The sequence below is a fragment of the Halorubellus litoreus genome, from assembly GCF_037081675.1.
Classification (GTDB): domain Archaea; phylum Halobacteriota; class Halobacteria; order Halobacteriales; family Natrialbaceae; genus Halorubellus; species Halorubellus litoreus.
On record NZ_JAZAQL010000002.1, the window covers coordinates 451,890 to 897,915 of the forward strand.

The window sequence follows — 446,026 nt, forward strand, 5'->3', positions numbered from 1 at the left end:
CGCCGACACCGCCAGCTCCGCGACGCTCTCACGGTCCTCGCCGACCGCGCACGACCTCGACGCCGACGACGTCGACCGCCTCCAGCGCGAACTCAGAGACCGCCTCCAATCGCACCTCGACGGCGACCACGACCCCGCAAGCCCCGACGACGACGCAGGAGGCGACGGCGACGACAACCGCGGTACCGACGGCCATGGCGGCCACGGCGGACCGACGCCGACGTCCGACTGACCCCTCGCTCGCGCACGAGCACCACGACACGCTCCCTGACGCGAACGACACGCTCCCTGACGCGAACGACACGCTCCTCGACGCGACCGAACCGACGGCAGAAGAGACGCCGCGACCGAGGCAGAAGGGACGCCGCGACCGAGTCAGACGCGCTTGCCGAGCGTCTCGACCTGTTCGAGCGACCGGTTCTTCACCGACTCGCCGGACTTCGCGTCGAACAGGTGCACGGCCTCCTCCGGGATGTGGGCCGTCACCGGCTGCCCGGCCTCGACCTGCTGCATCCCGCCGACCGTGACGACGAACGTCTCGTCGTCCTCGTCGGGCTCCCCGCCCGTGTCGAACGTGAGGTAGACGTTGTTCTCGTCACCCATCGGCTCGACGACGTCCACGACCGTCTCGAAGTCGTGCTCGCCAGTCGCGCCGTCGGTCGACAACGTCACGTCCTCCGGGCGGATACCCAACTCGAGGGTCGTGCGGTCACCGATCTCCTGGAGCGTCTCGTCGCTCACCGGGTACGTGAAGTCCGCCGCCCGGAGCTGGTTGCCCTGGACCTCCACGTCGAAGAAGTTCATCGACGGGTCGCCGATGAACCCCGCGACGAACTCGTTCGCCGGCTCGTGATAGCACTCCAGGGGCGTCCCCGCCTGCTGGAGGCGGCCGTCGTCGAGCACCGCGATGCGGTCGCTCATCGTCATCGCCTCCGTCTGGTCGTGGGTCACGTACACCGTCGTCACGCCGAGGTCCTCCTGGATGCGCTGGAGCTCCGTCCGCATCTTCGACCGGAGCTTCGCGTCCAGGTTCGACAACGGCTCGTCCATCAGGAACACCGCCGGGTCGCGGACGATCGCGCGACCGAGCGCGACGCGCTGCTGCTGGCCGCCCGAGAGCTCGCGGGGCTTCCGACCGAGTAACTCCTCGATACCCATCATCTCCGCCGCCGACGACACGCGCTCGTCGATCTCGTCGTCGCCCATCGACGTGGACTCCTCCAGCCCGAACGCCATGTTCTCCCGCACCGTCATGTGCGGGTAGAGCGCGTACGACTGGAACACCATCGCGATGTCGCGCTCCTTGGGCTCCTTGTCGTTCATGACCTCACCACCCAGCCGGATCTCGCCGTCCGTGATGGTCTCGAGGCCAGCGATCATCCGCAGGGTCGTGGACTTCCCACACCCCGACGGACCGACGAGCACGAGGAACTCACCGTCGCGGATGTCGACCGACACGTCGTCGACCGCCACGATGTGATTCCCGTCGTCCTCGACGAACACCTTGCTAACGTTATCGAGCGTCAGTTCTGCCATACGTAATCACTCCTGTCGTTCAGCGCCGCATCGTCCCGCCGCGATACCGGCGACGGTCGGGTCACGTCGCGATCCCCTCCGCGAACTGCTCGCCGAAGAAGATGTACACGAGTAGCGTCGGGAGCGCCGTCAGGAACGCCCCGGCCATCTTCAGACCGATACCGACGCTACTCAGGTTGTTCCCGAGCTGTGCGAGCACGACCGTCACCATCGCACCGTCGCCGCTCCCGACGAGGACGAGCGCGAACAGGACGTCGTTCCAGATCTGCGTGAACTGGTAGATGAGCACCACCGCGAACATCGGCCCCGACAGCGGCAGGATGAGGCGACGATAGATGCGCGCGATGCTCGCCCCGTCCAGTCGCGCCGCCTCGATCATCTCGTCGTTCAGATCGAGGTAGAACGTCCGGAACAGGAGCGTGCAGATCGGGAGCCCGTACGCGACGTGCGTGATGACGAGCTCCAGAACGTTGAAGTGGTACTGCTCGACGCCCGGCGTCAACAGCCAGACGGGTTCGAACCACGTCTCCAGCGGGACGATACTCCCCCAGAACTTCGACACCGGGATGAGAACCGCCTGATAGGGGATGAAGATCCCCGCGATGAACAACGCCAGGATACCGACCTGGCCCTTCCAGTCGACGTTCGTCAACCCGTACGCCGCCATGCTCCCCATGAGCGCCGACAGTATCGTCGCCGGAATCGTCAGGAGGAACGAGTTCACGAACCCGTGCCCGAGCGCGTCGAACGCTCGCGCGTACTTCTCGGTCGTGAACTGCTCGACCGGCGGCAGGAACGGCGCGCTCGAGAACGGGTCCGCCTTCAACGACGTCATCAACCCGGTCTCTATCGGGAGGAGGTAGAACGCAACCAGCCCCCCGAGGACCGCGTACAGTGCCACTCGTTCGGTGTCCACGCCGACGTCGGTCTCCTCCGGCGTGACTGTCTCGGTACTCATAGTTGACCACTCCGGTACTGGTAGGTGAGGTACGGCGCGACGACGCCGAGCGCGAGCACGAACAGCATGATACCGATCGCTGCCGCGTACGCGAAGTTCCCGTTACTGAACGCCTCGCGCATCATCAGCGTCGCGAGGATGTCCGTGCCCTTGTACGGCAGGTACGTGCCGCGGAGCGCGTACAGGAAGTCGAACGCCTTCAGCGCGAACACCATCAGGACGACCGTCGCCGAGATGGTCGACCCCTTCAATTGCGGGACGATCACGCGCCAGTACATCTTCACGGTGCTCGCACCGTCGACGCGAGCGGCCTCGTAGTGCTCGGTCGGTATCGCGCGTAACCCGGCGAGGTAGACGACCATCGTGTACCCGCTGAACTGCCAGATAAGCGCGAAGATGACCGCCGGCAACGCGAGTTCGGGGTTCGAGAACCACCGGACCTTGTCGACGAACGGCAAGACCTCCAGGAAGAGGTTCACGACGCCGTTATCGAAGTTGTACATCCACAGCCAGAACTGCGCGGTCACGACGAACGACAGGCTCATCGGGAGCAGGTATATCGTCCGGAACGTGTTCTCGAAGCGGATGTTGCGGTCGACGAGGATGGCGACGACGAGGCCGAGCACGAGCGACACGAGCGTGAACGCGACGAGGAGCACGAACGTGTTCACGGTCGCGTTCACGAACGAATCGCTCGCGAACGCCTGGACGTACATCTCGAAGTCCAGGTCCGAGTAATCCGGCGACCCGAGCCCGACCGGGTCCGTCAGCGACAGCGCAAAGTTCCAGATGATGGCGCCGTACACGAACAACGCCATCAGCAGGAACGCCGGCAGCCAGAACGGCATCGACTCCCGGAACTGCTGGTTCGCCAGGTTCCGCTTGAGCGCGGCTATCGGGCCGCTCCCCTGGGTATCGACGGGCTCACCGCCGTCCGCGCGGACCTCGTCCTCGGAGCCATCCGAGCGACCTACGAGGCGTTTCGCGTGTCTTGCTATATCACGCATAAATGAGGGCGTCGGTGTGCCGCCTTAGTTCCCGACGGCACTCATGAACGCCGTCGCGGTGGCGTCCACGGTGTCGGAGGTGTGATCGAACTTGTCGCTGAGTGCCGTCGAGAGCGCGCTGAGCTGTGCCTTCGGGACGGCGAGGCCGTGCGCGAGCGACGGCGGCTGGCTGTCGGAGTTCGTGAACTCCTCGAACTGCTGGGTCTGGAACGCCGGGAACTCGTCCATCGAGACGTCGCTCCGCGGCGGAATCGAGCCCTTCTGCTTGTTGAAGCGCTTCTGGGCGTCCTTCGACGCGCAGTACTTGAGCCAGTTCTTCGTGCTCTCCGGCGACGGGTTGTTCGTCGGGTACACCCACGAGTCCATGTTGAGCTGGTAGACGCCTTCCGTACCGGGGTACGGTACGTGACCCCAGCCGCTCTCGAACTCGAAGTCGCTCCCCTGGAACATGCCGGCGAGCCAGTCGCCCTGGTGCATGAACGCCGCGTTCCCCTTCTGCACCATCGTCCCGGCCTCCTGGAAGCTGATGGAGGAGGCGTCGTCGGGCATGTACTCGGCGTACGAGGCGAGGGTCTCCAGGGACTTCGCGACCTGGGACTTCTTACCGTTCCCGTTGATGAACTTGTCGTACGCGCTCGAGCCGTGCTGGCCGATGAAGACGGTCGCGAACAGCTGGAGGCTCGTCCACGGCCCCTTCAGCGAGTGCGCGTAGCCGACGGCGTCGGTCTCGGACTCGACGGTCTCGAGGGCGTCGACGAGCGCGTTCGGGCTGTCGATGGAGGCGGGGTCGACGCCAGCGCTCTCCACGACCGACTTGTTGTAGAACAGGTTGTTGATGCGGTGGATGTTCGTCGGCACCGCGACGAACGTCCCGTCGACCTTCGCGGCGTCCATCGGACCCTTGAGGTACGCGTCGCGGACCTCGTCGGTCCAGACGGAGTCGCCGATGTCGCCGAACGCGTCGGCGTCCGTGAACTGCTGGAGGTTCGCGCCGGGCCAGTCGGCCCACGAGCTCGGCGGGTCGTCGTTCTTCACGCGCTGCTGGACCTTCGTGTTCAGCGACGTGTTCGCGGAGCCGCCGATCGCCTGCACGTTGAGTTCCGCGTCGGGGTACTCCTGCTCGAAGCCTTCGCGCATCGAATCGAACGCGGCCTTTCCGTCGCCGCCACTCCAACCGTGGAGGAGTTCGACGGTGGAGGTCCCACCGGTGAGGCTGCTGAGGCAGCCCGAGAGTCCGGTGAGGCCCGCTGCGCCGGCTGCGCCGGTCGTCTTGAGAACGGTACGTCTGGAGACGTCTGCTGTTGAGTCGTGTTCTGTCATGCCACCACGCGTCTCTGTGAGAGACTCACCCATGCATAATTCCGCCCGTCACTTAAGGTTTCCCCAAATTTATTCGCTACCGAGTGAATAACCAAGGTCGGTGGCGTGGAATCCGCGACCACGCCGAACCCGGTACACACCCAACGAACGCTCCACCACACAAAAACCACCACACACCAGCACGCGCTGCCGGTTCGAATCGCCACCCGACGCCAGCCAGCACCCGCGTGAGAACCCGACACAGTCGGCCCGCGTTCCGTGGGGCTTAAGTATAGGACCGGAGTAGCAGGGAGTGCAATCGATGCAGGGGCGTCGGCCCCGAGTCCGAGAGGGCGACGATAGACAGCATGTCGTGGTAGCCTAGCCTGGCCCAAGGCGCAGGGTTGCTAACTCTGTGGCGTAAGCCTCCGGGGTTCAAATCCCCGCCACGACGTCGGATTCCACACCACACCAGGCTGGTCGTGGAACTTCAACCGAGAGTGCATCAGCACTCCATACACGCAACACATGAGCGAAGAACAACCACAGGGCGACACCGAGGACGACGAGGACCTTCGCTACTTCGTCCGAATCGGCCAGACAGACCTCGACGGGACGAAGTCCGTCGAGCGGTCGCTCATCGAGATGAACGGTATCGGGCGACGTACGGCGAGAATCATCGCCCACGAGGCCGAGGTCGACCGGACGGCCACCTTCGGCCGACTGGACGACGACGACATCGACGCCGTCGTCGAAACCGTCGAGAACTACGCCGACGAGGTCCCGGACTGGCTCAACAACCGCCAGAAGGCCTTCTACTCCGGCGAGACCACCCACGAGGTCGGGAACGACCTCAACATGTCCCGCCGTCACGACATCAACCGCCTCAAGATGATCGAGGCGTACCGTGGCATCCGCCACAAGCGCGGACAGAAGGTCCGCGGCCAGCGGACGAAGTCCACCGGCCGCACCGAGGGTACCATCGGCGTCAACGTCGAAGAGATCCGCGAAGAACAGGCCGAAGAAGAAGCAGCGGGTGAGGAATAATGGCAACCGGGAACAACACCAAGGGCTACGAGACGCCGAACCACCCGTTCCAGGGCGAGCGTATCGCCGAGGAACACGGTCTCGTCGACACGTACGGCCTGAAGAACAAAGAAGAGCTCTGGCGAGTCCAGTCCCAGCTCCGCTCGTTCCGCCGCGAGGCCCGAGACCTGCTCGGGTCCGTGCAGATGGACGAGGGCGCCGAGGACGAGGACGAGGAGTTCCTCGCTCGACTCAAGCGCATCGGCGTGCTCGACGACGGCGACGAACTCGACGACGTCCTGAGCCTCGAGATAAACGACCTCCTCGAGCGCCGACTCCAGACCGTCGCGTACCGGAAGGGTCTCGCGAACACGACCCAGCAGGCGCGACAGTTCATCGTGCACGGGCACGTCACCGTGAACGGCGCTCGCGTCACGCGACCGTCGTACACGGTCACCGTGAACGAGGAGGACGCCATCGAGTTCGACGAGAACAGCGAGCTCGCGGACGAACTCCACCCCGAGCGCGCGGAGGGTCAGTAACATGGCAGAGCAAGAAGACGACAAGTGGGGCATCGCCCACGTACACGCATCGTACAACAACACCGTGATGACCGTGACGGACCTCACGGGCGCCGAGACCATCGCGAAGTCCTCTGGCGGGACTGCTGTCAAGCAGAACCGCGACGAGGCGTCGCCGTACGCGGCGATGCAGATGGTCGAGAGCCTCGCCGACGAGATCCGTGCGGCCGGCATCGAGGGCCTCCACGTCCGCGTTCGCGGACCTGGCGGGAACCTCCAGAAGTCCCCGGGGCCGGGTGCGCAGGCAGCGATCCGCGCACTCGCTCGCGAAGACTTCGAGATCGGTCGCATCGAGGACGTCACACCCATCCCGCACGACGGCTCCCGAGCCCCCAAGGGCAAGGGCGGATTCTAACAAGCATGGACGAGGAATACGACGTCGAGTTCATCGAACGCGAGGAACGGTCCGCGAAGTTCCTCGTACGTGGCGTCACCCCGGCGTTCGCCAACGGTATCCGTCGCGCGATGATCGCCGACGTGCCGACGCTGGCGATCGACGAGGTGCGCTTCATCGAGAACTCGTCGGTGATGTTCGACGAGCAGATCGCGCTGCGGCTCGGACTCGTTCCGCTGTCGACGCCGCCGAACGAGTTCGACGAGGACGACGTCGTGACGCTCTCGCTTGACGTCTCGGGGCCCGCGACCGCGTACTCCGGCGACATCGTGTCGTCGGACGAGATGGTCCAGCCGGCCGAGGAGAACGTCCCGATCATCGACCTCAAGGACGGGCAGCGGCTCGAACTGGAGGCCGACGCAGTGCTCAGCACTGGGAAGGACCACGCGAAGCATCAGGGCGGCGTTGCTGTGGGGTACCGGAACCTCCAGCGCGTCGAGACCGTGGGCGACCGTGGCGAGTTCGAGGACGTCGACCCCGAGATCTACCGTGGCGTCATCCAGGAGGGTGACGAGCTGGTCGACACCGCGGAGTTCGACCACGACCTCACGAATCGGTATCCCGATCAGGAGGTCGCGGTGGAGGACGTCGAGCACGCGTTCGTCTTCAGCGTGGAGACGGACGGGTCGATGTCCGTCGAGGAGCTGTTCACGCGCGCCGTCGAGTCGCTCGACGCGCGCGCCGCAGAACTCGAAGACGCAGTATCGCTATAACGTAACTATGACCCCTTCCAATCACACCCTGACGGCTGGACGAACGCTCGGTCGACCGTCGACCGACGCCGGGAGTGACGACGCCGACCGTGGCGCCGTCCCCCGTTCGTCCGCCGTAATCGAAAGTGGTTTGAAGGGGGGCACGGAACAAACAGGTGCCTACGAGGGCACGCGCAGGGATAGCCAAGTCAGGCCAACGGCGCAGCGTTCAGGGCGCTGTCCTGTAGAGGTCCGCAGGTTCAAATCCTGCTCCCTGCATCCGTTCTTCTCACATTCAGGAGGAAAGTCATGAGTAAGACGAATCCGAGGCTCAGCAGTCTCATCGCCGAGCTGAAGTCGGTGTCTCGTACAGATGACGCCGACGTTTGGAGCGACGTCGCCGACCGCCTCGAGAAGCCCCGCCGCACGCACGCGGAGGTCAATCTCGGGCGAATCGAGCGGTACGCGCAGGAAGACGAGACGGTCGTCGTCCCCGGGAAGGTCCTGGGGAGCGGCGCCCTGCAGAAGTCGGTCACCGTCGCGGCGGTCGACTTCTCGTCGTCTGCCGAGACGAAGATCGAGCAGGTAGGCGAGACGCTCCAACTGGAACAGGCTATCGAACAGAACCCCGAAGGAAGCAACGTACGGGTGATTCGATGAATACGTCCGAGTTCGACGCGGACGTCGTCGTCGACGCCCGTAACTGCATTCTGGGTCGCGTCGCGTCGCAGGTCGCGGAACGGTCGCTGGACGGCGAGTCCATCGCGGTCGTGAACGCGGAGGATGCCGTCATCACCGGTAACGAGGACGACATCATGTCGACGTACCGCAAGCGCGCGGAGATCGGGTCGGACCAGGGTCCGGCGACGATCAAGCGACCGGATCGCATCTTCAAGCGATCCATCCGTGGGATGCTCCCCCACAAGTCCGACCGTGGCCGTGAGGCGTTCTCGAACGTCCGCGTCTACGTCGGGAATCCGTTCGACGACGACGACGGCGAGGTCCTCGACGGGACGTCGCTCGATCGGTTGTCGAACATCAAGTTCCTCCAGCTGTCGGAGGTCTCAGAGCAACTGGGTGCTAACGTCACATGGTAACGAACACGTCCGGGAAGAAGAAGACCGCTATCGCGCGGGCGACCGTCTCCGACGGGGAGGGTCGCGTCCGAATCAACAGCAAGCCCGTCGAGCTGGTGGAGCCGGAGATGGCTCGCCTGAAGATGCTGGAGCCGTTCCGCATCGTCGACGGCGTGCGTGACGACGTCGACGTCGACGTCTCCGTGCAGGGTGGCGGGTTCGCCGGACAGGCGGACGCCGTCCGCACGGCGATCGCGCGCGGTATCGTCCAGCACAGTGGCGACGCGGAGCTTCGCGATGCGTATCGCGAGTTCGACCGGTCGCTGCTCGTGAACGACGTGCGCCAGTCCGAACCCAAGAAGTGGGGCGGACCGGGTGCGCGTGCGCGCTACCAGAAGTCCTACCGCTAAGGTGATCCAGTCATGATGGTACCAGTCCGGTGTTTCACGTGCGGTAACGTCGTGGGTGAGCACTGGGAGGAGTTCAAGGCGCGGTCTCGCGAGGGCGACGAGGACCCCGAGATGGTTCTCGACGAGCTCGGCATCGACCGGTACTGCTGCCGGCGGATGCTCGTGAGTCACAAGGACCTCGTGGACATCGTCTCCCCTTACCAGTGATGCCCGGGAAACAGCGCTACAATCGGTACGAGAAGGCCCGTATCCTGGGTGCGCGAGCGCTCCAGGTGTCGTACGGGGCGCCCGTGCTGATCGAGACGGACCAGACGGAGCCCATCCTCATCGCGGCCGAGGAGTACGACGCAGGGGCACTGCCCTTTACGGTGCGTCGGGGTCGAGGTGACGAGTAGATGACGCGCATCACGGACGTCCGACTGCGGCGCGTGCTCGATTCGCGCGGGAACGCGACCGTGGAAGCTGACGTGTTGACGGAGAGTGGCGGTTTCGGTCGTGCGGCGGCGCCCAGCGGGGCGTCGACGGGCGAGTACGAGGCGATCGAGTTGCCGCCGTCGGAGGCGATCGCGAAGGCTCGCGAGCTCGCTGTCCCTCGACTCGAGGGTGGCGTGTACGCGGGGAATCAGCGTGACGTCGACGCGGCGTTGCACGCGGCCGACGGTACTGACGATTTCGGTGTCATCGGTGCGAACAGTGCGGTCGCGATCTCGATGGCGGCTGCGAAGGCGGGTGCCGACGTGCTCGGCGCGCCGCTGTTCCAGCATCTCGGTGGGGCGTTCCGTGGTGGGTCGTTCCCGACGCCGCTCGGGAACGTCGTCGGTGGTGGCGAGCACGCGGCCGATGCGACGCACATCCAGGAGTTCCTCGCTGCGCCGGTCGGGGCGCCGAGTGTCGCGGATGCGGTGTTCGCGAACGCGGCGGTTCACGCCGAGGTTGCGGATCTCTTGGACGAGCGCGACGTCGCTTGCGGGAAGGGCGACGAGGGCGCGTGGGCGCCGAGTATCGACGACGCGGAGGCGTTCGAGATAGTCGACGAGGCGACGAGTACGGTCGCTGACGAGTTCGGGTTCGAGATCGGGTTCGGGCTCGACGTTGCCGGTGCGGAGTTGTACGACGCTGACGAGGACGCCTACGTGTACGGTGACGAGACGCGCTCCACCGAGGAGCAGGTCGAGTACATCGCTGGGCTCGTCGACGAGTACGATCTCGTGTACGTCGAGGACCCGCTCGACGAGGACGCGTACGACGCGTTCGCGGAGCTCACGGACCGCGTCGGTGACCGTACGCTCGTGTGCGGCGACGACCTGTTCGTGACGAACACCGAGCGGCTGGCCGAGGGTATCGACGCCGGAGCTGGGAACAGTATCCTCGTGAAACCGAATCAGATCGGGACGTTGTCGGACGCGTTCGACGCGATCGAACTTGCGGTCCGGCACGGGTACGACCCGGTCGTCTCTCATCGGAGTGGTGAGACGGAGGATACGACCATCGCACACCTCGCCGTGGCGACTGACGCGCCGTTCATCAAGACGGGCGCGGTCGGTGGCGAGCGAACCGCGAAGCTGAACGAACTCATCCGAATCGCAGACGACGCATTATGACAGCACAAGACGACGAAGGGCTCGATGCCGCCGAAGAGGAGATCGAGGCGGAGCCCGCGGAGGGCGCCGGTCCGGCGGCCGAAGCGGACGACGTCGAGCCCGTGACTGACGAAGAGAGCGCCGAGGCCGAGGAGGCCGAGGCCGAGACAGACGCGGGCCCTGCGCTCGACGACGACGTCATGGGTGACGAGGAGGCCGACCTCCTCATCCCCGTCGAGGATTACCTCGGCGCTGGCGTCCACATCGGGACCCAGCAGAAGACGAAGGACATGGAGCGGTTCATTCACCGCGTCCGCACGGACGGCCTGTACGTCCTGGACGTGGCGAAGACCGACTCCCGCATCCGTACGGCTGCGGACTTCCTGGCGAACTACGCGCCCGAGCAGATCCTCGTGACGAGTTCGCGCCAGTACGGCCGGTTCCCCGCGGAGAAGTTCGCGGAGGCCGTCGGCGCTCGCGCTCGCACGGGCCGGTTCATTCCGGGGACGCTCACGAACCCGAAGTACGACGGCTACATCGAGCCGGACGTGCTCGTCGTGACCGACCCGATCGGTGACGCGCAGGCGGTGAAGGAGGCTATCACCGTCGGTATCCCCGTCATCGCGATGTGTGACTCGAACAACCAGACCAGTAACGTCGACCTCGTCGTGCCGACGAACAACAAGGGTCGGAAGGCCCTGAGCGTGGTCTACTGGCTGCTCGCGAACGAGACGCTCGACCGCCGTGGGGCGGAGCCGGCGTACTCGCTCGACGACTTCGAGTCCGGTATCTGAACCGCTCGGGATTTCGTTTCTCGCGTTCGTTGATCTGGTAGCGGTGCTGCCGGCGAACGGTCGTTCTGTCTGGCGTTTGGCCGTGAGTGGTCGGTGTGATGCGGGCTGGTTGGTTGCGAGCCGTCGGCGTGTGGTGTGGTGGCCGGCCGTGCTGTCGCTGGGTGGTGTGGTGGTCGAGAGAGGAGATGTAGGGAGGGTGGTTCGTCAGTTGTCGTCGTCGAACGTCGCGTCGAGGTCGGTGTCGGCCTGCTGGTCGTGATTCTCGGTCGGTTCGGTGTCTGCGTCGGTGATCTCGTCGAGTGCGGCGTCGGGGTCGTCGGGCATCGGGTCGGCGGTGTCGTCGGTGAGCGCGCTCGGTTGTCCCTCGGGGAGTTCCGCGTGGTCGTCGGGCGCGTCGTCGGTGCTGGCGTCGGTCGTGAACCGGTCGAGGGCGTCGCTGAGCGTGCTTGCGTTCGTCGCCAGGTTGCTCGCGCTCCGGGAGACCTCGGTGAGTGCGGTGGTCTGTTCCTCGGCGGCGGCGGCGACGTTCTCGGATTCCGCGGTGGTCTCCTCCGAGATGGTGGCGGCGTCGTCGACCATCGCGACGACCTCCTGCGTGCTCGCGGCTTGCTGTTCGGTGGCGGCCGATATCTCTTGGACGCCCGTGTTCGTCTCCTGGGCGTAGTCCGCGATCTCGTCGAGTGCGGCGACGGCGTTCTCGATGCTGCCGGCGTTCTCCTCGACGCGTTCGCTCGTCCGCTGGACCTCCTGGGCGGTGCGCTCGGTCTGGTCCTGGATGCGTTCGAGGCGGCTCTCGATGTCCTCGGCGGCGTCCTTCGCTTCGCTCGCGAGGTCCTTGACTTCCTGTGCGACGACAGCGAACCCTTCGCCGCCGGCGTCGCCGGCTGCGCCGCCGCGACTGGCTTCGATGTTCGCGTTCAGCGCGAGCATGTTCGTCTCCTTCGCGATGTCGCCGATGAATTCGATGAGTTCGTCGATCTCGCTCATCTCGCTCTCGAGGTCCTCGATGGCGTCGACGGCGTCGGTCGAGTCCGCCTGGAGTTCTCGCATCCCTTCGATGGCGGTCTCCGCTGCTTCCCGGCCTTCGCGGCCGGTCTCGGCGGTGCGTTCGGCGAGGTCGGCGACCTCGTTCGAGGACGCCGCGATCTCTTCGGTCGTCGTCGACAGTTGCTCCATCTCGCCGCTGACGGACTGCAGGCTCTCGTTCTGGCGTTCCGCGCCATCGGAGATCTCCTGGATGGATTCCGTGACTTGTTCGCTCGCCGAACGCACCTCCTCGCTGGAGGCGGTGACCTCTTCGCTGGCGGTCGCGACCTCGCTCGCGAACGCCTTCACCTCCGCGGTCGTCGCCTCGATCTCGGCGACCATCTCGTTGAACTCGACGGCGATGGATTCCATCGCGGCGCTCTCGGAGTCGGCGTTCATCCGCTCGGTGAGGTCGCCGTCGGCGCACGCCTGCATCACGGTGGCGTACTCGTCGGCCTTCCGTTCGAGGTGCGCGGTGAGCGCTTCCGCGTCGGCGCGTGCCTCCTCGGCGTCGGCGCGCGCTTCCTGCGCTTCCCGGATCTGGGTTCGGAGCGAGTTCCGCATGCTGTCGAACCCGTCGTAGAGCCGGCCGTACTCGTCGATGCGGCCGTGCGTGAGTGAGACGCTGAGGTCGCCTTCCTCCATCGCGGCGGCCTTGTCGCGGAGGTGCTGGAGGGGGCGCGTGGTCTGACGGACGATGATGGTGCCGACGACGAGCAGTGAGACGAGCGCGGCGGCGACGAGCGCGCCGACGTTCGTCGCGACGGTGTCGCGGACGGCGAACGCGGACGCTTCGGGCTGGGAGCTGACGACGATCCAGTCCGTGCTCGGGACTGGTGCGTACGCCTGGACGGTGTCGCCGCGGACGCGGAACGCGGGCTGGCCGGCGACGGCGTCCTGGAAGCCGCTGCGGACGACCGCGGTCTCGTCGCCGACGACGGGTTCGCGGTCGGTGGTGAGGACGTTCGTGGTCTGGTCGCCGGGTGCGCGGAGGTCGGTGACGAAGTCCTCGAAGCTCCCGACGACGACGACGGCGAGGTCTTCGTTCCCGGGGACGGGGCTCGCGTACGCCATGACGGCCTGGTTGTCGAACGCGGGGAGGTACGCGCGTTCGGTCGCCCAGACGGTGTCGCTGGACCGGAAGTCGCCGGATTCGAGGGCGGTCCACTCGCCGTCTGCTGCGTCGAGTCCCTGGTTCCGGAGGGACGTGGAGGTCGTGGTGACGAGTTCGCTGTCGGCGACGTTCACGACGTGGACGTTCACGATGACGGAGCGACCACCGGTGTTGTACCGCGACTTCTCGGTTTTGGCGTAGTCGAGGATGGCGTCGGTGCTTGCGGTGTCGTTCCGGAGGACGTCGCTGTCGGAGATGGCCGACGTGCTCGCGCGCCGGTCGGCGCTCCATTCGTTGATGGCGTCGGCGTGCATCGTCGCGGTCGCCTTGAGGTTCTCTTCGGTCTGGGTCTGGACGCGTTGTTCGGTCTGGTAGTAACTGAATGCGCCGGCTCCTGCGACGACCGCGAGGACGACGAGCAGGAGGACGAACAGCTTCAGTCCGAATCGTCTGCGGAGGAAGTTCGGTGCGATGCGTGCGCGCAGGCTCGGTCCGGTCGATGCGTCGTCTTGGTCCTCGTCCCCACTTGACATACGTTCTTGGTCTATAGTCCGATACCGTCCATAAACCCTTGGGCTGTAAAGGGACGGTTTATTGTCGTTTCGCGGTTCGGGACGACACTTTCGCGTCTTGCAGGAGACGTATAGGTGACTACGAATCGGGATGTCGTCGAAGCTGTTGGGTCGTGTCGGATGTTCGCGCGGTGAGTGTTTCGAGGTTGCTCGGTGAGTGTCGCGGGGTTGCTCGGTGAGTGTCGCGGGGTTGCTCGGTGAGTGTCGCGGGGTTGCTCGGTGAGTGCTCGTCGCGTGGGGAACTGGCAACACTCTTTTTCCCGGGTGCGAATTGTCGGGTATGGTAACTGCGAGTGCACCCGGGAAGGTCTATCTCTTCGGGGAGCACGCCGTCGTCTACGGGGAACCTGCGGTGCCGTGCGCTATCGAGCGTCGGGCGACCGTGACCGTCGACCGTCGGGACGACGCACGGCTCCGCGTCGAGTCCGCGGACCTCCACATCTCCGGGTTCACCGTCGAGTACGACGCCGTTGGCGGGACAGCACCGGACGTGGACGCGCCGACGCCGCTCCTCGAAGCGGCGACGGGGTACGTCGACGCGGCTATCGAGCAGGCGCGGGACGCGGCCGACGCACCGGATGCGGGCTTCGACGTGCACGTCGAGAGCGAGATCCCGCTCGGCGGAGGACTCGGGTCGTCCGCGGCGGTGGTGGTGGCGACCATCGCCGCGGCGACGGCGGCGCTCGGCGTCGACGTCGAGGACCGCGAGATAGCGGAGCGCGCGTATCGCGCGGAGAGCGCGGTCCAGGACGGCGAGGCGTCGCGCGCCGACACGTTCTGCTCGACGATGGGTGGCGCAGTCCGGGTCGCTGGCGACGACTGCCGGACGCTCGGGAACCCCGACCTGCCGTTCGTCGTCGGCTACGACGGCGGGGCGGGCGACACAGGGGAACTCGTCGCCGGCGTGCGCGCGCTCCGCGACGAGTACGACTTCGCGGCGGACACGGTCTCAGCTATCGGTGACGTGGTCCGTCGCGGCGAGACGCTCATCGCGGACGCCGCCGACGACCCGACCGAGGAGACGCTCGAAGAGCTCGGCGCGTTGATGAACTTCAACCACGGCCTGCTGGAGGCGCTCGGCGTGTCCTCGCGGTCGCTCGACGAGATGGTGTGGGCGGCCCGCGAGGCGGGGGCGGCGGGCGCGAAGCTCACGGGCGCCGGCGGCGGCGGGTGCATCGTCGCGCTCGACGCCGGCGAGGGGACGGAGACCGCGCTCGACCTGACGCCGACGTGCGAGGACGTCTTCCGCGCGGAACTCGCGACCGAGGGGGTGCGCGTCGAATGATCGTCCTCAAACTCGGCGGGAGCGTCGTCACGGAGAAGGACCGCGAGGAGACCGTCGACGGCGCGGCGCTCGAGGAGGCCGCCGCAGCCATCGCGGCCGCCCGCGACGGCGGCGTCGACGACGTGGTGGTCGTCCACGGCGGCGGATCGTTCGGGCACCCTCACGCCGAGGAGTGGGGTGCGAGCACGACCGAGGGCGTCCGGGACGTCGACGGCGTCACCGCCATCCACGGCGCGATGACGACCCTGAACAAGTTCGTGCTCCGCGCGCTCCACGACGCGGACGTCCCCGCCGTCCCCGTCCACCCGCTCTCCGCGGCGCACCGCGACCGCGACGGCGCGCTCACCCTCCCCAGCGAGCAGGTCGCGACGCTCCTCGACGAGGGATTCGTGCCCGTCCTCCACGGCGACCTCGTCGCACACGCGGGCGAGGGCGCGACCGTCCTCAGCGGCGACGAGATCGTCACCAGCCTCGCCGACTCCATGGACGCCGCCCGCGTCGGCGTCTGCTCGACGGTCCCCGGCGTCCTCGACGCCGACGACGCCGTCGTCCCCGAGATACGGAGCTTCGACGACGTCGAGAACGTCCTCGGCGGGAGTTCGGCGACCGACGTCTCCGGCGGCATGGCCGGGAAGGTCCGCGAACTCCTCGCGCTCGGCGCCCCCGCGAGCATCTTCGACCTCGACGCCCTCCCCGCGTTCCTCGCCGGCGACGAACCCGGAACGACCGTCCACGGCGACCGCTAGCGGATCGACGAGGCGTCGACGGGACGCGACTGGTGGTCGTCGCCGGTCGCGCCAACGTGCCTTACCATGGGATTGATACGGGTTGGCGTCTCCGTACCGGGTATGCAATCGGACGACCTCGCGTCGCGCGTCGAGGACGCACTCGCTGTCGACACCGCTGCGTTCGAGGCGCAGGTGCGGGAGGACGCGTCGGTCATCAAGGAGGAGCTTCGCGAGGGGACGTTCGACAACCCGCAGGCGATCGTCGGGTTCGAGTACGAGTTCTACGCGGTGAACGACGAGACCACGGCGTTGATGCGGGTACCGCGGCGGTTGCTGGAGTTCATCGGGTTCGAGAAGGAGCTCGGGTTGCACAACGCGGAGATGTCGACGAGCCCGCAGCCGTTCAACGAGCACGGGCTCCGCGCGCAGGAGTCGGAGGTGCTCGCGCGCCTCCAGACCGCCCAGGAGTGCGCGAGCGCGGAGGGGATGCGGCTCGTGAGCGACGGGATGTGGACGATTCCGCCGGAGGGCGAGACGGCGACGGGCTACCTGACCGATAGCGTCGAGGACCGCGGCGTCAGGGTCGCGACGAACATGAGCGACAGCGCGCGCTATCACGCGATGGCGAACGCCGACGAGGGCGCGAACCAGGCGGGGATGCGCCTGGACGCGCCCCACGTCGACCTGGCGGCGGACACCGTGATGCCCGAGAGCCTCATCACGAGCATCCAACCGCACTATCAGGTGCCTCACGCCGCGGACCTCCCGGAGTACTTCCAGTACGCGCTCCGTATCGCGGGCCCGTTGCTCGCGCTCGGCGTGAACTCGCCGTTCTTCCCGCCGGACTGCTACGACGACGACGTCGACGCGGCGACCATCCTCGACGACGCCTGGATGGGTCACCGCATCGGCGTGTTCGAGACGGTGCTGAACGCGGAGACCGACACCACGGGGAAGGTCCGGTTCCCGCGGGACGTCGAGTCGGTCGAGCAGGCGGTCGACCGCATCGCCGAGGACGACACGTTCGTCCCGATGCCCGTCGAGTCCTCGAACCGCTTCGACGACAAGTTCGCGGCGTTCCGCATGAAGCACGGGACGTACTGGCGGTGGGTGCGTCCGGTGTTCGGCGGGCCGACGCGATCCTCGGCGAACGCGCGCATCGAGTTCCGCCCCATCGCGGGCCAGCCGACGGTCCGGGACGGTATCGCATTCCAGGCGGTGTTCGCGGGCCTCATGGAGGCGCTCCCGAAGGTCGAGCACCCGGTCCTGGACCTGGACTGGTCGGTGGCGCGAGACAACTTCTACGGCGCGATGCGCGACGGCCTCGCCGCGGACACGGTCTGGATAACGAACGACGGCCAGCACACGCGGGACCTCGCGCGCACCTACGAGGACCTGCTCGCGCACGCAGAGGAGGGCCTCCAGATGCGTGGGCTGGACGAGGACGAGGCGGCGCGGTACACGCACCCGCTGAAGGCGCGCGTACGCCGGCGGATGACGCCGGCGCGCTGGAAGCACGAACGGGTCGCCGCGGCCGTGGACGACGGCGCGTCGTTCGCGGACGCGGTCGAGGACGCCCAGCGGTCGTACGTCGACGCCCAGCGGGAGACGTTGCTGTCGGCGAGCTTCGCGGAGTGGCTCCAGGGCGGCCGCCAGTGACCGGCGGCGTCCCGGGCGCGTGTCCGCGGCGGGTATCGAGCGGTGAGTGGGCCGGAACGGTTTAGACGAGCGGCCGGGAACGACCTGGCATGGTGACGTTTCTCTCCGGTGGCACCGGCACGCCGAAGTTGCTGGACGGGGCCGCGGGCGCGTTCTCGCCGGACGAGACGACGGTCGTCGCGAACACTGGCGACGACGTCGAGCTCGGTGGGCTCATCGTGTGTCCGGACGTGGACACGCTCATCTTCCAGGGCGGGGGCGTTCTCGACCGCGAGCGCTGGTGGGGTATCCGTGGGGATACGACGCGAACGCACGACGCGCTCATGGACGTGGCGAAGGCCGCGGACCTCGACACGGGCCCGCAGTTCCTCCCGAAGGAACGACAGACGGAGGGCCGCGAGCTGGCGCGCTGGCGGCGGTTCTCGGGCGTTGCGGAGTTCATGGAGATCGGCGACCGCGACCGTGCGGTGCACGTGACGCGAACGAGCTTGCTCGACTCGGGCCACTCGCTCGCGGAGGTCACGGACCGGCTCGCGCGCGGGTTCGGGCTGGAACTCGACCTGCTCCCGATGACGAACGACCCGGTGGCGAGCCTCATCCATACGCCCGATGGCGTGATGCACTTCCAGGAGTTCTGGGTGGGTCGAGGCGGCGAACCGACGGTCGAGAACGTCGAGTTCCGCGGGTCGTCGAACGCGGAACCGGCGCCAGGGGTGCTGGACGCGCTCGACGACGTGGTCGTCATCGGGCCGTCGAACCCGGTGACGAGCATCGGCCCGATGCTCTCCGTCCCGGGCATCGGCGCGGCGCTCCAGGACGCGACGGTCGTCGCGGTGTCGCCGTTCCTCGGCGACGAGGCGTTCAGCGGCCCGGTCGCACAACTCATGGACGCCGTCGGCGGCGAACCGAGCACGCAGGGGTTGGCGAGCGCGTACCCGTTCGCGGACGCGTTCGTCGTCGACGAGAACGACGACGCGAACTTCGACGTGCCGACCGAACGGACGGACGTCCGTATCGACGACCGCGATGACGCAAAGCGCGTCGTCCAGGCGGTGACGCGCGCCATCGACGCGGCAGAATAGATATTTGGATTTTACGTATGGTAGATTATTCCTGTCGACTTTTCAGAATAAAATAGGTGGTCCCCCAGAACAGAAAGCGAGTAGAAATCGGCACCGGCTTCTGCTTCGATGAAATCATCGACGCCACCGCTTTGAGTGTCCAATTTATAGATTCGGTTTCTTTTAGTGGGAATGAAAACTGCGCCGGGAGTACCAACGCCCGAAGACATCGGCTGGCCAGGTAATTCCGATTCCCATTTTCTCTCGCCAGAGTCACCTGCATGGCAATAGACCTGATTGTCAGTGCAAACCACGATTCCTTGGTCGGTTAGAGTTGGTGATAAAGTAGTATCGCCACCCAACGGTATCGTCCAGTTTGTCGATCCATCGGTTAACGAGAAAGAGCCCAGCTGTGACCCAGAACTGATGAAAATCGAGCCATCGTGAATCATGGGGCTCGAAAGTGACGTTCTACTCCCCATAATCGAACTACGTTTCCATGTCAGGCTCCCATCCTCGGTATCGATTGCTATGAGGCCGCCATATTGGGTCGCAAACACGAGTGTGTTTCCAGACGCAGCAGGTCCACCAACAAATTCTCTGTCGCTCTCGAATTCCCAGTCCAACGTGTGCGATTCTGTCGACAGAGCGTAAATCTGACTGTCAGCACTACCGAGGAGCCGCTCACCATGGTGAATTCCTCGATCAAGCCAGCCATAACCCAGATCGATGCTATCAGTTATCTCGCCCGAACCCGTATCGAGAACTGTAATTGTGGCATTGTATCCGAGCGTGTACAATGAGTTCTCGTCTACGATGGGTTGGTACGGGTATTCGTTATCTACCGTCTGGGTCCATTTTTGAGTACCACTGGGCCATTCCAGCGCTATGAACGTGGGTTTAAGTTCTTCTTCACTGTGGCTGGTCGGGAGAGTTGGAACCGAAATGTAGAGCGTGGACCCGTCATGCACGGGAGCGAGCAGGTTACCGTCCACTTCGAAGAGCGAGCTGGGTTGAGTGCCGATTGAAGGACAGGGATAGTAGCTTGTACGTGCTGAGTTTCGGTGATGTTGTCGCCACGGTGTGGGACGACACGTCGCTTGTGTAGTTGTGGTCGTCGTTTGGGTAGTTGTTCTCTCTTCGGTGGTGACTGTCGTGGTGGAGGAGTCTGTGGTTTGTGGTAATCGGTCCGTGCATCCTGCGGAGATCGTGGAGGACAGGAGGGCGGCAAGGTACTGTCTACGCCGCACAATCACCGTTGGATATTCTGAATAAAAAGGTTTTGTGGAATCATAGCCAAACTAGATGTATGTGCCTAAGGTGCCATCAGAAGGCACGACCAATAATGACAATTTGATTATTATTTTGCCACGTGACTGGCATCTTTTCCAAACGGCCACTCTCTCTGCACTCTACTCACATCCCAAGGTGGATCGAACGGGTGATTCATCGAGACGACGTCCGTGAACAGATTAGCTGGCGAACCAGTGGAACCGACGCAGTGGAGTGACTGGGCGCGCTAGCGGGCGTATGGACGCTCCGTTCGACCCGCCGCTCGCGCTCGCGAGCCTCTCGGGTGATGCCGACGCCGAGTGGGCGAGAGCGGGCGCGCAGTACGCTGGGGCGGCGTTCCTCGGCGGTATCGCGCTCGACGAGCCCTCGCGCGCAGCGGCGCGGGACCTCGTGGCGCGCGACCGGAACGAGTTCCTCCCCGACGACCCGTTCGCGTGGATCGACGACCAGCTCGATGCGCTCGCCGACGTCGACCTCCGGGCGGGCGTGAACGTCCGCGCGACGTCGCCAGCGCCGGTGCGCGAGGCGGCCGCGGTCTGTGCGAGTCACGACGCAGTCGTCGAGGTGAATGCGCACTGTCGCCAGGACGAACTCTGCGCGGTCGGCTGCGGGGAGACGCTCCTCGCCGACACCGCACGGCTCCGCGAGTACGTCGCCGCAGCCGCGGAGACCGGTGCGACCGTCTCCGTCAAGGTCCGCGCCGGCGTCGACGGCGTCGACCTCGCGGCGACCGCACGCGCCGTCGCGGACGCCGGCGCGACCGTCCTGCACGTCGACGCGATGGACAGCGAGCACGCCATCGCGGGCGTCGTCGACGCGGCACCGTCGCTGTTCGTCGTCGCGAACAACGAGGTCAGGGACGAGGCGAGCGTCCGCGAGTACCTCGCCTACGGCGCGGACGCCGTCAGCGTCGGCCGCCCGAGCACCGACCCGGTCGCCCTCGAACGCGTCAGCGACGCGCTCGACGCAGCCCACGCGTCGACGACGTAACCGGTCGGTCACGCTGGCGCACAGACCGAGCCCGCGGTCACGCCGACTCGACGCCCCGGACTCGACCCGCGGTCAGGCCGACTCGACGCCCCGGACCTCGAACCGTGCACCGCCGAGGTCGGAGTCCTCGCGGACGTCGACCGTCCAGTCGTGCGCGTCCGCGATGTCCGAGACGATGGCGAGTCCGAGCCCCGTTCCGTTTCCGTCAGTGGTCACGCCCGGCTGGAACAGCGACGCCTCGACCGCCTCGTCGAGTCCGGCCCCGTCGTCGGCGACGTAGAACCCGTCGTCGTCGCGTAGTCCGGCCACGACGACGCGCTCGCCGCCGTGCTCGACCGCGTTCCGCACGAGGTTCTCGACGAGCCGCACGAACGACCCCTCGTTCGCCTCGACGACCGCGTCGTAGTCGACGGTCACCTCCACGTCCTCCGTATCGACCGTCTCCACCGCCAAGTCAACGACCGACGCGCTCGAAACGGGCGCGGTCTCGACGTCGCTCCCGCCCCTGGCGAGCGCGAGCACGTCGTCGACGATGCGCTCCATGCGGTCGTGCGCCGTCCGTATCGTGTCCAGGTGCTCGCGGCCGTCCGCGTCGACGTGCTCGGCGAGCACCTCGACGGTCCCCGACGCGAGACTCAGCGGGTTCCGGAGGTCGTGACTGAGGACGCTCGCGAACTCCTCCAAGCGCTCGTTCTTCGCCTCCAGCGCCTCGCGGTGCTCGACGCGGTCCGTCACGTCGAACGCCACGCCGACCACCTGGCTCACGTCGCCGTCCTCGAGGACGGGTTCGTAGCGCGTCTCGAACGTCACGTCGCCGACGGTGATCGTCGACTCGGCGGACGACCCGGCGAGCGCGCTCTCGTAGTTCTCGAGGACCGCCTCGTGCTCGCCGTAGACGTCGTAGATGGACTCGCCGACGAGCTCACCCGGCTCGATACCCAGGCCGTCCAGGCCCGCGCCGACCGACCGCGTGAACACGCCGTCCGCGTCGACGGTGAACGCCACGACCGGGAAGTGCTGCACGATGGTCTCCAACTGCTCTTTGCGTTCGCGGACGCGCTTCTCGCGAGTCACGCGCTCCGTGATCTCCTGGCCGAACCCGACGCCGAACTGGCGGCCGTCGGCGTCCTCGTAGCTCGCGACGTGCATCTCGTAGGGTATCCGTTCGCCGTCGGCGGTCAACAGCTCGCCGTCGTACCGCACGGACCCGCCGTCGCGGACGGTCCGGACGTCCTCCTCGACGCGGTCGTGGTACTCCGGCGGGACGAACTTCCCCGGCGATGCGCCCGCGAGCGCGTCGGCGTCGTACCCCGTGACCGCCTCCATGCTGTCGTTCCACTCGACGAGTCCGTCGTCGACCTGGAACACGAAGAACACGCCGTCGAGCGCCTCCAGGAGCGACCGCGTGAAGCCATCCCGTCGGACGACCTCGTGGTGCTCGGTCGCGGTGCGTTCCGCGGTGACGTCGTCGATGACGACCTGTGCGGCCGGTCGGCCCTCGTACTCCACGGGCGCGGACGTCACGACGCCGTACTTCGAGTCGTCGTTCTCGGTGAGGAACCGCGTCTCGACCGCGTTCGGGGTTTCGCGCTCCTCGAGGACGGCGCGGACGCGTTCGGCGGCGCGGTCGCGGTCGGCGGGATGGACGAGCGCCGCCGCGGACTCCCCGAGGAGGTCCGTCTCGTCGTCCGCCGCGAAGAACTCGACGCAGGCGTCGTTCGCGTACCGAACCCGGAGCGCGTCGTCGACGATCCCGATGGGGACCGGCGCGGTGTCGCACACGCGCTGGAAGCGCGCTGCGGTTCGTTCGACCTCGCGTTCCGCACGCATCGCGTCGACGGCGTTCCGGACGCGGTTCGCGAGCACCTCGAACCGGTCGCTCCCCCCACCCTTCGGGACGTAGTCGGTCGCACCGGCGGCGATAGCGTCGCTCGCAACCGTCTCGGAGCCTTCCCCAGTGAACAGCACGAACGGGAGTTCCGGATGGGTCTCTCGGACGCGTTCGAGGAACTCGAGGCCGTCCATCGCTGGCATCTGGTAGTCGCTGACGATGCAGTCCACGTGCGCGTCGTCGAGGACGTCGAGTCCGGCGGGCGCGCCGACGGCGGTGGTGACCTCGAAGTCGTCGTCGACCCGCTCGAGGGACGTCGCGGTGAGGTCGAGCAGTTGCTCGTCGTCGTCGACGTGGAGGACCCGTACCGCGTCGGTCGTCGCGTCTCGCCACCCAGCCATCTCCCTAGACGAAATCGAGGCGGCGAGTAAACGCTTGGGGGGAACCCAGTGAGGTCCTGCATGGACGCACAAGCCCCTGGGGTGGGGGTGCGTCGGCAGGTGGTGCCGGCATCCGCCGGAGTTTTTCGCGGGGCACGCGAACGGTCTCTCGTGCATTCGACAGCGGCGAACGCCGAACTCGCGCTCCTCGTCGAGGTCGCGGGCACGCCCAAGCCCGGGAACGTCGACCGCGAGCGCGACCTCGCGGACCTCCGGTTCGAGCAGTTCCTCGCCGGTGCCGTCGGCGCGCGCCCCGGACTGGACGCGTGCTGCGACCCGAACTTCGGGCTCGGCGACGGGTTCGAGCGCGCGGTGGCGGGGATGAGCGACCGCGCCGAGACGAACACGCAGTTCGGCGCGCTCCTCGTGCTCGCGCCGCTCGTGCGGACCGCAGCGACCGGCGAGCTCTCCCGGGACCGCGTCCGCGACGTCGTCGCGGCGACGACGGTCGCCGACGCCGCCGCGTTCTACCGGGCGTTCGACCACGTCGACGTCTTCGTCGGCGACCCGCCCGCGGACGCCCCCGAACTGGACGTCCGCCGCGGGAGCGACGCCGTCCCGGCCGTCGAGGACCGCGGGCTCACGCTCGCCGACCTCATGCGCGACAGCGCGGACCGCGACGGCGTCGCCGCCGAGTGGACGACCGGGTTCGAGCGGACGTTCGCGGCCGCCGACCGCATCGCCGCCGCGGACGGCTCCCTCGGCGAGCGCGCCGCCGACGCCTTCCTCGCCCTCCTCGCCGCCGAACCCGACACGCTCGTCGCCGAGAAACACGGCGACGACGTCGCCCGCGAGGTCACCGACCGCGCCGCCGAACTCCGCGAGGACGCCGCTCCCTGCGCGCCGGACCGGGACGCGGTCACCGCGTTCGCCGAGGACCTCGTCGCCCGCGGCGTCAACCCCGGGACGACCGCCGACCTCACCGCCGGCGCGCTGTTCGTCGCGCTCGAACGCTACGGGGTGACGCCGTGACCGACACCGAACGGAACTTGGAGTCCGACCCCTGGCCGACGCGCTTGCGGGGCGTCACCGAGACGGTGGTGGCGACGCTCGGCCCGAACGACCGCTGGAATCAGGCCGCGCTCGGCGTGCACGCCGACGGCCCGGCGTCGACCCGCGACGACGACGGTCGACTGCACGCAGTCACCGCGTTCACGTACGGGAACACGCGAACGCGCCGGAACCTCCACGGCCGCGGCGGGGGCGTCGTCCAGTTCACGACCGACGCCGTCGACTTCACGAACGCGGCGCTCGACGTCTTCGAGACCGACGACCCAGTGCTCGAGTCGGCGGACGCGTGGGTGCGCGTCGACGCGACGCAGGTCGACGCGCGCGACGAGGACGGGACGCGCATCGAGACGTGGCGCCTCGACCCCGTCGAGTCGGCGGTGCGGCGACGCGTCGTCCCGGTCGTCAACCGCGGGCACGCCGCGGTCGTCGACGCGACCGTCGCCGCCTCGCGCCTCGGCGTCCCCGGGTTCGACGACGACGCGCTCCGCGAGCGATTGGAGCGCGCCGTCGACGTCGTCGCGACCTGCGGCGGCGCGCGCGAACGCGAAGCCATCCGCCGCTGCGCCGCCCTCACCGACGACTGGACGCCCACAGGCGACCTCCCAGAGGACTGACCGGGGCGGTCGAGCCGGTCGCGGCGCACCCGGGGCACCCGCCGTGGCGAATCCGCACGACGCCCGGAGAACGAACCCTTTTTGGGGGCGAACGGGGAACGAATCGGTATGGCCATCAAACCCGACTACGTCAAGAAGACGGGTACCATCCTCCTCGAGCAGTACCCGAAGGCGTTCACGACCGACTTCGAGACGAACAAGGACAGCGTCGCGAAGCTCACGAACATCGAATCCAAGGGCGTCCGCAACCGCGTCGCGGGCTACGTCACGCGCAAGAAGAACACCGCCGCGGCCGAAGCGTAACGCGCCGTTTCTCTCGAGTTCCCCGCGACCGATAGCGACAGCGCCGCGAAACGTCGACCGGTACGCGTCGATTCCGGTCGCGGTCGACGCCCCCGAGGCCTGCCGCGGGCGACACGCTTACGCGACGAGGGGCGCTCGCGTGCCGCATGGACGAACGACAACTCGGTTCGACGGGCGAGTCGGTGACAGCGGTCGGCCTCGGCACGTGGCAGATAGGCGGCGCGTGGGGTGACGTCCCAGAAGAGCAGGGACGTGACGTCGTCCGCGCCGCGCTCGACGCGGGCGTGACGTTCCTCGACACCGCCGACGTCTACGGCGACGGGCGGAGCGAGTCCCTCATCGCGGACGTCCTCGCCGAGCACGACGCCGATCCGTTCGTCGCGACGAAGGCCGGGCGACGCCTCGACCCGCACGTCGCCGACGACTACGACCTCGCGCACCTCCGCGAGTTCGTCGACCGGTCGCGCGAGAACCTCGCTGTGGAGACGCTCGACCTCCTCCAGTTGCACTGTCCGCCCACGCACGTCTACTACCGACCCGAGACGTTCGACGCGCTGGAGACGCTCGTCGACGAGGACCGCATCGCGCACTACGGCGTCAGCGTCGAACGCGTCGAAGAAGGGCTGAAAGCGATCGAGTATCCGGGCGTCGAGTCCGTCCAGATCATCTTCAATCCGTTCCGGCAGCGGCCAGCAGAACACTTCCTCGACCGTGCCGCCGACGAGAACGTCGGCGTCATCGTGCGCGTGCCCTACGCCTCGGGCCTCCTCACGGGCGCGCTCTCCGCGGACGACGAGTTCCCCGAGAACGACCACCGGAACTTCAACCGCGACGGCGAGGCGTTCGACGTCGGCGAGACGTTCGCCGGCGTCCCCTTCGAGACCGGACTGGAGGCCGTCGACGAACTCCAATCCCGCGCCGGCGTCGAGGACCTCGCGAGCTTCACGCTCCGGTGGATACTCGACCACGACGCCGTCACGACCGTCATCCCGGGCACGACGACGCCCGCGCACGTCCGGTCGAACGTCGCCGCCGCCGACCGCGCCGCGCCGACCGCCGAGGAGCGCGCCGCCGTCGACGCCGTCTACGACGAGTACGTCCGCGAGCACGTCCACCACCGCTGGTAGCGCGACCGACCGCGGTCGACCCACAACTGGGGGTCAGCGCGCGCCGACGTTCTCCTGGCTCTCGAAGCTGTCCGGGTCCGGTTCGATGTTCGCGTACTGGACCGCTTGCCGGCCGAGCGTCCGCACGCGCTCCGCGAGGCCGTCGTCGACGAACGCGCCGTCCTCGAACGCGTCGTAGGCCTTCGGTATCGCGGCCTGATGCGGGATGACCCACGCGTCGAGCGCGCGGCAGACGGACCGCAGGTGCTCGAGCGCGGTCACGGGGAACCCGCCGCCGGCCACCGCCAGGAGACCGACGGTCTTGTCCTCGAACTCGTCGAACCCGCAGTAGTCGAGCGCGGTCTTCAGCGGCGACGAGTACGACCCGTGGTACATCGGCGTCCCCAGGAGGATGGCGTCCGCGGACGCGACCGTCTCTCGCAACTCGTCGGCGTCCCCGGCGTCGTCCGCGTCCGCGTCGAACACCTGGAGGTCGAGTGCGCGGAGGTCGACGAGCTCCGTGCTCGCGCCCGCCTCACTCGCCGCATCCAGCGCGACCTCGAGCGCGGTCCGCGTGTGACTCGCGTCCCTGAGACTCCCGCATAGCGCGACGACGTGCACGTTCTCAGCCATGGAACGACCGTCGACGGCCGACCTGAAAAACCCACTGTCGACGCCGGGTCGTGGCCGTCGCCGCACCCGGCGACGACGACCCTACAGCGGCATCTCGTCCGCGCGCTCGAAGTAGTCGTCGACGAGCGCGTCACCCCACGAGAGCGCGCTCTCCGTGTCGTTCTTCACGAGCGCCGCCATCCCCGTCCCGTCGTAGACGCCCATCGCCAGCACCCGCGACCCGTCCTCCCGCTGGAGGACGCTCACGCCCACCATCGGGAGCGACTCGATGCGATGCACCGCCACGCGGCCCGTCTCGACCGCCCGCTGGATGGGCTCGCGGTGCGTCGTCGTCAGCTCCGCGAGCGCGTCGTCGCTGAACGCGAACTCGGCGGTCATCCCCGCGTCGACGACGCGACGCTCGAACACGTCGACGTACGCGCCGTACGCCGTCGGCGAGAACCCGCGCGCGTGCTCGGCGTCCTCGACGATGTCGAGGAACGCCCGCACCGGGCGGTCGGGTGCCGACGACGCCGCGCGAATCACGGTCGCGTCCTCGAGCACGTCCGGGTGCGCGAACTCGCGAGACGGCAGCTTCGCGACGACGTCCCGCGCGTCACACATCGCGTCCAGTCGCGACGCGAACCGCTCGTAGAGGTCGACCGCAACCTCGCCGCACGTCGTCAACTCGTAGCCGCCCTCACCGCGCTCGACGAGCGCCTGCGTCCCCAACTGGCGTATCGTGCGGTCCACCGTCGACCGAGCCACGTCCAGCTCCCTCGCCAGCTCGGGCTTGCGGCACGCGCTATCGTCGAGCGCTTCGAGCACCTCGCGCCGGCGAGTGAGCGTCCGCACGAGCTCGTCGCGCTCACCCGGATTCATACCCAGCATGTTCGTCGGCGCGTTCTTACGCCTTACGGCAGTTCACTCGAACCGTCGCTCGGGGTGGAAGACGTAGCTGTGGCGCGCGTCGCTGTCGTAGAGGAGCGCGTCGTCTGGCAACCCGAGGAGGGTCGCGACGAGGTAGACGTCGCCCGCGGCGCCGGCAGTGTTGAACAGCAGGCCGACGAACGCCACGAACGCGACGGTCGAGTCCGGAACGAAGAGCGCCGCGAGGAGGACGGCGTCGACGACGACGAGCGGTGCGATGCCGACGACGAGGTTGTGGTCTCGACGCTGGAACTGGTGGAACGCGGCGGCGTAGAACGCGCCCATCCCGACGAGCACGCCGTAGGAGACGTCGTACCCGAGGAGCCGATACGCGAGCCCGTGCACGAACTCGTGGAGGACGGTGACGCCCACGACGCCGAACGCGAGCGCGAGCGCGAGGACGCTCACGTTCGTCGTGAACGTCACGCTGTCCGCGGTCTCCTCGACCGCGAACGCGGTCGCGAGCGCGTCGGGCCCCTGCGCGACGTAGAGCACCCACCCGAACGCGAGCAGCGACAGAACCGTCAGCGTCCCCACGAGCACGACGAGCACGACGGTCGGGTACCGGAACTCGACGGGGTCGGCGTACCCGACCGGCGTCGCCGGGAGCACGGTCGCGTCAGGGTCGTGCTCGCTCGCCACCTCGTCGGGGACGCGGTCGCGCGGGCCGTCACGACCGTCCTCGACGTCGGCCATACGCTGACAGATACGGGCCGCGTACTAATGCGTCCTGCACGGGTTACACGCGCGCTCGCTCGTGCCGCATCGATGCGGTGCCGCCGAGGCCCGGAAGCGACATCCATTCGTCGAGCTCTGGGCGTGCTCTCGACCGGGACCCGGCGAGCAGTACGTTAATCTCGACTCGCGATGAACGTTCCCTCATGCCCGAACGCGTGCTCGTCGCCTTCGACGGTTCTCCACTCTCCGAACGAGCGCTCACGTACGCGATCGAGACGTTCCCGGGTGCATCGCTCACCACGATATACGTCATCAGTCCCTTCGACGCCGTCCTTGACGTGGAGGCTGGCGGCCTCCCGGTCGCCGAAGACTGGTACGACGACGCGACGGACCGAGCGGCCAGCATCCACTCGCGAGCCAGGGACGTCGCCGCCCCTCACGACGTCGACCTCGACACCGTCACGGAGGTCGGAAAGCCGGCGCGAACGATCCTCGAGTACGCCAGAGAGCACGACGTCGACCAGATCGTCATGGGGAGTCACGGCCGTTCGGGACTCGACCGGACGCTCCTGGGGAGCGTCGCCGAGACGATTACGCGTCGCGCACGGTTCCCGGTGACGGTCGTCGGATGAGCCGCTCGAATCAACGCCGTACCGATCCGCCAGGCTCGGACCGCGACGTGACCGACCCGGACTCGCCCGCCCCAGCGACGTGCACCGTCCGGATAGCGCGACGCGGCGGTCGTGGCGAAGCCGGTGCACGAGCACTCGAACGCCACCTCCGGGAGACCAGCGGCGTCCACGACGTCGACGTGTCGTTCCGAACGGGGAGCGTTCGGATAACGTACGACGAGCAGGTCACCTCCGAGCGCGACCTCCGGGCCGCGGTCCGCGACCGGAACGTCTCCGTCGACGACGACGCCGAGTCGACGGGCGACGAAGCGACCTCGCGGTCGGAACTCAGGCGCGAGGGCGCGTTCGTCGCGCTGACGTTCGCCGGGATGGTGACGGGGCTGGCGACCGGCTGGCTCGGCGGCCCACAACTGCTCGCCTGGGCGGGCTACGGCGTTGCGTACGTCTTCGGTGGCTGGTACGGACTGGTGGGCGCCATCGAGACGCTCCGTCATCGCGCGGTCGACATCGACCTCCTGATGATCGTCGCGGCCCTGGGCGCGCTCTCGATCGGCGCCCCGTTCGAGGGCGCGATGCTCCTCTTCCTGTTCTCGCTCTCGAACACGCTCCAGCACTACGCCATCGGTCGGTCGCGTCGAGCGATCCGGTCGCTCGTCGAGATGCGACCGGAGCAAGCGCAGGTGCTGCGCGACGGCGAGGAGGTCACCGTCCCGATAGACGAGGTCGCCGTCGGCGACGTGTTCGTCGTCCGGCCCGGCGACAGGATTCCGCTCGACGGCGTCGTCGCGGACGGCGAGGGCTCCGTGGACCAGGCGTCGCTCACCGGCGAGTCCGTGCCCGTCCCGAAGGCGCCCGGCGACGAGGTGTTCGGTGGCACGATGAACGAGAGTGGGAGCCTCGAGATCGAGGTGACGCGGCAGGCACACGAGTCGGCCATCAGTCGCCTCATCACGATGGTCGAGCGCGCGCAGAGCGAGAAGGCGCCGACGCAGCGCCTCATCGACCGCCTCGAACAACCGTACGTCCTCGGCGTGTTCGCGCTCACGACCGCGGCCATCGCCGTACCGATGGCGCTCGGAGGCGAGTTCGCGGCGACGTTCTACCGGGCGATGACGCTCATGGTCGCCGCGTCGCCGTGCGCGGTCGTCATCTCGACGCCCGCGGCGGTACTGTCCGCGATCGCGTCCGGCGGCCGCCAGGGCGTCCTGTTCAAGGGCGGGGAGCACGTCGAGACCGCGGCTCGCATCGACGCGGTCGCGTTCGACAAGACCGGGACGCTCACGCGCGGGGACACGACGCTGACGGACGTCGTCGTCCGCGAGAACGGCGTCGACGACCCGCCGACGGAAGACGAGGTGCTCTCGGTCGCGGCCGCGGTCCAGGCGCGCTCCGAGCACCATCTCGCTCGAGCGACCGTCGCGGCCGCGGACGACCGGTCGCTCGCGGTCCCCGACGCTCAGCGGTTCCAGTCCGCCGCCGGGAAGGGCGTCAGTGCCGAGGTCGACGGGGAGACCATCCACATCGGGAACCGGAGCTACGTCGAGACCGTCCTCGATGACGCGACGATCGGCGGCGTCGAAGCGGGCTTCGAGCGGCTTCGCGAGATGGAGGCCGCGGGGAAGACGGCCGTGCTCGTCGTCCGAGAGCGAGACGGCGACCACCGCGTCGTCGGGTGGCTCGCGTTCACGGACGCGGTGCGTCCCGACGCCGCCCAGATGATAGCGGACCTCCGGTCGCTCGGCGTGGAGCACATCGTCATGCTCACCGGCGACAACGAGCGCGTCGCCCAGCGCATCGCCGACGAGGTCGGTATCGACGAGGTCCAGGCGGCGCTCCTGCCCGAGGAGAAGGTCGAGACCATCGAGACGCTCGTCGAGCGACACGAGAACGTCGCGATGGTCGGCGACGGCGTCAACGACGCACCGGCGCTCGCCACCGCCACCCTCGGCATCGCGATGGGCGGTGCCGGGACCGACGTCGCGCTCGACACCGCCGACGTCGTCCTGATGGGCGACGAACTCGACAAGATACCGTACGTGCTCGGTCTGGGCCGGAAGACGCGCCGGACGCTCACCGTCAACCTCGCGATCGCCTTCGGCGCGATCGGCGTGATGGTCGGCGCGATCCTCCTCCAGGGAATCCCGCTCCCGCTCGCGGTCATCGGGCACGAAGGGTCGACCGTCCTGGTGTCGCTGAACGGCCTTCGGCTGCTCGGCTTTCGAGGATGACGCGCTCGCTCGGGAGGAATTCGCGTCAGCGCGAGTGTCGTTCGACGAAGCCGTCGTCCTCCACTTCCGCGATGCGGAGACGCGCCAGCGCGTCAGCGACTGGTCAGTAGACGACGGCAACTGAGACCGAGACAGAAGGCACTGCCGCGCATCTAGCCGGACACGATGGTAGCGAACACGTTCCGGACGCTCGCCGACTTCGGCTCCCGGTCCCTCCTCACGCACGCGTTCATGGCTGGGGCGTTCGTCGGCGCGCTCGCGTCCGCTCTCGTCCTCGACGGCCAGCTCCAGGTCGTCTCGTTCGTCGCGTTCGTCAACTTCACCGCCGGCGTCTGGGTGTGTCAAGCGATCCATTCGCTCGGGAACTCGTACACGGACGACGACTACCAGGGCGTCCTCCGGACCATCCTCGACCATGGCAACTGAAGACCGAACCGTCACTCGCGACGACCGCCTCCCAGTCGGCCGGTTCGGGCGCATCCTCGTCCTGGTCGCGTTCGTCAGCGCGAGCTTCATCGTCGCGGCGAACGCCGTCCTCTCTGGGACACTCCTCGCCATCGCCGTCGTCGTCGTCGGCTCCATCGCGATGGTCACCGCGATGGTCGGGTTCCTGATATCAGTCGCCAGCTACGTCGACGAGTGACGGACGGCCGGAGCGCGCTCGTGCTCCCCCCGTGCGGTGCTTGCCGAGGACGGGTGCGTCCGGACTACTGGCGCTCCCCGCAGATGTCAGCGCACGCGTTCAACACGTCGATTCGACGCGAGCGGGGTTCGCTACTTCCGGAGTCGCGCGGTCGCGTCCACGCCCGAACCGTCTAGGTCGACGAGGCCGTCGTCGTCGAGGTCCGCGAGGAGCCCCCGCAGCCACTCGCGGCCGTACTCGCCGTCGGGCGCGTAGTCCACGCGAATCCGCGGGCCGAGTTCGTCGAGCGCGAGCTCGCCGTGCTCGCCGAGGACGTTCACGACGCGCCCGCGGAACTGGCGGCGCGACCCCTCGAAGCTCGGCTGCGTCGGCACGTCCGGCGCCGTGAAGTCTCCGGATTCGTAGGCGTGACACCACCGCCGCCACGGACACCCCGCCTCGTCGCACGACGGCGTCTTCTCGCACGCGACCCCGCCGAGCTCCATGATGGCGTTGTTCCACACGCGGGACTCGCCCGCCGGCATGAGGTCGCCCGCCGCCGCCTCGAACGCGTCGTCGTCGTCCGGCACGTCGAACGCCCGATACAGGACGCGTTTGACGTTCGTGTCCACGACCGCGTCACCCTGGTTGAACGCGAAGCTCGCCACCGCGTTCGCCGTGTACGGCCCGACCCCCATCAGCTCCTGGAGGCCTTCCGGTGTCTCCGGGAACTCGCCGTCGTGCTCGCTCACGACCTGATTCGCGGCCTCGTGGAGGTACTTCGCGCGATTGTTGTACCCCAGCGAGTGATTCGTCCAGAACCCGACGACGTCCCCGCGGTCCGCGCTCGCGAGCGCCTCGACGTCCGGCCACTCCTCGAGGAAGTCCTCCCAGGCGTCGACGACCCGGTCGAGCTGGGTCTGCTGACTCATCACCTCCGACACGAGTATCTCGTAGGCGTCCTCCGTCCGCCGCCAGGGATAGTCGCGGTGGTCGCGCTCGTACCACTCCACGAGCGCGTCCTGCACCGCCTCGACGTCCGCGGGGAGCGACCACGACTCCGCCGCGTCGCCCTCGTCGTCACCTGCACTCATTTATCCCGACTCGGGAACCGACCGACAAGGGACTGCCGGTCTCGGACACACGAACCGCGCTCCGCACCGGCGCGCGACGCGGTCGCCGACGCCCGGCGTGAGTGGAGCGAAAGGCGTAGGCGTCCACGGCCCGCACCTGACAGCATGAGTCTCGACGACCTCGCCGACGACGTCCAGCAGACCGCAGACGACCTGGAGACCGCGACCTTCCACCTCGACGCCGAGGCGCGCACGGAACTCGCGATGCTCGCGGCCGCGATGGACAACGACGACCCGAGCGTCCTCATCGAGCGCGCCATCCACGCGCTCTTCCAGCAGACCGTCGACGCCGGAAAGCTCGACTTCCACCTGCGCGCGAACTACGACGTCACGTACGACGAGTACCTCTCCGGGATGACCTACGACGAGATGACCGGCGGGTCGACGTACCCGACCGACGACGGCGACCGCCGCTACCAGTTCTAGTCGACCCGACGACGGCGACCGCCGCTACCAGTTCTGAGCGACACGACGACTCCCCTGCTTCTCGAGTGCGTTCCCGACCGGGGGCGCCTACATGTGTTCCTCTTCGAGCACCCATCCGATGGCGCGCTTGTAGTACGTGAACATCTGTTTGACGCCTTCGTGATTCATGTCCTCGTCCTCGAGTTGCTCGGTGAGGAACTCGTACTGCTCGCGGATCTCGTCTTCGTCTCGCATACGCCCGGGTTACGGTCGCGGGGACAAAAGTCCAACCACGCGACCGCGACGCTTTTGCGGGCGCCGCCGGTAGGGCGAGTCGAATGGAGTTCGCAGCGTTCGCAGACCGGGCTCGCGCCATCGAGGAGACCGACGGGGACCTTGCGGTGGTCGCGGCGGTCGCCGACCTGTTCGCGGCCGCGGACGACGACCTGGAGACGCTCGCGCGGTTCGTGCAAGGTCGCGCGTTCCCGGCGTGGGACGACCGGAAGCTCGACGTCGGCCCGTCGCTGTGTCACGAGGCGCTCGCACGTGCTGCGGGGCCGAACGTCACCGCGGACGACGTCGAGGACCGGCTCGCGGACGTCGGCGAAATCGGTGCGGTCGCCGCGAGCCTCGACCTCGACGGCCAGCAGGGCTTGAGCGCGTTCGGCGCGGGCGGCGGCGACGACCTCTCCGTCGCGGACGTCCACGAGGCGTTCGTCGCCATCGCCACGGCGAGCGGGAGCGGGTCCGCGGGCGCGAAAGCGGACCACCTCTTCGGGCTGTTCAACCGCGCCAGCTCGGCGGAAGCGCGGTACATCGCGCGGCTCGTGCTCGGCGAGATGCGTATCGGCGTCGGCGACGGCACCGTCCGCGACGCCATCGCCGCCGCGTTCCTCGCTGACGACGAGAGCGTGGAGAAGAACGAGGAGGAGGACGACGGTGAGGACGACGACGGCGCGCAGTTGACGCTCTCTGAGCTCGGCGAGGACGCGGATGCCGTCGAGGACGACGAGACCGAGGCGTTCGAGCGTCCGCCCGAGGACGCGGTGACGGCGGTCGAGCGCGCGCTCCAGGTGTCGAACGACGCGGGACGGGTGGCGGCGGTAGCGCGTGACGCGGGCCGCGACGGGCTCGGGAACGTCCACCTCGAGGTCGGGCGTCCCGTGGGTGCGATGCTCGCGCAGGCGGGAGCCATCACGGACGCGGTCGAGGCGTGGGACGCGGTCGCCGTGGAGACGAAGTACGACGGCGCTCGCGTCCAGGTGCATCACGACCCCGGCGGTGAGACGCGGCTGTTCTCGCGGAACATGGAGGACGTCACGGACGCGCTCCCCGAGATAGTCGAGTTCGTCGCGGACCGCGTCGACGTCCCGGTCATCCTGGACGGCGAGGCGCTCGCGGTCGACGACGACGGCGACCCGCTCCCGTTCCAGCGCGTCCTCGAACGATTCCGACGGAAGCACGACGTCGCTCGCGCCCGCGAATCCGTCGCGATGGAGTTGCGTGCGTTCGACTGCCTGCATCACGACGGCGAGGACCTCCTCGACGCGCCGCTGTCCGAGCGACAGGCGAGACTCGAGACGGTGCTCTCGGAGGGCGTCTCCGAGTCGTTCGTGACGACCGACGCCGACGAGATCGGCGAGTTCGAGGTCGAGGTGCTCGACGAGGGGCACGAGGGGATCATGCTGAAGGACCCGGAGTCGACGTACTCCGCGGGGAAACGCGGCCAGGAGTGGCTGAAGCGCAAGCCCGACGTGGAGACGCTCGACGTCGTCGTCACCGGCGCGGAGTGGGGGGAGGGCCGGCGCGCGAACGTCTTCGGGACGTTCGAGGTCGGCGTGCACGTCGCCGAGCGCGATACCGCGGCCGAGGACGGGAGCGAGTACGCGACCGTCGGGAAGGTCGCCACGGGAATCACGGACGCGGAACTCGACGCGCTCACCGAGCGGTTGCGCGAGCACGTCGCGACCGAGGACGGCCAGACCGTCCGGTTCGAGCCCGCGGTCGTGTTCGAGGTCGGCTACGAGGAGATACAGACGTCGCCGACCTACGACTCGGGGTACGCGCTCCGTTTCCCGCGGTACGTCGCCGTCCGCGAGGACAAATCGCCCGACGACGCCGATTCCTTGGAGCGCGTCGAGCGCCTCGCGAGCGAGTGACCGGCCGCGGGTCGCGAGGGCGACCGCCGCCAGTGTCAGCGTGTGCCAACACGCCCCGAACGGCCACAATCGTAATGTGGCCAGCTATCGGGTTCTCTATCCAGAGAGGAATGATTCCGGGGGAGACACTCGACGAACGCGACCGGGGGGTCGCGGCCGTCGGCGACGGGAGTAGTCCGCATCGTGCAGCCGCGAACCGACTGGCGCGAGCGTTCGACGCGCACCTCGACCGCGAGGACCTCGCGGACTGCTCGCGCGTCGTCGTCCACGAGACCGAGAGTGCGCGCTACGAGTACGTCGACGGCGTCCACTACGTCACGGGCGTCGACGACGGCGTCCGCGAGCGCATCGAGCGGTTCGTCGACGCGCGCGACCTGGAGGTCGTGATGGACGGCCACGTCGGGTTCGCGTTCAAGCACTCGCGACCCGATGGGGCCGCTGACGCGCACGTCGCGGGCGCCGTCGTCGAACTCGCGTTCGAGGTCGCGTTCACGGACCTCGACGACGTCGTCGAGGTCGTCGACGGCGCGACCGAGATCTCGTGGACGGAACTCGACGCCCGCGCCGCCTGAGGCGACGGGGCTTTCGAACAGCGTTTCTCGGCGTCGACCGCGTCCGTCAGTCCTATCCACGGCACTCGAGTACGGTCACGCATGACCGTCACGCACGACGACCTGACAGTGGAGTGGCTCGGGTACGCGACGCTCCGGGTCGCGGACGCCGACGAGGACACCGTCGTCTACTTCGACCCCGGCCGGTACGGCGTCCTCACCGGCGAGTGGGAGCCCGATACGCCCGGCGTCGCGCACCCACCAGCGAGGGACTACCGGCCGGAGGACGCGGACGTCGTGTGCGTCACGCACGACCACCACTACGACCCCGACGGTATCCGCCGAGTCGCCGGCGAGGACGCGACGCTCGTCGTCTTCGATGGCGTGAACACGCACCACATCGACCGCGTCGACGACCGCCCCGTCGACCTCGACGTCGACGTCAAGTGGGTCGACGCCGAAGCGGACTTCGCGGTCGGCGACGCCATCCTCCGCACCGTCGCCGCGTACAACACACCTGATGGCCACGTCGACGCCAACGGCGACCCCTACCACCCCGAAGGACGCGGCTGCGGGTTCCTCCTGACGCTCGACGACACGACCGTCTGCTGGCCGGGCGACAGCGACGTCCTCGACGGCCACGCCGAACTGGACGTCGACGTCTTCTGCCCGCCAATCGGCGGGAGCTTCACCATGGACCGCCACGAAGCCGCCGCCCTCGCCGAAGCCATGAATCCCGAGGTCGTCGTCCCCATCCACTACAACACGTTCGCCGCACTCGAGACCGACTCCGGCGCGTTCGCCGACGACCTCGAAGACCGCGGCGTCACGGTGGCACTCGACGAAGCGTAATCGACTGGAGGAGCGTGCGGCCGCACTGAAGCGGGCCTAGCCCGATAGTCGACGCTGGACTTTTCGGTCCATCCGAGCGAGTCCGCTTCTCGATTCGCACCGCGTTCCTACGACCTCCGTCACGAAACTCGTAAGAGAACTCCGTCTCTCGGTGCCGGCATGCCGACCCAAAACGGTCCCCCGAGCGGGTTCCCGACGCCGTCTGCAGGACAGGTACAGGTCCTGCTACTCGGGACCATCCACATGGAGACGAGTCGAATCGACGACGTCCTCGACGACCCTCGGCAGCGACAGTTCGAGGCGCTCGCCGACACGCTCACCGCCTGGAACCCGGACGGCGTGGCCGTCGAGCGAAGCTACGACACCCGCGAGCACGTCGATCGCGTGTACGACGAGTACCGCCGCGGCGACCGCGCGTACGACGCCGAGGAGCACATCGAGCCAGCGCGCAAGTACGTCGACGACCCGACCGCCACCTGCCGGAACGAGACCGTCCAGGTCGGGTTCCGACTCGCGGACCGCCTCGACCACGAGCACGTCCACTGCGTCGACGACCTGATGCCGATGGACGCCCACGTGGACGAGGAACTCGACGACGACTCGTTCGCGTCCCTGGTCGAACGAGGTGCTGCGACGCTCCCCGACTCGCTCGTTCCCGAGCGCGCGGACTGGCTCCCCGAGTGGGAGGCGAGGACCGTCGAGTCCTTCCTCCGCTGGTTCAATCAGCCGGAACGACTGCTCACGGGCGACGAGAACCACTACCTCGCCGCGTTCGGTGGCTTCGAGGAACGATACGGGGGGGCGAAGCTCCTGACGGGGTTGTACGAACGCAACCTCCGGATGGCAGAGAATATCTGGCGGGCCGCTACGGACGACGACCTCGACCGCGTTCTCCTCGTGGTCGGGCAAGCACACGTCCACCTGCTCCGGCACATGCTCGGAACGATGCCAGGGACGTGCCCCGTGAGTCCAGTGTCCGTGCTCGAAGCGTGACGAGGTGCCGCTCTCCATCGGACCCTCGGATGGCAGTGTTGGGGCGTTATCAGTTCTCCTCGTATGAGACGAGGGTGAGCGACATCTCGAGGGTGCCGTCTTCGCCGTAGTACGCGGCGTAGGGTGCGAGGCCGAGGTCGGGCGAGAAGCACGCTTCGTGGAACACCGAGTCGTTGATCTTCATCTCGCTCGTCCAGCAGTCGACGCCGGCGATGGTGTCGGTGCCGGTGACGGCGAAGCTCGCGGAGCCCTGCGGGGTGGAGTACGACCACTTCGTGCCCGTGGAGAGGTCGCGGCCCTCGTACCAGACGGCGGGCTGGGACATCGTCGTCACGAGGACGATGCCGCCGGGGTTCGTGAAGAACTGCTGGGCGACGGTGTCCTTCGTGCCGGTGGCGGTCGTCTCGTAGCGCTCGTCGCCCATCTCGTAGATGAGGGTGACGGTGTACTCGCCGTCGTCGACGGATTCGACGTCCCAGACGATGGTGCCCTCGCCGTCGTCCTCCATGAACACGTCGTACTCGTAGCGAGCGGGCGTGTCGAACGCGAACGGCTCCCATTCCCCGGAGACCGCGTCACCGCCGTCTGAGCTATCCGGTGCGTCGCCGTCGCTCGAATCGCCGCCATCGCCACCGTCTCCCGCGCCGTCACCGGACCCGCCGTCATCGGCGCCGTCGCCACTGCTCCCGTCGGATTCGGGGGCGCCACCGCCGCCGCTGAGGCAGCCTGCGGTGAGGACGAGCAGTGCGACGACGAGGACGAACCTGGCCTTCATGCCAGCTAGACGACGCCAGAAAAGATAATACTACGTATGTGTTGGCTTGGCGTCAGATGACGCCCATCTCGTCGAGGCGCTCCGGGAGATACGTCTCCGTCACGAAGTCCAGCCCGCGCGCCGCCAAGGCCTGCTGCTCCGCCTTCTTCCCGATGTCGAGCTGGAGCTCGATCTGCTCGGTCCAGAACTCGTCCTGGAACCGCGGGTCCTCCAGCTCGCTCTCCAGCGCGTTCACGTCCGAATCACCGAGCGGGTCCGTCGGCAGGTCGTACTCGACGATGTCCTCCGGACGGATACCCACGAACTGCGCCTCCGGCGTCGCCAGGTACTCCGAGAGGTGCGCGGACTTGATAGAGCCATAGGACACCGACCCGAAGATGCGGTACGACCACGGGTCGCCGTCAGTGAACACCATCACCGGCAGCCCGAGTTCGTCGTGCAGGCGCTTCGTGATGCGCCGCGTCGCCCGCGCCGGCTGCCCTTTGAGGTGCACGACCATGCAGTTGTACTCCGTATCGAACCCGTTCTCCACGAGTCGGTCGCGCATCCCACCGGTCTCCACGCACATCACGAAGTCGATGTCGTGGTCGAGGAACTCGATCGTGTCCGGGTTGTTCGGGATCTGGTAGCCGCCCTCGCCGACGTCCTTCTGGCAGTGGATGACGCGCTCGCCGCGACGCGTCTGCTCGCGCAACTCCAGCGGCCCGATGAGCGTCGCCCCGGACTCCTCGGGACGCATGTGGAAGTCCTCCCGCTTCACGTCGCTCACGATCTCGAGGTCCTCCACGAGCTTGTTCGACTCGTCCTGCCCGTTGAACTGCGCCTCCTCGTTGTCCCACGACTCAGAGAGGTAGTACAGTTCACGCAGCGTCGACGAGCGGTCCTCCTCGAGCTGGCGCGCGAGGAACTCGATCGTGTACGCCGCCTTCAGGAGCTTGCGGGCACCACGCACCGAGTTCGCCGACCGCGTCGACGTCCGGTCGCCGTACACCCACACGTGCTTGTCCTCGTCGAAGACGATGTTGCTCTTCGTCCGCGTCGGCAACGTCATCTCCGGGATGTCGCCGCGCTCGAACTGGTCGTAGAACTCCGCCGCCAGGTCCACGAGCTTCTGTCGGGCCTCCGCGTTCGAATCCTGTGTATCGCTCATTGTCAGTCACTCACCGTCAGCTTCGGGCCCTCGACCTCAGAGACCGACAGGTCCAGGGTCGCGTCCGTCTCGACCGTGTACGTCAGGCGGGCCTCCTCGCCCGCCGGGACGTCCGGCGTCCACTTCACGAACCACTCGCCGTCCATCTCGACGACGTTCGCACCGTCGCTCACGTCACGCGGCTCGCGGTCGACGATGTCCGTCACGTCCGGCGACTCCGACCGGTCGGAGTGATTCTCGACCACCACCGTCACCGTCTGCTCGCCGTCGCCCTCGCTCACCTCGCGCTCAACGAGGACGTTGTTCATGATGCGCGCCAAAGCGTCACCGATGTCCGGGTCCGGTCGCCCCGTCACGTCCGCGACCTTCTTCGCCATCACCGGAAGGATGTCCGCGAGGACGTTCTGCTTCTTCTGGCGCTTCCGCATCGACTGCTGCTTCTTGAGATAGGACTTCAGTTCGCGGGCGGCCTCGCGGACCGCGAGCTCGATCTCGTCCTCGATGGCCTCGACGCTCGCGACCGCGTCCTTCGACTCGCTCGTGAACGGCACGTTCGTCGACGCGACGTGCACCATGATCACGACCGGGCCGTTCGGGATGCCGCTCCCGCCGGGCTGGTCGAGGTTGTAGTTCCGCCACCCGATGCCCTTGATCGTTTGCGTGATGGCGCACCCGCCGCGCTTGTAGACGAGCGGCACGCGGTTCGCGAACCGCAGGAGGTCCGCCTGCCCTTCGGCTTCGATGTCGCCACCGTACGCGATGCCGGCCTCCGCGATGAACGGGTCGCCAGCGTGCACGTCCGCGTCGCGCGACGACGACGCGTAGAACTCCGCGTCGTACTCCTTCCGCAGCCCCGCTTCGACCTTGTCCGCGCCGATGGGCGACAGGCACGACGTCGGCGGTGCGATGATGTCCGTCTCCCGCATCCCGTGCACGAGTCGACTGACGGCGTCGCGGTCGCCGACGAGGTCGCTCACGAGCGGTGCGTCGTCCGGCACCGTCCGCATCACGCGCCAGAACGCAGTCGTGACGTTCTCGCGAGCGGTGTCGCCGAACGTCGCGTCCTCACGCTCCTCGGTCATGTCCGCGGACCGGTCGACGAACTCGCGGACCGCGTCGCGCGTGAACCGCCCGCGCCACGCGTCCGCGTCCTCCGGGTCCGGCACGAACTTCTCTGCGAGGCGCTCGGCGAACGCCCGCACCGTCTCGTCGTCCTTGCGCTTCGACGTCGCCTCGTCCGCCAGCGCGTACGCGTCGGCGATGAGGTGCTCGCTCGCGGACTGGTCGGGTTCGTTCGCGTCGAAGCCGGTGATGGCGCGCCACGCCGCGTCCACAGCGTTCTCGCGCACCGTCTCGCCGAAGTTCTTCCCGTACTCGTCCTCGACCGCTTCGGCCTCCTCGTCGACGAACCGTCGGACGTGCTGGTGCGCGACGCGGTCCATCTCCTGCACGCGGTCGGCGACCGCGTCCGCGAACGCCGCCGTCGCGTCCGCGCCCTTGTTCGACACCGCCGACGACACCGCGCGAGCGACGTCGCCGTCCTCGTGACTCGCCGGCGGCGTCCACGCCATCTCCCGCCCGAAGTGCCGGTCGCGGAACGCGTCGATGACCTTGTCCGCGGTCTTCTTCCCGACGCGCGTGAACTCCGTCTGCAGGAACCCCGACACCGTCTGGGAGTTCGTCGCGTCCAGCATCTTCAGGACGTTCCCCAACTCGACGCCGTGGGGATGCGGCTTGATCTCCTCGGTCTCCTCCGGGAGCTCGTCCGTCGCCCGCTCGAACTTGAAGTGCTCCTGGGGCTCCTTCAGCTCCAGGCGAGCGTGCGGGTTCACGACCGCCGTGTGCTTCACGTAGTCGTGGAGCTGCTGGCGAGCGCGCATGTTCCCCTCCATCTCCAGTTCGATACGCGTCCCGTGCGGGCGGTCCCACGACGTCTCGGACTCGTCGCGGATCTCCGGCTCGTTCGTGTCCGTGTCGATGACGAGCTCGAAGTACTGGGCGGTGTCGCTGCCCTGCGTGCGACTCGTCACCTTCGCCGGCTTCCCCGACGTCAACTGCGAATAGAGGACGGCCGCGGAGATACCGATACCCTGCTGGCCGCGAGACTGTTCGCGAGCGTGGAAGCGGCTCCCGTACAGGAGTTTCCCGAAGATCTTCGGTATCTGCTCCTTCGTGATACCGGGGCCGTTGTCCTCGACGACGAGCTTGTAGTAGTCACCGGCCTCCTCGATCTCGACGTAGATGTCGGGGAGGTGCCCGGCTTCCTCGGTCGCGTCGAGCGCGTTGTCCACCGCCTCCTTGACGGCTGTGACGAGCGCTCGGGCGCCCGAGTTGAACCCGAGCATCTGCTTGTTCTTCTCGAAGAACTCGGCGATGGAGATGGCGCGCTGGTTCTCAGCCAGCTCGGCGGCCATCCCCTCGTCCTCGCCGAGTGTCGACTGGAACGAGGTCATTCTGTACGGCCTCATACCTCCCGCGGGATTAAAAGCCGTTCCCTACCCGAGTGAAAGTGAAACGCCGGACGGCAGCGGGCCGAGCGCGGACGCGACGAGTGACTCGCCGCCGGGGGGTGAGGCCCCCAGCCTCGCGTCTGGCGTCGGGCCGTCGTCGTTCGCCCGACGGACTCCGCACGTAATCGTCCCATTCCTGACTGGTTTCCAGGTGGTCGATTCGGCCGCTGGCGACCCCCGAACGCGACCCAGAATCGCCAACGGAGGGCACCATTACGAATCGACTCCCTGCGCACGCTTTTCGGGGCGGTTCACGCGCGTGGGCGAGCGCGCACACGGTACCTTTATCAGTAGGTATCGTCTATGCCTGACCAGGTATTACATGTCCGAAGAAAGTGACTACAGCGCCGGACAGATCCAGGTCCTCGAGGGCCTGGAGGCCGTCCGCAAGCGTCCGGCGATGTACATCGGTTCTACAGATTCTCGGGGGCTACACCACCTGGTGTACGAGGTGGTGGACAACTCCATCGACGAGGCCCTCGCCGGTTACTGCGACTCCATCGACGTGACCATCCACGAGGACGGGTCCGTGACCGTCAGCGACGACGGCCGCGGCATCCCCGTGGACACGCACGCCGAGTACGACCGGCCGGCGCTGGAGGTCATCATGACCGTCCTCCACGCGGGCGGGAAGTTCGACAACAAGTCCTACCAGGTCTCCGGTGGCCTGCACGGCGTCGGCGTGAGCGTCGTGAACGCGCTCGCACAGCGTCTCGAGGTCGAGGTGAAACGCGAGGGCGCGGTCTGGCGCCACGCGTTCGAGCGCGGTGAACCGCAGGGCGACATGGAGCGCGTCCGCGACATGGAGCCGGGCGAGGAGAACGGGACGAGCATCCAGTTCTGGCCCGACACGGACATCTTCGACGAGACCGAGTACAAGTTCTCCACGCTCGCGAACCGCCTGCGCGAGCTCGCGTTCCTGAACTCGGGCGTCGCCATCACGCTCGACGACGAACGCAGCGACAAGTACCAGTCCTTCGAGTACGAGGGCGGCATCCGCGAGTTCGTCGAGTACCTCAACGAGACGAAGACCCCCTTGCACGAGGACGTCATCTACTTCGACGACGAGGAGGCCGTCGACGACGGCGTCATCCAGGTCGAGGTCGCGATGCAGGCGACCGACGAACTCCAGGGCTCGATCCACGCGTTCGCGAACAACATCAACACGCGCGAGGGCGGGACGCACCTGACGGGGTTCAAGACGGCGCTGACGCGGGTCGTGAACGACTACGCGACCGACCAGGGGATGCTGAAGGACCTCGACGAGAACCTCAAGGGCGAGGACATCCGCGAGGGCCTGACTGCCGTGATCTCGATCAAGCACCCGGACCCGCAGTTCGAGGGGCAGACGAAGACCAAGTTAGGTAACGGCGAGGTTCGCGGCGTCGTCGAATCGGCGATGCACGAGAACCTCGACACGTACTTCGAGGAGCATCCCGACAGCGCGAAGCAGATCGTCCGGAAGGCCGTGGAGGCGGCGAAGGCGCGGAAGGCCGCGAAGAAGGCCGAGGAGCTCACGCGCCGGAAGAGCGCGCTCGATTCGACGAGTCTCCCCGGGAAGCTCGCGGACTGCCAGACGAAGGACCCGAAGGAAGCCGAGTTGTTCATCGTGGAGGGCGACTCCGCGGGCGGGAGCGCGAAGCAGGGCCGGAACCCCGAGTTCCAGGCCATCCTCCCACTGGGTGGGAAGATCCTGAACGTCGAGAAGCACCGGCTGGATCGCGTGCTCGAGAACGAGGAGATCAGGAACATGATCACGGCGCTCGGGACGGGCGTCGGCGACGAGTTCGACGCGGACGACGTGCGTTACGAGAAGATCATCTTCATGTGCGACGCCGACGTCGACGGCGCGCACATCCGGACGCTGCTCCTGACGCTGTTCTATCGCTACATGCGGCCGCTCGTCGAAGCGGGCTACGTGTACGCGGCGCAGCCGCCGCTGTACCGCATCCGGTACAACGGGAACACGTACGACGTGATGACCGAAGCGGAGCGCGAGCAGGTCGTCGAGGAGAAGTGTAACGGGAACCCGACGCAGGTCCAGCGGTTCAAGGGCCTCGGCGAGATGAACCCCAAGCAGCTCTGGGAGACGACGATGAACCCCGAGAACCGCGTGCTGAAGCAGATCACGATCGAGGACGCGGCGGCGGCGGACAAGATGTTCTCGGTGCTGATGGGTGACGCGGTCGGGCCGCGCAAGCAGTTCATCAAGGACCACGCGACCGAGGCGGAGTGGGTGGACATATGAGTTCCGAACCAGCAGACGACCCCGACATCGGTGCGGACCGCGTGAAGCACGTCCGCATCGAGGACGAGATGGAGCAGAGCTACATCGACTACGCGATGAGCGTCATCGCGGGCCGCGCGCTCCCGGACGTCCGCGACGGCCTGAAGCCCGTTCACAGGCGCATCCTGTACGCGATGCACGAGATGGGCGTCTCCAGCCGCTCCTCGCACCGGAAGAGTTCGAGCATCGTCGGGGAGACGATGGGTGACTATCACCCCCACGGCGACCAGGCGATCTACGACACCCTGGTGGGGATGGCCCAGGACTTCTCGATGCGGTATCCGCTCGTCGACGGTCAGGGGAACTTCGGGTCGATGGACGGCGACCCGGCGGCGGCGATGCGGTACACGGAGGCGCGGATGGCGCCGATCAGCGAGGAGCTCCTCGAGGACATCGAGAAGGACACCGTGGACTTCTCGTCGAACTACGACGACCGCCTGACGGAGCCGAGCGTGCTGCCGTCGGCGTACCCGAACCTCCTCGTGAACGGGAGTACGGGTATCGCGGTCGGGATGTCGACGAAGATCCCACCCCATAATCTCGGTGAGGTCATCGACGCGACGATCGAGCTCATCGAGAACCCCGACGCGGACGTGTCGGACCTCGTGGAGCACGTGAAGGGCCCGGACTTCCCGACGGGTGCGAACATCGTCGGGAAGAACGCGGTCCGGAAGGCGTACGCGACCGGCCGCGGCCGTCTTCGCGTTCGCGCGGAGTACGAGGTCGAGGAGTGGCAGAACGGCCGGGAGCGCATCATCGTCACCGAGCTGCCGTTCCAGGAGAACAAGGCGCGGATGGTCGAGCGCATCGCGAACGACGTCAACGACGGGAAGCTCGAGGGCATCACGGACCTCCGCGACGAGTCCGACCGGAACGGCGTCCGGGTCGTCATCGAACTGAAGCGCGGCGCGAACGCGGACGTCGTCGAGAACAAGCTCCTCGAGCATCACCTCGAGAAGACGTTCGGCGTCATCAACCTCGCGCTCGTCGACGGCCAACCGCAGGTATTGACGCTCAAGGAGACGCTCGAGCACTACGTCGAGCACCGCAAGGAGGTCGTGACGCGGCGCTCGCAGTTCGAGCTCGACGAGGCCGAGGACCGCGCGCACATCCTCGAAGGCCGCCTGAAGGCCCTGGAGAACGTGGACGACGTCGTCGACCGCATCCAGGACAGCGAGGACCGCGACAGCGCGAAGGCGAACCTCCGGGAGGCCTACGACTTCAGTGAAGCGCAGGCCGAGCACATCGTCCGGATGCAGCTCGGGTCGCTCACGTCGATGGAGCGCGCCGAGATCGAGGACGAGTACGAGGGCGTGATGGAGACCATCGAGTACCTCGAATCCGTCCTGGGGAGCGAGGAGAAGCTCCTCGAGGTCATCACCGACGAGCTCCGCGAGGTAAAGGACGAGTACGACGACGACCGGCGGACGAGCTTCGTCGAGGACACCGGGACGGTCACGCACGAGGACCTCATCCCGGAGGAGGAGGTCGTCGTGGTCGTCACGGAGGACGACTACGTCAAGCGGATGCCCGTCGACCAGTTCGACGCGCAGAACCGCGGCGGGAAGGGCATCATCGGCGCGGACGTCAAGGAGGGCGACCGCGTGTCGAAGGTGTTCCGGGCGAACACGCACGATTACGTGCTCGCGTTCACCAACCACGGTCAGGTCTACCGCCTCAAGACCTACGAGATTCCGGAGGTCTCCCGCACCGCACGTGGGAAGTCCGCGGTGAACCTCCTGAAGCTCGACGACGGCGAGGAGATCACCGCCGTCGTGACGACGGACGAGTTCGAGGACGACGAGTGCGTGACGATGGTCACGCGGAACGGGTACTGCAAGCGCACGACGGGCGAGGACTTCTCGAACATCCTCTCGACGGGTATCATCGCCGCGGACCTCGACGAGGACGACGCGCTCGTCGACGTGGAGGTCACGGACGGGTCGAAGGACCTCGTCATCGCGACCGAGGGCGGGATGACGATCCGGTTCGACGAGCAGGAGGTGCGGACGATGGGTCGGAACGCCCGCGGCGTGCGCGGCATCGACCTCGAGGACGACGACAAGGTCGCGGGCCTGGTCGCGACCGACCACGAGGACGACAAGAGCCTCCTGACCGTCACGGAGAACGGGTACGGGAAGCGCACGCGACTCGCGAACTACCGCCAGCAGGGCCGGTACGGGAAGGGCCTCATCGACATCAAGACGAACGACCGGAACGGTCGCGTGACGAGCGTGAAGGCGGTCGAAGACGACGACGACCTGGTCGTGATGAGCGACCAGGGCCAGATCATGATAACGCACGCGAGCGACGTGAGCCTCGTCGGTCGGAACACGATGGGCGTCACCATCATGGACCTCGACGACGGCGACAACGTCGCGAGCGTCGACGTCCTCCCGGCCGCGACCGGTGCGGCCGACGCCGTGGACGCTGCAGACGACTGACCGACCGGGAGTCCTCCCGGTGTCTTTTCGTGAACGCCTCGAGTAGGCAGCGGCATGGACGTACCCGAGCACCTCGGGCATCACGAGGCCGCGGAGGCCCTGCCGCTCGTGACGGAGTCGGCGGTGGTGACGGAGGTGGCGGCGATGGACGAGAACCGAACCGAAGCCGTCGAGGACGCGCTCGCGGCGCTGTTCGAGCGCAACGGCGTCGGCGACTGGTATCGGGACGCGACGCGCGACGACGACGAGGGCCTGCAGGGGTCGGACGTGGACTGGGACGGCGTCGAGGAGCGGGCCGCCGACGCCGGGTTCGCTGACGCGGATCTGGACGCGCTCGGGGACCTCGTCGCGCGCCACGAGCGCCCGTACCCGTCGCTGCTTCGGGTTCGCGTGCGCGTCGACGACGACGTCGAGTTCTCGTTCGCGCCCGGCCAGTACGCGACCGTGACGTTCGACGGGCACCCGCGGCCGTACTCCATCGCGAGCTCGCCGACCGCCGACGAACTCGAGTTCTGCATCCGCAGGGTCCCCGGCGGGACGCTCACGAGCGACGTCTTCCAGTACCTCGAGGTCGGCGATACTGTCACGGTTCGGGGCCCGAACGGCGAGATGGTACTCGACGACCCGAGCGAGCGCGACGTCGCGTTCCTCGCCACCGGCACGGGCGTCGCGCCGTTCAAGTCGATGGTGGACTACCTCTACGAGACCGGGCGGCACGTCGTCGACGGGCACGAGCGCGACGTCTGGCTGTTCCTCGGCGCCGCCTACGAGGACGACCTCGCGTACCGCGACGCGTTCCGCGCGCTCGACCGCGAGCACGACGGCTTCCACTTCGTGCCGACGCTCACGCGCGAACGCCACCTCGGCGAGTGGCGTGGCGAGACCGAGTACGTCCAGCGCGTCCTCCTCAAGTACGTCGCCGACGACGCCGTGGACGCGAGCGCGCTCCCCGACGGCCTGCGCGAGTACGCGACCGGGGAACCCGCGCTCGACGTCGACGCGCGTATCGACCCCGAGAACGTCGACGTGTACGCCTGTGGCGTCACCGCGATGGTCGAGCAACTCGTCGACGCGACGCGCGCAATCGGCGTCCCCGACGACCGAACGCAGTTCGAGGGGTTCGGGTAGCGCCAGCGCGACTCCGCCGGTGCGTCAGGCGCTTTCGTGTCACCCGAGTAGGGCTCCGGAGAGGACGTAAAGCGGTATCGCCGAGAACAGCGCGCCGAAGAGGAGCGACCCGACCCCGAGCTTGAGGTGCCGCCACTCGGCCTCGCCTTCGCCGGCGTCCGCGACGACGAACGGCGCGCCGAACAGGCTCCCGAATCGACCGCCGTCGTTCGCGTCCACGACCGTCGGCGACTCGCCGTCGACGGCCGTCGTCGGCTCCGCGCGTCCCGCCGCGTACGCGCTCTCGCCGGGGTCGAGGCGGCGCTCGGTGAACCGATGCCGGTCGCCGCCGATGGAGATGCCCGCGACGTCGAACGACGCGGTGTCGTGGTCGAGGTCGTCCTCCCGTGCGAGGAACGCCCGGACGCGCGCCGGCGGCTGCTCGTCGTTCCCGACGACGATCCGGTAGTCGCGGTCCACGGACAGGCCGGCTTCGGTCGGTTTCACGCCGACGGTCCCGGTCTCGTCGGTGACGAGGAACGGGACGGTCCGCGTTCCACTGGCTTTCGTCTGCCAGTTCGACCCGTCGTCGTCGGCGTGGTAGCGCTCCACCTCGAACTCGTAGGCGAGGCACTCCTCGCCGGAGAACGGCGCCTCGAGCGTCCGCGGCCCCGGCGCGGCCTCGCCCTCGACCTCGACGAGTCCGGAGCCGACGGCGTGCGCGTCCGTCGGCGTCATCGACTTCAACTGGACGTACGTCCGGAGGTTCGCGACGCCGTACGCGGCGACGCCGAGGCCGACGAGGAGGAACATGCTCAGGAACGCCAGCGGCAGCAGGTTCCCGCCCCCGAGCTGAACGAGCGGTGCGAACATACCACTACACTCACACGTCCCGTGGAAATATGTTGGGGCGGACCGACGACCGCCGACGCCAGCGCCCCCGTCGGGAACCACCACTACCGGTCGAATCCCGTCACTCCCGGCCGAGGATGCGCTTCCCGAGCGCGCTCGCGGCGAGCTCCGTCGCGAGGTGCGCGGTCTCGTTGTGCTCGTCGAGGATGGGGTTCACCTCGACGGCCTCCATCGACCGCAGCGAGTCGTGCTCGCGGTCGTGCTCCGCGACGATCTCCATCGCGCGATGCGCCTCGCGGTACGTGACGCCGCCGCGGACGGGCGTCCCGACGCCCGGCGCCTCGTTCGGGTCGAGCCAGTCCAGGTCGAGGCTGACGTGGACGCCATCGACGCCGTCGCTCGCGATCGCCATCGCGCGCTCGGTGATCTCGTCGATGCCGTGCTCGTCGATGTCGCTCATCGTGAACGCCGTCCCCGCCGAATCGCGGACGTCCGCAGCCTCCTGGTCGTCGACGCTCCGCAATCCGACCCAGACGACGTTCTCCGGGTTCAGGCGCGGGGCGGTCGCCCAGTCCACGCCCGCGAAGTCGCGGTGCCCGAGCGCCGCCGCGAGCGGCATCCCGTGGACGTTCCCGCTCGGGGACGTCGACGGCGCGTTCAGGTCCGCGTGCGCGTCGAACCACACCGTCCCGATGTCGGCGTCAGCCGCCGCACCGCGCAGCGACCCGATGGCGACGGAGTGGTCGCCGCCGACGACCAGCGGCGTCGCACCGCCCGCGATGGTCGCCTCGACCTCCTCGGCGAGCTCGTGACTCACGGCCTCGATCTCCTCGACGAACTTCGCGTTCCCCTCCTCTGGCACGCGCTTGTCCGCGTCCTGGGTCTCCGCCGGCGGCGCGGTCACGTCGCCGACGTCGGTACAGGACACGCCGGCGTCCTCCAGTTGGTCGGCCAGCCCAGCGTACCGGATCGCGGACGGCCCCATGTCCACGCCCCGTCGGTTCGCGCCGTAGTCCGTCGGTGCTCCGATGATACGCGCCTGCTTCGTCATGTCCAGCCGTACTCGCGGTCCCCGTATCAAACCCCTCGTTCCGCCCGGCCGACCAGCTAGGACTCGGGCTCCGACTCGAAGCCCGCGGGTGACGAAAACGCGCGTTTGACGTACCGAGCGTTTTTACCCACTCTCCGTGGTACGTGGCGGCATGACGACGGCAGGTCGCTACGAGGGGTGGGCGTACGCGCCGCTTCGGTTCGCGGTCTGGGTGCTCGCCGCCATCTACCTCGGACGCATCGGCTACGACAACACGCTCTACGACCTCGAACAGCTCACGGCGCTCCACGTCGTCGTGCGAACGCTCTCCATCGCGATCACGCTCGCGTTCGTCTACTGGAACGTGTTCATCGTCCCCGCGCAACTCCGCGGCATCATCTGGGCGACCGTCGCGCTCCTCGCCGGCGCCGTCCTCGTCTGGAAGTCCGTCATCGAGACCGGCGTCGAGTACCACGACGCCCGCGACCCCCTCAAGCGCCGAGCAGCACGCGACCAGGACGCCGACCCGCTCGACCTCGGCGGCCGCGTCGCCGGGAGACGACTCGGCGACACCACGGACGACGACTGACACGGTGGCCCCACGCCGTACGACAGGTCGACGACGCCACGACTAGCCAGTACGGCAGGTCGACGACCCCACCACTAGCCAGTACGGCACGTGTTTTTAGGGTCCGGGCGCGAACGCTCCCGTAGATGCCGCGCACGCACCAGTACGGCGGGTGGGAGTACGCACCGCTCCGACTCGCGGTGTGGATACTCGCCGCCGTCTACCTCGGTCGCGTCCACTACAACAACACGCTCTGGGACCTCAGACAGCTCTCCGCGGTCGAGTTCGCCGCCAAGACCCTCGCCATCGCGGTCGTCCTCGCGTTCGCGTACTGGAACGTCGCGCTCGCCGACCCCGACATGATGGCGATGATCTGGGGTGTCTCCTTGTTCTTCGCCGCGAAGGTCCTCCTCGTCGCCGGCGTCATCAGACTCGGCGGCGCGCTCGCGGACTACGAGGAACGAAAGGAACGACGCCGGTTCGAAGCCGCGACCGTCTCCAACGCCGACGACGATTGAGCGTCACGCGACGCCCACACCGAGACCTTCCGCGGTCAGTTCTCGAGATACGGCTCGCACACTAGCTCCATGCCCTCGCGGAACGACACCTCGGGCTCCCAGCCGGTCGCCTCGTGCATCTTCGAGTAGTCCGCCATCGTGTGCTGGACGAACACGCTCTCGTCGATGGGGTTCTCGACGTGCTCGGGTTCGACGTCCGCGCCGAGGACGTCGTTCAGCGCGTCGACGACCTCGTTCGCGGTGTACTGCTCGCCCGTCCCGAGGTTGTAGATGCCCGTGAGTTCGTGGTCGGCCGCCAGCTCGCAGCCACGGACGATGTCGGAGACGTGCGTGAGGTCACGCGAGTGCGTGCCGTCACCGTAGATGACGGGGGACTCGCCGTTCGCGATGTCGTCCGCGAACTGCGCGACGATGTTCGCGAACTCGCCCTTGTGCGCCTCCGCGCCCCGGTAGCCCTGGTACACCGAGAAGAACCGCATGCCGGCGCAGGACATCCCGTGGTAGTTCGAGAAGTACTCGGCGTACCGCTCGCGAGCGAGCTTCGACGCCTCGTAGCCCGTGTTCGCTTCGACGGCCATCGTCTCCGGGGACGGCTCCGTCCGGTTCCCGTAGATGGACGACGTCGTCGCGTACACGACCGTGTCACAGCCCGCCTGCCGGCACTGCTCGACCGTGTTCGCGAACCCCTCGACGTTCACGCGCAGCCCGCGGATGAGGTTCTCGCGGGAGTCCTCGTGCATCTTCAGCGACGACAACGCCGCGAGGTGGAAGCAGACGTCGACGTCCTCGACCGGGAGGTCGTCGTCGAGCACGCTCCGCTCGACGTACTCGACGTCGTCGTCGAGGTTCTCCGGCGTCCCGAGGTAGCCGTCGTCGAGCGCGACGACGTCGTTGTCCGCCGCGAGGTGATTCGCGAGGTTCGATCCGATGAAGCCTCCGCCGCCCGTCACGAGGACTCGTTTGTCTTGCATACCGGGAACCCCATTACGAACGGACAAATCATTGTCGTTCCGCGTGCACCGACGTGGGCCGCAAGCCGGCGTCGGGGTCCCCACGGTTTTAAGGCCGGACGTGACCTACGCGACGCTATGTCGTCGATCGAACTCACCCCGAGTCAGAAGAACATCCTGCAGGCGCTCATCAACCTGCACAGAGAGAAAGAAGACGCCATCAAGGGCGAGGACATCGCCACGCAGGTCGACCGGAACGCGGGCACCATCCGCAATCAGATGCAGTCCCTGAAAGCACTCCAGCTCGTCGAGGGCGTCCCCGGCCCCAAGGGCGGGTACAAGCCGACCGCGGCCGCCTACGAGGCCCTCGAGATCCAGCAGATGGACGAACCCGCGACGGTCCCGCTCACGCACGAAGGCGAGTCCATCGAGGACGTCATCGTCGACGAGATCGACCTGTCGTCGGTCCACCACCCCGAGCTGTGTCGCGCCGAGATCCACCTCCAGGGGTCGGTCCGGGACATCCACGAAGGCGACGCGGTGACGGTCGGCCCGACGCCGCTCTCGAAGCTCGTCATCGAGGGGACCGTCGACGGGAAGGACGACACGAACAACATCATCATCCTCCGCATCGACAACATGGTCGCGCCCGCGGAGGACCCCGAGCACTGACCGAGCCGTCGCTCGGCCGCGACGACACGAACCGCCCATAATCGGGGTGACAACGTATCGCACGACGACTCGCGTTTCAACACCTTTGTACCGGAGGGTTACTGACGAGACGATATGGCTACGAACGTCACCGTGCTCGGCGCCGGCTACGCAGGCGCTGGCGCGGTCAAGGAACTCCAGAAACGCGCCGGCTCCGACGTCTCCATCACGTGGGTCGCTGACGTCGACTATCACCTCGTTCTGCACGAGTCCCACCGTATCATCCGGGAGCCGTCGGTCGCGGAGAAGATCAAGATTCCCGTGCGCGAGATCGCCGACCACAGCACGGAGTTCGTTCGCGGCGAGGTCGTCGGCCTCGACGAGGACGCGCGCGAGGTCGAACTCGACGACGGTGACGTCATCGAGTACGACTACTGTCTCGTCGCACTCGGCAGCCAGACGGCGTTCTTCGGTATCGAGGGCCTCGAAGAGCACTCGCTCACGCTGAAGTCCGCGGACGACGCGCTCGCCATCCACGACGCCGTCAGCGACGCCGCGGCGGACGCGACGCGGAGCGACCCGGCGGACGTCATCGTCGGCGGCGCCGGGCTCTCGGGCATCCAGACCGCGGCGGAGATCGCGAAGTTCCGCGACGAGAAGCGCGCACCCATCGACATCCACCTCGTCGAAGGGCTGGACTCGATCTTCCCCGGGAACGACCCCGAGGTCCAGGGCGCACTGAAGAAGCGCCTCGAGGCACTCGACATCAACATCCTCACGGGCGAGTTCATCGGCGAGGTCGACGAGGAGACGGTCTACATCGGCGAGGACGCCGAGATGGAGTACGACGTCCTCCTCTGGACCGGTGGCATCACGGGCCGCGACGCGCTCGACGAGACCGACGTCGACAAGGAACACAACCGGTTCCAGACCGGACAGGACTTCCAGACGACCGACGACCGCGTGTTCGCCGTCGGCGACTCCGCGCTCATCGAGCAGCCCGGCGACGACCCGGCACCGCCGACCGCGCAGGCCGCGTGGGGCGCCGCCGACGTCGCCGCCGAGAACGTCGTTCGCGCCATCGAAGGCCGCCGCTTGACGTCGTGGGTGCACGAGGACAAGGGGACCGTCATCAGCGTCGGCGACAAGGCCGTCGCGCACGACGTCAAGGCGTTCGGCGTGAGCGCGCCGGTGACGACGTTCGGTGGCTTCCCCGCGAAGAACCTGAAGAAGGCGATCGCTGCACGCTGGATCGCGGACGTCGCCGGCTACGGCCGCGCCGCCTCCGCCTGGAGCATGCTCTAACGGACAGTCGAACGACGCTTCTTTCGCTTCTCTCTCGGACCGAGCGTTCAAGTACGGAGCCGCGGCCACGGTCGGCGTGCACTAGCCGTTCGCGACGCGAGGGCCGAGGCCGGAGCGCGACGACCCCTCGCGGCGACTCCCACGAGTAGAATCCGTCGACGACCACGATACTGTCGACGACCGTCGCCTGTTCGCCAAAAGACCCGCACTCGAATGGCGGTCAGTCGACCCGCACTCGAATGGCTGTCAGTCGACCCGCACTCGAATGGCTGTCAGTCGACCCGCACTCGAATGGCCGTCAGTCGAGCGAGAGGCCGGGATGCCAGTGGTCGACGCCCGCCTCGGCCTTCGCTTCGTCCATCTTCCGGAGGAGCTTCACCGCGAGACTCGCGGTCTCCGCGGCGCGCGACTCGCCTTCCGTCCGGAACTCGCCGGTGACGCGGTTCGCGTACACCGAGCAGACCGCGCCTGCCCGGAGCCCGTACACGTTCGCGAGCGTGAGGATGGCGGCGGCCTCCATCTCGATGTTCTTCACGTTCGCGTCCTGGAGCTCCTCGACGAGCGAGTCCGCGCCCGCGGCCTCGAACCCCTCGAACCCCGGGCGGCCCTGGCCCGCGTAGAAGCTGTCCGCGCTCATCGTGAGCCCCGTATGGTAGTCGTAGTCGAGGCGTTCGGCGGCGGCGACGAGCGCCGCGACGACCTCGTGGTCCGCGACCGCCGGGTAGTCCTCGCGGACGTACTCGTCGCTCGTCCCCTCCTGGCGGACCGCGCCCGTCGTGATGACGAGGTCGCCGACGTCCATCTCCGGCTGGATAGCGCCACACGACCCGACGCGGATGTACGTCTCCACGCCGACGCGAGCGAGCTCCTCGACCGCGATAGCGGCGCTCGGCGACCCGATACCCGTCGACGTCACCGAAATCTCGGCGCCGTCGTAGTGCCCGGTTGCGGTCCGGTACTCGCGGTGGTACGCTCGCTCCTCGTGGTCGTCCCAGAGCGCGGTGATCTTGTCGACGCGCTCGGGGTTCCCCGGGAGGAGGACGGCGTCGCTCACGTCCTCCGGGCCGACCTCGACGTGGTACTGTACGTCCGCGTTCGGGTCCTCGCTGTCGCCAGTCATACCCTGCTCGTAGCGCGAGCCAGCGTAAAAGGCTACTGCGTCGGGCTGACCGGGACGTCGCCGTCTCCGGCGGCTTTCGAGGCAGCCACGGTTCGTCGGCGACTACTTGCCGAGGGTCTCCGGTCCGATGGTCTCCGGGAGCAGGTCGCCGAGGCGGTGCTCGCGGATGCCGTCCTCGCCGGCGTCACAGAGCACGCGGAAGTCCTCGTCGCAGAACTCGGCGAGCGTCTGCCGGCACATCCCGCACGGCGTCACCGCGTCGCGGTTCCCCGAGGACACCGCGACCACCGCGAACTCGCGGTGGCCGTCCTTGAGCGCTTCCGCGACGGCGACCTCCTCGGCGTGCAGACTGTTCGAGTAGTTCGCGTTCTCCAGGTTGCAGCCGACGTACACCTCGCCGTCGGCGGTCTCCAGTGCCGCGCCGACGCGGTACTCCGAGTACGGTACGTACGCCTCCGACTGAACGTCCCTGGCGGCTTCAATGAGTTCCTCGTCGTCCATGTCTCCATGGATTCCGTCCACGGGCAAGTAACCCATCGGTGTCCTGTGGCCGATTGGTGTCACGTTACCGCGGCCGACCCGTCGAAGTCGCTGGGTTTTCTGGCCGCGAAAACACCGACCGGGATTTAGGGGGTTCCTGGTACGAGTGTGGTGTATGCGCGAGAACTGGTATCGGCAAGTGCTGTTCGCCAGTATGGGGTTGTGGATCGGTGGCGTTGGCGTGCTCGCAGGTGGCGTCGGCGCGGTCAGCCTCGCGCTCGGCCCGTGGTGGGCGGGTGCCGCCATCGGACTCGGGTCCGGTGTCCTCGGCGGGTACCTCGGTGCCCGAGCGGCGTATCACCCCTCGCTCCACGAGCGGTTCCACGGACCGGTCGGGCTCGTCCTCTTCGCTGGGGTCCCGATAGCACTGCTCGTGGCCGTCCTCGCCGTCCTCGTTCTCGGGTCGACGCCGAGCGAGGGCGTGACGGCGGCGTTACTCGGGGGTGCCATCGTTGCGACCGTCGGCGGGTTCGTCGCGCTCCTCGCGAACCTCCCGCTGTGGAAGGCGAGGGTGCAGGAATCGTCGACGGTGTACGCGTCGTGGTCGGCGCGACAGCCGCCGACGCAGCGTCGGCGCACGAAGTACATGACAGGTGGATTCGCGGTGGTCGCGGTCGCCGCTGGTGCGGTCGCGTTCGTCGTCGGCGTCGAGTTCGAGACGATGTGGTGGACGGTGTTCGCGCCACTGACCGCGGTGCTCGCGAGCGTCGACAGCGAGCGAACCGTCGAGGTCAGGGACGCCGGTGTGCTCGTGGACTCGTCGCTGGTCGCGTGGGCGGATTTCGAGAGCTTCGAACTCACCGACGAGGCGCTCGTCCTCCATCGCGCGAGCCGCTACGTGGACCGCGCGCAGCGCTTCGACCGCGAGGACGTCGGCGACCTGGACGAGGCCGTCCGAGCGCTCGACCGGTTCCTCGACCGACGCGAGTCATGACGGGGGTCGACGAGTCGCGGCGCGAGCGCGTCGTCGGCGGACTCCTCGTTGCCTTCGCGGTCTGCGTGACCGCACCGCTCCCGGCGGTCGTCGGCGCGCCGCGGGATGGAACCGCACTCACCGCGGGTGTGGGCGTGGCGGTCGGCGTCGGGCTCGTCGTCGCCGCCGCCGTCCGACAGAGCGACGCACTCCTCGCGGCGCTCGCGGCACCGCGGTACCTCCTCATCCCCGGCGGGACGGTCGTCGCGTGGACTCTCAGGGCGTTCCTGCAGACGCCGCCCCTTCGAGCGACCGCGCTGGCGCCGTACGCGGTCGCGTTCGCGGGGTGCGCGCTCGGCGTGGCCGCGTGGGTGCTCGCCCGCGACGTCCACGACCGGCGGCGTCGCGAGACCGCCACGACCGCGGTGTCGTTCGAGGCACCGCTCGCGCCGCGCTCGCGGCGAGCGATGCGTCTCGGCGGCGTAGCCACCGTCTTCGGTGGTGCCGTCGCCGCCGTCGGCCTGAGCGTCGGCGACGACCCGACGTTCGCGTTCACGTACCTCCCGCTCTCGGCGACCGGCGTCGTGTTCTTCGCGCTCTCGCGGACCGACCGCGAGGTCCACGTCGCCGACGAGGCCCTGTTCGTGAACCGGAGTCGTCGCTCGTGGACTGACTTCGAGTCGGTGCGCGTCGAGGACGACGTGCTCGTCGTCGACGGCCGAGGCAGATGGACGGGGACGCTCCGGTTCGACGCGACCGAGATCGAAGACATCGACGGCGTCGTCGCCGCCATCCGCGAACGCGTCGACGCGTCCGGAACGCCACGAAACGGAGTCGGTGCTCAGTCGTCGCCCGATTCGTAGTGGTCGCCTGCGGCGTCGGGGATGCGGGTCTTCCCGACGAGTGCGAGGACGACGATGACGGCGACGAACGGCACCATCTGGACGAGCGACGGGGCGATGTTCAGTTCGCTGATCTGCTGGACGCGGAACTGGAGTGCGTTCAGGCCCGCGAACAGGAACGACGAGGCGAACGCGCCGATGGGGTTGTAGTTCCCCATGAGGTACGCGGTGATGCCGATCCAGCCGCGGCCGGAGACCATCGTCTGGCCGCTCCCGATGAACTGCCCGACCTGCCCGAGTGCGAGGCCGGCGCCGCCGACGCCCGAGAAGACGCCGGAGAGGAGGACGCTCGCGTACCGGACGCGAGTGACGTTCACGCCGGCGGTGTCGAGCGCTTTCGGGTTCTCGCCGCTCGCGCGCACCCACCGACCGAACGCGGTGCGGTTGAGGACGTACCACGACACGGGCACTGCGAGCAGCATCAGGTACACGGTCGGGTTCGAGTCGAACACGGCCGGCCCGAGGACGGGGATGTCGACGAGACCGGGGACGACCCAGTTGTTCAGGGTCGGCACTGCGGGAGAGTTCACGGAGTCCCAGACGATCTGGCTCGCGAACGGCGCGAACCCGAGTGCGACCAGCCAGACCGCGAGGCCGGCGATGATCTGGTCGGCCTCGTAGCGGATGGTGACGACCGCGAACAGGAGCGCGAGTAGCGTGCTCGCGAGCACGGCCGCGCCGAATCCGGCCCACGCGGCGGTCGACGGCTCGACCGACCCCTGGAGCGCCCACGCGACCGCGATGCTCGTGAACGCGGACGCGATGAGCAGTCCCTCGAGCCCGATGTTGATGACGCCGGACTTCTCCGCGAAGATACCGCCGAGTGCGGCGAACGCGATGGGGACCGACAGCCGGAGTGCGGCCGACAGCAGGCTCGTGTCGAGTTGGTCGACGAGCGCGACCACCCAGTCGACCGGGAACACGAACGCGAACACGACCAGCGCGAGCACGGTGACCGCTGCGCCGGCGGCACCCGCGACGTACACGTTCCGGTCAACCATCGTCCTCACCTCCGTCGGTCGCGACTGTTCTGTCGGCGTCGGGGCCGTACGGCGTGTAGCGGGCGAGCATCCGGAAGAACTCCGGCATCGCCACGAAGAGGATGACGAGCCCGCGGAGGACGCCGACGAGTTGCTTCGGGACGCCGAGACTGAAGTCGATGGAGAGACTCCCGGCCTTCATCACGCCGAACAACAGTGCCGCGGGGATGACTCCGAGCGGGTTGTTCCCGGCGAGGATGGAGACCGTGATGCCGTCGAACCCGAGCGCGGGCACGCCGGTCCGGTAGCGCGCCATCACCATCATGACGTAGACGGCGCCGCCGACGCCGGCGAGCGCGCCCGACAGCGTCATGCTGGAGACGACGAGGCGCTTCGGGTCGACGCCCGCGTAGTCCGCGGCCGCGGCCTGCAGGCCGCTCGTCCGGACGTCGTACCCGAACGCGGTGTTCGCGAGGACGTAGAACGTCCCGGCGACGAGCGCGAGGCCGAGCAGGAGGGCGATGATCGAGAACTGCGCGCCCTCGAAGAACGGCACGATGGGTTTCAGGCGGGCGGCCTCCGGGATGGCGACCGTCTGCACGCTCCCGCTCTCCGGGTCCTGATAGTACGTCGAGATGAGGAAGAACGCGAGATTTGTCGCGACGAAGTTCAGCATGATGGTCGTGATGACCTCGTTCGCCTCCGCGTACGCCTTGAGCGCGCCTGGGATGGCGGCGTAGAGGCCGCCGAAGACGGCGCCGACGAGCAGCGCGAACGGCACGAGGACGAGCGTCCCGAGAACGCCACCGGGTGCGAGCGGCGCGACGAAGACGAGCGCGAGCGCCGTCGCGAGCCCGCCGAGCACGAGCTGGCCCTGCGAGCCGATGTTGAACAGGCCCGCGCGGAACGCCACCGCGACAGACAGCCCCGTGAACAGCAGGAGCACGGTCTCCTTCATCACGAGCGCGACGTTGAACCCGCCGATGAACGGGTCGACGAACAGGAAGTAGTAGACGAGGAACGGGTTGTAGCACGACCCGAGGAACCCGCCGCTCGGACAGTCGACGACGAGCCCCGACAGGTAGACGAGGACGCTCCCGACGAGCACGCTCGCGAGGAACGCGGCGACGCTGATGAACACGCGCTCCTTCGCGCTCGCCGTGACGATCTTCGACGCCGCGGACTCCGACCACGACGGGATGTCGCCGTCGTCGACCTCGGTCGTCGTCGAGTCGGTCGTCTTCTCGCTGCCCGCGTCCGACTGGTCGTCGGTCATGCGTCGTCACCTCGCGCAGGCGCCGCGTCGACCGTGTCGACGCTCTCGCCACCCATGAGCAGCCCGAGCTCTTCCTCGGTCGTCGACTCGGGGTCGACGACGTCGACGAACTCGCCGTCGTGCACGACCGCGAGTCGGTCCGAGAGCGACTGGACCTCGTCGAGCTTCGAGGACACGAGGAGGATCGCCTTCCCGCGAGCGCGGAGGTCGAGCAGTTGCTCGTGGATGAACTCCACGCTCCCGATGTCGACGCCGCGCGTCGGATGCGAGGCGACGACGACCTCGGGATCCTGACTGAACTCGCGCCCGACGATGAACTTCTGCTGGTTCCCACCGGAGAGGCTCTTCGCGCTCGCACTCGGGTCCGGTGGTCGGACGTCGTACTCCTCGATGACGTCCGTGACGTGCCCGTACGTGCCCTCCCAGTCGATGCGACCGTTCGGCGCGAACGCCGGGTCGTGTTGCTTGCCCAGCAAGCCGTTCTCGACGAGGTCGTAGTCCATCACGAGCCCGCGCTCCTGGCGGTCCTCGGGGACGTACGCCATCCCGCGAGCGATGCGACTCCGTCGGGACGCGTGCGTGATGTCCTCGCCGTCGAACGCCACCGACCCCGCGGCTGGGGTTCTGAGTCCCGTGACGGCTTCGACGAGCTCCGACTGTCCGTTCCCGTCCACGCCAGCGATACCGAACACCTCGCCCTCGCGGACGTCGAAACTCACGCCGTCGACCGCGACGACGTCGCGCTCGTCACGCACCGTCAACTCGGACACCGCCAGCGCGGGCGACCCGGTCGACACCGACGGCTTGTCGACGTCGAGCAGGACTTCGCGACCGACCATCAGCTCCGCGAGCTCCTCGCGGTTCGTCGCGTTCGCGTCCACCGTCCCGACGTTCACGCCGTCCCGGAGGACGGTGATGTCGTCGGCCGCGTTCATCGCCTCGTCGAGCTTGTGCGAGATGAAGATGATCGTCTTCCCCTGCGACGTCAACTCCTCGAACACCGCGAACAGCTCCTCGACCTCCTGGGGCGTGAGGACCGCCGTCGGTTCGTCGAGGATGAGGACGTCCGCGCCACGGTACAGCGCCTTCAGTATCTCCACGCGCTGCTGCTCGCCGACGCTGATGTCCTCGATTGCCGCATCAGGGTCCACGTCGAACCCGTACTTCTCCGCGAGGTCGACGACCGCCTTCCGCGAGGCCAAGCGGTCGACCGCGAGCCCACCCCACTTCCGGGGTTCGTTCCCGAGGACGACGTTCTCCGTCACCGTCATCGGGTCGACGAGCATGAAGTGCTGGTGTATCATGCCGACGCCCGCGTCGATCGCGTCCCGCGGCGAATCGAAGTCCATCGCCTCGCCGTTCAATCGCACGACGCCCTCCGTCGGCTCGTAGAGCCCGTAGAGGACGTTCATCAGCGTGGTCTTCCCGGCGCCGTTCTCGCCGAGGAGCGCGTGCACCGAGCCCTCCTCGACGCGGAGGTCGACGTCGTCGTTCGCGACCACGCCCGGGAAGCGCTTCGTGATACTGTCGAGGTGGACCGCGAGCGAGCTCACGGCCGCCCACCTCCCGGGACCGCGCGCCCGTCACTACCCGGCCTGCCCGTCGTCGTGGATTCGGTCATGAAGAAATCGGTGAGAGCTAACCGCTCAGGCGTTTTCGGGGTCGGTCGGCACCGAGATGTCGCCGTTGACGATACCGGACTTGGACTCCTCGAGTGCGCTCTTGACCTCGCTCGGAATCTCCGAGCCGAGCGTCTGCCCGAGCACGGCTTCGACGCCGCCTTTCTCGAGACCGAGTGCACTCACTTCCCCGCCCGCGTGCTCGTCGTTCACGACGTTCTCGACGCTCGTGAGGACCGCGGTGTCGACGTGCTTGACCATGCTCGCGAGGATGACGTCCTTGTACTCCTTCGCGGACTTGGACTGGTCGGAGTCGACGCCGATCGCGTACCGGCCGCGTTCCTGCGCCGCGCCGAAGACGCCCGTGCCGGTCCCACCCGCGGCGTGGTAGACGACGTCCGCGCCGTTGTCGTACATCGAGAGCGCGATCTCCTTGCCCTTCGCGGGGTCGCTCCACGAGCCGGCGTACGCCGAGCGGACCTCGACGTCGCCCGCGTGCTTCGCACCCGCGATGAATCCGGCCTCGAACTTCTTGATGAGCGAGTTCTCCTTCCCGCCGACGAACCCGACCGTCGCCGCGTCCGTGTTCGTCGACGCGTCGGTCATCCCGTCACCGCTCGTCGAGAAGTCGCGCTGCGTGAGCAGGCCCGCGAGGTGCCCGACCTGGAACGACCCGAGCTGCTCCTTGAACACGTAGCTCGCGACGTTGTCCTTCTCGACGACGGAGTCGACGATCATGAACTGCTGGTCGGAGTACTGCTCGGCGTTCTCCGTGAGCGCTTCGGCCTGCGCGAACCCGATGGTGCAGATGAGGTCGTAGTTCGGGTTGTTCGAGTCGGCGAACTTCTTCTGGAGCGTCGGGAACTCGCTGTTCCCCGAGGGCTCGGCGCCCTGATAGTTGATGTCGTACTCTTCGATGGCCTGGTCGATGCCCTGCTTGGCCATGTCGTTGAACGCCTTGTCGCCGAGCCCGCCGAGGGCGTAGACGACGCCGACGTTCGTGCCACTACTTCCGGAGCCGCCGAGACTGGAGAGACAGCCAGCGGTTGTCGCAGCACCGATGCCAGCCGCACTCGCCAGGAACTTCCGCCTGTTCGAAGGCATTACGTCCAATTCATGCAGGATGCCGAATTAAACCCGTCGGAACGCAAGTCAATGGTTGCAACCCCTAACTATATATCCAACATGGCCGTAAGAACTTAATCCAATATGGATTAGAGCGTAAGTATATTAGGTTTCTGCGGTCTCGACCGCAGATTCGACGACTGCGCGTGCGCGTTCGACGAGTGCGTCGACGTCGTCGGCCTCCGCGTAGATGCGGACGTACGGCTCGGTCCCACTCGGCCGGACGAGCACCCACGACGCGTCCGGGCGGTCGACGCGAACGCCGTAGTCCGTGTCGACGTCGCCCTCTGGGAACGTCTCCGGGAGCGCGTCCGCGAGCGTTTCCATCGCAGCCTCCTTCGCTTCGTCGGGACAGGACACGCTGACCTTCCGGTACGGACGCTCCGTGATCGGGGCGCGAAGCGCATCCAGTCCACCCTCGGTGGCGACGAGCGCCGACAACACGCCCGCGCTCGTCACGCCGTCTATCCATCCACCGAACGCGGTGTGCACGTGCTTCCAGGGTTCCGCCGCGAACGCCACCTCGGTGTCCGAACCCCCAGCCTGACGTTCGCGAGCGATGCCCTCGTGGAGCGCGCCCAGTCGAACGCGCTCGGTGCGGCCACCCGCTGCCTCGACGCGCTCGTCGATCCGGCCGGACGCGTTCGGCGTCGTCACGACCACCGGGTCCGCGGCGTCGCTCGCCCGGACGTAATGCTCGGCGAGCATCGCCAGCACCGTATCCTCGTGTACCACGTCGCCCTCGGGCGTCAACACGACGATGCGGTCCGCGTCCCCGTCGTGCGCGAGCCCCAGGTCGACCTCGGACTCCGCGAGGAACGCGGAGAACTCCGTGAGCGTCTCCGGCGTCGGCTTCGACGGTCGCGCCGGGAAGTGCCCGTCGACGTTCGCGTTCGTCGCCCGGACGTCCGCACCCAGCGCCTCCAGGACCTGCGGCGTCCCGACGCTCGCCATCCCCGTCCCGCAATCCACGGCGACAGTCAACCCGTCCAGGGGCTCGGTCGCACCAGCAGCGACGGACTCCCGAACGAACTCGACCACCGCCTCCCGGTACGCTTCGAGGACGCTGCCCTCGCGTCCCGACCCGAACGCGTCCCAGTCGGCGAGCGCGGGGCCGTCCGCGACGCGCTCCTCGACGCGTTCCTCGGCCGCCCGGTCGTACTCCTCGCCGTCGACGAACAGCTTGATGCCGTTGTCCTCGGGCGGATTGTGACTCGCCGTCACCATCACGCCACGACGTCCCTGCGAGGCGAACGCGAGCGCCGGCGTCGGCACCTGCCCGACGCGTTCGACGTCCGCCCCCGCGCTCTCCAGGCCCGCCTCGATGGCGGCGGCGAGCGCCTCGCCGGTCTCCCGGCCGTCGCGACCGACGACGAACTCCGCGCCGTCGACCCCTGCTGCCTGCCCAACTCGCAGCGCCAGCTCAGGCGTGACCCGTGTCGCCACCGGGCCGCGGATACCAGCCGTCCCGAACAGTGTCATACCACTCGATTCCCGTCGCCAGCACTTAGATGATGGCATACGCACGTCGGACGACTCCCGTGGGTTTATACAGACGTACGCGCAAATCACCATCAATGCAACCGGCCGTGGGAGCGAGTTCGGGGGTCGTATGTACGCGGTAGCGGACGCGCTCCCGGTCTCCGAGGTTCGACCGGGCACGAACCTCCTCGTCATGGGGCCGCCGATGACCGGGAAGTACGACCTCCTCTGCGAGGTGCTCGCAGACGGACTCGAACAGGGGAACGCGGGACTGGTCGTCACCACCCAGCACAGCGCGGATCGACTCCGCGAGGACATCGGCAACCGCCTCCCCGAGGACGCCGACCCGCAGCTCGGTATCGTCGACTGCGTCTCCCAGGAACGCGGGATGGGCCAGGAGGAGCATCCGCTCACGCGGTACGTCTCCTCGCCCGGCGACTTCACGGGCATCGGGATGGCGTCCTCGAAGCTCCTCGAGCAGTTCGCGAACCAGGGCTACCAGACCCGGGTCGCGCTCGACTCCATCAGCCAGCTCCTGATGTACGCGGACGTCAAGACCGTGTTCCGGTTCCTCCACATCCTCACGGGCCGCATCAGTGCAGCGGACGCGCTCGGGTTCGGGACGCTCGACGCGGACGCGCACGACGACCAGACCGTCAACACCATCCGCCAGCTGTTCGACGGCCTCGTGGAGACGCGGACCGGCGAGCACGGCCGGGAACGCCGCGTGCTCGGCCTCCCGGACTCGCCGAGCGACTGGGAAGAGTTCTGACGGCGACCGCAGCCGCCCGGCGAACCTGTCTGCGCCGGTCGACCGGGATTCGGGGAATCGATTCGCTTTAGACGATGGCTCGGCGAATGCGAGGCATGCCTGTGGTCGCTACCGCGATCGACCGCATCGCCGTCGAACGGGCTCGTGGTTCGACGCGGCGATGCTGTCGCACCCCGCCCACCGTCGTCGACGAGACCGCCGGGGTCGTGAGCGTGCGCGACGGCGACCGCGCGTCGCGTGATGCGACGTGATTCGACGACTCCTCCGGCGCGTCCGCGCTGACGTGACCGCCGTTCACGACGCGGACCCGGCGGCGAAGTCGCAACTCGAGGTCCTCCTCTGTTACCCCGGCCTGCACGCTGTCTGGGCGCACGCCGTCACGAACGCGGTCTGGCGAGCGGGCTTCCGGCTGTCCGCACGCGCGCTCTCCCAGCTCGTCCGGTTCCTCACGGGCGTCGAGATCCATCCCGCGGCAACGGTCGGGCGACAGGTCGTCGTCGACCACGGGATGGGCGTCGTCGTCGGCGAGACCGCCGAAATCGGCGACCGCGTCCACATGTACCACGGCGTGACGCTCGGCGGGAACTCGCCCGACCCCGTCAAACGACACCCGACCGTCGAGGACGACGTCACCATCGGCGCGAACGCCACCATCCTCGGCGACGTCACCGTCGGCGAACGCGCGCGCGTCGGCGCCGGCGCCGTCGTCACCGACGACGTCCCACCCGGCGCAACGGTCGTCGGCGTTCCCGCCAAGCGCGTCGACGCTACTGACTCCTCGGATCACGACGGTACTGACTCCCGGGATAACGACGGTACCGGGAGCGAGGACGCGGGGAGCGACGACGAGACGACTCCCGACGACCGCGCCCCTGCCGACGACGACTGACCGAGTCGCAGCGAACGCCGTCGTGTACTGACCGACTCGCACCGCACGTCGTCTCGAACGCGCCGCTGACAGGGCCTCGATAGTCGAAGCGAAAAGGGTTCGTGGCTGCAGTCAGTCGTCGAGCAGGTGGCGTGCGATGATCTTCTTCTGTATCTCGCTGGTGCCCTCGTAGATGGTGAGGATCTTCGCGTCGCGGTAGAGGCGTTCGACCGGGAAGTCCGTCGTGTACCCGTAGCCGCCGTGGATCTGGACGGCCTCGTTCGCGACCTCGATGGCGTTCTCGCTCGAGAAGAGCTTCGCTTGGGACGCCGCCATCGCCGTCTCCTGGGGGTCGCCGCTCGCCTTCTTGCGCGCGGCGTCGTACGTGAGGAGGCGGCCGGCCTGGACCTTCGTCTGCATGTCCGCGAGCTTGTGGCGGATGGTCTGGATGTCGCTGATGGGTTGGTCGAACTGCTCGCGCTCCTGGCTGTACTCGAGCGCGGCGTCGAGTGCGGACTGGGCGAGCCCGACGGATTGCGCGCCGATGGCGATGCGGCCGCCCGTCAGGATGGAGAACGCGGCCGACAGTCCGCGACCCTCCTCGGTGAGCTGGTACTCCGCGGGGATGCGCGCGCCGTCGAACTCGAGGCTCGTCGTGTCGCTCGCCCGGAGCCCGAGTTTGTCCTCCTTCTTCCCGACGCTCACGCCGTCGACGTCCTTCGGGACGAGGAACTGCGTGACGCTCCCGGGGTCGTCGCGGTCGGTCTTCGCGAACAGGATGACGACGTCGCTGCGCTTCCCGTTCGTGATCCATTGCTTCGTGCCGTCGATGACGAACTCGTCACCGTCCCTGCGGGCGACCGTCGACATCTCCGCCGGATTCGAGCCCGCCTGCGGTTCGCTGAGCGCGAACGCGCCCACCGGACGGCCGGTCGCCATGTCCGGGAGCCACTCGTCCTTGACGTCCTCGCTCCCGAACTCCGCGATACACGACGTCGCGAGCCCGTGCACGGAGAGCGCGGTCGCGACCGACAGCATCCCGTACGCCAGCTCCTCGTTGATGAGCGCGTACGTCACCGGGTCAGCGTCGTACCCACCGTACTCCTCGGGGACGGTGAGGCCCGTGAGGTCCATGTCCGCGAGGTCGTCCCAGACGTCCTCCGGGAACGACTGCTCGGCGTCGCACTCCGCGGCGACCGGCCGGAGCTCCTCGACGGCGAACTCGCGGACGACGTCCCGCACCGCCTCCTGCTCGCTCGTGAAATCCATACGCTTCCTACGGACGGTCCCCGAAAAAATTGCCCGGTTCCGACGAGCGCGAGTCGGTCGCACGACCCGGTCGAGTCACTCGTCCCGGAACCACTCCACGACCCCCTCGGGGTCGACCGACAGGCCACCGCCCTGCGCGAACCGCGGACTCCCACCGCCGCCGCCACCGAACTCCTCGGTGACGCGTTCGACGACCCCACCCGCGTTCGACGACGCCGACTCGCTCGCGGCCGCGACGACGAACGTACTCCCGGCACGTCCGACGAGCACCACGACCGCCGCACGGTCGCCCGCCGCCTCGCGAACCATCGGCTCCACGTCGTTCGCGTCCACGCCCTCGACGGTCCCGACGAGCCACCGCTCGTCGTCGCGCTCCACGACCGGGAACTGCGAGAGTCGGGATTCGAGCAAGCGCCGTTGCGCCGCCGTGGCTTCCTCGCGGAGCGACGCCACCTCGTCCTGGAGCCGCGCGACCGCCTCGGGCACCTCGCCGGGGCCGACGTCGAGCGCACGGCCCGCCGCGAGCAACGCCGCCTTCTCGCTCCCGCGGCGCTCGATACCGCGCGGCCCGACCGCGAACTCGACCCTGGTCATCCCCTCGCCGGGATTCGACCGGCCGAGGACCGTGATGGGCCCTATCTCGCGCGTGTTCCGGACGTGCGTCCCCCCGCACGCCGCGACGTCGAACGGACGCCCTGACGGTTCGCCGGCCGCCGCCTCCGCCCCGCCGACCGTGACGACGCGCACCTCCGCGTCCTCGCCGAACACGCCCTCTTCGGTCTTCTCGTTGAACACGATACCGTCGCGTTCGCGCGCCGCGTCGGCCGACAGCGTCTCCCACGTCACGTCCCGGGACTCCCAGACCGCCTGGTTCGCGCGTCGCTCCAACGTCACCAGGACGTCGTCGTCGACGTCCGTCGACGTCTCGAAGTCAACGCGAACCCGGTCCGCGTCGCTCGAATCGACTCCCTCACTCCCGTCGACGCTCCCACGCCAGCCGACCGCCTCCGCGCTCGACCGGTCCGCGGCCGCCCGGATGTCGAACCCACCGTACCCGAGGTCCGCCATGCACGTCCGCGCCGCCCCGTACAGGACGTGACTCGCGGTGTGCGCTCGCATACAGTACATCCGTCGCTGCCAGTCCACGCGACACAGCACCGACCGACCGGCGTCGAACGCAGGCGATTCGTCGAGCGAATGCACGACCACCCCCTCGTCGTCGACCTGGACGTCCACGACGCGACTGTCACCGATACGCCCGCGGTCCGCCGGCTGCCCGCCGCTCTCCGCGTAAAAGTACGTCTCCTCGAGTACCACGTCTCGTCCGTCGACGCGCTCGACCGTCGCCTCGAAACTCGTCGTGTACGGTTGCGCAGCAGCACGCTGTACGGTCATCACCGATAACAGACTCCCGGCGCCAGCAAAAGCACTTCGCCGGCACCCCCCGATGGTCGCGCCTACTGCTCGGAGATCTCGACGTCGAGGTAGTCCTCGATGGCGGCGATGAGGCCACCGCCGATACCGGCCTGGGTCGCGCGACCCTGCTCGATGGCGATGATGTCCGCCTCCGTCGCACCGAGCTCCTCGGCGAACTCCTCGCGCTGGAGGCCGCGTTCCTGGCGCGCCTCCGTCACGGTCTTCCCGTAGTCGTTGTGGAGGTACGGCAACTGGTCGTCGTCGTAGTTCGTGCCCTCCTCCTCCCAGTGTCCGGAGTCACCGTCCCAGACGTCGTTGGCTTTCGCGGCGTTCTGGACCGCGCGACGCTTCCGGTCGCGGTCACCACCGCCACCACTGCCGCCAGCGCCGCTACTGGAGCCGTCGTTCGAGGATCGCTTCGTCTCGGTGTCGTCGTGGGGGGCACAGGACGCGCACACGTTCAGTCGCGCGCCAGCGACGTTCGCCATGCTGAGGTTCTCGCTCGCCGCGCCGCAGAGCTCGCACGTGTCGCCGTCGCCGCCACCCGACGAACCACCCGTCGAGTACTTCGCCATACCTCTCTCTTCCACACCACACCATTTCAACCCCGCGCTTCGCGCGACCACCGTCACGCCGCGAGCGCGCCCCGTGCACCGTCGCGTTGCCCTTCCGGCGGCGAGCCCGCCGGCGGCGTGCGAACCCCAGTCACTGCCGGTGGAAAAGAAAGGGCTTTTATTGGTCCCCCGGGAACGAAGGAGTGCAGCAAGATACCGCGAGCGTGGGTAGCCAAGCCAGGCCAACGGCGCAGCGTTGAGGGCGCTGTCCTGTAGAGGTCCGCCGGTTCAAATCCGGTCCCACGCATCGCACCACGCGGCCACAACCGGCCGCACCTCGAATGCGATGCGGGTGCTCTCCCTCGTGGACAGCACCCACGCACATTCCTTTCCGACGCAACGCTCGACCAGCGAAGCGTCGACGGTTCGTGTAGTCGTCGGAGGTCCGAGGAGTGCTGCGTGCCGTCGTCCGATGTCCGCGTCGGTCCCGACGGTCAGCGATCGGTCGGGCGGAGGTGATGGGCGGCGAGTGCGGTCGTCCCGACGCCGACGACGACGACGAACGCAGGGTAGCGCCCCATGGGTGGGAGGAACGTCCCGAGCGGCGTGTACGCGAGGAAGTGCAGGGCGACGTAGCCGGGGTCGGCGCCGAACGGGAGCCATCTGGCGAGGGGGGCGACGGGGAGTTCGTGAACGGCGGTGAACGCGACGGTGAGTACGGCGAACGCTGCGAGGATGCGGGCGTAGCGTGCGTGGTCGGCGGTGCCGTCGAGCAGGCGCTTCGCCATCACGCCGTACGCGCCGATGAATGGTGCGTAGAGGAGGTCGCCGTAGAGGTTACCGAACAGGTCCGCGCCGCCGGCGTACCCGAGGACCTGCGTGAGAAACCAGAGCGTCTGCAGGATTCCGTACGCACCGGCGGCGGTCGCGAGGGCGAGGAACGTCCCGACGCGCGTGGGGGCGCCGTCGGTCCTGGTCGTCGACCCGGTCGTGGTGGCGCTGCCGTCTCGTCCCGTCGACGTCGCAGGTTCGCGCCCGTCGATCTCGGCGCCGTCGCCGCTCGTAGCGGTCGTCGTCCCGCTGCAGTCGTCGCAGTACGTCGCGAAGCCCTCGACCGGGCCGCCGCAGTCCGCGCACTCGCCCATACGAATCAGTTGGATGATTGGTTGAAAAAAGCATCGCTGCTGCTGTATGATGCGTCGATGCGTCCGTGTGGCCGGTTACGCGTGCGTCGCGCCGTCAGGCCAATGCGTCTCGCTGGAGTGCGGTGCCGGCCCCGAAGGAGACGGCGGCGCCGACGACGCCGACCGCGAGCATCTGCCACTCCGTCCAGAGCACTGTCGGCGCGAGGTGGAACGCGAGGACGTTCAGGACGACGTACGCGGGGTCCATGACGGTTGGAAGCCACCTGACCACTGGGTTCGGGAGGGCCGTGACGAGCGTTCCGAATCCGACGCTCGCGACGGCGAGCACGCGCAGGACGCGGCCGTAGCGTGCACGGTCGGCCGTCCCGTCGAACAGGCGCTTCGCCATGATTGCGAACGACACGAGCAGCGTGACGTTCACGGCCTGCACCGCGATGAACCCCAGGGTGTCCGGCGACCACCCGACTGCGACCGCCTGCGGGAGGTACAGGAGGGTCTGTACCGTCTGGAAGCCGCCGAGGAGCGCGCCCGCCGCGAGCAGGACGGCGACGGCACGCGACGTCGGCGACGACACGCGGTCGTCGACCGATGCGGTGCTCGTCGCCGTCGCAGCGTCGTCGTCTCGGTTCGCGCAGTCGTCGCAGTACGTGGTCGCACCGCGAACCGACGCGCCACAGGCGACGCACTCGTCCATATCGATGCCTCGGGATGCCGTCCGCAAAAACTCTCTGTCGGCGACTCTCGACCGCGGGTGGACTGGCGCCGCCGACGACGAACGCGACGGTCCGGAGCCCCTTCGTCGCGAGTGCGCCGTGTAAACGTCCGTATCCGACCCACGCGAGCGCCGCGCGGGCCGCCGCGCCGACGCGGGCCGCTGGCGTGACGGGAGACGGCAAGCCGTAAGCCGACGGAGTCCTCAGACCCGGGTATGGAACGGCGTGTTCGTCGGAACCTCCGCGAGGTCACTGCGGTCCTCTCGCTCGTGTCGCTCGCGCTCGTGTTCGCCGCGGCCCGGCAGGCCATCCCCGGCTCGGTCCTGCCGGGCGCACCAGCGTGGCTGCTTTCCGCGATTCCGCACGTGAACGCGGGCATCAGTCTCGCCGCCATCGCGTGCATCGTCCTCGGCGTCCGCGAGGCGCGCGCGAAGCGCTTCGAGACCCACCGCAAGTACATGCTCGCCGCGTTCGGGTTGTTCGTCGCGTTCCTCGCGCTCTACCTCTGGAAGGTCGCGCTCAAGGGACCCCAATCGTTCCCGGGAACGGGCGTCGTCGAGCTCGCGTACCTCGGCGTGCTCGCGGTCCACATGATACTCGCCATCGTCTGCATCCCGCTACTGTACTACGTGCTCCTGCTCGCGTGGACGCATCCCGTGAGCGAACTCCCGGAGACGAGCCACAAGCGCGTCGCGAAGGTGGCGGCGCCGCTCTGGCTCGTCTCGTTCGTCCTCGGGAACGTCGTCTACGTCCTCCTCTACCTCGTCCCCGCCGGCTTCTACGGGTGAGCGCGGGTTCGCTGGCGGTTGCGGCGGTTCGCTGGCGGTTGCGGCGGTTCGCTGGCGACCGCGAGCGACCGGGTCACTCCCGTTGTGCTCGCCAGTCGTCGGCGGTCGTCGCGTAGACGTGCGAGTCGACGAACTCGCCGTCGACGAACGCCCCCTCCGGGATGGTGCCGACCCGGTCGAGACCGATGGACTGGAGGAGTGCGTTCGACGCCTCGTTCGTCTCGTAGGCCTCCGCACGCACCGAGTGCATGCGCTTCTCGTCGAACAGGTACTCGATGAACGTCGCCGTCGCGTCCGACCCGTAGCCTTCGCCGTGGGCGTCCGCGGCGATCCACGCGGAGAGGATGGCGTGGCCGTTCCGATCCGCGATCCAGACCGTGCTCACGACGCCGACCGGGTCGCCGTCGGCGACGACGAGGAGCGTGATGCCGTCGCCGCCGTTCACCTCCTCCTCGATCCACTCCTCGTGATGCTGTCGTCCCCGCGGGTCCGCCACGCCGAGTGACTGCCGGACCGCCGGGTCGTTGACGGCCTCGGTGAGGAACGCGGCGTCCTCGCTCTCGACCGTACACAACTCTACCACGTCGCCTTCGAGAAAGGTCGCACCGGGCATACCGGAACCGACCCGACCGCTCGATATAAATCGCCGACAAGGTGCGCTAGCACGCCTCACCCGACGAGTCGGCGCGCTCGCCAGTCGCCGACGGTGACGCTCAGTGCGCTCGCCAGTCGCCGACGGTGACCGCGTACACGAGCGTGTCGTGGTATTCGCCGTCGACGAACACCCACTCCGGGAGACAGCCGACCTCGCGGAATCCGACGCGTTCGAGCGTCCGCCGGGACGCGTCGTTGAACGCGAACGCGGTCGCCTGGAGCGTGTGCAACCGCTGGTGGTCGAACAGGTACCGCATCAAGGTCCGGGTCGCGTCCGGCCCGTAGCCGTTCCCCTGCTCGTCGCTCGCGATCCAGCACCCGAGCGTCGCGTGGCCGTTCGAGCGGTTCACCTCGAATGCCGTGACCGACCCGACCGGTCGCCCGTCGCCGGCGACGAGGAACTGGAGGACGTCCTCGCCCGACGTCACCTCCTCGTACCACTCCTCGCTCTCCGGTTCGTGGACGGGTCCGTGGACGCCGAGTGACACCCAGACCCCGGGGTCGTTCACGCCCTCGTGGAGGAACTCGAGCGCGTCCTCGTCGAGCGTCCGCAGTTCGACGACGTCACCCCGGAGGAAGACCGGTGAACTCATGCGAGGAGTACGTCGACCGAGGAGATAATCTAGCACGACGCCGCCGAGCACCGGCCGACAGCGACTCTGCGGGCGCGCCGGTCAGTCGTCGGCCGGTGCGTCCGCGCCCTCGATGACGGGACGGGCGACGTCGCGGTCCGTGGTCTCGCCCTCGATGTCGTAGGGGTACTCGCCGGTGACGCACCCCAGGCAGAGGTCGGCGCGGGAGGCGTCGAGCGCGTCACAGACCGCGTCGATGGAGAGATAGGACAGTGAATCCGCTTCGATTGCCTCGCGGATGTCCTCCGTGCTCTGGCCGGCGGCGATGAGCTCGTCGCGCGTCGCCATGTCGATGCCCATGTAGCACGGCGCGACGATCGGTGGTGCGCCGATGCGCATGTGGACCTCCTCCGCGCCGCAGTCCTTCAGGAGCTCCACGAGCTGCGTGGACGTCGTCCCGCGGACGATGGAGTCGTCGATGATGGTGACGGTCTTCCCCTCCACCGTCGACTTGATGGGGTTGAGCTTCAGGCGGACGGCGCGCTCGCGCTCGTCCTGCGTCGGCATGATGAACGTCCGGCCGACGTACCGGTTCTTCATCAGGCCCTCCGCGAACTCCGTCTCGGCGCCGTCCTCGCTCGCCGCCTCCGCGTACCCCGACGCGAACGCACGCCCCGAGTCGGGTACCGGCATCACGACGTCGGTCTCGATACCGGACTCGTGCCAGAGGTTCCGGCCGAGCTGCCGGCGGACCTCGTACACGAGGGAGTCGTCGATGACGCTGTCGGGGCGCGCGAAGTACACGTGCTCGAAGAAGCAGTGCGCGCTGTTTTCCTGGTCGACGAGCTGGTAGGAGTCGAAGTCGCTCCCGTCCTCGTGGAGCACCACGAGCTCGCCGGGTTGGACGTCGCGGACGAGTTCGCCGTCGAGCGTGTCGATGGCCGCCGACTCGGACGCGAGGATGTAGCCGTCGTCGAGTTCGCCGATGCACAGCGGTCGGTTCCCTTCGGGGTCGCGGACGCCGAGGACGGTGTCGTCGTGCATGATGGTCAGCGAGTACGACCCGTGGATGCGTCCCATCGTGCGCTTGACGGCGCGCACGAGGTCCTCCTCGAGGAGGTTCCGCGCGAGGTCGTGCGCGATGACCTCGGTGTCGCCGTCGCTCGTGAACGCGTGCCCGAGCCCGGCGAGTTCGTCCCGAATCTCGTCGGCGTTCACGAGGTTCCCGTTGTGCGACAGGGCGAGCGATCCGCTCTTGAACGACACGGTGAACGGCTGCGCGCAGGACTTGTCGACGCTCCCCGCGGTCGGATACCGGACGTGCCCGATGCCGGCCGCGCCCGTGAGCGACTCGACGTCGTCCTGGGTGAACGCGTCCCCGACGAGCCCCATCTCGACGTGGTCGTGCTGCTGGAACCCGTCGTGCGTGACGATGCCCGCGGACTCTTGGCCGCGATGCTGGAGCGCGTACAGCGAGTAGTAGAGCGGTCGTGCGGCCGCCCGGTCGTCGAGCGCGACGCCCACGACGCCGCACTTCTCGGTCGGCCCGTCGGAATCGGGGGTGGCTCCCCGCCCGTCTGTCATGAGAGACAGTCGGGCGTCACCCACCAAAAAAGGACGTGATTGTGGTCTAAACCGCTCCCCACCACCGAGAAGTATGCACGGTCGTGCGTATTCCGGTTGGTCGCTGGATGCGTCCGTCGCACGCCACCGGAGCACCCCCAGGTCACGGCGTCGCCACTCGACGGACGTTGACGCTCGAACGGCAGCGAGACCGGCTCCCGGAGTCGGGAGTTCCGTCGCCACGAGACGTGAACGGTCGCGGGCGCTATCGCTACGAGAACTGAACGGTCGAGAGACCGGAAACCCGGTCGAGAAGGGTCGTCGTTATTCGCCAGCCTTCGACTGCCACTCGTAGTCCCGTCGCTTCGCGGACTTCCCGAACCCACACGACGAGCACTCCTTCTTCTTGGTGTGGTAGGACTTCTCGCCGCAGCGGCGGCACTTCGTGTGCGTCTTCGTGTTCTTCTTGCCTTGAGAGGGGGTTCCTGCGCCAGTCATGGAGTTATCGAGACGACGTTGTCGCCACGGATAATCGTTGTGTTGTCGTCCGACTCGATGACCAGGTTCATGTGCTGGTCGTACCCCGTCAGGGTGCCCTCGTACGTCTCGCCGTCCTTCAGTCGCACCGAGACCGTCTTCCCGACGGAAGCGTCGAGCACGTCGAGGGGCCGTCCACTGTCGTCGTCCATACACCATCGGGGTCGTAGCGGTTCCTTAAACGTACCGGGTCGGCGCCGTCAAGAGGCCTGCACTCACCGTGGTCGGGCGCGGTCAGACGTCGACCGCGAAGCTCTCGCGGTCCTCGACGGTCGCCGCGAACGCCGCGAGCAGGTCCGCGACGCCCTCCACGTCGGTCGTGTCCACGACCTCGACGGGCGTGTGCATGTACCGGTTCGGGACGCTCACGTTCAGCGACGGCACGCCGCCGCTGGAGACGTAGAACTCGTCGGTGTCCGTCCCGGTGAAGCTCCCGGCGGCCTGCAGCTGGACGTCGATGTCGGCGTCCGCGGCGGCCTTCCGCGCGAGCTGGGAGACCACCGGGTGGTTCGCGCTGCCGCGGCCGACCACGGGGCCGTCGCCGAGCGCGACGTCGCCCGTCTTCTCCGTCGGCGACTTCGGGTAGTCGCCCGCGTGCGTGACGTCCACGACGAGCGCCGCGTCGACGTCCAGGCGGTCGGTCACCATCATCGCACCCTTCTTCCCGAGTTCCTCCTGCACGGTACTGACGGCGTACACGGTGACGTCGACGTCCGCTTCGGCCGCACGACGAAGTCCCTCGATGGCGGTGTACGTCCCGACGCGGTTGTCCATCCCGCGCGCCGCGACCTTGTCCCCGACGAGGTCCTCGACGGTCGACGAGAACGTGATCGGGTCGCCGACCTCGACGAGTTCCGCCGCCTCCTCGCGGTCCTCGGCACCGACGTCGACGACCTGCTCCGATATCTCGTCGTACTCGTCCTTCGACGGGTCGCGGAGGTGGATGGCGACCTGCCCGACCACGCCCGGGACGACCCCGTCGCTCCCGTGAACCGTGACGTGCTGGCCCTTCGAGACCGTGCGGTCGCTCCCGCCGATGCGACCGAGGTGCACGAACCCGTCGTCGTCGATGCGACGGACGATGAACCCGATCTCGTCGCCGTGCCCGGCGAACGCTATCGTCGGGCCGTCGGCGTCCTCGTTGTACGCCGCGATGGCGTTCCCGTACGCGTCCGTTCGCACGTCGTCGGCGTACTGCTTCGCGTACTCCACCCACACGCGCTGGCCGCGCGTCTCGTACCCCGACGGACTCGGCGTCTCCAGCAGTTCCGTGAGGAACTCCCAGCGTTCGCTATCCATGCCAGACGGGTTCGTGGGCGGGGACTTAAGACTCGGGAATCCGCGGGCCGGCTTGCCGGCACCGCTCGTCGCCCGCACCCAGATTCCGCACCGACCTCTCAACTTGCAACCAGCACGTCGACCCCGAGGCATGAGCACGTCGGAACCGATAAGTGACGACTCCGCGAAGTATAGCCCATGGCAGACAAGAAGTTCACCATCTTCGAGCTCCACTTCGACGGTGACCTGAAACTCGGCCCGACGTTCGGCGCGGACCCGAGCCCGGACGTCGAGGCGACCGACGGCGGCACTTCGGTGCCCGACGACGACGCCACCGACGCAGCTGCGACGCCCGCGGTCGACGTCGACCCCGAGGCCGAAGACGCGGAGGGCGGGAGCAAGGCACCGGTGAAGGGCGCCATCCTCGGCGTGCTCGCGCTCGTCCTGCTCGCCGTCGCGGCGCGCGTCCTCATGGGCGGGGACGACGACGTTGACGACGTCGAGATGGTCGACCTCGACGACGTCGACGCGGTCGAGGACTGAGCGAGCACGCCATCCCCGAGAGACTGAAAGCGTTTACGTCTCCACGCCTTACGGCTTCGGCATGAACCTGTTTCGGAGCGTTCAGGCGGTCGCGTCCGCGTCCGGCGAGGGCGCTATCGACTGGACGGCCGTCGCCGACGCGGCGAAGGCAGCGACCGACCCCGGCGACGTCGCGCTCACCGACGCACAGCGAACGGGGTACGCGACCGACGTCCGCGACGCCCGCGACCGCGTGCGGAGGGTCGCGAGCATCGACTTCGACGTCCCAGACACCATCGAGATACAGCACCGCCACCACTGGGTGGACGCGAACGTCGACACGTTCCGGCGCGTCCTCGCACCGCTCGAGGCCGAGGGGATGACGGCGTTCCCCGGCGTCGCCCGCACCGTCAACACGGGGACGATGGCGGTGATGCTGACGTTCCTCGCGAAGAACGTCCTCGGCCAGTACGACCCGCTCCTGCTCGCGGGCGACGACGACCCCGACCACGCGCTGTACTTCGTGCACCCGAACATCGAGCGCGTCGCCGACAGCCTCGACGTCGACACGCCGCGATTCCGCCGCTGGATCGCGTTCCACGAGGTCACGCACGCCGCGGAGTTCGGCGCCGCCCCGTGGCTCTCGGGGTACCTCGAGGACCGCGTCGAGTCCGGCCTCCAGGACCTCTCCGCGGGCGGCATCTCCTCGCAGGAGTTCCAGGAGATGAACGCCGCGATGACCGTCGTCGAGGGGTACGCGGAGCTCCTGATGGATCACGCGTTCGACGACGAGTACGCGGATCTCCGCCGGAAGGTCGACGAACGCCGCGGCGGCCGCGGGCCGCTCGCGCAACTCGCGCGCCGGCTGCTCGGCCTCGGCCTGAAACGCCAGCAGTACGAGCGCGGGAAGGCGTTCTTCGAGCACGTCACGGACGCACGCGGTCTCGACGCCGCCGGCCGCGTCTGGGACGGTCCCGAGAACCTGCCGACCGACGACGAGATCGACGACCCGGACGCGTGGCTCTCGCGACTCGGGCTCTGAGCGAAGGCACGTCGTCGAAGCGGTCGCAGTAAGTGGAAGCGGTCGCGGTCAGTTGAATCGGTCGCGTTTCTCGTAGCCGTCGTCGCTCCCGCGGTCGTTCCGGGAGGAGCCGTCGCGGTACGCCCAGACCATGTAGTACCAGAGCGCGAGGCCGAGTGCGCCCCCGCCGAGCGCGCCCCCGGCGACGACGAGTGCGCCGGCGTCCGCGTAGAGTGCGACGAGTGCGCCCGACCCGCCGACGAGCAGGACGACGAACGCCTGGAGGCGACTCATGCCGGCGACGCGGTCGGACTCCGTGAGCGATGGCCCAACCATCAGACTGCGGTCGGGGCGCTCACGTGCAGTTCCAGGAACAGCCACTCGTCGTCGTGCTCGACGAGCGTCCCGCTCCAGCGCGTCTCGAACTCGTGGCGGGCCGCCGCGTCTTCGTCCCGGGTCGCCGCCCCGCCGTCGTTCCGGGCGGCCGCCCGGTCGTCGTCCGCCGGCGTTCGCGTCCACGCGAGCGAGACGTCGTCGTGGAACGACGCCCAGTCCTCGCGCTCGACGACCGACGGCCCATCGCTTCCCACCGTCCAGTCCGTCGTCGTCCGCGTCTGCTCGCGTAACGCCTCCGCGACCGCGTCGTACCCGTCGTACGTCGTCGAGATAGCGGCCTTCCACGTGTCGGGGGACTCGCGGAAGTACGGGTAGAGCGGTTCGCCGCGACGCAACGCCTCGTAGTAGTCCAGAACAGCGTCCTCGGCGCTCATAGCCGACTCCAGGACTGGTATCGGTATCAAACCCTCGCTTCCGGGAGGCCACGAGGCGACCGCGTCCCGGGCGCGAGCCCCGGCCGACCCCTACATGAAGCCCTTGTCGACCTCGTCGGTCTCCACGAGCTCGTCGAGCTCCTTGTTGAGGACGTCTTCGGCTTCCTCGAACGTCGACGCGAGCTCGTCAAGGCCGTCCGGGCGGTCGTACTGGTCGTACTCCATCGGGCCGAACGCCGGCGAATCGAGCGTCTCCATGACGTCGTCGAAGAAGTCGCCGGGGGTCGTCGGCGCGTCCGCGTGCGCTTTCACGACCTCCTCCAACTCGGTCGCCTTCTCCTTCGCTTCGTCCTCGTCGATGTCCTCGCTGTGTCCCTGGACGGCGAACCGACCCGAGCCCTCCGTCGGGAGGAACTCGCCGATCTCGTCGTCGAGGTTCCGGGCGACCTGCGACCCGACGCCCTTCACCTCGAAGGGGTTCTTCGCGTACGTCTTCAACTGGTACATCCCGCTGTCGGGATGCCCGAGGTAGAGGTCCTCCCCGAGGCCGTTCGCGCGGTCACCGGCGACCGCACGCCAGCCGTCCGGGTCCACGTTCGACTCAACCACGTCCTCGACGATGTCATCCCAGTCGCGAACCCGCATACGCCGCCGTAGTGCTCGCGGCGGCAAGATTGTGTCGGTCCGGCCGGTTCCGGAACCGGCGGTGCTGTCGGTCGCGGGTCCATTCAGTCCAGTCCTTCCCGTGCCAGCGCGGCCCCGATGGCGATACCCATCCCCATCCCGATAGCCAGTCCGAGCGCGATGTCGTCCATCGCCACGCCGATGGCCGTCCCGACCCCTGCACCGAGAGCGATACCGACGGCGAATCCGCGTGGGTCAAGTTCCTCGTCGTCTTCCACCTGGTCACTCATCTACAAGGCAGGTTCACGCCGCGCTGACGTAAATCGTCGGACGGACGAGAGACGCGGCCGTCGTGGCAGGACGATTCCCCTCCGCCGGTGCGAGGTCCGTCGGCGAGGTCACTCGCGTCACGCGCACGCGATGGTCGCCCACCCGTAGTCCGGGGGGTCCTCGCCGCCGTCGGCGGCCGAGCGTTCGACGCGCGTCGCGGTGACGTGGTACCACGCGGCGTAGTAGAGGTCGGCGAGGACGGTCGTCTCCGAGTCACCGGCGCGTTCGGCGGACTCGCTCGCGTCGAGACTCACCTCGACGGACGCGTACGCGCCGTCGTCTGCCGGCTGGGATTCTGCGGTCGCGTAGTCGACGCCTTGAACGTTCCAGCCGTCGGCCTCGGCGCGGTCGCGCGCGTACGCCTCCTCGACGAACTCGGCGAGGTCGCGGGCCGCAGCCTCGGTCGGGTCCCCGGGGACTTCGACGTCGACCAGACCGAGCGAATCGTCGACGGTACAGGTTGCCGTCGTGGTGTCCGCGCTGGTCGACGCTGGGGTAGATGACTCGGTGTCGGTCGGTTGGGCGGAATCGAGCGTGCCGACGCACCCGGCGGTCGCGGTGGTCGTCGCAGCGAGCGTGGCGAGGAGGGCGCGCCGTTGCATACCCTGCGGATTCACCCCCCCAGTACAAGTGTCTTCTCCCGCGCACATCCGTGGAACCGACATCCCTAACCGGGTCGCTCGCGTCGCGTTCGAGTGTGACTGACGCGGACCGCGACGCGATCGAGGGGACCATCACGGCGGTCGGCGACGCCAAGGAGGTGTCGACGCAGTACGGCAAGTCCGACCTCGCGGAGCTGACGGTGGAGACCGCGACGGGCGAGGAGCAGGTGACGTGCTGGGGGAAGTGGACGGAGACGACCGAAGTGGCCGAGCCCGGGATGCGCGTGCGGGTGACGAACCCCGAGGAGCGCGAGTACCAGGGGGAGACGCAGTACTCGACCACTGGCGACTCGTACGTCGTCCTGGAGCCGCAGTTCCTCGTGGACGTGACCGACGTCCGCGAGTACGTGCAGTGCCCGCGGATGTACTACCTGAACAAGCTCTCGAGTGCGCCCCTGAAGTACCCGGTCATCAAGGGGACGATCGTGCACGAGGTGTTCGGCGACCTCCTCCGTGGCGTGGACTTCGACGACGCCGTCGACGACCGCGTCGAGGAGGCCGGGCTCGACCTCGGGCTGCTCGGGATGGACGCCGACGAGGTCCGCGAGGAGGTCGCGGAGAACGCGCGCGCCATCGACGCGTGGCTCTCGCAGGGGAAGCTCTCGGGCGACGACGAGTGGCGCTCGGAGATGACCTTGATATCGGAGACGTTCGGCATCAAGGGGCGCGCGGACGCGGTCCGGAACGGGATGCCGGTCGAACTGAAGACGGGGAAGAACCTGAAGCGCGACCCGCGGTTCGAGGACAAGATACAGGCCGCGTCGTACGCGCTCCTCCTCCGCGAGCGCGGCGTGGAGGTGGATACGGCGACGCTGCTGTACACGAAGAACGCGGCGCTCGACCGGTCGGAGTTCTCCGGGGACTTCTCGCCGGCGAAGGAGTTCTCGGTCGGCGACGGCCTCATGAAGTACGTCGTCCGAGCCAGGAACGCGATCGCGGCGTTCGAGTACGACGTCTCGGTGCCGACGGGCTACGAGGCCGACGCGGTGTGCGAGTACTGCTTCGAACAGGACACGTGCCGAGTCGTCGCGGGTCGGCTCGACCAGGAGTCGAAGGCGGGGCAGATCGGGCGCAAACTCCCCGAGGACGAACTCGAATACTACGAGGAGACCTACAGGGCCATCGAGGAGGAGCGCGTGGAGACGCACAAGGAGTACGCGAAGCTCTGGGAGCAGACGCCAGCCGAGCGCGCGGACGACGACCGCGCGCTCGTCGACCTCGCGTTCGAGCGCAAACGCGAGCGCGCCGACGGCCGCTGGGAACTGCGCGCGCGCCGCACCTCGCCGGCGGTGTCGAAGCTCCGCGAGGACGACCTCGTGCTCGCGAGCGACGGCGACCCCGTCCAGGGCGACGCCGAACTCGCGTACATCGAGCGACTCGACGACGACGAGGTCGTCGTCTCCGCCGCCGAGCCCGTCGAGGTGTGTCGACTCGACGTCTATCCGAGCGAGCTGTCGGTCGCGCGGATGCAGGTCGCGCTCCACGACGCGCTCTTGAAGGGCGACCCCGACCGGAAGGACGTCCTGTTCGGTCGCAGGGAGCCCGAGTTCGACGCCGAGCGGGCGCTCGACCCCGAGCGCGACCCCGGCGAGAGCGGCGAGTCGATGACCGAGGCCGAGCCGGAGACGTTCGTGGACAACAACGCGGCGCAGGACGAGGCGGTGCGGAAGGCCGTCACGGCGGAGGACGTCGCCCTCGTCCATGGGCCGCCCGGAACGGGGAAGACGTACACCATCGGGCAGGCGGTGCGGGCGATGGTCGCCCGCGGCGAGCGCGTCTTGCTGTCGGCGTTCACGAACCGCGCGGTCGACAACGCGCTCGAAGCGCTCGAAGAACAGGGGTTCACCGACTTCGTGCGCGTTGGCACCGAGTCCGGTATCCGCGACGACATGCTCGACTACCGCCTCGAGACGCGCGGCGACCCCGACGAGTGCGCGGCGCGCCTCCAGGACGCGCAGGTCGTCGCGGCGACGACCGCGACCTGCGGCTCCCGGGTGATGCGCGAGCAGTCCTTCGACGCGGCGCTCGTCGACGAGGCCGGCCAGCTCACGGAGCCGGACGCACTCGCGGCGGTGAACCTCGCGGAGCGGTTCGTGCTCGTCGGCGACCACCAACAGCTCCCGCCCGTCGTCCGAGCGGAGAACGAACTCCAGGAGTCGCTGTTCCAGCGGCTCGTGGAACGCTACCCGGACGCGGGCGTGATGCTCGACAAGCAGTACCGGATGAGTCAACGCATCCAGGCGTTCGCGTCCGCGGAGTTCTACGACGGCGAACTCCGGCCGGCGACGGGCGAGATCGCCGGCCAGCATCCCCGCCAGCTCGTCGACCTCGACGACCTCCCCGAGGAACTCCGTGACGGCGTGACGTTCCTCGACGTCCCGGGTGACGGGGGCCGGAACACGGACGCGGTCGAGGCGGACCGCGTCGCCGACGTCGTCTCGTCGTACCTCGCGGCGGGCGTGGCCCCCGGGGACGTGGGCGTCATCGCGCCGTTCAGGGCGCAGGTCGCGGAGATAACGCGACGCGTCCCCGAATCCGTGACGGTGGACACCGTCGACCGCTTCCAGGGCTCCTCGAAGGAGGTCATCGTGGTCTCGTTCGTCGCCTCCGGTGACCTGGAATCGCCGATATTCGAGGACTACCGGCGCGTGAACGTGGCGTTGACGCGAGCGAAGCGCGCGCTCGTCCTCGTCGGTGACGCGGACGCGCTCCGCACGGACCCGGTGTACGGTCGGATGGTCGACTGGGCGGGACCAGACTGACCGCTCGACGCCCGCGACGGGGTCGTCCGGCTCGTCGGGACTCGAGACGTCGGGTACGGGTGGTCGGAAACGGGACCCCGCGGCCCAGTCGCTCCTTATTTTCGGGACGCATCCCGAATCTGTGCGGTCCTTTTATCACCGTGTCGCGAGAAACCACTACTATGGCAAGTGATAACGCGACACACGAGGAGCCGGCGATCGAGGACGGCGCCGCGGAGGACGCGTTCTCGACGCCCGAAGCGAACGAACTCGAGCGCGCGGCCGGTGGCATCGCCGGCGGCATCGTCGGCACGATGCTCATGACTGGCGTGCTCTTCATCGTGAACGCCACCCTCACGCCCGGCATCGACGTGTTCGGGACGCTCGCGGAGCTCGCCGGCGTCGGGGACGCGCCCGCGGTCGGGCTCGCGCTGTTCTTCGGCGCCGGCATGTTCGCGTGGCCGCTCCTGTTCGTCACCCTCGGCGCGTACCTCCCCGGTGCCACCCGCCCCCAGCAGGGCATCGTGTTCGCCGCCGTCCTCTGGACGGGGTTCATCACCGCGTTCTACACGCGGTACGCCGGGTTCGACCTCCTCGTCTTCGTCGTGTTCTCCATCGTCACCCACCTCGCGTACGGCTGGGTGCTCGGGTTCGTCTCCGCGCGCCTCACCGGCCAGTACGAAGCGCCCGAACTCGCGGTCTGACCCGGGCCCGCCGCGCTTTTCTCCGCTCGCCGCGACCGTGACCGCATGGACCTGCCACTCGGCGACGGCACCGTCTCGGTATCGTTCGACGCCGTCGACGCGACCGTCGCGCGCGCCCCGGGTGCGGACGCCGTGGACGTCCCGGCCGCGACCCAGAACGCGCTCGCCGACCCGCACGGGCCGCGACTCCGCGACCGCGCGAGCGCCGACGACGACGTCGCTACCGTCGTCACCGACGGCACGCGCGCCGTCCCCACCGACGTCCTCCTCGACGGCCTGCTCGCGGAACTGGACGCTACCGGCGTCGCACGCGACCAGGTGACGGTCGTCGTCGGCCTCGGCCTCCACCGCCCGATGACCGACGCCGAACTCGACGAGATGCTCGGCGAGCACGCCGACCTCGCAACCAACCACGACCCCGAGAACGTCGTCGCGGTCGGCGAGGTCGACGGCGTCCCCATCGAACTGAACCGCACGGTCGCCGACGCGGACCTCGTCGCCGCGACCGGGGTCGTCGAACCCCACCAGTACGCCGGGTTCTCCGGGGGCGCGAAGACGGTCGTCGTCGGCGCCGGCAGCGACTCACAGATCGGGTACACGCACGGCCCCGACCTCCTCGGCCGCGACGGCGTCCGCCTCGGGCGCGTCGACGGCAATCCCTTCCGCGAGTTCCTCGACAGCGCTGGCGACCTCGCCGGCCCGGACTTCTGCGTGAACGTCACGAAAGGTCCACAGGGCGTCCTCGGCGTCGCCGCCGGCGACCCACGCGCGGTCGTCCGCGACCTCGCCGCGACCGCACGCGACGCGCTCTCCGTGCCCATCCCGGACGACGAATCGTACGACGCCGTGGTCGCGGGCGTCGGTGCCCCGAAGGACGCGAACCTCTACCAGGCCAGCAGGGCGGCGACGTACGTCGCGCTCGGCGACCGCAACCCGCTCGCCGACCCCAGGACAGACGCGGCCGACGACGAGAACGACCGCGGTTCCGACGCCGGACGCGGCCGCATCGTCGTCCCAGCCGAACTCCCGGAGGGCGCTGGCGACGGCACCGGCGAGCAGCGGTTCTTCGACTGGCTCTCGAACGCCACCGACGCGGACGCGCTCTACCGCGAGATGAGGGCGGGCTACGAGCCGGGCGCGCAGCGCGCGTTCGTCGTCGCGCGCGTCCTCCGCGACCACGCCGTCCACGTCACGAATAGCCAGCACCCCGACGTCGTCGACGACTGCCTCATGCACGCCGCCGACAGCGTCGAGGACGCACTCGAATCGGAGAGCGACGTGCTCGTCGTCCCCGACGCGCTGAACACGCTCCTCGTCCGCGACCGCTGAAGCGCAGGGCACGCTACGGGACGTACGTGTCGAGCACCTCCCAGTTGGTCGGGTTCCTGACCGTCTCGTCCTCCTGCCAGCGAACCTCCACGACGGTCGCGTCCGCGGGCACCGTCGCCGTCACGGCGTCGCCCGCGGTCACCGTCTCGTACGCGTCGGCGAACTGCGCGTCGAGCGCCACGTCGTCCCCCTCGACCTCCGCGAGGAGGCGAACGCGCGCCGCCGGGAACGACTCGCCGCCGTCGTGGACGGTCGTCAACGCCCGCGTCCCCTCGTCGTACGAGAAGTCGAACGAAGCGCGCGGCGCCGGCCACCCGTACGCGAGGAAGTCGAGGCGCTTCGTCGGCGTCGACCCCGTGACGATGGCTGCATCGCCGTGCCGACCGGTCTCCAGGTCCTCGTACGTCTGGAACGCCGCACGCTCCCGACAGGTCCGGAGGAACGCGTCCGGGTCCGGCGACGACGGGAACAGCGCGATGGCCCGAAGGTCCGTCGTCCGCTCGCCGACCGCGAACGCCTCCGCGCTCCCGACCACCTCTGGGAGGTACGCGAACCGCGTCGAGAACCGCGCCACCGTCGGGTCGTTGCTCAACTCGGCGACCAGGGCGATGCGCTCGGCGGCCGTCGTCTCGGTCGCCATCGCCGACGGGCGCTCCGAGAGCAGTCGGACGGCTCGGCGCTCCAGTCGGTCGCGTGACTCCCTGACGGTCGACTCCCCGACACCGCTCGCGTGCATCGACAACAGGACGTCGTCGGCGACCACCTGGAGGACGTCGTCGCCGCGAACGCGGCTCCGATACCCGTTCGCGTCCATCGGCTCGAACGTCTCCCAGACGTCGTCGGCTCGCAGTGCCGCGCCCTCGTCGCGGAGGCGCGCGACTGCGTACCGGTCGGCTCTGACGGTCACGACGACGTCGCGGACGACCGACGGGTCGAGCAGCGGGACCGACGACACCCATTCTCGGAGGGTCGGGAACCGGTCGACGTGCTCGCTGAGCGACGCGAGGTCCACGTAGCGCGCGTGCTGGAGCTCCAGGTCCGGCGTCACACCGGCCGCCTGCAGCCAGTCGTCGGTCACGACGCGAGCCGCGAACGACGGCGGGTCGACCGCCCCCCAGTCGAGGACGCCGTTCGTACAGCCGGCGAGTGCCGACGTCGACGCGACCGCCCCGGCGGCGTGGAGGGCTCGGCGACGCGAGAGCTGTCGCATGCGAGACGCCCGTCTCGCCGGCGACAAGTGTCTTGGGCCGCCGAGCGCGCATCGGCGAAACACTTTAACGTGCCAGAGTTGACACGATTCCCATGGCGTACTCCCGCACGAAACCACCGTGGCACTCGCTCGGGTCGGCACTGGCGTGGACCTTCGGCGGCCTCATCTTCGTCTGGCTCGGTCTCGTCGAGGGGTCGTCCGCCGGAACGTACGCGTTCGGCATCGGACTCCTCATGCTCGCACTCGGGAGCATCTCCCTCGTCGGATTGTACGGGACGGACCTCGTCGTCGAATGCAGGGACCTGAAGGAGCGCGCTTTCGGCGAGCGACGCTCCAAGTACGAGCCCTGAGGCGACCACGAGTCAGTAGTCCTGCCACCGATAGCGACGACCGCCCGTCTCACCCGCCAGCCGTCGGTTCCGCCGCCTCGTCGTCGCCCTCTATCTCGTCGACGACGCGCCGGTGGAACTCCTGGAGGACCGCGGACTCGTCCTCGGCGAGCACGACGTCGCTCGCCATCAACGTCGCCAACCCGAACGCGCGCGGCGACGGCGACTCCACGCGCGTCCGCGACACCTCGACGTCACCCTGCTGGACGTCGCGCGCGAACGCCACGATGCCGTCCACGTGCAACTTGTCCTCGAGGATCTCGCGGTACGTCTCCTCGACGACCGCGAACGACTCCAGGTCCTCCGCGAACGACAACAGCATCTCGCTCGCGACCTGCTGTTGCTTCGCGGACTTCTCGTAGCCCTTGTACCGCTTCAGTATCATCAGCGCTCGCGTCGCATCGATCCGGAAGTACCGCTGGAGGAGGTCCGTCCCCTGGACCGCCTCCCGGAGCGTCGACCTGACCGCGTCGGGGTCGAGGTCCTCGACGATGCCGACCACGTCCACCTTCCGGTTCAGCGGGAGCTTCAGCGTGAACCCGTCGTCCGCCACCGCGACCGTGACGTTCGCGTTCGCCTCCTGCGCGATTCGGTACGCCAGGAGCCTGGAGAGCCCGTCGTTGAACCGCCGGCCGTAGTTCGAGTGCACGTAGTAGTGGCGTTCGTACGCGTCCCGGTCACGGGCCTCCTCGATAGCGAGCCGACTCGGCGTGCTCACGCTCTCCGCGCCCGCGTACCGCACCTGCTCGTCGTACATCCGACTGAGTGCGCGCACCGCGTGCTCGTCTATCGGCATCTCGCGCAACCAGTGCCGGACCGCGGGCGTCCCGCCGCGCTCGTACTTCTCGAGGAGCGTCTCCTGGAACGCGAGCACCTCGCAGCCGAGGTCGTACGCGAGCGGCAGGCGCTCGCTGAACCACGACGGCACCGTTGGGGAGGCAGTCGTTCGATCCACGTACACCTTCGACCCGCGCCGGTACTTGTACTCGAAGTTCGACCCGCCGAGCACGAACACGTCACCCGGCTCCAGCGTGTCGAGGTAGGACTCGTCGAGCTGGCCCACCCACTCGTCGCCGCTGCGCGTGAAGACGTCGCACGCGAACGAGTCCGGGATCGTCCCGACGTTCGTCATGTAGATGACCCGCGCCAGCCGCCCGCGCTTCCCCATCAGGACCTCCCCCGGCTCGTACTCGTCGTAGTGATACTCGCCACCGGGTTCGTCGTTCCCGTCGCGCCACACCTTCGCGTACACGTTCTTGTCCTCCAGGCCCTCGTAGTCCGCCGTGAGGTACCGCACGAGCTGTTCCCAGTCGTCGTCGCCGTAGTGCCGGTAGGGGTACGCGCTCCGGAGGATTCGCTTCACGTCGGCCTCCGGCCGTATCTCCGCGATCGCCATCCCGTAGACGTGCTGGGCGGCGACGTCCTGGCAGCGCTCCGGGACGTTCACCGAGTCCACGAACCCCTCGGTCGCCTTCTTCACCATCACCGCGCACTCGACGAGCTCGTCGCGGTCGAGCGCCACCACGCGGCCCGTGACGGTCTCACCGACCCTGTGCCCGGCGCGACCGACGCGCTGGAGCATCGCCGCGACCGACTTCGGACTCCCGACCTGGACCACGAGGTCGACGTGCGGCATGTCGATACCGAGCTCCAGGCTCGTCGACGACGTCACGACGTCCAACTCGCCGTCCTTCAACTTCCGCTCGACGTCCTGGCGGACGTCCTTCGAGAGGCTGCCGTGGTGGCACGCCGAGTTCGCCTCGTCGTACGCGTCGTACCTGTCGCGGAGGTTGTGAAGGACGCGTTCGGCGCCCGAGCGCGTGTTCGTGAACACGAGCGTGTTCGTCGCCCCCTGCACGTGCTCGTGGAGCGAGTCGTAGAACTCGCCGGTGACGACGTCCCGCGGCGTGTGCACGAGGTCGTCGGTCGGACACTCCAGTTGGAGGTCGAACTCGCGAGCGAACCGCGCGTCCACGATCTCGTAGTCGCGGGGCTCGCGCTCGCCCGTCATCGCACTCCCCGACCCGGTCGCTGACTCGCCGTCCTCGTCGCTGTCGTCATCGTGCCCGTCCATGGGCTCGTACCCGACGAGGAACTTCGCCATCTGACTCAGGGGCTCGATGGTCGCCGAGCACCCGATGCGCGTCGGCGACCCGTTCGCGAGCGCCTCCAGTCGCTCCAGACTCACCGAGAGATGCGTCCCGCGCTTGCTCTCGGCGAGCGAGTGGATCTCGTCGACGACGACGTACTCCACCGTCCGCAGCTTCTCGCGGAACTTCGGCGAGTTCAGGAGTATCGCGAGCGTCTCCGGCGTCGTGTTCAAGATGTGAGGCGTCTCCCGCAGCATCTTCTGGCGGTCCGCGTCGCTCGTGTCCCCGTGCCGTATCGCGTGCCGTATCTCGCCGACGTCCTCCCCGCGGTCCTCGGCGATGTCCGTGATGCCCTCCAGTGGCTCCGTCAGGTTCCGGTGGATGTCGTTCGCGAGCGACTTCAGCGGCGACACGTACAGGCAGTACACCGAGTTATCCAGGCCGTCCTCGTGCTCGCGTTCGCGCTCGAACAGCGCGTCGATGATGGCCGTGAACGACGCGAGCGTCTTCCCGCTCCCCGTCGGCGCGCACACCAGCGCGTTCTCGCCCTCGGAGACGAGCGGAATCGCCTCCTTCTGTGGGGGCGTGAAGAACCCGCCATTCTCCGGGACGAACTCGCCGAACTGCTCGACCCACCACTGCCGGACCGACGGCGACAGCGACTCAAGGACGTCCGCGTCGTCCACGTCGCTCGCGTCGACGTCGACGCCGGCCTCGGACTCCAGCAGGTCGAACGCGTCCATTGATGCGGGGGTCGGGGCCACACGTACAAGAACGTGATGACGACGGCGGCGCTGGGCTGCGAGCGACGGTTGCGCACCCGAGCTGGTTCGACGCCGACGCCACGGCTGCGGCGAACTGACGGGGTCAGTACCGCGAGAACAGGTCGAACTCGCTCGTCGGCACCGACGCCTCGAGGACGACTCGCCCGTCGCCGGCGCTGACGGCGACGTCGTCGTAGGGCTCGTAGTCGCGATAGGCGAACCGGCGCTCCTTGAACGTGTCCGGGTCGAGGTCGTCGCCGAGCCCGACCGCCCGATGCTCGGTCCGGTCCGCACCGACCGTGAACCCCTCGCCGACCGCCTTCAGTCCGATCTCGAGGTTGGTGCGGCGCGGCCAGAGTCGCGCGATGGTCTGCTCGCCGAGCGCGTCCACCAGCCGGTCCGCGCGCGAGAGCGCCGTGGTGCTCGTCTCGAGCGCGGCCTCCTCGCTGGCGGCGAGCATCTCGGCGTGGGCGGCGACGTCCTCGACCGGCGACGACTCGTCGCCACCGTACCGGTCCACGTTCGCGGCGACGCCGTCGCCGACGACCGTCACGCCGTTCTCGTCCGCGTGCCCGTAGAACCCCTCGACGCCGTCGACTGGCGCGTACGCGTCGCTCTCCGAGGCGGCGTCGGCCAACTCGTCCGCGTCCGCGAACGTGCTGACCCTCACGCTGCCGGGCATGAGGGTGAACGTCTGCCGGTGGATGGGGACGTCGAGCCCGGGGATGCGAAGCCCCGCGGCGTCGCGGATCCACTCCGGGAGGTCGCCCTCGAGGTCCCTGAACGCCGCGTGATTCCACGTCCGCACGGTTTTGAGCCGGTACCCGTCGGGGGCTGCCGCCGACGCGTCGACGTCGAACCAGCCGGGGTGTGCGACGGTCGACCGGTACTCGCCGCCGCCGCCGTCGCCGCCGCTCCCCGAACCGATCCCGCCGATGCTGGCGCACCCCGCGGTCGCGGTGGTCGCCATCGCTGCACCGAGCGCTGCCGTCGAACGCAGGACGTCGCGCCGCGTCGTCTCTTCCATACGAGAGGTTCGAACACGAACGCATAAATACTTGTTTTTCTGATAGTATCGATGTGCCGGTCCGACGCGTCCATCGCATGCCATCCCGACCCACCCCAGGACTGGATTGAACATGCTTATAAGGTGGGCCCAGCAACTCACCAGGTACACCCTACGCGGGGTTGATGATGCTCCTAGCCCCACAGGACGAGGGCCGTCCCGCACCCAGCCGGTCGGCCCAAGCGGACACCCGGTCCGCGAACGGCAGGGGAGCGCGAGCCCACGCGTAGACAAGGTGAACAACCATGCCAGTTTACGTCAACAAAGAAGTCCCAGCCGACCTCCAAGACGACGCCCTCGAGGCGCTCGAGGTCGCACGAGACACAGGTAGCGTAAAGAAAGGAACGAACGAGACGACCAAGGCCGTCGAGCGAGGGAACGCCTCCATCGTGTACGTGGCCGAGGACGTCCAGCCCGAGGAGATCGTCATGCACCTCCCCGAGCTCGCCGACGAGAAGGGTATCCCGGTCGTGTTCGTGGAGACCCAGGACGACGTCGGGCACGCCGCCGGCCTCGAGGTCGGCAGCGCTGCCGCAGCCGTCGTCGACGCCGGCGACGCCTCGGATCAGGTCGACGACATCGCCTCGAAGCTCGAGGACCTCTGATAGGCCATGAGCGCAGAAGAAACAGAGAGCGGCTCCACGCCCGCGGAAGTTATCGAGATCGTCGGCAAGACCGGCATGCACGGTGAAGCCATGCAGGTCAAGTGCCGCATCCGCGAAGGCGAGAATCAGGGTCGCATCATCACGCGAAACTGCCTCGGTCCGGTCCGCGAGGGCGACGTTCTCCAGTTGCGAGAGACCGCCCGCGAGGCCGACTCCATCGGAGGCCAATAATGCCCCAGACTCGAGCCTGTGACTACTGTGGGGACGACATCGAGCCCGGTACCGGGACGATGTTCGTTCGCACGGACGGTACGACGATTCACTACTGTAGCGCGAAGTGCGAGAAGAACGCCGACCTCGGCCGCGAACCCCGCGACCTGGAGTGGACGGACGAGGGTCGCGCGAACAAAGAGGTGTCCGAGGAATGACCGACCGCGAGCGGACGTTCGTGATGGTCAAGCCCGACGCGTTCGCGCGCGGGCTCGTCGGCACCGTCATCTCGCGTCTCGAGGACCGCGGCCTGAAGCTCGTCGGCATGAAGGTCGAGGTGCTCGACGAGGAGACGGCCCACGAGCACTACGCCGAGCACACGGACAAGCCGTTCTTCGACGACCTCGTCGACTTCATCACGTCGGGTCCGGTCGTCCCGATGGTGTGGGAGGGCGAGGACGCGACGCGGCAGGTCCGACAGATGATCGGTGCGACGGACCCGCTCGAAGCGGACGCGGGCACCATCCGCGGTGACTACGCGCTCGACCTCGGTCGGAACGTCGTGCACGCGGCGGACCACGAGGACGAGGGCGCGAACGAGCGCGAGATCTCGATCCACTTCGACGACGACGACCTCGTGTCCTACGAGGGACACGACGAGACCTGGCTGTACGAGTAACCAGCCGGTTCGCGCGCTTCTCACTCGATTCCACGACCCGATAGCGACGGGTGTGGTCGCTGTCTCTGCGAGTTGATTCGGTAGGGACGGGTGTGGTGGCGGTCGCGCGTTCGGTGTCAGTCGTCTGCGGGGGCGTCGACGCGCGTGCCGATGCGGCGGTCGAGGAAGTCCTCGAGGAGGCGGAACATCCGGAGTTTCTGGTCCTGGTCGCTGGAGGCGTGGCCTTCCTCGCCGAGTTCCTCGTACTCGTAGTCGCCGTCCTCGCCCGCGTCGTAGCCGGCGTCGTCGAGGGCGTCCCGGAAGATGCGTGCCTGGGAGACGGGGACGCGGCGGTCGTTGACGCCGTGGACGAGGAACATCGGGGCGTCGACGTTCTCGACGTACTCGACCGGGGAGCGTTCGCGGTAGAGGGCGGGGTTGTCCTCGGGCGTGCCGAGGTACTTCTCCATGAGTTCGGTCTTGAAGTGCGGCATCGTGTTCTCGTACATGTCCTCGAGGTCGGTGAGTCCGATCCAGGCGACGCTGGCGTCGTAGAGGTCGGGGTACTGGACGGCCTGCCAGTACGCGCTGTAGCCGCCGTAGCTCCCGCCGAAGACGACGACGTGGTCGTCGTCGAGCCAGTCGCGTTCGTCGAGGACGTGCTCGGCGGCGGTCGCGACGTCGCCCTGTTCGGCGCCGCCCCAGTCGTCGATGAGTTCCTCGACGAACTCGCGGCCGCGGCCCGTGCTCCCGCGGTAATTCACCTTCAGTACCGAGAAGCCCATCGACGCCAGGACTTGCGTGTAGAGGTCGAACGATTTGGTGTCGCGATGTCGGGGGCCGCCGTGGGGGTTGACGATGAGCGGCGACGGGCGTTCGCCGGAGTCGTAGAGGAGCGCGCCGATGTCGAAGGTCTCGTAGGGGTCGTGGGGGACCGCCTCCTGGGTGGTTTCGGGGATGCCGTCGGATTCGACGGTGAGGTACTCGGCGTCCGCGAAGTCGTCGGGCTCGAACGGGCCGTACTCTGGTTCGACGAGCGTCTCCGTCTCGCCGCTGTCGAGGTCGTACGCGAGCAGTTCCGACCGCGTCGTCGGAGTGGTGTGCGTGACGGTCACGCGGTCCGCGGCGATGCTGGCGTCGCCCGCCATCCCGAAGCCGGCGACGCCGTCGGGGAGGTCGAACTCCTCGCTCTCGCCGGTGTCGACGTCGTAGACGACCGGCATCGTGACGGCGTCGCGGTCGCGAGTCGCGACGATGCGCTCGCCGTCCTCCGTGAAGAACTGGCCGCTTTCCTCGAACTCGCCGCTACCGTACCACGTCACGTCGTCGGTGTCGAGGTCGTAGACGCCGACGCGGGCGAGGTCAGGGGTGTTGTCGGTGACGAGCAGTCGGTCGCCGTCCGGCCCCCAGTCGACGGGTGAGGCTTCCGCGCCGACGTCGCCGATCTCGAGGTTCCGGGCGTTCGATCCGTCGACGTCGTCGTCGGCCCCTGGCCGACTGCCCGTGGCGCTCTGCGCCACGCTGGCGACGTAGACGTCCTTGTTGTCGTAGTCGTCGGTCTCGTTCGTCGAGTACGCGATGCGGTCGCCGTCGGGGGAGAGCTCCGACCCCCAGACGGCGCGGTCGTAGTCGGTGAGCTTCGTGGTCTCGCCGCTCGCGAGGTCGTGCCGGTAGACGTTCATCTGGCCGTCGCGGGAGGACCCGACGAGGAGGGTCTCGCCGTCGTCGCCGATGTCGTGGAGCATCACCTGGCCGTCCATCTCGACGACGGGTTCCACGTCGCCGTCGCGCGTGATGCGGTGGACGTCGTTCTGTTCGTCGCCGTTCTCGTCGAGGTGGAAGTAGATGCTGTCGCCGTCGGCGGCCCACTCGACGAACCAGCGGGCGTTCCGCGGGACCTCGCCGTCGCTCCACTGCTCGCGGTCGCCGGTCTCCAGGTCGAGGACGTGGAGTTCGTTCCGGCCGGTGTCGTCGTAGTAGAACGCGACCTCGGTCCCGTCCGGGGAGACCGTCGGGTGCGCGAGCGTCGGCAGGCTGGCGAGTGCTTCGAGGACGTCCGTGTCTGCTGGCGCCTCCATGCGACAGTCGTGTCGTGTCACCCACATAAGGACTTGCAGAAGAATTCTTCAGTCCCACCGTCCTCGAGCGGTCGCCTCGAACGGGTGGCTTGCTCGGGAACGCCCTCGCCGGGGTGTGAAACTATTTGTGCGTGGCCTGTTCACGTCCACGTCATGGTTTCGGAGACGACGCGTCGCGCGCTGCTGTCCGCCGTGTTGGGCGCCGGCGTCGGAGGGATGGCGCTGACCGACGCACGCGAGTTCCTCGCGGACTTCGCACCGCTGTCCGGGTCGACGTGGGACGCCGACGGTCGCGAGGTCGACCGCGAGGTCGACTCGCCGTACGGGCCGGCGACGGTCCGCTACGACGACCACGGCGTCCCGCACGTGACCGCGAGCGACGAACGCGCGGCGTACTACGCGGTCGGGTACGTGCAGGCGAGCGACCGCCTCTTCGAGATGGACCTCCTCCGGCGCGTGATGCGCGGCGAGCTCTCGGCCGTGTTCGGCGACGTCGCCATCGACTCCGACCGGTTCAACCGCCAGATGGACTTCGCGCGCGCCGCCGAGGTGACGTGGGACGCCGCGAAGGACGGTCCTGCGGCACCTGCGAGCGAGGCGTTCGTCGACGGCGTGAACGCGTACCGCGAGGACGCCGGCCGCCCCGTCGAGTTCGAGCTCCTCGATTACGACGCGGACCCGTGGACGCCCGTGGACTCCATCCTCGCCCAGAAACAGATCTCGTGGGGGCTCACGGGGAGCTTCGCGACGCTCCGCCGTGCCGCGGTCGCGGACGCCTTCGACCGCGAGACCGCGGAGACGCTCTACCCGCTCCCCGACGCCGACAACCACGACGCGCCCATCCTCCGGCCGGGCGACCGCGAACCGAACCCGCCCGGCGGCGAGACCGCCGCCGCGAGCGCGGCGACTCGGGCCGCCACGGGCGCCGGGTCGGGCGACCCCGTCGACCCCGGCCTCGTCTCCTGGTTGGAGGCCTTCGAGTCCGAGGACGGCGTCGGCTCGAACTCGTGGGTCGTCTCGGGCGACTACACCGACTCGGGCGACCCCGTGGTCGCGAACGACCCGCACCTCGACCTGCGCGTCCCGCCGGTCTGGTACGAGCAGCACGTCGTCGTCGACGGCGAGCGCGACGTCCGCGGCGTCACGTTCCCCGGCGTGCCGTTCACGATAATCGGGCGGAACGACACGGGCGCGTGGGGGTTCACGAACGCCGGATACGACGTCATCGACTTCTACACGTACGACACCCGGAACGACGGGCGCGAGTACCGGTACGGCGACGAGTGGCGCGAGTTCGAGACGCGCGAGGAGACCATCCCGGTCGCCGACGGCGAGGACGAGACGGTCGAAGTGGCGAAGAGCGTCCACGGCGCGGTGCTCTCCCGCGGCAGCGGCGGCGATTCGCTGCCGGGAACGAGCGGGCGCGTCGGCGTCCAGTGGACGGGGCTGTCCGCGGCGCGCACCATCGAGTCCATCTACGACGTCGGGCGCTCGGAGGGCGTCGACGACGTGCTCGACGCGCTCCGGAAGTTCGACGAGCCGACGCAGAACTTCGTGTACGCCGACCGCGACGGCCGGACGCTCTACTACACGACCGGACGGGTCCCCATCCGTCGCACGGACGGTGACCCCGTTCCCGCGACCCGGCCGTTCGACGGCTCCGCAATGGAGGGCGAGTGGCGGGGGTTCGAGCCGTACGGCGAGACGGACTGGGCGAACGCGGACACCATCCCCTTCGAGGCGATGCCCCACAGCGTCGACCCGGGGTATCTCGCGACCGCGAACCAGCGCGTCACCGACGACCCGCCGGCGCACCTCTCGGAGGGGTATTCCTCGCCGTTCCGCGGCGCGCGCATCTACGAGCGCCTCGACGAACGCGCCGCGAGCGACGAGCCGATGACGGCGGAATTCCTCCGGGACGTCCAGTTGGACGCGGTCGACCGGCGCGTCGACCACCTGCGACCGCTCCTGGAGGACGCACGCGGCGACGTCTCCGGCGACGCGCGCGAGGAGCTCGACGCGATGCTGGCGTGGGACGGCGAGATGACCACCGACAGACGCGAACCGCTCGTGTTCGCGTTCTGGGCGCGCGAACTCGGCGAGCGCGCGTTCGCGGGCCGGTTCGAGAACGCCGACCTGGACGTCGGGACGCCCAACGACTGGGTGCTCGGGCGGCTCCCCGCGGACAGCGAGTGGTTCGTGCCCGAGGGCGCGAGCGACCCGGACCGCGGCGCGGTCGCGGCGGCCGCACTCCAGGACGCGCTCGACGCCATCGACGACGAGGGCTACGAGACGTACGGCGACTACAACCGCACCGCGCTCACGCATCCCTTCGAGCGCGAGTTCCTGAACTATCCCGCGTACCCGACCGACGGGTCGCCGACCGCAGTGAACAACTTCCGGCGGGAATCGATGGTCGGCTCCTCGTGGCGCCAGGTCGTCCCCGTCGGCGACGACGCACCCCCAGCGGAAGCGGTCCTCCCGGGCGGGAACGACGGCGACCCGCTGTCCGCGCACTACGCGGACCAGCTCGACGACTGGGCCGCCGGGCGGTTCCGCGAGTTCGGGCTGGACGCGCCCAGCGGCGTGGACGTGCGGTTCACTGCGGACGACGACGCTGGGAACAGCGTCGACGCCGGAGGTGACGACGCATGACGGACCTCGCGACGGAACTCGGCGCGACGCTGTCGAACCCGCGCCGCGTCGGCCTGACCGCGCTCGCCGTGGTGGTCGGCGTCGCGCTCGCGAGCGTCCACTGGCTCGGCCTCGTCGCCGGCGGCGCACTCGTTGCGCTCCCGCAGCGCTCGCTCCCGCGCGGCCTCCTCGCCGGCTTCCTCTTCGGTGGCGTCGTGCTCTCCGTGTTCCTCGTCGACCTCGCCGCCGCCGGCGCCGCCGGCGGCTTCCTTCGGTTCGGCCTGCTGCGGGACGTCGCCGTCGCGATGAGTCTCGGCCTCCCGACGTTCGGCGCGTTGGCGAGAGGACTGCGGTGAACGACGGTTGCAGTGCCGCCGAACTCGGCGCGCTCGCCCGCGGCCTGCGCTGACCGTCGACTCAGGCCGTCAGCGAAAAACCTATCAGAAACTATCGCGTTTCGGCGAGCATGATCGAGCGACGGGTGCGGGACGTCCGACGCGACGGACTCGTCATCGCTGTCGGACTCGTCGCGCTCGCGGCGGTCGTGGCGCTGGTACCCGCCGACGCTCCCGCACTCCATGTCCGCGCCCTCCGCGAGTTCCTGATCGGGATCACGCTCGGAACCACGCTCTCCGGCGTCTTCCGCGCGAAGCCCCGTCCGGCCGTCAGGTCGACGCTCGCACTGGGCGTCGGGTTCGCGCTCGCCGTCGTGGTCGACCTGGTCTGACCGGTGACGCCGCACGACCCCGCAGGCGCGAGACGCACTCCCATACTGGGGGAAGACACTTGCGCGACCCGTGCGCCAGCGACGGTATGACAGAGGACTATCGCGCGACGAACCGCGCGAACTGGGACGAGCGCGTCGCGGTCCATCCGGAGACCGACTACTACGACGTGGAAGGATTCCTCGCGGGTGACTCCAGTCTCTACCCGATGGAGCGCGAAGAGCTCGCGGACGTCGTCGACGCCGACACCACCCTCCTGCACCCGATGTGTCACTTCGGGCTGGACACGCTCTCGTGGGCCAGGGAGTGCCAGTCGGTCGTCGGCGTCGACTTCTCGCCCGCCGCCGTCGAGAAGGCGCGCGACCTCGCCGACCAGGCCGGCATCGAGAACGCCGAGTTCGTCGAAGGCGACGTCCTGGAACTCGCCCTCGACCGCGAGTTCGACGTCGTCTTCACGACGTTCGGCGTCCTCGGCTGGCTCGACGACGTCGACGCGCTCGCCGAAACCGTCGCCGCTCACCTCGCGCCAGGCGGCACGTACTACCTCGCGGACATCCACCCGTTCACCGAACCGTTCCACGACGTCGACGCCGACGGCTGCCAGTTCGGCGACTGGGGGTTCTCGTACTTCCACGACGACCCCATCCGCATCGACGCAGACGGCTCCTACGCCGACCCCGAGGAGTCGTTCGAGCACACCGAGACCGTCCAGTTCGTCCACACCATGGGCGACGTCGTCACCGCACTCTGCGACGCCGGCCTCGAAATCGAGTTCCTGCACGACCACGCGTGGGCGGACTTCCCGATGTACGACGGGATGGACCGCGACGACGACGGCCGCTGGTGGCTCCCCGACGACGTCCCCGTCGAGTTACCACTCACGTTCTCGCTGCGCGCGGAAAAACCAGCGTAGTCGACTCCGTTCGCGACGTCAGTCGTCCGCCTTCGCGGGCGCGGCGTCGACCGTGATCTCGCCGGCGTCGAGGTCGGCTTCGACCTCGCGGGCGGCGGTGACGAGGTTCGCCATCTTCTCGTACGCGACCTCGCGCGGCAGGAGCTTCAGCCCGCAGTCGGGGGACACGACGAGCTGCTCGGGCGGCACGACCTCCAGGCCTTTGCGGATGTTCGCCTTGATCTCCTCGACGGTCTCGACCTCCGCGACGTGCGCGTCCACGACGCCCAGTGCGAGGTCGGCGGTGAACGCCGGGTCCTTGAAGACGTCGAGCTGGTCGTAGTCGCCGTTACACAGCTCGAGGTCGAACTCGTCGACGGGGTACTCGAGGACCTCCGGGTAGATGCGCGAGTAGTCGCCGTAGCAGACGTGGAGGCCGACGCGGACGTCCTCCGGGATGTCCGCGACGATGTGCTCGAGGCACTCGCCGACGATGGCGTGGTCGTCCGGGGTCGTCGCGAGCGCCGGCTCGTCGATCTGGATGTAGCGCGCGCCGGCGTCGACGAGCTTCTGGATCTCCTCGTTCACGAGGTCCGCGAGGTCCACCGCGAGACTCTCGAGGTCGTCGTACGCCTCGTTGAAGCTCCAGTTCGCGAGCGTGTACGGGCCCGTGATGGGGACCTTCACCGGGCGGTCGGCGACGTCGGCGGTGAACTCGTACTCGTCGACGAGCCACGTCTCGTCGTACTCGACCTCCGAGACGACGCTCGGCTTGTCGAAGTAGTTGTGGCCCCAGACCTTCACCGGGCCGTTGAACTCGTAGCCGTCGATGCGGTGCGCGAAGAACTCCACCATCTCGTTACGCCGCATCTCGCCGTCGACGACGACGTCCAGGCCGGCGCGTTCGTGCTCCTTCGTGATGAGGCGGCTCGCGTCGTCCTTCGCTTCCTCCCAGGCGTCCTCGTCGAAGTCCGGGAGCTCCTCGGCGTGCTCGCCCTGGTGCTCGCGGGGTTTCGTGGTATCGCCGCCCTGGTAGAGTTCGCGAGCGCGGTCGAGCCACTTCGGCTTCGGGTAGCTCCCGACGACCGTCGTCAGGAGGAAGTGCTCGTTCTCGTGTCCGACCGGCCGGAACTGGTCCTTGCTGTTCGGAGCATCGTCGCTGGAATCGGTCGCGTCCGTCATGCTTCCACCTCCGCGAGCGAGACCGCTTCACCGAGCACGTCGAGCTTCGCCTCGTACTTCGCGTACGGCAGGTAGAACAGCTCGGTGTTCGTCGTCACGTACGTGGTGTCGAAGTCGGCGCTCACCGCTTGTTCGTGCACCCAGTCGACGCGGTCGCGGACGACCTCGGGGTCCTCGACGAGCGTGTTCTGGCCGTCGACGAGGCCGAGCGAGACGTCGTCGGTGGTGCCGTACTCGTTGATGTTGTAGAGGTTGTCCTCGTGGTTCGCGACGAAGTCGTACCCGATGGCGTCGACGTCGGCGTCCAGCAGGTGCGCGTGCGTCTTCTCGTCGAGTGCGCCCCAGTACGGCTGGACGACGACGGCCGCGTCGACGGCGTCCGCGACGGTCGTCACGGCCGATGCGAGGTCGTCCGCGACGTCGTCGTCGGGTGCGTTCTCGACGAGCGACGGTTCGAGGAGGTAGAGGGTCTCCACGTCCGGGAACGCGTCGGCTTCGCCGGCGAGGAACTCGCTGATGGCGGCGAGGAACTCGCGGTCGTCCTCGTAGTACTCGTCGGTCGCGAGGTCCGCGAGCGAGTACGGGCCCGGCAGGACTGCCTGTACGGGCTCGTCGGTGAGGGCGGCGGTCGCGTCGAGTTCGTCGGCGACGTCCCCGGAGAAGTCGAGTTCCTCGCTGACGACGGGCTCGCGGTAGAAGTTGTTGTTGTCGTAGTACCGGACGATGCCGCGGGTCTCGACGTCGTCGTGGACGGTGAGGGGGTGCGCGAGCATGTCGTCCCAGCGGAGCTGCCCGTCGACGACGCGGTCGAGGCCGGCGTCGACCTGCGCGTCGACGACCTCGCCGCGGGCGGTGGCGTAGGCGTCGCGGACGGCGTCGGCCTCGTCGCCGTCGACGAGGTCTTCCTTCTGGTGGCCTTTGAGGTCGGAGAGGTCGGATTTCGCCCAGTCCGGGAGCGGGAACAGCCCGGGTGTGGTGGCGACGAGTTCTGTCATGCGTGGTACCGCGTAGGAAATGCGGCTGTTTAATATTTACTGTACGGACAAATGAGCCACAGTAATCACGTTGCGTGTGGACGCGCCACGCACCCGACCTACGCCGGCAGGAGCTTCAGGACCGACAGCGTCTCGAACGGATACGACTCCTCGCGCATCGCCACCGCAGAGAACCCACACTCGCCCGCGAGTTCGACGACCTCGTCGACCCCGGTCAGACTGCTCACGAGCATCAACGCGTACCCGTCGGGGGCGAGCACGCGCGCCACCGACTCCACGAACGGGTCGACGACCGCGCGCCCGTCCTCCCCGCCCGTCAGCGCCGTCTCCATCCAGTCGTCCCGGGCCGCCGCCGCGTCCTCCGGCAGGTACGGCGGATTGAACAGCACGACGTCGAACGCGCCGTCCCGGAACGGCGCGACGAGGTCCGCACGCACCGCCTCGACGCCGCGCTCGCGAGCCTGCCGGGTCGCGTGCGGATTCAGGTCCGACGCCACCACGTCCGCACCCGTCTCCGTCGCGACCTGCTCGGCCACCCACCCCGACCCCGTCCCGACCTCCAGCACGCGGTCGCCCGACCCGACCTCGTCCTCGGCGACCGAAGCCAGCAACGCCGAATCCTCCGCCGGCTGATATACCTCCGTCTCCACGCCACGACGCTCCGCGAGGTCCATCATGACGACCCCTCCGCGTCGTCGGCCCCGTCGCGTTCGTCGGAGCCGCCGTCGGGCGCGTCGCGGTCGTCCGCGTCGTCTCCGTCATCGCCGAGGGACACGCGCCCCTTCGTGAACGTCATCCCGAGGTCGTCCCCGCCGATACCGAACCCGCTCTCGCGCTCGCTCGCCCCGGACCCGTCGGGCGTCGGCACGTCCTCGTCGGCCGGCTCCACGACCGCGTCCGGCTCCGGGTCCGCATCCACGCCGCCGTTCTCCACCGGCACCGACTCCGACGTCTCCGCGTGCCGGAACCCGCCCGTCTCCGCGCGCCCGGACAGCTCGCGCTGCGGGAACGGGATCTTCACGCCCGCCTCGTCGAACGCCGCCTTCACGGACTCGACGACCGCCGTCCGCGCCCGCCACTTCCGGCGCGCGCTCGGCTTGTCGATCCAGAACCGACACCCGAGCACGATCGCCGAATCACCGAACTCCTTGACGACCACCTGCGGCGTCGGCACCGACAGTATCGCGTCCAGGTCGTCCATCGCCTCTCCGGCAAGTTCCGTCGCCGTCGGCACGTCCGCGTCGTAGTCCACGCCAACCTCCACCTCGATGCGGAGTCGCCCCTTCCGCGAGCGATTCACGACCTCCTGGCCGCTCACGATGTCGTTCGGGATCATCACGTACTCGCCGTCGAACGTCTGCACGCGCGTGTTCACGATACTGATGTCCGTCACGATCCCCTCGTTGTCGCCGATCTCCACCCAGTCCCCGATCTCGAACGGCCGCGCGAACATCAACACGAACCCCGCCAGGACCGCGCCGAGCGTCTGGCGCGCCGCCATCCCGACCACGATACCCGCGAACCCCGCGCCGACGAGCACGCCCGTCAGGTTCACGTTCCAGAGGCCGAGGACGACCGATATCGCCGTCACCCAGAGAATTATCTGGAGGACGCGGTACGTGATCTCGACCTCGTGCTGGTCGAACGCCTGCCGGTTACTCACCCAGCCGTCGACCAGTCGACGCCCCGCCCGCGACAGCAGGTGGGTGACGAGGAGGATGACGACCGTCGCCGCCAGGTTCGGGCCGTTGATGAACTCCAGGCCGCGCGTCGCTCGCACAACGTCGTCCGCGAGCTGCCACACGCCCATCGACACGCCGATGGCCGTGACGAACGTCGTCCCGACGACGACGACCGTCACCACGTCCGCCGTGACGTCACTCAACCGCTCGCGGAGCCACGTCTGGACCTGCGTCGTCACCCAACCGATACCGGTGAGGACGCCGAGCGCGAGCCCAGTCACGAGCGTCCGCGTCAGCGCCGTGTCGAACACGCGCGACAGCTCGTTCAGCGACCGCGCGACCTCCATCGCGGTCGACGCGTCGGACTGTATCATTCCGCATCACGGCCGACGTCGGCCGCGAGCGCGGCGAGCGCAGCCAGCCGCTCGGGCGACACCTTCCCCGGCCGCATCCCCATCAGGTCCTCGTCGGCCGCGTCCACGACCGCCGACCCGTCGTCGAGCCCCGAGATGTGGACGGTGTTCCGGACCGCGTTCCGCATCGTCTTCCGGCGTTGCGTGAACACTGCCTTCACGAAGTCCAGGAAGAACTCCTCGTCGTCGACCTCGTACGCCGGGTCGCGTGGCGTCGCGCGAATGACCGCGCTCTCGACCGCCGGCTGCGGACTGAACGCCTCCTTCGGGACCGGCTCGACGATCTCCACGTCCGCGTAGTGCTGGGCCGAGACGGACAGCCGCCCGTAGTCGTCCGTTCCCGCGTCCGCGACCATCCGCTCCGCGAACTCCAACTGGAACATCAACACGAGCGGCTTCTTCAGGGGAAGCAGCCGGAACGCGATCTGGCTGGACACGCTATAGGGGAGGTTCGCGACGCACGCCGAGAACTCGGGGAGATCGACCTCCAACGCGTCGCCCTCGACAACGTCCAGGTCGCCCGCCGCGATCTCCTCCGCGAACTCCTCGCGGAGGAACGCCGCGAGCTCCGGGTCGCGCTCCACCGCCGTCACGTGCTCCGCTTCGGCGAGGAGTCGCGCGGTCAACGCACCGTTCCCAGCACCGATCTCGAGCACGTGCTCGCGGACGCCCTCGCCCTCGGGCAGGTACGACGGCAGCCGGTCGAGCACGCGGTCGTCAACGAGGAAGTGCTGGTCGTGGTTCGGGTCGCCACGCACGCCAGCACGAGACAGCAAGCCCTCAGGGTCTCTCATCGATTGCACTCGGCTAGTACGCGAGGCAGGGTAAACCCAGCGGGATGACTCTCGGGGCGACCGACCCCGGAGACGACTCACGCGACGCGACGCAGGCGCCCTCGCCGCGTCAGGCGTCCTCGTCGCGACCGACGAACGTCTTGTACTTCAGGTCGTCCTCGCGGACCTCCTCGAGGATGCGTTCGACGAGCACGCCCACGGGGTCGTGCAGGCCCTTCACGCGCTCCTCGAGGTCCTCGAAGCTCTCGAAGGGCTTGCGCTTGCGTTCGTCGAGGATCGTGTTCCGGAGCTTCTTCCCGATACCCGGCAGGAGGTTCAGCTGGTGGAGCCGGAGCGTGATCGGTTGCGCGTCGTTGTAGAACGCCACGAACCGGTCCTCCTTGGCCTCGACGAGCTCCTCGACGATGTACTCGAGCTCGGACTGCGCGCTCCCGGAGATGTCCTCGTACTCTACGGGATACACGCCGCGGATCTCGTCACCGGGCGGTTCGACGACGAGCTCGTCGTCCATCCCGACCTCCGGCGTCTCCTCGAAGACGACCTCCTTCAGCGTGAAGTCACGGACGTCGAGCGCGTACGCCATCGGCCGAGAGCCGTGCCGACCGTCCGAACGCCCGTTCGGGAAGATGTCGAGGACGACTGCGACCCGCTCTTCGGCGGTTGAATCACTCATGATAGTAGCAGTTACGACGACGACGTATTTAAAAGATGGCGGCAGGGACTCAGACGTACTTCGCGAGAACGTTCAGGATCTCGTCAAGTTCGTCGCCGTCGAGCGTGTACCGCTCCTTCGCGAACACCGACCGCAGCTCCGTGCGGTCCTCCGGCAGGAGGTTCGCGATCTTGTACGCCGTCGCCTCGTCGACCTTCTCCAGCTCCTGGAGCTCCTCGACGAGCTCGACCGACTCCTCGGGGTCGAGCACCGTGAACCGATTCACGTGCTCGATGGCGCGCGCGAGCTCGTAGCGCATCTCGCGGTCCTCGTCGAGCGCGCGGTCGGCCTCCACCTCGTCGAGCAGTTCCTTCGTCTCCGCGAACGTCAGGAACTCCTCGTCGAGCTTCTCCTTGAATATCGTCATCCTACTGCTGGGCCTTCAGGTGCGCGGCCGCGGCGATGACCGTCTTCTCTTTGCCACCGTCGTTGATGAGGACCTTGAACGCGGCGCCTTGCTTGCCCTCGACCTCGCCCGTGAGGCCGTTGAAACGCGGGTGGAAGCGACCGTCGGCGACCGACGGGTCGATCTTCAGGTGGACCTTCTGGCCCGTCTCGAACTCCTGGATCGCGCGCTGGGGCGGGGACGTGCCGCGCTCTCGGGGGTGGTTCTTCAGCTTGTTCCGGGTCTTCTTGCGGGGTCCGTGCGAGTTCGGCATAGTCGTACACCCCAGTTCCGCCGTCGTCGTTATAAAACGCACGTTCCTCGCCCGCTGGGCGCCCGCGGTCCGTTGCGCACGTGACCTCCGAACGACGCCGGTGACCGCATTGTCACCCAACCCGCTGTCTTTTTACCCTCCGAGCGAGAAGGGCAGGATACCACAACGCCCGCGGGTAAGTGCTTCGCTCGGAGTCGGGCTCGCCGCCGGCCGGTTTCGCGGCCGTAGACGAGTGAAGCATAGCGGGTTGCACGCCGACGTGCTGCAAGACGCCGGGGCCCCTGCAATCGGACAACCGCGGGTATTTGCATACACGGAGCCGTCCTCGGGGGCGGCCGACAGCGCTCGCCGCCGCGGCGGACTTTCAGTGCGTTAGCTATGGAAATCGAAATCGCCACAATCGGCGGCTACGAGGAAGTTGGCCGCCAGATGACCGCAGTACGAGCCGGGAACGACGTCGTCATCTTCGACATGGGCCTGAACCTGTCGAAGGTCCTCATCCACGACAACGTCGAGACCGAGAAGATGCACAGTCTCGACCTCATCGACATGGGTGCCATCCCGGACGACCGCATCATGTCCGAGATCGAAGGTGACGTGCAGGCGATCGTCCCGACGCACGGCCACCTCGACCACATCGGCGCCATCAGCAAGCTCGCGCACCGCTACAACGCGCCGATTGTCGCGACGCCGTTCACGAACGCGCTCGTCAAACAGCAGATCGAGGGCGAGCAGAAGTTCGGCGTCGAGAACGACCTCGTTGAGATGGAGGCGGGTGAGACGATGAGTATCGGCGATAGCGGGCAGGTCGAGCTCGAGTTCGTGAACGTCACGCACTCCATCATCGACGCCATCAACCCCGTGCTGCACACGCCGGAAGGCGCTATCGTGTACGGCCTGGACAAGCGGATGGACCACACGCCGGTCATCGGCGACCCCATCGACATGAAGCGCTTCCGCGAGATCGGTCGCGAGGGCGTGCTGTGTTACATCGAGGACTGTACGAACGCGAACAAGAAGGGCCGGAACCCGAGCGAGGCGACCGCGCGCCGTCACCTCAAGGACGTCATGTACTCCATCGAGGACTACGACGGCGGTATCGTCGCGACGACGTTCTCCTCCCACATCGCTCGCGTCAAGAGCCTCGTCGAGTTCGCGAAGGACATCGGGCGTCAGCCCGTCCTCCTCGGTCGCTCCATGGAGAAGTACTCGGGGACCGCGGAGCGCCTCGGGTTCGTCGACTTCCCGGACGACGTCGGGATGTTCGGGCACCGCAAGAGCGTGGACCGGACGTTCAAGCGAGTGATGAACGAGGGGAAGGGCGACTACCTCCCCATCGTCACGGGCCATCAGGGCGAGCCGCGCGCGATGCTGACGCGGATGGCTCGCGGCGAGACGCCGTACGAGCTGGACGACGGTGACAAGGTCATCTTCAGTGCGCGAGTCATCCCGGAGCCGACGAACGAAGGCCAGCGCTATCAGGCCGAGCAGCTCCTGGGGATGCAGGGCGCGCGCATCTACGACGACATCCACGTCTCCGGCCACCTGAACCAGGAGGGTCACTACGCGATGCTGCAGGCACTCCAGCCCCAGCACGTCATCCCGGCGCACCAGGACATGAGCGGGTTCTCGGGGTACGTGAACCTCGCAGAGAATCAGGGGTACAAGGTCGGTCGTGACCTGCACGTTACGCGGAACGGGAACCTCATCCAGCTCGTGGAATGATGACAGACCCGAGTACGCGGGAGGAAGCGGTGCTATCGGCGGTGGAAGCGCGCCGAGAGCACGTGAACGCCGCCATCCCGGAGGAGCTTCCGGTGAAGCGGCCGGAGCGACTCTACGAGGCGTCGCGGTACCTGCTGGACGCGGGCGGGAAGCGGTTGCGGCCGACGGTCCTGCTCGCGGTCGGTGAGGCGCTCACGGACGTCGACGGCCTGAGCGAGGACGTCGATTATCGAGCGTTCGAGGACCTGACCGGGGAGCCGGTGGACTTGATGGCGGCGGCGGTGAGCGTGGAGGTCATCCAGTCGTTCACGCTCATCCACGACGACATCATGGACGACGACGAGCTCCGTCGTGGGGTGCCGGCGGTCCACGAGAAGTTCGGGCTCGACACCGCGATCCTCGCTGGCGACACGCTGTACTCGAAGGCGTTCGAGATCCTCCTCGAGACGGGTGCGCCCGCGGAACGGTCGGTGGATGCGCTCCACATGCTCGCGTCGACGTGCACGAAGATCTGCGAGGGCCAGAGTCTCGACGTCGCGTTCGAGCAGCGCGGTGACGTGGTGCCCGAGGAGTACATGGAGATGATCGAGCACAAGACGGCGGTCCTCTACGCGGCGTCGGCGGCGATGGCGGGTATCGTCCTCGGCGCGGACGAGGAGACCGTCGACGCGCTGTACGGGTACGGGCTCGACGTCGGGCGCGCGTTCCAGATCCAGGACGACGTCCTGGACCTGACGGTTCCGAGCGAGAAGCTCGGGAAGCAGCGCGGCTCTGACCTCGTGGAGAACAAGCAGACGCTCATCACGGTGCACGCGCGCCGACACGGCGTGGACGTGGATTCGCTCGTCGAGACCGACGACGTCGAGGCGGTGACGGAGGCGGAGATCGACGACGCGGTCGAGCGCCTGCACGAGGCCGGGAGCATCGAGTACGCGAACCAGACGGCGCGCGACCTCGTCGAGCAGGGGAAGGACCGCCTGCAGCGCCTGCCGGAGAACGACGCGCGGCGGTTGCTGGAGGACCTCGCGGACTACCTCATCGAGCGCGAGTACTGACCCGCTCGACTGCATGCCGACTCCGTTTCGCGTTCTCGCGGAGCGACCCCGGGCTCGGTTTCGCGTTCCGTTTCGAGCCGTGAGTCGAGCGTCGATTCTCTCGGCGGTGCTTTTTGTATCGACGTGGTAGCTGGGGGTATGCCAGGGGACGAGACGACCACGGGTGACGGACGACCGGACGGGGACGCTGCCGAGAGCGGCGACGTCGACGCGGCCGACGGCGAGGGCGGCGGGTTCGACGTGTCTCGCCGGAAGGTACTGGTCGGCGGCGTCGGGTTGTTCGTCGGTGCGGGCGTCGGCGCGAGCGCGACGTTCGCGACGACCGGCTCGGACCAGATACGGAAGCGGACGCCGAACAGCGACGGGAAGGGGACGCTCGGTGAACTCCGGTGGATCCTCGAGGAGAAGCACGCGCTCTCGGTGACGAGCATGGTCCGGGACGACGACACGGTGCGGTTGGCGTACGAGTCGTCGGCGTCGTCGCGCGGCGAGTCGCGCCGCGAGATCGGCGCCGTCATCTCCGCGTACGGCCTCATCGTCGCGAACGACGGGCCGACGGCGAAGCTCTCCGCGGACATCGCTCGCGCGTTCGAGGAGCAGGCGACGAGCTATCACGTGCAGGCGACGTGGGTGAAGAAGTGGCGGTCGGGCGACCTCTCGGACGCGGGCGTCGCACAGCGCGTGTTCAACACGCGTCGGTTCCCCGAGGGCGTGGGCTCGAACTGACGCTGGCTCGAATCGGGTCGGCGGACCGGTGACGCGCGCTGGCCGGTCGGGCGCGCGGTCGGCGGCGGGACATCGGGGCGGTTTTTACGCGGCCGGGAGTACGTCGCGGTAATGGACGAGGCACTTCGAGCGCGCGTGGAGGAGGCTGCAGAGACGGCCGCGTTGTTCAACGCGGTCAAGCACGAGAGCGACGCGGCGGTCGGTGCGGTGATGGGGCCGTTGATGGGTGAGAACCCCGAGTTCCGCGAGCACTCGGACGAGGTCCCTGGCGTCGTCGGTGGCGTCGTCGGGCGCGTGAACGACATGAGTCACGAGGAGCGCGCCGAGCGCTTGCAGGAGCTCGCGCCCGAGCGCTACGAGGAGCTGATGGCCGAGGACGAGAGCGAGGACGCGCCGCTCCCGGACCTGCCGAACGTCGAGGAGTACGACGAGGTCCGGATGCGGTGTGCGCCGAACCCGAACGGTCCCTGGCACCTCGGGAGCGCGCGGATGCCTGCGGTCATCGGGACGTACAAGGAGATGTACGACGGGTGGATGCTGGTGCGGTTCGACGACACGGACCCGGAGACCAAGCGCCCGGACCTGTCGGCGTACGACGAGATCCTCGAGGCGGTCGAGTACCTCGGGTTCGAACCGGACGAGGTCCTGAAGGCGAGCGACCGCGTGGAGACGTACTACGAGCACGCTCGCGACCTCATCGACGCCGGTGGCGCGTACACGTGCTCGTGTAGCGGCGAGGACTTCTCGGAGTTGAAGAACGCGGGCGAGGCGTGCCCGCATCGCGACAAGGACGCGGAGACGACGCGCGAGGAGTTCGCGGCGATGGTCGATGGCGAGTACAGCGCGGGCGAGATGACGCTGCGCGTGAAGACCGACATCGACCACAAGAACCCGGCGCTCCGGGACTGGGTGGCGTTCCGGATGGTGGACACGCCGCATCCGCGCGAGGAAGCAGCGGAGTACCGGTGCTGGCCGATGCTTGACTTCCAGAGCGGCGTCGACGACCACCTCACGGGGGTCACGCACATCGTTCGCGGTATCGACCTCCAGGATTCGGCGAAGCGCCAGCGGTTCCTCTACGAGTACTTCGACTGGGAGTACCCGGAGGTCGTGCACTGGGGGCACGTCCAGATCGACGCGTACGACGTGAAGATGAGTACGAGCACGATCAAGGAGCTCGTCGCCGAGGGCGAACTCGACGGGTGGGACGACCCGCGTGCGCCGACGGTCGCGAGCGTTCGCCGCCGCGGCATCCGCGGGGAGGCGCTCGTGGACGCGATGCTGGAACTCGGGATGTCCACGAGCGACGTGGACCTCGCGATGTCGAGCGTGTACGCGAAGAACCGCGAGTACGTCGACGAGACGGCGACGCGGCGGTTCCTCGTCCGCGACCCCGTGGAGGTCCCCATCGAGGGCGACGGGCCGGGGAGCGCGCACCCGCCCCTGCACCCGGACTTCGAGGACCGCGGCGACCGCGACATCCCCGTCGGCGACGCGCTCGTCCTCGAACCGGGTGACGTCCCGGACGCCGGCGACCGCGTCTGGCTGAAGGGCCTCGGTTGCGTCGAGTCCACCGGCGACGCGCTCGCGTTCACGGACGACGACCTGTCGGTCGTCACCGACGGCGACGTCGACGTCGTGCACTGGGCGCCCGCCGACGGCGTCTCGGTCCGCATGCGGACGATGGACGGCGACGAGCACGGCATCGCGGAACCCGGGGTGGTCGACCACGACGTCGACGACGTCGTCCAGTTCGAGCGCGTCGGCTACGCAAGAGTCGACGACCTGGACTTCGAGGGCGACGCGGACGTGCAGACGTACTTCGCGCACCCCTGACGACTACCGGTACTGGTTCTTTCAGGCGTGCTTCGTGACGCTCGCGGGGTCGAGGAAGCGGAGCGCGCCGTCGGTCGCCGGGTCGAGTCGCCAGTCGTCGCCGTCGCGCGCGAGCGCGCCGACGACGGCGACCTGTCGGTCGACGGGGACGACGGTGACGCGGTACGTGCGGTGGGTGCGACCGGGGAGGATTCCGCCGGAGAGGACGCGAGCGGCGCGCGACCGGTCGGTGTCGAGCGCGCTCAGGACGTCGGCGGTCGACGCGGGGACGTCGTCGGCGTCGTGGAGGACGCGCCGGTGCGTGCTGCGCGCGTCGTCGACGACCGGTGAATGTGGTGTCGGCGGGTCGACGTGGACGGTCTCGCCGTCGACGTCGAGGTGGAACGGGGCGACCGCGCGGACGGTCGTGACGTGCCCGAACGGACTGGCGACGCGGACGGCGAACGCGACCGCGTCGACGTCCACGAACGGGGCGTCGAGCGGACTTTCGGTCGTGGGCGTGCCGACGACGGCGACCGGAGCGGCCGTGGTTTCGTCGGTCGCGGGTCCGTCGGTCGTCGTGGTACCGTCGGCGGTCGACGCGAGTTCCGCTGTCGTCGAGACGGGGCGCGTCGGCTGGACGGTCGGCGGGGAGCGGTCGCCGAGCGCGAACACGCCGACGAGGACGAGGGCGACGGTGGCGACGGCGGCGAGCGCGAGCGCGTTCCCGGCGAGGAACTCGACGAACGTCGTCATCTCGCGCCCTCGATGCCGTCGGTGGTCGTCCAGCACGGGGCCTCGGTACGGTCGATAGTCGTCATACGAGGAGTGCGAGCGCGAACGTCGCGAGCATCCCGAACGCGAGCACGACCTGCACGACGACGCTCCCGAGCGCGCCGAGCGTCGAGTAGACCGCAGCGCGGGTCGCGTGCTCGGCGTTCTCGCGGTACGCTTCGACGAGGAAGACGGTGCCGGCGAGGCCGACGATGAGGCCGACCGGGCCGACGGCGAAGAACGCGACGAACCCGACGACCCCGCCGAGGATGCTCGCCGTCCACGACGCGCCGCCGTACTTCGCGGCGAGCGTGCCGGCGAGCCAGTCCGCGACGACCGCGACCACGCCGACGAGGACGAGCGCGGCGAGCACGACGGTGCTGACGCCGGTGCCGCCGCCGAACGCGTACGCGAGGACGCCAGCGAGACTCACGAGCGGACCCGGGACCGACGGGATGGCGCTCCCGACCACGCCGAGCGCGAGGAGGGCGAGCGCGACGACCGTCAGGACGTCCAGACCGAGGAGCATGCGTGCTGGTAGCGCGAGCGCGCCGAAGAACGTTCCGGTGGCTGTCGTGCTTCCGGTGGCTGTCGTGCTTCCGGTGGCTGTCCTGCCCCGGCGGCCGCTCGGCGTTCTCAGTCCGCGAAGCGCTCGCGTTCGCGGCGGGCGTCCGCGTCGCCGTACGCGTCGACGAGCGGCTGGACGGCGTCGCCGAGCGCTCGCATGCAGGCGCCCGGCGAGACGTAGTCGAGCGAGTCGGCGACTGCGGGCCACGGTCGCGCCTGGAGGACGCGTTCGACGAGCAGGCGCTCCTCGCGGGCGTCGAGCGCGCCGGCGCTGTCGTCGGGGTCGACGAGGTGCTTCACGGCGAGGTCGCGGAACGGCCCGGGTGCGACGTCGAACAATCCGGGGCCGTATGACGCGCCGACGACCGTCCGCCACGCCGCCGCCGAGAGGTCGACGTCGACGTCGGCGTCGCACGCCCGCAGCGTCGCCCGGACGACGTCGGGGTCGCAGTCCGCGAGCGCGTCCGACAGCACGCCCGGGACGCGCTCGGCGAACCACTCTGCGTGCCGGTCGTGGAGCGCACGGCCCGCGTCGCTCGTCGGGTCGAGGACGATCGCGGAGTACTCGCCGCTCGCGTCGTTCCGCGTCGTCGACAGGTGGACGCTCCCGTAGCCGTTCTCGCGCCAGAAGTCGACGAGTTCGGGCGTGGCACCGAACCCGGAGCCGAGCCAGTCGACGTCGTCGCCGACCTCCGCGCGGATTTCCGCGAGGAGGTGCGAGGCGAGGCCGCCCCTGCGGACGGCGTGATGGGTGGCGATGCGGACGACGCGGTACCCGACGGTCTCGGCGGCGCGTTCGTCCCGCAGTTGGCTCGTGAGGACGTCCGGGAGCATGTTCCCCTTCACGCGACCGCCTTCGTACATGCTGGCGCGACGGTCAGCGGACAGGTCGCCTTCGCGGGCGAGGAGCGCGACGCACGCGACGTGGCCGTCGTGGATGAGCGCTCGCACGGAGAGGTTCGGCGCGTCCAGCAAGCGCGCGAGGTCGTCGGGCTCGGTCCGGTAGTGCGCGAGCACGAGCGACCCGAAGACCTCCCGGAGCAGGTGCTCGTCCGCGAGGAGCGCGTCGGCGTCGAGCTCGCGGTACGCGACCGACGCCGGGGTCGCGTCGGCGACGAGCGAGTCCACGGGCGGTCGGGCGTCGAGCAGGAGCGCGCGGAACGCCCACACCTCCACGGGGTCGCCCGCCGCGTACCGGATGGGCGTCACGAGCTTCGACTCGACGACGGCGTGCGCGCCGTCGTCGAGGCGGCCGCGGAACCGGACGTCGAACCCGCGGCCCGTGCCCTCGTAGCCGTGGACGGTCGTCGCGTACGCCACGCGGTCCGCGTCGAGCGTCGCTTCCAACCGGCGGACCGGTATCGTCGCCGCCTCGTCCACGACGAGCACGTCCCCGTCGGTCGGGTCGTCGACGACGTCCGCGAGGGACGCGAACCGGACGCGTCCGCCCGCATCGGCATCCGTGGACACGCCGGGGTCGGCGGCTCGCAGGTCGTACTCGCCCGCGTGCTCACCGGCGGCGTCGAGCGCGTCGAGGAGTTCGCGAGCGCGCTCGAAGACCTCGCGGCTCCCGCGGCGCTCGCTCGCGGTCACCACCACGTCGTCGCCACGTGCCGCGAGCGCGCCCGCGGCGAGGCCAGCGGCGCTGGACTTCCCGCGCCCCCGGTCGGCCGACACCACGACCGCCGAGTCGTCGTCGAGCAACGCCTCCAGGGCCCCGACCGCCTCCGCCTGGTCGGCGGTCCGGCACGCCTCGTACGCCGCCGCCGGGTATCGCGGGTCCGCTGGCGCCGACGGCTCGGGCGTCGGCTTCGCTGGCGGCGGATTCGTTCGCCCGTCGGAGACGAGACGGCCGCCGTCGCTGTCTCCCTGTTCAGTCGGGTCGTCGACGTCGACGACGCTCACGCCCCGGTGCGCTCGCGCGAGCGCGACCAGCCGCCGCCTGAAGTGCCCGGTGACCTCGTCGAGCGAGAACGGCGGGACCGCCATGCCCTCGTCGAACCCGTCGCGGACGTCCGGCCAGGCGTCCACGTCCGGCGCGAGGACGACGAGGAGGCCGCCGCCGTCGACGACGCCGACGACGCGCCCGAGCGCGTTCGGCCGGCACTCCGCGTGACAGTCGAGGACGACTACCTCGCGCGTACTTCCCAGCAGTTCGCCGGCGCGACGCACTCCGACGTGCTCGCCCGCGAGGAAGTCCTCCGGGCCGACGACCGTCGTCTCGCTCACGCCCACCGACAGCGCGTCCACCGCGTCGTGCGCTCGCTCCCGCGTCGCCGCAGGGCCGCCGGCGAGTACGAGCACGCGACGCTCGTTCGCCCGCTGGGCCTCCGCGTGCAGCGCCCTCGCGTACTCGCCCACCTCGACGTGCGAGCCCGCGCCGTCCGCTCCGTCCGTCCCGTCCGCGTTCATACTCGGACGGTCGACGCGCCGGCAGAAACAGGTGTCCATTCCCGAGTCCGGGTGACGAGACGCCTGCATGGCAGCTCCGCCCGAACGAATAAGTAACGGGTTGACATAATCGGGACGATGCACTCCTCGGGTAACACCTTCGCGAACGCGGTCGTCGGCGCGGTCGTCGCACTCGTCCTCGTCGTCGTCCCGTTCTCGCCGGCGGTCGGCGGCGGGGCCGCCGGCTACCTCCAGCGCGGGCGAGTCCGCGACGGCGCGACCGCCGGCACCGTCACCGGCCTCATCGTCGCGTTCCCCCTGTTCGTCGGCGTCGCACTCCTGGCACCAGTGTTCGTGTTCGCACCCGCCGGCGTCCCCTCCATCCCGATGAATCCCGTCGCGTTCGTGGTGCTCGCACTGACCGCGACGGTCGCGTACGCGATCGGGAGCGCCGCGGTCGGCGGCGCCGTCGGCGCGTACCTCGCCGCGGTCCGACACCACGACGCGGACGCGTCGACGACGACGGCATCGACCATGGACGAACTCGAATCGCAGTCGGGGACCGAATCGGGACGCGACCCAGCCCCGAGCGAGGACTGAGCCGCACGGGCGCCGACGCCCCAGCACGGGCCCGGCATCCACCGATGAGTGCGTTCCGTCGAGGACCCGCAATCCATCGGTGACCACGTTCCGTCGCGGTAACCGTTCCTTTTCTCGCCGCGGGACGATCCAGACGCACGCAGCGACAGGCGTTCGTCGACCGAACGCGCCAGCGAGCCCGCACGGAGTAATCCTCGCCGTCACTGCACGCGAGCGTGCTTACTCGCGAGATACGTTGGCATAACAAAGGAACGGAGGCCCGATACCTCAGCGTATGTCCCGAGTACACCCTGCCGGCGACGCGATGGTCGGCCGCTGGGTCGTCCTGGCGGTCGTCGCGGTCGTGTTCGTCGGTGCCGCGGCCGCGACCGTCACCCCGCTCGTCGCGGACGCCCCCACCTCGAACGCGAAGACGCCGCACGCGCCAGGGGGCGTCGACGCGAGCGCGGTCCCGGGCGACGAATCCTTCTCCGGCGAGCGCTCGCTCGCGACGGCGAACGCGACGTTCCGCGGCGCTGGCGCGAACGACTCGTTCGGCGCCGCGGTCGCGTACGTCGGCGACCTAAACGACGACGGCCACGCCGACGTCGCGGTCGGCGCCCCCCGGAACGACACCGCGGGCACCGACGCCGGCGCGGTCTACGTGTTCTTCGGCCCGGTCGAGGACGGCGACGTGAACGCGACCGACGCGGACGTCGTCCTGCACGGCGAAGCGCCCGCGAGCCGCGCTGGCGCGGCGCTCGCGAGCGCGGACGTCGACGCCGACCGCGTCCCCGAACTCGTCGTCGGCGCGCCGAACGACGACGCCGCCTCCCGGAACGCCGGCGCGGTGTACGTCCTCGACGAGACCGACCTGGCGGCGAACGTCTCGCTCGGCACGGCCACGTGGACGCTCCGCGGGGTCGCACGCGGCGACCGCGCCGGCTACGCGGTCGCGGGCGTCGGGAACCGGAGCGACGACGCCCCCGACCGCGTCGTCGTCGGCGCACCGGGGAACGACGCGGCCGGCGAAGACGCGGGGACGGCGTACGTGCTCGAGACGCCGCCCGCGGGCACGGCCTCGCTCGCGGCGGCGAACGCGTCGCTCCGCGGCGAGGCACCCGGCGACAACGCGGGCTGGTCGGTCGCGTCCGCTGGCGACTTCGACGGTGACGACGACGCCGACGTCGTCGTCGGCGCGCCCCGGACCAACGCGACCGGGCCGGCGTCCGGCGCGGCGTACGTCCTGACGAACCGGTCGCTCGCCGGCGAGTCCTCGCTCGCGGACGCGGCGGTGACGCTCGCTGGCGCGAAGCAACGCGACCTCGCGGGCTGGGCGGTCGCGGGCGCTGGCGACGTGAACGGCGACGGCGTCGACGACGTCCTGGTCGGCGCACCGTTCAACGACACGAACGGGAACCAGGCCGGCGTCGCGTACGTCGTCACCGGGAGCGACGACCGCGACGGGACCGTGCCGCTGAACGCGTCCGCGCTCGCCGCGTACGGCGAAGGCACCGGCGACCGTGCTGGCTGGGCGGTCTCCGCCGCCGGGTCGGGCGACGTGACGTGCGACGGCTACGCGGACGTGCTCGTCGGCGCGCCGCTTTACGACTCGACTGTCGACGGCGTCACGCTGAACGACTCCGGTGCGGCGTACCTCCTCGCGGGTGCTGCCGACCTCGCCGACGAACGCGAGCTCGCTGACGCGGACGCGACGTTCCGCGGCGTCTCCGCGGGCGACCGCGCCGGATGGAGCGTCGCGGACGTCGGCGTAGTCACCGAAAACGACACCGAAGACGTCGTCGTCGGCGCGCCGGACGCCGACACCACGGCCGTCGACGCTGGCGGCGCGTACCTCCTCGACAGCAGTTGCGTCCCCGCCAGCGAACGCCCACCGGAGACGACGACCGAGCCCACGACCACGGAACCGACGACGACCGAGCCCACGACCACGGAACCGACGACGACCGAGCCCACGACCACGGAACCGACGACGACGAAGACGACGGAGCGGGTGACGGCACGCGTCGTGTTCAACGGCTGCGGGAACGCGGTCGTGTACGCGTCCGGCGTCGACTACCCACTCAAGGTCACGGTCCAGGTGTACAATCCCGGGAACGGCCCGAACGCGGGGTACCGGGTGTACTCGGACACCCTCCGGGACTCGGGCGACAGCGTCGCCGGCCAGGGCGGGAAACTCGTCGCGATCGCCGTCCAGCACGTCGGCGCGTTCAAGAATCCGACCTTCGAGGTGACCGGACGATCCGCACGCTGTCCAGGCGGCCAGAAGCCCGGAGAACCGATCGACGAGTTCCCCTGGCGCGACGGCCAGCAGGATGAGTACGATGACGATACCGAGGACCAGGAGGACGATGGGGAGGAAGACGACGACGAGAGGGACGATGACGACGACAAGAGGGACGATGACGACGACGAGAGGGACGATGACGACGACGAGAGGGACGATGACGACGACGAGAGGGACGATGACGACGACGATGACGACGACGATGACGACGACGACGATGCTGAGGAGGATGACGACGACGACGACGATGAGGACGATGACGACGACGACGACGCGGTCTATCCGGTCCGGTGACGGCTCCAGGTGCGGTCGTCGTCAGTCGGCGTGCTCGGCGTACGCGTAGTCCGCGTCGGTCGCTTCGAGAATCTCGCCGTCGAGCCTGAGCTGCCAGCCCTCGACGACCGTCGGGTCCTGGAGTGCGTTCGTCATCGTCGTGCGGACGTCGAGGAGTTCGACGCCGTACATGTCGTTCGGGAGTCCCTGGAAGTACTGGAGCGCGGTCCGGAACAGTGATCGAAGACCGTCGTCGTCCTCGAAGTCGACGTGCTTGTACGTCCCGGCGGCGACCTGCACCATCCCGTGCAGGAACATCGACTCCCGGGACCCGCGGCCGTAGTTATACCACTCGTCCTCGAAACAGTCGTGTGATTCGTGGTACGCACCCGCGTTGAACAGTGCGACGCCGTGCTCGAGCGCGCGCCGGAGCGTCGCGTGCTCCCAGCGCTCCGCGTCGGCGTCCCACCCCGTCGGGTCGCCGCGAGCGGGCGGGCCGACCGACGGGTCGTTCGTGTGCTCGTCCATACGCCTGCTCACGCACTCGGCGCGGAAGAACAATCGGGTCCGACCGAGTCCACGCGCTCTCGGCCGCGGCTGCTGAGGCGGGAAACCACAGGACGCAAATACCGGGGGGAACAAGCAGTGACCGCGTGCGAGGGTAGCCAAGCTAGGAAACGGCGGCGGACTCAAGATCCGCTCCTGTAGAGGTCCAAGGGTTCAAATCCCTTCCCTCGCATCGCGCTCGCTCCCGCTTGAGGGGCGTGCGAGATGCGGAAGGCGCTCTGGGAGCGTTCTTCCCTCGCAAAACTCTCACTCGAAATCGACGAGCGACAGCGCTGTCGTTCCCGGAACCGACGGCCGGCGCCGCCCTCGGTGTCAGGCGCGCTCGACGTCGACGGCTTCGCCGACTATCTGCCAGCCGTCGGCGGTCTCGCGGGCGACGAGGAGGGTGTCGTCGTCGTCGCCGTCGACGATGCGGTACGTGGTGCCGTCGTCGGTCTCGCCTTCGGCTTCGAGTTCCTCCTGGAAGAACTCGGCGTGACCCATGGCGAGGTCGATGGTGGTGTCGTCCGCGAACGTGAGCGTGACCGGGTCGGGTGCGACGTTGTACAGTCGTTTCGCGAGCGTGTTCATGGACGATGGTGGCGTGCGCGCCGACAAAGCCGCGTCGGTCCGTCGACTCCTGGCGTTCGCAGGCGGGGCGGTCCGTCGACTCTGGGCGTTCGCAGGCGGGGCGGTCCGTCGACTCTGGGCGTTCGCAGGCGGGGCGGTCCGTCGACTCCTGGCGTTCGCAGGCGGCCAGTCCGGCGAGTCCGTTCGCTCGCGGAGCGATCCGTGCGGGGGGAATCGGAGGGCATTTTTGTACGGCTCTCGCCAGTGGAGGCATGACCGAGGACGCTCGCGTTCGTGCGGACGTCGCGCTGGCTGCGGCCCGTGCAGGGGCGGCCGTCGCGGAGTCGCGCTTCCGGACGGGTATCGACGTGGAGACGAAGGACGGGAAGACGGACGTGGTGACGCAGGCGGACCGCGACGCGCAGACGGCGGTCGTGGACGCGATCCGCGACGAGTTCGACGCGGACGCCATCGTCGGCGAGGAGGACGACGAACTGAAGTCGGTGCCGGAGGAGGGGCCGGCGTGGGTCGTCGACCCGATCGACGGGACGAACAACTACGTCTCCGGGATGCGGTTCTGGGCGACGAGCGTCGCGGCGGTCGTCGACGGCGAGCCGGTGGCGGCGGCGACGGTCGCGCCCGCGCTCGGCGACACGTACGTCGTCGGCCCCGAGGGTGCGCGACGGAACGGCGACGCGATCGCGGTGAGCGAGGAGGCGGACCCGGAGCGACTCGTCGCGGTGCCGACGATCTGGTGGGACTTCGACCGTCGGGACGAGTACGCCGCCGCGTGTACGGCCGCCGTCGAGCGGTTCGGTGACGTCCGCCGGTTCGGGTGCGCGCAGCTCGCGCTCGCGAGCGTCGCCGAGGGCGCCGTCGGCGGCACGTACACGAACGTCGCGGCGAACCCGTGGGATACCATCGCCGGCGTGCAGCTCGTCCGCGAAGCTGGCGGGCGCGTCACGGACGTCTACGGGGACCGCTGGCGGCACGATTCCCGGGGTCTGGTGGCGTCGAACGGCGCGGTCCACGAGGACGTGCTGGCTGCCGCACAGGCCGCCGAGGCCGTTCGCAGCGACGAGGACGCTGCCTGACCACCCGAGCACAGCCGCTCCGTCGATTCGTCGGCGGACGCGATTCGGAGCCGTCGAATCCCCGTCAATCACTTGTATCCGGGCGACGAACCGTCGATACTCATGGACCTCGACGACACTGACCGGGAGATCCTCCGCATCCTCCAGGAGGACGCACGCACACCGTTCTCGGAGGTCGCGAGACGCATCGACATGTCGAGCGCGACCGTTCACGACCGCGTCAACCGCATGCAGGAGGCGGGCGTCATCGAAGGGTATCACGCGAAGGTCGACCCGCGAGAGGTCGGGTTCGGTATCTCCGCTATCGTCGGCCTCCGCGTCGAGCAAGGCCGAGAGAAGGACACGCTCGACCGACTGAGCGCGGTCGAGGGCGTCCAGGAGATTCACCTGACGACCGGCGAGTGGGACGTGATGGCTCGCGTGTACGCCGAGGACGCGGACGCGCTCCGGGAACTGATGTTCGAGGAGGTCGCGCAGATGGACGGGTTCGCGCGCTCGCAGACGATGGTCGTCCTCGGTACCGAGCACGAGACCGAGGAACTGCCCGTGTAGGCTACCTCCGGTCTGACGGGGACGACGGGAAAGACCGGAAGGGTAAAACGCGGGCCGTCCGCTGGTATCCAACATGACGAGTGACGACCCCGGACACGGGGGCGACGAGTCGGGCGCGGACGACCGGTCCCGCGACGACGCGACCGTGGACGACGGGGTGAGCGTCGACGAACTCGAGCACGAGCAGGCGACCGAGTTCGATGCGGACGCCGACCCCGACCCCGCCGAGAGCGGCCTCCTCGACCGACTTGGGGTGTCGTTGTTCCAGGCGTGGCTGGCGGCGGTCGCCGGCATGTTCGTCGTGTTCGGCCTCGGATCGATCGCGTTCACGCGAACGGTCTACGCGAACTTCGTCTGGCATTACTTCTGGGGGCCGGTGTACGCTGACGCGCAGGGCTGGCGGTACGTCGCGTGGGCGGACGGCGAGCAAGTGCAGGTGTCGAGCGCGGACGTCGCGGCGAACATGGGGCCGGTCGCGGAACCCGGGTACACGGTGTACTCGGAGGTCGGGTACGCGGTCATCCTCCTCGTGATGCTCGTCGGCGTGGCCTTGCTCCTGCGGCGTCTGGAGCTGACGCGCTACCGGGCGTTGTTCTACGCGCTGTTCCCGTTCGTTCCGCTCGGTGGTGCGCTCCGCGTGCTCGAGGATGCGAACAACGTGCTGCCGGCGGAGGCGAGCGCGTTCGCGCTCGATTACCCGCTGAACACGCTGTTCATCAGTCCGATCATCTACTTCACGATGTTCTTCCTGACGCTCGCGACGCTCCTGCTCGCACTCTGGATCCACCGGCAGGGGTACACGAGCACGTTCGAGTACCCGCTCGCGGCGATGGGGACGACGCTGCTCGTGCTCACGGTCGGCGCGGTCGCCGCGCTGGCGTTCACGACGGACCTGACTTCGCCGCCGCGTCTCCGGTTCTATCCGATAATCACCGCGTTGACGCTCCTGTTCGCGACGCTCTCGACCGCGGGCGTCTGGGGGCTCATCCGTACGTTCGCGCCGCAGATCAACGAGGGCACGGGCTACATGGGCGCGGTCATCATCTGGGGGCAGGCGGTCGACGGCGTGTCGAACGTCATCGGCCTGGACTGGTACGACGAGCTCGTGCCGGTCGCGACCGCTGACCTCCAACCGAAGCATCCCGTGAACAAGTTCGTGCAGGACTTCACGGGGCAGGTCCTTCCGGAGTCGATAACGGCGATAACGGGCGACGCGTGGACGTTCCTCCTCGTGAAGCTCGTCGCTGCCGTGTTCGTCGTGTGGGTGTTCGACGACCAGATATTCGAGGAGAGCCCGCGGTTCACGTTCATGCTCCTGCTCGCCATCCTCGCGGTCGGCCTCGGCCCGGGGACGCGGGACATGCTCCGCGCAACGTTCCTGGTTTGAACTGGCCGCACGAGCATCCGGCGACCGCGAGGTCGCCGGTTCGGCGGTGCTGGTGGGGTACTGGCTGTTTGAGTAACTGACCGCAGGAGCATCCGGCGACCGCCAGGTCGCCGGTTCGGCGGTTTCGAGGTTGTTGGTTCTGGCGGGTCTGTGGGTCAGCTGGCTTCGTTCCCGATGACTTCGAGTGCTTCGGCGGGGTAGTATCGGCTGCCGCAGTGCTCGCAGGTGGCGACGGGGACGGGGCCTGGGGCGTCGACGCCGAGGTCGTCGGGGGCGACGGTGTCGCGTGCGAGCGGGCCGTCGCAGGTGGCGCAGGGGAGGTCGTATTCGGTCGTCATGCTCGTACCTCTGTCTGTGGGTGGGCTTCCATCCGAGAGAACACCGTGGTAATAGTTAGCGAGCCCCTGGGCTTAAATCTAGCCCTGGCTAGACGAGTCTGACGTGCGGCAGCGGGCAGCGACGAGTGGGCCGATGGCTGCGAGCCGGTCTGAGGACGGCGGCGAGTCCCTCAGGGATAGGGGTGGTGGCGTCGGTCGAGGCGGGGTTCGAACCCGAGCGCCTCGGGGACCGAGTGCGCGCGCTCGCCGAACACCGGGTCGTCGGTGAACAGCGGTTGCGCGCCGGGGACGACGACGCGCACGGCCTCGAACCCGAGCGCGTCGACGTCCCGCGTCGTCAGGCGCGCCGCGTACGGCGTCAGGTCCGCGTCCGTGACGGCGTCGACGAGCGCGTCCACGCGGTCGGTACCCGTCGGTGCGTCGTTCGGGCCGACGCTCGACGCGGGAACGGGGCCGTCGGCGTCGAGGAACGCCGTGGCGGCGCGCGGGAAGTCCGCGAACGCGCCGATGGCGCCGTCCTCCGCGCTCGCCTGCGAACGCCCCATCGACCGGAGCTCCATCCAGTTCTGGAGCGCCTCCGCGAGCGCGTCGGTCGCCGCCTCCTCCGGGTCGAGTGCGGCGTCGGACCCCACTGCAAATCGTGGCCAGTCGCCGTCCTCGCGATGCATCGCGACCGCGACCACGGGCACGTCGACGTCCTGCGTGACGAGCAGCGCCGTCACCGAGAGGTCCTCGCTGCGCGCGCGCTTCTCCAGGGTCCGATACTCTTCGGCGTCCACGCGCAACTCGAGCGGCGTGAACGACGAGTACCACGCGAGCATCGTCGCGTCCCGCTCGACGACCTCCGACAACCCGGACGCGAGCGCGTCCGCGCCCGACGACCCGAGCCCGAGCCCGGTCGTGATCGGGTCCACGTACCGTCGTTCCGGCGGCGGGAACTGCACGAGCTCCGCCGCGAGGTACGTCTCCTCGCCCGAGGCGAGGTCGACGCCCGGCACCCACCGGATGGGCTCCTCTGGGTCGACCGCGGGCGCGTCCGCGCCGCGCACCACCGCCTCGGCGGTCACGCCTCCCTCGACGACTCCCGGTGGCGCGGTCTCGAAGTCGCTCGCGTCGTAGACGCCGGCGCAGTACCGCTCCAGGCCCTCGCCGAGCGCCTTCATGAACGCCGCGTTCCAGTCCGCGTCCACGCCCGCGCTCTGCGGGGCGGCGCGTCCGGCGGCGAACGCGGTCGTGTCGCAGGTCCGCGCGAGGTAGTACGGGGCCGGATACGACTCGGCCTCGCCGACCTCCGCGACGAGGCCGACGCGGTCGTCAAGGCCGCGTTCCGCCGCGGCGAGCGCCTCGTCGAGGGTCACGTCGCGGTGAGCGGAGCGCACCCGTCGGTCGCGGGCGTCGTCGTCGCAGCCACACCCCGGAACGGGAAGGAACTCGCGCTCGCCGCCGGGAACTTCGCGGACGCCACCGACGAACGTCGACCCCTCGCCGGCCGCGAGCGCAGCGGCCTCGTTCCCCGCGAGCGCACCCGCGAGACGCTCCCTGCGAGCAGCAAGACCCGACTCGTCGACCGACCCTTCGTCCGACGCTCGGTTCGACGCGACCCGCGACCCCAGACACTCGAAGCATCCCGTCTCGGGCCCGAACCCAGAGATCGCGGCGTCGACGTCAGTGAGCGCGTGCCCGCCGAGGCCACCGCGCTCGACCGCGAGCCACGTCGACCCGCCGGCGAGCGCCGCGTCGTTCGCCGTCCCGAACGCGCTCGCGGCGACGTCCGCGACCACCACCCCGAGGTCCGCGTCCCCGACGTCGCCCGGATCGCCGTGCTCGACGTCGCACTCGACGTCCGCGAGCGCCGCCGCGACCGCCTCCACCGCCGGGCCTTCCCCCGCGAGAACTACGTGCATGGCTACGACGTCACGCGAGGACGGGAAAAAGCCGACGAGTCGACGCGCGAACCAGCCCGAACCGCGCGCGGGGACGGACCGTCGTCGTCAGGAGGCGTTACTCGAGTCCGTGGTCGCGAGCGGCGCGTCGCGGCCGGCGGCGTCCACGGCGTCGAGGAAGATGTCCGCACCGAGTTCGATCTCGCGTTCGGTGACGTCGAGCGGCGGGAGCAGGCGGAGGCTCTTGTACCCGCAGCCGAGCGTGAGGAGGCCGCGACCGAGCGCTTGCTTGACGACCTCCTCGCGGCGGTCCTTGGAGTCGAACTCGACCGCGAACATGAGTGCACGACCGCGGACGTCCGTGATGCAGTCGGGGTCCGCGTCGTGGATTATCTCGCGGAGCTGGCGGCCGCGCTCGCGAGCGTTCTCGAGCAGGTCGTACTCGTGGATGGCGTCGAGCGTCGCGACGCCCTGTGCGGCGGAGATGATGTCGCCCGCGCCCCACGTCGAGGAGAGCCGGCCTTTCTCCTCGGGGAAGATCTCCGAGCGCGAGACGGTCGCGCCGACGCGCAGGCCCTTCGCGCTCGTGACGACGTCCGGCTCCAGGTCGACGTGGTCGATACCCCACATCTCGCCGGTGCGACCGAGTCCCGCCTGAATCTCGTCGCTGATGACGCGGATGCCGTGCTCGTGCTTGATCTCCTTGATGTCCGCGATGAACTCCTCGTTCGGGACGCGATAGCCGCCTTCGCCCTGCACGGGTTCGAGGATGATGTACGCGACCTCGTCGGGGTGGACGTTCCCCTGCGCGTGATGGAGTTTGTCAGCGAGCAGGTTCCCGCCGGGGCCGTTCGTCTTCCAGCCACACTGGCACTCGCCCTTGCAGGAACAGTACGGGACGCTCATGATGCCCGGTACCTCGGGGTAGCCCTTGCGGTGCACGGTCTTCGAGCGGTTCAGGCTGAGTGCGCCGAGCGTCCGCCCGTGGAACGCGCCCTCGAAGCAGACGCCGCGATGGGCGTCTCGGTCCTGGTACGAGATCTTGATGGCGTTCTCGACGGCTTCGGCGCCCGAGTTCGACAGGAACACCGTGTCCATGTCGTAGTGACTGAGCGCGCCCGTGATGCGGTCCATGAGCTGGGTCGGCGTCGCCAGGTCGGGGTCCTCGGGCGGCCAGCCGGCGCTCGCGTAGAAGTCCTGGCCAGCGATCTTCGAGGGGTCGATGAGGTCCATCCCCTCCAGCTTCTCCATGATCTTCGGGTTGTTGTACCCGAGGGGTGCGGCCGCGACGTGACTCGTGAAGTCCATGAGGACGTTCCCGTCGACGTCGACGCAGAACGGCCCCTCCGAGTCCTCGGTGACGTCCCACACGAAGTCGTAGACGTACGTGCTCGGCGCGGAGAATCCCTGATGGTAGTCAGCCCACCGTTTCGCCTTCTCGCCCGGCATCGAATCGACGCTGGGCGTGGCCGTCTCTCGGTCCATACTCCGAGTATGGAAAAGAACGGTTTAAAACGTCCGTTACGGTTCGCGCGAACCTTGCCGACCATGGTCACCACGTGGTCGGCGACCGACAGTGCCAGAACCCGCAGCCTCGAGGGCGGTCAGACGAGGACGAGGACGGCCGCCAGGCCGGCGGCGACGAGCAGGCCCGTGGAGTACGTCGCGACCTTCCGTGCGAACTCGCGGTTCGGCCCCACCCACGTGAGCGCGCCCTTCACGACGATGGACGACGCCGTCGAGAGGAGGACGGCGAGCACCGCGGTCTCCGCGTCGACGGTCCCCGCGCGGAACAGGAGGACCGCGGACGTCGTCGCACCCGCCGAGGAGACGAGGCCGGTGAGGACGGCGGTGAGGACGAACGCCGTGGACCCGACCTGCTCCTGGGCGATCGCGCCGACGACGAGCACGACGAGGAACACGGCGCCGAATCCGAGGACGTACCGGAGGCTGAACGGGGACTCCAGGTCCATCTCGACGCTCTCCCCCCAGTCCGCGGTGAGGGCGGCGACGACGAACGACCCGACGACGACGACGAGTAGCGGGATGACGGCGTCGACGAGCAGGCCGGCGGAGAGCGTGAACACGACGGCGATGACGAGGTTGCGCGTCGCCATCGCGGCGTTCGCGAGGAGGATTGCGGCGACCGCGTACGCGGTGGCGTCCGGTTCGTCGCGGACGTGGTCGAGCATCGTGCCGACGACCGCCGTCGAGGACGCCAGGCCGCCGAAGAACCCGGTGACTGCGATGCCGCGTCCGCCGTAGGTCTGGACGACGGCGTAGTTCACGATGCCGATGCCGGCGACGGTGACGACCATCAACCAGACGACTCGCGGTTCGATGGCGAGGCTCTCGATGCCGATGGCGGGCAGCGTGAACGTGACGGCATCCGTGGGCAGGAGCGGGTACACGACGAACGCGAGGATGGCGAACTCGGTCGCGGAGCGGACCTCCTGCCGGGAGAGGCTGTCGGCGAACGCGTGGAGTTCGCGCTTCAGGACGAGCAGGAGCGACGAGATGACGGCGACGGTGACGCCTTCGAGGACGAACCCGGTCGCGACCATCGCGCCGACGCCGTACGCGACGAGCATCGAGACGGACGTCGTCAGCGACAGCCCGTCGCGCTCCTCGTCGACGAGTCCGCGGACGGCGAGCAGGACGCCCTGGGCGATGACGAGGACGCCGCCGACGAGGACGAGTGACCCGCCGCCAGCCAGTTCGTCCGCGAGGAGCGTGAACACCGCGCCGAGCAGGGAGATGAGCGAGAACGTCCGCACGCCCGCGGACTTCTGGGACCATTCGCGTTCCAGGCCGAGGAACAGCCCGAGCGCTGCGGCCAGCGCGAGCTGGACGACCGGACTGGAGAGCGGCGCCTCCACGAGCTGCAACGCGAACCCAAGCACTCTATAGACTATATAGCGAAGCCGTTTAAGGGTTCCCTTCTGGACGACCAGGGACGCGACCGTCGCACGACGACGAACCCCCCGAAGACGCGTCAACGACTCCACACGATAGGTTTTTTACACCCGGGCAGTGCTGTAGATGGTATGTTCGGTGGGTTCGATATCAGTCGCTCCCGCGCACCCTGGGTGCTCGCGGGCATCCTCCTCGCGGGCACCGTCGCGTTCGTGCTCTACTCGTTCATCGGCACGTTCGTCTTCGGCCTCTTCATGTACTACGCCACGCGCCCCGTCTACCGGCGGCTCAAACGACGAGTCCGCCCACCCAGCCTCGCCGCCGCCATCGCCATCGTCACCCTCGCACTCCCGTTCGTCCTCCTCGTCGCCTACACCGTCGCCATCGGCCTCCAGGAACTCAACGCGTTCACCGGCCAGCTCCGTGCCGGCAACGCCACCCTCGGCGGCTACGAATCCGTCCTCCAGCCGTACTTCAACGTCTCCACCATCGCCGAGAACCCCGCGAGCCTCGTCGAGGACTCCACCGGCCGCCAGATCCTCCAGGAGCTCCTCACCGAGAGCCAGCAGTACCTCTTCTTCATCGGGAACGCACTCCTCCACCTGTTCGTCATGGGCGCCCTCGCGTTCTACCTCCTCCGGGACGGCAGCCGGCTCTCGGGGTGGGTGAAAGGGAACTTCGGCGACGACCGCGGCGTCATGGACGCGTACTTCCGCGCCGTCGACAAGGACTTCTCCTCGATCTTCTTCGGGAACATCCTCAACGCCTTCATCACCGGCGTCATCGGCACGCTCTCCTACAGCCTCCTCAACATCTACGCACCCGGTGACCTCATCATTCCCTACGCCGCTCTCGTCGGACTCCTCTGCGGGGCCGCGAGCCTCATCCCCGTCGTCGGCATGAAACTCGTCTACTTCCCCGTCACCGCGTTCCTGTTCGTCCGCGCGTACATGGCGGACGCGACCGGCGTCCTCTGGTTCCCCATCCTCTTCTTCGGCGTCTCGTTCCTCATCGTCGACGTCATCCCCGACCTCGTCCTCCGACCGTACGTCTCCGGTCGCAACCTCCACGTCGGCACCGTCATGTTCGCGTACATCCTCGGCCCGCTCCTGTTCGGCTGGTACGGGCTCTTCCTCGGCCCCGTGCTCCTCGTCCTCACCGTCCACTTCGCGCGGCTCGTGCTCCCGGAACTCCTGCACTCAGAGCGCCTCCAACCGTACGCGGTCGACCCGACGTACTTCGGGCCCGACGCCGAGGTGGCACCTCCCGATCGGTCGACCGAAGAAACAGCTGTCGTCGACGACCCGCCCGTGGACGTCGAGGACGTCCAGGTCGACGACGGCGGCGATACCCCCGACGGTATCGGGGATAGCAGCTAGCTTACTCCTCGTCGGGAGAGACGTACTGGGACTCCCATTCCCGCCGCGCCTCGATCTCGCGGCTGCCCCGCCGCGTGAGCGAGTAGAAGTTCGTCCGACGGTCGAGTTCGCCCTTCTCGACGAGGCCCTTGTCGACGAGCGTGTCGAGGTTCGGGTAGAGCCGGCCGTGATGGATCTCCTTCTCGTAGTAGTCTTCGAGCTCTTCTTTTATCGCCAGTCCGTGCGGTTCGTCTGCCCCCGCGATGACGTACAGCAGATCACGCTGGAATCCTGTCAGGTCGTACATCTATCTATCTACGCGAACACATTATTGTCTGAATTAAATAAACATAACGGCCTCCGCCCGATAGTCCAGGGCTTGGCGGCTATTACCGCTGGTTACTGTCGTGCAAAGGATGTAACGTATTCGGGGGGTCTGGTCGGACGTATCAAATCGAGGGTCACTTTGGCAGAGCGATGACTTATTCCGTTGGACGACGTACACGTTAGTATGCCAGAGGAAGTACTCTTCGAGACCGAATCCAAGATGGCGCGCGCAGACATCGCGGCGATCCTCCGCGACACCGCAGACAAGCTCGATGCGGACGACGCGATCACGCTCAGCGCCGGCACCGACTCCATCACACTCGACCCACCGGCGTCCCCCGAGTTCGAAGTGAAGGTCGAGCGCGAGACGAAGGCCGGGCAGACCGAGGGCGAACTCAGCATCGAGTTCGAGCTCGAATGGGACGAACGCGAGGCCGACGATACCACGACGGACGCGACCCTCTCCGTCGAGTAACACGCCACTCGAACCGCCGCCTGAAGACCACTGGACGCGAATTCGTTCTCGCGAGCGATTCCAGTTTCACGATTCTCCATCCTCACCCACCAGAAGAGCCGTTACACGTCGTCTCCGACGACACGCCGAGACGAGGGCATTGCTGTGTGTCGTGTAGTGCATCGAAACAGGAAAGCAGGGCACGCGGGGAAAAACCGCGTGCCCGCTTGCCGCCCTGATTGGTCCCCGCTGACGCTTCGGCCCTCCAAGCGAAGCGTCACTTACGCAAAGCCCCCACATGCTATTAAAAGTACCGACCACGGCTGATATCACAGGCTGGTTCGACGCCGGAAACCGCCGGAGGACGCCCCAAGAGACCCAGTAACCAGGTGCTGACGGGTACGTTCGACCCGTCGCTCACGACGTACCCCACCGAGCCGTCCGCGTCCGCACGCGCCGCGTGACTGATGCCTATGGTTCGGGAGCCCATCTTGATTCACCTCGACCCTCGTGGTGCCGCCAGCGCGGTCGCTATCGGGGTCGGCGTCGAAAGAATGGAGGTCGTCGTTCAGTTCAGGATGGACTGCGCGACCGTCGCGAGCTGGCCGTTGTCGGCGTTCCGCAGGCGGTCGTCGCCGATCTTCAGGCGGAGGCGCGGTCGACCGACGTCGATGGGCACCTTCTCCGTGTCGATGAGGCCCATGTCCTCGAGCTTCGTCTTCGTCCGGGAGAACGTCGCCTTCGACGCGATGCCGACGTCCTCGCCCCACTTGCTGATGTCGTAGAGCAACGCTTCGTTCTTCGCCGCGACGAGCAGCGAGATGGTGACCTCGTCGAGGCCGTCACCGTCACCGCGTGCGGTCTCGAGGCTCGCGAGGATGTTGTCGAAGTCCTCCTCGGCCTCGGGGCTGATGTCGTCCTCGAGCGTCTGGCGGACGCGACTGATCGGGGGCGTGCGGAGCTTGAACTCCTCGGCGTCGTCCCATTCGGTCATGTACGCGTCGTAGGCGGTCGTCACGAAGTCGTCGTCGTCGGTGGTGAGGCCGCCGACGCGGTTGCCCGCACGGACGAGCGCCACGACCTCGGTCTCGGTGACCAGCAGCGAGTTCTCCGGGCTCTCGTCGGTGGTCCGGAGTTCCAGCGCGTCCTGGTCGATGAGGTCTGCGGCGTTCGATGCGACGATGAAGTCGTCCATGACGTCCTTCAGCGTCCGCTCGTCTGCGAGCATGTGGACGTCCGGCAGGTCGCCGTCGAAGGACGTGGCGACACGGACGAACTCCTCGATCGCGTCCGCGGACGGATTCACCACGAGAAGGTCTCCCGTGGTATCTTCCAGCACGGTGCGGAGGATATCGTCAATTTGTTGGTCTAGTAAATTCGAGGTCATGCTTCTGTAGAACACAACGCTACTATCGTACTTAATTTTGTTGGCTAACCTAACGGCAAGCCTGCTAGAATCGGAAAGGAATCGCGCTCGCGGTTTGGCGAGTCGGGACCGAGACGAAGCCACCCAACGCTTAAGAGGGGCGATGAAGTTGTGTCGCGGTAACACATGCGAGACGAACGCGAACCGACGAGGGTGGGAATCGGACCGCGACCGACGGCACTCGATGGCTCCTCGAGCCCGTACACGGGCCCGTAGCGACCCCGGCTCGATCTTCGACGAGAACCAGACCAGCGGCTATCGTACCCGTACCTCGACGACCGCCGTGCCCGTTCCTCAACGACCGCCGAGTTCCGTCGCGAGTTCGTCCGACCAGTAGAACTCGCCGTCGAAGATGACCGAGGTGTCCGCGCGAGCGAGGAAGTCGACGGTGGTGCGTCGGTCGAGCGCGAACTCGGACGTGTTCCCCGAGAGGTACGAGTACTCGTTGTCCGCGACGTAGGGATGATAGTACGCGCCGGCTTCGCGGATGGAGAACTGGTCGAACAGGAGGAAGAACTGGTCCTCCGAGAGCTGTTCGAGTTCCGCGGTCGTCGGCAGCCGGTTCGTCGTCTGACTGAGCGTGTGCGTGCCGTCGCCGACGACCGCGTAGTCCTTCCCCATCATGATGCGGCGACGGGCGATGCGGAGCGCGCGCTCGAAACTGAACCCGTGGATGAGGAGGCGCGCGAACGCCGACCCGACCTTCACCGCGTGGTCGTTCAGGACCTGCGTGAACGTCACACCGCCCGTGACCGCGCCCTTCTCGACGAGCGCCATCCCCTCGTGGAACGACCCGCACGCGTTCAGGAAGAACGTCTGCGTGTTCACCTCGTCGAGCACGCTCGCGGGCATGTAGCCGTCCGGACACCGCAGACCGTCCTCCTCGCAGTGCCCGATGTAGTGCACGAAGTCGTTCTCGGACTCGAACACCGTCGCGAGCTCGTTCGTCGATAGCTCCTCGTAGACGTCGACGGTGATGGGGAGGTCCTCGCTGCCTTCGCGGTAGATGCTCGCGACGTCCGCGTGCTCCTTGTCCATGTCCTGGTCGTTCAGGACGACGCTGACGATGGTGTCGTCGTGGTCGCGGTCCATGTACGACAGGCGGTTCCGGTACGCCGACGGCGTGGACTTGAACACGTCGATCGGGACGCCGTCGGCGAGCCAGCCGTGGACGCGCCCGCCGCGGAGTTCGGGTTTGACGACGTCGACGGTCGCGACCTCGCCGGGGCCTTGCGGGCTCCGGTAGAAGTCGTCGAGCGACCGCTCGACGAGCTCCGCGCCCTCCAGTTCGCTCGTCTTCGGTGGGAACACGAGCGACAGCGAGTCCAGGAGGAACGGGAGCGTCTCGACGTACGCCGGGTCCGGGTCGACGTACGTCGACAGGTGCCAGTCGGGGAGCCGGTGCTCGACCGCCTGGAACGGCACGTCGAGGTACGTCTCCAGGCGCTCGACGGGGTCCGCGTGGTAGAGCGTCGACCCGTCGAGGTCGAGCGCGTCGAGCAGGCTCTCCTCGGCGAGGTTCGTCCCGTACGGCCCGGAGTTCCGGACGAGACAGTCGAGGAAGAACGTCTTCCGGAGGAGCCGCTGGACGTCCGTCTCCAGGCGCGGCATCGGCGACAGTGGCTCGCGGATACCGGCGCTGGGCGCGCACAACAGCGGTTGGTCGACCTCGGCGGTCTCCACGCTCGCCTGCAGGTAGTACGCGAGCGGCGCGGTCGTGTACAGCGTCTCGTAGTCGGGTGGGACGAGGAGTTCGATACCGACGTCGGGCGTCGCTTCGACGACCGCGTCCGGGACGTCTACCGCGTCGCCGAGTTCGACGAGTGGCGGGTGTCCGCGGAGCGTCGGGTACGTGCGGTCCGCGCCCGTGGTCTTGTGCGCGCTCGACGCGTACGTGACGGCGGCGGCGAACCCGGTCGGCGTCTCGGGGACGGTGACGGTGTCGGTCGGTCGGTCGTTCCGGCTTCGGAAGCCGAGCGTGAACTCGCAGCGCTCGGGGAACGTGACGACGACCTGCTCGAAGTCCGGCGTCTTCGACACCGAGAGCGGCCCGTCGACCTGGAGGTACGTCTTCACGTGCGTGTCGATGTCGAGGACGTACTCGCCCGCGGGGAGGTCGAGCGGGCCGGTGTCGTTCTCGAGTTCGTACGTCGCGTCGCTGGCCTGTGAGGCGACGTAGACGACGGCGACCGGGAAGCGGAGTTCGGAGGCCTCGCAGTCGACGGTGACGTCGACTGGCCGCGGGATGGTCGTGTCGCTCGCGCGCACCGACAGGTCCGGCGAGGTGACGCGCAGTTCCGTGTTGGCCGCGTCACCGACCGTGAGTCCGTCACTACGCACCCGCCACTCCATTCTCGTCGGTACGTGGCCGCCCATGCCAGTTAGGTGTATCGGGCGCGGCACGACGTGGCCGGTATCGGTGTCGCGGCCGTCTGGGTGTTGTTGTTGTCGCGGCCGTCTGGGTGTTGTTGTCCCGGCCGTCTGGGTGTTGGTGTCCCGACCGTCACGGGGGCGTCGCCACACGCGCGTGTCGTGAACTCGGTGTGCCGGCCGCATAACGCCCGGCGTCTGTGCACGTCCGTGCAATCCGGGGGTGGGCGTTCTGTCCGTCAAAGGTAGACTTATGCGGCCGCCGGTGTGGGTTTCTCGTATGGACTACGAGCGGGTTCGCGAGACCGACCCTGACGTGGCAGCGGCACTCGACGGTGAAGTGACACGACAGCAGGATTCGCTGGCGATGATCGCGAGCGAGAACCACGTCTCGGAGGCGGTCCTGGAGGCGCAGGGGAGCGTCCTGACGAACAACTACGCGGAGGGCTACCCGGGGAAGCGGTACTACGGTGGCTGCGAGTACGCTGACGACGTCGAGCAGCTCGCGATCGACCGCGCGAAGGAGCTGTGGGGCGCGGAGTACGTGAACGTCCAGCCGCACTCGGGGAGTCAGGCGAACATGGGCGTCTACCTCGCGGTGCTCGAACCCGGCGACAAGATCCTGTCCCTGGACCTGACGCACGGCGGGCACCTGAGTCACGGCCACCACATGAACTTCGCGGGCCAGCACTACGAGGTCGAGCAGTACGAGCTCGACGAGGAGTCCGGGCGCCTGGACTACGACGCCATCCGCGAGCACGCCGAGGAGTTCGACCCGGACATCGTCGTGTCGGGCTATTCGGCGTACCCGCGCGAGGTCGAGTGGGAGCGCATCCAGGAGGCCGCGGAGGCCGCGGACGCGTACCACCTCGCGGACATCGCGCACATCACGGGCCTGGTGGCGGCGGGCGAGCACCCGAACCCCGTCGGTGTCGCTGACTTCGTGACGGGGTCGACGCACAAGACCATCCGCGCGGGCCGTGGCGGCATCATCATGTCGCGCGAGGAGTTCGCGGACGACATCAACTCCGCCATCATCCCCGGCATGCAGGGCGGGCCGCTCATGCACAACATCGCCGGGAAAGCCGTCGGGTTCGGCGAGGCGCTCGACGACGACTTCGACGAGTACGCCGCGCAGACCGTCGCGAACGCGAAGGCGCTCGCCGAGGGACTCCAGGAGCGCGGGTTCGACCTCGTCTCCGGCGGCACCGACAACCACCTCGTGCTCGTGGACCTCCGCCCGAGCCATCCCGATACGACGGGGAAGACCGTCGAGGAGGCCCTGGAGGACGTCGGTATCGTCCTGAACGCGAACACGGTCCCCGGCGAGACCCGGAGTCCGTTCAACCCGAGCGGGTTCCGCGCGGGCACGCCGGCGCTGACGACGCGCGGGTTCGACGAGGCGGACATGGCGACGGTCGCGGACTGCATCGCGGACGTCGTCGACCACCCCGACGACGAGGACGTGAAGGCCGAGGTCGCGGAGATCGTGCAGGGGCTGTGCGACGCGTACCCGATCTACGAGGACCTCGCGTAACGGCGCGTCGCGGTCGGGCGGCGCTCGATTCTCGCGGATTCGTGACGGCGAACCGGTCGCTGGTCAGATGTCACAGCGCCGTGGGTCGCCGGTTCGGGCGAGCGCGAACAGGAGCGCGAGCACGCCGACGGCGCGGACGAGGTTCCCGGCGAACGGGAAGAGCGCGTACGCGCCGGCGACGCCGAGCAGCGGGAGGACGCCGGCGCCGCAGCTCGCGCAGCCGGCGGCGAGGACGCCGGGGGCGACGCCGAGGAGGTTCTCGGTGCCGCCGGCGCCGCGGCGGACCGTGCTCGCGACGACGACCGTGGTGACGCCGGCGAGGACGGCGTACGCGACGGTGAGTGCGAGCCCGAGCCAGCCGGCGGCGTCGACGGTGCCGACGGTGTACGCGACGAGGAGGTCGTCGACGGTGCCGGCGCTCGCGCTCAACGCGGTCGCGACGGCGGTCGGGTTCGCGCTGGCGACGAGCACGACGTAGGTCGCCGCGGCGACGCCGACCGCGGCGGCGGTCGTTCCCGCGGACAGCAGTGGGTACGTGAGTGCGCGGTAGAGGCGGTCCGAGCGCGACCGGGTGACGTCGGTCGCGCTCATGTGTTCTGGAGGCGTTCGACGACCTTCTCGAACGTCTCGTACGGCTGGGCGCCGGGGATGCCGAGCCACTTCCCGGATTCGACGTTCGACATGACGAACGCTGGGGTTGCGCGGCGGAGGCCGAGGTCGTCGACGGCGGTCGTGACGTCCTCCTGGACGGCTGCGGTGACGGCGTCCCGGCGCTCGGCCATGCAGCGTCGGAGGTCGTCCTCGGGGATGCCGTCGACGTCGGTCGTGTAGTCGTAGAGTTGGGTCTCGCTCGCCCAGCCGTCGTTCTTGTCGCCTTGCTGCGCGAAGACGTGTCGATGCCAGCGCCCCCACGCGTTCGGGTCGTCGTCGCGGGCGACGCGCCACGCGCACTTCGACGCGGCGGCGGCGACGTCGGAGTCCGCGCCGAACACGGGGAGTTCGAGGAAGACGATGGCGAGGTCGCCGGTCGCGACGTGGTTCTCCGCGAGCTTCGGGAGGGTGTCGACGTCGAAGCGCTTGCAGTACGGGCACTGGTAGTCCGTCCAGTAGAACAGTCTGAGGTCGGCGTCGAGACTGCCGAGGACGGGGCTGCCGGCGTAGTTCACGCCGAGGTGCGCGCTCTCTCCGTCGGCGCGGTGGAAGTCGCCGGCGAGCGCGTCGCCGTCGTTGGTCGCGAGGGTCGATGCGGCGTAGACGCCGGCGGCGCCGAGGCTGACCACGCCACCGAGGGCGGCGAGGGCGGTGCGACGGGAGACCGTGATGGGGGGTTCGTCGGCGGACCTGTCGTCGGGCACGTCCGGACGACAGTCTTGCAGAGCTTTAACTATACTGGTGTGGGCTGTGGTCCGTGCGCATTCGCGCGGCACGCTTTTCGCTTCGGCACGCCTTCGTTCTCGCATGGACCACGCCGCGACGCGCCGCCGCCTGCTCGCAACGCTCGGCGTTGTCGGGCTCGCCGGATGCCTGACCGGCACCGAGGACGCGGACGACGGTGACGGTGAGGACGGGACGGACGAGACGGACGGGGGCGGCGACGCCACCGGGTCCGAACCGAGCACCGCGGACGAGACCGACGGTGAGGGCGAGCCGGCGACGACTGCTTCGGAGACGACGACCGGTACGGATGGAGCGCTGGACCTCCGCGAGGCGAACGTGACCGGCGTCGAACTGGAATCGCAGGGCGACGGTCGGGTCCGGTTCTCGGTGACGCTCTATCACGACGACGAGGGCGAGGAGGGGTACGCGAACTGGTGGACGGTGGAGACCCGCGACGGCGAGGAGCTCGGTCGACGGGAACTCCTGCACGCGCACGGCACCCGCGAGTTCACGCGGTCGGAGACGGTGTCGGTCCCGATCGACGTGGAGTGCGTGGTGGTGCGCGGGCACGACGAGACGCACGGCTACGGCGGGCAGGCCGCGCTGGTGTCGGTGTCGACGGGCGCGACGCGGTTCGTCCGCCAGGGCTCGGAGCGGTCGTCGTTCGCGGACGTCGAGTGTCCGTGACTCGAACCCGCGACCGAGAATCGAGGTGCGGGCCGCTCACCGCCGGTGGTCGTAGCGGTCCCAGCCCATGTCGCTGCGGACGCCGCTCCAGACGCGGACGACGTTGACGAGCACGACGAGCGCGATTAGTGCGGGGACGAGGACGTAGAGGGGTGGGAAGAGCGCGAGGACCTGCGGAACCGTCGCGGTCTCGGCGTCGAGGATGGCGGTCGTCTCGGCGTTCCGTTGCGTGAGGAGGTACATGATGGCGACGATGGCGACCATGAACGTCGTGGAGAGGATGGTCCGGATCGGTCGCGTGAACACGCGGATGGTCCGCGTTCGGAGGGACTCGGAGAAGCGGCGGGCGTTGCGCTCGCTTCGGGTTCGCTGGCGGCGGACGACCCAGGACATAATCCGTCTGAACATACCACGTAGACGTAGGATGGCGACATAACCGTGCTGTCCAGTTGCTGACAGCCGCGACGACTGATACAAGAACGTGCACAATCTAGGCCAAAATTACGCTGTTTTGGGCACGAATCCGAGGGTTTTAGGCGGGCGTGGTCGTGGTGTCGACCATGACAGACGTAATCGACGGGAACGCGCTCGCGGACCAGGTATTCGACGGCGTCAGCGACGCCGTCGACGAGTTCGAGGCCGAGGGCGTCACGCCCGGGCTCGCGACCGTCATCATGGGCGAGGACCCCGCGAGTCAGACGTACGTGAACATGAAGCAGCGCGACTGCGAGAAGGCCGGCGTCAACGGCGTGCACGTCGAGGTCGACGGCGACGCCTCCCAGGACGACCTGCTCGACACCGTCGCGGACCTGAACGACCGCGACGACGTCCACGGCATCCTCGTGCAGACGCCGCTCCCGGACCACGTCGACGAGCGCGAGGTCATGAACGCCATCGACCCCATCAAGGACGCCGACGGCTTCCACCCGGAGAACGTCGGACGGCTCGTTGCGGGCGAGGCGCGCTTCAAGCCGTGTACGCCCCACGGCGTCCAGCGGATGCTCGCGCACGCCGACGTCGACACCGAAGGGAAGGACGTCGTCATCGTCGGCCGCTCGAACATCGTCGGGAAGCCGCTCGCGAACCTCCTCATGCAGAAGGCAGACGACGGGAACGCGACCGTCACCGTCTGTCACTCCCGCACGACGGACCTGGAAGCGAAGACGAAGGCCGCCGACGTCGTCGTCGCGGCCGCGGGCCTCCCCGAGTTCGTCACCGGAGACATGCTCTCGGAGGGCGCGGTCGTCATCGACGTCGGCATCAACCGCGTGGACGCGGACACGGAGAAGGGCTACGAGCTCGTCGGCGACGTCGACTTCGAGAGCGCGAGCGAGAAGGCGTCGGTCATCTCGCCGGTCCCGGGTGGCGTCGGCCCGATGACGCGCGCGATGCTCCTCTACAACACGATCAAGGCGACGCGGCTCCAGACGGGCGTCGACGCGACGCTGCCCTGACCGGGACAACTGGTTTTCTCTCCGCTCAGGTGTCGCCGAGCGACCGCAGTCGGTCGGCGGCCTCGACGACCGCGTTCTCGTCGCCGTCGCGGAGGTACGCGTTCAGTCCCTCCGCGGCGGCGTAGAGCGCGTCGGCGTCCCGGGGGTCGACGTCGCCCTGGAGCGCCTGCACGCGCTTCTGGTGGGATTCGAGCCCGGTGAGGACGTCGTTCGCGGCGGGGACGGGTGTGCGGTCGGTCGCTTCGAGCCAGTCGCGGACGTCGCGCCGGTACCGTTCGACGAAGTCCGCGGTGGCCAGTCCTCGCGCCTCGTGCATCACCGGTGGGACGTCCGCGGCGGGCGGGCGCTCTCCCGTATCCGCGCCCCGTAACAGCGAGAGCACGTAGTACTCGACATCCTCGGGGTTCTCGAACGAACGCGTGCGGCCGACGACGTCGACGGCGTTCGCGAGCTCGCGCGCCGCCAGTCGACGCCCGTCGAACGCGACCAGCTCGCCGGCGTGCACGAACCCGTTCCCGCGCACGAACTCGCGGCACGCGGCCTTGACGACGTCCACGGCCTCGTCCTCCGGCGCTTCGTCCCACGCGGTCCGCGCCTCGGTGAGGTCGAACTCCGCGGGCGTCGTCGTGTGGAGCGCCCGATCGTCGTCCACGCCGACGCTCCGCATGCTCCCGCACTCCGGGCACTCGACCGCGCCCGTCTCGTAGTACGACCACCGCGTCCCGCAGTCGCTGCACTCGCGCTCGCCGCGTATCTCCATGCCCGTGCTTCGGACGCCCGAGAGAAAGGACCTGCGTCTCGTCGCGCCACGGACAGGAGGCGTCGCGAGCGGTCGTCAGTCCGCGTCGACGCGCGGGTCGAGGACGCCCATCCCGAGGTCCTGGCAGAAGTTCAGGAGGATGGCGACGGTGACGACGACGACGACGAGCGCCATCGTCGTCGAGACGTCGCGCGCCTTCACGGAGACGAGCCCGAGTTGGCCGAGTCCGGGGAGGTCGAACACGAACTCGAGGACGAACACGTGCACGATGAGCGTGGTGACGACGTCGTCGAGGAACCCCGTCAGGAGCGGGAGGCTGGCGGTTCGGAGGACGTGAGCCATGGTCCGCCAGTCGCTCGCGCCCTTCGCTCTCGCGAGCCGGACGAAGTCGGCGTTCGCGTACTCGAGGCACTTCGAGCGCGCGTACCGCACCTGTCCGCCGGCGAGCGTGATGGCGAGTATCGTCGCGACGATACCGAACTGGACGAGCGCGTCGACCGTCCAGACGTCGACGGCTGCGCCCTGCGCGTAGTACTTCCCCTGCGAGGTGCCGAGCGTGAACTCGACGAGCCCGAGCTGCGCGGAGAGCACGACGAGCGCGAGCTGCGCGACGACGAAGTTCGGGACGCCGAACGCGAGGTAGCCGACGGATTGGACCACGCGGTCGACGTGGCCGCCGCGTCGGAGGGCGGCGTACGCGCCCAGTCCGATACCGGCCGTGAACCCGACGACGAGCGCGGGAACGACGTACAGGAGCGTGTACGGTGCGTGGCGGACGAGGAGGTCGGTGACCGGTGGGCCGACGCTCCCGAACCGGCTCACCGAGCGCCCCCAGTCCAACGTCACGAGGTTCCCGAGGTACGCGACGTAGCGGTCGAGGAGGGGTTGGTTCCCGCCTTTCGCGGCGATGAGCGCCGGGATCTGGTCGGCGTTGACGTTGTAGTAGTTGAGGACGGCGGGCGCGGGGTCGGGGACGAGGACCACCGCGACGAACACGAGCGTCACGACCGCGTACAGCGAGGCTGCGGCGACGCCGGCTCGACGCAGGACGTACGTCCGGTTCACGGCGTCCCTCCGCGAGCACTCGATTGCGACCGGGCGGAGCGGTGATTTGGCCGCGGCCGGGCGGAGCGGTGATTCGGCTGCGGCCGGGCGGAGCGGCGACTCCGTCGGCCGGCGGTCGCGTGCTGCACGGTACCGACGTGCGACGCGTCCGGAAAAGGTCGTTCGGAGTGTCAAACGACTCTTTGAGGCATCGCTTCGAGTGGCCGTTGGCGTCGCGACGGCTCGCGGAGTTCCGACGCGTTTCGAGTCTCGATTCGACGCGCGAAGGCGTTCGCGGGTTTACGTGGGTGGCGGTCGCAGTGGCGAGTGCGGGGTGAAAGTCATGTCGACCACGCACAACGACGAACCCGGGACGACGACCATCGCGCTCTCGCCCGAGAGCCAGTGGGTCGTCCACGACGTCGTCCTCGACGAACTGCTCGGCGACGACGCCGACCGGCCGCTCTGGGCGGTCTCGGTCGCGAAACGCATCGAGGGCGAGGCACTCGCCGTGACAAGCGTCGAGGGACGGCGGCTTCGAGAGCGTCTCCGCGAGTACGTCGCGCACTGGAGGCGCTCGACGCGCGGGTGGAGTAGACGACGCCATCGGTCGCCGACCTGGGGGTGGGCGGCGGTGGCAGCGGGCGCGCCTGGATCGCTGCGCCCGGTGGGTCGGTCGCTCGTCCCGGTGGGACGGTGGACAGGCCTGGACTCGCTTCGGCGACTCGACGGCGACGCCGGTCGTGGGTACCGGCGTCGCCACCACGATTTTCGACGATCCGCTCGACGCCGAGTGACGTCGCCGCAGTTCACCGCCCGCGGTCGCGGAGGCGCCGCCAGTCCGACGCGAGCGTGGCGAGGAACGGTCTCGGGTCGTGCAGGGACAGCACGTCGAAGTTCGGTTGAGCGACCAGCGACCGTGCGACGGCGAGGGCTTCGCGCGCGAGCGACGGCCGTTCGACGTGCTCGAACGCTCGTTCGTGGACGCTCAGCAGGTAGTTGCACTCGCCGAGGAGTCGGTGACAGCCGATGTCGACGTCGTACGGAGGCTGATGGGGCTCTTGGGCGTCGACGCCGGGGCGGCCGCCGTCGGTCGCCGCCGACCCTCCGTCGCCGCGGGACCGCTCGCTGGCGAGGGTCGCGCTGTCTTCGCCGGCAGCGTCGGACGTCCGGTCGTCAGACGCTGTAGCAGTGACGTCCGCGCCCGTCGAGAGCGCCCAGTAGGCCGCGGGGAAGTCGACGCCCGCGGCGACCGCGAGCGGGAGCGACCCCCAGAACCGCGGGTTCACCTCGAGGAGGACGTACTCGCCGTTGCGCGCGTCCTTCCGGAACTCGACCATCGCGGGGCCGTGCCAGTCGAGCGCGTCGAGGACGCGACGGCCGGCGTCCGCGAGCGCGTCGTCCGCGATGGACTCGCGGTAGACGCTCGCGCCGCCGGCGTACGTGTAGCTGCGGACGCGCCGATGCTGGAACGTTGCGACGGGCGTCCCGTGGTCGTAGAGCGCGAAGAACCCGAACTCGCCCGCCGACGGCACGTACTCCTGCGCGATGGGTTCGTGCCCCATCGCGTCGACGAACGCCGCGACGTCCGGTTCGACGCCGGGCTCGTGCACGCTCGCGGTCCCGGTGCGCGCGCCGCCGCCGACGACCACGACGGTGTGGCGCGGTTTCACCACGTACCGGTCGGTCCACGCGTCGAACGCGCCGAGGGGCGCCGTCTCCGGCGTTCGAACGCCGGAGACGGCCGCTCGCTCGAACAACGCCAGCCGGTCCTGCGCGGTTCGCATCCCGTCCGCGTCCGGCCAGGGCGCGCCGACGTGCGTCGCGAACGCATCCCGATGCCTGGAGAGCACGTACGCGTCCACCTCCGAGAGCGGGACGACCGCCCGGACGTCCGTGCGTCTGGCGAGCGAGAGGAGTCCCTTCGCGTACGCTTCGACGTCCTCGCGGGGATCCGGGAGCACGTGCGTCTCGTCGCAGTACCGCGAGGCGAGCGCGGGCGCGTCGCCGCTGGTGGTGGTTCCGATGACGTACACGCCACGGTGCCCCAGCGACCGCATGCAGGCGAGACTGCTGCCGCCGGGGTCCGCCGGAACGATGACCGCCACACGCCCGCGTCGGCCCGTCGCCTGGGCGTAGGTCCGTCGCATACCCACCCGTTCGGGACTGCCGGTAGTTCGTTATGGACGTCCGACGGGTCGCGGCGTCGCTGGTAGCCACCGCGTACCCGTCCCCGATGCTATCGGCCGTACCGCCCGGCGGTCACGCCGCTTCGACCGCGGCGAGCGCGTCGTCGAGGTACTCGCGGGCGCGAGCGGCGAGCGTCTCGCTCCGTGCCGACGAACGCGCCTCGGCGGTGACGCGGACGAGCGGCTGCGTGCCGCTGGCGCGCACGAGGAACCAGCCGTCGTCGGTGTCGACGCGCACGCCGTCGCGGTCGTCGACCGCGTCGAAGTCCGCGTGGACCGCTTCGGCGACGTGCGCCATCACGGCCGCCTTGTCTGGGACCTCGACGCTCTCGCGCCGGGTCGGGTACGTCTCGATGGCGTCGGCGAGCTCGCTGAGCGGGCCGTCGGTCGCGACGAGCGCCGCGAGTCGAACCGCCGCCAGCGGGCCGTCCGGGCACTTCGTCGCGTCCGGCCAGATCCACGCGCCGCTCATCTCGCCGCCGAACACGACGTCGTCGGCCTCGGTCTGCTCGGCGACGAACCCGTCGCCGACCTTCGTGTGGACGAGGCTTGCACCGACCGCCGCGAGCGCGTCGTCGACCGCCAGGCTCGTGTTCAGCGGGGCGGCGACGCGGTCGCCGTCGCCCGCGACGTCGGTCGCGAAGATGGCGAGCAGGACGTCGCCGGGGAGGAACTCGCCGTCGCTCGTCACCGCCATCATGCGGTCGGCGTCGCCGTCGTGCGCGATGCCGAGGTCCGCGTCGGTCGACGCGACGAGCGCGGCGAGCGCGCCGCAGTGCTCGGCCGTCGGCTCGCTCGGGCGTCCCGGGAACGAGCCGTCCGGTTGCGCGTTCAGCGTCTGGACGTCGGCGCCGAGCCGGTCGAGGACGGTCGCGGTGACGCCACCCATCCCGTTCCCGACGTCCACGACGACCGACAGCCCGTCGAGGTCCGCGTCGACCGCGTCAGCGAGGGCGTCCGCGTGCCGGTCGATGGCGTCCTCGAGGTGGCGTTGGGAGCCGACGTTCGCCGCGTCGACGAGCGCGTAGTCGTTCTCCCGGACGCGCCGCGCGATGGCGTCCTGCTGGGTGCCGTCGAACGCACGCCCCGAGGCCGTCCAGAGCTTCAGGCCGTTGTCCGGCGCCGGATTGTGGCTCGCGGTGACGGACACGCCCGCGTCCGCGTCGACCCACTCGACGGCGCGCGCTATCGTCGGCGTGGACGCCATCCCGACGCGCACCACGTCGCTCCCGCTCTCGCGCAGTCCGGCGACGACCGCGTCCGCGAGCATCTCGCCGCTCTCCCGGGGGTCGCGGCCGACGACGACCGTCCCGTAGCCCTCCGCGGCCAGCGCACGCCCGACCGACAGCGCCAGCTCGCAGGTGACCTCGTCGCCGACGCGACCACGTATCCCACTCGTTCCGAACATGACAGTCGATACCCGCGTCCGCCAGGTAGTTATACCCTCTATTCCCGAGTGCGTCCTCGACCCGACCGCGGACCGCCGGCCGGTCGTCGACCGGGGCGTGGGCCCCGTTCCCGGCGGTAGCGTCGTCGTACCGGGGTCGCTGGTGGCTCCTCGACGCCCAGTAACCGGCCAATAACGACGCGTCTGGGGGCCGAGGACGAACCGATGACACGCTATCGCATACCGCGTTGCGGTCGTCTCGTTGCGCGCGACCCGTCGTGCGAGCAGCGCGGCCGCGAACGCACCGCCGCCTCGACGGCCGGCGTGCCAGGCGCCGACCGCGCCGGGCCGTGAGCATCTCGACCGAGGCGGTCGACCGCGCCCGCCGCGCGGACGTCCCGTTCGTCGCCGCCGCGGTCGCGTACTACTGGCTGGGGTCGCTCGTCCCGGTGCTCGCGCTCGGGTTCGTCGTCGTCCAACTGACGTACGGCCCCGTGCTCGCGGACGCGACGCTCGCGTATCTCGACGGCGCCCTGACCGCGACCGGTCGGTCCGTGCTCCGGCGAGCGCTCGTCGACTCCTCCGGGGCGACCGGGCTCGGCGTCGCCGGCGCTGTCGGCCTCGTCTGGGGGTGGACGCGGCTCTACGGCGCCCTCGAGGCAGCGTTCGAGCGCGTCTACGAGACCACGGGCAACGACGGGTTCGCGGCGCGCGCCGTCGCCGGCGCCATCGTCGTCCCCGCGATCTCCGTCGGGATGGTGCTCGCCGCGTCCGGACTCCTCACCGGGTCCGACGACGTCGCGTGGCAAATCCTGCACGTCGTCGCGGTCGCGCTCGCGCTCTTCCCCGTGTTCGTGACGCTCCCACCGACGCGCCCCAGGCTGCGTGCGGCGATGGTTGGCGCGGCCACGACCGCGGTCGCGTGGTCCACGCTCCGGATCGCGTTCGAGACGTACGCGACGTACGGCTCGTACTCGCCCGCGTACGGCGTCATCGGCGGGGTCATCCTCGTCGTCACGTTCCTCTACCTCGGCGCGCTCGCGCTCCTCGTCGCCGTCGCCCTCACCGCCACGCTCGACGACTGAGCGAACCCTCGTAGTCGGTCGACCGACAGCTACGGTTTCGGTCCGACAGGCAGAACCTGCAGCACCACCAGCGTTTATGCCCCTGGACGCGAAAGGGTGGGTTGCAATGACACGGAGTTCCCAGGCTCCTGGTCGAGAAATTCTCCGACGGTAAGCCGACCGTCGTAGCCGACGACCACGACCTGTCCCTGTGCGTCGGCGACGAAACGCACGACCTGAGCCGCGACGAAGCAGCACAGTTACGCGACGCGTTGTCGAACGCACTCACGCGCACCACCGAGTACGTCCACACGACGGGCACGCACCGCGAGGACGACGCGTACGTCGTCGCGCGCCGCGGCGCCGATTCCGCCGGCCACGAGAAGGTGTTCGAGTCCTTCGAGGCGTGCCGGGGGGTCTACGACGAACTCCCCGAGTCGTTCACGGCGAGCGACGTCGAGCGGTCCGGGCTCACCGGCGGCCGCCGGCACATGCTCGTGTGGCACTACGCGGAGCATCCGGCGTTCGACTGCGAGCTCGCCTCCCGCCAGCCATTGACCGTCGAGAAGACGGTCGAGGGCGAGGCGGTCGACGAGGAAGCGACCGACGACGAGCGAGCGGCCGACGCGACCGCGTCCGCGAACGAGTCGACGACCGGCGACCACCTGGGGGTGATGCCCGCGGACGACTGACCCCAGCCGGTCGATGCGGCGCCCGATTCGGTCCAGCCGGTCGATGCGGCGCCCGATTCGGTCGACGATACGGGAATCGCCGTTCGGCGACACCCGGCCCTGCCGGGACGCCAGTCCTTTTGCGAGCGGACGCCGTCGCCCCGGGTATGTCACGAGACCAGCGAACGCCGGGGGAGGGACCGCGGCCGTCGACGTTCAGCATCGTCGCTCGCGACCCCGAGCAGGACGCGGTCGGCGTCGCCGTGCAGTCGAAGTTCGTGAGCGTCGGGAGCGTCGTGCCGTTCGCGGACGCGAGCGCCGGCGCTATCGCGACGCAGTCGTTCGCGAACGTCGCGTACGGCCCGGACGGCCTCGACCTCCTCCTCGACGGCTACACCGCCGAGGAAGTCGTCGACGAACTCACCGACAGCGACGACGAGGCCGCCCAGCGCCAGGTCGGCGTCGTCGGCCAGGACGGGAGCGTCGCGGCGTTCACGGGCGACGAGTGCTTCGACGTCGCTGGCGACGTCCAGGGCGAGCACTACACCGTGCAGGGGAACATCCTCGAGAACGACGAGACGCTGCCCGCGATGGCCGACGCGTTCGAGACGACCGACGGCGGCCTCCCCGAGAAGCTGCTCGCGGCGCTGCACGCCGGGAACGACGCCGGCGGTGACTCCCGCGGCGAGCAGTCCGCTGCGATGTACGTCGCGAAACCCGAGGGCGGCTACGACGGGAAGAACGACCGGTGGATCGACGTGCGCGTCGACGACCACGAGCACCCCATCGACGAGCTCGAACGCGTGTTCAAGATATACGACGTGACGCTGCTCGCTCGCGAGGAACCCGAGGACGTCCGCGAGCTCGATGGCGACGTTGCGCGCGCCGTCGCGGCGACGCTCGCCGACCTCGGGTTCTACGACGGCGACCTCGAGTCGGTCGCCGACACCGGGTTCGGGGACGCGGAGCGAGACGCGCTCGAGGACTTCCGCGGGATGAACAACTTCGAGAACCACGAGCTCTCCGTCCTCGAGGACGCGCTCGCTCGCGGCTGGACGGACGCCGACGCCGACGGCGACGAGCGGCTGGTCGACGCCATCTGGCACGGCCTCCAACGGCTCGAACGCGAGTAAGCGATTCACCGGCTCGACCGAGAGGAGGTGACCGGTCGCTGCATGCCGGCGGAGGGACTTGCCGTGTGGAAGCAGGTTTTTCACTCGCACCCACTTACGACGGGGTATGTCAGGGGCAGACGGAGGGTTGTTCGAGGAGGACCTCGCGGGGCTGTTCGAGGACCATCGAGTGAACGCGGCGCTGGCGTGGGTGCTGGTGGCGGTGCTCGTCGTCGACGCGGTGACGGAGTTGCTGCTCGGCGGTGTGCCGTCGGCGGCGTTCGCCGCGGGCGTCGCCGCGCTCGCTGCCCTGCCGGCGGTCGCGTTCCGGAACCCGCGCATCATGCTGCCGTGGGAGGTACTGGCGCTCGCGGCGCTCCCGATGCTCGGCCGGTTGTTCGCGACGCTCCCCATCACGGAGGCGCTCGCGACGTACCTCGCGGTCGCCGCGGTCGCGCTCATCGTCGCCGTGGAACTGCACGTGTTCACGCCAGTGAAGATGACGCTCGGGTTCGCGGTGCTCTCGGTCGTCGTGTTCACGACCGCGGCCGCGGGCGTCTGGGCGGTGACTCGCTACGCCGGGTTCGTCTTCCTCGGCACGCCGTTCGTGCAGAGCAACGAGGCGCTCATGATCGAGTTCGTGTACTCGATACTCGCGGGCGTGCTCGCCGCGGGCGTCTTCGAGTTCTACGTGCGTCGACGCGCGCAACTGGACCGACTCCCGCCGGGCGTGACCGTCCGATGACGTCGCTGTCGTCGTTCGGCCTCCACGAGCGTCGCCAGAAGCAGCTCTCGCGGTTCATGCAGCTGTCGCTCGTCGGCCTGCTGTTCGTCGGTATCTACGAGCTCAACGTCGGTATCGTCGTGAACTGCGCGGTCGGCCTCGTCGTCACGGAACTCCCCGCGATCGTCGAGCGCGACTACGACGTCCCGATGGACGCCGGGCTGACGTTGTGGATCACGACCGCCGCGTTCCTGCACGCGCTCGGCACCGTCGGCCTCCCGGGGATGGAGGACTCGTTCTACCGGACGCTCCCCGTCTGGGACGACGTCACCCACGCGTTGTCGGCGAGCGTCGTCGCTGCGGCGGGGTACTCGACCGTGCGCGCGCTCGACGAGCACTCGGCGGACATCTATCTGCCGCGGCGCGTGACGTTCGCGTACGTCCTCGCGTTCACGATGGCGTTCGGCGTGATCTGGGAGGTGCTCGAGTTCGCCATCACGGTCGCGACGGGCGCGGTCGGCGTCGACACCGTGCTCACTCAGTACAGCGTCGAGGACACGCTCGGCGACCTCGTCTGGAACACGTTCGGTGGGTTGCTCGTCGCGATCTGGGGGCACCTCTACCTGACGAACGTCGTCGGGGCGCTCCGGTCGCGCATGACGGACAACTCTCACGAGGAGTGATAGCACGCCCCTAGGCTTACGTCGGGGGCGGTCGACCACCCGAACGCGATGGTATTCAAGAAGATAACCCTCATCGGCACGAGCCCCGAGAGCTTCGACGCTGCGGCGGACGACGCCATCGACCGCGCGCAGGACACCCTCCAGAACGTCCTCTGGATCGAGGTGGACGAACTCGGCGTCGAGGTGGCGAGCGTCGAGGACCGAGAGTACCAGGCGGAGGTCACGGTCGCGTTCGAGCTGGAAGGCTGACGCGACCGCGGTTACTCTCGTCGCTGGCACCCGAACGGCTACCTGTTGGTCCGCCGAACCGCGAGGTATGGAGCCAGTCGACGAGAGCGACCTGGAGTGGCGCGAGTACGAGCATGGCGAGTCGGCGTTCCGCCGGAAGCAACTCGCCGCGGCCGCTGGCGCGGGCGACGACCTCGGCTGTAGCCTCTACGAGCTGCCGCCGGGGAAGCGCTCGTGGCCGTACCACTATCACGCGGGGAACGCCGAAGCGCTCTACGTGCTCGCCGGGGAGGGATTCGTGCGGCTCGGCGACGACGAGCACCGCGTCGACGCTGGCACGTACGTGCCCTGTCCCGCGCGACCGGAGGGCGCGCATCGCGTCGTGAACGACGGCGACGAGCCACTGCGGTACCTCGCGATGTCCACGATGCGCGACCCGGACGTCACCGAGTACCCCGACAGCGAGAAGGTCGGTGTCTTCGCTGGGTCACCGCCGGGGAGCAGCGAGGAACGGACCGTTCACGGGTACTTCAGGACGAAAGACGCGGTCGACTACTGGGACGGCGAGGAATGAGTTCGAGTCCTACCGTGGTCGCTTGAAGACGAGCGACTGCGTGTTCCCGCTCGCTTCGCTGAGGTCCTCGACGAGCTCCCAGCCGTCGCGGCCGAGTTCGTTCAGTTCGTCCTCGGGGTTCTTCACGGACTTCCCGAGGAAGGACGTGGAAAGGTCGACGACCTTGTACTCCCACTGCTGTCGTGAGGGCATGGTCGACACTCGGAACCGACGCGAGAAGTGTCTTGTGTCCGTCAGGTCCGGAAGGATTCGCCACAGCCGCACTCGCTGACGACGTTCGGGTTCTCGACGTGGAACCCCTCGCCCTGGAGGCCGCCCTCGAACGCGAGGTGACTGCCTTCGACGTAATCCAGGCTCGCCGGGTCGACAAACACCCGCAGGCCGTGGTGGTCGAACACCGAGTCCTCGTCCGCGGGCTCGTGCTCGAAGCGCATCCCGTAGGACAGGCCCGCGCACCCGCCTTGCTTCACGAACAATCGCAGCCCCGCCTCCTCGACGTCCATGCCCTCGCTCTCCAGGAGCGAGAGCGCCTCGGACGCGGCGTCCTCGCTGACCGTCAGCGACCCGCCCGGCTCGGCGCCCGCGGTTTCCGTGCTCATGGTCGTAGTACGGTGGGGGAGCGAGTTAAACGTGGCGTCGGCGGTACTGCGGTGGTCGAGTTCGCGACGAGGGTTTACGTCTCGTGTAAACCCCGGGGTCGGATCGGTGTGGGGTTCTCGGCTGGCGGTACCGTCTGGGGTCGATGGGAGCGAACCCCTCGTGGGTTACTCGCTCCTCGTAGCCCTGGCTGGTCCGTGCAACTGGATTGCCTGCCCCGGCCTCGTACCGGTCACTCGCACGTGCAAGTGGCCCGCCCAGCCCCGCACCGCACCTCGTCCTCCCCAACCGATGCGTCACTCGCGACGCTCGTTCCGCATCCCTCGCGCGATATCGACGGGACGCGACTCACCTCGGCTCGCGGCCGCCGGCCGCTCGCCATCGAGGCGACTCCGTCGCCTCGTTTCGTTCGTCGCGTCCCGGCAGCGCGCGCCACGACGTTCGCTCCGATCAGTCGTCGCTGGGGTCAGTCGTCGGGCTCGACGCGCTTCCGGACGCTTTCGGCGTGCGCGTCGAGGCCTTCGGCTTCGGCGAGCGTCGTGATGGCGTCCGCGAGGTCGCTCAGTCCCTCTTCGTCGAGTCGCTGGACGGTCGTGGAGCGCACGAACTCGTCGACGCTCAGGCCGCCGTAGCGTTTCGCGCCACCGTTCGTCGGCAGCACGTGGTTCGTGCCGGAGGCGTAGTCGCCGGCGGCGACGGGCGTCTGCTCGCCGAGGAAGACGCTCCCCGCGTTGTCGATGCGCTCCAGGAGCGCCTCGTCGTCGTCGGCGTGGATGGCGAGGTGCTCGGCGGCGTACTCGTTCGCGAACAGGACCGCTTCGCTCATCGAGCGCGCGAGGAGGATGGCCGACGCGTCATTCGCGAGGGCGTCGCGGATGGTGTCCTCGCGCTCGCGGTCGTCCACCTGCGCGAACACCTCGTCGATGACGTCGTCCGCCAGGTTCTCGTCGTCCGTGACCGCGACGACGCTCGCGTTCGGGTCGTGCTCGGCCTGCGCGACCAGTTCCGCGGCGACGAACTCGGGGTTCGCGGTGTCGTCCGCGAGCACGAGCACCTCGCTCGGCCCCGCGAGGAAGTCGATGTCGACGTCCCCGCGAACCTCCGCCTTCGCGGCAGTCACCCACTTGCTCCCCGGGCCGACGACCTTCTGGACGTGCGGCACGGTCTCCGTGCCGTACGCGAGCGCTGCGATACCCTGCGCGCCGCCGATACTGTACACCTCGTCCGCCCCCGCCGCGTGCACGGCCGCGAGCGTCGCCGGGTTCATCTCCTCGGCGGGCGGCGTCGCCACGACCACCTGCTCGACGCCCGCGACCTTCGCCGGCACCACGCCCATGATCGCGCTCGACGGATACGCCGCGGTTCCGCCGGGCGCGTACACGCCGACGCGCTCCAGCGGCCGGAACCGACGGCCGAGTTCGCGACCCGGCGAGAACTCCTCGCGCCAGTCCGCGGGCACCTGGCGTTCGTGGAACGCGCGAACGTTCTCGACCGCCGTGTCGATGGCGTCCCGTACGTCGGGGTCGACGCGGTCCTCGTACGCGCGCTCGGCGGCGTCGCGCACGTCCAGGTTCCCGACGGAGACGTCGTCGAACTCCTCGGTGAACTCGCGGACCGCGACGTCGCCCTCCTCCCGTACTCGCTCGACGACCTCGCGGACGGACTCGCGAGCGCTCTCGACGCCGGCGTCGCGTTCGAACAGCGCACGGCGCCGGTCGCTCCCGAGGTCCGCGATCTCGTTGACGTCCATGCATCGGCGTTGACCGCGACCGGAGAAAAACCGTTTCCTTCGCCGGACGTCTCCCGGGACCGTCGCGCGTCCGTCGAGAGCCCTCAGGCCGACCAGGTGTCGACGACCGCGTCCACGCACCCGCCGTCCGCGAGGAAGTACGTCTCGTGGCCGTCGACGTAGCTCACGTCGTGGTCGACGTAGTTCGCGGGCGGCTCCTCCTCGATGCCTTCGGCGCCGAGCGCGGTGTCCCACTCGGCGTACTCGTAGCTGCCGGTGAGCGTCTCGTCGCTGGTGTTGTAGAAGTTGTCGAACCGGCCGACGCTCCGCTCGATCTCCTCGCCGTAGGTGTCCTCGAAGGGCTCCCAGTCGAGCGACGGCGCCTCGTCGTTCACGGCCGCGCCGAGCATCGTGACGGTGTCGATGGCGTCGTGCGCGCCCCAGTCGTCGAGTTGCTCGATGGCGTTCAGGATGACCTCGGCGCCGAGGCTGTGGCCGACGACGCGGAGCGCCGTCCCCGGGTTCTTCTGGGCGTAGTCGCGACAGTACGCCGCGAGCTTCGGGCCGTTCTGTTCGGCGATCTCGACGGTATCCCACCACTGGAGGTTCGAGAACTTCGAGTCCCACGTGTACCCGACGACGGGACCGTCGTAGCCGCCGGCCTGGAATCCGGCGGCCGCGGGCTCGATGATGTCCTCGCGCGCTTCGGCGGGCGTCTGGTTGTAGCCGTGGAGCATCACGACGAGTTCGTCCGGGGCGCTTCCCGAGAGTCCGGGGATGGTGCCGTCGACGTCGTAGTCGGTCTCGTCGTGACCGTCGGTGAGGTACTCCTCGCCCCACGCGATGTCGAAGTGGCCGCGCGTCGAGACGTAGCCCGGGACGCCGTCCGTACCGCTCTCAGCCGCGGTGGTGCCCGCGGTGGCGAGTCCCGCGACGCCGGTCGCGATCGTGCCGAGGTAGGTCCGTCGGTTCATATAATTCCGATTGAATTTGGACGAGTATATATCATACGAAGTCGAGTGAACTCACGAACCGTCGTATCGTTTCTCGCCGGGCGTCGGGACGCGCCAGGTGGCCGTCGCTCGGGGGAGAGGTTCGGTGGGGGCGACCGCAGAGAGGCCGCTCCCGGTTGGGAGCGGCGGTGCTGGGGTGCCGTCTGACGCAGGTGCGGGACCGTCTCGTCGCGTGGACGGCCGTGGTCACTCCGAGACGCCGTACGCACGACGCCGCTGGGGAGGCGACGCCAGGCATCGGCTCGAGGGGCCGAGCCGACCGTGTCGGCGTCCGCGCCGGTGCGAGTCGTTGGGGGGACTGTCTCGCTGCCGGCGCGGCCATGCCCGTGGTCCGAGCGACCGCGGACCGCACACTGCATTCGCACTTCGGTCGCCCGTAATAAAAACTTGTTGCTGTCGACCATGGCCAATGGTTACGTCACGCGGCGTCGTCGTCGCCGAGGACCACCGTCCGGAGTGACACCGCGAACAGGACGACGACGAGCGCGAACGCGACCAGGCCGAACGGCGCCGCGAGCACCTGCGCAGTCCGGTACCCGAGCGCGATCCGGCCGAACCCGAGCGTCACGAAGCTCGCGAGCACGCACCCGAACGCGACGAACGACAGCATCACGAACCGATTCCGGTCCATGGCCTGACTCCGGGCGCGCCCGTCAAGTCCGTTTCGTCCACCGGCCCGAGCGAGCGCCGCCGAACCGCTGCCCCGTGGTACGTGATACCGTCACTGTAGCCACCATCGGACTTATTCCGTCCACCGCGAAAGCCACGGGCGTGACAGCGGACGCGACCGCGGAAGCGGGCGAGGACCCGGCGGACGAGCGCGACTCCACGGCCAGTGCGACCGGCCGTGACGACGTCCCCGGCGACGACACCGCCCCCTGCGACGGCGACGATGTCGCGCCGAGCGACGCGGTCGTCGAAGCGCGCCTGGAGGACGCGCTCGAACGCGTCGCACACGGCGCAACCGTCTCCGTCCCCGGTATCCTCGCCGAACGCGGACTGTCGGTCGCGTTCACCGCCGCGCTCACGAACGGGTTCGGCGCTGCCGCGTACGGCGTGTTCGCGCTCGCACGACGCAGCCAGGCGTACCTCCTGCACCTCGCGTTCGGGTTCAACAGCGGGCTCAGTCGCTTCCTCCCGAACGCCGACGACGACGCCGAGCGCGACGCCATCGTCACGTTCGCAGCCCTCCTCCTGTTCGGCGTCTCGACCCTGTTCGGCGCGGCACTCTACGTCGCCACGCCCACCATCGTCGACCTCGTCGAGGTCGGCCGCGAAGGCCAGTTCGGCGCGCTCCTGCGCGTGTTCGCCATCGGCCTCCCCGCCGCCGCGTGGCTGTTCACGGTCAGTGGCATCCTCCGCGGCCTCGAAGCGGTCGTCCCGCTCACGCTCACGATGCGCGTCGGCGTCCCGGTCGCGCACCTCGCGGTCGCCGGCCTCGGCGTCCTCGTCTTCGACGACGTCGTCCTCGTCGCCGCCGGCGTCGTCACTGCGAGCGCGCTCGTCGGCACCGTCGCGATGGCGTGGTTCGCCCGCGACCGCGGCATCCGACCGCGCGTCCGCGGCCCCGACGTCCGCGCGCTCTGGACGCGGTACGTCCGGTACACGTTCCCGCTGTTCCTCGGCGGGTTCGCGACCGTCACGCAACGCCTCGGGTTCTACCCGCTCATCGCGTGGTTCCTCACGGGCCTCGCCGGCGGCGTGTTCGCCGTCGGCGTCCTCGTCGGGTCCCTCGTCAGACTCCCGCTGAACGCCATCAACCAGTTCATCCCGCCCGTCGCCGCGGAACTCAACGAGGAGGGCTACGACCGCGCACTCAGCCGTCTCTACCACGTCACGAGCCGGATGGTGCTCGTCGGCGTCACCGCCGCCGCCGTCCCCGTCGTCGTCTACCGCCGCGAACTCATGGCGCTGTTCGGCGAGGCGTTCGTCCCGCACGCCGACCTCCTCGCGGGGTTCGTCGTCGCGCAGTACGTCGCGTGCGCCGCCGGGAGCGTCGGCATCCTCCTCATGATGACGGACAACCAGCGCGCGCTCCTCGTCGTGAACTCCCTCATCACCGCCGGACTCGTCGTCGTCGCCATCCCCCTCACCGCGAACTACGGCCTCCCCGGGCTCGTCGGGACGTACGTCCTCATGCTCACGCTGAACAACGTCCTCGAGGTCGTCGTCCTCTACTACCTCGAGGGCCTCCAACCGTTGACGCGCCGGCACGGGTACACGCTCGTCGCCGCCGTCCCGCTCGGGGCCGTCGCCATCGCGGCCCGCGCCAGCCTCCCCGGCGCCCTCGGTATCGCCGTCGGCGCCCTCGGCGGCCTCGCCGGCTACGCAGCGACGCTCCGCTGGCTCGGGTTCACGCCCGTCGAACGTCGCCTCGTCGGCACGCTCACCGACCGCTACCGGCAAGCGCTCGCCGACCTCACCTGACCGACCATGCCCGGACCCACTCCAGCCCGCGACGCGACCGCGTTCGACCCGACGCACGCGCTCGTCGTCGCGACGGACGCGGACGCCACCGTCGAGGCTCGCGCGACCGCCGACGCCGTGGACGCGGTCCTCGACCACGCGGACACCGTCGCGGTCGCCGTCGACCGCCCCATGCTCGCCGACGAGCACCCCGCGGTCGCCGACGACCTCCGAACCGCGTTCGCGAGCACCGAGGCCACCAGTGACGCCACTGGCGGCGGTGCTCGACCGCTCCGCGCACCGGTCCACGAGGTCCGGGACGCGCTCGCGTCGCTCCTGGCGCTCTCGTGCGTGCATCGGTTCGTCGCCGTCGAACGACTCGACGCGTTCCGGGACGACCGGCGCGTCCTCGCGTACGTCCCCGACCACGGGCAGTTCCGCGTCGACGCGCACGCGACCACCGACCGCGACGCGCTCCGCGCGGCCGTCGATGACGCCCTCGCCGCGGCGCCGGCGGGACTGCTCCCCGCCCGACCGCTCGCCGACTGGACCGCCGCGGGCACGCGCCACGTCCTCGAACCGCCGTCGCTGTGCGTCGACGACGCGTGCTTCGACCTCGGCGCGCTCGAACGCGTCCACCTCGACGCCGACGACCGGGTCGTCGAACTCGCGTGGCGGGTCGACGACGGACTCGTCGCTCGCGCGCTCGACGCGCTCGGCCCGTCGCGCCCCGACCGGTTCCGGTTCGACTCCGCGAACCGGTACGCGGACGTCGCCGCCGCGTTCCGCACCGTCGCCGACGCCCTCGACGTCACCGCGACCGAGTGAGGCCGTCGGAGTGCTCGCGTCGGCGGTGGCGACGCCCGCAAGCGCAAGGTACGAACCGCTGGCTCCCATTCGGGGAGACGTGCATCGACGCCGCGTCCTCGCTATCTGTTTCGTCGCCGTCGCGCTCGCCGCCGTCGCCGCGCCCGCGCTCGGGCACGTCCCGGCGTTCTCGACGGACAACGACGACCCGGGGAACGCGACGTACGTCGACGACCCCGCGAAGTCGTGGTCGTTCTACGACCGCGTCGACGCGAACGAGAGCGCGTACTACCGGACGTACCTCGACGCCGGTGACCGCCTCCAGGTGAGCACGTTCACGCCGCGAGCCACCGGGTTCGAGCCGGGGTTCGTCGTCATGAGTCCCGCGCTGAACGGCACCGACGGCGTCCCCTCGCAGGTCGAGGTCCCCGAGGGCTACGGCGCCAGGGTCGTGGAACCCGAGCCGTCGGGTGACGCGGAGTACGAGCCGTTCACGCCCGCGGCGCTCTACCGGACCGCGGAACTGAACGCGACCGTCGACACCGCCGGGACGTACTACGTCGCCGCGTACGACCCCGACCGTGGCGCGGGCGCGGTCGGCGTCGTCGTCGGCTACCAGGAGTCCTTCGGCGTCGAGGAGTACGTCACCGTCCCGCTGGACCGGCCGCGCATCCACGAGTGGGAGGGCCAGCCCGCGTGGTTCGTGTACGGCCCCATCCTCCTCGGCGCGCTCGCGACCCTCGGCGCGTTCGCGTGGTGGACGACCGACGGGAGCGAGGACGACGCTCGCGGCGCCGGCGGGGACGGCGGCACGCGAACGACGCGCTCGGTCGTGCTCGCGGTCGCGTCGGCGCTCTACGGCGGCGGCGTCGCCGGCGTCGCCGTCCAGACCACCGTCGCGGCGAGCGTCGCCGGGCTCACGACCGGTGTCCTCGTCACGCTCGCGTTCGTCGCGATACCCGCACTCCTCGGCTGGTACCTGCTCGGGCGCGCCATCGACGACGAGTCGCCCTCGCGCGCTCGACGCGGTACGCTCCTCGCGGTCGCACTCCTCGGCGTCGGCACCTGGGCGGGGTTCGTCGTCGGCCCCGCGCTCGTCGTCCTCGCCGCCGGCCTTCCCGCGGAATAACGCTCGCTGCCAGGCTGCGCGCTACTGGCCGACGCGGTGGACGTCGCTCACGCTCGCGTCCGCGTCGACGGTCGCGACGAGTCGTTCGTCGCCCGCAGTGACCGTCACCTCGACGCGCGGCGGGTCGCGGGACACCACGGCGACCTCGGGGAGGTCGATCGCGGACCACACCGCCCACGACGGCAGTTCGCTCACGTCGAACCCGTGCTCGAAGAGGAACCCGCGCGTTCCCGGATGCATGAACGCCGGCGTGACGGGCGCCGTTCGCACCGACCCGCCGCAGCGACCGCACGTGAACTCGACGTGCGCGGGGTACGTCGCGAACGGCCGGTCGTCGTCGTCGAGGACGAGCAGTCCGGTCGTGCGTCCCGCACAGATGTGGCAGAACCCGTCGAGGACGCCGTCGACGACGTGACTCATCCACCGGTCGAACGCCAGCGGGAGCTCGTCCGCGTCGAACTGGTCGAGACTCCCGGGCGGGAACGAGAACTCGTTGAACCACTCCTCGCACTCGCGACAGGACAACGTCGCGGTCTCCTCGGCGTACGCCGCCTCGAGAGGCCCGTCGCACAGCGGGCACTCGCCGGGCACCGCGATGGCGTCGACGGACGCGTTCGCGGTGTACGTCCCGGCGTACATCGCACCGACGATCTGTCGACCCGCGTACGTCAGCTCGTAGCCGTCGTCGGTCTTCCGGACGAACGACCCGACGAGCTTCCGGAGGTGGTAGTTGAACCGCCCGGAATCCTCGGTGCCGACGCGCTCGCGGAGGTCGCTGAACGACCGCGCGTCGTCCGGCGTCTCCCCGAGCGCTCGCAGGATACCGATGCGCGTGTCGTCGCCGAGGAGCGCGAACGTCTCCTCCGGCGACCGGCGCTCCACCGCAAACTCGCCGCTGGAACCGTCGTTCATAGTATCAGTTCGCCGCCAGAGACCATCTCCGTATCGGGTGCACTGCTCGCGTCCCACACACCGGGTACACTGCTCGCGTTCCACACACCGAGTGCACGGCACGGGTCGCGCGACCGCGACCGATAGCGCCGTCGCTTCGCGCGAGTCCGGCCACGGTGGACCGGCAGCGCTCGCGCTCTCGGGTGGTGGGTTCGTGACGAGTCGCCCCGTCAGAAATCGTATCTTCGTCGCCCAGAGGGCGGGTCGAAGACCGTAGTTACAGACGCGTCAGGTTCGTCGCGCGCGGACCCTTGTCCGCCTGCTCGATGCTGAACTCGACCTTCTGCCCCTCCTCGAGGTCCGGACCGCCAACGTCTTCCATGTGGAAGAACACGTCGTCGTCCGCGTCGTCAGTCGAAATGAAACCGTAGCCGCCAGTGTCGTTGAAGAAATCAACTTCGCCTTCTGCCATTGCGACCAGACACAATCCCGGGACCACATTAAGACTTGCGAGGGACGTGGTACCACGACCATCGGCGGATGTGGTCATCGGCCGCCGCAGCGGTCGCGGACGAACGCGCGGTGGTCGGCTTCGATGCGTTCGCGTTCGGCGGGCGTGGCGTCCTCGTGCCAGAGGCCGAAGCACGCCATCGCGCCGACGCGGTTCCCGAACTCGTAGAACGCCATGCGCTCGCGGACGGCGTCCGTGAACGCCCAGTCGTCGTCGCGAGCAGACGCGTACGCGTCCCGGAACGCCCGTCGGCGCGCGTCGAGCGTGGCGTCGTCGGGGTCGTCGGCGTCGAGCAGGTGGAACTCGACGGACGCGAGGTTGCTCGCGGGTTCCGCGGCTGAGAGGTTCGCCCAGTCGAGAACGGCGTTCGTCGCACCCGTGCCGGGGTCGACGAGCAGGTTCCCGTAGCGGTAGTCCCAGTGGCAGTACCGCGGGTCGTCCGCGGGCGGGAGCGTCGGTATCGTGCGTTCGACGTGCTCGCGGAGGGTCGGTATCAGGTCCGCGAACCGCTCGCGGTCCTCGGTGACGCCCGGGAAGTACCCGCCGTCGTCGAGCGACTCGATGGCTTCCAGACAGCCGTCGCGAGCCTTCTCCAGGCCGTCGGCGTAGCGTGGGTCGTCGTCGGTGTCGAGGACGGCGAGGTCGTCGTCGCGGACGCCGACGGTGCCGGCGGCGGGGAGCGTCCCGAGGTCGTGGAGCGCCGCGAGGTTCTCGCCGGCCGCCCGGAGCACGCGAGCGACCGCGTCCTCGTCCAGGACGTCCGCGCGGCCTTCGAGCGCCTCTCCGGGGACGTGCTCCATGAGGTAGAACGGCGCTGGGAGCGCGTCGTGCGCGTCGCAGTACCCGTAGACGTCGGGGACCGGGATCGTCGTCTCGCCGCCGACGTGCTCGAGCAGTCGCGGTTCGGCGCGCGCGACCTCGGCGGCCACCCAGTCGTTCGTCGTCGCCTTCAGGACGACGCGACGGCCGTTCGCGGGCGTCGCGACGTCGAGGGTCGCCACGAAGTCCGTGCCCTCGTCTACGCGCGCGACGCGCTCGACCGTCCACGCCGGCCGCAGCTCGCCGACCATCTCACGGACGGCCTCGTCCGAGACGTCCGCGTCCGCTCGCGTCCACTCGTCGGTCACGTCCACACTCGCGGCCCTCGCACACACGAAGCTACCGGTGGTCTGCGAGTCGTTCACTCGCATCCCCGACGGCGGCCGGCGGGTGCGCAGCGGAGCGGCGTCAGTCGCCGGCCGTAGAGGCTGCCCGGTAGCGCGGGTGGTCGTCGACGCGGGCGTACTCCACGACGTCGGTCCCGAGTGCCTCGACGCGCTCGGCGACGTCGTCGTCGGCGATGCCGTCCGCTCGTACCGTCGAGTGCGAGGACGGGACCGCGACCTCGACGGGGAGCGTCCACGCGTTCAGGGTGCGTGCGACCGTCCGGAGGTGCGCGAGCGCGCTCCCCGGGAACCGCCCGCCAGCGACCTCGACGAGGCCGACGGTCTTCCCGCCGAACTCGTCGCGTCCGAGGTAATCGAGGGCGTTCTTGAGGACGCCCGAGTACGACCCGTGATAGTTCGGCGTGCCGAGGAGGACGGCGTCCGCGCCCGCGACGACCTCGCGGAGGGTCGTCGCGTCGCCGACGTCGGGCGCGTCGGCGTCGAACGGCGGGAGGTCGTACGCGTCCAGGTCCACGAGCCGGGTGTCGGCGCCACGGTCGCGGGCGGCCGCGAGCGCCGCGCGGAGGACGACCTTCGTCTTGCTCGCGTCGCGTCGACTCCCGCACACGGCGACCACGGTAGGCGCGTCAGTTCCGAGTATCGTCATGTCTCGTTGTTCCGTCGGGACCGAGTTAAGCGGGCGCTGAAACCACGTATTGTACGAAAACGAACACGCAAGACGGGAGCCGGTCGGAACGCGACGCGGATGGAGTCGGTCGAGCCGACTGCGGTCCGTCGAGTCGAACGCGGTCAGTCCTGGTCGACGTCCGCGTCGGTGCCGCCGTCGGTGTGGCCGGCGGCCATCGCCGGCTCGGAGCCCCCGATCCAGCCGTCGATGTTCTCCGCGACGTAGTCCTTCCCGCCCCAGCCGAACGCGATGCCGAGCGCGAGCGCGACGCCGACCGCGATGCCGAGCGAGATGGATTCGGCGAACGTGAACAGGATGTCGACCGCGACGCCCATCGTGTCCAGGCCGATGACGATGGCGATGAAGTACAGGAACAGCCGGGTGCCGTCCGCGAACCAGCCCGTGTACCGGCTCTCGGTGACGGTCTCGGTGCGGCCGATGGCGTCGGCGAGGAAGTCCGCGAGCACGAACCCGACGACGATGATGAGTGCGCCCGCGACGAACGACGGCAGGTACGACACCGCGGTGGCGACCCACTCGGAGAGCAACTCGACGGCGAGCACGTCCGACGCCGCGAGGATCGCCACTGCGTACACGAACCACGCCGTCACGCGCCCGAACGCGCTGGAGACGGCGTCTTCGGTGCCGCCGAGCATCCGGCCGAGCGGCGTCTTCAGGACCGCCCGGTCCATCTCGAGGCGGTCCGCGAGTTGCGCGACGACGCGGAACGCGATACGGCCGACGAACCACCCGACGAGGAGGATGAGGAGCGCGCCGACGAGCCGTGGCGCGAACTCGACGATGCTCGCGATGGTGTCGTCTATCGTCTGGTCGAGACCGGTCTGTAGGATTACTAGTTCCAGTGCCATGAAGAGGTGTTGCGTGGAGCGAGAATGGTTATTTGGCCGTTACGGCAGTCCAGGGGCTGCATGAGCCGCCCCGGTTCTGCGCTCTCGTCCCGCGACGGAGAACTCTCGGAGTATCGCCTGTCCGACAGGACTGCGACAATTGAATGACCACATTACCGCGAGCGGACGCGACCGCGTCCACGGCCGACGTCGTTCGACGAACCGCTGACGGGAGCGCGCAGTGGCCGGCTCCAGAGTGCCTCGTGAGGGCTGCTGGCAATGCTCTTCGTTCTCGCAGGCCGAGACCCACCGTGTGTAGGGATGTCGACGCGACGCGTCTCTCTAGTCGTGACCCACCATGACCGAAACCACATTCCGCGAAGTCATCCCCACTGAATCGACCACGGGTACGGTTCGAGCGCAGCGGCGCGCTGGGGTCATCCTCGCTGTCCTCTCCGCGCAGTTCATGACGGCCATCATGCTCGCCGCCGCGATGGTTCCCGGGTACGACTTCGGCGCGAGCGCCATCAGCGACCTCGGCGTGTTCCCAGAGACGGCGTGGCTGTTCAACGCCTCGCTCGTCCTCGTCGGCCTCCTGAACGTCGCCGGCGGGTACTACTACTACCGAGTGCACGGGAAGCGCTGGCTCTTCGGCGTCTTCGTGCTCGCGGGCCTCGGCGCCGTCGTCGCGGGAGCGGTGCCGCTCGACGCCGGTGACCTCCACAGTCTCGGCGCGCTCTTCGCGTTCCTGTTCTTCAACGTGCAGGCGATCGGCGCCGGCACGCAGGTACGGGGCGCGATGCGGTACGCGTCCGTCCTCGCCGGCGTCGTCGGCATCGCGTTCCTCGGCGTCATGATCGTCGGCGACGCCGGGAACCCCGCGGTCTTCGGCGCCATCAACCACGGCGGCGCCGAGCGAATGATCGTCTACCCCGCGATGCTGTGGCTCGTCGCCTTCGGCGGCTACCTGCTCGGCCGCGGCGAAAGCACCACCGTCGTCTGAGCGTCATCGCGGACGGACCACGACAACCCTGGTCCCTCTGTTTCGCCGATTCAGTGACTAGAAGGCAGGATTACACTTTCACTTCGCGCTATCGCCAACGGTGCCGATGGTGTGGGTTCGACCGCGATAGCGCGACCGCTGGCGCGGTCGTCAGCGCTCGGTCACTCGCTCGTACCGGTCCGCCATCCGGTCGAAGAACGCGAGCGAGAGTGCGACGCTGCACGCGACGTCGACGGCCGTCCGCAACGGCTGGCGTCGCAGTGCGGCCCGGAGCACGAACAGGTTCAGCGGGGCGCCGACCGCGAGCAGCGCCACGTCGCCAGGCGAGTCCCGCAGCCCGGCGGCAAGCCAGTCGCGTTCGCCGCGCACGACGCGAGTCGCCCACGCGGCGTCGTCGTCGGGTTCGTCGAACAGGAGCGGTTGCGCGCCGACGAACGCGAGCACGACCCCCAGCAGCCGGCGGTCGCGTCGGTACACCGCCAGCACGAACACGGGACAGGACGCGGCCCAGGAGACCTTCGTCGTGCGGTTCCTGCGTCGGCATTGTCGACTATCGACCGCTCGTCGGCTCGGTCGGGTGCGTCGAGGCCGAGTCGGGCGTGGACGCGCGGTCGAGGTGGGTGTCCCCGAACCCCGAGGGGTACTTCAACCCGTAGCCGACGGCGCGGTCCGCGCCGATGTGGGCCGCCCAGACGAGTGCGACGCTCGTCGCGAGCGGGGTCGCGACGAGGACGCCGACGGCCGCGAGCGCGAGCGGTCCGACGTACGTGTGGGCGGCGTTGTAGACGACGCTGCCGGCGCGCGCACCGGCGAGGTAGCCGAGCATCGAGAGGTCGGGAGCGAGCGCGAGCACGAGCAGGAGCCAGAGGCGGCCGTCGACCGCGACGTACGCCGCGAGTGCGGCGGCGAACACGGCCGCGCCCTCCAGGCGCAGGACTGTCTTCGGGTGCATACCGGGGAGACGCCGCCCGGAGAAATAGTCCTATCTCCGCGCGAGAGCTCGTCACGCAGCCACAGTTCGCTCTCGTTCGCCCGGGAGCGAGCACCACCCGAGGAGCCCGGGCCACGCCATCGGAGTCATTTATAAAGGAATGTTGGAAACGGATGGAACCGCCGTCACTTCCGACGGCGAGTCGAGCGAACCCGAGGGGTCCGGCGGCGGAGAGATACTGGATGAGCGGGCCTGGGAAGCGATAATATGTCCTTTATCGGTGTCCGAGGTCGCCCGGCGATGACCACGCGACACCAAGCGCAAGGAACCAGTAACCGCAATACGGTACCACAAAGCTCATAAGGTAATCTAGGTCTACGAATGGCAAGAGATGGATGGGAACGACTCCGTCGAGGACCGGCACGCGGCCGCGCTCCTCGGCGACTCGCAGTACGAGCGAATCAAGCTCCAGCGGTACAGTCTCTTCAAGCTCTCCCTCCCGCGGACGCTCGCCCTCCAGGGACTCATCCTGGCCGCGCTCGCGCTCGTCCTCCCGCTCGCGCTCTCCCAGCCCGAGCCGACGCGCACGCTCCTCGGCGGTGACGTCCTCGCCGCCGAACCGAAGTTCCTCTTCCTCGGCGCGTACGCAAGCGCCATCGAACTCGTCGGCGTCCTCGGGGTCTCTTACGTCGCGTACCGACGGCTCGCGGCCGACGACGTCCTCTCCGAGCGCGAGGTCCACGACCTCCTCGCCATCGAGGACGCCGCCACGCACGTCAGTCTCGTCACCGGCGGTGCCGCCGTCGCCGTCGTCCACGGCTTCTTCCTCGTCGGTCTCGCCGGCGACCCGCTCGTCGGCCGTTTCCAGACGCTCGTCGGCCGGAACCCCTTCGAACCCGGTATCATCCCCGTCTCGGTCGGCGGCGTCGCCGTCGCCGCAGCGGCCCTCGCCGTCCTCGCGCTCGGCCTCAGTCACCTCCTCCGCGGCCGCCTCGCGTACTGACCCGTCGAGACGGAGTCGGGGACCGGGACTCGATGGCCGCCAGCGTGTCCGCGCGCTCGCCGTCCAACGCCGTCCGTCACTCCTCGCCGGACTCGACGCCGCCGCTCGGGGTCGTATTCGCGTCGACGCGCTCCCAGCCGCCTTCGCGCGGCGTGGGCCAGACGAACGCCGTCGCGAGCGCGAGCGCCCCGGCGAGCCACGCGGTCAGTCCGAGCGCGCTCGCAACCACGACGCTCGGTGGAATCGCGGCGGCGTCCACGGTGCGAACGACGAGCGTCAGAACGAGCCCGCGGAACGCGCCGTTCGGCCCGAGCGCCTGCAGGTATCGAAGACTCTCGGGGCCGAGGACGCCCGAGGCGAGCGCGCCGACGAACGCGAGGTCGACGCCGACCGTGACCACGACGAACAGCGCGACGGCGGCCGCCACGGCCGTCCGTGCCGTGGACGTCACCGCGGAGACGGCGAGGACCGCGGCGAGCACGACGGCCGCGTACGCGGTGGCGAGCACGACGAACCGGAGGTACGCGCCGAACGAGCCCTCGCCGCCGTGGGTGGCGACGACCGACGATCCCTCCGGCCCCAGGAACGGGACGAGGACGCCGGCGACGAGGAGCGTCGCGAACACGAGCGAGCAGACGACGACCGCACGCCCGACGTACACGCCGCCGACGTACGCCCACCGCGGCATCGGGTACGTCCGGAGCACCGGGCGTTCGGTGGTCTCCGTGCCAGCGCCGAGCGACCGATACCCGAACGCCACCGCGAGCAACGGGACGAGTACCTCGACGGGCGCGAGCAGGTCGACCGCGAGCGGGACGTACCCCGTCAGGCCGCTCGCGACAGCGAGCCCGAGCACGACGACGACGAACCCGGCCGCGACGAGGACGTACTGGGGCGTCCGGAGCATCGTGACGAGTTCGCGGTCGGCGACGGCGAACAGGCGGTCGCGGTCGGTCGTCATTCTCCGACCTCCGTGCCGGCGCGCACCGCGAGTTCGTCGCCGACGATCGCGGTGAACGCCGCGTCGAGCGAGTCCACGCCGGCGTCCGCCATCACCGCCTCGGGCGTGTCGTCGGCGGCGACGCCGCCGTCGTCGAGGACGAGGACGCGGTCGGCGGTCGCGGCCCCGGAGAGGTGGTGGGTGGCGACGACGACCGCGGGCCCGGTCGCGGCGACGTCCCGGAGCGTCTCGAAGATGTGCGCGCGCAACGACGGGTCGAGTCCGGACGCGGGCTCGTCGAGCACGAGCAGTTCGGGGTCTCCCAGCACGGCCTGCGCGATGCCGAGCAGTCGGATCATGCCGCCGGAGAGCGCGTCGACGCGGCGGTCCGCGACCGCGCCGAGACCGACGAGTTCGAGGGTGTCGTCGACGTCGACGGCCGCGTCGAGGAGGCTCGCGTAGAACGACAGCGTCTCGTCGACCGTGAAGTGCGCGCGGAACCGGGGGTCCTGCGGGCAGAAGCCGACCGGCCGAGCGGCGTCGGCGACGACCTGGACCGTCCCCGCCGTGGGTTCGAGGAGCCCTGCGAGTGCGCGCAGGAGCGTCGACTTCCCGGAGCCGTTCGCACCGACGACCGCGGTCACCGCACCGCCCTGCACCGCCAGGTCGACGTCCGAGAGGACCTGGACGTCACCGAAGCGGACGCCCAGTCCGTCGGTGCGCGCGACCACCCGCGACTCCGGCGTCGGCTCCGCTGCGGGCGCGCCCCCGGTGTCTTCGAGCGACTGGGTGTCGACGTCGGCCGCGGCTTCGTCGGCGGCCGCTTCGTCGACGTCGGGCGAGGCTTCATCCACGTCCGCCTCCTCGGTCTCGTCCGCGACCTCCGGATTGCCGTCGCTCATGCTCGATGCACCTCCTTCGCGTGTTCGACGGCCGGACGCGTAACGCTATCGTCGCCGGTGACCCGGTGGTCGGTCGCGTTGGCCGTCGTCGAGTCGGGCGCGGTCGCGTTCAGCCACGACCGCGGGTCGGCGTCGGGCGTCGCCGCGACGCGCTCCAGGACGTCCGGGCGGACCGGTGCCGCGAGCGGTGCGACGTCGAGCACGCCCTCGGGGCGGAGTCCGGGCATCTCCGCGGCCGACGACCGCAGGAGCGAGACGGCGGGCGAGCGCGCCAGGACGTGCACGCTCGGTACGGCCTCCGCGTGCCGGTCGACCGCGCCCGTCGGGCGGAACGTCCGCTCGAGGACGCCGTCGCCGTCGCGGTCCGTCCCCGGCGCGCCCGCCCAGTAGTTCCCGCGGCCGTCGTGGGACCACACTCGGACCGGGCCGAGCGACGCCTCGGCGTACGCGTCGCTGCGCACGACGTCGTTCCGAGCGACCGCGTTCGTCGGGACGAGCGTCGACCCGCTGATCCCGACGCCGTTCCCGTAGAGGGTGTTCTCGGCGTACAGCGACCGGTACGAGCCGACGGTCAGCCCGATGTCGTTCCCGACGGCGACGTTCCGGAGGACGAACGACGACCGGCCGGCGACGTCCACCCCGACGCCGCTGTCGCGCACCGCGTTCCCGAGCACGACGTTCCGTTCGGGGCGCGTCATCACGACGATGCCCGTGTCCGCGTCCGCGACGACGTTGTCCGCGACGAGCGTCTCCGACGTGTACATCTCGTGCACGCCGAACCGGAGGTTCCGGAAGTCGTTCCCGCGGACGACCGTCCCGTCCGCGACGTGCATGTAGACGCCGTCGCGGCCGCCGTCGAACGTCGAGTCCTGGATGACGACCCGCGAGTGCGCGGCGAGCGTACTCATGAAGCCCTCCAGCCACGGGGACCGGCCGTCGACGTGCACGCGCTCGACGACCACGCCGTCGCTGTACCGGACGGTGACGCCGTTCGACGGCGTGGTGACGCGAACGTCCGCGACGTACGACCCGCTCGCGTTCTCGAACTCGACGCCGGAGGCGGCGTGCGCGTACGACCGCATGACGAGTGCGTCCCAGGCGCCCTCGTCCACGGAGACGTTCGGGACGCCCTTCCCCTCGCCGACGCCCTCGATAGCGAGGTCGGTGACCGCAACCTGCGCGTCGAGGACGCGGAGCACGCTCCCGTTCCCGGTCCCGACGAGCGTCGTCGCGTTCGCCCCGGCGCCCGCTATCGTGACGGGTTTCCGCACGGTGACGTTCACGTCGCTGTAGTTCCCGGCGGGCACGCGGACCGTCGTGTTCGGTGGCGCGGCAGCTATCGCGGCGGCGAGCGTCGGTGCGTCCTCGCCGACCACCACCGACACCGGTCGCTCCGCGAGACGCCGCGCGTCAGCGGTGGCGCGGTCCGCCCACGCGTGGCGGTCCGAAGCGAGCGCGAGCCCCGTCTCGACGGCGAGCCGGCGGTCGCCGCGGTCGCGCTCGCGAGCCTGCAGGCCCGCCCAGTCGACGACCTCGCCGCCGTGCTCGCTCGCGAACGCTCGCGCCGCGGCGCGCTCGGAGAACGGGACGACGACCGAGCCACCGGGTCGGCGCGCACTCGAGTTCACGACGAACACCGCGTGCTCGACCGCGACCCAGCTCGCGTACCCGTCGGTCGTCGCGAGATACCCCTCGTCGGTGACCGCGAGCGTCGCAGTCGTGTAGTCCGAGACGAGGATATCCAGTGGCTCCCCGAACTGGCGAGCGTGCGCGTCGTCGCCGAGCACGTCGACGAGCGACGACAACCCGACGTGCCCGACCACGTACCGGTACCGCGAGTAGAACACCTCCGCTCTCGGGACCGCGAGCCCTCGCTCCTCCGCGATCCGGCGCTCCGCGTCCGTGAGGTCCGTGAGGACGATAGTGTCCTCGAACGGTACGGGGTCGACGTCCCCGGTCGGCCCGACGTCGGTCACGAAGACGCTGCTCGACACGAGGAGGACGCCGACGAGGACCGCGAGCGCGCCGCGTGCAGCCATCTCACTTCCCGACGAGCGTCGGCGTTATCTCGTCGAACGCGACGACGCTCCCGCCGTGCTCGGCCGCGAACGCCTCGGCGTCGGCGTCGTCGCCGAACGGCACGAAGTCCGGACCCATCGCGCCCTCGACGTCGCTCTCGACGACGTAGCTGAGGCTGGTGGCGTCCGCCATCGAGTCCGCGCTGGTGTGCGAGGTGATGTAGGACGCTCCCTCCCGCGTGTTCACCGAGTACTCGACCGCGGAGTAGTCGGTGACGTACGCCGCGTCGAGCGACCGGCCGGCGTCCCGGCCCTCGAAGTAATGCGGGAAGAAGCACTGCTTGAGGGAGTCGAACCAGAACGGCGCGTCGCGTCCCTCCGGCTCGACGTCCGCCCAGTATATCTCGGCGTTCGGCCCGGGGTGCTTCGAGATGACCATCCCGCACTCGTCGCACGCCGCGACGTCCGATATCGCGACCGCCGCGGGCGCCGCGTCGCCGTTGCCACCGAGGCAACCGGCGACGCTCGCGACGGCGACCGCGCTCGCGCCAGCGAGGACGCGCCGCCGCGATACCACCGGAGTGGACGCTCCGCGACGGCACGTCGCAGTGTGCTCGTGGTCGTTCTTCCTGCTGCACGAGGTCGGCGAATTGGAGGACTCGTTTGGGGACATGGTCTTGTACGGCCTTGTACCGATTACTACGCACCGAACGAAGATATCTCGCCCGGGCGGTTCTCGGCTCGCAGGAACCGTCGCCCCGACACCCGAAGCAGGCCACGACCGACCGGTCCTCGTCGTCGGTCGACGCGAAGCGCCCGAATACCTTAGTGCGGTCCGGTCGACGCGGGGAACGTGCCAAGCCACTCATCCTCGGAGGCGGGCGCCCCCGGCCCGCCCGACGGCGACGTCCCGGACGCGGCCGAGGCGCCCGCTCCCGAACCACCCAGCGGGGAGAACGCCGAGGGGACCGCCCCGGACGCGGAGCCGACCGTCGAGACGCCCGAGGCCGACGTCACTGACGACTCCGAGCTCGAACGCACCATCGGCCTCTCGGGCGGACTCGCCATCGGTATCGGGACGATGATCGGTGCCGGCATCTTCGTGTTCCCCGGTATCGCCGCGGGCGAAGCCGGCCCGGCCGCCGCGCTCTCGTTCGGGCTCGGCGCCGTCATCGCGCTCCTCGTCGCGCTCCCGACGAGCGAGCTCGCGACCGCGATGCCCAAGAGCGGCGGCGGGTACTACTTCATCTCGCGCGCCCTCGGCACCCTCCCGGGTGCGGTCGTCGGCATCTCGCTGTGGTTCGGGCTCGTGTTCGCGACCGCGTTCTACCTCGTCGGGTTCGGGTACTACGCCGTCGACACGCTCGCGCAACTCGGCGTCACCGTCGGCGAGGGACTCGTCGTCCCCATCGCGCTCCTGTTCGGGGCCGCCGTCACCGTCCTGAACGTCACCGGTACCGAGAACGCTGCGAAACTCCAGAACGGTATCGTCGCGCTCCTCCTCTCGATACTCGTCGCGTTCCTCGCGTACGGCGGCCTCGACGCCGTCGGCGTCTTCGGCGCCGAGACCGCGCCCGAGCAGTTCGCGCCGTTCGGAACGGTACCTATCTTCACGACCGCCGCGCTCGTGTTCACGAGCTACCTCGGGTTCGCGCAGGTCGCGACCGTCGCCGGCGAGATGAAGGACCCGGGGCGGAACCTCCCGCTCGCGATGGTCGGGTCGGTCGTCGTCGTCGGCGTCCTCTACGTCGTCACCATCTTCGTCGCGACGAGCGCCCTCGGGAGCGAGGAACTCGGCCGCATCGGCGAGACCGCGATGGTGGACGTCGGCCGCGACCTCCTCGGCGCGCCCGGCGCGCTCGCCATCGTCCTCGGCGGCCTGCTCGCGACGATGTCGAGCGCGAACGCGAGCGTCCTCTCCACCTCGCGCGCCATCTACGCCGTCTCGAAGGACGCACTCCTCCCGAAGCGCGCGAGCCGCGTGAACCTCCGCTGGGGCACGCCCCACGTCGCGCTCGGCCTCGCCGGCGGCCCCATCCTCGTGCTCGTCGCCACCGGCCAGGTCCAGGTGCTCGCCGAGATCGCCTCCTTCCTCCATCTCGTCCAGTACGGCCTCATCTGCGTCGCGCTCGTCGTCCTCCGCCGCAAGGACCCCGACTGGTACGACCCCGACTTCCGCACCCCGGGCTATCCGGTCGTCCCAGTCCTCGGCGCGCTCGCGAGCTTCGCGCTCGTCGGGTTCATGCAACCGACCTCGCAGATCGTCGGCGCGGCACTCATGCTCGCCACCGTCGGGTGGTGGGCGTACTACGCTCGCGACGTGGAACTCGGAGGTGTCCGCGGATGACGCGCGTCCTCGTCCCCATCCGCGTCCTCGAGTCCGAGTCCGTCTCCCTCGGCCTCATGAACCTCCTGTCGACGATGGACGTCACCGTCCTCGGCTACCACGTCCTCCCCGAGCAGACCCCGCCCGACCAGGCGCGCGCCCAGTACGAGGACCGCGCCACGAGCGCGCTCGAGGACATCGCCGAGGAGTTCCGGCAGGCCGGCGGCGACGCCGACCACCGACTCGTGTTCACGCACGACCGCAAACAGAGCATCGACCGCGTCGCCGCGGCCGTCGACGCGAGCGCATACGCCATCACGGGCGCCACCGGCGCCGTCGACAGCATCCTCGTCCCCCTCACCGGCGACGTGGACGTCGACCGCATCGTCGCGTTCGTCACCGACCTCGTCGGCGACCGCGACATCGACATCACCGTGTTCGCCGCCGCCGCCGAGGCGAACGTGGACGCCGTCCGCAGCGCGCTCGAGGACGTCGCCGCCGACCTCGACGAACGCGGCCCCGCGGTCACCGTCGAGACGGCGACCAGCCAGCGTCCCTTCGAAGCGCTCGTCGACGCCATCCCCGGCCACGACGCCATCGTCATGGGCGAACGCGCACCGTCGCTCCAGTCGCTCGTCTTCGGCGAGGAAGCCCGCCGCGTCGCCGCCGAATCCGTCGGCCCCGTCCTCGTCGTCCGACGCGAACCCGAGAAGCCGGACGACGACGCCGACGCTGGCACGACCGATGGCGACACCGGCGACCGGGACGCGGATACGTCCGATGGCGACACCGGCGACGCCGACGGCACGGACGGCGACGACGAGGAATGAGGAAGGTACCGGACAGTACTTACGTCGGGGCGAGAGATGTTCACGTAACCGCAACACGTGTCGTCCCCGAGAAGGACGAGTCGAGGCGACGCCGCCGCCGCTTGAACCGGCGGTCGGCGACGCACCGGTCGTCCTGCTCTCCTCCACACAGGCGTACTCTGAGACGGGTTCTGGGATAGCGTTGTTCGGACCTCATACCTATGGAAATCGAAATCGCGACAATCGGCGGCTACGAGGAAGTCGGGCGGCAGATGACGGCGGTCCGCGCCGGAGACGACATCGTCGTCTTCGACATGGGCCTGAACCTGTCGAAGGTCCTCATCCACGACGACGTCCGCACGGAACAGATGCACAGCCTCGACCTCATCGACATGGGTGCCATCCCGGACGACCGCGTGATGAGCGACCTGCAGGGGGACGTGAAAGCCATCGTGCCGACGCACGGTCACCTCGACCACATCGGCGCGATCAGCAAGCTCGCGCACCGCTACGACGCACCCATCGTCGCCGCGCCGTTCACGATCGAACTCGTCAAGGACGAGATCCAGGACGAGAACAAGTTCAACACCGAGAACGACCTCGTGACGATGGAAGCGGGCGAGACGATGCCCATCGGTGACTCCGGGGAGCTCGACCTCGAGTTCGTGAACGTCACGCACTCCATCATCGACGCCATCAACCCCGTCCTCCACACGCCCGAGGGCGCGGTCGTCTACGGTCTCGACAAGCGCATGGACCACACGCCCGTCATCGGCGACCCCATCGACATGGATCGCTTCCGCGAGATCGGTCGCGAGGGCGAGGGCGTCCTCTGTTACATCGAGGACTGCACGAACGCGAACAAGAAGGGCCGGACGCCCAGCGAGAGCGTGGCGCGCGACCGGCTGAAGGACGTCATGTACAGTCTCGAGGACTACGACGGCGGTATCGTCGCGACGACGTTCTCCTCCCACATCGCTCGCGTCAAATCCCTCGTCGAGTTCGCGCGAGACATCGGTCGGAAACCGATCCTGCTCGGGCGCTCCATGGAGAAGTACTCCGGCGCCGCGAGCCGGATGGACGGCGTCGACTTCCCGGACGTCGAGATGTACGGGCGCCGCCAGGGCATCGAGCGGACGTTCCAGCGCATCATGAACGAGGGCAAGGGGAACTTCCTCCCGGTCGTCACCGGTCATCAGGGCGAGCCGCGCGCGATGCTGACGCGGATGGGTCGCGCGGAGACGCCGTACGAACTGGACGAGGGCGACAAGGTCATCTTCAGTGCGACGGTCATCCCGGAGCCGACGAACGAAGGCCAGCGCTACCAGTCCGAGAACCTGCTCGGGATGCAGGGGGCGCGCATCTACGACGACGTCCACGTCTCCGGCCACCTGTCGCGAGAAGGCCACTACCAGATGCTGCAGGCGCTCCAGCCCCAGAACGTCATCCCCGCGCACCAGAACATGAAGGGCTTCTCGGGGTACGTCGAACTCGCCGGAAACCAGGGGTACAAGCTCGGCCGCGACCTCCACGTGACGACGAACGGGAACGTCATCCAGCTCGTCGAGGAGTAAGCGAGTTCGGTTCGCCGGCTTGCCGGTTCGACGCCGTCGTCACAAGGGCCGGTATCACAACTACCTTGGAACCCGACGTTGCAGGTCCGGGTATCAGGTAGATTCTGCATGGAGAAACGCGAATACACCGACGACTATCCCGAGAAGACGCTGTACATCCCCGGGCCGACCGAGGTCCGCGAGGACGTCATCCAGGAGATGGCACAGCCGATGTTCGGGCACCGCATGGACCGGATGACCGACCTCTACACGACCATCGTCGAGGACACCAAGGACTTCCTCGGCACCGACAACGAGGTCGTCATCCTCACGGCCTCCGGGACCGAGTTCTGGGAGGCGTCGACGCTGAATCTCGTGGACGAGAACATCCTCGTCCCGACGTGCGGGAGTTTCAGTGAACGGCACGCGAACGTCGCGGAGCGCCTCGGGAAGGACGTCGACCGCCTCGAGTACGAGTGGGGCGAAGCGATCAAGCCCGAGGACATCCGCGCGGAACTGGAGGCGAGCGACGAGGGCTACGACGTCGTCGCGACCGTGATGAACGAGTCCTCGACGGGCGTCCGGAATCCCATCGAGGAGATCGGTGACGTCGTCGCGGAGTACCCGGACACGTACTTCGTCGTCGACGCCGTCTCCGCGCTCGGTGGCGACCACGTGGACATCGACGCGCACGGCATCGACGTCATCTTCGCGTCCACGCAGAAGGCGTTCGCGATGCCGCCCGGGCTCGCGGTGTGCGTGGTGAGCGACGAGGCGTACGAGCGCGAGGTCGGGAAGGACTCCGCGTCGTGGTACGGCGGCTTCCAGCGTACCATCGATTACTACGAGCGGAAGGGCCAGACGCACTCGACGCCCGCGATCCCCGTGATGCTCGCGTACCGCAAGCAGATGAAGCACATGCTCGAGGAGGGCCACCACGAGCGCAGCGACCGCCACCTGGAGATGGCGGAGTACACCCGGGAGTGGGCCCGCGAGCACTTCGACATGTTCCCCGAGGCCGGCTACGAGTCCCAGACGGTGTCCTGCATCGAGAACACGCAGGGTATCGACGTCGCGGCGACGATCGAGCAGGTCAGCGAGGAGTACGACTACGTGTTCTCGAACGGCTACGGGAGCCAGCTCGGCGAGCAGACGTTCCGCATCGGTCACATGGGCGAGCACGACCGCGACTCCATCGAGAAGCTCACGGACGCCATCGAGGACGTCGCCGGGCTCTGAGCGCGGCCGTCGCGACCCGACTCACTCGTCGTCCGGCGTCTCGGGGTCGTCGATCCAGTTGTAGCACCGGAAGTCCTCTTGGTCCGTGGTCAGTGCCTCGATGGGGACGAACCCGCGGCCGCCGCGCGCACCGACCGCTGGCTTCTCTGGGTCGTCCGCGACGAACATCGCCTTCGCGTTCAGCCGCACCGTGACCTCGAGCTCGCCGCGGTGATCGTCGTCGGGGTCGAACGACATCGAGACGTCGTTCGCGCCGACACCGAAGCGGACGTGGCCGTCCGGGGATTCGACGGCGACGTCGTGACTCGCCATCGCACCCGCGAGGTCGGACAGCCACGACGACAGCGTCTCCCGGTCGACGTCCCGCGAGAGGTCGAACCCGCCGTCGGCGTCGACCGCGCCGTCGTCGAACGCGAACGTCGGATAGACGAGGTCCTCGGGTGGCAGGGCGTGCTCGCCGGGTTCCAGGGGGTTGCCGTCGACGCCAGTGGGTACGTCTTCGTCGTCCGTTCCGGCCTGTTCGTCGTCCGTCATTCCGGGGCCCCACGTTCGAGTCCGCGTCCGGGTTCGTGTCCGCGTCTGTCCTGGGTTGCGACCCGACGAGCGCCACGGGAGCGGCGAGCGAACGACCTCGATTCCATCGACGCGACCGTCGCCCGCGACCGACAAGAAACGTTCGCTCGCCGTCGACGTTCGACGGCCCGGGAAGGAGAACGCACTCGTAGGTCCCGCTCGAAGCGGGTGGTATGAGAGGGTTCGTCGTCGGCGGGACGCGGTCCGGGGTCGGGAAGACGGTGACGGCGCTCGCGGTGATTCGAGCGCTCCAGGACGCTGGACGCGACGTCCAGCCGGCGAAAGCCGGTCCGGACTTCATCGACCCGAGCCATCACGCGCACGTCGCCGGGAAGCCGTCGCGGACGCTCGACGCGTGGCTCCAGGGCGAGGATGGCCTCCGCCGGAACTACCATCGGGGCGAGGGCGACGTCTGCGTCGTCGAGGGCGTGATGGGCCTCTACGACGGCGACGTCTCCAGTACGGCCGCCGTGGCCGCGACGCTCGACCTCCCGGTCGTGCTCGTCGTCGACGCGAAAGCCGGGATGGAGAGCGTCGCCGCCACCGCACTCGGGTTCCAGCGGTACGCGGCCGTCGCCGACGTGGACGTCGACGTCGCCAGCGTCGTCGCGGCGCGAGCCCACGGCGGCCGGCACGAGCAAGGTATCCGCGACGCGCTCCCCGACGACCTCGAGTACTTCGGGCGCGTCCCGCCGAACGAGGCGCTCGAGATACCGGACCGCCACCTCGGCCTCCACCTTGGCGACGAGGCACCGCTCTCGGCGGACGCGCTCGACGCCGCGAGCGAGTCCCTCGACGTCGAGGGTCTCCTGGACGTCGCGCGGACGGCACGGCGACCCGCGACCAGCGACCCGGACACGGGCGAGGAGCGTTCCGCGACCGGGACGCGCGTGGCGGTCGCCCGCGACGACGCCTTCCGGTTCGCGTACCCCGCGACCGTCGAACGCCTCCGCGAACGCGCCGACGTCGTCGCGTTCGCGCCCACCGCCGGGGACGACCTCCCCGACTGCGACGGCGTCTACCTTCCCGGCGGCTACCCGGAGCTCCACGCCGACGCGCTCGCCGCCGCCCCGGCGCTCGAACAGCTCGCTCGCGCCGCGAGTGACGGCCTCCCGGTGCTCGGCGAGTGCGGCGGCCTCATGGCGCTCTCGCGGTCGCTGACGACGACCGACGGCGACACCTACGAGATGGCGGGCGTCCTCCCCGCGGACGTCCGGATGTGCGAGCGCTATCAGGCGCTCGACCACGTGGAGCTGCGCGCGAGGACCGACACCGTCAGCGCCGGCGCTGGCGAGTCTCTCCGCGGGCACGAGTTCCACTACTCGCGCGCCGACGTCGACGCGGACGCGCGGTTCGCGTTCGACGTCGAACGCGGCGACGGCATCCACGACGAGAAGGACGGCCTCACCGAGTACCGGACGCTCGGCACGTACGCGCACGTTCACGCCGAAAGCGGTGCGTTCGACGCGTTCGTCGACGCGCTCTGACGTCGAACGCGGTGCCCTTCCCGAACGTGACGGCCGTCGTCGAGCTGACGAGGTCTCCAGTCGACGTTCCTGCCCGTCGAGTGCCCCACAGAAACCTTCGCGACTTCCGAGGTGTCGAGATCTGGTCCGTGCTGCTGTCGGGCCAATGGTCGTGTCGTGGCGGTGCTGGCGGCCTGGAGCCGACGAACCCGGCGAACGGTTCCGGCACGTCATCTAGCGGATACGAACTGGTAGCTACCAGTAGGACGTGATTTTATGGGGCCACCTTCGAAGCAGCGACTGCCATGTCACTTGATGACAGTGCACAATCCTCGGCGGAGCGGAAGTCCGCAATCAAGCAGCGTCACGACCAGACAGCGAGCGAGGTCCTTCCCGAGCACCGCGAACTCTACATCGGCGGCGAGTGGGTACAGAGCGCGTCCGGGGAGACGTTCGACACGACCGACCCGACGACCGGCCAGACGCTCGCCAGCGTCCAGGCCGGTAACGCCGAGGACGTCGACCGGGCCGTCGCCGCGGCGTGGGACGCCTACGACGACGTCTACAGCGGGTACTCGGACGCCGACCGGCAGGCGATGCTCGAAGCGATGGCCGACGCCGTCGAGGAGAACCAGGAGGCGTTCGCGCGCCTCGAATCGCTCGACAACGGGAAGCCGATAACCGAAGCGCGCATCGACATGACGCTCGTCGCCGACCACTTCCGGTACTTCGCGGGCATCGCCCGCAGCCACGAAGGCCGAACGAAGGGGACCGACGACAGCCGGCACGTCCAGACGCTCCGCGAACCGTACGGGGTCGTCGGCCAGATCATCCCGTGGAACTTCCCGCTCCTCATGGCCGCCTGGAAGCTCGGCCCCGCGCTCGCCGCCGGGAACGCGGTCGTCCTGAAGCCCGCCGAGGAGACGCCGCTCTCCATCCTCAAACTGATGGCGGAGACCGAGGACGTGATTCCAGACGGCGTCGTGAACGTCGTCACCGGCTTCGGGCCGGACGCCGGCGAACCGCTCTCGAACCACAGCGACATCCGGAAGCTCGCGTTCACCGGGTCCACGGAGATCGGGAAGGAGGTGATGAAGAGCGCCGCGGACAACGTCACCGACATCACGCTCGAACTCGGCGGGAAGAGCCCACTCGTCGTCTTCCCGGACGCGGACCTCGAACAGGCCGTCCAGACGACGACGACCGCCATCTTCTTCAATACCGGCGAGTGCTGCTGTGCGGGCTCGCGGCTGTTCGTCCACGAGGACATCAAAGCGGAGTTCCTCGACGAACTCGCGGCCGCCGCCGAGGACATGGTCGTCGACGACCCGCTGCTGGAGTCGACCGACCTCGGCCCGAAGGTCACCGCGGAGCAGGTCGAGCGCACGATGGGATACATCGAGGAGGCCGAACGCTCGGGCGCGGCGTTCGTCACCGGCGGGAGTCAACCCGACGACGAGGCGCTCTCGGACGGCTGCTTCGTCGCGCCGACGCTCATCGACGGCATCGACCACGACAACAAGGCCGTCCAGGAGGAGATATTCGGGCCAGTCCAGGAGGTGTTCACGTGGAGCGACTACGACGAGATGATCGAGCTCGCGAACGACGTCGACTACGGGCTCGCAGCCGGCGTCATCACCGAGGACCTCACGAAAGCCCACCGGACGGCGAAGGACATCGAGGCGGGGAACATCTGGGTGAACACGTACAACGACTTCCCCGCCGGTCAGCCCTTCGGTGGGTACAAGCAGTCCGGTATCGGTCGGGAGACCGCCGCGGAGGCCGTCGAGCACTACACGCAGACCAAGACCGTGAACATCAGTCTGGACTGAGGTGGTGTCCGTCCCGTTCCCGGAGACCGCGGACGTCGCGGCTGGGTTCGGCGCGGACCAGGTCACGATAGCGCCCGATGGCACGGCGTACGTCGTCCCGTCGGGGATGCACGAGCGACTGCGGCGTGCGGTCGTCGCCGACCACGAGGCCGACGACCGCGTCGAGCACGCCGACCACGAGGCCGTCGACCGCGCCGAGCACGCCGACCGGGACCCGAAGGTCGCGCTCGTGCTCGCCGGCTGGGTGTGCCTGCAGGCGGACGGGATGACCGACCGCGTGAACGTCGACGCGCCCGACGCGTTCGTGGACGGCGCGCCGATCCGGCGGTTCGCGCGAGCGCACGACGCCGGGTCGGTCGCGGTCGCACGCCACCCCAGCGGCGACGTCGTCACGTCATCGGCCCCGTCGACGTTCGCGTTCGACGGCCGAGTCGAGTAGTCCGGGCTCGCGTTCGACGGTCGAGTCGTCGAGCGGTCAGTGCGCGTCGAGCACCGCCGCGAGGTCGTCGCCGAGGGCGGCGATGGCGTCGCGAGCGCGGTCGACGCCGGGCATGGTCAGGAACCCGTGAGGCATGTCGGGATGGTTCACGTAGCGCGTGTCGACGCCGTCGCGGACGAGTTGCTCGGCGTACGCGCGGCCGCCGTCGCGGAGCGGGTCGAACCCGGCGGTGAGGACGGTCGCGGGCGCGACGCCGGAGACGTCCGCGGCGTTCGTCGGGTCCGCGTACGGGTTCCGCCGGTGGACGTCGCTCCCGTAGTAGGCGTCCGCGAAGAACGCGAGGTCCGCCTCGGAGAGCACGACGCCGGCGTGCTCGCGGACCGACGGCGCGTCCTCGTCGACCCCGACGCCGGGATAGACGAGCGTCTGGTACGCGAGGGCGGGACCGTCGCGCTCGGCGGCCATGAGCGCGGCCACAGCCGCGAGGTTCCCGCCCGCGGAGTCGCCCGCGACCGCGACGTCGCCCGTGCCACCGACCGCGTCGGGGTTCGCCGCGACCCACTCGACGGCCGCGTACGCGTCCTCGACGGCCGCGGGGAACGGGTGCTCGGGCGCGAGCCGGTAGTCGACGGATAGCACCGCACAGTCGCTCTCGCGGACGAGCCGCCGGCAGAGGCGGTCGTGGGTCTCGATGCTCCCGAACACGAACCCGCCGCCGTGGAAGAACACGACCGTCGGCGAGCGCTCGCTCGCGTCCGGCCGGTACAGGCGCGCGTCGACGTCGCCGCCGGGGCCAGGTATCGCGAGGTCGGCCGTCGCACCGACCGGCGGCGGGTTGCGGTTCTGGACCCACATCACCGGGCGCGTCAGGAGTCGCGCGAACTTCACGCCGAGGCGACCGTGCGGTAACGGCATGTACGCCTGACGCTTGACCGCGGCCTTGGCCTGCGGGTGCATCTCGTCGGCCTGCATCACCGAGCGGTACTCCCGCGGGCGGCAAACCGATTGTGCTCGACCCGGTCCGCGACCGGTCCCGGACCCGTCGCGGTCCGATTTCGGCGTTCGCGTCACTCGGCCACCGCGGGTAGTCCGTGTGCGTCCTCGACGAGTTCGACGAACCGGTCGGCGAACCGGGCGGCGTCGGCGCCGTCGACGACGTCGTGGTCGACCGTCACGGTGAGCGAGAGAACGTCTCGCGGTTCCAGTTCCCCGTCGACGTACCGGGGTTTCTCCGCGACGCCGCCGACGGCGACCTGGACGGTGTAGTTCGAGGGAGTGACCGCCCACCCGCCTCGCTCGCCCATCATCCCCACCGACGTGACGGCGACGGTGCCGGCGAGCGACTTCCACCGACGGGGGGAACAGTTGCGGGAGCCGCCACGGGAGTCGTCGCACGAACCCGGGGAGCGACAGCGCGAGACGTTCGGTCGGCGAGAGCGACGCGTCGTCGGTCGACGCCTTCGCCGCCCGGACCTCGTCGTGGACCGCGCGCAGCGACCGGCGGTTCGCGGCGCGGACGACGTGCGGAACGCCGACGCGGCCGGCGTCGGTCCCCTTCTCGACGAGGACGTTCACGTCCACGTCGTCGAACGTGTGGACTCGACCGCGCCAGTCCCGGTACGCGTTCACGTGCGGGTGGTCGTCGACCGCGGCGGCCAAGCAGTGCGCGACGAACGCCGTGAACGACAGTCGCGTCCCCGTCTCCGCCTCGTAGCGCTGGATGCGCCGACGTGCCGGCGTCACGTCCGCTTCGACGAGCCCGTGGACGCTGCTCCGCCCGCTCGCGACGCGCATGTAGTCGACGGTCGCCCGACGACGCGCCGGCAACCGGTCGACGCGCTCACCACCGTTGCTCATGCTCGCATCGACGACGCCCCGGACCAAACGTCTTCGTCCGGCGGACCGACTGCCGAGCGAGTCACGGTCGCGGCCGTACGCGGGATTACCGCCAGTCGAGGCCCCGTGGGTCGCTGGGGGGTGCGAGCGGGCTCGTCGGGAGGTCGTCGCTGGGTTCGGGGTCGTTGTACGCCTTCGGTGCGACGTCGTTCGGTGCGTCCGGGTAGAACAGCGACGCGATGGCGTGGAGGTGCTCGCGGCCGACGTCCAGTTCGAACTGGCCGCCGCCGTACAGCTCGATGTCGTGCTCGCGGCAGTAGTCGAGGGTGTCCAGCAGCGCCTCGACGCTCCCGAACCGCGACGGTTTGACGTTCAGCCACTCCGGCTCCCAGGGGAGCTCCTCGACGGTGTCGACGCTCCGGATCGGGTAGTCCCACGTCACGCGCTCGACGTGCGATTCGAGCAAGGGTCGCGTCTCGTCGGTCACCTCGGGGTCCTCGACGAACGCGTCCGGGAACCCCTCGACGACTCGTTCGTAGAGCTCGGGGTCCGCGGGCTGGTCGACCGTCGTTCCGTGGTACTGGCCTTTCAGGTCGAGCGCCCGCACGGCGCCCGTCTCAGCGAGCCGGTCGACGACCTCCTGGGTCCAGTCCGACGTCGGGTCGAGCTTGAACTCGAGGTCGGGGTTGCGGTCGAGCCAGTCGAGGACGCGGTCGCCCGTCGGCGGGTCCTCGAGGCGCGTACTCACCACGAACCGAACGGGGTCGTACTCGCGGTCGAGTTGGGTGGCGAGGTCCGTGTCCGCCTGTTTCAGCGCGAGGTCGAGCGCCGCGCTCTCGAACGCCCACTGGCGGTAGTTCCGGAAGATCGGCTGCCCGGGCTCCTCGCCGAAGAACAGGTCGCCGTCGGCGACGTACGACGAGAACGAATCGAGCGTGTACTCGCCGGCGAACGCGAGGTCGGTCCCGAGGTCGTGGAACGTCTCGTGCGCGTCGGTCTCGTACGTGACGTCCTCCCCGCGTCCCGTCTCCCCGTCGCCGTGGAGGGCGACGACGGTCGACGCGCGAGTGAACCCGCTCGACGTGTCGCTCTCGAACCACTCCAGGTCGTAGTCGTCGATGCGGACGTCGAGGTCCGCGACGCGATCGTAGAGCATCCTGTCATGCAAAACGACGCCGAGACACAAGTAGGTGAACCCCCCGCGAACCATCTCCTAGCTGAACTGTCATGTCTTGCGTGGTGACGTCCGTTCGAGAGTACGGGACGAGTCGAACGCGGGTTCCCGAAAGCGGACGTAAGCGCCGGAAAGCCGACCTAGGAGCCAAAAAGAAGACGTACGTGCCGGAAAGCGAACGCGAGTGCTCAGAACGCGCCGGGGACGACGACGTACGCGAGCAGCAGGGTGAGGAGCCCGGTCGCGACGCCGTAGTAGAGCACTGGAATCAGTTCGAGGCGGATGACGCGGCCCTCCTCGCCGATGAGGCCGACGACGGTCAGTGCGGCGACGACGTTGTGGATCGCGATCAGGTTCCCGATGGCGCCGCCGACGGCCTGCCCGGCGACGACGACCTGGGTCGGGGCACCGATCTGCTGTGCGGCCTGGTACTGGAACAGCCCGAACAGGATGTCACTGACCGTGTTCGAGCCCGCGATGAACGCGCCGAACGCGCCGATGAATCCCGAGAAGAACGGGAAGGCGCTCCCGGTGAGGTCGGCGGTCAACTCCGAGAGCACGCCGAGCATCCCGGCGGTCGCGGTCGTGTTCTCGAGCACGACCGTACTGCCGGTGCGCTGCATGATCATCACCGTCGCGACGGCGAACCAGAGCGCGACGACAGCCGGCGCGATGTTCCGCACGGCCTCGGCCCAGGACGCTTTGACGTCCTCCGTACGCATTCCGTGGAGTCCGTAGGTGACGACGGCGACGAGCACGAACAACGTCCCGGGCAGGTAGAGTATCTCGATGGACTCCGAGAACGGCGTTCCGAGGATGTTGTTCCACGAGAGCTGGAACTGGAGGAGGAACGACTGGACCTCGCCGACGACGCGCGTCACGACGAGTAACGCCGCGACGAGCACGTAGGGGAGCCACGCCATCCCGAGGGACATGTCCTGGTCGTGGGCGTCCTCGAACGAACCCGTGGTGGTCCCGCCGTCGGTCGAGACCGACTGCTTGGAGGCACTGCCGACGCTCTCACCGGGTTCTATCGTCCCGACCCAGTGCTCGGGCCAGTTCGCTCGCGGCCCGAAGTCCCACGTGGACTCGGGGATGAAGTAGCCGGCGCGAAGCGTCGCGGTCGTGACCAGCAGCCCCACCATCGACCCGAGGAGTGCCGGGAACGTCGGTCCCAGGAACACCGCGGTCGCGACGTAGGGGACCGCGAAGGTGGCCCACGCGAACAGACACAGCGGGACCACCTCGATCGCTGGTTTGATCGACCGTTCCTCGCCGAAGAACCGAGTCATCATCGCGACACCGACGAACGGGATGGCGATACCGACGACGGCGTGGATGAGTGCCGCCCAGATGCCGAGCTGGGTGACGTATGCGCCGACGGTCTCGAACCCGCCTTCCTGCACGATCTGGGTGGCGGCGTCCGTGCCTTCCGCGAACACGACGTCGCGGAGCCCGATGATGAGCGGGGTGCCGACCGCTCCGAACGTGATCGCGAGGATGTTCCCGGTGAGCGCCACGACGACGGCGGCCATCGGCGGGAAGCCGAGGCCGACGAGTAACGGCCCGATGATGGCTGCGGGCGTCCCGAACCCGGCCGCGCCCTCGATGAACGACCCCATCAGGAACACGAGCAACACCACCTGCACGCGTCGGTCGTCACTGATAGAGGAGAACCCCGCGTTGATGACGTCGAACGCGCCGGACTGTTTCAGCGTGTAGAGGAGGAGGATGGCTCCGAAGACGATGACGAGGATCCGCGTTGCCGTCATCGCACCCCGTATCGACGCTGCTGCGATCAACTGCGGGGACATCTCCCACCCGACGAACGCGGCGCCGCCAGCGAGCACCCACGCGATCGGCATCGTGCGGGTCGCCGGCTGGTACAATCCGACCATGAGGATAGCGATCGCTGCGAGCGGAATCACCGCCAACAGCACCATCAGGAGGTCAGCCATTGGACCGACCTCCGCGTCCCGCTGCTCCGTGGTCGACGCTGTTCCTCGTCGAGACGCTGCTCTCCGGACGGGTGAGCGTTGCCATGCGTCTACCAATGCTATCCGCGCAAAAATACACGAACGGGTGTTCTCAACGATTGGGAACTGGTTCGCAGTTTCAGACCGCGTCGCTCGCTGCCGCGAGCTCTCGTGTCACGCTTCGAGGCGTCAGGACGACTGCGGATTCGACGAGAGCACGGTGTCGACGAACGCGTCGACGACCCGCTCGGTCTCCGCAGCGTCTGGGCCGACCATCAGGATGTGGTCGGCGGCCGCCTCGTGGTGTTCGACGTCCGGGATGCGTTCGAGGACGTACTCGGCGTGCGACCGCGGAACGAGGGCGTCGTACGCGCCGGTCAGGACGAGCGTCGGGCACGCGACGTCCGCGTAGTCGAGTAGCGGGAGTCGTCGCTGCCAGCGTTCGTCGTTCAGCACGCCGTCGACGCGCGCGCTCGCCGGGGAGAGCGACGCGGCGAGTGCGAGCACGCGTTCGCGATGCGTCGGTCGGCTGGCGACGGACTCGACGTACGCCCGCAGTTCGTCGCCGTCGAGCGTCGACGACATCCCCGGACCGAGCGCGACGACGCGACCCGGTGCGAGCCGCGCGAGGGCCGCGAGCGCGCCGGAGAACACGTCGAGGAACGGCGTCGATGTAAGGACAGAATCGAGCACCGGGACGCCCACGCCGTACGCGCGCTCCTCGAACTGGGTCGTGACGGCTGCACCCAGGACGAGGCCGCTGACGCGCTCCGGGTGCTCGACCGCGAGGTGGAGCGCCGCAGGGCCGCCGCTCGAGTACCCGGCGACCACGGCTCGCTCCACCCCGAGTTCGTCCATGAGCGCGACGCACTGGGCGGCCTGTGCGCTCGGCGACCCGTTCGCTTCGAGCGGCGTCCGGAGGTATCCCGGTCGAGAGGGTGCGATGACCTCGACGTCGTCGCCGAACAGCGCCTCGCCGAAGCACAGCCCCTGGTCGTACCCGCCTGGCGCGCCGTGGAGGACGAGAACGGGCGGCCCCGACCCGCGTCGCGCCACCTCGACGACCCCGCGGTCGGTCTCGACCAGTTCGCTGTTCGCCGCGAGCGACGCGAGCCGGCGTCGTTTCCACCGCCACAGTCCAAGTCCCGTCGCAGCGAGCGCAACGCTCGCGGCGACCGTCCCCGACTGGCGTCGACTGCGACTCATACGCTAGACCCACGACCTGGTCCGATATAAGGACGACTCCCGACCGGCGTCCGCCATCGGCGCCTGCCGGGTCGTCCAGGCGCACCTCCTGCTCGCGTTCACCACCATGGTATGCGATGCATTAACAAACGCTACCGGTGAAGGACACGAACACGATGCCCCCGATAGGCGACCTGACCATCCTCGTGCCGATCGACGTCTCGGCCGACGACCCACCGGCCCTCGAGGTGCTCGACGTCCTTCGGCCGTTCGAGGTCGTCCTCCTCGGGTACTTCCCGGTGCCCGACCAGGCCGCACCCGCGCTCATCAAGGACGAGTACGAGGACGCCGCAAGAGAGACGCTCGACGGGATTGCCGCAGGGCGAACCGCCGTGTCGGACGTCCTCGTCTTCACGCACGACAGAGAAGCGACGGTCGACAGGGTCGCCGACGAGTACGACTGCGACGCGATACTCACCGCCGGAGACACCGACCACCTCGACCGACTCCTCGTCCCCATCAGGGGCGACGCGAACGTCGAACGGATCGTGTCGGTCGTCGCCGGACTGCTCGACGGCAGCGACGCCACCGCGACGCTCTTCCACGCGGCGAGCGACGACGCGGAACACGGTCCCGGAGAGTTCCTCCTCCGCGGAACACTCGAGCGCCTCACGGACTACGGTATCGACGCGGACCGCGTAGACTGGGAGGTCGCCGTGAGTGACGACCCTGCCGACGCGATCCTCGCCAGTGCGCCGGCGTACGACCTCGTCGTGCTCGGTGAGACCGAACCGTCCCTTCGCGAGCGCATCATCGGCCACGTTCTCTCCGCCATCATCGACGAGATCGAGACGCCCACGCTCATCGTGAGAGACGTCCAATGAAGCCGACCGCGCCCGAACCCGCCGTCGCGCACTCGACGAGGACAGCATGAGCGGGGACGGAGGTGAACTCGAGCGGACGCTCGGGTTCCTCGAAGCGATGACGCTCGGCGGCGGCACGATGATCGGCGCCGGCATCTTCATCCTGCCGGGTATCGCGGCGAAGAACGCGGGGCCGGCGAGTTCGATATCGTACGCGATCGCCGGCCTCGTCGCCCTCCTCGCGGCGCTCTCCCTCGCCGAACTCGCAACCGGGATGCCGATCGCCGGCGGGAGCTATCACTACGTCAACCGCGCGCTCGGCGGCCTCTTCGGCGCGATCGTCGGCTGGGGGATGTGGACCGGGTTGATGTTCGCGAGCGCGTTCTACATGGTCGGCTTCGGGCAGTACATCGTCGAACCCATCCCGGGCCTCGACGGCCGACACTTCGTCATCGCGCTCGGACTGGTCGGACTGGCGTTGCTCGTCGGCGTGAACTACTACGGGACCGACGAATCGAGCGCACTCCAGAACTGGATGATCGGCACCGAGACCGCGATCGTGGTCGTGTTCGTCGCCGTCGGCGTCTTCTTCATCGACACCGCGAACCTCACCCCGTTCGCGCCGACCGGCACCAGCGGTATCGTCGCCACCACGGGCATCGTGTTCGTGTCCTTCCTCGGGTTCGAGATCATCGCGACGGTCGCCGGCGAGATCAAGGACCCGAGTCGAACGATACCGCTCTCGATGATCCTCTCCGTCGTCCTGGTGACGATCCTCTACGTGCTCGTCATGCTCGTCAGCACCGGCACCGTCTCCATCGACGTCCTCGGCGAATCACCGATTCCCGTCTCGGACGTCGCCGCGGTCTCCATGGGGCCGGTCGGCGTCGTCGCCATCGCGTTCGCCGCGATCGTCGCCGCGATATCGAGCTCGAACTCGTCGATACTCGCCGCCTCGCGCGTCATCTACGCCATGGGCCGCGACGGCGTCGTGAGCGACTGGTTCAACGAGAGCCACGACCGGTTCTACACGCCGCACCGAGCGATCGTCGCGACTGGCGGCGTGACGGCGCTCCTCATCGCTCTCGGCCTCCAGGTCGACACCATCGTCGCGTTGCTCGCCGAAGCGGCGAGCTTCAGCTTCCTCGTCGCGTACCTGCTCGTGCACGTCTCGCTCGTCGTGTTCCGGCGTGCGGACCCCGACGAGTACGACCCGTCGTTCCAACTGCCACGCGTCGCATATCCGGCTGTCCCGATACTCGGCGTGCTCCTGGCGGTCCTCGTGATATCGCAGATGGCGACCGTCATCATCCTCCTCGGGTCGGGCATCATCGCGCTCGGGGTCGTCTGGTACTTCGCGTACTCGAGAAGCCGAGTCGTCGAGCCGGGACTCGTCAGCGAAGCGTTCGGCGCCGAGCCAACGGAGACCTATCGCGTCGTCGTCCCGGTCGCGAACCCCGAGACGCAGCACGGACTGCTCCGGCTCGCGGCAGCGACCGCGCACGCGAACGTCGAGCAGGGAACGCCCGAACTCGTCGCCGTGAACGTCGTCGAGGGTCCGGACGACGAGACGTTCCAGAACGTCGAATCCGAGCGCCTCGACCACCAACGAGAGTTGTTCGAGAACGCACGCACCATCGCGACCGAGATGGACGTCGACCTCCGCACGCGCTCCATCGTCGCGCCCGAACTCGACCGCGCGATACTCGACGTCGTCGCCGAGGAGGACGCCGACCAGCTCCTCCTCGGATGGGACGGCACGGTCGGTGGAGACGGACACACGTTCGGGCACACGACCGACCCGATCCTCGAGCACGCCGACTGCGACGTCTCCCTGGTCGACCTCGAGACGCCGTCGGTCGGAACGCCGGTCGCGCTCGTCGCCCCCGGGCCGAACGCACCAATCGTCGCGCGACGCGCGTTCGAGTTCGCGACCGCGGACGGCACGACGCCCACGCTCCTCCACGTGCATCCCCCAGGGGCTGACGCCGACGCTGACCCGGCCGGAGCCGGCGCGCGCGCCGTCAGGGACGTCGCGGACGCCGCGGGGCTCGCAGCCGACGAGTACGACAGCGAGGTGGTCGTGAGCGACGACGTCGAGCGAGCGCTTCGCGACGCGGTCGACGGATACGACACGGTGTGTTTCGGTCTCTCCGAACGCGCGGATGGCTCCGGCATCGTCCACGGCGCCGTCACGAGGCACGTCTCACAGGACGTCACCGGGAACCTCGCGTTGATACGCGGGGCGAGGGACACGGGCTGACGCTCGCGGCCGCATCCCTCATTCCCTGCTCGCTTCGATCTCCTCCCAGAGCTGCATGTCGCTGGGCACGGCTCGAAGCCCGCTGAGCTCCGCGAACGTACTGACGTGGTCCGAAGAGGCTTCGGGCATGTAGAACCACCGCGGAGCGAACGCGGTTAACGATTCGACCGCGATGGAGAGCGACACCATCTCGTGCTCGCTCGGCCAGTCCGCTGGGAGTTCGCCGAGGGGCTCGCCGTCGTCGTCGACGAGCCGCCGGACGAACTCGTCGTTCTCGACGCCGTACAGCGCGTCTCCCTCCCGGCGGACCGCGAGCACGAAGCAGTTGTCCTCGACGTCCAGATCGTCCGGGAACTCGTCGTAGTCGATGCGGTCGACGTCGAACGGCGCATCGTACTGACACATCACCGGGTCGCTACCGACCTCGCCGTCCGCAAGCGACCGGAAGGGGTCCCGATGCAGTCGTTCGCCGAGTTCCTCGCGCCGCTTCGCGGCCGCCATCTCGGTGTCGAGTGACTCCGGCGTCAGCCCGTCGAACACGTACTCGCGTGCCGAGAACGGCGGGCCCTCGTCGACCTCGTCGCCCATCGCCGGGCGGTCGCTCTTCCGGAGCAACACCCCGCCGCCGTCGAGCGTTCGCGTCTCGTACGCCGGCGCGTGAACGAGTCGATCGACCCCGTCGAGCTCGCGCGCCCACGACGGCCCGAACACGGTCACCCAGGCGAGCGTGCTCACCCCGGACTCGGGCGGGCGACCCCGCGGGAACGCGGAATCGAGCCCGTAGTCCGAATCGGTCGCGAACGCGTACCACGCGTCGAACGTCGCCGCGACGTCGGCGACGAAGTCGACAAACCGGTCCGCTCGACGGCGGACCCCCGCCGCACTGACCCCGTCGCCCTCCGCGAACGCCGCTTCCGGAATGCCGGAGAGATACACCTCCGGGCCGTTCGACCCGTCCTCCGGCGCCACCAGCGCCAGTTCGCACTCGACGCCGTCGAACCGGCAGTCGAACTCGATCGACGAGATGCCCTCGCGTGCCGCGTCCGCCGCCAACTCGCTTCGCGATGCCGCCGAACGCTCCTCGTCGCCCGCATCGAGATCGAGCGCGTAGTCGACGGTCTCGTCGTCGTCGAACGGCGCCACCGCGAACCCGTGGTCGCGACACCGCTCGAGTACGTCCACGGCGTCGTCCATCGGCGACCGACCGAGGTGGAACGACGCCCTGAGCCCGTAACTGATTCCCATACCCTCACTCGAACCCGCCCGCGCTTATCGATTCTCCTCCCTCCTCGAGCGGTCGACGTCTCGGCTCGAGTACCCGACGGGTCGATGCGACGACCGGCGCCGTCGCTACCGAACTGGAATGTTCGCCCGGAACACTAACGACCGACGTCATCCCTGGCGGCGTGCCGAGTCTGCCGGGAAACCCTCGTGCCGGGCGGGCCGTACGCGGCCAACGAGCACTCTCGTGCTGGAATGTTGCATGCCCGGGTTCTCCGCACCGTCATCGCACCCGATTGCCGGGTCTACTGGGGCGGGGACTGAGGCACGCGTCTCCGTGTTCGCCGGGTACGCGGGTATGTCTTGCGGGTCGCGTCAACGCCCGCGTTCGGCCCGTCATCATCCGGTCACTACCCGTTGGCGTCCTGCCCCCGGGTTATGCCCGTCGGTGACCTACTCACTGCAGACACTCAATGTCGAAGACAGAGTCGGAGACGGCCGTCTGCCCGTACTGTGGTGCACCCGCTGGCGACGACGACCTCGTGTACCGAAACTCCCAGGACGACCCGCTGATGGTCGCCGAATGCGGCTCGTGCGATCACGTCATCAGCGTCGAATCACATCCCTGGTAGCGAGCCACGGTGCGACCACAATCGCTCTCGGAACTCATTCTGGACCGTCACTCGGCGATCGGCACTTCCCACGCGAGCACGAGCGCCGACCCGACGACGAGGACGCCGCCGGCGACGGCGAGCGCTATCAGGGGCGAGACGACGTCGGAGATGACGCCGCTCCCGAGCTGGAAGGGAACGACGGTGAGGCCGCTCACCATCGCCATCGCGGAGAGGACGGTGGCGCGCCCGACGGTGTCGATGCGGTCGTTCACGTACTGCGCGGCGAACGACCGCGTCACGTCCGCGAGGCCGCGCGCGACGAGGAACGTCGGAAGGGCGAGCAGTGGGACGAACGCCATCCCGACGAGCGCCCCGCCGACGACGAACGGGAGGGCGACGAACCACGTCCGCATCCCGACGACGTCGCGAATCCAGCCCGTGTAGTAACTCAAGCCCGCGCCGACGAGGCTGTACGCGGCGTAGAACCACCCGAGGAGCGACTCGACGAGCGACTGGTCGACGCCGAGGTCGACGACGACCGTCTCGAACACCGGCTGGAGGAACACGAACACGAGGTACGTCACCGCGGCGTACAGCACGTAGTAGTAGACGACGAGCGCACGGACGTTCCGCTGCGCGAGCGCGTCCCGGACGATACCGACGATGCGACGCAGTCCGAGGACGTCCGTGTCGGCGTCCTCGTACGTGTCGGGTTCGTCCATCGTCAGGAGCACGAGCGCGCCGACGGCGGTGACGGCCGCGGCGACGAACCACGGATAGGAGAGGTCGACGCTCCCGAGATACCCACCGAGGACCGCTGCGACCGCGCCGACCGCGAGCGACGCGGACTCGCCGCGACCGCGGACGGCCGCGAACGCGTCCTCCGTGATGTCGTCGGTGAGCGTGTCGTACAGCCACGCGTCCTCGCTGCCCGACCGGAAGTTGTACCCCATCGACCACACCACGTACAGCGCGAGGAACGCGGGGAACGTGTTCGAGAGGCCGATGCCGACGAGCGTCCCGGCGATGACGACCGTCCCGATGAGGAGGCTGTTCCGGCGGCCGACGCGGTCGCCGACGTACCCCGTCGGTATCTCGCCGACGACCGTCGTCACGTTGTACGTCGCCTCCAGGATGGCGATCTGCGTGAACGAGAGGTCCTGCGCGAGCAGGAACAGGTACATGATGGGGCGGTAGAACTCGACCGCCTTCGTCGCCTTGTAGACGTAGTACTTGAGGACGCTACGCGGCGTCCCAGCGAGCACGTCGACGCGCGACGACTCCGGCATCGCCCGATGCTTCCGGAACCGCCCTCAATTACGTTCCGGTAATACGACCTGCAGAAATCGTAATACTGCGGCGTTCCATGCCGGGGTCCGGGAGTTCACGCGCCCGTCGGTGACGTCCCGGAATGGTCCGAAGGCGTCGGATCTGGTCGGCCTTCGGTAAGCAAACTGCTGGCTCGTGGAAGATACTGCTAAGCGATCTCGTGTGGGATGCTAGCATGGGCCTGTGCCGGGCGCGTCCTGTTCGCGGACGCGGCGGCACGGTTCCCGGGACGAGAGACACATGGTATCAGCGCAAACACGAGCCGAAGTCGAGGAGCACCTCGGGCAAGTGCCGAGCTTCATCGAGGCACTCCCCGAGGCCGCGGCAGACCACGGCTGGGGCATGATGCGGGACTTCCAGCTGGGCGAGACCGAGCTTTCGGGCCGCGAGAAGGCGCTCGTCGGACTGGGCGCAGCAGCGGCCATCCAGTGCCCGTACTGTATCCACTTCCACAAGGCCGAATCGACGATGGAGGGCGCGTCCGACGCGGAATTGACCGAGGCCGTCGGCATCGCCAGCGGCGTCAGGTACTTCTCGACGGTCCTCCACGGCAGCGAAATCGACCTCGACGCGTTCGAACGCGAGACCGAACAGATCGTCGAGCACGTCGAAGGACAGCAGGCAGCACCGGGCGACGACTGATCCACTCCGATTCCTTTCTTTGTTCGCACTCGCGTCGTGTCACGGCGCGCGAACCGACGTCCCGCGGTGAGTTCGTGCCGACGCGCGAGGACGATGCGTTCGACCACGAGCGCCCGGGCGTCGCAGTCCCGGCTTCGACGCCTCGGTCACGCGAACCGCGAGCCGAGCGCGGACGCCAGTCGACGCAGGGCCGACCCGGTCGTGGACCGCCGAGCGCGGGCGTTCCTGACCTCGGCCGCGGCCACGCGACGGAGCACCCTCGGCCGGACCAGCGCGGTCGGCGAGTCCTGCATCGCGATGACGCGCATGAGCGCCTCGCGGAGGTGGCCGTCGTCCTGGGCGGCCCGCATCACGTGGTCGAAGTAGCGACCGAACGCGGCGACGCGACCCGGAACCGGGGCGTTGCCTGGGGCGAACGGGGCGTCCGCACCGACTGCCATCTCCCAGGCGTGATCGACGACCGGGGCGGCGTTCTCGAAGAACCGCTCGGGGAGACCCGTCGTCCCATCCGCTGCGAGCGCCCGGTGGAGCGCGAGCGCCTCGAGCGCCGCGACCGACATCCCCTGACCGTATATCGGGTTGAAGCTCGCGAGCGCGTCGCCGACGACGAGCAAGCCCTCTGGAACCGTGTCGAGGCGCTCGTAGTACCGGCGGCGACTGGACGGGAATCGGTAGGCGTGGACGTCGCCCCGAATCTCGTGCTCGGACAGCGTGGTCGCGGCGGCGTCCGTCGGGAGCGACGCGGCGAACTCGCGGACGCCGTCGAGGTCCGCGGGCGGGTGGTCGCCGGCGACGCCGTGGACGTTCACGAGCCAGCGATCGCCCTCGACTGGGAACACCGCCTCGCCGCGCGTCCGCGGGGCCGACGCCATCGCCAGCATCGTCTTCCGGCCCCCGGGCGGACGTTCCACGGCGACGGTCGCGTACCCGACGTCGATCGGGACGTCCTCGACGGGCGGTGCGGGGAACCCGTTCGCTTCGAGCCAGCGCGGCGTGCGACTCGCGCGCCCGGTCGCGTCGACGACGACGTCCGCAGGCACGCGTTCGGCGTCACCGGTCCCCTCGCGTCGCTCGACGCCGACGACCGCGTCTCCGTCGTCGTCGAGGAGGAAGTCCGTCACGCGCGTGCGGTCCTGGACCGTCACCGACCGTCCGGCGGTGACGTGCTCGCGGAGGACGTCCTCGAACAGCGGTCGCGTCGCGGCGTAGAACGGCATCCGCCGCGGGCCGTCGGCGAGGTAGCCGCCCTGGTCGTAGAACCGGAGGTCGCGCGCGCCGTCCAAGAGTACCCCGCCAGCGGCGAGCAGCGACTCGCAGTAGCCCGGACAGCAATCCTCGATGGTCGCCCGGCCCGCTTCGAGGAGCGCGTGGATCTGGGTCGCCTGCGGGACGCCGTCGCGCTGGACGGGCTCGTCGGGGACCTCGTCGCGTTCGAGCACGAGGACCTCGTCGAAGCCGTCGGCGAGCACGCGCGCCGCGAGGAGGCCGGCGACGCTTCCGCCGACAACGACCGCTCGGTCGCCACAGTACTCGACCGCGTCCGCGTCGTACCGTTCGAGTTCGTCGAGCGTCATACTCGAACGATGGTGCGCTCCCCTCGTCCCATTACCCGGCGAGTGGTCGCCCGGACCGCGAGGACGTACTCACGGGGTGAGTCGACCCCTGCGGTTGCCCGGTCGTCAGCCCGCGAGCGCGTCGGGGTCGACCGCGGTCGCGTCCTCGCGGTAGGACTCGAACAGTTCGAGCGCCCACTCGTGAACTCGGGGATTCGTGGTCTCGATGGGGACGCCGTAGGACTCGCTGACCGCGTCCGGCCCGCTGCGCTTCAGGAGCACCCTGTCGTCGAACACGTAGAGGTTGCACGGGATGGAGCCGTCGACGACCCACGAGGTCGCGTTCGTCGACAGCATCTCCCGCCAGCGCGCCGCTCGCTCGGGTGCCGCGAATACCTGCTCGGCGATGTCGCCGGTGACGACGAACGTCGCGTCGAGGTCGCCCGCGACGACCTCGTCGCGCATCGGCCGGGCGAGTGACTCGGGGGGTGCCCACTCGCTCATCACCCGGAGTTCGTCGGCCTCGCGCGCGAGGTCTGCGAAGTACCGTCCGGTCTCGACGGGGTCGCCGCCTTCGGGCTCTCTGACGTGTGCGTCCCGGAAGTGCGCGAGGTCGATGGGGTGCTCGTCGCGCGGGAGCCAGTCGACGGCGTCGCCGAGCCGTCGGAGGGCGACGGCGGCGTCCAGCGCGGGCTCGAACGCGTCGACGAGTCCGGCGCCCGTGGCCGTCGCCGCGTACGTGCCGTCGTCGCGCCGGTGGACCCACCCGCGGTCCTCGAACTCGTTCACGATGCGGTCGAGCGTGGTCCGGGAGACGCCGGTGTCGTCGGCGAGCGTTCGCCGCGACGCCGCGGCGTCGGTCACCGCCGCGAGGATGCGGACGCGGTTCGCGGAGCGCGCGAGGAAGGAGACGTCCTCGAGCGCGTCGCCGCGTTCGCCGTCGAAGGCGTTCTCTGGCGTGGACTCGGTCGCCATACGCACACGTTCGTGCTAGTTAGTAACAAAGCTTCGTCCGGTCGCGACACCGGGCGTCCGGACGCACTCCCGGTCGTCCTGGCGTGTTCCCGGACGTCAACGCGCGGTCGCGTCCAGGTGCTTGAACTCCCAGTCGTTCGTCCACGCTCGCCACGCGCGCTTCAGCATCGGCTTGCTGCCGAGCATGTTCGCGACCAGGACCGGGTGGCGCGCGAGGCGCGCGAACGCCTTCCGCGGGTTCCGGTCCACGTCCTCGACGTCGATGCCCGAAACGGCCTCCATGACGCCCGAGAGGATGTCCGGGCGGCCGTCCTCGAGCGCGCCGCGGACGACGTACGCGAGCCGGTACTCGTCGCGGAGGCGCGCGTAGAGCGCATCGGGGTAGTCGTCGAGCGCACCGGCGTCGGCGAGTGCGGCGGCGAGATACGACGACTCGATGGCCTGCGAGATGCCCTTGCCGGTGAAGCGGTTCGCGATCCCGGCGGCGTCGCCGACGCGCACGACGCCGCGGTCGGGGAGCCACGTCCGGTCGGGGTCGAGCGACGGTCCCCTGGGTATCGTGTACACGTTCGCCTGCTCGCGCGTCGGCACCGGCCAGTCGTTGCGCTCGCACGCCGCCTCGAACGCCGCCATGTAGCTCTCGGGCTGCCGGTCCTGCGCCCACCCGATGCCGACGTTCGCGCGCGACTCGGACTTCGGGAACACCCACGAGTACCCGAGGTAGTTCTCGAACACGATGCGCGAATCCGGGTAGAGGTCCGAGAAGTCGCCCTCGACGTCCGCGTTCAGCGCCGTCATCGCGCCCGCGTACTCCGCGGTCGTCCCCTCTATCTTGCTCGCGAGCGACGGCTGTCCGGTCGCGTCCACCACGAGGTCGTGCGTCTCGCACAACTCCTCGAAGTCGGCCTTCGACACGCCCGTGTTCTCGCGAACGTCCACGCCGTTCGCTCGCAATCGGGAGGCCCACGCGCGTTCGACGAGCGCGCGGTCCGTGACGTACGCTCGCGACGCCGGGAACCGCCCCGTGCCCGCGAGCTCGCGGTCGTCGACGTCGCCCGTGAACACCTGCACCTCGAACGTCGGCGTGTCGTTCGCGAACCCGTTCTCCGCCGTCTTCGCCAGGGGAATCCGGGTGACGTCCGTCATCGCCTCCCCGCAGTTCACGCGCTTCTCGTCGAACGTCTGGCGCTCGAAGAGCACGACGCCCCAGTCCAATCGCGAGAACGCGTGCGCCGCCGCGAGCCCCGCCATCGCACCGCCGACCACGGCGACCGACCGGTGGCCGGCCTCGCCACCGGTCGCCGCCCGCGTCGTCGCACCGCTCCCTGTCGCTCGCACGTCCACGTCGGCGCGGAACGCGTCGAACGGATCCCGCGTTCCGTCTCCAGCAGTCATATTCGACCGTTCGGACGCCCGCAGTAAAAGCCGTCGCACCGCGGCACGCAGCCGCAGCAATCGACACCACCGGATTCGTCGCGCACGAGGGGGCGCGGCGGCACCGACGAACGGTCGGGACCCGACGCGGTCGTCGACCGCGCGCTCAGACCCGGTACTCGTCCTCGGTGATCTGGACGTAGCCGTCCTTCTTCAGCGAGCGCTTGCGCCACTTGTACTTCGCGAGGAGCTTCAGCGCGCCCGGGCCGGCACTGAGGCGTCGCGAGAGGAGTTTCCCGTCCGCGCCGTCGCCGAGCATCCGGCTCGCGAGACTGAACGTGCGGTCCCAGTCGTCGGGGTCGTACTCCGCGACGAGGTCCGCGAACGCGACGTTCCGGATGAGTTCCGTGCCGATGGCGCGCCGCCACTCGTCGTTGTACCGCTCGAGGGAATCCGTCGCGGCGAGTTCGCCCGCGATCTTCCCCGAGCGGACGGCGACGTGATACCCGCCCTCGTGGAACGCGCTCGTCGTCCCCATCGCGCCGCCCGCGACCGCGATACCGGCGCCGACCGGGGAGTCGATGGGCCGCGTCGACGAGATCGGGTACGTCTCCGTCCCCTTGGACTTCCCGCGGTCCTCGACGCGCGGGAAGTCCTCCTCGATATCGTACTCGTCGCCGTACACGCGCTCGAGGAGGCGCTCGATGTACTCGCTCGCCTTCGGGAGCGACTCGTCCTCGGGGTCGAGCAGGCGGTACGCCTCGGGGTGCTCGACGTCGTCGAGCGTCATCCCGATGGGCATCGTGAGGCCGACGCGCGCGACGTTGCCGTCGTTCGGGAACACCCACGGGTACGCGGTCTCGCCCGGCATCCACCCCCACCAGAACTTCAGTCGGTCGTCCTCGAACGCGCCCTCGGGGAACTCGCGGTGCTCCTGGTACGCGATGTGGTTCGCCTTCGGCGGCGACATCACGTCCGACGCGGCGCGATGCTCGGGGAGGAACCCGTCGAGCACGCCCATCGACACCTGGCGCTGCGGGCCGTCCGCGAGCACCACGTACTTCGCTTCCACGTCCTCACCGTCCGCGAGTTCGAGGGTGTGGCGGTACTCGGCGTCGAGGTCCGTGTCGACCCCGCGGACGGAGACGCCGACGTCGTACGTCGCGCCCGCTTCCTCGGCTTGCTCGCGGAGGAAGTCGTCCATGCGAGCGCGCTGGAACGTGTACCCGAACCGGTCGTAGCTCGACTCGATACCGGTCGCGTACATCGTCGCGGTCTCCGTCGGCCCGATGAACTCCACGCAGTCGAGCTCCTGGAGGACGACGCCGTCGGGGAGGTCGCCGGGGTCGATGTCCATGATGTCTATCCAGTAATCGAGCATCCCCGCGGCGTCCGTCGAGTCCGGACCGAGCCCGTCGCGGTCGGCGCGCGGCACGCCCTTCTCGAGGAGGAGGGCGTCGGCGCCGTTGCGCGCGGCTTCCCAGACCGCGCTCGTCCCCGCGGGCCCACCTCCGACGACGGCAACGTCGACACGCTTCATACGCCAACACCGGTCGGGCCGGGATAATAAACGGTCCGAACCACGGTCGGCGGCGTGCATCGCGACGCCGCCGCTGGTCGTCGTGGGGTCGGAGACCGGAGCGATAGGGGTGGGGCGCTACCGGAGCGGGTCCTGTGGCGGATGGATGACGTCGTAGCCGCCGTCGGTGCCCGCTGCGGGAGCGTCGGTGACGGAGAGTATCGCCCAGTCGTAGTCGGGTTTGTCCGCGAGGAGTTTCTCCCGTAGCGAGTCGGCGGTGTCCTCGGGCGTCACGAAGCAGCGGAGGTCGCCGCCGGTCGGGGTCTCGGGCACGTCGCGCGTCGGGTTCACGAAGACCGTCTTCCAGTCTCGTTCCGCGCGGAACTCGCCGGCTGCGTCGGTCACGTCGTAGCCCAGGCCGCGGAAGATCGTCTTCGCGCGCTCGTGCAGGTTCTCGGTCGTGGTACCAGAGACCATTCGATATGTGTTATCACACAGCGAGGGCATAAAGTTGTTGTATAAACACCTCTTCGGGTTCGAAGCCGAAGACGGCGCTACGGGACCGGTACCGACCGTCACGTCCGTGATAGCTTCGAGGGTGGCCGAGCCCCCGTGGTCACTCGTGGGCGGCGTCCCACTCGGTCGGTTTCCGGAAGTTCCCGCACTCGTTGCACTGGATGCGCCCCATCGAATCCATCGCGTTGTCGAACGTCGAACAGTTCGCGCAGAACCAGCCGTACTTGCGTTCGCCGTCGCTCGTCCGATACACCACCATGAACGGCGCCTTCGAACCGCGGTCGCCCTCCGTCGTCGAGACGTACACCGTCTCGCCGTCGTCGGTCTCGTGAGGGTCCAACTCCATGCATCGACGAAGTCGACGCCGCGACTTAGTGCTGTTCGTCCCGGTCACCGCGGGCATCGAACCGACGGTCGGTCACTCCCGGAGTCGTCTTCGGGCGCGCGACTCGTCGTCGACGCGTTCGATCGCGGACGCCTCGCCGTCGTACGTAAACCGGAACGGACCGTCGCCCCACCGGAACGGCCCGCGGTCGGCCGGGACCGCGGTCCGATACCGGACGACGTCGGCGCTGTCGGCGTACGCGAGCGTGTTCCGGAGCGCGCGGTCGCGGTACACCTCCTCCGTGAGGAGCGTCCGCGACGGCGTCGCGTCGACGGCGCGTCGCTCGAAGACGACGACGGTCGACTCGTCGTCGAGGTCGCGGTCGCTCACCACGAGCGCGTCGCCGTCGCGTTCGACGACCACGCCGTCGGTCGGACGAAGCGACAGCTCGGGGGCGTCGAGCTCGAACGCTGCCGCGAACCCGTCGGCGTACGCGCTCGCGAACGCGTACGTTCCGCCACCGAGGAACGGTATCGGGACGCCATCGCCCGACGGCGGCGTGCCGTCGTGTGCGAGTCGGAGCGTCCACGAGACGCGCTCGCCGGGAAGGATGGGTTCGCTGATGTCGTTCCGGCCGCGCCACGTGAGCGGCCTCCACGCGTCGTCGGCGAGTCGATACACCCTCCACTGGTCGGTGCGGCCGACGAGGTTCCGTTCGGTGTGGTTGACGAGTTCGAACGAGAGCGTACCCGGCGCCGCGACCCGACGCACCGCGGGCGCCAGCCACGCGCGAGACTGCGGGGTTACGTCGTGATACCACTGGTCGACCGACGATAGCGGTGGGAGTCCCGACCCGACGCCGTCCGCTGGAGTCGTCGGCCCGGGAGCGGTCAGGTCCCAGACGTACGCCGTCGTCGCGAGTGCACTCTCGCCGAGCCGGTACCGGCCCGTCGCGACGGACGTCCCGGCGTCCGCGTCGTCGTCCGCTGGCGCGTCCGACGCGCTGTCGCTCGTCGCCGCCCCACCAGCGTCGCGGTCCGAGTCGACGCCGACGAGCGCGTACCGACCGGTCGCGTTCCCCCACGGGTCGATGGTCACCGATTCGGGGAGCCACGCGTCGACGCCCGGGACCGTCCACGACCCGTCGTCGGACCTGGCGACCGCGGGCGTCGACACCGAGAACGGGTGGTTCGGCGTCGGCGCGAGCGCGAACGCGCCAGGACGCTCGGACGACCCACCGTCGACATCGCCCGACGTCGTCTCGACGGGGCGGTAGACCGGTTCGGGGTCGAACGCGGGGATGCCTCGCGTGTCGACGGTCACCGTCTCGTCGGAGCGGTTCCGGAGCGTCGCGCGCAGCGTCGCCGGCCGCGAATCGGTCGCGTCCCGCTCGAACGCCACCCGGAACACGAGCGAGTTCGAGGACCCGGTCTCGGCGGGCGAGAACGCGACCGCGCGGTCGGCTGCCGGGAGTTTCGCGGTCGTCCCCTCGAACTGCGAGTACGGCACGGGACGGAGCGCGCGCTGGGTTCTCGTTCCAGTCGGCGGGTCGTCGACGCCGAACGTCCCGCGGCCACGGCGGTCGTCGCGCTCGAACGCGCTACAGCCAGCACCGAGCGACGCGGCGAACGCGGAGAGGACGGCGCGTCGACGCATCACCGACCACTACGGCGTCCGTCGACATACCTCTTGGCGACGGGGCGACGTCGACCGTCGTCGGATTCGACACCCTCAAACGCGGCGAGTGCCTGCGTTCGGTGACTAGATGACTGCGCGTCTCCTCCACTACTCCGACGTCGAGAACGCCTTCGACGACCCCGAACGCATCGGCCGACTCGCCGGACTCCTCACCGGCCTCGACGGCGACGACGCCGTCGTCGTCGGGAGCGGCGACAACACCGCGCCGGGCGTGCTCTCGCTCGTCACCGAAGGCCGTCACGCGCTCCCGTTCTTCGAAGCGGTCGACGCGGACTTCGACACGTTCGGGAACCACGACTTCGACTACGGCCCGGACGTGACGCGGGAACTCGTCGCGGACTCCCCGCAGACGTGGCTCACCGCGAACGTCGAGGAGGTGACGCCGGCGGCCGCGAGCGACGGCGGCGTGGACGACCGGCAGGCGTCGGACGGCGGCGCCGGGGAGCGGTTCGCGAGCGAAGACACCGAGCCGTGGGTCGTGCGCGACGTCGACGGTATCTCCGTGGGCTTGTTCGGCGTGACGACGCCGGCGACGAACTCCATCAATCCGAACGCGACGGACGTGGCGTTCGCGGACCCCATCTCGGCGGGGGAGCGCGCGGCGGCGGCGTGCCGCGACGCGGGCGCCGACTGCGTGGTCGCGGTGTCGCACCTCGGGACCGAGGACGACGAGCTGGCGGTCGCGGCGGACGTCGACGTCGTCCTCGGCGGGCACGTCCACAGCGAGATCGTCGAGCGCGTCGACGACGCGGTCCTCCTTCGCCCGGGCGTGAACGGCCGTATCGCGTACGAGGTCGCGCTGGACGTGGACGACGACGGCGAGGTGCGCGTGGACGTGACGCGCCACGAGGCCGCGACCGCGGACGTCCACGAGGGCGTCGCGGACGCGATGCGCGATGCGATGGCGCGCGCGGACCTGAACGAGGTCGTCGCGCACGTCGAGGACCCCATCGAGCGCACGCATGCGGCGGCGTTCCGCGGGGAGTCCCGTATCGGGAACTTCGTCGCGGACGCGTACCGGTGGGCGACGGGCGCTGACGTCGGCCTCCAGAACTCCGGGGGCGTCCGCGAGGGCGACCCGCTCGAGGGCGACGTCACCATCGCGGACGTCATGAGCGTCGTCCCGTTCCAGGAGCCGGTCGCGGTCGCCGAACTCACGGGCGCGGAACTCAAGCAGACCATCACGCAAGCCCACGGCGCGAACCTCTCGTTCGGCGAACCCGACTGGTGGCACGCGCACCTCTCCGGCGCGACCGTCGTCTGGGACCGCGAACGCGACGAGATCATCGCCCTCCGCGTCGACGGCGACCTCGTCGACGACGACGCGACGTACACGCTCGCCACCACCGACTACCTCTTCCACACCGAACACGAGTTCCCCGCGCTCGACCAATCCCACCGCGTCGACCTCGGGGACGTCCAGTACAAAGTGCTCGCCGCCTACGCCCGCGAGAACGGTCTCGACCCGCAATTGGAGGGTCGAGTCGCCTGGTCCGACTGACTCAGTAGCATACGGCGACCGCCAGGTCGCCGTTTCGGGGCTGGGGTGACTGCACGAGCGGAGGCCGCCGCCAGGCGGGCGTTACTGTGGGTCGTTGTCACCGCGGTGCGCTTGGTCGCTCTCGTCGGGTCAGGGCCAGTTGACGAACTGCTGGTAGACGTCGGGGTGGTGGTGGAGTTTGGCGCGGCCGAGGAGGGCGTAGAGGTAGGCGTCGAGGCGTTCCTTCCAGGGCGTCCAGTCGCCGTCGGTGTGGTCGAGGTCGACGGTGGCTACCTGGAGGTCTTCGATGGCGCGGGCGGCCTGGCGGGTGAGGAGGGGGTCGGGGTCGTCGCCGATGACGTTCTGGTACGTGTTTCGGGCGCGGCGTTTCTCGGCGAGGACGTGGCCGGAGTCGAAGCCTTCGGTGGATTCGTCGACGACGAGCTTGTCGATGGCGAACTGGTGGGCGCGGTGGTCGACGACGCCCTGGGCGAGGGCGACGGCGATGAGGGCTTTCGCGTCGGTGTCGATCTCGTTCGTCCACGGGTTGACGTAGGGGGCGTCGTAGCACCAGCGGGCGAGTCGCGAGTGCGCGAACTCGTCGGGGCCGTAGTCGTCGGTGCTGCGGACGTCGTGGCGTTCGAGCACGGTCTCGCGGTCGGGAGCGTCCGCGAGGACGCTCCGGAAGTCCTCGACGACGAAGTCGAGGTGGCTCTCGTAGGCGGTCGCGTCCTCGCTGAGGCGCTCGATCAGGTGGTCGTGGAAGCGTTCGGCGTTCGAGACGGCGACGTCGCCGAGGACGACGCCTTCGGTGAGGTCGCCGACGCCTCCCGGGTCGAACTGGGTGCGGCGCGGGCCGTCGTCGTCGTCGACGCCGTTCGCGGTCTCCTCGACCGTCGACCACGTCGCTCGCCAGGCGCCGCCGACGGCCTCCTGTTCGATGCGGCGGTACCACGCGAGGTCGGTTCCGGGGTCGTCGACGCGGTACGGCGCGAGCGCGTCGACGACGGCGGTCGCGCGCTCGCGGACGTCGATGGCGCGCTCCGCCAACGCGGGGATGTCGGCGTCGCCCTGCTTGGCGCGCGCCTTGCCGAGGTCGATCGCGGCGAACTGGAGGCCGTACGTCGCGGCGAACAGCGCCTCGTGGTAGTTCCCGGCGTCGAGTTCGGAGCGCGCGTCCTCCAGCCAGCCGCTGCCGCCGGACCCGAAGCGGTCTTCGTCGATCCGCGCCCAGCGCTCGTCGGCGCGCTCGTGGGTGGTCTCGAAGGTCTCGACGACGTCTCTGGCGTGCGCTTCCGTGACGGTCGGCCGCCAGTGGTCGGTGACCTCCGGCGGCGTCGGGTAGTGCTTGGTCGCTTCGTCCGTGAGGACGTCCGGGAGCGCGGTCGGCGCGGTCGCGCCGACCGCTATCGAGCCGAGCGTGCCGAGGCCGACGGCGCCGCCGACGCCGACGAGCACGCGGCGGCGCGACAGCTCTGGTATGGAGGAGACCGCGGAGTCGGAGGGCATGTCGTCCGAGGCTACCTGACAGTTCGTAATAAGTCTCGTGTCTGTGCGCGTGCCGCTGTCACGTCGGGGGCCGAATCGACGGTCGCGAGTCGCGCCACGACGTGTCGGCGCGTGCAGGCCGTCGGCGCCGAGTCCTAACGTTTAGGTCCGTCGACGCGCTCCGTCAGGCTAGATGACGCGCGTTCTGGTCCCAGTCCGGTACCCGCTCTCCTCGCACTCGAAGCGGACGCTCGCCGCAGCCGTCGACATCGCGCACGAGCGAGACGCCGCGCTCACCGTCCTCCACGTCAACCTCTACCAGGACGGCGGGCGGGTGACGCGCTCGGACCTGAAAGCCGCCGCCGAGCGCGCCGTCGACGTCGACGTCCACACGCGCTACGTCGTCCGGAAGGGATTCCTCGTCGAGGAGACCATCCTCGACGAAGCCGCCGCCGAAGCCGCCGACGTCGTCGTCATCGGCACCAAGCAAGCCGGGCGCTGGCGGCGGATGCTCCGACGGCTGTTCGACGACCCGGACGTCGACGCGTACCTCCGCGAGCACCTCGACTGCGAGGTCGTGACGGTCTCCGCGACCGGCTAGCTGGGGCGTCCAGTTCGTCGGACGGACGGCATCGACCGGTGCCGTCCGGCGATTCACCCCGATGCCTTCGTTCGCACTGACATGCGGGGGAAGCGTTAACGTACCGGCGGTCGAACCGCCGCGCGTGACCACACGACGGGACCTCGTGCAAGCGAGTCGAGCCCTCTCGCATACCGGCATCCTGGACGCGTTCGGGCACGTCTCGGCGCGTGACGGCGACATGGTCGTGTTGCCGCCCGCGGTCCCGCCCGGGCGCGCCGAGCGCGACGACCTCCTGGAGATGGACGTCGAGGGCCGCATCGTCCGCGGCGACGGGCGCCCGCACGACGAGCACGCCCTCCATCGCCGCATCTACGCGGCGCGCGAGGACGTCGGTGCCGTCGTCCACCATCACGCACCGGCGGTGCTCCCGTTCGTCACCGCCGGCGAGGACATCCGACCCGTGAGTCGTCTCGGCGCGCCGTTCGAGGACCCGATACCGGTCTTCGACGACTTCGACGACGCCGACGGGCATCTCGTCACGAGCGACGCGGAAGCGGACCGGCTCGCGGCGACGCTCGGGGACGGTCTCGCCGTCGTTCTCGCCGGGAACGGCGCCGTCGTCGTCGGCGAGACCGTCCGCGAAGCGACCGTCTTCACGTGGTACATGGCGGCGAACGCGGAGACGCAGTACCGCGCGAGCCACCTCGGCGACCCCGACCCCGTCGGCGACGAGGACTCGCTCGCGGCGACCGCGGCGACGCTCACGAACGCCATCGCCGTCGACCGCGTCTGGTCGTACCTCACCGGCGGCTGACCGACGACCCCGCGAACCACGGCCGGGGCCGGCGGTCGAGCGGTCGACCACGAGCTGCGAGTCCGACCGATTGAAGACCGACCACCTCGGAGCGTCGCGCATGGACGGGTTCGAGGGGTACGCCGCCGTCGTCGACCCGCGCGATCGATACGACGACCTCGTCGAGGACAGCGGCGAGGACGTCCGCGACCCCGAGCGCTACCGCGACGACCGCGAGATGGAGGCGTTCCGCTCGGGGTGGGTGGCAGTCGGCGTCGTGCTCGACGACCGCGACCGCGTGCTCTGCATCCGGCAGGGCGACGACGAACGATGGGTGCTCCCCGGCGGGACGCTCCAGCGCGGCGAGTCACTCGACGGTGGACTCGTTCGCGAGGTCCGCGAGGAGACCGGCGTCGACGTGGACCCCGTCCGACCACGGGCGGTCGGCGCGAGTCGCATCGTGAACGCCGACGATACCGACGAGTGGACGGGCTTCCACGTCGTCCTCTACGAGGCTCGCGCGACCGACACCACCGTCGGCGACGACCTCGGCGTCGACGACGAGGACATCGTCGACGTGAACTGGTTCGAAGAGCTCCCCGAGAAGGTGTTCAACCCGGACCTCACGCGACCCGCGGTGCGAGCGGCGAGAACTGACTGACCGAAGAGACGGTTACTTGCTGCCGTCGTCCGGGAGTCCGTCGGCGGGGAAGTGCCGGTCGTCGCGCGGCCGGTCGCGGTTCGCGACGTTGAGTTCGCCGCTCGTGTCGTCGAACACCACGTGACTGTGCGGGTACGCGATCTCGACGTCCGCGTCTTCGAGTGCACTCCAGACGTTCGTCTGGACCTTCGAGCGGACGGTCAGGAGCTTGTACGGTTGCTTCGCCCAGTACCGGAGCGTGAGGTGGACGCCGTGGTCGCCGAACTCGTCGATGTAGCACGTCGGCGCCGCCGGGTACCGCGCGCTCCCGATGCGGATGTCCGGGCCGCCCGTGATGACCTCGTCGACGTCGCGCGCACACGACTCCATGATGTCGCGGGCCTCGTCGAGGTCGCCCTCGTACGTGACGCCGACGGTGAGCGAGAGTCGCGTGCGTTCGTCCTCCGCGGAGTAGTTGATGACGTCGCGGTCGCGGATGGAGTCGTTCGAGATGACGATGAACGTGTTGTCGAGCGTGAACATCTTCGTGTAGCGGATCGTGATGTCCTCGACGAACCCCGTCTGTCCGCGGTCGGCGAGCTCGATCATGTCACCGATCTCGTAGGGCTGGTCGGCGAGCACGAAGAACCCGTTGATGATGCTGCCGACGATTGGCGCGAGCACGATACCGAGCACCGCGGAGAACACCGTCACCGAGAGGAGGATGTCGCCGGCCTGGAACCCGACGAGGCTCGCGGCGACCGCGATGCCGAGGAGCACCACGCCGAGTTGCACGAGCCGCAGGACGGTCCGCGTGACGCTCGGTCGCTTGATGCGGCGCGCGACCGTCCGGCCGGCGAGCCGGACCGCGAGCTTCGACACGGTCCACGTCACGGCGAGCACGACGAGCGCGAGCACCCACCCGATGACCTCCGGCGGCAACCACGCCGGGAGCTCAACCCCGAACCAGTCCGCCAGCGTCTCCCCGGCGGCCGCCCCGCTCCCGCCGCCCGCCGTCTCGTTCCCCGTCTGCTGCCCGATAGTCACGTCACACCCGTCTCGCCCACCCCCGATAAAACGCACGGCGTCGCCGTCGGGCAAAGAACGAAGCCCACCGCCCCCCAAGTACCACCATGGTAATTGAAAGCACACCGCGGTTCGAGGTCTGCGACCAGGGCGCGGACGTCGACCACGTCATCTCGGGGTTCGCCGCGTACGGGCTCGCCGGTCTCACCGCCGTCGACTACCTCCGCGAACGCCTCGACCTGGAGCCCTGCGGGTACGTCACCACGGACGCCCTCCCGACCATCACGCCGTTCGAGGACGGGCGCCCGCACCACCACACGCGCATCCTGACCCGCGAGGACCTCGACGTCGCCGTCCTCCACGGCGGCCTGTTCGTCCCGAACTCGGCGGCGAAACCGTTCACGGACGCGATACTCGACTGGACCGAGTCCGCGAGCGTCGACGAGGTCGCCGTCCTGAGCGGCGTGCCGATACCGCACGCCCCGGAGGACCACCGGACGTTCCACGTGTCGACGCGCGACTACTTCGACGTTCGCGTCGCGGACGCTGACCCCGAGATTCCCGGGATGGGGAACGGCTTCCTCGACGGCGTCGACGCCGCGCTCGTCGAACGCGGGATGGTCAGCGACCTCGCAGTCGGCGTCTTCCTCACGCCGGTCCACGAACGCGTCCCGGACGTCGACGCCGCGATTCAGCTCCTCGACACCGTCACGCGCCTCTACGATCTCGACGTCGACACCGGACCGCTGGAGGCGTTCGCCGCGGACGTCGCCGCGTACTACGAGCGCCTCCACGAGCGGCTCGAATCCATCCCGGACAACGAACGACCCGAGGACCGTATGTTCAACTGAACAGCAGGTTCCATCGACGACGGCAACCGCGAAGAAAGGAAGGACTGCGCTCGGCCTACAACTCCACGCCGCTCGGGATGAGCGAGTGGTTCCGCAGCAGGTTCCCGTCGTTGTCGTACACGAGGAACGTCGACTTCTCGTAGGACACGAAGTCCTCGCCGCCGAGCGCGATGTCGACGCGGTACTCGCCGTCGTCCCCGGCCTGCTCGCCGTACCGGCGCGCGGCCGTGATGAACGTCCCGACGTCCTCGGCGTCCTCGTTCAGTTCCAGCACGAAGTCCCCCGTCAAGCGGTTCGTGACGCTCACCACGCCGGTCGCGTCGTCCGCGCCGACGTCGTCCTTGTACCGGAACGCGACGTCCGTCTCCTCGGCCGGAAGCGGATTCCCGTTCTGGTCTGTGAGGCGCTCCTCGAGCGTCGCTACGGGGCCCTCGAAATCGATCGATACAGTCGGCTTGGAGGGCTCACCGTCGTCGTCCACCCAGTCGACGTTGCTCACGTCCAGCGTGAAGTAGTCGCGCCTCATTCCACGCTCGAGCCTTAGGTATCCCCCCGTATGAACGTAACGCCCGCCGCCGGCCCGGCCGGTACCGGAACTCCACCGGCCTCGGCGTGACCCCGACCGCGGCGTGACCCATCTGGAACACGTGGCGCGCATCCGATACCGGGACGCGTGACGCGCATCCGATACGCTTTACTCGCCGCCCCGTCCCGTGTGCGTATGGTCTGGGTGAAGTCGGAGTACGCCGAGGAACTCGCGGTCCTCGTGACGTGGCTGTCCGCGCTCGTCCCGTGGTCGATCTCCTACGGGTCGTTCGCGGTCACGTCCGGACAGGACCTCACGCTCGTCATCCTCCGATTCCCGTTCGTCGGTATCCGCTACCAGCTGGGCGTACAGATTCTCGGTGGCACGTCCGTGAAGACGCCACTCCAGTTCCGCCAGGAGGTCGTGAACGCCGGCGGCGGCGCGCTCTCGCAGGTCCCGGGGTACGACCTCTGGCTCGTCGGGGTCGCGTTACTCGCCGTCGCCGTCGTCGTGTCCCTCCTCATGTACTTCGAGGTCGACGCCGCACTCGACGCCATCCCCACGGACCCCGTCAGACTCCTCGGCGCGCTCCTCCTCGGGGTCGCCGTCGTCCTCCTCGGGGCGACGTACGTCCTGTTCACGACGCAGGCAGCGCTGTTCGTGCCCTTCGGCGTGTTCCTCCAGCTCGCGTTCGGCGTCATCCTCCTCCGGGTCGACCGGACCGACGTCGACAGCGCGGACGCGAACGCCGACTCCGCCTGACACCACCGCGAGCCCGTACGCCGCCCGATGCGACCGCGGGCCTTTCTCTCACGAACCCGTCGCCGGCATCGGCTTCGATAGCACTCTCCTCGTACCCAGATGGCCGCCTGATTTAAGTCGACGCTCCACTTATACCCCGGAAACCTGCGGTTCCTGCTCTTCGACGATGTCCGGACACCCACACGAACGACGCGACGACGCCCCCTCCCACGAACGGATACAGTCAGCGGACGCCACGTCGCCGGAGTCACGACTTGCACGACTCAAGCGTCGCGTCGTCCGGACCGTCCAGATGCTCCGCGGCACCACCATCGACCACTCGCGGTACGACCCCGACGAGCACGGCCGGCTCGTGAACTTCGACGGACTCGACGGCTACGAGGAGGTGAACCGGTACTGGGTGAATCCGCCGTTCGCGTTCGTCTCCATCAATCACGACACGGACGCGAACGAGCACCTCTACTACGTCGTCGAACCGGAACTCGACGAGTACGAGCACGCGCTCCTCGAGACGCTGTTCGAGGACGTCCGCGACCCGCTCGTGTACCGGCGCGACATCGAGATGGACGACACCGAGGTCGTGCTCGACGAAGCGCTCCACGAGCACCTCGAGCGGTACGGCGCGGACGTCGACATGACGACGTACTACAAGCTCTACTACTACCTGTGGCGCGCGTTCCGCGGGTACGGGAAGCTCGACCCCGTCATGCACGACCCGCACGTCGAGGACATCTCGTGTGACGGCTACGACCTCCCGCTGTTCGTCTACCACGACGAGTACACGGACATCGAGACGAACGTCCAGTTCGACCAGGAGGCGCTCGACAACTTCGTCGTTCGACTCGCCCAGCACTCCGGCCGCCACATCAGTATCGGCGATCCGATGGTCGAGACGACGCTCCCCGACGGCTCCCGCGCCGAGCTCGCACTCGGCGAGGAGGTCACGCCGCGCGGCTCCGCGTTCACCATCCGGAAGTACGCCGACGAGCCGTTCACGCCCATCGACCTCCTGGACTACGGGACGTTCAACATCGACCAGATGGCGTACCTCTGGCTCGCCATCGAGCACAACAAGAGCCTCATCTTCGCGGGCGGGACCGCGTCCGGGAAGACCACGTCGATGAACGCCATCTCGATGTTCATCCCGCCGCGGTCGAAGGTCCTCAGCATCGAGGACACCCGCGAGCTCTCGCTGTACCACGACAACTGGCTGTCGAGCATCACCCGCGAACGACTCCACGAAGGCACCGACGTGACGATGTACGACCTCCTCCGCTCCGCGCTACGGCATCGCCCCGAGTACATCATCGTCGGCGAGGTGCGTGGCGAGGAAGCGATCACGCTCTTCCAGGCGATGAACACCGGGCACACGACGTACTCGACGATGCACGCCGACTCGGTGCGGACGGTCATCAATCGCCTGGAGAACGAACCGATCAACGTCCCGCGGTCGATGGTCCAGTCCCTCGACATCCTCTGCGTGCAGACGCTCACGCGGATGGACGAGGAGCGCGTCCGCCGGAACAAGACCATCGCGGAGATCGAGGGCATCGACCAGCGAACCGGGGAACTCGACTACTCGACGGCGTTCACGTGGTCGGCCGACGACGACCAGTTCTCGTCCTCGGGGAGTTCGCTGCTGGACGAGATCCGCGAGGACCGCGGCTGGAACCAGGAGGAACTCCTCACGGAACTCCGGAACCGCCGGCGGTTCCTCGAGTACCTCTGGGAGCGCGACATCACGGACTACCGGCGGTTCACCGCGCTCATCAACGAGTACTACGCCGACCCGGAGCGCGCCCTCGACCGCATCGAGGACGTCGTCGGGTCGACGACCACCGCGGACGACGAGGACAGCGACGACGGACTGGACGTGACCCTCGCCGAGGGCGACTGACGGATGTCGTGGGCGAACTGGGTGCCGCTCGGTATCGCGGTCCTCCTCGCGTTGCCCGTGGCGCTCGCGCCGTACTGGGCGTACGCGAACCGCATCGTCAGTCGGTTCGCGCTCGTCGGGTTCGGGTCGTACGTCGAACGCATCGACCGGAAGAAGACCCAGCGCAAGAACACGCTCCGCGCCGCGCACCTGTCGACGACGTACCGCATCTACGCCGCGAAGACCATCTTCTACGCGGCCGTGATGGCGGTCGTCGGGTCGCTCTCCGGGATGTACTTCATCTGGGGGACGTTCGCCGTTCTCGCCATCGACGAGCAGACGATCACGAACACGCTCCCCCAGCAACTACACGTCCTCGCGAACTTCACGGGTCTCCCGTCGTTGACGATCTACGAACTGTTCGTGCTGATGCTCGTAACGAGCGCGACCGTCGGCATCGTCTTCGGCGGGTTGACGTACTGGCTGCGGTGGTGGTATCCGTCGTACAAGGCCGACGAGCGCGCGCGCCGCATCGAGGCGTCGCTCCCGCGAACAATCGCGTTCGTGTACGCGCTCAGTCGCTCCGGGATGGAGTTCCCGAAGGTGATGCGCATCCTCGCGGACAACAAGGCGGTGTACGGGGACGCGGCCGACGAGGTGAACGTCGCCGTCCGGAACATGGACATGTTCGGGCAGGACATGATCTCCGCCATCCATACGATGGCGCATCGAACGCCGAGCGGCCAGTTCAAGGAGTTCTCGGAGAACCTCGCGAGCGTCCTGCAGTCCGGCCGGTCGCTGTCGTCGTTCCTCCAGCAACAGTACCAGGACTACCAGGAGGAAGCCGAGAGCCAGCAGGAGAAGTTACTCGACCTCCTCGCGACGCTCGCGGAGGTGTACGTCACGGGCCTCGTCGCCGGGCCGCTCTTCCTCATCACGATCCTCGTCGTCATCGGCATCGCGGTCGGTGACACCATCCAGCCCCTGCAGGTGCTCGTGTACGTCATCGTCCCGAGCGCGAACCTCCTGTTCATCATCTACCTGTTGTCTGCGACGGACACCATCAGTCAGATACAGCGAATCGACGACATCGACGACCCCATCGAGACGATGACGGACGTTCGTCGCGCGAAGGACGTCCGGTCGGACGGTGGCGTCGAGGCAGGGAGCGAGCGGGATTCGAACGCGGGGATGGAACGCCTGCTCCTGTATCGTCGGTTCCGCTGGCTCGGGCGGAAGCTCGGGAATCCCGGGCGAACGGTCATCGAACGACCGACGGCGTTGTTCTGGGTGACGGTCCCTATCGTGCTCGTGGTGACCGCGGTCCGGTTCCCGCAGACGCTCGTGGAGGGACAGGTCTCTATCCGTGCGTTCGACGACCTGCTCGTGCAGGGGACGTTGTTCGTCGTCGGGACGTTCGCCATCGCGTTCGAGGTGCATCGACGCCGCCTGGAGGCTATCGAGTCCGCGGTCCCGGACCTCATGGACCGCCTGGCGAGCGTGAACGAGGCGGGGATGACGGTCGTGCAGTCCATCGAGCGCGTGCAGCGGAGTGAACTCGGGGCGCTCGACCCGGAGATAGAGCGCGTGTGGCGCGACATCGAGTGGGGCGCGGACGTCGAGACCGCACTCAAGCGCTTCGAGGCGCGCCTCCGCACGCAGATCATCTCGCGCGTCGTGACGTTGACGACGAAGGCGATGAACGCGAGCGGCGACCTGTCGACCGTGCTGCGCATCGCGGGGTCGCAGGCGAAGGCGGACCGGCGCCTGAAGCAGCGCCGGAAGCAGGAGATGTTGACGTACATGGTCGTCGTGTACGTGTCGTTCTTCGTGTTCCTGTTCATCATCGGCGTGCTGTCGACGGTCCTCATCCCGAACCTCCCCGACGGCGGGACGGGCGCGGCATTGAACGGCACGGGGAGTGGCGGTTCGACCGGTGGTGCCGGCGTGGGCGCCGTCGGCGGTATCGGTGGCGGCGGCGTGAACACGGAAGCGTACACGCTGCTTTTCTTCCACTCGACGCTCCTCCAGGGCTTGCTCTCGGGACTCATCGCCGGCCAGTTGTCGACGGGCGACATCCGCGGTGGCGCGAAGCACGCCGCGGTCCTGCTCGCCATCGCGTACGGCGTCTTCCTTCTCTTCATCTGAACCGCGGTCGTTATGCGTGTCGTGGCCGGACCGAGTGACATGGATCGGTCTCGCGAACGCACTCGCGACGTCTACGACCGGATCGCGGCGCACTTCTCGTCGACGCGCGAGTACCCGTGGCCGGAGGTGGAGTCGTTCCTCGATGGCCGCGACGGCGCGCTTGGGCTGGACGTCGGGTGCGGGAACGGCCGGCACGCACAGGGGCTCGCCGCGGTGTGCGACCGCGTCGTGGGTGTCGACACGAGCCGTGGGCTCCTCGAGACGGCCGCGGAGCGAGCGAACGACCGTGAGTACGCGGGGGCTGTCGCGCTCGTCCAGGGGGATGCCTCTCGACTCCCGCTCGCGACCGACAGCGTCGACCTCGCGGTCTACGTCGCGACGCTCCATCACCTCCCGGACCGCGAGCGTCGCGTCCGGAGCCTCGACGAGCTCGCGCGCGTGCTCTCACCGGACGGCGCGGCGCTCGTGAGCGCGTGGTCGACGGCGCACGACACGTTCGAGGACGCGAGCGCGGACGACGACGTGGGCTTCGATACGACCGTCGACTGGACGCTCCCCGGCGGCGAGACCGTCCCGCGATTCTACCACATCTACGCGCCCGCAGAGTTCGAGCGCGACCTCGCGGCGAGCGCGCTCAGTGTCGAGGAGACGTTCCAATCCAGCGGTAATTGTTATTCCAGCGTCAGGTCTGAACGGAAAACATCTTAAGGCCTCGCTACGAAGCACTCTGTGCGCACACCCGTTGGTGTGGGACCTACGCGTCTCGGGGGCCCTCGCGCACGGCTCCCGAGACACAGCGCACCACGCGCTGTCTTCAACCGTAACCATCAAATGCGAGCGACGGCTCCCTCGAAACGAGTGCCGGCGCAACGGTCACCGACGACCGCGCCGCCGCACGACACCGAGCGCACCGGTGGTCTAATGGTAAGACCTTGGCCTTCCAAGCCAATGATCCGGGTTCGATTCCCGGCTGGTGCACTCCCTTCGGTCGTGCGCCAGCCGACGTTCACCTCGCGGTGCTCGGTGAACTCCCGGCTGGTGCACTTCTCCAGCACACTCCGAGCGCGGAGCGACAGCGACGCGCGAGCCGACCGGGAGGAATGCCGAAACGGGAATCGAAGCCTACCAGTCGCGCACAGCGAACGCAGGGAGAGCACGTCTGGTTTCGGTTCGATTTCCGCCCGAGGCACTCTGGTCGCGCCTCAGCCGACGTTCACCTCGCGTTGCTCGGTGAACTCCCGGCTGGTGCACTCCTACGCGGCTCGAAAGCGAGCAGCGTTTGCTACACCTCGTCGAAGGGGATTCGTCGGATGGTCAGGCCGCCGGTCGGTCCGACGACGACGCAGAGCGGAGGGTCGTCGTAGGTCGGTTCGGTCTGGAGCGTCCAGTCCTGGGTCGCCTGCGCGCCCGATTCGAGCGCGGCCGTCACGCGGTACGTGCCCTTGCGGTACGTGACGCTCCCTTGTTCGACCGCGTCGTTCGTTCCGAGGAAGTACTCGTCCTCGAGGATGCGCTCGTCGCGGTTCTCGCCGCGGTAGTCGACGGTCACCGAGAGCGTGTGCGCGTCGGGATGCATGTTGTACGCGCGGAACGCCGCGTCGCCGCCCTCGCAGACCGCGGCGAAGTTCTCGCTCGGGTCGTCGCTCGCGAACACGTCCTCGCAGTCGCTGTAGTAGTCCTGGTAGCGCCCAGTGCGGACGACGAGGTCGCTGCTGACGTAGTACACCGCCGGCGCCTGGCCCCAGTCCGCGTGGACGCCGTCGTCGTAGTTCGCGTACCCCGAGCCGGTCGCGAGCACGTAGTGGCCGTCGTGCATCGCGCGATGGTGGTGCGTCGACGCGCTCGTGGAGACGGTCTCGGCGTCGGGTTCGTGGAGGCTGTTGTACGTCCGGGCGTTCTCGAACGCTTCGGCGAACGCGACGCTCGCGGCCTTGCTCGCGTCGGTCGGGCGGTCCGGGTACGATTTCGGGCCGCTCGGTGCGTCCGCGTACGTGCCGGTGGCGGTGACCGCGCGCGTCGTCGGTTCGGTCATCGCGGGACCGTCGTCGGGCGTCTGTGGGTCGCTGCCGATGGCGTCGTTCAGACACCCGGCGCTTGCGGTGGCGAGCGTCGCGCTCGCCGCCGCGGCGAGGAGTCGACGACGCGGCGTCGTCGAACCAGAGTGGCGTGGGGAGGGCATGCGGGCCGTACTGCTGTCACGGCCGGCATATGTCTTCTGCGCGTCAGCGGGGCCGTCGGTGCGGCCGAGCCGTCACTTCGGGAGCCAGACGATGGGGACGTCCTCCCACGCCCAGCGTTCCTCGGGGTAGTCGGCGACCTCCCAGAAGCTCCGCGGCCAGGTGCCGACGGCGTCGTGGATGGCCTCGTAGGTCAGGGTGCTCTCGCCGTCGAGGACGAGCCGCCAGCGGCGTTCGAACTCGGCGGCGTCGAACGCGTCGGGGTCCTTGCCGTGGCCGACGGGGTCGTCGAGGATGCGCTGGAGGTGCCGGCGGTAGCCGTCGTTGACGTACCCGAGGACGAGGTGGCCGCCGGGTTCGACGGCGTCGTAGAGTGCGCGGAGTGCGGCGGCGGAGTCGGCGACGTAGCTCATCGTGCCGTAGCAGAGCACGGTGTCGAACTGGCGGTCGATGTCGAGGTCCGGGAGTGCGGCCTGCTCGAAGTGCACGTTCGAGATTTCGTCGGTCGCGGCGCGCTCGCGGTTCTCGGCGACGATGGAGGTGGCGGCGTCGTACCCGTAGACGGTCGTGTCGGGGTGCTCGCGGGCGACGTGGAAGGCGACGACGCCGGGACCGCACCCGACGTCCGCGAACGACTCGGGGACGCCCTTCGCGTCGAAGAACTGCGCGAGGAGGTCGCGGACGTGATGCGTGCTCGGCGTGGCGTACTCGCGGTCGGATTCGTCTGCGTCGCGCCAGAACGCGTTCCAGTCGATGGTCTCGGGATGGCTGGCGTCGCTGCGGTCGGATGCGTCTATGGTTCCTGTCATTTTGGGGTGGCCGTGGCTGGTCGGACGGATGCGGTACGGCACCGAATCGTGGGTTTTGGGTGGGTCTTCGTCGGCTTCAGAGGATACCTGCTGCTACCGGAAAAGATTTTCTATTCTGCTTAACAGTCTTCTTCACTTACAACTTCGCACGCTGGGTATTTATAATTTTGGGACCCCGGCGGAACCGTCCCCGCGAACAACCCGAACGAACCTGCTACTCTTCGATATCATGCGGTTCGTGCACCACGCGGTACGTGCAGTCCCCGAACGAGTCCGACCCACCGTCCGCTTCCACCGCCGTACGCCCGTCCACCTCGCCCCCGTCGACGCGCTCGACGCTCGCGGCGTCGTACAACCGGAGGTCGCGCTCCTGGCGCGTCCGCACCGGCACGTCGTAGTGCTCGTTCTCGTACCCGAGGTCGTCACCGGCCTCGCGGGCGTCCGCGACGAACTCCCGATGCGCCGCCAACCGGGCGGCGTTCACGTCCCGCGACACCGCCGGCGCCTCGCTCGCCCGGTCCGCGAACGCCTCAACGAACCCCGCGTCGCGCTCCACGCCCACCGAGTTCCGACCCGCGGCCATCGCCGCCAGACTCGTCGTCCCCGTCCCCCAGAACGGGTCCAGGACCGTCTCCCCGTACACCGAGTACATACAGACGAGTCGATACGGGAGTTCGAGCGGGAACGCCCCCGACCGCTCGCGGAGCGCGTCGTCAGCGAGCGTCTGGCGCTCCCCGCCCACGTCCGTCCACACGTCGCTGAACCACCGGTTGCGTTCCTCCCAGAAGTACGCCGACTCGTAGCGCGCGTCGTCCCCCGGCGGGTACGACCGGGACTCGCCGTTCCGGAACACGAGCACGTACTCGTGCTCGAGGGTCACGTACGCGTTCGGCGGCACCATCCCGCTCCCCATGAACTTCGCCGCCGAGTTCACCGGTTTGCGCCAGAGGACGTCCGGCAGCGGGTCGAACCCGAGGTCCGCGAACGCCTCCACGACGCGAGCGTGATTCTGGTACACGCGGAACCGGTCGCCGACGGTCCGCGTCGCATCCCCGACGTTCACGCACGCGATACCGCCCGGCGCCAGCACGCGCTCGACCTCCGCCCACACGTCGTTCAGGACGTCGTGCATGCGCTCGAACGCCGCCTCACCGTCACCCGCGTCGAGCGCGTCACCGATCTCGGGGTCGAGGTCGGCGAACACGTCGTCCCACATCTCGATCATCGGGTACGGCGGCGACGTCACGACCAGGTCCACGCTGTCCGCGTCGAGCCCCGACAGGTCCCGCGCATCCCCAACGTGTACGCAATGGGTCGTCTCCATCACTCACCCACTCCCCGCGCCACACATATAGGTGATTCTCCACGACCGAACGCCGACGGCGAACCTGGGTCAGCGTCCGCCGGCGCCGAATCACTCGGTGCCCGTCCAGTCCTCGCGCGCGAGCCCGTAGCAGACCATGTCGCGGTGCTCGCCGTCGACGAACATGAAGTCCCGACGGACGCCCTCGCGCTCGAACCCGAGGGACTCGAGGAGCGCGCGCGAGGCGTCGTTGCTCGCGAACGCCTCCGCGCCGATGGCGGGCGTCGGGTACTCGCGGAACGTCCAGTCGACGACGAGACCCACTGACTCGCGCCCGTACCCCTCGCCGTGGTACTCGCCGGCGAGCCAGTATCCGAGGTTCGGGCGCTTGTAGGACGCCTCGCCGACGTGAACGGTCCCGAGGCGCTCGACGTCGTCGGCGTCGGCCGCCCCGCGTCCCGCATCGTCGGCGTCGAGACAGACGAGGAAGTCGTGGCCGTCGTCGTCGTCGCCGGCTTCCATCGCCGTCCGACTCGTCAGCGGGTTGCCGATGGGGTATCGAACCTCGGGGTTGGCGCGCGACCGCTGGACGAACGCGCGGTCCTCGTCCTCGAGCGTCCGGAGCGTCACGCGGTCGCCGGCCACGACAAGTGCACCAGGCATGCCCGCACCGTCTGCCCTGAGGCCGATAAGCGTTCCTCCGGGATGCCACGGACACACGGCCACCGGCCGCGACGAACGGCAGGACCGGCCGGGGCGAAAGCCACACCACGCTGGCCGAGCAACGCTGACGCGTGCACTGCGAGGTCATCGGCTGGCCCGAGGACGGGGCGACGCTCCGCCTGGACTACCGCGAGTTCGGGTACGCCGGGAAGTTCGCGATGTCCTCGACCGGGAAGGCCGTCTGTCACGACCGTCCGCACCCGGTCGCCGAAACCCACGAGGACCCCGCGGACGCGTTCGCCGGCCGCGACAGCGACGACTACGCGACCGACGTCCTCGCCGCGGTCGCGTTCAACGAGGACCGCACCGACGCCAACACGCTCTGGCTCCGGTACGTGACCGTGCGCGCCGACCGCCGCGGCGACGGCCTCGGCCCGCGACTCCTCGCGTTCGTCCGCGACGCCGCCAGCGAGCGCGGCTACGACCGCCTCCGCATCGCCGTCAACAACCCCTACAGCTACGAGGCGCTCTACAAGACCGGGTTCGCGTACACCGGCCGCGAGACCGGTATCGCCGAACTCGTCCTCGAACACCCCGCCGACGAAGCCCTCTCGAGCGACGTCGACCCCGCGGCGCGCTACCGCGAGGGCCTCGACGCGTTCGCCGACCGCGACGACCTCAGCGCGAACGAACGCGAGTTCCTCGCCGCGAAGCACGAACGCGGCCCGCCCGCGGCGACGCGGTGAGGCGGCCGCCGCCGCCGGGGCGCGACGAACCCCCGCTCGCCGCTCACCCCTTGATGTTGCAGACGGGGAAGGTCCGCGCCACCTTGTCGCCGATGCCGAGCGCGTCGCTCACGCGCACGACCTCGTCGACGTCCTTGTAGACGCCGGGCGCTTCCTCCGCGATGGTCGCACCCGACTGTGCTTTCACGTACACGTGCTGCTGCTCGCGGAGGTCCGTCTGGACGTCACCGCCCCAGTAGTCCTGCTTCGCTTGCGTCCGACTCATCGTCCGCCCCGCACCGTGTGCGGTCGACCCGAACGTCTCCGACAGCGAGTTCTCGCCACCGCGCAGGACGTAGCTGCCCGCGCCCATGCTCCCCGGGATGATGACCGGCTGCCCGACGTCCCGATAGGCCGCCGGCAGTTCCGGGCGGCCCGCCGGGAACGCGCGCGTCGCGCCCTTCCGATGCACGAACAGCTCCTTCTCTTTCCCATTCACTTCGTGGACCTCTTTCTTCGCGATGTTGTGCGCGACGTCGTACAGGAGGTCCATCTCCATCGCCTCCCAGTCCCGGTCGAACACGTCCTCGAACACCTGGCGCGTGCGGTGCATGATGAGCTGGCGGTTCACCCACGCGAAGTTGATGCACGCGCACATCGCGCCGTAGTAATCCTCGGCGAGCTGACTGCCCGCCGGTGCCGCCGCGAGGTCGCGGTCCGGGAGCTGGTCGACGAACCCCGAGTGACGCTTCTCGATGTCGCGCACGTAATCCTGACACGTCTGATGGCCGAGCCCGCGACTCCCGCAGTGGATGAGCACCACGACCTGGTCCTCGACGAGCCCGAACTCCCGTGCGACGTCCTCGCGGAACACGTCCGTCACGCGCTGGACCTCAAGGAAGTGATTCCCCGACCCGAGCGACCCGACCTGCTTCCGGCCACGTTGCTTTGCCTCCTCCGGCACCTTCGACGGCTCCGCGTCCGGCCGCTTCCCCTCGTCCTCGCAGTGCGCGAGGTCCTCGGGGACCGCCCAGTCCTCCGCGAGCGCCCACTCCACGCCACCCTGGAGGATGCGATTCACGTCCGCCACCGATCCCTCGAAGATACCGCCCGCACCCAGGCCCGTCGGCACGTTCTCGAACAACGCCTCCACGAGCTCCTCCTCGCGCCCGCGAACGTCCTCGTACCGGAGATTAGTTTTCATCATTCTGACACCACAATTTATATCAAATCCGACAGCTCCAGGTGATATACAGCCGTTCTCGGCATCTGTGGCGCCGACGCCACCGACGGGGAACCCGTACCCCTGGTGGGCGTCCGGCATCGCGAGCGCGTACTTCTGGATGCCGGGGAGGTGCGTCGCGTTCTTGAGCTGCTGGAGGCTCATGTCGTCGCTGATCTCGTCGAGGAGCGTCTCGCTCGCGAGGACGCGCGCCGGCGCTCGCATCCCCTCGCTCTCGTCCTGGGGGATCTCCCACACGTAGTCTCGGACCTTGTGGAGCGTGATGCCGTCGGCGTCGTACGTGGTCATGTGCTAGCAGTCGGTCGCGCCGGCGGAATAGGTTTCGTCTACGCGGCCGAGTCGTCGGCCGTGCGCTCGTCGCAGGACGCGGCCGCGTCGGCGGATACGGTCGCGGCTGCGTCCGCGTCGTCGTCGCCGAAGACGGCGTCGAGCGAGTACGGGCCGGCGCCGGTTATCATGAGCGCGGACGCGAGTCCGAACAGCGAGAGGTGCGCGAGCACGGGGTCGTCGGGGAGGCCGAACAGCGTGAGCGTGAACAGGCCGAGCGAGAGCGCGGCGGTCGCGCGCGTGTAGAGGCCGACAGCGAGGACGACGCCGACCGCTATCTCGGCGAGTGCGGCGCCGACCACCCAGAGTTCGGGGGCGACGGGGACGACCGCGGTGAGGTCGTACTTCGCGACGACGGCGAGCGCGTACCCGGGGTTGAGGAGCTTCTCGACGAGGCCGAGGTAGACGAACGTCACGGCGAGCGAGAGCCTGATGGCGACGGGGACCAGGGGCGTGGCGGGAGCGACGCGCTCGCGGAACCGAACGGCGAGACCGTGGACGGGGTCGATGCGGCCGTACGTGCTCTCGTCGTCCGCGGCGAGCCGTCCGAGGACGTCGTCCGCGCTCGGCCGGCCGCTCCCGACGGCGACGAGCGCGAGGAACCCGCCGACGTACTCGAACTGGAGCGCGAGCGCGGGTTCGACGCCGAGGCCGTACGCGTAGAGCACGAGGCCGACGGCGGCGACGAAGCGCGTCGCGAGCCCGAACAGGAGCAGGAACCCGAGGCCGATGAAGAGGAGTCGTGCGTCGCTCGCGACGAGCGGCGTGAAGTAGTAGCCGCTGAAGCCGGCGCCGACGAGCGGGATGCCGATGGCGAGTCGGAGCAGCCACGGGAGGAGGTCGCGGTAGTCCGTCATCGCGGCGGCGAACAGCGCGCGGTCGCGCTCGAACGGCCGAACGCGTTCGTACGCGAGCACGCTCGCGACGGCAGCGAGTGCGCTCCCGCCGAGGATGGCCGCGTGCAGCGGGACCGCGAGCGTGGTCGCGACGAACGAGACGATGGATGCGACGTCCGCGGGCTCGTCGACGACGTACCGGACGTGCGCGCTCGCGGTCCCGGCGAAGGCCGTGATGGCGAGCGCGAGCACCAACCCGACGCGTCGCGTGAGACGCTTCATGGTCCACTGTTCGGTCCCAGAACGTAAACGCACCACGACGGTTCTCGTGGGGCGACCCCCCAGAGACCGCTCAGACGTCGAAGACGACGTACGCGTACCACTCGTCGTCGCGCTCCTCGACGACCATCTGCGAGAACGTCACCGCCTTCACCTCGCGAGCGTCGACGTCCGCGAGGTCGACGCCGCGAGCGGTCGCCTCCAGTCGATACTGATTCTCGTCGCCGCCCGCGGCCTGCGCCGCGTCTTCGTCGTCGATTCGCGAGATCGCGACGTCGTTGTCGACGGGGAGGACGCCGCGGACGTCGCGCTCGTAGATGAGGCGTCCGAGGTAGTCGTACAGGAGTCCGTCGAGGTCCTCGGCCTCCCGTTCGACCGAGAACCGCTCTCCGCCCGTCGCGGGAACGTCGTCGCACTGCGCGGACGCGAGGCCGTCAGCGACCGCCGCGAACACTGCACTCGTCGACTCGCCGGTCGCTTCGACCGCCACGTCCGCGGTGTGCTCGCGGAGCGCGAACTCGCCCGTCATCGTCCCTCCGCGTCCGTGTCCGCGTCCGGACGCGTCGGTCCCGACGGCTTGTCGCGGTCGCGCTCGAACGCGTCGACGTCCACGAACGCGTCGTCGTCGGCCGTCCCGTCACCCGCATTCGGTTCGGGGTCGGTCGCGTCGGCGTCGTCGGCTCCGGCGTCCGAGTCGCGCGTCTGGTCGCGCCACCGCCCACTGGGTGCATCCGCCGGATCGACGTCCGCGGGCGTGTCGAAGTCACTCCCGAGCGACCCCTCGGTCCGCCCGGCCGCGACGTCCGACGGCGTCGCGTGCTCCTCGCCGAGCGTCTCCTCGACTCGCTCGCGCTCGACGTCCCCCGGGTGCGCGTCGCTCGCCCCGAGCATCTCCTCGTCGCTATAGGACTCGACGCCGGACGGAACCGCCTCCTCGCCAGGCGAATCCGGTTCCGCGTACGACTCGTACGCACCGCGGCGCTCCGCCGCGCTCGCGCCGCGACGCTGCCGTTCGCCAGCGTGCCCGTCCGGCGCCGCCTCCGCACCGACCGCCACCTCCGACGTCGCTCCGAGCCGCTCAAGTTCGTCCGCTGACAGGCTCGACCGACCACTGACGTCGTCCGGCCCCCCCGTCGCCACGCCACTCGTCACGACCGTCCGGATGCCCTCGTCGACCGTCATATCCACGTCCATCACGCGCTCGCTCGGCACGTGCACGAGATGCCCGCCCATGACGGGGTTCGGCGCGAGCGGCAGGAACAACGTCACCAGGTCCCGTTCACCAGCCGCATCCTTCAACGACCCAGCGGACTCCGCGGTGAGGAACCCGAGCGTGTACGCGCCCTCGTGGGGGAACTCCACGAGCTTCACGTCCCGGAAGCTCTGCTGGTCGCTCTCCATCATCACGTCACTCATCTCCCGGAAGCTCTCGTAGATTGACCCAAACCCCGGAACGCGCGCGAGCGCCGCGTCCACGTACTCGATGAACGTCTCCCCGTACCGGAACTGCGTGAGGAACCCGACGAGGAACACGATAGCGATCAGCACCCCGACCGCCGCCCCCAGGAGGATGGGGCTCGCGCCCTGATTCCCGGTGACGTCCAGCAACGTCGTCATATAGTTCAGGATGTACTGGACGACCGTTGCGAGCACGAGCACCGTCACGGCGAACGGCACCACGACCGCCAGCCCACCGATGAACGCATCCCTGACCAAATCGACGACGCTCCGACCAGCCTCACGCGGCGACGAGTACTCGCCACCCGACCCTGACTCCATTACCACCCACAACAGGGCGAGCCAGCAAAGGGATTGGGGAGACACAGTTAGGCCCCACCCACCCCCACACGCCCCCACCGAACCACACGCACGAACACCCCCAGAGACGACACCACCACCACCGTACGCTGGTGCGAGCGGGCAACCTGAAACGGCCGCCTGGCGGCGGCCGTATGCTCGTGCAAGCAAACAGCGTGAAACGGCGCCCTGGAGGGCGCCGTATACTCGTGCGAGCCGTAGTCCCGAAACGGTGACCTGACGGTCACCGTATGCTTGTGCGAGCGGGGGTGCCGATGGAATTATACCTGTGTGTCTCGGATTCCCATCCTAGTGAGCGTCAACGTCGACACACGCGTCATCGGTCCCGGGAACGACGACCTGGTGACCGAGGCGTGGCAACTGAAGGAGCAGATTCGACGGGCCGAAGGCGTGCTCAAGCAGCGCCGTGACTTCTTCACGGACGCCTACCGTCGGTCGACGGTGCAGGCGTTCGTCGCGGACGGCGTCGAGCCCGAACTCATGGGGTTCGTCGCCGTGCGCCGCGACGGCTACATCCTCTTCCTCGCGGTCGCCCCCGAGCACCGCGGCGAGGACATCGGGAAGAAACTCGTCGCGCGCGTCGCCGACGACCACCGCACCGTCACGTGTCACGCGCGAACGACGAACGAGAACGCCTTGCAGTTCTACGAGCACCTCGGGTTCGAGGTGAAGCGCCGCATCGACAACTACTACGAGGACGGCGGCGACGCGTACTATCTGAAACTCGGCGACGACGGCGGCCTGACGACGCGACTCCAGGAGATTCTCCGCGGGTGAAGTGACGGTTTGACCCTACGGCACGCTTTTCGGGTAGTCCTGACTACGGTCGAACATGAACGTCGATATCGACCCCGGAGTGCTCCTCCGGGAGAGCGTCCCGATCGCAGTCGTCCTCGGCGTCTGGGTCGCGCTCTCGCTGCTCGGCGGGGCGGCCGCCGGGCCCGCGCTCCGGTACGCGGGCGTCGCGATGGCGCTCGGGTACGTGCTAGTCAGGAGTCGCTCGCTCGCCGACCGCACCGAGCGCGCGTCGCTCTCGATGGCCCCAGCCGCCATCGTCCGCGCGAACGCCACGCCCGTCATCGGCGGCGCGCCGTGGTTCGTCGCCGCGCGCCTGCTCCCGGTCGTCGGCCAGGGTTGGGAGGCGCTCGGCCTCCCCGGCGGGTTCACCAGTCCCGCGCCCGCGATCCAGTTCCTCGCGGCCGCCGTCGGATTCCTCACCGTCGTCCTCTACGTCGCCGTCTTCGCGCGAACGCACACGACGGCGGTCGGCGATACCGGCGGTCGCCCGAGCAGTACCAACGCAGCCACCGGCGACGACTGACCACCCGAACGCGTTCGGAAACGTCGCGCCTTGCGTCACCGGTTGCCATACCGTTTAGGGGGCCGCGTCCGTCGGTCCGCGCATGGAGTACGACGACCCCGAACGCGGCAGTGAGGTGGCGTCGCGAGCGCGCGAGTTCGTCCGCGAGGAAGTCATCCCCGTCGAACGCGAGTACCTCGGCGAGTCGAACGTTCCCGACGACGTCATCGCGGACCTCCGCGAGAGAGCGCGCGAGTACGACGTCTACGGGCCGCAACTCCCCGAAGAGTACGGCGGGCTCGGGATGGACTTCCGCGCGATGCTCCCCGTGTTCGAGGAGGCAGGCCGGAGCCTGCTCGGCGGGCTCGCGATGCGGTGTTCCGCGCCGGACGAGGGGAACATGCACACGCTCGAGCACTTCGGGACCGACGAGCAGCAGGAGCGCTGGCTGGCGCCGCTCGCGAGCGGCGAGATGAATTCGGGGTTCTGTATGACCGAACCGATGCAGGGCGGCGGCTCGGACCCGAAGATGCTCCAGACGACCGCGCGGAAGGACGAGGACGCCGACGAGTGGGTCATCTCGGGGCACAAGTGGTGGACGACCGGCGGGAGCGAGGCGGACGTGTTCCTCGTGATGGCGCGCTCGAACCCGGACGCCCACCCCTACGAGGGCACGAGCCTCATCATCGTCCCGCGCGACACGGAGGGCGTGGAGGTCGTCCGCGACGTCCCGCACACGGGCGGGGAGCCGGTTGGGTCGAGTCACGCGGAGGTGAAGTTCCACGACGCGCGCGTCCCGGTGGAGAACACGCTCGGCCCCGAGGACGGCGGGTTCATGGTCGCACAAGCCCGGTTGGGGCCGGCGCGACTCACGCACTGCATGCGGTTCGCGGGGATGGCCGACCGCGCGCTCGACATCGCCACCGCGTACGCGAGCGAACGCGAAGCGTTCGGCGAACCCCTCAGCGAGAAGCAAGCGCTCCGACACGAGATCGCCGACCACCGCACGAGCCTGCACGCCGCACGGACGATGATCCGGCACGCCGCCGACGGCATCGCCGCCGGCGACGAGGCCCGCATCGAGGTGGCGATGGCGAAGACGTTCACCGCGAACGTCGCCCAGGACGCCGTCGACACCGCCGTCCAGGTCTGTGGCGGGAACGGCATCGGGAAGGACCTCCCGCTCGCTGATTTCTACGAGAACGTCCGCGCGTTCCGCATCGTCGACGGCGCCGACGAGGTCCACCGGCGCTCCATCGCACGCTGGGCGTTCGGCGACCCCGACAGCGAGGAGCTCGCGGGCATCACGCGCTACGACGACGACCTGTAGCCGTCGCGACTCAGTTCTCCTGGAGCGTGGCGGGCGGCCGCGGCGGCTCCGCCGTCGTGAACTCGAAGCGCGCGCCGCCGTCGGCGCTCTCCGTGCATCGAACCGACCAGTCGTGCGCTTGCACGATCTCGCGGACGACCGCGAGCCCGATGCCGGTGCCGTCACCGTCGCTGACGCCGTACTCGAAGAGGTCCTCGCGCGCGTCCGCCGGAAGGCCGTCGCCGTCGTCCGCGACGACGAACCCGTCCTCGGTGACCGCGACGCGGATGCGGGACGTGGAGTCGCCGTGGTCGACGGCGTTCCGGAAGCAGTTCTCGAACACGCGCCGGAGCCGGGACGGGTCCGCGTTCACGACGCCGTCGCCCTCGACCTCGACGGCGACGTCCTCTGGCAGGTCGACCGCGGACTGCGCGGAACTGGCGACGCCCGCGATGGAGATGTCGTGCGCGTCGACGTCGTGGTCGCCTTCGCGGGCGAGCGAGAGCACGTCGTCGATGAGTTCCGTCATCCGGTCGTGCGCGTCCGCGATCTCGTCGAGCCGCGGGTCGTCGAGGTCCGCGGCGAGGAGCTCGCGGTAGCCTTCGGCGACCGATAGCGGCCCGCGGAGGTCGTGCGCGACGACGCTCGCGAACTCGTCGAGTCGATTCCGTTCCTGCTCGAGTTCGCGCTCGCGTTCCTTGAGTTCGGTGATGTCCGAGCTGATACCGCAGACGCCCTTCGGATCGCCGTCCTCGTCGAACAGCGGGACCTTCACCGAGTAGTACGTCCGTCGCTGTCCGTTCCGGTACGCGTCCTCCTCGACCTCGATCGCGCGCTCCTCCTCCATCGCACGCCGGTCGTTCGCGCGGACCTCCGCGGCGAACTCGTCGTCCTGTATCTCCCAGTCGGTTCGCCCGACGAGCTCGCCGTCGACGTCGACGACCTCGCGGAACCGTTCGTTCGCGAGCTCGTATCGACCGTCTCGGTCCTTGATGTAGACGATCGCGGTGGTGTTGTCGAGGACCGCTTGGAGTTGCTCGGTCGTGCGTTCGTACTCGCGTTCGCGGTCCAGGCGCTCGAACGCCTGCTCGACGTGCGTCGCGAGGAGCTCGGTGAGTTCCAGGTCGGACGTCGTGAACGCGTTCGGTTCCGCGGCGATAGCCTGGAAGACGACGTCGTCGCCGACGGGGACGGAGACGGCGGAGCGGAACGACGACTGGTCGGGCGCGGCGTCGGTCGTCTCGGTGACGTCGTCGACGCGGAACGACTCGCCGCGCTGGTAGGTCTTCCCGAGGACGCCGTCGTCGAGCGCGGGCAGCGAGTCGGGTTCGTAGCTCGCCGCGCCGAGCGGCTCGAAGCGGCCGTCGACCGCTTCGTAGAGCCCGTAGACGTGGAACTCGAGGATGTCGTCGGCGGCGGAGAGTGCGGCGTCGACCACGGCGTCGCGCGACGATGCGCCGGCGATGTCGGCGGCGTGCCCGTGGAGTTGCGCGGTCTTCTCGCGGGTGCGTTCGAGTTCGCGTTCCGCACGGGCGGCGTCGACGGCGTTCTCGACGCGGTTCGCGAGGAGCGCGTACTGTTCGCGCCCGCCCTTCTGGAGGTAGTCGGTGACGCCCGCGGAGATGGCGTCGGCGGCGACGGCTTCGCTGCCTTTCCCCGTGAAGAGGATGAACGGGACGTCCGCGTGGTTCTCGCGGACGGTCTTCAGGAACGCGAGGCCGGTCCGGTGTTCGAGGTCGTAGTCGCTGACGACGCAGTCGACGTCGGTCTCGGCGAGGACGTCGAGCGCGTCGTCGGCGGTCGTCGCCGTGACGACGCTGATGCGGTCGCTCTCGCGGTCGAGGAACGTCTCGGTGAGGTCCAGGAGGCTCTGTTCGTCGTCGACGCAGAGCACCTGAACGTCTCGCATATCGTTGGCGCTCGACCGACTCATGCAAGAAACGTTCGGTTCGCTTCCACGAAGCCGCCGGTCTCGGCTTTCGTGTCCATGCAGTCGGCGTGCGCGACCATGGACTGGCGGGTGGGGTTCGTCGGAGTCGACTGCTCAGTACGCGTCGTCGGAATCGACTGCTCAGTACGCGTCGTCGGAATCGACTGCTCAGTACGCGTCGTCGGAATCGGTTGCTCAGTACGCGTCGTCGGAATCGATTGCTCAGTACGCGTCGTCCGGGTCGTCGAGTTCGCCGGTCTGGACGTTCCAGAGGGTCGCGTATCGGCCGTCGGCGGCGAGCAGGTCGTCGTGGCTGCCGCGTTCGACGACCTGGCCGTCCTCGAGGACGACGATGCGGTCTGCGTCCTTCACGGTCGAGAGCCGGTGCGCGATGGCGAACGTCGTCCGGTCGGCGGCGAGGTCGTCGAGACTCCGCTGGATGCGGAGTTCGGTCTCGGTGTCGACGTCCGAGGTCGCTTCGTCGAGCACGAGGATGGGTGGGTCCTGGAGGACGACGCGCGCGATGGCGAGGCGCTGGCGTTGCCCGCCAGAGAGCTTCACGCCGCGTTCGCCGACGCGCGTGTCGTAACCCTCGGAGAGGTCCGCGATGAACTCGTGGGCTTCCGCGAGCCTGGCGGCGCGCTCGACGGCGTCGCGGTCGGCGTCGAACCGCCCGTAGCGGACGTTCTCCGCGATGGTGCCGTCGAAGAGGAACGAGTCCTGGCCGACGTACCCGACGTGCTCGCGGAGCGACGCGAGCGTGACGTCGCGGACGTCGTGCCCGTCGACCGTGACCGCGCCGTCGTTCACAGCGTCAGACTGCGTCTGATTGGCCGACGGACGTGGTCCGTCGACGTCGTCAGATTGTGTCTGACTGGCCGACGGACGTGGTCCGTCGACGTCGTCAGATTGTGTCTGACGTGCTGACGGACGTGGTCCGTCAACATCGTAGAGGCGCATGAGGAGCTTCAGCGTCGTGGACTTCCCGGCGCCCGTCGACCCGACGAGCGCGACGGTCTCGCCGGGTTCGGCGTCGATGGACACGCCGTCGAGCACGGGTTCGTCCGCGCCGTCGTACGTGAACGTCACGTTATCGTACCGGACGTGGCCGTCGACGTCCGCGAGTTCGACCGCGTCCTCGCGCTCGGTGACGTGCGGCGGGACGTCCATGAGGCCGAACACGCGCTTCCCGCTCGCCTTGGCGTTCTCGTACCAGTCGACGATGTTCGACACCTGCGAGAGCGGCTGGACGAACCGCTGGGTCATGAACACGAAGATGACGAACTCGCCGACGCTGAGTTCGCCCGACAGCGGCCCGGGCGGCCCCTGGAAGATCCAGAGCCCGCCGACGAGGAACGTCGCGGCGAACGAGAGGCCGGCGAGGAAGCTCATCCCGGGCCGGTAGAAGTACGAGAGCGTCAAGATGGACATGTTCGCGTCGTAGAGTTCGCGGGAGGCGCCGCGGACGCGCCCGGTCTCGTGGGCTTCCGTCCCGGTGGTCTTCACGAGTTGGATGCCGGCGAGCCCGTTCTCCAGGCGCGTGTTCAGGTCGCCGACGGCCTCGCGGACGCGAGCGTACCGCGGTTCGGCCTTCCGCATGAACCAGAGCGTGAACGCCCCCATCAGGGGGACGAACACGAGCGTCACCGCCGCGAGCTGGGCGTTGTAGAAGAACAGGATGCCGGCGATGCCGAGCACCATCACGACGAGGCGGAGGACCTCCGAGAGCGCGTCGTCGAGGAACGTCTCGAGGTTCGACGCGTCGTTGTTCAGGATGCTCATCACTTCGCCGGTCTCCTTGTCGTCGAAGAACGACATGTCGAGGTCCTGCATCGCGGCGTACGTGTCGGTGCGGACCGCGTGCATGACGCCGTGCGCGAACGTGTTCATCGTCACGCCCCACACCCAGCGCGCGGCGGTGCCGACGACGAACGCGCCGACGATGAGCCACACCGAGAACCAGAACTGCTCGACCTGCGTGTTCGGGAGCATCCCCGCAGGGACGAGCGGGAGGTTGTATCGGCTCGCGCCGCCTTCGCGGAACACGGCGTCGATGGCGGTGCCGAGGACGACCGGCGGGACGAGGAGTGCGGCGCGGGAGACGAAGTTCGAGAGGATGCCCGCGAGCAGCCACGGCCACCGCGGGACGCCGTACTCGCGGAACAATCTGCCGAGCGGTCGGTCGACGTCCACGCGGTACGCCTCGAAGGGGTTCTCGTCGTCGTCGGAGGCCACGTTGAGAGCATCAATCCGAGCGCGCAGCAAATGACCTTCGATTCGAAACGCTCGCGCTCGTCGGCCCGGCGCGGACCCGCGGTCGTCGCCGACGCGCCGCGCCGCTGGCCCACCCGGGCCGGGCGCTGCCGACCGGAACCAGTGAACAGACAACCCATTGCAAATTACTTTGGTCCTGGGTTCCATGGCCCTCGGTATGGCCACGGACCAGTTCAGCGTCGACGGCGACGTCGCCATCGTCACGGGCTCGTCGTCTGGGATCGGACAGGTAATCGCGGAGCGGTTCGCGGACGACGGCGTGGACGTCGTCGTCTGCTCGCGCGAGATGGAGAACGTCGAACCGGTCGCGGACGGCATCAACGACTCGGACCGACCGGGGAGCGCGCACGCGGTCGAGTGCGACGTCACCGACCGGGACGCGGTCGAGGCGATGGTGGAGGCGACCGTCGAGCAGTTCGGTGGCGTGGACGTCCTCGTGAACAACGCCGGCGCGTCGTTCATGGCGGGCTTCGACGACATCAGCCCGAACGGCTGGAAGACCATCGTCGACATCAACCTCACCGGCACGTATCACTGCGTGCAGGCCGCCGAGGAGCACCTGAAGGACGCGTCCGGGAAGGTCATCAATCTCTCCTCGGTCGCGGGCCAGCAGGGTGCGCCGTGGATGAGTCACTACGCGGCGGCGAAGGCCGCGGTCGAGAACCTGACGAAGACGCTCGCGTTCGAGTGGGCGGACGACGACGTCCGCGTGAACTGCATCGCGCCCGGGTTCGTCGCCACGCCCGGGGTCGCGAGCCAGATGGGCGTCACCGCCGACGAGGTCGATAGGGAAGAAGTGAAGCGCCGCATCGGCGTGAGCGAGGAGATCGCGGACGTCGCGCAGTTCCTCGCGTCCCCGGCGTCCTCGTACGTGGTCGGGCAGAGCCTGACGGTCGCGGGCGTCCCGGACATCATGGAGAGCCCCGATGTCTGAGGCGGACTACCACGTACACCTGCCGGTCGCGGCACAGGACTCGGTGCAGGACTTCGTCGACATGGCGGTGCGCGCGGAGGAACTCGGGTACGAGGCGGTCTGGCTCCCGGAGACGTGGGGGCGCGACGCCGTCACTATCATGACGAGCATCGCGCACGCCACGGACGACGTCCTCATCGGGTCGTCCATCATGAACGTGTACTCTCGGTCGCCCGCGCTGCTCGCGCAGACCGCGGCGACGCTCGACGAAGTATCGGACGGCCGGTTCCGCCTCGGCATCGGCCCGTCGGGGCCGGCGGTCATCGAGGGCTGGCACGGCATCGACTTCGGGAACCCGCTCCGACGCACCCGCGAGTACGTCGACATCGTCAAGAAGGTCCTGCGCGGCGATGAACTGGACTACGAGGGCGAGTACTTCAACCTGAGCGGGTTCCGGCTGCGCTGCGAGGCACCCGACCCGGCGCCGCGCGTGGACGTCGCCGCGATGGGCCCGAAGGCCGTCGAGCTCGCGGGCCGGTTCGGGGACGGCTGGCACGCCATCCTCTTCACGCCCGACGCGATGGCGGACCGCATCGAGGACTTCGAGCGCGGCACGGAACTGGGAGACAACGACCGGGGCGAGCAGGACGTCACGCTCTCCCTGACGTGCTGTGCGCTCGAGGACGGCGAGCGCGCCCGGCACCTCACCGCCCAGCACGCCGCGTTCTACGTCGGCGCGATGGGAACGTACTACCGCGACTCGCTCGCTCGCCAGGGCTACGAGGACGAGGCGCACGACGTCGCCGCGAAGTGGATGAACGGCGACCGCGACGCCGCCATCGACGTCTTCAGCGACGACATGCTCGACGACTTCACCGCCGCCGGCACGCCCGAGCGCGCCCGCGAGGAACTCGCGAAGTTCGCCGAGGTCGACGGCGTCGACAACGTCTCCATCGGGTTCCCGCGCGCCGCCAGCCCCGCGGAGATCGACGCAACGCTCGAAGCGTTCGCGCCCGAGTAGGGGCCCGCAGGCGCTCTCGAGCGCCTCGGAGCGTGACGCTACGGGGACGCCTCGCCGCCCGATCCGCTGCGTTCCTCACTCGACCGGGACCTCGATGAGCGCCATGCCACCGCCGATGGCGGACTCGAGGGCGTCCCGCAGGTCCGCGCTCGTCTCGGGCCGGTACCCGTCGATGCCGAAGCTCTCGGCGAACGTCACGAAGTCCGGGTTCGTCAGTCCGGTCCCGAACGACTCGCCCGTGTGGTCGCGCTGTTTCTTCGAGATGAGGCCGTAATCGTCGTCGTTGAACACGACGATGGTGTAGTCACAGCCCGTCCGGGTCGCCGTCTCTATCTCCGCGGCGTTCATCAGGAACCCGCCGTCGCCGGTCGCCGCGACGACGTTCGCGTCGATCGCCAGGTCGGCCGCCAGCCCGCCCGGGACCGCGATCCCCATCGACGCGAGGCCGTTCGAGATGATGCACGTGTTCGGTTCGTACGTCGGGAAGTTCTGTGCGATCGCCATCTTGTGGTTGCCGACGTCCGAGACGAGCACGTCCTCCGGCGCCATCGCCTCTCGCAGCACGGGAAGGACGCCCTCGACGGTGAACGGAGCCGTCTCGTTCGGCGTCCGGTCGATCCCCGCGACGATTCGCTCCCTGCCCTCCGTGAACCACTCCCGGTCGAAGGACGGCTCGGCGGACCGCGACCACTCCGTGAGCGACCGGAGGGTTCGACCGCTGTCCGCGATCACCTCGACGTCCGGGTCGTAGGCCTCGTACACCTCCGCGGGTTCGCTGTCGACGTGAACGAGCACGGGCGTTCCGTCGTTCCAGTCGGCCGGATCGTGCTCGGCGATGTCGTAGCCGACGGCGAGGACGAGGTCCGCTCGCGAGATGGCGGTCGTCGCTTCACCGTCGGTTCCCGACCCGAGCGTCATCAGCGACTGCTCGTTCGCGTCCGATACCGCTCCCTTCCCCATGTACGTCGAAACGACCGGGATGCCGGTCGCCTCGACGAACTCCCGGAGCTGCGTCGCTGCGTGCGTCCTGACGGCGCCGTTCCCGGCGATCACGATCGGTCGGTCCGCGTTCCGCAGGTGCTCCTGGACGCGAGCGAGCGTATCCGGGTTCGGTGCGGCGAACGGAACGCCCTTCCGCGACTCGAGCGGCCGCGCGTCGGTCTCCTCGGCGGCGACGTCCTCCGGGAGTTCCAGGTGCGTCGCACCGGGTTTCTCGTACTCGGCCACCTTGAACGCCTTCCGGACGGACTCGTGCACGATGTCGGGGCTGTCGAGCTGCGTGTTCCACTTCGTCACGGGCTCGAACATCCGCAGCACGTCGATGGCCTGATGGCTTTCCTGATGGAGGCGTTCGAGTCCACCCTGGCCCGTTATCGCGACGAGCGGGCTCTTGTCCAGGTGCGCGTCGGCGACGCCCGTGAGGAGGTTCGTCGCCCCGGGACCGAGCGTCCCGAGACACACGCCGGCGTCGCCGGTCAGGCGGCCGTGGACGTCCGCCATGAACGCCGCGCCCTGTTCGTGCCGGACGGGGACGAACGTCACCGTCGAATCCCGGATGGAGAACAGGAGGTCCTCGAGCTCCTCGCCGGGAACGCCGAACACGTGTTCGACCTCCTCGCGTTCGAGACACGCGACCAGCAGATCCGACGCCTTCACGACTCCACACGCTCCGTGTGCCGGTGAGGATGCATACGTCTAGCACGACGTGACTGGCACGGAAGAACGTTGAGGGGGCGCTCTCCGGTTCGAGGCGGCTGGGGGGAGTATCCCCGCTCGAACGCCCCTTGCATCCCGGTCCGGGAGCCCCTCGCATCCCGCTCGAACGTCCCTCGAACTCCGAAGCGACGTCGAAGGGTATCCCGGAGTGCCGTGGGGGGTCGTCACGGCCACTACCGGCGGGTTCGGCCGATCCGTGGCGGAGGGGCCAGAAGCTTAAGGCCGCTCCGTTAGACACGTTGTACCACACAGGCTGGTATCGTGGGTGGGTTCCCGTTCCTCAGCGGTGTGCTCGTGGTCGCCGGGCTAGCGACCGGGTCGCTCGCGTACCTCGGGTACCGCCAGCGAGACCGCCCGGGTGCACGCACGTTCGCGCTCCTCGCGGCGACGATGACGGGGTACGCGTTCCTGTACGCACTCAGTCTCCCGGTGCAAGCGGGGCCGCTTCGGTCCGCGCTCGGCGCCGCCCAGTGGTTCGCCATCGCGCCACTCCCCGTCGTCTGGCTGTTGTTCGCGCTCGAGTACTCGGGGCGCCCCGAGTACCTGACGCGACGCGTCGTCGTCTCGCTCTCCGTCGTCCCCGCGCTCGCCGTCGCCGCCGTGGTCGCGAACGCGATGCCCGTCCCGGACGCGCTCCTCGTCTCGCGGTTCGGCGACCTCTTCTATCCGACGACGACCGCCGAAGCCTGGATGGGGCACACGTTCATCACGCACGGCCAGGGCCCGCTGTACGTGCTGTTCATCGTCGTCGCGTACGTGTTCTTCATCACGGGCGTCGCCATCCTCTTCGAGTTCGTCGTCCGGTTCGACCGACTCTACAAGCACCAGGCGGCGAGCCTCGTCGTCGGCGCGCTCTTCCCGTGGGTCGGGAACGTCGTCGCGGTCCTCGGCGCCGAACCCATCCCCGGCCTCGACGTCCTCCCGTTCACCCTCCCGATAACCGCGCTCCTGTTCGCGAACGCCATCTTCCGGTACGACCTCCTGGACTTCGTCCCGGCGACCCGACGCCGTGGCGCGAGCGCGCTCGTCGCGGACATGCGGGACGCGGTCGTCGTCGTGGACGACGCCGAGCGCGTCGTCGACGTCAACCCCGCGGCCTCGGAGCGCTTCGACCTCGACCGCGAGCGCGCGCTCGGCGCGTCCCTGACGTCGGTCGCCGGCGTCACGCTCGACCCGGACGAGGAGCTGTTCGAGGTGGTGAACGACGGGAGCGTCTACGAGGTGACGGTGTCGCCCGTTCACGACCGCTACGGCTCGGTCATCGGGCGGACGCTCGTGTTCCGGGACATCACCGAGCACCGGGACGCCCAGCAGCGCCTCGAGGTCCTGAATCGCGTCCTCCGCCACAACCTCCGCACGGAGGTGAACGTCATCTCGGGGTACGCGACGATGGTGGAACGCCAGCTCAAGGACGACGGGGCGTCGATGGCCGCGGAGATATCGACCGCCGCGGGGACGCTCGACGAGCTCGGGCAGAAGGCGCGCGAGGTCGAACGCATCATGTCCCGGGACGACGACGCGGACACGTACGCGCTCGCGGACCTCCTCGACGACGCCGTGTCGCGCGTCACGGACGAACACCCGAACGTGGTCGTGGACGTCTACACGCCGTCTCGCGCCGTGCACGTCGACGTGGACGCGGTCGTGTTCGAGGCGGTCGTCGCGGACCTCGTGGACGCGCTCGCGCACTACGGCGACGACGTCATCTCGGTGCGTGCGTTCACGTTCGACGGCGACCTGACGGTTCGTGCGAGCGACGACGGGTCGGGCATCCCGGCGTCGGAGTACGAGGTCGTTCGACGCGGCGAGGAGACGCCCCTCGAGCACGCGAGCGGGCTGTCGCTCTGGCTCGTGAAGTGGGGCGTCCGGTCGCTCGGCGGGGCGGTCGAGTTCGACGACGACGGCGACGCCGTCCTCGACATCGCGGAGTGCGTCGCCGACGTCGGACCGAGCGCGGTGTCGGGCGGCCGTCCGGGGGGCGTGGCGGCCGCGGACGGGGGCGACGACCGCGAGACGTGACGGGGGAGTCGGCGGCAGCGAGAAGGAGGCCGGTCGTCTACTGGCCGTGTCTGGCGTTCGGTGCGAGGGGGCCGCGGTCGTCTCGCGGCGCGGTGAGCGCGAGCATCGCGCCGAGCGAGAACCCGACGATCGCGCCCGCGAGTGCGCCGCCGAGCGGGTCGAGGTCGCCGCCCCACGCGGCGACGGCGCCGACGCCGGTACCGGTGAGGAGGCCGGCGAGCGTCCCGAGCGCGAGCCGGTGCTCGTGCGTGGCGAGCGCGACGACGGCGGCGCCGACGATGATCCCGGTGCCCACGCCGTACGCCGACCCGAGCGCGAGGTCGAAGTCGAGCATGAACGCGGCGAGGAGGCCGAGTGCGGAACCGAGGACGATACCGATACCGACCGTGTACGAGTTACGGGTAGTGGGGCTCATACGCGTCTAGACGCGTGCAGCGAGCATATAGCGAGGGCGTGGTTCTTCGAGTGTGAGAACCCGCGTGTCGTGGAGTCGACCGAGAGACGTCGGGGCCGTGGCGGGAAAACCGCTTAGAGGGAGGGCTGCGTGGCCTCCGGCATGACCGAGTACACGGGCGCGGACCTGTTCGTGGACGCGCTCGAGACGTACGGTATCGAGCACGTCTTCGGGAACCCGGGGACGACGGAACTGCCGGTGACGAGGGCGCTCGCGGACAGCGACGTCGAGTACGCGCTCGGCCTGCACGAGGACGTCGCGGTCGGCGCGGCGGCGGGGTACGCGTCGACGCGACTCGCGTACGCCGACGAACTCGACGGGCTTCCGGCGGGGGTCGTGAACCTCCACGTCGCGCCCGGGACGGCGCACGGCCTCGGGAACCTCTACGACGCGAGCGTCACGGGCGCGCCGCTCGTCGTCACCGCCGGGGCGCACGGTCGCGGGTTCCGGCACGAGGAACCCATCCTCGACGGCGACATGGTCGCGATGACCGACCAGTTCACGAAGTGGAGCGCGGAGGTCCTCGACGTCGAGGCGCTCCCGACGATGCTCCGGCGCGCGTTCCGCGTCGCGTGCACGCCCCCGACTGGCCCCGTGTTCCTCGCGCTCCCGCTGGACGTGATGCGCGAGGCGACCGACGCCGAGCCCGAACCCGTCGGTGGCCGCATCCAGAACGCGGGCCGGGGCGACCCCGCCGCACTGGAGGAGGCCGCGGACCGGCTCGCGGCCGCGAACGACCCCGTGCTCGTCGTCGGCGACCACGTCCCCCGACACGCCGCGTCGTCGCCCGTCGACCCCGTCGCGGCCGCGGTCGACCTCGCGGAGGCCGCGGGGATGCGCGTCCACGGCGAGATACTGTCGAGCGAGGCGAGCTTTCCGACGGACCACGACCAGTGGGTGAGTCACATCCCGCCGAGCGAGGAGTTCGCGCAAGCGCTCCTGAACACGGACACGCTCGCCTTCGCGGGCGTGTCCACGAACACGACGCTCTGGGACCACGACGACCCCCTCGTCCCCGGCGACCCGACGTGCATCCACCTCGCGACCGATCCGTGGGAGGCCGGGAAGAACCACCCCGGAACGGGCGTGACGGGGGACCTCGGGCTCCTCATGACCGACCTCGCGGAGCGCGTCCGCGAGCGCCTCGACGACGCGGAGCGCGAGAAGCGCCTGGACGGCGTCGCCGCGATGAAGACGTTCGCCGAGCGGAAGGTCGCCGACCTCGCCGAATCGGACGTCGAGGACCCTCGACCCTCCAAGCCCGACCTCGTGGACGCCCTGAACGCGGTCGTTCCCGAGGCGTACGTCGTCGACGAGGGCGTCACCGCGAAGTACGCGCTGCTCTCGCGCTGGGACTTCGAACCCGGCGACCTCGCGTCGAACAAGGGCGGCGGGCTCGGGTACGGCCTCCCGGCGAGCGTCGGCGCCGCACTCGCGGAGTCGATGCGGCCCGAAGGCGACCAGCGGGACGTCGTCGGGTTCGTCGGCGACGGCTCGTACCTGTACTACCCCCAGAGCGTCCAGCTCGCCGCCAGCCTCGGCGTCGACCTCACGGTCGTCGTCGTCGACAACCGGAACTACCGCATCCTGAAGGACAACCAGCGCGCGATGTTCGGCGACGACGAGACCGACGACGACTTCGTCGGCATGGACTTCGACCCACCCGTGGACATCGCCGCGAGCGCGACAGCGAACGGCGTCGACGGCCGCCGGGTCGACCCGGACGACGACCTCGAACGCGCGCTCGCCGACGCCGTCGACACCGCGGGCCCGGTCGTCGTCGACGTCCCCGTCCACGACTGACCGTAGGGGCGGCCGAGAGGCCTACGACTGATTCTAGGGGCGGCCGAGCGGTCCCCGACTGACCGGAAGACCGATGTCGCGCCGGGCGGTCCACGACGGTCGGTACCGTCGACCGTCGCCGAACACCAGACGACGTGTGGGGACGGTTCAGCTCTCCTCGCCGTCGTCACCGTCGCCGTCGCCATTGCCGCCGTCGCCGCCGTTGCCGTCGTCGTCGCCATTGCCGTCGTCGTCGCCATTGCCGTCGTCGTCGCCGTTGCCGTCGCCCTCGCCGTCATCGTCATCCGGGAGGCCGTCGAGTCGTTCGACCTGCACGAGCGCCGCTGGTTCCCGCCAGTCGTAGACGGCTGGTGGGAGGTCGCCGACGCCCTGGATGCCCGGATGCGGTCGGATGACGCCGTCCGTCGCGAGGTCCGGGTCGCTCTCGGCGGTCCCCTCCGGCTCGCCGCCGACGATGAGCGTCTTCGCGGGCGGCACGAGGTCCTCGAACCGCTCGGTGTTCTCCTCCGTCCCGACGTCGTACCCGTTCGCGTAGTACGTCGACGACTCGTTCACGTCCTCCGGAAGTTCGACGGTGTCCAGGCCGACGATACCGTCGTTCGTCGCGATCAGCATGCTCAGGAACGTCATGTGCGTCGCGCTCGCGTCCGCTTCCAGCGTCAACGACGCGTAGTACGGCAAGCCGGTGTCACCGGGGTCGCCCTCCGGGACGAGCGGGGACTCGCCAGCGGCCGCCCCGCGGATCTCCGACGTCGACTCGATGAGTTCCAGGAGCGGGCCGAGGTCGCCGTTCTCCGCGACCGCCTGCGTCGGCTCGTTCGCGGGCTCACCGACCGCGAAGACCTCGACCGCCGGGCGATGCGCCGCCACCGCGGGTGGCGTGAACGGCTGCCCCCGCGTGAGGTTCGCGACGGTCACGCGGTACGCGCGACCCTGCTCGCCGTCGTCCTCCTGGGCGACCGTCGACCCGCCGAGTCCGCCCGCGACGAGCGCGCCGCCACCGAGCGCGAGCGCGCGCCGCCGACTCAACCGATACTCGGTCGTCATCGCTCTCTCCCTCGCTCTTCGTTCGCCGTTTCGTGAACGTCAGATGTCATGGTTCTGTCCCGAACGACTCGGGTAACCGACGTACGGCGACCCGCGGCTTTGTTATACGGCGAGCCTGGCCGAGTAACGACTGGGCTCGTCGGAGAACCCCGCCGGGGGTTCACTCGACATCGCGGCCCCCCGATGGGCGCACCCCAGCACTCGGTAAGTCCGGGTTTCCCGCCGGTCACGGTCCGCGACCGCGACCGACCGACGCCTCCCCTGCTCCCATCAGGCACGTCAGCCGCACTCGCCGGCGCACCCTACAGCGGGTCGAGTTGCTCGCCGTCGTCCGTGATGAGCTTCGAGATGGCGTCCTCGCGCGCCCCCGCCTTCGAGTCCCGGTTCTCCTTCGCCTCGACCGCACGACGCTGGAGGTGGTCGACGCGCGGCACCTGCGTCGGGTTCGAGAGCAGGACGACCGCCGACAGCTCGTCGGCGCTGGGCTGCGGGCTGTCGCCGGCCAGGACGTCCATCGTCCCCGTCCGCTGCTCCAGCCAGCTGCGCGCGTCCTCGATGCCCTTCCGGGAGAACTCCTCTGGCGGGCCCGCGAGCACCATGAGTGCGCGCTCCACGGACGAGACGTCGGCCGGACACGTCAACCGGGACTGGACGGCCTGCCGGAAGAGTCCGCTCACCTTCTGGGCGGCGTCCACGTCGTCGCTCGCCGTCGACGACGACCGGAACCGGGCGAGGAGGCCGCGAGATTGCACCGTCTCCGGCGACAGCTCCGTCGTCGCGTACGCGATCGTCGACACGCCGCCCGTGCCGAGGGTCCGCCGGACGTCGCTCGCGTCCATCGCGTTCTCCGCGACCATCTCGCCGACGTTCCCGGCGGCGAACAGCGTCGCGAGCCGCCGCGCGAGCTCGCGGTTCGTCCGCTGGTAGCCCGCGCCGACCGTGTCCTCGCTCCCGCGCCACGCGTCGTTGTCGAACAGCAAGACGTTGTCCGCGGCCTGGACGAACGACCGGAAGGACCGCGCGGCGTTGAACGACGCTCGCCCGCCCTCCTCGTCGCTCGGGAGGATGCCGAGACCGTAGACGGACTCGTCGTACGTCTCCTTGAGCGCCTCGGCGAGCACGGGCGCGCCACCCGATCCGGTGCCGCCGCCGAGGCCGGCGACGACGAGGAACGCGTCGATGTCGTAGAGCGGGACGTCGTCGAGCGCGCGCTCTATCTCGTGGAGGTCCTGGCGGGTCACCGTCGCGCCGAGGTCCGGGTCCGCGCCGACGCCCTGACCCTTCACGCGGTCGTTGGTCTGCCCGATGAGCAGCTGGTTCGCGGGCGGGACGTGGTCGAGCTTCGCGAGGTCGGTGCGCGCGGAGTTGATGGCGAGGACGGCGCGGATAAAGTGCAGGTCGTCGACCTGCTGGTGCGCCACGAGCTCGTCGACGACCTTCCCGCCGGCGTTCCCGAACCCGATGAGTGCGACCTTCATCCCTTAGGTTGGCGTCGGTCGGCGAGTTAGTTACGAGTGGATTATTGCGGAGGGCAATCGACATCGCCGGATTACTCGCCCCGGAATCGAGCGCCGGCGTCCCGGTGGCGCGACCTGGCGGGCAGCGCGACCGACGTCGACCTGCCGTCGTCTCTCGATACGTCCTGCTTATCGGGGCCAAACGTCGACGCCGGAGGCAGCCACTCGACGGGTCGCGGGCGAGGGACTGGTCGACGAACGGTACCGTTTTGAGGGACGTGTTGGTTGTCTAGACGTATGGACGACGCCGAACGGGACGTGGAGGCGGTCGGCCACGAGATGCTCGAGTCGCTGGCGGGCGTCGTCGCCGTCGGGACGCTCGGGGTCGGCGTCAGCAGCGCCGTCCTCGGCTACGGTGGGCTGACCGCGCCGATATTCGTCGTCGGCTGGCTCCTCCTGCTCCCGCTCGTGGGCGTGCTCTCGGAGAACTCCAGGGCGCAGGCGTTCGTCGGCCGCCTGTTCGGCGGCACGACCCGAACCAGCGACGCGGTCGACGAGGACGAGGCCGCGCTCGAGGAACTGAAGGCGCGGTACGCTCGCGGCGAGATCGACGAGGCCGAGTTCGAACGCCGCACCGCCCTCCTCCTCGAGAACGAGTCCGTCGACGACGTCCGCGACCGCGTGGAGCGCGAGGACCGTGGGATCCGTGCCGACGACGCCGGTCGCGACCGCGACCGGGAACGCGAGTACGAGACCTGACCGGTCGTCGGCGCGCCGTCCGTCGACCGGCCGACGACGTCAGTCCTCGGGGAGTATCTTCCCGGGATTCAGGATTCCGTCGGGGTCGAGCGCGCGCTTGACGCGCCGCATGGCGTCGACGGCGCCGGGGCCGCGTTCGCGTTCGAGGTACTGGCGTTTCCCGCGCCCGACGCCGTGTTCGCCCGTCGACGTCCCGCCGAGGTCGATGGCTTTCTCGACGATCTGCTTGTAGACGCGCTCGCCTCTCTCTACGGCGTCGGCGTCCGTAGCGTCGACGAGCACCGAGTAGTGGACGTTTCCGTCGCCGGCGTGCCCGAAGCACGGGACGACGACGTCGTGTTCGGCGGCGAGGCGTTTGGCGTACCGGACGATGGTCCCGTACTCGCTGATGGGGACGGTGACGTCGCCGGGATGCAGCGGCGTCAGGTCGGGGTCGTAACTGCGGATGGCGAACGCGAGGTCGCGGCGCGCCTGCCAGAGTTCGTCCATGCCGTCGCCGTCCTCGGCTATCTCGAACCGGAGCGGGTCGTGCGCGTCGAACACCTCCCGGCAGTACCGGACCTCCTCGTCGACGCCGTGGTCCGCGTGGAACTCCACGAACACCGTCGGGGCGTCCGGGAGGTCCGTGCCCGTGTACGCGTTCGCCATCCGCGCGCTCGTCTCGTCGACGAGCTCTAGCTTCGCGACGTCGACCCCGGACTGGACGGCGTCGGTGACCGCCGCCGCCGCGTCGTCGAGCGTCTCGAACACCGCGCGGCCGCCGCGGACCTGTCGCGGCCGCCCGTCGAGTTCCAGCGTCGCCTCGGTGACCACCCCAAGGGTGCCTTCGCTCCCGACGACGAGTTCGGTGAGGTTGTAGCCCGCGCTCGACTTCACGGCGCGCGTCCCCGTCTCGACGATCGTCCCGTCCGCGAGCACGACCTCCAATCTGACGAGCCAGTCGCTCACCTCGCCGTACTTCACGGTCCCCATCCCGCCCGCGTCGGTCGCGATCATCCCACCGATGGTGGAGATGTCGCCCGACGACGGCAGCGGCGGGAACCAGAGGCCGTCCTCGCCCGCGCGGTCGTCGACCGCCGACCCCATGACGCCCGGTTCGACGTCCATCTGGAAGTCGCCCGGACGCACGTCGCGGACGGCGTCCATCCGCGAGAGGTCGAGGCTGACGCCCGCGTCGACCGGGACCGCGTTCCCCTCCAGGCCCGTGCCGGCGGCGTACGGCGTCACCGGGACGCCGCGGTCGCTCGCCGCCGCGAGCACCCGCGAGACGTCACCGGTCGACTCGGGGTAGACGACCGCGTCCGGCGCGACGCCCTCGCCGTCGGGCGTCCCCCAGTCCGCGGCGTGCGATTCGAGCGTCCCCGACGACGTCGAGGTCTCGCCGTCGACGTCGAGGTCGTCGAGGAACGACACGTCGTGACTCATGGGACCGACCGACGCACGCCGGCGCCGTATCGTTTGCCCCGGAACCGCAACGTCCCCGGCGTGCACCGTCCAGCGAACGGTGGGTTTACATCAGACGTAAACCCAGTGGGTCGCGGACGGTTACGGTTCCGCGAAGGAGAGGTCGACGTCGTCGCGGTGGCCGTCGAGCACCGCGAACCGCTCGTCGGTGCCGAGGCGGGCGCGGCGGTCGCGTTCGAGCCAGGCGAGGAGGCGGCGCGCCCACGCGAGCTTCCTCGCCTTCATCGGGTCGACGGCGTCGTCGTCGAGGTCCCAGCCGGGGAACGACAGCGAGCGCGCGCCGACGTGGTCCGCGAGGAAGGCGGCGCGGTCGCCGTCCGTGAACCCGCCGACGTTCACGACGCCGGCGTCCGGTCGTGGCGCGGCCTGCGTGGTGCCGAGGACGTGCTCGCGGTCGCACTCGGGGACGACCTCGCGGACCGCGGGGACGTTGTCGCCGTGCGCGTGCACTGCCGACGGCACGCCCTCGCGAGTCAGCGCTGGCGCGAGCTCGGGGGCCGCGTCCAGGTCCGTGACGTACCCGTCGACGGCGACGTCGTGCTCGCGGAGGACGGGCGCCGCCGAGGACACCGCGAGCACCGCACCGTCGGGGTCGTCCGCGACCCGTGCGACGGCATCGAGGTCGGCATCGAGCGACGGCCCCGGGGCCACGACGGCCACGTCGCGGCCGCTCAGGACGCCCTCGAACGCCGCGAGCGAGAGCTTCGGCGACAGGTCCGCGAGGACGTCCCGCGCGCGCTCGTCGCCCGCCCGGTCGAACCCGAAGTCAGCGAGCACCGCCTCGTACGCCGGCTCGAACGTCTCGAAGTCCATAGCCGTCGCTAACGAGCTAGTGTTAAGATAATCCGTTGGTGTGGGCCGGCCGAGCCTCCACGTGTACCCCTACCCGTGAGGCCCTACCGGCTTCCACTCATCCATTTCAACCCCTCCGGCATAAGTTTTCTCTTAGTAGCCGGATTGTTGTAGACGGGACAGAACGGCCGCGTACGGCCCTTCAGCGGCCTCGGAATCGTCGCAGAGGCGGTCGAGCGCCGCGTCGGTCCCGGCGAGCACGCAGCCGTCGGCGGTCGGCGCGTACGCCACACCGGCGTCCTCCGCCCCAGCGGCCAGTCGGTCGGCAGTCGACGCGTCCACGCCAGCCACCTCGAACACGCGGGCGACGCCCTCCGCGGCGACCCCCGCGTCGACGTCCAGGCGTTCGGCGTGCCGCCGTCCTTCCCGGGTCGTCGTCACGTCCAACTCCTCGACGCGCGGGTCCTCGGCCACCCCGTCGCCGTCGCGAACGCGCCGGCGAGCGAACTCGTGGCCGACCGCGACCGCGTCCACGGTCTCCCGGACGTCGTGCGTGCGGACGACGTGCGCGCCGCGCTCGACCGCCATCGACGTCGCCGCGAGCGACGACGCGAGCGCGTCCTCCGTCGACCGCCCGGTCAGCGACCGGAGGAAGTTCTTCCGGTTGATGGAGACGAGCATCGGCTTCCCGAGCCCGCGGAACTCGCGGAGTCGCCGGAACGCCTCGCGGTCCTGCTCGACCGTCTGGGCCTCCGACCACCCACCGAAGGCCGGGTCGACGATGGTCTTCTCGGTCAGCCCGTTCTGCTTGAGCGCCTCGTACACCATGTCGACGTAGTCCGCGGCGTCCGCCCACGCCGCACCCTTGCGTTCGGCCCACGGCGTCTCCTCGACCGCACCCGGTCGCGTCAGGTCCGGCGGACTCGCCATCTTCGCCACCGCGACGTCGTGGTCCTCACAGACCGCGGGAAGGTCGGGGTCCGCGAAGCCCGCGATGTCGTTCACCATGTCGAACCCCGCGTCGAGCGCCGCCTCGGCGACGTCGGCGTACCGCGTCTCGATGGACCACACCGCGTCACCGCTCGTCGACGCCAGGGTCTCCACCGCCGTGTCGAGCCGGTCGAGTTCCTGCTCGGCGCTCAGCACGTCGAACTTCTTGTTCGCGGACTCCAGGCCGACGTCCACGATGTCCGCGCCCTCCCCGATGAGGTCCTCGTCCACGTACGCCGCCGCCTCGCCGGGGTCGTCGAACACGCTCGGGTCGTACGGCGACTCCTTGCTCACGTTCAGTACGCCCATCACCCGGGGCGGGTGGTCGTCCCCGATACCGAGGCCCGCGGCGTCGACGTTGTCCATACCTCTAGGCGAGTGTGGCCGGACCAAAAACGGACCGTTCGGGGAAGCCAGCGCGCACAACTTTCGCGTCGGCGAGACGCGGCCCTTTTGACCGTTCGCGCGCTACCACGCGCTATGAGCAAGGTGAGCATCGGGCTGCGAGGGTGGCGCTTCGACGAGGACGAGGTGTTCACCGAGGACGGCGACGTCCGCCCGTTCGACGAGATGCGCGAGGACACCCGGCGGCGACTCGTCCGCGTCGGCGTCCTCTACGGGTCGCCGTGCGACGCGTGCTGGCTGATCCACGGCGACGACAACCTCGAAGCGTGCAACGAAGCGACCGTCGTGTACGGCGAAGCGCTCTCCGAGGTCACCCTCTGCGACGAGCACGAACCCGACTTCATGTACTGGTTCCGGGAAGCCGGTGGTATCGAGCACGCCGAGACCGAGCGGTTCGAGGACGCGTTCCACGAGTGGTTCGCCGGCGGCGAGCGCGCGCCCGACGGCTACGGCGGCGTCGAGCACGTCGACACCGACCCGCGCGCACTCCCGGAGACCGAGATGCCCGAGCCCGACGACGAGGACCTCGGGACGCGCGAGGTCGTCGAACGACGCATCGACCTCCGCACCGGCGAGATAGAGGAGGCCCCCGACCCGCGACCCGACACCGACAGCGAGGACGACGAGGACGACCTCGACCTCGACGACGCGGACCTCGACCTGGACGCGGACTACCCCTCCTGACATGACGGACGACGACGCACTCGCAGACGACGACGCACCCGCAAGCGACGACGCGGCCGCAAGCGACGAGGCGGGCGACGCACCCCCGCTCCACGGCGAGGACGCGCCCGCGGTCGCCGTGGTCGGCGCGCAGACCCCGGGGAACGTCGGCACCATCGCGCGAGCGATGAAGAACTTCGGCATGCGCGACCTCCTGCTCGTCGACCCGCCCGAGGACGTCTGGGACCCCGACGGCGTCGCGTACGGCTACGCCGGGCACGCCCGCGAGGACGTCATGCCGAACGCGACCGCGGTGGACCTCGACCACCTCGTCGAGAACTACTACACCGTCGGCTGTACCGCGACGACGAACGAGGACTGCCGGAGTCACGTCCGCTACCCGTTCTACACGCCAGCGGAACTCCCCGAGCACCTCGCTGGCGTCGACGCGGACGTCTGCCTCGTGTTCGGCCGCGAGGACCGCGGGCTCGACAACGACGAACTGGAACGACTCGACGCCGTCTCCTCCATCCCCGCGAGCGCGGACTACCCCGTCCTGAACCTCGGGCAGGCCGCGACCGTCACGCTCTACGAGATGCGCGAAGCGACCGTCGCCGAGACCCAGCACCCCGACCGCGAACGGGAGCGCGCCAGCGAACGGGAGATAGAACGCCTCTACACGGAGTTCGAGGGCGTGCTCGACGCCATCAATCACCCGGAGGCGAAACGCCAGAAGACCACGCGGATGATACGCCGCCTCCTCTCGCGCACCCACCCGACCGAGCGCGAAGTATCGACGCTCACCGGCATCTTCCGGCGCGCGAGCGAACACCCCGAGCGCGCCGACGACTGACCCCGAGCGCGACCCCCGCGTTCGGCCCCGTCGCTTAACCCTGCCCGGGGCGCAAGTCTTGCCATGAGCGAGACAGCGGCGCGAACGCTCGCAGAGCACGTCGGCCTGGCCGCGGCCGTCCTCGACGCCGACGGCCGCATCGCGTTCGCGAACGCCGCGTTCGAGGAACGGTTCCCCGCGTCCGAGGGCGCGACGGTCGAAGCGACGCTCGCTGACGCGACAAACGAGACCGCGGGCGTCGACCGCGTCACCGACGCGATCACCAGAGTCGTCGAGGACGACGCGGTGGACGAGGCCGACGCGGAACTCACGGTGACGACGGACACCCCGCGCGTCTACCACTTCCGCGTCGTCGCGGTCGACGGCGAGGACGCCGCCGCAGTCCTGGAGGCGTGCAACGTCACGGAACGCCTCGAGAGCACGCCCCGCGTCGGCACCATCCTCGGACGCATCGCCGAGTCGTTCTACGCGGTCGACGACGAGTGGCGCGTCACGTACTGGAACGACAAGATGGCCGACCGCACCGGCGTCCCCGCCGACGAGATAATCGGCGAGGTCGCGTGGGACGTCTTCGCGGACCTCGAGGGGAGCGAACTCCAGGCGCGCTACGAGGCCGCGATGGCGTCCGGCGAGTCGACGACGTTCCGCACGTACCTCCCGGAGCCGTTCGACTACTGGGTGGAGGCGCGCGTCTACCCCGACGAGAACGGGATGAGCGTGTTCTCGCAGGACGTCACCGAGGAGGTCGAACGCGAGCGCGAACTCGAGCGGTACGAGACCATCGTCGAGAACGCGAACGACGCGGTGATGATAAAGGACTGCGAGGGCCGGTATCGGCTCGCGAACGACGCCGTCGCCGAATACACGGGCCGAGACACCGAAGCGATCCTCGGGAGGACCGACGAGGAACTGTTCGGAGCGGAGGTCGGCGAGCGCATCCGCGAGCGCGAACGCACCGCGCTCGAGGAGGAACGACGCATCACGTACGAGGAACGCGTCCCGACCGACGACGGCCAGGTCGTGTTCGAGACGACGCGCATCCCGTTCTACGAGGGCGGCGAGCTCGCAGGCACAATCGGTATCTGTCGTGACGTCACCGAACAGGTCGCCTACGAGAGCCGGCTCGAAGCGCGCTCGGAACAACTCGAACTATTGAACCGCATCCTCAGGCACGACATCCGGAACGACATGACGGTCGTCCTCGCCGTCCTCGACCTGCTCTCCGAGCACGTCGCCGACGAGGAGGGCGCGGACCTCGTCGAGGAGGTCGGCGAGCGCGCGCAGCACGTCGTCGACCTCACCGCGACGCTCCGGGACCTCATGACGGTCGTCCTCGACGAGACCGAGCACCTCCAGCCCGTGCCGATAGCGGGCGTCCTCGAGGACGAACTCGCGGACGTCGACGCCGCGTTCCCGCGCGCCATCACTCGAATCGAAGGCGACCTTCCCGACGGCGCGGTGCGCGCGAACGAGATGCTGCACTCGGTGTTCCGGAACCTCCTGAAGAACGCCGTCCAGCACAACGACCAGGACCTCCCGGAGGTCGTCGTCTCCGCGACCGCGACCGACGACGCCGTCACGGTCAGGGTCGCCGACAACGGCCCCGGCATCCCCGACGACCGCAAGCGGAAGGTGTTCGGTCGGGACGAGAAGGGCCTGGAATCCTCGGGAACCGGGGTCGGTCTCTTCCTCGTCGACCGCCTCGTCGACGAGTTCGAGGGGAGCGTCCGCGTCGAGGACAACGACCCCAGCGGCGCGGTGTTCGTCGTCGAACTCCCGCGATGGCGACCCGATACCGGATTCGACGCGCCGTGAATCGCTCGCGACTCAGGCGCGCGCCTGGATCTCCTCGCGCAGCACCTCGCTGACGAGGTCGCCGTCGGCCTTCCCGCGGAGTGCGCCCATACACTCGCCCATGAGCGCCGAGAACGCGCCCATCCCTTGTTCGTCGACCTGGTCGCTGTTCCGTTCGACGACCTCGACGACCGCCTCGCGGACCTCGTCCTCGGCGACGCCGCCGAGGTCCTCCTCCTCGACCGCCTGCTCGGCCGACCACTCGGGGTTCGCGGCGAGCGCCGACAGCAGGTCCTCCAGGCCCTCGTTCGGAACGTCGCCCGCGTCCACGAGCGCGACGGCGTCCCGCAGATGCGTCTCCGTGAGTTCGTCCGTCTCCACGCCGTCGCGACGGAGCGCGGTCAGCGTCGATTCGAGCGTCGTCGCGGCGAGCGTCGCGTCCACGCCGTCGTCGTCGACGAGCGACTCGAACAACGGCATGTACTCGCCGTACGCCACCTGTTCGGCGACGCCAGCGTCAAGCCCGTACTCGTCCTGGTAGCGGTCGACCTTCGCCGTCAAGAGCTCGGGCTCGTCGACGTCGCTCGGGTCGAGGTGCACGGGCGGAACGTCCGTCTCCGGGTACATGCGGGCCGCACCCGGGAGCGGGCGCAGGTACCGCGTCGTCCCGTCGTCGTTCGCGCCACGCGTCTCCTCCGGAACGCCCTCGAGTGCGACCTCGGCGCGCTCGCCGGCCGCCTCGACCGCAGCCTCGGCGACGTCCGCATCCGCGGCGACCATCGCGACCGCGTCCTCCTCGCCAGCGTCCACGGTCTCGCGGAGCGCAGCGACCTCCTCGTCGGTGACGCCGTACGCCGGCAACTCGTCCGTGTGGAAGATACCGCCCGCGCCGTGACGCTTCGCGTGGTCCGACAGCTCCGTCCCCAACCGGCGGTCCGGCTGGATCTCCTCGCCGACGACACCGTCGAAGCCCTCGAGACGCACCGCCCACACCTCGCCACCGTCGTCGAGCGCGCCGCGGACGACGCCGCTGTCGGTGTCCGCGAACGTCCCCGTCACGTCCACGGGCTCGCCGACGCTCGCATCGCGCTCGCCGAGCCGGTCCTTGACGTCGAGCAGCGCGACCTGCCGCCCGACCTCGTTCCGCACGATGTCGTCGATGTCGTCCAGACTCTGCACGCCCTTCACCTCGACGCGCGCCCCCGCCGCAATCGAGATGTTCACGTCCTGTCGAATCGTCCCCAGCCCGCGCTTGACGTGCCCCGTCGACCGGAGGAGCATCCCGATGCGCTCCGCCGCCTCACGCGCCTGCTCGGGCGACGAGATGTCCGGCTTCGTCCCAATCTCCACGAGCGGAATCCCCAACCGGTCAAGCGAGTACGTCACGCCATCCTCGCGCTCCTCGACGCGCTGCGCCGACTCCTCCTCCAGCATCAGGTCCGCAACCCGGACCGCGCCCTCGCTCGTCTCTATCTCACCGTCCGTCGCGATCTCCATCGACCGCTGGAACCCGCTCGTGTTCGACCCGTCCACGACGAGCTTCCGCATCACGTGCGCCACGTCCACCGGCGTCATATCCATCAACTGCGCGATCTCCAGCACCACCGACAGCGCCTCCGAATCCACGCGCGCCGGCGGCTCGTCGTCCTCCTCCACGAGACACGTCGAATCGTACGCGAGATACTCGAACACGCGCTCGACCTGACTCTCCTCCAACGCCGCCTCGTCTATCTCCCCGAGCTCGCTCTTCGTCGGATGCAAGTAGCGTTCGAACGAACGAACCGACTCCTCGGGCTCACGGAGCTCCGTCGGACACGAACAGAACAACTTCGTCGCCGTGTCCAACTGCTGGTGAATCTCCAGGCCGGCGACGAGTCCGAGCTCGTCGTAATCGTACTCGGTCATTACGAGACCGTCCGCGGCCGAACGGTAAAAAACCGTCCAGTTCCGGCCAGCGTCGCAGCCGACCCCGACGCCAGCGACCACCACCCTCTGGTGAAAGTCGATTCGGCCGAACGCACCACAGAACCGGCGGCCTGCCAGCCGCCGGATGCTCACAGAGTCGATTCAAGCCACTCGCCTCGAACCGGCGGCCTGCCGGCCGCCGGATGCTCACAGAGTCGATTCGGCCGCCGGATGCTCGCAGAGTCGATTCGATTCAGACGACTCCAGCCCGCCGGAAGAACCCGACCTGCTCGTAGAGCCGACATCCGAGACAGAACCCGGTGGTGGCGCCGAGCGCGGCGAGCACGGCGACGACCGCGACGAGCGCGTACCCCACGGTCGCGATGGGGCCGCCGACGAGGACGAGCGGCGTCGCGACGCCCGTGAACGCCGCGCCGACGAGCTTCGCGAACCGATGGGGCGCGGCTGGCTCGCGTTCGGTCGGCGGTCCCACTATCGGGACGGCGACGGTCCGCCAGACGGCGGCCCAGGCGTCGACGCGCCACCGCGAGACGACCGCAGCACCCAGGACGAGCGCGAGGACGACGACGGGGACGGGGTCGACGAGCACGAGCGCCGTCGCTACCAGGGTCGCCGTGAGTGCCTGCCCGAATCGTGGTGCGCGCGGGTCGACGAGGGACGAATCTGCTGTCACGTCCGCTGGTGAGGACTGCGACGGAGAAGAACGGTCGTCGGTCGGGCCCGCGGCACGCACGACCGACCTCGGCGACGACGCGCCCGCGTCGTGACCGCGAGGAATCCTCTCAGTGGCGGAGCGTAACTGGGACAGAAAACCTCGGTGGAGTGTCGTGACTGCCACGTGGTCCCGTTCGCACGACGCATCTTACCGTCGTGTCGACCGCCGGGTACCCTCGTCGCCGCCGCCGAGTCGCGGCCTCGCAGGACCGCGAATAACGCGTCGTTCGCCGTCGTTCGCGACCCGTTACCGGCCCGGAATCGGTCGCTGACGAGCACCGTCGTCCGGACCGCGTCGCTGGTCGTTCGGTAGTTCGCTTACTGGGTCGCGGCGCGGATGTCCTCGATGCGTTTTATCTGGTCGCCCATGCCCTGTCCCTCGCAGTCCTCGGTCGGGCACGTATAGTGCCAGCCGTCTCGCGTCGCCGCGGACTCTCGGAATCGCTTCCCGCATACGTCACAGAAGAGGTCCGCCTGCTCGCACGTGTCTCGGTGGAGTTCGAGCGCGAGTTCTGTGGCGAAGCTCTCGTTGCAGTCACGACAGGTGTGCATGGCTGGATTATCTCACTCGCACGTAATAACACCCGTGGATTGTTCGGGTCCACGGCGGCGTTCGGTTACGAATCGTAAGTCTCCGCCGTCTTGCGGGTTTGGCCCGCAGCGCGGCGACGATACTGGAATATAAAGCTTTCTACGCGGGCGAGTATCGCCCACGCGCCCCGCTGGTCAGTCGTCGCCGAGGATGACGCGCTCGGTCATCGCGACCGGGTCCAGGACGTCCTCGGCCTCCTCCTCGCTCAGGTAGCCCTTCTCCAGGACGACCTCCTTCACCGTCTTCCCCTCCTTCAGCGCGGTCTTCGCGACCTCGCTCGCCTTGTCGTACCCGATGGCGGGATTGAGCGCGGTCGCGAGCGCCATCGACTGCTCGACCTGCTCCGCGCAGTGCTCCTCGTTCGCCTCGAGCTTCGCGACGAACCGGCGCGCGAACACCTCGCTCGCGTTCGACAGCATCTCCGCGGACTGCAGGAAGTTGTGCGCGAGCACCGGCTTGTAGAGGTTCAGGTCGATCTGGCCCTCCGCAGCGCCCGCGGAGACGGCGGCGTCGTTCCCGACGACCTGCTTGTGGACCTGATTCACTGCTTCGGCGACCACCGGGTTGATCTTCCCGGGCATGATCGACGACCCGGGCTGGTTCTCCGGTTGCTCCAGCTCGCCGAGCCCGTTCCGCGGGCCGGACGCGAGCAGCCGGAGGTCGTTCGCGATCTTGTTCAGCGAGCCAGCGACGGTGCGGAGCGCGCCGTGCGCTTCGCTCATCGCGTCGTGCGCGGCCTGCGCCTCGAAGTGCGAGTCCGCCTCGCGGAACTGGACGCCCGTCTCCTTCGTGATGTATTCGGCCGCGAGTCCCGGGAAGTCCGGGTGCGTGTTCAGGCCGGTGCCGACCGCGGTCCCGCCGAGCGCGAGCTCCGCGAGGTGCTCGCGGACGTTGTCCACGCGCACGAGGCCCTTCTCGACCTGCGTCCGATACCCGTCGAACTCCTGGCCGAGCCGGATTGGGGTCGCGTCCTGGAGGTGCGTACGACCCGTCTTCACGACGTCGTCGAACTCGTCGGCCTTCGAGTCGAGCGCGTCGCGGAGCGTGTCCAGCGCCGGGATGAGGTCCTTCTCGACGGCTTCGAGGCTCGCGACGTGCATCGCCGTCGGGATGACGTCGTTGCTCGACTGGCCGTAGTTGACGTGGTCGTTCGGGTGAACGACGCGGTCACCGATCTCCGCGCCCTTCAGTTCCGCGGCGCGGTTCGCGATGACCTCGTTCGCGTTCATGTTCGAGGACGTCCCCGACCCCGTCTGGAAGACGTCCACGGGGAACTGGTCGTCGTGCTCGCCCGCGATGACCTCGTCCGCGGCCTCCACGATGACCGCCGCGGTCTCCTCGTCGAGCAGCCCGAGGTCGCGGTTCGCCTGCGCCGACGCCTTCTTCACGACGCCGAGCGCGCGAACGAACCGCCGACCGAACGAGATACCCGAGATGGGGAAGTTCTCGACCGCGCGCTGGGTCTGGGCACCCCAGTACGCGTCCGCCGGTACCTGCATCTCGCCGAGACTGTCCCGTTCCGTCCGGTAATCCTCGTCGTCTGCCATACGCGAAGCGTCGACTCGCCCGGCGTAAAAGCCATCGGTACGCGGCGGGCGCGCCGTCACTGCAGTCGGCGGTCGACGACCTCCAATCGGTCAGCGACTCCCGTCTTCGACGTTCCCAGCGGGCGTCCGCTTGCGCTGGGATTCCCCTTCGACGATACCGCTCATACGAGTTGGTTGGACGCGGACGATTCGGAACTGGACGTCGGTCGCCGGCCGTTCGTGCACCTGATAGTACGGGATGTCCAGTCCCTGCATCGCCTCGACGATGGCGGCGTCGAGCGAATCGGTGCCGAGGGTCTCGGCGGTCCCTTCGACGACGACGCTCTTCCAGCCGTCGTCCGTGTCGGCGTACACGACGAACGACAGGTGGTCGGTGTCGTCGAGGTACTTCTGTTTCTGGCTCCCGGGCGCGAACCCCATCCGGAAGTAGATCGCTTCGTCGTCCTCGTCGAACGTGTACGAGACGGGGATGGCGTACGCGTCGCTGTCCTTCGCGAGCGCGAGGACGCCCGTGCCGTGGTCGTCGAGGAACGATGCGATGTCGAGCGCGTCCATCGGAGTGGCTTGCTTCCCGGCCATACGTGCTATTTGGTACCGTGGCACAATAACGGTGCCTCGTCGTTCCCGGTCCGTGAGACTCGAGGTCGCCGCGGGCGCCAGACGTAAATCCGACACCGCCCACGATGCGCCCATGAGCGACGACGTACCGACGGGCGACGGTTCGCGCGACCCCGGACCCGGGACCGACGTCGACGAGGCGACCGACGTCGACACCACCGCCGGGTTCGCGTACCACCTCCGCCAGCTCACGGACGCGTTCGTCCGGAAGGTCCCTGCGAGCGACGCGGCAGCGGACGGCGACGACGCGGCGAGCGACCAAGGGTCGACGGCCGACGCGGACGAGCCGGACCGCTACGAGCTGACCGACGCCGGGCGACGCGTCGCTCGCGCCGTCGCTGCCGGCACGTACACCGCGAGCGTCGATACCGAGCCGGTCGCGCTCGACGACGACTGTCCCATCTGCGGCGACCCAGAAGGCCTGCACGCGACCGTCGCGGACAACGTCACCCGCGTCGGCTGCGACGCCTGCGAGCGCGACGTGCTCGCGCTCCCGTTCCCACCCAGCGGGTACGCGACGCGGGACCCGGAGCGCGTGCCCGACGCGGTCGACCGCCATCATCGTCGACGCATCGCGTCGTTCGCCGACGGCGTCTGCCCCGACTGTGGCGGCTCCGCGACCGGTCACGTCGAACCCGTCGACGAGGACGACCGCAATGGGGTCGCCGGCACGGACACGAGTGCGGACGCGGACACCGACGAGCCCCTGGGTGTCCGTGCGCGGTTCGCGTGCGAGGCCTGCACCGCGACGCTCGCCTGCCCGGTGTCGCTCGCGCTCCTGGACCATCCCGCGGTCGTCGCCGCGTACCACGACCACGGCGTCGACGTCCGCGAGCGCGCGCTCTGGACGGTCGGCGTCGACTGGCGCGAACGCGTCCTCTCGACCGACCCGTGGTGCGTGCGCGCCACCCTCCGAGATCCCACCGACGACGACCCCGACGGCGGGCCGCGAGACGTCCTCGCGGCGTACGTCGGCCGCGACCTGACCGTCGTCGACACCGACCGCCTCGACGCCGCCGGGGCGAGCGCTGCGGACGCCGCCGCGGACGACGGCGCCATCACCGCCGACGCCGAGGACGCTGACGCCACCGACGACGCCCCGGCGGACGACGGCACGCCCGCCTGAGCGGGCGCCCGCGACCTCGCTTTCACTGTCCTACGACGCTCTGACGCCTGCCTCGTCGAGCGCACTCGCTCGTTCGCCAGCGTCGAGCGACCGGTAGCCGTCGGCGTCCGCGACGGCGACCGCGACGTCGGATGGCGCGAACCCGTCCGCGTCTATCGTCGCCGCGAGCGCCCCGAGCGCCAGGTTCCGCGCACCGAGGGGGCCGACGTCGGGGTCGTACTCGCGCTCCAGGTGCTCTCGCGCCGCGTCCGCGCCGCCGCCGATGGCGGTCGCGTGCCACTCGCTCGGCGACCCCGACGGGTCCACCTCGAACAACCGCGGGCGCTCCCCGGTACCTGCGGCGCGGGCGTTTCCGTCGACCCCGGCGACGAGCAGGCCCGCGCCGAACGGGCGCGTGCCGCCGGCCTGCGTCGCCTCCTGGACGTGGTCCGCGACCGCGGTCGCGAGCGGCTCCACGCCCACGGGCTGGTCGTACCGGAGGCGTTCGGTCTGTGCGCGCCGACGGGCGAAGTCGACGACGCGGCGGCCGTCCGCGACGTGACCGGCAGTCGCTGCACCGAGGCGGCCGTCGACGTCGTGGAGCTTCTCGACGCTCCCGTCCACGAGCAGCGGCGAGGGCGTCCGCGCGTCCGCTGCGAGCACCACGCCGTCGGCGCCGCGGACGCCGACCACTGCGGTCCCGTTCCGCACCGCCTCGCGAGCGTACTCCACCTGGTAGAGGCGGCCGTCCGGCGAGAACACGGAGACCCCGCGGTCGTACGCTTGCCGGTCGCTCCCGTTCATGCCGCGTCACCCCCGAAGGCGTCGGCCTCGGGAGCCGACGCTGCCGCCACCTCGTCGAGCGAGAGCGCGTCGACGTCCACGCCCTCGCTCGTCACGGTGGCGACGTGCGCGCCGTTCCCGCTCGCGGTGTCGCGCTGGCTCGCCGCCGCCACCGCCGACAGCGCGAGCTCGCGGCCGCGCTCTGGATCCTCGACGGCGTCGGCGCGGCCTTCGAGGACGCCGTACGCGACCTGCATGCCGCTCCCGGCAGCGCCGTAGGTCGCGGGGATGACCCCGCCGCCGCCGTCGAGTTCGAAGACGTGCGCGCCGCCGGCGTCGACGCCGCCGAGGAGCAACTGCGCGGGGAGTCCGCGGACGAGGTTCCCGGCGACCGACGCCAGTCCCGACACGGAGAGGGGTTCGCCCCGGCGGGCCGCGTACAGGTTCGCCTCCGCTTCGAGGGTGCGGACGAGGTCCTGGACGGGGCCGACGGTGCCGGACATCGCGAGCGCCGCGGTGTCGGCGACGGGCTGGACCTTCCGCACGTCCTTGTTCGCGACGAATCGGCCGCCGAGGCTCGCGCGCTGGTCGGCCGCGACGACCACCGCGTCGCCGGCGGTCACCGCCACCGTCGTCGTCCCGGTCTTCAGCGGCTCGCCCTCGACGGGGTCGCCGGTCGCTTCGAGGTCGAACGTCGTCCTGCGCTCCAATCGCTCGGTCGTTCGGTCGAGCATGGCAGGGACCTGGGGCCACCCGAGGAAATATGTTAGCTAAAATATATTTTAGCCGGGTCGCACTCGCGCACCCCTCGACCGGACGCGCCGAGGGGACCGCGAGTCCGCGTAACACAACCCTTTTCGCTCGTTCGCCCCGACGAACGCGCATGGACGCAGACGCCATCCGCGACGCGCTCCGGAACGTCACGGACCCGGACCTCGGCGACGACATCGTCTCCCTCGGCCTCGTGAACAGCATCGAGGTGACGGACGACAGCATCAACGTCGACCTGGCGCTCGGCGCACCGTACTCGCCGACCGAGACGGGCATCGCGGACGCCGTCCGCGACGCCATCGGGAGCGTCGACCGCGAGGTGAACCTCACCGCGAACGTCGACACCGGCCTCGCCGCGGACGACGACGTCCTCGCGAACGTCGAGAACGTCATCGCCGTCGCCTCCGGGAAAGGCGGCGTCGGGAAGTCCACGATGGCGGTCAACATCGCCGCCGGCCTCAGCGCCATGGGCGCTCGCGTCGGCCTCTTCGACGCCGACGTCTACGGGCCGAACGTCCCGCGGATGGTCGACGCCGACGAACCGCCGGGCGCGACGCGCGACGAGACGCTCGTCCCGCCCGAGAAGTACGGGATGAAGCTCATGTCCATGGCGTTCCTCGTCGGCGAGGACGACCCCGTCATCTGGCGCGGCCCGATGGTCCACAAGGTCCTCACGCAACTCTGGGAGGACGTCGAATGGGGGCACCTCGACTACATGATCGTCGACCTCCCCCCAGGAACCGGCGACACCCAACTCACGCTCCTCCAGACCGTCCCCGTCACCGGCGCGGTCATCGTCACCACCCCGCAGGACGTCGCGCTCGACGACGCCCGCAAGGGCCTCGAGATGTTCGGGAAACACGACACGAACGTCCTCGGTATCGCCGAGAACATGGGGACGTTCAAGTGCCCGGACTGCGGCGGCGAGCACGCCATCTTCGGCGAAGGCGGCGGCCAGCAGTTCGCGGACGTCCACGACATGCCGTTCCTCGGGTCGGTCCCCCTGGACCCCGACGTCAGGACCGGCGGCGACGAAGGCGCACCCATCGTCCTCGACGAGGACTCCGCGACCGGCGAAGCGTTCCGCGAGATAGCGCGGAACGTCGCGAACAACACCGGCATCGTCCGCCGCCGCGAACACACCACGCGCAACCCGCCCAGTCAGTGAGATGACCGACGACGCGCCCGACCGGGACCCCGACCGCGACGCCGATTCGACGGCCGGCCAGGACCCCGACGTCGACACCGAGTCCGACGACGACGACTTCGAGTCCGACCCCGAGCGCGCTGCACTCCTCCGCGAGGTCGCCGACGACGTCCGCGGCGACACCAGCGAGTCCGAGCAGCTCGCGAACGTCCTCTACCGCACGAGCGACATCTACGACCCCGACGAGGACACCTCCCCCGAGGAGGTCATGCAGAACGTGAAGTTCATCCTCGAAGTCAAGGAACGTGGCGGCCTCGGCCGCTGACCCACCCGCGTCACTCGCACGCGACGAGCCGCCGTCTTCTCGACGACAGCGACGACAGCGACGACAGCGACGACAGCGACGACAGCGACGACAGCGACGACCGCGGTCTCGCCAGCGAACGCTGGCTGGCGGTCAGTGCGCCACCGCGTCGACTTGGACGCGACGGACGACGAGGTCGCAGTGCGCGTCGCCGTCCAGCTGGCACGTCTCGTGCGTGATGTCGTAGGACTCGCCGTAGTACGCGCCGACGCCGTCGATGATGCCCTCCCCGAGCATGCAGAGCTGGCGGTCCGAGCCGTACCGGACGACAGCGAGGTCGTCCTCGAGGCGCTTGGCCTGCAGCGCTGGCGGCGTGAACTCCGACAGTCGCTTCGCGCGCAGCGCCTCGTGGATGTACGTCTCGACGTTCGCGAGCAGGTCCAGGCCCGACCAGTCGCGCTCGACGTGCACGCCGTACGTCTCCACGAGCGGCTCCACGATGTACCGGCCGAACGCGTACAGCAGGTCCGCCTCGTCCTCGCCGGAGAGCTCCGACGCCGCGCCGACGAGCGCGAGCGCCTCCGCGTCGTCGTACTCGGAGACCGGCACGTAGAGCTTCCCGCCGAGCCCCGCCTCCTCCTGGATGGCGCGCCACGTCGCCGCGTCGTACTCCTCGACGACGAAGTCCTTCAGGGTCTTCATCACGATCCCGTGCATTCGTGTCGCACGTCAAAGGGGGAGACCTTAAAATCAACTCACGGAACGGCACGATTTATTGAAATCAATCCAACAACATTGTCGAGGGCGTGCCGGTGGCGACGCTCGCGCTGTGGCGACCCAAGCGACTTAACAGCGGGCGCGCCCACCGATGGAGCGTGGACGCGAACCAGCTGGAGACCTCGAACCCGTTCGGGATGGACGACGACTGCCGGAACTGTCCCGCGCTCTGCGAGACGCGCGAGCACGTCGTGCACGGCTACGGCGACGTCGGCGCGGACTTCCTGTTCGTCGTCGACGCCCCCGGCGCGGGCGCCGACCAGTCAGGCATCCCGGCGTTCCACGACGCCGGCGGCGACCGCTTCCGGCGCATCCTCGAACGCTGCATGCTCTGTGCGAGCGCCAGCCCCAAGAACGAACCCGACCTCTCGAACGCGTACGTCACCTCCATCGCGCGCTGTCACCACCCCGAGCGCGACCCGACCGACGAGGAGGTCGGGAACTGCGAGCCGTACCTGAACGCCGAACTCCGCATGATCAACCCCGAGATACTCGTCCCCGTCGGCGAACGCGCGCTCGCCGAGATCGCCGAAGAGTACACCACGACCGCGGCGAGCGAGCTGGGCGTCGACGATCACCACGCGACGAGCATCCGCGGCCGCGGGTTCGAACTCGCACCGATGAAATCCCCGGCGGCGATGACCGACGACGACGAGCAATCCTTCGTCGAGTTCTTCGCCGAACTCATGGCGTCCGATTATCGACAGACGAAAGGACGACGCGAGCGGTAAATACATCGAATACATACCGTGTATAAAGAAAGAAGGTATCTGACTTTCTAACTAAAGTCTGAGGTTGGAATGTGCTTCCTTTCTGCGAACATGCGTTCTAACCACTTCGGAAATATCAGATAGTAAGGATTGAACCTTGGTGGACAAATCGTTCTGTTGATGTCTGGTAAAAAGACACGGCGGAACGCGTTGAAAGCTGCATTGAGTGTCGGTTTGGTGGGTTTCTCTGGTGTCTCCTCGGGAGCTAAACCGGATGATGATCGTCGTGAATCCCCCGATCAGATCGGGACCGGTTCGAAAAAACTCGACCTCGGTGAAGTCGAGGGGATGTCAGAACGAGAGTATCGGAATTACGTTGAGAAGGTCCGGTCCGAAGATGGTCTGGAAGCAGCGAAACGGGTAAATCCGTTCTACGAAGATGGGCCATCGACCTCTTCGACGCCCGGTGGGGCCAATACGGTCTACGTCGACGCCTGGAATACGAACCTCGACATCGTTCTGGACGACGGCACCCATCTTGGAGACGTCCAGTGCGACGCGACGCTCTTTAGAAGCGTCGACGCACCAGAGGGGCAGTACCACTATTGGTTCTGGCTCAACTCGAATTCGAAGCCGAATTCGGGCCCATGGTGGTGGACCGCCAAACCCAACAGCATGGAGAACGGTATCAACGTCATCGACAACGACTTCGCGGTCACCCATTACAAGCCGAAATCGACGGTCCCCGTCAGAGAGAAGAAATATCGCATCGGGAGTAAGATCGAATTCGGCGACGTCGGGTACGGAACGACCGATACCGTGTACAAGTCGTACGGGAGGAATCAACCCATCACCACGATTCAAGGGAACGAAGGAGAGTACCGCGTGCGCTGGGACCTCGGCGATTCGAGTCCCCGGTACGAGAACATCGCGCTGAATGCGACGGTCCGACTCCGAAGCGATCGAAAACTAGAGAAGGACAGCGAGATTCCCTCTGGACTGTTCACTTGGTACCCCACAGGCACGATGAAGCGCACGTTCTGAAAGCACGCTAACAACACCCTCTCCCACTATGATTCGAAGACGAGTCCTCGGGTGTCTGGCTGGCCTCTCGGTTTCGACTACGGCTGGATGTGTCTCGATGTTCCCCGGGCAACGCGGTACAGACGCGCCAGACGCCGACTACGTCAACGTCGGTGATGACTGGCCGATACTCGCCGCAGACGTGAACAACACCGGGAGAAGAGCGAACAGCGGCATCTCGGAAGTGCCGACGACGAGATGGCGTGTCACCAGTGGTCGGCCCTTCGACGCGGGTGCGGTCGTCGAAGACGGTATGGTGTTCGCTGGTACCGAAGATGGCCAGGTGCTCGCTGTCGATGAAGCGACTGGCGAGGTCGCATGGAAGACCGAAGTCGATGCTCGACGACTCGTCGAACCCGTTGCCAGCGGAGATGGCATCGTTGTCGCAGGTCGAGGCGATGGATTCCTCTCAGTTCTCTCCAGAGACGACGGCAGTCTCGCTTTTGCTGTCGACTCTGGAGAGACTCGAGCGGTGACGGAGGCACCGACGGTGAACGACGGAGTCTGTTATGTACCCGTAGACGTCCAGTCCGGCGACCAGACGAGAGGACGACTGGTCGCCATCGATCTCGAAGCCGGAGACAAGGAGTGGGAGCTCGATTTTCCATCACCGATATCCACACCTGCGCTCTCCGACGGCGAACTCTACGTCGGCACGGTTGACGGGACGCTGGTTTCGGTCGATAGTCGACGTGTCGAGCGGAATCGCATCGCAAGGACCGAGGGGAACGTCACGTGTCCGCCTACCGTCGTGGACGGTGTCGTCTACTGCGGCGGTATGAACGGCGTCGTGCACGCATTCGACACTCGGAACACGGGACGGACGTGGACGACACAGTTGCAAAGACCTGTTCGTGCGTCTCCGGCCGTCGACGAGAAATCGGTTTACGCGATGGATATGGGTGGGACGGTGGTACGAATCAACCGACGGAGCGGAGAGACCGCATGGGAGTTCCAGACCGCACCCGTGACGACTGCCCGGTCGATCTCCCTCGTCGGAGAGATCGTATACGTCCCGACCGATCGCGGAGTCGTGGGTATTGACAAGAATACTGGCTCGGAGCGATGGCAGTGGTCCGGCGGGAACGTCAATCACTCTGCTCCTGCTGTCGCAAATGGGACGGTTTATTTGACGTCAACGGAAGGCGACGTCGTGGCTGTGTCTTAATCAGCTACCCAACGTCCCTCGAGAACGTCCGTCCAGAGTGCTGCGATGGGTTCTGACTTGTCGACGGGAGCTGCTACCAGTACCGTGTCGTCTTCGTTCGCGCGCCGGTCCAGCCGAGCGCGACGACGCCGACGGCGAGCAGTGCGACGAGCGCGACGACGGCGCCCGTGGAGACGGGACGGAACTCGCCCACGCGGAGGCCGAACGCGGCGAGCGACCCCACGCCGCCGAGTGCGACGAGGAGCGACCCGAGGAACCCGAGGAGTCGAAGTCGATTCATGCCCGGGAGTTCCCCCAGCGCGGACATAAAACGGCGGGTTGAAGGACGGCGCGACCCGACCGTGTGCTATGACTCTCGTCGCCGTGCTCGCGGACCCGCCACGCCCCGGACTCGTCCTGGACTCGCTCGTCGACGACGGCCCGCTCGACGCGACCGAGGCCGCGGACCTCTACGAGGCGAGTCTCAAGGACACGCTCGCCGCCGTCGACGACTCGGGCGCGAAACTGCTCGTGAACTACCGCGGCGACGACACCCTCCCCGACGAGCACGTCACGGACACGCCCGCCGAAGCCGAGATTCGAGCGCTCGCGAGCGACGTCCTCGACTTCGACGCCGAGGACGTCCGGTTCGAGGTCCAGGTCGGCTCCACGTTCGACGGCCGCGTGGGGAACACCGTCACGCACCTGCTCCGCGAGGACCCGGACGTCTCGAGCGTGCTCGCGACCGACGCCGTCGCGCCGCTCCTCGGCCGGAAGGACGTCGACTCCACGAGTATGAAGCTCCGGCGCTCGGAGATCGTGCTCGGCCCGAGCACCGACGGTGCCGTCTGGGGCGCAGCGTTCGGCGAGCCCGTCGACTTCGACGGCGCGTACACCACGCCCGCCGTCGAGACGCTCGCCCAGCGCGGCGTCGACGCCGGCAACGACGTCGGCTTCGCACCCACGTACCCCCGGCTCGACACCGTCCCCGGGCTCCGCGCGACCGTCGCTCAGATTCGCGCCCGCCAGCACGCCGACCGCGTCGTCCCGCAACGCACCGCGCGGGTCGTCGACGACCTCGGCCTCGCCGTCCGCGACCGGGGCGACGGCGCCGAACTCGTCCGCGAGTGAGCGCGCGACCGAACCACCCCTAACCGACAGGCATAATGGCGTTCTCCCAGAAGCACTGACCGAGGTGGGATGGCAGAGCGGCCCATTGCGCCTGCCTTGAAAGCAGGTGGCGTCATGCCTCCTGGGTTCGAATCCCAGTCCCACCGCATCTCGTCGAACGCACACGAGGAGCGGTAGCGACGAGTCGCGTTCGACGAGTGTACGACGACTGGATTCGAATCCTATCAGTCGCGCGCAGCGACCGACCGTGAGCGAGCACGTCTGATTTCGGTTCGAATCCCAGTCCCGCCGTCGTTCCTCCGACCATCACGCGCCGAGCGACAGCGACGAACGCGGTGGTGGACGGGCAGCGGTGTCCGGTCTGTCGCTCGTGACTGCTCGTGTCCAGTCGTCACTCACAGACGATCTCGCGTTCGAGTTCGACGCGGACGCCGTCGCCGCTCGCGCGGATGGTGACGGTGTCGCCGCAGGTGACGTTCGCGACGGTGCCGGTGGTCGAGTCGCCGCCGTCGAGGGTCGTGCTCCCGGGCGTGAGCGAGACCGTCTCGCCGTCGACCGTCGCGGTGACGGCGCTGAGCGTGGTGCCTTGCGGGAACTGGTTCGTCACCGTGATGCGAGCGGTCGTGTCGTTCCCGGAGACGTTCGCGGTCACTGCGACGCCGAGGTACGCACGGTCGTCGTCGACGACAGCGATCTGGATGCCGCGCTCGGCGCTGACCGCGGAGAACGCGCCTGTACCCGCTGTCGTGGCAACGACGACGGCCGCCGCCGCGAGGACAAGCCACCCACGGCGGCTCACGGCTCGCGCACCTCCGCCGGTTTCTCTCTCGCACCGAGGCGCATCCGATAGTAGTTGTCGTAGCAGTGCCCGACGGCCGACACGAGGAGCGCCACCGCGAGGAACAACCCGCACGCACCCGGCGACACCCACGAGAACGGCGGAACGCCCATCGACGTCCCCGCGACTGCGAGGAGCGCAATCGCGGAGAACCCGAGGTAGTACACGCCCCACGGGACGTCACCGCCCGTGAGTGAATCGACGTAGAAGTTCGCGCGCTCGGCCTCCTCCGAGAGCGACACCGTGCCGCGTCGAGCGTCGAAGTCGATGAACCCGTAATCCGCCATCTTCGACAGATGGAACTGGCGGAGCGCGTTCCGCACGCGCTTTCGCTCCCGATGATCGAGTTGCTCGACGGGCTTGTCGTACTCCCAGCTCGCGACGCGCTCCGCCAGGTCGCTCACCGACATCGGACCATCAGTTCGCTTCAGCGCGTGAATGACGAACCGCCGACGCTGATTGCTGAGCATCTCCAGGACCGCATCGCGCGAGAACGAGGCGTTCGCGGGCTCGTCGGCGTCCGCCGTTCCCCCGGTGGCGGACGGCGACCGTGCTTCGCTCATCGTCCTCGATCCACGACCGGCGTACTTCCCCCTCGATACGGTACGTCAGACAAGGACTGCTGCCCCCTCATAGCAGCGAAAGCCACGCAAGGCGTGCAATTTGTTATTCGCAGAATATGCGGAATGGTGAGTAAGTTCCGCAATCCTACCGAGAACCAGTTTATCCGATGGCTCTCTTGGTGCCGCTCCGCTGTTGGCCATCTCCCGTCTCCGACCTGTTGTCAGAAGCTATCCAGTGGCTCACCAATCCGTTCACATATCCGGGAGAGTCGAAAACCACCGTTACCGCGATTACGTTCGCTCGTAAACGACGTTCGCCGAATTGCTGTCCCTCTATGTGAGTCGTACAGCGGGAATTGCACTGGCAGATGGCATTCTCCATCGCTTTTGCGGGCTGTATATTCCAATACTGGACCCGGTTCACTATCGAGGTACGCACTCCGCGATGGAACGGCGTCTCCAGCCGGCGAGTCGGGGAGTGCGCAACAAACAGCACATCGAACTATGGAACGCAGAAAATTCGTTGTCGGCTTAGGATCGCTCGCTGCCGGTGCAAGCGCTGTGATGGGCACTGGAGCGATTACGGACTCTACGATGGAACGTGGCGTGAAAGGCAGAGTTGCTGCTGACGGTCCGAACAGCGCGTACATCGAGGTCCGTCCGAGCTCGAACGCTGGAAACGAAGAACACGTTCGTTTCAATCCGAGCACGGGCGAGATGCAGGTGTACTTCGGAGACATCGGCTCTGGCGGCGCGGGTCTCAACCCCGACTCTCGCAATTACTTCGACGTCGTGTTTTTCGTGGAGAATCAGAACCCGTCGGGGAACTCCAGCCACGGCTACTTCCTCTGGTTCGAGGACGTGCCCAGCAGGCTGAACTTCTACGTCGACAGTCAGGATCCCGACGCCACCAGCCTGGTTGGAAAGAGTAACGCCCGACAGATGGATTGGGGAGGCGAAGCGCAGCTTCCCGTCGGCGTCTGTGTCGACCTCATCGACTCCGGCCTCACCGCTGGAGACAGCCTGCCCTGGGACGAGGACGACGAGTTCACGATGCACATCGAGAAGCGAAACGTCTAGTCAGCGCTTACAACCAATTCTTTTTTCAATCAACGTCACCCCTTACTGTATTCGGTTCATTACGATATTCGTCCCAACCGTCCACGGATAGTATGAGCCTCAAATCGGTCTTCTCACTGTTTGTTGAACTCTTGGTTATCGTGCTCTTGGTGGGGCTCCTCGCCGGTCTGTTCCTCGGACAGCCGGTCGGACTTGCGTACGTCGAGACCGAAAGCATGGCACCGACGCTGGAACCCAACGACGGGTTTATATCGATTCCCGCGTCCATCGCTGGTCCTGTCTCACCTGGTGATGTCATCGTGTTTCGGGCGGAAGTCATCCATGGCGGCGGCCTCGTGACTCATCGCGTAATCGAAAGAACGGAAGCGGGGTATATCACGAAAGGAGACGCGAATCCGTTCACGGACCAACGGGGGAGCGACGAACCCACAGTGACGGACCAACGGATAGTTGCGAAAGCACTGGCAGTGAACGGTCGCGTCCTGGTGATTCCATCGTTGGGTGACTTCGTGACGACGACGAAGGGCGTCATTGGGTCGATTCAACGACATACATCGGCTGCAATTGGAACGCGGGCATTCCTCGGGACCACGGGCCTCGTCTATCTCACGACGATCCTCTGTCTCTGTGTGTATGGCGCGATGCTGGTCTACGGCCGACGTCAGTCATCTGAACGAAGGTCCGGACGGGATGTTGGTCGATCGGTGGGGGCTGACGCTCGATACCCCCTAGCGCTGATGGCGCTGTTTCTCGTTGCATCGACGAGTGCACCGATGCTCATGGCCTCCGGGACGCAGAAGATTGACGTGCGAAGCGATTCGGCGGAACGCGTCTCACTGGAGGTCTCGAACAACGGGCTCCTCGGAACGACGACGATACTCGAACCGAAAAGCGATCGAATTCGTATCGAACCGACGTCTGTGAGCGTCGGTCCTGGAGCAACGGAGACGGTCTCTATCAGGGTCCTGCCTGGACGTAGTGGCGACACCCAATACCGATGGTTCGGGCAGCATCGATATCTCACGGTTCTCCCGCCATCTGTGATTCGTGTTCTCTTTTCACTCCATCCACTGGCGCCAGTCGTCGTTATCGACACGCTCGTGGGTGGGTCCTTCTATCTTCTTGGCATCTCCCTCGTGGGGTCTGGTCGGGTGCGCAATCGTTCCCGACGGGCAACGGCGTCAGTAACGTCTCGCCTTCGTCGAGCGATAGTGTGGAATCGATAGGCCGAAGCTCGAAGGTCGTGTGAACGAGGGGCCGTCTCTCAGAGAGCTTTCACCACATCGAACTGACGGGTATACGTCGACTGCACCCAGTCATCGAGGACGACGTCGAGCTGCGAATCGGCGGCGTCGAGATCGGTGCTATCCGTCGAAGCGAGGTGCTGCCAGTGGCCTTCTGCGTCGTCGTAACCGAGTGCATGAGCTCCCGTTGTTGTCGCGATCTTGATTGCGTAAAATCGAACCTCATCGTTGTCTGTGATTCCGCCGTACGGAACCGCACTGACGAGGCGGTCGTCGAGGGCCACGAGTTCGTCGCTCAGGAGTGGTCTCCTCGGAAGTTGGGTGATTCGCTTCATTATTCGAGTCCTCGGTGCATGGACGGACGAGCACCCGTAAAGTTATACACCGTCCAGGAGGTTTGGACGCTAGCTCGAGCAGTGGAACGTGTCTTTTCGATCGAGTCATAGAACGATTGCTGTTGGCCTGCTGCGTTCTCTCGAGGGGCTGATTGCGAGGCATGTGAGATCGCGTATCTGTTGCTCGATGGACCGCACCGAACTCGACCAGATCCTGACCAGGCACGTCGACTGACACTGAACGCTCGACATCCAGGTGATTACAATCGAGTTGTCTCGCGCGTGAAAGTCCGCAATGACCGTTTCCTGCGGCGCAACGGTCGTATAACTAACTCTGGTCTGCTCGATTGGGCGAAGGATGAGCGATTCCACACTTCGACTGAGAGCCTTTCTGGACGCGAACCTGATGTTGGTCCTTGGCGTACTCGTCGTCGTGATTGCGATCGGAGGGTGGGTGACGGCGACGACACACATCGCTCCGGGAACGGAGACGGTGGAGCGAACTGCTTCCGAATGGGAGACGACGGGGACGTTCGAACACCGGGCAATCGTGACCGAGGAGAACGCGCTCTATCCGATTGGAGCGAACCTCACGAACCGCTCGACGTACCTCGCTCGCGTGGCACCCAGATTCGAGGGGAGATTCGTCTCCTCGTATAGGGCGAGTGACAGTGGAACGGTGAACCGAACCGTCCAGCTTGAGCTAGTGATGCAAGGAGTCCGTCAAGACAGGATGGAGGACAACCTGACCGTTCTCTGGAGCAAGAACCGCACGCTGGGACGTGACGGAAAGTCGTCGCTCCAACCGGGCGAACACGTGTCTGTTCCGTTCTCGTTCAACGCGACAGCGGTCTCAATGCGAGCGGAAGACATCGAGGAAGCGATAGGGAAACCTTCGCGGGAGACGCGAATCGTCCTTGTTGCGACTGTCCGCACGGTTGGGCGAGTCAACGGTGAGCCCGTCGAATCCAGTCACAAACAGCACCTGTCACTGGACTTTCGACGGGAGGCGTACGACGTGACCGGTAGCGGCCCAGAGACCCAATCATTCGAGGATACGAGGACCGTCACGCGAGAACAGGAATATGGCGCCCTGCGGGCAGGCGGTGGTCCACTACTGTTGTTCCTCGGAATGGTCGGCTTTGGACTGGTCGTCACCGCGGACCATCACGACCGAATCCGGCTGTCCGCGGTCGAAGAAGACCGAATCACCTACCTCGAGGATCGGAAGGAGTTCGACGAGTGGATCTCTGAAATCCACCTCCCCGAGCAGGCCTTCGAGTTGCCGAGAGCGGAGGCCGCGTCGCTCGGGTCGCTCGTGGACTTCGCCATCGACACCGACAACGGTGTCGTGGAGTCGCCGCACGAAGCGGTGTTCTACGTCGTGCACGACGGGTACCTCTACGAATATCGGCCGCCAGCTCTTGACCACGTCGGCTCAGTCGAGCCGGCTGTTGGCGGCGACGATTCGGAACCGGTCTACATCGACGAGCCTCGAGTCGACGAAACCCAACTCGCTGGCGACGAGGTTGGTTCGGGCGTGGTGAGTGGGGGTGCGGAGGATTAGTGCGCGTCGACGCTCTTCGTCAGTCGTCGCTCTGTCCGTAGCTCTCGAACTTTTCGAGGACGACGTCGAGTTGGTCGTCGGTGAGTTCGTGGGGGGTGCTGCCGATGGCTTTGGCGCGGAGGTAGAGTTCGCAGAGTGATTCGACGTGGACGGTGTTCTCGATGGCGGTGGGGAGGTCGGGGCCGGTGACGACGAGGCCGTGGTTCTCGATTATCGTTGCAGTCGATTGGGCCTCGCGCATGGCGTCGACGGCGTTCTTCGCGAGGGCTTCGGTGCCGTAGGGTGCGTACTCGGCGACGGGGACGCGTTTGCCGACGGCGACGATCATGTAGTGGATGGGGGGGAGTTCTTCGTGGAGCGTGGCGAGCGTGGTGGCGTACGGCGAGTGCGTGTGGACGATGGCGCCGGGTTCGTCGAACCGGTAGATGTGTCGGTGCATGGGGACCTCGCTGCTGGGGTCCATGGCGCCGTCGAGGTGCTCGCCGTCGAGGGAGACGAGTGGGACGTCTGCGGTGTCGAAGCTGTCGTAGGGGACGCCCGTTGGCGTGATGGCGAACGCGTCGCCGTCGCGCACGGAGAGGTTCCCGGTGCGGCCGGGAGTGAGCGCGGCGAGTTCGGGGGCGTGTTCGACGACGGCGTCGCGGATAGCGTCGTGTGTCATAGCAGCACCTCGGTTACGGCCGCGAAGTCGTGAACCTGATGGTCTGGCTGCATGCGGCCGCGGAGGTCGTCGTGTTCGCGCCGCGGGTCGAAGAGGACGGTTTCGAGGCCGACGGCGTTCCCGCCCTCGATGTCGGCAGTCGGGTTGTCGCCGACGAACGCGGCGTCGCTCGGGCGCGTGTCGAGCTGGGCGAGCGGGTCGGTGAACATCACGCTACTGGGTTTCTCGCGCCCGGTCTCCTCGCTCGTCAGGAGGAGGTCGACGTACGGTTCGATGCCGAGGTGGTGTATCTTCTTCAGTTGGATGCGGGTCGTGAGGTTCGTGACGATGCCGACGTCGACGTCGGCCGCCTGGAGTTCGCGGAACACGGGTTCGACGTGGTCGTAGATCTCCATCTCGTGGACGTACGCGTCCCAGTACGCTTCGCCGAGTTCGAGCGCGTGCTCGGACTTGTGCGTTCCCGTGTGGATCTGGATGGCGCGCTTGAAGTACAGGAAGCGTTCGTGCGCGCTCGCGGTGCCGGCGAGTTCGCGTTTGGTCTCCCGGCGGCCTTCCTGGTAGAGCGTCTCGAACGCGTCGCGGTCGAGGTCGTATCCGAGTTCGAGCGCGGTCCGCCACGCTTCGCGCTTCCCCGCGTCGTTACAGGGCTGGTACGGGTAGAGGGTGTCGTCGAGGTCGAAGAGTACGGCTTCCGGAGGCATACCTCCGGCGTTGGCCGAGCGAACGATTAGGTTCTTCGGACCGTGCTGACCGCGAGCAGCCGATGCTGGCGTTTCGCCGGGAGGACGACGCGCGTTTCAATCCGAAGTACCTCGCGTTTGATGTAATCGAGCCGGTGGACGTGGTAACGGCCAGTTACTTGTTTAACGACGCGTTACCTACCCACATGGTTTCTGGGGGTGCTTCGGGCGGTGGTCGCGTCGTGGTGGTGGACGACGAGGAGCGCGTCGCGGACGTGTACGCCACGTTCCTCGCGGACGACCACGACGTCGAGGTGGCGTACGGCGGCGAGGCGGCGCTCGACGTCGTCGACGCGACGGTCGACGTCGTCCTCCTCGACCGTCGGATGCCGGGACTGCACGGCGACGAGGTCCTGGAGCGACTCCGCGACCGCGGGTACGACGGGCGCGTCGTGATGGTGACCGCGCTCGACCCCGGCTACGATATCGTCGACATGGACTTCGAGCAGTACGTCTGCAAACCGATCGCTCGCGACGAACTCCGAACGATCGTTCGACGCGAGCTCCTGCGCTCGAACTACGACGACGCGCTCCAGGAGTACCTCCGCTTGCAGTCGAAGGTGACGACGATCGCGGACGATCACCCGGACCCCGCGGCGAGCGACGACGACCGCGTACGGGCGCTCCGCGAGCGCCTCGACGCCCTCCGGGACGGCCTGCTCGACACGCTCGTCGAGCACGCGGAACTCGCGTACGAATCCGAGGACGAGGGGACCGCCTGACGCGGGCAAGACACTTGCGTTCGCCGGCCGAACGACAGGTATGGCGCGTAACTCGCTCGACGACGCGGAGCGCCACGCGCTCCTCCGGCGCGTCGACCGCGGGACCGCGACCGTCGGCTCGCGAGTTCCCGCGTCCGTCACGGTCGACGGCACCGACGTCGCGCTCCGCGAGTTCGTGGTCGCGACGCGCAACCAGCGGACGCTCACGCCAGCGGAACGTAGTCGCGTGCAGGACGTACGCGACCGCCTCCGCGCCGAACGCGACCGTCGACGGGACCGGCTCGCGAGCGCCGACCTGAGCGTCGAGGAGGGAACAGCGCTCGCGGACAGCATCGTCGGTCTCGACCGCGCGCTCGCCGCGCTCGCCGACCTCAGCGACCGCAGCCTCGAGGCGGACCGCCACGAGCGACACGTCGAGTCCCATCGCTCCTGGCTCGAGTTCCTCGACCGCATCCAGAAGTAGCTCCCTTCCAGCCTGTGGGGCTTCGAGAACGCCCGCCATAACGATACGTCGTGAGGACGTCAAGCCGTTCGAACAGATGCGGACTCGGACGGTGACGCCGACGCGACACAACCTCCACGTCATCGAGGACCGTATCGAACTCGCAGAGCGCGGTCATCACGTCCTGGAACGCAAGCGCGACGGGCTCGTGCTCGAGTTCGTCGACCTCCTCGACGAGTACCAGGACGCGCAACGCGAACTGCGGACGCGGTTCGAGCGCGCCCAGTCGCTGTTCGACCGCATTCGCGCGACCGAAGGAGAAGTCGTCATCGACGGGCTCGTGCGTGCTCGGAGCGTCCACCCCGAGATAACGACGTCTCGAAAACCCTTCCTGGGGGTGGCGCTCCCGCAGTTCGAGGCCACCGGCGTGCGCACCGACCTCGCGCATCACGGGTACGGGTTGCTCGGAACGAGCCCGGTCGTCGACGAGCTCGTGGACGCGTACGAGGCGCTCGTCGAGCAACTCGTTGCGTTCGCGGAACTGGAGACGGCCGCTTTGCTGCTCGTGGACGTCATCGAGACCACGCAGCGACGCGTCAGGGCCCTCGAACACGCCGTCATCCCCAGATTACGGCAGGACGCCAACCACATCCGACGGCGCCTCGACGAGCGCGCGCAGGAGGAACGCGTCCGCCAGAAGTGGTTCAAGGAGAAGCAGGAACGCCGACGCATCCACGCCGACCCTCCCGGTGGCCGCGTTCGACCGCACCGGAACGGCCGGAGCGACGAGGACGAACGCTGAAGGCCGTCGCGACAGTGACGCGAGACGACTGTCGATGTCGGCGTCGATCGATTATCGCTGCCAGTCGGTGTCGAGGTCGAGCGCCCGGTCGACGAGCGCTTCGTCGTAGACGTCGCGGGTCTGGTCGGGGTGCCGCGCGTGGATGGTGCGGACGGTCTCGACGGTGTTCGCGAAGTTCTTGAACGTCGCCTCGTCGACCATCTGGCCGTCGACCGTCACCGCACCGGTGCCTTCGGCTTTCGCGTCGTTGAAGCGCTCTATCTTCGAGACGTCGCGCTCCAGTTCGGTGGGCGTCGGCATGTGGATGCGGTTCGCCTGGACGGTCTGCTTCGGGTAGAGGCTCCAGGAGCCGTCGAGGCCGACCGCGGCCTCGCGCTCGACCTGGTCCGCGTAGGCGGGAGCGTTGTAGTACGTGACGCCGGCGCGTTCCTCGAAGAGCTTGTCGAACGGGCCGCCGATGGCGACGACGTCGTTCGCGCTCGCCTCGTTCGAGAGCGCCTCCAGGAGGCCGTCCCAGCGCGGGCGGTCGCCGTCGATGGCGCGCCCGCCGAGTTCCGCGGTGTAGTCGACGGGCCCGAAGACGAGGCCCGCGAGGCGACCGCCACCGTGGGCGTCCTCGTTCCCGAGCATCGCGATGTCCCGGAGGTCAGAGCGCGCCGCGGCAGTCTCGACGATGACCGAAAGCTCCATCGAGCCTCCGGGGAGGCCCGCGGCCTCCTCCGCGCGTTCGACGACGTCGATCGCTCGCTCGACGTCCGCGACCCGGCCGACCTTCGGGACGACCACGCCGGTGAGCTCGTCGCCGACGGCTTCGAAGAGGGTCCGGACCTCCTCCTCGCCGCGGTCACGGAGGCCGGCGTCGTCGTACGCCCACTGGACGCGCGGCCAGATCTCCCCGGAGAACTCGACGCCGCCGTCGAGCCGGTCGATGGTGTTCTCCAATCCCTCCGCCTTCATGTCGGGCGCGGTGCCGTCTTCGAGGTCGGGGACGAGCCAGTCGGGGGCCGAGAAGCCCTCCGAGGCGAGCGCGGAGTCGAGGTACTTCGCCGTGTTCTCCTTGGGGACGGCGGCCGGTGCGGTCTGGAAGGTGCGTGCGATTCTCATCTGGAGTCAGTTGCCTGCGTTCGTCGTCGAGCGCTTCTGTATCTGTGCGGTCCGCGTCCCCGAGTACACGGGGGTGTCGTCCTGGTTGAACGCGACGTGCTCGAACTCGACGGTGCCGTACCGGTCGCCGTCGTCGCGAGCGTCGCGGACGTGCGTGAAGCAGTACACGGTGTCGCCGGGCGTGACGAACGTGTGGAAGCGCTCGTCGTCGAACCCGACCTCGCGCCACGTCGCCTCGTCGCTCCGGGCGTGCCCGAGCGCCGTGGAACGCGTGACGTCGCCGTACGCGACGAGGTCGCCCGACGGCGAGTCCGCCATGACGGCCGCGTCGTGGTGCTGCTTCGCCGTGTTCAGCGTCATCAGCGGTAACTGGGAGACGGTGACGGCGTCCATCGTCCGGCCGCGTTCGTGGCGGTACGCGACCGCCGCGTCGCCCCCGTGCCTGTCTTCGGTCGTCGCGAGCGCGGCGGCGAAGTCCTCGAAGTACTCGCCCTCGGGTTCGACGAACGTCCCCGGGAGCCCGAGGTCCATGGTCTCGCCACCGTCGGGTTCGACGTCGTCGAGCGACTCGTGCTCGCCGCCGTCGGTCGCGGGCGGGTTCCGGCGGGGGATCATGTTCGTGCGCTCGTAGGACAGCAAGCGCTCGCCCGTCTCGGCGTCCACGCCCTCGGTCTGCCACGTTACGATGCCATAGTCCGGTCGCGAGGACGACGTCGCCGTCGAGTCGACCGTCGACCGCACCTGGAGCGTCGTCCCGAGCGGAACGCCGTGCTCGTGGAAGCGGAGGTTCGTGCGGCCGAGGAAGTACCCGCCCTTCTCGGAGAGGTCCTCCACGGTCGGCCCCATCACCGCCGCGGTGAGGTAGTCCGGATGCGCAGGGACTTCGTCGAACCCACGCTCGCGGGCGGCGTCGGGCCGCCAGTACGCGGGGTCGTGGTTGAGCGTCTGGCCCGCCCACGTCTCGCTCGCGTGCCGCGTCAGCGTCAGCCCGGGCTCGTGCTCGAGTTCGTCGCCCTCCGCGAAGTCCTCGAAGCAGTTCCCCTTCTCCCTGGTCTCGACGCGGTCGAGTGCCGCGCGGAACGTCTCGCCGTCACTGAAGTCGTAGTCGCCTGTCATGTGCTGGAGTCGGTAAGGTCGAGATCGCGTGTCATGTGCTGGAATCGATAACTGGCTGCTTCAATCGTCCGCGACCGCTCGCGTCGTCCGGTCGGCGTCGTCGCGAGCGAGCGCGCGCCGCATCTCGTTCTCGACGACCATGTAGCCCTCGTCGAACCCCATCCCGGGTTTCGCGAGCACCTGGAACGCGTCCGTCGCGAGCGCAACGTGCGCGCAGGCTCGGGCGCTCGTGACGGTCTCGTTGCACGTCCCGCCGAGGTACGCGCGGACGTCCGTACCCTCGCAGTACCTGACCGCCTCCCCGGAGCGCTGGATGCCGCCGAGGTCCGGGGTCTTCACCTGGACGACGTCCGCGGCGCCCGCGTCGACGAACGCCTGGACGTCCTCGAACGTGTTGCACCACTCGTCGGCGACTAGGTCGACGTCGACGCCGGCGTCGCCGAGTGCGTCCCGGAGTTCGGTCATCGCGTGGATCTGTTCGGCGCGCCCGCCGACGTCCATCGGGCCCTCTATCTGTATCGGGTGCTCGCCCGCCGCCTCGGCGAGCGACTGGAAGTAGTCGACGACCTCGGCGCGGTCGTACGGTGCGCCGAAGACGTCGCCGATGACACCGTACACGTCGAGGTGGAGTCGCGGCCGATAGTCTGGGGGACCGAGTTCGCTCGCGCGTTCGGTGAGCCACGCGACGTACTCGCGGAGTCCCTCGCCCTCGCCCCCCAGTTTCTCGACGCTGTTGAACAGCCCGTGGGGGAGGACGGGGACGCCCTTGATCATCATCTTCTCGGCGTTCACGTACCGGTCGTCGCCGGACTGCCCGAACACCGGAACTGGCTCTGTCGCGGGCGTCGTCCCGAGGTGGTCGGCGAGCGTTCGCGCTCGCGTCTCACCGTTCCCGTGCGCCGCCGCGGCGAGTAACGCCTGCGAGACGCCGTACCGGACCGCCGTGTGGAGTTGCTCGCGGCCGTCCTCGCCCGGCATCGCGGCGAGTTCGGCGACGTTCGTCCCGAACTCGGTCGCCGACCGGCCCTCCAGAGCCTCGGCGACGCGGTCCTCGACGACCGGCTCGTAGCGCTCGGCGCGGAAGAGCGGGTCGCGACCGCCGGCGCCGGAGTACTGGACCGCACAGCAGTCCCCGGAGACGGTACGGCCGTCGCTCAGGTCGAGTTCGACCGTGAGCGCTTCGCCGGCCTCGCGGACCGCGTCGAACCCCTCGGTGACGGGGTCGCCGTCGTACGCGAACCCGTCCTGGGTCGCGCCCGCCTTGATGGCGCGCTGGTCGTCGAAGAAGAACCCCGACACCGTGGGGACGGCGCGGACGCGCTCAATCCGCACGCGACTCACCTCCCTTCGGCGCGCCGGCGTCCTCGCCTCCCTGCCTGCCCTCTCCAGGGTTCGGGCGACCGATGAGGCGGCCGTCGCTGATGGCGTCGACGTCGTCGGCGACCATCTTGAACGAGCGCTTGCGGCCCTCGGTGCGTGCGCGCTCGTCGAGGAAGTTCCCGTGTATCTCCTTGATGTCGTCGCTGACGTCGAGCTCCGCGAACTCGAAGATGCGGACGCGGCCGTCGTCGTCCCTCGCGGGGAGGACCGCGCCCATCGCGGCGTCGCTCGGCGCGAACGGCACGTCGAGCGCCCCGCTCGCGAACGCGTCGACGACGCCGAGTGCGACGTCGCCGTCGCCGTGCGCTTCGACGGTGTCGACGAGCTCCATCGCGGTGCGCTCGATGAGCTCCTGCTCCTCGTCGACGCCCTCCAGGGTGATGGCTTGCTCGCGGACCATGTCCAGCATCTGCCGGGTCGTCCGCAAGCCCGCGGCGTTCGCCTCCTTCGTCGGGACGCCCTGGAACTCCTGGGGCGACTTCGTGATGACCTTGTCCGGCTGCGCGATCGCGGCGGTCGTCCCACCGAGGCCGATGACGCCGTTCGCGCGCGCCTCGTCCGGCGGGAACCCGCCCATCCACTCGTGGAAGACCGTCGTCACCTCGACCGCGTCGGGGAGGTACTCGTTCCCGAGCTTCTTGAGCGCGCGGAGCGCGGCGACGTCCTGGACGAGGTTCCCGACCTGTCCGTACCCGAGCGTCAGCGAGCGCACGCCCTGTGTCGCAGCGAGCTTGCCCTCGACGAGCATCACCGCGATGGCGATGCTCGGCGGGACGAGCGTGCCCGTCAGGGGACCGAACGGCTCGCGGTTGATGGTGATGCCGCGTTCGGTGTACGCGCCCGCGAGCCGGTCGACGAACTGCCAGTGCTCGATGGTGTCCGCGAGCGAGTTCTCCTTGCAGTAGGGGATGTTGTAGCTGATGGGGCCGCCCTCGAAGCTCTGGAAGCCGCCCGCGAACGTGATGGCGGCGAGCAGTCGCGCGTCGGGCGTCCCGTGCCGGACCTCGATGGGCGCGTCGAGCGCTTCGACGAGTTCGCGGCAGCGCTCGACGCCGTGATTCACCGCCGGGAATCCGTTCAGCGCGGCCTTCCCGGTCTCGCGCGCCTCCTCCAGCCCGGTCTGAGCCTTCTCGTATTGGTTGTCGCGCGTGTACGAGTCGATGGTCGTCGGCAGGAGGTCCGCCTGCCCTTCGTTCTGGAGGTGCTCCAGGAGCGATATCTGTTCTTCGAGACGCGCGACGCCAGCTCGCGGCTGGAGGAGCGGGCGGTCGGCGTTCTCGAGGACGTCGGCGAACCGCTTGCTCGCGGGCAGGGACTCGTGGAACTCGACGGCTTCCTCGAAGTCGACGGCTGCGCCTGTCGACCAGTTCCCGCGGACGTCCTCGTCGATGCGTCGCAACTGCTCGGCCGGGATGCGTTCGTCGCGTAACATCGGGTCAGGCGGTGACGCGTTCTGTATCGCGCTCGCTGTGCGCGCAGTCCATCTCGAGGGCGCGGATCGCTTCCTCGGGACTGGTTTCGCTGTCGAAGACGCGGTCGAAACCCATGTCGCGGAACGTGCGTCGGGTCTCCTCGAAGTCGCTCTGGCCGACTGCGAGGTTCCCGCCGATGTACGTGACGGTGTCGACGCCCGCTTCCTGTAGGGTCTCGTGGAAGCCGCGGCAGTCCTGCTCCGCGTGCCCGTAGAGCGAGGAGACGAGTACAGCGTCGGCGTCGTGGGTAGCTGCGGACTCGGCGAACTCCTCCTGGGAGGTCTGGACGCCGAGATTGTGAACCTCGAACCCTGCTGCGGAGAGGGCCTGTTCGAGGATGGTGATACCGACGACGTGCGCGTCGGACCCGATGACACCGAGAGTGACTGTCGCGGCCATGTAGCTCCAAAGTTGTATGAACAATAGTTAAAGATAATGGTCTATCATGATAATATTCCTTATACACGTTGAAGGGTGCGTTTGAGAATAAACCACACCATCATTATCTATTGGGAAGGTTTTTGCGTGACGGCGTCCACGAACGCCCCATGCCAGGACGCGACGCCGGCGACGAGCCGGCATCGAACCGCGCCGACAGCCACACCGGCGGCGACGACGCCGACCCCACCACGGGGACCGGCGCGACGCGCACCGGCGACGAACCCGCGCCCGGCAACGAGGGCCCGCTCTCGGACCTCCGCGTCGTCGACCTCACGCAGGTACTCGCCGGCCCGTACTGCACGATGCTGCTCGCTGACCTCGGCGCGGACGTCGTCAAGGTCGAACGCCCCGGCGGCGACCTCATCCGCTCGAACCCCCCGCACGTCGGCGACGCCGACGACGAACCCTACGGCGGCTACTTCCAGAGCGTCAACCGCGGGAAGCGCAGCGTCGAACTCGACCTCGGCGACGACGACGACCGCGAGGACTTCCGCTACCTCGTCGAGTCCGCGGACGTCGTCGTCGAGAACTACCGCGCCGGCACCATGGAGCGCCTCGGGTGCGCGTACGAGGACCTCAAGGAGCTGAACCCGGAGCTCATCTACGCGAGCATCCGCGGGTTCGGCGACCCCCGCACGGGCGAGAGCCACAGACAGGGCCAGCCGAGCTTCGACCTCGTCGCACAGGCACTCGGTGGCGTCATGGAGATAACCGGCCAGGCGGACGGGCCACCGACGAAGGTCGGGCCCGGCATCGGCGACCTCTTCACCGCCGTCCTCGAAGCCGTCGGCATCCTCGCCGCCGTCCACCGGCGCGAGCGAACCGGCGAAGGCAGCTACGTGGACACCGGCATGTACGACGCGATGGTGTCGATGTGCGAGCGCGCCGTCTACCACTACTCGTACGACGACGACGTCCTCACGCGACAGGGCAACAGCCACCCGACGCTGTTCCCGTACAACGCCTTTGAGGCCGACGACGGCTACGTCGTCATCGCCGCGTTCAGCGACGGTCACTGGCGCGAGCTCTGCGAGGCGATGGACCGCCCCGACCTCGCCGCCGACTACCCCGACGCGCCCAGCCGGATCCGCGCCCGCGACGACCTCCGCCCGCAGATAGCCGAGTGGACGCGCACCCTCAGCGCCGACGGCATCGTCGACCTGCTCGACGGCCGCGTCCCCGCCGCACCCGTCCAGGACACCGCCGACATCTTCGACGACCCGCACGTCCACGACCGCGGGATGCTCGCCGACGTCGAACAACCCGGTGCGGACCGCGACGTCACCGTCGCCGGCTGCCCGATCAAGTTCGGCGACGCCCCCACCGGTCCCCGAGGCCGCGCCCCACTCCTCGACGAGCACCGCGACGAACTGCTCGGCGACCGCGACCGCGAACGCCCGCGCGCCAGCGGCGACGACTGACCCGGGACTACGCGATCGAACCGGCGCTCAGGCGTCCGCGAGCACCACGCCAGCACGCGTCAACCCCGCTTTTTCTTGCTCGCCGTCGTACTCCAGAGCATGCACGCTCGACACGTCCTCGCGCTCGCGGTCGCGCTCGCGCTCGCCGTCGGCCTCGCCGGCTGTCTCGACTCGCCCAGTTCAGGGCCGAACGCGCCACCCGGGAACGAGTCCTTCACCGTCGAGATGACCGGGAACTCGACGCACAGCGTCTACGTCGCCACGCACCTCTACACCGAGCGTCCCGAGTCGGTCACCCTCGAGTACGCGAACGGCACCACGCGCGAGTTCGAACTCCCGACCGAACAGGGTCTCGTCCAGGGCTCGGCCCCCGACGGCTTGCGGAGCGTCGCGACGCCCGAGGACGACGGCGGCGTCTACTTCGAGGGACCGCCCGCGTTCACCGCGAGCGCGAACGAGATCGCGCCGATGGAGACCGTCGTGTTCGTCGTGCGCGTCGACGGCAGCGACCAGGTCGCCGCGTGGGGCGTCGCGAACTGCGACGGTCACGTCGACCGCGTCACGCTCGACGCGACCGGGCGGACGGTTACCGTCGGCGGGCTCGCGTGCAGCAACTGACCTCGGCCCACGGTCGCCTGTCGCGGACCGAGGTCGGTCATCGCTGGCCTGCCCGCTCAGCAGGTCGACTGCACGTTCGAACCCGCCCGACACGCCCGCGCTATCGACCGCCAGTCACCGCGTTTTAGTCAAGGTTTTAATGAGTACGTCTAATGCCCCGTACGTGACCGTCCTCCACGTGTTTCGCATCGCGCTCGCGCTCGCGGCCATCGTCGCACTCGCCGGGTGCCTCACGGCCCCCAGTTCGACACGGTACGAACCGACCACACCGGACTACAGGGACGACTGGAACGAGTCGACCGACCTCGTCATCGAAGGGAACGTGCCGACCGCGCCAAGTTCGTCGTCGGGCTGTACGACGAACCCGTCGAGAACGTCAGGCTCTACTACGACAACGAAACGAGGACGTCCGTCGACGTTCCCAGAGAGCGTATCGTGCTGCGCAACGCCAGCCCTGCCCTCGATGACCTCGGCAAACCGAAAGCAAACCACACCCTCAACTACCAGACCACGATCGCCACGAAAACGGGGTACAACGCCATCGAACCGATGCAGACCGCGTTGTTCTCCGTCAGCCTCAACGGTACCATCCAACTGGACGCGTGGGGGGTCGTAACCTGCGACGAGCACATCGAACGCATCACGCTCGCCGTCGAGGACGGGAACCTCACCGTCGACAGCCTTACGTGCAGGAACGACCCCGAGGACGGAACTCGTTCGACCACGCCGGACGACCCCGCGTCGACCGACCCGATGGCGGCCGTTCACACGGTGGCGCGGTCGACGAACTTGTAGAAGCGACTCGAATCGACGCCGGGGTCCTCCTCTGGCTGGTACACGAACGCCAGTCCCTCGCGTTCGAACGCCGCGAAGAACTCCGTCCACGAGACGACCCTGAACCGGTCCGAATCCGGGAACGAGAACCGGAGGACGTCCTCGGCGCCCGCGCCAGCGCGCGCCGGCTCCGCGTTCCGTTGCTCGGCCCATCGCCGTATCGTCTCGTGGTTCGTCGTCGCGTTCCCGTGACCACTGGCGGGAGAGACGGATTCGGACATTCCTACTCGATTCTTCGAACGTCCGATGCCCAAGTCACCGGCCAAACCCGCTAGGTTCCGTTCCAGTCGACGGCGTCGTCGGGGAGAGAAACCCTTTTGCGCCTTCCATCCGGACGCTCTCGTATGACCGACTGGCCGTTCGACCCCGACGGAGACGAAGGCAGCGAGGGCATGCGGAAGTACGGGATGGCGATCCTCGCGAAGCGACTCGACGAGGACGAGGACTTCCCGCTGAAAGCAGCCGACTTCGTCGACGAACACGGCGACGAACCCGTGCGCCTCAACCACCGTCGCGTCGTCAGCGTCGCCGACATCTTCGAGCACGTCGACAAGGGCGAGTTCGACGACATCGTCGACTTCCACAAGACCATCGGGCGAGCGATGCGCTCGGGCGACTTCTGGGAGTACCAACCGAAGGCCGGCGAATCCAACTACAAGCCCGCCTGAGACGCCGAATCGCCTTCTCCCCCCAGTCCGTTCGATGACGTCGCCAGCAGCGCTCGCCGTTCGACGGCTAACCCGCGGCATCGCGTTTAGGGTGACTTAAGCCGTCGGCTCCGCTACGAGCCGGTAACGTGACGAACACTCAGGTCACTCTCTTCCAGATAGACAACTACGGTCCCTGGACGGTGACGCCCGAACCGCGCCGCGAGGTCGACCTCCAGACGCTGCAATCCCGCCTGTACGCGGACCTCTCCCAGCTCGTCGGGAACCGCGGCGGGTACGTCTTCTTCACGCGCTTCGACAACATGGTCGCGGTGACGAACGGGCTCGAGGACGCAGACCTCGAACTCATCCAGGAGTCCGTGCGGAACCGGTACCCGGTGACGTTGAGCGTGGCGACGGCGACGGGGACGACGCCCGCGCAGGCGCTCGTCGACGCGACCGAACTCGTGCAGGACCACGGGAGCGCGCAGGACAAGTCCCGACGCGAGGTGCTCGCTGGCCGGACGATAGCGAGCGAGCATCGGCGCGAGGACGACGTCCACATCGCGCACTTCGACGTGGTGGACGCCACCGGCAAGTACACGGACGAACTCGACGCGTTCGAGACGTTCACGCACATCGAGCAGGGGTACGCGTCGCTCATGCGGCACCTCTACACCGAGTACGACGGGCTCGCGTTCTTCGTCGGCGGGGACAACGTCATCGCGACCGTCCCGGAACTCACCGAGAGCGAGTATCGAGCGGCTATCGAGCACGTGCAGGCGGACGCGGACGTCGAACTGCAGGTCGGCGTCAGTTCGGACCGAACCGCGCACGAGGCGGGGATGGACGCGAAGCACGCGCTCGAGGACTGTCGCGCCCGCAACACGACTGTCGAGTTCCACTAGGGAGACGGCCTCGCCGCGTGATGCGGTCGACCGTTCGCCGCGTGATGCGGTCGACCGTTCGCATCGAACGGCCTGCGCCACCGGTGTCGCTCGAACCGGCGTCGCTCGAACCGGCATCGCGCCGGCCGGTTTCACGGCGCCACCGGCGCCGCCCCGTAACAGTTGGAACGGGCTTAAGTCTGCTGGAGGTACCTTTTAGAACGGCCGTGCCAATCACTCACGTATGAATGCGGACGTGTCGATTCGCGACGTTGCAGCCAGGAACTTCGTCGGCGTCACGGAGACCGACTCCGTGAACGGCGCCGCGAAACTCATGTACGAGGACGACGCCAGTTGTGCGGTCGTCCTCCGGGGCTCGGAACCCGTCGGCATCGTCACAGAACGCGACGTCGTCGGCCTCATCGCCGAGGACGGCGACCCGATGAACACCGAGGTGAGCGTCGTGATGAGCGACCCGGTCGTCACGATCGACGCCGAGGAGTCCCTCGCGCTCGCCGCCGAACGCATGGGGACCGAGACCATCCGGCATCTCGTCGTCACCGCGGGCGACGAACTCTTCGGAGTGCTCGCCGCGGACGACGTCCTCTCGGCGCGCTCGGCGACCGCACCCAGGAACGACGAACCGACCGCGGGCGACCTCGTCGAGAACGGCGGCATGCCCGTCGCTGACGACCGGAGTCAGCCCGCCGAGGACGCCACGTACGACCCGCAGAGCATCTGCGAGGTCTGTGGGTCGCTCAGCGACACGCTCACCGACCGGAACGGACAGCTCGTCTGCGACAACTGCCTCGACGTCTAGCTGGAGGGTCGTCGGTTCGAACCTGCGGTCGCGCTGGGCGTCGCGGCCAACCGGCGTCGAACAGGTCCGGTCGGCCACCGTTTTATTTACTCACCACTGGAACAACCGGGTTTACCCGTCCAAACGCCACTGGAACCACCCCACGAAACGGCGGTCCCGGGGTCAGACTTATTACACCCGCCTTTGTAAGGGACTCACATGGCACGGAACGTGCGAAGACGTGACGTACTGAGCGGCATCGGCGCAGCTGGACTCGCAAGCACCGCGGGCTGTATCGGCGGCCTCGGCGGCGGCGGCGGCGGTGGCCCCGACATGCTCACGGTCGTCGGCTACCCCGAAGACGGCATCCAGCTGTTCCGGGACTTCTACAGTTCCTACAGCGACGACGTCAACATCCTCATCCCCGACGGGCTCCGCGACGGCGACCTGCCGGGTCAGGTCGGGAACGACATGAGTAACATCACCGGGACCGCACCCGCTGCGGGCGGCCCGAACCAGGAGGCGTTCCAGTCGCTGTACGAGGACGAGTACGGCGAATCCCCCGGCGTCTTCACGACGCAGTCCTACGACTCCGTCGCGGTCGGTATCCTCGCGAACGCCGCGGCCGGCGAGAACGACGGCACCGCCATCCGAGACCAGATGCGGAACGTCGCCAACCCCGGCGGCATGGAGGTCGGCGTCGAGAACTTCGTCGAGGGCGTCGAAGCCGCCGCGAACGGCGAGGACGTGAACTTCCAGGGGTCGTCCAGTTCCGTGAACTTCGACCAGAACGGTGACCCGGCGTCCGCCGCGTACGCCATCTGGGAGTTCACCGAGGGCGGCACCGAGACCGCGGAAGTCCAGCAGTTCGAGGGCTCGAACCCCGACGGGAACGGCCCGAGCGCCGACGAGATCCCCGGTGGCATGGGCCGCGAGATCATGGTCGGTATCCTCCTCCCGGAGACCGGCGCGCTCGCGTCCACGGGCGCGGACATGATCAACGCCGCACAACTCCCCGCCATCCAGGTGAACAACGCCGACATCGACCTCGAGGTCACGACGCAACTCGAGGACACGGAGACGAACTCCCAGTCCGGCGTCGCCGCCGCGAACTCCCTCGTCAACGCCGGGTTCCCGTACATCTGCGGGAGCGCGTCCTCCGGTGTGAACGTCCCGGTCAGCCAGGAGGTCCTCATCCCGAACCAGGTCGTCGGCTGCTCGCCGTCCTCGACGGCGCTGTCCGTCACGAACCTCGAGGACGACGACTACATCTTCCGGACGGCACCGTCCGACCGCCTGCAGGGCCGCGTCATGGCGCAGGTCGCGAGCGAGCGCCTTGAAGCCGAGAGCGCCGCGACGCTGTACGTCAACAACGACTACGGCCAGCAGCTCTCGAACCGGTTCTCCAGCGTGTTCGAGGACGAGTTCGACGGGAGCGTGTTCCGTCAGGTCGCGTTCAACCAGGGCGAATCCTCGTACAGCTCCGTCGTCAGCGAAGCGATGTCCGCCGAGTAAGCCGGGAGACGACCCACAGATTCCCGTTTTCTTTCGACGCCACGCTCGATAGCGACGCCATCGACTCGCACCGGCTTCTTTCGACGCCAGCGGTCGCGGTGCCCGCTGACGGTCCGCGAACCCACCGCTCGCGTCCGAGTCCGGATGAACGCGGATGAATCGTTTGCAGCACCCAGTTACGTGCCGGTAACGCCACGACCTCGCATCCGCGTTCGCGGACACGACGACGTTACCCGCTGCATCGACGTGGCCGGTCACGCGCCCGACAGCACCGGGTAACTTCGGGTGACGCGCTCGCCACCACGATAAGCGGCGCTGATGTGCGGGTGGACGTCCGGTTACCACCCTGGGCGACGCTCGATTCGTCGGGCGTTCGACCCCTGAAACGACGTGAAATCGGTACCATAGTGTTACGTCAACCGCCCGAATCCGGCCCGGTTCGACACCGCATCATAACAAAGCGACGAGCGACCCGCGACGTAGGTGTGCGCTCGAAGATCACATCCACGAAGGTACTCGCGCTGGTACTCGCGGTCGCACTCGTCGGGAGTACCGTCGCGTACGCCACAGCCATCGACTCGAACCGGACGGCGGACCAACACACTGTCAGTCAGGACACCTCGTACCTGCGCGTCGTGCACGCCTCGCCCGACGCGCCCTCGGTCGACGTCGTCGTCGACAACGAGAAGGTGCTCTCTGGCGTCGAATTCGGGACCGCCAGTGACTACCTGTCGCTCCCGGCCGGAACGTACAACATCTCCATCCTCGTGAGCGGCACCGAGACCGCGGTGTTCGAGGACACGGTGACGCTGTCGCCGCGGTCCGTGACGACCGTCGCAGCGAGCGGCGAGGTCAGCGAGAACGCGAGCTCGACGTTCGAGCCCGTGTTCTACGCCGACGACGCGTTCACGCCCGCCGAGAACGAGAGCGCCATCTCGGTCGTGCACCTCTCGCCGGACGCGCCCGCGGTCGACGTCACCGCCGCGAACGGGAGTGTCGTGCTCGCGGAGAACGTGACGTTCCGGAACGGTTCCGACTACGTGTCGGTGCCCGCCGGGAACTACACGGTCGAGATCCGCGCGGCGTCCGCCGACAACGACGGGCAGGTCGTCGAGACCGTCGACGCGTCCCTGGAGGGCGGGACCGCGTACACCGCGTTCGCCCTCGGCTACCTCGACCCCGAAGCGTCACCGGTCGACAGGCCGTTCGAGGTCCTCCTGACGGAGGACGCCACGTTCACGGTGGAACTCCCCGGTGCGGACGAACCGGTCGACAACGGGACGACCGAGCCACCCACCGAGACGCCTGGTACCGAGACGACGACGCCGGTGACCGAGGTTCCGGGTAACGAGACGACGACGCCGGTGACCGAGGTTCCGGGTAACGAGACGTCGGTCCCGGAGACCACCACCCAGGCGACCGGCAACGAAACGGCGGTGATCGTCTTCTGAGGAGGCGGTCGTCGAGACAGCCGGCGCTCGCTACGTGCGTTCGCTCTGCGAGAGAATCGCATCCCCGTCTCCCCGAGCGAATGAGACGGGTCGTATCAGCATCCGGTCGACTGCGTTCAGAGAGACGGACGGTCCGCCGCCCCACCGGTCGAACCCGGAAGGGCGACGGTACCCGTCCACGAGTCCGGGGTGTCAGCCGCCGAGGAAGTCCTGGCGGACCTGTGGGTCGTTGAGGAGCGTCGTTCCCTCGTCCTCGTAGCGGTTCTTCCCGTCGACGAGCACGTACCCGCGGTCGCAGCGCCGCAGCGCCTCCTTCGCGTTCTGCTCGACCATCAGGACCGCCGTCCCGGCGTCGTTGATCTCGTCGATCTTGTCGAACATCTCCGCGACGAGGTCCGGCGCCAGCCCCGCAGACGGCTCGTCGAGCAAGAGGAGCTCGGGGTCGAGCATCAGCGCGCGACCCATCGCGAGCATCTGCTGTTGCCCGCCCGAGAGCGTCCCCGCCTTCTGGTCCTGGCGTTCCTCCAGGATGGGGAACCGCTCGAACACCTCGTTCAGGCTGTCCTGCGGGACGTCCTCGAGGATGTACGCGCCCATCTCGAGGTTCTCGCGGACCGTCAGCGTCCCGAACACGTTGTCGTTCTGCGGGACGTACCCGAGCCCGAGGTGGATGATGTCCTCCGGACGCATCGTCGTGATGTCGTTCGTCCCGAACTGCACGGTCCCGCCCATGTGGCTGGTGAGGCCGAACACGGACTTCATCACCGTCGACTTCCCCGCACCGTTCGGGCCGACGATGGTGACGTACTCCTCGTCGTTCACGTCCATGTCGACGTCCGTCAATATCTGGAGGTCGCCGTACCCGGCGTCCAGGTCGCGCACGGAGAGGATGCTGTCCTCGTAGAGCGTGACCTCCGTCGCCGCGCTCGTCGCCGCGCCACCGTCCGGCTGGAAGCCGCTCGACGATTCGTCGGCTGTCGCGTCCGCCGCCGTCGGTTCGTCGGTCATACCTCACCTCCGAGGTACGCCTCGATGACGTCTTCGTTGTTCCGCACGTCCTCCGGCGTCCCTTCGGTGAGGATGCGGCCCTGATGCATCACGATGACTTTCTCGCAGTTCTGCATGATGAGGTCCATGTCGTGCTCGACGATGAGGAACGTGTACCCCTGGTTGCGGAGTTCGTGGATGTGCTCCAGGAGCCGCTCCTCGAGCGTCGGGTTGACGCCCGCGAACGGCTCGTCGAGCAGGAGCATGTCCGGGTCCGTCAGGAGCGCGCGCGCCATCTCCAGGAGCTTCCGTTGCCCGCCGGAGAGGTTCCCCGCGTACTCGTTCGCGAGGTGCTCGATGTCGAAGAACTCGAGGGTCTCCCACGCGCGCTCTAAGATCTCCTCTTCCTGTTTGTTCACGTCGTTCCGCGCGAACACCGACCGCCAGAGTGCTTCACCGCGCTGATGCATGGGAGCGACCATCATGTTCTCCAGGACGGTCATCTCCGAGAGTTCGCGCGCGATCTGGAACGTCCGCACGAGCCCGCGCTCCGCGACCTCGTACGGCTCCAGGCCCGTGATGTCCTCGCCGTTGAACTCCACGACCCCGGAGTCGGGCGTGTACGTGCCCGTGATGCAGTTGAACGTCGTCGACTTCCCGGCGCCGTTCGGACCGATGAGGCCCGTCATCGAGCCCTTCTCGATCTCGAACCCGGCGCCGTCGACGGCCGTGATACCGCCGAACGTCTTCCGGAGGTCCCGTACCTTCAGCGGGACGTCGACCATGTCCGCGCTCTCGGAGACCGCGTCCAGTTCGACGTCCGCGTCGGCGTCCGGAACCGTTACACCGCCCGATTCTGCCTCCGAGTCGGTTGCGTCCGAGGGTTCGGCGTCACTCATTGGTCCTCACCTCCGTCGGTCGCGGGCTGCTTGTTGGGGCGCGTGAGCGGGATGCTCGACGCGGACTCCTTCCGGTGCCCGAGCAGGCCGTCCGGCCGCCGGTGCATGAGCCAGATGAGGACGACCCCCATCAGGAACAACTGCAGCTGGCGGATGGAGTCGAGCGTGTAGAGCAGCATCGGGAAGATGTCCCCGCTTCCGAGGGGCGCCATCGCCATCCCGAAGCTCGACGGCGCCTCGGGGTTCCCGAGCACCGTCTCGACGATGTTCTTGAAGTACCGCGGACCCTGGAAGAGGAACGCGGCGAAGATAGCGCCACCCATGACGCTCCCGGTGTTCGACCCGGAGCCGCCGATGATGAGCGCGATCCACACGTAGAACGTGATGCGTGGCCGGAACGTGTTCGGCGTCACCGACCCCTGCGTGCCGAACCAGAGGATGCCGATGAGGCCCATGAGCGCACAGCCGACCATGAACGACTTGATCTTGAAGACGTTCGTGTTCTTCCCGAGCGCGTTCGTCACGTCCTCGTCCTCGCGGACGGCCTTCAGGACGCGACCGAACGGCGAACTCCCGATGCGGGTGATGAGGACGTAGAACCCGCCGAGCACGAGCAGGAGGACGAACGCGTACGCGAAGTTGTCCACGACCGGCTTCGGGTTGTTCGGGATGGCGGTCCCGACGGCTTCGACGACGACGCCGAGATACACCTCCTCCCATAACCACCCTGATTGGCCGAACACGAGGTCGAACGGCACGGACGCGGTGCGGACGAACACCTCGAGCGGGTCGCCGTAGTCGAGGATGACGCCGTCACCGCCGCCGAGACCGACCTTGTAGCCCGCGATGTCCGTGCTACTCAGCGTGTCCGAGAGCAGTGAGAACCGGACGATCTCGGACAACGCGATTGTGACGATCGCGAGGTAGTCCGCGCGGAGTCGAAGTGCCGGCAGCGCCGCGATGAGGCCGAGGATGGCGGCTGCGGCCATCCCGCCGACGATACCGACGAGGAGCGGGAGGCCGAACCCGCCGACCTCGGCGGCGCTCGTCCCGGAGCCGAACACGGGCTTCGAGAGGACGCCCGTGATGTACACGCCGGTCGCCATGAAGCCGACGATACCGATGTTGAACAGGCCCGTGTACCCCCAGTGGAGGTTCAGCGCGAGCGCCGACATCGCGAACACCGCGATCCAGAAGCTCAACTGGCCGAGCTGGTTCATCAGCCCACGGAACGGCAGGCCGATGACGAGGCCACCGATGAGGTACAGCGCGAACACGCCGACGAGGAGCGTGAGGAGCATGTACGAGTCGTTCCGGAAGTCGATCCCGAACAGGACCGACTGGTCCTCCTCCTCGCTCTGCCCGTACCCCTTCGCTTCGTCGCCGCTGTCCGTCTCGCTCATGCTGTCGACCTCCCAGAGAACAGCCCCTGTGGACGCGCGACCAGGACGAGGATCATGACGACGAACGCGGCGGCGCGAGCGAACCCGGACGGTATCCAGATGACCGCCGTCGAGGCCGTCAGGCCGATGACGAGGCCGCCGAGGATGGCGCCGTACACCGACCCGATGCCGCCGAGGATGACCGCTGCGAAGATGAGCAGGAGTAGCAGCCAGCCGTCGTTCCAGCTGAGGGTGCCCTTCCAGAGGACGAACATGTACCCGGCGATGCCGGTGAGGCCACCGCCGATGATCCACGTCGACCGGATGACGCGTTCGGTCGGGATGCCCGTGATGCGGGCGAGGGATTCGTCGTCACTCATCGCGCGCATCGCCTTCCCGAGCTTCGTGCGCTGCAGGAGGAAGTGCACGCCGAGCATGAGGCCGCCAGCGACGATGACGAGGAAGCCGTCGTGTAGCGTGAGCGGGACGGTTCCGTCGAGGACGAGCGGCCGGATGTCTGGGACGGTCCCAGCGTCGGTGGTGCCGCGCGTACTGGAGTCGAAGACGAACAGGATGAGGTACCGGAGCGCGAACGCCACCCCGATACTCGTGATGAGCAGCGGGATGCCGCCGGCGTCCCGGATGGGTTTGAACATGAACCGGTCGATGAACAGTGCGAGCCCGATGGTGAGGCTCCCGGCGACGATGAGGCCGGCGAGCACCGCGAACGGCGTGTTCACGATGTTGACGCCGAGTGCGCCACCGAAGACGGAGCCGCCGGCGCCGACGAGCGCGAGCGACCCGATGTTCGCCTCGGCGCCGAAGCCGCCGGCGATGAGGTACGTGACGGACCATCCGGAGAACGCGCCGGCGGTGATGTAGTCACCGTGGGCGAAGTTCGCGAAGTTCAGGATGCTGTACGTCATCGAGAGTCCGATCCCCGCGAGTCCGATGACGAGGCCGCGCATGAGTCCGTCCTTGATGAGTCCGAGCATGCCGGATATCGCCAGCTCTCCCGTGAGGAGCTGACGAAGCATGTCCAGTAGAAGGACGACTCCGATGAAGACGAGAGCGGCTGTCATCGGCTTCTCGACGATGAGCTCTCTACCTCTCGTTACTGATTCTGATGCTCCCATGTGTGTGGCTTACAAGGAAAGCGCGACAAGGAGATAGTTAAGTCTTGCCCGACCTATCATTTCCGTTGGATACGGAGTGGCCGACGAGGAGCGTCCGGTCGCCGTAGCCGTTCGTCCGAAGGCGCCCGGTTACTACGTCGGGTTTCCACCGGTTCGAGAGCACGTCACCGTTCAGAAACTACCACGTATCGAACCAGCGTTTATAATAAAACAGACCAGTCTGGTGGCCGTCTGGATATCGACGGTACCGCCGCCAGACGCCGGGATTGCATCGCGTACGGCGGTCACGTCACCTGGAAGGTCATGGCACTCGCCAAATCCATTCAGGATGCTGTCACACCCCACGAGAGTTCAACTCACACAGTGAATCGTGGCAACGAACCCGCCCTGTCGAACAAAGAAAGGTCTTTCACGGGGCCCCGCGGAACCCCAAGCATGCCGTTGGAGACCCTGGACGACGCCACCCTCGACGGTGCCGCCGTCGCGGTCCGCGTGGACGTGAACAGTCCACTCACAGCGGACGGCGCGCTCGCCGACGACGCGCGCCTCCAGGCCCACCACGACACGCTCGCAGAGTTGACCGACCGCGGCGCCCGCGTCGCCGTCCTCGCCCACCAGGGACGTCCCGGTGGCGACCAGTTCTCGCAACTGCGTCCACACGCCGAACGGTTCGACGAACTCCTCGACGTCCCCGTCTCGTACCTGGACGCGACCTACAACCAGCAGGCGAGGGACACCGTCGAGGCGCTCGAGCCCGGCGAAGCGGTCGTCCTCGAGAACACGCGCTTCTACAGCGAGGAGTACATGGAGCTCGACCCCGCTGTCGCCGGCGGGACGCATCTCGTCGAGGGGCTCGTCCCGGTCCTCGACTACTACGTGAACGACGCGTTCGCTGCCGCGCACCGCTCGCAGCCGTCGCTCGTCGGCTTCCAGCAGCACCTTCCGAGCTACATGGGTCGCGTGATGGAGGAGGAGATCTCGGTGCTCGGGAACGTCGACGAGACCCCGCGTCCACGCGTCTACCTCCTCGGTGGCGCGAAGGTCTCCGATTCGGTGGACGTGGCGTGGGACGTCCTCGAATCCGGGATGGCGGATCAGGTGTTGACGACGGGCGTCGTCGGGAACGTGTTCCTGCTCGCGGACGGCGTCGACATCGGTGACGCGTCCTCGGACTTCATCTACGACCAGGGGTACTGGGACCAGATCGATCGCGCAGCGGACCTCCTGGACGCGCACGGTGACCGCGTGCGGTTCCCGCAGGACGTCGCGGTGGAACGCGACGGTGAACGCCACGAACTCGGACTGAACGCGCTCCCGAGTGCGGACGGGGAGGCGGCGATGGACGTCGGGAGCGAGACCATCCGCTTGTACCGGAGCGTCCTCGAGTCCGCGGAGACGGTTATCCTGAACGGTCCTGCGGGCGTGTTCGAGGACGACCTCTTCGGTCGTGGGACTCGCGAGCTGTACGCGGCGGCGAGCGAGGCGTCGTACAGTATCGTCGGCGGCGGGGACACCGCTGCAGCGATCCGGAAGTTCGACCTGACGGGGTTCGACCACCTGTCGACGGGTGGCGGTGCGTGCCTGCGGATGCTGACGGACGGCGACCTCCCTGCGGTCGAGGCGTTGCGGAACGCGCCGACGGTGCGGGAGGCGTAGATGCGTATCGAGCCGGCGCGCGCTCGCGACGTGGATGCGCTCGCTGACGCGTGGGTGGCGCTCGCCGCGGAGCAGCGCGCGCACGGGTCGCATCTCGAAGCCGCGGCGAACCGTGCTCGGATACGCGAGTCGATGGCGCATCACGTCGTCGACGATTCCTGTCTCGTCGCTCGCCGGGAGGACGCGCCGGCGGAGGACGCGCCGATGGAGGATGCGGCGGCGGACGAGCATGGGTTCGTGGGGTTCGTGACGTTCTCCGTGGACGACGGTGGGTACGAGATGGATGCGTCTCGTGGGAGCGTCGAGAACCTGTTCGTGCGGGCGGGGTCGCGTGGGGCTGGCGTTGGCGCGGCGCTGTTGTCGGCGGCGGAGGACGCGCTCGCGGCTCGTGGCGTCGAGGTGGTGTCCCTGGAGGTGCTCGCGCGCAACGACCGTGCTCGCGAGTTCTACGACCGCGAGGGCTACCGCGAACAGCGCGTCGTCGTCGAGAAGCGAGTCGATGTCGAAACGGATACAAAGGGCAACCTCGGAGAGTGAATCACGCGCCAGGAGAGCATGGGCGGTTCATGCACTCGACTTGTAATCGAGACTTCGGGGGTTCGAATCCCCCTCCTGGCTCTTCTGTCGCGAACGACGGTGAGCGACGAAGAGCGAACGGTTTCGAATCCCCGAGTGGTTGGTGTGTTGCCAATCCGCATGGTGGTCTGGTGGTTGGTTGACGTGTCGAGAGCGACGTGTCGGCTTCCGTTCTGGTCCGAGCGATGATACGGATGTGGGCCGGTGGCGCGTCGACCGCCATGAGGGTGCATGTTGCGAGACGGCCGTCGATGCGACCCAGTTCGTAACTCGCACATAATTTTCAGAAGTTAGAACAGTGGTCGCGGCATTTATGAAGCATTGTCTCCATGGGTCGAACGTGGCAGCAAACGACGGACAAGAGGGAGGTGGTCCATCCGATGGGGGACTGGAGGTCCTCGTCGTCGACGACGAGTCGCGGCTGGCGGATCTCTTCACCGCCTGGCTGACGACGGAGTACGAGGTGGAAGCCGCCTACGACGGCGAATCAGCACTGGAACTGATGAGCGAGTCCGTCCAGGTCGTCCTCCTCGACCGACGGATGCCCGGGCTCTCCGGCGACGAGGTCCTCGAAGAGATCCGCGACCGCGGCTACGACTGCCGGGTCGTGATGGTCACCGCCGTCGACCCGGACTTCGACATCATCGAGATGGGGTTCGACGACTACCTCGTCAAACCCGTCTCCAAGGACGAACTCATGGAGGTCGTCGAGAGCGTGCAATCGCGCTCCACGTACGAGAACGACATCCAGGAGTACTACGCGCTCGTCTCCAAGAAGAGCCTCCTGGAGTCCGAGAAGTCCGAGCGCGAGCTCGCGGACAACGACGAGTACCAGGAGCTCACCGCGCGCGTCGACGAACTCCGCGGGCGCGTCGACGACGCGGTCTCCGGGATGGAGGACCACGACGACTTCGTCGGCGCGTTCCAGGACCTCCCCGGCGAACAGTAACCAGCAGTCACGACCACTCGCCTCCCTCACGCGCCGTCGACGTCCTCGAATTCGAACCGAGCGCCACCGTCTTCGTTCTCCACGACGTCCACCGTCCAGCCGTGCGCGGACGCCACTTCTCGCACCACCCAGAGGCCGATACCGAGGCCTTCGTCGCTCGTCGTGAACTCAGAGTCGAACGCGTGCTCGCGGATCTCCGCGGGCATCCCTGGACCGTCGTCGGCGACGTAGAACCCCGTTCGAGCCGGTGAATCGTCGCCGGCGAACTCGAATCCGCTGGCGTGACCGACCGCGAGCGGGCCGACGGTCACCGTGACGTCGCGCCCGCCGTGCTCGATGGCGTCGTCGGACTCCGTCCGACTGCTCGTGGAACCGTGTTCCACGGCGTTCCGGAACAGGTTCTCGAACGACCGGAGGAGCCGCGACCGGTCCGCGGCGAACCGGAGGTCACCCTCCACTTCGAGCGTCGCCGACTCCGTCTCGACGTTCGACCACGCTTCGCGTGCCAGCCCGACGAGTTCGATGGGTTCGGTCTCCGTGACCGTCTGCCCCTGTCTGGCGAGCGCGAGGACGTCCCCGATGATGTCCTCCATGCGGTCGAGGCCGTCCTTCACGTGCCCGAGGTACTCCGCGACCGCTTCGTCGCTCTCCTCTCTCGCGAGGTCCAGGTAGCCCTGTGAGACGCCCAGGGGGTTCCGGAGGTCGTGACTGACGATGCTCGCGAACGCCTCCAGTCGCTCGTTCTGGCGTTCGAGTTCCTGCTCGCGGCGCTTCCGTTCGGTGATGTCGCGGACGACGCCGACCGTTCCGCGGAACTCGTCGTCGTACGGGAGGAGCGCGATCTGGACCTCGCCGGGGTACGGGTCACCGGATTTCGGGCGGACCTGGACCTCCTTGGTCTCCGCCGTCATCTGGTTCCGCTCGTACATCTCGCGGACGAGCTGGCGGCCCTCGTCGATCGCGTCGTCCTCGAGGATGATGGAGATGTGCTCGCCGAGCAACCCCTCCCTCGAGTAGCCCGTCATCTCCATGAGGCCGTTGTTCACCGTCATGAAGTGTCCGTCCGAGTCGAGCGCGTACATGCCGTCGCCGACGGTCTCCACGAGGCGCTCGTAGCGCTTCAGGATGCGTTCCTGCTGGTCGATACGACCGCGGATCGCCATCGTGTCGAGCGCGTACGACACCGTCCGCGATATCTCCTCGACGCCCGACACCTCCATGTCGCTGAAGCCGTCGGGGTCCTTCGAGTACACGCCGAGGATGCCGTACAGTTCGTCCTCGACGTACAGCGGCGCGACGAGCGCGCTCCGACAGCCGCGGTCGCTCGCCGCTCGCCGCCACGGCACCGATATCTCGTGGTCGTCGACGTCCTGCACGACCTGGACCTCGCGCGTCCGGAGCGCACGGTCGACGACGCCGCCAGTGCCGACGGGGAACGTCGTACTCACCGGCCAGTCGTCGATGCCCGCGGACACCCACGGGACGACCTGGCCTTCGCCGCGGTCGTACTCGCCGATGAACGAGAACGCGTACCGGCCGCCGAGCGTGAGTTGCTCGCAGACCGCTGCTTCGATGTCCATCGGGGATTCCGCGTCGACGAGCGCGCGCTTGACGTCCCGGACGACGTCCTCCGGTCGATTCCCGCCGGGTGGTGCGGCGTCGCCACCGCCGGGCGTTCGGACGACCGAGTTCGCCACCCACCCCGCGAACGCGTCGTCGCTCCCGGGGTCACCGATGCCGTCGAGGTACTCGACGACCTCCATGATGGCGGCGCCGTCCCCGCGCTCGGTCCTGTACTCGGAGACGACGAGCAACGTCAGCTCGGGATGGCGTTCGCGCGCCGCTTGCAGTATCGCTGGCGCCGATTCGACGGTCGCGAGGTCGCTCACGACGCAATCGGGGTCGCCGGCGGCGAGCTGTTCGATGATGCCCTCGAAGCCGGCTGCGGTCTCGACGTCGACGTTCGGGTACGACCACTCGAGTGGTGCGGCGAGCCGGTCCCGTAGCTGCGCGTCGTTGCTGATGACGAGGACCGAGTTCGTCGAACTCATCTGGTCAACTCCCTGCCGGGGCTGTCGTGCGACGATGCCCCACGCTACCTACCTCCACCCTTGACCATTCCGGGTAATAATGCTTGCCGTCGCGTTCGACGACGGGGAGGGGCGTCGCCGTCGCACGGCCGTGCCGTGGCCGTCGCGTCGCGGTCAGGTCCCGGGGCGCTGGCCGTAGACGAGGTTCCGCTGGACCTCGCTCGCGCCCTCGTAGATGACGGGGATGCGGACGTCGCGGTACACCCGAGAGATGCGGCGGTCCGTGAGCACGCTCCGGCCGCCGTGGAACTGCATGCCCTGTTCGGCGCAGTCGACCGCCGTCTCCGTCGCCTTCGTCTTCGCCATCGCCGCCCAGTACCCCGAGTCCTCGTGGTTCGCGACCTTGTCAGCGGCGCGCCACGTGAGCGCTCGCGCGCTCTCGAACTCGATGAGCATGTCAGCGAGCCCGTGCTGGACCGCCTGGAACTCGGAGACCGGGCGCCCGAACTGCTCGCGTTCGTGCGTGAAGTCCCACGCCTCCTCGATGGCTGCGGCGGCGAGCCCGAGGCCGTGACCGGCGACGACGACCCGCCCCATGTTGAAGAACTCCGCGAGCATCAGGAACCCGTTCCCCTCGAACCCGATGACGTTCTCCTCGGGGATGCGTGCGTCGTCGAACGTGATGTGCGCCTGCTTGGACGCCCGGAACCCCATCTTCTCGGGGATGTGCTCGGCCTCGTACCCGTCGATGTCCGTCGGGACGATGAACAGCGTGTGGTTCCCGTAGCGGTTATCGGAGTCGTCCGTACGGGCGTAGAGCGTGATCCAGTCCGCCTCCACGCCGTTGCCGATCCAGTACTTCTCGCCGTTGATGACGTACTCGTCGCCGTCCTTCTCCGCGAACGTCGACACGCCCGACAGGTCGCTCCCCGTCTCGGGTTCGGACACCGCGAGCCCCGATATCTGGTCGCCCTCGGCGACCGGTCGCAGGTACTCCTCCTTCTGTTCCTCGTTCCCGTGGTCGTAGAGGATCTCGCACCCGAAGCTCGCGAGCTGGAGCGTCAGCGCGATGCCGGCGTCCGCGCGATAGAACTCCTCGGTCATCGCGAGCAACTCGTGGAGCGAGAGCCCGCGGCCGCCCCACTCCTCGGGGATGTCCTGCGCGACCAGGTTCGCCTCCTGGCCGGCCTCCAGGATCTCGTGGGGGTAGTCGCCCGTCCGGTAGTACTCCTCGGCGTTCGGCGCGATGTGTTCCTCGGCGAACTCGCGCGCCTCCTGCTTGATGTCGCGCGCTTCCTCGGGGACCACGCTATCGTCTAGCAGTTCCATACCCCGGCTTCGGGCCTTGGACACAAATACGGTCGGGCCGCCCGACCCGAATCGCGCCGGAAACCGCCGGTTCGTTGCCTCACGAGTCGGTCGAAGCGGTCGACGCCTCCAAGCGACCGAGCGCGCCGTTCCCGTGACCGAGCGCGCCGTTCACCCGTAACTCATCGCGTACGCGTCGCCGTCGTACGTGAACGTGAGGCCGCTGCTATCGGGGTCGATCCAGGCGACGGTCTGGACGACGTCGCTGGGCTCGGTGTGGTAGACGACGGCGTCGACGTCGCTCGCGGCGCGGAGTTCGACGATGGCGTTCCGGAGGGCGTCGCGCTGGAGGACCTGCTCGGTGATGAGTGGGACTGCGTCCGCGTCGTCGGCGAGTCGTTCCAGCCGGAGGGTGGCGACCGCGCTCTCGTCTGGCGTGGTGTGGAGGTGGCGGACGCCGTCGCGGTCGGTCGCGTGGTCGACGGCGCCGGTGCCGTCGACGCGCGGTGGGTTCCCGACGAGCGTGAAGAGCGCTGCCGTGGGACGCCCCGAGCCAGGGTTGTCTCCCGGGAGCGCGAGCGTCGCGGGGTACGCGAGCGCGTATCGCCCCTGGCCGAGTCCACCGACGGCACGCCGGTCGTCGTCGCTGGGGGCGTCCGCGTCGGTGTGGAGGGAGAGTGCGACCGTGGACGTCGTTCCAGGGTAGACGGGCCGGTCGCCTGGCGCGTCGGCGCGCCCGGTGAGTGGAGCGATGGGATACCAGCGGTCGTCCTCGAGCTTGTAGAGCGCCCACGCGCTCTCGTCGACGACGATGCGACGGTACGTCTGATTGTAGAGCGCGAAGCGAGCGGTCGTCGACGGCAGTCCGAACTGCTCGCTCCGCGGGCGCAGGAAGAGGTCAGCGTTGGCCTCGTGGTACCAGCGCGTGCTCGCGAACCCCGGGAGTGAGGGGACGTCGACGTCGGCGTACGCGGAGTCACCGGGTTGCTCACGGGTGAACGAACACACCGAGAACCCCCAGCCTGCGTCCGCCTGGAACCGGTACGTCCCGGGGTGCAGACAGCGGTCGTTCGCCCACGGCGTGACGAGGTAGTACTCGCGCTCGAACGCATCCCCGGGGGCGAGCGTTCGCGTCCCCGTGGTCGCGTCCTCGGGGCCGACGGGGAGTTTCGGCCGCCAGCACCCCTGGTCGCGGCGGACGAGCGCGTCGAACGGCGCACCGGCGCGTCGCGGCACGAGGAACATCGGGCGCGTCGACCCGTCTTCCGTCTCGTGAACGCCGCGGTACGCGCTCAGGGGTGGCGTCGCCCCGGCGGCGAGTTCGACGGGCTGGTCGGCGCTCTCGAGGACCTGGACGCGAGCGTACACCGTCGCGGGGTCGTCGCTCGACGGCACGGTCGTGAACCCGAGCGTCACCGCGACGTCGTCCGGGATGCTACTCGGGACGGTGATGGCGACCCGGTGGTCGTCGTTCCCGGGGACGGCGAACCCACGACTGACGCCCTCACTGGGCGGGTCGAACGACATCTCGGTGGTGGATTCGGTCGTGGTGTCGGACACCGCGAACGTCTCCCGTGGGCGCTCGCTGTCGTCGAGCATCGAGCATCCCGCGGTCGCGGACGCCGAAGCGGTGAGAGCTGCGAGGAGGGCACGGCGGCGCATACGCGTTCGTTCCGGCGCACGAACGAAAAAAGGTGCGACGTCCCGAACCGACGAGGGCTCGAGACCGGCACCCGACGGCTACGTGGTGCGTCTCGTCACTCGTCCTCGGGTGCGGCCTCGTCCGGGACCTTCCCCTCGACGAGACTCTCGTCGGCGTACTCCTCGCGCAGTACCTTCTTGTCGAACTTCCCGGTCGCCGTCTTCGGGACCTCCTCGATGAAGAGGACGTCGTCGGGCACCCACCACTTCGGGTACTCCGCTTCGATGGTCGCGAGCACCGCCTCCTTCAGCGCGTCCGAATCCGCGCCCTCCGAGGGGACGACGAACGCGACCGGTCGTTCCTGCCAGCGCTCGTGAGGGACGCCGATGACGGTCGCCTCCGCGACGTCGTCGACCGCCATCAGCGCGTTCTCCAGTTCCACGCTCGAGATCCACTCGCCGCCGGACTTGATGACGTCCTTCGCGCGGTCCACGATCTTCACGTACCCCTCCTCGTCGACCGTGACGACGTCACCGGTCTTCAGCCAGCCGTCCTCGAAGTCCTCCTCGTTCGCCTCCGGGCGCTCGAAGTACTCCTGGGTCACCCACGGGCCCTTCACCCAGAGCTCGCCGAAGTCCTCGCCGTTCCACGGTACCTCAGTGCCGTCGTCGCCGACGACCTTCATCTCGAGCCCGGGGACGAGGAGGCCCTGTTTCGCGCGCTTGGCGTACCGCTCGTCGTCACTGATGTCGTCCATCCCGGGCTTGAGGTGGCTGGCGGTGCCGAGCGGACTCATCTCCGTCATCCCCCACGCGTGCAGGACCGTGACGTCGAACTGCTTGTCGTACGTCTCGATGAGGGACTCTGGTGCGGCGCTCCCACCGATGACGATGCGGTCGAGCGACGACAGGTCCACCTCGTTCTCCTTCGCGTACTCGAGCAAGCCGAGCCAGACCGTCGGCACGCCCGCGGTCACGGTCACGCCCTCCTCCTCGATGAGTCGCGCGACGTCCTCGGGCTCCGGCGAGGGGCCGGGATAGACGTGCTTCGCGCCCGCTGCCGTGCACGTGAACGGGAGGCCCCACGCGTTCACGTGGAACATCGGGACGAGCGGCATCACGACGTCGTCCGCGCCGAGGTCGAGCCCGGACTGCGGGAGCGTCGCCATCGTGTGCCCCCACAGCATCTCCTGGGTGTACTCCACGCCCTTCGGCTTCCCCGTCGTCCCCGACGTGTAACACATCCCAGCGGGCTGGTCGCCCGAGAGGTCCGGCCAGTCGTAGTCGGTGTCGTGGCCCGCGACGAAGTCCTCGTAGCTCGTCACCGGGTCCAGGCTCGTGTCGGGGACCTCGCTGCTCGTGACGACGAACTGCTGCACGCCGTCGAACGCCTCGTCGTCCGCGGCGCCCTCGAGTTTCTCGAGGAGCGACGGACTGACGAACAGTATCTGGTCGTCGGCGTTCTCGACGATGTACTGGATGTGGTGGTCGGGCAGCAGCGGGTTGATGGTGTGGAGCTGCGCGCCCATGCTCGGCACGCCGAAGTACGTCTCGAAGTGCCAGTGGTCGTTCCAGCAGAACGTCGCGACGCGGTCGCCGTGCTCGATGCCGGCGTCGTCGAGCGCGTTCGCGAGCTGTGCGACGCGGTCGGCGTACTCGCCGTACCCGTAGCGTTTCTGCCCTTCGAGTGTCCGCGAGACGATCTCGCGGTCCTCGAAGAGTCGTTCGGCGCGCCACAGGAACGGTCGAAGGGTCTGTGATGAACCTCCTGGCATGGCATGCACTCGACCCGGCAGGGGCTTGTGCTTTGCCCACAACCATCTCGGTTGCCGGGACTCGAACGCGGCGCCACCACCCGGCGCGCTCGGGGCGTGCGCTACTCGCAGGGGCCCGCTTCCAGGGTCGCGTCGTCGTCGGTTATCGTGACGTTCGCGGACGGATTCGCGTCGCCGCAGTCGACGAGCCCGACCGCGAGGTACGTGCGGCCGTCGGGGTCGCCGTCGTGGACGACGTACACGAACCGCGACCCGGTCTGGCTGGCGTCCGCGGTCGCGGTCCCGTTCGGGAAGATGGGGATGGCTTCGCGGGACGTGTTCGCTGGCACGCGGACGGTGGTCACGTCGTCGAGTGAGTCGACGTCGCCGGGCTGGGTCGTCGTGGACGAGCCGTCGGCGCGTTCGAGTACCACGGTCGCGTCGGCGTCGACCTGGTACACTTCGACGACCGCGGTCCCGTCGCGTTCGTTCGAGATGGACAGCGTCTCGGCCGGTTCGCCGCCGAGGACGGCGAACCCGGCGACGGCGACGAGGAGGGCGAGGACGACCCCTGCGAGGAGTCGGGTTCGTTCCACGGTCGTCCTCACGACCTCGCCGGGGTAAGCTTTGGGTACGCCCGGCCACAACCCATACTTCGGCGGTCCGCGAAGCGGCCGTATGGACGTCAGCGAGCTCATGACGACCGACGTGGTGACCGTGCAGGTCGACGACTCGATGTGGGACGCGGCCGACCTCATGCTCCGGCATAGCGCGGGGAGCGCTATCGTGTACGACGGCGAGAAACCCGACGGCATCGTCACGCGCACGGACGCGCTCCGGGCGGCGTACCTCTCGAAGACCGCGCTCGGCGACATCGACGTCTCCCGCGAGATGAGCAGTCCGCTCGTGACGACGACCGCGACGACGAGCGTCGCGGACGCCGTCGACGAGATGGCCGAGCACGACGTCAAGCGCCTCCCCGTCGAGGAGGACCTCGACGTGGTCGGTATCGTCACGACGACGGACATCGCTCGAGCGCAACCCGAGATACTCGCCGCGTCCGACGTCGTCGAGGACTGACCGTTCGAGGGCGGACGCGCGTGCCGGTGCAGTAACCTCTTTCCCCGTCGCATCCGCCACGTCGACCATGTACCTGCCCGACCACGCGTGGCCCGACCTCGGCGAGTACTTCGAGCGCGAGTCGCTCGCACTCGTCCCCGTCGGTTCAACCGAACAGCACGGCCCGCACCTCCCCGAGTCCACCGACCACGTCATCGCCGAGAACCTCGCTCGCGAGGCCGCCGACCGCGGCGACTACCTCTGCACTGCGCCCGTGAAGGTCGGCGTGAGCACGCACCACATGCAGTTCCACGGGACGATGAGCGTCGACCCGCCCGCCTTCCGCGACTACGTGGAGAGCCTCACGCGGAACCTCACCGCGCACGGCATCGACCGCGTCGTGTACGTGAACGCCCACGGCGGGAACATGCAGCACCTCCGCGAGGTCGGCCGCCGCCTCCGCGAGGACCGCGACGCCTACGCCGTGGAGTGGATGTGGGATGAGTCCATCCCCGACCTCGTCGACGACCTGTTCGAACACAACGGCCCACACGGTGGCCCGAAGGAGACGGCGATGCTCATGCACCTGGACCCCGAGAACGTTCACGAAGAGCGCCTCGAGGAAGCCAGGGACGGCGGCCGCGTCCACCTCGAAGACGGCGACCCGACGATCCACGGTGCGCGCAACTACTACGACGCCATCGACAACTCGCCGAATGGCGTGTTCGGCGACCAGACCGACGCCACCGCCGAGAAGGGCGAGCAGTTGTTCGAGGCCGCGACCGACGAACTCGTCGCGCTCTGCGACTGGCTCGACGACCGCGCGTTCGACGACCTCATGGCGAAACCGCACGTCGACTGACCGGGTCGCCCTCGCGGGCCGCCACCGGTCCTCACATCCCCGGCTGCCGCCCCTCACGCCGGCCACCGCCGCCCCTCACGCTGGCCACCGCCGCCCCTCACGCTGGTCACCGCCGCCCCTCACGCTGGTCACCGCCGCCCCTCACGCTGGTCACCGCCGCCCCTCACGCCGCCCGTCGCCAGCCTCGTGTTTCGAAACGAATATCCCGTCACTCTGGCAGTATTTACCTATGGACGAACGCCTCCAAGAGCACGCGGAGATCATCGTCGACCACTGTACGCGCGTCGAACCGGACGACAACGTTCTGGTGCAAGCACCGACCGAGGCGGAGGACCTCGGTGTCGCCGTCATGGAGAAACTCGGTGACATCGGGGCGACCGCCACGCTCAACCTCGGGTCGAGTCGCGCGAGTCGCGCGTACCAGCTCGCGATGGACGACGACGACTGGGAGACCCCCGAGCACGTCCTCGCGATGGCGAAGGAGACGGACGTCTCCATCTCCATCCGCGCGGACTCGAACACGTTCGAGTCCAGCGACGTGCCGCCGTCGACGAACCAGGCGCGCCAGAAGGAGATGCGGCCGCTGATGGACGAGATGATGGACAAGCGCTGGCTGCTCACGCAGTACCCGGCGCCGGGGAACGCGCAGGACGCCGAGATGAGCACGGAGGCGTACGCGGACTTCGTGTTCAACGCCGTCAACAAGGACTGGGACGAACAGGAGGCGTTCCAGGCGAACATGGTCGAGATCCTCGACGACGCGGACGAGGTCCGCATCGTCTCCGGCGACACCACGGACGTCACGATGTCGGTCAGCGGGAACCCGACGAAGAACGACTGGGCGGAGCACAACCTCCCCGGCGGCGAGGTCTTCACTGCACCGCAGCCCGAGAGCGTCGAGGGCGAGGTATTGTTCGACATGCCGGTGATGGTGCAGAGCCGCGAGATAACGAACGTCCGCCTCGTGTTCGAGGACGGCGAGGTCGTCGAGCACTCCGCGGACAAGAACGAGGAGGTCCTCACGTCGGTCCTGGAGACCGACGAGGGCGCGAAGCGCCTCGGCGAGCTCGGCATCGGGATGAACCGCGACATCGACCAGTTCACGTACAACATGCTGTTCGACGAGAAGATGGGCGACACCGTCCACATGGCCATCGGGCGCGCGTACGACGACACCGTGGGCGAGGACAACGAGGTCAACCAGTCCGCGGTCCATCAGGACATGATCGTCGACATGAGCGAGGACTCGCGCATCGAGGTCGACGGCGAGGTCGTCCAGCGCAACGGCACGTTCAAGTTCGAGGACGGGTTCGAGGACGAGGCCTGAGGAGCGAGCTACCGGGTCGAGGGAGTGGGTAGGATTCTTTGTAGCACGGTGGCGTCTGGATAGGTGGGCGCTCGGCGTGGTGGGGTCCTCCGGGACCGTACAATGAGGAACGTTCTCGTGACCCTTTGATTGTGGGTGTCGTTGTCGAACGGACGATAACATATAATATTTCAGAAACTTATAGGTGGCTTGGTGGTGGGTCCTTACCCGATGGGGTCTATCATACGACGACTGGTTCCAGGACGTCTCCGACGGAACTACGCGACGAAGTTCTTCCTCGGGCTCCTCCTGGTCACCGCCGTCGCGGGTGGCGTGGGTGGTTTCGTCTACGTGAACGCTGGCGACCAGCTCCAGGACGCGACCGAAGACGAACTGACGACCACCGCGTCCCTCCAGCGCGACCAGATAGACGAGTGGTACCGCGGGACGACGAGCAACATGCAGTCGCTCCGCGTGAGCGTGTCGACGATGCAGGGCCAGCCCGAGTACTCGGGCGAGGCGATAGGGAACGCGCTCTCCGCGACCGTGGAACGACGCGAACACGTCGTCGCCGCGTACTACGGTGACTCGCGCGACGGCGAGCTCGAGATAACCTCGGGCGACCAGCGGTTCATGAAGATCGGAGGGGCGGGCGCCGGGACGCTCCGCGAACCGATACGGAAGGCGTCGGTGCAGGCGATGAACGAGAGCGGAGCCGCGGTCGGCAGCACCGCTCCCTTCCAGATCAGCGGCGACGAGGCACCGTACATGTTGTTCGCAACGACCGTGAACGGGAACCGGAACGAGACCATCTTCCTGGTCGCGGACGTCCGCTCGGTCGGCGAGGACTACCTCCTCGACCACGAGTCGGGGACCGTCGTCCTCACCGACGCCGAGGGACGCGCGCTCGCGTCGACCGAGGAGAACTACACGCCGCTCGCGGACGCGAACACGGCCGGGTACGACCCGAGCGCCGCCGACACGCGCGACGGCGACACCGCATTCAACTCGCGCGTCGAGGTCGACGGGCAGGCGTACGCGGTCGGGTCCGCGGTCGGCGAGAGCGTCCCGTGGACGGTCGCGACGCGCGTCCCGACGAGCGACGCGTACGCGCTCCAACACGCCATCTCCAACCAGATGCTCGTGCTCGTCGCGCTCGTGGTCGCGAGCCTGGGCATCCTCGGGATGACGCTCGGTCGGAACACCGTCGGGTCGGTGCGCGAACTCTCGGACGCCGCGAACCGCCTACAGGACGGCGACCTGGAGGCGACCGTCCCGACCGAACGCTCTGACGAGATCGGCGACCTCGGGCGGGCGTTCGACGACATGCGTGCGTCGCTCCGCGAACGCATCCAAGAGGTCGAACGGGCGCGGACGAACGCCGAAGCCGCTCGACAGGAGGCCGAGGCGATGCGACGGCACCTCGAACGAAAGGCCGACGCGTACGAGGCGACGATGACCGAGGTCGCTGACGGCGACCTGACGGCGCGCCTCGACCCGGACAGTCGCTCGGACGCGATGACGTCGGTCGCGGAGGCGACGAACCGGATGCTCGACGCGATCGAGGGGACGGTCGCGGACGCGAAGTCGTTCGCGGCGGCCGTGGAGGCAGCGAGCGACAGCGCCGCCGAGTCCACTACCGAGGTCGAGCGCGCGAGCGAGCAGGTCACCGAGTCCATCCAGGAGATCTCGGTCGGCGCGGACCGCCAGCACGACAACCTCCAGTCGGTGAACGTCGAGATGGAGTCGCTGTCGACGTCCACCGAGCAGATCGCGGCGACGACGAACGACGTCGCGGAGCGCGCGGAGGCGACGGCGAAGGCCGGACGCGAGGGGCGCGAAGCCGCCGAGGACGCCATCGCGGGCATGGAGGACGTCGAGGCAGAGTCCGAGGAGGCCGTCGAGGCCATCGAGGCGCTGGAGGCGGAGATGGCGGCGATCGACGAACTCGTGGAGTTCATCGCGGACGTGGCGAACCAGACGAACATGCTGGCGTTGAACGCGAACATCGAGGCGTCCCGTGGCGCGAGCGGCGACGGCGACGGCAAGGGTTTCGCGGTGGTCGCTCAAGAGGTCAAGGACCTCGCACAGGACACGCAAGACGCGGCGGCGGACGTCGAGGAGCGCCTGGAGCGAATCCGGGCGGAGACCGACCGGACCGCAGCGGAGGTCCGCGCGACCAAGAAGCAGGTCGCGGCGAACGCCGAGGACGTGCGCGCTGCCGCCGGGGCGTTGTCGACGATCGCGAAGCAGGTCGACCGGACGAACGAGGGCGTCCAGGAGATCTCGGCGGCGACCGAGGAGCAGGCGGCGAGCACCGAGGAGGTCGTCGCGATGGTCGAGGAGGCGACGACCATCAGCGAGGAGACGAGCGCGGAGGCGGAGACGGTCGCCGCGGCCGCCGAGGAGCAGACCGCGAACCTCTCGGACGTCTCGGGGCGCGTCGAGCACCTCGCGTCACAGGCTCGCGCGCTCTCCGAGCACCTCGCCGCGTTCGACGTCGGGAACGAGGCGGTCGACGTCGACGCGGACGCGGCGGCGGTGCCGTTCCAGTTCGGGGAGTCCCCCGCGAAGTGACTGGGACGGTTCGGGTGGGTGGTGCGTCGTTGCGGGTTCTTCGTCCGGGGTGCGCGCGAGCGCGCTGCCGGTGACTCGCGGGTCGTCAGCGCATCCGTCGATTCGTGCAACGTTCCCAGTTACTGATTCAATATCTGTCTTCGTAAAATCCGGCGCCGCCGCCGAGATTCTACATAGTTACGTACTGGAGTATGTTTGGCTAGGCGACACACCCGACCAGGTAATCCGCTATATATATTAACGAGTGTTCAGTCTGCGCGGCCGATGGGATTGATGGGGCGAATCTTGCCGGACGCGGTCACGGACAGTCTCCGAACGAAGTTCCTCGTCGCCGGGGTGGTGGTCGTCCTCGTGCTGGGCGGCATCGGTGGCGCGGTCTACGGCGCAGTGAGTCAGAACATGAGCGAGGACGTGCGCACCGAGTACGTCGAGGACGCGACCGTCCAGAGCCAGCACCTCGAATCCACGATAGATGGCCTGGAACGACGTGCGACGACGCTCACGCGGATGCGGCCAGTGCAGAACGACGTCACGGGCGATTCGGCGGTCCTCCTGCGGAACGCCGAGGACCCGTCGTACGTCGCCGCAGCGGTCTACGTCAACCGGACGAGCGGAGACACGCTCGCTCGCGCCGGGAACGACTGGGGGTTGTTCAAACCGAACAGCACCGACCTCACCGCCGAACACATCGAGCGCGTGAACGCGACGCAAGGCGACGCAATCGGTGAGGTCGGCGTCTCCGACCCGGTGCTCTTGCGGAACGAGATGCCGCCGGTCGTGTTCATGGCGACGCCCGTCGAGGACCACCCGCATCGGTCCATCGTTCTCGTCGTCGAACTCCCGGAGCTCTCGCGGACCACGCTTCCCGCGACCAGTGACGGCTCGTACGCGGTCGTCGACGACGAGGGTACGACCGTGCTCTCACAGCACGAGTCGGAGCTCATGGCGTCGGACCAGCTCGCGAACGCCGGCCTTGACCTCTCCAGGTCGTTCGACCGCGTGGAGAACGCCAGCGGCGTGTCGAAGGTCGTCGGCGTGGCGAGCGTCGACGGCACCGACTGGTACGTGACGCGACGGACGACCGCGGAGCACGCGTTCGCCGTGCAGCGGTTCGTCGAACTCGGCGTCGCGGGGATGCTCGGCGCGCTCGCGCTCGTCCTCGGCGTCGTCGGGATGACGCTCGTTCGCGGTACCGTCTCCGGCATCTCCTCGCTCTCGGAGGACGCCCGACGGCTTCGCGAAGGCGACCTCGACACCGCAGTCGAGGTCGACCGCCGGGACGAACTCGGTGAACTCGGTGACGCGTTCGACGAGATGCGCGTCTCCCTCGGCGACCAGATCGCGGAGGCCGAGGCAGCCCGAGAGGAGGCCGAGGAACGCCGGCGTGCGGCGGACGCGTTCAGCGACCACCTCAAGGAGCGCGCGGAGGCGTACAGCGACGCGATGGACGCCTGTGCGGACGGTGACCTCACGCAGCGCCTCGAGGGCTCCGAGCAGAGCGAGGCGATGACCGCGGTCGCGACGTCCTTCAACGAGATGCTGGACGACCTGGAGGAGACCGTGCGCGCGGCTCGGGAGTTCGCCGCGGCCGTCGAGGACGAGTCCGGGAGCGTCGCGACGTCGACGGACGAGGTCCGGAAGGCGAGCGCGCAGGTGACCGAGTCCGTCCAGGAGATCTCGGTCGGCGCGGACGAGCAACGGGAGAAGCTCGACGCGGTGAGTTCGGAGATGGAGAGTCTCGCGACGACGACCGAGGAGATCGCGGCGTCCGCGAACGAGGTCGCGGACACCGCGGCGCGGTCCGCGACGGTCGGCCGCGAGGGCCGCGAAGCGGCGGAGGACGCCATCGAGAGCATGGAGGAGATCGCTGGCGAGACCGCGGACGCGGTCAACGAGATCGACGCGCTGGAGGCGCAGATGCGCGAGGTCGACAAGCTCGTGGAGTTCATCAGTGACGTCGCGCACCAGACGAACATGCTGGCGCTCAACGCGAACATCGAGGCGTCCCGTGGTGCGAGCGGCGACGGCGACGGCGGCGGGTTCGCCGTCGTCGCCCAGGAGGTCAAGGACCTCGCTGCGGAGGCGAAGGACGCGGCGGAGGACATCGAGGGCCGCCTGGAGCGCATCGACGAGCAGACCGCGAGCACGGCCGAGCAAGTCCGCGACGTGAACGAGCGCGTCGCGGCGAACGCGGAGGACGTCCGCGAGGCCGCGGCGGCGCTCGACGAGGTCGCCGAGCACGCCCAGGAGACGAACACGGGCGTCCAGGAGATCTCGGCGGCGACCGAAGAGCAAGCGGCGAGCACGGAGGAGGTCGTCGCGATGACGGAAGGCGCGACCGAGATCGGGCATCGCACCGCGAGCGAGGCGGAGACGGTCGCCGCAGCGGCCGAAGAACAGACCGCGAACCTCTCCGACGTCTCGAACAGCGCCGACCGGCTGAGCGACCGCGCCTCGGACCTCTGGAACGCCCTCGAAGCGTTCGAGGTCCACGACGGCGACGGTGACGACGGGTTCGACGACGGCGACGGTGACGACGGGTTCGACGACGACGCGGACCCGTTCGAGCCCGCGACCCCGACGACCGACGGCGGCGTCGACGAGTGACGCGGATGCGGCTAGCTAGCAGTCAATCGACGCGGTAGCTGACGGCGATACCTTCGCCGAGCGGGAGGACGATGGTCTCGAAGGCGTCGTCGTCGCGGACCGCGTGGAGGTACTCGGCGATGCCGTTCGTGGCGTCGCTCGCGTCGTCGAGCGCGCCGTCGTCGGCGAAGTGCGCGAGGAGGTCGTCGAACGAGATGATGCCCGCGGTCAGGGCGTTGTCGGCGACGACGACCCCGCCCGGGGGGACCTTGTCGCGGACGGCGTGGAACGCCTCGGCGTACTTCTCCTTCTGGTGGTCGATGAGGACCGCGTCGAACGGGCCGTCGTAGCGCTCGATGGCGTCCATCGCGTCCCCGTGCTCGTACCGCGCGACGTCGTCGAACCCGGCTCGCGTCATGAACTCGCGGGCGTCGTCGAGCTCGTCCGCGTCGAACTCCGTCAGGACGACCTCGCCGTCGTCGGGGAGCGCTTGCGCCCACCAGTACGCGCTGTACCCGAACCCGCTCCCGAACTCGAACACGCGCTCGGCGTCCACCATCCGCGCGAGCATCCGGAGCGTCCCACCGACCGCCGGGCCGACGTGCGGGAACCCCATCTCCGCTGCGTACTCGTCCATCTCTCGGGCGAGCGCGTCGGGCTCGGGCGCGGTCGCCTCCACGTACCGCTCGACGTCGTCGTAGTCCATGCCCGAGAGTGCGCCCACGGACACCGTAAGGATTGCTCCGCCTGTCGCGCACTCCCCGCCGCCGCGAGCGAATCCTCAGTCCGCGAGCGCGTCGCGGTCCAGCCGGAACGCGTCGACGGGGAGGTCGGTGTCGCCGTCGACGGCGAGATCAGCGAGCACCTCGCCGATGGCGCTCGCCATCTTGAACCCGTGCCCGGAGAACCCCGCGGCGACGACCACGTGCTCGTGCTCGGGGTGCGTGTCGAGGACGAAGTCCATGTCGGGCGTGTTCGTGAACATGCACGTCTCCAAGCCCATCGTCGGCCCGTTCGCGCCCGGGAACTGCTCGCTGAGCGCGTCCCGGAGGAGCGCCTCGTCCTCTCGCGTCGGCTCGTCGACGTCGTCCGGGTCGACCGTCTCGTGGAGGTGATGGTAGACGCCGACCTTCACGCCGGGGCGGTCGTACCGCGGGAACCCGTAGTACTCGGTTCCCTCGTCGTTCTGCGTGAGGAAGACGGGGAACGCATCGGGCGTGAACGCGTCCGGGTCCGTCGGCGGCTGGAACCACCCGAGCACCTGGCGTTCGGGGACGGCGACGCCGTCGAGGTCGTCGAGGAGGTCGCCGGTCCACGCGCCCGCCGCGAGCACGAGCCGGTCCGCACGGTACGTCTCGCGGTCCGTCTCCACGACCACACCGTCCTCGGTCGCGCTCCAGTCGGTCACTGCCTCGCGAGCGTGGACGGTCCCGCCAGCGGCGTGCGTTCGCTCGACGTGCGCGCTCACCGCGCGCTCGCAGTCCACGAATCCACCATCGGGCTGGACGAGGACGTCGTAACCCTCGGGCAGCCCGTACCCAGGGTAGCGGTCGTTCAGTTCCGCGCCCGTCATCGTCTCGTACTCGAGGTCGTGGGTCTCGCACGCTTCGCGAGCGTTCGCGACCAGGTCCGCCTCGGGCGGGCACGCGTTCACCGACCCCGTGATGTGTAAGAGGTCGCGGCCGGTCGCGGACTCGAGGTCCCGCCAGTTCTCGTACGCCCGCTCGAGGAGCGGGACGTAGTCCGGGTGCTCGTGGTACGCCTTCCTGATGATGCGCGTCGACCCGTGCGACGACCCCTCGTCGTGCGGAACGTCGAAGCGCTCGATACCGAGCACGTCCACGCCCCGTTCGGCGAGGTGGGCGCACGCCGCACTCCCCATGCCGCCGACGCCGACGACGAGAACCTCGTGTGATTCGACCATGCTCGAACTACTCGCACCGCCGTCTTCAAGTTCCGGTCGACCGCGACCGTCGAGGATCGACCGCGACCATCCGCGTCCGAGCGGCCGCGACCATCCGCTCGCTGCGGTGCATCACCGGAACCGGCCGACCGGGTAGCTGATGCGCTCCGGGTGGTCCTTGAACGCGGTGAGTATCGCGGCGTAGAGGTCGTTCTCCGCCGCCTGGATGTTCCGCGGGTCGACGAGCATGCGGACGTGCAGTTCCACCCACGACTCCGCCTGCTCGACGTTCACCGTCGGCCGGTCGCTGACGTCGAGGTCGACGGGCGTCTCCTCGAGATGGTCGCGGTACTCGGCGATGCGGGCCGCCATCTCGTCGCCACAGTAGTCGTCCGCGACGTCGCGAGCCAGATCGCGCGCGAACGCGAGGTCGGTCTCGTATGACACCTGTACCGTCGTCTCCGTCCACACGTACGGGAACTCCTCGTTCGTGTAGTTGTACACCTCTTCCTGGAGGACGACGCTGTTCGGGACCGTCACCCGTCTGCCCGAGGGCTGGTGGGACTCCACGAGGTCGCCGTGGACCTCCCAGAGCGTCGTCACGAGGAAGTCGATCTCGACGACGTCGCCGCGCGCCTCGTCGATGCGGACGCGGTCACCGACCTGGAACGGCCGCATCGTCATGACGTACACCCACCCGAGCAGGGAGAACATCGGCTGTTGGAGGGCGAACGTGACCGCGAACCCGACGACGCCGAGGCTGAACAGGACGCCAACCCACTGGTCGGTGAGTGCACCAGCGACGCCGACGGCGCCAGCGAGCCCGAACGCGAGCCGGAGGAGGTTCCGGAGGTCGTGCTGGCGGCGGCGGTCCGCGCTCCAGCGGGCGACGACGCGCGAAGCCAGCAGGTACCCGCCATAGGCGGCGAGTGCGACGGCGCCCGCGAGCAGGGCTTTCAGCGTCCACACCTCCACCGTCGTCAACGTACGCGAGGCCGTCCAGGTGCTTCGGAGGACGTTCACGCCGACGAACAGTCCGGCAGCGGCGAGCAGCGAGCCGTAGCCGACCGGTCGCTTCACGCCCACACCCACACCACGCCCCCACTAATGCCTTCGGTCACGGCAGAGCCGTCGCCGTGGGTCTTTTTCATCCGGCCGCCCCTAGGACGACGCATGCCGGAACTCACCGACGTCGTCGATGGACTGCTGCATCCCGAGACGCAAGTTGACGAGCGCGGCGTCGACCTCACGGTCGCTGCAATCCACGAGGTCGCCGCGCCGGGTCGCGTCGACTTCGGCGGGGACGAACTCGCGGAAGCCGACCTCGAACCCTGCGAGCTGACGCGTCGGAACCCCGACGACGAGTACCAGTGGTGGCATCTCGACGCCGGCCAGTACGTCGTCCAGTACAACGAGTTCTTCGTCGGCGAGGACCCGATGCACCTCCAGGCGCGGAACAAGGTGCTCGCCCGCGGCGCCTCCCATCCCTCGCTCCGCGTGGACGACCACCTGCCGCTCGTCCCGCTGTCCGTCGGCGGCGAGGGTATCATGATCAAGGAGAACGCGCGAGTGTCGACGCTCCGGCCGCTCGTCCCCGGTCCGGTCGACGGATAGACTCGCACATCGGACGCGGTCGTTCCACCACTCCTCGGTTCTGTCCTGAACGCTCGGTAACGACGCGTTACCGAACGCTGTAGGCTTCGAACCCTGCTACCGCAACCAATCATGTTAATACCTAACACGACGTATTAGTAACGTGAACAGATTCAACGAAGTGCGGGACGACCGCGTCGGAACGGCGACCCCGGCGGTCCTCTGGACGACCTACGAGACCGACGGGTTCGTCCACGCAGTCGCCGACGTCCCGGCCGACATCCCGAAGGCGAACCTCGGGTTCGCAGCCACCGACACCGAAGCCACGGTCTTCGTCGGCAGCCCGCTCGGGCCGCGCTGGACGGTGTCTCTCCCCACGCTCGTCAACCCCACGCCGACCACCGTCTCCTACAACAACGGCATCGTCGAGGTCGTCTTCACGGAAGCAAGCACCGACCCGCTCGACGCCATCGACGACTCCAGCATCGAGACCGCGTAGGCCGACCCCGACTGCGGGCACCCGCGTTCGACGGCACTCCCGTCCGCCCTCAATCCGTCCCCGACCCGACGACCTCGCGAACCCGGTCCGGGTCGACGCGGTTCGTCGTCTCCGCTCCCTCCTTGAGCGCCGTCCCGACGATCACGCCATCGGCGACGTCGAGCGTCGCCGCGACGGTCTCGCTCGTCACGCCACTCCCGACGAACAGCGGCGTCTCCGGCGCCACCGCGTCGAGCGTCTCCCGGACCGTCGCGAGCGTCTCGTCGTCCGTCGGCCGCCCGGTCCCCGACCCGGAGACGACGACGCCGTCCGCGAGTCCGCGCTCGACGACGTCCGCGACGCGCTCCGCGAGCGGCCGTCCACCGAGCGGTGCGGCGTGCTTCACGTCGACGTCGGCGAGCACTGCAACGTCTGCGTCCAACCGCTCCCGGCGACGCATCGTCTCGAACGCTCGCCCCTCCAGGACGCCCTGGTCGGTGACGCTCGACCCGACGTGGACGTTCACGCGAACGAACTCGCCGCCCGCCGCCGCGGCCGCCGACAGCGCCGCGTCCGCGTCGTTCCGCAGGACGTTCACGCCCACCGGGATATCCACTGCCTCGACGACCGCGCGAGCGAGCACGCTCACGTCCGCGACCGTGTGCGTCGGCACCTCGTCCGGATAGAACGGTGCATCACCGAAGTTCTCGACGAGCACCGCGTCCACGCCACCCGCCTCCAGCGCTCTCGCGTCCGCTATCGCTCGCTCCCTGAGTGCCGCCCGGTCCCCGTCGAACCCGGGCGCACCCGGCAGCGGCGGTAGATGCACCATCCCGACCACCGGCGACGCCGTCCCGAACCGCGACTCCAGTTCCATACCGAACCGCTCGAATCGCCCACACAAAGACCGTTCCGACTCGCTACCGGACTCGCCGCGTCCAACCAGCCACGTCCCCATTCCAATGGTTCAAGTACTGGGACGCGGCGAGCGTCGTCGATGCACTGAGTCGCGGTGCGTCGGTCCAGACGGGAGCGTCACCCGCCGACGCACCGAGCCCATGGGTGACCTGTTCGCCAAGACGGCCAGCGACGGCTTCGCCGAGACCACCACGACGGCGCGCTCGCCGCGGCCATCACCGCGGCACGCTCGCTACGACCGCCGGCAACCCCGTCAGCGTAGCGCGACCGTTTTCCGCGCGCCCCGACTACCCCGCTTCGATGACCGACCTGTTCAGCGACCTCTCCATGCGCGACCGGACCGCGCGCAACCGCGTGATGGTCTCGCCGATGTGCCAGTACTCCTGTCCCGACCAGGACGGCCTTGCGACCGAATGGCACCGCCAGCACCTGGAATCGCGTGCCGTCGGCGGCGCCGGTATCGTCATGACCGAGGCGACCGCGGTCCGCCCCGACGGCCGCATCAGTACGGACGACCTCGGGCTGTGGAGCGACGCGCACGTCGACGCGCTCGAACCCATAACCGCGTTCTGCGAGGAGTCCGGCGCGCTCTCGGGCGTCCAGCTCGCGCATGCCGGGCACAAGGGAAGCAAGCGGCCGCCCTGGGAGGATTCGGTCCCGGTCGGCCCGACCGGCGACGGCTGGGTGGCGCCGTCGCCGAGCGCCGACGCGTATCCCTGGCGCGAGGGCGACGACGAACGCAGCGACGACGCCGACGTCAAGCACGTGGAGACGATGTCGACGACGGACGTCGAGGCGCTCGTCGACGACTTCGCGAACGCTGCCGCACGCGCCGACGACGCCGGGTTCGACGTCGTCGAGGTGCACGCTGCACACGGGTACCTCCTCCACCAGTTCCTGAGTCCCGTCACGAACCGTCGCGAGGACCGCTACGGTGGGAGCTTCGAGGCGCGAACGCGCGTCGTCCGCGAGGTCTGCACCGCAGTTCGCGACGCCGTCCCCGACGAGAAGCCGGTGTTCGTTCGTTTCTCGGCGACGGACTGGCTCCCGGACCGCGACTCGTGGACCGTCGACGACACCGCCGCACTCGCCGCCGACCTCGCGAGCCACGGCGTCGTCGATCTCGTCGACGTCTCCGCCGGTGGCCTGCATCCGAACCAGCAACTGCCGGAGATGGGCCCGAACTATCAGGTACAGTACGCCGAGCGCGTCCGCGAGGCCGTCGGCGGGGACGCGCTCGTCGGTGCGGTCGGCGGCATCACGACCCCCGAGCAGGCCGACGCGCTCGTTCGGAACGATCGCGCCGACCTCGCTATCGTCGGCCGACAGCACCTCCGCGACCCGTACTTCGCGCTGCACGCCGCCCAAACGCTCGACCGCGAGGACGCCGTCGAGTGGCCGCGGCAGTATCGGAAAGCGGTCTGACGGGACGGTCGACGAGCACGCCACCAGACACATCCGCTTTCTGTCACACTGGTCGTCGAATTGGGACCGATAGCGACGTCAGCGTGCGTCAGACGCAACCGCTCGAAATGGTTGGTTGACCGGGACGAGGGACAACTATTATTCGCTCGCCGTGTCAAGACACGACATACGATGTCACTCTCCTCGCCAGGACTCACGCGGGTGTCCCAACAACAGATAGGGGCGACTGGCGAAACGTGCCTCGCCGAGGGGCTCTGCGTTCCCGCCGACGTCCTCACGCACGCGCTCGCTGCGGTCGCAACAGTCCTGTTCGCCGCAGCCGTCCTCCTCGCGCTCTCCCGGCTCCACGACGCAGCCGACGCGCTCGACGCGGAACAAGACCGAACGCAGCGCGAGCGCGACGCGTTCGCCGCGTTCGTCGACGCTCTGGCCGGTATCGACAGCGAGAACCCGCGACTCACCGACGGTGGTCCGATGACGGTCACCGGCTCGCGTACCGGTCGCCTCCCGGACGTCGTCGACGCCTACCGTCGAACCGTCATGGACGTCCCGCACTACGACGACGAGTACGACGACTCGCTCGCCGAACACATGGCCGCCGAGTTCGGCGACGACGTCGCGCTCGCCGTCCAGAACGGCGCCATCCTCTCCCCACAACTGAAGCGGACGCTGCACGCGTCCGCGCTGCAAGCCAAACAGCGCCGAGAGCGGTTGCTCGCTGCACTCGACGCGGAACAGGAGTCGTTGTCGTCGTGCACGCGAACGCTCGCCGAGGTCGACGAGACACTCTCGGGCGTGAACCCGGACCCGGACCCGGACCGGCCGCGAGCGGACCTCATCGCGGACTGGCACGCGATCCAAGCGACTCGCGACACGACCGTCTCGCTCTTGGAGTCGCGGCAGGCCGACATCCACGAGCAACGTCACGTCGTCGGGCAAGCCGGTGGGCCGACGACGCTCTACGAGTACGTGTACGGCGACCTGCCGTCGAGTTACCCGGTGCTCTCGCTCGGGACGACCGCGGTCGAGGAGACGCGTTCGCTACGACGCCGGGTGTCGCGAGGACTCGTCGAGCACTGACCGGCGAGGGACCGCAGGAAAGAGCGAGCGTTCAGTTCTCAGTCCACTTTATCGAGCAGCCCTGGGACGGCTGCCACTCGAGGTCGACGTCGTCGCCTGCGAGGACGGCGTCGATGGCTTCGCGGATGTGGAACCGCGACGGTTCGTCGTCGGGGTTGAGTGCGTCGTCGAGTCGGCCGTGGTAGGCGAGCCGGAACGTCCCGTCGTCGTTCTCGAAGAGGAACGGGTCGGGCGTGCAGACGGCGCCGTACGCGGACGCGACCGATTGGGATTCGTCGCGGAGGTACGCGTCGTACTGGACGCGACCGTCTTCGACGTACTCGACCATCGCGTCGAAGGAGTCGTCGGGGTACTCTTCGGCGTCGTTCGGGTTGATGCCGACGACCGCGACGTCGTCGTACTCGGCGGCGAGTTCGTTCAGGAGGTCGAACTTCGCTTTCGCGTACGGGCAGTGGTTGCACGTGAACACGACGAGCAGCGCGTCGTTGTCCGCGAAGTCGTCGAGGCCGTGGGTGTCGCCGTCGGTGCCGCGGAGTTCGAAGTCCGGTGCGACGTCGCCTTCGCCGAGCGTCGAGTCTGACTCCTTCAGGACCATGCCCGCTCGTACGTGGGCGTCGGGTTAAGAACTGGCGTTCCCGGCGGTCACATCGACGTTCGGTCGGTCCTCGAGGCGGTCGGCGACGTCCTCGAGCGCGTCGAGGCGCTCCTCGAGGGGGACGCGGTCGGTCGGGCAGTCCGCGAGGACGTCGAGCGTCCCGAGGGCGTCTTCGTTGTCGTCTTCCCGACTGTCCCGTGCGCGGTCCGCGTCGTCGAGCCTGCGGAGTGCAGCGAGGAGGGTCCTTGCGTCGTCGGCGAGGAGCGCGCCGTGCTCGTCCGCGGCGACGACGTGCGTCGTCGCGGTCCAGTCCGCGACGCGCGTCGCGACTCGTGCGAGCCCGAACGCGACGGCCGGGACGCCGATGGCGTACGCCGCCGAGAGCAGGTACGGGTCGACGGGGAGCGACGACGCCAGCGCCCAGACGTGGAGTGCGACGAAGAGGAAGAGGACGACGAGGACCGCGGCGGTCTTGAGCGGGCCGACGACCCAGTACGGGAGCCGCACCTTGCCGCCCGCACGAGCGTCGTACGCGCGGGTCGTGACCGGCTCCAGCGTGTAGTCGACGCCGTGCGCGAGCGCGCTCGCCCAGAACTGCGGGACTGCGGCGCGCTCGACGACCCGTGCGACCTCGCGAGCGAGGAGCGCGTCGCGTTCGCGCGGCGAGAGGGCGTCGAGCGCACCGGTCGTGAACGCCACGACCGCACGGTGCCCGTCGTCGAACAGGTAGACGGCGGGCGAGTCCACGTCCAGCGTGACGAACTCCAGACGCTCCGGCACGGCCACGTCGAGGGTGCTTCCGACGTCCGGAACCGACCGTTCGCCCGGTCGGTCCCCCCCTGAAGCCGTCGTCTCGACCGCGAGCGCGTTCACGCGCCGCCACGCAAAGCGCCGAACGGCGAGCGGGAGTGCGACGAGGACCACGATGCAGAGTGCGACCGTCGGTATCACGGTCTCCGAGACCGAAACCGAGACCCCACCGACCGCGAGACGCCCGCCGAACGCGGCCTTCGGGGTCAGGAACGCCGGCGCGCTCGCGAGCACCGCGAGCGCGAACGGCACCAACAGGAGTCGGCCACGGTCGAACTCGACGTCCGCCGGGTCTTTCCCGGGGTCGATCGTGAGTTCGAGCCAGAACGCGAGACAGAGCACGAGCAGTATGGTGAACGTTCCGGTCACGACGAGGAGCGTGAGGGGGCCGCCCCACGATACCGTCAGGACGGGAACGTACAGGGACGCGAACACCTCGAAGACGACGCTGACCGCGACGGCGTACAGCGCGAGGACGCCGAGGGCGCGAGACACGGTTCGTGTCGGCGAGTCGTGACGACGGGCCCTCAAGCCACCGGTTCGCACCATGCGGGCCGACGACGCATCGCTCCGAGCGTGCTCGCGCGCGGAGCGCCCGGCTTCACTGCGTCCTGCTCGGCGCGGCTGCGCTCGCGGACCGACCACGTCGCTCGTCGAGGCGTTCTGCGACGTCGTCGAGCGCGTCGAGGCGCTCCTCGATGGGGACCCGGTCGGTGGGGAAGTGAACGAGGCCGTCGAACGCGTCGAGCGTGTCCTCGTGGCGGTCGCTCCCGACGGTCGCCGCGTCCTCGTCGCCGCGGTCGCTGGCGATGGTTGCTGCGTCCTCGCCGGTCGCGTCGGCGTCGTGGAGTTTCCGGAGTGCGGCGGTGAGCGCGTCCGGGTCGTCGGCGAGGACCGCGCCGTGTTCGTCGGCGGTGATGACGGCGTCGGTCGCGAGGTCGTGGGCGAGCCACCGTGCGGCCTTCGTGAGCCCGAACCCCGCGGCGACCGTGGCGACGGCGTACGCGAACACGAGCAGGAACGCGTTCACGTGGAGGATGGTTGCGAGTAACGCGATGGGGATGGCGAAGCAGAGGACGAGCGCGAGCACCGCGCCGACTATCTTCAGGGGGGCGACGAACCAGTACGGGAGGCGGACCTTCCCGCCGGCCCGTGCCTCGTACTCGGGCGTGGAGATGGGGTCCACGAGGCGAGCGGCCGCGAACGCGAGCGCGCTCGCCCAGAACGACGCCGCGGCCTCGCGGTCGACGACGCGCGTGAGTTCGCGGGCGACGACGGCCTCGCGCTCCCGGTCGTCGAGGATTTTGGTCGCGCCGGCGGTGAACCCGAGCAGTGCGCGTCGGCCGTCGTCGACGACGTACACCGCGGGGTCGGGGTCGTCGAGGACGACCGTCGAGAGCCGGTCGGGTGCGTGCGCAGTGAACTCGTCGGGGATGCGTGTTCCGTCCGCGTCGTCGGCGACCGCAGTGTCGTCGAGCTCTCGCCACGCGTACCAGTTGACGACGACGGGGACGGTGACCGCGACCAGTGCGCCGAGCACGACGACGGTCGCTGCGGCCTGTACGGTGCCGAGACCGACGGCGCTGCGGGCGTCGACGGACCGGACGAGCGGTTCGAGTTCGCTGGCACCCACGAACGCGCCGGCGGCGAGCAGGCAGACGCCGAGCGGGAGGAAGTACAGCTTCCGGTCCTCGTCCTCGTCGAACTCGAGCGTGACCAGCGCGAGGTACGCCGACGGGACGAGGATGGAGGCCGGATGGATGGTGAGCATCGGAGCCAGGAGGACGGACGCGAGGAGGGCGAGCACGGCGAGCACCGTCGCGGCGTAGAGCGCGGCGACGCCGAGGAGGCGAGCGCGGGGCATCGGTTCGGGCGTGCTCCACGACCCACCGTGTAACCATCGATATCGCCTCCCGGCGGGGTCGCGTCGACCGGCCGAGCGTCCACGCTTAAGTGGCCTGCCGACTGACGTGCGACCATGCCGACCATCGACGTATCCGACGAACAGCAGGCGTTCCTGCGCGCGCTCCGTGACGAACTCCAGAACGAGGTCCAGTACGGGTCCGTTCGCGAGCAGGATGCCCTCCAGTACCTCATCGATCACTTCGAGGGCGGCGGCGAGCTCGACGTGGACGCGGACGTGGACGTCGACACCGACGCGGTCGCCGACGGCGAGAGCGCGACGAGCGCGGACGGTGGCGCGGTCGCCGCCGACGCCGACGACGCGAGCACGACCGCGGACGCGAGCGAGGACGCTGGCGCCGACGAGACCGGCGAGGACGCGGAAAGCGGGTCGAGCAGCAGCGGGCCGACGCCCGACGCGGAGGGCGACGACGACGACCGCCTGAACGCGATGATGAACCTCCTGGACACGCACGACGACAAATGGCGCGAGGCCTCGAAGGAGGACGCGCGCTACGAGATCGACATGCCGGACGGCACCACCGAGTACGTGCAGACGAAGGACGACGTCCGCGCGCACATCTTCAAGAACTACGACTGACGCTGTCGGCGTCCGCGACGACGCCAATTCCGGCGTCGACGCCCGCACTCGGTCTCCGAGCCGAGGCGTCGTTCCGCGAGTGCCGCCGGGGAAGAAACCCTTATCCCAGTCCCGGATGGTCGTTCGTGTATGACTGCGAGTGCGCGAGATGCCTTGCTCGAGTCGCTCCTGGAGAACGCCCGGTACAGTACCGAGGACCTGGCACGGATGACGGGGCTCGACGCGAGCGAGGTCGAAGCAGCGATCGCGGACCTGGAAGCCGACGGTGTCGTCCGCGGGTACCGCCCGGTCGTCGACTGGGAGTCGACGGACCGCGAGCGCGTTCGCGCGGTCGTCGAGGTGAACGTGGAGCTGGACCGCGAGACGGGGTACGCGGACGTCGCGGAGCGCCTCGCGGGCTACGACGCCGTCGACACCCTCCGGCTGGTGTCGGGCGACTACGACTTCCACGTCGAGATCCTCGGCGAGTCGATGCGGGACGTCTCCGCGTTCATCGCGGACGAGGTCGCGCCGCTCCCGGCGGTCACGCAGACCGTCACGCACTACGCGATGACGACGTACAAGGAGAGCGGCGTCGACTTCGGGGACGGCGACGACGACGACCGACTGTCGGTGAGTCCCTGACCATGGGGATTACTCTCTCCGAGCGCGTGCAGGCGGTGCCGCCGTCGGGTATCCGGAAGTTCTTCGAGCTGGCGGAGGAGCGCGACGACGTCATCTCGCTGGGGGTCGGCGAACCGGACTTCGCGACGCCGTGGCGCGCGCGAACCGCCGCGGTCGATTCGCTGGAGCGCGGGCAGACGAGTTACACCGCGAACCGCGGGATGCGCGAGTTGCGGGAGGCGATAAGCGACCACGTGGACGCGAAGTACGACCTCGGGTACGACGCCGAGGACGAGATACTCGTCACCGCCGGTGCGAGTGAGGCGGTCGACCTGGCGTTCCGCGCGTTCGTGAACCCCGGGGATACGGTCGCGGTCGCGGAGCCGGCGTACGTGTCGTACGCGCCCGGCGTGACGTTCGCGGGCGGCGAGGTACTGCCCGTGGCGACGTACGAGCGCGACGAGTTCCGGTTGACGCGTTCGGCCCTCGAGGATTCGGGTGCCGGCGACGCGGAGGTGCTCGTGATGTGCTTCCCGAACAACCCGACTGGTGCGACGATGCGCGAGCAGCACCTGCGGCCGATCGCGGAGTTCGCGGTCGAGAACGACCTCACGGTCGTCAGCGACGAGATATACGCCGCGCTCCAGTACGAGCACGACCACACGAGCATCGCGACCCTCCCGGGGATGCGCGAACGGACCGTGGTCGTGAACGGCTTCTCGAAGGCGTACGCGATGACGGGCCTCCGCCTCGGGTACGTGATGGGGCCGAGCGAGGCCGTGATGGGCATGAACCGCATCCACCAGTACGGGATGCTGTCCGCGCCGACGACCGCCCAGCACGCCGCGCTCGAAGCGCTTTCGTCGTGCGACGACGCGGTCGAGGAGATGACGGCGGCGTACGACCGCCGCCGGAACTTCCTCCTCGCGCGCTTCGACGAACTCGGTATCGAGTGCTTCCGCGCGAAGGGCGCGTTCTACGCGTTCCCGGAGGTCCCGACCGACCAGACCGGCGACGCGTTCGCCGAGGACCTCCTGAAGGCCGAAGGCGTTGCGGTCGTCCCCGGGAGCGTCTTCGGCGACGGCGGCGAGGGCCACCTCCGCGTGTCGTACGCGACCGGGCTCGACGACCTCCGGGAGGCGACCGACCGCCTCGAGCGGTTCCTCGACTGACCGCGTCGCCGCCCCGGATACGTGAACCGGTCGCACGCCGCGGGAACCTTCTTGATGTCTCCGGGTGCTTCTCCGCGTATGCAGTACCGCGAGATAGAACCGCCCGACGAGCGCGTCACCGAGATAGTGCGGTACGCGTTCGACGCCCAGTCCGGGCCGTTCGACCCCGACGAGTTCGACCCGGAGGACGCACCGGAAGCGGTCGGCGGCCAGCGCGGCCTGTTCGATGGCGACGACCTCCGCGTGGTCTGCGCGCACTACTGGTTCGACGTCGACGTCCGCGGCTCCCCCACGTCCGCTCCGGGCCTCACGATGGTCGCGTCGCCGCCCGAACACCGCCGCGGCGGGAACGTCCGCCAGCTCCTCGAGCACTCGCTCGCCGAGTACCGCGAGCGCGGCGACCCGCTCAGCCTCCTCTGGCCGTTCTCGACGCCGTTCTACGGCCAGTACGGGTGGGCGACGACGAACCGGTACGCGGTCCACGACGTCGACGCGGGCTCGCTGTCGTTCGCGACCGAGACCGACGCCGCGGACGCCGTCCAGTTCGAGCGCGTCACCGCCGACGACTGGGCCGCCCTCGACGCGGTCGACGACGCGACGTGGACGCAGACGCTCGCCATCGACCGCGGCGAGGACTTCTGGCGGCACCGGGTCTTCGAGTCCTGGGGCACCGACCCGTACGCCGCGGTCGGCTACCGGGACGGCGACCCGGTCGCGTACCTCACGTACACCGTCGAGGACGGCGACGACGGCCGTCGCCTGAGCGTCTCGTACTTCGGCGCGGTCGACCACGACGCCCTCCTCGCGGTGTTGTCGTTCTGTCACGCGCACGACTCGCAGGTCGAGACCGTCCGCCTGAAGACGCCCGTCGACTGGCCGCTCGCGTACGTCGTCGACGACCCCGGCGCGGTCGAGAGCGACCTCCGGACCGGCCCGATGGGTCGCGTCGTCGACGCCGTCGACGCGCTCGAAGCCGTCCCCGTCGAACCGGGCGTCGACACGGACGTCGTCCTCGACGTCGCGGACCCGCTCGCCGCGTGGCACGAGGACCCCGTCCGGCTCTCGCTCGGGGACGGCACCGCGACCGCAGAGCGCGCACCTGGAGCGGTCCCGGACGTCGAACTCGGCGTCGGCGCACTCACCCAGGTCCTCCTCGGGACGCGCACCGCGACCGACCTCGCCCGCACCCGCGACCTCACCGGCCGCGACGACGCCGACCCGCCCGAGGGCGTCCTCGGCGCGCTCGACGCGGCGTACCCCGAAACGGACGCGTGCATGCTCCAGTTCTTCTGACCGGTCGCGCCCAGGTGGCATCGTCCGGGTATCGTCCGGCTTTCGTCCGAGTAATGTCCGGGTATCGTTCGGGTATCGTTCGAGATATCGTCGCGTCGGCCGCGGCCACGAGAGTCAAGTAGCCCCTCACCCGTAGACCCATTCGAGTAGATGGATCAGCCCCCGGCCTGCCCCGGGCGCCACCCCACCCCCACGCTGCCTTCGCGGCCGCGAGGTGGTCGCCCACGATGAGCGAGACGCCCGTCCCCGACCCCAGCGAGCCAGTTCTGGACCGCGTCGAAGACGTGTTCTTCGCGCTCGACACCGACTGGCGGTTCACGTACCTCAACGACCGCGCCGAATCCCTCCTGTGGCGCTCGCGCGAGGACCTCCTCGGCCGCGTCATGTGGGACGAGTTCCCCGAGACCGTCGAGACGCAGTTCCCCGAGAGCTTCCACGAGGCGATGGAGACCGGCGACCCGGTCGCGTTCGACGTCTACCACAAGCCCCTGAACACGTGGTTCGAGGCGCGCGCGTACCCCGGCGACCACGGGCTCTCCGTGTTCATGCAGGACGTCACCGACCGGCGGACGCGGAAGCGCAAGCTCGACGAGCACGCGCGCGTCGTCGAAGCCGTCAACGACGGCGTCATCGTCGTCGACACGGACAATCACGTCGCGTCCGTGAACGAGGCCATCGAGGACGCTTTATCGACAGACCGGGAGTCGCTCGTCGGCGAGCACGTCGACCGCCTCCACGAGCTCGCGGCGGTCGACGCGCGGTCGACGACGAAACTCGGGCAGGCCGTCGAGGCGATCCGCCGGGGCGACACGAGCTTCGAGCGCTTCGAGCTCTCGTTCCGCGGTGACGCCGGCGACGAACGCATCGGGGAGGTCCGGATGGTGCCGCTCGACGAGCACCGGGAGCGCGTGGCGGGCGTCGTCAGGGACGTCACCGACCAGCGCGAGTACGAGCGCGTCGTCGAACGACTGCACGACGTCACGCGCTGGCTGTTCCAGGCGGAGGACGCGCCAGAGATCTGCTCGGTGGCGACCCACGCCACCGGGAAGCTTCTGGGGCTTCCGATCTCGGGCGTGTGGCTCATCGACGACGAACGCGGCGTCCTCGACCCCATCGCGGCGACCGCTGGCGCGCACGAGGAGCTCGGTGGGCTCCCGCAGTTCCCGGAGGGCGACGGCCTCGTCTGGGAGGTATACCGGGACGGCGAACCGCGGCTGTTCGACGACGTCCACGACCACGACGGGCGATTCAACGAGGACACGCCGCTGCACGCGGAGATCGTCGCGCCGCTGGGCGCGCACGGCGTGGTGATGACCGGTGCGCTCGAGCCGGACGCGTTCGACGAGGCGGACCTCGAGCTCGTCTCCCTGCTCGCGGAGAACACGACCGCGGCGCTGGACCGCATGGACCGCGAGCAACTGCTCGACGAGCGTCGGGCGAGCCTCGAGGAGCAACGCGAACGCCTCGGCGCGGTCGCGGACATCCTCAGCGAGGACCTCCAGGCGCACCTGGAGACGGCGGCGGACGACCTCGCCTCAGTATCTGCGGCGAGCGAGGGGGCGCCCACGGAGACCCTGAACCGCGCGGAGGCGCTCGTCGACGACATCCTCGAGTTCGCGAAGGACTCCGCCACGCTCGGGTCGCGCGAGTCCGTCGGGTTCGAGAGCGCGCTCGCGGACGCCCTCGACGGGTCGCTCGCGGACGACATGACGGTGTACCTCGAGTTCGAGGGGTCGCTACGCGCGGACCGCGATCGACTCGTGCACATGCTGGAGACGTTCTTCAACGACATCCACAGTCGCGCGCAGGACGCCGGAGCGACGGTCCGCATCGGCCCGGAGCGCGCCGCCGACGGCCGTCCGGACGGGTTCTACATCCTCGACGACGCCGCGGAGATACCGGAGACCGAGTTCGATCGCGTCTTCGAACCACAGGGGTCGAGCGACGCCGGCGTCGGCCTCGGCCTCCCGGTCGCCCGCCAGATCGCGCAAGCCCACGGCTGGGACGTCGACGTGACGACCGGCGACCCAGGCGGCACGCGGTTCTCGATCACGAGCGCGCCGACGTTCACCGTCGACCGCGAGTGAGGCACGCTGGGCGACCTCGACCCTGGCTCCGTTCCGCTATCGCGCGACGACCGCGAACTCGATGCGGTCGTCGAACAGGTGGACGACGACGCCGCGACGCGGGCCGCCGCCGTCCCAGTCCTGCGTGCCGGTGAGGCCGTCCGCGGTCTCGACGGCGAGCACGCCGCTCGCTCCGACGACGTCCACGTCGCTGAACGCGACCCGCGCCGGCGGCTCTCCGTGCACGGGTGCTCGTAGCGACGCCGTCCGCCGGAACCTGGGTTCGAGCCAGTCCGGCCCGTAGATGGCGACGTACGCGGTCACGCCATCATCGCCGTCGTTCACGAGCGCGAGGTCCGGAAGGGTCGCCCACCACTCGCGCGGGTCCTCGCTTCCCCACTTCGACGCCGGCTGGTCGCGGACCGGCGCCGGAGCGTCGCTCGCGTCGTCCTCGTCGCCCGCGCCGTCGTCGCGCCGCTTGCGGCCGTTCGTACAGCCTGCAACCGCGAGGGCGGCCCCGACCGCGAACGCGCGACGACTCCGAGCCATAGCATGCTAGACGACACCAATACCCAAACGTCTTGCGTGGCCGTGCACTGCGCCCGTCGAGCGGATTCCCAGCGAGTCACGGAGACAGCGAAAACCGAGGGCCGAACGGTCAGGTCTTCCGCGAGATGTCGCGGACGACGCGCTGGTACGCGTCGTGGTTCGACAGCTCGCTGATGGTGTCGTCGACCTTCGCGCGCATCACCGCCAGCCGGTCCTCGAGCCGGCGGTACTCCTCGCTCGCGCGCAACTCCGCCTCGGTCTTCTGCGAATCGAGGAGGGCCTTCTTGGAGGCGAGCGCGAAGAACTCCTGGAGCTGGTCGTCGTACGTCGACCGCAGGAGGAGCTGGTCGACCGTCGACAGCAGGTCGTCCTTCGAGACCGGCTTGACGAGGTAGTCGTCGAACCCCATCTCGATGATGTCGAAGTCCGGCTCCACCGCCGTCACCATCGCGACCCGCGTGTCGAGGTCGCGGTCCCGGATCGTCGACAGCACCTCGTCGCCGGAGAGCCCCGGCATCCGCCGGTCCAGCAGGACGATGTCGACGGTCTCGTCGATGGCTTCGAGCGCCTGACTGCCGTTGTACGCCGTCTCCACGTCGCAGGCCTCGCGGAGCCACGCGGCGTACAGGTTCGCCAGGTCCGGCTCGTCCTCGACGATGAGGACCGTCGGTTCGTTGGTCATCCGTTACCTCCCGGTGAACGCATTGGGCACTACTTCAGACTTGACCGTTAAGTAGATGACGGGGACGCGAACCCGGTTTTGAAGCGACCGCAGTCAGTCGAGCTCGTTCTCGATGGTCGCGCGAAGCGCCGCGATGTCGTCGACGTCGTAGGAGAGGTCCGTCCAGGAGACCGAGAGGTCCAGTTGCGGGTCGCGCTGGCCTTCACCGACGCGGACGACGGGTGCGACGCCACTGAACGCCTCGCGGACGCGCTCCGGGTCCGTGGTCTGCACGAGGGCGCGACCGCTGGCCTCGTTGAACAGCCAGCCGACCTGCTCGCCGACCTCCGAGAGCCCGCCCTGTTCGGGGACCTGCGCGCTGATACCGGCGTCCTCGCCGACCATCTCGGCGAGCGCGACCGCGAGCCCGCCGTCGCTCACGTCGTGGGTCGCCTCGACGTGGTCCTCGCGCGCGACCGCTGCGAGGAGCTGGACGAACGCGCTCGCGTCCTCGGGGACGCTCGGGAAGCGGTCGCTCCCGCCCTGCTGGCGGAGGTACTCGCTCCCGCCGAGGCGCGCTTCCGTGTCGGGGTCGGCGAGCACGCGGTCGCCGACGAGCAGGAGTTCGCCCTCCGCGCTCGCCGCCATCGACGGCGCGTCGTAGTCCGGCGTGGAGCCGACCATCGCGAGCGTCGGCGTCGGCGGAATCGGGCCGGACGGCGAGTCGTTGTACAGCGAGACGTTCCCGCCGACGACGGGGACGTCCAGATCGCTGCACATGTCCGCGAGCCCGTCGACGATACCCTTGAAGCCGCCGTAGACGTCGGGTTTCTCGGGGTTCCCGCCGTTCAGGCAGTCGACCGCGGCGAGCGGCGTCGCGCCCTTCGCCGCGAGGTTCGTCGCGTTCTCGAGCGCCACCGCCCGGGCGCCCTCGTACGGCGCGGCACTCGTCCAGTTCGGCGCTGCGCCCGACGAGATGGCGACGCCGACACCGGCTTCGCGGACCGCGACGACGCCCGCGTCGTCACCCGGGCGGACGCTCGTCCGCACGCCGACCTCGTGGTCGTACTGCCGGTACACCCAGCGTTTGCTCGCCGTGTTCGGGGACGAGACGACCGCCTCGAACGCTTCGGGGAGGTCGACCGTCGGCAGGTCGCGCTCGGGTTCCGTGGGTTCCTCCCAGTCGAGGTCGTTCATCGGCGCGCCCTCGCCGAGGAAGTGGGCATCGACGTCCACGACCGTCTCGCCCTCGAACGTCGCGACGTAGTTTCCATCCGTGACCTCGCCGATGACCGAACAGCCGACGTCGAACCGCTCGCAGACCTCGCGGACGCGCTCGACGTTCTCCGGCGCTACCTCGTAGCACATGCGCTCCTGGCTCTCAGCGAGCAGGATCTCGAGGGCGTTCATGTTCGGTTCGCGCTGGTGGACGTCCTCCAGGCGGAGGTCCGCGCCGAGGCCGCCCTTCGCGACGAGTTCGCTCGACGCACCGCCGAGCCCGGCGGCGCCGAGGTCGCGAGCGGACTCGACGAGGTTCTCCTCGACGAGCACCTCGTTCGTCTCGATGAGGAGCTTCTCCGCGTAGGGGTCGCCGACCTGCACCGCTGGCCGGTCCTCAGTTTCGGCGTCCTCGCTCAGGTCCTCGCTCGCGAACGACGCCCCACCGAGGCCATCTCGGCCCGTGGCGTTCCCGACGAGCACGAGCTTGTTCCCCGGCTCCTGCGCCACCGCCGTAATCATGCGGTCCTCGTCGGTGAGCCCGACGCACGCGACGTTCACGAGCGGATTCCCCTCGTAGTCCGCGTGGAAGTCGACGCTCCCCGCGACCGTCGGGACGCCGATGCAGTTCCCGTAGTGACTGATGCCCTCGACGACGCCCTCGAAGAGGTACTTCGAGTGCTCGCGGTCGAACGCGCCGAAGTACAGCGAGTCCGCGAGCGCGATGGGGTACGCGCCCATCGACATCGTGTCGCGGACGATACCGCCGACGCCGGTCGCGGCGCCGTCGAACGGGTCGACGTAACTCGGGTGGTTGTGGCTCTCGATACCGAGCGTGACGTACGTATCCGAGTATCCCTCCGTGTCGGGGTTCGGGAGTGCGACGACGGCGGCGTCGTCGCCGGGCCCGACGACGACCTGTTCGCCCTCGCTGTCGAACGCCGACAGCAGGGGTCGCGAGGAACGGTACGCGCAGTGCTCGCTCCAGAGGTTCTCGAACAGCGCCGCCTCCGCTGGCGTCGCCTCCCGGCCGAGCTCCTCCTCGACGAGTTCGCGGTCCGAATCGGCGAGACTCATTCACTTCGCTGTACATCGACCCCCAGTAAAGGCGTTTCCATGTCCACGAACGTGCGTATTCGACCGGTGTCAGCCGGGACGGCGGTCAGCCGTCGCGACGGAGCGACCGGACGAGCGCCGCCTCGGCCTTCCGGAGGTGCTCGGCGGCCGTGCTCGGCGCGCAATCCAGCGCAGCCGCGACGTCCTCGACGCTCGCTTCGCGAGGGACCGCGTAGTAGCCGAGAGCGCTCGCGGCCTCGACCGCGTCGCGCTGCCGGGGCGAGAGCCGCGACGCGGCGAGCGGTCGCATGGACCCGAGACTTCCCACGGCCTCGACCGTGACGTTCATCGGCGCGGGCGTCTCCTCGAACAGCACCTGTATCTCGTCGCTCGGGCCGAACGCGGAGAGCTCGATGGTGCCGTCGCCGCGGTACTCGATGGGCGGGACGACCACGACCCCGCCGTTCTCGAGCGGGTCGAGCATCGCGCGAAGCCCCGCGGTCGCCTCGTCCCGGACGTACGCGTAGAACGCGTCGTCGCCGACGGGTTCGACCTCGTAGTCCACCACGACGTCGACCGCCTCGGTCGCCGCCCGGAACGCGTCGACGTCCCCCTCGACGTAGTGGAGGATGCCGAACCCCCGGTCCGAGAGGTTCCACTGCATCGCGGTCGCGTACTCGACGAACGGCGCGTTCGCCATCACGTCGTACATCGGGTGGATCTCGTCCTCGCGGCCGTTCGCGGTCAGCGTCACCCGGACGTGCTTCATCGTTCGAACCTCCTCGACGCACGACTTAAACCCACCAGACGACTCCGGCACACGACCTTCGGGACTGCACGCCGTAGGCGACGTATGGGCAGAATCCTCGTAACGGGTGCCACCGGGACGCTCGGGAACGCGCTCCTCCCGCGACTACGGGACGCAGGCCACGCCGTTCGCGCGGCGAGCCGCACGCCCGACGCCGCCGCTCGAACCGATTCGACGGACGCGGAGTGGATGGAACTCGACCTCGTCGACGGGACCGGCGTCGAGCGCGCCGTCGCCGACGTGGACGTCGTCGTCCACGCCGCATCAGCGCCGACGGGTGACGCCGAGGCCGTCGACGTGGACGGCACGCGCCGACTCCTCGACGCCGCCGAAACCGCCGGCGTCGACCACGTCGTCTACCCGTCGATCGTCGGTATCGAGGACGTCCCGCTCTCGTACTACGAGCACAAGCTCGCCGCGGAGCGGGTCGTCGAATCCGGATCCGTTCCGTCGACGATCGTTCGCGCCACCCAGTTCCACCAGTTCCTCGACCGCCTCCTCGGCCCGCTCCGCTGGCTGCCCGTCTGGCCGCTCCCGACCGACTTCCGGATGCAACCGGTCGACGCCCGCGTGGTCGCCGACGAACTCGTCGCGCACGCCGACGCCGCACCGCGGGGACGCACCGATGCGGTCTGCGGCCCCGACGTCCTCGACCTCCGCGAGATTGCGACGGCGTACCGCGACGCCCACGGGTACCGACGCCCGATCCTCCGGCTGCCAGTCCCCGGTGCGACCGCGACGGCGTTCCGGGACGGGCACGCGACGCTGCCCGCGGCCGCGTCCGACACGACCACGTGGCGAGAGTACCTCGCAGAGACGACCGACGCGACCCCGGACCGCGCACGCCGGACAGCGTCCGCCTCGACGTGACCGAGGAGTTCGCCACCGGCAGCTCGGTCGCCTTCGCAGCCGGTAACCGAGTTGTTTTTTACCGCCCCCAAGTAACGGACAGGCGTGCTCTCGGTCGAGCTCCACTGTCATTCGGCGCTGAGTTACGACGGGCGAGACCCCGTCGAACTCCTCTTAGAGCAAGCCGCCGCGGTGGGGCTCGACGCCATCGCCGTCACGGACCACGACGAGATCGACGCGAGCCTCGAAGCCGCCAGCAAAGCGGGTTCGTACGGTCTCGTCGGGATTCCGGGGATGGAGGTGACCTCTGCGGCGGGTCACATCCTCGCGCTCGGCGTCGAGGAGAAGGTACCGAAGGGGATGGGGTTCGAGGAGACGCTGACGTACATCCGCGAACTCGGCGGTATCGCGGTCGTCCCGCATCCGTTCCAGGAGTCGCGCTCGGGCGTGATGGCGAACATCGACCGCGAGACGCTCGCGACCGCGGACGCCATCGAGGTGTACAACTCGCGGCTGCTCACGGGTCGCGCGAACCGGCAGGCCGAGCGGTTCGCGGTGGACTACAATCTGCCGCGGACCGCGGGGAGCGACGCGCACATCTCGGAGATGGTCGGGCAGGCGGTGACGAAGGTCGAGACGAACGGCGAGGAGACCGTGGACGCCATCCTCGACGCCATCCGCCGCGGCGATACGACCGTCGAGGGGAAGCGGACGCCGTGGCACATCAGCTTCCGGCAGGCCGCCGGCGGCGCGAAACGCCGCGTGAAGAACCGGTTCGCGGAGTTCCTGTGACGACCAGCGACGGAGACGCGCTGCCGGCGGTGGTGGCCGTCGAGCGCGCGCTCGCTCGTCCCCATCCCGAGACCGCGTCGGGCCGCGAGGCCGCGGTGCGCGGGGTGCGCGAGGCGGTCCGCGCCGCCGGCGAGGAGGTGGACGCGCCCGCTGGCGACGTCGCGGTCGGGTTCTCGGGTGGCGTGGACAGCGCGCTCGTCGCCGCGCTCGTCGACGCGCCGTGTTACGTCGTCGGGTTCCCGGGGAGTCACGACGTCGCCGCGGCGCGGTCGGCGGCGCGCGCGATGGACGTCGACCTGACCGTACTCGAACTCGACCACGACGCGCTCGCCGCGGCCGTCCCGCGGGTCGCCCGCGCTATCGGCCGGACGGACGCGATGAGCGTCCAGATCGCGCTTCCACTCTTCCTCGTCGCGGAGCGCGTCGCCGCGGACGGCTACGGCCACCTCGCGGTCGGCCAGGGCGCGGACGAACTCTTCGGTGGGTACGCGAAGGTCGCGAAGGCACCCTCGGACCCGCGCGTCGACGCGGACACCGTCCTCGGCGCGCGCGACGAGATGACGCGGACGCTCCCCGAGCAACTCGACCGGGACGTCCGCGCGCTCGCCGCCGCGGGCGTCGACCCGGTCGCGCCCCTGCTCGACGAGCGCGTCGTCGACGCCGCTCGCGCACTCCCCGCGAACTGCCTCGTGAGCGACCGCGGAGAACGCAAGTTCGCGCTCCGACTCGCCGCCCGCGAGTGGGTCCCGGACTCGGTCGCGTTCCGCGAGAAGAAAGCGGTGCAGTACGGGAGTCTCGTCGGCCGCGAACTCGACCGGCTCGCGCGGCAGGCCGGGTTCAAACGCCGCGAGGACGACCACGTCACGCAGTACGTCCGGTCGCGGGTCGACGAGTGAGCATCGACCGGTTCACGGGGCCGGGTCGCTCGCGGCGGTCTGAATCGACCGCTAGCGCTCGCGGCGGTCCGGGCCGCTGACGAAACGCAAATGTGCCTCCCGCCCGGGGTTCCTGTCGTGAACCGACTTGCCGCCGCCGCCGGCGTCCTCCTCGTCGGCGTCCTCCTGCTCGGTGCCGGCCTCGCACCGTCGTTCGGTTGCGACCGCACGTACGCGCTCGAGACGACGCCCGCGCCGGACGGCGACGCGCCGGTCGCGAACGCGAGCGCGCTTCCCGAGGACGTCCGCGAGACGTTCGTCGACGCGGTCGAGCGCGACGCGCAGGTGAACGTCACGCAGGCCGCGTACCTGACGCACCTCGAGGACCGCCGCGTGCGGTACGACGGGACGACGTACGCGACGAGCATCCGCGCGGTCGAGACGTGCGGTGGCGGGGTCGAGGACGCGCTGGTCGTCGCCGGCAGCACGCTCTCCGCGCTCGGCGCCGTCGCGCTCGTGCTGTTCGCGCTCTACCGCGACGAGCTCGGGCCGCCGCTGGGCGTCCTGCACGCGAGCGCCGCGATAGCGCTCGTCCTCGGCGTCGCGCTGTTCTCGGGCGGTATCGCCGCACCCGCTGGGTGCACGGACAACTTCGCGCTCGACACCACGGAGATACCGGGCGGCGAGAACGCGACCACGGAGCGCGTCGTCGACGCGAGCGCGCTCCCGCTCGACCTCGCGAACGCCACCGAGCGCTCCGTCACGTCGAACCAGACCGCGTTCGTCGACCGTACCGCGTTCCGCGAGCACCTCGAGAACCGGAGCGTCCGCTTCGGCGGCAGCGTCTACGACGCCGACGTCGTGCTCGTGCAGGACTGCGGCGGCGGCCTCGACGACGCCCTGCTCGTCGTCGGCCTGGCGTTCGCGACGCTCGGCGCGGTCGCGCTCGCGCTGCTCGTCACGTTCGACCACGGCGAAAAAGTCCTCTGAATCGACGACGCCCGCCACGACCACCCGACCGGTTTCTCGCTCTCAGTCCGGGCTCTCGCGTACAGTCAGACCGGCTGCGCCGCTTCGAGGAGTTCGTGGTAGCGGTTCCGGATGGTGACCTCGCTGATGTTCGCGACGGAACTGACCTCCTTCTGCGTGACCTTCTCGTTCGCGAGCAGGCTCGCGGCGTACACGGACGCCGCGGCGAGGCCGACCGGGGACTTCCCGGAGTGGATGCCCTTCTCCTTCGCGGCGTCTAAGAGTTCGCGAGCGCGGCGTTCGCCCTCGTCGCTCATCTCCAGTTCGCTCGCGAACCGCGGCACGTACTGGACGGGGTCGGCGGGCTCTATCTCGAGGTTGAGCTCGCGGACGACGTACCGGTACGTGCGAGCGATCTCGTCCTTCTCGACGCGCGAGACGTTCGTCACCTCGTCGAGGCTCCGCGGCGTGTTCGCCTGCCGGGCGGCGGCGTAGAGCGACGCCGTCCCGACGCCCTCGATGCTGCGCCCGGGCAGGAGGTCCTCGGCGAGCGCGCGCCGATAGATGACGCTCGCGGTCTCGCGGACGTTCTTCGGGAGTCCCAGGGCGGAGGCCATGCGGTCGATCTCGCCGAGGGCCTGCTTGAGGTTGCGTTCCTTGCTGTCGCGGGTGCGGAAGCGCTCGTTCCAGGTGCGCAACCGCTGCATCTTCTGGCGCTGGTTCGACGAGAGGCTGTTCCCGTAGGCGTCCTTGTTCTGCCAGCCGATGTTCGTCGACAGCCCCTGGTCGTGCATCATGTTCGTGGTGGGGGCGCCGACGCGGGACTTCTGGTCCTTCTCCTTGGAGTTGAACGCGCGCCACTCGGGGCCGCGGTCGACCTCGTCCTCGTCGACGACGAGCCCGCAGTCCTCGCAGACGGTCTCGCCCTGGGACTCGTCGCTGACGACCCGACCGTCGCACTCCGGGCACGACAGCGTCTCCGCGCCGGAGTCGGTCTTGGTGTCTGTCTTCGTTCTCGCTGTGTCCGTCTCTCGTCGCCGGATGCTGGTGTCTGTCATCGTGGTGGGGGGAGGGTGAGCCGCGTGGAAAAAGCCGGGCTCTCCCTATCGCGTTGCATCCACGGCGACTTAAACGCATTGGCCAGATGCGTTGGTTTCTTCATGATTCTTCGACTGAAACTCGATTCGGCCGACGAATCTTCGACCGAGTCGCCGTTTCGGGTGACGGGACGACGACGACCTCCGGGCGCCGACCGGCTCCCGGAGTCCGCCCAACACACGTCCAGCGATATCGCGCCGTCGCACCTCCAACACCGCGCCATCGCACGTCCAACACCGCGGCATCGCACGTCCAACACCGCGGCATCGCACCACCAACCCCACCCCGTCGCACGACCTTCGGCGGGCACGGTATCGAAACCCTTACTCATGCCAGTGGAGTGCTTTCGACCATGAGCGACGACGCCGCCACCGCCGAGGACGTCCGGCACGTCGCGGACCTGGCTCGCGTCGACCTCGACGACGACGAGGTCGACGACTTCGCCGAGCAGTTCGCGGACATCCTCGAGTACTTCGACGCGCTCGACGACGTTCCGACCGTCGACACCGACGCCGACCTCGTGAACGTCATGCGTCCGGACGAGGAACACGACTGTCTCACTCGCGAGGACGCCCTCTCGAACGCAGAAGGCACCGAGGACGGCTACTTCAAGGGGCCGAACGTCTCATGAGCGAGAACATCTTCATCACGCGCGAGACCGTCGACGGCGCCGACGACGGGCCGCTCGCGGACACCACGGTCGCGGTGAAGGACAACATCTCCACCGAGGGCGTGCGGACGACCTGCGGGTCGGAGATGCTCGCGGACTACGTTCCGCCGTACGACGCCACCGTCGTCTCCCGACTGAAGGACGCGGGCGCGACCATCGTCGGGAAGACGAACATGGACGAGTTCGGGATGGGAACGACCACCGAGACGAGCGCGTTCGGCGCGACCGAGAACCCGGTCGCGCCCGGGCACGTCCCCGGCGGCTCCTCGGGTGGGTCCGCGGCCGCCGTCGCGGCGGGCGAGGCCGACGTCGCACTCGGCTCCGACACCGGCGGGTCCATCCGCTGTCCGGCCGCGTTCTGCGGCGTCGCCGGCATCAAGCCGACGTACGGCGTCGTCTCCCGGTACGGGCTGGTCGCGTACGCGAACTCGCTCGAACAGATCGGGCCGCTCGCGCCGACCGTCGAGGAAGCAGCGGCGCTCCTCGACGTCATCGCCGGCCCCGATCCGAAGGACGCGACGACGCGCGACCCCGAGCGCGACGCGCCGTACGCCGACGCGGCCGACGGCGACGTGGACGGGATGACCGTCGGCGTCCCGACGGAACTCGTCGACGGTGCGGACGACGGCGTCCTGGAGACGTTCGAGGACGCGCTCGACGACCTCCGCGCGCAGGGCGTGGACGTCGTCGACGTCAGTCTGGAGTCCGTCGAGTACGCGGTGCAGGCGTACTACGTCATCGCGATGTCGGAGGCCTCGTCTAACCTGGCGCGGTTCGACGGCGTGCGCTACGGCAAGTCCGGCGGCTACGACGGGAACTGGAACGAGGTGTTCGGCGAAGCCCGCGAGGAAGGGTTCGGTGCCGAAGTGAAGCGTCGCGTCCTCCTCGGGACGTACGCGCTCTCGGCGGGCTACCACGACAAGTACTACAAGCAAGCGCAGAACGCTCGGGCGTGGGTGAAGCAGGACTTCGACGAGGCGTTCGCCGAGGTGGACGTGCTCGCGAGTCCGACGATGCCGGTGCCGCCGATGGAGCTCGGTGAGAGCCTCTCGGACCCGCTCACGATGTACCTCGCGGACGCGAACACCGTCCCGGTGAACCTCGCGGACCTCCCGGCGGTGTCGGTGCCGGCGGGCGAGACCGACGGGCTCCCGGTGGGGATGCAGTTCGTCGCGCCGGCGTTCGACGAGGCGACGGCGATTCGTGCGGCGAGCGCGCTCGAGTGACCGGTCGGGCAGTGTTCGAGCAGGCGAGGCACCGGTTCGGGGGGAGCGACCGGACCGACCCTGGTTACCAAAGGCATATCGGGTTACTGACTCTTCGGTGCTCTGGTCGTGAGGCGACGCCGGCCACGAACGTTTTGTAGAACGTTCGACTGCTACAACGGTAGCGGCAAATTAGCCAGAACGCTCCTTCGAGGGACCTAGACTACGGATATCGGGCGACTCAGTTCTCGAAACGAAGCGGAGAACTATACGTGTGTCTCGTCTATGTGCAGGTACACACGACCCCTCCACAGCAAAGGTGACATACAAATGAAAATCTCTCACAACACTGACGTCGAATTCGGCGAGTTCTCGCGCGCCTGCGACCTCGTCGAGGACTACTACGGCGACCTGGTCGACGACGTGGCCCTCCACGCACCGGTCTCCCGTCGACAGCTCGTCGCCGTCCTCGCCCGCGCGCAGCTCTCCGGCCGCGACCTCGGCCCGGACGGCCTCGCCGAGGTCGGCGAGGAGACCTACCAGTCGAACGACGAGACCCTCTACTGGGTCGACGGCGAGTTCTGGTCGCGCCTCCGCCGCGAACACAACCTCCACCCCGACGAGGGCCGCGCCGCCCGCGAGGTCCACCGCCGACTCATCGAAGCCCTCGACGGCGACGTCTCCTACTACAACCGCGACCGCGACCCGTTCGTCCTCGTCGAACGCGTCACGCCCGTCGACTGACGGCGACGCCACGCGGACCGCGACCCCGTCCCCGTCTCGAACAGTTAACCGCCTCGGGGTCTAGCCTCCGGGTATGCGTTCCCGTCGATACGTCGACGCCGTCCGTCTCTCCAAGCCCGAGCTCGCGGTGTTCGTCTCTGGCGTGGCGAGCATGGGCCTCGAGATACTCGCCGGCCGGATGATCGCCCCCCAGTTCGGGAGCAGTATCTACACGTGGGGGAGCATCATCGGCGTGTTCCTCGCCGCGCTCAGCTACGGCTACTGGCGGGGCGGGAAGCAGGCGGCGCGGATGGCGACGAACGGCCGGATGGCGCGCGTGTTCCTCCTGACCGCGGGCTACGTCGCCGTCCTCATCGTCCTCGGGGACCTCCTCGTTCGCGGGCTCGCGACCGTCCCGCTCCCGAGCCGGTTCGCGTCGCTCCCCGCGATAACGCTCCTGTTCGGGCCGCCGACGTACCTCCTCGGGTACGTCAGTCCGTACGCCGCCGAGCTCTCCGAGAAGGACGGACTCGGCGAGGCGTCCGGGCACGTGTACGCGCTCGGCACAATCGGGAGCATCGTCGGCGCGTTCGCGACGACGTTCTTCCTCATCCCGTCGCTGGGCGTGGAGGAGATCGCGTTCGTGTTCGGCGTGCTCTCGGTCGGGACCGCCGTCGCGCTCCTGCGCCCCGGGTGGACCCGGGAGAACGTCGCCGTCAGCGCGTTCTTGCTCGTCGTCCTCGTCGCCGCGCTCGCCGGCCCCGCGCTCGGACTGTCCGTCGAGGGCCGGGTCGTCTACGAGACCCAGACGCCGTACCAGGAACTCCAGGTCGTCGACCGCGGCGACACGCGCGTGCTCTTCCTCGACGGCCAGAAGCACAGCGCGATGGACCGCTCGGACCCGAACCGGCACGTCTTCGATTACACGCGGTACTTCCATCTGCCCTTGCTCCTGACGGACCGCGACGACGAGGTCGAGAACGTCCTGTTCGTCGGCGGCGGCGGGTTCACGGGCCCGAAGCGGTTCGCGAACGACTACGACGCACGAGTCGACGCCGTCGAGATAGACCCCGAGGTCATCCGCGTCGCCAAGGAGTACTTCCGACTGGAGGAGTCCGACCAGTTGAACGTGTACAACGCGGACGGCCGCGAGTTCCTCCGGGAGACGAATCGCACGTACGACGTCATCGTGCTCGACGCGTACAAGAAGGACAAGGTCCCCTTCCAGTTGACCACCCAGGAGTTCATGGAGCTCGCGAAGCAGCGCCTCGACGACGACGGCGTGCTCCTGACGAACCTCATCAGCGCGCCGAGCGGCCCGGCGTCGAAGTTCTACCGCGCCGAGTACAAGACCATCGACAGCACGTTCGAGACGGTGTACACGTTCCCGACGGTCGGCGGCGCTGTCGTCCAGAACGTCGAGGTCATCGCGACGAAGAACGCGACGCGCGTCAGCGAGGAGACGCTGCTCGCGCGCAACGACCGCCGCGACATCGGCATCGACCTGGAGAGCGAGATACGGAACTACCGCGACCCGCCGAAGACGAGCGACGTCCCCGTCCTCACCGACGACTACGCGCCCGTCGACAGCCTGCTGGACCCGATGGTCGGCCAGCAGTACGTCGTCCAGGAGACGAACGAGAGCGACGGCGACGCGGCGACGAACGACAGCGACGACGTGGCGAACGCCACGGACGGGAACGAGTCGGTCGCGTCGAGCGCGACCGTGATTGACCCGAGCGAATCGACCGTCAGCATCGACGCGCCGGCGCGGCCAGCCGTCGCTCCGCGGGCGGCGGTACAATCGAGAACGGGACGTGTCGTCGACGTGCGGGCCTGAGCGTCGACGGGCGAGCGCGAGCGACTACTCCTCGTACGCGAGGTTCATGATCCACTGCGAGAACGCGTCGGAGTTCCCGTCGACCTCCTCCTCGCCGATGAATGGCGACAGCATGTCGCCCGCCATCAGTAGCGAGAAGTCGAGGTCGCGCGCGGTCGGCGAGATGTAGTACGTGTTGTGTCCGTTGTAGATGGTGTCGTCGCGGTCGACGAGACCCTTCTCGACGAGGCTCTCGACGATGCGCGAGCCCTTCCGCGAGGAGACGCCGAGTTCCTTCCAGAAGTCGCTCTGGTGGATGCCGCCCGTCTCGCGGACGAGTTCGAGCCCCGCGTGCTCGTCTTCTGTGAGTTCCTCCTCTGCGGCGACGCTCACGCGGACCACCTCGGCGACGATTGTCCGGACATGGGTTCGTTGGAACGAAATAGCGGCGACGGCTTAAATGTCACCGTCTCGCCGCGGGACGCCCGGTCGAATCCACGACCGGGTTTCGGTCCGTCTCACCGACCCGGACCGTGAGGGTTCGCCCACTGCGTAAGGGAACGGCACTGGGCGTCGAACGCGAACGTATGCCAGCAGAATCAGGGCGAGCGACGACGCAATCACCGCACGACCTCGACCCGCGCGTCGAACGCGCGATCGAAGCGTTCAACGACCAGGACGTCGGGCGCGTCCTGGGCGCGTTCGCCGACGACGGGACGTTCTTCGACCCGCTCCTCGACGAACCCGTCTCCGGCCGCGAGTTGCGCGAGTACACGACCGAGATCTTCGAGGCGTTCCCGGACCTCACCATCGACGTTCGGCGCGTCGTCGCGTCGACCGACCGCGACGTGGCGCTCGAACTGACGTACGTCGGGACCCACCAGGGCTCGATGGACGGCATCCCGGCGACGGGGCGTCGCGCCACGACCGAGACGATCGCGGTCATCGAGTTCGGCGAGGACGGTATCGAGTCGTGGCGCGACTACTTCGACCAGGTCGGGTTCCGCGAGCAACTCGGGCTGACGTTCCCGTCGGTGCTCTCGCTCGCACCGAAGCTCGCGGTCCGGAAACTGAAGGCCGTCGTCTGAGTCGACTGGGGCGCGGTCGGCGCGTCCCGGTCGGCGGTCGGTCCGCGCGTCTCGGTCGGTGCAGGTCGGTCCGCGCGTCTCGGTCGACGCTCGGTCAGAACGTCGCGTCGACGCGCTCGTACTCGGTCTCGCAGGGGGCGCCGTCGGCGTACCAGTACCCGAACTCCTCGCCGACGTGGACGAGCGACGACGACCGCGTGCCGTAGCCGTCGCCGTGGATGCAGACGCCGTAGTCGTGGTCGCGGAGCACCGCTGCGGCGCGCTCGCGCCACTCCTCGGGCGTCTCGCCGGCTTCGACCTGGAGGGCGTCGTGGACGGCGCGCGCGTTCTCGGCCTGGCGCTGGGCGTACTCGCGCCGGAGGTCGGGTATCTCGAAGTCGTCGACCGCGCCGACGTTCACCACGACGTGGACGCCCGGGTCGAGGGAGTCGACGACGAGGTCGCCGTCCCATTCGAGGTAGTTGGCGTCGTCGGCGTCGGCGACGACGAGGTTGAACCCGTCGTACTCGTGCGTGGCGACGGCGTCCTCGACGACGGCGGTCGCGTCCGCGGCGCTCGCCTCGGCGAGCGCGTCCCGGACGAGGAGGCCTCTGGAGCGTTCGGCGGCGAGGTCGGCGTCCGTCCAGCGGTTCGTGATACCGACGAACACGCCGTGTTCGTTCGTCCCGATCCACGTGCCGCCGGCTTCCTCGTCGCGCGGCGCGACGACGACCGGGTCGCCGTCCTCGCCGTCGATGCGGGCGGGACCGACGGCTGGTCTGTCGAGCGCTTCGTCGCGGTTCGCCGCGACCACGAGCGGCGCGTCAGCGAACGCGCGCCACGCGAACGTCAACGTACACACGTCGACGCGTAGGTGCGCTGGCAACTTAAGGGGTGCTTCGGCGGGTGCGCGTGCCCGTTCGGGTTCGCTCCTGCCCGGTCAGTCGTCGGCGAGGCGCTCCCGGACGGCCGGCCGGTCGACCGTCCCGGACGCGGTGCGTGGGATGGCGTCGGCGAACGCGACGGTCTTCGGGAGTTCGTGTGCTGCGAGAGTATCGCGGAGTGCGTCGCGGACCGCATCGGGCGTCGACGGCCCGACGTCGGCTTCGGAACGGACGACGAGTGCGACGACGCGCTCGCCCCACTCGGGGTCCGGGAGGCCGACGACGGCGGCGTCCGCGACGGAGTCGAGCGCGCGGAGCGCGTCCTCGACGACCGCGGGCTGGACGTTCTCGCCGCCGGTGACGATCATGTCGTCCACGCGCCCCGTGACGTACACCTTCCCGTCGACGTCGCGGTATCCACGGTCGCCGGTGTGGAACCCGCGCTCGCCGAACCGGCCCGCGACGTCGCGCTCGCCGGCGCCCGAACCGGTCGTCGCGCTCTCGTCGGCGTCGTCGTGCGCGTCGAGGTACCCGGGCGTGACCGTCGGCCCGGAGACGACGAGTTCGCCGACCTCGCCGGGCGGCACGGTCTCGTCGTCGGCGTCGACGACCGCGACGGTCGTGTTCACGAGCGGCTGCCCGACCGTCTCGGGGTCCGCGAACGCCTGCCCGGGGGTCGCGGTCGCTATCTGCGAGGCGGTCTCGGTCATCCCGTACGTCGGGTAGACGGGGACGTCGGCGCGCTCGCAGCGCGCGAGCAACGCGGGGTCGGCGGCCGCGCCACCGAGGAGGACGAACCGGAGCGACGCCGGTGGCGTCCAGTCCGCGTCGAGCAGCCGGTCGAGCGCCGTCGGGACGAGCGAGACGCCCGTCGCGTCGTGGTCGTCGAGCGCGCTCGCGGTCGCGTCGGCGTCGAACTCGCGCTGGAGGACGACCGTCGACCCGTAGAGCGCGCACCGCACGATGGGTGCGAGCCCGCCCATGTGGTACGTCGGGAGCGGCGACAGCCAGCGGTCCGCGCGCCCGACGCCGAGCCGGAACGCGCTCGCGGTCGCCGACGACAGCAGGTTCCCGACCGTCACCCGCACCGCCTTCGGGTCGCCCGTCGACCCGGACGTGAACATCGTCACCGGAACGTCGCCCGGCGTGACCCGATGCGATGGCGCCGTCGCGTCGGGCACGTCGCTGGCAGCGCTCCCGGTCGGCGCGTCCGGTTCGCCCGCGACGGTCCCGAGACCCTCGACCGTCACGCCCGAGGGCGACTCCAGTGCGTCCACGGCGGCGTCGGCGCGGTCGCGACCTGCCGCGTCCGCGAGCAGCGTCTCGACGCCCGCGTGGTCGAGTTGCGCGCCGAGTTCGCCGGGTGCGAGGTCGACGTTCAGGAGGACGAGCTCGCGGCCCGCGCGCCACGCGGCGTGCACGAGCGCCACCACCCTGGGGTGGGGGTCCGCGAGCACACCGATGCGTCCGGGCACCCCACCGCCATCGTCGCCGTCCCCGAGTTCGTTCGCGACCGCAGCGACCCACGCGTCGAGCTCGCGGTACGTCCACGGATCGCCCGTCGGATGGTCGACGAGCGCTTCCCGGTCGGGGGTCGCCGCCGCGCGCGCAGCGACGAGGTCCGTCGTCGGCCAGTCGCCACCCGCGCCCGCCGCGCTCGCGGCGTCGGTCGCGTCGGCTCGCTCGCCTCCGTCGCTACGTGCGCGGTCAGGCATCGTCGTCCTCCCAGACGCCGTGAACGCCGAGTCCGGCGTCCTGCGGGACGCGAACCGCGCCGTCGTCGACGAAGCACGGGTCCGGGCCGAGGTCCGTCGACAGCCAGTCGCCGGTCGCGAGGCCGCAGGGGAGGACGCCCGGGAGCGACGCGGCGACGTGCACGGCGCCGGCGCGCGCGACGACGGCGTCGATCGTCGTCGTCACCACGCTCGCCACCTGCTGGGCTTGCGCCTCCACGGCCGCGCGGCGTGCGCGCTCGACGCCGCCGAGCGCCATCGGTTTCAGGACGAGGACGTCCGCCGCGTCCGCGTCCAGGACGCCCTCGACGGAGTGCGTCGCGAGCGTCTCGTCGACCGCGACGCCGACGCGACCACCGCGGAGGTCCGCGAGTCCCGCGAGGTCGTCCGCGGGCAGCGGCTGTTCGACGTACCGCACGTCGGCGTCCGCGAACCCGTCGAACGCTCTCGCCGCCTGGTCGCGGGCCCACGCGCCGTTCGCGTCCGCGCGGAGCGCGACGTCCTCGCCGACCGCGTCGCGCACGGCGCGCAGTCGTTCGACGTCCCGGTCGACGTCGCCCGCGCCGACCTTCACCTTCACCGTCTCGTAGCCCTCCTCGACCGCGCGTTCGGCGGCCGCGGCGGTGTCGGCGGGCGCGGCGTCGCCGACGGTCGCGTTCACCGGCACCCAGCGGCGCTCGCTCTGCCGACCGAGCAAGCGGTACAGCGGCCGGTCGTGTTGCTTCGCGCGGAGGTCCGCGAGCGCGAGCGCGACGCCGTGACGCGCCGCCGGATTCCGGTCCAGGTCCGCGCGCAACGCCGCCTCGTCGTCGCGGAGTCGCGACACCGCGTCCTCGAGCGCCCCCCGGCACTCCGCGGTCGACTCCGTCCACGGCGCGAGCGGCGTCGCCTCCCCGAACCCCTCGTGCTCGCCGTCGCTCACGCGAACGAGGAACCCCTCGCGGTCCGTTATCTCGCCGTTCGCCGTCGCGAGCGGTTGCGAGAGCGACACCGTGAAATCGCGGATTTCGGCGTCCATCTACGCCACCCCCGCGGCCGCGAGCGCGCCGGCACCCAGCACGTTCCCGCTCGCCGCGGCGAGTCCGAGCGCGAACAGGACGGCGTACAGCGCGAGCAACTGCCCGACCCGCTCCAGCGCCGGGTTCAGTGCCGCACCGCCCGTCTCCGTCAGGACGGTTCGGGCGACCATTCCCGCGAGCGGGAGCGACAGCACGGGCGCGAGCACCGTCACCGCGAGGTCGGCGCCGAGCCAGAGGTAGAGCGGCGTCGCGTACGCGAGCGCGAGCAGGGCGACGAACTCCGTGCGAGCGAACCCGTACCCGAACGCGACGGCGAGCGTCGTCTTCCCCGTCTGCGCGTCCTCCTCCTTGTCGCGGACGTTGTTCACGACGAGGATGTTCGTCGAGATCGCCGCGACCGGGAGGCTCGCGACGACCGCGAGCCAGAGCGCGTCCATCGGCGCGAGTCCGACCGCGAGCGGGCCGTAGTCGACCGCGGCAGCGGCGGCCTGCACGTAGTACGTCCCCGTCACGGCGACCAGTCCGAAGAACACGAACACGAACAGGTCGCCGAGGCCGTTGTACCCGAGCGGGTACGGCCCGCCGGTGTACGCGACGCCGCAGACGACGCTCACGAGCCCCACGACGAGGATCGGAACGCCGCCGACGTACACGAGGTACGTCCCGGAGACGATGGCGAGCGCGAACGTCAGAATCATCGCGCGCTTGACCTCCGCGGGCTCGATGAGGCCGCCCGCGGTCACCCTGGTGAACCCTTCGCGGTCCGCGGTGTCCGCGCCCTGAACGGCGTCGTAGTAGTCGTTCGCGAAGTTCGTCCCCACCTGGATGAGCGCCGCGCCGACGAACGCCGCGATAGCGGGCAGCGCCTCGAACACGCCAGCCCAGGCCGCGACCGCCGACCCCACCAGGACCGGCGCCGCGGCCGCCGGGAGCGTCTGCGGGCGCGCCGCCATCACCCACGCCTTCCGTCGCGAGACCGCTTCCGTACTCATTACCAGCGAGTCGGGCCCGCTCGTACCAAAACGTTCGGCTTCGCTACCGGTGGCGGTCCGTTCGTCCCGCGACCGCTACGGGGTCAGTCGTCGGCGTCCCAGTCCACCCACAGCCAGCCGGTCATCTCGATGGCGCCCGCGTCGGCGCCGTCACTGTCGTCGCTGCACGGCCGGTCCGTGCCGGGGTCGTACTCGCCGTTCCCGTTCACGTCGTGCAGCATCACGACCGCGTACCGGCCGGTGCCGTCGTCGTCGACCGGGACGCCGGCGCCGTCGGCGGTGACGGCGTTCTCGTACGCGACGTGGTCGACGCCGACCGCGGTCCCGTTCTCGAACGCGACGAACAGCGTCGACTGGTTCCCGGGGACCGTCCAGCCGACGCGGAGCGCGCCGTCGTCACTCCAGAGCATCTCGGCGTTCCCGGTCCCCCAGTAGCTCACCCAGCCGCCGTCGCACGCCACCGGCTCCGGGAGGGACGCGGCGAGGTCCGGGGCGTCGCCGGGGTCTGCGTCCCACACGCGGACGTCGTTGTACTCGGTGGTGCCGTCGGTCGACCCGGTGTGACTCGACTCGCGGTGCTCGGTCGCGGGACCGTCGGTCGTCGTGCGCTCGGTGTCGACCGTCGTCGCCTCGTCGGTGTCGTCCCCGATGGGGTCGGCGAGACACCCGGCGGTCGCGGCGAGCGCGACGACGGCGAGCGCGACGAGAAGCCGCTTGGAGGGCTGCATACCACCACGTTCCGTCGATTCGGATAAGTGCCTTCGGCAAGGTGAAACGCGGATAGTAGCACGCCCAGGGTTTACACGAGACGTAAACCTCAAGCGTCCGCGTCGCCAGTCGGGCGTATGGTTACTGTCACGCTCGACGCGCCGATCCCCGGTTCGACCGTCGAGACGGTCGCCGGTCGCGCCGACGCGGACCCGCGAGCGCTCACGAGAGCCGTCGACGCGCTCCACGAGTCGCTCGTCGACGGGAGCGACGCCATCCTCCAGCACTACCGGACCACGGACGCGCCAGACTCGGTCACGGTCGCGGACGGACTCGCCACCGTCGTCTACGTCGACGACGACACCTGGACGCGAACGCTCGACACGCACGGCGTCCCAGCCGACGTCGCCCCGGCGGTACGCGCGGTCCACGCCGCGTTCGCGACCGACGAAACGGGACGGCCGGGCGACGAGTCGCGGCGCGAACCGATGGTCCTCCCGTCGCGCGACGTCGCCGAACTCGTCCGCGCAGGACTCTCGACGCGCCAGGCCGAGGTCCAGGTCCTCCACGACGCCGGCCTCGACTACGCCACTATCGCCGACCGTCTCGACGTCGCGGAGAGCACCGTCAAGGTCCACCGCCACCGCATCCAGGAGAAGGTCGCGAACGCGAAGCGACTGCTCGACGCGGTCGCGGACTGACGCGGAGCCCGACCGGAAGGAAGGGTCGACGGTCGAGGACGCGGCCGCGTCCGGTCGACTCCGTCGGTCACCACGCGTCGACGGTCACCACGCGTCGACCGACACGGCGTCCCCGCTCGGTCGCGCGGTCGCGACGAGGGAGCCGTCCGCGACGACGGCGTGCACGAGTTCGTCGACGTCGAGGCCCTGGCGTTCGCGGACGGTTCCGTCCGCGAGCGCGTGCACCGAGAGCGCCGGTCCCGTTCGCTGGGCGTCGTCGCCGTCGTCGCCCGCGGCCGCCGCCTCGACCGGGACGTACAGCGCGTCGCCGCAGACGAACGGGAGCGCGGTCGGTGCACCCGAGGAGTCGTCGTCCCCGACCGTCCACGTCACGTCGCCCGTCGCGGCGTCGCGCACGACCACGCGATTCGGGGCGCGGCCGTGGAAGTCCTGGCTCGCGACGACGAACGCCTCGGTCGCCGCCGCGACCGTCTCCTCGCCCGCGACCACGCCGTCGTCGGTCTCCCGCTCCACGGGCGGCGACCGCGACCACGCCGAGTCGCCGTCGCTCGCGCCGAGCGCGAGCAGTTCGCTCCCCTCCGACGCAGCTATCGACGAGAACGCGCGGCCGCCGCCGACGACCAGCGACCGCGGCGCCACTCCTCCGGCCGACCACGCGTTCTCGCCCGTCCGCGGGTCGAGCGCGAGGAGCGCGCCCGCGCCGTCGCCCTCGACCGTCCGCGTCACGTAGAACCGCTCGTCGTCGGCCGCATGGGGAATCCAGCCGCGCTCGGCTTCACGGCGCGTCCACACCGCGTCGCCGTCCCGCACGTCGACCGCGACCAGCTCCTCGGCGCCCTCGCCTGCCTCGGCCGGCACCGTCACGAGCGCGAGACCGCGCGCGACGACCGGCTCGACGTGGTTCCGGACGCGCCACGTCCACCGCTCGCTGCCGTCCGCCGCGTGGAGCGCGTACAGCGTGTCCGCGCCGCCGCGCCACAGCACCGTCTCGCCCGCGACCCGCGGCGCACCCGCGTACGCCGTCCCCGACACTTCGACCGTCCACCGGACCGCACCGGTATCGAGGTCGAGCGCGACGAGGCGCGCGAACTCCGTCCCGCGATCCAGGCCGACGAACGCGACGTACGCGACACCGTCCGCCACCACGGGTGGCGCGACCGAATCGACCGTCGACGCCGACAGCGACCGACGCCACGTTGCCCCGTCCGAGAACTGTCGTGGTGCGGCGTCGCCCGGTGCGCGCCGCGCGTTCCCAGGACCATGCCCGGGGTGCGCCCAGTCGCCGGGTTCCACGAGGAACGGCGCGGGCATCGTCGACCCGTCGCTATCGCCGTCGTCCCCACTGAACGCGCTACAGCCGCCGAGGAGGGCGGTCCCGGCGGTCGCCAGGACCCTGCGTCGAGAAGCCCGCATCGCCCGACGGTTCCAGCCCGCGGCGTAAGTGTCTCGTGGTCGCACGAACCGGGACGAACCCCGGCTAGAGTGCGGTGCGGTCGCGGTGCGGTCGCGGTGCGGTCGCTGTCGCGGTGCGGTCAAGCGCACTCACCGAGCGCGAGCGAGCGAAGCGAGCGAGTCGCTCGGGAGTTTTTCGCCCACGTTTTTGCAAGGAGCGGTGCGCGAACGCAGTGAGCGCACCCGACGCAGCAAAAAGGTGGTCGCTTAGTAGTGGTACTCGTAGTCGTCGAAGTCGGGGTCGCGGCCTTCGTTGAAGGCGTCGCGGCCTTCTTGGGCTTCGTCGGTCTGGTAGGCGAGGCGGGTGGCTTCGCCGGCGAAGACTTGTTGGCCGACCATGCCGTCGTCGGTGGCGTTGAACGCGTACTTGAGCATGCGCATGGCGGTGGGGGATTTGCCGAGCATCTCCTCGGCCCAGTCGAGTGCGACGTCTTCGAGGTCGTCGTGTGGGACGGCTTCGTTCACCATGCCCATGTCGGCGGCTTCGTCGGCGTCGTAGGTCTTCCCGAGGAAGAAGATCTCGCGGGCTTTCTTCTGGCCGACCTGTTTCGCGAGGTACGCGCTCCCGAAGCCGCCGTCGAAGCTTGCGACGTCCGGGTCGGTTTGCTTGAATTTCGCGTGTTCCTCGCTGGCGAGGGTCATGTCGCAGACGACGTGGAGGCTGTGGCCGCCGCCGACCGCCCAGCCGGGGGCGACGCAGACGACGGGTTTGGGGATGTGGCGGATGAGCCGTTGGACTTCGAGGATGTGGAGGCGGCCGGCGCTGCTGGCGTCCTCGCGCTCGGCGTCGTCGCCCTGGTACTCGTAGCCGTCGGCGCCGCGGACGCGCTGGTCGCCGCCCGAGCAGAACGCCCACCCGCCGTCCTTCGGGCTCGGGCCGTTCCCCGTCAGGAGCACGCACCCGACGTCAGTCTGGCGTTTCGCGTGGTCGAGAGCGCGATACAGTTCGTCGACCGTGCCGGGCCGGAACGCGTTCCGGACCTCGGGGCGGTCGAACGCGATGCGGACCGCGCCGACGTCCGTCCCGCGGTGGTACGTGATGTCCCGGAAGTCGTCGTTCAACTCGGTCGCCTCCCAGCGCTCCGGGTCGAAGAGCTCGCTGACCATACCGGGGACTCGCCGCGGCGCGCACTTGGAGGTTCGCGTCTCGGCTGGCCCTCGCCGAACCGGGGACGCGGCCGGATACGGCGTCGGCGTTCGCGAAGACGGGATACGTGCCGGTTCGTTGCCGGGAACGTTTTTCTCCGCTCGGTTACAAACACGCACGAGGCATGGGTGAGACGTTCTACGACGTCCTCGGGGTGGACGCGGCCGCGAGTCAGGACGAGATCGAGGCCGCGTACCGCGAACGCGTCAAGGAGACCCATCCGGACCTGAACGACGCGCCGGACGCGAGCGACGCGTTCCAGCGCGTGCAGACCGCCGAGGAGGTGCTCGGCGACCCGGACGAGCGCGCTCGCTACGACCGCCTCGGGCACGCGTCGTACACGAGTCACTTCGGTGGCGGGACCGGCGACGGTGGCGGTCGCTGGGACGTCGGCGCGGACCCGACCGCGGACGCCCGGGGCGACGCGTCCGGGAGTCGCTGGGGCGCGAGCGGTCGTGGGAGCGAGAGCGATAGCCGCGGAAGCGCTGGCGGGCCGGGCGACGACGGCGTGAACGACGGAGGCGTGGGCGCGGATGGCGGGTTCGGGTTCGACCCGGGCGCGTACGACCGGACGCGCCGCTCCGGGTCGAATCCGAGCGAGCGGAGCTACGACGTCGGCGGGTCCAGCGGAGAGGGACAGGCGTCGGCGAGCGCGACCGGTGCGAGCGCGAACGCGACCGGCACGACCGCGCCCGGTGGCGGTGCGAGCACGTCGACGGACGCGGGCGGCGCGACCGTCGGCGACCCGACCGACAGCCGGCACTGGCGCGAACGAGAGCGCGAACGCTCGAAGCACGCGCAACGCGAGGGCCGCGGGACCGCCGCCGACGACACCGACGGCGGGTACTCGGTGCACGACTGGAACGACGACGAACTCGACACCGCGCGGACGCCCTACAAGCTCCAGGGGAGCGAGTTCGTCGTCGTCGGCATCATGTTCGTCCTCTACCCGTTCATGGCGTACTCCGCGATAACGCCACAGTTCTCGCTCGTCGTGAACGTCACCGTCGCCGCGTGCGCGCTCCTGCTCACCGGGTACCTCCTGACGATGCCACGCATCGCCATCTACGTCTTCGGCGCGTGGAGCGTCATCGCGCCGCTCGCACTCCTCCTGTTCCCCGCGCTCGACCCCGTCTCGCTGCTCGGCGTCGTCGTCCTCGGGAGCACGTGGATACCGTTCGGGTACAGCGTGCTGTTCATGCAAGTGCTGCGGTGACGGACGGGACTCAACCGTCTACCGCGTCTCGCTCGCGGAGCGAGCGCGCTCGCGCGCTCGGTCGGTGACGGCGTCGCGAGCGTCGTGGCTCGCGGCCGCGTCGAACCCGACCTCGAGGACGTGCGAGCCCTCGGCAGCGACCGCGTCGCGGTACGCGCTCGCGAACGCGTCGACCGGGACGCGCTCGAACGCGAACTCGTAGAGGTCACCCGTTGGCTCGAAGTCGATGCCGTGGGGCGTCTGGAACTGCTCGGTGAACGGCGGGTCGAACTCGCTGATGGGGAGCTCCTGGAAGATGCCGCCGCCGTCGTTGTTCACGACGACGATCGTCGCGTCGACGTCACAGCGCGAGAGCGACAGGAGGCCGTTCATGTCGTGGTAGAACCCGAGGTCGCCCGTGACGTACACGAGCGGGTCGTCGGTGGCGCTCCCGGCGCCGAGCGCGGTGGAGGTGACGCCGTCGATGCCGCTCGCGCCGCGGTTCGCGAGCACCGTCACGTCGCGCTCGCTCGCGGGAGCGAACCGGTCGGCGTCCCGCACCGGCATCGAGTTCCCGACAACCAGCGTCGCCGGTGCGGGCGCGTTCGCGACCGCGTCCGCGAGCACCGCGCCCTCGAACGCACCGACCGAATCGTCTTCGCGGGCGTCCGCGACCCCCGAGGTGAACGCCTCGTCCATCGCGAGCGCGCGCTCGACGGTCGCGTCGCGGTCGGTCCCCGTCGGTCGGTCGCGGTCCGCAAGCCGGTCCGCGACGCCGCGCGCGACGTGGACGGGGTCGGCCGCGAGGAGGGCGTCGGCGACGAACTCGGCGTCACGCCACTCGCCAGCAGGGTCCACGAGCACCTGGCGGACGTCGCGCGCAGCGAGCGCCTTCCGGAGCGGTTTCGACGTCGGTGACGCCCCGAACCGCAGGACGAGGTCGGGCTCGACCGCGTCCAACAGCTCGTCGACGTACCCGTCGTACGAACCGAGAATCGGTGCCTCAGCGACGTGCTCGCCGTGGCGGACGGTCGATAGCGTATCCGCGAGCACCGGGAACCCCGCGGTCGCACCCAGTTCCGCGAGCGCCGGCGCGTACCCATCGCGAGCGACGTCGACGGGGTCGGCGGGGCCGGCGACGACGAGTCCCGCGTCCGCCGACGCGACCGACGCCGCGAGCGCATCGAGGCGTCCGTCGTCGAGCGTCGGCCGCCCCTGCGCCGTCTCGACGTACGCACGCCCCGGCCGTCCCTCGCTCGCTCGCACGTCGCCCTCGTCCCAGCCCGCCGGCACGTCCCCCTCGACCTCGAGTGGCTCCAGGGGCTTCCGGAACGGACAGTTCACGTGGACGGGTCCCGCGGGCGTCCCCGTCGTCTCCGCGAGCGCTCTCGCCGCGTCCGTCCGCAGCCGCCGGAGCTTCCGCGGCGTCGCCTCCGGCTCCGGGAGGTCGCGATACCACCGCACGGTCGACCCGTACAGCTTCTCCTGGTCGACCGTCTGGTTCGCGCCGGAATCCCGCAACTCCGGCGGCCTGTCCGCCGTGAGCGCGAGCAATGGCACGCGCGCCTGGCTCGCCTCCACGACAGCGGGATGATAGTTCGCCGCCGCCGTCCCCGACGTGCAGACGAGCGCCGTCGGCTCGCCGGTACGGCGGGCGCGACCGAGCGCGAAGTACGCCGCCGACCGCTCGTCGAGGATCGAGAACACGTCGACGTCGTCGTTGGCCGCGAACGCCATCGTCAGCGGCGTCGACCGGCTCCCCGGCGACACCACGACCGCATCCAGTCCGCCCGCCGCGAGCTCGTCGACGAGCGTCTCCGCCCACAGGACGTTCCGGTTCGGGTACCCGCCGTCCTCGGCGTCACCGCGGGCGCGGTCGTCGTCGCTCATCTGAACTCTTCGAGCAACGGCCGGTACTTCAGCTGGATCTCGTCCCACTCCTCCTGGGGGTCCGAGTCCCGGACGATGCCGTTCCCCGCGAACAGCGTCGCGCCGTCACCGCCCGCGACCCCCGAGCGGATGGCGACGAGGAACTCCCCGTCACCGGTCGCGTCGAACCACCCGATGGGGGCCGCGTACCACCCGCGCTCGAACGTCTCCACGTCCCGGATGGTCGCCGCGGCCGCCGCCGGCGGCAGCCCGCCGACCGCGGGCGTCGGATGCAGTGCCTCCACGATGTCGAGCACGTGCACGTCCGACGCCAGCTCGGTCGTGATGGGCGTCTGCAGGTGCTGGATATTGTCGAGTTTCCGTACGCGCTGCTCGCCCTCCGTCACGTCGCCGAACCCCGCGAGCTGCTCGCAGATCGTGTCGACGACGAGACGCTGCTCGTGCTGTATCTTCTCCGAGTCGACGAGCGACTGCGCGAGTTCGGCGTCGGCCTCCGGCGTCCCGCCGCGCCCGACCGACCCCGCGAGCGCCTCCGTCTCCACGCGCCGGCCGTCGCGCTTCACGAGCCGCTCCGGTGGGGCTCCCAGGAACCCGGCGTCCTCGGTGGGCTGTACGAGGAACCGGTAACAGTTCGGGTACGTCCGCCGCAACCGCTCGAGGACGTCCGGGAGGTCGACGGGCCCGTCGAGGTCGACCTCGAGCGCGCACGCGAGGACGACCTTCTCCAGGTCGCCGGCGCGGATGCGCTCGGTCGCGTCCGCGACCTGCGTCGTCCACGCGTCCTTCGGCGTCGTCCGCCGCGTCGCCCGCACGCCCGGCGGCGTCCCCACCGGCCGCATCTTCGGAAGGGCTTGGACCGACTCGACCGCGTCGTCGAGCGCGCGCTCGACCGCCTCCGGGTCGGCGTCGGGCCCGTACGCGTTCACCGTCACCCACGTCCCGTCGTCCGTCCGCGTCAACTGCACTTCCGGGAGGACGAACGACGCCGCCGGGAACCCGCTCCAGGAGCCCTCCGGGGCGTGGTCGTCGCGGAACGCGAACCCGCCGACGAACCGCGGGCGCGGCGCCTTCCCGCTCGCGCCGTTCGCGTCCACGTCCGCGAACGCCGCGGCCGCGGCCGACCGCACCGCATCGAAGCGCTCCGGGCCGTCCGCGGTCACCTCGGCGGCGACCCCCGCACCCGCCAGTTCCAGGCCGCCGGGGCTCGCCCACTGGAGCCGCGGCGGTTCTCGCGACGCCAGGAACGCCTGGAAGGACACGTCGCCGACCTCGCGGCTGCGACTCACCAGGCGTCCCGCGTCGAGCACGACGTCTCCCGACGCCCCGCCGCTCTCCGCTCGTTCCATCGCACGCAACTCAGGGACGGGCCGTATAAAGGGTGTTCATATCCGAGAACCTAAGGAGAAAGCACTTCACGCGACCGCTCGACGCCCCGCGCATGCGACGCCGCCGTACCCTCCACGCGTTCGCCGCGACCGCCCTCCCCACCGCGTTCGCCGGCTGTCTCGGCGACGACACCGTCGGCGAATCGACCACCGGCGTCTCGACCACCGATGCCTCGACGCGGACGACCGCCGCGACGACCACGGTGCCGTGCGACGCGCCGTCGTCGCTCGAACTCGGCGAGCCCGAGTACGAGCTGGGGCCCTCGAACGAGACCCCGCCGGTGTCGACGAGCGAACTCCCCGACGCCGAACGGCGGGTCGTCGAGGCGGCGGTTCCACCGGACTCGTACGTGACCTGTGGCGACGCGAGCGCGCTCCAGTCGCTCGCGGAACGGATCGAGGAGCGAAACGAACTGCGCTCGAAGCGCCACGAGGAACGGTGGACCGAGCAGGACGCGACCGTGACCCCGCCCGCGTACCTCCATCTCTACTACCTCGAACACGATGGCTCGACCTACGAGGTCGAACTCGTCGTCGACGGCGAGATATCGCTCCCGTGACCGCCGACCGCCGGACCGCGAGTCAGGCGTAGCGCTCCCGGACCGCGACTCACGCGTAACGTTCCTCGTTCCACGGGTTCGCGGTGTTCGAGTACCCGCGTTTCTCCCAGTACCCGCGCTCGGGTTCGGTGAGGAACTCGACGCCGTCGACCCACTTCGCGCCCTTGTACGCGTACCGATGCGGGGTGACGACCCGGAGCGGGCCGCCGTGCTCGCGCGGGAGGTCGTCGCCGTCGAACGCCCACGCGAGCATGACCTCATCGCGCATGCACTCCTCCAGCGGGAGGTTCGTCGTGTACCCGTCGAGCGCGTGGAACATGACGTGGACGGCGTCGTCGTGAACCCCCGCGAGGTCGGCGAGGGTCGGGAACGTCACGCCAGTGAACTCGCAGTCGAGCTTCGACCAGCCGGTGACGCAGTGGAAGTCCTGGCGCTGCGTCTCGCTGTCGACCGCCTTGAACTCGTCGAGCGAGAACGAGCGCTCGTCGTCGACGGCGCCCCAGACGTCGAGCGAGTACTCGTCGGGGTCGTAGTTCGGCGTGCCGCTCTTCGAGAGCACGGGGAACTTCGACGTCTCGCGCTGCCCGGGCGGTACGCGCTCGCCGTCGAACTCCTCGTGGAGGTCCGTGACGTCCCTGACTGTCATCGCGGACTCGTAGCGCGCGAACGACCGTAGGCGTGACGGACCCGAGTTCGCGTCGCGGTCCGCGACCACTCGCCCGACGTCGGAGGACCTTGCCAATCCAGGGCGAGGAGCGTGTACGGACTCGTTCATCGACGGACACGAACGGCCCCGAAAGTCCGCCGAGGGGGCTTGAGGCGGCCTCCCGCGGCGGATTCACGTCCCCAACAGGCTTAAATACCCCCTTACCGATAGCCCCAATTACTGATGCCCAAGGTCGAGATAAACATCCCCGAGCATCTCGAGATGCAGATCACGCAGATGGTGGAGCAGGGCGAGTTCGTCAACCGCGACGAAGCCATAGAGGACCTCCTGGCGGCCGGACTCAAGGCGTACAAGACGAGCGGCCCGATGGACGACGAGGACGAACGCCTCGACTCCGGCTTCGAGGACGACGGCATGATGGGTCACGACGACGAGTACGTCTTCTAACCGCGGCGCCTTCTCGCCTACTTCCGTCTCTCCGCTCCCGTCTCGTCGACGCCCGAGTACGGCGGCGGCAGCAACACCTCCGACTCCGCGTGTTCGCGGCGCCAGTCGCCCCACGTGGCGACCTGCGACGGCCGAATCGCGAGCGCCTCGTTCTCCAGGGGCCCGCAGATGGCGCGCGCGAGCAACTGGCTCCAGTAGCTCCCGCTCTCCCGGTCGACCATGACGAGGTTCCCGGCGTTCCGGACGCCGACGTCCGTGTCCCTGACGGTCGCGCCGAACGACCGGTTGTCCTCCTCGGCGGCCGCGGCGAACACGTCCTCGGGCCGCCAGAGCAGGCCCGTCGCGCGGAACGACCGCGTCTCGCCCGCGACGACGCGGGACGCGACCATCCCGCTCCGGCACAGCGAGCAGTACGTCACGAGCAGCGGTTCGCCCGCGTACTCGTCCTCGACGACCTCGTGCCGCCACAGGACCGTCACGGGGTACGCGCGCGGGCGGTCGCCGCCCGTGAGCCCGACGACGACCTGCGAGTCGTCGAGTCGGCCGTCGTCCGCGTACCGTTCGTCGACGTCGCGCGGCCAGTCGCGCGCGAACTGCGGGTCGTCGATCTCGAGGAGCGCCCACGGCTGCGTTGACTCCTCGCAGACCGTCGGCGGGAACCCCGTCTGCGCGAGCGACGGGTACGCGTCCTCGCCGCCCGTTCCCGGGCCAGCGCGCCCGCTCGCGGTGCCGCGGTCCGCGCCGAAGGAACTCGCGAGGTCGAGGCAGCCAGCGAGTCCGCCGAGGCCGACCGCCGCCGCCGTCGCTCGCAGGAGGGCACGCCGATTCATGGCGTCCGGTACGCGTCGTCGACGCATGAACGCGGGGCGGTCGTGCGCCAATCCCTCACACCCCCGCTAGCCCGATACCCCCAGTCGTCGTAGGACGGGTATGGAACCGCTCTCCCGTCGACGACTCCTCCGAAGCGGCGCGGTCGCCGCGAGCGCCGCGCTCGCCGGCTGCCTGGGGAGTCTCGGCGTCGGCGACGGGGGCGTGGATGCCATCGAACTGGAGCGCGCCGCCGGCCCCGGCCCCGACCGCGTCCCGCTCGCGGTCGCCGACCGCCCCATCGTCCTCGACTTCTTCGCGACGTGGTGCGCGCCCTGCATCCCGCAACTCGACACCATCTGGGCGGCCGCACAGGAACGCCCGGACGCGTACGTCGTCTCCGTGACGAACGAGGGGAACGAGGCCGCCATCCGGCAGTGGTGGGGGGACTACGGCGGCGACTGGCCCGCGGTCATGGACCCGGAGGCGCGAGCGACGAGCACGTACAGCGCGCCGCGGCTGCCGACGACGCTCGTCCTCCCGCCCGGCGGCGGCCCAGGGAGCGAGGTCTGGCGGCACGTCGGCGTCGCCCGGGCGGACGCGGTCGTCGCCGCCATCGACGAGGCCGCCGCCACTTCGAACGTGGGGCCGGGAGAGCAGCGATGATAGACCCGTTGTTCGTGCTGGCGTTCTCCGCTGGCGCGCTCGCGTTCGCCGCGCCCTGCGCGTTCCCGCTGCTCCCGGGGTACGTCGCGTTCTTCGTCGGCGCGAACACCGAGGGGTCCAGCCCTGCAGGCCCCGCGGACGACGACGCCGGCGGCACCGCCACGGACGGCGGCGCGGCGACCGCCGCGCGACCGTCGCTGCGCCGTGCGGGATTCGTCGCGGGCGTCACGGGACTCGGCGCGACCGTCGTCTTCGTCGCGTTCGCCGCAGTCGTCGCCGTCCTCGGCGCTGGCGTGGCGTCGCTCGCCGGCGAACTCGAGCTGGTCGTCGGCGCGCTCGTCGTCCTCGTCGGCGTCGCGTTCGCGAGCGGCCGGACGTTCGGCGACGTCTCCGTGCAACTCGCCGAGCGCTCGCGCTCGCCCGGCGGGTTCTTCGCGTTCGGCGTGACGTACGGCGTCGCCGCCGCCGGCTGCAGCGCGCCCGTGTTCGTCGGCGTCGCCCTCGCTGGCGTCTCCCGCGGCCCCGTCGCCGCAGCCGCGGTCGTCGGACTGTACGCGCTCGGGCTCGTGCTCGCGCTCGGCGCCGTCACGCTCGCCGCCGCGCTCGGCCACACCGCCGTCGTCGACCGGTTGCGCGCCAGCACCGGCCGCATCACGCGCATCGCCGGCGTCCTCCTCGTCGTCGCCGGCATCGCACAGATACACTACGCCATCACCGTCGCGAACGCACTCGGCTGAGCGGGGCCGGCGCCCACTCCCGGAAGCGCTCGACCGGGACTCGCCGGGTTTTTGCCGTCACGTTGCGGACTCGTTCTCGATGACCGACGGCCACCCGCTCGCGACCGTGGAGACGTACGCGCTCGTCGCGCTCGGCGGGTTCGCCGGTGCGAACGCCCGGTACGTCGTCGACGGCGCGTTCGGTGCACTCCCCGCGACGCTCGCCGTGAACGTCCTCGGGAGCGCGCTCCTCGGATTCCTGCTGTACGAGGAGGCGTACCTCGGCGTGTTCTCCGGGCCGATGCGGACCGCCGTCGGCACCGGCTTCCTCTCCTCGCTCACGACGTACTCGACGTTCGCCGTCCAGACCTACCAGGCCGCACCGCTCGTCGCCGCCGGGAACGTCGCCGCGAACTACGCGCTCGGCGTCGCCGGCGTCCTCGTCGGCCGCCACGTCGCGCTCGCACTCGCCCGGAGGACGAACCAGTGAACCCCGCGTACCTCGTCGGCCTCGGCGGTGCACTCGGCGCGGTCGCGCGCCACGCCGTCTACGAGCGCGTCGACAACACCACCGACGTCCCGCGAGCGACGCTCGCCGTGAACGTCGTCGGGAGTCTCGTCCTCGGGCTCGCGACCGGGCTCGGCGCCGCGGGCGTCCTCGGGGGCGACGCCCTCCTGTTCGTCGGTACCGGCGCGTGCGGCGCGTTCACCACGTTCTCGACGTTCGCGTTCGAGACCGTCGACCGCCAGACCCGAAGCACGCGCGCCGCCGCCGCGAACGCGTTCGGCACGCTCGCACTCGCACTCGCCGCCGCCGCACTCGGATTCTGGCTCGCGACGCTCGCCTGACAGCACCGACGCTCGCCTGACAGCACCGACGCTACCGAGTTCGAGGACTGCAAGAACGATTGCTCTCGGCTCGATCCGACCGATTCAGAGCACGAACCCGACGCCGAACGTGAGCAGGAGGCCGACGACGAGCACGAGCGCGCCGCGAGCAACCTGGCCGGTCGTGTACTCCTGCATCGGCGAGGTGACGCGCCCCTCGCTCTCGCCGTGGTCGTGGTCGTCCTCGTGGTGAGAGTCGTCGCTCATGCCTCGTGCTCCTCACCGCCCGCACTTGACGATTGCCATCCCGCCCGACCGACCGGGACGACGCCCGGAACCGAGGACGCGCGAGTCAGGAACTCACCGGAACCGGGATCGGCGACACCCCGAAGATACCGAGGAACAGCCACGCGACGAACACCGCGTACGCCCCCAGCAGGAAGTACGCCTCCCTGTTCGTGAGGTGGAGGTCGGTCCGGAGGAGCGTGAACAGGAACACCGTCGCGACCGTCAACGCGGTCATCATCGGGACCGCTATCGCGAAGTCGATGACGACCGCGTTCCCGACCGCCGCGGCGACGAGGATGCCCGCGGGCACCGCGACGAGGAGATCGAAGACGTTGCTCCCGAGGACGTTCGCGAGACTCGTCGCGGACTCCCCGGCCTTCGCCGCGCGGATGGACACGAGCGCGTCCGGGAGGCTCGTCCCGGCCGCGATGACCGTCATCCCCCACACCCACAGGAGGTCCGGCGAGAATCGTGCCGCCGTGTACGTGATACCGGAGACGAGCGCCTCCACCGCGAGCGCGATCGTCAGCAGGCTCACCGCGAGGAGCGCCCACTGCTTGCCGACGTTCAGCGAAGCGGGTGGTGCCTCCGCGTCGTAATCGCTCGTGTCCTGGTACTGGATGAAGATGTAGAGCACGTACAGCGCGATGGGGAGGAGCGCGAGCGCCGGCGTCACCACGCCCTTGAACTCGCCGGGCGCGCCGTTGTAGATGACCGCGAGCGAGAACGTGATGAGGACGACCGCGACCGAGAGCATGTAGAACTGCGCCTCCTTGAAGACGATGTCGCGGTTCGCCTCCACGCGATGGTCGACCGCGAGCGAGGAGAGCGCCGGGATGACGAGGATGTTGAATATCGCGGAGCCGACGATAGCGCCGACGCCGAGCCCGAACTCGCCGTGCAGCCACGTCGCGATCACCGCCGAGGACAGCTCGGGGAACGACGACCCGACCGCGACGACGATAGCGCCGTGCACGACCGGCGGCAGGCCGTAGTACAGCGACAGGTTCGCCGCGGAGTGCTCCAGCCACTCGCTGCCCTTCCAGATGACCGCGAGCGACCCGAGGACGAACACGGCGGCGACCGGGAGCGAGTTCACGAACGGACTCAGCAACGACATCGTCGGATTCGAGGGGCGACCGTCGCAAGAACCTTGTCGTTCGAGCCGACGCGACCGCCGCGTCGGAAGTGGATTCGCGTCCGGCGACGCCTCACCCGTCGTCGACGTCTCGGAGCAGTTCGCTCGTTCGCTGCGCGACCGCGTCCCGGAACGCGCCGAGGTCGAACCCGCGCCCCGTCGCCGTCCCGCCACCCGACGGTTCGTCCAGCAGCCAGTCGCCCTCCTCGCGGTAGATAGCGGCGAGCAGGCGGTCGTAGACGGTGTCGAACGACACCGGGAGTCCGCGGTCGCGGACCGTCGCCGCAACGCGCCCGAACCGTGCCGCCGTCGCGGTCTCGGCCGCGGCCGCGGTCGCGTCCGCGACGTCGCGCTCGCGGTCGGGAGCCTGGTCGGGTGCGGAAGCCTCTCCGCGGAAGGCGAGTCGTTCGCCGGTCTTCTTCCGGACGACGACACCCGCCGCCGGGCCGTCGTACCACGCGGACGCCGGGAGCGACTCGTCCGCGAACCCGTAGTCGCGGACGTGCACCTCCTTCCGAAATACGTTCACGGGGTCGAGCCCGAACGCGTCGAACGCTCGCTCGGCGGCGTCGACCCGCAGGAGTGCCTCGCGGTCGGCATCCCAGACGTCGACGCCGAGGACCGACGGCGTCCGCCCCCAGTCGTACGGATAGCCCGCGTACTGGGTGGCGACCCCGAAGAACGTCACCGACTCGACGTCCTCGACCGCGTCCCGGAGCGCGCTCGCGTCCAGCGAATCGCGGACGTACTGGACCGCGTGCCGGAATCGCAGCGGCGCGTCCTCGGGCGCGAACTCGCGACGACGCGTCCCCACGCGGACCGCACCCGACTCCCCCAGCTGGAAGCGGAACAACTCGCCGGCGACGAGTTCCTGCACCCAGACGTGCCCGCCCTCGTCCGCGAACCCCGGCAGGACCTCGCTCGCGTCCGGAACCCCAGGATAACGCTTCATCGAACTGCGCGAACCGACGCACCCCGGGTACTTGTAGGTTCCACGCATCGGTCGGCGCGCACGGGACCGCGGCGACCGGTCCACGCTCGCGTCCACCGCACGGCCTGTCGCGAGCGGACGCCTTTTGTCCGACGGCCTCGCACGTGGAGGTAGTAACCGTGACTCTCACGAAGCGCGTCATCCCCTGCATCGACGTCGACCTCGACGACGACGGCAACCCCGCCGTGTACACGGGCGTGAACTTCGAGGACCTCGAGTACACCGGCGACCCCGTCGAGATGGCAAAGCGATACAACGAAGCCGGCGCCGACGAGTTCGTGTTCCTCGACATCACCGCGAGCGCGGACGGCCGCGAGACGATGCTCGACACCGTCTCCGCGGTCGCGGACGAGGTGTTCATCCCACTCACCGTCGGCGGCGGCATCCGAACGAAGGAGGACATCAAGGAGACGCTGCGAGCGGGCGCGGACAAGGTCTCCATCAACTCGGGCGCCATCGCGAACCCCGACCTCATCGACGAGGGTGCGAAGGCGTTCGGGAACCAATGCATCGTCATCAGCGTCGACGCGCGCCGCCGGTTCGACGACGAGGGCGAGCACTACGTCGAGGTCGACGGGGAATCCTGCTGGTTCGAGTGCACGGTCAAAGGCGGCCGCGAAGGCACCGGATTGGACGTCGTCGAGTGGGCGCGCGAAGCCGAATCCCGCGGCGCCGGCGAACTCTTCGTGAACTCCATCGACGCCGACGGCACCAAGGACGGCTACGACATCCCGCTCACGAAAGCCGTCTGCGACAACGTCACCACGCCCGTCATCGCCTCCTCCGGGTGCGGGAGCCCGGACGACATGTACGACGTCTTCACGGACGCCGGCGCCGACGCCGCACTCGCCGCGAGCATCTTCCACTTCGACGAGTACAGCGTCGAGGAATGCAAGGCACGGCTCGACGAACGCGGCATCCCGATGCGTCGCTGACCACCGAACAACCGCAGAAGACCGCTCAGAGACGTCGGTTCGGTCGGCAGGGACGAGTCAGAGCGCGACTCAGGCGGCCGCGTCGTCGAACGCGTCCGTCAGCGCCGCCGTCTTGTCCCGGATGTCGGCCGCCGCCGCCTCCAGTTCCTCGAGCGGGTCCGCGCCGTTCTCGGTCTTGATGGTCAGGATCGGTTCGGTCTGCCCACCGGACTGCTCGGGGTTCATGTCGTACGTCGCCGCGCCGACGTTCTCCGCCTCCAGGAGCGTCCCCTTCAGGACGTTCATGAACGTGTGGTCCTCGCCCGCGATCTCGATGGAGAGTTCGTCCTCCGTGTTCTCGATGACCCGCAGTTCCATACGACCCAGTACCCGGGACGTGCGTTTACAGGTTTCGGAACGCCGCGCGTCCGGGACGCCGGACGTGCAGGGGTCGGCGGGTCAGTCGATTCCAGCGGAGTGGAACGAACGCGTCGGCTTCGTCCGGGTCGGGTCGACGGCGTCGAGGCCGCGAGTCGGGGGCAGTTGTCTGCGTCGAGGCCGCGAGTCGGGAGCAGTTGTCGGCGTCGTTTCGCAAGCAGGCGATATTCTGTCGGCCGCGGCCGAACGTTTTTGACCCCGGGGCCGGTACCTTTGACGATGACCAACGACGCGCTCACGTTCCTCGCGGACTCGCCAGTCCGCGCGCGCGTGCTGGGGGCACTGCAGTCACTCGGACCCGCTCGTCCGAGCGATCTCCGCGACGAACTCGACGTCTCTCGCGCCACCGTCCACCGGAACCTCTCCGCGCTCACCGACCGCGGGTGGGTCCGGCAGGACGCCGACGGCTACCACGTCACGACCGCCGGCGTCCTCGTCCACGACCGCTTCGAGCACTTCCGGACCGGGATGGAGACCATCGACCGATTCCAGCAGCTGCTCGAGACCATCCCATCCGAGGGCGTCCCACCGCTCGACGTCCTCGCGACCGCCGACCTCGTCACGACCGCCGAGGACAAACCACACGCCCCAGTGATGCGGTACGTCGAAGAACTCACCGCCAGCGACACCGACCGCGTGCACGGGCTCTCGCCCGTCCGCAGCGAGATGTTCGACTTCGGGCACGACCAGCTCATCGAAGCGGGCGTCGAGACCGAACTCATCATCCCCAGGGACGTCCTGGAAGCCGAACGCGAGGACGCCGGCGACGAGTTCGGCGAGACGCTCGCAACCGACGGGTTCTCGCTGTTCGTCCTCGAAGACGACCCCGGGTTCGGGCTGACGGTACTGGACGATAGAGCGTTCGTCGGTGGGTACGGACCGGACAATCAGTTGGTGGCGCTCGCGTACGCCGTGGACGACTCGTTCGTGTCGTGGGCAACCGACACGTTCGAGTCGCTACGGTCGAGGGCTACTTGCGTCCCGGGCGAGCAGGCCGAGGTGGAAGAATCCGCTCGGCCCGAGTGAGAGGGCAATCAGGGCAGTTTCCAGCGTGGGGACCCCGGCCACGGGGCGGGGGCAATGCACCGCGGCCGGCGGCATCTACACGTACGGGGTGATACTGGAAGTATGTACGCCACGAGACGTGTTGCAACCCCTGAAACACCATGCGGAGGTCGTGCGGTTTCGCCCCGACCACCGAGGAATACCGTCCAGTGTTGGGTCGGTCGCTACCAGGTGCCGTGGAACGTGTCGAACGACAGGTCCTCGAGGGGCTTGTTCCCGACCGCGATCTCGTACTCGCCGGGCGTCAGCATCGGCTTGTGGAACTGCGGGCCGTCGTCCGTCGTGATGCGCGGACAGCCCGTGTTCACGAACGCGTCCATGTCGAAGTTCCGGAGGCGGTCCGGCGTCACCTCGTCCATCGTGATGAGGTACGCGTCGTCGTTCCCGTCGATTATCTCCTGGGCCTGGTCGAACCGCCCCTGCCCGATCTTCGTACAGAAGATGACGCCCCACTTCTCCGCGTCCATCGCGCGATGCACCGCCCCGTACCGTTGCTTCATGAACTTCTCCGTGTCCGCGACCGTCACGACGTTGTTCACGGGGTCCGCGATGACGACTTTCTTCTCGGGGTGCTCCATCGCCAGCCCGAGCGGGTGGAACTTCCCGCCGCCGACGTAGAGGATGTGGTCGGCGTCGACGTCCGCGCTCGCGTAGTTACAGCCGAGCACCTGCCCCTCGTGCGTGAGGCGGTCGTCGCCGCGACGCGTGTGGACCTCGTACCCGCGCGCTTCGAGCCACTCGCGCATGTCGCCGAACAGGTTCATGTGCTGCGCGGTCGTCACGAGCCCCACCTCGTCGTCGACGTCCGGATCGGGGAGTTCCTCGAGGGACTCCTCCATGATGGGTTCGACGTCCACGTTCGAGAACAGCGGCACGTAGATTATCTTGTCCGACTCCTTCATCGGCGAATGCCCGAAGTGCACGAACACGTCCGTGCGCCGCATCAGGAACGTGTCCAGGTCGCACGCGCCGTAGCACGGCTGGCCGGACAACATGATGGTGACGTCGTCGGGAACGAGTTCGCGGAGGTCGTCAGCGACCGCCGGGCCGCGTCGCTTCAGGCCCTCGGGGAACTGCAGGCCGACCTTCTTCGCGTCCCGGTCGTGGACCGCGTCGACGATGCGGTCCAGCTCGTAGTCCCACTCGCGGTCGTGCTTGAGGGACATGCCGGTATTGCGGAGGTCGCCTTCGGAGTACGACTCTTGACTCATTGCCCCGTCGTAGCCGGCACGGACGGTTAACTCGTACGGTTCCCGGACTTCGAGGAGAGCGCGGAGGCGTCGGTTCGGAGGACCGAGCGGAACGCCGCTGTCCAGTCCGTGGGCGAGAAGTCGGTCTGGACGCTGCGGGCGTCGCTCGCGAGTCCGGCGACCTGTTCGGCGAGCGCGTGCGACGGTCGGTCGCTCTTGGCGGCTTCGGCGGCGACCGCCGAGAACGCAGCGACGCGACGCGTGTAGTTCGCTCGACCGACCGCCGCCTCGACGGCGTCGGCGACCGCCGGCGCGGTCGCGTCCGCTGGCAGGTGGTCGCCGGGGACCGTGTCGAACGCGTCGGCGTCGTCCGCGACCAGCACGTTCGGTCGGACGACGCCGGGTGGCGTGGTCGCGTCGAGCACGACGCGCGCGACCTGCGGCGGGTAGCCGCCGACGAGAACGACGTCGGCGTGCCGGATGCGGTCGACTGCTCGAACGCCGTCGTCGGCCGTTCGGACGTCGTGGCCGTTCTCGCCGATCAGTTCGACGATCCGCCCGCGTCGCTCTGTCGGGGGCATCGCCACCAGTACCGTCACGTCGTTCTCGCCCATCGTATCTCTCACTGGACGGCCCCACGTATTGAAGGGGGTCTTCCGTTCAGTCGGTTCACGCACCGTTCAAACCGTTCAATCGTTCGTTCAACCGGCTGTAGCCGCCGAAACTGGGCAAGACCGTGCGGTTTGGTGTCGCGCGCCTCGCTGGTGTCCATCCGGGACGGGCAGTTCGCGGGTTCCGGCAGGTTCAAACGCGTTCGGTCCAAGACTCGGATATGAGCGTGGAGACCGACCGCGAGTCGACGACGACGGAGAGCGTGGAGGCGCTCGGACGGGAACTCGGCGCCGCCATCACCGAACTGGACGAGTACCAGCGGTTCGAGGACGCGAAGGCGGCGGTTGAGGCGAGCGAGGACGCGCAGGCGAAGATCGACGAGTTCGAGCAGATCCGCCAGGAGTTCATGCTCGCGCGCCAGACCGGCGAGGCGACGCAAGCGGACCTCCAGAAGGTCCAGGACGCGCAAGCGGAACTCCACGAGATGCCGGTCATGGCCGAGTACCTGGAGGCGCAGAACGCGCTCGATGCGCGCCTGGAGGCAGTGAACGAGGCTATCAGCGACCAGCTCATCGTGGACTTCGGCGAGGAAGCGGGCGGCTGCTGTCAGGACTAGCTGCGAGTCACTTGCCGTCGAACGGGCGACGGCCGACCGCGAGTCACTTGCCGTCGAACGGGCGACGATCGAGTTCGACGGGTGGGAGTTCGCGCGAGGCTTCGCCGGACTCCAAAGGTACTTTTCGCTCGCCACCGGCGGTTCTCGTATGTTCGTTCTTGTGAACCTGAAGGCGTATCCGTGCGATCACCTGGAAGTAGCGCGTGCTGCGGCGGACGTCGCGGACGATACGGGCGTTCGCGTCGGCGTGGCGCCCCAGGCCGCGCACCTGTCCGCGGTCGCGGACACGGGCGTGGAGACGTGGGCGCAGCACGTGTCGCCGAACGACTACGGGAGTCACACCGGGAGTACGCTCGCGGAAGCGGCCGCCGATGCGGGCGCGACGGGGACGCTCCTGAATCACTCGGAGAACCGCCTGAAGCTCGCCGACATCGACGGATCCGTGCAGGCCGCGGAACGGGCGGGGCTGGAGACGTGCGTCTGCGCGAACAACCCGGCCCAGATCGGGGCGGCGGCGGCGCTCGGCCCGGACGCTGTCGCGGTCGAACCGCCGGAACTCATCGGAACGGGGACGCCGGTCAGTCAGGCGGACCCGGACGTCGTCACGGGCGCGGTCGACGCTGCGGCGGCGGTCGACGAGTCCGTGGACGTGTACTGCGGCGCCGGTATCTCGACCGGTGACGACGTGACGGCCGCGAGCGACCTGGGCGCGACCGGCGTCCTGCTCGCGAGCGGGGTGGCGAAGGCCGACGACCCGGAGGCGGCACTCCGCGACCTCGTCTCCGGCGCGAAGTGACTTAATTTCGAAGCTCTAAGAGAGCAATAATTAAGGTGGATGGGGTCGTTCGTTCAGTCGATGCAGACCCAGGACGTCCTCGCTCGACTGAAGCGAGCGACCACCGACCGCGTCCCCGCAACGCGCAACGACCGCAGCGTCGGCGCCGCTCGCGAGTTCGTCCTCGGCGACACCTGCCAGAACTGCGCGCGCGACAATCTCGCCGCCGCCGTCGACGACCACGCACTCGTCCCAGACGAGCCCGTGGACGGCCGGAATCAGGTGACGCTCTGCGACGACTGTCACGCGGCCGCGGCGACCGCAGCCTCCCCGAGCACCGACGACTCGACCAACGTGGACGACAGCACCGGCGACGACCGGTCGTTCGACCGCTGCGCGCACGACGGCCACGCCGTCGACGCCGACACCGTCCGCGCCCGCGACGACCACCGATGCCGCGGCTGCGGCGTCCGCGAACACATCGTCGTCGGCGACACCCTCCACGTCCACCCCATCGTCCCCATCGACGCCACCGGCTACCGGCACGCACACAACTACGTCAGCCTCTGCCCGACCTGCCACCGGCGACTACACGAGTGACTGCAGCCAGAACACCGCCGACGCCACGACTGACTGCGGCCGATGCGACCAGTCGAGAACAGACATATTAGGGACCGCCACGATTCGGACAGCATGATAGACGAGACGGTCTACGTGACCCACGGGCCTGCGGACCTCTCGCTCGCCCAGGACCTCTTCTCGACCATCCGGAACTTCCCGTTCACCGTGCACGTCGCGATGGAGGAGCTCGAATCCGGGCGTTCGCGGAGCGAGCTCGGCGGCCGCATCGCGAACGCGGACCTCGTCGTCGCGCTGTTCACGGAGGACGGCGCGACCGACGCGTGGCTCAACCAAGAGGTCGGGTACGCGGTCGCCAAAGGCGTCCCCGTCCTCCCCATCTACGAGTCGCCCGACGACCGCGGCGGGTACGTCGCCGACACCGAAGGCGTCGAACTGCAGCGCGACGACCTCACCGTCACCGTCTTCAACCTCGTCTGTCGGCTCCGTGCCGCACTCGCCCCACTCGGCGCACTCTCCGTCCCGAACTGGTTCCTGCGATTCCCGTGTAGTCTCGACGGCTGCGACGGTACCGTCACCATCGAGGTCGAACGCAGCCAGAAGGACCTCTGGCGGATGCACGAACACAACCAGCCCGTCCGCCAGGACTGCAAGACCTGCCAGTCCTCGTACTTCTTCGACGCCGGCACGTTCGGGTTCCTCCACCGCGAAGACGGTGCCCTCCCCGACGACTGACTCGCCGTCAGTCCGTCAGTCGTTCGTACGCCCGCTGGACGCGCCGGAACGCCTCGCGACTCCCGTCCTCGCGGTCCGGATGCACCTCCTTGATCCGCGAGAGGTACGCGTCCCGGACCACCGCCTCGGCGCGACCCGGGTCGACGTCCAGGACCGCGTACGCTTCGGACCGCCGCATCCGTACCTCGCGGACGACGCCGTTCCGGCGCGCCCGATCCTTGCACGGCGGACAGAACTCCTCGACGCGGTCCGCAGCCGTCACCACCTCGAACAGCTCGACGTCCACCCAATCACCGCACTGGTCGCATATCGACGGCGTCTCCGCGAGCGCCGTCTCCTCGGCGTCGGCCGCCGTCACGACGTCGTTCGACCGGTCGTCGTCCGCGTCGACGGCGGCTGCGTGACCGTGCTTCGAGCGGTCGTCTTCAGCGCACTCGTCCCCTTCAGCATCGTCGACGCTGCCGTGGTCATCGACCTCGTCGACGCTGCCACCGTCGCCGGCGCCGTCGCCCGCGGGACCCGCGTCCGCCCCCGTGGCGTCGGTCACGTCGTCGAAGGCCGCGTCGTCGCGGGTCGTGCGAGCGGCGGCGCGAGCGTACGACGCGCACTCCTCGCAGCACGCGACGGTCGTCCCGTCGTCCAGTTCGACCGCGGTCATGTCGTTCACGTCGAAGCGCTCCCCGCACCCCGAACAGCTCCCGCGGTGCCCGTCGACGCTCGTCCGTCGCGACATCGACTCCGCGTGCTCGCGGCAGTCCTCGCAGACCGCGACCGTCTCGCCGTCCGTCACGTTCACCGTCTCGAACTCGTCGACCGGACGGGTCGTCCCGCAGCCCTCGCACTCGCCGCGCTGGCGGGCGACCGCGGTCGGTTCGTCGTCGACCACCGACTCCGCGTGCTCGCGGCAGTCCGGACAGCACACGGCGTGCTCGTCGCCCGGGAGGGACACCGCGACGAGCTCCTCGACGGGGAGGGAGCGACCACAGCCGTCACAGCCGCGTCGGTCGACAACAGCCATCGCGTACACGTTGCGGTTCGACCCATATTAGTTTTCAGTATTCTACGACGAGGATTAAGTCGCAAGAAGCGACCAGGCGCGGTCGTGGTCGGCGCCGACGTCGCACGTCCAGCGTCCGCGACCGACGTCGCACGTCCAGCGCTCGCGGGGGCCGGCAGCGGCGAGCACGTCTACAGCCAGCCTTCGCGCCGGAAGTACGCGACCAGGACGATGGTCACGCCCGCCATCCCCAACAGGACTGCCGGATAGCCGTACGTCCACGCGAGCTCGGGCATGTTGTACGGCGACTCGCCGCCGAAGTTCATGCCGTACACGCCGACGACGAACGTCAACGGGAGGATGATGGTCGCGACGACCGTCAGGCGCTTCATGACCTCGTTCGTCGACATCGACAGCGAGTTCAGGTAGATGTCGCGCGCGCCAGTGACGAGGTCGCGGTACGTCTCGACGAGTTCGACGAGCTGGACGACGTGGTCCTGGACGTCGCGATAGTACTTCTCGTTCTCGTCGGCGACCACGTCGACGTCTCCTCGCGCGAACGTCGACAGCGCGTCTCGCGTCGGCCAGAGGAGCCGTCGCGTTGCGAGCAGCTCTCGGCGGAGGCTGTTGATGCGTTCGAGCGTGTCGATGCCGGTCGCGCCGACGACCGCGTCCTCGACGGCTTCGATGTCGGTCTCGATCTCGTCGAGGACGTCGAAGTACTCGTCGACGAGGGCGTCCAGGACGCGGTACGCGAGGAAGTCCGGGCCGCGGGAGAGCAGTCGTTTCTCCTCGCGCGTCGCCGCGTCCCAGACCCGACCGACCGCGGGGAGGGTGGCGGTCGAGAGCGTGACGAGCCAGTCGTCGCCGAGGAACACGCCGACGGGCTGGTCGGAGAGTTCCTCCTCGAACGTCGTGTCGCCGCCGCGGAGGCGCACGCTCTTGACGAGCACGAACGCGTGGTCGTCGAACTCCTCGACCTTCGGACGGACGCCCTGGCGGACGTCCTCCAGTTCCAGGTCGTGGATGCCGAACGTCTCGCAGACCGCGCGCATCTCCTCGCTGGTGCCGTCGGAGACGCGAACCCACGTCGTCCCCGTCGCGGCCTTCGCCTCGCCGACGTCCTCGTGCGATTCGACGCCCTCCGGCGTGAGGACGTGCGTCTGGATCACGCGCCCTCACCCGTCGAGATCGCGGCGACCGTGATGCCGACCATGAGCCCTGAGAGCGCGAACGCGCGCCCCGGGTAGGGCGCGAGCACGCCGACGACGTACCCGAGGACGCTGACGGCAGTGAGCGCGACCCCCGCAGCGAACGTTCGGTTCATGCCACGGTCGTCGACTGCCTGCGGGAAAAGCGTTCGCGGGCCGAGACGACCGCGGGCTACCTCGTGAATCGGCCCGCATCACCGCCATGGATCGAGGTCGCGGTCACCATTCCGCCACGCTCCCGTCCTCCAGTCGCCACACGGGGTTGTGCCAGTCCACGGCGCCCGCGCGGTCCTCGACGACGTCGCGGTCTATCTCGACGCCCAACCCGGGGCCGTCGGGGAGCGGCAGGTAGCCGTCCTCGAACTCGAACACGCTCGGGTCCGCGAGGTAGTCGAGGACGTCCGCGGTCTCGTTGTAGTGGATGTCGAGGCTCTGCTCCTGGATGAGCGCGTTCTGCGCGACGGCGTCGACCTGGACGCACGCCGCGAGCGCGATTGGACCGAGCGGACAGTGCGGGGCGAGCGCGACGTCGTACGTCTCCGCCATCGACGCTATCTTCGCGACCTCCGTGATGCCGCCGGCGTGACTCAGGTCCGGTTGGATGACGTCCACCGCACCGGTTTCGAGGACGTCCCGGAAGTCACCGCGCGTGTAGAGGCGTTCGCCCGTCGCGATGGGCGTCGACGTCTGCGCCTGTATCGCGGGGAGCGCGTCGAGGTGCTCGGGGAGGACGGGCTCCTCGACGAAGAACGGCTCGTGCGGTTCGAGCGCGGCGACGAGTCGTTTCGCCATCGGTTTCGAGACGCGGCCGTGGAAGTCGACGGCGACGTCGACGTCCCGCCCGACGGCCTCGCGCACCGTCCGCAGGCGCTCGACGGCGTCGTCGACCGCGCTCGGCGAGTCCACGCGCCGGAGTTCGGCGGTCGCGTTCATCTTCAGCGCGTCGTAGCCCGCATCCACCTTCTCGCGTGCGGCGTCGGCGACGTCGTCCGGTCGGTCACCGCCGACCCACTGATACACCTGTATCTTCTCGCGGACGGGTCCACCCAGCAGTTCGTACGCCGGCGCGTCGAAGTGCTTCCCGCGGATGTCCCAGAGCGCCTGGTCGATGCCCGCGATGGCGCTCATGAGGACGGGGCCGCCGCGGTAGAACCCGCCGCGGTACATCGTCTGCCAGTGGTCCTCGACCGGCAGCGGGTCCTCGCCCACGAGGTAGGCGTCCATGAGTTCCTCGACGGCGGCGCGGACGGTGTGCGCGCGGCCTTCGACGACGGGCTCGCCCCACCCGACGAGCCCGGTGTCGGTCTCGACGCGGAGGAACAGCCACCGCGGCGGGACCTCGTACAGGTCGTAATCGACGATCTCCATACCGCCGCGTTGACCCACGCCGTACTTGGCACTGCCGACGCCGGCACGACTCCCGCGGGCGGTCGTCAGCTTGAAGCGCCGCAGGACGCGAGTCGGGGACGTGACCGACGCCGACACGACCGCGAGCACGGTCCGCGACCGCGTTCGCAGCGAGCACGCCGACTTCCTGGACGCCGTCGCCGCCGCCGGGCGCGTCACTGCGGCGTCGTGGGACGGCGACCACGCCTCGTCGCGGAGCGCGGTCGTCGACCGGTTCGAGCGCGTGCTCCGGGAGACCGGAACGCTCGACGCCGCGCCCGCTGTGCTCGCGACCGCCGTCGACGCCGCCGGCGGCAGCCTCCGCGCGGACCCGGTCCCTGCGCCGCCGTACGTCGCCGTCACCGCCGAAGGCGTCGTCCTGCGCGCGACCACCGACGTCGGGCGCGTCGTCGTCACCGTCGCGCCGTTCGCGGTCGCTCGCGACCCCGTGCAGTACGTCCACCGGGACCTCGACGCCGACGACCCTGGACTGGTCGACGTCGCCGTCCACGACTGACCGGCAGCATCCGCTTCCACGCCCACGTTTATGCGCTGGCGGGTAGTCGAGCCTCGCATGCACGAGCGCGCCGCCGACTTCACGAAGCGAGCTCGCGAGGAGCACGGCCTGGAACTGGAGACGACGGAGTTCCCGGAGGGCACGAAGACCGCCGAAGATGCCGCGGACGCGGTCGGCTGTGACGTCGCACAGATCGCGAGCAGCATCGTCCTGATGGCGGGCGACGACCCGGTCGTGGTCGTGACGAGCGGCGCGAACCGCGTGTCGATGGCGAAGCTCGCCGCCGAGCGCGGCGTCGACGAGAGCGCTGTCCGGATGGCGGACGCGGACGAGGTCCGCGAAGCCACGGGGTACGCCATCGGCGGCGTCCCGCCGTTCTGTCACCACGGCGAGATCGAGGGCGTTCCGACGTACCTCGACGAGACCCTCACCGACTACGAGGTCGTGTGGGCCGCCGCCGGCACCCCGGAAGCCGTCTTCCCCGTCACGCCCGATACCATCGAGGCGACCGCCGAAGCGACGGTTCTGGACGTCGCGGAGTGACGCGGCCGACGCCTCGAACCTGGTCGCGTCGTCGCCGCGTGATTCTCATCCGATGACAGCGACGCCCACCTTTATCGGGGCGCCGGCCGTCGGTTCGAGTGATGGGACGCTTATCAGCTGTGTTCGCGCCGGACCGCGTCGCCGTGGTCGGGGCGACGGACCGCGAGGGGTCCGTGGGTCGCGCCATCCTCGAGAACCTCGACTCGGGGTTCGTCGGGGACGTCATCGCGGTGAACCCGAACCGCGACGAGGTGCTCGGGCACGAGTGCTACGACGCGCTCACCGACGCGCCCGCGACGGACCTCGCCGTCGTCGTCGTCCCGCCCCAGGTCGCGGTACCGGTGGTGCGGGACGCCGGCGAGGCGGGCGTCGATGCGGCGGTCGTCATCACGGCCGGGTTCGGTGAATCCGGCGGTGAAGGCGCGACTCGCGAGCGCGAGCTCGCCGAGGTCGCCGCCGAGTACGACATCGACCTCGTCGGCCCGAACTGTCTCGGCGTGATGAACACCGGCGTCGACATGAACGCGACGTTCGGCCCCGAGATGGCCCAGCCCGGGAACATCTCGTTCATGAGTCAGTCCGGGGCGTTCATCACCGCCGTCCTGGACTGGGCGAACGACGAAGGCATCGGGTTCCGCGACGTCGTGTCGCTCGGGAACAAGGCGGTGCTCGACGAGACGGACTTCGTCGACCACTGGGGCGGCGACGACGACACGGACGTCGTCATCGGGTACCTGGAGTCCATCAAACGAGGCCGGGAGTTCGTCGACACCGCGCGCGAGGTCACCGACGACACCCCGGTCGTGCTCGTGAAGTCCGGGCGGACGGACGCCGGCGCGCACGCCGCGTCCAGTCACACGGGCGCCATCGCGGGCAGCGAGGCCGCCTACGAGGCCGGCCTGGAGCAAGCGGGCGTGCTCCGCGCCGACAGCGTCGAGGAGTTGTTCGACTGGTCGCGCGTCCTCGCCGACCAGCCACTCCCGGACGCGGACGGCGTCGCCGTCGTCACGAACGCCGGCGGCCCGGGCGTGCTCGCGACCGACGCCATCGGCGACGCCGACCTCGAACTCGCGTCGTTCGCGGACGACACCGTCGAGGAACTCCAGTCGTTCCTCCCGGACAACGCGAACGTCTTCAATCCAGTCGACATCATCGGGGACGCGAACGTCGAGCGGTTCGCGCGCACGCTCGACACCGTCCTCGGCGACCCGAACGTCGGGTCCGCTGTCGTCGTCTCCGCGCCGACCGCGATACTGAGCTTCGACGACCTCGCCGAGGAGATCGTCGACACTCAGGCGAAGCACGACCTCCCGGTCGTCTCGTGTCTCATGGGCGGCGAGCGCTCCGAGGCACCCGCGGCCGCGATGAGCGAGCACGGCATCCCGAACTACTTCGACCCCGCACGCGCCGTGTCGGGCCTGGACGCACTCAGCGACTACCGCGAGATACGGGAGCGCGAGTACGACCAGCCCCGCGAGTTCGACGTCGACCGTGAGCGGGTGCGAGAGATACTCACCGAGGCCGCCGACAGCGGCGAGAACCGCATCGGCGTGGAGGCGATGGAGATACTGGACGCGTACGGCATCGACACGCCAACTGGCGAGGTCGCGACCAGCCCGCACGAGGCGCTGGACGTCGCTCGCGGCATCGACGGCCCGGTCGCGATGAAGATCGTGAGCCCGGACATCCTCCACAAGTCCGACATCGGCGGCGTGAAGGTCGGCGTGGAGTTCAACGACGTCTACGACGCCTACGAGGACCTCGTCACGCGAGCGCGGAACTACCAGCCGGACGCGGACGTCCTCGGCGTCCAGGTCCAGGAGCTCGTGGATCTGGACGACGCCGTCGAGACCATCGTCGGCGTGAACCGCGACCCGCAGTTCGGGCCGCTCGTCATGTTCGGTCTCGGCGGCATCTTCGTCGAGGTTATGGAGGACACGAGCCTCCGGGTCGCCCCCGTCGGCGAATCGGAAGCTCGGCAGATGACCGAGGAGATACAGTCCGCGCCGCTCCTCCGAGGGGCGCGCGGCCGCGAGCCAGTGGACGTGGACGCTGTCGTCGAGACCGTGCAGCGTCTCAGCCAGCTCGCGACGGACTTCCCCGCGATACTCGAACTGGACGTGAACCCGCTCGTCGTGCAACCCGACGGTGCGACCGCCGTCGACCTGCGACTCACCACCGACCTGGAGGAACTATGACCGACTCGTTACTCGTCACCGGCACGGAGGATAGCATCGGGAAGACCGGCATCGCGCTCGCGCTCGCACGACTCGCTCGGGACAGCGGCGAGGGCGCGACAGTCGGGTACATGAAACCGAAGGGCACGCGACTGGAGTCGAACGTCGGGAAGACCCTCGACGCCGACCCCATGCTCGCCCGCGAACTCCTCGACCTGGACGAGGAGATGCACGAACTCGAACCGGTCGTGTACTCGCCGACGTTCGTCCAGCAAGCCGTCCGTGGCCGCGAGAACGCCGAGGACGTCGCCGACCGCGTCAAGGAAGCGTACGACGCCATCGCCGCGGACCGCGACCTCGTCGTCCTCGAAGGGGGTGGCGGTCCCGAAACGGGGAGCGTCATCTCGCTCACCGACCGGGACGTCGCCGACCTCGTGGACGCGCGCGTGCTCGTCGTCGCGAGCTACGAGGAGCCGTGGGACGTCGACGCGGCGCTCGCGTACGCCGAGTCGTTCGGCGACCGGCTCGCGGGCGTCGTGTTCAACGGCGTCCCCGACCAGGCGTACGACGAACTGGAGACGGACGTCCTGCCGTTCCTCGAGGGCCGCGGCGTCCCCGTGCACGGCGTCGTGCCGCGCGTCCAGGACCTCGCGGGCGTCACCGTCGGCGACCTCGCGGAGGAACTCGGTGCGACGACGTTGACGGACGTGCCGACGGACGCGTACGTCGAGCGGTTCTCCGTGGGCGCGATGAGCGGCGACGAGGCGCTCAGGCAGTTCCGCCGGACGAAGGACGCCGCCGTCATCACGGGCGGTGACCGTAGCGAGATACACACCGCCGCGCTCGAGGCGCCGGGCGTGAAGTGCCTCATCCTCACCGGCGGGCACCGCCCACCGGGCGCGGTCCTCGGGAAGGCCACGGAGAAGGGCGTGCCCGTGCTGTCGGTGCAGTCGGATACGCTCACGACGGTCGAGCGCGCAGACGCTGTCGTCCGCTCGGGCCGCGCTCGCGACGAACGGACCGTCGACCGCGTGCAGGAACTCGTCACCGCGCACGTCGACGTGGACGCCATCCTGAACTGAGTCCTCTCGGCCAACGTCATCGGGCGCCGGTGAAGTGGCCGACCGCCGCTATCTCAACGAGCTGAAGAATTCTCCACGCCCAAAGAGTTTTCCAATCCCGGCGCAACGTTCCGGCAGTGACTGCGACGACCACGGGGGGTGAACGCTGATGGCCGAGTTCCCCGACTGGTACTGGGTACTCGTCCAGTTGTTCTCGCTCCTCAACATCGTCGTGCAAGCCACCGCCATCGTCCTCTCGCTCATCGCCGTCCGCGGGTTCCGGGGCGCACCCATCAATCGCGTCCTGAAACCGATTCCCGTCGTGATGGCGTGCATGCTCGTCGTGAACATGCCGTGGGCGGCGTTCTTCCTGTTCTCGATCCCGTACGCGACCGAGATATACGCCGTCGTGTTCTCCGTCGGCGTCATCGCGGGCGTCTACGCGGCGTTCCAGGCGACGATGCTCCTCACCGAACGGAGGGACCTCTGATGACGGTCGTCGACGCCATCCTCAACAATCCCTATCAAGTCCTCGGTGCCGTCCAGATAGCGGCGTTGCTCGCCGCCAGCCTCCTCCTCGCGTACCCGGTCTACGCGTACGCGCAGAACGTCGCGTACACGGAGGGGTTCGTCGGTATCGCCGTCGGGTTCTTCCTCCTGACGCTCTCGAACCTCCTCGGGCTCCTCATCGACAACGACGTCTTGGCGCCCGGCCTCGAGTCGTCGGCGGCGATCACCGCCCTGATGAACCTGGGGGCGTCCGTCGCGGCGACCATCGGCATCTACTACTTCGCGAGACAGTTCATCAGAACGGACTCGACCGAGTTCGAAGTGACCGAACCGGAGGGTTCGGGGGGGTTCGACGATGCCGACGACTAGCGACCCGTCGCGACGCGAGCCCGAGGACGCCCTCGACGTGCCCTCGGGCACGCAGGCGCTCGTCCTCTCCCCGTCGCTCGAATCCCCGCTGTCGCGCGTCCCCGTCGAGGCGTTCGACAACATGCTCGTGGTGTCGACGACCCGGTCGCCCCAGAAGGTCGAGCAGTTGATCCGTGAACGCGGCGGGGACCCGAACACGGTCGGGCTCGTTCCCGTCTCCGGGTCGCCAGTGGACTACGACGGGCCGCTGTGGACGACGAGCGTGGTTCACCCGAACGACCTGTCGGGCATCTACGAGCGCTTCGACCGAGGGATGAATCACGTGAAACCCGGCGAGGGCTGGGTGGTGTTCGACAACGTGAACGTCCTGCTGATGTACGCGGAGCGCCCGAGCGTCGGGAATTTCCTCGACAGCGTCGCCACGAACGTCCGCCGTCGGAACGCCTCGGGTGCGTACGCGCTCGTCAGGGACGCCGTCGCCGAGGGGACGCACGACCGCTTCGTCGACATCTTCGACGTGGAGCTCGACGAACGCGACCACGGCGAGCCCACCAGGTAGTCGAGCGCTGCGAACGACGTCCTCGAACGTGCTGGCGTCGCCGTCGACGAGTTACGAGACCTGCGCCCAGCGTCAATCACCACGCGGACCGTACGTGTCGCTAACGGGTTTCGTTCTCTAAGATATACACCACGAGAAGATAACATTAGTTGGCCATAATGGCAACCCACCCGAACAACTTACACCTAACAGGATAGTTCGTCTTGTATGGGTGAGTATAGCAGACGAAGCGCGCTGCGTGCTGTGGGTGCAGCGATCGGGGGGCTCTCGGTGGGAGTCACCGTCACCGCCGCCGAACGAACCGACCGGTTCGTCGTCCGGACGAAGGGCCGGACGACCGCGGGCGACGTGGAGGCAGCGGGTCTCTCCGTCGTTCACGACCTCACTGAGGTCGGATACGTCGTCGCCGAGGGGAGCGAACGGGACGCGAAGCGCGCACCGGGCGAGTACGCACCAGACGTCTCGTTCGCGTTGGATGGCGCGGTGGAATCCGCGAGCGTCGACGAGCACGCGGCGTCCGCGACCGACGAACCGTTCTACGGCCTCCAGTGGGACAAGCGAGCACAGGGCGTTCCGACGGCGCACGAGACGACGCGCGGCGAGGGTGCGCGCGTCGCCATCATCGACACGGGCGTCGCAGCGTCCCACCCGGACCTCGCGCACGCCGTGAACGAGGACCTCTCGCGGAACTTCACCGGCGACGGGCAGGGCGCGGCGAACGCCGCCGGCGGCTACCACGGGACGCACGTCGCGGGCATCGTCGCCGCGAACGACGAGAACGAGTTCGGGACCGTCGGCACCGCTCCCGGCGCGGAGCTCGTGGACTGTCGCGTGTTCGCCGACGACGGCGATGCGACGTTCGGCGGCATCATGGCGGCGATCGCGTACAGCGCGTCCGCCGGGTGCGACGTCGCGAACGTCAGCCTCGGCAGTTACCCGATTCCGCGGGCAGCGTACGGTCGGTTCCTCGCGCAGTTCCTGCATCGGACGACGTCGTACGCGACCCGGAACGGGACGCTCCTCGTCGCGTCGACGGGGAACGACGGCGCGAACCTGAAGTACGACGGGCCGGTCGTCTCGATACCCGCGGAAGCGCCGGACGCGCTCGCCGTGTCCGCGACCGGCCCCATCGGGTTCAACCACGGCGACCCGGGGGTGGAGGACGGGCCGGACACGCCCGCGCCGTATTCGAACCACGGCTCGAACGTCGTCGACCTGAGCGCGCCCGGCGGTAACTACGATACGGCGTTCCCCCAGGGGTGGTTCTACGACCTCGTCCTCAGCACCGCGTCCGTCCCGCAGTTCGACGCCGCTGGCGACTACGCTGGGGCTGCTCACACGCACTTCTGGATGTCTGGAACGTCGATGGCGGCACCGCAGGTCGCTGGCGTTGCCGCGCTCGTCTCGGCTGTCGACGGACGACTGAAGCCCAAGCAGGTCCAGCGCGTGCTCGAGCAGACCGCGGCCGACGCACCGGGGGGCAAGGAGTACCACGGGAAGGGGTTCGTCGACCCGGTCGCGGCACTCGAATCGCTCTCCTGACGGGCTGACTGCCAGGGTCGGCCGAGGCCCTCGCAACGGTCCACATCCCCTGTTCCGTACGCCAGTTCCGTCACGCTGGCAGTCCCCAGCCTCAGTTGGCAACCCAGCCATCGCGTCGAGGCGGTACGCAGCCATCGCGTCGAGGCGGTACGCAGCCATCGCGTCGAGGCGGTACGCAGCCATCGCGTCGAGGCGGTGTCCGGCTGAGGGGGTTCGGTCGCGGTGGACACGGTGGCGTGACCGAGTACCGACCACGCGCTGCCTCCTTGAACGTGGTTGTCGTTCCGGCGTGTCGGCGAAGCGCGAACGGTGCGAACCAATCGTTGCACAGCGGCGCGTCGACCGCTACCAGTTAATTAATCGGTCTTTGTTCTTGCGCGAATATTCAATACATTGCAATAATCAGGTCTAAACCAGAAAATATTATACGGGAGATTCGGTACTACGACCCATGGTAGACAGGTCCAGGCGAGACGTACTCAAGTTCAGTGGCGCACTCCTCGGCGGCATCGCGGTGGGCTCGACCGTCACGGCGGCCGAGTCCAGCGACCGCTTCCTGCTCGAAGCCAAGAAGCGTAGCGCGAGCGACGTGGAGGCCGACGGACTGGACGTCGTCGCCGACCTCTCCGAGGCCGGCTACTTCCTCGTCGAGGGCGCCGAGACGGACGTCGAGGCGACGAAGGGCAAGTACGCGCCCGACATCGAGCTCTCCTTCGACGGCGGCGTCAAGCGCGTGGACGCCGACGTCGACGCGGAATCCGCGACCGACGAACCCCGCTACCCGCTCCAGTGGGACAAGCAAGTCCAGGACATCCCGACGGCGCACGAGACGACGCGCGGCGAGGGCGCGCGCGTCGCCATCATCGACAGCGGCGTCGACGCCGCCCACCCGGACCTCGCGCACGCCGTCAACGAGGACCTCTCCGTGAACTTCACCGACGACGGGCAGGGCGCCGCGAACGCCGCAGGCGGCTACCACGGCTCGCACGTCGGTGGAATCGTCGCCGCGAACGACGAGAACGAAGCCGGCGTCGTCGGCACCGCACCCGGCGCCGAGCTCGTCGACTGTCGCGTGTTCTCGGCGGCCGGCGGCGGGTCGTTCGGTATCGTCCTCGCCGCGATCGCCTACAGCGCACAGATCGACGCGGACGTCGCGAACCTCTCGCTCGGCGCGTACCCCGTCCCGCGCCAGAGCCTCGGTACGTTCTACGGGAAGGCCCTGAACAGCGTGATGACGTACGCGAACAGCCAGGGCACGCTGCTGACCATCTCCACGGGGAACGACGCCGCGGACCTCCAGCACGACAAGAACTTCATCAGCATCCCCAACGAGGGCGCGCAAGCAGTCGGTGTGTCAGCGACCGGCCCAGTCGGGTTCGGCTGGGGTGACGACGGCCTCGAGGAAGCCCCCGACTCGCCCGCGAACTACACGAACTACGGGACGAACGCCGTCACGCTCTCGGCGCCCGGCGGCGACTACGACCCCGAAGCGGCCGAGGCCGACGAGACGACGTGGTACTACGACCTCGTCCTGAACACCATCTCGATACCGAGCTTCGACGACGACGGGAACTACCTCGGCGCCACCCCCACGTACTCGTGGATCGCCGGCACGTCGATGGCGGCACCGCAGGTCGCGGGCGCCGCGGCGCTCGTCAAGTCCGAAGCCCCGGACATGAACGCGAACCAGGTCGAGAGCCTCCTGAAGCGCACCGCGGCCGACGGCACCGGCGGCAAGGAGTACCACGGGAGTGGCTTCGTGAACCCGGTCGGCGCACTCGAAGAACTGTAACGCGACATCCGCCGTCTCACTCCTCCGTTCGACCCCGTGACAGGTACACGAGACGACGCTCGCTCACCAGCACAGTCCGGATTCCTCGCGTCGCTCGTCGCGCCGTGACCGCGGCCGATGAGAACGACGAGCGACGCGCTCGATGCGTGAACCGTCCGAAAAGCGGGATATCCCGCACGACGCCAGGCTCGGGCAAAGCCCCGCGTCGTCGTGCCGGCTTGTCAGAGGCACCCGGCATCTGCACGAAACGGCCGCGGGTGCTTAACCCTACGGGCTTCGTCCGACGTCGCCGTCCGGTACACGTACTTGAACGTGATGGCCATTTAAGTTATCTCGGGGTCGCGGTGAGTGCAACCGCCGGTCGAGGGATGGATTCTTGCGGGGGGAGCGCGCACGGTCGGTCGTGTTCCCGGTAATCGAGTACCTGGAGTGGATCGACGGACGACCCGAGGCGGTCACGCACGACCTCGCGTCCAGCGACCTGCGGCCGGCGACGCACGCCGACGGTCCGATACCCGACCGGCTCGCCGACCGCGCGGACCCACCAGGCCAGCCGCGGGTCGACGCGCTCGTCGCGGACCAGTACGACGTCGCACCCGAGAACGTCCTCGTCACCGCGGGCGCGTCGAACGCGAACGCGCTCGCGTTCGCCGTCGCCGCACAACGCCTCGCCCGCGACCCCGAAGCGACCGCCGTGGCGGACGGCGACCGCGAGGACGACGCGCGACGCTCGCGCGTCCTCGTCGAGAAACCCGGGTACGAGCCCCTGACCGCCACCCCGCAAGGGTTCGGCGCGCGCGTCGACCGGTTCATGCGGCCACAGGGCATCCTCGACCCGGCTCGCGTCGACGGTGCACTCACCGACGCCACCGAACTCGTCGCCGTCACCGACCGCCACAACCCCTCCGGTCGACGCGCCGACCGCGACGCGCTCGCAGCCACCGCCGACGTCGTCGCCGACGCGGACGCCCGCCTGCTCGTCGACGAGGTGTACGCGCCGTTCACCACCACACCGACCGACGCGCCCTTCGGCGCCCCGTCGATGGCCGGCACCGACCGCGTCGTCACGACCGGGTCGCTCACGAAGTTCCTCGGGCTCGGCGGCCTCCGCATCGGCTGGCTCGTCGCCGACCCGGCGTTCGTCGCCGCCGCCGAACGCGTCCGCCACCACCTCCCGAGCGTCGCCCGACCGTCCGTCGCCCTCGCACGCCGCGCGCTCCACCACCTCGACGACCTCGCCGCCGACAGCCGACGACGCATCCACCGCAACCACGACCTGCTCGCGGACTTCGCCGACGACCGCCACGACCTCGCCGGACACGTCCACGACGGCGCGACGTACGCCGTCCTCGAACACGACGACGTCGACGGCACCACCCTCGCCGAGCACGCCCTCGACGCCGGTGTCCTCGTCGTCCCCGGTCGCTTCTTCGACCGGCCAGAGGCCGTCCGCGTCAGTCTCGGACGCCCAACCCAACAGGTCACCGCCGCACTCGACGCGCTCGCCGACGCTCTCGACGACCTCACGTGACCATACCGACGGGACCAGCGACGCAGCGACGGGCGTCTCGTCACGCCCGACGACCAACTTATAAGACCCGCCATCCCGACGGACGACGTATGGACGGCACCCCACAGGAGATCACGTCGGTCGTCGGACGGGAGGTGTACTCGAACAACGGCGTCTACGTCGGCGAGATCGAGGACGTCAGGCTCGACATCGAACGCGAGACCGTCACCGGACTCGCCCTCTCGACGATCAACTCGGACATCTTCGGGAACTCGATGCAGGACTCGCGCGGCATCATCATCCCGTACCGCTGGGTTCGCGCGGTCGGCGACGTCGTCCTCGTGAACGACATCGTCGAACGGTACCGGGGCGCAAGCGACGAGGAAGAAGCCGCCGCCTGACCGACCCACGACGCACTTCTCGACGCACACGCGTCTCGATACGACGGTTCCAGCGCTCGCACGTCCCGCGGAGAAGCGTCTACGGGTCGACTACGAGCCGTTCCCTGACTCGCCGCTCTCGACGCCCATCGCCTCGAAGAGCTTTCGCTTCACGGCCTCCTCGGTGAGCTGGAGGAGCGTGTCGCGGTTGTCGTCGTTCGTCTCGATACCCGTGAAGATACCGAGCGGGATCTCCGCGCTCGCCTGCGTCGAATGCCCGGCGGCCTCGCCGATGTCGCCGTACGCGTCGGAGAGCATCTTCCCGATGTTCATCCGGATGTCCTTCGAGCGCGCGGCGAGATAGATGCGGTCCTCGCCGATCCCGAACACCGCGGTCGTCGTGATGCCTTCGAGGTTCAGGAGGTGCTGGGCGGCTTGCGCGAGCGCGTCCCGGTCGCGGACGAACCCCGCGTTCGACACGAGGTGACTCCCCTGGACTTCGCGACTCTGGATGGCTTCCGCGAGCACGTCCAGCGTCTCCGGACTCATGCTCGGCGACTCCACCTGCTCGAGGAGGTCGTGGTTCGCGAACGGATAGAGGTACGCTGCCGCGGTGAGGTCCGCGGGCGTCGTATCGCGCTTGAAGTCCAGCGTCTCCTCTCGGATACCGTACAGGAGGGCGGTGGCGACCGCCTCGTCGACGTTCATGTCGAACTCCTGGATGTACTTCGTGAGGATGGTCGACGTGGAGCTCATCGCGGGGCGGATGTCGACGAACGCCGCGTCGTACTCCGCCTCGGGCTCGTAGTGGTCGATCAGAATGTCGACGTCCAGGTCGACGGTCTCCCCGGACTTCGCGTGGTCGACGAGCGCGATGGTGTCGTACTCGTCGTGGTCCTCCACGTCCGTCCAGTTCAGGAGCTCGATGCCGAGGAGGTTCACGAACGCGCGGTTCTCCTGGTGGCCGATATCGCCGAGATAACAGATGTCGGCGTCGACGCCGAGCGTCTCCGCGATCGCCTGGAGTGCGGCGGCGCTCGCGATGGCGTCCGGGTCCGGACTGTCGTGGGTGAGGATGGCGACGCGGTCCTTCGTCGCGGACAGCACCTCGCCGAGCTTCGACGCCTTGAACTCGAGCTCGCCGGATTCGAGGCTCCGCATCGCGGCGTCCGCGATGACCGCAGAGGGATTTATGACGACGTCCGCGCCGAGTTCGGTCAGTTCGTCGCCGCTCACGGGGTCGCTCGCGCGCACGACGACGAACTGCTCTTGGTCGCGTTCGCGGATGTGTTCGACCGCGCGCTTGTTCGCCTCGACGTCCGAGGACATGATGAGGACGACGTCCTGGTCACTCACCTCCTCGGCGACGTGCTCGTCGCTGATGTCCGCCACCTGCGCGTTCAGGTCCTGGTCGCGTAACGCCTCGACGCGCCCCTCGTCCTTGTCGACGATGAGGACGTCCTTCCCCTGCTCGACGAGCTCCTCGGCGACCGCGTGCCCGACGCTCCCGCACCCGAGGATCGCGTACTTCGACATCGAGGAGATCGTGACCCCGGTACTCATGTATGCCCCAACTAACTCCCACGTCACTTAACCCTCCCGAACACTCTCGCATCACTCGAGGACGCCGAGACCACCCGGCGGCGAGCGTGCAACCACACCACGCACCCTCACCGAATGAAAACCCTTTTTAACACGACCCCGCAACCAACGAGTGCACTCAGGGCCGGTAGCTCAGTTAGGCAGAGCGTCTGACTCTTAATCAGACGGTCAGGGGTTCAATTCCCTTCCGGCCCGCTTCTCTCGCGGTCATTTCTGATTGTCCAGACAGCGTCGGGTTCCTTTTAAACTCATTGCTCCTGAGCGATGTGAGTGCGACCCGTCGTGGGTTGCGGGTGTCCGCCGTCCTGCGACAAGTTGAGTGTGCAGTTTCCAGCAATAAAAAGGCCGGCTGCAGATATTGACCAGTTTCTCCGTATTGTCCCCGCGCGCGCCGGACGCGCTCAGCCCCCGTTAGCTACGTCGGTAATGTGATAGATGTCGGTCGGGGAGCACGCGATGTGCAGGGGCGTCCCATCTCCCGTTGTCGAGGATGGGTACGACCTCGCGTGCGCAAGAGCGACGGCCTCCCGCGCCTCGTCACTGTATCCCGCCAGCGCGTTCGCAAGCACCCTCTCATCGGCCTCGATGGCGATGTGATCTACCGCGCACCTCTCGACGGTGTACTGCGCAACCAACTCGTCGAACTGTCTCTCCATCCTCGACTGGAGGTCGTCGAGTGCGCGGTAGAGGATGAGTTCGTCGACGGCCGCGACGCGTGCGGCGCCGTCGAGAATCGATCGCGGTAAGATTTCCGTGATAGCGGGAGGGGCCAATTCATCCGACGCGTCTTCTTCAGGACGGCTCCTCGAAGCTCGAGGACGACGAACGCGTTTCGGAACCTCGTCGCGCGCGAACGCGATGACGTCGTCCGGCCAGTCGACCGCGCCACGCAGAATATCGGGAACGCATCCCCGATAGATTGCCATCCGATTCGTATCTTCGATGACGGCGACCCGCGACTCGGGACGAATGTGACCGTTCCGTATCTCTCTCACCTCGCGGACGCGGAACCGAGTGAGTTCCCGAAGGTACTCGTCGCGCTCTTGGTAGAATTCTTCCTCGCTTCGCGATGGACTCAGCGGTCGGTAGACTGGTTCGGTACGCACGGGTTCCGCAAGTTTGCTGACCTGTTCCGGTTTCTCCTGGGCCCAACAATCGAGAATCGTCTCGTGGGCTGCTACGAGCGTCTCAGCTGCCAAATCTGCCATCGACACCGTGTCGAGAACGTCGAAGGTATAGCTCCACTGCCTCAGGGGGTGAACTGGAGTCGGTGGGGGCAGTGGCGTTACTCAGCTGGCCCGTCTCGTAACGCATTCGAACACCGAACTGCAGTCACGTTTTTTAATCCCCGAGTCTGAAAAGACAGTCATCATATGAATAACTCATCGGAGGAGTCCTATTCCCTCGAGGACGTCAAAGACGATCTCGACGTGCTCCGAGCAGTCGAAGACCGAGTTGTTGATGCGATTGAAGCGGCGGAGACTCCAGAGGTTTTGGAATACCTCATCCGGGAGCAGCAGTTCGATCTCCAGCACGAAGGCGATCAGGGGGTTGGGAAGATTCGTCGGGCAGTCCTCCAATCGTCGAAGGCCTCGCAGGATTTGAAGCGCACCGTCATCACGCGTGGTGACGATACTCCTGCACGCATTCTGGTTCCCGACGAGGTGGAGAGAAACGCGAAAACCGCGCTCCGAACTGGCAAGCCCGTCGTTCTGTACGGCCCTACGGGAACAGGAAAGACGACATTCGCGAAGCAACTTGCGCTCGGTCAGAGCGTCGGGTACTCGCTCCATACAGCCACGCCTTCGTGGACGGCGAAGGACATCATCGGCGGCATCGGGCCGAACCTCTCGGGATCGTCTGGCTACCAGTCTCTCAACTACCAGACGGAACTCGGGGCTGTCTCGGAAGCCGTCAAGCGGGCGCGCGACTTCGACATCCCCTATTCGGTCATCCTCGACGAGATAACGCGTGCGGACATCTCCCAGATATTCGGGCCGCTGTACACCGCCATCGAGAATCGCAATCAGACGCTGATCGAAACCGACGACGGTGAGACCATCGAACTCGACGAGGACGTCAGCATCATCTGTACGATGAATATGTCCGACCGGACGGTCAACGAGTTGGACAACGCGATTACGCGGCGGTTCGCGATGGTCGAACTCGACGAATACGAGGACGATGACCGCCGAGAGCTGTTCGACGGCTGGCTCACCGACAACCTCGGCGATATCCCCCTGCTCGACAACGACGACCTGCTTGACCTCTTCGAAGCGGATTACGACGGAATCAACAACGGTTCCGAGCGGGCCTCGCGTGGCCCGATAATGCGCTTTGGGCCGATGCACTACCGCGACGTCACAATCTTCCTTCGAGAGGCCCTACAAGACGAATCGCTCTATATGGACGAGCCGGAGGCAGCAGTCGGACAGGCGTTCCGCACCTTCATCGTCCCTCGGCTGCTGAACTCTGCAGCGTTCCCTCAGATCGAGCAAATCGAGGAGCACTACCGCGCGCTCAACAAGTCCTTCGAGATGTTCGATCTCACCCCGGCGGCTGAACTCGCCAGCCGCGAGCTTGAGGCGGAACAACGCCGGATGGGTTCCTACGAGCAATGAGCGTCTCCGACCCTGACGCATCGTACACCTACCAGCCCGGGACGTTCAGCGTCCAAGAGCACGGTGAAATACGGATAGACGGATGCCCGGCCTCCATCGGCGACCAGCTCAAACGCGCCTCGTTCGACCAGGAGTCTGCGAACGTCTTCGTGAAGACCCAGGAGTCGATTGATGACCGCGAAAAGGAGCACTCTGTCGTACGCGTGCGGATCGAGGGCTCGGTGATGCACGTGAGTGTGCGTGATAACGTTGGCATCGTCAGCCTCACGCCCCGTTCGAAGCTTCGCATCGAGCCGAAGATAGAGTGGGACTACATCTTCGATATGTTGCTGGCCGTTCACGGCCGCAAGCGTTCGGTCGATTACCATGGAGTCCCTCTCGATGAGTTCCAGTCCGAGAACGTCGATCTGGAAGACGTCTTTCTGATCCTGGCGATCAACTATCTCAACGGAATCGAGAACATCCACCGTAACGGCTTCATCCGCCGACTGGAGACGCGTCGGGCCGACCTCGACAAACCGAGGGGGGTCATCGACATCGAGCAATCCCTTGTGAATCAAGCCGAGGGGAGTGCCAAGCAACACTGTCTTCTCAAAGAGGTGAACTACGACAACCCTGCTAACTCGTTGCTCCATTACGCGGGGACACACCTGTTACGGCTCTTCCGCCAGTACGAGGACAAGTACGACCACCAGGCGTACTACCACATCTTCTCGCAGGTGCATCAAGAGGTGCGACATCTGGAACAGCTGGACGTGTCGAGTAACCGCCGACGGATTCCGGAGTATCGCCGGTTCTCGCTGAACGACCTCCCGAAGCAACGGCACTACTATCGGCAGGCCATCGAGGTCGCGAAGGCCGTGGTGGCATCCTCGCTCGGGTCACCTGCGATGGAGGGCGACCGCGAACTCGTCGTAGACTACGTGCTGAACATGGAGTCGCTGTTCGAACAGTACTCCCAGGTGGCAATCGAAGACGAGCTAGAGGCGCTCAAGACGCTCGATCACCTCGATTACACGGGGGACGTCTCAGCAGTCCGGTCGCCGACGTTACAGCCGTTCGAGAAGGAATCACAGGTCTATCACCAGCCAGACCACGCGATCGAGGAAGGAGATCGAACGCTCGCCGTGCTGGATTCGAAGTACTACGCGGAGGGGAAGGATCCGGTCAAGAGTGGGGGGTCACGGTCGCGGCTGTTCAGTTACGCGTATCTCCTTGAGACCGACCAGATGGGATTCCTGACTCCGCTGGGTGAGCCCAGGTCGCGACTGGTCGCACAAACCGGTGCAGAGCTGGAGGTAGTGTCACCCACAGGCGACGGCTTCACTCTGGAAGGCTATCATGCGTGCATCCGCGATTATCTTCATAACGCGCTCATCGACGACTATCCGGCGCTTGAGGTCTTCAGGGCCATCGACAACCACGCACTCTGTCTCGATCAGCACGATGTGTCCGACTTAGACCGATTGACCGACACGGTCGGCCCGTTCGACTTCAGCAACGTCCAGGAGTTCTCGCTACGCGTCGTCAACGCCGCGGCAGACACACTGTCGAACCGGCACCAGTCGCGGTTCGACCTCGAACAACAGGGCAAATGGACGCGTCGGCAGATCGAAACCCAGTGTGCGAAGCGTCCTGCAGAGACCACCTCGTGCGTCCCAGTGTTCAGGCGCGAAGGCCGACTGGAACGCATCGACCTGTACTTCGTGACGCATGATGAGAACGGGACTCCGACAGAGGTCACGCTCGAAGACGATTTCCGACTACTATGACCGGGACGCGTGTCATTCGTCAGTTTCCGGTGGGGAACGGTAACGGCTTCAGAACGGCGCTGTGAGCCAGCCTGCGTTCCGGCGCTGGATCTGTGGGCCGAAGACCCGACTGAGCCGGTAGAGGTCGGTCTCCGTCTGGAGTTCGAAGTCTCGCTCTCGGCGTTGGAACGACCCCTCGACAGCGAACTGAATTGTCGGTAGCGAACTCCGGTTTTCGAGCGAATTCGCATTGCCGTCCATCAGCCTCGACAGGTTCTGTACAGCATCCCCATCCTCGAACAGTTCGTCAAGGCCGACGACGCATACCTCGTCGGGGACGTCGTTCTCCCGGAGCATCTCCTCGAACTCCTCGATCGGGACGCGATGGTCGAAGACGTCGTACTCGTCCTTGACGACGATGTTGTACTCGCCGGGGAGTTTCCCATGGTCAGGCATTGTTATTCGAAGTTGATCTCCACGGAGATGTTCGAAACCTCGTCGGGCAGTCGTTCGAAGAGGTCGCGTACCTTGGTGAAGTCCTCGCCGGATTCGAGGGTCAGTTTGGTCATTGTCTCCTTGATGTTCGCGGAGCCCTGGAGCGGGCCGGGTATCCCCATCCTGTTGGTCAGCGTGAACCGGACTTCCCCGTACGTCACCTCGCCCGAATCCTCCTCTTCGCGCCACTTTCGGCGAAGGTCTGCGGCGTCATCGCCGTTGTACTGGAAGCGCCATCCGCCGCTCGGCACTCGGAACTGATATCCGGGTGACCAACGCGTCGGGTCGCCCGACCCATCCGTCGCAATCACGTACTCGGGCTCGGACTCGCGTCCGAGATGTCTGAGGAGGTAGGTTTGGACGGCATCCTCCGAGACCGACGAATCGAAGCGTTCTGCCACGCTTCCAACCGTGAATTCGTCGCCGCCATCGAGACCCTCGATGTACTCCAGAATCTGGTCACCAACGTCATCCGATACGACCGGAACGAGCGTCAGATCGGTCGGGTCTCGGTCGCCGAGGTCGTCGGCGTACTCGTGGTCGATATCGACGAGGTAGTCGTCAACGAGGAAATCGTTCACCGCTTCCCGGAACGCTCGGTCGGTCTGGTCGCCGGGGAGGTAGACGGTTTCGTCCCGTCGAATCTCCTCGAGAATCCGGTGAGTGTTCGCGCGGCCGCTGCCCTCCAAGGCTGTTCGGATCCGGTCGCGAACCTCCGGGGCGCCGATGCGCTCGGCTTCGGAGATATCGCGGATGGTCGCATCCGACTGCGCCTTCGTCACGATGGCCGTCCCGCTGTAGAGGACGTACTGGTCGTCCTGACCGAGGCGACCGGCCGCGGTCATCACCGTATCGTGACTGTCGCCTTCCAACCAGACCTCGGTGTCCTCGAGCAGCTCCAGCTCGAAGTTCCCGATGTCGACCGCCTTCGTCCCGCTACCGAACCGCTGGCGTAGCTCCTGCTCCACGTCCTCGGTCGTCCATCGCTCGACGTCGCGTTCATGCAGAATCGTCGTGTCCAGAGAACTGCCCGCGAGGGACTCCGAGAAGCCGTTCGACCCGTGAGTGATGACGGGCTTGTCCTCAAGCGCCTCCACCGCAGCGTCGAGGACATCTCCGGGACTCCCGGGGATGGGATAGGTCGGCTGGCGAAGGAACTGCTCGTAGACGTCCTCAATACTGGCCTCACCCCGCCGGTCGAGGAGGTCTTCGACGATGCCCCACACGTGCTTTTCGAGGTCGAGTCCCTCCGCGGCCACGCTGTCCGCGATGTCTTTCGCGTTCAGTGATTCACCGTCGACGAACACGTCGAGATCCATCTGGGCGGCGAAATCGAACTCGTTGAGGAGGTCGTCACCGTCGACAATCTCGCCGTAGGTGAGTTCGACGCGGTCGCGGAGTTCCCGGCGCTCGTCCTCGCGTTGCCGTTCGACCGAGGAGCGAATCTCGGGGTCGAGGGACTCGTCCTTGAGTACGCGTTCGGCACCTTCGATGTACCGCGCCTTCTCGATGAACCCCGTCCCGGATTCGATGGTCTTGTCTCCGGTGGGCTGGACGAACACGAGCGTGTTCCGCCACTCACGGCCGGAGGTTCCGTCGGCGTTCTTGATCACCGTCTCGATCTCGTCCTGCGACCAGTCGCTTGCCTTGATGACGACCTTCGTCTCGCGACTGTCCGGTACCTGCTTCAAGTCACCGTCAGTGAACCCAACGGGGTACGCGTCCGGGCCGAATACCTCGCCGACGGTCTCACCGATCTGTCCGAGTGCGATCTTCTCGTCGACGTTCTCGGCCTTGTTCTGGATGAGAGCGTTCGGGTTCTGTCGGTCGCGGATGGCGTACTTGCCGTTGAGCTTGTGCAGGTACCACGCGACACCGTAGAGCTGCTCGCGATTGAGGATGATGTCCGAGATGAGGTCACCCGTCTGGTACGTTCCCATCACGATCTCCGAATCGCTGGCCCCCTCGCTCTCGTCGGGCTTGAGGCTGTAGAGGAGAATCGTGTTGAGAATGCGGCGGCCGTAGGGGAGCTTCTCGGGGTCGACGCGGTTGCGGATGTCGTCGATACATACGCTCGGCCGATCGATGTTGATCCGCGTCAGCTCGTCGTCGAACAGGACGGCGTCGATGTCACCGTGCGTGACGAGGTCGGTCTCCTCGATGAGTCGCGAAGCGTCCTCGTCGTCTGGGTCGGCCTCTGGGTCAGCGGCGGTAGTCAGAATCTTCGAGAAGAGGTAGATCATCCCGCGCGTGTTCTGGTTCCCCTCGTCGGCGTAATAGCGGGTTTCGAGGGCGTTGAGCAACACGGGATGGAACGGGTACGCGTCTCGCATCTTCCCCGCGAGGTCTGTGGGGATGTCCGAGTCAGGGAGATGGTCGTTGTCCGCGTACGCGTCCACATACCCTGAGACGATCTCGTCGACCGCGCTCTCGTCGATGTCGTCGATGAGACGGTGACGGATGACCTCCTGTTTGCTCACCTTGCTGCTCATGTTGACCTCGGACGCGTTCTCGCGGTCGAGGATCCGATGAACGTCCGAGCCCTTCCGCAGGACGGACACGATTGCGAAGACGTCGCTGTCATCGAGGTCAGCGGTCTCGAGGAGCGCCTGCAGGAACCCACGGTTGCGCTTCTTCCGGTCGCCGCTGAGCGGCTCGAACCAGTCCTCGAGCTCGTCCATCAGGAACGCGATGGTACGCCCATCGACCGCCTCCTGAATCGTCTCCATGTCCGGATACGGATCCAGGTCACCTTCCGTTGGCTCGTAACCGAGAACGTCGAAGAACGGCTCCCAGAGATAGTCCGGTTGGCGCTGCTGGAGCGAGACGGTGACCGCCTCCGAGTTCTCCTCCTCGGGTAACGCATCGGCGAAGCCGTCAACGTGCCTATCGCCGAACTCGCCGGCAGCACCAGGGTCGGCAAAGCAATGGTACATCGCCACCATCTGGTGAGACTTCCCACTACCGTATGGGCCATAGAGGATGTGCGTGCCGTAATTCTCGTCCCCGCGAAGAGTGTCCCGGAGGTCGACGAATCCCTCCCGTAGCCCCTGCGTCATCAGCGTCCGATCAAAGAACGTGGAAGCATCGGCCTCAAACTCGTCCTCATCTTCAACGTTGTAGAGCTTGACTTGGCCGTCAATTTCGCCTTCCTCTCGAAGCTCGCGGCTTATCGTAACCGTATCCGCAATCGTTCGTGAGAGAGATTCCGTACTGGCCATCTGATACTATAGGAACCGTATGTAAATCGCATAAGTACTGTGGTCACCAATCGTCGAACGTACGGTTGTTTCGCGAGACGGCGGTAGGAATCTTACTGGATTTTGTCTCTCTCCTCGGTCAGGAACGACAAGAGGTCGTAGATTGCGTCCGCTGACAGTTCTTCCTCCTGGAAGACCTAACTGAACGAGTCTTCGAGCATCTCCTGCTGGGAAAGACTGTTAATTATCTTGCTCGACAGTACAGGCGATGACTCGAGAAATCGCGACCGTCGTCGCCTCTATGCTTCGGAGCGACGATATGTTTTCAGTAGACGATGGCGGGGTATGGATTCCAGATCTGGATAGCTATTCGTTCTCGATGCAGGAACATATCGCACGAGCGTTGGAGCTCCACGGATACGCGGCTTCGACGTCGACCCGAAGTCATGCTGGACTCCGTATAGACGTGCCCGAAGCGCATTCGATCGACAGTCGTCAACTCAAAGCGATTCACACGGATGCCTACGGATACACTGGAAGGGTGGCCGGAATTGATGCCCAAGGCCAGACCTTCAACAACCATATCACTGAACCGGGGAGCGTGTTACAAATTCCCGATCTGGGTTGGGTAGACGGGAGCGAACGCGTTGTTGTTGGTAAATACAGTGGCCTGTATCTCGCCGAGGTACACACGGACAGCGTAGAGACGTACGATAACGACGATACGTTCCAAGTGGAGGTTGGTCAAGGCAGACAAAAAGAGATGGCTCTTCACGAGATGGGGAATCAAGGTCGAGTGATTGTCTACAAGGGCGAGTGGAATGGGTATCCCCAGGAGCGGTTCTAAAACCTCGCTGGATTTCAAAGCGACAGATGGCGATTGGCTTGTTCTGCAAGCAAGGCTACGAAACGTTAAGTTCCCGAAGAAGTTTGGTTGGTGACATGGACGCCACGAGTTCAGGGGAAAACATAATCGAAGAACTCGGCAACACTGATTATACGCTCGATGAACTGTTCGATGAGAATGTATTTCATGTTCCTCGGTATCAGAGGTTCTATTCTTGGGAGAGATCGGAATGGGCCGATCTTTGGAACGACCTGTCTAACATGGCTAAGAATAATCGGGAACACTACATGGGTACGGTCATCTGCAAGGAAGAGCCAACCCCGATCTTGACTGAAGAGGGTACCAATCAGTACCGGAATTATGCAATCGTCGATGGACAACAGCGATTCACAACCCTCATTATACTCATCAAGGCAATAGCCTCGGTCTACACAACAATGAGCTCAGAAGAGGCATCGGAGGAGGGGGGTGGGAACCATACAGAGGAAAGCGTCGAATTGAGCCGGAAGAGGTTTTTGAGAGATTGGAAAATCAGGCTGGCTAATAGAGAGAGTCGGTGCAAGCTGCGACTCCAAGACGACGACAACGATACGCTTGAAGCCATTTTGGAAGAAGATATTGACGAGACGGCGACTGAGACCCCATCCCAGGACAGATTGATACAAGCCTATAGGTTCTATCGAGAGGAGTTGAAGGAACGGCAAGAGGAGCTTTCCCACGGACAGTTCATCAGCCATCTTGATGAGCTGCTTTCCGCTATCCGGTCGCTCAATTTCATTGTGTACACTGTCGACAATTCCGAGCAAGCCACCCTGATATTCGAGTCGATAAACGACCGCGGGATCGGTCTGAGCAATCTGGACAAGACGAAGAGTTTTCTGATGCACAAGGTGTACCTCACTCAGGGAGAGAATCCCCATTCAGGAGTCAGCGTCAACGGTGTCCAAAAGCGGTTTGGACGCATTTATCGGTGGATGCAAGACATCATCGAAACCGACCGTGTCTCCGATATTGGTGAGGATCAAATCCAGCGGTACCACTACATCTCGACTATCAACAAGACGGTGAATAGCAGCTATCTCCGTCAGGAGACGAACCGTCGGAACAAAACCCTCCGCTCGGGAGCGACAGTCTATTTGGGGGCATTGAAATGGCATTTCACCAATCTTCACGAGGAGAACGACCTCTCGATCTACGACTCGTACCCACGGGACTGTCCGGATGAAATTGACTCGTACACCAAGAGTCTCCGCGACTATTATTCGCATATGGAAACAATCGGATCGTACCGGCAGGACGGAGAGTACAATCCCGATATCGACTGGGAACTGCGGAAAATCTTCGCTCTCGACAGGCTCGGGAACTTCTATCCAATTCTATTAGCGGTTTGGGATGAGTACGATAGCGGCAGCATCTCGGAAGACGAACTCTACGAGATGCTTCAACTGATCGAGGTGGCGTCTTTCCGGATTTACACGACTGTCAGCCGTTCCGATACCGGTCGGAATCGCTTCTATTCCGTCGCTAACGATATTGGAACAGGCGAAAAAGATGCCACGTGGATAATCGAGGAGTTGAAAGACTGCATTCGGTCGAAGGAAAACGACTTCGAGGGGACGCTCCGGAACCAGAACGCGTACAATTCGCTCCGGTACAAGGATCTTAGATACCTCCTGTATTCGTACGAACTCTATCGGAGGGATGAGGCAAAGGGTGGCGACGTGTCGAGTATCGAGAAGGCAGCAGACAACGCCGGAAACGAGTACACGCTCGACCACATCTGGCCGAACGATACTCAGAAACTCGAACTGAGCGAAGAGGAGGAAGAAGTCCACGAAGAGGTAAAGCACAGCCTCGGCAACCTCACGCTGACGACGGGGCCGCGAAACTCCGGCTGGAAGAACCTGCCGTACCCGAAGAAGCGGAGCCGGATGGACGATGACGAAGAGAACGATTCCGACTACCTGAACTCCGACTTCACGATAACCAGAGAGATTGCCCGAGAGAACAAGGAGTGGGGAGAAGATCAGATCGCAGGACAGTTAGACGACATCGTTGATTTTGCGAAGCGACGATGGAGTCTGGAAACCGCTGAAAGACAGCCACTGTCCGAAATCAGGCCTGCAACACCTGACTGAAGACTCTGGGGACGCCCAAGAGCAAGGTCTCTGTATAGCGACCAGGAAGTCGGTTCTGTGAGAGCGGGCGTAGCTTCTCGTCTCGAACTTAGAGGTCGTAGGAACTCAACCGATACCCTGCTTTGGTCGACGGGGCGGGTTCCAGCGTGGCATACTGGATCTCGGCGACCGAGTCCGCGTCGAATCGGACGTTCGCCCGGAGGACGAGGTAGTCGTCGTTCTCGTTGACTATCCCCATCACCTTCTGCTGGTCGCGTTCCAGCTGGGCGTACTGTCCGGTCTTCACTTCGAGTGTGACCGTCCGCGAGACCTCGCGGTCGGAATCCGAGTAGAGGTTGCTGAGTCGAATCGTCAGGTCGGCCTGCCACTGGATGCGCTCGGTCGACCCGTCCTGTTGGACGTCCTCGTACGTGAAGTGCCGGCGATGACGAACCTGCGTGTAGATCGACGACGGGCTGTCCGACTCGAAAGCGGGGAACAGTGCGTGCGGACGCTCTTCGACCACCGAACGGAGGTGCGTCCTCGCAATTCCCTCGCCCATCTCTCCCTTCCTGTTAGACGACAGGCTACTGAACCACTCCTCCGTGATCTCGGCCTTGCTCATAGGCAGTCTTCTCGGAGAAGGCTCTTCAGATTGTGGACGTGTCCCCACCAGCCGGGAGCGGAAAGCTATACAACCCTCCCGAGAACACGTAGGAGACAATCAATGTCTAAGGAAATCGGTGAGTCAAAAGAAGGGGAGCGGAAGACGCTGCCCATAGAGAAAGGGTATCCTATTGAGCAGGTGAATGACATTGTCGATAGAGAAAATCAATCGAAGCGATACTACCGGCCACTCTATACCATGCATAAGTGGTGGGCCCGGCGACTCGGGTCAGTCTTCCGAACAATTTCTCTTTATACACTAATTGACGACCCAGCCTCACTGTCAATACATGACGCAGGCAGCGACAATCAGAAGCTCGGCGACTTCTTGGATAATCAAGACTCTCTCAGAGACCTCGTCAACAATGTTGACTTAGGTGACCCAGATTCCCTCTGGCAACTCTACAACAAGGATGTTCGCGTGGAGAACAAGCGTGTTCTTGACCCATTTATGGGAGGGGGGACTTCGTTAATTGAGGCATCACGATTCGGTGCCTCAGTCGTTGGAAACGATCTTAATCCAGTAGCTTGGTTTGTGACAAAGAAAGAATTAGAGGCTGGAGAAACTGACATCGCCGAACTTGAGGCGGCTTTTGACCAAGTCGAGAGTCAGGTGAAAGAGGAGCTCACTGACCACTATAGCACTGAGTGTCCTGAGTGCGAGAGGACTGCGGACGTTATGTACTATCTTTGGGTCACGGAACTGGACTGTACCTCCTGTTTCGAGACTATCTCGCTGTTCAAAGATTATAGAGTAGCGAAGGGCCGCTACGGCAACAAAGGGAAGTATAACATTCTCTGTCCAGACTGCGAATCTATATTCCACGTCGACGATTGGCGTAGCGAATGTGAGTGCGATTGTGGTAACGAATTTATCCCTGCAGAAGGGCCAGCAAAAGGTGCCGAGTATTCCTGTACGAGCTGTGGCCAGCAATACAGTGTGATGGATGCCGGTCAAGAGCAAGGCGGGTACGGCTCTCGGATGTACGCTATTGAGTACTACTGTCCACACTGTGACGAGGAGGGGCGCGATCGAAGCGTCTACAAGGGGTACAAGCAGGCCGAGGAAGTAGACATCGAGAAGTACGAGAACGCAGTAGAAGAATGGCAAGAGAGCGAGGGCTTAGAGTCGTACGTTCCCTCCCAAGAGGTACCACTGGGAATTCTCACGGACAGTACCGCGTTTGAGGGTAGCATCGGTGGAGGTCATAATCTACTCGGCCACGGTTATGATGAATGGACAGACATCTTTGACGAACGGCAACTCCTCTGTCTGTCCAAACTACTCGGTGCTATCGATGACGTCGAGAATCAGAACGCGAAGGAATACCTATTGCTCGCCCTCTCTGACTCCCTGATGTTCAGCAATACTTTCACTATCTATAATCGTCAGAGACACAACATAGAGGGCATCTTCAAAACGAACTCGTTCAAGCCACAGAAGGAGTACGTCGAGAATAACGTATGGGGCACGGAGTATGGCCGAGGGACATTCCTGAAAAGTTGGAAGAAAGTTCTAGCCGGTGTCGAATGGGCGGAAGCTCCTGTTGAACGATACATCCAAGACGGCTCAACGAAGAAGACTGAACCGTTCAATCAGCCAGTCGGAGAGAATCACGAAGTTCACTGCGGAGATATGCGGGAGTTGGAGTACGAGAACGAGTTCGATGCTGTCCTCACTGATCCTCCGTACTACAACAACGTAATCTATTCCGAGCTATCCAACTTCTTCTACGTCTGGCAACGCCTCTTGTTAAAAGACGAATACGAATATTTCGAACCGGATACGACCCCTCGGGCCGATAGCATCGTCGCTAACCCTGCAGAGGGGAAAGATGAGACCGATTTCGAAGAAGAACTGTTTCAGTCTTTCTCGAAGGTACATCAGGCGCTAAAGCAGGACGGCGTACTTGCGTTCACTTATCACCACAGTGACGCCGAATCGTGGGGTGAACTGCTAGGCGCTCTCTGTGAGGTGGGCTTCGAAGTCACAGCCACATACCCAGTAACTGCCGACACGAACCGTGCGACGTACAAATTGAACGAAGGTGAGTCGGTGGACTTCGATATTATCATCGTTGCCCGCCCCGCTCAAGACCGCCAGCCAATCTCGTGGAACAGCCTCCGCCGCAATATCTACCGAACTGCCCAGAAGACCCGACAGCGTCTTGAAGAGAATCGCGACCTCTCTCGCGGCGACATCGGTGTCGTTGAGATGGGTCGGTGTTTCCACGAGTACTCGAAGCACCACGGCAAAGTCGAACGCGCCGGCGACACGATGACCGCGAAAGACGTCGTCGACGAAATCTATGGCGTTATTCAACACGGCAGCGACATCGGCGAAATCGACGTGTTCCTTGATCTGATTGAGACCCCGGACGCGTCGTTCAACGACCTCAACAAGCTATCTCGTGGGACAAACGCCACACCCGAACGCATGGAGGACATGCAACTCTACCGAATGGACGATGGCTTCAAACTCGGGATGTGGGATGACGAAAAGCGCATCGCGTATATCCAGTCACGCCTCGACAGTGACGAGGAACTCACCAACCTCGACAAAGCCCAGTTCCTCCGCTATCGCTGGGAACACGGTAAGAACGTCTCCGACTACCTCAGTAAGTGGGAGATCACCGACGACCTCCGCGAGCTGTGCGAAGGACTGGCCGACGCGACCGGCGACGATACCTACCGGAACATTCTGGAATCCCGCCTGAGCGACTACTGACGACAGCTACCGCTTGAATCATGGGGAAATCTCACAAAACACCTGCCAAGAGAGCCGGCAAAAGTCCCGTAGCATACCGGGATGAGCGATGGGCTCTCCCGTCAGATTCAATGGCTATTCGCAGGTACAAGAGCCGGGAGCATTTCAAAACGCTCGTTGAAGAGGAAGAACTCTACTTTGGAGCTGCTCGAAAGTATCACGAGGAGGACTTTGACGACACCGAAGGACAAGCGACAGATGCTACTCGTGAAGCCGAAGACGCTGGGACGCCCCTATCAGCTTTTGCACCAGCCGAATACCTCGAAGACCTCCGGCAAAACTCGATTGGTCGCTTCTTCCTCAATTGTTGGAAACTCGGAAGAGATGAGAACCACCAGCACTGGGACGAATTTGGCGAGATTGCTATAGAGACCACGGTCGGGAGATTGCGGAAAGCAATTTCGTACGAGTATCAGCTGTATATGGGAATGGTGCGGTACGTGGACGACCTAGTAGAGATTCCCTCTGTTCCAGAAGCTGCCTATTTCTATAAGCTGCTGGAATTCGCGAGCGAAAACGAATTCAGAGTCGTACTTGACCGAGACCCACAGTTGGTGTTTCAACCGTCAAAAGAACCACCAGATTGGGACTATGACGATTCACTCAGTGTCGACATTGACGTCGAACAGCTGATTACGCAGGTGATTGTGCGGCCTTCGGCCGACAATGAGCTGGTCACATTTGTGCAAAATACGCTTGCCGATAACGGACTCGATGTACCAGTGAAGAGGTCTCGTTTAGATTGGAACAGAGATCCTGCACCCTGTCGAATGGTTTATGGAAACCAGAATATCCGACTTATTGCGAAGCATTGGAACAAGTTACTCACCCGTGAGATCGCAAGAACAAGCACGATTTGGGATGGTGTAGATTTGGTTGAAGTCGTGCCTCCGGGACAGGAGACCGAAAACTTTGCTCACTACGAGATTCATCGTTTCAAGGACTCAGATGTCCCCGATCCAGCGGACTACGGACATGATTACCTGAACTACTCCATTTCAGTTCGACGGTTCAATCAGGATGGCCTCCAAAAGGAATGGAAACGTGGGTCTGCGTTCAACTGAATCCCTGAACTTCGACAGCGCCGTGCGAGATTTTTCTGAGGGAACAAGACGAATCCCGCCTGACCGACTACTGCCGGATGCTCACCTCTGGGATGACGTCGTCCCAGACAAAATCCAACTCGCCTTCTAATTTCTTCGTATCTGCCGAAGTGACGTTGACACTCTGTTCAGTCCACTCGATCTCGTCGAAGACCTCTTTCTTCAGTTCCGGATTCGTCTCTACGACGGGACGAGAGAAATCTCCCTGATGAGACGTTTCAACCCGAATTGGCTCCGTTTCCCAGGTCTCTCCTGTCTCTTCGACCTCATCCAATGGCTTCCGATCCCCGAACCGGATGTCAGTATCACTTCCGTTTGGTGGAGCAGCCTCAGAGTGTACGTAGAACAGGTCAAACTGGGCGGATTCACCACGGTTCAGATCGATCCTTGTGGGTGATTCCGACTCGTTCCATGTCGGAACCAGATCGATGACGTATCTCTTCTGAATGGTTACCTCGTGTAACTCCTCTCCATCAGGGCCAAAGTCAGGCACTTTCTCGGTCGTCTCACGAAAACCAACGAGCCGGATTCGGGGTTTGCAATTCGAGGCGACCGACCTCCCGGTATTCGAGATTTCCACACGGTATTGACCCCACGCCATCGACTCCTCTGGATGCGACTCTCCTTCCTTGAGAACTCCCGAAGTGAATTCAAGTTCGGGACGAGAGATGAACCGCCAAATCCCCTTCGCACCGAGAGTGGCGACGAGACCGCCGACAGCACCAGAGAGTAACGTTGTTACGATGCTCATTTCCAACAGTTCACAACAGCCTCTGCGGTGACAGATATAGTAGGCGGATTTCGAGTATGTGATCAGAAGATGTTTGCTGTGGTGATTGATTAGTGGCGCCGGCAGACGGTTCTCAATTCACGATGGATTCAATTACTCCAGTGAGGGCCCCCTCAAACCACGTCAGGTCTATGATGGCGTATGCGCAGAGACCGAGCATGACCGTGAACAGTACGTAGTAAATCCACAGGTCGATCTTGAACTGCCGCTTCATGTCTTCGCTGCCGTCGCCCTCTTTGATGCCGTTGAACGTGTTCTCGTCAATTCGGTTTTCGTACATCGAATAATATTGTTCCCGACCGTCTTCCGTGGCCTGGAACTGTTGACTCAGACTGTAAGCCGTTCGAAGCCCCAGGGCGATATACACGATTACAGGGATCAGGGAAGCAGTCAGGGCGGTTTGAATCGCCGTGATGCTCGATAGCTGTGAGATTATCCCTGCCCAGGTGATTGCCACGTATGCGACCATTCGAAACAGGTCTCGATTCAGGTTGTTGGCCAGCCCCCTTCGAATGTCAGAAAGCTCTCGATGCGTGTTGAAGACGTATTCAGTGACGTCCTGCTGGACTTCGACGAATTCCTCAATGCTGTCTCGGATGTAGAACTCGAAGTTCGACCTGACGCTCTCTCCAATGTCACCGATCTCCGTGATCATCCCGGAGACAGTCGTCGAGTAGAGAGTGGCGATATTCCTGAAGACAGAGATTCGATCGGTCGTTCGCGAGCTGTATATCCAATTGAAAAGTTCGATGAAGGTCTCGACAGTCTCCTGGTCAGCATCTGCTAATCCATCATCTACAGCACTTTCCTCGAGCGTCAGTCCCTCCTCCTCACTATTCAGAATGAGATCCGATTCTATGACTCGGCGACCGTTGATTCGAACTTGCCATCCGTCATCCGTTACTCGGCTAACGTTCGAGACGCCCAGAATCCCAGAAGCTAGTCGATAGGGACGGAAGAGGGAGCGAAGTTGGGCTGCGAACTCGGACTGGGAAGAGGAGTCAAGTTTCGTGTAATCTGGGGGGAGGTACTGGTCGTCAAAGTGGTCAATGGCACATTCCCGGCGAATTCGCTGATACTGGTCGCTGATGTACGAGTCCCGCTGGAAGAAAGACTCCAGATCGGGTTCGCCAAGACGCTCCGGGGGGAAGTAACCCACCTCGGGGCCTGAAACCGCCTGATCCAAATTCCGGATGATGAACAACCGCTTGCCCTCGTCACAATAGAAGACATCCTTCAGTTCTGCGAACGAGGAATCCTGAATGTCACTGATTACGTCGGACTTCTCGAAGTAGTAGCTTGCACAGCAACTTTGGTCAAGTTGGCTCTGAACGTACTCGTCGATGTGCGATCCGTCAACTACGTATTGAAATTGGCAGTCGATAGAACCCGCCTCTACTAACGAACGGATACAGTCCTCAAGGTCGGCTCTGGAAGATACCGAGTTGCTGCGAAGAGATTGAATAGCCGTCTGAGCATCATCCTGGCTAAATAACCGACCAGTGTCCGCATCATTGTCGGAGCTGTTGGTAATCGTTACGTCGCCCGAGGTCTCCCAGAGGGCCCGATACTCGAATGAACCAGCCTGATGGTCGAGTTCAAAAACCAGGTTACGACCATCAATAAACTCGCGTATATTCTCGACAGTATCGAAGACTGAGCCGAGTGCCTCGGCGGAGATGTCGTCTTCGATTTTCAGACGACGGCCAACGACCTCGGTTGCCCAGTCATCCTGAAGTCGGTCGATAGACGATTCCAAGCCAGACAACATTAGCTGTCTAGTACTTCCGTGTCGAGTTCAGTTCCGCGTATTGTCACGGTTACCCCATCGTCGCTCTCTTCCTTTTCAACCATGTCCTCCGCAGTCGACGGGAAGCGGACGCGTATCTGTTTGTCGACCTCGTACTTCACTGTACTTGGCAGGTTCTCTGTATCAATGGCGAGAGCATCTGGATTGTCCACCCCAAGGCGATCTGCCAACTCATCCCGTGAAACTTCCCGACCGACGATGTCGCTCGCCACCTCGGTCACTTCATCGATTCCGACGATACCCGAGTCTGTGCGGTCTTTCAGGTCTCTAAAGCGTGAAGTATCAGCCCCGTCAGCACTCTGCCCTGTATGCTCCTTCTTTAATTCACTCACTACCTCAAACACGTTCTTCGCCTGCTCCAGAGAGCCCTCCTCTATATCACATTGGAGGAACTCGTGGAAATAGTCAGAGACAGAGCCGGACTGATAGAATTTGACATCGCCAGGAAGTCGATAGCCTTCCGACTGCACAATCGGATAGATGAGGCCCTTCTGCAGCTCTTTCGGTTCAGGGAATATGTCCTCCAAGTCCAGTTCTTCGATACCTCGATCGTCTGCCAGTTTCAGTCGTTGTTCCTCAACTAGATCCAGCTTGAGAATCGAGACAATCTGGTGTTCGTCATCGTCGAGAAGAGTCTCTCCAGAAATCGTGGCTTGGATGATAAACAAGACGCCATCGTTTGCTCGAGGGTGTATCTGTGAATTCAACTCTTCGGCTAGCGCCTTCGATGCTGCCTCAAAATCGTCAGGAGAACCATCAAAATCGGTCGTTCTCGCCGTTTCTAGCCACTCTTCTGAATCCGTATCTGAAGTGACAAAGTCGCCACGCGTAACGTCAGCTATGTCGGTTTTCACCACGACCTGTTGGATGTACCGTTCGAAGAGTTCCAAGTCCTCGTCGACGTCCCCACCGACCGATTCCTTCCATTGATTTGCATTGTCGAGATCAGGAGAGACAGGTGAATAGGTCATCGAATGTATCTCCGAATTCATGTTGAAAAGTGCAACTAACGCGATTGGTAATAGGTTTTCCCTTGGATCCTTGGTGGGCACTCAGGTGCCCAAATACCAAGCATCAGATCGGAAGGATCAAAATTTCAGGCCCCGTGAGAGCTAATTCTCAGTAGCCATCGTAAGTACCTCAGAGACGCCCGCCTCAACTGTTTCCCGTTCGAGTGACTCAACCATCTCCATCTCTTGTCGAGTACGGTGACTCGGGTACGACTCCCGTTCCTCGTGTCGGCTGGGGAGTTTCCGAACGACATCGTGGAAGTTCACGTCGACGACTTCCAGGAGTTCAGGAGATTTCTCGGGTCTTGCTTCGATATTCCACCGCACCCCATCGGTAGTAATTCCGACCGTGGCTTCCCCCAAGTCGCTCTTCAGGTAGTCCTCCATCTGCTCTTTGCCGTATTCGAATTTGTTCGGAGTCTTCACCTCGCCGATGACGGCACAGTCCAGGCCACAGTCGAAGTTCTTGATCGCGAAGTCCGGACGCGTCTTGTCCCACTTCGGGTAGCCATACGGCTGTGCCCAGCACTCGTAGTCGAGGAGTTCCAGCGTCGGCCAGATGAGATACTGCTCGACGAACCGCTCTGGGTGCTGTCCGAGCTTCTTTCCCTTCAGGTATTTCCCTTCTCTAGCGACGTTAGAGAGATGAACCGGGACATCACGGCGAGAGAACTCGTCGGCGAAGTTCTCGTAGACCCGAAGGAGCTGCTCCGCAAGCCCGGAGTGATCGGTGATGCTGGTCGAGGTAATCTTTTCAGAGGTCATCGGTTCAGAAGTCGTCCCTGTGCTTCTCGTGGAACTCTTCGATCGAACTGCAGTCGTGGTCGTCGCGACGCGTAATCCATCCGCCGAATCGGTATCGTCGCCAGCACTTCTCGCCATCGATGAAGACGGGATTATCGCCAACGTCAGGGTCGAGCCGTATCGCATTCGTCCCGTCTTCCTTCTCGACGATGGAATCCCGGTCGAGATACTCGTTCCCGTGCTTGGGCCGAGCAGCCTCCTCCGTCACCGCACGTTCGTCGCACGCGTCGCAGACGAGGTTCGCATAGTTCGATGCGAAATCAGGGTCGTAGCCCTCAAACGGTTCGCCGCAGATGGCGCATACTTCCTGTGGTTCTCCCGGTGGATATTCGACCATACTCGAATCAGTAGATGCTGTAGCCGCAGTTCGGGCAGTCGTACCCGGTCGCTTGGTCGTGCGTACTCACCTTCAGTTGCTTGCCGCACTCGGGACACCGAGTTTCGATGTTCTCGACCATATAGAATTGTAAGCACCTCAGAGGCCGAGGCGCTGCTTGACCCAGTTCTTCCACTCGAACTTGGTATCGTATATCTGGATCATGGTCAGCCGTTCCTCTTGTGGACTACCGTTCGGTGGATGATACTCCACGCGTGGCTTCCCAGCAGGATTGGAGTCGATCAGGTACTCCCCTCCTCGGCGTCCCTCGATCTCAAGTATCGGACGTCCACCACGACCGAATCCGATCTTCGTTACGTCGTAGGCTGCCTGGTAATCCATCGTCTCGCCAGCCCACTCGACCAGGTACCGTTCTGGTTCGCTCCTGTCGAGCTTCTCGATGGCATTCGAGACGCCGTTCGACGTCGGCGCCGGCGACCCATACAACTCAAACTCGTCCATCTCGACCGACCCATCGAGGTCGTCCTCGTCAGCCACATCATCGGGAGTGCTGTCCTCGGTCATGAAGACAATATCTGACCCACTGATAATATAATTTGGCAGTAACGAGTGCAGCTCAACCCGTTCGACTCGACGCAATCGGCGGGCTTCGGCCAGGGGAAACACAGAAACACCTCCGATGAAATGATGGAAGCAGATGTCGAGAGAGAATCTCGTGGAGGTGGAGTTCCGCCACGAGGACGAGGATACGTTACTGGCTGACGCTGGGGAGTCGTCTTCCATTGTGGAACATCTCCTTTCCGTTCAGGCGAACCGACTCCAGGCTGGCCAGCCCGACTCCGAACTCCGTTCGCTCTCACACCTCGACGAGGAGAACGTCAAGCTCCTCGAACATCAGGTAGACGCCGCCCATCGCGCCCTCTTCGAGATGGGTGGAAAGGCCCTCCTCGCCGACGAAGTCGGCCTGGGCAAGACCATCGAGGTCGGGATGATCCTCAAGGAGATGCACTACCGTGGCACCGACGACGCTGTACTCATCCTCACCCCCGCGCAGCTCGCCCAGCAGTGGCAGGCCGAAATGCTGGAGAAGTTCGGTCTCGACTTCACCTGCAACTACGACGACGACTTCGCCGGCTTCGACGGTCACGACCACATCATCGCGAGCATCGACACGGCAAAGAGCGAACGACATCGCTCGACCGTCCTCGCTCGCGACTGGGACGTCCTCGTGCTCGACGAGGCGCACTACGTGAAGAACGAGGACACCGACCGCTACGGGCTTCTCGAGCAACTCTCCTACGACTACGCGTTCTTCCTCACTGCCACCCCTATCCAGAACGACGTCACGGATCTCTACAACATCATCTCACTACTCCGTCCGGGATTGTTCGGTACTCGCGAGGCCTTCCACAACTACTTCGTCAACACCTCACAGGAGACGCTGGTCAATCGGAACGAACTCCAGACGCGGCTACGGGAAGTGATGATCCGCAACCGGCGCGAGGAGACTGACATCGACTTCACGCCACGTAACGTCACGACGCGTACATTCACACCCTCGCCAGCAGAGCAAGACCTCTACGAGGCCGTCACGGACTACGTGCGCACAGCGTACAGCGAAGACCAAGGGCAGAAGCTCGTCCTGATGATGCTCCAGAAGGAGGTGGTCAGCAGTCCTGCTGCGCTGAAACAGACCATCGAGCGCCAACTCGACGTCGAAGACGGACGACCCGCACACGCCGACCAGCTCGAACAAATCCTAGAGTGGGTCGACGCCGTCGAGAAGCCGACCAAGCTGGAACAGGTGCAACGGATCACGAAGGAAGCACGAGAACGCGTGGACATGGGACGCGTGATCGTATTCACGCAGTTCCGGGCCACCCAGCAGTCCCTCTTGGACACCCTCTCCGACGAGGGCTACACCACGCACGCGTTCCACGGCGGCCACTCCAGCGACGAGAAGGAAGAAATCGTCGAACGGTTCGAGGAGGAAGGCGGTGTGCTCGTCTCGACCGACGCGATGAACGAGGGACGCAACCTCCAGTTCTGTAACGTGATGGTGAACTTCGACCTCCCGTGGAACCCGATGAAGGTCGAACAGCGCATCGGCCGTATCCATCGCATCGGACAGGAACGAGAGGTCTACGTGTTCAACATCGCTCTTGAGGACACCATCGAAGAGTACGTTCTGGAGCGACTCTACCACAAGATCGATTTGTTCCAGCAGTCCGTCGGCGAGCTGAGCGAGATTCTGACGCGCATGGAGGAGACGGGTCGCAACTTCGAGGACGAAGTGTTCGAGCGGCTGGTCGGAGCGGGTTCAGAGGTCGAACTCGAGAACGACTTCGATGCCATGGCCGTCGACCTGCAAGAGCAGCGTGACCTCGCCGAAAAGATCGAGGACTTCAACGGTGGCGTCTTCGAGGGGTTCGACCTGGGGGCGAGCGATGACTGACGCCGCGATGGCCGTCACCGAGCGCGCAGTCGAACGGTTCGTGGAGGCGTACCTCGTCTCTCTCGACGCCGAGATTCGAAAAGACGGCCGTCGCTGGACGGTTTCGCTGCCTGACGATGTTGACTCCGAACTCGAACTTGAGGACACCGTACTGGAGATTGCCAGCGATGCGAAGGAGGTCGGCGACGATGCACTTGCCATCGCGCCGGAGAGTGCGTTCGTCGAGCGGCTACTCGACGAAGCCGCAGACAGGGTACCGGTCGGGTCACTCGAACTCACGGAGGAACAGTGGCGAATTGAACTACCCGCTTGGATTACTGCCGGCCCAGTTGACGTGGTCGATCGAACGTTCACGCCCTACTACGACCGTCAAGCCCTCTGTGCGTTATTCCACGTCGGAATCGAGACGGTCAGCGAATATCAGACGGAGGAACTCCGTTCCCTCGCTGTTGACCTCAACGATGAAGAAGAGCGGCCAGGACTTGCTGAGACCTATCTGGAGTTAACGGATGGTGAGCAGCGGGAACTGGCACCTGGGCGTCCCGTCGACGACACAGCACTGAAGAATGCCCTCGGGACAGTTCGGAGTAATATCGAGAACGAGGTTGCACCGGTGGTTCACGAAACACGGGAACGGGCAACGCGTGCCGCGAAGGTCGAACTGGAGGAGTATCGAAAGTTCGTCCAGCAACGACGCGACGAATTGGAGGGCGAGATCGACAACATGAGTCATCGGATCGAGGATGCGACCAGCACCATCGATAACGCGTCCGAGCAGAAAGACCGAGTCGAAGCACTCCGCAAACGGAAGGAGCTCCAGGCAGAACTCGATGACCTACGCTCTGAGCTCGAGGAACTAACCACGAAGTTGGAGAACGACTTCCCCGAAAAGCGCCGGGACATCCGAGACCGCCACTCGCTGACCGTCAGAATCCGTCCAGTCACGACAACCCTGGTGTCCTACGAACGCGGTGACCTCGACCTCACGCTGAAAACGGATGACGCATCTGCTACTGTCTCCTACTCCTACGCGATCGGGGCAGGCGTGATGGAGGAGGTTACCTGTGAACACTGTGGGACGGCAGTGACCACTGAAAATCCGCTTACCTTCGACGGGAACAGTAGGATTGGGTTGGATTGCTGCGGCGAGTGATGGCCGTTATCGCCCGAATCGGTAGATCAGGAGATTGCAACTTTCGTTGAGAACGTTCCCAGACAGCGCGTCCACGGTCGAGTCGGCAGTCGAGACCGCGAAGCCACATATTGTAGCGGGATCCTTGTATCCGATGTCGGACAGGGCCTCCTCTAACTCTGGCACAAGCTCCGCTTTGCCGACGTCGATCGTCGTTACTCCCGCGTCTCTAAATGCGTTGAATGAGGCCGGCGTCCTCGAGAGTAGGATTCCGCCCGAACGAAGGAAGGATATCTCTTCCTGCAAAACATTCACCAACTGGTCTTGCCGTGCCGGGTCGTCAAGAGCAGCCGACCAACCGAGGTTTGAGAATTCTGCGTCGCCAGACCAGCCCAATAAGTTGTTCTGGTCGATGAGGTCGACGATGTCGTCGCGGAATGCGGCCTCTGCCTGACCACGATAGAAGTTCCACAGATTGGTCTTCTGTACGGTAGGTTGCTTTTCTGCCTCTATCAACTCTAGGAATGTTGTCGGGATATGGAGGTCGCCAAGACGTGGCTCTGTAGGAGTCCGGCCGAGGGTTGCCTGTGTCTGCGATGCGAAGACCGTGGATTTTGTCAAGCGGTTGAGTGAGCGGCTGGCAGTGAGCAGGGATGGGTCAATCAGAACATCAATCGGCGGTTGCAATTTGCCATTTAAATCTTTTCGGAGCTGGTCGTTCCCGGCAATCATGACAAGCCCCTTCAATCCGGACACTGATAAGATACGGCGATACTCCGATCGATTCGACAATCCCCCAGAACACCTACGGACTGACGGTCAATGCTACGACTGAGGCTGGCTGGGTCGTCCAAATCCGTTCTACTACCCCAATTATAGAGCCTACGAACCGTAATATGATATCGTTCACACGATCACGTATACCTCTCCTTTTTCGACTAGTACCACGGCCAAATCCGTGCTAGTATAAGAAATATGGTGTTAGAATAAACGGATATCCGTCAGGTATTATAATCTAGCAATCGAACGGGCATGTGTTAGGATGCGTGTCTTAATTGTTGACGACAGCCAAATCATGGTTTTCGAACGGCTCCCAGCGCCGGATATCGGATTACTTTGGCTTGGTAAGACTCGAACGTGATGTAGACCGACATGTATAGCAGCAGCAGCGAACAGTTGATACACGAAAACTTGTCTGGGCTGCACGCAAATGGTGTCTCTCAATACTATACCCTACTAATAAAAATTTCCTGTCGTTAATCATATATTCTTTCTTATTGGAATTCCCTAATCCTTCGAATCCGTGGGTCGAGCATCGTAAGTAGAGAGTAGCCGGGCGAGCTGCTATAGCTGTACTCCACCACATACCTTTCCAGAACCGGAGTGAGACCGGCTGAACGAACTGATCTACAGACATGACCTTAATTACGGGATTGACACCAACAAGCTCCTAGGAAAGAGCGAACAACCTAGTATAATTCGTAGATGTTGGCGAGGTACTCTCTACGAACCTCGTTGCCCCAATTATGGGTATATCGATCCATCACATCGTCTCCCTTATCTCCTCGAAGATACTTTACGGTCAGCTCGTCCATTCTGCGTTTTGCGTGGGTCGTGAAGAAATGCCTGAAATAATGTGGCGTGACGTTCTGTGGATTATATTTGCCATCCCTCCAGCCCTCCGCGCTTGCTCGTTCTCGGAGTTGGCCTTGGACTGTGGCTGGGGTTAGTCGTTGATTGAGCCTCTTGGTGATTCCACCCTGTCCTACAAAGAACGGTCGCTCAACGACGTCCACCGTGGGACGCGTGTTCAGGTAGTAGACCAGAATTTGTTTGAGCTCCGGATCAATAGGGAAGAATGTGACCCGCTTGCGTTTGTTGCCAGCTTTGCGGATCTCATTACGATATTCGGTACCCATGTCAATCTCATTTGTTACATAGATTGTATCGGGGCGACCATCCAGTTCCGTACGGCGAGCTGGATAGCACTGCTGGACTTTCGGGTGGTCAAGGTACACGTCTCGGAGGTCGAGATTCACGATCTCGCCCACCCGCATACCCGTCTTGGCAAGCATGGTGAAAACCGCAAGCAAGAGGGGGTTTGAGAACCCCCGCTTGAGAAATGAGCCCATCTCGCTTACAGAGATATCTCTTCGTCGCCGATAGCCCTTTGTAAAATCTCGATCCCTAGTTACTATCCGGAACGGGTTCCGATTAATTATCCCCTTATCTCTCATCCACTCGTAGATTTTGTTTAGGGTAGATAGATACGACCCTGCCGTGTTCGACTCGTGTTGATCTTCAAGGTTATTTGCAAACCTCCTCGCTTCAGGGGTGTCTATCTCTTCAGCAGAGATACCTTCAGGAATCAGAATTTGATCTTCGAATTTCCTGACAATTTCTTCATATGTCCAATTCCTGTTAGGGGTGAGATTCCGACCGGGGAGTATCTCTTGTAAATAATGCTGGAGCGGACTCTCGGGATAATCGTCTTCACTGCTCATGTAGCTTCCACCCACCTCTGCTGGGAGAATGCTCGATTTTGCCTGCCTCTTTCATACCTCTCAGAACCCGCTCCACCTCTTGCGCATGGCGGTCTATGAGTGGATCCATGAGATCGTCCCAGCTCCTGAATGAATCCGTCGTGAGTTCGTCCTCGATTTTTTGTCTGAGCGACTGCTGCTCATCAGTCTCGAAAGGCGATGTATCGTCAAATTGGTGACGACCCGCCTCGACCATAACGCGAATATATTCTGCGAGGCTTTCGATGCCCTTATCGTCCATGTCTGATTCCCAATCATCTCGTCTTGGCTGTTCGACCCGTATGGTTATCGGGGAGTATTCTTTTTGCATGGTATAGTTCACCTCTCGTGAGCAGTTTCCAGATGCCCGATTCGGTCACGGTCGCTTGGTAGATATCCAGCTTTCACTTCACTAGCCACAACTCCGACCATGCACAAATAACTTTTCTAGCATATCTAGAATATACCCTTGGGCCTTAGAAAGCAGTTTTGGGGCAGATAGCGAATATAACGATAAGAAAAAGCACAAGTATAAAGTGGGCGGGGTCACCCCGCGGCCAATAGAACCTCACATCATGAGAGGGGGATCTGCGGCCGATTTCGTGGATACCGGGATACGTGGCCAAGTGGTAGACGTGGTAAATCGAATCCTCAAGAGAGTCCACGTCCAGTACATGAGACTAGGGACTCAAACGCGAGACAGGAGCCCAGAGAAGATTTACGTCGTCGTTCGCCTGCTGAAGTGTTTCCAGAAGGTAGACGAACCCATAGTAGTCGAATGTGGCCGAGCCAGCCGAGAGAAGTGGCGCTGTTCAAAAAGGCGCTGGAGATGGGGGGTCAAACCGACCACGGACGAATACGTGTGGTGATGAACTGGCTCGGAGTGTATCCAAGGAGAGGTTGGAACCAATGACGTCCTGCTCCAGTGCTAATCAACTACCTCTACACAGAATACGCTGAAGCAGCATTCTCTGAGGGTATAGCAATATGAAGCTTCGTTCGCCAATCTCATTCTTCCACACTTCGCTTGTTTCGGTCTCCGGAAATATATTGAAGGCACCGCAAGAGGATACACCATCACATGCTGCTTGATTTCATCGCAGGGAATTGGAACGACGCGCTCACCGTCTTAACCGCCGGTGTGGCTGCCTACACTGCCTATCATCAAATCCAATACTACCGCGCCCAACAAGCCAGCCTTAACATTATCTCTATTGATGAGCCGACATACGAGCCACGAGCACAGAATGCGTACGGAGATATTGTTCCGACCAACGAGATTGACGAAACTGAACTTCGAGACACTAAGTATTCGCTCGAAGTTGTGCTGGAAAATGACGGTCGGGAACCGACTACATTGTCCGAGTTCACGCTCTCTCTTCCCGATACCGAGGAGGAACTATTCCTCTACAACGACCGAACGAGGACAGGATGGCAACGCTCTTTCGTTGAGTTCGAGGGAAACGAACGAAAGCAGCTCAATCTTTTTAACTCCGGTGAGGTGCGTGACACGTACGGGCAGGACGTTGAAGCGATCCTCTGTCTTGATTCGACTGCAGACGTAATTGAACAGCCCGTAATGCTTCGTTGCTCTGTTTGATATTCACGGTCAAATCCAAGACAGGGCACCCCCCGGATGCGGGTTCTCGCGGTATCAACAACCTCGGTTAGTATGCACAACCGACCGGACGAATAGTTGTAGTCCTGTACGCTGTCGACCCTGACCTCCGAAAGGTCGGATTCAGTGGCGTCACAAATCCGTCAAACCCGTCGCCTTGGAGATCTTCTCAATACTGGGCCAGCAGAGTTACATCGGGGAATGGTGGACACTACCCATGCGCACTTTTGAATTGGTACGCGGGGAGAAACCAGTAGAACGCGAAGTTGAACCGTTCCAGTCGGAGGGTAAATTGGAGGAGTTGCTTCACAGTGTCCCCTCACTATTACTGGAAGAGGACGTTCTGATTATTGGACGGCAGGTCGGGGTGGATACCGGCACGCTTGATTTGCTTGGCATTGATAAGTACGGGAACGTCGTGGTTTTCGAGCTGAAGAAAGGGGACAGTGGCTCTGGAAGTGCGTCTGAAGGGTCGATTTTGAGCCAGCCACAGGAGTACGCACAGGCCCTGCACTGGCTCACGTACGAGGACTTGGATGACATCTTCACTGAGTACTCCACCGAGGTTGGTGCGAAGGACTGGCCCGGATCCGACGGCCTCGATGGTGACTCCCTGCTCGACGCGTTCGAGAGTCATTTCCGAACGACACTGCCGCAAGAGACGTTCAATCAGAACCAGCGGATGGTCATCGTCGCAGAGGAGATCACCGACCGGACGGCTGCAAATGCCAGATACCTCCGAGATGAGGGGCTACACCTGCAGTGTGTCGAGGTACAACGGTTCCGGCTCTCCACGGATGCTGACTCGTCACCGGTGCTGGTGGCTTCGACGGTCGTTGATTATGACGAGAAACGCGTCCAGCCTCGTGAAGAGGATGCCATCACCTATCCAGAGATCAACGAGGCAATCGTCTCGCGGGCGTTCCCTGCGTTCAAGGATGTAACCCACGCCACCTCACCCGAAGAACTGTTTCCTGGCGGCTTCGATCATCGTGAGCCACGCATGCACTCGCAGCATCCTGAACACCCAGATGCCGTTCGGTACGCGCTCCGCGTCAAGCCGTTAGAAGAGGGTCATGTGCGGCTTTCGATCGACGTGACCTCACGTGGGCTGGAGCTGGAAGAAGTCGACAAGACGGCCTTGACGGGCCGCATTCGGGACGCAACGGATTGTTTTGAACAAAGGGGGTTCCACGTCGACCAGTCACGGAACACGTACCGGATCGTCACAGCTCATTGGGACGTGGACTCGGTAGCTGACGTGCGCGACGAGGCATTCCTTGATGAAGTGGCCGGCCGCTATGCTGATCTCGTCACCATCGGTCACGAGACCTTCGTCGATACCTGAACAAGGAGATGACCCTGCGGACGAGAAGAACCTGAGCTCGCGCATTCTCAATAGCGACCGGGCATAGGAGGACTTCTCGTTTAGAGCCCTTGGATGGTTCGAATTGGCAGCCTTTGACACAACTTAAGCGGGACTATCACCGTTCTCGTTTGGACTCCCAGGAGTCACATCATCGAGGAAGTCACGCAGCACCTCCGTGAACAGGTCGGGTTGTTCCAGCATCACGCCGTGACCTGCATCCTCGACTTCGTGGACGCGGACGTCCGTCGGAGCCCGTTCTAGCTGCTCGGCCTTGTCGGCGATGACGTTTCCCGTCAGTTCACCGTACGCGTAGAGGACTGGAACGTGGAAGTCGGTCGGGCTCGTCCCGACGTAGTCCTGACCGGCCGCTATGAGCTTCGACCGTTCGTCGGTAGATAGATCACTCATAGCCTCGTTCGCGTATTCCGAGGGGGTGAGTCCCAGTTCGGGCACCTCCTCCTCGGGGCCCTGCTCCATGTCTTTAACCCGTTCAGCAATGAACTCCATCGCGTTCTGGAACCGCTCCCGACCGATAACATCCTCGATGCGGTTGAGAACCGGTTGGAGCCGGAACATCGTTCGCTCGAACACGTTCTCGCCGATGTCCGTGCGTGCGTCGGCGAAGGCGAGGGCAGCAACGTCGTCCGGGTGCTGAATCGCGTACTCTGCAGCGATCAGTCCGCCGTACGAGTGTCCGCAGAGGATGGGACGCTCCACGTCCAGTTCGTCAAGTAGTACGTGGAGGTCTTCCACGAGGAGTTCAATCGAATAATCTCGCAGAGATGAGGCTTCGGTCTCTCCATGGCCGCGATAGTCGTAGGCGATCAGCTCGTACTCGTCCTCGAGCGCGGCCATCTGTGGGCGCCACGAGCGGTGATCCCAGCCCAGGCCGTGGATGAACACGACCGGGGGGCCGTCCCCTGTTCGTTCGTAATACGTCTCCACTCCGTTGGTCGCCACCTGCGGCATGGTCACAACACCTGCAGACTCCTGTATAATGGCATCGGAATGACATTGTTCGGCGCCACTGGCCAAGGCTCTGCACTGGGGATAGTCTCTACTCCGCGGAACCAAGGGGTAGTGGGTCGTCGAGAGAACGACCCCGTGAGGTGATGTGATTAAACCGGCGAGTCGTCCACGCGTGGATGGCTGGGCAATCCAGTCACTGATCACGTCCACGCGTCGCGCGAGTTATCACCAGTTCACACGTACATCGCCGATCACGGTAACGCCGTTGACAGCGGCGGGATAACACAGGAACCAATAGCCGGTCGTTCCGTCGCAATCTCGGACGCCATCACCGATGACGAGAGGGAACTCGTCGCCGAGGCCATCCGAGCAACCGAACCTCGGACAAACGCCTGCTTTGCCAACGCCCTCGAAATGTGGGCGTACGATTGTCGATTCAAATACGCTGAGGGCTTCGCTGTCGTCTCGGAGACGGACATCGGCGGTCTCGAACACGCATGGTGTATGCTTGACGGGGACAAATTGGTGGACGTGACGAGGCCGTTCGTCCACTATCACGGTGCCGTTATCACAGATGACGATACGCTACGGCACCACTACGAGAGCGAGGTAGGAGACGGTGTTATTGGCAACCATGCCAACCGATTCGAGTTTCTCCGAGAGGAGGGGTACATCGACGAGGACGACGACCGAGAAGGCTGATCGAGGTCGTCCCGGGGTTGGGACAGAAGCAGCATCCACTGGAACGGTTCGAGAACAACGCGAGGAGGAGGATGTCGTGTCTGCCCCCCTCCATTGTTGCCAATCAGCCAACTTTTTTGTGTGCCACCGCTGACGTACTCGCCAGTGGGGTGAGACTGGATGTCACTGGCTGATGCACACAGACCGACGAACACACGCGAGCGGTACCGCTTGATGACCGATGCGGCATCCCGACCGTTCACGGCCGGTGCTGTCGCCGTTCCCCTGGTGCTTCCCGTCCTGGGCTACCTCTCGAACGATGTCCGGATCATGTTCACCGTCCACCTCTTCCTCGGGGCGTTCTGGTTCGGAACTGCGGTGCTCGGCGCGGTCGTCCTCGGCCCCGTCATGGGGAGTCTCTCCGAGGAGGCCAACGTCGAGTTCGCCGAAGGCTTCGTCCCGAAGATGAACCTGCTGATGGAACCGGTCTCGGTCGGCGCGATCGGGTCTGGGATTGGCCTCGCCAGCATGCTGGGACTGTGGGCATCCCCGACGCCGTCACTGTGGGCGGCGCTTGCGATCGCGATTGCGCTGCTCGTTCTCGGGTTCGGCCCCCTCCACAAGTTCACGGCAGGGATGTTCGACGAGATCGCCGCCGACGAGACCGACCACGAGCGCCTCGCCACGTTGAACAAGAAGTACGGCATGCTGAGCCTGGTCGAACTCGTCCTGATGATCGCCATCGTCGCAACGATGTCCGGCCTCCGATGGGGGTTCTAACACCGACCGCCCCGCTGCACGAGCCTCGGTCTTCGCGTCGTCCAATCGCCCGAAGACTGTTGCTTCGGACTAGTATCGACAACCTTGACGCGACTGCCGGTTCAGGCCTGACATATGACCGTTGACGTCGCTATCTCCGATGCGCTCGTTCTCACCGTCGACGAGCGAAACCGCCTGTACGAGCGTGGCACGGTGCTCGTCGAAGAGGGTCGGATCACCGAGGTTCGACCGTCCGAGGACGGCGATGGAGAGATCGAGGCCACGCACACAATCGACGGTGACGGGAGACTGGTGATGCCGGGACTGGTCAATGCCCACACCCACCTGGAGCTGACGCCGCTGATCGGGGCGTTCAGCGACCTCGACCTGCTGGAGATGATGGGCAGTATGACGGCCATCTACGGCCGCCTCGGCGAGGGCGACTTCGACTATCTGGTCGAGGCCGGGTACGAGCTTGCCGCCCTGAACTTCCTCCTCGGGGGTGTCACGACCACCAACTCGATGGACGTCCGGCCGAGTGCGGGGGCGGAGACGTTCGGCGAGGCGGGACTCCGCGGATTCTTCGGCCCAACCATCACGGATATGTTCTGGGATGTTCCCGTCGACGAGCAGTTCGACCGCGCTCGGGCATTCATTGAAGAGTACCACGACACCTACGACGGGCGCATCCGTGCGACGATCTGCCCGCACGACGACTGGTCGTGTACGCGCGAGCTGTGGGAGCGCACCGCCGAGCTCGCTGCCGAGCACCCCGACCTGCTCGTCCACACGCACCTGCTCGAGCTCGAAGAGAGCAACACGATGGCGCGCGCAAACGGGGGCAGGGATTCCCTTGGCCTTCTCGAGGAGGTTGGCCTCCTCGACGACCGGCTGGTTGCGGCTCACTTCCGCGTCGCCGACGAGACGGATATCGAGCGCACTGCCGCGGCAGACGCGTCCGTGGCGCACTGTCCGTCGGTGTTCTGCTACTGGAACCCGGACGCCGACATGCAGTGGACACCCGTCCCGGAACTGCGGGATGCGGGCGTCGACGTCGGGCTGGGCATCGACGACCACTACTGGCACGACTCCTACAGTCTGTTCGGTGAGGCCCGACAGGCTCGCCTCGCGGCCAACGTCAAGCGGACGACCGGCCAATACTCCTCGATGGAACTGGTGCGGATGCTGACAATCGAGGGGGCCCATGCGCTGGGGGTCGGCGACGAGATTGGGAGTATCGAACCCGGAAAGCGGGCGGACATCATCCTTCTAGACGTGGACAAGCCGAAGTTCACACCGCTGACGAACGTGCCTGCCCACGTCGTGAACAACGCGGCGCCCGCCGACGTGGAGACCGTCATCGTCGACGGAGAACTCGTGATGCAGGATGGGACACCGATGACTATGGATACCGACGCGATACAGGAACGCGTGGAAGCGGTGGTCGAACGCTTCGCCGACGAGATGGGCTGGGAGCTACACGTTGGTGGTGGAGAGCCACCGGGAACCGTCGAGACGCTCCGGGAGCTACCCAAGCGTGGGCCCGCCCGCCTGCTCTCGCGCCTGGCACTCCAATCGGCGCGTGACACGTTCTCCTTCTGAACCACCGATGTCCAACTCACCGTTCCCTCCTGGGTACGTCCGGTTCGACGATGTCCGCAGTTCGATGCTGGAGCCACGCCAGGTACGGGTCTCGGAGTCAGTCGCATTGGAGACGATTCACGTGGCCGGATCAGAGCCGGCGGTCGTGTTCGTCCACGGCGGGCTCGGTTCGCTGTGGAACCCGTATCCACAACTGGACGCGTTCGAGGGCGAGCAGGAGTTGGTGACGTATGCGCTGGCTGGAAACGGGAACTCCACGACGCGTCCCGAACAATCGCTCACCGGGCACATCACCGATCTCAGAAACCTGCTCGACACGCTCGATATCGACCGACCGATTGTCCATGGCCACAGTTACGGCACCGCCATCGCGCTCGAATACGCCAAACGCCATCCGACGGCTGGACTCGTCCTCCACGCTGGGGGTGATCACGACCTTACGCCGGCGTGGGAGAGACCGTTGTTACGGTTGTTCCTGGCGCTGCGATTGTATCGGCTGCCTGCGAACGACGCATTAATTCGCCAGCTCGCCTACCGCGTCGGCTTTCACGAGGGGACGAAAGAGGCCGTCATCGAGGATTTCCTGCAATCGAACCCCTTGCCGCGCCGCCGCTCGGCCTGGACGACCGTGACCGAGGCGTTCTGGGGCTACGACGGACGCCCCGACATCGAACGGGTCGACGTACCCACGCTCGTCATCCACGGCCCCGCCGATGGGATCGTTCCGGTCGCTGTGGCCCGCCAGACTGCACGTCGGCTCCCCGAGAGCGTGTTCTGCCGTATGGAACGCACCGGTCACGTCGCGATGATCGAACGCCCAGCTGCGTACAACCGTCTCCTCCGAGCACTCATCATGGCCGTCGAAGAGGAATGCGGTCTCGAATCGACGGTTCGCGACTGGATCGGCGAGCATACAGCGAATGACTGACCCCAGGAACATCCGTGCTGTGAAGGTGGTCATCGATGATCTCCGAGTGTGTCATACAACAATTCACTCACTCATCCCGTTCTCTCAATTCGTTAGATACAGCTTCCCCATCGACAATCACAGGTCAGCAGCCACCGGTCGCATCTTGATGGTAAATTCTAGTGAGAGTAAGTCTGGTCTATCCACGACATGTACTCCCTATCGGTCAAGTTGAACCACGATCATCGTGGGTCGAAGACCAGATTGCATTCGTAGCAATAGTAGCGGGCTGGATCATCGTGCGGATTCTGAGTCACTTCCTCGTCCGTATTACACCAAAGGCACATCCACGTCGAAGGCTTGGCCGCTTTGTCACAGTATTTACAGTGTGTTCGTGCGGGGAGTTCGTCGGGTACCTACTGGCGTTACAGGTCGGGCATGCGATATCCTTCACAGTCTAGATATCGGTCAGCTAGTCCAGAACAAAAATACGTCGCCCCGGGAGGTCGAGAGAGCCATCGAAGCCACCCCCGCAGACGACGGGGCTATATTCGTCACCACGAAGTCACTGATAATGGCGACGTATCAAGTGAGACTATCGAACTACACCGACGAGTTACCCGAAGACGACGAAGAAGTCGATAAGTTTCTCGTGACGGAAAATGAAACGGGGGCAGACCCGCTGGAGAGAGTTATCAGTTTACTCCTTGAGCTTCGAGATGAGTTTGAAGCCAAAATCCAGTCAACAGGTGGGATGTCAGAAGCAGACCTTCCGCACACCTTCCACCCTCCGAACCTCCTACCCAAGCAAGAACTGGGCTATCGCCTTATCAACCACTGGGAGGATGCACTGAAGAAGGATTCGCGTGTCGACGAGAGCTGGCTCGAGAAGACGCATGAAACTGAAAAGAGTCGCGAGTACGGAATGCACTTCGTCATCGAAATAATCACGCTTCATATCGAGGTGGGGCCTATTGAGATTCGGCTTATGCCTGACAGGGTAGATGAGATTTGTTCGGGAGAGGACACGCTCTGGGGTGGAGATTTTTTTAAGCCGGAGCCCACCGTTGCTATTCAGGATCAAATTGCCAGCATTTCAGAAGAATAGCAGATTCTGACCAGGAGCCTCCGGGTGACACACCACTACTGGGTTCCGGTGGCTTCTCCCATATAATTCGGTCTCAGATCGAAGTGGGAAAAATTGCTTTCTCCTTGTGTTGACCAGCGCACTGATGAGTACGCAGGCTTGACTGAACAGACCATTCACCCTCACGAGAACTGAAACCAACGGGTTAGCAGACTATTCTATGTCACCCCCTGAGCTCCGCTAGCCCGAAAAGACCATCTTCCTGACTCCCTACGACATGACCGTGGCCGACGATCTCTGTGACCGGGTCGGATTCAATGACGACTCGCTTCGTCAAGAACATCGTCAAACGACTCCCTCCCGAGCAAGAGTGAGACAGTGAGTAATGAACGTGAGCAAGTCATGAGCGGCATCCACCTCAACCTCCTCACTGTAGTTGCGAATGCCAGAATCTGTGCATCGATCGAGAGGGTCGGGCGAGGGATTGAGGAACAACCCCTCCAACGGCCTATTAAACACGAGGGGTCTAACTACACCGTAGATGCGCGAACGAGACGAACAGCCAGATGACAGCGATCCTCAACCCGACGGATACGAGGCCGAAACTACAACCGACATCGTCGAGTGGGCTGTAGGCGACTGGCGGCCCGGACGTACCTTTGAGGAGATCGGGCAAGTGATGGAGACGGTGAGAGAGGAGGGAATCGACTCGGAGGAAGGTGCTCGTCAGTCCGCTACTCTCCTTCGCGAGACGATGGAGTACGCCGAAACCTTCGGAATACGGCTCCTATGCGAATTCGAGGACGCAGACCAGATTTCGGATCGGTTAGCGAGCTACCAGCCTGACGAGGTGAGAACCTTCTATCAGCACGTCGCTACGGAGAATGCGGAGTCGTTCTGCAACTTGAAGGACGAGATCGATGGGGGCTATGCCGAGAACCTACAGTCGGCCTTTGGCCTCTCCGAAGAGGTCGCGGAACACGACATCTTCTCTTGGTTCAAGAGCCATCTCCGCCGAATTGCCCACTTCTACACGAGCTATTACGACATCTACGGCGCCAAGAAACATGCCCAGCGGTACGAAGTTCTCAAACTGGAGGAGTTCGAGACAGAATTTCCCATCGAGCTGGAGGCCGAGGACACGAGGTACGTCCTCTTCATTCCGCAATCAGATGGTGAACCCGTTCCGATTGCCGTCGACGCCCGGCTACTGGCGAATTACTCATTCGGTGTGGCGCGGCGAGTTCGCTCTCTCTCTGACGCCATTGCGAGCAAAGATCAGGACGACGAGAAGAGAGAACTGACGCTAATACGAGATGACCTCGAATCGATACTCGACGAATATCGTGAGGTCAGATCGGGGGAACCGGACGGGTTCGTCCTGTACGGCAACTTCGAAGAAACCGAGGAGATTCAACGAATCTTCCAGAGACCCGCGACCATTCAGTACGAGAGCGGAGAGTTGCAGTTCCACGTCGTCGACGAGGAGGAGTATGGGCCGTTCACAGTCCATTTCGAGGGCGCATCTCGCATAATGGGGACTGCGAAACAGACCGTCACAATCGACAGTTTCGAGGTCACGAGTCGATTGACCGTCGACCAGTACGAGGAACTTTGGAAGCTCCACTCGGCTATGGAGGAAGGGGAGGTCAAGAGTATGGGGCTGTACCTATCCGGACAGAAGGCCGGTGAGGGGTTGGAACATGCTTCTATCGAGGAGTGGCTTCCACCCGATGAAGCGGTACAGTTCCTCCGTACCGACATCGTGGAACGGGAGCATATCGACCTTCTGAAGGCGATGAACCAAATGTACGAGAGGGAAATTCTGTCGCCAGCAGACCTGACTGATGAAGACCTTCAGCTCATTCGCGACTGCTTGGACGGTCGGACAACGAACGACTTGACCGGGGAAGAGATTCGAGGGCTTGCAGAGCAGATGTTCGATCTCTAAGCGTCCGAGATGGGACTGGGCCCCGGAGTTACTATCGCGGGGGAGATGGAACGTAGTAGTTCACCATCGAGTGGCTCCCTGATGGAACCGCGCGCCTTCTGGAGGCGGGGGACATTGATGGCGGGGAGCCTATTCCCACAAGTGGCCACGTCCTGTGGCACAGACTCCACCTCGGTAGCGGGAAAATCTACTACACCGAAAACGTTGATGACTCGGCTAGGTACTATCGGGCCGATTCGTAGCCTGATACGAGATTAGTCGCAGCGGCACAGGAGGTCGAGAGTTGTCAGCTCATCGCCGTCAGCACACGCTGGACAAACGGGCGGGTTCGATGTTGCGTTCAGTTGGCTCGAATCCCATCTGTACTCGGTTTCACACCGCGGACACATCCAGTTCATCACCCCATATTCAACGGCGAGGTCGGGATACTCGTGACCTAGCGCCGGCGTGAGCGCGGCGTCTTCGTGTGCCTGCAGGTACTCAACGACCTGCTCGCGTGGATAGTCGACGAGGTCGGGCAGGAACCCGCGTGGCTCCTCGTCCAAGTACGGTTCGTCGCTCTGGCCGCAGCGGTGACGGCAGTCGCAGTAGCGGCACTCCCAGCCGTACTCCGGGTTGCCCGGCGGCAACTCGCCCTGCTCCCGGTACGCGGTGTGGTCGGCGGCCCACTCGACGACCTCCTGCCAGAACGCGTCGTCGAACGGCAAAGTATACGCGCGGAGATCCAACGTCTTCCGCGAGCCGTAGATGACGACCGCCTCGTCAATCTCACGGTCGTGCTTTTCGGCGAGACTGCGCATGTAGGCGTGAACCTGTGTGCGGTGTTGGCGGTTGGGGTCATCGATGTCGGCGACCTCCTCCTTGGACTTTACCTCTGTCCGAAGGATGGGCTCGGACTCCCGGTCGACGATGCAGGGATCCGTCACGCCCTTGAAACGCACTGTCCACCTCGGTCGGTATCTCGAAGTCGACCCACATCGAGTTGCGTACGTACGCGTCCGTGTCGTACACCACGTCACGGAGGTACGGCACCATCACATCCTCCTCGAAGTGGGTGCCTGCCCAGAAGATGCCCTCCGGCTTTTCACGCTCCGCCGGCGCGTTCTCCTGTCGGTAGAACACCTTCCGATGGCACTGGAGAAGACTGCTCGGCGAGTGCTTCTCCGCTGGTGGAACCGGCGACAGCCCGTTGAAGTACGGCTGGCCCTCTCGAATATTCTTCTCCCACTTCCGCTCTCGATACCATTCGCCGAAGGGATCGCCGTCGATCTTCTCGGCGAAACGCTCCTCTTCACCTGTCATCGGGGCGATACACCTCCTGAGAGTGAGCAGCCGTACAGCTCATCGTACGCTGTAACCCACTGAGGGTATGTCCGACTAGGAGTGTGACTTCCGGAAACGGAACCTATACTCTAACCCCGCCTGTTGCTCACAACGGAAGGTTCCCGAAGAAGGCCTCCGCTTGCCGTCTCAACCTATCGGCCTCCTTCATCGCCGACCGCCTCTGTTGTTCGATCCACTGTTGGGTTTCCCAGAGTTCATACTTTATGCCCCAATCGTCTGTGCGTTCCGCCATCTGTTTCACGTCCTTCCGAGCCAGTTCCGATGCTCTCTTCTCAGAGACCGGATTGTCGGTTCCCCGCGATGCTGAGACGACCTCTTCGGAAACCGTTCCGACTGTTTGATTGATGCTCTGGGCCATCCCTTCACCAAATGCAACGCGAACTCCCCAGTGAATCTGGCTCAACACCCACGAGTAGGCCCGCCAACCGATCGACCGACCGACGCGATGTATCAAGAGTTGGTTGATTTTGCCCGTTACGCTGTACGCGACCCGATACGACGCGCCAAACGAGAGTATGAGGAGAATGACCTCGACGATGGTGAGCGCGACATATTTGAAGAACTCGACATACCGGTCTGCGGAGGGGCTCTTACCGGCTTCCAGTTGCTCGTGAATTCCACACCCCGAATCAAGGACGCCCTTCACGCTCGAAACGAGTGGGACATACTTGGTGAACCTACTAGCTTTGTCGGCAAGGTCGCTCACCTCTTCGGCGATTCTGTCTGGAAAGACGTCTAGCCAGCCAAGGAACTCCCCGATGTCGTCGAGGTACTCAAGCAACCAATCGTACGCATCGGGATTCTCCTGAAGCTCTTCCAAGCCGACCTGCTGGAAACTGCTTAGGAATCCCGACTCCTGTGTCGACTCTACCTCCTCTGGATCGTCGAGCTTCCCGTACGCGTAGCACACCGAGTCCACTGTTTCACTCACGGCGTTCTTCAGACCGGACTCGTCCCAGTCATCGTCGAAGAAGTCGACGACTGCGTATCCGAACTCGTCAACAAACGCCGATTGAGTTCCCCTCGCTCTCCCTGGTAACGTAACAGCTGAGGCCGCAGCTATCGAGCCGAGGAAGTGTCTCCGGTTCACTTATTACCAGAAACTATCCCGATACCCAAAAGCCAGTTGCATGCGTCGACATGCCAATCAGAAAACGTGATGGTGCTCCCGTCCCCTTCCCTCGCCCTCGGGACGAACGAGATTGTACCTCGCCATCTTCTGATGGTGGTTTCTCATCATTCGACGCGTCTTTGGTTCCTCCACTCTCTTCCAGTATTCTTCATACAGCTCTCCGGGGCTGACCTGTGATTGTTCCGCGATGATATCGTAGAGGACTCGCTGGTGGTCGTTGAGCTTTTGAACGTGGTCGTACTGGAGGATGGCCAATTGGTGTGGGAGCATACCTGTATTACAATTAACCCAGACGACGCACGGCAGGCCGTCACCAGATACGAGACACGAAAACAGTAGTTACACCAGCAAACGAGCAGTGGTTCATATTGTACTAATGATATTCTTCAGAGTGCGACCCTCGAGAGGATGGAACCATTGGCGACCCATTCTGATTATGCGGATGGGGGGTCTTCATTGGAGGTAGTCATTGTGAATCTCTGAAACCGTGAGATACCGGGAAAAGTAGTCTGTTTGATGTCACACGGGCTAGTTCTATCTGAAGGAGCGTAAGCGATATTGATGGTAGCCGCTGTACGTCTCCTGGGCATCACTGATACCGGTTACTTAGCATGGACAAAAGTTACCTCAACTCATTGTAATTGGGAAGTATGGTAGTACCAGAGGATTACGAATTTGTAGAGCCTTTAACCGACAAGGCGGCGTTACAACCGATATTCGATGCCGAATATGATAATGAGTGGGAGAAAGAACTCCACCTTTCTGCTGCTCTAGTACCGCTCTATTTAGGTAAGAACCTGGATAGTGACGGTGCAAAGTCGTTCAAATCTAAAGAGTTGGTTGATTATATCGCCACGTTATATGAGCGGTCACGAGTATACCATGCGTTCTTCAATGACTGGACTGATTGGGTTTCAGAAGGTCGAAGGAAGCCATATACTACAAAAAGGGCAGGAATTCACATTTTCGCACCAATATATGTCCAAGAGTTAGAAGGCCCAATGAGATATCATGTAACTGCATTGAATGACCTCTTTGATGAGTTTCGTGGGTCAGACGGTGATTGGGAAAAAAGGCTATACGATGATGGTGACCGTCGTTACTTCGGTAACGTTTTGAACACCTGTATTCAGATATCCGAATCGTTACATGATATACCGGACAATGCAGAATTACAGGATGGGTTAAAGTATCTAACAAGTGCTCTGATTCTCATTGACCAGCATGAGTCGTTCGCCGAGCGGAATGGGCTAAAACAGAGTTTTCAAGAATCACTTGATTACACTGATCTCGATGAAAGTCCGATTGCATCTGATATCCGGAACGGCTTCGCTCATGCAAATTACAAACTCAATTTCGACGATGCACTAGAGATTAATGAGAAAAATATAGATATTGAATTGGAAGATGAAGAAATAACCAAATCCGTTGACGGCGTTCTTTCTTTCATCAGTCGTCAGCTCACCCTGATGTACGCTCTTAGCACCGGTGTGACTCTTGCACTTTACCATATATCAATCGCCGAAGATTATGATGATCAAATAGAAATTCTGTGGAATGTCCTACCCGGCCAGATAGGAAACCCCGAGTGAGTGCCAGCGGAATAACGTTGGATTAGGGCTGAATAGTCAGGCAACTCGTAATTTACGAGCCTCATTCTCACCAGGAGGTGCATCGGCTAGGAGTTTCATCTGCCTCTCGTGACGTCTACCCATGCGTTTATGCCCGCGGGCTGCTGCTGCCGCGGATGTATGTCAGAGGAAACCCGGACAACCACTGATTCATCATCGGTCGGAGAACGGCCGACTCTCACCGTGAACGATATCGGAGGTATCGAGCACGCCGAAGTAGAGTTCCCCGCTGGCATCACGACGCTTGCGGGCGCGAACGCCTCCAATCGTTCGTCCCTCCTAAAGGCACTAAACGAGGTGTTGGGCGGGACAATGGGATCGATCAGGCGTGGAACGGACAACAGTCGGGGGCGCGTGGAACTGACCCTTGCTGGCGAAACATACCAACGGACACTCGAAGCTAGTAAGGGAGATGTCCTGCGCGGCGGTCATCCCTATAGCCCAGATTCCACGTTGGTCGACTTGTATGTCTCCCTGCTGGAGTCGAACGAGATTCGCAGGCTCGTCGAGACTGCTGACCCGAGTGCAGTCGATGCGCGATTGGCCGACCTCCTGATGGCGCCAGTCGATGTGGAGGACATCCAGCAGGAGATCGAACAGTACCAGCAGCGCAAAGAGGAGATTGAGTCTGAACTCGACTCCATCGAGGCTGCGAAGGCAGAGCTTCCAGAGCTGGATGAGCAGCGGCAGGTGAGTCAGACCGAACTTGAGAGGCTCGAGGTCGAGTTAGAGGAGAAGCGTGACCAGCTCACCACTCTCGATGTCGACCACGAGACGGCAGAGCAGGCCGAGAAGCAACTCGATGCGCTGCAGGCCACACAGGAGGATTACCGTGATATCGAGACCACGATCGACCGCAGGGAACGACGGGTTGAGAACATAGAACAGGAGCTGTCCGATCGACGTAACACGTTAGAGAACGTGGAGGAAAAGATCGAGTCAATCTCCGCCCCAGACGATTTGGCCCTCCACTCTCTTGAAGAGAAGGAGCAACGGTTACAGCGTGTGGGTCTGTTGCTCGACAATCTTGCGGAGACCGGCCGCGTGGTCGTGAACCCCGAACAAGAGCCTGCTCTCTCGGCAGAAATCGACAGCGGTCAGGACGCCATCGCAGATATTGCTCGGCTGCTTGGCCCCGACTCGCAGGCGACTGCCTGTCCACTCTGTAGCAACCCAGTCCAACGCGAGACGGTTCGAGAGCGAGTCGAGACGATAGCAGCCGCGGCGTCCGAGTACTACGATGCGGCGAGGGAGATTGCTGCGCAACAGGACGAACTCCGATCACAGAGACAGCATCTGGAGGAGTTGCGTGACGAGCGTGACAACCTCCAGAGCGACATTCGTCAACTCGAACACCGCATCACGGACACGAAGCAGCGCATCGCGGAACTCGAAGACGCCCGCGACGAGACGCGTTCGGAGATCGACGAGCTGCAGGAACGGGTTGAGGAACTCCAGCAGCGTCGCAGTGACGAGTTGGAGGCCCTGTACGATGAGATTGCGGAGCTCCAGGGCGCTCGTGTGGACGTCGAAGCGAACCTCGAACGAATCGACAGCCAGATCGCAGAGCACGAGTCGACGATCGGCGTAGAGGCCGACCTGCGCGAGGAACTCGCAGACATCGAATCGTCGATCGAGGAGCAGCGCGAGCACATCACGCAGTTAGAGACACGCGTGCAGGACGCAGCGACGACCCACATGACGGAACTCGTCGACCGACTCGACTACGCCGGACTCGCAGGAATCCACCTGGAGCGAGAGCCGACCGAGCATCCGGCTGGTCTCTCCGAGTTCCGGCTGGTCGTGAAGAGACGCCAGCAGGATGGCACCGTCGTCGACGAGGATGACCTTGGCACGCTCTCCGAGTCAGAACGGTCGCTGGTGGGGCTCGTCGTCGCGCTGGCTGGCTATATCGCACACGATGTGGCCGATGAGGTACCGTTCCTACTACTGGACTCGCTCGAGGCGTTCGATACCGACCGCATCGACCGTCTGCTGGACTACGTCCGCGACGCTGTCGACGTGACGTACATCGTCACCGCCCTCCTCAGCGGGGATGCTGATGCTGTCGACGCCGAGGACGCAGAGATTTCGGCGGACGCGTTCATCTGAGCACCAACGAGCAGCCGCACTCGCACTACACCAATGACGAACCCGAACAACCTACCAGAGCGGAACTGGCTCCAATCACGGTTTCGGCGGCGTACGGTACGACGAGGAACGACGGACGATGGAGACCGTTGGTACGAGGACGAGGAAGGACGGCGTCATGCCAGTGTGACCACGGTCACGGGAAACATCGACTTCAGCAGTTTTCCTGAAGAGTCACCCCTGTTCGAGAGCCCATGGCCGTTGCGCAAGTGGAAAAAGAACACTCAACGCTGGTGGATCAAGTACTGGTACAAGCGCCAGCTGGGGATACTCGGACACTACCGCATCACCGGCCAGATGGACGTGAGCACACCCGACGACACTGTCGAGGCCCGCGAAGAGCTGATCCATCCATCTGACGATAGCGTTCGTCACCATTCAGCGGCAACGCTATTCGAGACCATCCGTTCGTACGACGACGTGGGTCTCGCCGCCGAGGGCTGGGAGTACGACCGGTATCCTGCGGAGCATCCGCTCCTCGATGTCGCGGAGCAGGACGCCGACGAGATAGGACACCTGTGGCGCACGACCATTCGACCGGAACTGGACATCGGTTACGAAGACGTGTGGCGGGGCGAATTGAAGTTCATCCGATTGCTCGAGGGGGACGCGTGGCCGCCCGTCGGCTACGGCGGGCAGATCGATCTCGTGGCAGAGATGCGCTCCAAGCTCCGCGCGGTCGACATCAAGACGGGAACGCTGCGGACGCCTCACCGGATGCAGGCCATAGCTTACCAAAACGCGTTCCCAGAACTTGACGGGGCCGCTCTCGTCCACGTCTCGCCGACCGGCGAGTGGGAGGTGGAGTGGTCGGAGGACTGGGCGACCGAATCGCTCTGGCAGCAGTTCCGCGCTGAAGTCATCTCGGCCGAAGGGAACGAAGAGTTCGACTTCGGTTTCTGAGTGGATGTTTTGAGGGAATCATATAGATAGATGCCCGGCACTACTGCATCAGATACTCAATCTAAAATCAACTCTGTATGAATGTATCCCAAGGTATTATTAATCAGAAGATAGTTTGGAATAACTGCGGATTCCGCTCAGTCTGGGAGGGACACTGGAATTCGCAATGGGCTGGGTGCCCATCCCCGGGGCATTCAATCACAACCGCCCCGCCCCAGCCCGCTATTCATTGGCTCGTCATCTAAGCAGAGTGTAGAGATGATACGGGAACTGCAAACTCACAAGCTGCTCATTTCGTAGGGTCGAGGCCTCATTCGAAACCTCCGATTCGGTCGGTAGGTTCGACAACAGCTCTCTACTCAGACCCGTCGGTTTCGATGAAAGCGCGAAGAGAGAGAGTGTATCTGCCCAACACGCGGCTCGACATTTCCGATTCCAGATTGCCCGGTTAGTGGGAAAGAGCCTTTGAGCGGTCACCTACATCTATGAACAATGTCATTGATCGGCTTCCGCCGCGAAGAGGGCGAAATCGAGTATCTTGAGGAGGTGGAATATAGCGAGGAACACCTGGAGGACGACCTTCACGAAGTGATACAAAGTGACCCAAGGCTGGTGATGGGGACGCTCACCTCCCGCGAGAATTCCGTTCTTGGGAGCAAGATGCAACTTCCTACTGGAAAGGAGTTGGACTTGCTCGTATGCGACGAACAAGGGACGCTCACCACTATCGAGTTCAAGCGAGACCGGTCGCCACGTTCAGCCGTCACCCAACTCTTCGATTACGCGTCTTCTCTGTCCCGCCTGACTCAAGAGCAGTTCTTCGAACTGACCAACTACGAGTCACTGGATGAACTCTACGAAGCGTTCGACCACGAGGAGGATTCGGAATTCGACATCGGCAACTTCGAGAAGGAATTTGAAGACGCACTGGAGTCGCCTCAACTCATGCTGGTCGCCTATACAATCACCGACGATGTCCGGCGGATGACGCGCTGGTTGCGAGAGGCCCACGATCTGAAGATCAACTGTGTCGAGTTCGACTACTACGAGAAGGACGATGCCGAGATGTTCGTCCCGACAATCATCGGGATTGAGGAGACACAGGAGATCAAGGAACGAGAGGAGTCACCCAAGCAGAAGAAGTACCGTCGGTTCCACGGCGAGTTACTCGAACGGTTCAATCAAAAGCTGCCCCACGTTACAGGGAAGAGCGCCAGCAGTAGGAACTATCTCACACTTCCAACCGGAGACAAAGATGTCGAGCTCGTCTGGGAGTTCAAGGGATCTCCCGGCGAGAAGGAGTTGCGCGTCGTCATGAACTTCCGATACGATGATGGCGAGAGGAACAAAGAACTGCTGGAAAAAGTGCTATCGACGGTGGAGGAGGGCTCGCTTGACATTCCTGAAGAGATCCATTCCGAGGATTATGGCAGTAGCGGATACGCCCGGTTCTACATCACACAAGGAGTTGGACAACTTGATGATGCTCTTGAAGACGAGGAACTGAAAACGTGGGCGGTCGACCGAATGGTCGATTTCTACGAACAGCTTACGCCCATCTTAGACCAAGACCTTGGGGATTCTACCTCGATTCAGTAACCGGGTAGTGACGTTCCGTCTGCCCACATGTGATTGTCTGCCGATCTGAGAATGTCGAATATTCGGAGCCTTGGCATCCACAGATCTGTCGTATTCGGTGTGCTAACATTTACTTCGGAGGATATCGTTTCCTCCAACGTGTAGGGGAGTAAGTAGTCCAGTCGAACTATCAAACGAAGATTGGAATCCTCGTATGAACGAAGCACGTCAGCAGTTTTGGAGGGAACTGAACGAGCGGATTCGAGAGAGGGAGGACACGCCACTGAGGGCAATGGAGCGAGCGGATGCAGAGAACGATAATTGGAGGAAGCAGCCTACGATGGCGTCGTCATTGGGTGTTGGCTTCAACGTCCGGTTGGACGGGCAGATGCTGGTGTATCTCATTCCGCGAGATCGGGAGAAGAGGGAGGAGATGTTCGACTTTCTCCGGGACTTCAAGTCCGAAATCGATGCCGAGTTCGATGGGCGGCTCGAATGGCGTCCTCCAGACCAGAGCACCAAGATTATAGTCAGACGAAAGGACGTCGATATTGGAAGCAACAGGGCTCGCTGGAGCGAATATCAAAACTGGTTGATCGAGAATGGTGAGCAATTCTTCACCGTGTTCCGGCCGTACGCTCGACGGTACGGAAGCCACTGATTGCGGCTCGCTTTGCTGACGGCAATCTACGTCCGCACCGAGCGATGCAGAACCTTGGCTGTGATGTTACGGATGTTAGTTTATTCTGCCTGATTGTACTCGAGGGCGTCATAGAATAGTTCACAAGGTAGTTGTTTCCAGTCCTTCTGAGAGTGAATGGACTGTTCAGTCAAAGCTGCGAATTGACCACTAGAGTTTATACCAGTTTCAGATGATGTTCGCGACGCCGTGGAAGACACGCAGCATATATCTTACAATCTATATTCCGTTGATTGTATGAAATCATGAAAAGATAAAAGCCGACGGATATATACACTTCCTCTGCATCGGCGAGTATTTGTTAAATGATCCTCTTCAGTTACTATTGTAATTTATGTAATGGAGGACGTTCCCAGTCCAGATCTTCCCTGAGACCCAGCAATTTATACCAAAATTGTGCAATTTGAGACGTTTCCATATTCAGATCGTTCTTATTTTTTACCAGCTCTTTATACCGGGTTTCCAAATCAGAATCGTTTTCGTTCGGGTCTGGCATCCGGATTTTAAGAAGATAATTAAAGTTCTTATATAGCTCTTGATGTTTTTGGCCTTCACGATAGTAGGTATTCGAACGGTCTTCCCAATCTACTGAAAAACTGATAAACGAGGCTACAGAGATTGATGCGGCGGCTATCAGACTAATGGGAGTCCATACCCCTGGATCGGATGCACGAAATATCCAAGCAATCAGTACCAACAGCCCTGCGCCGGCTACAGTACCATAGATATTCAATGCGGAATGGGCATTACTAAGGACGTTGGCTGCGAGATAATATTTTTGATAATTAATATACTGTGCTCGATATTCATTGAAACAATCCTTGTAGATCCGGTTTCTTCTATTTGAGTATTGCGTGCTGCTCATCTTCGGAGACAACAATTAATGCTCAAAAATATTCTTTGCATTGGATGTCTCGGTTGGCGACCCACAGTAGGAGCTGCTGGCCACTGCCGAAGTTAAAAATTGAGCAGACCATCCCTCCGGCACCTCGTTCAAGAAGGGGTGAGACGTTGTTGCTCTGGTCGCTTGAGTAAATATAGTTATGAAAGATTCAACCTCTGTACCCGCACGTAGTTTCTGACAAGATAGGAGGCTACCATAATCCGTCGGCTCACATCCTTCGACTGTATCTAACAATTCACCCTGTGACGACTGACCGGGTATGCGAACTGTTCTATGACACCCTCTGTACTCAGTAAGTCTCCAACCCACGCGTGAGAGGAGTCGGAGAAAGAACAGCAGGGGCCGTAGAGAGGCTACTCCCTGACTTGATTATTTACGCCGATTGTTCAGGTCGTTGTTGGAGGGGAGGTAGTCTCGCCGTTGGTTCATCCGCTCCTTGTCCGAACGCGTGTCGTAGTGCTTGTCGAGCGTCTCGGAGTTCACGTCCATCCGATCCGAGACGAGATGTTTCGGCATATCCTCTCGCAGGTGATGCGTGATGCTGCCACGGCGGAACGCGTGCGGGTAGAGAGAGGACGGACACTTCGATGCCTGATCCTTCCGCTCCGTGGCCTCACACTCGCTGATGGTTCGGCCGTGGGGGCACTCGTTCGTGTACGTGCAGGGGCAGGTGACGGCGTACACTATCTCACGGAGGTTGGTTTTGGCACGACGACCGTATCGACTACTGAACAGCGGTTCGCGACCGTAGTCGTCCTGGACGTCGTGGCGATTGTTCTCGATGTAGTCGGCGATGACCTGGGACGTGCTTTCGGAGATGTTGACCAGCCGTTCACCGGCCTCGCCGTTCTTGAGTGGGGTGTCTTCTTCTGGCCGGTGGAGCGGTTCGACGTAGTTCTCCTCAAGATGAACCGTGTCGACGTCGAGACCGTGAACGCCGCCGAGCCGAAGGCCAGTGTGCCAGAAGACTTCGAGGAGGCAGTGACGATGGCTCGCGTACTCGTATTCGTGCAGGTAGCGGAGGATTTGTCCTGCGCGTTCCGCATCGAGCGTTTCGGTACGCGTGTTCTCCGGCGAGGGTGATTGCACCTTCTCACTGGTGCCCTGTGGAACGGCGTCGATGGACTCGCACCAGCGGATGAAGACGCGGATGGTGTCCATCACGCTCCGGATGGTCTCCCGGGAGTAGTTCCCGCCGTTGTCCTTCGATTCGAACGCGTCGATCTTGAACCGGTGCAGCTTCCGGCCGTTGATGTTGTTGAGGTTGTCTATACCTTGACTCTCGCACCACGCGGCGAGCCGGCCGATGCGCCGACGGTGGGCGCGCTCGGTCGACGTAGCTATGTCGCGGTCTTTGGCGTACAGTTCGAGGGCTTCTCGTGGCCCGATGGGCTCTAGGTCGTCGGTCATGGTCTTGTCCTGTCGCAGGACGACAGGCATTCCCGGTTCCTTTGCGAGGCCCCGATGTGAGGTCTCTTCGAGGGTCTGGGTGTCCGATGCTCGCCACGCGTTCGAGTGTGCGGACGGATTTGCACGGGGTTGTAGCTCGAAACGCGGGGAGATCGACTCTTCTAGGTCAGGAGCCCGGAACGGCGCGAAGCGCCGCAGGCCCGGAACTGAGTCTTTTCGGCGTGGAAGCGCACCCCGCCCGGCACCTACTGGATGCCCGGCAGGGAGCGACCCGCGAAAGCGGTCAGGGTATTCGCGAACGTCGCCGTGCGACGTGAGCGAATGCTTATGATAAGGAGCGAATCGCGGCGCTGTGCCGCGATTCGAACTTATCATTAGGGTTCAATTCCCTTCCGGCCCGCTTCTTCCGCGACGCAATACGACGAGTCTAGCGAGTGGGCTGTGTCGGGTTCGTGTGTTCTGGTGGGTGGATGAACGTCATTCTGTGATTGGGAGTGCGTCGTTCCAGAGTGCTTGGAATTGTCGTTCGAACTCGTCGACGACGTCGCTGTCGGTGACTGCGAGGATGCCGAGGCGGTCTGCGGGGTGTTGTGGGTGTGGGATGTCGACCGTGGTGACGTGGTGGTCGATGACGTCGAACGATATCGGGACGTCGGGGAGGGCTCTGACGTGGACTGTTGCTGGGTGCGCGTCGATCTTGTCGAAGAGGGTGTCGGGGAGGGTTTCGAGGACGGGTTCGGTGACGAGGAGGGAGACGGAGACGTCGGGGTTCGTGCCGTCGAGGAAGGCGTCGACCTCTCGTTCGAGCGGCTTCCAGGGAGCGGATTCGTAGGGTGGGCCGACGATGGCGTGGATGGACGTCGTGGCGGTCTGGACGTGTTCTTCGAGTGCGGTCTGCATCGTTTCGCTGCCGAGTGACCCGAGCCAGATGCTGCCGTCGGCTGGCGCTGTCGGGAGGAGGTTCGAGCGGAGGTCGGCAGCGACCTCGCGGTATCGCGTCCATTCGTCGCGTAACTCGAGTGCGCGTTCGGCGAGTAGTCTGTCGACCGCGGTCTCGGGTTGGACTGCGGCGTATCGCGTCGGGTCGGTCGACTGCGTTCGAACGAGTTGTCGGGATTCGAGTCCGTTCAGGACGTCGTAGATGCGTCCTCTGGGGACGCCGCTGGCGTTGGCGAGGTCCGTTGCTGTGACTGCGCCGGTCACCAGGAGCGTCCGGTAGACCTCCTCTTCGTAGCTCGAGAGACCCAGTTCGCCGAGATCGGTCATTGGTTCGCCCCACGTCTGCGTGTACTTTGTAGGTTCGCGTGCGTCGTTCGACGACCGGGTGCGTGCTGCGAGTCACGCTCCGGGGTGGTGGGGTGAAACGACCCGCAAGTGGCGGCTCATTACAGAACGTTCACATCTGTGGTGGTGGGACCCGAACGCATGAATCCGTACGTGCTACTGGCGGCCGCAATCGTGTCCGAACTCGTCGGAACGACCGCACTCAAGCTCTCCGACGGCTTCTCGAATCCCGTCCCGAGCGTCGGTGTCGTCGTCGGGTACGGCCTCGCGTTCTACCTGGTCTCGCTCACGCTCGAGGACCTCCCGGTCGGCGTCGTGTACGGGACGTGGGCGGCACTCGGGATCGTCGGCGTCGCCGCCATCGGCGTCGTCGTGTTCGACGAAGCGCTCGACGTCCCCGGTATCGTCGGCCTCGTCCTCATCGTCGGCGGCGTGTACTGCGTGACGGTGCTCTCGGAGATGTCCGCGCACTAGCTGGATGCGACCCTCCGTGACGGGCTGGAGTACGAGCGGGTGTCCGAGTGGTGGTTACGCTATCTCAGCGATTCGTTCGCTCCCGCAGTCGGGGCAGAAGCTGTACGCGGTCTGGAACTCGCTGTCGCAGAACTCGCACTGGTAGCGGACGTCGTTCTCGGGGTCGTCGGTCCCGCCGCCGAGCGCGTCGCGGATGGAGTCGAGTACGCTCATGGTCCGCGTCGAACTACGCGCCCAGATATGTTAACTGTTACCACCGCACACGATTCGTCCGGGTTTGGACCTGGACCCGACGTCGAACCCGCGGGAATGAACGAACGTGGCGCAGCAAGAACGAACCTAGAGCGTCGAGAACGAACGAAGACGAACGAGCGACGACAACCTGACGCGGAACGAAGAGCGAAGGACGCGACCCCGGAGTCGACGCCTCAGCTACTGTCGGGACTGTAGTTCGGTGCCTCGTCCGTGATGACGACGTCGTGCGCGTGACTCTCCGCCTGCCCCGCCGAGGAGACGCGAACGAACTCCGAGCGCTCCTTGAACTCCGGCACGGTCTCCGCACCCACGTACCCCATCCCGGACTGCATCCCACCGGCGAGCTGATGAAGTTCGTCCCGGAGCGGGCCCTTGTACGGCGTCGCCGCCTCCACGCCCTCCGGCACGTAATCCTCCTCTTGCTCGGGCTCCTCCTTCAGGTACCGGTTCTCGTCGTCGCCCGACTGCATCGCACCGACACTCCCCATCCCGCGGTACTGCTTGTACTTCTTCCCGTTCATCTTCACGACGCGCCCGGGCGCCTCCGCCGTCCCCGCGAAGTACGACCCGAGCATCACCGCGTCCGCACCTGCCGCGAGCGCCTTGATGGCGTCGCCCGAGTACCGGATGCCGCCGTCCGCGATGACGGGCACCCCGTGCTCGCTCGCGACGTCAGCGACCTGCGCAACCGCCGAGATCTGGGGCATTCCCGCCCCCGAGACGACGCGCGTCGTACAGATCGAACCCGGCCCGATACCGACCTTCAGGCCGTCCGCGAAGTCCACGAGGTCCTCGGCGGCCTCGCGCGTCCCGATGTTCCCGACGACGACGTCCGCGTCCACGGACTCCTTGATCTCGCGCGCCCCGTCGACGACGTTCAGGTTGTGCGCGTGCGCGCAGTCGATGAATACCACGTCGACGCCCGCCTCGTCGATGGCGAGCGCACGGTCGGTCTCGAACGGCCCGACCGCCGCACCGACGCGCAAGCGACCCTCCTCGTCGCGCGCCGCGTTGTCGTACTCGCGACGCTGGAGGATGCCCTGCATCGTCAGGAGCCCGACGAGCCGCTCGTCGTCGTCGACGATGGGCACGCGCTCGATCTTGTGCTCGTACATCAACTCGAGCGCTTCGCGCGCACTCGTGTCCTCGCGTGCCGTGACGACCTCCTCCGTCATCGCCTCCGCGACGTCGTCCTGCTCGCCGACCTCCAGGTACGGCCGGATGTCCGTGCCGGAGATGATGCCGAGGACCTCGTCGTCCTCGTTCACGACCGGCGCGCCGTTGACGCCCTCGCGCGCCATCAGCTCGTCGACCTCCCGGACCGTCTGCTCGGGGCGAGCCGTCACGACGTCCCGAATGATGAGCTCGTCCGCGCGCTTGACCTTCTCGACGTGTCGCGCCATCTCGTCGACGTCGAGGTTCCGGTGAATGACCCCGAGCCCGCCGTGTCGCGCCATCGCGATCGCGAGGTCCGCTTCCGTCACGGTGTCCATCGCCGCCGAGAGCACCGGCGTCGGAAGCTCCACGTTCTTCGACACTCGCGAGGTGAGGTCAGCCTCGTCCGGTTCGACGCGACTCTCCTTCGGTCGAAGGAGGACGTCGTCGAACGTCAACGCCTCTGGAACGCGCAGTTTCTCCGAGAATGTACCGTCGGGGGGAACGTCGTTCGCCATGTAAACCGTCCGAACGGGCGCAACTAAAGGTTTGCGAGACAGTCAGCGGCGTGCAAGACGGTCTCACGGGCCGCGGACCGCGGGATTCGTGTCTGCGCGAGAGCGCGGAACGACTCGAAGACGGTGGTTCTCGCACCCGGAACGAACCGACGACTACGTTCCAGTTACTATCCTTCGGCAGAATACAGTCTGAATCGCTGATTCTGAACCAGGGTACTTGTACGAGGAGAACGCCCCGTTGGAGTTTGCGGGCACATCTCACACAACGCTTAACCCTCGAAACCCATTTTGTTAGCGCGTATGCTGGCTACGAACTCCACCGCAACGTGTATCGCCGGGCAGACGTCGACCGACTCGACCGCCCGCTTTACACTCCCGATGGAACTCGTAGCCAAAGCCCTCCCGTTCGGATTCCCGCGAGCACCCACCACCGTCGACGCAGGCACTCGCTCGCATCACTCCCACTCGGGCACGGGTGACGCCCCGTACGAACATCGATGAGCACGAGCCGGCACCCCATCGCCCTCAAGCTCGAAGGCCTCGTCGGCGGCGACGCGAAACTGCTCGCCACCGTCATGGCCCTCCCGCTCCTCGACGGCATCTTCCCCGCGCTCGTCCTCGCAGGCGCACTCGAAGAGAGCACGAGCCCGCTCCCGGTCGTCGGCGCACTCCCCATCGGCATCGTCCAGGTCGGCTTGCTCGTCTTCGGCGGCAGCGCAACCGTCGCGGTCGTCCTCGCCGAGATGAGCGGCACGCGCATGGAGCGCGTCCGCACCATCCTCGCCGTCGGCGCCCTCATCACCGTCGGCGCCGCCGTCGAAGCAGCCATCGCACCGACGCTCGCGAGCGTCCTCACGCTCCACCTCTTCGAGCGCTTCGCCGCACTCGTCATCATCGCCATCGCCGCGAAGACCGCGAGCGCCCGCATCGGCGAGTACCTCCCGCGGCCCGCCGTCATCGTCGGCGCCGGCCTCATCGCGAGCATCGACCTCTCCAACCCGACCATCGAGCCGACCGCGAACCCCGAACTCGTCGCACTCGCCGCCGGTAGCGCACTCGTCGGCACCGCGTTCGCGCTCGCGACCGCACTCCTCGCACCGCACCTCCGTGCGCGGATGGCCATCGACCGCTTCCGGTTCGGGAGCGCCGTCGCCCTCGGCCTGCTCGCGCTCTCGATACTCAAGCTCCCCGTCGGGAGCGCACCGCTGCTCGTCGTCGCCGTCACCGCGCTGTTCGCGTTCGAACCAGACGCAACCACGCACGTCACCGCCGACGACGCCGACGACGCCGACGACGCAACCGCGGCCGACGACGCGAACCCCACCCACCCCGGCACCGTCCCCGCGACCGACGGCGGCGACGACACCGAACCCGTCGCCACGTTCGACGACACCGACCCCACGGACGACGCAACCGACCACACCGGTGACGACGGCAGCGACTCGACCAACACCGACGACGGCGACGACGCGTTCCAGGTCGACCGCGAACCCTGGCTCTGACCCGACCACCATCGCCCCACACCGACCGCCGTCCCGCATCGACCGCAACGCGGTCGCGGAGACGAGAACCCTTACCTACCAGCGACCCACCAGACACGAGTATGCCAGCCAACCGCGTCGTCCAGGGCCGCATGGTAACCGCCAAGAAACTCGCCGAAATCATCGAGGACGGCAGCGTCATGGAAACCGAAGCCATCGAGGACGCCGACCGCGACTGCCCCGACTGCGGCGAGAACGTCATCAAGGTCACGTACATGCCGAGCGTCACCGAACTCGTCACCGGCTACAAATGCCAGGAGTGCGACTGGCGCGACGCCGACCGCAACTAGCGCGAATCGAAACCCCTTTACAGCACTCCATCCAACCCGAAAGCGCAGCGGGGCTGTGGCCAAGCCAGGCATGGCGACTGACTCCAGAGGCCACGCGCCCGGGACGAAACTCCAGCTGATATACCGAGCGACCGACTGATCATCGCGTCGCGACGACGACCCTCTGGAGTTCCGAGGCGCACACACCGGAGATATCAGTCGATCGGGGGTTCAAATCCCTCCGGCCCCATAACGTCCTTAAAGAAACAGAGCAACGCTGAGCCACTGATTTGCGATTTCTGTGGTGGCTGGATAACCCTGGATACTGTCAAGTGTCCGGCACTGGATGACGGGGTGTGCCAGCCGTGAGACGGCACTGCCCGCACTGTGGGACACGGATGGTCACCATCACGACACGCGGCGGCCTCACGCGCCGCGAGTGCCCCAGGGGACCACACGGCGCCGGAGGTGACTCGGCGTGACGGTCGACCGCCACGTCGGCCGCGACGGCGTCAAGCAGGCACGCAACGCGCTCGACAGGCGCCTCGCACCGCCGACGATAACCTTCCCCGACGACTGGACCATGTCCACCGCCTGGGAGCGTGCGCAGCGCGCAGCCGCCATCTGCGCGCCCACCGGCCCGGCCGCCTTCCGCGTACTCATGGGGTACATCGACCACGACGGCCACGGCGACGAGCACGAAGTCACCTTCACCATCTACGACGGCGACCTCATCGCAGATTGCTCGTGCGCCGGGTTCTCGCACTCACCACACCGCCACTGGTGCGCCCACGTCGCTCGCCTCTGGTGGGAGTGGGTCCGCGACGACCTCGCCGTCACCGACCTCGACACCCGCCGCGTCCACACCTCGCCACCGTGGTGGCTCCGCGTCGACGACCACGACGCACCCACCCCGACCAGCGCGTCCCGTGGCGTCGCCCGCACCGACGGAGGTGAGCGTCGATGACGCCACCCCACCACCCACGAGGGCGGTCGGTCACGCGCAGGCGGAAAGTGCGCGCCCGCACACGAAGCCCGGACTCACCCACCCCAGGGGGTTCTATTAACGGATGCAATCCCCGCCGCCTTCCTGCTATTAGCACCCCCCGATTCGCTATTAACGAGGTGGATGCCTGATGGCGCGCCCCACCGACTCCGGCCCCGGCGCCACCGTCTCCGCCTCGTCGGTCCCGCAGAATCTCGTCGACGAGTTCGACGACTGGGTCGACCGCGGCGACCGCTTCGACTCTCGTAGCGAAGCCATCCGTGGCCTCATGCGCAACGCCGTCGGCAGCACCCCCGAGTACGTCACCCCACTGGAGCCACCGCGGAACGAACGCCTCGCACGCGGCTACAAGCGCCTCTGCAAGGCCGCGAACAGGAACGGCGTCGTGCGTCGGGACTCCGCTCGAAAAGCCTGCTCGAACGGTCCACAGAACCTCAGCAAGCAAGAGGTGGACGCGCTCGTTCTCAAACCGCTCGACCGCCGCGGCTACATCACGCTCCAATCCAACGTCTACGGCGACTCCGCCTGGAAGATCGTCGGCTGGGAGACCGATGGGGAGGGGATCAACCGATGATACGTCTGTGAGCGGTCTATATCATCCTCACTCTTATATACTGAGAAATAAGTATTCAAATGAGTTGAATATGGAGGCCCGATTCAAAACAAAAGACGGCGAGCAAATATATCGAACTGGCTTATCTGAAATAGTAAGTGGAGAGGACGGCATATATCTAGCCTTTGGTGAAACAGGTGGTGGAACTGCCGGAAGCCAAGTACTAACCGGTGATGGAGAGTTCCTCGAAGGTGCCGAGATTGAGGTCGTTAAGCCTGAAAAGGGCCAGTCGATTGAGGAGCAGGATAATCTCGTTAAGCAATTCCAAGAGGATCCCGAAGCATTCAACCAGAAATACGAGGAGGGTAATTAATAAACAAGACAATTATAATTCAACGTAATGGGGCCGATCGCTTGAGTGAGCTATATTACCCCATCTTGTGATTAAGACATATGGTCGGAACGTATGGTGACGAGGTTCACGAGGAATATTTACAGATTTATTCGCAGATTGTATCTGAAACCCGGCAATCCGTTAAAGAGGAACACGGGGGGGGACGCACTCGATAATCCCAAACGGGTGTGGAGGGCAGCTCAGAGCGCACCCTCCTATATGGAAAATAATGACTTGGAAGGAATTCTGAGGCTATCGGACACCATCTACTCCGAGTTTGCCCGCGAAGTGGATTGGAGTTCCTGTATTCAACGAATCAAACAGTTCGAATCCCCAAGCGGAAGTAACATTGCTGAGTATCTGCCAGCAGACTACGTGAGAGGAGCAGGAGAAGAGATGATTCTTCATGCGATTACATACGATATCACGGGACAGGGGCGGTCGTGATTTCTGTTCCAGTTCCACAAGAGAACATTCAGCTGGACGCTTGACGTGAAGTGTCCCCAAAATTACAGTGTGCATCTCAGACGGTGATTCTGAGAAGCCCGAGAAATAATGACTCTATTGATAACTAGCGTGTCTGTATCTACCAATTCTTGATTGTCATCGAGATGGGGCAAGGAACATTCATTCTTTCACCTGCCGCCAGGGGAACAGGCTGCTCACTGCATACGGGAACTGACCGAAAAGAGTAGCGCCCACTCAGTTCCTATTTCTCGTCGGTCTCCTCGGCGTCCGAGGCGACAGATTTCACAGGTGGCTTGTACGGGAGTTTCGCCACGAAATGCCGCCCCAACCCTCGTAGGCGTTCCATCGCGAACTGGAACGGCACGAGCAGCCCCATCACGAACGCCAGCAGGAGTGTCGCCTCTACCATTCGTGTGCGAACACTCCCGACGACGTCGCCGTGAACACCTCTCCGTTGTCCGGGATGATGCCGTAGTACCCGTCTTGGAGCGGGTTCTCGTGGGTCCAGATGTTCGACCCGTCCGTCGCCTCCAACGCCTCCAGGCTGTACGAGCCGGTTCCGACCAGGAGCTTCCCGCCGTCGACGGTTCGGGGGTAGTAGAAGTACCTGCTCGTGTCCGCCCACAGTTGTGTGCCGTCGTCCTGGCGGTACGCCGCCATCCCGGCGCCCCCGCCGGTCACGTACAGCGAGCCCGCCCAGAACGCGATGCTGTACAGTCCCTGACCGAACGGCTGAGCCGTCCACGCCTCCGTCATGTCGCGCTTATCGATGGCGTACAGCTCCTGCGTCGACCCGTCGTTGTCCCGGATCGCGAACAGCAGGTCGCCATGCCCGGGGTAGGCGATTCCCTCCCAGCGGTTCGCGTTGTTCAGACTGTAGGATGCTACCACGTTGCCGGTCGTGGCGTCGAGCTTCGAGATGACGCCGTTGTTCTGGTCAGACGCGTAGTAGTACCCCTCGGTGTCGTGGGTGGCGAACACGTCGACGTCGAACCCAACAGACTTGTCGAACCGAATGCGGCCGGTCTCCACGTCGAACGACAGCACGCGCTGGTCGGCTCCGTCCCCGACGTAGAGCGCGCCGTGGGCGAGCGTCTGCGGGTTCGCTGCGCTGAGGTTCAACCCGGTCTGTTCCCATTCGAGTGTGAGGTCGTCGGTGTTGTAGGCTCTCACGTAGGAGTTCGCACACACCACGCAGAGGTCGGTGTCCTCGGTGAGGAAGAACCCCGCTTCGTCGTTCTGGTCGGCGGTGGCTTCGACGGTTCCGTTGGCCTTCGAGATGCGTGCGAGCGTGCCCGTACCCCCGAAGTTCTGGGCTTGGGCGATGATAGCCTCCTCGGTGGCCAGGGGTTGCCGGTAGATACCCGAGGGGACCCACGAGGTCGCGCGCCACTTCTCGGCTGCGGGGGCACTATCCGGGAGGCGGAACGGTGAGGGCTGGCCGATGAACCGACCCATGCCGAAGCGCCGGATCTTGGTGTTTGCCGGCTTCGGCGGCGTGTAGGTGTCGATACGCTGGCCGAACCCCGTCACGGCCAGGCCTCCACCCACACCGTCGGGTCACTCGTCGCCGAATCCGCCCGCACGACGCCCATCGTCTGGGTCTCCACGGGGATGTCCTCGGCGTGCTTGTCCTGCTTGCGGTACTCGATGACCCGGTTCGAGGTCGCCTCCGGCTTGAACGCCACCTCGATGGAGTCACTGAACCGGAGATCGACCGTCGACGCCTCGAACCCGAAGTCCAGGCGCCCTTGGTCGTCGCTCAAATTCTCCGGCGGGCCGCTCTGGGTGACAGTGAACTTCTGGACGTAGTACTGCGTCCCACTGTCCTCGTCGGTGTACTCGCTACTGGCGTCGTCCAGCGCCTCGATGAGGTCTTGCTCGCGTTGCTCCAGCAGTATCGCGAGCAGGAGCCGGTCAGTGTCGCTCTTGAAGATGTCTTCAATCCACGAGTTCGCACCGACACCGTACTCGCCGAGGAGCTGCTCGACGCGGGAGTTTGGCCCCGGCATCACGTCTCACCTCGCCGGTCGTCCAGGCGTTCGACGCGCGGTATCAGCCCCTCGCGGTACGTGTCCTCGCCCGTGATGTACTGGCGGTTGCGCTGCGAGCGCGTCTTGTTCTTCTCAGACCGCTCCTCGTTCCGGTCCACCTTCTGCTTGACCGACCCGAGGTAGCGCGCGGCCTGGGTCGCTGCGCCAGCCGTGACGATAGCGCTCGCTCCGACAGCCCAGTCCAGCAACGGCGTCACGACCCACCACCCCCGGCGGCGCCGGCTGCAGCGGACGCACCGCCGGTCGCGTACAGGCCGAGCCCGTCCGCCATGGGGTCGTGGAACAGCCACGCGACGCCAGCGAGCGCGACGAACAGCATCCACCACTGGAACCAGTCGCCGAGCGCACTCTGGCCGACTTCGGTGACCGCGCCCGTGTAGCCGCCTGCGGCCCAGGCGACGCCATCCGTGACGGCCGACCCCGCTTGCCCGGCGACTTCGCCCGCACCCTCGAGGATGCCGCCACCGGGTTCGTCGTCGAAGGTGCGCGCGAACGCTTCGTCGGTTGACCCCGCCAGGTGGTCGAGCGTGCCAGCGGCGCCGTCGACGAGCCCACCGCCCCCCTCGTCGTCGAAGGACCGCGCGAACGCCTCGTCGACGTTCCCAGCGGCCTGGTCGGCCGCGCCCGCCGCCGCGTCGTAGGCGTCGCCCGCCGCACTCGTGAGCCCGCCGATGAGGTCGGGCATCTCAGCTCACCCCCCACACGAGCGCGCTAACGAGCACGACCGCCGCGATGAGGAGCTGGTCGACCGGGAGCGCGCCCGTCGACGCGTCGTTCGGCGTGGTCGCGCCTGAGGGTTCGTTCCCGAACTCGTCGCCGGAGACGTCGCTGACCGCCTCGCCACTCCCGACGTCCTCTATCTCGTCGGGGTCGCCGAAGGCACGTCCTTGGGTGGCGTCTTCGGCGGCCTGTTCGGCCTGCTCGACCGTGCTGGTCGACGTTTCCGGGCCGAACGAACCGAGGTTGACGTCGTCCTCGGTGCCGACGTCACTGGTGTTGTTGCCGGGGGTGCCGCCGGAGGCGTCGCCGATAGTCTCCATGGCGCGCCCGGTGTCGCTGTCGATACCGAGGTTCAGGTTCCCCGACCCGATGGACTCGTACAGCGGCGTGTCCGACGTCTGCGTCTCGGGTTCGTCGTCGGCGGCGTCCTCAACGTCGTCGGTCTTGTCGCGGAGGCGCGTGCCACCGCCGCTGTAACCGCCGCCCGCGATGACGGCCATCAGTCGCTCACCTCCAGGTAGAGGGCGACCATGGTGCCGAGTGCGTTGGCGATGACGGCGATCGCGAGCAGTTCCTCCATCGTCAGGGAGACGCTGCCGAGTCGGACGGCTTCGCGCTGGGCGACGGGCTGGCCGGTGTCGCGGCCGGTCGCGGGGTCGACGCTCGTCGCGGTGGCGTAGGCGGACCCCCGCGTGTTGGAGTTGAGGCCGCCCTGCATGGTGTTAGCTCAGCCCCGCGATGTCGGCCTTGACGGCGTCCTTGAGGCCGCGGATGCGCTCCTCGGTCTGTGCCTTCGGGATCGACACCAGCGCGTTCGTCGCGGTCGTCCCGCGCGTCGACTCCTCGAACGCGACCGGGTACGGCGCCTTGACGACCATCTGGATCTGCCACTTCCGCGGCACCGTGTCGTGGAGCTGGCTCCGCCCGAGGTCGAAGCTCAGGGGGTCCTTGGACTGGTCGCGAGTGTGCGCCATCACGGTGGGCATCTCGAACAGCGGCTGTTCGATGGTCGCCCCACCGCCCGGCGCGACCTTCTTGAACTCGACGCTCGCGGGGTCCCGCGGGATGTAGTAGACATCGAGCGTGGTGCCGGTGTTCGCGCTGGTGTAGTCGAACGTGTCGCCGGCGTAGTCGATGCTGTCGGGCTGGACGGGGGTTCCGTCGTCGTAGAGCACGAGCGACACCGTCGCCGGCGTGTCCAGCAGGTTGTGCGAGAGGTTGAACGTCTCCGTGTTGTCCGCGGTGCCGTCGACGCTGAAGGTCTCGTGAGCGGGTACTGCGAGGTCGAACTCGCGGTCCTCGCGGATGCGCAGCGGCCGCGGCGCCTCGTAGGTGGCGACGACCGATTCCTCGCCGGTCGTGTTCGTCGAGAACGCCCAGTCGCCGCGCTTGATGGTTCCCGGCTGGTACGAGACGTTCTGGAGGCGCTGCTTGATTTTCTGGACGGACATCAGTCGATGTCCACCTCGTCGACGGCGTCGCTGTCGACGTAGATCTCGCTCTTGGAGTGGTCGATGGCGACCGAGGAGTCGAGCAGGAGGTACGCCTTGTCGATGTCACGGATCTCCAGGGTGTCGTCCTTGAGTTCGTGCTTGACGGCGTCGACGTTCTCGCGGTCCTGCTGTTGGCTGACGTCCTTCTTGTGGTACGACCGGATGTTCGAGAACGGGATGCTGACGACCTGCCAGTTGTCGCTGGTCGGACGCTCGTAGGCGATGGCGACCCGCGTGTCGACGGGAAGGTCGTCGCCGTTCTGGTCCTTGAGGTCGGCGTAGATCGGGAAGCCCGTCGGCTTCTGGCCGACGTCGACCGCGTTCTTCAGGACGAGCCCGACACCGTCGTCGGGCTGGATCTCGAGCACCGGGTCGAACTGGCCGGTCGTGTTCGACAGCGTCGTCACGTAGTCGCCGGTGGTGCCCTGCGCGGCGTAGAGGGATTCACCCATCAGTTACCACCCACCTGCGTGACCTTGCGCTTGAGACCGGCGCGCTGGGCGAGCGCGTCGATGGTGTAGAGCCCGGAGCCGACCGAGACCATGCGGCGGCCGCCGTACTCGCCGGCGGCGACCCCGACGAGGCCGTACGCCTCGTTCGGGACGTCGAACGGCATCGAGCCCTCCAGTACGTTCGCGCCAACCATCGGGCCGGCGTAGCCAGCCGCCACCTCGGCGGCGTCCATCCAAGTTTCGTCGTCGGCGAGCGTCTGGAACGCATCGCCGAAATTCATGCTTGCCATGTCGCATGTCACGGCTGTTTCTACGGTGACAAAATACACCGAGTCAAGAACTGCTCCGAATGCCTGCTATTGACGCTCAAAATGCGGAATTGCCTTGGACAGAGAAATTTTATGAAATGGTGATTTAGCGCCCACCGACGAATTCTATCGGTTCAGCGATTGCTACACCTCCATTGTTTTTCTTGAATCCTCCGTCCTCTCCCTCGAGCACTTCAACAAACACCCAATCTGATGAATCAACGTCTCGTATTACGAACTCCTTCATCTCTTTCGTTTCCACCAAAGAGCCAGCACCCCTTGCCCGATTTTTGGAAGAGACGGTGGTTGAGGTTGGTCTCATCCAAAGGTGCTTTCCTACTAATTCACTAAGTGATGCAAGCCCTCGATGACCCTTGTTATAGGGACGGATGTCGTAATTTTCTATATAAATAAAACACTTACGTAACAGTTCAGTCCAATTAGAGACGTTAAACCCCAGACCAGACTTCAAGGTATCTGATTTTATCGCCTCCTTATGGTTCTCCTCAGGTTCGCTCCAATTCTCACCTGAGTCTCCTGCTGAAGAGTCCCATCTAGTAATATAGCCATCATAAACAGCAAACGATATCGACTCATCCGGATATTCCACGGTACCACTAAATCCGGAGGATGAATCAGGTTTCCATCGGTCGTCAGATATCGTCAGGGAGATGTCCTCTTCTATCGAAAATTCATAAATTATTGAGTTCGCATTCGTTGACACCCAAAGTAATTCGTAAGGGACGTTTTGAAACGCCTGAATGGAGTATAGAGCGTGATTATGGTCGGTGCGGGAGATGCTTTGAATTATTCGATTAACTTCCTCACTACTTTTTGAGAAGCCAGTTTGTTCCGCGATTGCTCCCCTGACTAAATCAGGATTTGAGAGATTTCGCTTCAAGGAATATTTCTCAAGCACTTGCTTTTCTTTCTCACTGAGACCCCCGCTTTCGGTATTCGGTTCCTGATAGTCCACTCCTGACTTCTTGGTATAAATGTCTCCACGGTCGCGAAGCTGGCTAATCATCTCCCAAGAAACGGTCGACCCATCCGAGTAACCGATTTCCTCAAATATGGTTGCAGCCCTTCCCGTAACCTGAAATGTTACGACCGATTGACCGATATTCGCATGGATATAGTAACCTCTCTTGTTAGCGTAGCGTTTGAGAGTTGGCATCTATTAAGATTGGTGAATGGAGAAGATGTGAAATTTATGGCCAGAAATCGAGTAGGGTTATTGAATCCGAGTTCTGACGATATCCGATTCAGCCATGAGATAGCCTAGTACTTCCGGGCGTGATGGTTCATAACCAAGCTCGTCAGCGAGTTCTTGTTTGATTTCGATAAATCGTTCCGCCTTTCCTGACCTGAGCGTGATATCAACCCTCATTGTTAGAAGGGATGTTGAATCCGCTTCCGGTTACTGCCGTAGTGCTCGCTCTCCATTTCGAACTCTCGCGAATCCAGCCGACGACGTTCGCCACCCTCGCTGTAGATCCACTCACTCCCGGTCGTGTGCCCCTCGTTGTCGGTGAAGCGCTGTAGCGCCAGCGGCTCGCCGTCGACGCACAGGTCTTCGCTCAGGTGCGACACCCCCGCCTTGTCCTTCAAGTGGACGTCCGCGTTGTACTCGATGGTGTCGAGCTGGCCGATGTCGTTCGTCGTCCCGAACCCACCGAGCATCGACGCCGTACAGCAAGACAGTACCGTCTTGTCGATCTTCGCGAACCGCTGGAACATCCACACCACGCCGAACCCGTCGCCGTGGTACGTCGTCGCCAGAGTGCTGATTTCCTCCGGATAGCTCCCGCGCTGGGGTGCGAACCGATGCGCCTCGTCGAGCACCAGAAACACCGATAGGTCCGTCGCTTCCAGCGCCAGGATGAGATTCGCCAGTAGCTCCTGCCACTGGCCGTCTTTCAGCCCAGCTCGGACGACCTGGAGTCCGTTGACACTCTCGACGATACCCTGCCACTGCTCGGGCGTGATGTTCTCGCTCCCGCTCGGTGCCGTCATCCGCTTCAGGTGCCCTGTTTCGACCAGCCCACTGTACTCGTCCTTGTAGTCCAGCACGACCGTCAGGTCGTAGTCCTCCGCGTTCTCCTCGATGTACGAGTGCGAGACGTAGGTCTTCCCCCATCCCGTCTGCGCGGCGAACGCGACGTTCATCCCCACCGCCAGCAGGGTCAGCACCGACAGCCCTACCGGATAGATCGGAGCAGCGACGGTCATCGTGGGACCGCCGGCGACGACAGCCGGTCTGGTTTGTCGTCGAGGGCGTGCCGGACGATGCGCTGGTTCTTCAGGTCGCGGTCGTGGCCGTCGTAGCCACCGACCGGCTCCTGCTCGTGGAGACGCGACGCCTCCAGCTCGTCGCGGAGATCGGGCGTGATGTGCCAGGACACCTGGCCCGTCGGCAACACCACCCAGACGACGGGGTACTCCGTCTCGGTGTCGTCATCGTAGTACCCGGCATCACAACCCATCCGGTGGCGGTCGACCGCCCACGCGAGTGCCATCCGGTTCCGGTCGGCGTAAGCCCGGTCTGCGGCGTTCACCTCGTCAGCGACCTCTTCGGCGGCGCCCCGTGCGGCGCTCTCGACGAGCCCCTTCAGCAGGTCACTCATCGTTGCCTCCGTCGAGTTCCGCGGTCACGGCGTCGATGGTCTCCTTTGCCTGGGACAGTCCGCCGACTGCGACGGCGCGCATCTCTCTCGCCTCGCGCGGTTCTCCGCCGTCGTCGCCCTCCGGCCACTCCACGACGAGATGCCGGAACTGCTTCAGGCTACAGCCGTACCGGCGCTGGCAGTACGACTCCGCGAGCACCACGTCGTCGCCCTCGGCACCGTTCTCACGCACGAGGTCCGCCCACCGCGCTTTCTGTGCCTCCCAGTCGACGCCGACCTTCTCGGTGGCCTCCTCGGCGTTGTCCACGCCCGAGCAGTTCACCACCCACCACTCGGGGAACCGGCCTTCGAGCTTCGCGAGCGCCAGCGACCGCAACTGTTCGCGACGGTCCTCCGGCGGAATCACACGCTCGATACGCTCCTCGTCCGCGAGGTCCGCCGCACGCTGGAGGTCGACCACGGACTCGACGAGCTGATGCTCGGCCCGCGCGACGATGTCTAGCAGCGCGTTCCCCATCTCCGAGGTCAGGAGCTTCTGGGCCATCCCCCGCTTGGTCGACCCCGGCATCGCGTCCAGCAGGCTCATGCGTCCACCTCGTCCATGACGTTGGCCGCGAGATCCGCGTCCTCGACGAGCACCATCACCGCGAAGACGACGCTGAAGACGCCGATAGACTGGCCGGGCGACAGTTCGTCCGGGCCGCCGTGGGCATCGACCCAGTCGTCGACGTACTCGTCGAGGTCGAGCTGGCGCGCCATGTCCGCGTACTCGTCCATCGCGTCGCCACGGTCGTCGACGCCCTCGCCGTACCGGTCCTTCGCGACGGTCGCGCCCATCCCGAGGGCGTTGCAGTAGACGTCTCCAAGCGTGGTGCGGTCCTCCTCCGGCGAGTGCGACGGTACTCCCTCGCTGTCGTCGCCGGCGTCGTCGGTCTCCTCGGCGTCGGTGTCGTCGTCGCTGGCCTCGGCGTCGGCCTCGGCCACCTGTTCGGCGACGTCGTCGGGGATGTCGACGAGATCGTCGTCGTCCAGGTTCGGCCCCTCCGGTTCGTCGGGCGCGGCTGCCTCGACGTCCGCGTCGGTCGCCTCCTCCGCGGCGGCGTCACCCACTGAGACCACCCCCGGACTGCCGGCTCATGGTGTCGCTCGTCGTCTGGTCGTCGTCCGTGCTACCCGATTCCGCTGGTTCAGTTCCTGTCTCACTGATTTCCGGCTGGTTCGACCGACGCCTCATCACCCAGAACAGGGCCACCGCCACCAAGATACCAGCGACGAGCAGGGTGGTCGTCGAGATCGGGACCGGGATACCACCACCGGTACCACCCGTCGGCCCCCCATCTGAAGGGGTGTCCTGGCTGGTATCGCCCCCGGTATCATCCCTGCCATCGTCTGCGCCTTTACCCCCGTTCCACTGCTGGTCTATCTCCTCGTCTGTCGGCATCTCTTGGTCGTCCCCGCTGGTAGCCCCCTCCTCACCCCCCTCTACAGGGGTGTCTTCGGGGGTGTCGTCGTTGGTCGCTTCCCCTTCGCCGTCTGCGCCTTCGGGTTGGTCGTCCGGCTGGTCGTCGCTGGTAGCCGCGTCATTACCAGCGTCGCCCTGCCCCTCGACCACCCCTTTCAGGTCGCTCCAGCGGTGGTCGCCGTCGCCCATCGAGTTGATGTGCGACCGTACCTGCTGGAGTGTCTTCTCGTCCGATTCACCGAACTTGCACCCCTCCACGGGGCAGTAGTAGTCTGTCATAGCGTCTCCTGTCCGCCTTCCGCGACCTGGAACGCATCCGGTTTCGCCTGCGTCGTCTCCGTCTCGCTGGTCGTCTCCTCGCGCTCGTCCACTCGAAGCCCGCCGGGGTTCTCCTCGACATGCTTCTCCCGCTCGCTCTCTACCTCGCCGCGTTCGCCGCCGGCGAGTCGCGTCTGCGGGTCGGCGTGCTCGCCCGACAGCGACCGCTGGGCGTCGTGCTCGACGACGTCACCGTCGTCCGCGAAGTGCGCGAGCGTCCGCACTTCCGGGATGTCCTCGGGCATCCCTGCCAGTGCCGCCAGCTCCTCGTGGAGCCGGTCGGGATGCAGTGCGTCCTGGCCGTGGCGGTCGCGAATCGCGTTGATGGCCTGGAACGCCTGTCGAGCGTTGATGACGGCCTTGCGGACGTCGTCGAGGTCCCGCGACAGTCGGCCGACAGCACTCCGGTAGCCCTGCCAGGACCGACTGAGCGCGCCCGCGACCTCCGGTTCGACGTCCATCTCGGGGAAGTCCCCGCCGCCGACTGTGACGAGGTCAGTTTGCTCAGTCGGGTCACGGTCGTCCTCGAACCCGAGCAGCGCGTCGATCTCGTCGTCGTCCATCCCGCACTCGTGTTGGAGGAACTCGCACGCCTCGGGTTCGCCGTGCTTGCAGTGGTCGCGGGCGTGATCGCACTGGTTGGACTGCGCGCTCCGAGCGGCCCGCGCGGCCTTCTCGGTCGCGGAGTCCTCTGCGTCCAACCGGTCGCCGCGTTCGTCCCGCTTGGCACGTTCGGCGAGT

439 protein-coding genes, 9 tRNA genes and 4 pseudogenes (2 of these 452 only partly in view) are annotated in these 446,026 nt (G+C 67.2%); 224 read left to right on the top strand and 228 right to left on the bottom strand.

What is annotated here, in order from left to right; all coding sequences use genetic code 11:
* Positions 1-232, top strand: the end of a protein-coding gene (locus tag VYJ16_RS09500) for a PH domain-containing protein (RefSeq protein ID WP_336350072.1). The gene continues 1,625 nt to the left of window position 1, outside the view; 232 of the gene's 1,857 nt are visible here — the last part of the coding sequence; its start codon lies beyond the left edge, outside the window; the stop codon is at positions 230-232.
* Positions 233-375: 143 nt separating this feature from the next.
* Here VYJ16_RS09500 and VYJ16_RS09505 read toward each other — a convergent pair whose 3' ends face one another.
* The 4 genes from VYJ16_RS09505 to VYJ16_RS09520 form a co-directional block, all read right to left on the bottom strand.
* Positions 376-1,536 (bottom strand): ABC transporter ATP-binding protein, encoded by a 1,161-nt coding sequence (locus VYJ16_RS09505; RefSeq protein WP_336350073.1) that lies wholly within the window; start codon positions 1,534-1,536, stop codon positions 376-378.
* A 61-nt stretch (positions 1,537-1,597) separates the two neighbouring features.
* Positions 1,598-2,494, bottom strand: a complete 897-nt coding sequence (locus VYJ16_RS09510) for a carbohydrate ABC transporter permease (protein ID WP_336350074.1) — start codon at positions 2,492-2,494, stop codon at positions 1,598-1,600.
* The gene (locus VYJ16_RS09515; RefSeq protein ID WP_336350075.1) at positions 2,491-3,501 is read right to left on the bottom strand and encodes a carbohydrate ABC transporter permease; all 1,011 of its coding nucleotides are present in this window, start codon (positions 3,499-3,501) and stop codon (positions 2,491-2,493) included. Before VYJ16_RS09515 ends, VYJ16_RS09510 begins: the two co-directional genes overlap by 4 nt.
* Before the next feature lie 24 nt (positions 3,502-3,525).
* A complete protein-coding gene (locus tag VYJ16_RS09520; protein ID WP_336350076.1) occupies positions 3,526-4,821 on the bottom strand; it encodes an ABC transporter substrate-binding protein in 1,296 nt (431 codons plus the stop codon).
* Positions 4,822-5,170: 349 nt separating this feature from the next.
* Here VYJ16_RS09520 and VYJ16_RS09525 point away from each other — a divergent pair.
* The 13 genes from VYJ16_RS09525 to rpsB all read left to right on the top strand — a co-directional run bounded on the left by VYJ16_RS09525 (position 5,171) and on the right by rpsB (position 11,353).
* Positions 5,171-5,254: transfer RNA gene (locus VYJ16_RS09525), tRNA-Ser, on the top strand.
* Positions 5,255-5,328: 74 nt separating this feature from the next.
* A complete protein-coding gene (locus VYJ16_RS09530) occupies positions 5,329-5,847 on the top strand; it encodes a 30S ribosomal protein S13 (protein WP_336350077.1) in 519 nt (172 codons plus the stop codon).
* Entirely contained in the window at positions 5,847-6,368 is a 522-nt protein-coding gene (locus tag VYJ16_RS09535) for a 30S ribosomal protein S4 (protein ID WP_336350078.1), read from the top strand. Before VYJ16_RS09530 ends, VYJ16_RS09535 begins: the two co-directional genes overlap by 1 nt.
* 1 nt (position 6,369) lies before the next feature.
* On the top strand, positions 6,370-6,762 hold the full coding sequence (locus tag VYJ16_RS09540; protein ID WP_323676637.1) for a 30S ribosomal protein S11: 393 nt from the start codon (positions 6,370-6,372) through the stop codon (positions 6,760-6,762).
* A gap of 5 nt (positions 6,763-6,767) precedes the next feature.
* Positions 6,768-7,514: a DNA-directed RNA polymerase subunit D gene (locus VYJ16_RS09545; RefSeq protein WP_336350079.1), complete on the top strand. Its 747-nt coding sequence runs from the start codon at positions 6,768-6,770 to the stop codon at positions 7,512-7,514.
* Positions 7,515-7,687: 173 nt separating this feature from the next.
* Positions 7,688-7,772, top strand: a tRNA-Leu gene (locus VYJ16_RS09550).
* A gap of 30 nt (positions 7,773-7,802) precedes the next feature.
* Complete coding sequence (locus tag VYJ16_RS09555) at positions 7,803-8,153, top strand: 50S ribosomal protein L18e (RefSeq protein WP_227131341.1); 351 nt, start codon at positions 7,803-7,805, stop codon at positions 8,151-8,153.
* On the top strand, positions 8,150-8,590 hold the full coding sequence (locus VYJ16_RS09560; RefSeq protein WP_336350080.1) for a 50S ribosomal protein L13: 441 nt from the start codon (positions 8,150-8,152) through the stop codon (positions 8,588-8,590). Before VYJ16_RS09555 ends, VYJ16_RS09560 begins: the two co-directional genes overlap by 4 nt.
* Positions 8,584-8,979: a 30S ribosomal protein S9 gene (locus VYJ16_RS09565; RefSeq protein ID WP_227131339.1), complete on the top strand. Its 396-nt coding sequence runs from the start codon at positions 8,584-8,586 to the stop codon at positions 8,977-8,979. Before VYJ16_RS09560 ends, VYJ16_RS09565 begins: the two co-directional genes overlap by 7 nt.
* 12 nt (positions 8,980-8,991) lie before the next feature.
* Complete coding sequence (locus VYJ16_RS09570) at positions 8,992-9,186, top strand: DNA-directed RNA polymerase subunit N (protein ID WP_227131338.1); 195 nt, start codon at positions 8,992-8,994, stop codon at positions 9,184-9,186.
* Positions 9,186-9,374: a DNA-directed RNA polymerase subunit K gene (locus tag VYJ16_RS09575; protein ID WP_227131337.1), complete on the top strand. Its 189-nt coding sequence runs from the start codon at positions 9,186-9,188 to the stop codon at positions 9,372-9,374. Before VYJ16_RS09570 ends, VYJ16_RS09575 begins: the two co-directional genes overlap by 1 nt.
* Positions 9,375-10,580, top strand: coding sequence for a phosphopyruvate hydratase (gene eno / locus VYJ16_RS09580; RefSeq protein ID WP_336350081.1), 1,206 nt, complete (start codon positions 9,375-9,377; stop codon positions 10,578-10,580).
* A complete protein-coding gene (rpsB, locus tag VYJ16_RS09585; RefSeq protein ID WP_336350082.1) occupies positions 10,577-11,353 on the top strand; it encodes a 30S ribosomal protein S2 in 777 nt (258 codons plus the stop codon). Before eno ends, rpsB begins: the two co-directional genes overlap by 4 nt.
* 204 nt (positions 11,354-11,557) lie before the next feature.
* Here rpsB and VYJ16_RS09590 read toward each other — a convergent pair whose 3' ends face one another.
* Positions 11,558-14,026, bottom strand: a complete 2,469-nt coding sequence (locus VYJ16_RS09590; protein ID WP_336350083.1) for a methyl-accepting chemotaxis protein — start codon at positions 14,024-14,026, stop codon at positions 11,558-11,560.
* 319 nt (positions 14,027-14,345) lie between these two features.
* Between VYJ16_RS09590 and mvk the strand changes: the two genes are divergently transcribed.
* The 4 genes from mvk (at position 14,346) to cofD (ending at position 18,819) form a co-directional block, all read left to right on the top strand.
* Complete coding sequence (gene mvk, locus VYJ16_RS09595) at positions 14,346-15,350, top strand: mevalonate kinase (RefSeq protein WP_336350084.1); 1,005 nt, start codon at positions 14,346-14,348, stop codon at positions 15,348-15,350.
* On the top strand, positions 15,347-16,096 hold the full coding sequence (locus tag VYJ16_RS09600) for an isopentenyl phosphate kinase (protein WP_336350085.1): 750 nt from the start codon (positions 15,347-15,349) through the stop codon (positions 16,094-16,096). The genes mvk and VYJ16_RS09600 overlap by 4 nt, the downstream gene beginning before the upstream one ends.
* Before the next feature lie 102 nt (positions 16,097-16,198).
* Positions 16,199-17,737, top strand: coding sequence for a glutamate-cysteine ligase family protein (locus VYJ16_RS09605; RefSeq protein WP_336350086.1), 1,539 nt, complete (start codon positions 16,199-16,201; stop codon positions 17,735-17,737).
* A gap of 89 nt (positions 17,738-17,826) precedes the next feature.
* A complete protein-coding gene (gene cofD / locus VYJ16_RS09610) occupies positions 17,827-18,819 on the top strand; it encodes a 2-phospho-L-lactate transferase (protein WP_336350087.1) in 993 nt (330 codons plus the stop codon).
* Positions 18,820-18,830: 11 nt separating this feature from the next.
* On the opposite strand, the gene VYJ16_RS09615 is transcribed toward cofD, so the two are convergent.
* Complete coding sequence (locus VYJ16_RS09615; RefSeq protein WP_336350088.1) at positions 18,831-19,793, bottom strand: PQQ-binding-like beta-propeller repeat protein; 963 nt, start codon at positions 19,791-19,793, stop codon at positions 18,831-18,833.
* A 535-nt stretch (positions 19,794-20,328) separates the two neighbouring features.
* Here VYJ16_RS09615 and VYJ16_RS09620 point away from each other — a divergent pair.
* Positions 20,329-21,081 carry a tRNA-dihydrouridine synthase gene (locus VYJ16_RS09620; protein ID WP_336350089.1) on the top strand — a complete coding sequence of 251 codons (753 nt, stop codon included), beginning with the start codon at positions 20,329-20,331 and terminating at the stop codon, positions 21,079-21,081.
* Positions 21,082-21,153: 72 nt separating this feature from the next.
* Here VYJ16_RS09620 and VYJ16_RS09625 read toward each other — a convergent pair whose 3' ends face one another.
* Positions 21,154-23,313 (bottom strand): PAS domain S-box protein, encoded by a 2,160-nt coding sequence (locus VYJ16_RS09625; RefSeq protein WP_336350090.1) that lies wholly within the window; start codon positions 23,311-23,313, stop codon positions 21,154-21,156.
* Between the two features lie 150 nt (positions 23,314-23,463).
* Here VYJ16_RS09625 and VYJ16_RS09630 point away from each other — a divergent pair, with 150 nt between their 5' ends.
* The 4 genes from VYJ16_RS09630 (at position 23,464) to VYJ16_RS09645 (ending at position 26,407) form a co-directional block, all read left to right on the top strand.
* Positions 23,464-24,324: a triphosphoribosyl-dephospho-CoA synthase gene (locus VYJ16_RS09630; protein WP_336350091.1), complete on the top strand. Its 861-nt coding sequence runs from the start codon at positions 23,464-23,466 to the stop codon at positions 24,322-24,324.
* On the top strand, positions 24,321-24,977 hold the full coding sequence (locus VYJ16_RS09635) for a DUF447 domain-containing protein (protein ID WP_336350092.1): 657 nt from the start codon (positions 24,321-24,323) through the stop codon (positions 24,975-24,977). The genes VYJ16_RS09630 and VYJ16_RS09635 overlap by 4 nt, the downstream gene beginning before the upstream one ends.
* Before the next feature lie 108 nt (positions 24,978-25,085).
* Complete coding sequence (locus VYJ16_RS09640) at positions 25,086-25,280, top strand: 30S ribosomal protein S17e (RefSeq protein WP_227131326.1); 195 nt, start codon at positions 25,086-25,088, stop codon at positions 25,278-25,280.
* 146 nt (positions 25,281-25,426) lie between these two features.
* On the top strand, positions 25,427-26,407 hold the full coding sequence (locus VYJ16_RS09645) for an aldo/keto reductase (protein ID WP_336350093.1): 981 nt from the start codon (positions 25,427-25,429) through the stop codon (positions 26,405-26,407).
* Positions 26,408-26,440: 33 nt separating this feature from the next.
* Here the strand turns inward: VYJ16_RS09645 and VYJ16_RS09650 are convergent, their stop codons facing one another.
* The 3 genes from VYJ16_RS09650 to VYJ16_RS09660 all read right to left on the bottom strand — a co-directional run bounded on the left by VYJ16_RS09650 (position 26,441) and on the right by VYJ16_RS09660 (position 28,624).
* On the bottom strand, positions 26,441-27,019 hold the full coding sequence (locus VYJ16_RS09650) for an NADPH-dependent FMN reductase (RefSeq protein WP_336350094.1): 579 nt from the start codon (positions 27,017-27,019) through the stop codon (positions 26,441-26,443).
* Positions 27,020-27,100: 81 nt separating this feature from the next.
* Entirely contained in the window at positions 27,101-27,880 is a 780-nt protein-coding gene (locus tag VYJ16_RS09655; RefSeq protein WP_336350095.1) for a helix-turn-helix transcriptional regulator, read from the bottom strand.
* A gap of 42 nt (positions 27,881-27,922) precedes the next feature.
* Positions 27,923-28,624: a DUF3267 domain-containing protein gene (locus VYJ16_RS09660; RefSeq protein ID WP_336350096.1), complete on the bottom strand. Its 702-nt coding sequence runs from the start codon at positions 28,622-28,624 to the stop codon at positions 27,923-27,925.
* A gap of 185 nt (positions 28,625-28,809) precedes the next feature.
* On the opposite strand from VYJ16_RS09660, the gene VYJ16_RS09665 reads away from it, so the two are divergent.
* The 4 genes from VYJ16_RS09665 (at position 28,810) to VYJ16_RS09680 (ending at position 32,109) form a co-directional block, all read left to right on the top strand.
* Positions 28,810-29,238 carry a universal stress protein gene (locus tag VYJ16_RS09665; RefSeq protein ID WP_336350097.1) on the top strand — a complete coding sequence of 143 codons (429 nt, stop codon included), beginning with the start codon at positions 28,810-28,812 and terminating at the stop codon, positions 29,236-29,238.
* Positions 29,239-29,285: 47 nt separating this feature from the next.
* The gene (locus VYJ16_RS09670; protein WP_336350098.1) at positions 29,286-31,466 is read left to right on the top strand and encodes a heavy metal translocating P-type ATPase; all 2,181 of its coding nucleotides are present in this window, start codon (positions 29,286-29,288) and stop codon (positions 31,464-31,466) included.
* Between the two features lie 165 nt (positions 31,467-31,631).
* Entirely contained in the window at positions 31,632-31,892 is a 261-nt protein-coding gene (locus tag VYJ16_RS09675) for a hypothetical protein (protein WP_336350099.1), read from the top strand.
* Complete coding sequence (locus VYJ16_RS09680; protein ID WP_336350100.1) at positions 31,882-32,109, top strand: hypothetical protein; 228 nt, start codon at positions 31,882-31,884, stop codon at positions 32,107-32,109. The genes VYJ16_RS09675 and VYJ16_RS09680 overlap by 11 nt, the downstream gene beginning before the upstream one ends.
* Before the next feature lie 131 nt (positions 32,110-32,240).
* Here the strand turns inward: VYJ16_RS09680 and VYJ16_RS09685 are convergent, their stop codons facing one another.
* Positions 32,241-33,182, bottom strand: a complete 942-nt coding sequence (locus VYJ16_RS09685) for an HhH-GPD family protein (protein WP_336350101.1) — start codon at positions 33,180-33,182, stop codon at positions 32,241-32,243.
* A 144-nt stretch (positions 33,183-33,326) separates the two neighbouring features.
* Between VYJ16_RS09685 and VYJ16_RS09690 the strand changes: the two genes are divergently transcribed.
* Positions 33,327-33,647 (top strand): ribbon-helix-helix protein, encoded by a 321-nt coding sequence (locus VYJ16_RS09690; RefSeq protein WP_336350102.1) that lies wholly within the window; start codon positions 33,327-33,329, stop codon positions 33,645-33,647.
* Positions 33,648-33,734: 87 nt separating this feature from the next.
* Here the strand turns inward: VYJ16_RS09690 and VYJ16_RS09695 are convergent, their stop codons facing one another.
* Entirely contained in the window at positions 33,735-33,881 is a 147-nt protein-coding gene (locus VYJ16_RS09695) for a hypothetical protein (protein ID WP_227131317.1), read from the bottom strand.
* A gap of 83 nt (positions 33,882-33,964) precedes the next feature.
* On the opposite strand from VYJ16_RS09695, the gene ligA reads away from it, so the two are divergent.
* The 4 genes from ligA (at position 33,965) to VYJ16_RS09715 (ending at position 38,181) form a co-directional block, all read left to right on the top strand.
* Positions 33,965-35,785, top strand: coding sequence for an ATP-dependent DNA ligase LigA (ligA, locus tag VYJ16_RS09700; protein WP_336350103.1), 1,821 nt, complete (start codon positions 33,965-33,967; stop codon positions 35,783-35,785).
* A 110-nt stretch (positions 35,786-35,895) separates the two neighbouring features.
* Positions 35,896-36,357 (top strand): hypothetical protein, encoded by a 462-nt coding sequence (locus tag VYJ16_RS09705; protein WP_336350104.1) that lies wholly within the window; start codon positions 35,896-35,898, stop codon positions 36,355-36,357.
* An 81-nt stretch (positions 36,358-36,438) separates the two neighbouring features.
* Positions 36,439-37,188, top strand: a complete 750-nt coding sequence (locus tag VYJ16_RS09710) for an MBL fold metallo-hydrolase (RefSeq protein WP_336350105.1) — start codon at positions 36,439-36,441, stop codon at positions 37,186-37,188.
* 159 nt (positions 37,189-37,347) lie between these two features.
* Entirely contained in the window at positions 37,348-38,181 is an 834-nt protein-coding gene (locus tag VYJ16_RS09715) for a DUF5694 domain-containing protein (protein ID WP_336350106.1), read from the top strand.
* Between the two features lie 49 nt (positions 38,182-38,230).
* On the opposite strand, the gene VYJ16_RS09720 is transcribed toward VYJ16_RS09715, so the two are convergent.
* From VYJ16_RS09720 to VYJ16_RS09730, 3 genes are read right to left on the bottom strand one after another with little or no spacing between them, the layout of a single operon-like run.
* Entirely contained in the window at positions 38,231-38,956 is a 726-nt protein-coding gene (locus VYJ16_RS09720; RefSeq protein WP_336350107.1) for a hypothetical protein, read from the bottom strand.
* Between the two features lie 52 nt (positions 38,957-39,008).
* The gene (locus VYJ16_RS09725; protein ID WP_336350108.1) at positions 39,009-40,106 is read right to left on the bottom strand and encodes a DNA topoisomerase IV subunit A; all 1,098 of its coding nucleotides are present in this window, start codon (positions 40,104-40,106) and stop codon (positions 39,009-39,011) included.
* A 2-nt stretch (positions 40,107-40,108) separates the two neighbouring features.
* The gene (locus tag VYJ16_RS09730; protein WP_336351107.1) at positions 40,109-42,559 is read right to left on the bottom strand and encodes a DNA topoisomerase VI subunit B; all 2,451 of its coding nucleotides are present in this window, start codon (positions 42,557-42,559) and stop codon (positions 40,109-40,111) included.
* A 379-nt stretch (positions 42,560-42,938) separates the two neighbouring features.
* Here VYJ16_RS09730 and gyrB point away from each other — a divergent pair, with 379 nt between their 5' ends.
* Genes gyrB through VYJ16_RS09745 form a run of 3 tightly spaced genes read left to right on the top strand, consistent with a single transcriptional unit; the run spans position 42,939 to position 48,475 of the window.
* Complete coding sequence (gyrB, locus tag VYJ16_RS09735) at positions 42,939-44,864, top strand: DNA topoisomerase (ATP-hydrolyzing) subunit B (RefSeq protein WP_336350109.1); 1,926 nt, start codon at positions 42,939-42,941, stop codon at positions 44,862-44,864.
* Entirely contained in the window at positions 44,861-47,347 is a 2,487-nt protein-coding gene (gyrA, locus tag VYJ16_RS09740; RefSeq protein ID WP_336350110.1) for a DNA gyrase subunit A, read from the top strand. Before gyrB ends, gyrA begins: the two co-directional genes overlap by 4 nt.
* Positions 47,348-47,401: 54 nt before the next feature.
* Entirely contained in the window at positions 47,402-48,475 is a 1,074-nt protein-coding gene (locus VYJ16_RS09745; RefSeq protein WP_336350111.1) for a ferredoxin--NADP reductase, read from the top strand.
* 39 nt (positions 48,476-48,514) lie between these two features.
* Here the strand turns inward: VYJ16_RS09745 and VYJ16_RS09750 are convergent, their stop codons facing one another.
* Both VYJ16_RS09750 and rocF read right to left on the bottom strand, forming a co-directional pair.
* Positions 48,515-49,327: a GIDE domain-containing protein gene (locus VYJ16_RS09750; protein ID WP_336350112.1), complete on the bottom strand. Its 813-nt coding sequence runs from the start codon at positions 49,325-49,327 to the stop codon at positions 48,515-48,517.
* 100 nt (positions 49,328-49,427) lie between these two features.
* Positions 49,428-50,357 carry an arginase gene (gene rocF, locus VYJ16_RS09755; protein ID WP_336350113.1) on the bottom strand — a complete coding sequence of 310 codons (930 nt, stop codon included), beginning with the start codon at positions 50,355-50,357 and terminating at the stop codon, positions 49,428-49,430.
* A 151-nt stretch (positions 50,358-50,508) separates the two neighbouring features.
* On the opposite strand from rocF, the gene VYJ16_RS09760 reads away from it, so the two are divergent.
* Together VYJ16_RS09760 and VYJ16_RS09765 are read left to right on the top strand one after the other, a co-directional pair.
* Positions 50,509-50,925 (top strand): hypothetical protein, encoded by a 417-nt coding sequence (locus VYJ16_RS09760; RefSeq protein ID WP_336350114.1) that lies wholly within the window; start codon positions 50,509-50,511, stop codon positions 50,923-50,925.
* 125 nt (positions 50,926-51,050) lie between these two features.
* A complete protein-coding gene (locus tag VYJ16_RS09765; protein ID WP_336350115.1) occupies positions 51,051-51,422 on the top strand; it encodes a hypothetical protein in 372 nt (123 codons plus the stop codon).
* 35 nt (positions 51,423-51,457) lie between these two features.
* Here VYJ16_RS09765 and VYJ16_RS09770 read toward each other — a convergent pair whose 3' ends face one another.
* Positions 51,458-52,393 (bottom strand): NAD-dependent epimerase/dehydratase family protein, encoded by a 936-nt coding sequence (locus VYJ16_RS09770; protein WP_336350116.1) that lies wholly within the window; start codon positions 52,391-52,393, stop codon positions 51,458-51,460.
* A gap of 117 nt (positions 52,394-52,510) precedes the next feature.
* Between VYJ16_RS09770 and VYJ16_RS09775 the strand changes: the two genes are divergently transcribed.
* Together VYJ16_RS09775 and VYJ16_RS09780 are read left to right on the top strand one after the other, a co-directional pair.
* Complete coding sequence (locus VYJ16_RS09775; RefSeq protein WP_336350117.1) at positions 52,511-53,044, top strand: HTH domain-containing protein; 534 nt, start codon at positions 52,511-52,513, stop codon at positions 53,042-53,044.
* Positions 53,045-53,158: 114 nt separating this feature from the next.
* Positions 53,159-54,328 (top strand): NAD(P)/FAD-dependent oxidoreductase, encoded by a 1,170-nt coding sequence (locus tag VYJ16_RS09780; protein ID WP_336350118.1) that lies wholly within the window; start codon positions 53,159-53,161, stop codon positions 54,326-54,328.
* A 298-nt stretch (positions 54,329-54,626) separates the two neighbouring features.
* Here VYJ16_RS09780 and VYJ16_RS09785 read toward each other — a convergent pair whose 3' ends face one another.
* Both VYJ16_RS09785 and cdd read right to left on the bottom strand, forming a co-directional pair.
* Entirely contained in the window at positions 54,627-55,448 is an 822-nt protein-coding gene (locus VYJ16_RS09785; RefSeq protein ID WP_336350119.1) for a nucleoside phosphorylase, read from the bottom strand.
* A 102-nt stretch (positions 55,449-55,550) separates the two neighbouring features.
* The gene (gene cdd / locus VYJ16_RS09790; protein ID WP_336350120.1) at positions 55,551-55,949 is read right to left on the bottom strand and encodes a cytidine deaminase; all 399 of its coding nucleotides are present in this window, start codon (positions 55,947-55,949) and stop codon (positions 55,551-55,553) included.
* 154 nt (positions 55,950-56,103) lie between these two features.
* Between cdd and VYJ16_RS09795 the strand changes: the two genes are divergently transcribed.
* Together VYJ16_RS09795 and VYJ16_RS09800 are read left to right on the top strand one after the other, a co-directional pair.
* The gene (locus VYJ16_RS09795; protein WP_336350121.1) at positions 56,104-56,922 is read left to right on the top strand and encodes a hypothetical protein; all 819 of its coding nucleotides are present in this window, start codon (positions 56,104-56,106) and stop codon (positions 56,920-56,922) included.
* Positions 56,919-57,764: a hypothetical protein gene (locus tag VYJ16_RS09800; protein ID WP_336350122.1), complete on the top strand. Its 846-nt coding sequence runs from the start codon at positions 56,919-56,921 to the stop codon at positions 57,762-57,764. Before VYJ16_RS09795 ends, VYJ16_RS09800 begins: the two co-directional genes overlap by 4 nt.
* On the opposite strand, the gene VYJ16_RS09805 is transcribed toward VYJ16_RS09800, so the two are convergent.
* The 5 genes from VYJ16_RS09805 to VYJ16_RS09825 all read right to left on the bottom strand — a co-directional run bounded on the left by VYJ16_RS09805 (position 57,743) and on the right by VYJ16_RS09825 (position 64,285).
* Positions 57,743-58,804 (bottom strand): ABC transporter permease, encoded by a 1,062-nt coding sequence (locus VYJ16_RS09805; protein WP_336350123.1) that lies wholly within the window; start codon positions 58,802-58,804, stop codon positions 57,743-57,745. The two genes, VYJ16_RS09800 and VYJ16_RS09805, sit on opposite strands and share 22 nt — an antisense overlap.
* The gene (locus VYJ16_RS09810) at positions 58,797-60,059 is read right to left on the bottom strand and encodes an ABC transporter permease (protein WP_336350124.1); all 1,263 of its coding nucleotides are present in this window, start codon (positions 60,057-60,059) and stop codon (positions 58,797-58,799) included. The genes VYJ16_RS09805 and VYJ16_RS09810 overlap by 8 nt, the downstream gene beginning before the upstream one ends.
* Positions 60,056-61,612: an ABC transporter ATP-binding protein gene (locus VYJ16_RS09815; protein WP_336350125.1), complete on the bottom strand. Its 1,557-nt coding sequence runs from the start codon at positions 61,610-61,612 to the stop codon at positions 60,056-60,058. The genes VYJ16_RS09810 and VYJ16_RS09815 overlap by 4 nt, the downstream gene beginning before the upstream one ends.
* Before the next feature lie 93 nt (positions 61,613-61,705).
* Positions 61,706-62,782, bottom strand: a complete 1,077-nt coding sequence (locus tag VYJ16_RS09820; RefSeq protein WP_336350126.1) for a BMP family lipoprotein — start codon at positions 62,780-62,782, stop codon at positions 61,706-61,708.
* Positions 62,783-62,908: 126 nt separating this feature from the next.
* Positions 62,909-64,285, bottom strand: coding sequence for a phosphohexomutase domain-containing protein (locus VYJ16_RS09825; protein WP_336350127.1), 1,377 nt, complete (start codon positions 64,283-64,285; stop codon positions 62,909-62,911).
* A gap of 130 nt (positions 64,286-64,415) precedes the next feature.
* Between VYJ16_RS09825 and VYJ16_RS09830 the strand changes: the two genes are divergently transcribed.
* The 3 genes and pseudogenes from VYJ16_RS09830 to cysE form a co-directional block, all read left to right on the top strand.
* Positions 64,416-65,057, top strand: coding sequence for an RAD55 family ATPase (locus VYJ16_RS09830; RefSeq protein ID WP_336350128.1), 642 nt, complete (start codon positions 64,416-64,418; stop codon positions 65,055-65,057).
* A gap of 95 nt (positions 65,058-65,152) precedes the next feature.
* Positions 65,153-65,308, top strand: a complete 156-nt coding sequence (locus tag VYJ16_RS09835) for a hypothetical protein (protein ID WP_336350129.1) — start codon at positions 65,153-65,155, stop codon at positions 65,306-65,308.
* Positions 65,308-65,823: pseudogene (gene cysE, locus VYJ16_RS09840) on the top strand (serine O-acetyltransferase); the annotation flags it as partial. The gene VYJ16_RS09835 and the pseudogene cysE, both read left to right, overlap by 1 nt.
* A 234-nt stretch (positions 65,824-66,057) precedes the next feature.
* Here cysE and VYJ16_RS09845 read toward each other — a convergent pair.
* The 3 genes from VYJ16_RS09845 to VYJ16_RS09855 form a co-directional block, all read right to left on the bottom strand.
* Positions 66,058-67,194 carry an acyl-CoA dehydrogenase family protein gene (locus tag VYJ16_RS09845; RefSeq protein WP_336350130.1) on the bottom strand — a complete coding sequence of 379 codons (1,137 nt, stop codon included), beginning with the start codon at positions 67,192-67,194 and terminating at the stop codon, positions 66,058-66,060.
* Positions 67,195-67,269: 75 nt separating this feature from the next.
* Positions 67,270-68,589 (bottom strand): alanyl-tRNA editing protein, encoded by a 1,320-nt coding sequence (locus VYJ16_RS09850; RefSeq protein ID WP_336350131.1) that lies wholly within the window; start codon positions 68,587-68,589, stop codon positions 67,270-67,272.
* Between the two features lie 62 nt (positions 68,590-68,651).
* Entirely contained in the window at positions 68,652-69,185 is a 534-nt protein-coding gene (locus VYJ16_RS09855) for a helix-turn-helix domain-containing protein (RefSeq protein ID WP_336350132.1), read from the bottom strand.
* 201 nt (positions 69,186-69,386) lie between these two features.
* On the opposite strand from VYJ16_RS09855, the gene VYJ16_RS09860 reads away from it, so the two are divergent.
* Positions 69,387-69,471: transfer RNA gene (locus VYJ16_RS09860), tRNA-Leu, on the top strand.
* A 187-nt stretch (positions 69,472-69,658) separates the two neighbouring features.
* On the opposite strand, the gene VYJ16_RS09865 is transcribed toward VYJ16_RS09860, so the two are convergent.
* Positions 69,659-70,309: a hypothetical protein gene (locus VYJ16_RS09865; protein WP_336350133.1), complete on the bottom strand. Its 651-nt coding sequence runs from the start codon at positions 70,307-70,309 to the stop codon at positions 69,659-69,661.
* 94 nt (positions 70,310-70,403) lie between these two features.
* Positions 70,404-71,003, bottom strand: coding sequence for a hypothetical protein (locus tag VYJ16_RS09870; protein ID WP_336350134.1), 600 nt, complete (start codon positions 71,001-71,003; stop codon positions 70,404-70,406).
* 234 nt (positions 71,004-71,237) lie between these two features.
* Between VYJ16_RS09870 and VYJ16_RS09875 the strand changes: the two genes are divergently transcribed.
* Positions 71,238-71,810: a DUF420 domain-containing protein gene (locus tag VYJ16_RS09875; RefSeq protein ID WP_336350135.1), complete on the top strand. Its 573-nt coding sequence runs from the start codon at positions 71,238-71,240 to the stop codon at positions 71,808-71,810.
* A 73-nt stretch (positions 71,811-71,883) separates the two neighbouring features.
* On the opposite strand, the gene VYJ16_RS09880 is transcribed toward VYJ16_RS09875, so the two are convergent.
* The 6 genes from VYJ16_RS09880 to VYJ16_RS09905 form a co-directional block, all read right to left on the bottom strand.
* Positions 71,884-72,423 (bottom strand): GNAT family N-acetyltransferase, encoded by a 540-nt coding sequence (locus tag VYJ16_RS09880; protein WP_336350136.1) that lies wholly within the window; start codon positions 72,421-72,423, stop codon positions 71,884-71,886.
* A gap of 100 nt (positions 72,424-72,523) precedes the next feature.
* On the bottom strand, positions 72,524-73,057 hold the full coding sequence (locus VYJ16_RS09885; RefSeq protein ID WP_336350137.1) for a GNAT family N-acetyltransferase: 534 nt from the start codon (positions 73,055-73,057) through the stop codon (positions 72,524-72,526).
* Between the two features lie 81 nt (positions 73,058-73,138).
* Positions 73,139-74,620: an amidophosphoribosyltransferase gene (purF, locus tag VYJ16_RS09890; RefSeq protein WP_336350138.1), complete on the bottom strand. Its 1,482-nt coding sequence runs from the start codon at positions 74,618-74,620 to the stop codon at positions 73,139-73,141.
* Between the two features lie 303 nt (positions 74,621-74,923).
* Positions 74,924-75,097, bottom strand: coding sequence for a 50S ribosomal protein L37e (locus VYJ16_RS09895; RefSeq protein WP_227131278.1), 174 nt, complete (start codon positions 75,095-75,097; stop codon positions 74,924-74,926).
* Positions 75,094-75,288, bottom strand: coding sequence for an LSM domain-containing protein (locus tag VYJ16_RS09900; protein WP_336350139.1), 195 nt, complete (start codon positions 75,286-75,288; stop codon positions 75,094-75,096). The genes VYJ16_RS09895 and VYJ16_RS09900 overlap by 4 nt, the downstream gene beginning before the upstream one ends.
* An 82-nt stretch (positions 75,289-75,370) precedes the next feature.
* Entirely contained in the window at positions 75,371-76,435 is a 1,065-nt protein-coding gene (locus VYJ16_RS09905) for a M20/M25/M40 family metallo-hydrolase (protein WP_336350140.1), read from the bottom strand.
* A gap of 177 nt (positions 76,436-76,612) precedes the next feature.
* On the opposite strand from VYJ16_RS09905, the gene VYJ16_RS09910 reads away from it, so the two are divergent.
* Together VYJ16_RS09910 and VYJ16_RS09915 are read left to right on the top strand one after the other, a co-directional pair.
* Positions 76,613-76,957, top strand: a complete 345-nt coding sequence (locus VYJ16_RS09910; RefSeq protein ID WP_336350141.1) for a hypothetical protein — start codon at positions 76,613-76,615, stop codon at positions 76,955-76,957.
* Positions 76,958-77,018: 61 nt separating this feature from the next.
* On the top strand, positions 77,019-77,978 hold the full coding sequence (locus tag VYJ16_RS09915; RefSeq protein ID WP_336350142.1) for a zinc-dependent metalloprotease: 960 nt from the start codon (positions 77,019-77,021) through the stop codon (positions 77,976-77,978).
* 48 nt (positions 77,979-78,026) lie between these two features.
* Here the strand turns inward: VYJ16_RS09915 and VYJ16_RS09920 are convergent, their stop codons facing one another.
* The 5 genes from VYJ16_RS09920 to VYJ16_RS09940 form a co-directional block, all read right to left on the bottom strand.
* Positions 78,027-78,293, bottom strand: a complete 267-nt coding sequence (locus VYJ16_RS09920; RefSeq protein WP_336350143.1) for a hypothetical protein — start codon at positions 78,291-78,293, stop codon at positions 78,027-78,029.
* Positions 78,293-78,727: a hypothetical protein gene (locus tag VYJ16_RS09925; protein WP_336350144.1), complete on the bottom strand. Its 435-nt coding sequence runs from the start codon at positions 78,725-78,727 to the stop codon at positions 78,293-78,295. The genes VYJ16_RS09920 and VYJ16_RS09925 overlap by 1 nt, the downstream gene beginning before the upstream one ends.
* Positions 78,728-78,817: 90 nt before the next feature.
* Positions 78,818-79,372, bottom strand: coding sequence for a hypothetical protein (locus tag VYJ16_RS09930; protein ID WP_336350145.1), 555 nt, complete (start codon positions 79,370-79,372; stop codon positions 78,818-78,820).
* A gap of 83 nt (positions 79,373-79,455) precedes the next feature.
* Entirely contained in the window at positions 79,456-79,641 is a 186-nt protein-coding gene (locus VYJ16_RS09935) for a glycine zipper domain-containing protein (protein WP_336350146.1), read from the bottom strand.
* Positions 79,642-79,758: 117 nt separating this feature from the next.
* Positions 79,759-80,283, bottom strand: a complete 525-nt coding sequence (locus VYJ16_RS09940; RefSeq protein ID WP_336350147.1) for a hypothetical protein — start codon at positions 80,281-80,283, stop codon at positions 79,759-79,761.
* A gap of 119 nt (positions 80,284-80,402) precedes the next feature.
* Between VYJ16_RS09940 and VYJ16_RS09945 the strand changes: the two genes are divergently transcribed.
* The 3 genes from VYJ16_RS09945 to VYJ16_RS09955 all read left to right on the top strand — a co-directional run bounded on the left by VYJ16_RS09945 (position 80,403) and on the right by VYJ16_RS09955 (position 85,117).
* On the top strand, positions 80,403-83,105 hold the full coding sequence (locus VYJ16_RS09945; protein WP_379762525.1) for an AAA domain-containing protein: 2,703 nt from the start codon (positions 80,403-80,405) through the stop codon (positions 83,103-83,105).
* Positions 83,106-83,266: 161 nt separating this feature from the next.
* Positions 83,267-83,788 carry a DUF6789 family protein gene (locus VYJ16_RS09950; protein WP_336350149.1) on the top strand — a complete coding sequence of 174 codons (522 nt, stop codon included), beginning with the start codon at positions 83,267-83,269 and terminating at the stop codon, positions 83,786-83,788.
* A 45-nt stretch (positions 83,789-83,833) separates the two neighbouring features.
* Positions 83,834-85,117, top strand: coding sequence for a lactate racemase domain-containing protein (locus tag VYJ16_RS09955; RefSeq protein WP_336350150.1), 1,284 nt, complete (start codon positions 83,834-83,836; stop codon positions 85,115-85,117).
* Positions 85,118-85,130: 13 nt separating this feature from the next.
* On the opposite strand, the gene VYJ16_RS09960 is transcribed toward VYJ16_RS09955, so the two are convergent.
* Positions 85,131-86,327 carry a hypothetical protein gene (locus VYJ16_RS09960; RefSeq protein WP_336350151.1) on the bottom strand — a complete coding sequence of 399 codons (1,197 nt, stop codon included), beginning with the start codon at positions 86,325-86,327 and terminating at the stop codon, positions 85,131-85,133.
* A 92-nt stretch (positions 86,328-86,419) separates the two neighbouring features.
* Here VYJ16_RS09960 and VYJ16_RS09965 point away from each other — a divergent pair, with 92 nt between their 5' ends.
* Complete coding sequence (locus tag VYJ16_RS09965; RefSeq protein WP_336350152.1) at positions 86,420-86,677, top strand: hypothetical protein; 258 nt, start codon at positions 86,420-86,422, stop codon at positions 86,675-86,677.
* Between the two features lie 49 nt (positions 86,678-86,726).
* On the opposite strand, the gene VYJ16_RS09970 is transcribed toward VYJ16_RS09965, so the two are convergent.
* Positions 86,727-89,549, bottom strand: coding sequence for an ATP-dependent helicase (locus tag VYJ16_RS09970; RefSeq protein WP_336350153.1), 2,823 nt, complete (start codon positions 89,547-89,549; stop codon positions 86,727-86,729).
* Between the two features lie 124 nt (positions 89,550-89,673).
* Positions 89,674-90,597, bottom strand: a complete 924-nt coding sequence (locus VYJ16_RS09975; protein WP_336350154.1) for a hypothetical protein — start codon at positions 90,595-90,597, stop codon at positions 89,674-89,676.
* A gap of 284 nt (positions 90,598-90,881) precedes the next feature.
* On the opposite strand from VYJ16_RS09975, the gene rpl7ae reads away from it, so the two are divergent.
* The 4 genes from rpl7ae to ndk are packed head-to-tail and all read left to right on the top strand — an operon-like array spanning position 90,882 to position 92,130.
* Complete coding sequence (gene rpl7ae, locus VYJ16_RS09980; RefSeq protein WP_227131261.1) at positions 90,882-91,241, top strand: 50S ribosomal protein L7Ae; 360 nt, start codon at positions 90,882-90,884, stop codon at positions 91,239-91,241.
* A 6-nt stretch (positions 91,242-91,247) separates the two neighbouring features.
* Positions 91,248-91,472, top strand: coding sequence for a 30S ribosomal protein S28e (locus VYJ16_RS09985; RefSeq protein ID WP_166036990.1), 225 nt, complete (start codon positions 91,248-91,250; stop codon positions 91,470-91,472).
* Positions 91,472-91,669 (top strand): 50S ribosomal protein L24e, encoded by a 198-nt coding sequence (locus tag VYJ16_RS09990; RefSeq protein WP_336350155.1) that lies wholly within the window; start codon positions 91,472-91,474, stop codon positions 91,667-91,669. The genes VYJ16_RS09985 and VYJ16_RS09990 overlap by 1 nt, the downstream gene beginning before the upstream one ends.
* Positions 91,666-92,130 carry a nucleoside-diphosphate kinase gene (gene ndk, locus VYJ16_RS09995; RefSeq protein ID WP_336350156.1) on the top strand — a complete coding sequence of 155 codons (465 nt, stop codon included), beginning with the start codon at positions 91,666-91,668 and terminating at the stop codon, positions 92,128-92,130. The genes VYJ16_RS09990 and ndk overlap by 4 nt, the downstream gene beginning before the upstream one ends.
* Positions 92,131-92,246: 116 nt before the next feature.
* Here ndk and VYJ16_RS10000 read toward each other — a convergent pair whose 3' ends face one another.
* Positions 92,247-94,187, bottom strand: coding sequence for a S9 family peptidase (locus VYJ16_RS10000; RefSeq protein ID WP_336350157.1), 1,941 nt, complete (start codon positions 94,185-94,187; stop codon positions 92,247-92,249).
* Between the two features lie 153 nt (positions 94,188-94,340).
* Here VYJ16_RS10000 and VYJ16_RS10005 point away from each other — a divergent pair, with 153 nt between their 5' ends.
* From VYJ16_RS10005 to VYJ16_RS10020, 4 genes are all read left to right on the top strand, one after another.
* The gene (locus VYJ16_RS10005) at positions 94,341-96,842 is read left to right on the top strand and encodes a penicillin acylase family protein (RefSeq protein WP_336350158.1); all 2,502 of its coding nucleotides are present in this window, start codon (positions 94,341-94,343) and stop codon (positions 96,840-96,842) included.
* On the top strand, positions 96,839-97,177 hold the full coding sequence (locus tag VYJ16_RS10010) for a hypothetical protein (RefSeq protein WP_336350159.1): 339 nt from the start codon (positions 96,839-96,841) through the stop codon (positions 97,175-97,177). The genes VYJ16_RS10005 and VYJ16_RS10010 overlap by 4 nt, the downstream gene beginning before the upstream one ends.
* A gap of 110 nt (positions 97,178-97,287) precedes the next feature.
* Positions 97,288-97,548 (top strand): hypothetical protein, encoded by a 261-nt coding sequence (locus VYJ16_RS10015; RefSeq protein ID WP_336350160.1) that lies wholly within the window; start codon positions 97,288-97,290, stop codon positions 97,546-97,548.
* An 86-nt stretch (positions 97,549-97,634) separates the two neighbouring features.
* Complete coding sequence (locus VYJ16_RS10020; RefSeq protein WP_336350161.1) at positions 97,635-98,459, top strand: class I SAM-dependent methyltransferase; 825 nt, start codon at positions 97,635-97,637, stop codon at positions 98,457-98,459.
* A gap of 18 nt (positions 98,460-98,477) precedes the next feature.
* On the opposite strand, the gene VYJ16_RS10025 is transcribed toward VYJ16_RS10020, so the two are convergent.
* From VYJ16_RS10025 to VYJ16_RS10060, 8 genes are all read right to left on the bottom strand, one after another.
* Positions 98,478-99,620 (bottom strand): methionine synthase, encoded by a 1,143-nt coding sequence (locus VYJ16_RS10025; RefSeq protein ID WP_336350162.1) that lies wholly within the window; start codon positions 99,618-99,620, stop codon positions 98,478-98,480.
* The gene (locus VYJ16_RS10030; protein ID WP_336350163.1) at positions 99,617-100,615 is read right to left on the bottom strand and encodes a 5-methyltetrahydropteroyltriglutamate--homocysteine methyltransferase; all 999 of its coding nucleotides are present in this window, start codon (positions 100,613-100,615) and stop codon (positions 99,617-99,619) included. Before VYJ16_RS10030 ends, VYJ16_RS10025 begins: the two co-directional genes overlap by 4 nt.
* Positions 100,616-100,713: 98 nt before the next feature.
* On the bottom strand, positions 100,714-101,289 hold the full coding sequence (locus tag VYJ16_RS10035) for a HemK2/MTQ2 family protein methyltransferase (protein ID WP_379762528.1): 576 nt from the start codon (positions 101,287-101,289) through the stop codon (positions 100,714-100,716).
* On the bottom strand, positions 101,289-102,671 hold the full coding sequence (locus tag VYJ16_RS10040; protein WP_336350165.1) for a mechanosensitive ion channel family protein: 1,383 nt from the start codon (positions 102,669-102,671) through the stop codon (positions 101,289-101,291). The genes VYJ16_RS10035 and VYJ16_RS10040 overlap by 1 nt, the downstream gene beginning before the upstream one ends.
* The gene (locus tag VYJ16_RS10045; RefSeq protein ID WP_336350166.1) at positions 102,668-103,504 is read right to left on the bottom strand and encodes a 16S ribosomal RNA methyltransferase A; all 837 of its coding nucleotides are present in this window, start codon (positions 103,502-103,504) and stop codon (positions 102,668-102,670) included. The genes VYJ16_RS10040 and VYJ16_RS10045 overlap by 4 nt, the downstream gene beginning before the upstream one ends.
* Positions 103,505-103,613: 109 nt before the next feature.
* Complete coding sequence (locus VYJ16_RS10050) at positions 103,614-104,177, bottom strand: DUF655 domain-containing protein (RefSeq protein WP_336350167.1); 564 nt, start codon at positions 104,175-104,177, stop codon at positions 103,614-103,616.
* A 49-nt stretch (positions 104,178-104,226) separates the two neighbouring features.
* Entirely contained in the window at positions 104,227-104,583 is a 357-nt protein-coding gene (locus VYJ16_RS10055; RefSeq protein WP_336350168.1) for an RNA polymerase Rpb4 family protein, read from the bottom strand.
* Between the two features lies 1 nt (position 104,584).
* On the bottom strand, positions 104,585-104,875 hold the full coding sequence (locus tag VYJ16_RS10060) for a 50S ribosomal protein L21e (protein ID WP_336350169.1): 291 nt from the start codon (positions 104,873-104,875) through the stop codon (positions 104,585-104,587).
* A 378-nt stretch (positions 104,876-105,253) separates the two neighbouring features.
* Here VYJ16_RS10060 and VYJ16_RS10065 point away from each other — a divergent pair, with 378 nt between their 5' ends.
* The 4 genes from VYJ16_RS10065 (at position 105,254) to VYJ16_RS10080 (ending at position 110,217) form a co-directional block, all read left to right on the top strand.
* On the top strand, positions 105,254-106,600 hold the full coding sequence (locus tag VYJ16_RS10065) for a ribonuclease J (protein WP_336350170.1): 1,347 nt from the start codon (positions 105,254-105,256) through the stop codon (positions 106,598-106,600).
* Positions 106,600-107,655, top strand: a complete 1,056-nt coding sequence (gene idsA3 / locus VYJ16_RS10070) for a geranylfarnesyl diphosphate synthase (RefSeq protein ID WP_336350171.1) — start codon at positions 106,600-106,602, stop codon at positions 107,653-107,655. The genes VYJ16_RS10065 and idsA3 overlap by 1 nt, the downstream gene beginning before the upstream one ends.
* A gap of 138 nt (positions 107,656-107,793) precedes the next feature.
* Complete coding sequence (locus tag VYJ16_RS10075) at positions 107,794-108,381, top strand: DUF8159 domain-containing protein (RefSeq protein ID WP_336350172.1); 588 nt, start codon at positions 107,794-107,796, stop codon at positions 108,379-108,381.
* Positions 108,382-108,492: 111 nt separating this feature from the next.
* Positions 108,493-110,217 (top strand): glutamate--tRNA ligase, encoded by a 1,725-nt coding sequence (locus tag VYJ16_RS10080; RefSeq protein WP_336350173.1) that lies wholly within the window; start codon positions 108,493-108,495, stop codon positions 110,215-110,217.
* A gap of 21 nt (positions 110,218-110,238) precedes the next feature.
* On the opposite strand, the gene VYJ16_RS10085 is transcribed toward VYJ16_RS10080, so the two are convergent.
* The 3 genes from VYJ16_RS10085 to tmcA all read right to left on the bottom strand — a co-directional run bounded on the left by VYJ16_RS10085 (position 110,239) and on the right by tmcA (position 113,949).
* On the bottom strand, positions 110,239-110,952 hold the full coding sequence (locus tag VYJ16_RS10085; protein ID WP_336350174.1) for a hypothetical protein: 714 nt from the start codon (positions 110,950-110,952) through the stop codon (positions 110,239-110,241).
* A 61-nt stretch (positions 110,953-111,013) separates the two neighbouring features.
* Positions 111,014-111,499 (bottom strand): DUF456 domain-containing protein, encoded by a 486-nt coding sequence (locus VYJ16_RS10090; protein ID WP_336350175.1) that lies wholly within the window; start codon positions 111,497-111,499, stop codon positions 111,014-111,016.
* A 107-nt stretch (positions 111,500-111,606) separates the two neighbouring features.
* Positions 111,607-113,949: a tRNA(Met) cytidine acetyltransferase TmcA gene (gene tmcA, locus VYJ16_RS10095; RefSeq protein WP_336350176.1), complete on the bottom strand. Its 2,343-nt coding sequence runs from the start codon at positions 113,947-113,949 to the stop codon at positions 111,607-111,609.
* Positions 113,950-114,066: 117 nt separating this feature from the next.
* On the opposite strand from tmcA, the gene VYJ16_RS10100 reads away from it, so the two are divergent.
* Positions 114,067-114,528 (top strand): DUF5518 domain-containing protein, encoded by a 462-nt coding sequence (locus VYJ16_RS10100; RefSeq protein ID WP_336350177.1) that lies wholly within the window; start codon positions 114,067-114,069, stop codon positions 114,526-114,528.
* A 274-nt stretch (positions 114,529-114,802) separates the two neighbouring features.
* Positions 114,803-117,109 (top strand): integrin alpha, encoded by a 2,307-nt coding sequence (locus VYJ16_RS10105; protein WP_336350178.1) that lies wholly within the window; start codon positions 114,803-114,805, stop codon positions 117,107-117,109.
* Positions 117,110-117,130: 21 nt separating this feature from the next.
* Here VYJ16_RS10105 and VYJ16_RS10110 read toward each other — a convergent pair whose 3' ends face one another.
* Positions 117,131-117,616: a DUF309 domain-containing protein gene (locus VYJ16_RS10110; RefSeq protein ID WP_336350179.1), complete on the bottom strand. Its 486-nt coding sequence runs from the start codon at positions 117,614-117,616 to the stop codon at positions 117,131-117,133.
* Between the two features lie 127 nt (positions 117,617-117,743).
* On the opposite strand from VYJ16_RS10110, the gene VYJ16_RS10115 reads away from it, so the two are divergent.
* Positions 117,744-117,827: transfer RNA gene (locus VYJ16_RS10115), tRNA-Leu, on the top strand.
* Positions 117,828-117,967: 140 nt separating this feature from the next.
* Here the strand turns inward: VYJ16_RS10115 and VYJ16_RS10120 are convergent.
* A complete protein-coding gene (locus VYJ16_RS10120; RefSeq protein WP_336350180.1) occupies positions 117,968-118,225 on the bottom strand; it encodes a DUF8072 family protein in 258 nt (85 codons plus the stop codon).
* A 251-nt stretch (positions 118,226-118,476) separates the two neighbouring features.
* On the opposite strand from VYJ16_RS10120, the gene VYJ16_RS10125 reads away from it, so the two are divergent.
* The 3 genes from VYJ16_RS10125 (at position 118,477) to VYJ16_RS10135 (ending at position 121,237) form a co-directional block, all read left to right on the top strand.
* Positions 118,477-119,298, top strand: coding sequence for an inositol monophosphatase family protein (locus VYJ16_RS10125; protein WP_336350181.1), 822 nt, complete (start codon positions 118,477-118,479; stop codon positions 119,296-119,298).
* Positions 119,299-119,400: 102 nt separating this feature from the next.
* Entirely contained in the window at positions 119,401-119,850 is a 450-nt protein-coding gene (locus VYJ16_RS10130; protein WP_336350182.1) for an Lrp/AsnC family transcriptional regulator, read from the top strand.
* 292 nt (positions 119,851-120,142) lie between these two features.
* Positions 120,143-121,237: a DUF63 family protein gene (locus VYJ16_RS10135; RefSeq protein WP_379762530.1), complete on the top strand. Its 1,095-nt coding sequence runs from the start codon at positions 120,143-120,145 to the stop codon at positions 121,235-121,237.
* A gap of 155 nt (positions 121,238-121,392) precedes the next feature.
* Here VYJ16_RS10135 and VYJ16_RS10140 read toward each other — a convergent pair whose 3' ends face one another.
* From VYJ16_RS10140 to VYJ16_RS10155, 4 genes are all read right to left on the bottom strand, one after another.
* The gene (locus VYJ16_RS10140) at positions 121,393-121,575 is read right to left on the bottom strand and encodes a hypothetical protein (RefSeq protein ID WP_336350184.1); all 183 of its coding nucleotides are present in this window, start codon (positions 121,573-121,575) and stop codon (positions 121,393-121,395) included.
* Positions 121,576-121,745: 170 nt separating this feature from the next.
* Positions 121,746-123,479 carry a YcaO-like family protein gene (locus VYJ16_RS10145; protein ID WP_336350185.1) on the bottom strand — a complete coding sequence of 578 codons (1,734 nt, stop codon included), beginning with the start codon at positions 123,477-123,479 and terminating at the stop codon, positions 121,746-121,748.
* Between the two features lie 87 nt (positions 123,480-123,566).
* A complete protein-coding gene (locus tag VYJ16_RS10150) occupies positions 123,567-124,943 on the bottom strand; it encodes a class-III pyridoxal-phosphate-dependent aminotransferase (protein ID WP_336350186.1) in 1,377 nt (458 codons plus the stop codon).
* A 119-nt stretch (positions 124,944-125,062) separates the two neighbouring features.
* Entirely contained in the window at positions 125,063-126,361 is a 1,299-nt protein-coding gene (locus VYJ16_RS10155; RefSeq protein WP_336350187.1) for an MgtC/SapB family protein, read from the bottom strand.
* Positions 126,362-126,505: 144 nt separating this feature from the next.
* Here VYJ16_RS10155 and VYJ16_RS10160 point away from each other — a divergent pair, with 144 nt between their 5' ends.
* Positions 126,506-127,753: an AI-2E family transporter gene (locus VYJ16_RS10160; RefSeq protein ID WP_336350188.1), complete on the top strand. Its 1,248-nt coding sequence runs from the start codon at positions 126,506-126,508 to the stop codon at positions 127,751-127,753.
* A 1-nt stretch (position 127,754) separates the two neighbouring features.
* On the opposite strand, the gene VYJ16_RS10165 is transcribed toward VYJ16_RS10160, so the two are convergent.
* A complete protein-coding gene (locus tag VYJ16_RS10165) occupies positions 127,755-128,039 on the bottom strand; it encodes a PadR family transcriptional regulator (protein WP_336350189.1) in 285 nt (94 codons plus the stop codon).
* Between the two features lie 204 nt (positions 128,040-128,243).
* On the opposite strand from VYJ16_RS10165, the gene VYJ16_RS10170 reads away from it, so the two are divergent.
* On the top strand, positions 128,244-128,534 hold the full coding sequence (locus tag VYJ16_RS10170) for an amphi-Trp domain-containing protein (RefSeq protein WP_336350190.1): 291 nt from the start codon (positions 128,244-128,246) through the stop codon (positions 128,532-128,534).
* A gap of 547 nt (positions 128,535-129,081) precedes the next feature.
* Here the strand turns inward: VYJ16_RS10170 and tbsP are convergent.
* Positions 129,082-129,900: a transcriptional regulator TbsP gene (gene tbsP / locus VYJ16_RS10175; RefSeq protein WP_336350191.1), complete on the bottom strand. Its 819-nt coding sequence runs from the start codon at positions 129,898-129,900 to the stop codon at positions 129,082-129,084.
* 333 nt (positions 129,901-130,233) lie between these two features.
* Positions 130,234-132,315: a hypothetical protein gene (locus VYJ16_RS10180; protein ID WP_379762202.1), complete on the bottom strand. Its 2,082-nt coding sequence runs from the start codon at positions 132,313-132,315 to the stop codon at positions 130,234-130,236.
* A gap of 274 nt (positions 132,316-132,589) precedes the next feature.
* Here VYJ16_RS10180 and glyA point away from each other — a divergent pair, with 274 nt between their 5' ends.
* Positions 132,590-133,846 carry a serine hydroxymethyltransferase gene (gene glyA / locus VYJ16_RS10185; protein WP_336350193.1) on the top strand — a complete coding sequence of 419 codons (1,257 nt, stop codon included), beginning with the start codon at positions 132,590-132,592 and terminating at the stop codon, positions 133,844-133,846.
* A 63-nt stretch (positions 133,847-133,909) separates the two neighbouring features.
* Here the strand turns inward: glyA and VYJ16_RS10190 are convergent, their stop codons facing one another.
* Positions 133,910-134,437, bottom strand: a complete 528-nt coding sequence (locus VYJ16_RS10190) for a hypothetical protein (protein WP_336350194.1) — start codon at positions 134,435-134,437, stop codon at positions 133,910-133,912.
* Positions 134,434-135,201 (bottom strand): DsbA family protein, encoded by a 768-nt coding sequence (locus tag VYJ16_RS10195; protein ID WP_336350195.1) that lies wholly within the window; start codon positions 135,199-135,201, stop codon positions 134,434-134,436. The genes VYJ16_RS10190 and VYJ16_RS10195 overlap by 4 nt, the downstream gene beginning before the upstream one ends.
* A gap of 103 nt (positions 135,202-135,304) precedes the next feature.
* Between VYJ16_RS10195 and VYJ16_RS10200 the strand changes: the two genes are divergently transcribed.
* Positions 135,305-135,910 carry a hypothetical protein gene (locus tag VYJ16_RS10200; RefSeq protein ID WP_336350196.1) on the top strand — a complete coding sequence of 202 codons (606 nt, stop codon included), beginning with the start codon at positions 135,305-135,307 and terminating at the stop codon, positions 135,908-135,910.
* 36 nt (positions 135,911-135,946) lie between these two features.
* Here VYJ16_RS10200 and VYJ16_RS10205 read toward each other — a convergent pair whose 3' ends face one another.
* Complete coding sequence (locus VYJ16_RS10205; RefSeq protein ID WP_336350197.1) at positions 135,947-136,318, bottom strand: hypothetical protein; 372 nt, start codon at positions 136,316-136,318, stop codon at positions 135,947-135,949.
* A 152-nt stretch (positions 136,319-136,470) separates the two neighbouring features.
* Between VYJ16_RS10205 and VYJ16_RS10210 the strand changes: the two genes are divergently transcribed.
* Positions 136,471-137,364, top strand: a complete 894-nt coding sequence (locus VYJ16_RS10210; protein WP_336350198.1) for a tetrahydrofolate dehydrogenase/cyclohydrolase catalytic domain-containing protein — start codon at positions 136,471-136,473, stop codon at positions 137,362-137,364.
* Positions 137,365-137,389: 25 nt separating this feature from the next.
* Here the strand turns inward: VYJ16_RS10210 and VYJ16_RS10215 are convergent, their stop codons facing one another.
* Both VYJ16_RS10215 and VYJ16_RS10220 read right to left on the bottom strand, forming a co-directional pair.
* On the bottom strand, positions 137,390-138,124 hold the full coding sequence (locus VYJ16_RS10215; protein ID WP_336350199.1) for a DUF7117 family protein: 735 nt from the start codon (positions 138,122-138,124) through the stop codon (positions 137,390-137,392).
* 75 nt (positions 138,125-138,199) lie between these two features.
* The gene (locus VYJ16_RS10220; protein WP_336350200.1) at positions 138,200-139,189 is read right to left on the bottom strand and encodes an ABC transporter permease; all 990 of its coding nucleotides are present in this window, start codon (positions 139,187-139,189) and stop codon (positions 138,200-138,202) included.
* A 322-nt stretch (positions 139,190-139,511) separates the two neighbouring features.
* Here VYJ16_RS10220 and VYJ16_RS22245 point away from each other — a divergent pair.
* Positions 139,512-139,721: pseudogene (locus tag VYJ16_RS22245) on the top strand (DUF7853 family protein); the annotation flags it as partial.
* Between the two features lie 256 nt (positions 139,722-139,977).
* Here VYJ16_RS22245 and VYJ16_RS10225 read toward each other — a convergent pair.
* Both VYJ16_RS10225 and glmM read right to left on the bottom strand, forming a co-directional pair.
* Positions 139,978-141,318, bottom strand: coding sequence for a carboxylate--amine ligase (locus VYJ16_RS10225; RefSeq protein WP_336350201.1), 1,341 nt, complete (start codon positions 141,316-141,318; stop codon positions 139,978-139,980).
* A gap of 112 nt (positions 141,319-141,430) precedes the next feature.
* A complete protein-coding gene (glmM, locus tag VYJ16_RS10230; protein ID WP_336350202.1) occupies positions 141,431-142,765 on the bottom strand; it encodes a phosphoglucosamine mutase in 1,335 nt (444 codons plus the stop codon).
* A 329-nt stretch (positions 142,766-143,094) separates the two neighbouring features.
* Here glmM and VYJ16_RS10235 point away from each other — a divergent pair, with 329 nt between their 5' ends.
* The 7 genes from VYJ16_RS10235 to VYJ16_RS10265 all read left to right on the top strand — a co-directional run bounded on the left by VYJ16_RS10235 (position 143,095) and on the right by VYJ16_RS10265 (position 147,800).
* Positions 143,095-143,829, top strand: coding sequence for a YihY/virulence factor BrkB family protein (locus tag VYJ16_RS10235; RefSeq protein WP_336350203.1), 735 nt, complete (start codon positions 143,095-143,097; stop codon positions 143,827-143,829).
* A 215-nt stretch (positions 143,830-144,044) separates the two neighbouring features.
* Positions 144,045-144,500, top strand: coding sequence for a DUF7528 family protein (locus VYJ16_RS10240; RefSeq protein WP_418934296.1), 456 nt, complete (start codon positions 144,045-144,047; stop codon positions 144,498-144,500).
* A 146-nt stretch (positions 144,501-144,646) separates the two neighbouring features.
* The gene (locus VYJ16_RS10245) at positions 144,647-145,612 is read left to right on the top strand and encodes a DUF1028 domain-containing protein (protein WP_336350205.1); all 966 of its coding nucleotides are present in this window, start codon (positions 144,647-144,649) and stop codon (positions 145,610-145,612) included.
* Between the two features lie 106 nt (positions 145,613-145,718).
* Positions 145,719-146,336: a hypothetical protein gene (locus VYJ16_RS10250; protein ID WP_336350206.1), complete on the top strand. Its 618-nt coding sequence runs from the start codon at positions 145,719-145,721 to the stop codon at positions 146,334-146,336.
* Entirely contained in the window at positions 146,333-146,998 is a 666-nt protein-coding gene (locus VYJ16_RS10255) for a DUF2238 domain-containing protein (RefSeq protein ID WP_336350207.1), read from the top strand. Before VYJ16_RS10250 ends, VYJ16_RS10255 begins: the two co-directional genes overlap by 4 nt.
* A 48-nt stretch (positions 146,999-147,046) precedes the next feature.
* On the top strand, positions 147,047-147,247 hold the full coding sequence (locus VYJ16_RS10260) for a dodecin (RefSeq protein ID WP_227131205.1): 201 nt from the start codon (positions 147,047-147,049) through the stop codon (positions 147,245-147,247).
* 67 nt (positions 147,248-147,314) lie between these two features.
* Positions 147,315-147,800, top strand: coding sequence for a cupin domain-containing protein (locus tag VYJ16_RS10265; RefSeq protein WP_336350208.1), 486 nt, complete (start codon positions 147,315-147,317; stop codon positions 147,798-147,800).
* A gap of 9 nt (positions 147,801-147,809) precedes the next feature.
* On the opposite strand, the gene VYJ16_RS10270 is transcribed toward VYJ16_RS10265, so the two are convergent.
* The 5 genes from VYJ16_RS10270 to VYJ16_RS10290 all read right to left on the bottom strand — a co-directional run bounded on the left by VYJ16_RS10270 (position 147,810) and on the right by VYJ16_RS10290 (position 151,770).
* Complete coding sequence (locus tag VYJ16_RS10270; protein WP_336350209.1) at positions 147,810-147,992, bottom strand: Sp36 family protein; 183 nt, start codon at positions 147,990-147,992, stop codon at positions 147,810-147,812.
* Positions 147,993-148,033: 41 nt separating this feature from the next.
* Entirely contained in the window at positions 148,034-148,399 is a 366-nt protein-coding gene (locus VYJ16_RS10275; RefSeq protein WP_336350210.1) for a HesB/IscA family protein, read from the bottom strand.
* A gap of 464 nt (positions 148,400-148,863) precedes the next feature.
* Positions 148,864-150,147: a histidinol dehydrogenase gene (gene hisD / locus VYJ16_RS10280; RefSeq protein WP_336350211.1), complete on the bottom strand. Its 1,284-nt coding sequence runs from the start codon at positions 150,145-150,147 to the stop codon at positions 148,864-148,866.
* Between the two features lie 83 nt (positions 150,148-150,230).
* On the bottom strand, positions 150,231-151,100 hold the full coding sequence (locus VYJ16_RS10285) for a DUF726 domain-containing protein (RefSeq protein ID WP_336350212.1): 870 nt from the start codon (positions 151,098-151,100) through the stop codon (positions 150,231-150,233).
* A 457-nt stretch (positions 151,101-151,557) separates the two neighbouring features.
* Positions 151,558-151,770 carry a hypothetical protein gene (locus tag VYJ16_RS10290; protein WP_336350213.1) on the bottom strand — a complete coding sequence of 71 codons (213 nt, stop codon included), beginning with the start codon at positions 151,768-151,770 and terminating at the stop codon, positions 151,558-151,560.
* A gap of 140 nt (positions 151,771-151,910) precedes the next feature.
* Here VYJ16_RS10290 and VYJ16_RS10295 point away from each other — a divergent pair, with 140 nt between their 5' ends.
* From VYJ16_RS10295 to VYJ16_RS10305, 3 genes are all read left to right on the top strand, one after another.
* On the top strand, positions 151,911-153,566 hold the full coding sequence (locus VYJ16_RS10295; RefSeq protein WP_336350214.1) for a lipopolysaccharide biosynthesis protein: 1,656 nt from the start codon (positions 151,911-151,913) through the stop codon (positions 153,564-153,566).
* Between the two features lie 6 nt (positions 153,567-153,572).
* Complete coding sequence (locus VYJ16_RS10300) at positions 153,573-154,373, top strand: hypothetical protein (RefSeq protein WP_336350215.1); 801 nt, start codon at positions 153,573-153,575, stop codon at positions 154,371-154,373.
* A gap of 79 nt (positions 154,374-154,452) precedes the next feature.
* The gene (locus VYJ16_RS10305; RefSeq protein WP_336350216.1) at positions 154,453-155,481 is read left to right on the top strand and encodes a hypothetical protein; all 1,029 of its coding nucleotides are present in this window, start codon (positions 154,453-154,455) and stop codon (positions 155,479-155,481) included.
* Positions 155,482-155,502: 21 nt separating this feature from the next.
* On the opposite strand, the gene VYJ16_RS10310 is transcribed toward VYJ16_RS10305, so the two are convergent.
* The 5 genes from VYJ16_RS10310 to VYJ16_RS10330 all read right to left on the bottom strand — a co-directional run bounded on the left by VYJ16_RS10310 (position 155,503) and on the right by VYJ16_RS10330 (position 159,585).
* A complete protein-coding gene (locus tag VYJ16_RS10310; protein WP_336350217.1) occupies positions 155,503-156,393 on the bottom strand; it encodes a helix-turn-helix domain-containing protein in 891 nt (296 codons plus the stop codon).
* Positions 156,394-156,649: 256 nt separating this feature from the next.
* Positions 156,650-156,844: a cold-shock protein gene (locus VYJ16_RS10315; RefSeq protein WP_336350218.1), complete on the bottom strand. Its 195-nt coding sequence runs from the start codon at positions 156,842-156,844 to the stop codon at positions 156,650-156,652.
* 74 nt (positions 156,845-156,918) lie between these two features.
* Positions 156,919-158,016, bottom strand: coding sequence for a phosphotransferase family protein (locus VYJ16_RS10320; protein WP_336350219.1), 1,098 nt, complete (start codon positions 158,014-158,016; stop codon positions 156,919-156,921).
* Between the two features lie 94 nt (positions 158,017-158,110).
* Positions 158,111-158,695, bottom strand: coding sequence for an NADPH-dependent FMN reductase (locus VYJ16_RS10325; protein WP_336350220.1), 585 nt, complete (start codon positions 158,693-158,695; stop codon positions 158,111-158,113).
* 143 nt (positions 158,696-158,838) lie between these two features.
* Entirely contained in the window at positions 158,839-159,585 is a 747-nt protein-coding gene (locus VYJ16_RS10330; protein WP_336350221.1) for a mechanosensitive ion channel family protein, read from the bottom strand.
* A gap of 337 nt (positions 159,586-159,922) precedes the next feature.
* On the opposite strand from VYJ16_RS10330, the gene VYJ16_RS10335 reads away from it, so the two are divergent.
* Positions 159,923-160,567 (top strand): DUF998 domain-containing protein, encoded by a 645-nt coding sequence (locus VYJ16_RS10335; protein ID WP_336350222.1) that lies wholly within the window; start codon positions 159,923-159,925, stop codon positions 160,565-160,567.
* A 150-nt stretch (positions 160,568-160,717) separates the two neighbouring features.
* On the opposite strand, the gene VYJ16_RS10340 is transcribed toward VYJ16_RS10335, so the two are convergent.
* Both VYJ16_RS10340 and VYJ16_RS10345 read right to left on the bottom strand, forming a co-directional pair.
* Positions 160,718-161,059: a hypothetical protein gene (locus VYJ16_RS10340; protein ID WP_336350223.1), complete on the bottom strand. Its 342-nt coding sequence runs from the start codon at positions 161,057-161,059 to the stop codon at positions 160,718-160,720.
* Positions 161,060-161,117: 58 nt separating this feature from the next.
* On the bottom strand, positions 161,118-161,519 hold the full coding sequence (locus tag VYJ16_RS10345) for a DUF4260 domain-containing protein (protein ID WP_336350224.1): 402 nt from the start codon (positions 161,517-161,519) through the stop codon (positions 161,118-161,120).
* Between the two features lie 370 nt (positions 161,520-161,889).
* On the opposite strand from VYJ16_RS10345, the gene VYJ16_RS10350 reads away from it, so the two are divergent.
* The gene (locus VYJ16_RS10350) at positions 161,890-162,501 is read left to right on the top strand and encodes a hypothetical protein (protein WP_336350225.1); all 612 of its coding nucleotides are present in this window, start codon (positions 161,890-161,892) and stop codon (positions 162,499-162,501) included.
* A 76-nt stretch (positions 162,502-162,577) separates the two neighbouring features.
* On the opposite strand, the gene VYJ16_RS10355 is transcribed toward VYJ16_RS10350, so the two are convergent.
* From VYJ16_RS10355 to VYJ16_RS10370, 4 genes are read right to left on the bottom strand one after another with little or no spacing between them, the layout of a single operon-like run.
* Positions 162,578-163,462, bottom strand: a complete 885-nt coding sequence (locus tag VYJ16_RS10355; RefSeq protein ID WP_336350226.1) for an ABC transporter permease subunit — start codon at positions 163,460-163,462, stop codon at positions 162,578-162,580.
* A complete protein-coding gene (locus VYJ16_RS10360) occupies positions 163,459-164,343 on the bottom strand; it encodes an ABC transporter ATP-binding protein (protein WP_336350227.1) in 885 nt (294 codons plus the stop codon). The genes VYJ16_RS10355 and VYJ16_RS10360 overlap by 4 nt, the downstream gene beginning before the upstream one ends.
* Positions 164,340-166,382 (bottom strand): NosD domain-containing protein, encoded by a 2,043-nt coding sequence (locus tag VYJ16_RS10365; protein WP_336350228.1) that lies wholly within the window; start codon positions 166,380-166,382, stop codon positions 164,340-164,342. The genes VYJ16_RS10360 and VYJ16_RS10365 overlap by 4 nt, the downstream gene beginning before the upstream one ends.
* Position 166,383: 1 nt before the next feature.
* Complete coding sequence (locus VYJ16_RS10370; protein ID WP_336350229.1) at positions 166,384-166,938, bottom strand: nitrous oxide reductase accessory protein NosL; 555 nt, start codon at positions 166,936-166,938, stop codon at positions 166,384-166,386.
* A 276-nt stretch (positions 166,939-167,214) separates the two neighbouring features.
* On the opposite strand from VYJ16_RS10370, the gene VYJ16_RS10375 reads away from it, so the two are divergent.
* From VYJ16_RS10375 to VYJ16_RS10390, 4 genes are all read left to right on the top strand, one after another.
* Positions 167,215-168,708, top strand: coding sequence for an APC family permease (locus VYJ16_RS10375; protein WP_336350230.1), 1,494 nt, complete (start codon positions 167,215-167,217; stop codon positions 168,706-168,708).
* Positions 168,705-169,517 (top strand): universal stress protein, encoded by an 813-nt coding sequence (locus VYJ16_RS10380; protein WP_336350231.1) that lies wholly within the window; start codon positions 168,705-168,707, stop codon positions 169,515-169,517. Before VYJ16_RS10375 ends, VYJ16_RS10380 begins: the two co-directional genes overlap by 4 nt.
* Positions 169,518-169,717: 200 nt before the next feature.
* Entirely contained in the window at positions 169,718-171,070 is a 1,353-nt protein-coding gene (locus VYJ16_RS10385) for a ribonuclease J (protein ID WP_336350232.1), read from the top strand.
* Positions 171,071-171,178: 108 nt separating this feature from the next.
* Positions 171,179-172,288, top strand: coding sequence for a pyridoxal-phosphate-dependent aminotransferase family protein (locus VYJ16_RS10390; protein ID WP_336350233.1), 1,110 nt, complete (start codon positions 171,179-171,181; stop codon positions 172,286-172,288).
* Between the two features lie 21 nt (positions 172,289-172,309).
* Here VYJ16_RS10390 and VYJ16_RS10395 read toward each other — a convergent pair whose 3' ends face one another.
* Complete coding sequence (locus VYJ16_RS10395; RefSeq protein ID WP_336350234.1) at positions 172,310-172,822, bottom strand: hypothetical protein; 513 nt, start codon at positions 172,820-172,822, stop codon at positions 172,310-172,312.
* Between the two features lie 212 nt (positions 172,823-173,034).
* Between VYJ16_RS10395 and VYJ16_RS10400 the strand changes: the two genes are divergently transcribed.
* From VYJ16_RS10400 to VYJ16_RS10410, 3 genes are all read left to right on the top strand, one after another.
* The gene (locus VYJ16_RS10400; protein WP_336350235.1) at positions 173,035-174,348 is read left to right on the top strand and encodes a cobyrinic acid a,c-diamide synthase; all 1,314 of its coding nucleotides are present in this window, start codon (positions 173,035-173,037) and stop codon (positions 174,346-174,348) included.
* Between the two features lie 284 nt (positions 174,349-174,632).
* Positions 174,633-176,159, top strand: a complete 1,527-nt coding sequence (locus VYJ16_RS10405; protein WP_336350236.1) for an aldehyde dehydrogenase family protein — start codon at positions 174,633-174,635, stop codon at positions 176,157-176,159.
* A 4-nt stretch (positions 176,160-176,163) separates the two neighbouring features.
* On the top strand, positions 176,164-176,598 hold the full coding sequence (locus tag VYJ16_RS10410) for a hypothetical protein (RefSeq protein ID WP_336350237.1): 435 nt from the start codon (positions 176,164-176,166) through the stop codon (positions 176,596-176,598).
* A 36-nt stretch (positions 176,599-176,634) separates the two neighbouring features.
* Here the strand turns inward: VYJ16_RS10410 and VYJ16_RS10415 are convergent, their stop codons facing one another.
* From VYJ16_RS10415 to VYJ16_RS10435, 6 genes and pseudogenes are all read right to left on the bottom strand, one after another.
* Positions 176,635-177,570, bottom strand: a complete 936-nt coding sequence (locus VYJ16_RS10415; protein WP_336350238.1) for an alpha/beta hydrolase — start codon at positions 177,568-177,570, stop codon at positions 176,635-176,637.
* A 95-nt stretch (positions 177,571-177,665) separates the two neighbouring features.
* A complete protein-coding gene (locus tag VYJ16_RS10420; protein ID WP_379762532.1) occupies positions 177,666-177,902 on the bottom strand; it encodes a 2-oxo acid dehydrogenase subunit E2 in 237 nt (78 codons plus the stop codon).
* Positions 177,903-178,080: 178 nt separating this feature from the next.
* Positions 178,081-178,455, bottom strand: a pseudogene (locus VYJ16_RS22190) (2-oxo acid dehydrogenase subunit E2); the annotation flags it as partial.
* Between the two features lie 85 nt (positions 178,456-178,540).
* Positions 178,541-179,590 carry a hypothetical protein gene (locus tag VYJ16_RS10425; protein WP_336350239.1) on the bottom strand — a complete coding sequence of 350 codons (1,050 nt, stop codon included), beginning with the start codon at positions 179,588-179,590 and terminating at the stop codon, positions 178,541-178,543.
* A gap of 206 nt (positions 179,591-179,796) precedes the next feature.
* Positions 179,797-181,566, bottom strand: a complete 1,770-nt coding sequence (locus VYJ16_RS10430; protein ID WP_336350240.1) for an L-lactate permease — start codon at positions 181,564-181,566, stop codon at positions 179,797-179,799.
* A gap of 207 nt (positions 181,567-181,773) precedes the next feature.
* Positions 181,774-182,790, bottom strand: a complete 1,017-nt coding sequence (locus VYJ16_RS10435; protein WP_336350241.1) for an alpha/beta fold hydrolase — start codon at positions 182,788-182,790, stop codon at positions 181,774-181,776.
* 155 nt (positions 182,791-182,945) lie between these two features.
* On the opposite strand from VYJ16_RS10435, the gene VYJ16_RS10440 reads away from it, so the two are divergent.
* Positions 182,946-183,653: a universal stress protein gene (locus VYJ16_RS10440; RefSeq protein WP_336350242.1), complete on the top strand. Its 708-nt coding sequence runs from the start codon at positions 182,946-182,948 to the stop codon at positions 183,651-183,653.
* Between the two features lie 46 nt (positions 183,654-183,699).
* Positions 183,700-185,895 carry an amino acid permease gene (locus tag VYJ16_RS10445; RefSeq protein ID WP_336350243.1) on the top strand — a complete coding sequence of 732 codons (2,196 nt, stop codon included), beginning with the start codon at positions 183,700-183,702 and terminating at the stop codon, positions 185,893-185,895.
* An 18-nt stretch (positions 185,896-185,913) separates the two neighbouring features.
* Here the strand turns inward: VYJ16_RS10445 and VYJ16_RS10450 are convergent, their stop codons facing one another.
* A complete protein-coding gene (locus VYJ16_RS10450) occupies positions 185,914-187,140 on the bottom strand; it encodes a hypothetical protein (protein WP_336350244.1) in 1,227 nt (408 codons plus the stop codon).
* A 449-nt stretch (positions 187,141-187,589) separates the two neighbouring features.
* On the opposite strand from VYJ16_RS10450, the gene VYJ16_RS10455 reads away from it, so the two are divergent.
* Positions 187,590-187,748, top strand: coding sequence for a hypothetical protein (locus tag VYJ16_RS10455; protein ID WP_336350245.1), 159 nt, complete (start codon positions 187,590-187,592; stop codon positions 187,746-187,748).
* 47 nt (positions 187,749-187,795) lie between these two features.
* On the opposite strand, the gene VYJ16_RS10460 is transcribed toward VYJ16_RS10455, so the two are convergent.
* Entirely contained in the window at positions 187,796-189,019 is a 1,224-nt protein-coding gene (locus VYJ16_RS10460) for an MFS transporter (protein WP_336350246.1), read from the bottom strand.
* A gap of 280 nt (positions 189,020-189,299) precedes the next feature.
* On the opposite strand from VYJ16_RS10460, the gene VYJ16_RS10465 reads away from it, so the two are divergent.
* Positions 189,300-189,701, top strand: a complete 402-nt coding sequence (locus VYJ16_RS10465; protein WP_336350247.1) for a carboxymuconolactone decarboxylase family protein — start codon at positions 189,300-189,302, stop codon at positions 189,699-189,701.
* Positions 189,702-189,847: 146 nt separating this feature from the next.
* Here VYJ16_RS10465 and VYJ16_RS10470 read toward each other — a convergent pair whose 3' ends face one another.
* The 7 genes from VYJ16_RS10470 to VYJ16_RS10500 form a co-directional block, all read right to left on the bottom strand.
* A complete protein-coding gene (locus tag VYJ16_RS10470; RefSeq protein ID WP_336350248.1) occupies positions 189,848-191,275 on the bottom strand; it encodes an NAD(P)/FAD-dependent oxidoreductase in 1,428 nt (475 codons plus the stop codon).
* Between the two features lie 105 nt (positions 191,276-191,380).
* The gene (locus tag VYJ16_RS10475; protein WP_336350249.1) at positions 191,381-192,229 is read right to left on the bottom strand and encodes a helix-turn-helix transcriptional regulator; all 849 of its coding nucleotides are present in this window, start codon (positions 192,227-192,229) and stop codon (positions 191,381-191,383) included.
* Positions 192,230-192,325: 96 nt separating this feature from the next.
* Positions 192,326-193,624 carry an NAD(P)/FAD-dependent oxidoreductase gene (locus tag VYJ16_RS10480; RefSeq protein ID WP_336350250.1) on the bottom strand — a complete coding sequence of 433 codons (1,299 nt, stop codon included), beginning with the start codon at positions 193,622-193,624 and terminating at the stop codon, positions 192,326-192,328.
* Positions 193,625-193,769: 145 nt separating this feature from the next.
* A complete protein-coding gene (locus VYJ16_RS10485; RefSeq protein ID WP_336350251.1) occupies positions 193,770-195,143 on the bottom strand; it encodes an NAD(P)/FAD-dependent oxidoreductase in 1,374 nt (457 codons plus the stop codon).
* A 117-nt stretch (positions 195,144-195,260) separates the two neighbouring features.
* Complete coding sequence (locus VYJ16_RS10490; protein WP_336350252.1) at positions 195,261-195,599, bottom strand: DUF7116 family protein; 339 nt, start codon at positions 195,597-195,599, stop codon at positions 195,261-195,263.
* Positions 195,600-195,738: 139 nt separating this feature from the next.
* Entirely contained in the window at positions 195,739-195,984 is a 246-nt protein-coding gene (locus tag VYJ16_RS10495) for a DUF5816 domain-containing protein (RefSeq protein WP_336350253.1), read from the bottom strand.
* Between the two features lie 72 nt (positions 195,985-196,056).
* A complete protein-coding gene (locus VYJ16_RS10500; RefSeq protein WP_336350254.1) occupies positions 196,057-197,619 on the bottom strand; it encodes a hypothetical protein in 1,563 nt (520 codons plus the stop codon).
* A gap of 109 nt (positions 197,620-197,728) precedes the next feature.
* On the opposite strand from VYJ16_RS10500, the gene VYJ16_RS10505 reads away from it, so the two are divergent.
* Positions 197,729-199,162: a bifunctional metallophosphatase/5'-nucleotidase gene (locus VYJ16_RS10505; RefSeq protein WP_336350255.1), complete on the top strand. Its 1,434-nt coding sequence runs from the start codon at positions 197,729-197,731 to the stop codon at positions 199,160-199,162.
* 129 nt (positions 199,163-199,291) lie between these two features.
* Here the strand turns inward: VYJ16_RS10505 and VYJ16_RS10510 are convergent, their stop codons facing one another.
* Entirely contained in the window at positions 199,292-200,650 is a 1,359-nt protein-coding gene (locus VYJ16_RS10510; RefSeq protein WP_336350256.1) for a hypothetical protein, read from the bottom strand.
* A gap of 172 nt (positions 200,651-200,822) precedes the next feature.
* On the opposite strand from VYJ16_RS10510, the gene VYJ16_RS10515 reads away from it, so the two are divergent.
* The 3 genes from VYJ16_RS10515 to VYJ16_RS10525 all read left to right on the top strand — a co-directional run bounded on the left by VYJ16_RS10515 (position 200,823) and on the right by VYJ16_RS10525 (position 202,666).
* Positions 200,823-201,230: a universal stress protein gene (locus VYJ16_RS10515; protein ID WP_336350257.1), complete on the top strand. Its 408-nt coding sequence runs from the start codon at positions 200,823-200,825 to the stop codon at positions 201,228-201,230.
* A 124-nt stretch (positions 201,231-201,354) separates the two neighbouring features.
* Positions 201,355-202,026 (top strand): class II aldolase/adducin family protein, encoded by a 672-nt coding sequence (locus tag VYJ16_RS10520; protein WP_336350258.1) that lies wholly within the window; start codon positions 201,355-201,357, stop codon positions 202,024-202,026.
* 100 nt (positions 202,027-202,126) lie between these two features.
* The gene (locus VYJ16_RS10525; RefSeq protein WP_336350259.1) at positions 202,127-202,666 is read left to right on the top strand and encodes an NUDIX hydrolase; all 540 of its coding nucleotides are present in this window, start codon (positions 202,127-202,129) and stop codon (positions 202,664-202,666) included.
* Between the two features lie 12 nt (positions 202,667-202,678).
* Here the strand turns inward: VYJ16_RS10525 and VYJ16_RS10530 are convergent, their stop codons facing one another.
* Positions 202,679-203,686: a mechanosensitive ion channel family protein gene (locus VYJ16_RS10530; RefSeq protein WP_379762534.1), complete on the bottom strand. Its 1,008-nt coding sequence runs from the start codon at positions 203,684-203,686 to the stop codon at positions 202,679-202,681.
* A gap of 92 nt (positions 203,687-203,778) precedes the next feature.
* Between VYJ16_RS10530 and VYJ16_RS10535 the strand changes: the two genes are divergently transcribed.
* The gene (locus tag VYJ16_RS10535) at positions 203,779-204,522 is read left to right on the top strand and encodes a proteasome assembly chaperone family protein (RefSeq protein ID WP_336350261.1); all 744 of its coding nucleotides are present in this window, start codon (positions 203,779-203,781) and stop codon (positions 204,520-204,522) included.
* A 55-nt stretch (positions 204,523-204,577) separates the two neighbouring features.
* On the opposite strand, the gene VYJ16_RS10540 is transcribed toward VYJ16_RS10535, so the two are convergent.
* The gene (locus tag VYJ16_RS10540; protein WP_336350262.1) at positions 204,578-205,048 is read right to left on the bottom strand and encodes a DUF5793 family protein; all 471 of its coding nucleotides are present in this window, start codon (positions 205,046-205,048) and stop codon (positions 204,578-204,580) included.
* A 195-nt stretch (positions 205,049-205,243) separates the two neighbouring features.
* On the opposite strand from VYJ16_RS10540, the gene VYJ16_RS10545 reads away from it, so the two are divergent.
* The 5 genes from VYJ16_RS10545 to VYJ16_RS10565 all read left to right on the top strand — a co-directional run bounded on the left by VYJ16_RS10545 (position 205,244) and on the right by VYJ16_RS10565 (position 210,812).
* A complete protein-coding gene (locus VYJ16_RS10545; RefSeq protein WP_336350263.1) occupies positions 205,244-205,810 on the top strand; it encodes a DUF7549 family protein in 567 nt (188 codons plus the stop codon).
* 166 nt (positions 205,811-205,976) lie between these two features.
* Positions 205,977-207,707: a type II/IV secretion system ATPase subunit gene (locus VYJ16_RS10550; RefSeq protein ID WP_336350264.1), complete on the top strand. Its 1,731-nt coding sequence runs from the start codon at positions 205,977-205,979 to the stop codon at positions 207,705-207,707.
* A gap of 3 nt (positions 207,708-207,710) precedes the next feature.
* Positions 207,711-209,834, top strand: coding sequence for a type II secretion system F family protein (locus VYJ16_RS10555; protein WP_336350265.1), 2,124 nt, complete (start codon positions 207,711-207,713; stop codon positions 209,832-209,834).
* A gap of 39 nt (positions 209,835-209,873) precedes the next feature.
* Positions 209,874-210,542 carry a class I SAM-dependent methyltransferase gene (locus tag VYJ16_RS10560; RefSeq protein WP_336350266.1) on the top strand — a complete coding sequence of 223 codons (669 nt, stop codon included), beginning with the start codon at positions 209,874-209,876 and terminating at the stop codon, positions 210,540-210,542.
* A 199-nt stretch (positions 210,543-210,741) separates the two neighbouring features.
* Positions 210,742-210,812: transfer RNA gene (locus VYJ16_RS10565), tRNA-Gly, on the top strand.
* A 304-nt stretch (positions 210,813-211,116) separates the two neighbouring features.
* Here the strand turns inward: VYJ16_RS10565 and VYJ16_RS10570 are convergent.
* From VYJ16_RS10570 to VYJ16_RS10585, 4 genes are all read right to left on the bottom strand, one after another.
* On the bottom strand, positions 211,117-212,013 hold the full coding sequence (locus VYJ16_RS10570; RefSeq protein WP_336350267.1) for an Ig-like domain-containing protein: 897 nt from the start codon (positions 212,011-212,013) through the stop codon (positions 211,117-211,119).
* 72 nt (positions 212,014-212,085) lie between these two features.
* Complete coding sequence (locus VYJ16_RS10575) at positions 212,086-212,820, bottom strand: class I SAM-dependent methyltransferase (protein WP_336350268.1); 735 nt, start codon at positions 212,818-212,820, stop codon at positions 212,086-212,088.
* 214 nt (positions 212,821-213,034) lie between these two features.
* Positions 213,035-214,144 carry a DNA-methyltransferase gene (locus VYJ16_RS10580; protein WP_336350269.1) on the bottom strand — a complete coding sequence of 370 codons (1,110 nt, stop codon included), beginning with the start codon at positions 214,142-214,144 and terminating at the stop codon, positions 213,035-213,037.
* Between the two features lie 90 nt (positions 214,145-214,234).
* Positions 214,235-214,786 (bottom strand): GNAT family N-acetyltransferase, encoded by a 552-nt coding sequence (locus VYJ16_RS10585; protein WP_336350270.1) that lies wholly within the window; start codon positions 214,784-214,786, stop codon positions 214,235-214,237.
* Positions 214,787-214,917: 131 nt separating this feature from the next.
* On the opposite strand from VYJ16_RS10585, the gene VYJ16_RS10590 reads away from it, so the two are divergent.
* The gene (locus tag VYJ16_RS10590) at positions 214,918-215,532 is read left to right on the top strand and encodes a GNAT family N-acetyltransferase (RefSeq protein ID WP_336350271.1); all 615 of its coding nucleotides are present in this window, start codon (positions 214,918-214,920) and stop codon (positions 215,530-215,532) included.
* Positions 215,533-215,575: 43 nt separating this feature from the next.
* Here VYJ16_RS10590 and VYJ16_RS10595 read toward each other — a convergent pair whose 3' ends face one another.
* The 4 genes from VYJ16_RS10595 to VYJ16_RS10610 form a co-directional block, all read right to left on the bottom strand.
* Positions 215,576-217,042 carry an RtcB family protein gene (locus VYJ16_RS10595; protein WP_336350272.1) on the bottom strand — a complete coding sequence of 489 codons (1,467 nt, stop codon included), beginning with the start codon at positions 217,040-217,042 and terminating at the stop codon, positions 215,576-215,578.
* A 38-nt stretch (positions 217,043-217,080) separates the two neighbouring features.
* Positions 217,081-218,199: a DoxX family protein gene (locus VYJ16_RS10600; protein ID WP_336350273.1), complete on the bottom strand. Its 1,119-nt coding sequence runs from the start codon at positions 218,197-218,199 to the stop codon at positions 217,081-217,083.
* Between the two features lie 70 nt (positions 218,200-218,269).
* Complete coding sequence (locus tag VYJ16_RS10605; protein WP_336350274.1) at positions 218,270-218,725, bottom strand: archease; 456 nt, start codon at positions 218,723-218,725, stop codon at positions 218,270-218,272.
* On the bottom strand, positions 218,722-219,975 hold the full coding sequence (locus tag VYJ16_RS10610; protein ID WP_336350275.1) for a DUF502 domain-containing protein: 1,254 nt from the start codon (positions 219,973-219,975) through the stop codon (positions 218,722-218,724). The genes VYJ16_RS10605 and VYJ16_RS10610 overlap by 4 nt, the downstream gene beginning before the upstream one ends.
* A 330-nt stretch (positions 219,976-220,305) precedes the next feature.
* Between VYJ16_RS10610 and VYJ16_RS10615 the strand changes: the two genes are divergently transcribed.
* The 3 genes from VYJ16_RS10615 (at position 220,306) to VYJ16_RS10625 (ending at position 222,644) form a co-directional block, all read left to right on the top strand.
* On the top strand, positions 220,306-220,791 hold the full coding sequence (locus tag VYJ16_RS10615) for a GNAT family N-acetyltransferase (protein ID WP_336350276.1): 486 nt from the start codon (positions 220,306-220,308) through the stop codon (positions 220,789-220,791).
* 55 nt (positions 220,792-220,846) lie between these two features.
* A complete protein-coding gene (locus tag VYJ16_RS10620) occupies positions 220,847-221,335 on the top strand; it encodes a hypothetical protein (protein ID WP_336350277.1) in 489 nt (162 codons plus the stop codon).
* An 82-nt stretch (positions 221,336-221,417) separates the two neighbouring features.
* Positions 221,418-222,644, top strand: a complete 1,227-nt coding sequence (locus VYJ16_RS10625) for an acyl-CoA dehydrogenase family protein (RefSeq protein WP_336350278.1) — start codon at positions 221,418-221,420, stop codon at positions 222,642-222,644.
* Between the two features lie 10 nt (positions 222,645-222,654).
* Here the strand turns inward: VYJ16_RS10625 and VYJ16_RS10630 are convergent, their stop codons facing one another.
* Entirely contained in the window at positions 222,655-224,532 is a 1,878-nt protein-coding gene (locus VYJ16_RS10630) for a hybrid sensor histidine kinase/response regulator (protein WP_336350279.1), read from the bottom strand.
* A gap of 243 nt (positions 224,533-224,775) precedes the next feature.
* Positions 224,776-226,788, bottom strand: a complete 2,013-nt coding sequence (locus VYJ16_RS10635; protein ID WP_336350280.1) for an ABC transporter ATP-binding protein — start codon at positions 226,786-226,788, stop codon at positions 224,776-224,778.
* A 196-nt stretch (positions 226,789-226,984) separates the two neighbouring features.
* On the opposite strand from VYJ16_RS10635, the gene VYJ16_RS10640 reads away from it, so the two are divergent.
* Both VYJ16_RS10640 and VYJ16_RS10645 read left to right on the top strand, forming a co-directional pair.
* Positions 226,985-227,761: an SDR family NAD(P)-dependent oxidoreductase gene (locus VYJ16_RS10640; RefSeq protein WP_336350281.1), complete on the top strand. Its 777-nt coding sequence runs from the start codon at positions 226,985-226,987 to the stop codon at positions 227,759-227,761.
* Positions 227,754-228,761, top strand: a complete 1,008-nt coding sequence (locus VYJ16_RS10645) for a TIGR04024 family LLM class F420-dependent oxidoreductase (protein ID WP_336350282.1) — start codon at positions 227,754-227,756, stop codon at positions 228,759-228,761. Before VYJ16_RS10640 ends, VYJ16_RS10645 begins: the two co-directional genes overlap by 8 nt.
* Before the next feature lie 75 nt (positions 228,762-228,836).
* Here the strand turns inward: VYJ16_RS10645 and VYJ16_RS10650 are convergent, their stop codons facing one another.
* Complete coding sequence (locus VYJ16_RS10650) at positions 228,837-230,417, bottom strand: acetolactate synthase large subunit (RefSeq protein WP_336350283.1); 1,581 nt, start codon at positions 230,415-230,417, stop codon at positions 228,837-228,839.
* Between the two features lie 321 nt (positions 230,418-230,738).
* Between VYJ16_RS10650 and VYJ16_RS10655 the strand changes: the two genes are divergently transcribed.
* On the top strand, positions 230,739-232,496 hold the full coding sequence (locus VYJ16_RS10655) for a histidine kinase N-terminal 7TM domain-containing protein (protein WP_336350284.1): 1,758 nt from the start codon (positions 230,739-230,741) through the stop codon (positions 232,494-232,496).
* A 37-nt stretch (positions 232,497-232,533) separates the two neighbouring features.
* On the opposite strand, the gene VYJ16_RS10660 is transcribed toward VYJ16_RS10655, so the two are convergent.
* Positions 232,534-232,911: a hypothetical protein gene (locus VYJ16_RS10660; protein ID WP_336350285.1), complete on the bottom strand. Its 378-nt coding sequence runs from the start codon at positions 232,909-232,911 to the stop codon at positions 232,534-232,536.
* A 141-nt stretch (positions 232,912-233,052) separates the two neighbouring features.
* Between VYJ16_RS10660 and VYJ16_RS10665 the strand changes: the two genes are divergently transcribed.
* Entirely contained in the window at positions 233,053-234,753 is a 1,701-nt protein-coding gene (locus VYJ16_RS10665) for a thiamine pyrophosphate-binding protein (RefSeq protein WP_336350286.1), read from the top strand.
* Positions 234,754-234,900: 147 nt separating this feature from the next.
* Here VYJ16_RS10665 and VYJ16_RS10670 read toward each other — a convergent pair whose 3' ends face one another.
* Both VYJ16_RS10670 and VYJ16_RS10675 read right to left on the bottom strand, forming a co-directional pair.
* Positions 234,901-235,800, bottom strand: a complete 900-nt coding sequence (locus tag VYJ16_RS10670) for a spondin domain-containing protein (RefSeq protein WP_336350287.1) — start codon at positions 235,798-235,800, stop codon at positions 234,901-234,903.
* Positions 235,801-236,102: 302 nt separating this feature from the next.
* Complete coding sequence (locus VYJ16_RS10675) at positions 236,103-237,278, bottom strand: tubulin/FtsZ family protein (RefSeq protein WP_336350288.1); 1,176 nt, start codon at positions 237,276-237,278, stop codon at positions 236,103-236,105.
* Positions 237,279-237,554: 276 nt separating this feature from the next.
* Here VYJ16_RS10675 and VYJ16_RS10680 point away from each other — a divergent pair, with 276 nt between their 5' ends.
* Positions 237,555-238,016: an SHOCT domain-containing protein gene (locus tag VYJ16_RS10680; protein WP_336350289.1), complete on the top strand. Its 462-nt coding sequence runs from the start codon at positions 237,555-237,557 to the stop codon at positions 238,014-238,016.
* A 39-nt stretch (positions 238,017-238,055) separates the two neighbouring features.
* Here the strand turns inward: VYJ16_RS10680 and VYJ16_RS10685 are convergent, their stop codons facing one another.
* The 3 genes from VYJ16_RS10685 to folP form a co-directional block, all read right to left on the bottom strand.
* Positions 238,056-239,441, bottom strand: a complete 1,386-nt coding sequence (locus tag VYJ16_RS10685) for an FAD-binding oxidoreductase (RefSeq protein ID WP_336350290.1) — start codon at positions 239,439-239,441, stop codon at positions 238,056-238,058.
* Between the two features lie 120 nt (positions 239,442-239,561).
* Positions 239,562-240,293, bottom strand: coding sequence for a 6-hydroxymethylpterin diphosphokinase MptE-like protein (locus VYJ16_RS10690; protein ID WP_336350291.1), 732 nt, complete (start codon positions 240,291-240,293; stop codon positions 239,562-239,564).
* A 132-nt stretch (positions 240,294-240,425) separates the two neighbouring features.
* Positions 240,426-241,628, bottom strand: a complete 1,203-nt coding sequence (gene folP, locus VYJ16_RS10695; RefSeq protein WP_336350292.1) for a dihydropteroate synthase — start codon at positions 241,626-241,628, stop codon at positions 240,426-240,428.
* A gap of 114 nt (positions 241,629-241,742) precedes the next feature.
* On the opposite strand from folP, the gene VYJ16_RS10700 reads away from it, so the two are divergent.
* From VYJ16_RS10700 to VYJ16_RS10710, 3 genes are all read left to right on the top strand, one after another.
* Positions 241,743-242,351 (top strand): DUF8114 family protein, encoded by a 609-nt coding sequence (locus VYJ16_RS10700; RefSeq protein ID WP_336350293.1) that lies wholly within the window; start codon positions 241,743-241,745, stop codon positions 242,349-242,351.
* A 1-nt stretch (position 242,352) separates the two neighbouring features.
* Positions 242,353-243,183, top strand: a complete 831-nt coding sequence (locus VYJ16_RS10705; protein WP_336350294.1) for an RNA methyltransferase — start codon at positions 242,353-242,355, stop codon at positions 243,181-243,183.
* A gap of 63 nt (positions 243,184-243,246) precedes the next feature.
* Positions 243,247-244,998, top strand: a complete 1,752-nt coding sequence (locus VYJ16_RS10710; RefSeq protein ID WP_336350295.1) for a PAS domain-containing protein — start codon at positions 243,247-243,249, stop codon at positions 244,996-244,998.
* A gap of 12 nt (positions 244,999-245,010) precedes the next feature.
* On the opposite strand, the gene gatE is transcribed toward VYJ16_RS10710, so the two are convergent.
* From gatE to VYJ16_RS10735, 5 genes are all read right to left on the bottom strand, one after another.
* On the bottom strand, positions 245,011-246,882 hold the full coding sequence (gatE, locus tag VYJ16_RS10715) for a Glu-tRNA(Gln) amidotransferase subunit GatE (protein WP_336350296.1): 1,872 nt from the start codon (positions 246,880-246,882) through the stop codon (positions 245,011-245,013).
* A 253-nt stretch (positions 246,883-247,135) separates the two neighbouring features.
* Positions 247,136-247,576 carry a DUF4395 domain-containing protein gene (locus VYJ16_RS10720; protein WP_336350297.1) on the bottom strand — a complete coding sequence of 147 codons (441 nt, stop codon included), beginning with the start codon at positions 247,574-247,576 and terminating at the stop codon, positions 247,136-247,138.
* 359 nt (positions 247,577-247,935) lie between these two features.
* Positions 247,936-248,169, bottom strand: coding sequence for a transcriptional regulator (locus VYJ16_RS10725; RefSeq protein ID WP_336350298.1), 234 nt, complete (start codon positions 248,167-248,169; stop codon positions 247,936-247,938).
* 174 nt (positions 248,170-248,343) lie between these two features.
* Positions 248,344-249,756, bottom strand: coding sequence for a class II fumarate hydratase (locus tag VYJ16_RS10730; protein WP_336350299.1), 1,413 nt, complete (start codon positions 249,754-249,756; stop codon positions 248,344-248,346).
* Between the two features lie 90 nt (positions 249,757-249,846).
* Positions 249,847-250,335, bottom strand: a complete 489-nt coding sequence (locus VYJ16_RS10735; RefSeq protein ID WP_336350300.1) for a pyridoxamine 5'-phosphate oxidase family protein — start codon at positions 250,333-250,335, stop codon at positions 249,847-249,849.
* A gap of 112 nt (positions 250,336-250,447) precedes the next feature.
* Between VYJ16_RS10735 and VYJ16_RS10740 the strand changes: the two genes are divergently transcribed.
* The gene (locus VYJ16_RS10740) at positions 250,448-251,500 is read left to right on the top strand and encodes a DUF7351 domain-containing protein (RefSeq protein ID WP_336350301.1); all 1,053 of its coding nucleotides are present in this window, start codon (positions 250,448-250,450) and stop codon (positions 251,498-251,500) included.
* A 30-nt stretch (positions 251,501-251,530) separates the two neighbouring features.
* Here the strand turns inward: VYJ16_RS10740 and VYJ16_RS10745 are convergent, their stop codons facing one another.
* Positions 251,531-252,283 carry an archaeal proteasome endopeptidase complex subunit alpha gene (locus VYJ16_RS10745; RefSeq protein WP_336350302.1) on the bottom strand — a complete coding sequence of 251 codons (753 nt, stop codon included), beginning with the start codon at positions 252,281-252,283 and terminating at the stop codon, positions 251,531-251,533.
* Positions 252,280-252,996 (bottom strand): Ntn hydrolase family protein, encoded by a 717-nt coding sequence (locus VYJ16_RS10750; protein ID WP_336350303.1) that lies wholly within the window; start codon positions 252,994-252,996, stop codon positions 252,280-252,282. Before VYJ16_RS10750 ends, VYJ16_RS10745 begins: the two co-directional genes overlap by 4 nt.
* A 149-nt stretch (positions 252,997-253,145) precedes the next feature.
* On the opposite strand from VYJ16_RS10750, the gene VYJ16_RS10755 reads away from it, so the two are divergent.
* Together VYJ16_RS10755 and VYJ16_RS10760 are read left to right on the top strand one after the other, a co-directional pair.
* Positions 253,146-254,201: an Mrp/NBP35 family ATP-binding protein gene (locus tag VYJ16_RS10755; protein WP_336350304.1), complete on the top strand. Its 1,056-nt coding sequence runs from the start codon at positions 253,146-253,148 to the stop codon at positions 254,199-254,201.
* A 1-nt stretch (position 254,202) separates the two neighbouring features.
* Complete coding sequence (locus VYJ16_RS10760; RefSeq protein WP_336350305.1) at positions 254,203-254,505, top strand: DUF7976 family protein; 303 nt, start codon at positions 254,203-254,205, stop codon at positions 254,503-254,505.
* Between the two features lie 132 nt (positions 254,506-254,637).
* On the opposite strand, the gene VYJ16_RS10765 is transcribed toward VYJ16_RS10760, so the two are convergent.
* The gene (locus VYJ16_RS10765; RefSeq protein ID WP_336350306.1) at positions 254,638-255,201 is read right to left on the bottom strand and encodes a heme NO-binding domain-containing protein; all 564 of its coding nucleotides are present in this window, start codon (positions 255,199-255,201) and stop codon (positions 254,638-254,640) included.
* A gap of 158 nt (positions 255,202-255,359) precedes the next feature.
* On the opposite strand from VYJ16_RS10765, the gene VYJ16_RS10770 reads away from it, so the two are divergent.
* The 3 genes from VYJ16_RS10770 (at position 255,360) to VYJ16_RS10780 (ending at position 258,222) form a co-directional block, all read left to right on the top strand.
* On the top strand, positions 255,360-255,992 hold the full coding sequence (locus VYJ16_RS10770; protein ID WP_336350307.1) for a uracil-DNA glycosylase: 633 nt from the start codon (positions 255,360-255,362) through the stop codon (positions 255,990-255,992).
* Positions 255,993-256,151: 159 nt separating this feature from the next.
* Positions 256,152-257,015, top strand: coding sequence for a hypothetical protein (locus VYJ16_RS10775; protein ID WP_336350308.1), 864 nt, complete (start codon positions 256,152-256,154; stop codon positions 257,013-257,015).
* 97 nt (positions 257,016-257,112) lie between these two features.
* On the top strand, positions 257,113-258,222 hold the full coding sequence (locus VYJ16_RS10780) for an outer membrane protein assembly factor BamB family protein (protein WP_336350309.1): 1,110 nt from the start codon (positions 257,113-257,115) through the stop codon (positions 258,220-258,222).
* Positions 258,223-258,295: 73 nt separating this feature from the next.
* On the opposite strand, the gene VYJ16_RS10785 is transcribed toward VYJ16_RS10780, so the two are convergent.
* Complete coding sequence (locus VYJ16_RS10785) at positions 258,296-258,502, bottom strand: hypothetical protein (protein WP_336350310.1); 207 nt, start codon at positions 258,500-258,502, stop codon at positions 258,296-258,298.
* Between the two features lie 68 nt (positions 258,503-258,570).
* Between VYJ16_RS10785 and VYJ16_RS10790 the strand changes: the two genes are divergently transcribed.
* The gene (locus tag VYJ16_RS10790) at positions 258,571-259,332 is read left to right on the top strand and encodes a hypothetical protein (protein ID WP_336350311.1); all 762 of its coding nucleotides are present in this window, start codon (positions 258,571-258,573) and stop codon (positions 259,330-259,332) included.
* 63 nt (positions 259,333-259,395) lie between these two features.
* Positions 259,396-259,478 (top strand) — tRNA-Ser (locus VYJ16_RS10795).
* A gap of 245 nt (positions 259,479-259,723) precedes the next feature.
* Here the strand turns inward: VYJ16_RS10795 and VYJ16_RS10800 are convergent.
* Both VYJ16_RS10800 and VYJ16_RS10805 read right to left on the bottom strand, forming a co-directional pair.
* Positions 259,724-260,131 (bottom strand): hypothetical protein, encoded by a 408-nt coding sequence (locus VYJ16_RS10800; RefSeq protein ID WP_336350312.1) that lies wholly within the window; start codon positions 260,129-260,131, stop codon positions 259,724-259,726.
* Complete coding sequence (locus VYJ16_RS10805; RefSeq protein WP_336350313.1) at positions 260,128-260,733, bottom strand: DUF7344 domain-containing protein; 606 nt, start codon at positions 260,731-260,733, stop codon at positions 260,128-260,130. Before VYJ16_RS10805 ends, VYJ16_RS10800 begins: the two co-directional genes overlap by 4 nt.
* 504 nt (positions 260,734-261,237) lie before the next feature.
* Between VYJ16_RS10805 and VYJ16_RS10810 the strand changes: the two genes are divergently transcribed.
* Positions 261,238-261,813: a hypothetical protein gene (locus VYJ16_RS10810; protein ID WP_336350314.1), complete on the top strand. Its 576-nt coding sequence runs from the start codon at positions 261,238-261,240 to the stop codon at positions 261,811-261,813.
* Positions 261,814-261,905: 92 nt separating this feature from the next.
* Positions 261,906-263,039 carry a signal peptidase I gene (locus tag VYJ16_RS10815; protein WP_336350315.1) on the top strand — a complete coding sequence of 378 codons (1,134 nt, stop codon included), beginning with the start codon at positions 261,906-261,908 and terminating at the stop codon, positions 263,037-263,039.
* A 38-nt stretch (positions 263,040-263,077) separates the two neighbouring features.
* On the opposite strand, the gene VYJ16_RS10820 is transcribed toward VYJ16_RS10815, so the two are convergent.
* Complete coding sequence (locus VYJ16_RS10820) at positions 263,078-263,392, bottom strand: DUF7964 domain-containing protein (RefSeq protein WP_336350316.1); 315 nt, start codon at positions 263,390-263,392, stop codon at positions 263,078-263,080.
* 358 nt (positions 263,393-263,750) lie between these two features.
* Between VYJ16_RS10820 and VYJ16_RS10825 the strand changes: the two genes are divergently transcribed.
* On the top strand, positions 263,751-264,959 hold the full coding sequence (locus tag VYJ16_RS10825; protein ID WP_336350317.1) for a DUF5305 family protein: 1,209 nt from the start codon (positions 263,751-263,753) through the stop codon (positions 264,957-264,959).
* A 19-nt stretch (positions 264,960-264,978) separates the two neighbouring features.
* On the opposite strand, the gene VYJ16_RS10830 is transcribed toward VYJ16_RS10825, so the two are convergent.
* Positions 264,979-265,620: a class II aldolase/adducin family protein gene (locus VYJ16_RS10830; RefSeq protein ID WP_336350318.1), complete on the bottom strand. Its 642-nt coding sequence runs from the start codon at positions 265,618-265,620 to the stop codon at positions 264,979-264,981.
* Entirely contained in the window at positions 265,617-266,321 is a 705-nt protein-coding gene (locus tag VYJ16_RS10835; protein ID WP_336350319.1) for an HAD family hydrolase, read from the bottom strand. The genes VYJ16_RS10830 and VYJ16_RS10835 overlap by 4 nt, the downstream gene beginning before the upstream one ends.
* Before the next feature lie 185 nt (positions 266,322-266,506).
* Between VYJ16_RS10835 and VYJ16_RS10840 the strand changes: the two genes are divergently transcribed.
* The 3 genes from VYJ16_RS10840 (at position 266,507) to VYJ16_RS10850 (ending at position 268,326) form a co-directional block, all read left to right on the top strand.
* Entirely contained in the window at positions 266,507-267,082 is a 576-nt protein-coding gene (locus VYJ16_RS10840) for a response regulator (RefSeq protein WP_336350320.1), read from the top strand.
* Between the two features lie 40 nt (positions 267,083-267,122).
* Positions 267,123-267,545, top strand: a complete 423-nt coding sequence (locus VYJ16_RS10845) for a DUF5788 family protein (RefSeq protein WP_336350321.1) — start codon at positions 267,123-267,125, stop codon at positions 267,543-267,545.
* 76 nt (positions 267,546-267,621) lie between these two features.
* Positions 267,622-268,326 carry a V-type ATP synthase subunit D gene (locus VYJ16_RS10850; RefSeq protein ID WP_336350322.1) on the top strand — a complete coding sequence of 235 codons (705 nt, stop codon included), beginning with the start codon at positions 267,622-267,624 and terminating at the stop codon, positions 268,324-268,326.
* Positions 268,327-268,377: 51 nt separating this feature from the next.
* Here VYJ16_RS10850 and citE read toward each other — a convergent pair whose 3' ends face one another.
* The 5 genes from citE to glmS are packed head-to-tail and all read right to left on the bottom strand — an operon-like array spanning position 268,378 to position 273,797.
* A complete protein-coding gene (gene citE / locus VYJ16_RS10855) occupies positions 268,378-269,430 on the bottom strand; it encodes an L-malyl-CoA/beta-methylmalyl-CoA lyase (protein ID WP_336350323.1) in 1,053 nt (350 codons plus the stop codon).
* Positions 269,431-269,436: 6 nt separating this feature from the next.
* Complete coding sequence (gene mch / locus VYJ16_RS10860) at positions 269,437-270,546, bottom strand: 2-methylfumaryl-CoA hydratase (protein ID WP_336350324.1); 1,110 nt, start codon at positions 270,544-270,546, stop codon at positions 269,437-269,439.
* 60 nt (positions 270,547-270,606) lie between these two features.
* On the bottom strand, positions 270,607-271,878 hold the full coding sequence (locus VYJ16_RS10865; protein ID WP_336350325.1) for a methylaspartate ammonia-lyase: 1,272 nt from the start codon (positions 271,876-271,878) through the stop codon (positions 270,607-270,609).
* Positions 271,868-273,358: a methylaspartate mutase subunit E gene (locus VYJ16_RS10870; RefSeq protein WP_336350326.1), complete on the bottom strand. Its 1,491-nt coding sequence runs from the start codon at positions 273,356-273,358 to the stop codon at positions 271,868-271,870. The genes VYJ16_RS10865 and VYJ16_RS10870 overlap by 11 nt, the downstream gene beginning before the upstream one ends.
* A gap of 4 nt (positions 273,359-273,362) precedes the next feature.
* Positions 273,363-273,797 (bottom strand): methylaspartate mutase subunit S, encoded by a 435-nt coding sequence (gene glmS / locus VYJ16_RS10875; RefSeq protein WP_336350327.1) that lies wholly within the window; start codon positions 273,795-273,797, stop codon positions 273,363-273,365.
* A 149-nt stretch (positions 273,798-273,946) separates the two neighbouring features.
* Between glmS and mct the strand changes: the two genes are divergently transcribed.
* The 3 genes from mct (at position 273,947) to VYJ16_RS10890 (ending at position 276,673) form a co-directional block, all read left to right on the top strand.
* Positions 273,947-275,260 carry a succinyl-CoA:mesaconate CoA-transferase gene (gene mct / locus VYJ16_RS10880; RefSeq protein WP_336350328.1) on the top strand — a complete coding sequence of 438 codons (1,314 nt, stop codon included), beginning with the start codon at positions 273,947-273,949 and terminating at the stop codon, positions 275,258-275,260.
* A gap of 99 nt (positions 275,261-275,359) precedes the next feature.
* Positions 275,360-275,878, top strand: a complete 519-nt coding sequence (locus tag VYJ16_RS10885) for a hypothetical protein (RefSeq protein WP_336350329.1) — start codon at positions 275,360-275,362, stop codon at positions 275,876-275,878.
* 435 nt (positions 275,879-276,313) lie between these two features.
* Positions 276,314-276,673 (top strand): hypothetical protein, encoded by a 360-nt coding sequence (locus tag VYJ16_RS10890; RefSeq protein ID WP_336350330.1) that lies wholly within the window; start codon positions 276,314-276,316, stop codon positions 276,671-276,673.
* Here VYJ16_RS10890 and VYJ16_RS10895 read toward each other — a convergent pair.
* A complete protein-coding gene (locus VYJ16_RS10895; protein ID WP_336350331.1) occupies positions 276,643-276,933 on the bottom strand; it encodes a hypothetical protein in 291 nt (96 codons plus the stop codon). The two genes, VYJ16_RS10890 and VYJ16_RS10895, sit on opposite strands and share 31 nt — an antisense overlap.
* Before the next feature lie 123 nt (positions 276,934-277,056).
* Here VYJ16_RS10895 and VYJ16_RS10900 point away from each other — a divergent pair, with 123 nt between their 5' ends.
* The 5 genes from VYJ16_RS10900 to VYJ16_RS10920 all read left to right on the top strand — a co-directional run bounded on the left by VYJ16_RS10900 (position 277,057) and on the right by VYJ16_RS10920 (position 282,011).
* Positions 277,057-277,380 carry a DUF5785 family protein gene (locus tag VYJ16_RS10900; protein WP_336350332.1) on the top strand — a complete coding sequence of 108 codons (324 nt, stop codon included), beginning with the start codon at positions 277,057-277,059 and terminating at the stop codon, positions 277,378-277,380.
* 128 nt (positions 277,381-277,508) lie between these two features.
* Entirely contained in the window at positions 277,509-278,267 is a 759-nt protein-coding gene (locus tag VYJ16_RS10905) for a GTP cyclohydrolase III (RefSeq protein WP_336350333.1), read from the top strand.
* A gap of 223 nt (positions 278,268-278,490) precedes the next feature.
* Positions 278,491-279,066, top strand: a complete 576-nt coding sequence (locus tag VYJ16_RS10910; protein WP_336350334.1) for a CBS domain-containing protein — start codon at positions 278,491-278,493, stop codon at positions 279,064-279,066.
* 198 nt (positions 279,067-279,264) lie between these two features.
* A complete protein-coding gene (locus VYJ16_RS10915; RefSeq protein WP_379762246.1) occupies positions 279,265-280,560 on the top strand; it encodes an ABC transporter substrate-binding protein in 1,296 nt (431 codons plus the stop codon).
* 485 nt (positions 280,561-281,045) lie between these two features.
* Positions 281,046-282,011: a DUF4397 domain-containing protein gene (locus tag VYJ16_RS10920; protein ID WP_336350336.1), complete on the top strand. Its 966-nt coding sequence runs from the start codon at positions 281,046-281,048 to the stop codon at positions 282,009-282,011.
* A 192-nt stretch (positions 282,012-282,203) separates the two neighbouring features.
* Here VYJ16_RS10920 and VYJ16_RS10925 read toward each other — a convergent pair whose 3' ends face one another.
* The 4 genes from VYJ16_RS10925 to VYJ16_RS10940 form a co-directional block, all read right to left on the bottom strand.
* The gene (locus VYJ16_RS10925) at positions 282,204-283,019 is read right to left on the bottom strand and encodes an ABC transporter ATP-binding protein (RefSeq protein ID WP_336350337.1); all 816 of its coding nucleotides are present in this window, start codon (positions 283,017-283,019) and stop codon (positions 282,204-282,206) included.
* Complete coding sequence (locus tag VYJ16_RS10930) at positions 283,016-283,897, bottom strand: ABC transporter ATP-binding protein (protein ID WP_379762248.1); 882 nt, start codon at positions 283,895-283,897, stop codon at positions 283,016-283,018. Before VYJ16_RS10930 ends, VYJ16_RS10925 begins: the two co-directional genes overlap by 4 nt.
* Positions 283,894-285,198, bottom strand: a complete 1,305-nt coding sequence (locus tag VYJ16_RS10935) for a branched-chain amino acid ABC transporter permease (protein ID WP_379762536.1) — start codon at positions 285,196-285,198, stop codon at positions 283,894-283,896. The genes VYJ16_RS10930 and VYJ16_RS10935 overlap by 4 nt, the downstream gene beginning before the upstream one ends.
* A 98-nt stretch (positions 285,199-285,296) precedes the next feature.
* A complete protein-coding gene (locus tag VYJ16_RS10940; RefSeq protein ID WP_336350339.1) occupies positions 285,297-286,415 on the bottom strand; it encodes a branched-chain amino acid ABC transporter permease in 1,119 nt (372 codons plus the stop codon).
* Between the two features lie 435 nt (positions 286,416-286,850).
* Between VYJ16_RS10940 and VYJ16_RS10945 the strand changes: the two genes are divergently transcribed.
* The 4 genes from VYJ16_RS10945 to VYJ16_RS10960 all read left to right on the top strand — a co-directional run bounded on the left by VYJ16_RS10945 (position 286,851) and on the right by VYJ16_RS10960 (position 289,596).
* Positions 286,851-288,071: a phosphoglycerate kinase gene (locus tag VYJ16_RS10945; RefSeq protein WP_336350340.1), complete on the top strand. Its 1,221-nt coding sequence runs from the start codon at positions 286,851-286,853 to the stop codon at positions 288,069-288,071.
* A complete protein-coding gene (locus VYJ16_RS10950; protein WP_336350341.1) occupies positions 288,072-288,608 on the top strand; it encodes a GNAT family N-acetyltransferase in 537 nt (178 codons plus the stop codon).
* Positions 288,609-288,615: 7 nt separating this feature from the next.
* A tRNA-Thr gene (locus VYJ16_RS10955) sits at positions 288,616-288,689 on the top strand.
* Between the two features lie 298 nt (positions 288,690-288,987).
* Complete coding sequence (locus VYJ16_RS10960; protein WP_336350342.1) at positions 288,988-289,596, top strand: response regulator transcription factor; 609 nt, start codon at positions 288,988-288,990, stop codon at positions 289,594-289,596.
* A 26-nt stretch (positions 289,597-289,622) separates the two neighbouring features.
* Here the strand turns inward: VYJ16_RS10960 and VYJ16_RS10965 are convergent, their stop codons facing one another.
* The 5 genes from VYJ16_RS10965 to VYJ16_RS10985 all read right to left on the bottom strand — a co-directional run bounded on the left by VYJ16_RS10965 (position 289,623) and on the right by VYJ16_RS10985 (position 296,925).
* On the bottom strand, positions 289,623-291,647 hold the full coding sequence (locus tag VYJ16_RS10965; protein ID WP_336350343.1) for a PAS domain S-box protein: 2,025 nt from the start codon (positions 291,645-291,647) through the stop codon (positions 289,623-289,625).
* Positions 291,648-291,800: 153 nt separating this feature from the next.
* The gene (locus VYJ16_RS10970) at positions 291,801-292,955 is read right to left on the bottom strand and encodes an acyl-CoA dehydrogenase family protein (protein WP_336350344.1); all 1,155 of its coding nucleotides are present in this window, start codon (positions 292,953-292,955) and stop codon (positions 291,801-291,803) included.
* 150 nt (positions 292,956-293,105) lie between these two features.
* Positions 293,106-294,596, bottom strand: coding sequence for a hypothetical protein (locus VYJ16_RS10975; RefSeq protein ID WP_336350345.1), 1,491 nt, complete (start codon positions 294,594-294,596; stop codon positions 293,106-293,108).
* A gap of 95 nt (positions 294,597-294,691) precedes the next feature.
* Positions 294,692-296,350 carry a long-chain fatty acid--CoA ligase gene (locus VYJ16_RS10980; RefSeq protein ID WP_336350346.1) on the bottom strand — a complete coding sequence of 553 codons (1,659 nt, stop codon included), beginning with the start codon at positions 296,348-296,350 and terminating at the stop codon, positions 294,692-294,694.
* 101 nt (positions 296,351-296,451) lie between these two features.
* Positions 296,452-296,925, bottom strand: coding sequence for a hypothetical protein (locus tag VYJ16_RS10985; RefSeq protein WP_336350347.1), 474 nt, complete (start codon positions 296,923-296,925; stop codon positions 296,452-296,454).
* 82 nt (positions 296,926-297,007) lie between these two features.
* Here VYJ16_RS10985 and VYJ16_RS10990 point away from each other — a divergent pair, with 82 nt between their 5' ends.
* The 5 genes from VYJ16_RS10990 (at position 297,008) to VYJ16_RS11010 (ending at position 304,740) form a co-directional block, all read left to right on the top strand.
* Positions 297,008-297,409, top strand: a complete 402-nt coding sequence (locus tag VYJ16_RS10990; protein ID WP_336350348.1) for a CBS domain-containing protein — start codon at positions 297,008-297,010, stop codon at positions 297,407-297,409.
* 67 nt (positions 297,410-297,476) lie between these two features.
* A complete protein-coding gene (locus VYJ16_RS10995; protein ID WP_336350349.1) occupies positions 297,477-298,250 on the top strand; it encodes a creatininase family protein in 774 nt (257 codons plus the stop codon).
* A gap of 229 nt (positions 298,251-298,479) precedes the next feature.
* Positions 298,480-299,577 carry an aminopeptidase gene (locus VYJ16_RS11000; protein WP_336350350.1) on the top strand — a complete coding sequence of 366 codons (1,098 nt, stop codon included), beginning with the start codon at positions 298,480-298,482 and terminating at the stop codon, positions 299,575-299,577.
* Positions 299,578-299,787: 210 nt separating this feature from the next.
* Positions 299,788-302,133 (top strand): methyl-accepting chemotaxis protein, encoded by a 2,346-nt coding sequence (locus VYJ16_RS11005; RefSeq protein WP_336350351.1) that lies wholly within the window; start codon positions 299,788-299,790, stop codon positions 302,131-302,133.
* A 273-nt stretch (positions 302,134-302,406) separates the two neighbouring features.
* Positions 302,407-304,740: a methyl-accepting chemotaxis protein gene (locus VYJ16_RS11010; RefSeq protein ID WP_336350352.1), complete on the top strand. Its 2,334-nt coding sequence runs from the start codon at positions 302,407-302,409 to the stop codon at positions 304,738-304,740.
* Between the two features lie 22 nt (positions 304,741-304,762).
* Here VYJ16_RS11010 and VYJ16_RS11015 read toward each other — a convergent pair whose 3' ends face one another.
* From VYJ16_RS11015 to VYJ16_RS11025, 3 genes are all read right to left on the bottom strand, one after another.
* On the bottom strand, positions 304,763-305,425 hold the full coding sequence (locus VYJ16_RS11015; RefSeq protein ID WP_336350353.1) for an O-methyltransferase: 663 nt from the start codon (positions 305,423-305,425) through the stop codon (positions 304,763-304,765).
* A 75-nt stretch (positions 305,426-305,500) separates the two neighbouring features.
* The gene (gene solA, locus VYJ16_RS11020; protein WP_336350354.1) at positions 305,501-306,643 is read right to left on the bottom strand and encodes an N-methyl-L-tryptophan oxidase; all 1,143 of its coding nucleotides are present in this window, start codon (positions 306,641-306,643) and stop codon (positions 305,501-305,503) included.
* Positions 306,644-306,754: 111 nt separating this feature from the next.
* Positions 306,755-307,702, bottom strand: coding sequence for a mechanosensitive ion channel family protein (locus VYJ16_RS11025; RefSeq protein WP_336350355.1), 948 nt, complete (start codon positions 307,700-307,702; stop codon positions 306,755-306,757).
* A 93-nt stretch (positions 307,703-307,795) separates the two neighbouring features.
* Between VYJ16_RS11025 and VYJ16_RS11030 the strand changes: the two genes are divergently transcribed.
* Together VYJ16_RS11030 and VYJ16_RS11035 are read left to right on the top strand one after the other, a co-directional pair.
* The gene (locus VYJ16_RS11030; RefSeq protein WP_336350356.1) at positions 307,796-308,236 is read left to right on the top strand and encodes a dCTP deaminase/dUTPase family protein; all 441 of its coding nucleotides are present in this window, start codon (positions 307,796-307,798) and stop codon (positions 308,234-308,236) included.
* A 142-nt stretch (positions 308,237-308,378) separates the two neighbouring features.
* Positions 308,379-308,714, top strand: a complete 336-nt coding sequence (locus tag VYJ16_RS11035) for a hypothetical protein (protein ID WP_336350357.1) — start codon at positions 308,379-308,381, stop codon at positions 308,712-308,714.
* Positions 308,715-308,763: 49 nt separating this feature from the next.
* On the opposite strand, the gene VYJ16_RS11040 is transcribed toward VYJ16_RS11035, so the two are convergent.
* Complete coding sequence (locus VYJ16_RS11040; protein ID WP_336350358.1) at positions 308,764-309,570, bottom strand: BtpA family protein; 807 nt, start codon at positions 309,568-309,570, stop codon at positions 308,764-308,766.
* A gap of 341 nt (positions 309,571-309,911) precedes the next feature.
* Here VYJ16_RS11040 and VYJ16_RS11045 point away from each other — a divergent pair, with 341 nt between their 5' ends.
* Together VYJ16_RS11045 and VYJ16_RS11050 are read left to right on the top strand one after the other, a co-directional pair.
* Complete coding sequence (locus VYJ16_RS11045; RefSeq protein WP_336350359.1) at positions 309,912-311,036, top strand: oxidoreductase; 1,125 nt, start codon at positions 309,912-309,914, stop codon at positions 311,034-311,036.
* Between the two features lie 171 nt (positions 311,037-311,207).
* Entirely contained in the window at positions 311,208-312,116 is a 909-nt protein-coding gene (locus VYJ16_RS11050; protein ID WP_336350360.1) for a DUF7260 family protein, read from the top strand.
* A gap of 31 nt (positions 312,117-312,147) precedes the next feature.
* On the opposite strand, the gene VYJ16_RS11055 is transcribed toward VYJ16_RS11050, so the two are convergent.
* From VYJ16_RS11055 to VYJ16_RS11065, 3 genes are all read right to left on the bottom strand, one after another.
* Positions 312,148-312,711 carry a thioredoxin family protein gene (locus VYJ16_RS11055; protein ID WP_336350361.1) on the bottom strand — a complete coding sequence of 188 codons (564 nt, stop codon included), beginning with the start codon at positions 312,709-312,711 and terminating at the stop codon, positions 312,148-312,150.
* 24 nt (positions 312,712-312,735) lie between these two features.
* Positions 312,736-314,016 (bottom strand): hypothetical protein, encoded by a 1,281-nt coding sequence (locus tag VYJ16_RS11060; RefSeq protein WP_336350362.1) that lies wholly within the window; start codon positions 314,014-314,016, stop codon positions 312,736-312,738.
* 106 nt (positions 314,017-314,122) lie between these two features.
* Complete coding sequence (locus tag VYJ16_RS11065; RefSeq protein WP_336350363.1) at positions 314,123-315,385, bottom strand: hypothetical protein; 1,263 nt, start codon at positions 315,383-315,385, stop codon at positions 314,123-314,125.
* Between the two features lie 114 nt (positions 315,386-315,499).
* On the opposite strand from VYJ16_RS11065, the gene VYJ16_RS11070 reads away from it, so the two are divergent.
* The 5 genes from VYJ16_RS11070 to VYJ16_RS11090 all read left to right on the top strand — a co-directional run bounded on the left by VYJ16_RS11070 (position 315,500) and on the right by VYJ16_RS11090 (position 321,179).
* Positions 315,500-316,024, top strand: coding sequence for a hypothetical protein (locus VYJ16_RS11070; protein ID WP_336350364.1), 525 nt, complete (start codon positions 315,500-315,502; stop codon positions 316,022-316,024).
* Between the two features lie 129 nt (positions 316,025-316,153).
* Positions 316,154-316,648, top strand: coding sequence for an Lrp/AsnC family transcriptional regulator (locus tag VYJ16_RS11075; RefSeq protein ID WP_336350365.1), 495 nt, complete (start codon positions 316,154-316,156; stop codon positions 316,646-316,648).
* A 2-nt stretch (positions 316,649-316,650) separates the two neighbouring features.
* Positions 316,651-317,799 (top strand): pyridoxal phosphate-dependent aminotransferase, encoded by a 1,149-nt coding sequence (locus tag VYJ16_RS11080; protein ID WP_336350366.1) that lies wholly within the window; start codon positions 316,651-316,653, stop codon positions 317,797-317,799.
* 78 nt (positions 317,800-317,877) lie between these two features.
* Positions 317,878-319,092 carry a GNAT family N-acetyltransferase gene (locus VYJ16_RS11085; RefSeq protein ID WP_336350367.1) on the top strand — a complete coding sequence of 405 codons (1,215 nt, stop codon included), beginning with the start codon at positions 317,878-317,880 and terminating at the stop codon, positions 319,090-319,092.
* Between the two features lie 227 nt (positions 319,093-319,319).
* Complete coding sequence (locus tag VYJ16_RS11090) at positions 319,320-321,179, top strand: PAS domain-containing protein (protein ID WP_336350368.1); 1,860 nt, start codon at positions 319,320-319,322, stop codon at positions 321,177-321,179.
* Between the two features lie 36 nt (positions 321,180-321,215).
* On the opposite strand, the gene VYJ16_RS11095 is transcribed toward VYJ16_RS11090, so the two are convergent.
* The 4 genes from VYJ16_RS11095 to VYJ16_RS11110 form a co-directional block, all read right to left on the bottom strand.
* Positions 321,216-321,707 carry a hypothetical protein gene (locus VYJ16_RS11095; RefSeq protein ID WP_336350369.1) on the bottom strand — a complete coding sequence of 164 codons (492 nt, stop codon included), beginning with the start codon at positions 321,705-321,707 and terminating at the stop codon, positions 321,216-321,218.
* A 109-nt stretch (positions 321,708-321,816) separates the two neighbouring features.
* Positions 321,817-322,389 carry a HalX domain-containing protein gene (locus VYJ16_RS11100; protein ID WP_227131048.1) on the bottom strand — a complete coding sequence of 191 codons (573 nt, stop codon included), beginning with the start codon at positions 322,387-322,389 and terminating at the stop codon, positions 321,817-321,819.
* Positions 322,390-322,482: 93 nt separating this feature from the next.
* A complete protein-coding gene (gene purL, locus VYJ16_RS11105; protein WP_336350370.1) occupies positions 322,483-324,663 on the bottom strand; it encodes a phosphoribosylformylglycinamidine synthase subunit PurL in 2,181 nt (726 codons plus the stop codon).
* Positions 324,664-324,748: 85 nt separating this feature from the next.
* Entirely contained in the window at positions 324,749-325,411 is a 663-nt protein-coding gene (locus VYJ16_RS11110) for a helix-turn-helix domain-containing protein (RefSeq protein WP_336350371.1), read from the bottom strand.
* 84 nt (positions 325,412-325,495) lie between these two features.
* Between VYJ16_RS11110 and VYJ16_RS11115 the strand changes: the two genes are divergently transcribed.
* The 4 genes and pseudogenes from VYJ16_RS11115 (at position 325,496) to VYJ16_RS11130 (ending at position 328,956) form a co-directional block, all read left to right on the top strand.
* Positions 325,496-326,320 carry an SDR family oxidoreductase gene (locus VYJ16_RS11115; RefSeq protein ID WP_336350372.1) on the top strand — a complete coding sequence of 275 codons (825 nt, stop codon included), beginning with the start codon at positions 325,496-325,498 and terminating at the stop codon, positions 326,318-326,320.
* Positions 326,321-326,404: 84 nt separating this feature from the next.
* On the top strand, positions 326,405-327,091 hold the full coding sequence (locus VYJ16_RS11120) for a PHP domain-containing protein (RefSeq protein WP_336350373.1): 687 nt from the start codon (positions 326,405-326,407) through the stop codon (positions 327,089-327,091).
* A gap of 59 nt (positions 327,092-327,150) precedes the next feature.
* A pseudogene (locus VYJ16_RS11125) lies at positions 327,151-327,987 on the top strand (asparagine synthase C-terminal domain-containing protein); the annotation flags it as partial.
* A 117-nt stretch (positions 327,988-328,104) separates the two neighbouring features.
* The gene (locus tag VYJ16_RS11130; RefSeq protein ID WP_336350374.1) at positions 328,105-328,956 is read left to right on the top strand and encodes a hypothetical protein; all 852 of its coding nucleotides are present in this window, start codon (positions 328,105-328,107) and stop codon (positions 328,954-328,956) included.
* A 65-nt stretch (positions 328,957-329,021) separates the two neighbouring features.
* Here the strand turns inward: VYJ16_RS11130 and VYJ16_RS11135 are convergent, their stop codons facing one another.
* Positions 329,022-329,993, bottom strand: a complete 972-nt coding sequence (locus VYJ16_RS11135; RefSeq protein WP_336350375.1) for a transcription initiation factor IIB — start codon at positions 329,991-329,993, stop codon at positions 329,022-329,024.
* A gap of 392 nt (positions 329,994-330,385) precedes the next feature.
* Here VYJ16_RS11135 and gatC point away from each other — a divergent pair, with 392 nt between their 5' ends.
* The 4 genes from gatC to VYJ16_RS11155 all read left to right on the top strand — a co-directional run bounded on the left by gatC (position 330,386) and on the right by VYJ16_RS11155 (position 334,471).
* Positions 330,386-330,664, top strand: a complete 279-nt coding sequence (gene gatC, locus VYJ16_RS11140) for an Asp-tRNA(Asn)/Glu-tRNA(Gln) amidotransferase subunit GatC (protein ID WP_336350376.1) — start codon at positions 330,386-330,388, stop codon at positions 330,662-330,664.
* On the top strand, positions 330,661-331,929 hold the full coding sequence (gene gatA, locus VYJ16_RS11145; RefSeq protein WP_336350377.1) for an Asp-tRNA(Asn)/Glu-tRNA(Gln) amidotransferase subunit GatA: 1,269 nt from the start codon (positions 330,661-330,663) through the stop codon (positions 331,927-331,929). The genes gatC and gatA overlap by 4 nt, the downstream gene beginning before the upstream one ends.
* Positions 331,930-332,238: 309 nt before the next feature.
* Complete coding sequence (locus VYJ16_RS11150; protein ID WP_336350378.1) at positions 332,239-332,652, top strand: DUF8048 family protein; 414 nt, start codon at positions 332,239-332,241, stop codon at positions 332,650-332,652.
* A 73-nt stretch (positions 332,653-332,725) separates the two neighbouring features.
* Positions 332,726-334,471 carry a spermidine synthase gene (locus VYJ16_RS11155; RefSeq protein WP_336350379.1) on the top strand — a complete coding sequence of 582 codons (1,746 nt, stop codon included), beginning with the start codon at positions 332,726-332,728 and terminating at the stop codon, positions 334,469-334,471.
* Positions 334,472-334,495: 24 nt separating this feature from the next.
* Here the strand turns inward: VYJ16_RS11155 and VYJ16_RS11160 are convergent, their stop codons facing one another.
* Entirely contained in the window at positions 334,496-334,843 is a 348-nt protein-coding gene (locus VYJ16_RS11160) for a helix-turn-helix transcriptional regulator (RefSeq protein WP_336350380.1), read from the bottom strand.
* Positions 334,844-335,037: 194 nt separating this feature from the next.
* On the opposite strand from VYJ16_RS11160, the gene VYJ16_RS11165 reads away from it, so the two are divergent.
* On the top strand, positions 335,038-335,538 hold the full coding sequence (locus tag VYJ16_RS11165) for an ester cyclase (protein ID WP_336350381.1): 501 nt from the start codon (positions 335,038-335,040) through the stop codon (positions 335,536-335,538).
* Between the two features lie 94 nt (positions 335,539-335,632).
* Here VYJ16_RS11165 and VYJ16_RS11170 read toward each other — a convergent pair whose 3' ends face one another.
* From VYJ16_RS11170 to VYJ16_RS11190, 5 genes are all read right to left on the bottom strand, one after another.
* A complete protein-coding gene (locus VYJ16_RS11170; protein WP_336350382.1) occupies positions 335,633-336,379 on the bottom strand; it encodes an NRDE family protein in 747 nt (248 codons plus the stop codon).
* 78 nt (positions 336,380-336,457) lie between these two features.
* Complete coding sequence (locus VYJ16_RS11175; protein ID WP_336350383.1) at positions 336,458-338,116, bottom strand: class I adenylate-forming enzyme family protein; 1,659 nt, start codon at positions 338,114-338,116, stop codon at positions 336,458-336,460.
* Positions 338,109-339,152, bottom strand: a complete 1,044-nt coding sequence (locus VYJ16_RS11180; RefSeq protein WP_336350384.1) for a mandelate racemase/muconate lactonizing enzyme family protein — start codon at positions 339,150-339,152, stop codon at positions 338,109-338,111. The genes VYJ16_RS11175 and VYJ16_RS11180 overlap by 8 nt, the downstream gene beginning before the upstream one ends.
* Positions 339,153-340,145, bottom strand: a complete 993-nt coding sequence (locus tag VYJ16_RS11185) for a 1,4-dihydroxy-2-naphthoate polyprenyltransferase (RefSeq protein WP_336350385.1) — start codon at positions 340,143-340,145, stop codon at positions 339,153-339,155.
* Between the two features lie 83 nt (positions 340,146-340,228).
* A complete protein-coding gene (locus VYJ16_RS11190) occupies positions 340,229-340,873 on the bottom strand; it encodes a hypothetical protein (RefSeq protein WP_336350386.1) in 645 nt (214 codons plus the stop codon).
* A 117-nt stretch (positions 340,874-340,990) separates the two neighbouring features.
* On the opposite strand from VYJ16_RS11190, the gene VYJ16_RS11195 reads away from it, so the two are divergent.
* Positions 340,991-341,554, top strand: a complete 564-nt coding sequence (locus tag VYJ16_RS11195; protein WP_336350387.1) for a helix-turn-helix transcriptional regulator — start codon at positions 340,991-340,993, stop codon at positions 341,552-341,554.
* Positions 341,555-341,638: 84 nt separating this feature from the next.
* Here the strand turns inward: VYJ16_RS11195 and VYJ16_RS11200 are convergent, their stop codons facing one another.
* Both VYJ16_RS11200 and VYJ16_RS11205 read right to left on the bottom strand, forming a co-directional pair.
* Complete coding sequence (locus VYJ16_RS11200; RefSeq protein ID WP_336350388.1) at positions 341,639-342,967, bottom strand: outer membrane protein assembly factor BamB family protein; 1,329 nt, start codon at positions 342,965-342,967, stop codon at positions 341,639-341,641.
* A 246-nt stretch (positions 342,968-343,213) separates the two neighbouring features.
* Positions 343,214-344,113 (bottom strand): 1,4-dihydroxy-2-naphthoyl-CoA synthase, encoded by a 900-nt coding sequence (locus VYJ16_RS11205; protein WP_336350389.1) that lies wholly within the window; start codon positions 344,111-344,113, stop codon positions 343,214-343,216.
* A gap of 164 nt (positions 344,114-344,277) precedes the next feature.
* On the opposite strand from VYJ16_RS11205, the gene VYJ16_RS11210 reads away from it, so the two are divergent.
* The gene (locus VYJ16_RS11210) at positions 344,278-345,369 is read left to right on the top strand and encodes a J domain-containing protein (protein WP_336350390.1); all 1,092 of its coding nucleotides are present in this window, start codon (positions 344,278-344,280) and stop codon (positions 345,367-345,369) included.
* A gap of 18 nt (positions 345,370-345,387) precedes the next feature.
* On the opposite strand, the gene menD is transcribed toward VYJ16_RS11210, so the two are convergent.
* Together menD and VYJ16_RS11220 are read right to left on the bottom strand one after the other, a co-directional pair.
* A complete protein-coding gene (gene menD, locus VYJ16_RS11215; protein ID WP_336350391.1) occupies positions 345,388-347,238 on the bottom strand; it encodes a 2-succinyl-5-enolpyruvyl-6-hydroxy-3-cyclohexene-1-carboxylic-acid synthase in 1,851 nt (616 codons plus the stop codon).
* A complete protein-coding gene (locus VYJ16_RS11220; RefSeq protein ID WP_336350392.1) occupies positions 347,235-348,584 on the bottom strand; it encodes an isochorismate synthase in 1,350 nt (449 codons plus the stop codon). Before VYJ16_RS11220 ends, menD begins: the two co-directional genes overlap by 4 nt.
* Before the next feature lie 92 nt (positions 348,585-348,676).
* Here VYJ16_RS11220 and VYJ16_RS11225 point away from each other — a divergent pair, with 92 nt between their 5' ends.
* Positions 348,677-349,183 carry a hypothetical protein gene (locus tag VYJ16_RS11225; protein ID WP_336350393.1) on the top strand — a complete coding sequence of 169 codons (507 nt, stop codon included), beginning with the start codon at positions 348,677-348,679 and terminating at the stop codon, positions 349,181-349,183.
* A 49-nt stretch (positions 349,184-349,232) separates the two neighbouring features.
* Here VYJ16_RS11225 and VYJ16_RS11230 read toward each other — a convergent pair whose 3' ends face one another.
* Entirely contained in the window at positions 349,233-349,829 is a 597-nt protein-coding gene (locus VYJ16_RS11230; RefSeq protein WP_336350394.1) for a sulfite oxidase-like oxidoreductase, read from the bottom strand.
* Between the two features lie 243 nt (positions 349,830-350,072).
* Between VYJ16_RS11230 and VYJ16_RS11235 the strand changes: the two genes are divergently transcribed.
* Positions 350,073-350,297: a ribbon-helix-helix domain-containing protein gene (locus VYJ16_RS11235; RefSeq protein WP_227131023.1), complete on the top strand. Its 225-nt coding sequence runs from the start codon at positions 350,073-350,075 to the stop codon at positions 350,295-350,297.
* A gap of 17 nt (positions 350,298-350,314) precedes the next feature.
* Here the strand turns inward: VYJ16_RS11235 and VYJ16_RS11240 are convergent, their stop codons facing one another.
* The gene (locus VYJ16_RS11240) at positions 350,315-351,127 is read right to left on the bottom strand and encodes a DUF3179 domain-containing (seleno)protein (protein WP_336350395.1); all 813 of its coding nucleotides are present in this window, start codon (positions 351,125-351,127) and stop codon (positions 350,315-350,317) included.
* Positions 351,128-351,227: 100 nt separating this feature from the next.
* Here VYJ16_RS11240 and VYJ16_RS11245 point away from each other — a divergent pair, with 100 nt between their 5' ends.
* The 4 genes from VYJ16_RS11245 to VYJ16_RS11260 all read left to right on the top strand — a co-directional run bounded on the left by VYJ16_RS11245 (position 351,228) and on the right by VYJ16_RS11260 (position 353,335).
* Positions 351,228-351,770 carry a TlpA family protein disulfide reductase gene (locus VYJ16_RS11245; RefSeq protein ID WP_336350396.1) on the top strand — a complete coding sequence of 181 codons (543 nt, stop codon included), beginning with the start codon at positions 351,228-351,230 and terminating at the stop codon, positions 351,768-351,770.
* A complete protein-coding gene (locus VYJ16_RS11250) occupies positions 351,767-352,507 on the top strand; it encodes a cytochrome c biogenesis protein CcdA (protein ID WP_336350397.1) in 741 nt (246 codons plus the stop codon). Before VYJ16_RS11245 ends, VYJ16_RS11250 begins: the two co-directional genes overlap by 4 nt.
* Before the next feature lie 79 nt (positions 352,508-352,586).
* Positions 352,587-352,976: a CrcB family protein gene (locus tag VYJ16_RS11255; RefSeq protein WP_336350398.1), complete on the top strand. Its 390-nt coding sequence runs from the start codon at positions 352,587-352,589 to the stop codon at positions 352,974-352,976.
* Positions 352,973-353,335 (top strand): fluoride efflux transporter FluC, encoded by a 363-nt coding sequence (locus VYJ16_RS11260; protein ID WP_336350399.1) that lies wholly within the window; start codon positions 352,973-352,975, stop codon positions 353,333-353,335. The genes VYJ16_RS11255 and VYJ16_RS11260 overlap by 4 nt, the downstream gene beginning before the upstream one ends.
* An 84-nt stretch (positions 353,336-353,419) precedes the next feature.
* Here the strand turns inward: VYJ16_RS11260 and VYJ16_RS11265 are convergent, their stop codons facing one another.
* From VYJ16_RS11265 to VYJ16_RS11275, 3 genes are all read right to left on the bottom strand, one after another.
* Positions 353,420-353,581, bottom strand: a complete 162-nt coding sequence (locus VYJ16_RS11265) for a DUF7550 family protein (RefSeq protein WP_336350400.1) — start codon at positions 353,579-353,581, stop codon at positions 353,420-353,422.
* A gap of 85 nt (positions 353,582-353,666) precedes the next feature.
* Positions 353,667-354,722, bottom strand: coding sequence for a sodium:calcium antiporter (locus VYJ16_RS11270; RefSeq protein ID WP_336350401.1), 1,056 nt, complete (start codon positions 354,720-354,722; stop codon positions 353,667-353,669).
* A gap of 91 nt (positions 354,723-354,813) precedes the next feature.
* Positions 354,814-355,692 (bottom strand): hypothetical protein, encoded by an 879-nt coding sequence (locus VYJ16_RS11275; RefSeq protein WP_336350402.1) that lies wholly within the window; start codon positions 355,690-355,692, stop codon positions 354,814-354,816.
* A 158-nt stretch (positions 355,693-355,850) separates the two neighbouring features.
* Here VYJ16_RS11275 and hisF point away from each other — a divergent pair, with 158 nt between their 5' ends.
* The gene (hisF, locus tag VYJ16_RS11280) at positions 355,851-356,666 is read left to right on the top strand and encodes an imidazole glycerol phosphate synthase subunit HisF (protein WP_336350403.1); all 816 of its coding nucleotides are present in this window, start codon (positions 355,851-355,853) and stop codon (positions 356,664-356,666) included.
* A 69-nt stretch (positions 356,667-356,735) separates the two neighbouring features.
* Here hisF and VYJ16_RS11285 read toward each other — a convergent pair whose 3' ends face one another.
* Positions 356,736-357,023, bottom strand: a complete 288-nt coding sequence (locus VYJ16_RS11285; RefSeq protein WP_336350404.1) for a DNA-directed RNA polymerase subunit L — start codon at positions 357,021-357,023, stop codon at positions 356,736-356,738.
* Positions 357,024-357,302: 279 nt separating this feature from the next.
* Here VYJ16_RS11285 and VYJ16_RS11290 point away from each other — a divergent pair, with 279 nt between their 5' ends.
* Positions 357,303-358,109: a helix-turn-helix transcriptional regulator gene (locus VYJ16_RS11290; protein WP_336350405.1), complete on the top strand. Its 807-nt coding sequence runs from the start codon at positions 357,303-357,305 to the stop codon at positions 358,107-358,109.
* 203 nt (positions 358,110-358,312) lie between these two features.
* Here the strand turns inward: VYJ16_RS11290 and dph2 are convergent, their stop codons facing one another.
* Positions 358,313-359,359 carry a diphthamide biosynthesis enzyme Dph2 gene (gene dph2, locus VYJ16_RS11295; protein ID WP_336350406.1) on the bottom strand — a complete coding sequence of 349 codons (1,047 nt, stop codon included), beginning with the start codon at positions 359,357-359,359 and terminating at the stop codon, positions 358,313-358,315.
* Positions 359,360-359,385: 26 nt separating this feature from the next.
* Positions 359,386-359,952 carry an ANTAR domain-containing protein gene (locus VYJ16_RS11300; RefSeq protein ID WP_336350407.1) on the bottom strand — a complete coding sequence of 189 codons (567 nt, stop codon included), beginning with the start codon at positions 359,950-359,952 and terminating at the stop codon, positions 359,386-359,388.
* 218 nt (positions 359,953-360,170) lie between these two features.
* Here VYJ16_RS11300 and VYJ16_RS11305 point away from each other — a divergent pair, with 218 nt between their 5' ends.
* The 4 genes from VYJ16_RS11305 to VYJ16_RS11320 all read left to right on the top strand — a co-directional run bounded on the left by VYJ16_RS11305 (position 360,171) and on the right by VYJ16_RS11320 (position 362,655).
* Positions 360,171-360,566, top strand: a complete 396-nt coding sequence (locus VYJ16_RS11305) for a YlbF/YmcA family competence regulator (RefSeq protein ID WP_336350408.1) — start codon at positions 360,171-360,173, stop codon at positions 360,564-360,566.
* A gap of 148 nt (positions 360,567-360,714) precedes the next feature.
* Positions 360,715-361,362: a triose-phosphate isomerase gene (gene tpiA, locus VYJ16_RS11310; RefSeq protein ID WP_336350409.1), complete on the top strand. Its 648-nt coding sequence runs from the start codon at positions 360,715-360,717 to the stop codon at positions 361,360-361,362.
* 60 nt (positions 361,363-361,422) lie between these two features.
* Entirely contained in the window at positions 361,423-361,941 is a 519-nt protein-coding gene (locus VYJ16_RS11315; protein ID WP_336350410.1) for an HNH endonuclease, read from the top strand.
* Positions 361,942-362,034: 93 nt separating this feature from the next.
* Entirely contained in the window at positions 362,035-362,655 is a 621-nt protein-coding gene (locus VYJ16_RS11320; protein WP_336350411.1) for a hypothetical protein, read from the top strand.
* Between the two features lie 7 nt (positions 362,656-362,662).
* Here the strand turns inward: VYJ16_RS11320 and VYJ16_RS11325 are convergent, their stop codons facing one another.
* The 4 genes from VYJ16_RS11325 to dgoD form a co-directional block, all read right to left on the bottom strand.
* Entirely contained in the window at positions 362,663-363,673 is a 1,011-nt protein-coding gene (locus tag VYJ16_RS11325) for a J domain-containing protein (RefSeq protein ID WP_336350412.1), read from the bottom strand.
* A 170-nt stretch (positions 363,674-363,843) separates the two neighbouring features.
* Positions 363,844-364,824 (bottom strand): magnesium/cobalt transporter CorA, encoded by a 981-nt coding sequence (corA, locus tag VYJ16_RS11330; protein ID WP_336350413.1) that lies wholly within the window; start codon positions 364,822-364,824, stop codon positions 363,844-363,846.
* Positions 364,821-364,979, bottom strand: a complete 159-nt coding sequence (locus VYJ16_RS11335; protein WP_336350414.1) for a hypothetical protein — start codon at positions 364,977-364,979, stop codon at positions 364,821-364,823. The genes corA and VYJ16_RS11335 overlap by 4 nt, the downstream gene beginning before the upstream one ends.
* Positions 364,980-365,082: 103 nt before the next feature.
* Complete coding sequence (dgoD, locus tag VYJ16_RS11340; protein ID WP_336350415.1) at positions 365,083-366,231, bottom strand: galactonate dehydratase; 1,149 nt, start codon at positions 366,229-366,231, stop codon at positions 365,083-365,085.
* Between the two features lie 100 nt (positions 366,232-366,331).
* Here dgoD and VYJ16_RS11345 point away from each other — a divergent pair, with 100 nt between their 5' ends.
* From VYJ16_RS11345 to VYJ16_RS11395, 11 genes are all read left to right on the top strand, one after another.
* Positions 366,332-366,766, top strand: coding sequence for a DUF7988 family protein (locus tag VYJ16_RS11345; protein WP_336350416.1), 435 nt, complete (start codon positions 366,332-366,334; stop codon positions 366,764-366,766).
* Between the two features lie 57 nt (positions 366,767-366,823).
* Positions 366,824-367,309, top strand: a complete 486-nt coding sequence (locus VYJ16_RS11350; protein WP_336350417.1) for a YbaK/EbsC family protein — start codon at positions 366,824-366,826, stop codon at positions 367,307-367,309.
* Between the two features lie 101 nt (positions 367,310-367,410).
* Entirely contained in the window at positions 367,411-369,507 is a 2,097-nt protein-coding gene (locus tag VYJ16_RS11355) for an acetate--CoA ligase family protein (protein WP_336350418.1), read from the top strand.
* Entirely contained in the window at positions 369,504-370,568 is a 1,065-nt protein-coding gene (locus tag VYJ16_RS11360; RefSeq protein ID WP_336350419.1) for a phosphotransacetylase family protein, read from the top strand. Before VYJ16_RS11355 ends, VYJ16_RS11360 begins: the two co-directional genes overlap by 4 nt.
* 148 nt (positions 370,569-370,716) lie before the next feature.
* Complete coding sequence (locus VYJ16_RS11365; protein WP_336350420.1) at positions 370,717-371,037, top strand: hypothetical protein; 321 nt, start codon at positions 370,717-370,719, stop codon at positions 371,035-371,037.
* Positions 371,037-371,426 (top strand): hypothetical protein, encoded by a 390-nt coding sequence (locus VYJ16_RS11370; RefSeq protein WP_336350421.1) that lies wholly within the window; start codon positions 371,037-371,039, stop codon positions 371,424-371,426. Before VYJ16_RS11365 ends, VYJ16_RS11370 begins: the two co-directional genes overlap by 1 nt.
* Complete coding sequence (locus VYJ16_RS11375; protein WP_336350422.1) at positions 371,413-371,985, top strand: DUF7504 family protein; 573 nt, start codon at positions 371,413-371,415, stop codon at positions 371,983-371,985. Before VYJ16_RS11370 ends, VYJ16_RS11375 begins: the two co-directional genes overlap by 14 nt.
* Positions 371,986-372,192: 207 nt before the next feature.
* Positions 372,193-373,527: a S8 family peptidase gene (locus tag VYJ16_RS11380; RefSeq protein ID WP_336350423.1), complete on the top strand. Its 1,335-nt coding sequence runs from the start codon at positions 372,193-372,195 to the stop codon at positions 373,525-373,527.
* 451 nt (positions 373,528-373,978) lie between these two features.
* Entirely contained in the window at positions 373,979-375,319 is a 1,341-nt protein-coding gene (locus tag VYJ16_RS11385; protein WP_336350424.1) for a S8 family peptidase, read from the top strand.
* A 403-nt stretch (positions 375,320-375,722) separates the two neighbouring features.
* Positions 375,723-376,850 (top strand): pyridoxal phosphate-dependent aminotransferase, encoded by a 1,128-nt coding sequence (locus tag VYJ16_RS11390; RefSeq protein WP_336350425.1) that lies wholly within the window; start codon positions 375,723-375,725, stop codon positions 376,848-376,850.
* 89 nt (positions 376,851-376,939) lie between these two features.
* Positions 376,940-377,230, top strand: coding sequence for a PRC-barrel domain-containing protein (locus VYJ16_RS11395; protein WP_336350426.1), 291 nt, complete (start codon positions 376,940-376,942; stop codon positions 377,228-377,230).
* 90 nt (positions 377,231-377,320) lie between these two features.
* On the opposite strand, the gene VYJ16_RS11400 is transcribed toward VYJ16_RS11395, so the two are convergent.
* Positions 377,321-378,772: a DHH family phosphoesterase gene (locus tag VYJ16_RS11400; RefSeq protein ID WP_336350427.1), complete on the bottom strand. Its 1,452-nt coding sequence runs from the start codon at positions 378,770-378,772 to the stop codon at positions 377,321-377,323.
* A 160-nt stretch (positions 378,773-378,932) separates the two neighbouring features.
* On the opposite strand from VYJ16_RS11400, the gene VYJ16_RS11405 reads away from it, so the two are divergent.
* Positions 378,933-379,006: transfer RNA gene (locus VYJ16_RS11405), tRNA-Lys, on the top strand.
* A 206-nt stretch (positions 379,007-379,212) separates the two neighbouring features.
* On the opposite strand, the gene VYJ16_RS11410 is transcribed toward VYJ16_RS11405, so the two are convergent.
* A complete protein-coding gene (locus tag VYJ16_RS11410; RefSeq protein WP_336350428.1) occupies positions 379,213-380,019 on the bottom strand; it encodes a hypothetical protein in 807 nt (268 codons plus the stop codon).
* Between the two features lie 165 nt (positions 380,020-380,184).
* Between VYJ16_RS11410 and VYJ16_RS11415 the strand changes: the two genes are divergently transcribed.
* Together VYJ16_RS11415 and VYJ16_RS11420 are read left to right on the top strand one after the other, a co-directional pair.
* Complete coding sequence (locus VYJ16_RS11415) at positions 380,185-381,432, top strand: AAA family ATPase (protein WP_336350429.1); 1,248 nt, start codon at positions 380,185-380,187, stop codon at positions 381,430-381,432.
* Entirely contained in the window at positions 381,429-383,204 is a 1,776-nt protein-coding gene (locus tag VYJ16_RS11420) for an McrC family protein (RefSeq protein ID WP_336350430.1), read from the top strand. The genes VYJ16_RS11415 and VYJ16_RS11420 overlap by 4 nt, the downstream gene beginning before the upstream one ends.
* Positions 383,205-383,252: 48 nt before the next feature.
* Here the strand turns inward: VYJ16_RS11420 and VYJ16_RS11425 are convergent, their stop codons facing one another.
* Entirely contained in the window at positions 383,253-383,639 is a 387-nt protein-coding gene (locus tag VYJ16_RS11425) for a DUF8076 family protein (protein ID WP_336350431.1), read from the bottom strand.
* A 2-nt stretch (positions 383,640-383,641) separates the two neighbouring features.
* Positions 383,642-386,899 (bottom strand): DUF499 domain-containing protein, encoded by a 3,258-nt coding sequence (locus tag VYJ16_RS11430; protein WP_379762280.1) that lies wholly within the window; start codon positions 386,897-386,899, stop codon positions 383,642-383,644.
* 247 nt (positions 386,900-387,146) lie between these two features.
* Here VYJ16_RS11430 and VYJ16_RS11435 point away from each other — a divergent pair, with 247 nt between their 5' ends.
* Together VYJ16_RS11435 and VYJ16_RS11440 are read left to right on the top strand one after the other, a co-directional pair.
* Complete coding sequence (locus tag VYJ16_RS11435) at positions 387,147-387,725, top strand: hypothetical protein (RefSeq protein ID WP_336350433.1); 579 nt, start codon at positions 387,147-387,149, stop codon at positions 387,723-387,725.
* A 95-nt stretch (positions 387,726-387,820) separates the two neighbouring features.
* A complete protein-coding gene (locus VYJ16_RS11440; RefSeq protein ID WP_336350434.1) occupies positions 387,821-389,863 on the top strand; it encodes a DUF262 domain-containing protein in 2,043 nt (680 codons plus the stop codon).
* Between the two features lie 88 nt (positions 389,864-389,951).
* Here VYJ16_RS11440 and VYJ16_RS11445 read toward each other — a convergent pair whose 3' ends face one another.
* Positions 389,952-390,467 carry a hypothetical protein gene (locus VYJ16_RS11445; protein ID WP_336350435.1) on the bottom strand — a complete coding sequence of 172 codons (516 nt, stop codon included), beginning with the start codon at positions 390,465-390,467 and terminating at the stop codon, positions 389,952-389,954.
* Positions 390,468-390,569: 102 nt separating this feature from the next.
* Here VYJ16_RS11445 and VYJ16_RS11450 point away from each other — a divergent pair, with 102 nt between their 5' ends.
* Together VYJ16_RS11450 and VYJ16_RS11455 are read left to right on the top strand one after the other, a co-directional pair.
* The gene (locus VYJ16_RS11450; protein WP_336350436.1) at positions 390,570-393,236 is read left to right on the top strand and encodes a DUF1156 domain-containing protein; all 2,667 of its coding nucleotides are present in this window, start codon (positions 390,570-390,572) and stop codon (positions 393,234-393,236) included.
* Positions 393,237-393,256: 20 nt separating this feature from the next.
* The gene (locus VYJ16_RS11455; protein WP_336350437.1) at positions 393,257-394,339 is read left to right on the top strand and encodes a hypothetical protein; all 1,083 of its coding nucleotides are present in this window, start codon (positions 393,257-393,259) and stop codon (positions 394,337-394,339) included.
* A gap of 67 nt (positions 394,340-394,406) precedes the next feature.
* Here VYJ16_RS11455 and VYJ16_RS11460 read toward each other — a convergent pair whose 3' ends face one another.
* The 6 genes from VYJ16_RS11460 to VYJ16_RS11485 form a co-directional block, all read right to left on the bottom strand.
* Complete coding sequence (locus VYJ16_RS11460) at positions 394,407-395,129, bottom strand: hypothetical protein (RefSeq protein ID WP_336350438.1); 723 nt, start codon at positions 395,127-395,129, stop codon at positions 394,407-394,409.
* Between the two features lie 112 nt (positions 395,130-395,241).
* Positions 395,242-396,927: a hypothetical protein gene (locus VYJ16_RS11465; RefSeq protein WP_336350439.1), complete on the bottom strand. Its 1,686-nt coding sequence runs from the start codon at positions 396,925-396,927 to the stop codon at positions 395,242-395,244.
* Between the two features lie 11 nt (positions 396,928-396,938).
* Positions 396,939-397,970, bottom strand: a complete 1,032-nt coding sequence (locus VYJ16_RS11470) for a nucleoid-associated protein (protein ID WP_336350440.1) — start codon at positions 397,968-397,970, stop codon at positions 396,939-396,941.
* A 120-nt stretch (positions 397,971-398,090) separates the two neighbouring features.
* Positions 398,091-398,753 (bottom strand): hypothetical protein, encoded by a 663-nt coding sequence (locus tag VYJ16_RS11475; RefSeq protein WP_336350441.1) that lies wholly within the window; start codon positions 398,751-398,753, stop codon positions 398,091-398,093.
* 4 nt (positions 398,754-398,757) lie between these two features.
* Positions 398,758-399,129, bottom strand: coding sequence for a hypothetical protein (locus tag VYJ16_RS11480; protein WP_336350442.1), 372 nt, complete (start codon positions 399,127-399,129; stop codon positions 398,758-398,760).
* Between the two features lie 138 nt (positions 399,130-399,267).
* Complete coding sequence (locus VYJ16_RS11485; protein ID WP_336350443.1) at positions 399,268-399,693, bottom strand: hypothetical protein; 426 nt, start codon at positions 399,691-399,693, stop codon at positions 399,268-399,270.
* Positions 399,694-399,826: 133 nt separating this feature from the next.
* Here VYJ16_RS11485 and VYJ16_RS11490 point away from each other — a divergent pair, with 133 nt between their 5' ends.
* Both VYJ16_RS11490 and VYJ16_RS11495 read left to right on the top strand, forming a co-directional pair.
* A complete protein-coding gene (locus tag VYJ16_RS11490; RefSeq protein WP_336350444.1) occupies positions 399,827-401,584 on the top strand; it encodes a DEAD/DEAH box helicase in 1,758 nt (585 codons plus the stop codon).
* Positions 401,577-402,737 carry a hypothetical protein gene (locus VYJ16_RS11495; protein WP_336350445.1) on the top strand — a complete coding sequence of 387 codons (1,161 nt, stop codon included), beginning with the start codon at positions 401,577-401,579 and terminating at the stop codon, positions 402,735-402,737. Before VYJ16_RS11490 ends, VYJ16_RS11495 begins: the two co-directional genes overlap by 8 nt.
* A 6-nt stretch (positions 402,738-402,743) precedes the next feature.
* On the opposite strand, the gene VYJ16_RS11500 is transcribed toward VYJ16_RS11495, so the two are convergent.
* The 3 genes from VYJ16_RS11500 to VYJ16_RS11510 all read right to left on the bottom strand — a co-directional run bounded on the left by VYJ16_RS11500 (position 402,744) and on the right by VYJ16_RS11510 (position 405,569).
* Positions 402,744-403,448 (bottom strand): hypothetical protein, encoded by a 705-nt coding sequence (locus VYJ16_RS11500; RefSeq protein WP_336350446.1) that lies wholly within the window; start codon positions 403,446-403,448, stop codon positions 402,744-402,746.
* Between the two features lie 737 nt (positions 403,449-404,185).
* Complete coding sequence (locus VYJ16_RS11505; protein WP_336350447.1) at positions 404,186-405,220, bottom strand: tyrosine-type recombinase/integrase; 1,035 nt, start codon at positions 405,218-405,220, stop codon at positions 404,186-404,188.
* Positions 405,210-405,569 (bottom strand): DUF5805 domain-containing protein, encoded by a 360-nt coding sequence (locus VYJ16_RS11510; protein WP_336350448.1) that lies wholly within the window; start codon positions 405,567-405,569, stop codon positions 405,210-405,212. Before VYJ16_RS11510 ends, VYJ16_RS11505 begins: the two co-directional genes overlap by 11 nt.
* A gap of 750 nt (positions 405,570-406,319) precedes the next feature.
* On the opposite strand from VYJ16_RS11510, the gene VYJ16_RS11515 reads away from it, so the two are divergent.
* Together VYJ16_RS11515 and VYJ16_RS11520 are read left to right on the top strand one after the other, a co-directional pair.
* The gene (locus VYJ16_RS11515; RefSeq protein ID WP_336350449.1) at positions 406,320-406,838 is read left to right on the top strand and encodes a hypothetical protein; all 519 of its coding nucleotides are present in this window, start codon (positions 406,320-406,322) and stop codon (positions 406,836-406,838) included.
* A gap of 310 nt (positions 406,839-407,148) precedes the next feature.
* The gene (locus tag VYJ16_RS11520) at positions 407,149-408,204 is read left to right on the top strand and encodes a PDDEXK family nuclease (protein ID WP_336350450.1); all 1,056 of its coding nucleotides are present in this window, start codon (positions 407,149-407,151) and stop codon (positions 408,202-408,204) included.
* 123 nt (positions 408,205-408,327) lie between these two features.
* Here the strand turns inward: VYJ16_RS11520 and VYJ16_RS11525 are convergent, their stop codons facing one another.
* Positions 408,328-409,194 (bottom strand): alpha/beta fold hydrolase, encoded by an 867-nt coding sequence (locus VYJ16_RS11525; RefSeq protein ID WP_336350451.1) that lies wholly within the window; start codon positions 409,192-409,194, stop codon positions 408,328-408,330.
* A 504-nt stretch (positions 409,195-409,698) separates the two neighbouring features.
* Between VYJ16_RS11525 and VYJ16_RS11530 the strand changes: the two genes are divergently transcribed.
* From VYJ16_RS11530 to VYJ16_RS11555, 6 genes are all read left to right on the top strand, one after another.
* Positions 409,699-409,896, top strand: coding sequence for a hypothetical protein (locus tag VYJ16_RS11530; RefSeq protein ID WP_336350452.1), 198 nt, complete (start codon positions 409,699-409,701; stop codon positions 409,894-409,896).
* Between the two features lie 213 nt (positions 409,897-410,109).
* Entirely contained in the window at positions 410,110-410,655 is a 546-nt protein-coding gene (locus VYJ16_RS11535) for a hypothetical protein (protein WP_336350453.1), read from the top strand.
* 114 nt (positions 410,656-410,769) lie between these two features.
* The gene (locus VYJ16_RS11540) at positions 410,770-412,236 is read left to right on the top strand and encodes an amidohydrolase family protein (RefSeq protein ID WP_336350454.1); all 1,467 of its coding nucleotides are present in this window, start codon (positions 410,770-410,772) and stop codon (positions 412,234-412,236) included.
* A gap of 64 nt (positions 412,237-412,300) precedes the next feature.
* Positions 412,301-413,164 carry an alpha/beta fold hydrolase gene (locus VYJ16_RS11545; protein WP_336350455.1) on the top strand — a complete coding sequence of 288 codons (864 nt, stop codon included), beginning with the start codon at positions 412,301-412,303 and terminating at the stop codon, positions 413,162-413,164.
* Between the two features lie 553 nt (positions 413,165-413,717).
* Positions 413,718-414,251, top strand: a complete 534-nt coding sequence (locus VYJ16_RS11550; RefSeq protein WP_336350456.1) for a hypothetical protein — start codon at positions 413,718-413,720, stop codon at positions 414,249-414,251.
* 520 nt (positions 414,252-414,771) lie between these two features.
* Complete coding sequence (locus VYJ16_RS11555) at positions 414,772-416,181, top strand: hypothetical protein (RefSeq protein WP_336350457.1); 1,410 nt, start codon at positions 414,772-414,774, stop codon at positions 416,179-416,181.
* A gap of 254 nt (positions 416,182-416,435) precedes the next feature.
* Here the strand turns inward: VYJ16_RS11555 and VYJ16_RS11560 are convergent, their stop codons facing one another.
* The 4 genes from VYJ16_RS11560 to VYJ16_RS11575 all read right to left on the bottom strand — a co-directional run bounded on the left by VYJ16_RS11560 (position 416,436) and on the right by VYJ16_RS11575 (position 418,912).
* Positions 416,436-417,122, bottom strand: a complete 687-nt coding sequence (locus VYJ16_RS11560; RefSeq protein WP_336350458.1) for a CRISPR-associated protein Cas4 — start codon at positions 417,120-417,122, stop codon at positions 416,436-416,438.
* The gene (locus VYJ16_RS11565; RefSeq protein ID WP_336350459.1) at positions 417,019-417,483 is read right to left on the bottom strand and encodes a hypothetical protein; all 465 of its coding nucleotides are present in this window, start codon (positions 417,481-417,483) and stop codon (positions 417,019-417,021) included. The genes VYJ16_RS11560 and VYJ16_RS11565 overlap by 104 nt, the downstream gene beginning before the upstream one ends.
* A 127-nt stretch (positions 417,484-417,610) precedes the next feature.
* On the bottom strand, positions 417,611-418,615 hold the full coding sequence (locus tag VYJ16_RS11570) for a hypothetical protein (protein ID WP_336350460.1): 1,005 nt from the start codon (positions 418,613-418,615) through the stop codon (positions 417,611-417,613).
* 57 nt (positions 418,616-418,672) lie between these two features.
* Positions 418,673-418,912 (bottom strand): hypothetical protein, encoded by a 240-nt coding sequence (locus VYJ16_RS11575; RefSeq protein WP_336350461.1) that lies wholly within the window; start codon positions 418,910-418,912, stop codon positions 418,673-418,675.
* Between the two features lie 395 nt (positions 418,913-419,307).
* Here VYJ16_RS11575 and VYJ16_RS11580 point away from each other — a divergent pair, with 395 nt between their 5' ends.
* The 5 genes from VYJ16_RS11580 (at position 419,308) to VYJ16_RS11600 (ending at position 425,581) form a co-directional block, all read left to right on the top strand.
* Positions 419,308-420,249, top strand: a complete 942-nt coding sequence (locus VYJ16_RS11580) for a hypothetical protein (protein WP_336350462.1) — start codon at positions 419,308-419,310, stop codon at positions 420,247-420,249.
* Between the two features lie 159 nt (positions 420,250-420,408).
* A complete protein-coding gene (locus tag VYJ16_RS11585) occupies positions 420,409-422,400 on the top strand; it encodes an archaea-specific SMC-related protein (RefSeq protein WP_336350463.1) in 1,992 nt (663 codons plus the stop codon).
* A 165-nt stretch (positions 422,401-422,565) separates the two neighbouring features.
* Positions 422,566-423,342, top strand: coding sequence for a hypothetical protein (locus VYJ16_RS11590; protein ID WP_336350464.1), 777 nt, complete (start codon positions 422,566-422,568; stop codon positions 423,340-423,342).
* Between the two features lie 492 nt (positions 423,343-423,834).
* A complete protein-coding gene (locus VYJ16_RS11595) occupies positions 423,835-424,941 on the top strand; it encodes a DUF4268 domain-containing protein (RefSeq protein ID WP_336350465.1) in 1,107 nt (368 codons plus the stop codon).
* A gap of 193 nt (positions 424,942-425,134) precedes the next feature.
* On the top strand, positions 425,135-425,581 hold the full coding sequence (locus VYJ16_RS11600; protein ID WP_336350466.1) for a DUF4268 domain-containing protein: 447 nt from the start codon (positions 425,135-425,137) through the stop codon (positions 425,579-425,581).
* Between the two features lie 361 nt (positions 425,582-425,942).
* On the opposite strand, the gene VYJ16_RS11605 is transcribed toward VYJ16_RS11600, so the two are convergent.
* The 3 genes from VYJ16_RS11605 to VYJ16_RS11615 form a co-directional block, all read right to left on the bottom strand.
* A complete protein-coding gene (locus tag VYJ16_RS11605; protein ID WP_336350467.1) occupies positions 425,943-426,485 on the bottom strand; it encodes a hypothetical protein in 543 nt (180 codons plus the stop codon).
* A gap of 408 nt (positions 426,486-426,893) precedes the next feature.
* Complete coding sequence (locus tag VYJ16_RS11610) at positions 426,894-427,934, bottom strand: tyrosine-type recombinase/integrase (protein WP_336350468.1); 1,041 nt, start codon at positions 427,932-427,934, stop codon at positions 426,894-426,896.
* A gap of 477 nt (positions 427,935-428,411) precedes the next feature.
* The gene (locus tag VYJ16_RS11615; RefSeq protein WP_336350469.1) at positions 428,412-429,200 is read right to left on the bottom strand and encodes a TrmB family transcriptional regulator; all 789 of its coding nucleotides are present in this window, start codon (positions 429,198-429,200) and stop codon (positions 428,412-428,414) included.
* Between the two features lie 159 nt (positions 429,201-429,359).
* Between VYJ16_RS11615 and VYJ16_RS11620 the strand changes: the two genes are divergently transcribed.
* On the top strand, positions 429,360-429,692 hold the full coding sequence (locus tag VYJ16_RS11620) for a DMT family transporter (protein ID WP_336350470.1): 333 nt from the start codon (positions 429,360-429,362) through the stop codon (positions 429,690-429,692).
* Between the two features lie 54 nt (positions 429,693-429,746).
* On the opposite strand, the gene VYJ16_RS11625 is transcribed toward VYJ16_RS11620, so the two are convergent.
* Together VYJ16_RS11625 and guaB are read right to left on the bottom strand one after the other, a co-directional pair.
* The gene (locus VYJ16_RS11625) at positions 429,747-429,905 is read right to left on the bottom strand and encodes a hypothetical protein (RefSeq protein WP_336350471.1); all 159 of its coding nucleotides are present in this window, start codon (positions 429,903-429,905) and stop codon (positions 429,747-429,749) included.
* 215 nt (positions 429,906-430,120) lie between these two features.
* Positions 430,121-431,620, bottom strand: a complete 1,500-nt coding sequence (gene guaB, locus VYJ16_RS11630) for an IMP dehydrogenase (RefSeq protein WP_336350472.1) — start codon at positions 431,618-431,620, stop codon at positions 430,121-430,123.
* A gap of 497 nt (positions 431,621-432,117) precedes the next feature.
* Between guaB and VYJ16_RS11635 the strand changes: the two genes are divergently transcribed.
* The 6 genes from VYJ16_RS11635 (at position 432,118) to VYJ16_RS11660 (ending at position 435,362) form a co-directional block, all read left to right on the top strand.
* Positions 432,118-433,122 (top strand): DUF5794 domain-containing protein, encoded by a 1,005-nt coding sequence (locus VYJ16_RS11635; protein WP_336350473.1) that lies wholly within the window; start codon positions 432,118-432,120, stop codon positions 433,120-433,122.
* A 101-nt stretch (positions 433,123-433,223) separates the two neighbouring features.
* The gene (locus tag VYJ16_RS11640; protein WP_336350474.1) at positions 433,224-433,451 is read left to right on the top strand and encodes a DUF5795 family protein; all 228 of its coding nucleotides are present in this window, start codon (positions 433,224-433,226) and stop codon (positions 433,449-433,451) included.
* A 49-nt stretch (positions 433,452-433,500) separates the two neighbouring features.
* Positions 433,501-433,680, top strand: a tRNA-Trp gene (locus tag VYJ16_RS11645).
* Positions 433,681-433,908: 228 nt separating this feature from the next.
* On the top strand, positions 433,909-434,397 hold the full coding sequence (locus VYJ16_RS11650; protein ID WP_336350475.1) for a hypothetical protein: 489 nt from the start codon (positions 433,909-433,911) through the stop codon (positions 434,395-434,397).
* A gap of 169 nt (positions 434,398-434,566) precedes the next feature.
* Positions 434,567-435,010, top strand: coding sequence for a CopG family ribbon-helix-helix protein (locus VYJ16_RS11655; RefSeq protein ID WP_336350476.1), 444 nt, complete (start codon positions 434,567-434,569; stop codon positions 435,008-435,010).
* Between the two features lie 70 nt (positions 435,011-435,080).
* Positions 435,081-435,362, top strand: coding sequence for a hypothetical protein (locus VYJ16_RS11660; RefSeq protein WP_336350477.1), 282 nt, complete (start codon positions 435,081-435,083; stop codon positions 435,360-435,362).
* A gap of 730 nt (positions 435,363-436,092) precedes the next feature.
* On the opposite strand, the gene VYJ16_RS11665 is transcribed toward VYJ16_RS11660, so the two are convergent.
* The 17 genes from VYJ16_RS11665 to VYJ16_RS11745 all read right to left on the bottom strand — a co-directional run.
* Complete coding sequence (locus tag VYJ16_RS11665) at positions 436,093-436,260, bottom strand: hypothetical protein (protein ID WP_336350478.1); 168 nt, start codon at positions 436,258-436,260, stop codon at positions 436,093-436,095.
* A complete protein-coding gene (locus tag VYJ16_RS11670; RefSeq protein WP_336350479.1) occupies positions 436,254-437,384 on the bottom strand; it encodes an outer membrane protein assembly factor BamB family protein in 1,131 nt (376 codons plus the stop codon). Before VYJ16_RS11670 ends, VYJ16_RS11665 begins: the two co-directional genes overlap by 7 nt.
* Positions 437,381-437,863, bottom strand: coding sequence for a hypothetical protein (locus VYJ16_RS11675; protein ID WP_336350480.1), 483 nt, complete (start codon positions 437,861-437,863; stop codon positions 437,381-437,383). Before VYJ16_RS11675 ends, VYJ16_RS11670 begins: the two co-directional genes overlap by 4 nt.
* The gene (locus VYJ16_RS11680; protein WP_336350481.1) at positions 437,863-438,102 is read right to left on the bottom strand and encodes a hypothetical protein; all 240 of its coding nucleotides are present in this window, start codon (positions 438,100-438,102) and stop codon (positions 437,863-437,865) included. Before VYJ16_RS11680 ends, VYJ16_RS11675 begins: the two co-directional genes overlap by 1 nt.
* A complete protein-coding gene (locus VYJ16_RS11685; protein ID WP_336350482.1) occupies positions 438,099-438,590 on the bottom strand; it encodes a hypothetical protein in 492 nt (163 codons plus the stop codon). Before VYJ16_RS11685 ends, VYJ16_RS11680 begins: the two co-directional genes overlap by 4 nt.
* A 1-nt stretch (position 438,591) precedes the next feature.
* Complete coding sequence (locus VYJ16_RS11690) at positions 438,592-439,125, bottom strand: hypothetical protein (protein ID WP_336350483.1); 534 nt, start codon at positions 439,123-439,125, stop codon at positions 438,592-438,594.
* Positions 439,125-439,343 carry a hypothetical protein gene (locus VYJ16_RS11695; protein ID WP_336350484.1) on the bottom strand — a complete coding sequence of 73 codons (219 nt, stop codon included), beginning with the start codon at positions 439,341-439,343 and terminating at the stop codon, positions 439,125-439,127. The genes VYJ16_RS11690 and VYJ16_RS11695 overlap by 1 nt, the downstream gene beginning before the upstream one ends.
* Before the next feature lie 4 nt (positions 439,344-439,347).
* On the bottom strand, positions 439,348-440,076 hold the full coding sequence (locus VYJ16_RS11700) for a hypothetical protein (RefSeq protein ID WP_336350485.1): 729 nt from the start codon (positions 440,074-440,076) through the stop codon (positions 439,348-439,350).
* Complete coding sequence (locus VYJ16_RS11705; protein ID WP_336350486.1) at positions 440,076-440,570, bottom strand: hypothetical protein; 495 nt, start codon at positions 440,568-440,570, stop codon at positions 440,076-440,078. Before VYJ16_RS11705 ends, VYJ16_RS11700 begins: the two co-directional genes overlap by 1 nt.
* On the bottom strand, positions 440,570-440,860 hold the full coding sequence (locus VYJ16_RS11710; protein WP_336350487.1) for a hypothetical protein: 291 nt from the start codon (positions 440,858-440,860) through the stop codon (positions 440,570-440,572). The genes VYJ16_RS11705 and VYJ16_RS11710 overlap by 1 nt, the downstream gene beginning before the upstream one ends.
* 124 nt (positions 440,861-440,984) lie before the next feature.
* Entirely contained in the window at positions 440,985-442,055 is a 1,071-nt protein-coding gene (locus VYJ16_RS11715; RefSeq protein ID WP_336350488.1) for a hypothetical protein, read from the bottom strand.
* Between the two features lie 215 nt (positions 442,056-442,270).
* Entirely contained in the window at positions 442,271-443,110 is an 840-nt protein-coding gene (locus VYJ16_RS11720) for a P-loop NTPase family protein (protein WP_336350489.1), read from the bottom strand.
* Complete coding sequence (locus VYJ16_RS11725; RefSeq protein ID WP_336350490.1) at positions 443,107-443,505, bottom strand: hypothetical protein; 399 nt, start codon at positions 443,503-443,505, stop codon at positions 443,107-443,109. The genes VYJ16_RS11720 and VYJ16_RS11725 overlap by 4 nt, the downstream gene beginning before the upstream one ends.
* The gene (locus VYJ16_RS11730; protein WP_336350491.1) at positions 443,498-444,091 is read right to left on the bottom strand and encodes a hypothetical protein; all 594 of its coding nucleotides are present in this window, start codon (positions 444,089-444,091) and stop codon (positions 443,498-443,500) included. The genes VYJ16_RS11725 and VYJ16_RS11730 overlap by 8 nt, the downstream gene beginning before the upstream one ends.
* Complete coding sequence (locus VYJ16_RS11735; protein ID WP_336350492.1) at positions 444,088-444,615, bottom strand: hypothetical protein; 528 nt, start codon at positions 444,613-444,615, stop codon at positions 444,088-444,090. The genes VYJ16_RS11730 and VYJ16_RS11735 overlap by 4 nt, the downstream gene beginning before the upstream one ends.
* A complete protein-coding gene (locus VYJ16_RS11740) occupies positions 444,608-445,246 on the bottom strand; it encodes a hypothetical protein (protein WP_336350493.1) in 639 nt (212 codons plus the stop codon). The genes VYJ16_RS11735 and VYJ16_RS11740 overlap by 8 nt, the downstream gene beginning before the upstream one ends.
* Positions 445,243-446,026 carry the 3' portion of a hypothetical protein gene (locus VYJ16_RS11745; protein WP_336350494.1) on the bottom strand. The gene runs 350 nt beyond the window's last position, so 784 of the gene's 1,134 nt are visible here — the last part of the coding sequence; its start codon lies beyond the right edge, outside the window — the gene reads right to left on this strand; its stop codon occupies positions 445,243-445,245. Before VYJ16_RS11745 ends, VYJ16_RS11740 begins: the two co-directional genes overlap by 4 nt.

What these genes read in the sequence shown, in the direction of transcription:
- VYJ16_RS09505 (WP_336350073.1), bottom strand. Translation starts at nt 1,536, where the DNA reads ATGGCAGAACTGACGCTCGATAACGTTAGCAAGGTGTTCGTCGAGGAC.
- VYJ16_RS09510 (WP_336350074.1), bottom strand. Translation starts at nt 2,494, where the DNA reads ATGAGTACCGAGACAGTCACGCCGGAGGAGACCGACGTCGGCGTGGAC.
- VYJ16_RS09515 (WP_336350075.1), bottom strand. Translation starts at nt 3,501, where the DNA reads ATGCGTGATATAGCAAGACACGCGAAACGCCTCGTAGGTCGCTCGGAT.
- VYJ16_RS09520 (WP_336350076.1), bottom strand. Translation starts at nt 4,821, where the DNA reads ATGACAGAACACGACTCAACAGCAGACGTCTCCAGACGTACCGTTCTC.
- VYJ16_RS09530 (WP_336350077.1), top strand. Translation starts at nt 5,329, where the DNA reads ATGAGCGAAGAACAACCACAGGGCGACACCGAGGACGACGAGGACCTT.
- VYJ16_RS09535 (WP_336350078.1), top strand. Translation starts at nt 5,847, where the DNA reads ATGGCAACCGGGAACAACACCAAGGGCTACGAGACGCCGAACCACCCG.
- VYJ16_RS09540 (WP_323676637.1), top strand. Translation starts at nt 6,370, where the DNA reads ATGGCAGAGCAAGAAGACGACAAGTGGGGCATCGCCCACGTACACGCA.
- VYJ16_RS09545 (WP_336350079.1), top strand. Translation starts at nt 6,768, where the DNA reads ATGGACGAGGAATACGACGTCGAGTTCATCGAACGCGAGGAACGGTCC.
- VYJ16_RS09555 (WP_227131341.1), top strand. Translation starts at nt 7,803, where the DNA reads ATGAGTAAGACGAATCCGAGGCTCAGCAGTCTCATCGCCGAGCTGAAG.
- VYJ16_RS09560 (WP_336350080.1), top strand. Translation starts at nt 8,150, where the DNA reads ATGAATACGTCCGAGTTCGACGCGGACGTCGTCGTCGACGCCCGTAAC.
- VYJ16_RS09565 (WP_227131339.1), top strand. Translation starts at nt 8,584, where the DNA reads ATGGTAACGAACACGTCCGGGAAGAAGAAGACCGCTATCGCGCGGGCG.
- VYJ16_RS09570 (WP_227131338.1), top strand. Translation starts at nt 8,992, where the DNA reads ATGATGGTACCAGTCCGGTGTTTCACGTGCGGTAACGTCGTGGGTGAG.
- VYJ16_RS09575 (WP_227131337.1), top strand. Translation starts at nt 9,186, where the DNA reads ATGCCCGGGAAACAGCGCTACAATCGGTACGAGAAGGCCCGTATCCTG.
- eno (WP_336350081.1), top strand. Translation starts at nt 9,375, where the DNA reads ATGACGCGCATCACGGACGTCCGACTGCGGCGCGTGCTCGATTCGCGC.
- rpsB (WP_336350082.1), top strand. Translation starts at nt 10,577, where the DNA reads ATGACAGCACAAGACGACGAAGGGCTCGATGCCGCCGAAGAGGAGATC.
- VYJ16_RS09590 (WP_336350083.1), bottom strand. Translation starts at nt 14,026, where the DNA reads ATGTCAAGTGGGGACGAGGACCAAGACGACGCATCGACCGGACCGAGC.
- mvk (WP_336350084.1), top strand. Translation starts at nt 14,346, where the DNA reads ATGGTAACTGCGAGTGCACCCGGGAAGGTCTATCTCTTCGGGGAGCAC.
- VYJ16_RS09600 (WP_336350085.1), top strand. Translation starts at nt 15,347, where the DNA reads ATGATCGTCCTCAAACTCGGCGGGAGCGTCGTCACGGAGAAGGACCGC.
- VYJ16_RS09605 (WP_336350086.1), top strand. Translation starts at nt 16,199, where the DNA reads ATGCAATCGGACGACCTCGCGTCGCGCGTCGAGGACGCACTCGCTGTC.
- cofD (WP_336350087.1), top strand. Translation starts at nt 17,827, where the DNA reads ATGGTGACGTTTCTCTCCGGTGGCACCGGCACGCCGAAGTTGCTGGAC.
- VYJ16_RS09620 (WP_336350089.1), top strand. Translation starts at nt 20,329, where the DNA reads ATGGACGCTCCGTTCGACCCGCCGCTCGCGCTCGCGAGCCTCTCGGGT.
- VYJ16_RS09625 (WP_336350090.1), bottom strand. Translation starts at nt 23,313, where the DNA reads ATGGCTGGGTGGCGAGACGCGACGACCGACGCGGTACGGGTCCTCCAC.
- VYJ16_RS09640 (WP_227131326.1), top strand. Translation starts at nt 25,086, where the DNA reads ATGGCCATCAAACCCGACTACGTCAAGAAGACGGGTACCATCCTCCTC.
- VYJ16_RS09645 (WP_336350093.1), top strand. Translation starts at nt 25,427, where the DNA reads ATGGACGAACGACAACTCGGTTCGACGGGCGAGTCGGTGACAGCGGTC.
- VYJ16_RS09650 (WP_336350094.1), bottom strand. Translation starts at nt 27,019, where the DNA reads ATGGCTGAGAACGTGCACGTCGTCGCGCTATGCGGGAGTCTCAGGGAC.
- VYJ16_RS09655 (WP_336350095.1), bottom strand. Translation starts at nt 27,880, where the DNA reads ATGAATCCGGGTGAGCGCGACGAGCTCGTGCGGACGCTCACTCGCCGG.
- VYJ16_RS09660 (WP_336350096.1), bottom strand. Translation starts at nt 28,624, where the DNA reads ATGGCCGACGTCGAGGACGGTCGTGACGGCCCGCGCGACCGCGTCCCC.
- VYJ16_RS09665 (WP_336350097.1), top strand. Translation starts at nt 28,810, where the DNA reads ATGCCCGAACGCGTGCTCGTCGCCTTCGACGGTTCTCCACTCTCCGAA.
- VYJ16_RS09675 (WP_336350099.1), top strand. Translation starts at nt 31,632, where the DNA reads ATGGTAGCGAACACGTTCCGGACGCTCGCCGACTTCGGCTCCCGGTCC.
- VYJ16_RS09680 (WP_336350100.1), top strand. Translation starts at nt 31,882, where the DNA reads ATGGCAACTGAAGACCGAACCGTCACTCGCGACGACCGCCTCCCAGTC.
- VYJ16_RS09685 (WP_336350101.1), bottom strand. Translation starts at nt 33,182, where the DNA reads ATGAGTGCAGGTGACGACGAGGGCGACGCGGCGGAGTCGTGGTCGCTC.
- VYJ16_RS09690 (WP_336350102.1), top strand. Translation starts at nt 33,327, where the DNA reads ATGAGTCTCGACGACCTCGCCGACGACGTCCAGCAGACCGCAGACGAC.
- VYJ16_RS09695 (WP_227131317.1), bottom strand. Translation starts at nt 33,881, where the DNA reads ATGCGAGACGAAGACGAGATCCGCGAGCAGTACGAGTTCCTCACCGAG.
- ligA (WP_336350103.1), top strand. Translation starts at nt 33,965, where the DNA reads ATGGAGTTCGCAGCGTTCGCAGACCGGGCTCGCGCCATCGAGGAGACC.
- VYJ16_RS09705 (WP_336350104.1), top strand. Translation starts at nt 35,896, where the DNA reads ATGATTCCGGGGGAGACACTCGACGAACGCGACCGGGGGGTCGCGGCC.
- VYJ16_RS09710 (WP_336350105.1), top strand. Translation starts at nt 36,439, where the DNA reads ATGACCGTCACGCACGACGACCTGACAGTGGAGTGGCTCGGGTACGCG.
- VYJ16_RS09715 (WP_336350106.1), top strand. Translation starts at nt 37,348, where the DNA reads ATGCCGACCCAAAACGGTCCCCCGAGCGGGTTCCCGACGCCGTCTGCA.
- VYJ16_RS09720 (WP_336350107.1), bottom strand. Translation starts at nt 38,956, where the DNA reads ATGAAGGCCAGGTTCGTCCTCGTCGTCGCACTGCTCGTCCTCACCGCA.
- VYJ16_RS09725 (WP_336350108.1), bottom strand. Translation starts at nt 40,106, where the DNA reads ATGAGCGATACACAGGATTCGAACGCGGAGGCCCGACAGAAGCTCGTG.
- VYJ16_RS09730 (WP_336351107.1), bottom strand. Translation starts at nt 42,559, where the DNA reads ATGACCTCGTTCCAGTCGACACTCGGCGAGGACGAGGGGATGGCCGCC.
- gyrB (WP_336350109.1), top strand. Translation starts at nt 42,939, where the DNA reads ATGTCCGAAGAAAGTGACTACAGCGCCGGACAGATCCAGGTCCTCGAG.
- gyrA (WP_336350110.1), top strand. Translation starts at nt 44,861, where the DNA reads ATGAGTTCCGAACCAGCAGACGACCCCGACATCGGTGCGGACCGCGTG.
- VYJ16_RS09745 (WP_336350111.1), top strand. Translation starts at nt 47,402, where the DNA reads ATGGACGTACCCGAGCACCTCGGGCATCACGAGGCCGCGGAGGCCCTG.
- VYJ16_RS09750 (WP_336350112.1), bottom strand. Translation starts at nt 49,327, where the DNA reads ATGTTCGCACCGCTCGTTCAGCTCGGGGGCGGGAACCTGCTGCCGCTG.
- rocF (WP_336350113.1), bottom strand. Translation starts at nt 50,357, where the DNA reads ATGACGAAGCAGGCGCGTATCATCGGAGCACCGACGGACTACGGCGCG.
- VYJ16_RS09760 (WP_336350114.1), top strand. Translation starts at nt 50,509, where the DNA reads ATGACGACGGCAGGTCGCTACGAGGGGTGGGCGTACGCGCCGCTTCGG.
- VYJ16_RS09765 (WP_336350115.1), top strand. Translation starts at nt 51,051, where the DNA reads ATGCCGCGCACGCACCAGTACGGCGGGTGGGAGTACGCACCGCTCCGA.
- VYJ16_RS09770 (WP_336350116.1), bottom strand. Translation starts at nt 52,393, where the DNA reads ATGCAAGACAAACGAGTCCTCGTGACGGGCGGCGGAGGCTTCATCGGA.
- VYJ16_RS09775 (WP_336350117.1), top strand. Translation starts at nt 52,511, where the DNA reads ATGTCGTCGATCGAACTCACCCCGAGTCAGAAGAACATCCTGCAGGCG.
- VYJ16_RS09780 (WP_336350118.1), top strand. Translation starts at nt 53,159, where the DNA reads ATGGCTACGAACGTCACCGTGCTCGGCGCCGGCTACGCAGGCGCTGGC.
- VYJ16_RS09785 (WP_336350119.1), bottom strand. Translation starts at nt 55,448, where the DNA reads ATGACTGGCGACAGCGAGGACCCGAACGCGGACGTACAGTACCACGTC.
- cdd (WP_336350120.1), bottom strand. Translation starts at nt 55,949, where the DNA reads ATGGACGACGAGGAACTCATTGAAGCCGCCAGGGACGTTCAGTCGGAG.
- VYJ16_RS09795 (WP_336350121.1), top strand. Translation starts at nt 56,104, where the DNA reads ATGCGCGAGAACTGGTATCGGCAAGTGCTGTTCGCCAGTATGGGGTTG.
- VYJ16_RS09800 (WP_336350122.1), top strand. Translation starts at nt 56,919, where the DNA reads ATGACGGGGGTCGACGAGTCGCGGCGCGAGCGCGTCGTCGGCGGACTC.
- VYJ16_RS09805 (WP_336350123.1), bottom strand. Translation starts at nt 58,804, where the DNA reads ATGGTTGACCGGAACGTGTACGTCGCGGGTGCCGCCGGCGCAGCGGTC.
- VYJ16_RS09810 (WP_336350124.1), bottom strand. Translation starts at nt 60,059, where the DNA reads ATGACCGACGACCAGTCGGACGCGGGCAGCGAGAAGACGACCGACTCG.
- VYJ16_RS09820 (WP_336350126.1), bottom strand. Translation starts at nt 62,782, where the DNA reads ATGCCTTCGAACAGGCGGAAGTTCCTGGCGAGTGCGGCTGGCATCGGT.
- VYJ16_RS09825 (WP_336350127.1), bottom strand. Translation starts at nt 64,285, where the DNA reads ATGACACTGTTCGGGACGGCTGGTATCCGCGGCCCGGTGGCGACACGG.
- VYJ16_RS09830 (WP_336350128.1), top strand. Translation starts at nt 64,416, where the DNA reads ATGTACGCGGTAGCGGACGCGCTCCCGGTCTCCGAGGTTCGACCGGGC.
- VYJ16_RS09835 (WP_336350129.1), top strand. Translation starts at nt 65,153, where the DNA reads ATGCCTGTGGTCGCTACCGCGATCGACCGCATCGCCGTCGAACGGGCT.
- VYJ16_RS09845 (WP_336350130.1), bottom strand. Translation starts at nt 67,194, where the DNA reads ATGGATTTCACGAGCGAGCAGGAGGCGGTGCGGGACGTCGTCCGCGAG.
- VYJ16_RS09850 (WP_336350131.1), bottom strand. Translation starts at nt 68,589, where the DNA reads ATGACCGTACAGCGTGCTGCTGCGCAACCGTACACGACGAGTTTCGAG.
- VYJ16_RS09855 (WP_336350132.1), bottom strand. Translation starts at nt 69,185, where the DNA reads ATGGCGAAGTACTCGACGGGTGGTTCGTCGGGTGGCGGCGACGGCGAC.
- VYJ16_RS09865 (WP_336350133.1), bottom strand. Translation starts at nt 70,309, where the DNA reads ATGGGCGAGTGCGCGGACTGCGGCGGCCCGGTCGAGGGCTTCGCGACG.
- VYJ16_RS09870 (WP_336350134.1), bottom strand. Translation starts at nt 71,003, where the DNA reads ATGGACGAGTGCGTCGCCTGTGGCGCGTCGGTTCGCGGTGCGACCACG.
- VYJ16_RS09875 (WP_336350135.1), top strand. Translation starts at nt 71,238, where the DNA reads ATGGAACGGCGTGTTCGTCGGAACCTCCGCGAGGTCACTGCGGTCCTC.
- VYJ16_RS09880 (WP_336350136.1), bottom strand. Translation starts at nt 72,423, where the DNA reads ATGCCCGGTGCGACCTTTCTCGAAGGCGACGTGGTAGAGTTGTGTACG.
- VYJ16_RS09885 (WP_336350137.1), bottom strand. Translation starts at nt 73,057, where the DNA reads ATGAGTTCACCGGTCTTCCTCCGGGGTGACGTCGTCGAACTGCGGACG.
- purF (WP_336350138.1), bottom strand. Translation starts at nt 74,620, where the DNA reads ATGACAGACGGGCGGGGAGCCACCCCCGATTCCGACGGGCCGACCGAG.
- VYJ16_RS09895 (WP_227131278.1), bottom strand. Translation starts at nt 75,097, where the DNA reads ATGACTGGCGCAGGAACCCCCTCTCAAGGCAAGAAGAACACGAAGACG.
- VYJ16_RS09900 (WP_336350139.1), bottom strand. Translation starts at nt 75,288, where the DNA reads ATGGACGACGACAGTGGACGGCCCCTCGACGTGCTCGACGCTTCCGTC.
- VYJ16_RS09905 (WP_336350140.1), bottom strand. Translation starts at nt 76,435, where the DNA reads ATGGATAGCGAACGCTGGGAGTTCCTCACGGAACTGCTGGAGACGCCG.
- VYJ16_RS09910 (WP_336350141.1), top strand. Translation starts at nt 76,613, where the DNA reads ATGGCAGACAAGAAGTTCACCATCTTCGAGCTCCACTTCGACGGTGAC.
- VYJ16_RS09915 (WP_336350142.1), top strand. Translation starts at nt 77,019, where the DNA reads ATGAACCTGTTTCGGAGCGTTCAGGCGGTCGCGTCCGCGTCCGGCGAG.
- VYJ16_RS09920 (WP_336350143.1), bottom strand. Translation starts at nt 78,293, where the DNA reads ATGGTTGGGCCATCGCTCACGGAGTCCGACCGCGTCGCCGGCATGAGT.
- VYJ16_RS09925 (WP_336350144.1), bottom strand. Translation starts at nt 78,727, where the DNA reads ATGAGCGCCGAGGACGCTGTTCTGGACTACTACGAGGCGTTGCGTCGC.
- VYJ16_RS09930 (WP_336350145.1), bottom strand. Translation starts at nt 79,372, where the DNA reads ATGCGGGTTCGCGACTGGGATGACATCGTCGAGGACGTGGTTGAGTCG.
- VYJ16_RS09935 (WP_336350146.1), bottom strand. Translation starts at nt 79,641, where the DNA reads ATGAGTGACCAGGTGGAAGACGACGAGGAACTTGACCCACGCGGATTC.
- VYJ16_RS09940 (WP_336350147.1), bottom strand. Translation starts at nt 80,283, where the DNA reads ATGCAACGGCGCGCCCTCCTCGCCACGCTCGCTGCGACGACCACCGCG.
- VYJ16_RS09950 (WP_336350149.1), top strand. Translation starts at nt 83,267, where the DNA reads ATGGCAAGTGATAACGCGACACACGAGGAGCCGGCGATCGAGGACGGC.
- VYJ16_RS09955 (WP_336350150.1), top strand. Translation starts at nt 83,834, where the DNA reads ATGGACCTGCCACTCGGCGACGGCACCGTCTCGGTATCGTTCGACGCC.
- VYJ16_RS09960 (WP_336350151.1), bottom strand. Translation starts at nt 86,327, where the DNA reads ATGCGACAGCTCTCGCGTCGCCGAGCCCTCCACGCCGCCGGGGCGGTC.
- VYJ16_RS09965 (WP_336350152.1), top strand. Translation starts at nt 86,420, where the DNA reads ATGGCGTACTCCCGCACGAAACCACCGTGGCACTCGCTCGGGTCGGCA.
- VYJ16_RS09970 (WP_336350153.1), bottom strand. Translation starts at nt 89,549, where the DNA reads ATGGACGCGTTCGACCTGCTGGAGTCCGAGGCCGGCGTCGACGTCGAC.
- VYJ16_RS09975 (WP_336350154.1), bottom strand. Translation starts at nt 90,597, where the DNA reads ATGGAAGAGACGACGCGGCGCGACGTCCTGCGTTCGACGGCAGCGCTC.
- rpl7ae (WP_227131261.1), top strand. Translation starts at nt 90,882, where the DNA reads ATGCCAGTTTACGTCAACAAAGAAGTCCCAGCCGACCTCCAAGACGAC.
- VYJ16_RS09985 (WP_166036990.1), top strand. Translation starts at nt 91,248, where the DNA reads ATGAGCGCAGAAGAAACAGAGAGCGGCTCCACGCCCGCGGAAGTTATC.
- VYJ16_RS09990 (WP_336350155.1), top strand. Translation starts at nt 91,472, where the DNA reads ATGCCCCAGACTCGAGCCTGTGACTACTGTGGGGACGACATCGAGCCC.
- ndk (WP_336350156.1), top strand. Translation starts at nt 91,666, where the DNA reads ATGACCGACCGCGAGCGGACGTTCGTGATGGTCAAGCCCGACGCGTTC.
- VYJ16_RS10000 (WP_336350157.1), bottom strand. Translation starts at nt 94,187, where the DNA reads ATGGAGGCGCCAGCAGACACGGACGTCCTCGAAGCACTCGCCAGCCTG.
- VYJ16_RS10005 (WP_336350158.1), top strand. Translation starts at nt 94,341, where the DNA reads ATGGTTTCGGAGACGACGCGTCGCGCGCTGCTGTCCGCCGTGTTGGGC.
- VYJ16_RS10010 (WP_336350159.1), top strand. Translation starts at nt 96,839, where the DNA reads ATGACGGACCTCGCGACGGAACTCGGCGCGACGCTGTCGAACCCGCGC.
- VYJ16_RS10015 (WP_336350160.1), top strand. Translation starts at nt 97,288, where the DNA reads ATGATCGAGCGACGGGTGCGGGACGTCCGACGCGACGGACTCGTCATC.
- VYJ16_RS10020 (WP_336350161.1), top strand. Translation starts at nt 97,635, where the DNA reads ATGACAGAGGACTATCGCGCGACGAACCGCGCGAACTGGGACGAGCGC.
- VYJ16_RS10025 (WP_336350162.1), bottom strand. Translation starts at nt 99,620, where the DNA reads ATGACGGACGCGACCGATTCCAGCGACGATGCTCCGAACAGCAAGGAC.
- VYJ16_RS10030 (WP_336350163.1), bottom strand. Translation starts at nt 100,615, where the DNA reads ATGACAGAACTCGTCGCCACCACACCCGGGCTGTTCCCGCTCCCGGAC.
- VYJ16_RS10035 (WP_379762528.1), bottom strand. Translation starts at nt 101,289, where the DNA reads ATGGACCTCGCGGAGCGTCGTGGCGTGGAGACGGAGGTATATCAGCCG.
- VYJ16_RS10040 (WP_336350165.1), bottom strand. Translation starts at nt 102,671, where the DNA reads ATGATACAGTCCGACGCGTCGACCGCGATGGAGGTCGCGCGGTCGCTG.
- VYJ16_RS10045 (WP_336350166.1), bottom strand. Translation starts at nt 103,504, where the DNA reads ATGAGAGACCCTGAGGGCTTGCTGTCTCGTGCTGGCGTGCGTGGCGAC.
- VYJ16_RS10050 (WP_336350167.1), bottom strand. Translation starts at nt 104,177, where the DNA reads ATGAGTGATTCAACCGCCGAAGAGCGGGTCGCAGTCGTCCTCGACATC.
- VYJ16_RS10055 (WP_336350168.1), bottom strand. Translation starts at nt 104,583, where the DNA reads ATGACGATATTCAAGGAGAAGCTCGACGAGGAGTTCCTGACGTTCGCG.
- VYJ16_RS10060 (WP_336350169.1), bottom strand. Translation starts at nt 104,875, where the DNA reads ATGCCGAACTCGCACGGACCCCGCAAGAAGACCCGGAACAAGCTGAAG.
- VYJ16_RS10065 (WP_336350170.1), top strand. Translation starts at nt 105,254, where the DNA reads ATGGAAATCGAAATCGCCACAATCGGCGGCTACGAGGAAGTTGGCCGC.
- idsA3 (WP_336350171.1), top strand. Translation starts at nt 106,600, where the DNA reads ATGACAGACCCGAGTACGCGGGAGGAAGCGGTGCTATCGGCGGTGGAA.
- VYJ16_RS10075 (WP_336350172.1), top strand. Translation starts at nt 107,794, where the DNA reads ATGCCAGGGGACGAGACGACCACGGGTGACGGACGACCGGACGGGGAC.
- VYJ16_RS10080 (WP_336350173.1), top strand. Translation starts at nt 108,493, where the DNA reads ATGGACGAGGCACTTCGAGCGCGCGTGGAGGAGGCTGCAGAGACGGCC.
- VYJ16_RS10085 (WP_336350174.1), bottom strand. Translation starts at nt 110,952, where the DNA reads ATGACGACGTTCGTCGAGTTCCTCGCCGGGAACGCGCTCGCGCTCGCC.
- VYJ16_RS10090 (WP_336350175.1), bottom strand. Translation starts at nt 111,499, where the DNA reads ATGCTCCTCGGTCTGGACGTCCTGACGGTCGTCGCGCTCGCCCTCCTC.
- tmcA (WP_336350176.1), bottom strand. Translation starts at nt 113,949, where the DNA reads ATGAACGCGGACGGGACGGACGGAGCGGACGGCGCGGGCTCGCACGTC.
- VYJ16_RS10100 (WP_336350177.1), top strand. Translation starts at nt 114,067, where the DNA reads ATGCACTCCTCGGGTAACACCTTCGCGAACGCGGTCGTCGGCGCGGTC.
- VYJ16_RS10105 (WP_336350178.1), top strand. Translation starts at nt 114,803, where the DNA reads ATGTCCCGAGTACACCCTGCCGGCGACGCGATGGTCGGCCGCTGGGTC.
- VYJ16_RS10110 (WP_336350179.1), bottom strand. Translation starts at nt 117,616, where the DNA reads ATGGACGAGCACACGAACGACCCGTCGGTCGGCCCGCCCGCTCGCGGC.
- VYJ16_RS10120 (WP_336350180.1), bottom strand. Translation starts at nt 118,225, where the DNA reads ATGAACACGCTCGCGAAACGACTGTACAACGTCGCACCCGACCCGGTC.
- VYJ16_RS10125 (WP_336350181.1), top strand. Translation starts at nt 118,477, where the DNA reads ATGACCGAGGACGCTCGCGTTCGTGCGGACGTCGCGCTGGCTGCGGCC.
- VYJ16_RS10130 (WP_336350182.1), top strand. Translation starts at nt 119,401, where the DNA reads ATGGACCTCGACGACACTGACCGGGAGATCCTCCGCATCCTCCAGGAG.
- VYJ16_RS10135 (WP_379762530.1), top strand. Translation starts at nt 120,143, where the DNA reads ATGTTCGTCGTGTTCGGCCTCGGATCGATCGCGTTCACGCGAACGGTC.
- VYJ16_RS10140 (WP_336350184.1), bottom strand. Translation starts at nt 121,575, where the DNA reads ATGACGACCGAATACGACCTCCCCTGCGCCACCTGCGACGGCCCGCTC.
- VYJ16_RS10145 (WP_336350185.1), bottom strand. Translation starts at nt 123,479, where the DNA reads ATGCACGTAGTTCTCGCGGGGGAAGGCCCGGCGGTGGAGGCGGTCGCG.
- VYJ16_RS10150 (WP_336350186.1), bottom strand. Translation starts at nt 124,943, where the DNA reads ATGGACCGAGAGACGGCCACGCCCAGCGTCGATTCGATGCCGGGCGAG.
- VYJ16_RS10160 (WP_336350188.1), top strand. Translation starts at nt 126,506, where the DNA reads ATGTTCGGTGGGTTCGATATCAGTCGCTCCCGCGCACCCTGGGTGCTC.
- VYJ16_RS10165 (WP_336350189.1), bottom strand. Translation starts at nt 128,039, where the DNA reads ATGTACGACCTGACAGGATTCCAGCGTGATCTGCTGTACGTCATCGCG.
- VYJ16_RS10170 (WP_336350190.1), top strand. Translation starts at nt 128,244, where the DNA reads ATGCCAGAGGAAGTACTCTTCGAGACCGAATCCAAGATGGCGCGCGCA.
- tbsP (WP_336350191.1), bottom strand. Translation starts at nt 129,900, where the DNA reads ATGACCTCGAATTTACTAGACCAACAAATTGACGATATCCTCCGCACC.
- VYJ16_RS10180 (WP_379762202.1), bottom strand. Translation starts at nt 132,315, where the DNA reads ATGGGCGGCCACGTACCGACGAGAATGGAGTGGCGGGTGCGTAGTGAC.
- glyA (WP_336350193.1), top strand. Translation starts at nt 132,590, where the DNA reads ATGGACTACGAGCGGGTTCGCGAGACCGACCCTGACGTGGCAGCGGCA.
- VYJ16_RS10190 (WP_336350194.1), bottom strand. Translation starts at nt 134,437, where the DNA reads ATGAGCGCGACCGACGTCACCCGGTCGCGCTCGGACCGCCTCTACCGC.
- VYJ16_RS10200 (WP_336350196.1), top strand. Translation starts at nt 135,305, where the DNA reads ATGGACCACGCCGCGACGCGCCGCCGCCTGCTCGCAACGCTCGGCGTT.
- VYJ16_RS10205 (WP_336350197.1), bottom strand. Translation starts at nt 136,318, where the DNA reads ATGTTCAGACGGATTATGTCCTGGGTCGTCCGCCGCCAGCGAACCCGA.
- VYJ16_RS10210 (WP_336350198.1), top strand. Translation starts at nt 136,471, where the DNA reads ATGACAGACGTAATCGACGGGAACGCGCTCGCGGACCAGGTATTCGAC.
- VYJ16_RS10215 (WP_336350199.1), bottom strand. Translation starts at nt 138,124, where the DNA reads ATGGAGATACGCGGCGAGCGCGAGTGCAGCGACTGCGGGACGCGGTGG.
- VYJ16_RS10225 (WP_336350201.1), bottom strand. Translation starts at nt 141,318, where the DNA reads ATGCGACGGACCTACGCCCAGGCGACGGGCCGACGCGGGCGTGTGGCG.
- glmM (WP_336350202.1), bottom strand. Translation starts at nt 142,765, where the DNA reads ATGTTCGGAACGAGTGGGATACGTGGTCGCGTCGGCGACGAGGTCACC.
- VYJ16_RS10245 (WP_336350205.1), top strand. Translation starts at nt 144,647, where the DNA reads ATGTCACGAGACCAGCGAACGCCGGGGGAGGGACCGCGGCCGTCGACG.
- VYJ16_RS10250 (WP_336350206.1), top strand. Translation starts at nt 145,719, where the DNA reads ATGTCAGGGGCAGACGGAGGGTTGTTCGAGGAGGACCTCGCGGGGCTG.
- VYJ16_RS10255 (WP_336350207.1), top strand. Translation starts at nt 146,333, where the DNA reads ATGACGTCGCTGTCGTCGTTCGGCCTCCACGAGCGTCGCCAGAAGCAG.
- VYJ16_RS10260 (WP_227131205.1), top strand. Translation starts at nt 147,047, where the DNA reads ATGGTATTCAAGAAGATAACCCTCATCGGCACGAGCCCCGAGAGCTTC.
- VYJ16_RS10265 (WP_336350208.1), top strand. Translation starts at nt 147,315, where the DNA reads ATGGAGCCAGTCGACGAGAGCGACCTGGAGTGGCGCGAGTACGAGCAT.
- VYJ16_RS10270 (WP_336350209.1), bottom strand. Translation starts at nt 147,992, where the DNA reads ATGCCCTCACGACAGCAGTGGGAGTACAAGGTCGTCGACCTTTCCACG.
- VYJ16_RS10275 (WP_336350210.1), bottom strand. Translation starts at nt 148,399, where the DNA reads ATGAGCACGGAAACCGCGGGCGCCGAGCCGGGCGGGTCGCTGACGGTC.
- hisD (WP_336350211.1), bottom strand. Translation starts at nt 150,147, where the DNA reads ATGGACGTCAACGAGATCGCGGACCTCGGGAGCGACCGGCGCCGTGCG.
- VYJ16_RS10285 (WP_336350212.1), bottom strand. Translation starts at nt 151,100, where the DNA reads ATGAACCGACGGACCTACCTCGGCACGATCGCGACCGGCGTCGCGGGA.
- VYJ16_RS10290 (WP_336350213.1), bottom strand. Translation starts at nt 151,770, where the DNA reads ATGGACCGGAATCGGTTCGTGATGCTGTCGTTCGTCGCGTTCGGGTGC.
- VYJ16_RS10300 (WP_336350215.1), top strand. Translation starts at nt 153,573, where the DNA reads ATGCCCGGACCCACTCCAGCCCGCGACGCGACCGCGTTCGACCCGACG.
- VYJ16_RS10310 (WP_336350217.1), bottom strand. Translation starts at nt 156,393, where the DNA reads ATGAACGACGGTTCCAGCGGCGAGTTTGCGGTGGAGCGCCGGTCGCCG.
- VYJ16_RS10315 (WP_336350218.1), bottom strand. Translation starts at nt 156,844, where the DNA reads ATGGCAGAAGGCGAAGTTGATTTCTTCAACGACACTGGCGGCTACGGT.
- VYJ16_RS10325 (WP_336350220.1), bottom strand. Translation starts at nt 158,695, where the DNA reads ATGACGATACTCGGAACTGACGCGCCTACCGTGGTCGCCGTGTGCGGG.
- VYJ16_RS10330 (WP_336350221.1), bottom strand. Translation starts at nt 159,585, where the DNA reads ATGGCACTGGAACTAGTAATCCTACAGACCGGTCTCGACCAGACGATA.
- VYJ16_RS10335 (WP_336350222.1), top strand. Translation starts at nt 159,923, where the DNA reads ATGACCGAAACCACATTCCGCGAAGTCATCCCCACTGAATCGACCACG.
- VYJ16_RS10345 (WP_336350224.1), bottom strand. Translation starts at nt 161,519, where the DNA reads ATGCACCCGAAGACAGTCCTGCGCCTGGAGGGCGCGGCCGTGTTCGCC.
- VYJ16_RS10350 (WP_336350225.1), top strand. Translation starts at nt 161,890, where the DNA reads ATGGATGGGAACGACTCCGTCGAGGACCGGCACGCGGCCGCGCTCCTC.
- VYJ16_RS10355 (WP_336350226.1), bottom strand. Translation starts at nt 163,462, where the DNA reads ATGACGACCGACCGCGACCGCCTGTTCGCCGTCGCCGACCGCGAACTC.
- VYJ16_RS10360 (WP_336350227.1), bottom strand. Translation starts at nt 164,343, where the DNA reads ATGAGCGACGGCAATCCGGAGGTCGCGGACGAGACCGAGGAGGCGGAC.
- VYJ16_RS10365 (WP_336350228.1), bottom strand. Translation starts at nt 166,382, where the DNA reads ATGGCTGCACGCGGCGCGCTCGCGGTCCTCGTCGGCGTCCTCCTCGTG.
- VYJ16_RS10380 (WP_336350231.1), top strand. Translation starts at nt 168,705, where the DNA reads ATGACGCGCGTCCTCGTCCCCATCCGCGTCCTCGAGTCCGAGTCCGTC.
- VYJ16_RS10385 (WP_336350232.1), top strand. Translation starts at nt 169,718, where the DNA reads ATGGAAATCGAAATCGCGACAATCGGCGGCTACGAGGAAGTCGGGCGG.
- VYJ16_RS10390 (WP_336350233.1), top strand. Translation starts at nt 171,179, where the DNA reads ATGGAGAAACGCGAATACACCGACGACTATCCCGAGAAGACGCTGTAC.
- VYJ16_RS10395 (WP_336350234.1), bottom strand. Translation starts at nt 172,822, where the DNA reads ATGACGGACGACGAACAGGCCGGAACGGACGACGAAGACGTACCCACT.
- VYJ16_RS10400 (WP_336350235.1), top strand. Translation starts at nt 173,035, where the DNA reads ATGAGAGGGTTCGTCGTCGGCGGGACGCGGTCCGGGGTCGGGAAGACG.
- VYJ16_RS10405 (WP_336350236.1), top strand. Translation starts at nt 174,633, where the DNA reads ATGTCACTTGATGACAGTGCACAATCCTCGGCGGAGCGGAAGTCCGCA.
- VYJ16_RS10415 (WP_336350238.1), bottom strand. Translation starts at nt 177,570, where the DNA reads ATGCAGGCCGACGAGATGCACCCGCAGGCCAAGGCCGCGGTCAAGCGT.
- VYJ16_RS10420 (WP_379762532.1), bottom strand. Translation starts at nt 177,902, where the DNA reads ATGGGCGAGCGAGGCGGGTGGGCGGTCACTCCCTCGAACTACACCGTC.
- VYJ16_RS10425 (WP_336350239.1), bottom strand. Translation starts at nt 179,590, where the DNA reads ATGCTCTACGATCGCGTCGCGGACCTCGACGTCCGCATCGACGACTAC.
- VYJ16_RS10430 (WP_336350240.1), bottom strand. Translation starts at nt 181,566, where the DNA reads ATGGCTGACCTCCTGATGGTGCTGTTGGCGGTGATTCCGCTCGCAGCG.
- VYJ16_RS10435 (WP_336350241.1), bottom strand. Translation starts at nt 182,790, where the DNA reads ATGAGTCGCAGTCGACGCCAGTCGGGGACGGTCGCCGCGAGCGTTGCG.
- VYJ16_RS10440 (WP_336350242.1), top strand. Translation starts at nt 182,946, where the DNA reads ATGCCCCCGATAGGCGACCTGACCATCCTCGTGCCGATCGACGTCTCG.
- VYJ16_RS10445 (WP_336350243.1), top strand. Translation starts at nt 183,700, where the DNA reads ATGAGCGGGGACGGAGGTGAACTCGAGCGGACGCTCGGGTTCCTCGAA.
- VYJ16_RS10450 (WP_336350244.1), bottom strand. Translation starts at nt 187,140, where the DNA reads ATGGGAATCAGTTACGGGCTCAGGGCGTCGTTCCACCTCGGTCGGTCG.
- VYJ16_RS10455 (WP_336350245.1), top strand. Translation starts at nt 187,590, where the DNA reads ATGTCGAAGACAGAGTCGGAGACGGCCGTCTGCCCGTACTGTGGTGCA.
- VYJ16_RS10460 (WP_336350246.1), bottom strand. Translation starts at nt 189,019, where the DNA reads ATGCCGGAGTCGTCGCGCGTCGACGTGCTCGCTGGGACGCCGCGTAGC.
- VYJ16_RS10465 (WP_336350247.1), top strand. Translation starts at nt 189,300, where the DNA reads ATGGTATCAGCGCAAACACGAGCCGAAGTCGAGGAGCACCTCGGGCAA.
- VYJ16_RS10470 (WP_336350248.1), bottom strand. Translation starts at nt 191,275, where the DNA reads ATGACGCTCGACGAACTCGAACGGTACGACGCGGACGCGGTCGAGTAC.
- VYJ16_RS10475 (WP_336350249.1), bottom strand. Translation starts at nt 192,229, where the DNA reads ATGGCGACCGAGTCCACGCCAGAGAACGCCTTCGACGGCGAACGCGGC.
- VYJ16_RS10480 (WP_336350250.1), bottom strand. Translation starts at nt 193,624, where the DNA reads ATGACTGCTGGAGACGGAACGCGGGATCCGTTCGACGCGTTCCGCGCC.
- VYJ16_RS10485 (WP_336350251.1), bottom strand. Translation starts at nt 195,143, where the DNA reads ATGAAGCGTGTCGACGTTGCCGTCGTCGGAGGTGGGCCCGCGGGGACG.
- VYJ16_RS10490 (WP_336350252.1), bottom strand. Translation starts at nt 195,599, where the DNA reads ATGGTCTCTGGTACCACGACCGAGAACCTGCACGAGCGCGCGAAGACG.
- VYJ16_RS10495 (WP_336350253.1), bottom strand. Translation starts at nt 195,984, where the DNA reads ATGGAGTTGGACCCTCACGAGACCGACGACGGCGAGACGGTGTACGTC.
- VYJ16_RS10500 (WP_336350254.1), bottom strand. Translation starts at nt 197,619, where the DNA reads ATGCGTCGACGCGCCGTCCTCTCCGCGTTCGCCGCGTCGCTCGGTGCT.
- VYJ16_RS10505 (WP_336350255.1), top strand. Translation starts at nt 197,729, where the DNA reads ATGACTGCGCGTCTCCTCCACTACTCCGACGTCGAGAACGCCTTCGAC.
- VYJ16_RS10510 (WP_336350256.1), bottom strand. Translation starts at nt 200,650, where the DNA reads ATGCCCTCCGACTCCGCGGTCTCCTCCATACCAGAGCTGTCGCGCCGC.
- VYJ16_RS10515 (WP_336350257.1), top strand. Translation starts at nt 200,823, where the DNA reads ATGACGCGCGTTCTGGTCCCAGTCCGGTACCCGCTCTCCTCGCACTCG.
- VYJ16_RS10525 (WP_336350259.1), top strand. Translation starts at nt 202,127, where the DNA reads ATGGACGGGTTCGAGGGGTACGCCGCCGTCGTCGACCCGCGCGATCGA.
- VYJ16_RS10535 (WP_336350261.1), top strand. Translation starts at nt 203,779, where the DNA reads ATGGTAATTGAAAGCACACCGCGGTTCGAGGTCTGCGACCAGGGCGCG.
- VYJ16_RS10540 (WP_336350262.1), bottom strand. Translation starts at nt 205,048, where the DNA reads ATGAGGCGCGACTACTTCACGCTGGACGTGAGCAACGTCGACTGGGTG.
- VYJ16_RS10545 (WP_336350263.1), top strand. Translation starts at nt 205,244, where the DNA reads ATGGTCTGGGTGAAGTCGGAGTACGCCGAGGAACTCGCGGTCCTCGTG.
- VYJ16_RS10550 (WP_336350264.1), top strand. Translation starts at nt 205,977, where the DNA reads ATGTCCGGACACCCACACGAACGACGCGACGACGCCCCCTCCCACGAA.
- VYJ16_RS10555 (WP_336350265.1), top strand. Translation starts at nt 207,711, where the DNA reads ATGTCGTGGGCGAACTGGGTGCCGCTCGGTATCGCGGTCCTCCTCGCG.
- VYJ16_RS10560 (WP_336350266.1), top strand. Translation starts at nt 209,874, where the DNA reads ATGGATCGGTCTCGCGAACGCACTCGCGACGTCTACGACCGGATCGCG.
- VYJ16_RS10570 (WP_336350267.1), bottom strand. Translation starts at nt 212,013, where the DNA reads ATGCCCTCCCCACGCCACTCTGGTTCGACGACGCCGCGTCGTCGACTC.
- VYJ16_RS10575 (WP_336350268.1), bottom strand. Translation starts at nt 212,820, where the DNA reads ATGACAGGAACCATAGACGCATCCGACCGCAGCGACGCCAGCCATCCC.
- VYJ16_RS10580 (WP_336350269.1), bottom strand. Translation starts at nt 214,144, where the DNA reads ATGGAGACGACCCATTGCGTACACGTTGGGGATGCGCGGGACCTGTCG.
- VYJ16_RS10585 (WP_336350270.1), bottom strand. Translation starts at nt 214,786, where the DNA reads ATGCCTGGTGCACTTGTCGTGGCCGGCGACCGCGTGACGCTCCGGACG.
- VYJ16_RS10595 (WP_336350272.1), bottom strand. Translation starts at nt 217,042, where the DNA reads ATGACCACGTACGACGCCGACGGCATCACGCTCCACAAGGTCCGAGAC.
- VYJ16_RS10600 (WP_336350273.1), bottom strand. Translation starts at nt 218,199, where the DNA reads ATGAAGCGTCTCACGCGACGCGTCGGGTTGGTGCTCGCGCTCGCCATC.
- VYJ16_RS10605 (WP_336350274.1), bottom strand. Translation starts at nt 218,725, where the DNA reads ATGACGGGCGAGTTCGCGCTCCGCGAGCACACCGCGGACGTGGCGGTC.
- VYJ16_RS10610 (WP_336350275.1), bottom strand. Translation starts at nt 219,975, where the DNA reads ATGGAGTCAGGGTCGGGTGGCGAGTACTCGTCGCCGCGTGAGGCTGGT.
- VYJ16_RS10620 (WP_336350277.1), top strand. Translation starts at nt 220,847, where the DNA reads ATGAACGTCGATATCGACCCCGGAGTGCTCCTCCGGGAGAGCGTCCCG.
- VYJ16_RS10625 (WP_336350278.1), top strand. Translation starts at nt 221,418, where the DNA reads ATGGAGTACGACGACCCCGAACGCGGCAGTGAGGTGGCGTCGCGAGCG.
- VYJ16_RS10630 (WP_336350279.1), bottom strand. Translation starts at nt 224,532, where the DNA reads ATGCGAGACGTTCAGGTGCTCTGCGTCGACGACGAACAGAGCCTCCTG.
- VYJ16_RS10640 (WP_336350281.1), top strand. Translation starts at nt 226,985, where the DNA reads ATGGCCACGGACCAGTTCAGCGTCGACGGCGACGTCGCCATCGTCACG.
- VYJ16_RS10645 (WP_336350282.1), top strand. Translation starts at nt 227,754, where the DNA reads ATGTCTGAGGCGGACTACCACGTACACCTGCCGGTCGCGGCACAGGAC.
- VYJ16_RS10660 (WP_336350285.1), bottom strand. Translation starts at nt 232,911, where the DNA reads ATGAGCCCCACTACCCGTAACTCGTACACGGTCGGTATCGGTATCGTC.
- VYJ16_RS10665 (WP_336350286.1), top strand. Translation starts at nt 233,053, where the DNA reads ATGACCGAGTACACGGGCGCGGACCTGTTCGTGGACGCGCTCGAGACG.
- VYJ16_RS10670 (WP_336350287.1), bottom strand. Translation starts at nt 235,800, where the DNA reads ATGACGACCGAGTATCGGTTGAGTCGGCGGCGCGCGCTCGCGCTCGGT.
- VYJ16_RS10675 (WP_336350288.1), bottom strand. Translation starts at nt 237,278, where the DNA reads ATGAAGGTCGCACTCATCGGGTTCGGGAACGCCGGCGGGAAGGTCGTC.
- VYJ16_RS10680 (WP_336350289.1), top strand. Translation starts at nt 237,555, where the DNA reads ATGGACGACGCCGAACGGGACGTGGAGGCGGTCGGCCACGAGATGCTC.
- VYJ16_RS10685 (WP_336350290.1), bottom strand. Translation starts at nt 239,441, where the DNA reads ATGAGTCACGACGTGTCGTTCCTCGACGACCTCGACGTCGACGGCGAG.
- VYJ16_RS10690 (WP_336350291.1), bottom strand. Translation starts at nt 240,293, where the DNA reads ATGGACTTCGAGACGTTCGAGCCGGCGTACGAGGCGGTGCTCGCTGAC.
- folP (WP_336350292.1), bottom strand. Translation starts at nt 241,628, where the DNA reads ATGGACAACGTCGACGCCGCGGGCCTCGGTATCGGGGACGACCACCCG.
- VYJ16_RS10700 (WP_336350293.1), top strand. Translation starts at nt 241,743, where the DNA reads ATGAGCAAGGTGAGCATCGGGCTGCGAGGGTGGCGCTTCGACGAGGAC.
- VYJ16_RS10705 (WP_336350294.1), top strand. Translation starts at nt 242,353, where the DNA reads ATGACGGACGACGACGCACTCGCAGACGACGACGCACCCGCAAGCGAC.
- VYJ16_RS10710 (WP_336350295.1), top strand. Translation starts at nt 243,247, where the DNA reads ATGAGCGAGACAGCGGCGCGAACGCTCGCAGAGCACGTCGGCCTGGCC.
- gatE (WP_336350296.1), bottom strand. Translation starts at nt 246,882, where the DNA reads ATGACCGAGTACGATTACGACGAGCTCGGACTCGTCGCCGGCCTGGAG.
- VYJ16_RS10725 (WP_336350298.1), bottom strand. Translation starts at nt 248,169, where the DNA reads ATGCACACCTGTCGTGACTGCAACGAGAGCTTCGCCACAGAACTCGCG.
- VYJ16_RS10730 (WP_336350299.1), bottom strand. Translation starts at nt 249,756, where the DNA reads ATGGCAGACGACGAGGATTACCGGACGGAACGGGACAGTCTCGGCGAG.
- VYJ16_RS10735 (WP_336350300.1), bottom strand. Translation starts at nt 250,335, where the DNA reads ATGGCCGGGAAGCAAGCCACTCCGATGGACGCGCTCGACATCGCATCG.
- VYJ16_RS10740 (WP_336350301.1), top strand. Translation starts at nt 250,448, where the DNA reads ATGAGCGACGACGTACCGACGGGCGACGGTTCGCGCGACCCCGGACCC.
- VYJ16_RS10745 (WP_336350302.1), bottom strand. Translation starts at nt 252,283, where the DNA reads ATGAACGGGAGCGACCGGCAAGCGTACGACCGCGGGGTCTCCGTGTTC.
- VYJ16_RS10750 (WP_336350303.1), bottom strand. Translation starts at nt 252,996, where the DNA reads ATGCTCGACCGAACGACCGAGCGATTGGAGCGCAGGACGACGTTCGAC.
- VYJ16_RS10755 (WP_336350304.1), top strand. Translation starts at nt 253,146, where the DNA reads ATGGACGCAGACGCCATCCGCGACGCGCTCCGGAACGTCACGGACCCG.
- VYJ16_RS10760 (WP_336350305.1), top strand. Translation starts at nt 254,203, where the DNA reads ATGACCGACGACGCGCCCGACCGGGACCCCGACCGCGACGCCGATTCG.
- VYJ16_RS10765 (WP_336350306.1), bottom strand. Translation starts at nt 255,201, where the DNA reads ATGCACGGGATCGTGATGAAGACCCTGAAGGACTTCGTCGTCGAGGAG.
- VYJ16_RS10775 (WP_336350308.1), top strand. Translation starts at nt 256,152, where the DNA reads ATGTCTGGTAAAAAGACACGGCGGAACGCGTTGAAAGCTGCATTGAGT.
- VYJ16_RS10780 (WP_336350309.1), top strand. Translation starts at nt 257,113, where the DNA reads ATGTTCCCCGGGCAACGCGGTACAGACGCGCCAGACGCCGACTACGTC.
- VYJ16_RS10785 (WP_336350310.1), bottom strand. Translation starts at nt 258,502, where the DNA reads ATGAATCGACTTCGACTCCTCGGGTTCCTCGGGTCGCTCCTCGTCGCA.
- VYJ16_RS10790 (WP_336350311.1), top strand. Translation starts at nt 258,571, where the DNA reads ATGACTCTCGTCGCCGTGCTCGCGGACCCGCCACGCCCCGGACTCGTC.
- VYJ16_RS10805 (WP_336350313.1), bottom strand. Translation starts at nt 260,733, where the DNA reads ATGAGCGAAGCACGGTCGCCGTCCGCCACCGGGGGAACGGCGGACGCC.
- VYJ16_RS10810 (WP_336350314.1), top strand. Translation starts at nt 261,238, where the DNA reads ATGGAACGCAGAAAATTCGTTGTCGGCTTAGGATCGCTCGCTGCCGGT.
- VYJ16_RS10815 (WP_336350315.1), top strand. Translation starts at nt 261,906, where the DNA reads ATGAGCCTCAAATCGGTCTTCTCACTGTTTGTTGAACTCTTGGTTATC.
- VYJ16_RS10820 (WP_336350316.1), bottom strand. Translation starts at nt 263,392, where the DNA reads ATGAAGCGAATCACCCAACTTCCGAGGAGACCACTCCTGAGCGACGAA.
- VYJ16_RS10825 (WP_336350317.1), top strand. Translation starts at nt 263,751, where the DNA reads ATGAGCGATTCCACACTTCGACTGAGAGCCTTTCTGGACGCGAACCTG.
- VYJ16_RS10830 (WP_336350318.1), bottom strand. Translation starts at nt 265,620, where the DNA reads ATGACACACGACGCTATCCGCGACGCCGTCGTCGAACACGCCCCCGAA.
- VYJ16_RS10835 (WP_336350319.1), bottom strand. Translation starts at nt 266,321, where the DNA reads ATGCCTCCGGAAGCCGTACTCTTCGACCTCGACGACACCCTCTACCCG.
- VYJ16_RS10840 (WP_336350320.1), top strand. Translation starts at nt 266,507, where the DNA reads ATGGTTTCTGGGGGTGCTTCGGGCGGTGGTCGCGTCGTGGTGGTGGAC.
- VYJ16_RS10845 (WP_336350321.1), top strand. Translation starts at nt 267,123, where the DNA reads ATGGCGCGTAACTCGCTCGACGACGCGGAGCGCCACGCGCTCCTCCGG.
- VYJ16_RS10850 (WP_336350322.1), top strand. Translation starts at nt 267,622, where the DNA reads ATGCGGACTCGGACGGTGACGCCGACGCGACACAACCTCCACGTCATC.
- citE (WP_336350323.1), bottom strand. Translation starts at nt 269,430, where the DNA reads ATGAGAATCGCACGCACCTTCCAGACCGCACCGGCCGCCGTCCCCAAG.
- mch (WP_336350324.1), bottom strand. Translation starts at nt 270,546, where the DNA reads ATGACAGGCGACTACGACTTCAGTGACGGCGAGACGTTCCGCGCGGCA.
- VYJ16_RS10870 (WP_336350326.1), bottom strand. Translation starts at nt 273,358, where the DNA reads ATGTTACGCGACGAACGCATCCCGGCCGAGCAGTTGCGACGCATCGAC.
- glmS (WP_336350327.1), bottom strand. Translation starts at nt 273,797, where the DNA reads ATGGCCGCGACAGTCACTCTCGGTGTCATCGGGTCCGACGCGCACGTC.
- mct (WP_336350328.1), top strand. Translation starts at nt 273,947, where the DNA reads ATGCCAGGACGCGACGCCGGCGACGAGCCGGCATCGAACCGCGCCGAC.
- VYJ16_RS10885 (WP_336350329.1), top strand. Translation starts at nt 275,360, where the DNA reads ATGCACGCTCGACACGTCCTCGCGCTCGCGGTCGCGCTCGCGCTCGCC.
- VYJ16_RS10895 (WP_336350331.1), bottom strand. Translation starts at nt 276,933, where the DNA reads ATGTCCGAATCCGTCTCTCCCGCCAGTGGTCACGGGAACGCGACGACG.
- VYJ16_RS10900 (WP_336350332.1), top strand. Translation starts at nt 277,057, where the DNA reads ATGACCGACTGGCCGTTCGACCCCGACGGAGACGAAGGCAGCGAGGGC.
- VYJ16_RS10910 (WP_336350334.1), top strand. Translation starts at nt 278,491, where the DNA reads ATGAATGCGGACGTGTCGATTCGCGACGTTGCAGCCAGGAACTTCGTC.
- VYJ16_RS10915 (WP_379762246.1), top strand. Translation starts at nt 279,265, where the DNA reads ATGGCACGGAACGTGCGAAGACGTGACGTACTGAGCGGCATCGGCGCA.
- VYJ16_RS10925 (WP_336350337.1), bottom strand. Translation starts at nt 283,019, where the DNA reads ATGACCGACGAACCGACGGCGGCGGACGCGACAGCCGACGAATCGTCG.
- VYJ16_RS10930 (WP_379762248.1), bottom strand. Translation starts at nt 283,897, where the DNA reads ATGAGTGACGCCGAACCCTCGGACGCAACCGACTCGGAGGCAGAATCG.
- VYJ16_RS10935 (WP_379762536.1), bottom strand. Translation starts at nt 285,198, where the DNA reads ATGCTCCTCACGCTCCTCGTCGGCGTGTTCGCGCTGTACCTCATCGGT.
- VYJ16_RS10940 (WP_336350339.1), bottom strand. Translation starts at nt 286,415, where the DNA reads ATGGGAGCATCAGAATCAGTAACGAGAGGTAGAGAGCTCATCGTCGAG.
- VYJ16_RS10945 (WP_336350340.1), top strand. Translation starts at nt 286,851, where the DNA reads ATGCCGTTGGAGACCCTGGACGACGCCACCCTCGACGGTGCCGCCGTC.
- VYJ16_RS10950 (WP_336350341.1), top strand. Translation starts at nt 288,072, where the DNA reads ATGCGTATCGAGCCGGCGCGCGCTCGCGACGTGGATGCGCTCGCTGAC.
- VYJ16_RS10965 (WP_336350343.1), bottom strand. Translation starts at nt 291,647, where the DNA reads ATGAGTTCGACGAACTCGGTCCTCGTCATCAGCAACGACGCGCAGCTA.
- VYJ16_RS10970 (WP_336350344.1), bottom strand. Translation starts at nt 292,955, where the DNA reads ATGGAACTGCTAGACGATAGCGTGGTCCCCGAGGAAGCGCGCGACATC.
- VYJ16_RS10975 (WP_336350345.1), bottom strand. Translation starts at nt 294,596, where the DNA reads ATGCGCCGCCGTGCCCTCCTCGCAGCTCTCACCGCTTCGGCGTCCGCG.
- VYJ16_RS10980 (WP_336350346.1), bottom strand. Translation starts at nt 296,350, where the DNA reads ATGCCAGGAGGTTCATCACAGACCCTTCGACCGTTCCTGTGGCGCGCC.
- VYJ16_RS10990 (WP_336350348.1), top strand. Translation starts at nt 297,008, where the DNA reads ATGGACGTCAGCGAGCTCATGACGACCGACGTGGTGACCGTGCAGGTC.
- VYJ16_RS10995 (WP_336350349.1), top strand. Translation starts at nt 297,477, where the DNA reads ATGTACCTGCCCGACCACGCGTGGCCCGACCTCGGCGAGTACTTCGAG.
- VYJ16_RS11000 (WP_336350350.1), top strand. Translation starts at nt 298,480, where the DNA reads ATGGACGAACGCCTCCAAGAGCACGCGGAGATCATCGTCGACCACTGT.
- VYJ16_RS11005 (WP_336350351.1), top strand. Translation starts at nt 299,788, where the DNA reads ATGGGGTCTATCATACGACGACTGGTTCCAGGACGTCTCCGACGGAAC.
- VYJ16_RS11010 (WP_336350352.1), top strand. Translation starts at nt 302,407, where the DNA reads ATGGGGCGAATCTTGCCGGACGCGGTCACGGACAGTCTCCGAACGAAG.
- VYJ16_RS11015 (WP_336350353.1), bottom strand. Translation starts at nt 305,425, where the DNA reads ATGGACTACGACGACGTCGAGCGGTACGTGGAGGCGACCGCGCCCGAG.
- solA (WP_336350354.1), bottom strand. Translation starts at nt 306,643, where the DNA reads ATGGTCGAATCACACGAGGTTCTCGTCGTCGGCGTCGGCGGCATGGGG.
- VYJ16_RS11030 (WP_336350356.1), top strand. Translation starts at nt 307,796, where the DNA reads ATGCCGGAACTCACCGACGTCGTCGATGGACTGCTGCATCCCGAGACG.
- VYJ16_RS11040 (WP_336350358.1), bottom strand. Translation starts at nt 309,570, where the DNA reads ATGGAACTGGAGTCGCGGTTCGGGACGGCGTCGCCGGTGGTCGGGATG.
- VYJ16_RS11045 (WP_336350359.1), top strand. Translation starts at nt 309,912, where the DNA reads ATGACCGACCTGTTCAGCGACCTCTCCATGCGCGACCGGACCGCGCGC.
- VYJ16_RS11050 (WP_336350360.1), top strand. Translation starts at nt 311,208, where the DNA reads ATGTCACTCTCCTCGCCAGGACTCACGCGGGTGTCCCAACAACAGATA.
- VYJ16_RS11055 (WP_336350361.1), bottom strand. Translation starts at nt 312,711, where the DNA reads ATGGTCCTGAAGGAGTCAGACTCGACGCTCGGCGAAGGCGACGTCGCA.
- VYJ16_RS11065 (WP_336350363.1), bottom strand. Translation starts at nt 315,385, where the DNA reads ATGCCCCGCGCTCGCCTCCTCGGCGTCGCCGCGCTCTACGCCGCGACG.
- VYJ16_RS11070 (WP_336350364.1), top strand. Translation starts at nt 315,500, where the DNA reads ATGCCGACCATCGACGTATCCGACGAACAGCAGGCGTTCCTGCGCGCG.
- VYJ16_RS11075 (WP_336350365.1), top strand. Translation starts at nt 316,154, where the DNA reads ATGACTGCGAGTGCGCGAGATGCCTTGCTCGAGTCGCTCCTGGAGAAC.
- VYJ16_RS11080 (WP_336350366.1), top strand. Translation starts at nt 316,651, where the DNA reads ATGGGGATTACTCTCTCCGAGCGCGTGCAGGCGGTGCCGCCGTCGGGT.
- VYJ16_RS11085 (WP_336350367.1), top strand. Translation starts at nt 317,878, where the DNA reads ATGCAGTACCGCGAGATAGAACCGCCCGACGAGCGCGTCACCGAGATA.
- VYJ16_RS11090 (WP_336350368.1), top strand. Translation starts at nt 319,320, where the DNA reads ATGAGCGAGACGCCCGTCCCCGACCCCAGCGAGCCAGTTCTGGACCGC.
- VYJ16_RS11095 (WP_336350369.1), bottom strand. Translation starts at nt 321,707, where the DNA reads ATGGCTCGGAGTCGTCGCGCGTTCGCGGTCGGGGCCGCCCTCGCGGTT.
- VYJ16_RS11100 (WP_227131048.1), bottom strand. Translation starts at nt 322,389, where the DNA reads ATGACCAACGAACCGACGGTCCTCATCGTCGAGGACGAGCCGGACCTG.
- purL (WP_336350370.1), bottom strand. Translation starts at nt 324,663, where the DNA reads ATGAGTCTCGCCGATTCGGACCGCGAACTCGTCGAGGAGGAGCTCGGC.
- VYJ16_RS11110 (WP_336350371.1), bottom strand. Translation starts at nt 325,411, where the DNA reads ATGAAGCACGTCCGGGTGACGCTGACCGCGAACGGCCGCGAGGACGAG.
- VYJ16_RS11115 (WP_336350372.1), top strand. Translation starts at nt 325,496, where the DNA reads ATGGGCAGAATCCTCGTAACGGGTGCCACCGGGACGCTCGGGAACGCG.
- VYJ16_RS11135 (WP_336350375.1), bottom strand. Translation starts at nt 329,993, where the DNA reads ATGACAGACACCAGCATCCGGCGACGAGAGACGGACACAGCGAGAACG.
- gatC (WP_336350376.1), top strand. Translation starts at nt 330,386, where the DNA reads ATGAGCGACGACGCCGCCACCGCCGAGGACGTCCGGCACGTCGCGGAC.
- gatA (WP_336350377.1), top strand. Translation starts at nt 330,661, where the DNA reads ATGAGCGAGAACATCTTCATCACGCGCGAGACCGTCGACGGCGCCGAC.
- VYJ16_RS11150 (WP_336350378.1), top strand. Translation starts at nt 332,239, where the DNA reads ATGAAAATCTCTCACAACACTGACGTCGAATTCGGCGAGTTCTCGCGC.
- VYJ16_RS11155 (WP_336350379.1), top strand. Translation starts at nt 332,726, where the DNA reads ATGCGTTCCCGTCGATACGTCGACGCCGTCCGTCTCTCCAAGCCCGAG.
- VYJ16_RS11165 (WP_336350381.1), top strand. Translation starts at nt 335,038, where the DNA reads ATGCCAGCAGAATCAGGGCGAGCGACGACGCAATCACCGCACGACCTC.
- VYJ16_RS11175 (WP_336350383.1), bottom strand. Translation starts at nt 338,116, where the DNA reads ATGCCTGACCGCGCACGTAGCGACGGAGGCGAGCGAGCCGACGCGACC.
- VYJ16_RS11180 (WP_336350384.1), bottom strand. Translation starts at nt 339,152, where the DNA reads ATGGACGCCGAAATCCGCGATTTCACGGTGTCGCTCTCGCAACCGCTC.
- VYJ16_RS11185 (WP_336350385.1), bottom strand. Translation starts at nt 340,145, where the DNA reads ATGAGTACGGAAGCGGTCTCGCGACGGAAGGCGTGGGTGATGGCGGCG.
- VYJ16_RS11190 (WP_336350386.1), bottom strand. Translation starts at nt 340,873, where the DNA reads ATGCAGCCCTCCAAGCGGCTTCTCGTCGCGCTCGCCGTCGTCGCGCTC.
- VYJ16_RS11195 (WP_336350387.1), top strand. Translation starts at nt 340,991, where the DNA reads ATGGTTACTGTCACGCTCGACGCGCCGATCCCCGGTTCGACCGTCGAG.
- VYJ16_RS11200 (WP_336350388.1), bottom strand. Translation starts at nt 342,967, where the DNA reads ATGCGGGCTTCTCGACGCAGGGTCCTGGCGACCGCCGGGACCGCCCTC.
- VYJ16_RS11205 (WP_336350389.1), bottom strand. Translation starts at nt 344,113, where the DNA reads ATGGTCAGCGAGCTCTTCGACCCGGAGCGCTGGGAGGCGACCGAGTTG.
- VYJ16_RS11210 (WP_336350390.1), top strand. Translation starts at nt 344,278, where the DNA reads ATGGGTGAGACGTTCTACGACGTCCTCGGGGTGGACGCGGCCGCGAGT.
- menD (WP_336350391.1), bottom strand. Translation starts at nt 347,238, where the DNA reads ATGAGCGACGACGACCGCGCCCGCGGTGACGCCGAGGACGGCGGGTAC.
- VYJ16_RS11220 (WP_336350392.1), bottom strand. Translation starts at nt 348,584, where the DNA reads ATGGAACGAGCGGAGAGCGGCGGGGCGTCGGGAGACGTCGTGCTCGAC.
- VYJ16_RS11225 (WP_336350393.1), top strand. Translation starts at nt 348,677, where the DNA reads ATGCGACGCCGCCGTACCCTCCACGCGTTCGCCGCGACCGCCCTCCCC.
- VYJ16_RS11230 (WP_336350394.1), bottom strand. Translation starts at nt 349,829, where the DNA reads ATGACAGTCAGGGACGTCACGGACCTCCACGAGGAGTTCGACGGCGAG.
- VYJ16_RS11235 (WP_227131023.1), top strand. Translation starts at nt 350,073, where the DNA reads ATGCCCAAGGTCGAGATAAACATCCCCGAGCATCTCGAGATGCAGATC.
- VYJ16_RS11240 (WP_336350395.1), bottom strand. Translation starts at nt 351,127, where the DNA reads ATGAATCGGCGTGCCCTCCTGCGAGCGACGGCGGCGGCGGTCGGCCTC.
- VYJ16_RS11245 (WP_336350396.1), top strand. Translation starts at nt 351,228, where the DNA reads ATGGAACCGCTCTCCCGTCGACGACTCCTCCGAAGCGGCGCGGTCGCC.
- VYJ16_RS11250 (WP_336350397.1), top strand. Translation starts at nt 351,767, where the DNA reads ATGATAGACCCGTTGTTCGTGCTGGCGTTCTCCGCTGGCGCGCTCGCG.
- VYJ16_RS11255 (WP_336350398.1), top strand. Translation starts at nt 352,587, where the DNA reads ATGACCGACGGCCACCCGCTCGCGACCGTGGAGACGTACGCGCTCGTC.
- VYJ16_RS11265 (WP_336350400.1), bottom strand. Translation starts at nt 353,581, where the DNA reads ATGAGCGACGACTCTCACCACGAGGACGACCACGACCACGGCGAGAGC.
- VYJ16_RS11270 (WP_336350401.1), bottom strand. Translation starts at nt 354,722, where the DNA reads ATGTCGTTGCTGAGTCCGTTCGTGAACTCGCTCCCGGTCGCCGCCGTG.
- VYJ16_RS11275 (WP_336350402.1), bottom strand. Translation starts at nt 355,692, where the DNA reads ATGAAGCGTTATCCTGGGGTTCCGGACGCGAGCGAGGTCCTGCCGGGG.
- VYJ16_RS11285 (WP_336350404.1), bottom strand. Translation starts at nt 357,023, where the DNA reads ATGGAACTGCGGGTCATCGAGAACACGGAGGACGAACTCTCCATCGAG.
- VYJ16_RS11290 (WP_336350405.1), top strand. Translation starts at nt 357,303, where the DNA reads ATGACCAACGACGCGCTCACGTTCCTCGCGGACTCGCCAGTCCGCGCG.
- dph2 (WP_336350406.1), bottom strand. Translation starts at nt 359,359, where the DNA reads ATGAGTCAAGAGTCGTACTCCGAAGGCGACCTCCGCAATACCGGCATG.
- VYJ16_RS11300 (WP_336350407.1), bottom strand. Translation starts at nt 359,952, where the DNA reads ATGGGCGAGAACGACGTGACGGTACTGGTGGCGATGCCCCCGACAGAG.
- VYJ16_RS11305 (WP_336350408.1), top strand. Translation starts at nt 360,171, where the DNA reads ATGAGCGTGGAGACCGACCGCGAGTCGACGACGACGGAGAGCGTGGAG.
- tpiA (WP_336350409.1), top strand. Translation starts at nt 360,715, where the DNA reads ATGTTCGTTCTTGTGAACCTGAAGGCGTATCCGTGCGATCACCTGGAA.
- VYJ16_RS11315 (WP_336350410.1), top strand. Translation starts at nt 361,423, where the DNA reads ATGCAGACCCAGGACGTCCTCGCTCGACTGAAGCGAGCGACCACCGAC.
- VYJ16_RS11320 (WP_336350411.1), top strand. Translation starts at nt 362,035, where the DNA reads ATGATAGACGAGACGGTCTACGTGACCCACGGGCCTGCGGACCTCTCG.
- VYJ16_RS11325 (WP_336350412.1), bottom strand. Translation starts at nt 363,673, where the DNA reads ATGGCTGTTGTCGACCGACGCGGCTGTGACGGCTGTGGTCGCTCCCTC.
- VYJ16_RS11335 (WP_336350414.1), bottom strand. Translation starts at nt 364,979, where the DNA reads ATGAACCGAACGTTCGCTGCGGGGGTCGCGCTCACTGCCGTCAGCGTC.
- dgoD (WP_336350415.1), bottom strand. Translation starts at nt 366,231, where the DNA reads ATGGAGATCGTCGATTACGACCTGTACGAGGTCCCGCCGCGGTGGCTG.
- VYJ16_RS11350 (WP_336350417.1), top strand. Translation starts at nt 366,824, where the DNA reads ATGCACGAGCGCGCCGCCGACTTCACGAAGCGAGCTCGCGAGGAGCAC.
- VYJ16_RS11355 (WP_336350418.1), top strand. Translation starts at nt 367,411, where the DNA reads ATGGGACGCTTATCAGCTGTGTTCGCGCCGGACCGCGTCGCCGTGGTC.
- VYJ16_RS11360 (WP_336350419.1), top strand. Translation starts at nt 369,504, where the DNA reads ATGACCGACTCGTTACTCGTCACCGGCACGGAGGATAGCATCGGGAAG.
- VYJ16_RS11365 (WP_336350420.1), top strand. Translation starts at nt 370,717, where the DNA reads ATGGCCGAGTTCCCCGACTGGTACTGGGTACTCGTCCAGTTGTTCTCG.
- VYJ16_RS11370 (WP_336350421.1), top strand. Translation starts at nt 371,037, where the DNA reads ATGACGGTCGTCGACGCCATCCTCAACAATCCCTATCAAGTCCTCGGT.
- VYJ16_RS11375 (WP_336350422.1), top strand. Translation starts at nt 371,413, where the DNA reads ATGCCGACGACTAGCGACCCGTCGCGACGCGAGCCCGAGGACGCCCTC.
- VYJ16_RS11380 (WP_336350423.1), top strand. Translation starts at nt 372,193, where the DNA reads ATGGGTGAGTATAGCAGACGAAGCGCGCTGCGTGCTGTGGGTGCAGCG.
- VYJ16_RS11385 (WP_336350424.1), top strand. Translation starts at nt 373,979, where the DNA reads ATGGTAGACAGGTCCAGGCGAGACGTACTCAAGTTCAGTGGCGCACTC.
- VYJ16_RS11395 (WP_336350426.1), top strand. Translation starts at nt 376,940, where the DNA reads ATGGACGGCACCCCACAGGAGATCACGTCGGTCGTCGGACGGGAGGTG.
- VYJ16_RS11400 (WP_336350427.1), bottom strand. Translation starts at nt 378,772, where the DNA reads ATGAGTACCGGGGTCACGATCTCCTCGATGTCGAAGTACGCGATCCTC.
- VYJ16_RS11410 (WP_336350428.1), bottom strand. Translation starts at nt 380,019, where the DNA reads ATGGCAGATTTGGCAGCTGAGACGCTCGTAGCAGCCCACGAGACGATT.
- VYJ16_RS11415 (WP_336350429.1), top strand. Translation starts at nt 380,185, where the DNA reads ATGAATAACTCATCGGAGGAGTCCTATTCCCTCGAGGACGTCAAAGAC.
- VYJ16_RS11420 (WP_336350430.1), top strand. Translation starts at nt 381,429, where the DNA reads ATGAGCGTCTCCGACCCTGACGCATCGTACACCTACCAGCCCGGGACG.
- VYJ16_RS11425 (WP_336350431.1), bottom strand. Translation starts at nt 383,639, where the DNA reads ATGCCTGACCATGGGAAACTCCCCGGCGAGTACAACATCGTCGTCAAG.
- VYJ16_RS11430 (WP_379762280.1), bottom strand. Translation starts at nt 386,899, where the DNA reads ATGGCCAGTACGGAATCTCTCTCACGAACGATTGCGGATACGGTTACG.
- VYJ16_RS11435 (WP_336350433.1), top strand. Translation starts at nt 387,147, where the DNA reads ATGACTCGAGAAATCGCGACCGTCGTCGCCTCTATGCTTCGGAGCGAC.
- VYJ16_RS11440 (WP_336350434.1), top strand. Translation starts at nt 387,821, where the DNA reads ATGGACGCCACGAGTTCAGGGGAAAACATAATCGAAGAACTCGGCAAC.
- VYJ16_RS11445 (WP_336350435.1), bottom strand. Translation starts at nt 390,467, where the DNA reads ATGAGCAAGGCCGAGATCACGGAGGAGTGGTTCAGTAGCCTGTCGTCT.
- VYJ16_RS11450 (WP_336350436.1), top strand. Translation starts at nt 390,570, where the DNA reads ATGTCTAAGGAAATCGGTGAGTCAAAAGAAGGGGAGCGGAAGACGCTG.
- VYJ16_RS11455 (WP_336350437.1), top strand. Translation starts at nt 393,257, where the DNA reads ATGGGGAAATCTCACAAAACACCTGCCAAGAGAGCCGGCAAAAGTCCC.
- VYJ16_RS11460 (WP_336350438.1), bottom strand. Translation starts at nt 395,129, where the DNA reads ATGAGCATCGTAACAACGTTACTCTCTGGTGCTGTCGGCGGTCTCGTC.
- VYJ16_RS11470 (WP_336350440.1), bottom strand. Translation starts at nt 397,970, where the DNA reads ATGAATTCGGAGATACATTCGATGACCTATTCACCTGTCTCTCCTGAT.
- VYJ16_RS11475 (WP_336350441.1), bottom strand. Translation starts at nt 398,753, where the DNA reads ATGACCTCTGAAAAGATTACCTCGACCAGCATCACCGATCACTCCGGG.
- VYJ16_RS11480 (WP_336350442.1), bottom strand. Translation starts at nt 399,129, where the DNA reads ATGGTCGAATATCCACCGGGAGAACCACAGGAAGTATGCGCCATCTGC.
- VYJ16_RS11485 (WP_336350443.1), bottom strand. Translation starts at nt 399,693, where the DNA reads ATGACCGAGGACAGCACTCCCGATGATGTGGCTGACGAGGACGACCTC.
- VYJ16_RS11490 (WP_336350444.1), top strand. Translation starts at nt 399,827, where the DNA reads ATGTCGAGAGAGAATCTCGTGGAGGTGGAGTTCCGCCACGAGGACGAG.
- VYJ16_RS11495 (WP_336350445.1), top strand. Translation starts at nt 401,577, where the DNA reads ATGACTGACGCCGCGATGGCCGTCACCGAGCGCGCAGTCGAACGGTTC.
- VYJ16_RS11500 (WP_336350446.1), bottom strand. Translation starts at nt 403,448, where the DNA reads ATGATTGCCGGGAACGACCAGCTCCGAAAAGATTTAAATGGCAAATTG.
- VYJ16_RS11505 (WP_336350447.1), bottom strand. Translation starts at nt 405,220, where the DNA reads ATGAGCAGTGAAGACGATTATCCCGAGAGTCCGCTCCAGCATTATTTA.
- VYJ16_RS11510 (WP_336350448.1), bottom strand. Translation starts at nt 405,569, where the DNA reads ATGCAAAAAGAATACTCCCCGATAACCATACGGGTCGAACAGCCAAGA.
- VYJ16_RS11515 (WP_336350449.1), top strand. Translation starts at nt 406,320, where the DNA reads ATGCTGCTTGATTTCATCGCAGGGAATTGGAACGACGCGCTCACCGTC.
- VYJ16_RS11525 (WP_336350451.1), bottom strand. Translation starts at nt 409,194, where the DNA reads ATGCCGCAGGTGGCGACCAACGGAGTGGAGACGTATTACGAACGAACA.
- VYJ16_RS11530 (WP_336350452.1), top strand. Translation starts at nt 409,699, where the DNA reads ATGCTTGACGGGGACAAATTGGTGGACGTGACGAGGCCGTTCGTCCAC.
- VYJ16_RS11535 (WP_336350453.1), top strand. Translation starts at nt 410,110, where the DNA reads ATGACCGATGCGGCATCCCGACCGTTCACGGCCGGTGCTGTCGCCGTT.
- VYJ16_RS11540 (WP_336350454.1), top strand. Translation starts at nt 410,770, where the DNA reads ATGACCGTTGACGTCGCTATCTCCGATGCGCTCGTTCTCACCGTCGAC.
- VYJ16_RS11545 (WP_336350455.1), top strand. Translation starts at nt 412,301, where the DNA reads ATGCTGGAGCCACGCCAGGTACGGGTCTCGGAGTCAGTCGCATTGGAG.
- VYJ16_RS11550 (WP_336350456.1), top strand. Translation starts at nt 413,718, where the DNA reads ATGGCGACGTATCAAGTGAGACTATCGAACTACACCGACGAGTTACCC.
- VYJ16_RS11555 (WP_336350457.1), top strand. Translation starts at nt 414,772, where the DNA reads ATGCGCGAACGAGACGAACAGCCAGATGACAGCGATCCTCAACCCGAC.
- VYJ16_RS11565 (WP_336350459.1), bottom strand. Translation starts at nt 417,483, where the DNA reads ATGACAGGTGAAGAGGAGCGTTTCGCCGAGAAGATCGACGGCGATCCC.
- VYJ16_RS11580 (WP_336350462.1), top strand. Translation starts at nt 419,308, where the DNA reads ATGGTAGTACCAGAGGATTACGAATTTGTAGAGCCTTTAACCGACAAG.
- VYJ16_RS11585 (WP_336350463.1), top strand. Translation starts at nt 420,409, where the DNA reads ATGTCAGAGGAAACCCGGACAACCACTGATTCATCATCGGTCGGAGAA.
- VYJ16_RS11595 (WP_336350465.1), top strand. Translation starts at nt 423,835, where the DNA reads ATGTCATTGATCGGCTTCCGCCGCGAAGAGGGCGAAATCGAGTATCTT.
- VYJ16_RS11600 (WP_336350466.1), top strand. Translation starts at nt 425,135, where the DNA reads ATGAACGAAGCACGTCAGCAGTTTTGGAGGGAACTGAACGAGCGGATT.
- VYJ16_RS11605 (WP_336350467.1), bottom strand. Translation starts at nt 426,485, where the DNA reads ATGAGCAGCACGCAATACTCAAATAGAAGAAACCGGATCTACAAGGAT.
- VYJ16_RS11610 (WP_336350468.1), bottom strand. Translation starts at nt 427,934, where the DNA reads ATGACCGACGACCTAGAGCCCATCGGGCCACGAGAAGCCCTCGAACTG.
- VYJ16_RS11615 (WP_336350469.1), bottom strand. Translation starts at nt 429,200, where the DNA reads ATGACCGATCTCGGCGAACTGGGTCTCTCGAGCTACGAAGAGGAGGTC.
- VYJ16_RS11620 (WP_336350470.1), top strand. Translation starts at nt 429,360, where the DNA reads ATGAATCCGTACGTGCTACTGGCGGCCGCAATCGTGTCCGAACTCGTC.
- VYJ16_RS11625 (WP_336350471.1), bottom strand. Translation starts at nt 429,905, where the DNA reads ATGAGCGTACTCGACTCCATCCGCGACGCGCTCGGCGGCGGGACCGAC.
- guaB (WP_336350472.1), bottom strand. Translation starts at nt 431,620, where the DNA reads ATGGCGAACGACGTTCCCCCCGACGGTACATTCTCGGAGAAACTGCGC.
- VYJ16_RS11635 (WP_336350473.1), top strand. Translation starts at nt 432,118, where the DNA reads ATGAGCACGAGCCGGCACCCCATCGCCCTCAAGCTCGAAGGCCTCGTC.
- VYJ16_RS11640 (WP_336350474.1), top strand. Translation starts at nt 433,224, where the DNA reads ATGCCAGCCAACCGCGTCGTCCAGGGCCGCATGGTAACCGCCAAGAAA.
- VYJ16_RS11655 (WP_336350476.1), top strand. Translation starts at nt 434,567, where the DNA reads ATGGCGCGCCCCACCGACTCCGGCCCCGGCGCCACCGTCTCCGCCTCG.
- VYJ16_RS11660 (WP_336350477.1), top strand. Translation starts at nt 435,081, where the DNA reads ATGGAGGCCCGATTCAAAACAAAAGACGGCGAGCAAATATATCGAACT.
- VYJ16_RS11665 (WP_336350478.1), bottom strand. Translation starts at nt 436,260, where the DNA reads ATGGTAGAGGCGACACTCCTGCTGGCGTTCGTGATGGGGCTGCTCGTG.
- VYJ16_RS11675 (WP_336350480.1), bottom strand. Translation starts at nt 437,863, where the DNA reads ATGCCGGGGCCAAACTCCCGCGTCGAGCAGCTCCTCGGCGAGTACGGT.
- VYJ16_RS11685 (WP_336350482.1), bottom strand. Translation starts at nt 438,590, where the DNA reads ATGCCCGACCTCATCGGCGGGCTCACGAGTGCGGCGGGCGACGCCTAC.
- VYJ16_RS11690 (WP_336350483.1), bottom strand. Translation starts at nt 439,125, where the DNA reads ATGGCCGTCATCGCGGGCGGCGGTTACAGCGGCGGTGGCACGCGCCTC.
- VYJ16_RS11695 (WP_336350484.1), bottom strand. Translation starts at nt 439,343, where the DNA reads ATGCAGGGCGGCCTCAACTCCAACACGCGGGGGTCCGCCTACGCCACC.
- VYJ16_RS11700 (WP_336350485.1), bottom strand. Translation starts at nt 440,076, where the DNA reads ATGTCCGTCCAGAAAATCAAGCAGCGCCTCCAGAACGTCTCGTACCAG.
- VYJ16_RS11705 (WP_336350486.1), bottom strand. Translation starts at nt 440,570, where the DNA reads ATGGGTGAATCCCTCTACGCCGCGCAGGGCACCACCGGCGACTACGTG.
- VYJ16_RS11710 (WP_336350487.1), bottom strand. Translation starts at nt 440,860, where the DNA reads ATGGCAAGCATGAATTTCGGCGATGCGTTCCAGACGCTCGCCGACGAC.
- VYJ16_RS11715 (WP_336350488.1), bottom strand. Translation starts at nt 442,055, where the DNA reads ATGCCAACTCTCAAACGCTACGCTAACAAGAGAGGTTACTATATCCAT.
- VYJ16_RS11720 (WP_336350489.1), bottom strand. Translation starts at nt 443,110, where the DNA reads ATGACCGTCGCTGCTCCGATCTATCCGGTAGGGCTGTCGGTGCTGACC.
- VYJ16_RS11725 (WP_336350490.1), bottom strand. Translation starts at nt 443,505, where the DNA reads ATGAGTGACCTGCTGAAGGGGCTCGTCGAGAGCGCCGCACGGGGCGCC.
- VYJ16_RS11730 (WP_336350491.1), bottom strand. Translation starts at nt 444,091, where the DNA reads ATGAGCCTGCTGGACGCGATGCCGGGGTCGACCAAGCGGGGGATGGCC.
- VYJ16_RS11740 (WP_336350493.1), bottom strand. Translation starts at nt 445,246, where the DNA reads ATGACAGACTACTACTGCCCCGTGGAGGGGTGCAAGTTCGGTGAATCG.